Origin of the sequence: Micromonospora sp. LOL_024 (assembly GCF_048060415.1) — a bacterium.
Lineage (GTDB): Bacteria > Actinomycetota > Actinomycetes > Mycobacteriales > Micromonosporaceae > Micromonospora.
Map to the genome: position 1 here is coordinate 450,619 of NZ_JBHMIS010000001.1, position 335,191 is coordinate 785,809.

General features: G+C 71.2%; 304 protein-coding genes, 3 tRNA genes, 11 pseudogenes and 1 riboswitch (1 of these 319 cut by a window edge). Of the genes and pseudogenes, 179 read left to right on the plus strand and 139 right to left on the minus strand.

Annotated features, from left to right (window positions below; genetic code table 11):
• Positions 1-99, plus strand: partial view of an aldo/keto reductase gene (locus ACFHWY_RS02245; RefSeq protein WP_416578662.1) — the 3' portion only. It extends 852 nt beyond the left edge of the window; only the last 99 of its 951 coding nucleotides appear in the window; its start codon lies beyond the left edge, outside the window; it ends in the stop codon at positions 97-99.
• 159 nt (positions 100-258) lie between these two features.
• Here ACFHWY_RS02245 and ACFHWY_RS02250 read toward each other — a convergent pair whose 3' ends face one another.
• A complete protein-coding gene (locus ACFHWY_RS02250; protein ID WP_416578362.1) occupies positions 259-1,464 on the minus strand; it encodes an OmpL47-type beta-barrel domain-containing protein in 1,206 nt (401 codons plus the stop codon).
• A gap of 249 nt (positions 1,465-1,713) precedes the next feature.
• Positions 1,714-1,822, plus strand: a riboswitch (TPP riboswitch).
• On the opposite strand from ACFHWY_RS02250, the gene thiE reads away from it, so the two are divergent.
• The 7 genes and pseudogenes from thiE to thiC all read left to right on the plus strand — a co-directional run bounded on the left by thiE (position 1,817) and on the right by thiC (position 8,019).
• Complete coding sequence (thiE, locus tag ACFHWY_RS02255) at positions 1,817-2,443, plus strand: thiamine phosphate synthase (RefSeq protein WP_416578363.1); 627 nt, start codon at positions 1,817-1,819, stop codon at positions 2,441-2,443. (Overlaps the previous riboswitch by 6 nt.)
• The gene (gene thiO, locus ACFHWY_RS02260; RefSeq protein WP_416578364.1) at positions 2,437-3,663 is read left to right on the plus strand and encodes a glycine oxidase ThiO; all 1,227 of its coding nucleotides are present in this window, start codon (positions 2,437-2,439) and stop codon (positions 3,661-3,663) included. The genes thiE and thiO overlap by 7 nt, the downstream gene beginning before the upstream one ends.
• Positions 3,654-3,854: a sulfur carrier protein ThiS gene (thiS, locus tag ACFHWY_RS02265; protein ID WP_416578365.1), complete on the plus strand. Its 201-nt coding sequence runs from the start codon at positions 3,654-3,656 to the stop codon at positions 3,852-3,854. Before thiO ends, thiS begins: the two co-directional genes overlap by 10 nt.
• Positions 3,855-3,859: 5 nt before the next feature.
• On the plus strand, positions 3,860-4,645 hold the full coding sequence (locus ACFHWY_RS02270) for a thiazole synthase (protein ID WP_416578366.1): 786 nt from the start codon (positions 3,860-3,862) through the stop codon (positions 4,643-4,645).
• 65 nt (positions 4,646-4,710) lie between these two features.
• Positions 4,711-5,415 (plus strand): annotated as a pseudogene (locus tag ACFHWY_RS02275) (thiamine phosphate synthase); the annotation flags it as partial.
• Between the two features lie 209 nt (positions 5,416-5,624).
• Positions 5,625-6,413 carry a bifunctional hydroxymethylpyrimidine kinase/phosphomethylpyrimidine kinase gene (thiD, locus tag ACFHWY_RS02280; RefSeq protein ID WP_416578367.1) on the plus strand — a complete coding sequence of 263 codons (789 nt, stop codon included), beginning with the start codon at positions 5,625-5,627 and terminating at the stop codon, positions 6,411-6,413.
• A gap of 13 nt (positions 6,414-6,426) precedes the next feature.
• Positions 6,427-8,019, plus strand: coding sequence for a phosphomethylpyrimidine synthase ThiC (gene thiC / locus ACFHWY_RS02285; RefSeq protein WP_416578368.1), 1,593 nt, complete (start codon positions 6,427-6,429; stop codon positions 8,017-8,019).
• A gap of 83 nt (positions 8,020-8,102) precedes the next feature.
• Here the strand turns inward: thiC and ACFHWY_RS02290 are convergent, their stop codons facing one another.
• From ACFHWY_RS02290 to ACFHWY_RS02305, 4 genes are all read right to left on the minus strand, one after another.
• The gene (locus ACFHWY_RS02290) at positions 8,103-10,169 is read right to left on the minus strand and encodes a hypothetical protein (protein ID WP_416578369.1); all 2,067 of its coding nucleotides are present in this window, start codon (positions 10,167-10,169) and stop codon (positions 8,103-8,105) included.
• A 78-nt stretch (positions 10,170-10,247) separates the two neighbouring features.
• Positions 10,248-10,577 carry a cupin gene (locus ACFHWY_RS02295; RefSeq protein ID WP_416578370.1) on the minus strand — a complete coding sequence of 110 codons (330 nt, stop codon included), beginning with the start codon at positions 10,575-10,577 and terminating at the stop codon, positions 10,248-10,250.
• Entirely contained in the window at positions 10,574-11,524 is a 951-nt protein-coding gene (locus ACFHWY_RS02300; RefSeq protein WP_416578663.1) for an LLM class F420-dependent oxidoreductase, read from the minus strand. The genes ACFHWY_RS02295 and ACFHWY_RS02300 overlap by 4 nt, the downstream gene beginning before the upstream one ends.
• A 2-nt stretch (positions 11,525-11,526) precedes the next feature.
• The gene (locus tag ACFHWY_RS02305) at positions 11,527-12,312 is read right to left on the minus strand and encodes an ABC transporter ATP-binding protein (protein WP_416578371.1); all 786 of its coding nucleotides are present in this window, start codon (positions 12,310-12,312) and stop codon (positions 11,527-11,529) included.
• Between the two features lie 267 nt (positions 12,313-12,579).
• On the opposite strand from ACFHWY_RS02305, the gene ACFHWY_RS02310 reads away from it, so the two are divergent.
• Both ACFHWY_RS02310 and ACFHWY_RS02315 read left to right on the plus strand, forming a co-directional pair.
• The gene (locus ACFHWY_RS02310) at positions 12,580-13,605 is read left to right on the plus strand and encodes an ABC transporter substrate-binding protein (protein ID WP_416578372.1); all 1,026 of its coding nucleotides are present in this window, start codon (positions 12,580-12,582) and stop codon (positions 13,603-13,605) included.
• 92 nt (positions 13,606-13,697) lie between these two features.
• Entirely contained in the window at positions 13,698-14,558 is an 861-nt protein-coding gene (locus ACFHWY_RS02315) for an ABC transporter permease (RefSeq protein WP_416578373.1), read from the plus strand.
• Positions 14,559-14,560: 2 nt separating this feature from the next.
• On the opposite strand, the gene ACFHWY_RS02320 is transcribed toward ACFHWY_RS02315, so the two are convergent.
• Positions 14,561-15,742: an ABC transporter substrate-binding protein gene (locus ACFHWY_RS02320; protein WP_416578374.1), complete on the minus strand. Its 1,182-nt coding sequence runs from the start codon at positions 15,740-15,742 to the stop codon at positions 14,561-14,563.
• 445 nt (positions 15,743-16,187) lie between these two features.
• Here ACFHWY_RS02320 and ACFHWY_RS02325 point away from each other — a divergent pair, with 445 nt between their 5' ends.
• From ACFHWY_RS02325 to ACFHWY_RS02340, 4 genes are read left to right on the plus strand one after another with little or no spacing between them, the layout of a single operon-like run.
• Entirely contained in the window at positions 16,188-19,289 is a 3,102-nt protein-coding gene (locus tag ACFHWY_RS02325) for a nitrate- and nitrite sensing domain-containing protein (RefSeq protein ID WP_416578375.1), read from the plus strand.
• Entirely contained in the window at positions 19,286-19,693 is a 408-nt protein-coding gene (locus ACFHWY_RS02330) for a roadblock/LC7 domain-containing protein (RefSeq protein ID WP_416578376.1), read from the plus strand. Before ACFHWY_RS02325 ends, ACFHWY_RS02330 begins: the two co-directional genes overlap by 4 nt.
• 36 nt (positions 19,694-19,729) lie before the next feature.
• Positions 19,730-20,092, plus strand: coding sequence for a DUF742 domain-containing protein (locus ACFHWY_RS02335; RefSeq protein WP_416578377.1), 363 nt, complete (start codon positions 19,730-19,732; stop codon positions 20,090-20,092).
• A complete protein-coding gene (locus tag ACFHWY_RS02340) occupies positions 20,073-20,696 on the plus strand; it encodes a GTP-binding protein (protein ID WP_092378552.1) in 624 nt (207 codons plus the stop codon). Before ACFHWY_RS02335 ends, ACFHWY_RS02340 begins: the two co-directional genes overlap by 20 nt.
• Positions 20,697-20,755: 59 nt before the next feature.
• Here the strand turns inward: ACFHWY_RS02340 and ACFHWY_RS02345 are convergent, their stop codons facing one another.
• From ACFHWY_RS02345 to ACFHWY_RS02365, 5 genes are read right to left on the minus strand one after another with little or no spacing between them, the layout of a single operon-like run.
• Entirely contained in the window at positions 20,756-21,844 is a 1,089-nt protein-coding gene (locus ACFHWY_RS02345; protein WP_416578378.1) for a uroporphyrinogen-III synthase, read from the minus strand.
• A complete protein-coding gene (nirD, locus tag ACFHWY_RS02350; protein ID WP_416578379.1) occupies positions 21,844-22,191 on the minus strand; it encodes a nitrite reductase small subunit NirD in 348 nt (115 codons plus the stop codon). Before nirD ends, ACFHWY_RS02345 begins: the two co-directional genes overlap by 1 nt.
• Positions 22,188-24,710 (minus strand): nitrite reductase large subunit NirB, encoded by a 2,523-nt coding sequence (gene nirB, locus ACFHWY_RS02355; protein ID WP_416578380.1) that lies wholly within the window; start codon positions 24,708-24,710, stop codon positions 22,188-22,190. Before nirB ends, nirD begins: the two co-directional genes overlap by 4 nt.
• Positions 24,707-26,143 carry an FAD-dependent oxidoreductase gene (locus ACFHWY_RS02360; RefSeq protein WP_416578381.1) on the minus strand — a complete coding sequence of 479 codons (1,437 nt, stop codon included), beginning with the start codon at positions 26,141-26,143 and terminating at the stop codon, positions 24,707-24,709. The genes nirB and ACFHWY_RS02360 overlap by 4 nt, the downstream gene beginning before the upstream one ends.
• Positions 26,140-28,245: a molybdopterin oxidoreductase family protein gene (locus ACFHWY_RS02365; RefSeq protein WP_416578382.1), complete on the minus strand. Its 2,106-nt coding sequence runs from the start codon at positions 28,243-28,245 to the stop codon at positions 26,140-26,142. The genes ACFHWY_RS02360 and ACFHWY_RS02365 overlap by 4 nt, the downstream gene beginning before the upstream one ends.
• A gap of 288 nt (positions 28,246-28,533) precedes the next feature.
• Here ACFHWY_RS02365 and ACFHWY_RS02370 point away from each other — a divergent pair, with 288 nt between their 5' ends.
• The 5 genes from ACFHWY_RS02370 (at position 28,534) to ACFHWY_RS02390 (ending at position 33,277) form a co-directional block, all read left to right on the plus strand.
• Positions 28,534-29,901, plus strand: a complete 1,368-nt coding sequence (locus ACFHWY_RS02370; RefSeq protein ID WP_416578383.1) for a NarK family nitrate/nitrite MFS transporter — start codon at positions 28,534-28,536, stop codon at positions 29,899-29,901.
• Between the two features lie 210 nt (positions 29,902-30,111).
• On the plus strand, positions 30,112-30,555 hold the full coding sequence (gene rplM, locus ACFHWY_RS02375; RefSeq protein ID WP_416578384.1) for a 50S ribosomal protein L13: 444 nt from the start codon (positions 30,112-30,114) through the stop codon (positions 30,553-30,555).
• 20 nt (positions 30,556-30,575) lie between these two features.
• Positions 30,576-31,052 (plus strand): 30S ribosomal protein S9, encoded by a 477-nt coding sequence (rpsI, locus tag ACFHWY_RS02380; RefSeq protein ID WP_416578385.1) that lies wholly within the window; start codon positions 30,576-30,578, stop codon positions 31,050-31,052.
• A 132-nt stretch (positions 31,053-31,184) separates the two neighbouring features.
• A complete protein-coding gene (gene glmM / locus ACFHWY_RS02385; RefSeq protein WP_416578386.1) occupies positions 31,185-32,543 on the plus strand; it encodes a phosphoglucosamine mutase in 1,359 nt (452 codons plus the stop codon).
• 134 nt (positions 32,544-32,677) lie between these two features.
• Positions 32,678-33,277, plus strand: coding sequence for a PadR family transcriptional regulator (locus tag ACFHWY_RS02390; RefSeq protein ID WP_416578387.1), 600 nt, complete (start codon positions 32,678-32,680; stop codon positions 33,275-33,277).
• 16 nt (positions 33,278-33,293) lie between these two features.
• Here ACFHWY_RS02390 and ACFHWY_RS02395 read toward each other — a convergent pair whose 3' ends face one another.
• Positions 33,294-34,487: a pyridoxal phosphate-dependent aminotransferase gene (locus ACFHWY_RS02395; protein ID WP_416578388.1), complete on the minus strand. Its 1,194-nt coding sequence runs from the start codon at positions 34,485-34,487 to the stop codon at positions 33,294-33,296.
• A gap of 156 nt (positions 34,488-34,643) precedes the next feature.
• On the opposite strand from ACFHWY_RS02395, the gene glmS reads away from it, so the two are divergent.
• Positions 34,644-36,557: a glutamine--fructose-6-phosphate transaminase (isomerizing) gene (glmS, locus tag ACFHWY_RS02400; protein WP_416578389.1), complete on the plus strand. Its 1,914-nt coding sequence runs from the start codon at positions 34,644-34,646 to the stop codon at positions 36,555-36,557.
• 12 nt (positions 36,558-36,569) lie between these two features.
• Here glmS and ACFHWY_RS02405 read toward each other — a convergent pair whose 3' ends face one another.
• Positions 36,570-38,189: an alpha/beta hydrolase gene (locus ACFHWY_RS02405; RefSeq protein ID WP_416578390.1), complete on the minus strand. Its 1,620-nt coding sequence runs from the start codon at positions 38,187-38,189 to the stop codon at positions 36,570-36,572.
• Positions 38,186-38,482, minus strand: a complete 297-nt coding sequence (locus tag ACFHWY_RS02410; protein ID WP_416578391.1) for a hypothetical protein — start codon at positions 38,480-38,482, stop codon at positions 38,186-38,188. Before ACFHWY_RS02410 ends, ACFHWY_RS02405 begins: the two co-directional genes overlap by 4 nt.
• A gap of 207 nt (positions 38,483-38,689) precedes the next feature.
• Here ACFHWY_RS02410 and ACFHWY_RS02415 point away from each other — a divergent pair, with 207 nt between their 5' ends.
• The 5 genes from ACFHWY_RS02415 to ung all read left to right on the plus strand — a co-directional run bounded on the left by ACFHWY_RS02415 (position 38,690) and on the right by ung (position 43,659).
• A complete protein-coding gene (locus tag ACFHWY_RS02415; protein WP_416578392.1) occupies positions 38,690-40,159 on the plus strand; it encodes an NAD(P)H-hydrate dehydratase in 1,470 nt (489 codons plus the stop codon).
• A 42-nt stretch (positions 40,160-40,201) separates the two neighbouring features.
• Positions 40,202-41,320 carry an alanine racemase gene (gene alr, locus ACFHWY_RS02420; protein WP_416578393.1) on the plus strand — a complete coding sequence of 373 codons (1,119 nt, stop codon included), beginning with the start codon at positions 40,202-40,204 and terminating at the stop codon, positions 41,318-41,320.
• Entirely contained in the window at positions 41,317-42,420 is a 1,104-nt protein-coding gene (locus ACFHWY_RS02425; protein ID WP_416578394.1) for an alpha/beta fold hydrolase, read from the plus strand. Before alr ends, ACFHWY_RS02425 begins: the two co-directional genes overlap by 4 nt.
• A complete protein-coding gene (tsaE, locus tag ACFHWY_RS02430) occupies positions 42,417-42,896 on the plus strand; it encodes a tRNA (adenosine(37)-N6)-threonylcarbamoyltransferase complex ATPase subunit type 1 TsaE (protein ID WP_416578395.1) in 480 nt (159 codons plus the stop codon). Before ACFHWY_RS02425 ends, tsaE begins: the two co-directional genes overlap by 4 nt.
• A 61-nt stretch (positions 42,897-42,957) precedes the next feature.
• The gene (gene ung / locus ACFHWY_RS02435; protein ID WP_416578396.1) at positions 42,958-43,659 is read left to right on the plus strand and encodes a uracil-DNA glycosylase; all 702 of its coding nucleotides are present in this window, start codon (positions 42,958-42,960) and stop codon (positions 43,657-43,659) included.
• Positions 43,660-43,677: 18 nt separating this feature from the next.
• Here the strand turns inward: ung and ACFHWY_RS02440 are convergent, their stop codons facing one another.
• Together ACFHWY_RS02440 and ACFHWY_RS02445 are read right to left on the minus strand one after the other, a co-directional pair.
• Complete coding sequence (locus tag ACFHWY_RS02440) at positions 43,678-44,091, minus strand: hypothetical protein (RefSeq protein ID WP_416578397.1); 414 nt, start codon at positions 44,089-44,091, stop codon at positions 43,678-43,680.
• Positions 44,040-44,372, minus strand: a complete 333-nt coding sequence (locus tag ACFHWY_RS02445) for a helix-turn-helix domain-containing protein (RefSeq protein WP_416578398.1) — start codon at positions 44,370-44,372, stop codon at positions 44,040-44,042. Before ACFHWY_RS02445 ends, ACFHWY_RS02440 begins: the two co-directional genes overlap by 52 nt.
• 254 nt (positions 44,373-44,626) lie before the next feature.
• On the opposite strand from ACFHWY_RS02445, the gene tsaB reads away from it, so the two are divergent.
• Genes tsaB through ACFHWY_RS02465 form a run of 4 tightly spaced genes read left to right on the plus strand, consistent with a single transcriptional unit; the run spans position 44,627 to position 47,075 of the window.
• Entirely contained in the window at positions 44,627-45,304 is a 678-nt protein-coding gene (gene tsaB, locus ACFHWY_RS02450) for a tRNA (adenosine(37)-N6)-threonylcarbamoyltransferase complex dimerization subunit type 1 TsaB (protein ID WP_416578399.1), read from the plus strand.
• On the plus strand, positions 45,301-45,753 hold the full coding sequence (gene rimI, locus ACFHWY_RS02455) for a ribosomal protein S18-alanine N-acetyltransferase (protein WP_416578400.1): 453 nt from the start codon (positions 45,301-45,303) through the stop codon (positions 45,751-45,753). The genes tsaB and rimI overlap by 4 nt, the downstream gene beginning before the upstream one ends.
• A gap of 6 nt (positions 45,754-45,759) precedes the next feature.
• Positions 45,760-46,806 carry a tRNA (adenosine(37)-N6)-threonylcarbamoyltransferase complex transferase subunit TsaD gene (gene tsaD / locus ACFHWY_RS02460; RefSeq protein WP_416578401.1) on the plus strand — a complete coding sequence of 349 codons (1,047 nt, stop codon included), beginning with the start codon at positions 45,760-45,762 and terminating at the stop codon, positions 46,804-46,806.
• Between the two features lie 14 nt (positions 46,807-46,820).
• Positions 46,821-47,075 carry a hypothetical protein gene (locus ACFHWY_RS02465; RefSeq protein ID WP_416578664.1) on the plus strand — a complete coding sequence of 85 codons (255 nt, stop codon included), beginning with the start codon at positions 46,821-46,823 and terminating at the stop codon, positions 47,073-47,075.
• A gap of 39 nt (positions 47,076-47,114) precedes the next feature.
• Here ACFHWY_RS02465 and ACFHWY_RS02470 read toward each other — a convergent pair whose 3' ends face one another.
• The 8 genes from ACFHWY_RS02470 to ACFHWY_RS02505 form a co-directional block, all read right to left on the minus strand.
• Positions 47,115-48,767 carry a copper resistance CopC/CopD family protein gene (locus ACFHWY_RS02470; RefSeq protein ID WP_416578402.1) on the minus strand — a complete coding sequence of 551 codons (1,653 nt, stop codon included), beginning with the start codon at positions 48,765-48,767 and terminating at the stop codon, positions 47,115-47,117.
• Positions 48,768-48,788: 21 nt separating this feature from the next.
• Complete coding sequence (locus ACFHWY_RS02475) at positions 48,789-49,526, minus strand: DUF4142 domain-containing protein (protein WP_416578403.1); 738 nt, start codon at positions 49,524-49,526, stop codon at positions 48,789-48,791.
• 148 nt (positions 49,527-49,674) lie between these two features.
• Positions 49,675-50,856: an ROK family protein gene (locus ACFHWY_RS02480; RefSeq protein WP_416578404.1), complete on the minus strand. Its 1,182-nt coding sequence runs from the start codon at positions 50,854-50,856 to the stop codon at positions 49,675-49,677.
• A 27-nt stretch (positions 50,857-50,883) separates the two neighbouring features.
• Positions 50,884-52,143 (minus strand): sugar ABC transporter permease, encoded by a 1,260-nt coding sequence (locus tag ACFHWY_RS02485; RefSeq protein ID WP_416578405.1) that lies wholly within the window; start codon positions 52,141-52,143, stop codon positions 50,884-50,886.
• Positions 52,140-52,958 (minus strand): ATP-binding cassette domain-containing protein, encoded by an 819-nt coding sequence (locus ACFHWY_RS02490; RefSeq protein ID WP_416578406.1) that lies wholly within the window; start codon positions 52,956-52,958, stop codon positions 52,140-52,142. The genes ACFHWY_RS02485 and ACFHWY_RS02490 overlap by 4 nt, the downstream gene beginning before the upstream one ends.
• Before the next feature lie 104 nt (positions 52,959-53,062).
• Positions 53,063-54,157, minus strand: coding sequence for a sugar ABC transporter substrate-binding protein (locus ACFHWY_RS02495; protein WP_416578407.1), 1,095 nt, complete (start codon positions 54,155-54,157; stop codon positions 53,063-53,065).
• A gap of 202 nt (positions 54,158-54,359) precedes the next feature.
• On the minus strand, positions 54,360-54,836 hold the full coding sequence (gene ybaK / locus ACFHWY_RS02500) for a Cys-tRNA(Pro) deacylase (RefSeq protein ID WP_416578408.1): 477 nt from the start codon (positions 54,834-54,836) through the stop codon (positions 54,360-54,362).
• Positions 54,837-54,863: 27 nt separating this feature from the next.
• Entirely contained in the window at positions 54,864-56,108 is a 1,245-nt protein-coding gene (locus ACFHWY_RS02505) for a THUMP-like domain-containing protein (protein ID WP_416578409.1), read from the minus strand.
• Positions 56,109-56,448: 340 nt separating this feature from the next.
• Here ACFHWY_RS02505 and groES point away from each other — a divergent pair, with 340 nt between their 5' ends.
• From groES to ACFHWY_RS02520, 3 genes are all read left to right on the plus strand, one after another.
• Positions 56,449-56,763, plus strand: a complete 315-nt coding sequence (gene groES, locus ACFHWY_RS02510; RefSeq protein WP_089155197.1) for a co-chaperone GroES — start codon at positions 56,449-56,451, stop codon at positions 56,761-56,763.
• A 70-nt stretch (positions 56,764-56,833) separates the two neighbouring features.
• Positions 56,834-58,483 carry a chaperonin GroEL gene (groL, locus tag ACFHWY_RS02515; protein WP_416578410.1) on the plus strand — a complete coding sequence of 550 codons (1,650 nt, stop codon included), beginning with the start codon at positions 56,834-56,836 and terminating at the stop codon, positions 58,481-58,483.
• A 165-nt stretch (positions 58,484-58,648) separates the two neighbouring features.
• The gene (locus tag ACFHWY_RS02520; RefSeq protein WP_416578411.1) at positions 58,649-60,238 is read left to right on the plus strand and encodes a molybdopterin-dependent oxidoreductase; all 1,590 of its coding nucleotides are present in this window, start codon (positions 58,649-58,651) and stop codon (positions 60,236-60,238) included.
• Between the two features lie 146 nt (positions 60,239-60,384).
• Here the strand turns inward: ACFHWY_RS02520 and ACFHWY_RS02525 are convergent, their stop codons facing one another.
• Positions 60,385-60,768 carry a WhiB family transcriptional regulator gene (locus ACFHWY_RS02525; RefSeq protein ID WP_416578412.1) on the minus strand — a complete coding sequence of 128 codons (384 nt, stop codon included), beginning with the start codon at positions 60,766-60,768 and terminating at the stop codon, positions 60,385-60,387.
• Positions 60,769-61,021: 253 nt separating this feature from the next.
• Here ACFHWY_RS02525 and ACFHWY_RS02530 point away from each other — a divergent pair, with 253 nt between their 5' ends.
• Positions 61,022-61,825 (plus strand): LuxR C-terminal-related transcriptional regulator, encoded by an 804-nt coding sequence (locus ACFHWY_RS02530; protein WP_416578413.1) that lies wholly within the window; start codon positions 61,022-61,024, stop codon positions 61,823-61,825.
• A 39-nt stretch (positions 61,826-61,864) separates the two neighbouring features.
• On the opposite strand, the gene ACFHWY_RS02535 is transcribed toward ACFHWY_RS02530, so the two are convergent.
• Positions 61,865-62,278, minus strand: a complete 414-nt coding sequence (locus ACFHWY_RS02535) for a DUF5319 domain-containing protein (RefSeq protein ID WP_416578414.1) — start codon at positions 62,276-62,278, stop codon at positions 61,865-61,867.
• Positions 62,279-62,503: 225 nt separating this feature from the next.
• Between ACFHWY_RS02535 and guaB the strand changes: the two genes are divergently transcribed.
• From guaB to ACFHWY_RS02550, 3 genes are all read left to right on the plus strand, one after another.
• Entirely contained in the window at positions 62,504-64,066 is a 1,563-nt protein-coding gene (gene guaB, locus ACFHWY_RS02540; protein WP_416578415.1) for an IMP dehydrogenase, read from the plus strand.
• A gap of 37 nt (positions 64,067-64,103) precedes the next feature.
• Positions 64,104-65,222 (plus strand): GuaB3 family IMP dehydrogenase-related protein, encoded by a 1,119-nt coding sequence (locus tag ACFHWY_RS02545; protein ID WP_416578416.1) that lies wholly within the window; start codon positions 64,104-64,106, stop codon positions 65,220-65,222.
• Between the two features lie 119 nt (positions 65,223-65,341).
• On the plus strand, positions 65,342-66,760 hold the full coding sequence (locus ACFHWY_RS02550; RefSeq protein ID WP_416578665.1) for a M1 family metallopeptidase: 1,419 nt from the start codon (positions 65,342-65,344) through the stop codon (positions 66,758-66,760).
• A gap of 20 nt (positions 66,761-66,780) precedes the next feature.
• Here ACFHWY_RS02550 and ACFHWY_RS02555 read toward each other — a convergent pair whose 3' ends face one another.
• Positions 66,781-67,881: an LCP family protein gene (locus ACFHWY_RS02555; protein WP_416578417.1), complete on the minus strand. Its 1,101-nt coding sequence runs from the start codon at positions 67,879-67,881 to the stop codon at positions 66,781-66,783.
• A gap of 210 nt (positions 67,882-68,091) precedes the next feature.
• Here ACFHWY_RS02555 and ACFHWY_RS02560 point away from each other — a divergent pair, with 210 nt between their 5' ends.
• Both ACFHWY_RS02560 and guaA read left to right on the plus strand, forming a co-directional pair.
• The gene (locus tag ACFHWY_RS02560) at positions 68,092-69,759 is read left to right on the plus strand and encodes an FAD-dependent oxidoreductase (RefSeq protein WP_416578418.1); all 1,668 of its coding nucleotides are present in this window, start codon (positions 68,092-68,094) and stop codon (positions 69,757-69,759) included.
• A 145-nt stretch (positions 69,760-69,904) separates the two neighbouring features.
• Positions 69,905-71,461, plus strand: coding sequence for a glutamine-hydrolyzing GMP synthase (gene guaA, locus ACFHWY_RS02565; protein WP_416578419.1), 1,557 nt, complete (start codon positions 69,905-69,907; stop codon positions 71,459-71,461).
• Between the two features lie 31 nt (positions 71,462-71,492).
• On the opposite strand, the gene ACFHWY_RS02570 is transcribed toward guaA, so the two are convergent.
• A complete protein-coding gene (locus tag ACFHWY_RS02570) occupies positions 71,493-71,876 on the minus strand; it encodes a PspC domain-containing protein (protein WP_416578420.1) in 384 nt (127 codons plus the stop codon).
• 143 nt (positions 71,877-72,019) lie between these two features.
• Between ACFHWY_RS02570 and ACFHWY_RS02575 the strand changes: the two genes are divergently transcribed.
• From ACFHWY_RS02575 to ACFHWY_RS02585, 3 genes are all read left to right on the plus strand, one after another.
• Positions 72,020-72,967 carry an NUDIX domain-containing protein gene (locus ACFHWY_RS02575; protein ID WP_416578421.1) on the plus strand — a complete coding sequence of 316 codons (948 nt, stop codon included), beginning with the start codon at positions 72,020-72,022 and terminating at the stop codon, positions 72,965-72,967.
• 116 nt (positions 72,968-73,083) lie between these two features.
• Complete coding sequence (locus tag ACFHWY_RS02580; RefSeq protein ID WP_416578666.1) at positions 73,084-73,989, plus strand: NUDIX hydrolase; 906 nt, start codon at positions 73,084-73,086, stop codon at positions 73,987-73,989.
• 362 nt (positions 73,990-74,351) lie between these two features.
• On the plus strand, positions 74,352-75,266 hold the full coding sequence (locus ACFHWY_RS02585; RefSeq protein WP_416578667.1) for a CDP-alcohol phosphatidyltransferase family protein: 915 nt from the start codon (positions 74,352-74,354) through the stop codon (positions 75,264-75,266).
• A gap of 57 nt (positions 75,267-75,323) precedes the next feature.
• Here ACFHWY_RS02585 and ACFHWY_RS02590 read toward each other — a convergent pair whose 3' ends face one another.
• From ACFHWY_RS02590 to ACFHWY_RS02600, 3 genes and pseudogenes are all read right to left on the minus strand, one after another.
• Positions 75,324-76,571: a phosphatidylserine decarboxylase gene (locus ACFHWY_RS02590; RefSeq protein ID WP_416578422.1), complete on the minus strand. Its 1,248-nt coding sequence runs from the start codon at positions 76,569-76,571 to the stop codon at positions 75,324-75,326.
• Positions 76,572-76,897: 326 nt separating this feature from the next.
• A pseudogene (locus tag ACFHWY_RS02595) lies at positions 76,898-77,137 on the minus strand (hypothetical protein); the annotation flags it as partial.
• Positions 77,134-78,600 (minus strand): PspC domain-containing protein, encoded by a 1,467-nt coding sequence (locus ACFHWY_RS02600; RefSeq protein ID WP_416578423.1) that lies wholly within the window; start codon positions 78,598-78,600, stop codon positions 77,134-77,136. The gene ACFHWY_RS02600 and the pseudogene ACFHWY_RS02595, both read right to left, overlap by 4 nt.
• 171 nt (positions 78,601-78,771) lie before the next feature.
• On the opposite strand from ACFHWY_RS02600, the gene ACFHWY_RS02605 reads away from it, so the two are divergent.
• The 7 genes from ACFHWY_RS02605 (at position 78,772) to ACFHWY_RS02635 (ending at position 86,977) form a co-directional block, all read left to right on the plus strand.
• A complete protein-coding gene (locus ACFHWY_RS02605; RefSeq protein WP_416578668.1) occupies positions 78,772-80,037 on the plus strand; it encodes a PspC domain-containing protein in 1,266 nt (421 codons plus the stop codon).
• The gene (locus tag ACFHWY_RS02610) at positions 80,037-80,723 is read left to right on the plus strand and encodes a response regulator (protein WP_416578669.1); all 687 of its coding nucleotides are present in this window, start codon (positions 80,037-80,039) and stop codon (positions 80,721-80,723) included. Before ACFHWY_RS02605 ends, ACFHWY_RS02610 begins: the two co-directional genes overlap by 1 nt.
• 368 nt (positions 80,724-81,091) lie before the next feature.
• Positions 81,092-82,726, plus strand: a complete 1,635-nt coding sequence (locus ACFHWY_RS02615; protein WP_416578424.1) for a peptide ABC transporter substrate-binding protein — start codon at positions 81,092-81,094, stop codon at positions 82,724-82,726.
• Between the two features lie 100 nt (positions 82,727-82,826).
• Positions 82,827-83,837 carry an ABC transporter permease gene (locus ACFHWY_RS02620; RefSeq protein WP_416578425.1) on the plus strand — a complete coding sequence of 337 codons (1,011 nt, stop codon included), beginning with the start codon at positions 82,827-82,829 and terminating at the stop codon, positions 83,835-83,837.
• Between the two features lie 75 nt (positions 83,838-83,912).
• The gene (locus ACFHWY_RS02625; protein WP_416578426.1) at positions 83,913-84,851 is read left to right on the plus strand and encodes an ABC transporter permease; all 939 of its coding nucleotides are present in this window, start codon (positions 83,913-83,915) and stop codon (positions 84,849-84,851) included.
• A gap of 85 nt (positions 84,852-84,936) precedes the next feature.
• Positions 84,937-85,974, plus strand: a complete 1,038-nt coding sequence (locus ACFHWY_RS02630; RefSeq protein WP_416578427.1) for an ABC transporter ATP-binding protein — start codon at positions 84,937-84,939, stop codon at positions 85,972-85,974.
• Positions 85,967-86,977 carry an ABC transporter ATP-binding protein gene (locus ACFHWY_RS02635; RefSeq protein ID WP_416578428.1) on the plus strand — a complete coding sequence of 337 codons (1,011 nt, stop codon included), beginning with the start codon at positions 85,967-85,969 and terminating at the stop codon, positions 86,975-86,977. Before ACFHWY_RS02630 ends, ACFHWY_RS02635 begins: the two co-directional genes overlap by 8 nt.
• A gap of 148 nt (positions 86,978-87,125) precedes the next feature.
• Here the strand turns inward: ACFHWY_RS02635 and ACFHWY_RS02640 are convergent.
• Positions 87,126-87,464: pseudogene (locus ACFHWY_RS02640) on the minus strand (chorismate mutase); the annotation flags it as partial.
• 492 nt (positions 87,465-87,956) lie between these two features.
• Between ACFHWY_RS02640 and pcrA the strand changes: the two are divergent.
• Positions 87,957-90,353, plus strand: a complete 2,397-nt coding sequence (gene pcrA / locus ACFHWY_RS02645) for a DNA helicase PcrA (RefSeq protein WP_416578429.1) — start codon at positions 87,957-87,959, stop codon at positions 90,351-90,353.
• 47 nt (positions 90,354-90,400) lie between these two features.
• Here pcrA and ACFHWY_RS02650 read toward each other — a convergent pair whose 3' ends face one another.
• Together ACFHWY_RS02650 and ACFHWY_RS02655 are read right to left on the minus strand one after the other, a co-directional pair.
• Positions 90,401-91,183, minus strand: a complete 783-nt coding sequence (locus ACFHWY_RS02650; RefSeq protein ID WP_416578430.1) for a M23 family metallopeptidase — start codon at positions 91,181-91,183, stop codon at positions 90,401-90,403.
• Positions 91,184-91,457: 274 nt separating this feature from the next.
• Positions 91,458-92,171, minus strand: coding sequence for a M23 family metallopeptidase (locus ACFHWY_RS02655; protein WP_416578431.1), 714 nt, complete (start codon positions 92,169-92,171; stop codon positions 91,458-91,460).
• A 466-nt stretch (positions 92,172-92,637) separates the two neighbouring features.
• Here ACFHWY_RS02655 and ACFHWY_RS02660 point away from each other — a divergent pair, with 466 nt between their 5' ends.
• The 3 genes from ACFHWY_RS02660 (at position 92,638) to sucD (ending at position 95,643) form a co-directional block, all read left to right on the plus strand.
• The gene (locus tag ACFHWY_RS02660) at positions 92,638-93,042 is read left to right on the plus strand and encodes a cobalamin B12-binding domain-containing protein (RefSeq protein ID WP_416578432.1); all 405 of its coding nucleotides are present in this window, start codon (positions 92,638-92,640) and stop codon (positions 93,040-93,042) included.
• A 532-nt stretch (positions 93,043-93,574) separates the two neighbouring features.
• A complete protein-coding gene (gene sucC, locus ACFHWY_RS02665) occupies positions 93,575-94,753 on the plus strand; it encodes an ADP-forming succinate--CoA ligase subunit beta (RefSeq protein WP_416578433.1) in 1,179 nt (392 codons plus the stop codon).
• 2 nt (positions 94,754-94,755) lie between these two features.
• Complete coding sequence (gene sucD / locus ACFHWY_RS02670) at positions 94,756-95,643, plus strand: succinate--CoA ligase subunit alpha (RefSeq protein WP_416578434.1); 888 nt, start codon at positions 94,756-94,758, stop codon at positions 95,641-95,643.
• A gap of 46 nt (positions 95,644-95,689) precedes the next feature.
• Here the strand turns inward: sucD and ACFHWY_RS02675 are convergent, their stop codons facing one another.
• The gene (locus tag ACFHWY_RS02675) at positions 95,690-95,956 is read right to left on the minus strand and encodes a DUF4190 domain-containing protein (RefSeq protein ID WP_416578435.1); all 267 of its coding nucleotides are present in this window, start codon (positions 95,954-95,956) and stop codon (positions 95,690-95,692) included.
• A 163-nt stretch (positions 95,957-96,119) separates the two neighbouring features.
• Between ACFHWY_RS02675 and ACFHWY_RS02680 the strand changes: the two genes are divergently transcribed.
• A complete protein-coding gene (locus tag ACFHWY_RS02680; protein ID WP_416578436.1) occupies positions 96,120-97,415 on the plus strand; it encodes a DUF6350 family protein in 1,296 nt (431 codons plus the stop codon).
• Between the two features lie 77 nt (positions 97,416-97,492).
• Here the strand turns inward: ACFHWY_RS02680 and ACFHWY_RS02685 are convergent, their stop codons facing one another.
• Entirely contained in the window at positions 97,493-98,125 is a 633-nt protein-coding gene (locus ACFHWY_RS02685; protein WP_416578437.1) for a DUF4190 domain-containing protein, read from the minus strand.
• A 5-nt stretch (positions 98,126-98,130) separates the two neighbouring features.
• A complete protein-coding gene (locus ACFHWY_RS02690) occupies positions 98,131-98,430 on the minus strand; it encodes a CD225/dispanin family protein (protein WP_416578438.1) in 300 nt (99 codons plus the stop codon).
• 160 nt (positions 98,431-98,590) lie between these two features.
• Here ACFHWY_RS02690 and purN point away from each other — a divergent pair.
• Together purN and purH are read left to right on the plus strand one after the other, a co-directional pair.
• A pseudogene (gene purN, locus ACFHWY_RS02695) lies at positions 98,591-99,196 on the plus strand (phosphoribosylglycinamide formyltransferase); the annotation flags it as partial.
• 3 nt (positions 99,197-99,199) lie between these two features.
• On the plus strand, positions 99,200-100,771 hold the full coding sequence (gene purH / locus ACFHWY_RS02700) for a bifunctional phosphoribosylaminoimidazolecarboxamide formyltransferase/IMP cyclohydrolase (RefSeq protein ID WP_416578670.1): 1,572 nt from the start codon (positions 99,200-99,202) through the stop codon (positions 100,769-100,771).
• A gap of 32 nt (positions 100,772-100,803) precedes the next feature.
• Here the strand turns inward: purH and ACFHWY_RS02705 are convergent, their stop codons facing one another.
• From ACFHWY_RS02705 to ACFHWY_RS02725, 5 genes are all read right to left on the minus strand, one after another.
• Positions 100,804-101,832, minus strand: coding sequence for an ABC transporter ATP-binding protein (locus tag ACFHWY_RS02705; RefSeq protein ID WP_416578439.1), 1,029 nt, complete (start codon positions 101,830-101,832; stop codon positions 100,804-100,806).
• Positions 101,816-102,853 (minus strand): ABC transporter ATP-binding protein, encoded by a 1,038-nt coding sequence (locus ACFHWY_RS02710; RefSeq protein ID WP_416578440.1) that lies wholly within the window; start codon positions 102,851-102,853, stop codon positions 101,816-101,818. The genes ACFHWY_RS02705 and ACFHWY_RS02710 overlap by 17 nt, the downstream gene beginning before the upstream one ends.
• A gap of 7 nt (positions 102,854-102,860) precedes the next feature.
• Positions 102,861-103,817, minus strand: a complete 957-nt coding sequence (locus ACFHWY_RS02715; protein ID WP_416578441.1) for an ABC transporter permease — start codon at positions 103,815-103,817, stop codon at positions 102,861-102,863.
• 18 nt (positions 103,818-103,835) lie between these two features.
• The gene (locus ACFHWY_RS02720; RefSeq protein ID WP_416578442.1) at positions 103,836-104,774 is read right to left on the minus strand and encodes an ABC transporter permease; all 939 of its coding nucleotides are present in this window, start codon (positions 104,772-104,774) and stop codon (positions 103,836-103,838) included.
• An 81-nt stretch (positions 104,775-104,855) separates the two neighbouring features.
• Complete coding sequence (locus ACFHWY_RS02725; protein ID WP_416578443.1) at positions 104,856-106,460, minus strand: peptide ABC transporter substrate-binding protein; 1,605 nt, start codon at positions 106,458-106,460, stop codon at positions 104,856-104,858.
• Between the two features lie 434 nt (positions 106,461-106,894).
• On the opposite strand from ACFHWY_RS02725, the gene ACFHWY_RS02730 reads away from it, so the two are divergent.
• Both ACFHWY_RS02730 and ACFHWY_RS02735 read left to right on the plus strand, forming a co-directional pair.
• On the plus strand, positions 106,895-107,755 hold the full coding sequence (locus ACFHWY_RS02730) for a bifunctional methylenetetrahydrofolate dehydrogenase/methenyltetrahydrofolate cyclohydrolase (protein WP_416578444.1): 861 nt from the start codon (positions 106,895-106,897) through the stop codon (positions 107,753-107,755).
• 114 nt (positions 107,756-107,869) lie between these two features.
• On the plus strand, positions 107,870-108,820 hold the full coding sequence (locus tag ACFHWY_RS02735) for a malate dehydrogenase (protein ID WP_416578445.1): 951 nt from the start codon (positions 107,870-107,872) through the stop codon (positions 108,818-108,820).
• A 72-nt stretch (positions 108,821-108,892) separates the two neighbouring features.
• Here ACFHWY_RS02735 and ACFHWY_RS02740 read toward each other — a convergent pair whose 3' ends face one another.
• On the minus strand, positions 108,893-109,663 hold the full coding sequence (locus ACFHWY_RS02740) for a TetR/AcrR family transcriptional regulator (RefSeq protein ID WP_416578446.1): 771 nt from the start codon (positions 109,661-109,663) through the stop codon (positions 108,893-108,895).
• An 83-nt stretch (positions 109,664-109,746) separates the two neighbouring features.
• On the opposite strand from ACFHWY_RS02740, the pseudogene ACFHWY_RS02745 reads away from it, so the two are divergent.
• Together ACFHWY_RS02745 and ACFHWY_RS02750 are read left to right on the plus strand one after the other, a co-directional pair.
• Positions 109,747-110,145: pseudogene (locus ACFHWY_RS02745) on the plus strand (VOC family protein).
• Positions 110,146-110,203: 58 nt separating this feature from the next.
• On the plus strand, positions 110,204-111,418 hold the full coding sequence (locus ACFHWY_RS02750) for an NADP-dependent isocitrate dehydrogenase (RefSeq protein WP_416578447.1): 1,215 nt from the start codon (positions 110,204-110,206) through the stop codon (positions 111,416-111,418).
• 307 nt (positions 111,419-111,725) lie between these two features.
• Here the strand turns inward: ACFHWY_RS02750 and galT are convergent, their stop codons facing one another.
• From galT to ACFHWY_RS02770, 4 genes are all read right to left on the minus strand, one after another.
• Positions 111,726-112,817 carry a galactose-1-phosphate uridylyltransferase gene (galT, locus tag ACFHWY_RS02755; protein WP_416578448.1) on the minus strand — a complete coding sequence of 364 codons (1,092 nt, stop codon included), beginning with the start codon at positions 112,815-112,817 and terminating at the stop codon, positions 111,726-111,728.
• Positions 112,814-113,602, minus strand: a complete 789-nt coding sequence (locus ACFHWY_RS02760; protein ID WP_416578449.1) for a DeoR/GlpR family DNA-binding transcription regulator — start codon at positions 113,600-113,602, stop codon at positions 112,814-112,816. The genes galT and ACFHWY_RS02760 overlap by 4 nt, the downstream gene beginning before the upstream one ends.
• An 89-nt stretch (positions 113,603-113,691) precedes the next feature.
• Complete coding sequence (gene cysC, locus ACFHWY_RS02765; protein ID WP_416578450.1) at positions 113,692-115,221, minus strand: adenylyl-sulfate kinase; 1,530 nt, start codon at positions 115,219-115,221, stop codon at positions 113,692-113,694.
• Positions 115,222-115,415: 194 nt separating this feature from the next.
• Complete coding sequence (locus ACFHWY_RS02770; RefSeq protein WP_416578451.1) at positions 115,416-116,000, minus strand: DM13 domain-containing protein; 585 nt, start codon at positions 115,998-116,000, stop codon at positions 115,416-115,418.
• Positions 116,001-116,205: 205 nt separating this feature from the next.
• On the opposite strand from ACFHWY_RS02770, the gene ACFHWY_RS02775 reads away from it, so the two are divergent.
• From ACFHWY_RS02775 to ACFHWY_RS02790, 4 genes are read left to right on the plus strand one after another with little or no spacing between them, the layout of a single operon-like run.
• Entirely contained in the window at positions 116,206-117,120 is a 915-nt protein-coding gene (locus tag ACFHWY_RS02775; protein WP_416578452.1) for an ABC transporter ATP-binding protein, read from the plus strand.
• Positions 117,113-117,994: an ABC transporter permease gene (locus ACFHWY_RS02780; protein WP_416578453.1), complete on the plus strand. Its 882-nt coding sequence runs from the start codon at positions 117,113-117,115 to the stop codon at positions 117,992-117,994. Before ACFHWY_RS02775 ends, ACFHWY_RS02780 begins: the two co-directional genes overlap by 8 nt.
• Positions 117,991-118,941, plus strand: coding sequence for an ABC transporter ATP-binding protein (locus ACFHWY_RS02785; protein WP_416578454.1), 951 nt, complete (start codon positions 117,991-117,993; stop codon positions 118,939-118,941). Before ACFHWY_RS02780 ends, ACFHWY_RS02785 begins: the two co-directional genes overlap by 4 nt.
• A complete protein-coding gene (locus ACFHWY_RS02790; protein WP_416578455.1) occupies positions 118,941-119,651 on the plus strand; it encodes an ABC transporter permease subunit in 711 nt (236 codons plus the stop codon). Before ACFHWY_RS02785 ends, ACFHWY_RS02790 begins: the two co-directional genes overlap by 1 nt.
• 14 nt (positions 119,652-119,665) lie before the next feature.
• On the opposite strand, the gene valS is transcribed toward ACFHWY_RS02790, so the two are convergent.
• From valS to ACFHWY_RS02815, 5 genes are all read right to left on the minus strand, one after another.
• Positions 119,666-122,233 carry a valine--tRNA ligase gene (valS, locus tag ACFHWY_RS02795; protein ID WP_416578456.1) on the minus strand — a complete coding sequence of 856 codons (2,568 nt, stop codon included), beginning with the start codon at positions 122,231-122,233 and terminating at the stop codon, positions 119,666-119,668.
• A 55-nt stretch (positions 122,234-122,288) separates the two neighbouring features.
• Positions 122,289-124,136 carry an ABC transporter ATP-binding protein gene (locus ACFHWY_RS02800; protein ID WP_416578671.1) on the minus strand — a complete coding sequence of 616 codons (1,848 nt, stop codon included), beginning with the start codon at positions 124,134-124,136 and terminating at the stop codon, positions 122,289-122,291.
• A 53-nt stretch (positions 124,137-124,189) separates the two neighbouring features.
• Entirely contained in the window at positions 124,190-126,022 is a 1,833-nt protein-coding gene (locus ACFHWY_RS02805) for an ABC transporter ATP-binding protein (protein WP_416578457.1), read from the minus strand.
• A gap of 115 nt (positions 126,023-126,137) precedes the next feature.
• Positions 126,138-126,668, minus strand: coding sequence for a methylated-DNA--[protein]-cysteine S-methyltransferase (locus tag ACFHWY_RS02810; RefSeq protein ID WP_416578458.1), 531 nt, complete (start codon positions 126,666-126,668; stop codon positions 126,138-126,140).
• 20 nt (positions 126,669-126,688) lie between these two features.
• Positions 126,689-128,191: a DNA-3-methyladenine glycosylase 2 family protein gene (locus tag ACFHWY_RS02815; protein ID WP_416578459.1), complete on the minus strand. Its 1,503-nt coding sequence runs from the start codon at positions 128,189-128,191 to the stop codon at positions 126,689-126,691.
• 197 nt (positions 128,192-128,388) lie between these two features.
• On the opposite strand from ACFHWY_RS02815, the gene ACFHWY_RS02820 reads away from it, so the two are divergent.
• Complete coding sequence (locus tag ACFHWY_RS02820; RefSeq protein WP_416578460.1) at positions 128,389-128,874, plus strand: hypothetical protein; 486 nt, start codon at positions 128,389-128,391, stop codon at positions 128,872-128,874.
• 129 nt (positions 128,875-129,003) lie between these two features.
• A complete protein-coding gene (ychF, locus tag ACFHWY_RS02825) occupies positions 129,004-130,089 on the plus strand; it encodes a redox-regulated ATPase YchF (protein ID WP_416578461.1) in 1,086 nt (361 codons plus the stop codon).
• A gap of 20 nt (positions 130,090-130,109) precedes the next feature.
• Here ychF and ACFHWY_RS02830 read toward each other — a convergent pair whose 3' ends face one another.
• The 13 genes from ACFHWY_RS02830 to ACFHWY_RS02890 form a co-directional block, all read right to left on the minus strand.
• Positions 130,110-131,216 carry a tyrosine-type recombinase/integrase gene (locus tag ACFHWY_RS02830; protein WP_416578462.1) on the minus strand — a complete coding sequence of 369 codons (1,107 nt, stop codon included), beginning with the start codon at positions 131,214-131,216 and terminating at the stop codon, positions 130,110-130,112.
• A gap of 1 nt (position 131,217) precedes the next feature.
• On the minus strand, positions 131,218-131,409 hold the full coding sequence (locus tag ACFHWY_RS02835; RefSeq protein ID WP_416578463.1) for a helix-turn-helix transcriptional regulator: 192 nt from the start codon (positions 131,407-131,409) through the stop codon (positions 131,218-131,220).
• Positions 131,410-131,432: 23 nt separating this feature from the next.
• Positions 131,433-133,229 carry a replication initiator gene (locus ACFHWY_RS02840; RefSeq protein WP_416578464.1) on the minus strand — a complete coding sequence of 599 codons (1,797 nt, stop codon included), beginning with the start codon at positions 133,227-133,229 and terminating at the stop codon, positions 131,433-131,435.
• The gene (locus ACFHWY_RS02845) at positions 133,229-133,492 is read right to left on the minus strand and encodes a hypothetical protein (protein WP_416578465.1); all 264 of its coding nucleotides are present in this window, start codon (positions 133,490-133,492) and stop codon (positions 133,229-133,231) included. The genes ACFHWY_RS02840 and ACFHWY_RS02845 overlap by 1 nt, the downstream gene beginning before the upstream one ends.
• Complete coding sequence (locus ACFHWY_RS02850) at positions 133,489-134,229, minus strand: hypothetical protein (protein WP_416578466.1); 741 nt, start codon at positions 134,227-134,229, stop codon at positions 133,489-133,491. Before ACFHWY_RS02850 ends, ACFHWY_RS02845 begins: the two co-directional genes overlap by 4 nt.
• Before the next feature lie 70 nt (positions 134,230-134,299).
• A complete protein-coding gene (locus ACFHWY_RS02855; protein ID WP_416578467.1) occupies positions 134,300-134,677 on the minus strand; it encodes an RRQRL motif-containing zinc-binding protein in 378 nt (125 codons plus the stop codon).
• Positions 134,674-134,973 carry a hypothetical protein gene (locus tag ACFHWY_RS02860; RefSeq protein ID WP_416578468.1) on the minus strand — a complete coding sequence of 100 codons (300 nt, stop codon included), beginning with the start codon at positions 134,971-134,973 and terminating at the stop codon, positions 134,674-134,676. Before ACFHWY_RS02860 ends, ACFHWY_RS02855 begins: the two co-directional genes overlap by 4 nt.
• Positions 134,970-135,416, minus strand: coding sequence for a hypothetical protein (locus ACFHWY_RS02865; protein WP_416578469.1), 447 nt, complete (start codon positions 135,414-135,416; stop codon positions 134,970-134,972). Before ACFHWY_RS02865 ends, ACFHWY_RS02860 begins: the two co-directional genes overlap by 4 nt.
• Before the next feature lie 84 nt (positions 135,417-135,500).
• Entirely contained in the window at positions 135,501-135,710 is a 210-nt protein-coding gene (locus ACFHWY_RS02870; protein WP_416578470.1) for a hypothetical protein, read from the minus strand.
• Positions 135,707-136,576, minus strand: coding sequence for an FtsK/SpoIIIE domain-containing protein (locus ACFHWY_RS02875; RefSeq protein ID WP_416578471.1), 870 nt, complete (start codon positions 136,574-136,576; stop codon positions 135,707-135,709). The genes ACFHWY_RS02870 and ACFHWY_RS02875 overlap by 4 nt, the downstream gene beginning before the upstream one ends.
• 85 nt (positions 136,577-136,661) lie before the next feature.
• Positions 136,662-137,603, minus strand: a complete 942-nt coding sequence (locus tag ACFHWY_RS02880) for a hypothetical protein (RefSeq protein WP_416578472.1) — start codon at positions 137,601-137,603, stop codon at positions 136,662-136,664.
• 115 nt (positions 137,604-137,718) lie between these two features.
• Entirely contained in the window at positions 137,719-137,904 is a 186-nt protein-coding gene (locus ACFHWY_RS02885) for a hypothetical protein (protein WP_416578473.1), read from the minus strand.
• Positions 137,905-138,133: 229 nt separating this feature from the next.
• The gene (locus ACFHWY_RS02890) at positions 138,134-138,451 is read right to left on the minus strand and encodes a hypothetical protein (protein ID WP_416578474.1); all 318 of its coding nucleotides are present in this window, start codon (positions 138,449-138,451) and stop codon (positions 138,134-138,136) included.
• A gap of 176 nt (positions 138,452-138,627) precedes the next feature.
• Between ACFHWY_RS02890 and ACFHWY_RS02895 the strand changes: the two genes are divergently transcribed.
• Together ACFHWY_RS02895 and ACFHWY_RS02900 are read left to right on the plus strand one after the other, a co-directional pair.
• Complete coding sequence (locus tag ACFHWY_RS02895; RefSeq protein WP_416578475.1) at positions 138,628-139,386, plus strand: XRE family transcriptional regulator; 759 nt, start codon at positions 138,628-138,630, stop codon at positions 139,384-139,386.
• Between the two features lie 4 nt (positions 139,387-139,390).
• Complete coding sequence (locus ACFHWY_RS02900) at positions 139,391-139,861, plus strand: NUDIX hydrolase (protein ID WP_416578476.1); 471 nt, start codon at positions 139,391-139,393, stop codon at positions 139,859-139,861.
• Here ACFHWY_RS02900 and ACFHWY_RS02905 read toward each other — a convergent pair.
• On the minus strand, positions 139,849-140,415 hold the full coding sequence (locus ACFHWY_RS02905; protein WP_416578477.1) for an HD domain-containing protein: 567 nt from the start codon (positions 140,413-140,415) through the stop codon (positions 139,849-139,851). The two genes, ACFHWY_RS02900 and ACFHWY_RS02905, sit on opposite strands and share 13 nt — an antisense overlap.
• 646 nt (positions 140,416-141,061) lie before the next feature.
• Between ACFHWY_RS02905 and ACFHWY_RS02910 the strand changes: the two genes are divergently transcribed.
• A complete protein-coding gene (locus ACFHWY_RS02910) occupies positions 141,062-141,460 on the plus strand; it encodes a hypothetical protein (RefSeq protein WP_416578478.1) in 399 nt (132 codons plus the stop codon).
• Between the two features lie 277 nt (positions 141,461-141,737).
• Here the strand turns inward: ACFHWY_RS02910 and ACFHWY_RS02915 are convergent, their stop codons facing one another.
• The 6 genes and pseudogenes from ACFHWY_RS02915 to ACFHWY_RS02940 all read right to left on the minus strand — a co-directional run bounded on the left by ACFHWY_RS02915 (position 141,738) and on the right by ACFHWY_RS02940 (position 144,601).
• Positions 141,738-141,956: a hypothetical protein gene (locus ACFHWY_RS02915; RefSeq protein WP_416578479.1), complete on the minus strand. Its 219-nt coding sequence runs from the start codon at positions 141,954-141,956 to the stop codon at positions 141,738-141,740.
• Between the two features lie 208 nt (positions 141,957-142,164).
• Positions 142,165-142,893 (minus strand): SanA/YdcF family protein, encoded by a 729-nt coding sequence (locus ACFHWY_RS02920; RefSeq protein ID WP_416578480.1) that lies wholly within the window; start codon positions 142,891-142,893, stop codon positions 142,165-142,167.
• A 131-nt stretch (positions 142,894-143,024) separates the two neighbouring features.
• On the minus strand, positions 143,025-143,177 hold the full coding sequence (locus ACFHWY_RS02925) for a hypothetical protein (RefSeq protein ID WP_416578687.1): 153 nt from the start codon (positions 143,175-143,177) through the stop codon (positions 143,025-143,027).
• A gap of 124 nt (positions 143,178-143,301) precedes the next feature.
• Positions 143,302-143,523 (minus strand): annotated as a pseudogene (locus ACFHWY_RS02930) (class I SAM-dependent methyltransferase); the annotation flags it as partial.
• A gap of 302 nt (positions 143,524-143,825) precedes the next feature.
• Entirely contained in the window at positions 143,826-144,188 is a 363-nt protein-coding gene (locus tag ACFHWY_RS02935; RefSeq protein WP_363950820.1) for a PH domain-containing protein, read from the minus strand.
• 107 nt (positions 144,189-144,295) lie between these two features.
• Positions 144,296-144,601, minus strand: coding sequence for a 4a-hydroxytetrahydrobiopterin dehydratase (locus ACFHWY_RS02940; protein ID WP_416578481.1), 306 nt, complete (start codon positions 144,599-144,601; stop codon positions 144,296-144,298).
• A gap of 182 nt (positions 144,602-144,783) precedes the next feature.
• Between ACFHWY_RS02940 and ACFHWY_RS02945 the strand changes: the two genes are divergently transcribed.
• On the plus strand, positions 144,784-145,221 hold the full coding sequence (locus tag ACFHWY_RS02945; protein ID WP_416578482.1) for a (deoxy)nucleoside triphosphate pyrophosphohydrolase: 438 nt from the start codon (positions 144,784-144,786) through the stop codon (positions 145,219-145,221).
• Positions 145,222-145,345: 124 nt separating this feature from the next.
• Here the strand turns inward: ACFHWY_RS02945 and ACFHWY_RS02950 are convergent, their stop codons facing one another.
• The 6 genes from ACFHWY_RS02950 to ACFHWY_RS02975 form a co-directional block, all read right to left on the minus strand.
• Entirely contained in the window at positions 145,346-146,272 is a 927-nt protein-coding gene (locus ACFHWY_RS02950; RefSeq protein ID WP_416578483.1) for a hypothetical protein, read from the minus strand.
• A gap of 150 nt (positions 146,273-146,422) precedes the next feature.
• On the minus strand, positions 146,423-147,526 hold the full coding sequence (locus tag ACFHWY_RS02955; RefSeq protein WP_416578484.1) for a succinate dehydrogenase/fumarate reductase iron-sulfur subunit: 1,104 nt from the start codon (positions 147,524-147,526) through the stop codon (positions 146,423-146,425).
• A gap of 4 nt (positions 147,527-147,530) precedes the next feature.
• Positions 147,531-149,510, minus strand: coding sequence for a fumarate reductase/succinate dehydrogenase flavoprotein subunit (locus tag ACFHWY_RS02960; RefSeq protein WP_416578485.1), 1,980 nt, complete (start codon positions 149,508-149,510; stop codon positions 147,531-147,533).
• Positions 149,511-149,521: 11 nt separating this feature from the next.
• A complete protein-coding gene (locus tag ACFHWY_RS02965) occupies positions 149,522-150,328 on the minus strand; it encodes a hypothetical protein (RefSeq protein WP_416578486.1) in 807 nt (268 codons plus the stop codon).
• 268 nt (positions 150,329-150,596) lie between these two features.
• Positions 150,597-152,030, minus strand: coding sequence for a metallopeptidase TldD-related protein (locus ACFHWY_RS02970; RefSeq protein ID WP_416578487.1), 1,434 nt, complete (start codon positions 152,028-152,030; stop codon positions 150,597-150,599).
• A complete protein-coding gene (locus tag ACFHWY_RS02975; RefSeq protein ID WP_416578488.1) occupies positions 152,027-153,463 on the minus strand; it encodes a TldD/PmbA family protein in 1,437 nt (478 codons plus the stop codon). Before ACFHWY_RS02975 ends, ACFHWY_RS02970 begins: the two co-directional genes overlap by 4 nt.
• Before the next feature lie 207 nt (positions 153,464-153,670).
• Here ACFHWY_RS02975 and ACFHWY_RS02980 point away from each other — a divergent pair, with 207 nt between their 5' ends.
• The 5 genes from ACFHWY_RS02980 to ACFHWY_RS03000 all read left to right on the plus strand — a co-directional run bounded on the left by ACFHWY_RS02980 (position 153,671) and on the right by ACFHWY_RS03000 (position 159,505).
• Positions 153,671-154,705, plus strand: a complete 1,035-nt coding sequence (locus tag ACFHWY_RS02980; RefSeq protein ID WP_416578489.1) for an ABC transporter ATP-binding protein — start codon at positions 153,671-153,673, stop codon at positions 154,703-154,705.
• Positions 154,702-155,697, plus strand: a complete 996-nt coding sequence (locus tag ACFHWY_RS02985) for an ABC transporter ATP-binding protein (RefSeq protein WP_416578490.1) — start codon at positions 154,702-154,704, stop codon at positions 155,695-155,697. Before ACFHWY_RS02980 ends, ACFHWY_RS02985 begins: the two co-directional genes overlap by 4 nt.
• Positions 155,694-156,653, plus strand: a complete 960-nt coding sequence (locus tag ACFHWY_RS02990; protein ID WP_416578491.1) for an ABC transporter permease — start codon at positions 155,694-155,696, stop codon at positions 156,651-156,653. The genes ACFHWY_RS02985 and ACFHWY_RS02990 overlap by 4 nt, the downstream gene beginning before the upstream one ends.
• 8 nt (positions 156,654-156,661) lie before the next feature.
• A complete protein-coding gene (locus ACFHWY_RS02995) occupies positions 156,662-157,675 on the plus strand; it encodes an ABC transporter permease (RefSeq protein ID WP_416578492.1) in 1,014 nt (337 codons plus the stop codon).
• A gap of 93 nt (positions 157,676-157,768) precedes the next feature.
• Positions 157,769-159,505, plus strand: a complete 1,737-nt coding sequence (locus tag ACFHWY_RS03000; protein ID WP_416578493.1) for an ABC transporter substrate-binding protein — start codon at positions 157,769-157,771, stop codon at positions 159,503-159,505.
• Here ACFHWY_RS03000 and ACFHWY_RS03005 read toward each other — a convergent pair.
• Positions 159,495-161,663: a prolyl oligopeptidase family serine peptidase gene (locus ACFHWY_RS03005; RefSeq protein WP_416578494.1), complete on the minus strand. Its 2,169-nt coding sequence runs from the start codon at positions 161,661-161,663 to the stop codon at positions 159,495-159,497. The two genes, ACFHWY_RS03000 and ACFHWY_RS03005, sit on opposite strands and share 11 nt — an antisense overlap.
• A gap of 86 nt (positions 161,664-161,749) precedes the next feature.
• On the opposite strand from ACFHWY_RS03005, the gene mshB reads away from it, so the two are divergent.
• The 3 genes from mshB to ACFHWY_RS03020 all read left to right on the plus strand — a co-directional run bounded on the left by mshB (position 161,750) and on the right by ACFHWY_RS03020 (position 163,681).
• On the plus strand, positions 161,750-162,676 hold the full coding sequence (mshB, locus tag ACFHWY_RS03010; RefSeq protein ID WP_416578495.1) for an N-acetyl-1-D-myo-inositol-2-amino-2-deoxy-alpha-D-glucopyranoside deacetylase: 927 nt from the start codon (positions 161,750-161,752) through the stop codon (positions 162,674-162,676).
• 14 nt (positions 162,677-162,690) lie between these two features.
• Positions 162,691-163,134 carry a hypothetical protein gene (locus ACFHWY_RS03015; RefSeq protein WP_416578672.1) on the plus strand — a complete coding sequence of 148 codons (444 nt, stop codon included), beginning with the start codon at positions 162,691-162,693 and terminating at the stop codon, positions 163,132-163,134.
• Positions 163,135-163,216: 82 nt separating this feature from the next.
• A complete protein-coding gene (locus ACFHWY_RS03020) occupies positions 163,217-163,681 on the plus strand; it encodes a hypothetical protein (protein WP_416578496.1) in 465 nt (154 codons plus the stop codon).
• Between the two features lie 79 nt (positions 163,682-163,760).
• On the opposite strand, the gene ACFHWY_RS03025 is transcribed toward ACFHWY_RS03020, so the two are convergent.
• A complete protein-coding gene (locus ACFHWY_RS03025) occupies positions 163,761-164,786 on the minus strand; it encodes a GNAT family N-acetyltransferase (RefSeq protein WP_416578497.1) in 1,026 nt (341 codons plus the stop codon).
• 78 nt (positions 164,787-164,864) lie between these two features.
• On the opposite strand from ACFHWY_RS03025, the gene fdxA reads away from it, so the two are divergent.
• The 5 genes from fdxA to ACFHWY_RS03050 all read left to right on the plus strand — a co-directional run bounded on the left by fdxA (position 164,865) and on the right by ACFHWY_RS03050 (position 168,762).
• Positions 164,865-165,191, plus strand: coding sequence for a ferredoxin (gene fdxA / locus ACFHWY_RS03030; protein WP_110563518.1), 327 nt, complete (start codon positions 164,865-164,867; stop codon positions 165,189-165,191).
• Positions 165,188-166,297, plus strand: coding sequence for a succinyldiaminopimelate transaminase (dapC, locus tag ACFHWY_RS03035; RefSeq protein WP_416578673.1), 1,110 nt, complete (start codon positions 165,188-165,190; stop codon positions 166,295-166,297). Before fdxA ends, dapC begins: the two co-directional genes overlap by 4 nt.
• Before the next feature lie 79 nt (positions 166,298-166,376).
• The gene (locus ACFHWY_RS03040; protein ID WP_416578498.1) at positions 166,377-167,396 is read left to right on the plus strand and encodes a prephenate dehydrogenase; all 1,020 of its coding nucleotides are present in this window, start codon (positions 166,377-166,379) and stop codon (positions 167,394-167,396) included.
• A gap of 71 nt (positions 167,397-167,467) precedes the next feature.
• Positions 167,468-168,115 carry an SIMPL domain-containing protein gene (locus ACFHWY_RS03045; protein WP_416578499.1) on the plus strand — a complete coding sequence of 216 codons (648 nt, stop codon included), beginning with the start codon at positions 167,468-167,470 and terminating at the stop codon, positions 168,113-168,115.
• On the plus strand, positions 168,115-168,762 hold the full coding sequence (locus ACFHWY_RS03050; RefSeq protein ID WP_416578500.1) for a nucleoside/nucleotide kinase family protein: 648 nt from the start codon (positions 168,115-168,117) through the stop codon (positions 168,760-168,762). Before ACFHWY_RS03045 ends, ACFHWY_RS03050 begins: the two co-directional genes overlap by 1 nt.
• Here the strand turns inward: ACFHWY_RS03050 and ACFHWY_RS03055 are convergent.
• Positions 168,739-171,369, minus strand: coding sequence for a hypothetical protein (locus tag ACFHWY_RS03055; RefSeq protein WP_416578501.1), 2,631 nt, complete (start codon positions 171,367-171,369; stop codon positions 168,739-168,741). The genes ACFHWY_RS03050 and ACFHWY_RS03055 overlap by 24 nt on opposite strands.
• A gap of 103 nt (positions 171,370-171,472) precedes the next feature.
• Positions 171,473-171,658, minus strand: coding sequence for a DapH/DapD/GlmU-related protein (locus ACFHWY_RS03060; RefSeq protein ID WP_416578502.1), 186 nt, complete (start codon positions 171,656-171,658; stop codon positions 171,473-171,475).
• Between the two features lie 332 nt (positions 171,659-171,990).
• On the opposite strand from ACFHWY_RS03060, the gene ACFHWY_RS03065 reads away from it, so the two are divergent.
• Positions 171,991-175,287, plus strand: coding sequence for a S8 family serine peptidase (locus tag ACFHWY_RS03065; RefSeq protein ID WP_416578674.1), 3,297 nt, complete (start codon positions 171,991-171,993; stop codon positions 175,285-175,287).
• 105 nt (positions 175,288-175,392) lie between these two features.
• Here the strand turns inward: ACFHWY_RS03065 and dapD are convergent, their stop codons facing one another.
• Positions 175,393-176,352, minus strand: a complete 960-nt coding sequence (gene dapD / locus ACFHWY_RS03070; RefSeq protein WP_416578503.1) for a 2,3,4,5-tetrahydropyridine-2,6-dicarboxylate N-succinyltransferase — start codon at positions 176,350-176,352, stop codon at positions 175,393-175,395.
• A 128-nt stretch (positions 176,353-176,480) separates the two neighbouring features.
• Between dapD and dapE the strand changes: the two genes are divergently transcribed.
• Entirely contained in the window at positions 176,481-177,554 is a 1,074-nt protein-coding gene (dapE, locus tag ACFHWY_RS03075; protein WP_416578504.1) for a succinyl-diaminopimelate desuccinylase, read from the plus strand.
• A gap of 44 nt (positions 177,555-177,598) precedes the next feature.
• Here dapE and ACFHWY_RS03080 read toward each other — a convergent pair whose 3' ends face one another.
• Positions 177,599-177,751, minus strand: coding sequence for a hypothetical protein (locus ACFHWY_RS03080; RefSeq protein ID WP_416578505.1), 153 nt, complete (start codon positions 177,749-177,751; stop codon positions 177,599-177,601).
• Positions 177,752-177,888: 137 nt separating this feature from the next.
• Between ACFHWY_RS03080 and ACFHWY_RS03085 the strand changes: the two genes are divergently transcribed.
• The 9 genes from ACFHWY_RS03085 (at position 177,889) to nudC (ending at position 190,915) form a co-directional block, all read left to right on the plus strand.
• The gene (locus tag ACFHWY_RS03085; RefSeq protein ID WP_416578506.1) at positions 177,889-178,728 is read left to right on the plus strand and encodes a TIGR00730 family Rossman fold protein; all 840 of its coding nucleotides are present in this window, start codon (positions 177,889-177,891) and stop codon (positions 178,726-178,728) included.
• Positions 178,729-178,731: 3 nt separating this feature from the next.
• Entirely contained in the window at positions 178,732-179,277 is a 546-nt protein-coding gene (locus ACFHWY_RS03090) for a TIGR00730 family Rossman fold protein (protein WP_416578507.1), read from the plus strand.
• Positions 179,278-179,389: 112 nt separating this feature from the next.
• On the plus strand, positions 179,390-182,830 hold the full coding sequence (locus ACFHWY_RS03095) for a PD-(D/E)XK nuclease family protein (RefSeq protein ID WP_416578508.1): 3,441 nt from the start codon (positions 179,390-179,392) through the stop codon (positions 182,828-182,830).
• Positions 182,827-186,180: an ATP-dependent helicase gene (locus ACFHWY_RS03100; RefSeq protein WP_416578509.1), complete on the plus strand. Its 3,354-nt coding sequence runs from the start codon at positions 182,827-182,829 to the stop codon at positions 186,178-186,180. The genes ACFHWY_RS03095 and ACFHWY_RS03100 overlap by 4 nt, the downstream gene beginning before the upstream one ends.
• 228 nt (positions 186,181-186,408) lie before the next feature.
• Positions 186,409-186,612, plus strand: a complete 204-nt coding sequence (locus ACFHWY_RS03105) for a cold-shock protein (RefSeq protein ID WP_092378207.1) — start codon at positions 186,409-186,411, stop codon at positions 186,610-186,612.
• 268 nt (positions 186,613-186,880) lie between these two features.
• Positions 186,881-187,063: a hypothetical protein gene (locus ACFHWY_RS03110; protein ID WP_416578510.1), complete on the plus strand. Its 183-nt coding sequence runs from the start codon at positions 186,881-186,883 to the stop codon at positions 187,061-187,063.
• A 112-nt stretch (positions 187,064-187,175) separates the two neighbouring features.
• A complete protein-coding gene (locus ACFHWY_RS03115; RefSeq protein ID WP_416578511.1) occupies positions 187,176-188,486 on the plus strand; it encodes a M16 family metallopeptidase in 1,311 nt (436 codons plus the stop codon).
• Between the two features lie 115 nt (positions 188,487-188,601).
• Complete coding sequence (locus ACFHWY_RS03120) at positions 188,602-189,939, plus strand: M16 family metallopeptidase (RefSeq protein ID WP_416578512.1); 1,338 nt, start codon at positions 188,602-188,604, stop codon at positions 189,937-189,939.
• A 22-nt stretch (positions 189,940-189,961) separates the two neighbouring features.
• Positions 189,962-190,915: an NAD(+) diphosphatase gene (nudC, locus tag ACFHWY_RS03125; protein ID WP_416578513.1), complete on the plus strand. Its 954-nt coding sequence runs from the start codon at positions 189,962-189,964 to the stop codon at positions 190,913-190,915.
• 142 nt (positions 190,916-191,057) lie between these two features.
• Here nudC and ACFHWY_RS03130 read toward each other — a convergent pair whose 3' ends face one another.
• The 3 genes from ACFHWY_RS03130 to ACFHWY_RS03140 all read right to left on the minus strand — a co-directional run bounded on the left by ACFHWY_RS03130 (position 191,058) and on the right by ACFHWY_RS03140 (position 192,826).
• Positions 191,058-191,330: a hypothetical protein gene (locus ACFHWY_RS03130; RefSeq protein WP_416578675.1), complete on the minus strand. Its 273-nt coding sequence runs from the start codon at positions 191,328-191,330 to the stop codon at positions 191,058-191,060.
• A gap of 213 nt (positions 191,331-191,543) precedes the next feature.
• Positions 191,544-191,780, minus strand: a complete 237-nt coding sequence (locus tag ACFHWY_RS03135; protein WP_416578514.1) for a DUF397 domain-containing protein — start codon at positions 191,778-191,780, stop codon at positions 191,544-191,546.
• A 65-nt stretch (positions 191,781-191,845) separates the two neighbouring features.
• On the minus strand, positions 191,846-192,826 hold the full coding sequence (locus ACFHWY_RS03140) for a helix-turn-helix domain-containing protein (protein WP_416578515.1): 981 nt from the start codon (positions 192,824-192,826) through the stop codon (positions 191,846-191,848).
• Between the two features lie 221 nt (positions 192,827-193,047).
• On the opposite strand from ACFHWY_RS03140, the gene ACFHWY_RS03145 reads away from it, so the two are divergent.
• Positions 193,048-194,337 (plus strand): MFS transporter, encoded by a 1,290-nt coding sequence (locus tag ACFHWY_RS03145; protein ID WP_416578516.1) that lies wholly within the window; start codon positions 193,048-193,050, stop codon positions 194,335-194,337.
• A 29-nt stretch (positions 194,338-194,366) separates the two neighbouring features.
• Here the strand turns inward: ACFHWY_RS03145 and ACFHWY_RS03150 are convergent, their stop codons facing one another.
• Positions 194,367-194,609 (minus strand): mycoredoxin, encoded by a 243-nt coding sequence (locus tag ACFHWY_RS03150; RefSeq protein ID WP_416578676.1) that lies wholly within the window; start codon positions 194,607-194,609, stop codon positions 194,367-194,369.
• A 91-nt stretch (positions 194,610-194,700) separates the two neighbouring features.
• Here ACFHWY_RS03150 and ACFHWY_RS03155 point away from each other — a divergent pair, with 91 nt between their 5' ends.
• The 3 genes from ACFHWY_RS03155 (at position 194,701) to ACFHWY_RS03165 (ending at position 197,772) form a co-directional block, all read left to right on the plus strand.
• Complete coding sequence (locus tag ACFHWY_RS03155) at positions 194,701-196,851, plus strand: ATP-dependent DNA helicase UvrD2 (protein WP_416578517.1); 2,151 nt, start codon at positions 194,701-194,703, stop codon at positions 196,849-196,851.
• Positions 196,852-196,989: 138 nt separating this feature from the next.
• Positions 196,990-197,274, plus strand: coding sequence for a hypothetical protein (locus tag ACFHWY_RS03160; protein ID WP_416578518.1), 285 nt, complete (start codon positions 196,990-196,992; stop codon positions 197,272-197,274).
• A gap of 132 nt (positions 197,275-197,406) precedes the next feature.
• Complete coding sequence (locus ACFHWY_RS03165; RefSeq protein ID WP_416578519.1) at positions 197,407-197,772, plus strand: WhiB family transcriptional regulator; 366 nt, start codon at positions 197,407-197,409, stop codon at positions 197,770-197,772.
• Between the two features lie 343 nt (positions 197,773-198,115).
• Here the strand turns inward: ACFHWY_RS03165 and ACFHWY_RS03170 are convergent, their stop codons facing one another.
• The 3 genes from ACFHWY_RS03170 to ACFHWY_RS03180 all read right to left on the minus strand — a co-directional run bounded on the left by ACFHWY_RS03170 (position 198,116) and on the right by ACFHWY_RS03180 (position 200,907).
• Complete coding sequence (locus tag ACFHWY_RS03170) at positions 198,116-199,444, minus strand: ABC1 kinase family protein (protein WP_416578520.1); 1,329 nt, start codon at positions 199,442-199,444, stop codon at positions 198,116-198,118.
• A 46-nt stretch (positions 199,445-199,490) separates the two neighbouring features.
• Positions 199,491-200,546, minus strand: a complete 1,056-nt coding sequence (locus tag ACFHWY_RS03175; RefSeq protein ID WP_416578521.1) for a hypothetical protein — start codon at positions 200,544-200,546, stop codon at positions 199,491-199,493.
• 193 nt (positions 200,547-200,739) lie between these two features.
• Positions 200,740-200,907, minus strand: a complete 168-nt coding sequence (locus ACFHWY_RS03180; RefSeq protein ID WP_416578522.1) for a DUF5679 domain-containing protein — start codon at positions 200,905-200,907, stop codon at positions 200,740-200,742.
• Positions 200,908-201,434: 527 nt separating this feature from the next.
• Here ACFHWY_RS03180 and ACFHWY_RS03185 point away from each other — a divergent pair.
• Complete coding sequence (locus ACFHWY_RS03185) at positions 201,435-201,956, plus strand: M48 family metallopeptidase (RefSeq protein ID WP_416578523.1); 522 nt, start codon at positions 201,435-201,437, stop codon at positions 201,954-201,956.
• 31 nt (positions 201,957-201,987) lie between these two features.
• Positions 201,988-202,620 (plus strand): hypothetical protein, encoded by a 633-nt coding sequence (locus ACFHWY_RS03190; protein WP_416578524.1) that lies wholly within the window; start codon positions 201,988-201,990, stop codon positions 202,618-202,620.
• 75 nt (positions 202,621-202,695) lie between these two features.
• On the opposite strand, the gene ACFHWY_RS03195 is transcribed toward ACFHWY_RS03190, so the two are convergent.
• A complete protein-coding gene (locus ACFHWY_RS03195; RefSeq protein WP_416578525.1) occupies positions 202,696-203,994 on the minus strand; it encodes a zinc-dependent metalloprotease in 1,299 nt (432 codons plus the stop codon).
• A gap of 114 nt (positions 203,995-204,108) precedes the next feature.
• On the opposite strand from ACFHWY_RS03195, the gene ACFHWY_RS03200 reads away from it, so the two are divergent.
• The 6 genes from ACFHWY_RS03200 (at position 204,109) to ACFHWY_RS03225 (ending at position 210,073) form a co-directional block, all read left to right on the plus strand.
• A complete protein-coding gene (locus tag ACFHWY_RS03200; RefSeq protein ID WP_416578526.1) occupies positions 204,109-205,122 on the plus strand; it encodes a PDZ domain-containing protein in 1,014 nt (337 codons plus the stop codon).
• A gap of 183 nt (positions 205,123-205,305) precedes the next feature.
• The gene (locus ACFHWY_RS03205) at positions 205,306-208,308 is read left to right on the plus strand and encodes a UPF0182 family protein (RefSeq protein WP_416578527.1); all 3,003 of its coding nucleotides are present in this window, start codon (positions 205,306-205,308) and stop codon (positions 208,306-208,308) included.
• Between the two features lie 142 nt (positions 208,309-208,450).
• Positions 208,451-208,524: transfer RNA gene (locus ACFHWY_RS03210), tRNA-Met, on the plus strand.
• Positions 208,525-208,742: 218 nt separating this feature from the next.
• Positions 208,743-208,816 (plus strand) — tRNA-Met (locus ACFHWY_RS03215).
• Between the two features lie 108 nt (positions 208,817-208,924).
• On the plus strand, positions 208,925-209,179 hold the full coding sequence (locus ACFHWY_RS03220; protein WP_416578528.1) for a hypothetical protein: 255 nt from the start codon (positions 208,925-208,927) through the stop codon (positions 209,177-209,179).
• 63 nt (positions 209,180-209,242) lie between these two features.
• Positions 209,243-210,073: a phosphoribosylaminoimidazolesuccinocarboxamide synthase gene (locus tag ACFHWY_RS03225; protein ID WP_416578529.1), complete on the plus strand. Its 831-nt coding sequence runs from the start codon at positions 209,243-209,245 to the stop codon at positions 210,071-210,073.
• Positions 210,074-210,114: 41 nt separating this feature from the next.
• On the opposite strand, the gene ACFHWY_RS03230 is transcribed toward ACFHWY_RS03225, so the two are convergent.
• Positions 210,115-210,585, minus strand: coding sequence for an ATP-binding protein (locus ACFHWY_RS03230; protein WP_416578530.1), 471 nt, complete (start codon positions 210,583-210,585; stop codon positions 210,115-210,117).
• Between the two features lie 116 nt (positions 210,586-210,701).
• Between ACFHWY_RS03230 and macS the strand changes: the two genes are divergently transcribed.
• The gene (macS, locus tag ACFHWY_RS03235; RefSeq protein WP_416578531.1) at positions 210,702-211,826 is read left to right on the plus strand and encodes a MacS family sensor histidine kinase; all 1,125 of its coding nucleotides are present in this window, start codon (positions 210,702-210,704) and stop codon (positions 211,824-211,826) included.
• On the plus strand, positions 211,823-212,485 hold the full coding sequence (locus tag ACFHWY_RS03240) for a response regulator (protein ID WP_416578532.1): 663 nt from the start codon (positions 211,823-211,825) through the stop codon (positions 212,483-212,485). The genes macS and ACFHWY_RS03240 overlap by 4 nt, the downstream gene beginning before the upstream one ends.
• Before the next feature lie 19 nt (positions 212,486-212,504).
• Here ACFHWY_RS03240 and ACFHWY_RS03245 read toward each other — a convergent pair whose 3' ends face one another.
• The gene (locus tag ACFHWY_RS03245; protein ID WP_416578533.1) at positions 212,505-213,077 is read right to left on the minus strand and encodes a DUF5709 domain-containing protein; all 573 of its coding nucleotides are present in this window, start codon (positions 213,075-213,077) and stop codon (positions 212,505-212,507) included.
• Between the two features lie 98 nt (positions 213,078-213,175).
• On the minus strand, positions 213,176-214,171 hold the full coding sequence (locus ACFHWY_RS03250; RefSeq protein ID WP_416578534.1) for an SDR family oxidoreductase: 996 nt from the start codon (positions 214,169-214,171) through the stop codon (positions 213,176-213,178).
• 136 nt (positions 214,172-214,307) lie between these two features.
• Here ACFHWY_RS03250 and ACFHWY_RS03255 point away from each other — a divergent pair, with 136 nt between their 5' ends.
• On the plus strand, positions 214,308-215,510 hold the full coding sequence (locus ACFHWY_RS03255; protein ID WP_416578535.1) for a glycosyltransferase: 1,203 nt from the start codon (positions 214,308-214,310) through the stop codon (positions 215,508-215,510).
• Here ACFHWY_RS03255 and ACFHWY_RS03260 read toward each other — a convergent pair.
• The 4 genes from ACFHWY_RS03260 to aroA all read right to left on the minus strand — a co-directional run bounded on the left by ACFHWY_RS03260 (position 215,465) and on the right by aroA (position 219,743).
• On the minus strand, positions 215,465-216,430 hold the full coding sequence (locus ACFHWY_RS03260; RefSeq protein WP_416578677.1) for a hypothetical protein: 966 nt from the start codon (positions 216,428-216,430) through the stop codon (positions 215,465-215,467). The two genes, ACFHWY_RS03255 and ACFHWY_RS03260, sit on opposite strands and share 46 nt — an antisense overlap.
• Positions 216,431-216,489: 59 nt before the next feature.
• Positions 216,490-217,293: a histidinol-phosphatase gene (hisN, locus tag ACFHWY_RS03265; protein WP_416578536.1), complete on the minus strand. Its 804-nt coding sequence runs from the start codon at positions 217,291-217,293 to the stop codon at positions 216,490-216,492.
• A gap of 55 nt (positions 217,294-217,348) precedes the next feature.
• Positions 217,349-218,299: a ribosome small subunit-dependent GTPase A gene (gene rsgA, locus ACFHWY_RS03270; RefSeq protein WP_416578537.1), complete on the minus strand. Its 951-nt coding sequence runs from the start codon at positions 218,297-218,299 to the stop codon at positions 217,349-217,351.
• A 139-nt stretch (positions 218,300-218,438) separates the two neighbouring features.
• Positions 218,439-219,743: a 3-phosphoshikimate 1-carboxyvinyltransferase gene (aroA, locus tag ACFHWY_RS03275; RefSeq protein ID WP_416578538.1), complete on the minus strand. Its 1,305-nt coding sequence runs from the start codon at positions 219,741-219,743 to the stop codon at positions 218,439-218,441.
• A 101-nt stretch (positions 219,744-219,844) separates the two neighbouring features.
• Between aroA and ACFHWY_RS03280 the strand changes: the two genes are divergently transcribed.
• From ACFHWY_RS03280 to rsrA, 5 genes are all read left to right on the plus strand, one after another.
• Positions 219,845-220,555, plus strand: a complete 711-nt coding sequence (locus tag ACFHWY_RS03280) for an SOS response-associated peptidase (protein WP_416578539.1) — start codon at positions 219,845-219,847, stop codon at positions 220,553-220,555.
• A 196-nt stretch (positions 220,556-220,751) separates the two neighbouring features.
• Positions 220,752-221,144 carry a WhiB family transcriptional regulator gene (locus tag ACFHWY_RS03285; protein WP_416578540.1) on the plus strand — a complete coding sequence of 131 codons (393 nt, stop codon included), beginning with the start codon at positions 220,752-220,754 and terminating at the stop codon, positions 221,142-221,144.
• 103 nt (positions 221,145-221,247) lie between these two features.
• Positions 221,248-221,862 (plus strand): alpha/beta family hydrolase, encoded by a 615-nt coding sequence (locus ACFHWY_RS03290; RefSeq protein WP_416578541.1) that lies wholly within the window; start codon positions 221,248-221,250, stop codon positions 221,860-221,862.
• A gap of 317 nt (positions 221,863-222,179) precedes the next feature.
• Positions 222,180-222,995, plus strand: coding sequence for a sigma-70 family RNA polymerase sigma factor (locus tag ACFHWY_RS03295; protein WP_416578542.1), 816 nt, complete (start codon positions 222,180-222,182; stop codon positions 222,993-222,995).
• A 1-nt stretch (position 222,996) separates the two neighbouring features.
• The gene (gene rsrA, locus ACFHWY_RS03300) at positions 222,997-223,284 is read left to right on the plus strand and encodes a mycothiol system anti-sigma-R factor (RefSeq protein ID WP_416578543.1); all 288 of its coding nucleotides are present in this window, start codon (positions 222,997-222,999) and stop codon (positions 223,282-223,284) included.
• 58 nt (positions 223,285-223,342) lie between these two features.
• On the opposite strand, the gene ACFHWY_RS03305 is transcribed toward rsrA, so the two are convergent.
• A complete protein-coding gene (locus ACFHWY_RS03305; protein ID WP_416578544.1) occupies positions 223,343-223,483 on the minus strand; it encodes a 50S ribosomal protein bL37 in 141 nt (46 codons plus the stop codon).
• Positions 223,484-223,654: 171 nt separating this feature from the next.
• Between ACFHWY_RS03305 and ACFHWY_RS03310 the strand changes: the two genes are divergently transcribed.
• Both ACFHWY_RS03310 and ACFHWY_RS03315 read left to right on the plus strand, forming a co-directional pair.
• Entirely contained in the window at positions 223,655-223,870 is a 216-nt protein-coding gene (locus ACFHWY_RS03310; protein WP_092378133.1) for a biotin/lipoyl-binding carrier protein, read from the plus strand.
• Complete coding sequence (locus ACFHWY_RS03315; RefSeq protein ID WP_416578545.1) at positions 223,867-224,379, plus strand: GNAT family N-acetyltransferase; 513 nt, start codon at positions 223,867-223,869, stop codon at positions 224,377-224,379. Before ACFHWY_RS03310 ends, ACFHWY_RS03315 begins: the two co-directional genes overlap by 4 nt.
• Here the strand turns inward: ACFHWY_RS03315 and ACFHWY_RS03320 are convergent.
• Positions 224,376-224,960 (minus strand): TetR/AcrR family transcriptional regulator, encoded by a 585-nt coding sequence (locus ACFHWY_RS03320; protein ID WP_416578546.1) that lies wholly within the window; start codon positions 224,958-224,960, stop codon positions 224,376-224,378. The two genes, ACFHWY_RS03315 and ACFHWY_RS03320, sit on opposite strands and share 4 nt — an antisense overlap.
• A gap of 113 nt (positions 224,961-225,073) precedes the next feature.
• Between ACFHWY_RS03320 and ACFHWY_RS03325 the strand changes: the two genes are divergently transcribed.
• On the plus strand, positions 225,074-226,645 hold the full coding sequence (locus ACFHWY_RS03325; protein ID WP_416578547.1) for an MDR family MFS transporter: 1,572 nt from the start codon (positions 225,074-225,076) through the stop codon (positions 226,643-226,645).
• Between the two features lie 84 nt (positions 226,646-226,729).
• Here the strand turns inward: ACFHWY_RS03325 and ACFHWY_RS03330 are convergent, their stop codons facing one another.
• Entirely contained in the window at positions 226,730-228,394 is a 1,665-nt protein-coding gene (locus ACFHWY_RS03330; protein WP_416578548.1) for a tetratricopeptide repeat protein, read from the minus strand.
• Positions 228,395-228,587: 193 nt separating this feature from the next.
• Here ACFHWY_RS03330 and ACFHWY_RS03335 point away from each other — a divergent pair, with 193 nt between their 5' ends.
• Together ACFHWY_RS03335 and ACFHWY_RS03340 are read left to right on the plus strand one after the other, a co-directional pair.
• Entirely contained in the window at positions 228,588-229,619 is a 1,032-nt protein-coding gene (locus ACFHWY_RS03335) for an SIS domain-containing protein (protein WP_416578678.1), read from the plus strand.
• 24 nt (positions 229,620-229,643) lie between these two features.
• A complete protein-coding gene (locus tag ACFHWY_RS03340; protein ID WP_416578549.1) occupies positions 229,644-231,230 on the plus strand; it encodes a histidine kinase N-terminal domain-containing protein in 1,587 nt (528 codons plus the stop codon).
• A gap of 17 nt (positions 231,231-231,247) precedes the next feature.
• Here ACFHWY_RS03340 and ACFHWY_RS03345 read toward each other — a convergent pair whose 3' ends face one another.
• Positions 231,248-232,759 (minus strand): glycosyltransferase family 39 protein, encoded by a 1,512-nt coding sequence (locus ACFHWY_RS03345; RefSeq protein ID WP_416578679.1) that lies wholly within the window; start codon positions 232,757-232,759, stop codon positions 231,248-231,250.
• A 402-nt stretch (positions 232,760-233,161) separates the two neighbouring features.
• Here ACFHWY_RS03345 and ACFHWY_RS03350 point away from each other — a divergent pair, with 402 nt between their 5' ends.
• The 4 genes from ACFHWY_RS03350 to ACFHWY_RS03365 are packed head-to-tail and all read left to right on the plus strand — an operon-like array spanning position 233,162 to position 236,566.
• Positions 233,162-234,874, plus strand: coding sequence for a nitrite/sulfite reductase (locus ACFHWY_RS03350; protein WP_416578550.1), 1,713 nt, complete (start codon positions 233,162-233,164; stop codon positions 234,872-234,874).
• Complete coding sequence (locus ACFHWY_RS03355) at positions 234,871-235,032, plus strand: hypothetical protein (RefSeq protein ID WP_416578551.1); 162 nt, start codon at positions 234,871-234,873, stop codon at positions 235,030-235,032. The genes ACFHWY_RS03350 and ACFHWY_RS03355 overlap by 4 nt, the downstream gene beginning before the upstream one ends.
• On the plus strand, positions 235,029-235,790 hold the full coding sequence (locus ACFHWY_RS03360) for a phosphoadenylyl-sulfate reductase (RefSeq protein ID WP_416578552.1): 762 nt from the start codon (positions 235,029-235,031) through the stop codon (positions 235,788-235,790). Before ACFHWY_RS03355 ends, ACFHWY_RS03360 begins: the two co-directional genes overlap by 4 nt.
• Positions 235,772-236,566: a sirohydrochlorin chelatase gene (locus tag ACFHWY_RS03365; RefSeq protein ID WP_416578553.1), complete on the plus strand. Its 795-nt coding sequence runs from the start codon at positions 235,772-235,774 to the stop codon at positions 236,564-236,566. Before ACFHWY_RS03360 ends, ACFHWY_RS03365 begins: the two co-directional genes overlap by 19 nt.
• Before the next feature lie 122 nt (positions 236,567-236,688).
• Here the strand turns inward: ACFHWY_RS03365 and ACFHWY_RS03370 are convergent, their stop codons facing one another.
• Together ACFHWY_RS03370 and ACFHWY_RS03375 are read right to left on the minus strand one after the other, a co-directional pair.
• Positions 236,689-236,946, minus strand: a complete 258-nt coding sequence (locus ACFHWY_RS03370) for a WhiB family transcriptional regulator (protein WP_007072794.1) — start codon at positions 236,944-236,946, stop codon at positions 236,689-236,691.
• Between the two features lie 445 nt (positions 236,947-237,391).
• A complete protein-coding gene (locus ACFHWY_RS03375; protein ID WP_416578554.1) occupies positions 237,392-238,336 on the minus strand; it encodes a diacylglycerol/lipid kinase family protein in 945 nt (314 codons plus the stop codon).
• A gap of 42 nt (positions 238,337-238,378) precedes the next feature.
• Between ACFHWY_RS03375 and ACFHWY_RS03380 the strand changes: the two genes are divergently transcribed.
• A complete protein-coding gene (locus ACFHWY_RS03380; RefSeq protein WP_416578555.1) occupies positions 238,379-238,768 on the plus strand; it encodes a hypothetical protein in 390 nt (129 codons plus the stop codon).
• A gap of 20 nt (positions 238,769-238,788) precedes the next feature.
• On the opposite strand, the gene ACFHWY_RS03385 is transcribed toward ACFHWY_RS03380, so the two are convergent.
• Together ACFHWY_RS03385 and sodN are read right to left on the minus strand one after the other, a co-directional pair.
• Positions 238,789-239,196 carry an anti-sigma regulatory factor gene (locus ACFHWY_RS03385; RefSeq protein ID WP_416578556.1) on the minus strand — a complete coding sequence of 136 codons (408 nt, stop codon included), beginning with the start codon at positions 239,194-239,196 and terminating at the stop codon, positions 238,789-238,791.
• A gap of 179 nt (positions 239,197-239,375) precedes the next feature.
• A complete protein-coding gene (gene sodN / locus ACFHWY_RS03390; protein WP_416578557.1) occupies positions 239,376-239,780 on the minus strand; it encodes a superoxide dismutase, Ni in 405 nt (134 codons plus the stop codon).
• Between the two features lie 25 nt (positions 239,781-239,805).
• On the opposite strand from sodN, the gene ACFHWY_RS03395 reads away from it, so the two are divergent.
• From ACFHWY_RS03395 to ACFHWY_RS03405, 3 genes are all read left to right on the plus strand, one after another.
• Positions 239,806-240,198 carry a S24/S26 family peptidase gene (locus ACFHWY_RS03395; RefSeq protein ID WP_416578558.1) on the plus strand — a complete coding sequence of 131 codons (393 nt, stop codon included), beginning with the start codon at positions 239,806-239,808 and terminating at the stop codon, positions 240,196-240,198.
• A 139-nt stretch (positions 240,199-240,337) separates the two neighbouring features.
• Positions 240,338-241,516, plus strand: coding sequence for an NAD(P)-dependent malic enzyme (locus ACFHWY_RS03400; protein ID WP_416578559.1), 1,179 nt, complete (start codon positions 240,338-240,340; stop codon positions 241,514-241,516).
• Between the two features lie 76 nt (positions 241,517-241,592).
• The gene (locus tag ACFHWY_RS03405; RefSeq protein ID WP_416578560.1) at positions 241,593-242,555 is read left to right on the plus strand and encodes a zinc-binding dehydrogenase; all 963 of its coding nucleotides are present in this window, start codon (positions 241,593-241,595) and stop codon (positions 242,553-242,555) included.
• A 63-nt stretch (positions 242,556-242,618) separates the two neighbouring features.
• Here the strand turns inward: ACFHWY_RS03405 and ACFHWY_RS03410 are convergent, their stop codons facing one another.
• Positions 242,619-243,611: an alpha/beta hydrolase family protein gene (locus ACFHWY_RS03410; RefSeq protein ID WP_416578561.1), complete on the minus strand. Its 993-nt coding sequence runs from the start codon at positions 243,609-243,611 to the stop codon at positions 242,619-242,621.
• A gap of 101 nt (positions 243,612-243,712) precedes the next feature.
• Between ACFHWY_RS03410 and ACFHWY_RS03415 the strand changes: the two genes are divergently transcribed.
• The gene (locus tag ACFHWY_RS03415) at positions 243,713-243,877 is read left to right on the plus strand and encodes a hypothetical protein (protein ID WP_416578562.1); all 165 of its coding nucleotides are present in this window, start codon (positions 243,713-243,715) and stop codon (positions 243,875-243,877) included.
• A gap of 17 nt (positions 243,878-243,894) precedes the next feature.
• Here the strand turns inward: ACFHWY_RS03415 and ACFHWY_RS03420 are convergent, their stop codons facing one another.
• The 7 genes from ACFHWY_RS03420 to ACFHWY_RS03450 form a co-directional block, all read right to left on the minus strand.
• Positions 243,895-245,010 carry an acetate/propionate family kinase gene (locus tag ACFHWY_RS03420; protein WP_416578563.1) on the minus strand — a complete coding sequence of 372 codons (1,116 nt, stop codon included), beginning with the start codon at positions 245,008-245,010 and terminating at the stop codon, positions 243,895-243,897.
• Positions 245,007-247,079, minus strand: a complete 2,073-nt coding sequence (gene pta / locus ACFHWY_RS03425; RefSeq protein WP_416578564.1) for a phosphate acetyltransferase — start codon at positions 247,077-247,079, stop codon at positions 245,007-245,009. Before pta ends, ACFHWY_RS03420 begins: the two co-directional genes overlap by 4 nt.
• A gap of 36 nt (positions 247,080-247,115) precedes the next feature.
• Entirely contained in the window at positions 247,116-247,295 is a 180-nt protein-coding gene (locus tag ACFHWY_RS03430; RefSeq protein WP_416578565.1) for a DUF6104 family protein, read from the minus strand.
• A 141-nt stretch (positions 247,296-247,436) separates the two neighbouring features.
• Entirely contained in the window at positions 247,437-251,216 is a 3,780-nt protein-coding gene (locus ACFHWY_RS03435) for a multifunctional oxoglutarate decarboxylase/oxoglutarate dehydrogenase thiamine pyrophosphate-binding subunit/dihydrolipoyllysine-residue succinyltransferase subunit (protein ID WP_416578566.1), read from the minus strand.
• Between the two features lie 266 nt (positions 251,217-251,482).
• Entirely contained in the window at positions 251,483-252,298 is an 816-nt protein-coding gene (locus tag ACFHWY_RS03440) for an ABC transporter permease (RefSeq protein WP_416578567.1), read from the minus strand.
• Complete coding sequence (locus tag ACFHWY_RS03445; protein WP_416578568.1) at positions 252,295-253,230, minus strand: ABC transporter ATP-binding protein; 936 nt, start codon at positions 253,228-253,230, stop codon at positions 252,295-252,297. The genes ACFHWY_RS03440 and ACFHWY_RS03445 overlap by 4 nt, the downstream gene beginning before the upstream one ends.
• A gap of 149 nt (positions 253,231-253,379) precedes the next feature.
• A complete protein-coding gene (locus ACFHWY_RS03450) occupies positions 253,380-254,030 on the minus strand; it encodes a hypothetical protein (RefSeq protein ID WP_416578680.1) in 651 nt (216 codons plus the stop codon).
• Between the two features lie 92 nt (positions 254,031-254,122).
• On the opposite strand from ACFHWY_RS03450, the pseudogene ACFHWY_RS03455 reads away from it, so the two are divergent.
• The 6 genes and pseudogenes from ACFHWY_RS03455 to ACFHWY_RS03480 form a co-directional block, all read left to right on the plus strand.
• Positions 254,123-254,468, plus strand: a pseudogene (locus ACFHWY_RS03455) (GNAT family N-acetyltransferase); the annotation flags it as partial.
• Positions 254,465-254,719, plus strand: a complete 255-nt coding sequence (locus tag ACFHWY_RS03460) for a hypothetical protein (RefSeq protein WP_416578569.1) — start codon at positions 254,465-254,467, stop codon at positions 254,717-254,719. The pseudogene ACFHWY_RS03455 and the gene ACFHWY_RS03460, both read left to right, overlap by 4 nt.
• Before the next feature lie 80 nt (positions 254,720-254,799).
• The gene (locus ACFHWY_RS03465; protein ID WP_416578570.1) at positions 254,800-255,501 is read left to right on the plus strand and encodes a response regulator transcription factor; all 702 of its coding nucleotides are present in this window, start codon (positions 254,800-254,802) and stop codon (positions 255,499-255,501) included.
• Positions 255,498-257,057 (plus strand): ATP-binding protein, encoded by a 1,560-nt coding sequence (locus ACFHWY_RS03470; protein ID WP_416578571.1) that lies wholly within the window; start codon positions 255,498-255,500, stop codon positions 257,055-257,057. Before ACFHWY_RS03465 ends, ACFHWY_RS03470 begins: the two co-directional genes overlap by 4 nt.
• Positions 257,058-257,119: 62 nt before the next feature.
• A complete protein-coding gene (locus tag ACFHWY_RS03475; RefSeq protein ID WP_416578572.1) occupies positions 257,120-258,715 on the plus strand; it encodes a trypsin-like peptidase domain-containing protein in 1,596 nt (531 codons plus the stop codon).
• A 282-nt stretch (positions 258,716-258,997) separates the two neighbouring features.
• Positions 258,998-260,059: a glycosyltransferase family 4 protein gene (locus tag ACFHWY_RS03480; protein ID WP_416578681.1), complete on the plus strand. Its 1,062-nt coding sequence runs from the start codon at positions 258,998-259,000 to the stop codon at positions 260,057-260,059.
• A 20-nt stretch (positions 260,060-260,079) separates the two neighbouring features.
• Here ACFHWY_RS03480 and ACFHWY_RS03485 read toward each other — a convergent pair whose 3' ends face one another.
• Positions 260,080-261,654, minus strand: coding sequence for a protein kinase domain-containing protein (locus tag ACFHWY_RS03485; protein ID WP_416578573.1), 1,575 nt, complete (start codon positions 261,652-261,654; stop codon positions 260,080-260,082).
• Between the two features lie 184 nt (positions 261,655-261,838).
• Between ACFHWY_RS03485 and ACFHWY_RS03490 the strand changes: the two genes are divergently transcribed.
• The 6 genes from ACFHWY_RS03490 (at position 261,839) to ACFHWY_RS03515 (ending at position 269,102) form a co-directional block, all read left to right on the plus strand.
• Entirely contained in the window at positions 261,839-262,669 is an 831-nt protein-coding gene (locus ACFHWY_RS03490; RefSeq protein ID WP_416578574.1) for a patatin-like phospholipase family protein, read from the plus strand.
• Positions 262,669-263,685 carry a 1-acyl-sn-glycerol-3-phosphate acyltransferase gene (locus ACFHWY_RS03495; protein WP_416578575.1) on the plus strand — a complete coding sequence of 339 codons (1,017 nt, stop codon included), beginning with the start codon at positions 262,669-262,671 and terminating at the stop codon, positions 263,683-263,685. Before ACFHWY_RS03490 ends, ACFHWY_RS03495 begins: the two co-directional genes overlap by 1 nt.
• A gap of 9 nt (positions 263,686-263,694) precedes the next feature.
• On the plus strand, positions 263,695-264,015 hold the full coding sequence (gene cutA, locus ACFHWY_RS03500; protein WP_416578576.1) for a divalent-cation tolerance protein CutA: 321 nt from the start codon (positions 263,695-263,697) through the stop codon (positions 264,013-264,015).
• A 27-nt stretch (positions 264,016-264,042) separates the two neighbouring features.
• Positions 264,043-267,594, plus strand: a complete 3,552-nt coding sequence (locus tag ACFHWY_RS03505; protein WP_416578577.1) for an SCO7613 C-terminal domain-containing membrane protein — start codon at positions 264,043-264,045, stop codon at positions 267,592-267,594.
• A 69-nt stretch (positions 267,595-267,663) separates the two neighbouring features.
• A complete protein-coding gene (locus tag ACFHWY_RS03510; RefSeq protein WP_416578578.1) occupies positions 267,664-267,957 on the plus strand; it encodes a 4a-hydroxytetrahydrobiopterin dehydratase in 294 nt (97 codons plus the stop codon).
• Positions 267,954-269,102 (plus strand): FHA domain-containing protein, encoded by a 1,149-nt coding sequence (locus tag ACFHWY_RS03515; RefSeq protein WP_416578579.1) that lies wholly within the window; start codon positions 267,954-267,956, stop codon positions 269,100-269,102. Before ACFHWY_RS03510 ends, ACFHWY_RS03515 begins: the two co-directional genes overlap by 4 nt.
• Positions 269,103-269,166: 64 nt before the next feature.
• Here the strand turns inward: ACFHWY_RS03515 and rocD are convergent, their stop codons facing one another.
• The 5 genes from rocD to ACFHWY_RS03540 form a co-directional block, all read right to left on the minus strand.
• Positions 269,167-270,381: an ornithine--oxo-acid transaminase gene (gene rocD, locus ACFHWY_RS03520; RefSeq protein WP_416578580.1), complete on the minus strand. Its 1,215-nt coding sequence runs from the start codon at positions 270,379-270,381 to the stop codon at positions 269,167-269,169.
• Positions 270,378-271,193: a dimethylargininase gene (gene ddaH / locus ACFHWY_RS03525; protein ID WP_416578682.1), complete on the minus strand. Its 816-nt coding sequence runs from the start codon at positions 271,191-271,193 to the stop codon at positions 270,378-270,380. Before ddaH ends, rocD begins: the two co-directional genes overlap by 4 nt.
• Positions 271,194-271,577: 384 nt before the next feature.
• A complete protein-coding gene (locus tag ACFHWY_RS03530) occupies positions 271,578-272,333 on the minus strand; it encodes a thrombospondin (protein ID WP_416578581.1) in 756 nt (251 codons plus the stop codon).
• A gap of 214 nt (positions 272,334-272,547) precedes the next feature.
• Positions 272,548-272,847 (minus strand): hypothetical protein, encoded by a 300-nt coding sequence (locus ACFHWY_RS03535; protein WP_416578582.1) that lies wholly within the window; start codon positions 272,845-272,847, stop codon positions 272,548-272,550.
• Positions 272,844-273,062, minus strand: a complete 219-nt coding sequence (locus ACFHWY_RS03540; protein WP_416578583.1) for a hypothetical protein — start codon at positions 273,060-273,062, stop codon at positions 272,844-272,846. The genes ACFHWY_RS03535 and ACFHWY_RS03540 overlap by 4 nt, the downstream gene beginning before the upstream one ends.
• 312 nt (positions 273,063-273,374) lie before the next feature.
• Between ACFHWY_RS03540 and ACFHWY_RS03545 the strand changes: the two genes are divergently transcribed.
• Genes ACFHWY_RS03545 through ACFHWY_RS03555 form a run of 3 tightly spaced genes read left to right on the plus strand, consistent with a single transcriptional unit; the run spans position 273,375 to position 275,319 of the window.
• On the plus strand, positions 273,375-274,262 hold the full coding sequence (locus ACFHWY_RS03545; RefSeq protein ID WP_416578584.1) for a helix-turn-helix domain-containing protein: 888 nt from the start codon (positions 273,375-273,377) through the stop codon (positions 274,260-274,262).
• Positions 274,255-274,452 carry a DUF397 domain-containing protein gene (locus ACFHWY_RS03550; RefSeq protein WP_416578585.1) on the plus strand — a complete coding sequence of 66 codons (198 nt, stop codon included), beginning with the start codon at positions 274,255-274,257 and terminating at the stop codon, positions 274,450-274,452. The genes ACFHWY_RS03545 and ACFHWY_RS03550 overlap by 8 nt, the downstream gene beginning before the upstream one ends.
• Before the next feature lie 60 nt (positions 274,453-274,512).
• Positions 274,513-275,319, plus strand: a complete 807-nt coding sequence (locus ACFHWY_RS03555) for an Fpg/Nei family DNA glycosylase (RefSeq protein WP_416578586.1) — start codon at positions 274,513-274,515, stop codon at positions 275,317-275,319.
• Positions 275,320-275,384: 65 nt separating this feature from the next.
• Here the strand turns inward: ACFHWY_RS03555 and ACFHWY_RS03560 are convergent, their stop codons facing one another.
• From ACFHWY_RS03560 to ACFHWY_RS03575, 4 genes are all read right to left on the minus strand, one after another.
• Positions 275,385-276,257 carry an aminoglycoside phosphotransferase family protein gene (locus tag ACFHWY_RS03560; RefSeq protein WP_416578587.1) on the minus strand — a complete coding sequence of 291 codons (873 nt, stop codon included), beginning with the start codon at positions 276,255-276,257 and terminating at the stop codon, positions 275,385-275,387.
• 40 nt (positions 276,258-276,297) lie between these two features.
• On the minus strand, positions 276,298-277,722 hold the full coding sequence (locus ACFHWY_RS03565) for a WGR domain-containing protein (protein ID WP_416578588.1): 1,425 nt from the start codon (positions 277,720-277,722) through the stop codon (positions 276,298-276,300).
• A 75-nt stretch (positions 277,723-277,797) separates the two neighbouring features.
• Complete coding sequence (locus ACFHWY_RS03570; RefSeq protein ID WP_416578589.1) at positions 277,798-279,168, minus strand: FAD-dependent oxidoreductase; 1,371 nt, start codon at positions 279,166-279,168, stop codon at positions 277,798-277,800.
• Positions 279,165-279,479 (minus strand): hypothetical protein, encoded by a 315-nt coding sequence (locus tag ACFHWY_RS03575; RefSeq protein WP_416578590.1) that lies wholly within the window; start codon positions 279,477-279,479, stop codon positions 279,165-279,167. The genes ACFHWY_RS03570 and ACFHWY_RS03575 overlap by 4 nt, the downstream gene beginning before the upstream one ends.
• 519 nt (positions 279,480-279,998) lie before the next feature.
• Between ACFHWY_RS03575 and ACFHWY_RS03580 the strand changes: the two genes are divergently transcribed.
• Positions 279,999-281,432, plus strand: a complete 1,434-nt coding sequence (locus tag ACFHWY_RS03580; protein ID WP_416578591.1) for a carbohydrate-binding protein — start codon at positions 279,999-280,001, stop codon at positions 281,430-281,432.
• A gap of 149 nt (positions 281,433-281,581) precedes the next feature.
• Positions 281,582-283,048: a chitinase gene (locus tag ACFHWY_RS03585; RefSeq protein WP_416578592.1), complete on the plus strand. Its 1,467-nt coding sequence runs from the start codon at positions 281,582-281,584 to the stop codon at positions 283,046-283,048.
• An 87-nt stretch (positions 283,049-283,135) separates the two neighbouring features.
• Here the strand turns inward: ACFHWY_RS03585 and ACFHWY_RS03590 are convergent, their stop codons facing one another.
• The gene (locus ACFHWY_RS03590) at positions 283,136-283,789 is read right to left on the minus strand and encodes a DedA family protein (RefSeq protein WP_416578593.1); all 654 of its coding nucleotides are present in this window, start codon (positions 283,787-283,789) and stop codon (positions 283,136-283,138) included.
• 241 nt (positions 283,790-284,030) lie between these two features.
• Between ACFHWY_RS03590 and ACFHWY_RS03595 the strand changes: the two genes are divergently transcribed.
• On the plus strand, positions 284,031-285,683 hold the full coding sequence (locus tag ACFHWY_RS03595; RefSeq protein WP_416578594.1) for an alpha-amylase family protein: 1,653 nt from the start codon (positions 284,031-284,033) through the stop codon (positions 285,681-285,683).
• Positions 285,684-285,758: 75 nt separating this feature from the next.
• Complete coding sequence (gene fabG / locus ACFHWY_RS03600) at positions 285,759-286,514, plus strand: 3-oxoacyl-ACP reductase FabG (protein ID WP_416578683.1); 756 nt, start codon at positions 285,759-285,761, stop codon at positions 286,512-286,514.
• Here fabG and ACFHWY_RS03605 read toward each other — a convergent pair.
• Positions 286,487-286,971, minus strand: a pseudogene (locus ACFHWY_RS03605) (hypothetical protein). The gene fabG and the pseudogene ACFHWY_RS03605 overlap by 28 nt on opposite strands.
• Positions 286,964-287,350 carry a hypothetical protein gene (locus tag ACFHWY_RS03610; RefSeq protein WP_416578595.1) on the minus strand — a complete coding sequence of 129 codons (387 nt, stop codon included), beginning with the start codon at positions 287,348-287,350 and terminating at the stop codon, positions 286,964-286,966. Before ACFHWY_RS03610 ends, ACFHWY_RS03605 begins: the two are co-directional and overlap by 8 nt.
• Positions 287,351-287,627: 277 nt before the next feature.
• Here ACFHWY_RS03610 and ACFHWY_RS03615 point away from each other — a divergent pair, with 277 nt between their 5' ends.
• The 3 genes and pseudogenes from ACFHWY_RS03615 (at position 287,628) to ACFHWY_RS03625 (ending at position 290,086) form a co-directional block, all read left to right on the plus strand.
• Entirely contained in the window at positions 287,628-288,530 is a 903-nt protein-coding gene (locus tag ACFHWY_RS03615; RefSeq protein ID WP_416578596.1) for a Gfo/Idh/MocA family protein, read from the plus strand.
• A gap of 42 nt (positions 288,531-288,572) precedes the next feature.
• Positions 288,573-288,731: pseudogene (locus ACFHWY_RS03620) on the plus strand (ErmE/ErmH/ErmO/ErmR family 23S rRNA (adenine(2058)-N(6))-methyltransferase); the annotation flags it as partial.
• Positions 288,732-288,829: 98 nt separating this feature from the next.
• Entirely contained in the window at positions 288,830-290,086 is a 1,257-nt protein-coding gene (locus ACFHWY_RS03625; RefSeq protein WP_416578597.1) for an erythromycin esterase family protein, read from the plus strand.
• A 98-nt stretch (positions 290,087-290,184) separates the two neighbouring features.
• Here the strand turns inward: ACFHWY_RS03625 and ACFHWY_RS03630 are convergent.
• The 3 genes and pseudogenes from ACFHWY_RS03630 to ACFHWY_RS03640 all read right to left on the minus strand — a co-directional run.
• Positions 290,185-291,312 (minus strand): annotated as a pseudogene (locus ACFHWY_RS03630) (MMPL family transporter); the annotation flags it as partial.
• Between the two features lie 113 nt (positions 291,313-291,425).
• Positions 291,426-292,431 (minus strand): annotated as a pseudogene (locus ACFHWY_RS03635) (MMPL family transporter); the annotation flags it as partial.
• 37 nt (positions 292,432-292,468) lie between these two features.
• A complete protein-coding gene (locus ACFHWY_RS03640; protein ID WP_416578598.1) occupies positions 292,469-293,017 on the minus strand; it encodes a TetR/AcrR family transcriptional regulator in 549 nt (182 codons plus the stop codon).
• A 125-nt stretch (positions 293,018-293,142) separates the two neighbouring features.
• Between ACFHWY_RS03640 and ACFHWY_RS03645 the strand changes: the two genes are divergently transcribed.
• A complete protein-coding gene (locus ACFHWY_RS03645; RefSeq protein ID WP_416578599.1) occupies positions 293,143-294,105 on the plus strand; it encodes a DNA polymerase domain-containing protein in 963 nt (320 codons plus the stop codon).
• Positions 294,106-294,243: 138 nt separating this feature from the next.
• On the opposite strand, the gene ACFHWY_RS03650 is transcribed toward ACFHWY_RS03645, so the two are convergent.
• The 3 genes from ACFHWY_RS03650 to ACFHWY_RS03660 all read right to left on the minus strand — a co-directional run bounded on the left by ACFHWY_RS03650 (position 294,244) and on the right by ACFHWY_RS03660 (position 295,695).
• A tRNA-Arg gene (locus ACFHWY_RS03650) sits at positions 294,244-294,315 on the minus strand.
• 93 nt (positions 294,316-294,408) lie between these two features.
• The gene (locus ACFHWY_RS03655; RefSeq protein WP_416578684.1) at positions 294,409-295,101 is read right to left on the minus strand and encodes a winged helix-turn-helix domain-containing protein; all 693 of its coding nucleotides are present in this window, start codon (positions 295,099-295,101) and stop codon (positions 294,409-294,411) included.
• Between the two features lie 177 nt (positions 295,102-295,278).
• Positions 295,279-295,695, minus strand: a complete 417-nt coding sequence (locus tag ACFHWY_RS03660; RefSeq protein WP_416578600.1) for a hypothetical protein — start codon at positions 295,693-295,695, stop codon at positions 295,279-295,281.
• Positions 295,696-295,937: 242 nt separating this feature from the next.
• On the opposite strand from ACFHWY_RS03660, the gene ACFHWY_RS03665 reads away from it, so the two are divergent.
• Complete coding sequence (locus ACFHWY_RS03665; RefSeq protein ID WP_416578601.1) at positions 295,938-296,753, plus strand: AfsR/SARP family transcriptional regulator; 816 nt, start codon at positions 295,938-295,940, stop codon at positions 296,751-296,753.
• Between the two features lie 138 nt (positions 296,754-296,891).
• Here the strand turns inward: ACFHWY_RS03665 and ACFHWY_RS03670 are convergent, their stop codons facing one another.
• Both ACFHWY_RS03670 and ACFHWY_RS03675 read right to left on the minus strand, forming a co-directional pair.
• A complete protein-coding gene (locus ACFHWY_RS03670; RefSeq protein ID WP_416578602.1) occupies positions 296,892-297,548 on the minus strand; it encodes a DUF305 domain-containing protein in 657 nt (218 codons plus the stop codon).
• A 1-nt stretch (position 297,549) separates the two neighbouring features.
• A complete protein-coding gene (locus ACFHWY_RS03675; RefSeq protein WP_416578603.1) occupies positions 297,550-298,359 on the minus strand; it encodes a DUF3105 domain-containing protein in 810 nt (269 codons plus the stop codon).
• A gap of 100 nt (positions 298,360-298,459) precedes the next feature.
• On the opposite strand from ACFHWY_RS03675, the gene argS reads away from it, so the two are divergent.
• The 4 genes from argS to thrC are packed head-to-tail and all read left to right on the plus strand — an operon-like array spanning position 298,460 to position 303,898.
• Positions 298,460-300,124, plus strand: coding sequence for an arginine--tRNA ligase (gene argS, locus ACFHWY_RS03680; RefSeq protein ID WP_416578604.1), 1,665 nt, complete (start codon positions 298,460-298,462; stop codon positions 300,122-300,124).
• Positions 300,125-300,126: 2 nt separating this feature from the next.
• The gene (gene lysA / locus ACFHWY_RS03685) at positions 300,127-301,512 is read left to right on the plus strand and encodes a diaminopimelate decarboxylase (protein WP_416578605.1); all 1,386 of its coding nucleotides are present in this window, start codon (positions 300,127-300,129) and stop codon (positions 301,510-301,512) included.
• Positions 301,513-301,520: 8 nt separating this feature from the next.
• Positions 301,521-302,831: a homoserine dehydrogenase gene (locus ACFHWY_RS03690; RefSeq protein ID WP_416578685.1), complete on the plus strand. Its 1,311-nt coding sequence runs from the start codon at positions 301,521-301,523 to the stop codon at positions 302,829-302,831.
• Positions 302,832-302,848: 17 nt separating this feature from the next.
• A complete protein-coding gene (gene thrC / locus ACFHWY_RS03695) occupies positions 302,849-303,898 on the plus strand; it encodes a threonine synthase (RefSeq protein WP_416578606.1) in 1,050 nt (349 codons plus the stop codon).
• Between the two features lie 116 nt (positions 303,899-304,014).
• Here the strand turns inward: thrC and ACFHWY_RS03700 are convergent, their stop codons facing one another.
• Positions 304,015-304,581 carry a TetR/AcrR family transcriptional regulator gene (locus ACFHWY_RS03700; RefSeq protein WP_416578607.1) on the minus strand — a complete coding sequence of 189 codons (567 nt, stop codon included), beginning with the start codon at positions 304,579-304,581 and terminating at the stop codon, positions 304,015-304,017.
• A gap of 72 nt (positions 304,582-304,653) precedes the next feature.
• Between ACFHWY_RS03700 and ACFHWY_RS03705 the strand changes: the two genes are divergently transcribed.
• The 7 genes from ACFHWY_RS03705 (at position 304,654) to prfA (ending at position 316,147) form a co-directional block, all read left to right on the plus strand.
• Positions 304,654-306,567: an ABC transporter ATP-binding protein gene (locus ACFHWY_RS03705; protein WP_416578608.1), complete on the plus strand. Its 1,914-nt coding sequence runs from the start codon at positions 304,654-304,656 to the stop codon at positions 306,565-306,567.
• Between the two features lie 9 nt (positions 306,568-306,576).
• Positions 306,577-309,867: an efflux RND transporter permease subunit gene (locus ACFHWY_RS03710; protein WP_416578609.1), complete on the plus strand. Its 3,291-nt coding sequence runs from the start codon at positions 306,577-306,579 to the stop codon at positions 309,865-309,867.
• Between the two features lie 73 nt (positions 309,868-309,940).
• Positions 309,941-311,182: an MFS transporter gene (locus ACFHWY_RS03715; protein WP_416578610.1), complete on the plus strand. Its 1,242-nt coding sequence runs from the start codon at positions 309,941-309,943 to the stop codon at positions 311,180-311,182.
• Positions 311,183-311,191: 9 nt separating this feature from the next.
• Entirely contained in the window at positions 311,192-312,136 is a 945-nt protein-coding gene (gene thrB, locus ACFHWY_RS03720; protein ID WP_416578611.1) for a homoserine kinase, read from the plus strand.
• A 296-nt stretch (positions 312,137-312,432) separates the two neighbouring features.
• The gene (gene rho / locus ACFHWY_RS03725; protein ID WP_416578612.1) at positions 312,433-314,400 is read left to right on the plus strand and encodes a transcription termination factor Rho; all 1,968 of its coding nucleotides are present in this window, start codon (positions 312,433-312,435) and stop codon (positions 314,398-314,400) included.
• 340 nt (positions 314,401-314,740) lie between these two features.
• A complete protein-coding gene (rpmE, locus tag ACFHWY_RS03730) occupies positions 314,741-314,965 on the plus strand; it encodes a 50S ribosomal protein L31 (protein ID WP_416578613.1) in 225 nt (74 codons plus the stop codon).
• Positions 314,966-315,058: 93 nt separating this feature from the next.
• Positions 315,059-316,147 carry a peptide chain release factor 1 gene (gene prfA, locus ACFHWY_RS03735; RefSeq protein ID WP_416578614.1) on the plus strand — a complete coding sequence of 363 codons (1,089 nt, stop codon included), beginning with the start codon at positions 315,059-315,061 and terminating at the stop codon, positions 316,145-316,147.
• 6 nt (positions 316,148-316,153) lie between these two features.
• Here the strand turns inward: prfA and ACFHWY_RS03740 are convergent, their stop codons facing one another.
• Positions 316,154-317,704, minus strand: a complete 1,551-nt coding sequence (locus ACFHWY_RS03740; RefSeq protein ID WP_416578615.1) for a diguanylate cyclase domain-containing protein — start codon at positions 317,702-317,704, stop codon at positions 316,154-316,156.
• Between the two features lie 74 nt (positions 317,705-317,778).
• On the opposite strand from ACFHWY_RS03740, the gene prmC reads away from it, so the two are divergent.
• From prmC to ACFHWY_RS03760, 4 genes are all read left to right on the plus strand, one after another.
• Positions 317,779-318,741 (plus strand): peptide chain release factor N(5)-glutamine methyltransferase, encoded by a 963-nt coding sequence (gene prmC, locus ACFHWY_RS03745; protein WP_416578616.1) that lies wholly within the window; start codon positions 317,779-317,781, stop codon positions 318,739-318,741.
• Positions 318,720-319,385 carry an L-threonylcarbamoyladenylate synthase gene (locus ACFHWY_RS03750; RefSeq protein WP_416578617.1) on the plus strand — a complete coding sequence of 222 codons (666 nt, stop codon included), beginning with the start codon at positions 318,720-318,722 and terminating at the stop codon, positions 319,383-319,385. The genes prmC and ACFHWY_RS03750 overlap by 22 nt, the downstream gene beginning before the upstream one ends.
• Positions 319,386-319,997 carry a phosphotyrosine protein phosphatase gene (locus tag ACFHWY_RS03755; protein ID WP_416578618.1) on the plus strand — a complete coding sequence of 204 codons (612 nt, stop codon included), beginning with the start codon at positions 319,386-319,388 and terminating at the stop codon, positions 319,995-319,997.
• A 96-nt stretch (positions 319,998-320,093) separates the two neighbouring features.
• Positions 320,094-322,205, plus strand: coding sequence for a transglycosylase domain-containing protein (locus ACFHWY_RS03760; protein WP_416578619.1), 2,112 nt, complete (start codon positions 320,094-320,096; stop codon positions 322,203-322,205).
• On the opposite strand, the gene ACFHWY_RS03765 is transcribed toward ACFHWY_RS03760, so the two are convergent.
• Positions 322,187-323,665, minus strand: a complete 1,479-nt coding sequence (locus ACFHWY_RS03765) for an SDR family oxidoreductase (protein ID WP_416578620.1) — start codon at positions 323,663-323,665, stop codon at positions 322,187-322,189. The genes ACFHWY_RS03760 and ACFHWY_RS03765 overlap by 19 nt on opposite strands.
• Before the next feature lie 35 nt (positions 323,666-323,700).
• Here ACFHWY_RS03765 and glyA point away from each other — a divergent pair, with 35 nt between their 5' ends.
• From glyA to ACFHWY_RS03830, 13 genes are all read left to right on the plus strand, one after another.
• Complete coding sequence (gene glyA / locus ACFHWY_RS03770) at positions 323,701-324,987, plus strand: serine hydroxymethyltransferase (RefSeq protein ID WP_416578621.1); 1,287 nt, start codon at positions 323,701-323,703, stop codon at positions 324,985-324,987.
• The gene (locus ACFHWY_RS03775; RefSeq protein WP_416578622.1) at positions 324,984-325,448 is read left to right on the plus strand and encodes a hypothetical protein; all 465 of its coding nucleotides are present in this window, start codon (positions 324,984-324,986) and stop codon (positions 325,446-325,448) included. The genes glyA and ACFHWY_RS03775 overlap by 4 nt, the downstream gene beginning before the upstream one ends.
• A gap of 163 nt (positions 325,449-325,611) precedes the next feature.
• Positions 325,612-325,833 carry a hypothetical protein gene (locus tag ACFHWY_RS03780; protein WP_416578623.1) on the plus strand — a complete coding sequence of 74 codons (222 nt, stop codon included), beginning with the start codon at positions 325,612-325,614 and terminating at the stop codon, positions 325,831-325,833.
• 42 nt (positions 325,834-325,875) lie between these two features.
• Positions 325,876-326,655, plus strand: a complete 780-nt coding sequence (gene atpB, locus ACFHWY_RS03785; RefSeq protein WP_416578624.1) for a F0F1 ATP synthase subunit A — start codon at positions 325,876-325,878, stop codon at positions 326,653-326,655.
• Between the two features lie 95 nt (positions 326,656-326,750).
• A complete protein-coding gene (gene atpE, locus ACFHWY_RS03790; protein WP_221082929.1) occupies positions 326,751-326,972 on the plus strand; it encodes an ATP synthase F0 subunit C in 222 nt (73 codons plus the stop codon).
• 31 nt (positions 326,973-327,003) lie between these two features.
• The gene (locus tag ACFHWY_RS03795) at positions 327,004-327,534 is read left to right on the plus strand and encodes a F0F1 ATP synthase subunit B (RefSeq protein WP_416578625.1); all 531 of its coding nucleotides are present in this window, start codon (positions 327,004-327,006) and stop codon (positions 327,532-327,534) included.
• Entirely contained in the window at positions 327,531-328,355 is an 825-nt protein-coding gene (locus tag ACFHWY_RS03800) for a F0F1 ATP synthase subunit delta (protein ID WP_416578686.1), read from the plus strand. The genes ACFHWY_RS03795 and ACFHWY_RS03800 overlap by 4 nt, the downstream gene beginning before the upstream one ends.
• Before the next feature lie 92 nt (positions 328,356-328,447).
• Entirely contained in the window at positions 328,448-330,094 is a 1,647-nt protein-coding gene (atpA, locus tag ACFHWY_RS03805) for a F0F1 ATP synthase subunit alpha (RefSeq protein ID WP_416578626.1), read from the plus strand.
• Between the two features lie 9 nt (positions 330,095-330,103).
• Complete coding sequence (locus ACFHWY_RS03810; protein WP_416578627.1) at positions 330,104-331,042, plus strand: F0F1 ATP synthase subunit gamma; 939 nt, start codon at positions 330,104-330,106, stop codon at positions 331,040-331,042.
• Positions 331,042-332,496, plus strand: coding sequence for a F0F1 ATP synthase subunit beta (gene atpD / locus ACFHWY_RS03815; RefSeq protein WP_416578628.1), 1,455 nt, complete (start codon positions 331,042-331,044; stop codon positions 332,494-332,496). Before ACFHWY_RS03810 ends, atpD begins: the two co-directional genes overlap by 1 nt.
• Positions 332,497-332,699: 203 nt before the next feature.
• Positions 332,700-333,860 carry an LCP family protein gene (locus tag ACFHWY_RS03820; protein WP_416578629.1) on the plus strand — a complete coding sequence of 387 codons (1,161 nt, stop codon included), beginning with the start codon at positions 332,700-332,702 and terminating at the stop codon, positions 333,858-333,860.
• Between the two features lie 88 nt (positions 333,861-333,948).
• A complete protein-coding gene (locus ACFHWY_RS03825; protein ID WP_416578630.1) occupies positions 333,949-334,233 on the plus strand; it encodes a F0F1 ATP synthase subunit epsilon in 285 nt (94 codons plus the stop codon).
• 13 nt (positions 334,234-334,246) lie between these two features.
• Positions 334,247-334,702, plus strand: a complete 456-nt coding sequence (locus ACFHWY_RS03830; RefSeq protein ID WP_416578631.1) for a DUF2550 domain-containing protein — start codon at positions 334,247-334,249, stop codon at positions 334,700-334,702.
• Positions 334,703-335,191: the final 489 nt, after the last annotated feature.

A 335,191-nucleotide genomic window follows, 5' to 3' on the forward strand; every position in this document is an offset into this window, starting at 1 on the left:
GCCACCACGCCCGACCAGGTGCGCGCCAACGCTGAGGCCGGTGCCTGGCAGCCCACCGAGCCCGACCTCAAGGCCCTACGTCTCCTCCTCGCCCCCTAACCCTCCAACCCGCCCCACCCGGTGCGTTGATCATGAGGTTAGCGGCGTTCTTGATCTCCAGAACTGCCGCTGACCTCATGATCAACAGCGTGGGTGGGGTGGGTGGGCCCCGCCCGGGTGATGCCGGGCGGGGCCCTGGTGTTTGGTTGGGACGGTCACTCAGAGGCGACGCCCCGGGGCCAGCTGCGTGGGGTCGCCACCGAGGCGGCCGGCACCCTTGACGGACTCGACGCCGTTGGCCCGTACACCGGTCTTGCTGGCCGCGCCGCCGAGCCGGACGATCATGGCGTCGGCGTCGCGGATCAGCACGTCGCGAATCTCCGCCTCACCGACCAGCGAGGCGTCGCCGGCCAGGGTGCGGAACGCGGTGAGCTGGTTGACCGCCCGCCTGTCGTTGCCCTCCGCCTCCGCCGTGCGGGCGTTGGAGAGCCGCTTCGACAACTGGTTGTACGCCTTGTCGGTGCGCCGTCCCGTCGCCTTGAGCCGGTCCAGCAGGTTCTGCATGTCACGGATCGAGGTGGTGACGAAGAACCGGACCGTCGTGGTGGTCGCGTTGCCCGCCTTGTCGGTCGCGGTGACGGTCAGCTCGTGCATGCCCAGCGGCAACTCGTACATCGCCTGGAGCGTGCCGCTGGCGTACGGTCGGCCGTTGAGCTCGCCGACCACGCCGGCGATCCCCGAGGTGGGGTCGACCGCCTGCCAGGCCACCCGGACGTTCTGGCTGTCGCCGTAGAGCTGGCCGTCGGCGATGCCGGAGACCAGCAGCGTCGGCTTCGTGCCGTCGATCCGCACCACCGCCGACCTCAGCGTCTCGGCGTTGCCGGCGGTGTCGGTGGCCCGGTAGAGCAGCTCGTGGTCCCCGTCGCCGCTGATCTGCACCGGCTCGGTGTACGCCGTCCAGTCGCCGCCGTCCAGCGACCACGCCAGCAGCGCCACCCCGGATCCGGCGTCGGTCGAGGTGAGTACCATCGGAATGGTCCCGTCGTGCCAGCCCTCGTCGTTCGCCGGGGCGAACGACACGGTGCTGACCGGCGCGGTGGCGTCGATCCTGACCGTGACCGTCTTCGTCTCCTCCACGTTGCCGGCCTCGTCGACGGAGCGGAACCGCAGCTTGTGCCCACCATCGCCGGTCGCCGAGACCGGTGCGGTGTAGGCGGTCCACTCGGTGGCGTCGTCGAGTTGGTATTCGGTGCGGGCCACCCCGCTGCCGTCGTCGACGGCGGTCAGCGTGACCGTCGCCGGGCCGGTGAGCCAACCATCGACCGGAGTGCCGGACACCTCGGCCGTGGTGGCCGGCGCGATGTCGTCGACCGCTGGAAGGTGGCTGTCATCGGTAGGCGGGCACGGCGTGGTCGAGTTCGGCATTGTGTCGAGTCGCTGAACAAATTAATCCGTTGCAGAGGATGTATAGCAAGGCTTCGATTGGTAACGTTTCGGCAACGGTAGGTGGCATTCCTGTCAGGACCGGCGCAGAGCACCTACGCCTGTGCCGAAGAAACGGCCGCCTGTTAACGCCTCCGGTAGAGCAGGGGCCCTCTGTTGACACATCCGCCGTCGCGCCGCAGCCGGGCGCACGCCTTGGCAGCCTGGCGGATCTGTCGTACGGTGACACCCAAGTGACCCACGGGAGCCCGGTCGACCGGGCTGAGAGGGGGGCTGAGAGCCCCCGACCGTCGAACCTGATCCGGGTAATGCCGGCGCAGGGAGGAGTACCGCCATGCCGTCCCTGGGACGACTGCATCTGATCACCGACACCCGGCCCGGCCGGGATCCGCTCTCCGTACTGGCAGCCGTGCTGCCGTTGGCCCGTACCGAACTGGTGGTGCAGGTTCGGGTGGCGGACACCGCGACCGACCGCCAGGCGTACGACCTGGCTCGGCGAGTGGTCACGCTCACCGCGCAGTATGGGGCGACCTGCCTGGTCAACGACCGGCTGCATGTCGCGTTGGCGGTGGGGGCGGCCGGCGGCCACGTCGGCGCGGACGATCTGCCGGTGGCGGCAGCCCGGCAGGTGCTCGGTCCGACCGCCGTGCTGGGCGTCACCGCGCGAGAGCCGGGGACAGCCGTCGAGGCGGTGACCGCCGGCGCGAGCTATCTGGGTGTGGGCCCCTGCTACGCCACCACCACGAAGACCGGGCTGCCGCCGGAGATCGGCACGGCCGGCGTACAGGCGGTGGTGAAGGCGGTCGACGTGCCCGTCATCGCCATCGGGGGAGTGACCGCCGCTGCGGTGCCCGCGCTGCGGGCCGCCGGAGCGTACGGGGTGGCGGTGGTCGGTGCGCTTTCCGCTGCGGCGGACCCGGCCCGCGCCGCCGCCGAGTTGCTCCGGGGGCTCTCGTGTTAACAGGGGGCCCTTCTTCCAATGGAGGCGTCAACAGGGGGCGCTTTCTTACACCTGATGTCGTGGTGGTGGGGGCGGGGGTGGTGGGGCTGGCGATCGCGTGGCGGTGCGCGGCGCGCGGACTGCGGGTGTCGGTGCATGATCCGGCGCCCGGTTCGGGGGCCTCGCACGTCGCCGCCGGGATGCTGGCGCCGGTGGCCGAGGCGTACTTCGGCGAGCGGGAACTGACCGGACTGCTCACCGAATCCGCATCCCGGTGGCCCGGATTCGCGGCCGAGCTGGCCGAGGCGACCGGTGTGGACATCGGTTACCGGACCGAGGGCACGCTGGTGGTCGGGCTTACCGCGGACGATCTGACCGAGGCGCGCCGGCTGTGGGCGTACCAGCTGGGGTTGGGCCTGCCGGTGACGCCGTTGCGTCCCTCGCAGCTGCGTGAGCGTGAGCCGGCGCTGGCACCCCGGGTGCGGGGTGGCGCGCTCGCGGCCACCGACCATCAGGTCGACCCGCGCCGACTGGTGGCGGCGCTGCGTATCGCGGCCGAGCTGGCCGGCGCGGTGCTGGTCACCGAGCCGGTGCGCCGCCTGCGGGACGTGCCGGCCGGCGTGACCGTGGTCGCGGCCGGCTGCGGCGCCGCCGCCCTGACCGGGCTGCCGGTTCGCCCGGTCAAGGGCCAGGTGTTGCGGCTGCGCACGCCCGATGGGCGTCCGCCGGGCTTCCGGCATGTCGTGCGGGGGTACGCCGACGGCGAGCACGTCTACCTCGTCCCGCGGGACAGCGGTGAGGTGGTGGTGGGCGCGACTGTCGAGGAGCGCTCCGACCTGGTTGTCTGCGCGGGTGCGGTGCTGCGACTGCTGCGCGCGGCCGTCGACCTGGTGCCCGAACTCGCCGAGTACGACCTGGTGGAGACGCTGGCCGGGTTGCGCCCCGGTACGCCGGACAACGCCCCGATCCTGGGTCCGCTGCCGGGCCGACCGGATGTGCTGGTCGCCACCGGTCACCATCGGCACGGGATCGTGCTCACCCCGGTCACCGCGGACCTGATCGCCGGCCTGGTCACCGGTGACGGCGCCGACTCGCTGCTCGCCTCCTTCCGGCCGGACCGGTTCACCGCCGCGTCGGGTGCCGGTCCGCCCGCGTCCGGCGGCGTCGCATCCGTTCCGGCGGTCGGGTCGGGTGCTCGCACAACGTCCGAGCAGGCGATGGAGGATGACTCGTGGAACTGACGGTGAATGGTGTGGAGCGCAGCGTGCGCGACGGGGTCACGGTCGCAGAGCTGGTGCGGGACGTTTCCGGCCAGGAACGGGGCGTGGCGGTGGCCGTGAACGGCGAGGTGGTGCCGCGTACCGGCTGGCCGGCGAAGGCGCTGCGCGGCGGCGACCAGGTCGAGATGCTCAGCGCCGCCCAGGGCGGGTGAGCCCGATGGATGGCGAGCACACGGGCTTCGAGCTGGGCGGGGTTCGGTTCAATTCCCGGCTGATCCTCGGGACCGGCGGAGCCGCGAACCTGCACGTGCTGGAGCAGGCGATCCGCGCCTCCGGGGCCGAGATGGTCACCCTGGCGCTGCGGCGGGTGCAGGCGGTGCCGGGTCGCTCGGGCGGCCTGCTGGACCTGATCGACCGGTGTGACGTGCGGCTGCTGCCGAACACGGCTGGCTGCTACACGGCCGGCGAGGCGGTGAAGGTGGCCCGGCTGGCCCGGGACGCGTTCGGCACTGACTGGATCAAACTGGAGGTGATCGGCGACGAGCGCACACTGCTGCCCGACGGGGTGGAGTTGCTACGTGCCGCTGAGGAACTCGTCGACGACGGGTTCGTCGTGCTGCCGTACACCTCGGACGATCCGGTTCTGGCGCGGCGCCTCGCCGACGTGGGCTGCGCGGCGGTGATGCCGGCGGGCGCGCCCATCGGATCCGGCCTGGGGATCAACAATCCGCACCACATTCGGCTCATCCGGCAGGAGGTCGCGGTGCCGGTGATCCTGGACGCCGGCGTCGGCACCGCCTCCGACGCGGCGCTGGCCATGGAGCTGGGTTGCGACGCGGTGCTGCTGGCCAGCGCGGTCACTCGGGCGGCGGATCCGGTGGCGATGGCCACCGCGATGCGGTACGCGATCGAGGCCGGTCGACTCGCCCACGGTGCCGGCCGCATCCCCCGCCGCTTTCACGCCCTCGCGTCCACCACCCACGAAGGCCGTCCCGACCTGTGACCGCGCGGACTCAAGCTCTTGGTACGAGCCCGCCCCCGTACGGGCCGATCTGTGCCGAGACTCACGTGCTCCCGGGCGTCGTGCTGCTGACGGACCGGCGGGTGGCGCGCGGGCCGCTGGCGGCCGTGGTGGCGGCGGCCGTCGCCGGGGGAGTGCGCTGGGTGGTGCTGCGAGAGAAGGACCTGCCGCGCGCCGACCGGCTCGCCCTAGCTGCCGAGCTGCGGCCGATCCTGGCCGAGGCGGGCGGCACCCTCGTCGTTGCCGGCCCCGACCCGTTGCTCCCCGACCTGCTGCTCCCCGAGCAGGGACGCGACGTGAGCGGCGCCGGCCACGCAAGCGGCACCGCAGACGGTCCCGTCGAGGCGGCCACAGTAGTCACAGAGGTGCGGACGCCGACCGCGCTCCACCTGTCGGCGGCTGGCCCCTACCCGCCGCCGGCAGTGGACCTGGTCGGTCGGTCCTGTCACGACGAGGCGGAGCTGCGCCGGATCAGCAGCGAGGACTACGTCACCCTCTCGCCGGTCTACCCCACCAGGACGAAGCCCGGCTACGGCCCACCGTTGCTGCCCGAAGGGTTGGGGCAGTTGATCCGGCGGAGCCCGGTGCCGGCGCTGGCCCTGGGCGGCATCGAGACTTCGGCCCAGGTACGAGCCTGCGTCCAGGCCGGCGCCATCGGGGTGGCCGTCCTCGGAGCCCTCATGCGCGCCACCGACCCCCAGCGAGCGGCCACCACCCTCGTCGATGCCTTCGAACAGGCCGCCAGCTCCAGCACCCGAACCCCACCCCCACCAGCGCCCCCACCCCCACTCCCGAAGCACCGAACGGCCCGCCCCACGACGAGGCTGCGGCCGACCGTTCCCACGCAGGGATCAAGCCTGACCGCCCGGAGTGGGCACGGTCGGCCGCAGCCCTCCACAGTGACCAAAGCCCCGCAGCCCCGAACGAGCCCAGCGCAAGCCGAGAACCCCGAGGGAGAGACGTGACCCCCACCACCGTGCTCACCGTGGCCGGCTCCGACTCCGGCGGTGGCGCCGGCATCCAGGCCGACCTCAAGGTCTTCGCGGCGCTCGGCGCGTACGGCACGAGCGTCCTCACCGCGATCACCGCGCAGAACACCCGGGGCGTGGACGCTGTGCTACCGCTGCCGCCGCAGACCGTCACCGAACAGCTCGACAGTGTGTTGTCGGACTTCACAGTTCGGGCGGTCAAGACCGGAATGCTCGGTACCCCGGCCGTGGCGGGCGCGATCGCCGACGCGGCGGCGGCCGGCCGGCTGCCGCAACTGGTCGTCGACCCGGTGCTGGTGGCCACCAGCGGGCACCGGATCGGTGTGGTGGAGGCGGTGGAGCGGCTGCTGCCGTACGCCCGGGTGGCGACCCCGAACAGCGCGGAGGCGGCGGCCCTCACCGGGGCCGCGGTGACCGGTGTGGCGGAGATGACGGCGGCCGCCAGGGCCCTGACGGCCGGCGGGCCGGAGTGGGTGATCGTGACCGGCGGCGACGTGGACACCGGCGCGGAGGCGGTGGACGTGCTGCACGGCCCGGACGGGACGAGTGTGTTGCGCGGTCCCCGGGTGCCGACCCGCCACACCCACGGAACCGGATGCTCGTTCTCGGCGGCCATCGCCGTGCGGCTGGCGCTGGGCGACCCGGTGCCGGCGGCGGTCGCGACCGCCAAGGAGTACGTCACCCGTGCGCTGACCGGCGCGCGGGACTGGGAGTTGGGCGCGGGACGCGGCCCGATGGACCACTTCGGCTGGTCCGCCTGAGCAGGAGGTTGTCATGCAGGCACGTCACAAGGTGTACGTAGAGGGATCCCGGCCGGATGTCCGGGTGCCGTTCGCGGAGGTGGAGCTGACCGGGGACAACCCGCCGGTGCGGCTCTACGACACCGCCGGTCCGGGTTCGGACCCGGAGGTCGGGCTGGCCGCGCTGCGCGGACCGTGGATCGCCGAGCGGGGCGACGTGGCGCCGGTACGTGGTGCCGGTACCCCGTTGGGCGGGGTGGACGGGAAACGGCCGACGCAGCTCGCGTACGCGCGGGCGGGGATGATCACGCCGGAGATGGAGTTCGTGGCGATCCGGGAGGGCATGGCACCGGAGTTCGTCCGGGACGAGATCGCGGCGGGGCGGGCGGTGCTGCCGCTCAACATCAACCATCCGGAGTGCGAACCGGCGATCATCGGCAAGGCGTTCCTGGTCAAGGTCAACGCCAACATCGGTACCTCGGCCGTGACCTCTTCGGTGGCCGAGGAGGTGGAGAAGCTGACCTGGGCCACCCGGTGGGGCGCGGACACGGTGATGGACCTGTCCACCGGCAAGCGGATCCACGAGACCCGCGAGGCGATCGTGCGCAACTCGCCGGTGCCGATCGGCACGGTGCCGATCTATCAGGCGTTGGAGTCCGTCGGTGGCGATCCGGTGAAGCTGAGCTGGGAGGTGTTCCGGGACACCGTCGTCGAGCAGGCCGAGCAGGGCGTGGACTACATGACGGTGCACGCCGGCGTGTTGATGCCGTACGTGCCGTTGGCCGTCGACCGGGTGACCGGAATCGTATCGCGAGGCGGCTCGATCATGGCGGCCTGGTGCCTGGCGCACCACGAGGAGAACTTCCTGTACACCAACTTCCGTGAGCTGTGCGAGATCCTGGCTCGCTACGATGTGACGTTCTCGCTTGGCGACGGGCTGCGGCCCGGCTCGATCGCGGACGCCAACGACGAGGCGCAGTTCGCTGAGCTGCGCACCCTGGGCGAGTTGACCAGTGTGGCGTGGGAGTACGACGTCCAGGTCATGATCGAGGGCCCGGGGCACGTGCCGATGCACAAGATCAAGGAGAACGTCGACCTTCAGCAGGAGTGGTGCCACGAGGCGCCGTTCTACACGCTCGGCCCGCTGACCACAGACATCGCGCCCGCGTACGACCACATCACCTCGGCGATTGGGGCGGCGATGATCGGCATGTTCGGCACCGCGATGCTCTGCTATGTCACTCCGAAGGAGCACCTTGGGCTGCCGGACCGGGACGACGTGAAGGCCGGCGTGATCGCATACAAGATCGCGGCGCACGCGGCGGACCTGGCAAAGGGGCATCCGGGCGCGCAGGCGTGGGACGACGCGCTGTCCAAGGCGCGCTTCGAGTTCCGGTGGGAGGACCAGTTCAACCTCTCGCTGGATCCCGAGACCGCGCGGTCGTACCACGACGCGACCCTGCCCGCCGAGCCGGCGAAAACCGCACACTTCTGCTCGATGTGCGGACCGAAGTTCTGCTCCATGAAGATCAGCCAGGATCTCAAGGAGTACGCCGCCCGCGGCATGAAGGACAAGTCCGACGAGTTTCTCGCCGCGGGCGGGCGGGTCTACCTCCCGCTCGCCTGACCGGTCCGCCGGGCTCGGCTATCGGGTTCGGCGGGTGCAGCCGGTAGAGCAGGTGCCGCCCGGCCCGCGGGGGGTGGCCGGCGTCAGTCGCGGTGGTGTCGTCCGGAGGGGCGCAGGGAGCGGCGTCGCTCCTCCGACGGCTCGGGCGCGTCGTCGTCCAGCGGCCGGCTCAGCCCGGCCACCCAGTCGACGTACTCCTCGTCCTGGGCCGGCAGTGACTCGTCACGATCGGCCGCCGCACCGGTCTCCCCGGAACGCGACTTACCGCGGCGGAACAGTCCGCGCCGGCCTCGCTCTGCCTCGCTGTCCGGCTGGACGTCTTCGGCTCGGGCAGCGGGTGGCTTGGCGAAGGCCGCCGACACGTTCCGGGCGGTGGCCGCCGGGTCGGTGCCGGTGTCCGCTACGACGCTGCCGCTGCGGGCAGGGCTGGTGGCGGTACCGGCTGTGCTGGCGGTGTCGGTGTCGATGGGGTCGGTGGTGGTCACGGTTGGGTCGGTGGTGGCGTGCGGTGCGGGCGCGGTGGCCGGCTGCGGGACGCGCGGACCTGCGGGGGCGAAGGCGTTCCAGGCCGTTGCCCGGTTCAGGTCGGGCATCGGGAACCGCTGCCCGGGTCGCCGTGCCGCCTCGGCTGGGGTCACCTCGACCGACTCGACTGCGGCGGTATCCGGTGCGGCGGAGACGGGCGTCGAGGGGACGGACGCGGGCTCGGTGTGCACCCCGAGATCTGCTCCGGCAGGCGGCATCTCGGTGATCGGGGAATCGGTGGGCGTCCGGGTACGACGGGGCGCCGGGGCCTTTGCGGGTGGTGCCGCCAGGACCTCGTCCGTCGGCTCGACGGCGCGGACCTCGGACCGGATGTCGCTGCCGTCACCCACCGACGCTGAGTCGCCTGTCACCAGCGGCTGGTCGCCGTCCGGCCCGCCGTCGCCGTCGGCCAGCTCGTCTCCCGCCGATGCGAGGGCGGCACCTGCCTCCGTCGACTCCGGGCTGGCCGCAACCCCGACCGGGGACGCCGTCGGGTGGGCAGACGTCGCCGGCCCGGCTGATGCGTTGGAGCGCGCATCCGGCCAGTGCCAGTGCGGCGGGGATCCTTCGGCGGTGTCGGTGGACTGGTCCGCGCTGGTGCCCGTACCAGCGGCGGCCGGTCCCGCGCCGGCCGGGCGGTCGATGACCACCACCTGGCCGGTCGCGGTGGACTTCGGGTCAGTCGGCCCTTTGGTCGACGCTGGCAGGGCCGGGACCTCCGGAAGCGGCTGGAGGATGGCGGTTGGTTCGACGACCGTGTCGGCGGTGGTCGGCCTTCTGGGCGGCCAGGGCAGCAGCACGGCGGTGGCCGAGCCGAGCGCGCCGACGGCGACTGCGACCAGCGCGCCGTAGTAGGGCGTGAGCTGGTAGCGGTCGCTGGCGTTGCCGGGACCGGCGGCCAGGTAGGCGAACGCCACCAGCACTGGACCGGCTGCCCCGGTCGGCACGCTGACCAGCGGTGGCTGCCCGCGCCGCCGGGCCAGGGCCGCGGTCGCCGCGCCGAAAAGCAGGGCCACCGTCGGCAGGATCAGCAGCGCCAGTTGCTGCGCCGCGTCGGCGGAGAGCCATTCCGGCTCCAGCACACCGAGGCGAACTGGGGTCAGTGGCCCGCTCGCGCCCAGTGACGGTAGGACCGACAGCAGCGCCAGTAGCCAGACCACCGCGGCCACCACCGCCATGTTCCAGCCGAGTGGTGGCCGGACCAGCACGGCCAGCGCGGCGCCCCCGCCGATCACCGCGCCGAGGCCGGCACAGATCGCCACGGCCCAGACCGGGTCGACCGAGACGAGTTCGGCGCCACGGGCCGGTCGCATGCACAGCGGCGCCACGACCAGGGCGCCAAGGGCGGCGCTGCCCGCGACGGCCAGCTGCCTGGTGGTCCCGGTGAGCTGCCCGCCGGGGCGGACCAGCCGCTCGGCGAGGACGGCACCGACCACGGCGGCGTTCGTGGCGAACCAGCCGGCCCAGACGAGCTGGGCCGGCCACTCGTTGACGCTCACGCCGGTGAACGACCCGGTGAGCCGGACGACGCCGAAGCCGAAGGCGAGGCCGAGTTGCCCGGCGCCGGCCAGCAGGCTGACGCCGAACGCCGTGAACAGAAGTCGGCTCGATGTCCGATGGGCCATGACCGGCACGTTACGGTCCGTCGTCACCGAGCGCCACCGGCGCGCCGTGTGACGCCGGAGTACCTGCTGGCGGCGGGTCTACTTGAACTCGACCAGCCGGGCCAGGTATGTCGTGTCTCCGACGTTGGTGAGCATGTGTACGGCTCCCGGGTCGCGGTAGACCACCCCGCCGGTCGGCTCGTCGGCGTCGATCCTGGTGCCGTCGATGGTCTGTACGACGTTCTTCGCGCCCTGGACGGCCACCACGAGGTAGGGGTGGTCGTGCCGGTGCAGCGGCTGCCGCTCGCCCGGCTCCAGCCGGATGTGCCAGACCCGGACCCGATCGTTCTCGAAGACGACCTCCTGCCCCACCGGGCCGAGGGTGGGCTCGTGCCCGAGTGGGCGGCGCTCCAGCGGTGTCCCGGTCATGGGGTTCCGTCCAGTCGGGGGAGCACCTCGGCGGCGATCAGCTCCAGGTGGTCCAGGTCGTCGAGGTCGATCAGGCGCAGGTGTACCCGGGAGGTGCCGATCGCCGCGAACTCGCCGATCCGGTCGACCAACTGTTCCGGGGAGCCGACCACCGGGTCCTCGGGCGGCAGCGCGCTCTTCACCTGCAGCGGCGCGGCCCGCCGCCGCGCGTCGGCGTCGGTACGGCCGATGGCCACCACGATGCCGGCGGAGAGGGTCAGCGGCGGGCGCCCCGAGCCGCTGCGGGCGACCCGGTGACCCGCCTCGCGTACCCGGTCGTACGCCTCGGCGGTCTGTTTGATGCTGGTGAAGGGCACGTTGAACTCGTCGGCGTAGCGGGCTGCCAGCTCGGGCGTGCGCTTGAGGCCGCGTCCGCCGACGATCACCGGCGGTCCCGGGGTCTGTACCGGCTTGGGTAGGGCGGGACAGTCGGTGAGCCGGTAGTGGTCGCCGGTGTAGGTGAAGGTCCCGCCGGACGGGGCGCTCCACAGTCCTGTGATCACTTCCAGCTGCTCTGCGAGCCGGTCGAAGCGTTCGCTGGTGCCGGGGAAGGGGATGCCGTACGAGGCGTGCTCACGGGCGTACCAGCCGGCACCGATGCCCAACTCGACCCGGCCGCCACTCATCTGGTCGACCTGGGCCACCATCACCGCCAGCGGGCCGGGCGGCCGGAAGGTCGCCGACGTGACCAGGGTGCCCAACCGGATCCGGCTGGTCTCCCGGGCGAGCGCCGCCAGCGTCAGCCAGGCGTCGGTCGGGCCCGGCAGGGCCGGCTCGTCGCCCATGGCCTGGTAGTGGTCGGCACGGAGGAAAGCGTCGAACCCGCCGTCCTCGGCGAGCCGGGCGAATCGGAGCTGGTCGTCGTAGCTGGCGCCCCGGTGTGGCTCGGTGAAGACGGCCACCCGCATGCTCATCGTCCCTTCGTGCCGGCGGTCGCCGGCTGCTCGCGTTCCATGAGCAGTTCGTGCAGGTCCGCACTGACCTGGGCGACGTCCGCTAAGTGGGCGTTGCGACCGAGGGTGCGGGGCCGGGGAATGGCCACCTCGACGACCTTGCGGACCCGGCCGGGACGCGGGCTGAGCACCACCACCCGGTCGGCCAGCAGCACTGCCTCGTCGATGGAATGGGTGACGAAGACGACGGTCGCGCCGTTGCGCATGTGCACCCGCTGCAACTCCCCGGCCAACTCCTCGCGGGTGAGCGCGTCCAGCGCCGAGAACGGCTCGTCCATCAGCATCACCCGGGGGTCGCCGATCAGCGACCGGCACAGCGACACCCGCTGCTGCATACCGCCGGACAGCTCGTGCGGCAGTCGCTTCTCGAAGCCGGCGAGGCCGGCCACCTCGAGCAGGTCGCGCGCCCGGTCCCGGTAGTCGGCGCGCTTCCAGCCGAAGATCTCCACCGGTAGCAGGACATTGTCCAGCACCGTGCGCCACGGCAGCAGGGCTGGCCGTTGGAAGAGCATGGCGATGTCCCGGCGCGGCCCGGTGACCGGGGCGTCGGCGACGGTGATCCCGCCGGAGGAGACCGGGATCAGGCCGGAGATCAGGCGCAGCAGCGTGGACTTGCCGCACCCGGAGCGGCCGAGTACGGCGACGAACTCACCCTCCGCGACATCGAGGGTGATGCCGCGTAACGCCTCGACCCGGCCGGCGCGGCCTTCGAAGGTGCGCGAGACCTCGGACAGTCGGATCATCTCCGGCGGGCCTCCCCTGAGTGGGTAGTCAGGAATCTGCCAAAGGCTAGCCGCTCCCGTCCCTATCGCACCGTCCGGGGGTGGACATCACTTTGTTCCCGTTCCGCAACCCGGTACGCCTGGCGTCGCAAAGGTGGGCTTCTCGTACGCTGTGCCCGCGAAGAGTCCCCCTCGTACGCGGTGCCGGCTTGATTCCCAGTCCGACGCCGCCCCGACAACTCCCTTCCGGCGGCCCGACGCCCCGGTTGGAAAGGACAAGGTGCACTGATGAGAAGGCTGACCCGCACGGTCGCCGCGGCCACGATGGCCACCGCCCTCGCCATGGTCTCCGCGTGTAGCAGCGGCTCGGACGACGCCGACGACAACGGCGTGGGTGCGTCGTTGGAGCAGGTGACCTACCTCACGTCGTTCGGCAACTTCGGCCGTGACGCCTACGCCTGGGTGGCCAAGGAGAAAGGCTTCTTCAAGGACGCCGGCTTCGAGGTCGAAATCAAGCCCGGGCAGGGCACCGGCTCGGTCATCCAGACCGTAGTCGGTGGGCAGGCGCACTTCGGCCCCATCGACCTGACCGGTGGTCTGCTCCAGCTCGGCAACGGCGACGCCAAGGACTTCGTCGCGGTGGCCGCCATCCAGCAGCGCACGATGGCGGCCATCGCCACCGTCGAGGGCACGGGCATCAACACGCCGAAGGACCTGGAGGGCAAGAAGCTCGCCGACACCCCCGGTTCGGTGGTCCGCAACCTCTTCCCGACGTACGCCCGGCTGGCCGGCATCGACTACACGAAGGTGACCTGGGTCAACGGAGAGGCACAGACCCTGATGGGGACCCTGGCCTCCGGCTCGGTCGACGGCATCGGCCAGTTCGTCGTCGGCCAGCCGACCATCGAGACGGTGACCAAGAAGAAGGCCGTCATGCTGCCGTACAGCAACGTGATGCAGGACCTCTACGGCAACGTGCTGATCACCTCCAAGCAGTACGCCAGCGAGAAGCCGGAGCAGGTCAAGCGGTTCACCGAGGCTCTGCTCAAGGGCCTGGAGTACGCCCTGGCGAACCCGCAGGAAGCGGCCGAGATCCTGGCCAAGAACGCCGAGGCCGTGAACCCCGCGGCGGCCGCCGCCGAGATGGAGCTGATGGCCGGGTACGTCCGCTCCAGCAACTCCGGCACGGCGCTGGGCACGCTGGACAGCGGTCGGGTCGCCAAGAGCATCGCAATCCTGCGTGGTGCGGACGCCCTGAAGTCGGACCTCACCCCCGACCAGATCATCGATTTCAGCCTCGCGCCAGCGGCCTGAGACCGGCCAGCTCCACACGGGGTACGCCGCACCGGTTCGCCGGTGCGGCGTACCCCGCCCCTGTCAACGCAGACAACCGCAGGAGGAACCCGATGACCGACGTCCGCTTACGGCAGCCGGAGGCGACGCTCGCTCCCGAGCAGTCCCCGGCCGTACCAGGCGACCGGCGGTGGCGACCGGAGCGCCTGCGGGCCGGCGTGGTCACGGCGCTGCTGCCGGCCGTCGGGCTGCTGGTCGCGCTGGCCACCTGGTGGCTGGTGGCCCGGCTGGAGTTGATCCACCCGGCTGCCCTGCCGCCGCCTGGTGACGTGCTGGCCGCCTTCTTCGCGCGGCCGGTGCGGCTCCTGGAGCACACCGTCGCGACCACCGGCGAGATCCTGTTCGGCTTCGCGCTCTCCGTGGTGGCCGGGGTGCTGATCGGCCTGGCGCTGGCCGCCTCCCGGACGGTCGAGCGAATGTTCACCCCGCTGCTCGTCGCCGTCAACGCGGTGCCGAAGATCACCCTCGGTCCGCTGCTGGTGGTGGCGCTCGGCTGGGGTCAGAAGCCCATCCTGACCATGGTTTTCCTGCTCTGCTTCTTTCCGATCGTGCTGTCCACCGCGACTGGCCTGACGACCACGTCGGCCGAGCTGGCCGAACTGGTGCGGTCCTGGAACGCCTCCCGCTGGCAGGCGTTCCGCAAGATCCGGTTTCCGGCCGCGTTGCCGCAGATTTTCGTCGGCCTAAAGGTCGCCATGCCGCTTGCCGCGATCGGTGCCGTCATCGGCGAGTTCCAGGCCGGCGAAGGTGGTCTCGGCTACGTCATCCAGCAGTACGCCGGCATCGGCGACACCGCCACCGCGTGGGCGGCGATCATCCTGGTCGCCCTGGTCAGCATTCTGCTCTACGCCGCGCTGGTGTTAGCCGAGCGCCGCAGCCTGCCCTGGCTGCGCGAGACCACCTCCAGCCGCTGACGTCAGCTCTGCAACCGCCACCTGCCGTTGCGGGCGACGAGGGTCGTCAACGCCTGCGGCATCAGCCCGGAGTGGTTGTCCGGCGTCAACCGGATCGGCCCCGACAGACCGTCCATCTGGGACGTCTCCAGCACGTCGCGGAGGGCGTCCCGGTCGACCTCGCCGGCCGGCCCACCGGCGCGCATTTCGGCGTCGGCGATCAGCTGGACCGCGTCCGCGGCGAATGACGCCGAGCCGTGGTAGCCGCCGAACCGGGCGGTGTAGTCCTGGAACCACTGGCGGCGGGCGGCCTTCGCCGGGGTGGTCGCGATCACGTCGTCGATCACCATCGTCTGGGTGAAGACCAGGGTGGCCCGCTCCGTCGCCCGGGCTGCCGAACCGAGGAAGAGATCACCGGCAGCCGAGGCGTCGAGCAGAAGGGCGCCATCGAAGCCGGCCTGCTTGACCGCGCTGGTGGCGAGCATGGCCTGCTCCGGCGGGGTCCAGATGACCAGGGCGTCGGGCTCGGCCGCGGTCAACGTCGCGGCCTGCCGGTCCAACTCGGTGTCGGTACCCCGAACGGAGGCCCGGGCCAGTACCTCGATTCCGACCTTGGCGAACTCGCGGTCCAGCGCGGTGGCGCCCTCCTGGCCGTAGGCGTCGTCGCTGCGTAGGAGGCCGACCGTTTCGATGTTGCGGCGACGCAGTTCGACGGTGAGTGCGGCGGCGTTGTCGGGGGCGTTCGGTGCCAGCTTGAACATGTACCGGCGTTCCGCCACCGGGCTCGTCACGGCGCCGGCCGCGGCGAGCGCGACGGTGGGGATCCGCTCCTCGTCGACGGTGCGCACCGCGCCGACTGCGCATTCGTTGCAGCCGCCCATGATGATGGCGGTGACCTGCGGATTATTGCTGAAGTCGGCGATGTTCCGCAGTGACTCACTGGCATCGGAACGGTTGTCTTTCGGTAGAAGTTCGATCGTCCGTCCGTTCAGCGCGCCCGAGGCGTTCAACTGCTGGATCTTCAGCTCCAGTGCCTGCCGGTACGCCTTGCCGACCCCGGCTGCCGCGCCGGAGAGCTCCAGGTCGGCGGCGATCACGATCGGGCTCGTGTCCTGCTCCTGCCCTCCGAACTGGCAGCCGGCGAGTGTGGTGGCCAGCAAGGCCGACACGAGCGCCGTGGTGGTCATCGAGCGGTAGGGGGTCAACTGTGTCCTCCTGAAACGGCGCGGGCGGGGCCCGGTCACCGGCGGCGTATCCATCCCTTGTGGATATTGGGATGGCTCTGCCGTACCGTGTGCGCGAAGCCTGCAAAACCTTGCCAATGCCGGGCGCTGCGGTCAAGCGGACCGCTGGCTGCTTCTCGGGACGTGGATCTCACATGTTGGTGTAACCAGATGTTTTCAAATGCTAACTGTGGCGACATGCTCGACCACTCTGGAGTGACATCCCCTGTTCAAGGGTGCTGTGGAAATGTAGGTATTAGTTGACCGGATCACGGGATGCGTGCCCTCCGACCGTTTCCTTCCCGCCTGCGGCTTCCCAAACACGATCTCGTCTGATGCAATCGCGGCCGTGCCGCGCATGGCGCCGGCCGTCGCTCCAGGGGCGGGCCGATGGCTCGGGCGGAAAGAAGACGACGGAGGCGATGTCGTGAGCACCGGACTGACGACCCTGTCCGCCAGCGGTGATGCCGCGCACCAGCGGCGCGGTCGGCTACCCCGGCTGCGGGACGCCCGGATCCGGTCCAAGCTGGCGCTGATCCTGGTCGTTCCGGTGGCCGCCGTCATCGCGCTGGCCACAGTCCGACTGGTCTCCGTCGGTGAGGGCGCCTACGACGCGACCCAGGCGCGGGCACTCACCGCGCTCTCCATCGACATTTCGGCGTTGACGAACGACCTGCACGTCGAACGGATGACGGCGGCGGCCTACCTCGCCGCCTCCTCCCCGCAGGCCGACGCGTACAACCTGCGGGTCCGGCAGACCCAGAAGCGGGTCGACGAGTACCGCGCCGAGCGCGCCCGGGTCGGCGACACCCCCGCCGCGGTCCGGGACCGGCTCGCCGTCATCGACGCGCACCTGGACACCCTCGACGGCACCAGGCAGGAGGTGCTCGACCGCCAGCAGATGGAGGTGGCCGAGGCGACCCTTCGCTACGGTGTGGTCCTGACCGACCTGGTCGCCTACGGCGACGGACTGGCCCAACTGCCCGGCGACGAAGAACTTGGTGACAGCCGCCGGGCAGTCGCCGCCTTCGCGCGCGCCAAGGCGGCCGTCGCGGAGGAGGAGGCGGTCGCCTTCACCGCGCTGAGTTCCGGTCGGCTGGACAGCGAGCAGTTCTCCGCGTTCGTCGCGACACTCACCGGGCAGCAGGAGGCGTTGGTGGCCTTCTCGCTGGCCGCCGACCCGATCCAGCGCGCCCTGGTCGAGAGCACCGTCTCCGGCGACGCCGTGGTGCTCGCCGACCGGATCGCCACCGACCTCAGCCGGTCGGTGAACCGACGTGCGCCGTTCACCGCGCAGGAGGCCACGGCCTCGATCGGCGCGGTGAACGAGCTGATGCGCTGGGCTGAGATCGAGCTGCAGGACCGCCTGTTTAGCCAGGCCGAGCAGGCGCGCTCGGACGTCATCCGGCAGGCCGTCATCGAGACCACTCTGGTGCTGCTCACACTGATCATCGCGGTGACCCTGGCCGTGGTGCTGGCCCGCTCGCTGAACCACTCGCTGCGCCGGCTGCGCGAAGGCGCGCTCTCGGTGGCCAACCACGACCTGCCGGAGGCGGTGCGCCGGCTGCAGGGGATGGGCAACGTCAGCGACGGCGGTGTCGACGAGATCGTCCGGGAGGTACGGGACCCGATCCAGCTCAGCAACCGCGACGAGGTGGGGCAGGTCGCCCTGGCCTTCAACGTCGTACACCGGGAGGCGGTCCGGGTCGCGGCCGAACAGGCAGCCCTGCGGACCAGCGTCTCGGCGATGTTCCTGAACCTGGCTCGTCGTAGTCAGAACCTGGTCGACCGCATGATCGGTGAACTCGACGCGATCGAGCGGGGTGAGGAGGACCCGAAGCGCCTCGCCCAGTTGTTCGAACTCGACCACCTCGCCACCCGGATGCGCCGCAACGACGAGAACCTACTCGTGCTGGCCGGGGCGGACTCGACCGTGCCACGCCGCGAGGACGCCCTGCTGGTGGACGTCCTGCGGGCCGCTCAGTCCGAGGTGGAGCTCTACAACCGGATCGAGTTCGGCACCGTCGACACCGACGTGTCGGTGGCCGCCCACGCGGTCAACGACGTGGTGCGGCTGGTGGCGGAGCTGCTCGACAACGCCACCCGATTCTCACCGCCGAACACCACCGTCGTCGCCGACGGCCGGCGGATTCGGGACTACGTGCTCATCCAGGTCGAGGACCGGGGCCTCGGACTGACCGATGAGCAGATGGACTCGCTCAACCGGCGGCTCGCCGAGCCCTCCAGCGTTGATGTCTCGGCCTTCCGCCTGATGGGTCTCGCGGTGGTCAGCCGCCTCGGAGCCCGCTACGGGATCCGGGTCGAACTGCGCCGCAACGTGGAGGGCGGCACGGTCGCCCAGGTCACCCTGCCCTCCGCCACGGTGGTGCTGCCCAGCCTGCGCGGTCGCGATCAGGCGATCATCCGGCCCCGGCAGCAGCTCGCCGTCGAGCAGACCCCGGTGGCGCCGGCCGGCTTCAACGAGCCGACCGGCGGCACGGGACGCGGCAACACCGCGACGCTGGCCGACGGATGGCGTAACAGCACGCCGTCCTCCGGGCCCTGGCCGGCCACCGAGTCCGTGCCCGACAGCCCGCCGCCGGCCCGTACGCCACCACCGGCGTTCGCCGGCGGATTCAACGCGGGCACCCCGACCGTGGCCCAGACCACCCTCGACCCGCTGCTGACCCGGGGCGCCGGCGGCCATGCCGAACCGGCCGCGCCCGGGCTGCCGGTGGGCCCCGTCGCCGGTGCGGCCGTGCCCGCCCCGACGGGATTCGCCCCGGGCGCTGGTCAGGACTCCGCCAATGCGGGCTACGGCACGTCCGGCTACCAGGGCGGGCTGGGTGCCAGCCTCGCGGCGACCGCCCCGATGACAACGACCGCGCCGATCACCGCTGCGCCAGAGCCGACCGCCGACTCGCCGATCTTCCGGGAGATGGAGGCGGTCTGGTTCCGGTCGCACGGCAACGACGCGACCGCCATCTTCAGCCGGCCGCAGTTCGACGAGCCGGCACCGGCAGCCGGTCCACCGGCGCAAACCTCCGGGCCGACCAGGGGACGGAGCCCGTTGCCCACCCGCACGCCGGGCGCGGCGGCCACTGGGACGCCCGCGCCGCCGCCGTCGTACGATTCGCCGGTGACTGTGGCAGCCGGCCCGCCGCCCAGGACGCCGATGGCCCCGCCGCCCGCCGTGGCGCCGCCCGCCGCGCGCCCGCCCGCCGCGCCTGCGCCGAGCAGCGGAGCGGAGGACGATGCCTGGCGGACAGCGGCCGACGAGGGCTGGTCACGAGCCAGCCGGGCGGCCGAGCCCACCCCCGACGGGACGACTCGGTCGGGCCTGCCGAAGCGAGTACCCCAGGCGCAACTCGTGCCCGGTGGTATCGAGCCACGCAGCGGGCGTGAGCACAGCCGCCGGACCCCGGACGAGGTACGTGGTCTGCTGTCGGCCTACCACCGCGGCGTCCAGCGTGGCCGGACGGCCGGGGCGAGTCAGAACAGCACTTCGACCAAGGAGACGAGCCGATGAACAGGCCAGCGGCCATGCAGGACATGGGTTGGCTGCTCAGCAACTTCGCCGACAGCGTGGCGGGCATCGCCCACGTGGTGGCGGTGTCCGCGGACGGGCTGTTGCTGGCTTCCTCCCGCGACCTGCCAGGGGATCGGGCGGACCAACTCGCCGCGATCACCTCCGGCGTGGTGAGTCTGACCGAGGGTGCCGCGCGGATGTTCAGCGCCGGCGGAGTGTTGCAGACAGTCATCGAGATGGACAGCGGCTACCTGTTCCTGATGTCCATCAGCGACGGGTCGTCGATGGCGGTGCTCGCGGCGCGCAGCTGCGACGTCGGCCAGGTTGGCTACGAGATGGCGCTACTGGTGGAACGGGTCGGTGCGGCGCTGGTGCCGCTGCCCCGGGATGCGGTGCGGTCATAACAGGCACGTGCCCGCGGGCGGAGGAGGTGATTGCGGATGGAGCATCGGCGTGACCCACGTGGTGCGTTGGTCCGGCCGTATGCGGTCACCCGGGGCCGGACCGAGCCACTGCAGGACATTGCCCTGGAGGCGGTGCTGGTGGCCGGTCCGAGCCAGATCGCCGAGTCGCGCTTTGCCGGGCACGACAAGCATCGCATCGCCATGGTCTGCGACGGCCGGCCCGAGTCGTTGGCCGAGATCGCCGCGTACACCCGGTTGCCACTGGGTGTCGCCCGGGTGTTGGTCGCGGACATGGTGGCCGAGGGCTTGTTGACGCTACAGACGGCCGCTCCCGCCACAGGGTACGAGGAGCGGATGGAAATGCTGGGAAGGGTGCTGAGTGGACTTCGCGAGCTATGACCCCGCCGGGGCCCGCCAGAGCCGGGGAATCATCTCCGCGAAGATCGTCGTCGCGGGTGGCTTCGGTGTCGGCAAGACGACGCTGGTCGGTGCGATCTCCGAGATCACACCGCTGACCACCGAGGCGGTGATGACCGCGGCGGGCGTCGGTATCGATGACCCGTCCAACGTGCCGGGCAAGGAGACCACCACGGTCGCCATGGACTTCGGCCGGATCACCATGGCACAGGATCTGATCCTGTACCTCTTCGGGACGCCAGGACAGACCCGGTTCTGGTTCATGTGGGACGAAATCATCCGAGGCGCGGTGGGCGCCGCCGTACTGGTGGACACCCGCCGGATCGCCGACGCCTTCGCGCCGCTGGACTACTTCGAGAACCGCAACCTGCCGTACGTGGTGGCGCTCAACCGGTTCGACGGTGCGCCGCAGTACGAGCTGGACGAGGTACGCGAGGCATTGGCCATCTCACCGGACGTGCCGTTGGTGATGACCGACGCCCGGCAACGTGAGCCGGTCAAGCGGGTACTGGTGACCGTGGTCGAGCACGCGATGGCGCGGCTACAGGCTGAGCACGATCGTGGCTTCCCGACCCCGGTCGGCTGACTCCGCGCTGGCGTCCCGCCGGCCCGGCACAGGCCGGATCGGCGGGACGCGGCGCACCCTCAGTCGACGCGGAGGCGGTAGCCGCGCTTGACGACGGTCTGCACGACGCGAGGTGCCTTCAGGCCCGCCCGCAGGCGGGCCACCGCCATCTCCACGGCGTGTTCGTCGGCACCGCGCGGCAGCGTCCGTAGCAGGGCGGTCCGCGACAGCACCCGTCCCGGCGTCTGGGCCAGCGCCCGCAGCACCGCCATCGGGGCCGGGGCGAGCGGATGCAGCTCGCCGTCCAGCACCGCAGCGTGGCCGCGCAGGGTCAGCAGGTGCCCGGCGACCTTGATGGTGACCGTCCGCCGGGGCAACTCGTCGATGATGGTGCGGACCAGCGCACCGAGCCGGGCCCGGCTCGGTGCGCTCACCGGTACCCCGCGCCGCACCAGCGGCTCCGCCGTGACCGGGCCGACGCAACTGGCCAGCACGTCACCGCGCAGCGCCTCCAGCACCGCCTCCGTACGATCCCCGGCGGCGCGGAACAACGCTTCCGCCGCCGGAGCCGAGGTGAAGGTGACCGCGTCCACCAACCGGCTGGCCACCAGGTCGACCAGCCGGTGCAGTGGCGCCGGGTCGGTCGGCGGCGCCCAGCGGTAGACCGGGATCTCGATGACGGTGGCACCGGCGTCCTCGAGCGCGCGGGTGCACTCCGGCTGCCGTTCGCCGTGCAACTGCATGGCGATCACCTGGCCGGACACGCCTCGTCTCCGCAGGTGGTCGACGACCTCGTCGCAGCTCTCGGAGGCGGGCGACCACTGGTCGAACAGCCCGGCCGCGCGGATCGCCCCTCGGGCCTTCGGACCCCGGGCCACCACGTACGCGCTGCTGAGCACCCCGCGCAGCGGCTCGGCCAGCCCCCAGCCTTCGGCGGCCTCCAACCATCCGCGCATCCCGATGCCGGTGTTCGCCATCAGGATGTCCGGTGGACGTTCCAGGCACGCTCGGGTGGCCTCACGCAGTTCGGTGTCGTCCGCGAGCGGAACGATCCGCAGAGCCGGAGCGAGCACCACCCGGGCGCCACGCCGTTGGAGCAGCGCGGCGAGTTCGTCCCGCCGCCGGTCGGCGGTCACCCCGATGGTGAAGCCGGCCAGTTCTTCGCGCATCAGCTCTCCTGTCGCAGCCGCACCTCGACCATGCCGTCCCGGCAACGGACCTCGTGCCGGGGTACCGAGATTCCGGGCAGGTCGAGACAAACCCCCGTACGCAGGTCGTACACCTGCTTGTGGAGCGGCGAAGCGACCGTCGGCACACCGGCGCGGCTGCCCACGATCCCCCGGGACAGCACGTACGCCCTAGCTACCGGATCCTGGTTGTCGATCGCGTACAGCCCGTCCACGGTGCGGAAGAGGGCCACCTGCACCCCGTCGACGAGGGCGGCGACGCCCCGGTCCGGGTCCAGCCGGTGCAGCGGACAGACGGTGTGCCAGCGGAGGGTGGTCGCGGTGCTCATCGCCGTACCTCCGGCAGCCCGAGCGTGACCGGTTGACGGGAGTTGGACGAGGGCGGCCGGCCACCGACGGGCACGGGTTGTCCGCGTTCGGTGACGAAGGTGATCGACGGGTCGGGTATGTCCGGCGCGTTGACGAAGGAGGTGAACCGGCGCAGCCGCTCCGGGTCGTCGAGCACATCGCGCCACTCGTCCGAGTAGCCGGTGACGTGCCGGGCCATCGCGGCGTCCAGTTCCGCGCAGAGGTCGAGTGAGTCGTCCACGATCACCGACCGGAGGTGGTCGAGCCCGCCGTCCATCGCCTCGATCCAGACAGCGGTGCGTTGCAGTCGGTCGGCGGTGCGGACGTAGTACATCAGGAACCTGTCGATCAGCGTGATCAGGGCCTCGGTGGACAGGTCGGTGGCGAACAGGTCGGCGTGCCGTGGCCGGAAGCCACCGTTGCCGCCGACATAGAGGTTCCATCCGGTCTCGGTGGCGATGACACCGAAGTCCTTGCTGCGGGCCTCGGCGCACTCGCGGGCGCAGCCGGAGACGGCCGATTTGATTTTGTGTGGGGCGCGGAGCCCGCGGTAGCGCAGCTCCAGAGCCACGGCCAGCCCGACCGAGTCCTGCACCCCGTAGCGGCACCAGGTGGAACCGACGCACGACTTCACGGTGCGCAACGCCTTGCCGTACGCGTGCCCGGACTCGAACCCGGCATCCACCAGGCGACGCCAGATCTGTGGCAACTGCTCGACCCGGGCACCGAACAGGTCTATCCGCTGCCCGCCGGTGATCTTCGTGTAGAGGTCGAAGTCCCGGGCCACCTCGCCGATGACGATCAGCCTCTCCGGGGTGATCTCCCCGCCGGGGATCCGGGGCACCACCGAGTAGCTCCCGTCGCGTTGCAGGTTCGCCAGGAAGTGGTCATTGGTGTCCTGCAACGAGGCCTGTTCGCCGTCGAGGATGTGGCCGTTGCCAAGGGAGGCGAGGATCGAGGCGACCACCGGCTTGCAGATGTCGCAGCCCCGCCCTCGGCCGTGCTCGGCGATCAGCCGCGAGAACGTCCGGATGCCGCGGACCCGGACGATGTCGAACAGCTCCTGGCGGTTGACGTCGAAGTGCTCGCACAGGGCTGAGGACTGGGTGACACCGGCCGCGTCGAGCAACTGCTTGAGCATTGGTACGCAGGAACCGCAACTGGTACCGGCCCGGGTGCACGACTTCAGGGCGGGCACGTCGGCGCAGCCCTCGGCGATCGCCGTGTCGATGTCCGCCCGGGTCACCGCGTTGCAGGAACAGACCTGCGCGGTCGCCGGCAGGGCACCGGCCGAGACGCCCACCGCGTCCTCACCGGCGAGCAGGGCCAGCGGCGTGGCCGGCAGCGGCCCGCCCACACTGGCCCGCAGCGTCGGGTACGCGGTGGCGTCGCCGACCAGCACGCCGCCCAGCAGCGTTCGGGCGTCGTCGGAGAGGACCAGCTTCGCGTAGACCCGGGCGGCCGGATCGGTCCAGGTGACGTCCAGGCAACCGGGCGTGGCGCCGTGCGCGTCTCCGAAGGACGCCACGTCGATGCCGAGCAGCTTCAGTTTGGTGGCGGTGTCCGCGCCGGGGAAGGTGGCCGAGCCGCCGACCAACCGGTCGGCCACCACCTCGGCCATCGCGTAGCCGGGGGCGACCAGGCCGAAGCAGGTGCCGTCGACGGCGGCGCACTCACCGACCGCGTAGATCCGCTCGTCGGTGGACCGGCAGGCGGTGTCGACGAGCACACCACCGCGTGGACCGAGGTCCAGCCCGGCCGCGCGGGCCAGTTCGTCACGGGGGCGGATGCCGGCGGCCACCACCACCAGATCGGTGTCGAGCACCGTGCCGTCGGCGAGTTCCAGGGCGGCCACCGACCCGTCCGGGCCGGGCCGCAGCGCGGTGGTGGCGACCCCCAGGTGGCAGGCCACGCCCAGGTCTGCCACGTAGCGGCGGAGCATCGCGCCGCCGGCGGTGTCCACCTGCGCCGGCATCAGCCGCGGGGCGAACTCCACGACGCTGGTGCCCAGCCCGAGCAGACGCAGCGCGTTCGCCGCCTCCAGGCCGAGCAGTCCGCCCCCGATCACCGTGCCGGCCCGCCGGCCTTGGGCGTACTCGCTGATCGAGACCAGGTCGTCCAGGGTCCGGTAGACGAAGACACCGGGCAGGCCCACGCCGTCCACCGGTGGCACGAACGGGTACGACCCGGTGGCGAGCACCAGCATGTCGTACGGGTGTTCGCCGGTGCCGGTGGTCACCACCCGGCGGGTCCGGTCCACGCCGCTGGCCGGCTCGTCGAGGCGCAACTCGACTCCGTCGTGCGCGGTGTGCAGGTTCAGGTCTTCGGCGTCGGCGCCGTCGAAGTACGCCGAGAGCCGGACCCGGTCGTACGCCGGACGGGTCTCCTCGGCGAGCACCGTGACCCGCCACCGCGCCTGCGGGTCGCGGTCGCGCAGCGCGTCCACGAACCGCTGGCCGACCATGCCGTTGCCGATGACGACCACCCTGCCGCCGGTCATTGTCCCACCTCCACCGGATCTGTTCTGGACAACCAGTCGACAATGCCGGTCACCGCGTCACGGCAACTGCCGCAGCCGGTGCCGGCGCGGGTCTGTCCGACCACGGCGTCGAGTGTGCGAGCCCCACCCCGCCAGCAGTGGACCAACGCTCCCTTGCTCACGGTGTTGCACTGGCACACCGTGGTCGCGTCCGGCATCAGCGCCGGTGACGCGGCGGGCGCCGCGACGGCTCCGCCGACGGCCCGCCCGAGCAGCAGCGCCCGACGGTCGGCGGGCACCGGTTGACCGCGGTCGAACAGCTGGATCACCGCGCCGACAGAGGGGTTGTCGCCGAGCAGGATCGCCGCGGCCAGCCGCTCGTCGTGGATGCGCAACCGTGCGTAGGTGCCCCGCGCCGGATCGACGAAGGTCAACTCCTCGCCCGGGCCGCCGGTCGGATCGCCCATCGCGGCCAAGTCGATGCCGGCCGCCTTGAGCCGGGTCACCACCGGCCGCGGCTGGTACCGGGCCAGCGGGTCCTGCCCGGTCAGCACCTGGGCGACCACCCGGGCCTGCGCCCAGGCCGGCGCGACCAGCCCGGTCAGCGTGCCCTGGTGTTGGGCGCAGTCGCCGACCGCCGAGATCCGCCGGTCGCTGGTGAGCAGCCGGTCGTCGACCAGCACACCCCGCTCGACGGCCAGACCGGCCGCGGCGGCGAGAGTCGTGTCGGGGCGTACCCCGCAGGCGAGCAGCAGCAGGTCGGCGTCGAGCGACCGTCCGTCGGACAGTGCCAGACGGACACCGCAGGCGTCTGCCTCGACTGCGGTCGGCGTGACCGCCAGATGGGTGGTCACCCCGAGACCGGTGAGCGTGCCGGCGAGCATCGCGCCGGCGGCCGGGTCGAGCTGACGCTCCATCAGGTACGGAACCCGGTGCACCACGCCCACGTCGAGTCCCCGGGCGGCGAGCCCTCGGGCGGCCTCCAGGCCGAGCAGCCCGCCGCCCAGCACGAGGGCGCGCCGCGCGTGACCGGCCAGCGCGATGATGCGCCGACAGTCGTCCAGGGTGCGGAACGGGATCACCCGTTCCGGTAGCCGCAGCGGATCGAGGCCGGGCAGCGTCGGCACCGCCGCCCGGCTGCCCGTGGCGAGGACCAGGTGGTCGTAGGGGATCCGGTCGCCGTCGTCGGTGAGCACCTGCCTGGTCGGCCGGTCGATCCCGGTGACGGTGACTCCGGTGAGCAGGTCGACGCCGCGTCCGGCGACCTCCGCCAACTCGACGTCCGGTTCGCTGATCTTCCCCGCGAGCAGGCTGGACAGCATGATCCGGTTGTACGCGCGGTGCGGCTCGGCGCCGAGCACGGTGACCTTCAGATCTTCGCCCCGCGCGTGCAGCTCCGTCGCGAGGCGGGAACCCGCCATCCCGTTGCCGACCACCACGACCCGTTCGTTCATGGCCTCTCCACCCGCACGGCGCAGATCTTGAACTCAGGCATCCCGGAGATGGGGTCGACGGCGTCGTTGGTGACGGAGTTGGCGCGCGCCCGCCCGCCCCAGTGGAACGGGGCGAAGACGGTGTCGGACCGGATGGCCGGGCTGAGTCGGGCGGGCGCCTCGAACTCGCCCCGCCGGGAGACCACCCGTACCGACTCGCCGTCGGCCACGCCCAGCCGCTCGGCGAGGTCGGGATGCAGCTCCACGAAGGCGTCGGGGGCGGCCCGGCGCAGCGCGGCCACCCGGCGGGTCTGGGTGCCCGACTGGTACTGCGCGAGGACCCGGCCGGTGGTGAAGTACAACGGGTAGTCCGGACAGACCTCCTCGGCCGCCGGCCGGTGCTCGACCGGATGGAACCGGGCCAGCCCGTCGGGGGTGGCGAAGCGATCGGTGAAGAGCCGTGGCGAGTCGGGCCCGTCGTCTGCGGGACATGGCCAGAAGACGCCGTCGGCGGCGTCGATCCGGTCCCAGCTGATCCCGGCGTAGTCGGCGACGCCGCCGGCCGAGGCCCGGCGAAGCTCCTCGAATACGGTGCGCGGGTCGGCAGAGCCCCTGCCCCGCTCAAGGCGGGCGGTGAGGTCGGCGAGGATGGTGAGGTCGGTGCGTACGCCGGGTGGCGGGTGGCGTAGCGCCCGGCGGCGCAGCACCCGACCCTCCAGGTTGGTCATCGTGCCGTCCTCCTCGGCCCACTGCGCGCTGGGCAGCACCACGTCGGCCAGCGCGGCCGTCTCGGAGAGCAGGAAGTCGACGACGACGAGCAGGTCCAGATCGCGCAGCCGGCGCTCGATCCGGCCCGCCCGAGGCGCGGAGACCACCGGATTGGAGCCGAAGACCAGCAACGCCCGTGGCCCCTGTTCCGTCCCGAGTGAGTCCAGCAGCTGGTACGCCGGCACACCTGGTCCGGGCAGCTCGTCGGGGTGCACTCCCCACACCCGCGCGACGTGCGCGCGGGCCTCCAGGTCGTCGATCTTCCGGTACCCGGGCAACTGGTCGGCCTTCTGCCCGTGCTCCCGGCCACCCTGCCCGTTGCCCTGCCCGGTGAGGCAGCCGTAGCCGGAGCCGGGGCGGCCGGGCAGGCCGAGCGCGAGCGCCAGGTTGACGAAGCCGCTGACCGTGTCGACGCCCTTGGCGTGCTGTTCGGCGCCGCGCGCGGTGAGGATGATCGCCCGTTCGGCGGTGGCGAGGGCGCGAACCGTCTCTTCCAGATCGGCCGCGGGTACGCCGGAGAGCGCCTCGGCGCGGGCCGGCCACCAGCTCGCCACGGTGCGTCGCACGGCGGTGAAGCCGGCGGTGCGGGTGGCGACGTAGTCCTCGTCGAGGTGACCCTCGGTGAGGACGATGTGCAGCAGCGCGTTGGCCACCGCCAGGTCGGTGCCGGGCAGTGCCTGCAGGTGCAGGTCGGCCTGTCGGGCGGTCGCGGTCACCCGGGGATCGATCACGATCAGCCGACCGCCCCGCTCCCGTTGTTCGGTCAGCCAGCGCATCAGTGGTGGCATGGTTTCCGCCGGGTTCGCGCCGACCAGCAGCAGGGTGTCCGCGCGACCGAGGTCGGACAGCGGGAACGGCAGCCCACGATCCACACCGAAGGCCCGCATGCCGGCCGCGGCGGCCGACGACATGCAGAACCGTCCGTTGTAGTCGATGTGCCGGGTGCGCAGTGCCACCCGCGCGAACTTGCCCAGCGCGTACGCCTTCTCGTTGGTGAGCCCGCCGCCGCCGAACACGGCGACCGCGTCGCGGCCGTGGCGGTGCTGCACGTCGTTGAGGCCGTTGACGATCCGGTCCAGCGCGGCGTCCCAGCTCGCCGGGCGCAGCTCGCCGCTGGACGGGTCGCGCAGCAGTGGGGTGGTCAGCCGTTCCGGGTGGTCGAGCAGTTCGGCCGACGTCCAGCCCTTCTGGCACAGGCCGCCCCGGTTGGTGGGAAACTGCCGGGGGTGCACGGTGACCCCGTCGGTCTCCTCGCGCAGGACCATTCCGCACTGGAGTGCGCAGTACGGGCAGTGCGTCGCCACCTCGCGGGGCGCCTGCCCCGGTCGTGTCGTGGGTCGCACACCGTCTGTCATGTCGGCAAAGCGTGCCGTTGGGTGGTTTCCGCTCGACGTCTCGCTTGTTTCGGCCCTGTCAAGAGCCGCTCACACCGCACGGCGGCTGCGGGCCGGCTCGCAGGGGGCTTGCGATAAACGAGGATCTCGAAGTCCGGCACCATGCGGCGGATCGACCGGGCGCTGCGAATACTGCAACAGCTCCGAGGAATTCCTCACCACCGTCGGTGAGTCGTGGTGCGGTACCCGTTGCCCGGCCGACCCCAACGACGAACGCTGTGGAAACGGCCGCTCCCTAGCTTCTGCGCCATGACCACCACGAGCGCGAAGCCAACCGTAATCGGGGAAGACAGCCTGGACCGGCGGCCAGGTCGATGGATAGGGCACTGGGTGCCGGAGGACCCGGGCTTCTGGCGGCAGGTCGGCAGCGGGGTCGCCCGTCGCAACCTCATCTGGTCGATTTTCGCCGAGCACATCGGCTTCTCAGTGTGGCTGCTGTGGAGCATCGTCGTGGTCCGGCTCGGTGACGCCGGCTGGCAACTCACCACCAGCCAGGCGCTTTGGCTGACCGCCGTGCCCAGCGGCGTCGGCGCGCTGCTGCGGCTGCCGTACACCTTCGCCGTGCCGGTCTTCGGCGGCCGGAACTGGACGGTGATCTCGGCGTTGCTGCTGATCGTGCCCTGCGCCGGGCTGGCCTGGGCGGTCGAGAACCCGGAGATCGGCTTCCTGCCGTTGCTGCTGGTCGCCGCCACCGCCGGGCTCGGAGGCGGGAACTTCGCCTCCAGCATGGCGAACATCTCCTTCTTCTATCCGGAGCGGGAGAAGGGGTGGGCGCTGGGCCTCAACGCCGCCGGCGGCAACATCGGGGTGGCCGTGGTGCAGTTCCTGGTGCCCCAGGTGATCGTCCTGGGTGGCGGGCTCGTGCTGGCCCGGGCCGGTCTGATGTACATCCCGCTGGCGGTGATCGCCGCGGTGTGCGCGTACCTCTTCATGGACAACCTGGTCGAGGCCAGGGCCGACGTCGGGCCGGTCTGGTCGTCGCTGCGGCACCGTGACACCTGGGTGATGTCGCTGCTGTACATCGGCACCTTCGGGTCCTTCATCGGCTACTCGGCGGCCTTTCCCACCCTGCTCAACTCGGTATTCGGTCGGCCGGACGTCGCGCTGTCCTGGGCGTTCCTCGGTGCGGCGGTGGGCTCGATCTGCCGGCCGTTCGGTGGTCGCCTGTCCGACCTCGTCGGCGGTGCCCGGATCACGGTGGCGAGTTTCGTGCTGATGGCAGCCGGCGCCCTGGCCGCGCTCTGGTCGGTCGAGCGGCGCAGCATGGGCGTGTTCTTCGCCGCCTTCCTGGTCCTGTTCGTGGCCACCGGCATCGGCAACGGCTCGACCTACCGCATGATCAGCAGGATCTTCCAGATCAAGGGGGAGGAGCAGGGCGGCGCGCCGGAGGTGATGCTGGCGATGCGCCGCCAGGCCGCCGGCGCTCTGGGCATCATCTCCGCGGTGGGCGCCTTCGGTGGCTTCCTCGTGCCTATCTGCTACGCCTGGGCCCGGAGCACCTACGGGGGCATCCAGCCGGCGCTGCGCTTCTACGTGGGCTTCTTCCTGGTGCTGCTGGTGGTCACCTGGGTGGCCTACCTCCGCCCGGGCAGCCGGATGGCCCGCGCGAGGGTGTGAGTCCGGTCACGTCCGTTACCGCTCGATGCGCCGGCCGGGCACCCCGTTTTGACCGGCCGCCGGGGCTGCGGGTATCGTTGCCTGCTGTTGTACGACATCTGTGGGCGTGCCGCCTGAGGTACGCTTGGTCGTTCGTGCGCGCTGTTCGGCTGGGAGTTTCCGGTCATCTCGGCGCGCGACCCCAGACCGACGACGAGACAAGGTATACCTGTGCGTACGTACAGCCCGAAGCCGGGTGAGATCGAGCGTCAGTGGCACGTCATCGACGCCTCTGATGTCGTGCTGGGCCGCCTGGCCACCCACGCCGCCACGCTGCTGCGGGGCAAGCACAAGCCGACTTTCGCGCCGCACGTCGACACGGGCGACTTCGTCGTCGTCGTGAACGCGGGCAAGGTTGCGCTCACCGGCAACAAGCGTCAGCAGAAGATTGCCTACCGGCACTCCGGTTACCCGGGCGGCCTCAAGCAGGTCGGCTACGAGGAGCTGCTCTCCAAGCGCCCCGAGCGGGCCGTCGAGATGGCTGTGAAGGGAATGCTCCCGCACAACAAGCTCGGCCGTCAGCTCATCAAGAAGCTGAAGGTCTACGCCGGTGCCGAGCACCCGCACGGCGCGCAGCAGCCGATGCCGTTCGAGATCAAGCAGATCGCGCAGTGAGCGCGGGCGAAGGAAGCAGCATGACCGACATCATCGCCCCCGAGGTCGCCCCTGAGGTCGCCCCCGAGGCCGCCGAGGCGCTGGCGCCCGTCGCGCGCGCTCCTCGTGGTGACCGCCCGATCCAGACCGTGGGCCGGCGCAAGGAGGCCATCGTCCGGGTTCGCATCGTGCCGGGCACCGGCAAGATCACCTGTAACGGGCGGGACCTGGAGGCCTACTTCCCGAGCAAGGTGCACCAGCAGCTGATCAAGGACCCGCTGGTCACCGCCGAGAAGCCCGAGGCGTTCGACGTCATCGCCAACCTGCGTGGCGGCGGCACCACCGGCCAGGCCGGTGCGCTGCGGCTGGCCATCGCGCGGGCGCTGATCGTCAACGAGCCCGACGACCGCCCGGCTTTGAAGAAGGCCGGCTTCCTGACCCGGGACGCCCGGGTCAAGGAGAGCAAGAAGTACGGTCTCAAGAAGGCCCGCAAGGCTCCTCAGTACTCGAAGCGCTGATCTCCAGCCGCACCTTGTACTACTGACGGCCGGCCGGTCCGCCTCCCCGACAGGGAGGTGGACCGGCCGTTTCCGTCTCCGCGCAACAGGGCAAGTTTCCTGCATCGGCAGTTTCATCGGAGGTTGGTGGGTATGGGCCGCTTGTTCGGCACGGACGGCGTACGTGGGCGGGCGAACGCCGACCTCACCCCGGAGTTGGCACTCTCGGTGGCCGTCGCGGCCGCTCACACCCTCGCCGAGTCGGATCGCAGCCACGCGCCACTGGCGGTGGTCGGTCGGGACACCCGGGCCAGCGGAGAGATGCTGGAGGCGGCCGTGGTGGCCGGACTGACCAGCGCGGGCGCCACGGTCGTCCGGGTCGGCGTACTGCCCACTCCGGCCGTGGCCTTCCTCACCGCGGAAGCCAAGGCGGACCTGGGCGTGATGCTTTCGGCCTCGCACAACCCGATGCCGGACAACGGGATCAAGCTCTTCGCTGCGGGCGGGCACAAGCTGCCCGACGAGATCGAGATGCGGATCGAGGCGGCCGTCGAGGCCAATGCCGTCACCGCCTGGAAGCGGCCGATCGGCGCGGGAGTGGGTCGGGTGCACGACCTGCTCGACGGCTCAGACCACTACGTGCAGCACCTGGCCGGTGCCGTGCCGCACCGCCTCGACGGGATCAAGGTCGTGGTCGACTGCGCCAACGGCGCCGCCGCCGAGGTCGCACCGGCAGCGTACCGGGAGGCCGGCGCCGAGGTCATCGCGATCAACGCGGAGCCGGACGGGCTCAACATCAACGACGAGTGCGGCTCCAACCACATCGAGGCGCTGCGCCGGGCGGTCGTGGAGCACGGCGCGCACCTCGGCCTCGCGCATGACGGCGACGCCGACCGTTGCGTCGCCGTGACCGCCGACGGCGACGAAGTCGACGGCGATCAGTTGATGGCGATCCTGGCCCTGGCAATGCGCGAGGCCGGCACGCTGACCGGGGACACCCTGGTGGCCACCGTGATGAGCAACCTCGGCCTGCGCCTGGCCATGTCCGCCCAGGGCATCCGGCTGGTCGAGACCAAAGTCGGCGACCGGTACGTGCTGGAGGAGTTGCGGGCCGCCGGACTGGCCCTGGGCGGTGAGCAGAGCGGGCACATCGTCATGCCGGCGTACGCCACCACCGGCGACGGGGTGTTGACCGGGCTGCACCTGATGGCCCGGATCGCGGCCACCGACCGGTCCCTGGCGGACCTCGCGGCCGTGGTGACCAAGCTGCCGCAGGTGCTGATCAACGTGCCGGTGGGCGACCGGACCGTGGGTGCCGCCGCACCCGCCGTCCGCGCCGAGGTCGAGCGGGCCGAGGTCGAGCTTGGCGAGACCGGCCGGGTGCTGTTGCGCCCGTCGGGCACCGAGCCGCTGGTCCGGGTGATGGTTGAGGCCGCCACCGAGCAGGCGGCCCGCAAGGTCGCCGAGCGCATCGCCGACCAGGTCCGTACCGCCAGCCCTTCGGCCGCCTGACCTCCGCGCGCCTCCCCGGCGCCGGTGTCGCGCCTCCCCGTTCTGCTGACAGTCACCGTGCTCGATGTATTGTGGCAATGCAATGCCCGATCGGGCAGAATCGGTCAAGGCGGTTGCCCAGATCGGAGGAGACGGTGGCGATCCAGCACGCGGTCCTGGCCCTGCTCGCCCACGGCCCCAGCTACGGCTACCAGCTGAAGGCCTCCTTCGAGGATGCCGTCGGTCCACAGTGGGGCACGCTGAACATCGGGCATCTCTACCAGATCCTGGACCGGCTCTCCCGCGACGGCATGGTGCTCGCCGAGCGGCAGCCCCAGCCGGTCAAGCCAGACCGAGTGGTCTACGAGGTCACGCCCGGCGGCCGCGCCGAGCTGGACCGCTGGCTGAGCGAGCCGAGCCGGCGCAGTGCCGGCTTCCGGGACGACTTCTTCCTCAAGGTCACCGCCGCCGCGAGGTCGGGATCGGCACAGGTGGTCCGGACGGTGCTCGGCAACCAGCGCGGCCACCTCATGCGCGAGCTGCGTAACCTCGACGGGTTGCGGCGTCGGGCAGGCGACCCGATGGTCGGGCTGCTGCTCGCCGCGGCAGGCCGGCACGTCGAGGCCGACCTCGCCTTCATCGACCACGCCGAGGCGGTCCTGCTCGCCGACGACGCGAAGGTGCTGGCCGACCTGGCGACCGCCGGGCCGGCGACAGGTGCGGAACAGGCCGACACCACACGCGCCGCCGGCTGACCGCGGATGCCCCCGGTCACCGGCGCTGCTGCGCCCCGCGCAGCCGGGCGACCGCTTCGGTGAGCACCTCGGGACGCTTGCAGAAGGCGAACCGGATCAGCCGGCGTCCGGCCTCGGAATCGTCGTAGAAGACCTGGGTGGGTACGGCCACCACGCCACAGCGCTCGGGCAGCGTGCGGCAGAACTCGACGCCGTCGTGCCCGCCGACGGCGGTGATGTCGGCGGTCACGAAGTACGTCCCCTCCGGCGCGAGCACGTCGAAGCCGGCCTCGGTCAGCCCGCCGACCAACTGGTCCCGGCGGGCCTGCAGGCCCGCCCGGAAGCCGGTGAAGTAGGCGTCGGGCAGCGCGAGCGCCACCGCGACCGCGGGTTGCAGGGGCGCGGCGTTGACGAAGGTGAGGAACTGTTTGACCCGCAGTACCGCCGACACCAGCGCCGCCGGCCCGCTGGCCCATCCCACCTTCCAGCCGGTGCAGGAGAAGGTCTTGCCGGCCGAGGAGATCCGTAGGGTGCGTTCCCACATGCCTGGCAGGGTGGCCAGCGGCACGTGCCCGCTCGGAGCGTCGGTGAAGGCCAGATGCTCGTACACCTCGTCGGTCACCGCGTACGCGCCGTGTTCCTTGCACAGCCCGGCGATCAGCGACAGTTCGGCCGGGGTGAACACCTTGCCGGTCGGGTTGTGCGGGGAGTTGAGCAGCACCAGCCGGGTGCGGGGGCCGAAGGCGGCGTGCAGCGCGGCCGGGTCGAAGGCGTACCGCCCGTCCGGGTCGGGACGGAGGGTGACCGCTCGCCGCACCGCGCCGGCCAGCGCGATCGAGGCGGCGTACGAGTCGTAGTACGGCTCGAAGCAGACCACCTCGTCGCCGGGCTCGCAGAGGGCGAGAATTGCGGCGGCGACCGCCTCGGTGGCGCCCGCGGTGACCACGACCTCGCCGTCCGGGTCGTACTCCAACCCCCAGAACCGGTGTTGGTGTGCCGCCACTGCCGCGCGTAGCACGGGGACGCCGGCACCCGGCGGGTACTGGTTGTGGCCGGTACGCAGCGCCTCGGCCGCGCTGGCGAGCATCTCCGGTGGGCCGTCGGTGTCCGGGAATCCCTGTCCGAGGTTGACCGCGCCGGTACGCACGGCGAGGGCGGACATCTCGGCGAAGATCGTGGTCCCGAACGGGCGCATCCGGGTCACCAGCGGGTCGACATCGGTGCTTGTCACGTCCGACAGGGTACGGGTGCACCCGTTGATACCGCCTGGATCTGCCTGCGTGCTCCACGACCTTGCTTACCGTCATCTCCCTATCGCTCAAATTGCATGATTGTTCACCCGCCTTTCGAGCAGACATCGTGAGCGGAACTGGCTAGGCTTTCACCCATGTGTGGAATCGTGGGTTATGCCGGTGGCCGGCCGGCACTCGGCATCGTGCTCGACGGCTTGCGGCGGCTGGAGTACCGGGGCTACGACTCGGCCGGCGTAGCCGTCGCCTGCGATGGGGAACTGCTCACCGAGAAGAAGGCCGGCAAGCTGGCCAACCTGGAGAAAGTCCTCTCCGAGCGGGCCGCCGAGGACCCGAGCGGCTGCGGCGCCAGCCCGATCGGCATCGGCGACGGCACCACGGGCATCGGGCACACCCGGTGGGCCACCCACGGCGGGCCGACGGACCGCAACGCCCACCCGCACCTGTCGCCCGACGGTCGGGTCGCGGTGATCCACAACGGCATCATCGAGAACTTCGCGAAGCTCCGCACCGAACTGGAGGACGACGGCGTCCAGTTCCTCAGCGACACCGACACCGAGTGCGCCGCGCACCTGCTTGCCGGGGCCCTGGCGGACCTGCGCTCGGCCGGCCAGCCGGACGGTCCGCAGCTGCTCGCCGCCGCTATGCGGGTGGTCTGCCAGCGCCTGGAGGGCGCCTTCACGCTGCTCGCCGTGGACGCGGCGGTGCCCGGCGCGGTGGTCGGCGCACGCCGCAACTCACCGCTGGTGGTCGGCCGAGGCATCGGAGAGAACTACCTCGCCAGCGACGTCGCCGCCTTCATCGAGCACACCCGCGAGGCGGTCGAGCTGGGCCAGGACCAGATCGTCCTGATCACCGCCGACAGCATCGAGATAACCGACTTCGAGGGGCAGCCCGCCAGCGGCAAGGACTTCCACATCGACTGGGACTCCTCAGCCGCCGAGAAGGGTGGCTACGACTGGTTCATGCTCAAGGAGATCGAGGAGCAGCCGCAGGCGGTCGCCGACACGCTGCTCGGCCGCCTGACCGAGACCGGCGAGATCATGCTCGACGAGGTCCGGCTCAGCGACCAGGACCTGCGTGACGTCGACAAGATCTTCATTGTCGCCTGTGGTACCGCGTACCACTCGGGCCTGGTGGCCAAGTACGCCATCGAGCACTGGACCCGGATCCCCTGTGAGGTGGAGCTGGCCAGCGAGTTCCGCTATCGCGACCCGGTGCTCGACCGGTCCACCCTGATCGTGGTGATCTCGCAGTCCGGCGAGACGATGGACACCCTGATGGCGCTGCGGCACGCCAAGGAGCAGAAGGCACGGGTGCTGGCCATCTGCAACACCAACGGCTCCACAATTCCCCGAGAGTCCGACGCGGTGCTCTACACCCACGGCGGGCCGGAGATCGCCGTCGCCTCCACCAAGGCGTTCCTCACCCAGCTCGCCGCCTGCTACCTGATCGGCCTGCACCTGGCCCAGGTGCGCGGCGTCAAGTTCGCCGACGAGGTGGCGGCCGTGGTGGAGCAGCTGCACCAGGTGCCGGACAAACTGCGGGACCTGCTCGGGCGGATCGAGCCGGTCCGTGAGCTGGCCCGGGAGCTGCGATCCGAACCAACGGTGCTGTTCATCGGGCGGCACGTCGGCTACCCGGTGGCGCTGGAGGGTGCGCTGAAGCTCAAGGAGTTGGCGTACATGCACGCTGAGGGCTTCGCCGCGGGCGAGCTGAAGCACGGCCCGATCGCGCTGATCGACCACGGCACCCCGGTGATCTGCGTGGTGCCGTCGCCCGTCGGCCGCGGGCTGCTGCACGACAAGGTCGTCTCCAACATCCAGGAGGTACGCGCCCGAGGCGCACGGACCATCGTGATCGCCGAGGAGGGCGACGAGTCCGTCGTCCGCTACGCCGACCACCTGATCTACGTGCCGCGTACCCCGACGCTGCTCGCTCCGCTGGTCACCACCGTGCCGTTGCAGGTGTTCGCGGCCGAGATCGCCGCTGCCCGGGGGCACGACGTCGATCAGCCGCGAAACCTCGCCAAGTCTGTCACCGTGGAGTAGCCCTCGGTGACGTCACTGGCCGAGCACGATCCGGGCCATGCCGTCCAGGGCCGGGTTGGCCGGATCCCAGTAGCCGGTGTGGCCGTGCCGGCCGCTGGGGAAGCTCCGGCCGCCGAAGGACGGCTCGGCCGGGTCACGCCCGAACCAGCGTTCGTCGTCCGGGCCGTCCAGTAGCCCCGCGATCGTGCCCATCGGGTAGGCACCGAGCACCGCCTGCCGGGCCAGGTCGCCCGGCGGTCGGGTCAGCCGGATCACGTCGTCCGGAGCGGTGCTGGCCCAGACCTGCCCGGGCGGCATCCCCAGCTCGGTCGCGTGCGCCACACCCACCCCGGGTGAGCCGACGAAGACCAGTGCGTCCGCGGCCAGTCCATGATCGCGTGCGGCTGTGCCGACCACCAGTGACCCGTAGCTGTGCCCCAGCACGGTTTGTCGCGCCGACGGCCCGTCGTGGCTGGCCCGCAGCCCTTCCTGGAAGCGATGCAGCGCATCGCCGGCCGCGCGAGCCTGACCGTCCCCGGCCGCCTCGTGCAGGAAGTCCGGGGCGTCGTAGTCCAGCCAAAGAACGGCCGAGGTCTGCTCACCCGGCGCCAGCTCGGCGCAGCGGGCCAGCACCCGCGCCGCCCGGCCCAGCTCGCCGGTGGCGTCGTCGAGCCCGGAGCCCATGCCCGGCACGTAGGTCAGGACGTCGGTGGCCCGGTCGGGATTGCCCAGCGCCACCACCGCCCGTCCCTCGCCGCCGACGTCCAGTCCCAGCAGGTACGCCCGCGGCGGGTGGGGTGACTCCAGCCGGACGGCGAGCGCGTCCAGGCCGGCCAGGGCCGCCTCGACGCCACGCAGCCCGGCCATCTCCAAAGGCCCGCGTGGCACCCGCGTCAGCAGCTGGTCCCACCGGGAGAGCAGGGCCGACCGCCGGGTGTCGAGCAGCAGCCGGTTGGCCTGATCACGGTCGGCGGGCGGCACCCCGTCGAGCCGGCCGACCAGCTCGGACTCGTGCGTCACCAGCCAGCGGCGCTCGGCCGGCGTGAGCCCGGACCACCACAGGTGCACCAGAGCGGGGTCGGCGTCCACGGCGGGCCGGTCCGGTGGCGGCCGGGCCAGCCAGCCCGAATCGGCCCCCTCGGACAGCCGGGCGAGGCGCGCGGCGGCCTCACGGTCGGCCGCGGCGGCCAGGTCTAGGGCGTCCCGTAGGGCCGTGCCCACCTGGACCACGGTGGGACCGGCGCGGTGCGCCGGCACCCGAGCGGGGTCGGGGCGTACCCCGCCCCAGCGGTCGATCAGCACGCCTGCGGTGTCGGCGAGGGCCACCACGTCGGCCAGCCGGGCCCGCGCGGCCACCAGCCGAGCGGCGAACTCGGCGAGCACCTGGTCGGTCTCGATCGCCACCGGGGCCAGCGCGGCCAACTCCGCCCGTAGCCCGGACAGCCGCGCATCGGCGGACCCGGCGGCCGGACCCGACCAGCCGGAGCGCAGCGCCGCGGCGCCGTCGGCCAGTTCGCCGGCCCGCCGCCCGGCCAGCCCGGCCAGGCTCGCCCAGGCCGTCCCGGCGGCCCGCCAGGCCGCCGGATCTGCCGTCCACAACTGGGCGTACCCGACCTGTCCCGGCGTCACGCGGGTCGGCGTCGGCGCGGTCATTGGGGCAGGATTGAGAGCCGCGCGGCGGCCCGTTCGTCCACCGACTCGTACGCTGCGGCGGCGGCCCGCACCGCGTCGCCGGTCTCCGCCACCCGGGAACCGAGCCGCCCGGCCCAGGCGTGCACGGACGCCTCCAGCGTGGCCAGCGCCTGCGCCGCCAACCAGTGCGGCGCCGGTGCCGCCAGCCCCGGCGCACCGGCCAGCCCGTGGGCCAGCCGGTAGCCGGTGTCGCCCAGTGACCGCCCCGTCCGGTGCAGCAGCTCCGGTCGTACGGTCAACTCCTCGTCGGCCATCGGCCCCTCCCACCCCCGTTACCACGACTCCGACGACGCTAGGCGGCACCGGACGATCCGTCGTGCCCTGTGGACAACCGACGACGGGCGTGCCTCCTGGTCGTCCACAGGCGTAGCCAGGTTCGCGGCCGACGGGCTATCTTGCCGCCCGCCCGCCGGTAGGGTGGGCCGCGTGATCGCCGATCGACGCGCCGAACGGGGTGTGGCATGAGACCGGTCTGGCGGGTGGCGGACATCCGCGCGGCGGAGGCGGCACTGATGGCCACCGTGCCGCCCGGCACGCTGATGCACCGCGCCGCCGCCGGACTGGCCCGGCGCTGTGCGCTGCTGCTCGCCGGCCGGGGCGGCGTGTACGCCGCCCCGGTGCTGCTGCTCGTCGGCTCCGGCGACAACGGCGGTGACGCACTGTACGCCGGTGCCCGCCTGGCGCGGCGCGGCGCGGCCGTGTCAGCTCTGCTGTTGCGCCCGCAGCGCGTTCACGCCGAAGGGCTGGCCGCGCTGCGCAGTGCCGGTGGGCGGATCGTGGACCGCCCGCCGGCCCTGCTCGACCTGGTGCTCGACGGGATCGTCGGGATCGGCGGCCACGGTGGCCTGCGGGACAGCGCCGAGCAGCTGGCGGCGAGCCTGTCGACACATCGCGGGCGCGACGGTACCCGGGCGACGGTGGTGGCGGTGGACGTGCCCAGCGGCGTCGCGGTCGACACCGGCGCGGTGCCGGTGACCGGGTCCGGCCGAGCCAACGCGGTACGTGCCGACGTGACGGTGGCCTTCGGCGCGCTGAAGCCGGCCCTGGCGGTCGGACCCGCCGCGGCACTGGCCGGCCAGGTGGAACTGGTCGACATCGGATTGACTGCATGGTTACGGGCCAGCCCGGCGCTGCACGTGGTGGAGCGCTCGGACGTGGCCGACTGGTGGCCCACCCTCGCCGCCGTCGCCGAGAAGTACAGCCGGGGCGTGGTCGGGGTCGCCACCGGTTCCGCGACGTACCCCGGTGCGGCGGTGCTCTCCGTCGGTGGCGCGCTGGCCGGCCCGACCGGCCTGGTCCGGTACGCCGGGAGCGCCCGGGACGAGGTGCTGCGCGACCACCCTTCGGTGATCGCGACCGGCCGGGTAGCCGACGCCGGCCGGGTCCAGGCGTGGGTGTGCGGTTCGGGGCTCGGCACCGGCCAGCAGGCAGCGGCTGAGCTGCGGGCGGTGCTCGCCGCGCCGGTGCCGGTGGTGCTGGACGCCGACGCGCTGACCCTGCTGGTGGACGGCTCCCTCGCCGACCAGTTGCGTCGGCGGGACGCACCGATCGTGGTCACCCCGCACGATCGGGAGTTCGCCCGGCTCTGCGGCGAGGAACCCGGCGCCGACCGGGTCGCCGCGGCGCTGCGGCTGGCCGCCTGGATGAACGCGGTGGTCCTGCTCAAGGGGGACCGCACGGTGATCGGCACGCCGGACGGCCGGGCGTACGTCAACCCGACGGGCACGCCGGCACTGGCCACCGGGGGCACCGGCGACGTGCTGGCCGGCCTGCTCGGGTCGCTGCTCGCGGCGGGACTGCCCGCTGAGCGGGCCGCCTCGGTGGCGGCGTACCTGCACGGGCTTGCCGGCCGGGCTGCGGCCCGGAGCGGCCCGGTGACCGCGCCGGACGTGGTCGCCGCGCTGCGCCCGGTGCTGGCCGGCCTGACCTGAGTACCCGCCGCGGTGATCAGCGCGGAAAGTAGGCTGGTGGTCATGTGGCAGGCCGAAGTGCGGGTGAATCTTGACGCGATCCGGGAGAACGTCGACCGGCTGCGGACCGGCACGTCCGCCGAGTTGATGGCGGTGGTGAAGGGCGACGGCTACGGCCACGGCATGGTGCCGGCGGCCCGGGCCGCGCTCGACGCCGGAGCGGACTGGCTCGGCGTCTGCACCCTGGACGAGGCGCTGGCCCTGCGTGCGGCCGGCATCGACGTCCCCGTGCTGGCCTGGCTGCTCGCGCCGGGGTTGCCGCTGCACGCCGGCGTCACCGCCGGTGTCGACCTGGGCGCGGCGAGCCTCGTGCAGCTCGCTGAGATGATCGAGGCGAGTCGGATCGCCGGACGGCCGGCCCGGTTGCACCTGAAGATCGACACTGGGCTGGCCCGGGGTGGGGCTACCGTCGCCGACTGGCCCGCCCTAGTCGACGCCGCGGCTAAGGCGCAGGCCGACGGACTGGTGGAGGTGGTCGGGGTGTGGAGCCACTTCGTCCACGCGGACCTGCCCGGCCATCCGACCACCGATCGCCAGTTGGCCGTCTTCCACGAAGGGCTGGAACTGGTCGAGCGGTCCGGACTGCGCCCCCGCCACCGGCACCTGGCCAACTCGGCGGCCACGCTGACCCGACCCGACACCCACTTCGACCTGGTCCGCCCGGGACTGGCCGTCTACGGACTCTCTCCGGTCGCGGGCCAGACCTACGGGCTGCGCCCGGCGATGACTGCCAGAGCCCGGGTGATGTTGACTAAGCGTGTCCCGGCTGGCTCGGGCGTCTCGTACGGGCACACGTACACCACCGAGCGGGAGGCGAACCTGGCCGTGGTGCCACTCGGTTACGCCGACGGGGTGCCGCGGCACGCCTCGAACTCCGGCCCGGTGCAGCTCGGTGGAGTCCGGCGGACCATCTCCGGCCGGGTCTGTATGGATCAGTTCGTACTCGACTGCGGCGACGACCCGGTGGCCGCCGGCGACGTGGTCACCCTGTTTGGCGACGGCATCGACGGCGGGCCCACCGCCGACGACTGGGCTGAGGCGGTCGGCACCATCAACTACGAGATCGTCACCCGGTTCGGCAGCACCCGGGTACCCAGGGTCTACGACGGCTGCCCGACATGACGGCTTGGCGTGTTCCCCGGCCCCGGACCACCGTGGGGAAGGCGGCCGGTGTGGTCGGTGCGGCGCTCGGCGTGGCCGCCGCCGGGCTGGCCGCCGGCGTCGCCACGGAACGCGCCCTGGTCCGCCGGTTCAAGGCCGACCCGGCCGACCCGAACGCCGACGCGGTCTTCGGCGAGCAGCGGTCCGACGCGGTGTACCGGCTGGAGATGCCCGACGGCACCGACATCCACGTCGAGGTCGTCGAGCCGACCCGGCCGCTCGCCGACAATCCGACAGTGGTGCTGGTGCACGGCTTCTGCCTGGACATGGGCACCTTCCACTTCCAGCGCAAGATGCTGGCGCAGCGGGGCGAGCACCGGATCGTCGCGTACGACCAGCCCGGGCACGGCCGGTCGGGGCGGTTGGAGAGCGGCGAGTACGACCTGGTCGCGCTCGGACACACGCTCCGCCGGGTGATCGACGAGGTGGCACCGGACGGGCCGCTCGTGCTGGTCGGCCACTCGATGGGCGGCATGACCATCATGTCGCTGGCCGAGCTGTTCCCGGAGATGTTCGGCGACCGGGTGGTGGGCACGGTACTCATGGCCACCTCCGGTGGGCTGGTGTCGGAGACGAAGCTGGTCGCGCCCGCTCTGCTCGGCCGGGTCGGCGCACCGGTGCTCTACGTGGCCGGCAACGTGACCCGGTACGGCGGGCCGGTGATCGACCGGGCCCGCAGGTCGACCAAGAACGTGGCCTGGCTGCTCACCCGCAGGTACGGCTTCGGCACCCCCAACCCGAGCCCGGCACTGGTGTCCTACGTCGAGCAGATGAACTCGCGTACCTCCGCCGACACGGTGACCCGCTACCTGCGTACGCTGGCCACCCATTCCCGGTTCCCCGCGCTGGCCGCGTTGGAGGGCACGCCGGTTCTGGTGGTCGTCGGGGACAAGGACATGATCACACCGCTGATTCATTCGGAGCAGATCGTCCGGCGACTGCCGCACGCCGAGTTCGTCCAGATCCCCGACAGCGGGCACGTGGTGATGCTGGAGCACGCCGACGAGGTCAACATCGCGCTGAGCCGTTTCCTCGACACCTGCGAGCGGGACGAGCGGTGAGCCCGTTCGACCTGCCGACCGTCGCGGACACGCACGCGTTCGGCCGACGGTTGGCGCAGGTGCTGCGCGCCGGTGACCTGGTGTTGCTCACCGGCCCGCTCGGCGCCGGCAAGACGGCGTTGACCCAGGGGATCGGGGCCGGGCTCGGGGTGCTCGGTGGCATCACCTCGCCGACCTTCGTGATCGCCCGGGTACACCGGCCCGATCCGGTGGCCGGGCTCGGGGTGGCGCTGGTGCACGCCGACGCGTACCGGCTGGGGGCCGCCAACGACCCACGGGCCGAGATCGACGACCTCGATCTGGACGCCTCGGTGGAGGAGTCGGTGACCGTGGTCGAGTGGGGCGAAGGGCTGGTCGAGCAGTTGGTCGACGCCCACCTCTGGATCCGGCTCGACCGGCGCGACGACGACACCCGGGTCGCCGCGCTGGCACCGGTCGGCGGCGACTGGGCACAGCGCCTCGCGACCCTGAGCTGAGCGCTGTCGTACCCACTGCCTAAAGTGCCCGGAGAACGATCCGACCGGTGAAAGGCCGCCGATGCCCGACGACGCCCCCGCTCTCGACCTGCTGGCTCTGCTTCCCGACGAGTGGCGTGCGGTGCTCGCCCCGCATCTCGATCCGGCCGGCACGGCCGCGCTGGCCGGCTTCGTCGCCGGTGAGTACGCGACGCAGACGGTCTACCCGCCGGTGGAGGACCTGTTCTCGGCCTACCGGCTCTGCGCGCCAGCGGCCTGCCGGGTGCTGATCCTCGGGCAGGATCCCTACCACCGGGCCGGCCAGGCGCACGGGTTGAGCTTCAGCGTCCGCGCGGGAGTCGGCGTCCCGCCGTCGTTGCGCAACGTCTTCAAGGAGTTGGGCGAGGATCTCGGCGTGCCGAAGCCGCGCAGCGGCAACCTCGACGGCTGGGCGGCGCAGGGCGTGCTGTTGCTCAACTCAGTGCTGACCGTGCGGCAGGGCACCCCCGGTTCGCACGCCAACCGCGGTTGGGAACAGTTCACCGATGCGACCATTCGGGCCCTCGACGCGCTGGACCCGCGGGTGGTGTTCCTGCTCTGGGGTGGCTATGCACGCAAGAAGGCGGCGCTGGTCAGTAACCCGCAGCACGTGGTCCTGGAGGCGGGGCACCCCAGCCCGATGAACCCGCGCGGGTTTCTCGGCAGCCGCCCGTTCAGTGCGACCAACAAGGCACTGGCCGACGCCGGCCTGCCCACCATCGACTGGGAGCGTCCGGCCGCCTGAACGCCAGCAGAGCCGGGTTCAGGAAGCCCAACGGCGCCGGTAGCGGTCCAGCAACTCGGCCGCGCGTCGGTCGGTCAGCTCCACCTCGATCAGCGGCACCGCCCGGTAAATCCGCTCGCCGTGGCGGATCTCGATCGGCTCGGGAGGCTCGTCGGACATTGCCGCCCGATTCACGCCGTGCCGGGTCCGCCACCGGTGTTCGCCCGGCTCTTCCGGCTCCGGGTGCAGCCCACCCCACTCGCCCCACCGTGCACTCCAACGCTGGGCGTAAACGGAGTTCAGCCACCTGGTGAAGGCGGCGGAGTCGCGCCAGCGCACGGCGATCTCGACCGCCTCGCTGGGTACGGGCGCACCCTGGAGGATCGCCGCGGTGCAGCCGGTCAGCAGGTACGGCAGGTCGCCGAGCGAGGTGAGCAGGCGGTCCAGCCGCAACTCCTCGATTCGTTCCGACAGTGGACGGGCCGCCAGTGTTTCAGGTGTGCGGCGAGGTGTGCGTCGAGCGGCTCGACCGTCACCGCGAGTTGCCGATCCAGTGCCGCCAGGACCCGCTCGACCAGCGCGAGACTCGGCACCCGGTGCCCCTTCTCAAGGTTCGCCAGGGTGCCCTGGCTCACTCCCGCCAAGTCGGCAAGGGCGCGCTGGGTCAGTTGCTGGCCCTCCCGCTCCCGTCGGAGCGCGTTGGCGATCTGAGCGGCGAGCCGGCCCTCGGTCATCCGAGATGATCGCCCACCCGAGCTGGTCGCGCGACCCCCTCCAGGCGGGCGAGGATCGTGTCTCCGAGAGCGTGATGTCACACAGGCATATAGATGTCTGTGTGACATCACGTCCAGCAGAGATGTGCCTCGTCGTTCCGTTGCGGAGAGCCACGCGCAGCGGCGGTCGAGGCAGGGCGTCACCGGAGGCAGGGCGTCACCGGAGGCGGTGCGGTGCGGTGCGGTGCGGTGCGGTGCGGCTAGGCTGGCTCATTGTGCTCGTACTCGTGATGGACAGCTCGACGCCGGCGGTGACCGCGGCGTTGGTCGACGTCACCACGAGGGCGGTCGAGATCCGGGCGCACCGCCGCACGGTCGATGCCCGGGCGCACGGCGAACTGCTCGCCCCGCAGGTGGACGCGGTTCTGGCCGAGGCTGAGGCCCGCCCGGCCCACCTTGGCGCGATCGTGGCCGGGCTCGGTCCCGGCCCGTTCACGGGGCTGCGGGTGGGCCTGGTCACCGCCGCAACGATGGGCCAGGTACTCGGCATCCCGGCGTACGGTGTCTGCTCGCTGGACGCCATCGGTCATCCGGCGGCGGCCGGCGAGCCGGTGCTGGCCGCGAGCGACGCGCGACGCAGGGAGATCTACTGGGCGGTCTACGACGGTGCGGGTCGACGCCTGGTCGGGCCGGAGGTCGGCGCGCCGACGGTGGTGGTCGACCAGGCTCGGGTGCTGGGCGCCACGACTGCGGTCGGCGACGGCGCTCACCGCTACGCCGAGGCCCTGGGCCTGCCGCTGCGGGCCGAGCCGCGTTACCCGGAGGCAGGCGCGTTGGCTGCTCTCGCCGCCGAGCGGATCCGCGCCGGCGCACCCGGCGATCCATTGACCCCGCTCTACCTGCGCCGGCCGGACGCGGTGGCGGCCTCCGCGCGCAAGCCGGTCCTGCCGTGAGCCCGGTGCATCCGGCCCCGTTCCGCTGGTGGCACATCGACGAGGTGCTGCCGATCGAAGTGGATCTCTTCGGCGCCGAGCAGTGGTCTGCGGCGATGTTCTGGAACGAGTTGTCCCACGGGCACTACTACCTGGTGGCGACCGATGGTGACGGCACGGTGCTCGGCTACGCCGGCCTGGCGGTCGCCCCGCCCGACGAGGCGTGGGTGCAGAACATCGCGGTCCGGCGCGCCGCGCAGCGTCGCGGGGTCGGGCGGATGTTGCTGGAAGCGTTGCTCGCCGAGGCCAACCGACTCGGGGTGCGCGCGGTGCTGCTGGAGGTCGCCGCGGACAACGCGCCAGCGCAGCGGCTCTACGCGACGTACGGGTTCGAGCCGATCGGCGTGCGGCGGGGCTACTACCAACCGAGCAACACCGACGCGTTGGTGATGCAGCGCATCGAGGACTGAGTATCCATGGCTGACGAACCACTGATCCTCGGCATCGAGACCTCGTGCGACGAGACCGGCGTCGGCATCGTACGCGGACACACCCTGCTCGCCGACGCGCTGGCATCCAGTGTGGAGCAGCACGCCCGGTTCGGAGGAGTGGTGCCCGAGGTGGCCAGCCGGGCGCACCTGGAGGCCATCGTGCCGACCATGCGGCGGGCACTGGCCGAGGCCGGGCTGACCCTCGCCGACATCGACGCGATCGCGGTCACCGCGGGCCCCGGCCTGGCCGGTGCGCTGCTGGTCGGCGTGGCAGCGGCCAAGGGGTACGCGGTCGCCGCCGAGAAGCCCGTCTACGGCGTCAACCACCTGGCCGCGCACGTCGCCGTGGACACCCTGGAACACGGGCCGTTGCCGGAGCCGGTGGTCGCGATGCTGGTCTCCGGCGGGCACTCGTCCCTGCTCCTGGTCGACGACCTGGCCCGCGGGGTGACCCCGCTGGGCGCCACCATCGACGACGCGGCCGGCGAGGCGTTCGACAAGGTGGCCCGCCTGCTCGGCCTGCCGTTCCCGGGTGGCCCGTACATCGACCGGGAGGCCAGGGCCGGCGACCCGGCGGCGATCGCCTTCCCGCGCGGGCTGACCGCCGCCAAGGATCTCGCGGCGCACCGCTACGACTTCTCCTTCTCCGGGCTGAAGACCGCGGTGGCCCGCTGGGTGGAGGCACGGCAGCGGGCCGGCGAGCCGGTTCCGGTCGCCGACGTCGCCGCGTCCTTCCAGGAGGCGGTCTGCGACGTGCTGCTCGGTAAGGCGCTGGATGCCTGTCGCACCCACGGAATCGGGACCCTGGTGATCGGCGGGGGAGTGGCGGCCAACTCGCGGCTGCGGGCGATGGCCGAACAACGGGCCGCCCGACACGACATCCGGGTGCGCGTTCCCCGACCCGGACTCTGCACCGACAACGGCGCGATGGTGGCGGCGCTTGGCGCGCACCTGGTCGCCTCGGGTGTCGCGCCGAGCCGGCTCGACCTGCCTGCGGATTCGGCCATGCCGCTGACCACGATCAGCGTGTGAGGGAGGACGGCGACGTGATCGTACGGATGTGGGAGGCGCGAGCGGAGTCGTACGCGCTCGCCGACCTGATCACCTGGGTCTGCGACACCGGCCTGCCCGACTTCGAACACGACCCGCTGCACCTGTCCAGTGAGGTTTTCTCCTCCACCGACCACCGGGTGGTGGTGATCTCCAAGTGGCGAAGCAGCCCACGCTCACTGCCGGATCCGCCGGTGATGCTGCTGGCCCGCGCTCCACACTCCTGGGACTTCACCCAGGTCGACCGCTGAACCGGCGCACCGCTGGACCAACTGACCCGCTGGACCCGCTCAGCGGATGGTCACCGTCGTGGTGGCGGTGGAGCGGTCGATCTCGCTGGTCCGGGCGGTGATGCGCAGCGTCCACTCGCCGGCGGCCGGGAAGTGGACCTCGGCGCTGGCGTGGTGCGGCTCCAGCGCGTCGACCTCGACGGTGATCGGCTCGATGCCGGCCGCCGGCAGCGCGGCGGTGACGGTCCACTCCGCCACCGGCAGCTCCTTCGCCTGCGGGGTGTAGACGTAGGCGTGCAGGCTGTTCGCGGTGCCGGCGACTGCCGGGTAGACATCGAACTGGAGCGTGAACAGGTCGGTGCTGAGTGACTGGGCGACACCCTCCCGGGTCACCCCGTCGGCCGAGGTGCCGGATGTGCGGCCGGGCGGGGTCTGCACGAGCACCGCGGTCAGCGCCAGCACCACCGCTGTCGCGGCGAGTTCGACGCCGGCCGCCCGGGCGATCCGTCGGGGTCGACCGGCGGCGGCCTGCCGGCTGATCAGTCGCCGCTGACCGGCCGCCACGACCAGGACCCCGGCCAGCAGCGCCGCCTTGGCACAGAGCAGTTGGCCGTAGGTGCTGCCGAGCAGCGCCGACGGCCGGCCCAGTTCGATCGCGGCCTGGCCGAGCCCGGCGGCGACCAGCCAGGCCACCGCGAAGGTGGCCAATCTTGACCAGGCGGGCAGGAGCCGGCCGAGAACCCGTTCGTGGGTGCCCCTGAGCAGGAACATGGTGAGGGCGATCAGGCCGCCCAGCCAGACGGCCACCCCGGCGACGTGCAGGGTACCCAGCACGATGCTCACCGGCGGCAGCGGCGAGGCGATCGGGTGTCCGGCCAGCGGCCAGGTGGTCATGCCTGCCAGGCCCACCACGGCCAGGCCCACGGCCGGCGCACCGCCCCGTGCTCGGCCTGCGGTGCCACGTACGACCGCTGGGACCAGGGCCGCGGCCAGGCCGACCAGGGCCAGCCGGGCGAGCAGCACGGACCCGATGTCACTGTCCGCGACCGCCCGTAGGTCCGCCGGGGTCAGCTGCCCGGTCGGCGCGCCAACCACCTGGGCGGCCTGCCCGACCCAGGTGCCCACCGTGCCGACGGCGAGCAGACCGAGCCCGAGCAGCGTCACGGTCGTAGCGCTCCGCCGGGAGCGGCGGCGGGGCCACATGGTGGCGATGAGTAGCGGGGGGCCGACCGCCAGGACCAGGCCCAGATAGCCGACGTACTTGGCCGTCGGCACCAGTGCCCCGGCCGGGTTCTCGGACTCCGTCGGCGGCGTCGGCGGAGTCGCCGACGGTGCGCCGGCCGCGAAGGTGAAGCTGCCGGCGACCGGATGACTGTCGGCCGAGATGACGCGGTAGCTGACCAGATAGGTGCCGAGTGGACGGTCGGCGGGTCGCAGAGCGATCCGCATGGTCCGATTCCGGACCTCCGGCTCGCCGATGCTGATTCGCTTGCCGTCGGGCGCGAGGACCTGTACCCGGCCGGGTACCACCCCGATTGTCTCGCTGAAGGTCACCAGCACCTCGCGTGGCGCGTACCCGAGGACTTCGTCGCGCTGCGGGGTGGTGGCCACCACGACGGCGTGCGCCGCCACCGGGCCGGCCGGGCCCAGGGCGGCGCACAACGAAACCAGGGTCAGCCCGAGCAGGGCAGCGGCCCGGGTACGGGTGGCCATCGCGGTTCGTGTGTTGGCGGGTCAGCTACGCCGGAACATCCGGTACGTGAGGAAGCCACCGGTGCCGAGCGCGCCGAGGAAGATCGCCCAGATCAGGGTGTTGCTGACACCGATCTGCGGTCCGGTGTTGGCCGAAGCGGCGGCCAGCAGGCCGTCGTCACCGGGCGCGGGCAGCGCGGCGGGCGGCAACTCCGCCCAACGGACCAGCCCGGTGCTCTCCAGCATCGTCAGGTGGTTGCCGACGAATGTGTTCGCCGAGTTGGCCAGGTCGCGGATGACCGGGTTGCGGGTGCTTGACCGGACCGCGCCGATGACCGGGAAGATCTTGCCGTGGGCGACCCGCAGCCGGGTGACGAAGATCTGGTCGAAACGGGCGCCCTGGGCGTCCTTCATCTCCGTGAGCCAGCCCTGCTGCTCCGCGGTGGGCGCGTTCGGGATGATCGCGCCCAGTTCGTTGGCGGCATCCACGGTGATCCGGTCCAACTCCTCGTGCTGCCGGGCGAGCTCCGCGCCGATCTCGCGGACGACCCGCGACTGGCCCTTCTCGGCGGCCATCAGCCCGGCCGGCATCTCCCAGAGCCCGGCCAGCCGTACCCCGTCGAGCAGGGCCTGGTCGGCGGCGTTGAGTTGCTGCCCGGCGGGGGCGGCGAGCGCCACGCCCGGTAGCAGACCGATGCCTGCGGCGATCATGATGAGTAGCACCGCCAAGCGACGGGACCGATTGCCCTGCCGGCGACGAGCGGAATCCAGCGGTGCCATGTCTGCGGCGCCTCCTCGGACGAGAACCGATCGTATGAGCGACGGACATCCGAACCTGTCGGCCCGCCCGTCCGCACATTGGTACGGATGGTTCGCCTGATCAGTTCATGAGTTGGTGAAACCGTCTCGCGGACGGGGCCGGTCGAGCTCAGCTGACGTCGAGCGGGTCGGCGAGCAGCCGGTCGAAGGCGAGTTCGGCTGCACCGACCAGCGGGGCGTCCCCGCCGAGCTTGGGCGTGCGCAGCCGCACGTGCTCCAGGCAGGCGGGCAGTCCGTTGGAGTTGAGCCGGCTGCGCATCTGGGCGGCGGCGGCCAGGTAGAGGTCGCGCATGGTGCCGCCGAAGATGACCATCTCCGGGTTGAAGATGTTGACCAGGTTGGCGACGCCGAAGCCGAGCCACTCGCCAGCCTGGCGTACCGCGGTCTGGGCCCGGGCGTCACCGCGGTCGGCGGCGTCGAAGACGGCCAGCATCGCGTCCCGACCCCGGGCGTCGGAGCGGCCGGCGGCCCGGAGCAGTCCGTGCTCGCCGATCTCGGTCTCCCAACAGCCGCGGTTGCCGCACTCGCAGCGGGCCCCGTCGCGGACCACCACCATGTGCCCGACCTCGCCGCTGTAGCCGCCGTGCCCGGTCAGTCTCCGCCCACCGGCGATGATCCCGGCACCCACTCCGACGTCGCCGTAGAGGTAGATGACGTTGTCGCAACCGGCCGCCGCGCCACGGGCGTGCTCGGCGAAGGCGGCGACATCGGCCACATTGCCCACCGTCACCGGCACGTCGACGCCGAGTTCCGCGCCGAGTGCCGCGCCGATCGGCTCGTCCACCCAACCGGTGGTCGGCCCGAGGCGGACCAGACCGTCGTCGCGGCGCACCATGCCGCAGACCGCCACTCCGGCGCCGACGCAGACGGTGCCTGCCGGCAGCGCCTGCTGCATGTCCTTGACCGCCCCGGCCAACAGCGGTGCGGCCTCGGTGGCCGTGAGACCGCGTGGCCGGTCCAGCTCCCGGCGGTCGAGCACCGCACCGCCCAGACCGACCCGCGCGACCCGCAGCCGGTCCACCTCGATGCTGTACGCGTACGCGAACACCCGGTCCGACTCGGGCCGGACGACCAGCGATGGTCGCCCGGCCCGACCGGTTTCCTTCGGCGCGCCCTCACTCACCAGGCCGGCCGCGGCGAGGTCGGCGGTGAGCGCACCGATGGTGCTCCGGTTCAGCCCCAGCGTGGTGGTCAACTCCGCCCGCGTGGTGGCGCCGTGCAGGTGCACGTGGCGCAGCAGGGCGCCGAGATTCTGCCGACGGATCTCGTCCTGGCTCGGTCCTACTCGCATCGGATGTGACTTCTCCGGTGGAGCGGATCAGCGGCTGCCGCTGGCGGCGGCCCGTCGTCGGGACAGCGCGTCGACGCTGGCTGCCAGCAGCAGCACCACACCGGTGACCACATACTTGACGCCAGAGCTGTAGCCCATCAGTCCCATGCCGTTGTCGATCACCGCGACCACCGCGCCGCCGAGCACCGCGTCGAGGACGCGCCCCTTGCCGCCGAACAGGCTGGTGCCGCCGATCACGGCCGCGCCCACCGCGTAGAGCAAAACGTTGCTGCCCCCGGTGTTCGGGTCGACGGAGTTGGCCCGACTGGCGGCCACTATGCCGCCGATCGCGGCCATGGTGGAGCAGATCATGAAGACCGAGATGCGGATCCGGTCCACGTTGATGCCAGCGCGGCGGGCGGCCTCCTTGTTGCCGCCGACCGCGTAGATGTGCCGGCCGTAGCTGGTGCGCTGGAGCACAAAGGTCCAGACGATGAGCAGCACGGCGATGATCGGTACGACGATCGGCACGCCCTTGAGCGAGCTGAACAGGACGTTGCGGCTGCGTTCCAGATTGAGCACGTAGACCGCGAGGCCGAGGGTGACCGCCAGCCCGCCGATCCGGGCCAACACCACCGCGATCGGGTCGGTGACCAGGCTCCGCGCGGCGCGACTGCGGTGACGCCGCAGCTGAATGCCGGCGTACCCGACAATGGCCAGGGCGGCGAGCGCCCAGCCGAGCAGCGGTGGCAGGTTGCGGTTGGCGATCGCCACCAACACCGAATCGCGTACCGAGATGTTGCGTCCCTCTTCCATTAGCAGCAGCACCACGCCCTGGAAGGCCAGGAAGCCGGCCAGGGTGACCACGAAGGAGGGAATGCCGATCTTGGCGACCAGGAGGCCGAGCATCGTGCCGATCGCCATGCCGGTGAGCACGGCGGCGGCCACCGCGACGTACCAGGGGTATCCGAGCACGGTGACCACGTTGGCCAACACCGCCGCGCAGACGCCGCTGGCGAAGCCAGCCGAAAGGTCGATCTCACCCAACAGCAGGACGAAGACCAGACCCATCGCGATCAGGGTGACCGCCGCGCCCTGGGTGAACAGATTGGCGAGGTTGCCGGCGGTGAGGAACGATGGCCGCATGATCGAGAAGACCGTGCAGAGGACGAGTAGGCCGAGGACGGCGGGCAGGGCGCCGATGTCGCCGCCGCGTACCCGTCGCCAGTAGTCGAGGATGTGGCTGCCCACGGAGGGCGCCGAGGTGACGGCGGCGGGACCGTCCTGCTTGACGGCGGTGGTGCTCATGAGACGCCTCCCGTGGTGCTGCCGGCCGGCGCCGCGCCATTGCCGTTTATGGCCGGATCGCCGGTGAGCCCGTGCCCGCCGGAGCGACCGGCGGTGATCAGCTCGACCACCTGGGCGTGGGTGATGTCGGTGGTCTTCAGTTGGGCGACCATCTGGCCGAGGTAGAGCGCGGCGATCCGGTCGGAGACGGCGAAGACGTCGTTCATGTTGTGCGAGATCAGCACGACGGCCAAGCCGTTGTCGGCCAGCCGGCGGACCAGTTCGAGCACCTGGGCGGTCTGTGCGACGCCGAGCGCGGCGGTCGGCTCGTCCAGGATCACCAGCCGGCTGTTCCACAGCACCGCCTTGGCGATCGCCACTGTCTGGCGCTGGCCGCCGGAGAGGCTGGAGACCTGCTGACGCAGTGACTTGACGGTGCGCACGGAGAGCCCGGCCAGGGTCTCCGCGGCCATCTGCTCCATGGTGGGCTCGTCGAGGACGATCCCACTGCGCTTCTCCCGACCGAGGAACATGTTCTGCACGATGTCGAGGTTGTCGCAGAGCGCGAGGTCCTGGTAGACGACCTCGATGCCGAGCGATGCGGCGTCGCGTGGGCTGTGGATGCTGACCGGGCGGCCGTCGAAGACGAACTGTCCCGCGTCGGTGGGATAGATGCCGCTGATGCACTTGACCAGGGTCGACTTGCCGGCGCCGTTGTCACCGACGAGCGCGGTCACCTCGCCCGGGTAGGCGGCGAAGGCGACGTCGCGCAGGACCTGGACGGGACCGAAGCTCTTGTCGATCCCGCACAGCTCCAGCAGAGGGGTCGCGGACACGGGGTTCTCCTTATTCGCGGCGGGAGATCGGGGCCCGTCCGGTGGCGACGCGCCGCCCGGCACGGGGTTACCGTGCCGGGCGGCGCCGCCTAGGCGGGGTGCGGTCAGCTGATGCCCGCTTCGGTGCAGAGCGTGGCGAAGTCTGCGGTGCAGACCTCTTCCTTGGTCACGAAGCCGTCGGCGATGACGTCCTTGACGTTCTCCTTGTAGATCGCCGTCGGGGTGAGCAGGACGGACGGCACGTCACGGCCGCCCTCGGGGTCCTTCACCGTCTGGCCGGTGTCCTTGCGCTCGCCCTTGGCCAGCGCGATGGCCAGCTCGGCGGCGGCGTCGGCCTCCTGCTTGATCGCCTTGTAGACGGTCATGCACTGGTCGCCGGCGAGGATGTTCTGCAGGCCCTGCGGGGTGGCGTCCTGGCCGGTCACCGGGACCTTGCCGTTGAGCTTGTTCTTCTTCAGCACGGAGATGGCTGCGTTGCCGAGGCCGTCATTGGCGGCGAGGACACCGTCGATCTTGCCGCCCGCCTTCGTGAGCTGCTGCTCGAAGATCGTGGCGGCCTGCGCATTGTCCCAGTCCGGCACCGAGTCGTCGGCGACCTGGGTGTACTCGCCGGCGTCGAACTTCGGCTTGAGGATGGAGTCGTAGCCGTTCTTGAACAGGGTGGCGTTGTTGTCGGTCGGCGAGCCGTTCAGGTAGGCGATCGCCGGCTTCTGCACGCTCGCGTCGGTGAGGCACTTGACGAGGCCCTCGCCCTGGAGTTTGCCGACGGCCTCGTTGTCGAAGCTGACGTAGTACTCCGCCGAGCCGCCGAGGGTGAGGCGGTCGTAGTCGATGGTGGCGACGCCCTGTGACTTGGCCTTGTCGAGGACGGCCTTGCCGGTGCCGGAGTCCAGGTTCACGATCATCAGCGCGGTGACGCCACTCGTGATCATCTGGTCGGCGATGGTCTGGAACTGGGTTTTGTCGCCCTGTGCGTTCTGGATGTCGTAATCGACGCCGGCGGCCTGGAAGGCGGCCTGGAGGAACTTGCGGTCGGCGCCCTCCCAGCGGGCGGAGGACTTGCTGTCCGGCAGGATCACGCCGATCTTCGGGGTCTTGTCGGACCCGGCCTGGTCGCCGCCGGAGTTGTCGCCACAGGCCGTCAGGCTGCCGAGGGCCAGCATGCCCACGGTGCCGACGGCGAGGAAGCCCTTGCGCATGTGCAGGGTCCTTTCGAGGGTGGGGAAGGGTGTCGGTGTTGTTTTGTTGTGCCCGGCAACGTATTCCGCGTCAACTCACCAGCACAAGGGTGCGCCGGTCACGAGTTTGTTGTCGGCGGTAACAATTCAGCAACGCCCTCGACACAGTGCGGCCATCGGTCGTGCCACCGGGCCCGTCGGCCGTGCCTCCGGTCGAAGCCCGTCAGGTGGCGAGCGGAGCGGTGCGGGCGTCGGTGAGGGCGAGCAGATCCGTCGCAGCCAGCTCCACCTGGAGTCCCCGGCGGCCCGCCGAGACGTACACGGTGGGATGGTCCAGGGCGGAGACGTCGAGCACCGTGGGCAGGTGCCTGCGCTGCCCGAGCGGGCTGATGCCGCCGCGTACGTAGCCGGTGGCTCGCTCGGCCGCCGCACGTTCGGCCAGCGTGGCCCGCTTGCCACCCAGGACCGCCGCGAGGGCCTTGAGGTCCAGATCGCCGGTGACCGGCACCACCGCCACGGCCAGCGCGCCGTCGACCTCGGCCACCAGCGTCTTGAAGACCCGCTCCGGCGCGACTCCGAGCGCGGCGGCGACCAGGGCTCCGTAGTTCGGCGCGTGCACCGGGACGTCGTACGGGTGGGTGTGATGGGCGATCTTCCGCCTCGCCAGCAGCGCCGTCGCCGGCGTACTCCGTCCCGCCATGACCGTCAACCTATCCCCGGCCCGAGTTCACGTCGTCGGCCGGCAGACCAGCGCCGTCGGGGCGTCGGCGATCCGGGTGAGCACCACGCTCGCCGACTGGTCGCCGGCCAGCCGCAGGTCACGCCGGAGCCGTTCCGGTTCCAGCGCGGAGCCGCGCTTGAGGATCTCGACCCGGCCGACCCGGCGCTCCCGCAGCAGCGCCCGCAGCCGTTTAAGGGAGAACGGCAGCACGTCGGTCACCTCCAGGCAGCGGGCGTACGGGGTCGACGTCGCCCGGTCGGCGTAGAGATAGCCGATCATCGGGTCGGCCAGCGAGGCGTCCAGTTCAACGGCCAACTCGGCGACCAGGTGGGCGCGGACCACCGCCGGATCCGGGTCGTACAGGAAGCGGCGTACCGGCCCGACCGTCGCCTCTATCAGCCCCGATCCGGTCAGCTGGTGCACCGACTCGCCGCCGGCCCGGTGGTGACAGGGGGCCCCTGCACCACCTGAGGCGTTAGCAGGGGGCCCTTGCTTTAACACGGTCGCGCGGCGGGGCACCTCGGCCAGGGCGCCGCACCAGAGGGCCGCCTCGACAAGGTCGCCGTCGACGCTGACCCACTCGGCCTCGGCGTCGGCCGGGATCAGCGCGTGGTCGATACCCGGCGCCACCTTCACCACCGTGCGCGGCACCCGCTCGGCGAGACGGGTCACGAAATCCCACGGCGGCGAGCACGCGTACGGGTCGAAGATCCGGCGGCCGGACCCGGCCCGGCGCCGGGCCGGGTCACAGAAGACCGCCTCGACCCGGGCCGCGTCGAACGCGGTCGCGTCGCCACAATCGACGGTGAGGAGATCGGCCAGCCCGGCGGCCTGTGCGTTCGCCTCGGCCAGCGCGGCGGTGAGCGGGTCCGCCTCCACCGCGTACACCCGGATGCCGGTGCGGGCGGCGGCGAGCGCGTCGGCCCCCAATCCGCAGCCCAGGTCGGCCAGCGTGGTCACCCCGGCGGTACGCAGCCGCTGGGCGCGCCGGTCCGCGACGACCTGCCGGGTGGCCTGTTCCAGACCGGGCCGGGTGAAGAACATGTCGGTCGCCGCCGGCCCGAACTTGCCGACCGCCCGGCGGCGCAGCTCTGCCTGGGTCAGTGCCGTTGCCGCGAGTCCGCCGGGCACCCGGGCGCAGCGCAGCGCCGCCGCTGCGGCCAGCGGATCGCCGCCGGCCACCCGGGTCGCCGCGTCGAGCGCGGCCGACCCCTCGGGGGTGCGCAAGGCGGCGAAATGCTCCAGATCCACCCGCCCATTGTTCCGCCCCGCCCTGTCTGCCCTCCGTCCGGTCCGTCCGTGCCCCTGTCCGGCCCACCGTGCTCCCGGGAAACTCCGGCATCCGACGGAGAAGACGGGAGTGTGGCGACACGAGGGCGGCAGATTGGCACTCTCCTTGACGGAGTGCTAGCCGAGGAATAACCTGCGATTAGCACTCTCACCCTGAGGGTGCCAACCTTCGGGCCCTGGTGTCCGGAGGTTGAACGCCAGGCGGACCGGCACCCGCGACGACGGCCCCGCCCGGTGGCATGTGGCAATTGACGCTGGTCGGCATGCCGACCAGCAACGAAACCAAGTACCCCAGGAGGGTATGCCCGTGACTACCGCGACCAAGGTTGCGATCAAGCCGCTCGAGGACCGCATCGTGGTCCAGGCGAACGAGGCCGAGACCACCACCGCCTCGGGCATCGTGATCCCCGACACCGCCAAGGAGAAGCCGCAGGAGGGCACCGTCCTCGCTGTCGGCCCGGGCCGGATCGACGACAAGGGCAACCGCGTGCCGATCGACGTCTCCGTCGGCGACACCGTTCTCTACTCGAAGTACGGCGGCACCGAGGTCAAGTATGCGGGCGAGGAGTACCTGGTGCTCTCCGCCCGTGACGTCCTCGCGGTCATCGAGAAGTAAGCAACCGATCAGTGTCGTTGCCCCGGTCCGGCTCGCCGGGCCGGGGCAACGTCGCTTCGAAGGGACATAGATGGCGAAGATCCTGAGCTTCTCGGACGACGCCCGGCACCTGCTGGAGCACGGTGTCAACGCACTCGCGGACACGGTCAAGGTCACCCTCGGGCCGCGCGGGCGCAACGTCGTCCTGGACAAGAAGTTTGGTGTGCCGACGATCACCAACGATGGTGTGACCATCGCCAAGGAGATCGAGCTCACCAACCCGTACGAGAATCTCGGCGCGCAGCTGGTCAAGGAGGTGGCGACCAAGACCAACGACGTCGCCGGCGACGGGACCACCACCGCGACCGTGCTCGCCCAGGCCTTGGTTCGCGAGGGTCTGCGCAACGTCACCGCCGGCGCCAACCCGGCCGGCCTCAAGCGGGGCATCGACGCCTCGGCGGCCAAGGTCTCCGAGGCGCTGCTCGCCAAGGCGGTCGACGTCTCCGACAAGAAGTCGATCGCGCACGTGGCGACGATCTCCGCGCAGGACGCCACCATCGGCGAGCTGATCGCCGAGGCGATGGAGAAGGTCGGCCGCGACGGTGTGATCACCGTCGAGGAGGGCTCCGCCCTGCAGACCGAGTTGGACGTCACCGAGGGCCTCCAGTTCGACAAGGGCTTCATCTCGCCGAACTTCGTGACCGACGCGGAGGCGCAGGAGTCGGTCCTGGAGGACGCGTACGTCCTGATCACCACGCAGAAGATCTCGGCGATCGAGGAGTTGCTGCCGCTGCTGGAGAAGATCCTCCAGAACAACAAGCCGCTGCTGATCATCGCCGAGGACGTTGAAGGTCAGGCACTGTCCACCCTGGTGGTGAACGCGATCCGCAAGACCATCAAGGTCTGCGCGGTCAAGGCTCCCGGCTTTGGCGACCGCCGCAAGGCGATGCTCCAGGACATGGCTGTCCTCACCGGCGCTGAGCTGGTCGCCCCCGAACTGGGCTACAAGCTCGACCAGGTCGGCCTGGAGGTGCTGGGCAGCGCCCGGCGCATCGTGGTCGACAAGGAGACCACCACGGTTGTCGACGGTGGTGGCCAGACCAGCGAGGTCGCCGACCGGGTCGCCCAGATCCGCAAGGAGATCGAGGCCTCGGACTCCGAGTGGGACCGGGAGAAGCTGGCCGAGCGGCTGGCGAAGCTCTCCGGTGGCATCGCCGTGGTCAAGGTCGGCGCGGCCACCGAGGTCGAGATGAAGGAGCGTAAGCACCGCATCGAGGACGCGATCGCTGCGACCAAGGCCGCGGTCGAGGAGGGTACGGTGCCCGGCGGCGGCGCCGCCCTGGCGCAGATTCTGCCGGTGCTGGCTGACGACCTCGGCTTCACCGGCGACGAGAAGGTCGGCGTGTCGATCGTGCGCAAGGCGCTGGTCGAGCCGCTGCGCTGGATCGCGCAGAACGCCGGCCACGACGGCTACGTGGTGGTGCAGAAGGTCACCGACAAGGAGTGGGGCCACGGCCTCGACGCCGCCGTGGGTGAGTACGTCGACCTGGTGAAGGCCGGCATCATCGACCCGGTCAAGGTGACCCGCAACGCGGTCACCAACGCCGCGTCGATCGCCGGGCTGCTGCTCACCACCGAGAGCCTCGTGGTGGAGAAGCCGGCGGAGCCGGAGCCCACCTCGGGCGGCCACGGCCATTCGCACGGCCACGGCCACGGTCACCAGCACGGCCCGGGCTTCTGATCCCTGGCGCACGCCGGCCCGGGGCGCACCGTCGCTGACGGTGCGCCCCGGGCTTCTTGTCGGCCGGCGGGCCTCGGCGTGGGCCGGCTCAGCCTGCCGCAACCGTCAGATCACGTAATACCGGCCGCGCTACCGGGGAGCCGGCGGTTCGGCGACACTGGGCCGGTGAGCAGTACGACACCCCGCTACGCCGCCCTGGCCGGCGTCGCCGCAGCCGCGGCGGCCATCGGCACCGCCGAACTGGTGGCGGCCCTGACCGGCCCCCGATCCTCGCCTCTCGTCGCGGTCGGTGGCCTCGTCGTGGACACCGCCCCCGAGCCGGTCAAGCGGTTCGGTATCGCGGTCTTCGGCACGTACGACAAGGTCGCCCTGCTGGTCGGGACGGCGCTGCTGCTCGGCGGCTTCGCCGCCCTGCTGGGGATGCTGGCCGTTCGCCGCCTCACGGTCGGCCTGGCCGGTATCGCCGCCTTCGCCGTGCTCGGCACGGTGGCGGCCCTGACCCGGGCCGGCGCGAACGCCGCCGACGCCTTGCCCTCGCTGGTCGGGGCGGTGGTCGGCGGGGTGGCGCTCTGGGCGTTCGTCGCCGGGCCGCTGGAGTTCGACCCGTGGCCCTGGTCCGCGCCCACCGCCGATTCGACCGCGACCCCGACGAGCGGGCGGGACACGGGGCCGGGGCGCTCCGTCGACCCGGACTCGCGGCGGCGCTTCCTGGCCGGTGTCGGCACCGTGCTCGGGGTGGCAGCGGTTGGCGGTGTCGCCGGGCGATGGCTGGCCGGACGGCGTGGCGTGTCGGCCGCCCGGGACGCGATCGCGCTGCCCGCCCCGGTGTCCGCCGCGCCGCCGGTGCCGGGCGGGGCCGACCTGGCCGTGGCGGGCCTGGCCAGCTACGTGACCTCGAACCGGGGCTTCTACCGGATCGACACGGCGCTCGTGGTGCCCCAGGTCGATCCGGACACCTGGCGGCTGCGCATCCACGGTCGGGTCCGCAACCCGGTGACGCTGAGCTACGCCGACCTGCTGGCCCGGCCGATGGTCGAGCGCTACGTCACGCTGGCCTGCGTCTCCAACGAGGTCGGCGGCGACCTGATCGGCAACGCCAGGTGGCTCGGCGTGCCGCTGCGGGAACTGCTCGACGAGGCGGCGCCGCTCGACGGGGCGGACCAGGTGGTCGGGCGCTCGGTCGACGGCTGGACGTGTGGTGCGCCGACGGCCGTGCTGCGCGACGGGCGGGACGCCCTGTTGGCTGTCGGCATGAACGGCGAGCCGCTTCCGGTGCCGCACGGCTTTCCGGCCCGGATGGTCGTTCCCGGCCTGTACGGGTACGTGTCGGCGTGCAAGTGGATCACCGAGCTGGAGTTGACCAGCTTCGCCGACTTCGATGCGTACTGGGTGCCCCGGGGCTGGTCGGCCCAGGGGCCGGTGAAGACGCAGTCGAGGATCGACACGCCCCGCCCACGCAGCCGTCCGGCCGCCGGTCCGGTCGTGGTCGCTGGCGTCGCCTGGGCTCAGCACCGCGGCATCGACCGCGTCGAGGTACGCGTCGACGAAGGACCCTGGCAGGAGGCGGAGTTGGCACCGACGGTGTCTGCGGACACCTGGGTCCAGTGGTCGTGGCGTTGGCAGGCCACCCCCGGTGAGCACAGCCTCCAGGTTAGGGCCACGGACAGCACCGGCGAGACCCAGACGTCCCAGCAACAGGCCGTCGCCCCCGACGGCGCGACCGGTTGGCACACCGTCACGCTCACTGTCACCTGAGTGGGTCCGGGTGCCCGGCGTGCTTGCCTGTAAGCGGGCCTGCCTGCGGCGTTCGTCCGGCGTCGGTCTGGGGTGATCAGACCGGCTTCTAGGCAGCCACATCGGCCGCCGTGTCCTGGTGTCGGGACGCGGCGGCGGGGGGTGTGTCAGGCCACGTTGCGCTGGGCGGGCAGCGAGGACCGGTGGGCACTGCCGACGCGGGCCTCCAACCGGTTGACGTCGACCCGGCTCTGTCGGCGGTCGGCGAGATCCTCCCAGCCGACCGCGAGCAGCCGCTGTCGCTCGGACTCGCTGAAGCCACCCCACACGCCGTACGGCTCCCGTACCGACAAGGCGTGCGCGGCGCACTCGGCCCGGACGGGGCAGGCGCGGCAGACGGCTTTGGCAGCGGACTCGCGGCGCAGCCGGGATGTACCCCGTTCGCCGTCGGGGTGGAAGAACTGGGCGCTGTCCCGGCCACGGCAGGCACCGAGCCGCTGCCAGTCCCAGAGGTCGACGATGGGTCCGGGCAGTCTGCGTACGTTCGACATCAGCACCCCTCCTCTCGCGCGGCACCGCGAGACGCTTGTGGCCGGCTGTCCGGGCGGCGGGCCGCGCAGGCGCACCGTTCCCGGCGTGGCCCCTGTCCTACCCGGGAGGCTCTCGACTCACACGTCTTTGATCGAGAACATCTGACGACTTGCGGCATATGCCCTATCTGTCGGAAAAGTTGGGAGGATTGCCCGGAACCTCCTCCCGACGGCAGTCGCTCATGGTCTGCTCGTGTGCGGAAAGGAGATCCTTGTGCGTACCGTTCTTGTGTGCGTTCGAACGCCGCTTGCGGCGCAGCACCTGACCTCCGCCGCGGCGCGGCTGGGGTTGTCCGGTGCCGTCCGGACGGCAGTCTCCGATCCCGAGGTGATGCTGCGGCTGGCCGAGCGTCCCGCGGACGTGGTCCTCGTCGACACCGCGCTCACCCGACCTGACAGCGCCGGCTTCGTCCGCCGGGTGCTTGCCCGCGCGCCGCAGGCCGCCGTCCTGCTGCTCGGGGCGGCGGAGTCCGAGGCGGCCGCGGCGACCATCAATGCCGGGGCGCGTGGGCACATCCAGGGCATGGACCACGATCTCACCAGTGCGGTCGCCAAAGCACTGCTGCTGCTGTCCGCGCCCGGACGGGGTGCCAACCGGCACCGGATCGCGGACCCGGCGAGGGACGCCGCGACGGTCGGCAGCCCGGCGCGGCCGACACCTGGTGGCCGTGCCTCCGGCGACTCCGCGCCGGCCCGGCCTGCCGTGGACGGCGCGGGCGGTCCCGCGATGGTGCCGGCGCAGCGCGGCGACGATCCCGCCGAGCCGGGCGCCGAACCCGAGCCGGGCAAGCCGCTCTCGTCGCCCCGATCCGAGCGGTCCACGATCGGCCTCACCGAACGGGAGTTGCAGGTGCTGCTCGGCATGGCCGAAGGCAAGAGCAACGCCGAGATCGGCCGGGAGTTGTTCGTCTCCGAGGACACCGTGAAGACTCACGCGCGGCGGCTCTTCCGCAAGCTCGGTGCCCGCGACCGGGCACACGCGGTGGCGGCCGGTTTCCGGGCCGGGCTGGTCTCCTGAGTCGCCCGGGCCGCCTGCCGGAACTGACCGGCGTTCCGGTCAGCTGCCGGAATCGGCCGCGTCCTCGGTGCCCTCGCTGAGGGTGTCGTGCACGCCGTCCGCGTAGCCGCGGGCGTAGTCCCAGGTGACGTAGTGGTCGGGATCCGGGTCGAAGGCCGGTTCGTGTACTCGCGGACGCCCGGAGCTGAGCAGGTGCCGCAAATTCCCCCGGAGCAGGTCCCAGTCGAAGTAGTGCGGTTCCCGACAGTCCTCACACTCGATGACGAGCCCACGAACGCCGATCGGCGCGAGCAGCGCCTGGTAGATCTCCAGGTCGGCGAGGTCCTCCAGCACGTCTTGGCGCTCGACGTCGGTCAGCGGGTCGAGCTGGGCGTCGTCGTCGCCGGAGTCGTCCAAATCGGCCGTCGGATCGGTCGGGTCGCCGGTGAACGGGTCCAAGGGCTCGTCGTGCACCCCCTCACCGTAGACCCAAGCCACCGCCGATGCCCGTCCCCTCTCGGGCAAGCCGAGGCGATGCGGCGGTGCCGGGGGTCCGCCACCGTTCCGCGCGGGCCGCCGAAGCCGGCGTCACCCCGGCCAATGGGTACGATGAGGCTGACGCACTCTTGCCCGGCGTTGGCCGGTGCCCATTCGTGCCACCTCGCTGAAGCCCAGTTCGAGCAGCTCAGGAGAGCAATCGTGGAGAATTCGCCCCGCTTCGACCCTTCCGCCGGCTTCGAGGGTGGCGAGCTGGGTGGACATCTGCCCGAGTTGCCCGCCGGATCGGCCCGGGTGGTGCCGCTGGGGCTGACCTTCGACGACGTGCTGCTCCAGCCGGGCGAGTCGGACGTGGTGCCCAGCCGGGTGAACACCGTCACCCAGCTCACCCGCAACGTCTCGCTCTCCATCCCGCTGCTGTCCAGCGCGATGGACACGGTCACCGAGGCGCGGATGGCGATCGCGATGGCCCGTCAGGGTGGCATCGGCGTACTGCACCGCAACCTCTCCGTGGAGGACCAGGCGCTCCAGGTCGATCTGGTCAAGCGCTCCGAGTCCGGCATGATCACCAACCCGGTGACCGCCAGCCCGGACGACACGCTTCGCGAGGTCGACCAGCTCTGCGGTCGCTACCGCATCTCCGGCGTGCCCGTGGTGGACGCCCAGGGGCAGCTGGTGGGCATCATCACCAACCGCGACATGCGGTTCGTCTCCGATCCGGCGACGCCGGTCCACGAGATCATGACCCGGGCACCGCTGGTCACCGCTTCGGTGGGGGTCAGTAAGGACGAGGCTCTCGGCCTGCTGCGCCAGCACAAGGTGGAGAAGCTGCCCATCGTCGACGGCTCCGGCAAGCTGCGCGGGCTGATCACCGTCAAGGACTTCACCAAGAGCGAGCAGTACCCGGGCGCCACCAAGGACGACGCGGGACGGCTGCGGGTGGCGGCGGCCGTCGGTGTCGGTGAGGACTCCTACAAGCGGGCCCGAGCGCTGGTCGACGCCGGTGTCGACGTGATCATCGTGGACACCGCGCACGGTCACCAGCGCGCGGTGCTGGAGATGGTCGGCCGGCTGAAGAAGGACGTGGACGCCGACATCGTCGGCGGCAACGTGGCGACCTACGCCGGCGCCAGGGCGCTGGTCGACGCGGGCGCGGACGGGGTGAAGGTCGGTGTCGGCCCAGGAGCGATCTGCACCACCCGGATCGTGGCCGGTGTCGGCGTGCCCCAGATCACCGCGATCATGGAGGCCGTGCGGGCCGCCCGCCCGGTCGGCGTGCCGGTGATCGGTGACGGCGGCATCCAGTACTCGGGCGACATCGCCAAGGCCCTGGTCGCGGGCGCCGACACGGTGATGCTCGGCAGTCTGCTGGCCGGCTGCGAGGAGAGCCCCGGAGAGTTGATCTTTGTCAACGGCAAGCAGTTCAAGGCATACCGCGGCATGGGTTCACTCGGCGCGATGCAGTCCCGCGGGCAGGTCAAGTCGTACTCCAAGGACCGCTACTTCCAGCAGGACGTGACCAGCGACGAGAAGCTGGTCCCGGAGGGCGTCGAGGGTCAGGTGCCGTACCGCGGCCCGTTGGCCCGGGTGGCCCACCAACTGGTCGGCGGCCTCCGGCTGGCGATGGGGTACGCGGGCGCGGAGAACATTCCCGAGTTGCACCAGCGCGGTCAGCTCGTCCGGATCACCGCGGCCGGGTTGAAGGAGAGCCACCCGCACGACATCCAGATGACTGTCGAAGCGCCCAACTACCACACCCGCTGACCCCTCCCACCACCCCCGAACACAACTGGAGTGCCCCATGCGTGACGTGGTCGAGATCGGGCTGGGCAAGACCGCGCAGCGCGGCTACCACCTGGACGACATCGCGATCGTGCCGTCCCGCCGGACCAGGGACGTCGACGACGTCTCCACCGCGTGGCAGCTCGACGCGTACCAGTTCGGCATTCCGTGCGTCGGGCACCCCTCCGACGCGACGATGAGCCCGGCTTCGGCCGTCCAGCTCGGTCAGCTGGGCGGCCTCGGTGTGCTCAACGTCGAGGGATTGTGGACCCGGTACGAGAACCCGACGAAGGTGTTGGAGGAGCTAGCCGGCCTCGACGAGGATGCGCCTGCCACCCGGCGTCTCCAGGAGGTGTACACGGAGCCGATCCGGCCGGATCTGATTACCGAGCGCGTCCGGGAGTTGCGCGAGGGCGGCGGCACCGTGGCGGTGCGGGTCTCACCGCAGCACACCCTGGCGCTGGCCCCGGTGATCCTCGATGCGGGCGTAGACCTCCTGGTCATCCAGGGCACCATCGTCTCGGCCGAACACGTCTCGACCACCGACGAACCGCTCAATCTGAAGGAGTTCATCGCCGACCTCGACCTGCCGGTCATCGTCGGCGGGTGCACCGACTACAAGACGGCGCTGCACCTGATGCGGACCGGCGCGGCCGGCGTGATCGTCGGCATCGGCGGGGACGAGTGGTCCACCACGGAGTCGGTGCTCGGCATCCGGGTTCCGATGGCGACCGCGATCGCCGATGCCGCCGCCGCCCGGCGCGACTACCTCGACGAGACCGGCGGTCGGCACGTGCACCTGATCGCCGACGGCGACATCCGTACCTCCGGTGACATCGCCAAGGCGCTCGGCTGCGGTGCGGACGCGGTGATGCTCGGCGAGCCGCTGTCGCTCTGCGCGGAGGCGCCGGCCGGCGGCGCCTGGTGGCACTCGGCGGCCAGCCACCCGTCGCTGCCCCGGGGTGCGTTCGAGGCCGCCGGTGAGCCGCTGGGATCCATGGAGCGCCTGCTCTTCGGCCCGGCCGACGCTCCCGACGGCCAGCTGAACCTCTTCGGCGGCCTGCGCCGCGCCATGGCCAAGTGCGGCTACCGCGACCTGAAGGAATTCCAGAAGGTCGGCCTGGTCCTGGACCGCTGATCCCCAACCCTGTCAGCGTCGATCATGCAGTTGTGGCGCTCCGGTAGAGGCGGTCTGCCGCGTGCTACAACTTCATGATCGACGACTGGGACGACGGTAGGCTCGGGCTGGTGAGCAGGATGCCTGGCGGGCGGAGGGTCGCCGGTGCGGCTGCGTTGGTCGCTGCGGTGGTGGCGGCGGTGGCAGTCAGTTGCACCGGTGAGCGGGATATGCCCGAGTCGGGCGGGTTCCGGGCCGGCAGCGTCGATCTCGCGGACCCGTACGTGCCCGGCAGCGGAAACGGTGGGTACGACGTCGCGCACTACCGCCTCGGGGTGCGGTACGACCCGGCGGACGACCGGTTGACCGGGCGGGCCGAGGTCAGCGCGACCGCTACTCAGGGACTGTCCCGCTTCAACCTCGACCTGGCTGGCCTGGACGTCAGCGCGGTCAGTGTGGACGGTGCTCCGGCCGAGCACCGGCACGCCGACAACGAGCTGGTCGTCACCCCGGCCCGGGGTATCGTGGCAGGCAGTTCGTTCACCGTCGACGTGACGTACGCCGGCGTGCCTGAGCCGATCGCCGACAGTGTGCTGGGCAGCGGCGGATTCCAGCACACCGACGACGGCGCTGTCGCGCTCGGCCAGCCACACTCGGCGGCGACCTGGTTCCCGGTCAACGACCACCCCTCCGATAAGGCGGCCTACGACATCGAGGTGACCGTGCCCGACGGGCTCGCCGCGCTGAGCAACGGGGTGCCGGGCGAACGGACCAGCGCCGACGGCTGGACCACCTGGCGCTGGGCCGAGCGTTCGCCCATGGCGAGCTACCTCACCACCCTGGTGATCGGTGACTACCAGGTGGAAATTGGTGACCACGCCGGCAAGCCGCTGGTCACCGCCGTACCGGAAGGGTTGCCTGCGACCGGTCCCGAGGCGGCCTCCATGGCGCGGACCGGAGAGATCGCCGACTTCCTGGCCACTTGTTTCGGCCCGTATCCGTTCGAGTCCTACGGCGGTGTGGTGGTCGCCGACGCCCGCATCGGCTACGCGCTGGAGACGCAGGCCCGGCCGGTCTACGGTCCCGGCTTCTTCCGCGACGGCGAGCCGAACTACAGCGTGGTCGCCCACGAGATGGCCCACCAGTGGTTCGGCAACAGTGTGGCGTTGGCCCGGTGGGGCGACATCTGGCTCAACGAGGGGTTCGCCAGCTACGCCGAGTGGCTGTGGGAGGAGCACGACGGCGGGCGCAGCGCCCAGCGCAACTTCGAAATCCAGTACGCGGCGACGGACTGGTCCCGGCGCACCCTCGACCCCGGTCCGGGACAGATGTTCAGCACCGCCGTCTACAAGCGCGGGGCGCTGACCGTACACGCGTTGCGGCGTACCGTCGGCGACGACGCCTTCTTCGAGATCCTGCGGACGTGGACCGCCGAGCGGCGCGACGGCACCGCGACGACCGCCGATCTCGTCGCGCTGGCCGACCGGGTGTCCGGGCGTTCGCTGGGTGCCTTCTTCGACACCTGGCTCACCGGCACCGCCCCGCCCGCCCTGCCCTGACGACGCGAACGCCGTCAGCCTCAGGCGGGCACTATCAGTTCCGGGCGCTCGGCGAGGAAGGTGTCGACTTCGCCGGCGCGTAGCTCGGTGAGGAAACGGCGGCCGATCGTGGTCAACTCCTCGCCCCGGTAGGCGTTGCCCCGGCCGACCGACGCTCCGGGCAGGCCGATCAGGGTGAGCGCCTGCGGCGACAGCCCGCCGAGGGCGTACGCGAAGTCGACGATCCGTCGTCCGCCGACGTAGAGCAGCGTGTCGTCGAGTGCGCGGACCACCTGCTCGACCCGCTCGGGCTGCCGGGCCAGGTCCTCGTCGAGGATCTTCTCGATGAGTGCCCGGATCAGCTGCTGGTGGTGGCGCTGCCGGGCGTAGTCACCGCCGGGCAGGTAGCGCTGGCGGGCGTAGTCGAGCGCCTGCCAGCCGTTGAGGTGAGCCTCGCCGGGCTCGTAGACCATCTGCGGCCCGACGTAGCCGCCCACCCCTGGGCCCGGTTCCCGGTGCTTTCCGTCCGGCTGGCGGTGCCGGGAGACCACCCGCTGGTCGACGCGGATGTTCACGCCACCCAGTTTGTCCACAAGTGTGTCGAAGCCGCCGAAGGTGAGCACCGCGCCCGCGTCGATGGGCAGTTTGGTGTAGTCGCTGACGGTGCGGCGCAGCAACTCGTACCCCTGGGCGGGGTCCGGCTTCGACTCGCCGGCCACCCGGCTGCCGTAGCTCATCGCGTGGGTGAGTTTGGTCCGCCCGCCCGGGTAGCCGGCGGGTTCGGACGCCGGAATGTCCACCACCAGGTCCCGGGGCAGGGAGAAGAGGTACGCCCGGGACAGCCCCGCCGGCAAGTGCAGCATCAGTACGGCGTCGGCGTGCGGCTCCCAGTCGGGCACGCTGACCCGGGTGTCGACGCCGACCAGCAGAAGGTTGAGCGGGCCGGTGATGTCGGCTCCCGGTGGCGGGGTGCTGGGGTTGGGGCTGGGCTGCGGGCTCGGGTTGGTGGCCCTGGCGGTCGGCGTCGACCGGTCGTCGCTGACCAGCCGGGACACCGTAACCGCGCCGGCGGCCACCAGGGCGACCGTGACCAGGCCGGTCAGCACCAGCGTCAGCCGTCTCCGGTTCCTTCCGAGGACCATCCCCCGCCTCCTTGTGTCGACACTGAACCGACGCCGTGAGACGGCCTCGGGGTTGCCTGCCCGGCGGTGGAGTTTGCCCGCCGGCTGCGTGCGGTGTGAGCGCCGTAGGCGGGCGCGGACGGCAGGGCCGGCCGCGTCGCCCGGGTGACGAGCATGATCGCCCGGATGTCGCCCCTGGCGCGAGAGCTACTTGCGAGTAATGATGCGTTGATGCGGTACGACGTGGTCGTCATCGGGTCGGGCTTCGGCGGCAGCGTCGCCGCGCTGCGGCTTGCCGAGAAGGGCTACTCCGTCGGCGTGCTGGAGGCCGGCAGACGGTTCGCCGACGACGAGTTCCCGAAGACCTCCTGGCGGCTGCGGCGGTTCCTCTGGGCACCGAGGCTGGGCTGGTACGGACTGCAACGCATCACCCTGCTCCGGGCGGCCGACCGGCGGGTCGGCGGCGGGGTGATGGTGTTGTCGGGAGCGGGCGTCGGCGGCGGTTCGCTGGTCTACGCGAACACCCTCTACGAGCCGCTGGACGCCTTCTACTGTGACCCGCAGTGGCGGGACATCACCGACTGGCGGGCCGAGTTGGCGCCGCACTTCGACCAGGCGAAGCGGATGCTCGGGGTCACCACCTACCCGATCGTGACCGGGGCGGACCGGGCGATGCGACGGGTCGCCGAACGGATGGGGGTGGCGGACAGCTTCCACGCCGCGCCGGTCGGAGTGCACATCGGGCGGCCGGGGGAGCGGGTCGCCGACCCGTACTTCGGTGGCGCCGGCCCGTCGCGTAGCGGCTGCACCCACTGCGGCGCGTGCATGACCGGCTGCCGGGTGGGTGCGAAGAACACCCTGGTCAAGAACTACCTCTGGTTGGCCGAACAACTCGGTGCCCGGGTGCACCCGCTGACCACGGTGACCGCGGTCCGGCCGGTCGACGGTGGTTACCAGGTGCACACCGGGCGGACCGGGGCCTGGCTGCGCGGGCGCGGGCTGGTGATCCACGCTGACCAGGTGGTCTTCGCCGCCGGGGCGCTGGGCACCCAGCGGCTGCTGCATGAGATGCGTGACCGCGGCGTGCTGCCCCGGCTTTCGCCGCGGCTAGGCGAGCTGACCCGGACGAACTCGGAGGCGATCCTCGGTGCCTCCGTGCCGCGTCGGCGGGCCCGCGAGCGTGGTGTGGACTTCACCGAGGGGGTCGCGATCACCAGTTCGTTCCACCCCGACCCGCAGACCCACATCGAACCGGTCCGCTACGGGCGGGGCTCCAACGCAATGGGGCTGCTCCAGTCGGTGCTGGTCGACGGCGGGCCGTACCGCGTGCGCCGCTGGCTCGGGCAGCTCTTCCGGCAGCCCGGCCAGACTCTCCGGCTGCTGTCGGTCAGGGGCTGGTCACAGCGGACCGTGATCGCACTGGTGATGCAGTCGGCTGACAATTCGCTGAACACCCGGCTGCGGCGCGGGCCGTTCGGCGGGCGGCTGGTCTCCGGTCCCGGTCACGGGACCCCCAACCCGACCTGGATCCCAGCCGGCAACCAGGCGGTCCGGCTGCTCGCCGAGGAGATCGACGGTACGCCGGGCGGCGCGTTGACCGAGCCGTTCGACATGCCGGTGACCGCGCACATCCTGGGTGGGGCGGTGATCGGCGAGTCAGCGGCCGACGGGGTGATCGACCCGTACCACCGGGTCCACGGCCACCCCGGCCTGCACGTGGTGGATGGCGCCGCCATCTCGGCCAACCTGGGCGTGAACCCCTCCCTGACCATCACCGCACAGGCCGAACGCGCCATCTCCCTCTGGCCCAACAGGAACGACCCCGACCTCCGCCCACCTCCTGACACCCCCTACCGCCGCCTACCCCCCGTTCCACCGCGCCATCCCGCCCACCCCTGACCCACACCCGCGATCAGGCAGTTGTGGTTGGTACAGCAGGCGCACGAGGCAACATGACGGCGACCACAACTGCCTGATCGGCGGGTGGCTGGGGCGGGTGGTGGGCTGGGGGGAGGAGGGGTTGCGGTGGGTAGGATTGCGGGTTATGAGCCTGCCGCGTCCTGTCCTCGTGGTCGACTTCGGAGCCCAGTACGCCCAGCTGATCGCTCGCCGGGTACGTGAGGCGAAGGTCTATTCCGAGATCGTCCCGCACACCATGCCCGTGGCCGAGATGCTGGCCCGCGACCCTGCCGCGATCATCCTCTCCGGCGGTCCCGCGAGCGTCTACGAGCCGGGAGCCCCGCAGGTCGACGACGGGTTGTTCACCGCCGGGGTACCGGTCTTCGGCATCTGTTACGGGTTCCAGGCGATGGCCCGCTCGCTCGGCGGCACGGTGGCGCGCACCGGCGGTCGCGAGTACGGCGGCACTCCGTTGCGCCCGCGCCTGCTCGACCCGGGTCTGCTGCTCCGTGATTTGCCGGCCGACCTGCCGGTGTGGATGAGCCACGGCGACTGTGTGACCGAGGCGCCCGAGGGATTCACGGTGACCGCCGAGTCGGCCGGCGCGCCGGTCGCCGCCTTCGAGGACGTGGCCGGCCGACGGGCCGGCGTCCAGTTCCACCCGGAGGTGGGGCACACCGCGTACGGCCAGGAGATGCTGACCCGTTTCCTGCACGAGATCGCGGGTATCGAGCCGACCTGGACGGCCGAGAACATCATCGACGAGCAGGTGGCGCGGATACGCGCGCAGGTCGGCGACAAGGAGGTCATCTGCGGACTGAGTGGCGGGGTGGACTCGGCGGTCGCCGCCGCACTGGTGCACAAGGCCGTCGGTGACCGGCTGACCTGCGTATTCGTCGACCACGGTCTGCTGCGCGAGGGCGAGGCCGAGCAGGTGGAGAAGGACTACGTCGCGGCCACCGGCATCAGGCTGAAGGTGGTCGACACGGCCGCCCAGTTCCTCGCCGCGCTGGCGGGGGTGACCGATCCCGAGCGGAAGCGCAAGATCATCGGCCGGGAGTTCATCCGGGTCTTCGAGGCCGCGGCCCGGGAGATCGCCTCTCACGGCGACGTCGAGTTCCTGGTGCAGGGCACCCTCTACCCGGACGTGGTCGAGTCCGGTGGCGGCACCGGCACCGCCAACATCAAGAGTCACCACAACGTCGGCGGGCTGCCCGAGGATCTCAAGTTTGCCCTGGTCGAGCCGTTGCGGACGCTGTTCAAGGACGAGGTTCGGGCGCTCGGTCTCCAGCTCGGCCTGCCCGAGGCGATGGTCTGGCGGCACCCGTTCCCCGGCCCCGGCCTGGCCATCCGAATCATCGGCGCGGTCGACCAGGAGCGGCTCGACGTGCTGCGCCGGGCCGACTTCATCGCCCGCCAGGAGCTCAGCGCCGCCGGACTGGACCGGGACGTGTGGCAGTTCCCCGTGGTGCTGCTGGCCGATGTGCGCAGCGTCGGCGTGCAGGGCGACGGGCGCAGTTACGGTCATCCCGTGGTGCTGCGCCCGGTCTCCAGCGAGGATGCGATGACGGCCGACTGGTCCCGGTTGCCCTACGACGTCCTTGCCCGGATCTCCACCCGGATCACCAACGAGGTGGCCGAGGTGAACCGGGTGGTGCTGGACGTCACCAGCAAGCCCCCGGGCACCATCGAATGGGAGTGACATCGGCCCCCAGTCGGGTGTGACATCGGCCTCATGCCGGCGGCTGTGGGGCGGGCCGCGGTGCCGGCTCCGGCGGGGTGCCGTGCGGGCCCGGTTGCGACGTCGGGTCGGGGGTGTCGGGGAACGGCCAGGCGGGGTGCGGGGTGTTGCCTGTCGGCTGCGGCCCGGAGGGCCCGTACGGCGGGTGCGGCCAGGCGGGCGTGCCGGCCGGCTCCTCGGGCATCAGGAACCACATGATCGGGTACGCGAGGGCGGCGACGCCGCCTGTCAGCAGCGTGGCGACGGCGAAGGCGACGCGCACCAGGTTGGGGTCGATGGCGAAGTAGCGGCCGACTCCGCTGGCCACCCCGGCGACCATCCGGTCGGTGGTGGGGCGGCGCAGTTGCTTGTACGGGGCCTGGGATGTGGAAGTCATGCCTCCACCGTCCACGCCGCCGGACACATCGACCTCGGTGACCGCCCGGATCCTTACCCTGACTCTTCATCAGGGGCGAGTGATCAGTCAGGAATCCGACTCTTTTCCGCCCTGGTAACCGGTCACAGGGAGAATTTGGCCCCGTGACCACCATGCTGGAGCCGCTCCGCAGAATCGCGGCATACGCAGTCTGTACTGATTCCGTAGACAGGGTGTTGCTGGTCCGCGCATCGGAGCGCTCCGGCACCCCTGGTACGTGGTCCCTGCCCGGTGGCGCGGTTGACCACGGCGAGGATCCGCACCACACCGTCGTCCGTGAGACCGCCGCCGAGACCGGCCTGTCGGTGGCCGTCGGCAGCCTGCACGATGTGCTGGCCGACATGCGGGCACTGCCCGAGCGTGGCATCACCATCCACACCGACCGGCTGGTCTACCAGGTCTCGGTCCGGGGCGGCTCGCTGACCGACCGCGTCGACCGCCCGACCGACCTGGCCCGCTGGTTCACCCTGGAACAGGCGCGGCGGCTGCCGCTGCGTTCGTTCACCGCGCGCGCTCTCGCCTTGCCCGCCTCCTCGGCGGACATCGTGCCCGACGAGGCGCCGGAGTTCCCCTCCTTCTACGCGGTGCCAGGCCCGGACGGACTGCACCGGGCGCAGCGCTTCGCCGCGTACGCCGTGGTCACCGATCCGGAGGGACGGGTGCTGTTGACTCGGGTCTCGGACGGATATCCGGGTGCGGGCTGCTGGCACCTGCCCGGCGGGGGCACCGACTACGGCGAGCAGCCCAGTGCGGCGTTGATCCGGGAGTTGGTCGAGGAGACCGGGCAGACTGGGCGACTCGTCGGGTTGCTCGGGGTGGCCAGCCACCGGGACGCCGCCTCGCTCGGCCCGGAGGGCTATCCGATCGACTGGCACGGCGTCCGCGCCTTCTACCGGGTGGTGGTGGACCAGCCTGCCCCGCCCACCGTCGGCGACATCGGCGGCTCCACCTGCGAAGCCCGCTGGTTCGGCCGCGAGGAGCTCGGTGCCCTGCCCACGGACCGCCTGACCGAGGTGACCGCCGAAGCGGTGCAGGCCGCCCAGCTCACCTGAGCCCCCACCGCCGATCATGAGGTTATTGTCGGGACACGCCACGGCGTACGGCGATAGCTTCATGATCAGTGCGGCTCCGGACGGAGTGCGGCGGGTGGCGGCGGGACGGGGGCGTCGTGGAGCAGGTGCGGCGGGTCGGCGCGTACGGGTTGTCGCGAAACGCCGATCGACGAGTTCTGCTGGTGCGGGGTGCCGGGTTGGCGGACTTCCCGGGAATGTGGTCCCTGCCGGGTGGCGGGCTGGAGCACGCCGAGCATCCCGCGCGCACGGTGGTCCGTGAGGTCGCCGAGGGGACCGGGCTGACCGTCGCGGTGGCCGGACTGCGGGCGGTGGTCGCCGACGTGCTGCCGTACCCGGATCTCGACGTGGCCCTGCACACCGACCGAATGATCTTTGACGTGGTGCCGGCGGGCGGGCAGTTGGCTGCCGGGCGTGACGGCGTCACCGACCTGGCCCGCTGGATGACGCTGGACGAGGCGGTGGACCTGCCGCTGTTGGCGTTCACCGCCGAGGCGCTCGGGCTGCCGGTGGTCCCGCTGTTGCCCGGTGCGCTGCGCCGTCGGGCGCCGTTCGCCGGTTCCGGCGCCGGTCGGCGGCAGCGCTTCGGGGCGTACGGGGTGGTGACCGATCCGGCCGGACGGGTGCTGCTGTCCTTGATCGCCGACGGCTATCCGGGTGCTGGACGGTGGCACCTGCCGGGTGGCGGAACGGACCATGGTGAACAACCCGTGACCGCCCTGCTACGGGAACTGGTCGAGGAGTCGGGGCAACTGGGCAGGGTGACCGAGCTTGTCGGCGTGGACAATCTGCACAATCCGGCAGCTCTTGGCCCGGAGGGGTACCCACTGGACTGGCACGGCGTCCGCGTCGTCTACCGCGTAGTGGTCGATGTTCCGACCGAGCCGGCGGTGACCGAGTCGCCTGGCGGCTCCACCGCGTGCGCTAGCTGGTTCACCCCAGCTGAGCTGCGCGAACTCTCGTTGACAGAGATCGCCGCCGCAGCCTTCGATTGGCCGGCGTAACTCAAGGTGTGTCTCGGCCCGCGTCTTCCCGGCAGGCCGGCGCGTACTGCCTCCGGTACAGTCGAGGCAGGGGAGGCGGAGAAACCGACCACGAAGTCCGGGATCGGAACAACGCGGCGGTTCGCGCGGTTGATGGAGATATTAGCGCCGCCGGCAACTATCGCCAATCTCCACTCCCCTGTGCGATGGTGTACTCCGCAAAACGGCTGCCGGGCCAGGAAGGTCCGGCACGAGACAGCCGGACACCCGCCCTCGTGGCGGCCAGTTGATCCGGTGATGGAGGAAACGTGCCGAGAGCCCTCTGGCGCCGGCGTCGTACGACTGACAGCCCACGCCCCGCAGGGCGAAGCTGGACGGGCCCGCTGCGCCGCAGTGGCACTCTCGCCCGCCAGGTCCTGCTGGTTCGCGTCAGCCGCCGAGGTACGCACGGGGCGGCCGACGTGTTGCCCGAGCCCCGGTACCAGGATCGCCCGCGACGTCGGTACGGCCTGCAGCGGTTCCACCGCGTTCGGCTGGAGACGATCACTCCGGTCGGCCCGGCTGTCGTGCCGACCCCGGCCCCAGACGAGTCGACGGCGACACCCGTCCCGCTGCTCCCCGGCGAGCGGACAACAGCTCGGCGGCTGAAGTTCGCGCTGGTCAACGCCTGCACGCTGGCAAGCCTTGTGCTCGGCATCAACGCGATCTTCGTTGCCATGCAGGGCGACGTGCGGCTCGCCGCCCTCCTGCTCATCGCCTGCGTCGCCTTCGACGGCCTGGACGGCGCACTGGCCCGCAAGCTCGGGGTGGCCAGCCCGTTCGGCGCCCAGATGGACTCACTGGCCGACATGTGCTCCTTCGGCCTCGCCGCGCCCGTAGTGGTGTACGCCTCGCTGGTCGGCTCCGTGCCGACGGCCGCCGCCGCCGTGGCCGCCGCGCTGGTCGCGGCCTGTGCCGCAATCCGCCTGGCGCGGTTCAACGTCTCGCCCAGCGATGGCCGGTTCTTCTGCGGGGTGCCCACCACGATGGCCGCGGCCGTGCTCGCCCTGATGGTGGTGATCGGCATGCCGGTGCCAGGTGCGGTGCAGGTCGCCGGGGTGGCGCTGCTCGCGTTCACCATGGTCAGCAGCTTCCCGTACGCCAAGCTCGCCCGGCTGGTCAAGCTGCCACCGTGGGTCTGGTTCGCTCCGGTGATCGGCGCGTTGATCGACGTCCGGCTCACCTTCGGCCTGGTCGTGGTCGGGTACCTGATCAGCGGCCCGGTGCTCTGGCTGCGTCAGCGGCGCACCATCATCTGACCCTGAGCCGGAAAGGGGCACCGCGGTAGCGGTGCCCCTTTCGCGCGCCTGCGCCGGTCAGCGCCAGCGAGCGATGACGCTCGCCCCGCCGATCACCTTGTCGTTCGGTCCGACCAACGGCTCCGCGGCGTCCGCCGGCAGGTAGACGTCGGTGCGCGAGCCGAAGCGGATCAGGCCGAAGCGTTCGCCCCGCGCCAGCAACGTGCCGATCGGCGCACGCTGGACGATTCGCCGGGCGATCAAACCGGTCCGCTGGGCCACCACCACCGCGCCGCGCGTGGTGTCCAGCACCGTGTAGGCGGCCACATTGTGTTCCGCGTCCGGCTTCATCGCGTTGACGAAGCCGCCGTCGGCGACGAAGTAGTCAACCACCTTGCCGGCCACCGGAGAACGGTTGACGTGCACGTCCAGTACCGAGAGGAACACGGCGATCCGCAGGAACTCGCCGTCGCCGAAGCGCTCGTCGTGCAGGCGCTGCACCGACAGCACCCGGCCGTCGGCGGCGGCCACCACGGCAGACGGGTCCTCCGGCACGTCCCGCTCCGGGTCCCGGAAGAAGGCCGCCACCGGTGCGGCGGCCAGCGCCGGCAGCAGCCAGATCTTCGACTTCGGCCGGGTCAACCGGGCCAGCGCGGCCAGCCCGAGGGCGATGCCGGCCGCGGCCACGCCGTTGGAATCGATGTGCATGTCGCGGCTCAGCGGCACGCTCGACGGCCGGTACGCCGGGGCGAGCCGCTCGGCGCAAGCCGCGTCCGCCGGAGCGAAGCGGAGCCGGTAGACGCGTACCGGAGGGGAGTTGCGCAGCAACAGGTCCTCGCCGACGCCGTGCAGGGCGCCCTGCCGGTCCAACTCGGCGGCGGCGCCGGCGGTCCGAGCGACAGGGGTCGCGACGCTGAGCACCGCGCCGACGGCCAGATACTTGGTGAGTGCGTCGATGGCGAGGCGGGCCTCGTCCGCGGTGCCGGTGAGCGCCTCGGCGGCGATCACCACCGCGGCGGGCTCGGCCTCGGCCAGGGCGTCCACGACGCGGACCCGGTCGGCGACCCAGCGGCCCTGGGCACTGACATGCTCCCGCAGCGCCGTGGCGCTGACCCGCTCGGCGGGTACCACGGTGAGGGTGTCGCCGGGCAGCATCGCTTCGATGGCCGCGGCAAGCACTGCGGACTCCGGGGCCGCGCCGACCAGCAAGGCGACCTTGGGATCGTTGATCCGGGCAAGCTCAGAGACGAGGGTACGGGCGGCGCGCTCGCCGAGGCGGACCGGACCGGATCGGCCGGGGGTACGCACGGCGGGGAACTGGGTCATGTCGAACGGGCTCCTGACAAAGTTAGTGGCGACTGACGCGAGACCACCGCCAGCGGCGAGGTCGGCCCGGCCACGGACGACCCGCGAGCCGGTGACCGCGCAGGCTGCCCTGCGGCATGGGGCCGGCCCGGCACCGGCGGGAGCACACCGGCCAGCATAGGCGGCCAGCGGCCGACGCCGCACGGTCAGCCCGCAGGCCCCGGCCGGCCGGCCGGTGGGGCCTCCTCACCAGCGAGCAGATCGAGCGCACCGCCGTCGCCGGCCAGCGGGTCCGCCGCTTCCCGGGTGTCCGCCGCTTCCCGGGGCTCTGCCGGTGTCTGCGGGCCTGCCGGTCCCTGGAGGGCCTCTCCGGTCGGGTCGGCCGTCGCCGGCCGGTCACCCTGCCGGCTGGAGCGCAGGGCGCCGATCAGACCGAGCCCGCCGACCAGGATGAGCCCGCCGGCCAGGAACCAGCCAACCGGCGGTAGGACGAGACCGAGCACCTGGGCGAGCAGCCACCAGGCGGCGAGGGCGAGGAAGAGCAGCCCGAAGGCGAATGACACCAGATCGGTGCGATGTGCCCTCACCGGGTCACCTCCATGTGTCCGGCGTTCACGTGCAGGTTGAGGCGCAGTCTGCCGCCGCCGGAGCCGTCCGCGCCGAGATCGACGGCCTCCGTCAGCCGGTTCTCCAGGCCGCGCGCCCGCTGGCCGAAGATGTTCGCATCACCGGCGGTCACCTGGGCCGCGGCGGTGACGTCCACGTCGGGCGGTACCACGATGGTGGCCTCGCCGAAGTTGATGACGACAGTGATCTCGGTGTCCCGCTGGTCGAAATCGATCGCGCGCAGGTCGAGCACCGCGTCGGCGAAGCTCTGCTCGTAACGCACGGCAAGGCTGTCGTGGTCGGTCGGTGCCCAGGTGACCGCGCCGTCCACGCCGCGGACCCGGTCGTAACTTTCGGCGACCGTGGCGACGGCCAACGCGGCGGCGGTCACCAGGCCGAGTGCGATCAGCCAGCGGGCCCGGCCGAACCATGTGCCCACCAGCAGGCCGAGAGCGATCACGGCGAGCACGGCGGCGAAGTAGGCCGAGGCGCCGATCCCGAAGATGTCCAGGAGGTCGAGAACACCGACCAGACCCAGCGCGACGAAGATCAGGGAGAAGGTCACCGCGCCGAGGGCGGATCGTTCGCGGGGCTTCTTCGGCCGCTTGACCTTCGGTGGCGGAGGAGGTGGCGCAACCGCGCCCTGTCCGGCGTAAGGGCCGTGCGGGGCGAACGGCGGGCGGTAGGTCGCGGCGGCGGCCGGTGGACCCGGCGGAGCGGCTGGTGGCCACGCCGGCGCCGACGCCAGGTTGAGGGTGGGCTCGTCGGGCCCCGGCGGTTGGTAGGCGGGCGGGCCGGGGTAGCCGACGGGTGGAACCGAACCGGGCGGCGGTGAGACCGGCGCGTCGGTCCGGCCCGCGCCCGGCGTCGGCGGCGTCTGCTGTGCCACGCCGGCTCGTTGCTCACGCTGCTGGCGGTTCAGCAACAGCGCACCGCCGACCAGGATGGCCGCGCCCAGCAGCACCGCGCGGAACGGGTCGGTGACGATGAAGCCGAAGCCCACCGCGACCAGGATGCTGAGCACGATCACGGTGACCGGGGACATGCTGGAACGACCTCGTCCCAGCATGGATTCGACCGGGGAGGCGCTGTCGCCCTCGCCGGGAATGATCAGCCAGGCGGCGAGGTAGACCAGGATGCCGACGCCGCCGAAGAAGCCGAGCACCGCGAGCAGTACCCGCCAGAGCACCGGATCGGTGTTGGTGGCCCGACCGACCGCAGCGCAGACGCCCGCCAGGTAGCGGCCCTCGCGGGGCCGGACCAGCCCGTAGCGTGAGGTGAATCCGGTGCCGAAGGGCGCACCGCCCGGTCCCCCCGGACCGGGCGGCGGTGGCACGCTAGTCCCGTCCCACGCCGTTCTTCCAGCGGGCGGGGCGAACGCCGGTCTCGTCGGGTCCGGTTCCGTCGGCTCCGGCCGCTGCGGCCGGGCGGCATCGTCGGTCATGCCTCGATCCTGCTGCTCCGCAGGCCCGAACGACCTCCGGCGGTGACCCTGACCCCACCCTGAGATCCAGCCTGCCGGAATGTCGGGGGCGTCCCCGTGGTCGGACCACCGCGCCGCGTGTGACGATCGGATTGACGCCGGAACCCCGCTCCGCTGTCCGGCCCGACCATCCTGACCAGGGAGCCCGCGATCAGTACCGTCAGCCAGGCACCACGCCTCTACCGCGCCCCGGAACACCGGATGGCCGCCGGGGTGGCCGCCGGTATCGCCGAGCACCTCGACGTCCCGGTCGTCCGGGTCCGGGTCGCCTTCATGGTGCTGCTCGGACTGAGCGGGCTCGGCCTGCTGCTCTACGCGGCCTTCTGGGCCGTCGTCCCGCTGCGCCCCGGTGACACCGCGGTACCGCCCCGCCGGGACGTCGGCCAGTTGTTGCCGTTCGTGGCGATCGGGCTGGGCGTACTGCTGATCCAGGTGATGCTGTTCGACTCGGTGGGCGCGACCGGTACCGCGGGGTGGCTGGTCGCCATCATCGCCGTCGGCGCCGGGGTGATCTGGCACCAGTCCGCACCGGAGCGGCGGCGGCAGTGGGGCGAGTCGCTGCCGGTGCCCTGGCTCGGCGCGGTGATAGAGGAGAGCGACCGGAGAGCCTTCGTGCTCCGCTTCGTCGGCGGCGGGGTGCTGGTCGCGGTCGGCATCATCGGCGTCGCGGCGGTCTACTCTCCGGCGCAGAACCTCGACGCCGTCATCAACGGTGTGATCTTCGCGCTGGTCGGGCTGGCGGGCGTCGGGGTGGTGGCCGCGCCGATGCTCTGGCGGACGTGGAACCAGCTCCGCTCGGAGCGCGAGGGGCGGATCCGGGAACAGGAGCGGGCTGAACTGGCGGCCATGGTGCATGACCAGGTGCTGCACACGCTCGCGCTGATCCAGCGCAATGCCAGCGACGTCAAGACCGTGCAGCGGTTGGCCCGTGGGCAGGAGCGGTCGTTGCGCAACTGGCTGTACAAGCCCACCGCCTCGCCGGCCGAACGTTTCGCTGCCGCGCTGGAACAGGCTGCGGCCGAGGTCGAGGACACGTTCGCGATCACCGTCGAGGCTGTGGTCGTCGGCGACCGGGAGACCGACGAGCGGGTCGGTGCGCTGGTCGCGGCGGCCCGCGAGGCGTTGGTGAACGCGGCCCGGCACGCCGGGGTGCAGACCGTGTCGCTCTACGCCGAGGTCGAGCCCGAGCAGGTCAGTGTCTTCGTCCGGGACCGGGGTTTGGGCTTCGACCCGGATACGGTGGAGGACCATCGACACGGTGTCCGAGGTTCCATCGTCGGGCGGATGAGGCGGCACGGCGGTCGGGCGGAGATCCGCTCCCGGCCTGGAGAGGGGACCGAGGTCCGGTTGATCCTGCCGATCTCCCGGGACTCGGCCACGGCGGAGAGGGACAAATGATGGCCGAGCAGTCGGTGTCACCGGTCGAAGCGGCGGGCGTCGGGCCCGAGCGGCTGCGCGTGTTCCTGGTCGACGACCACGCCATGTTCCGTGCCGGCGTACGCGCCGAACTCGGCGCGCACGTCGAGGTGGTGGGCGAGGCGAGCACCGTCGCGGAGGCGGTCAGCCGGATCGCGGCGACCGAGCCGGATGTCGTCCTGCTCGACGTGCACATGCCCGACGGTGGTGGTCGGGCGGTGCTGGAGGCGATGCGCCGTAGCCATCCCCAGGTGCGGTTCCTGGCGCTCAGCGTCTCCGACGCCGCGGAGGATGTGATCGGGCTGATCCGGGGCGGTGCCCGGGGCTACGTGACCAAGACCATCTCGCCGGACGAGCTGACCGCGGCGATCCGGCGGGTGGCCGACGGCGACGCCGTGTTCAGTCCGCGGTTGGCCGGGTTCGTGCTGGACGCCTTCGCGGCCCGCCCGGACGCTCCGGTCGCCGATCCGGAACTGGACCAGCTGACCAACCGGGAGCGCGAGGTGCTGCGGCTGCTCGCCAGGGGGTACGCGTACAAGGAGATCGCGCGGGAGCTCTACATCTCGATCAAGACGGTCGAGACGCACGTATCCAACGTGTTGCGCAAGCTCCAGATGTCCAATCGCTACGAGCTGTCGCGCTGGGCGGCGGACCGCCGCCTGGTGTGAGCTGATCGCCGTGGCGGGTCTCCACCGAGATCCTGGGTGCGGTGGTCTGGATCGGCCGCCAGGCTGGAATCAGCCTCATCCTTTCGGGTAGTATCCTCCTCAAAGTGGCGGGTCTCACGTCGATGTCCGGTCACTTCACGGATTCGTCAGCTCGGTGCGGCTGGTGGCCAGCCAAGCGCGAAACTCCCTTGACGAGCAGGTCATGCCATGCCTCTGCGGCGTCGTGACACCGGCTTCGGGTCGGTGTCGGTGCCGTCCCGGCCGCGTATCGGGTTGATAACACGCCTTCCCGCCTGGGCGCATTGGGTGTCACAGTGGCAACCACCTCACACCCCCTCGTGAGCCGAGCGCCCTGAGGAGGCACTCCCATGCGCGGGAAATTTCTGAAGGTGGCGGTCGCGGCGACCGCCACCGCCATGTTGGCCACCGCCTGCGGCGGCGGTGGCGACGACAACGAGTCGAGCGGCCAGGCTGGCGGCACGCTTCGCGTCTATGCCTCGGAGCCGGCGTTCCTGACGCCGTCCGGTGGTGACGACGAGCCGTCGCTGTATGTCATCCGCCAGCTCTTCCGTGGTCTTGTCAAGTACAACGCGGAGAGCTCCGCGGTCGAGATGGACCTGGCCGAGTCGGTCGAGTCCGACGACCAGAAGCTCTGGACGATCAAGCTCAAGAGCGGCTACACCTTCGACAACGGTGAAGCGGTCAACGCCGACGCCTTCATCCGGTCGTGGAACTTCGCCGCTTACGGGCCGAACGCCCAGAACAACGGCTACTTCATGAAGCGGATCGTCGGCATCAAGGACGTGGCGCCGGCGGACCCGGACGGCGAAGGCCCGCAGAAGGCGCCGGAGCCGGCCACCAAGGAGATGTCGGGTCTCAAGAAGGTCGACGACCTGACCTTCACCGTCGAGCTGGACGCACCGTTCTCCGGCTTCCCGACCACGATCGGCTACCCGGGCTTCTTCCCGATGGCCCAGGCGTGCGTCGACGACATCGCCAAGTGCAACGAGACGCCGATCGGCAACGGCCCTTACAAGATCGACGGCAGCTGGCAGCACAACGTCGCGATCAACGTGGTCCGCAGTGACACCTGGAAGGGTGAGGCCGGCAAGCCGGACCGCATCGAGTACCGCATCTTCGCCGACGTCGACGCCGGCTACGCCGCCTTCCAGGCGAGCGAGCTGGACGTGATGTACACCCTGCCGCCGGCCCGCTACAAGGAGGCCAAGGCCACCTACGGCGACCGGATGTACGAGCAGCCGGGTGACAGCTTCACCTACGTCGGTATGCCGATCTACAACAAGGCGTTCGAGGACAAGCGGATCCGTCAGGCGCTGTCGCTGTCGATCGACCGGCAGTCGATCATCGACGCCGTCTTCGACGGTCGCTTCACCCCGGCCTCCGGCTACGTCGCGCCGACCTTCGAGGGTGCTCGCGAGGGTGTCTGCAAGTACTGCGCCAAGGACGTCGACAAGGCCAAGCAGTTGCTCGCCGAGGCTGGCGGCTGGCCGGCCGGCGAGAAGCTGATTCTGTGGGCCAACGCCGGTGCCGGTCACGACCAGTGGCTGCAGGCGGTCGGTGACCAGATCAAGGAAGCCCTGGGCATCGACTACGAGCTGAAGGTGAACCTGCAGTTCGCCGAGTACCTCGAGACCGCGGACCAGAAGAAGTTCACCGGTGGTTTCCGTCTCGGCTGGGGTCCGGACTACCCGTTCATGGAGACCTACCTCTACCCGCTCTACGGCACCGGTGCCGGCAGCAACAACTCGGGCTACACCAACACCGAGTTCGACGCCCACATGAAGGAGGGTGACTCGGCCGACTCGATCCAGGCCGCGATCCCGTCCTACCAGAAGGCGGAGGACCTCCTCGGCGAGGACCTGCCGGTCATCCCGATGTGGTGGAGCAAGGTGGCAGCCGTCTACGGTGAGAACGTTGACCAGTTCGTCTGGAACGCCGTCGCGGATGCCGACTACGGTGCGACCACGCTGAAGCAGAACTGAGCTTCCGCCTCCTGATCATGCCGTAACACGACGTGGCGGCAACGATCACCCCACCAGGGTGATCGTTGCCGCCACGTCAGCGCCGAGAGGAGACCCCGACATGGGGCGCTACGTCATCCGACGGTTGCTCCAGTTCATTCCCACCGTGCTGGGCACCATGTTCCTGCTCCATTACATGACCGCGCTGGCGATCCAGTTCAGCGGGAACCCGGTCCGGGCGTTGTTCGGAGACCGGACGCCGCCGCCCGCCCTGCTGCAGGCGATCACCGAGCGGCTCGGCTACGGGGACCCCTGCCTCGACCAGCGGGGCAATCCCTGCTTCGGGCTCTTCGCCGACCGGCTGCAAAACATCTTCTTCCACTTCGACTTCGGCATCAACCTGCGCCAGCGGGAGGTCACCGACCTGGTGGCCGACGCCATTCCGTTCACGCTCAAACTGCTGGTGATCGCGATCCTCTTCGAGGCGGTCGTGGGAATCGCCGCCGGTGTGCTCGCCGGCCTGCGTGGCGGCAGCTTCGCCGACTACCTGGTGAAGATCAGCACCGTCTTCGTCATCTCGGTGCCGATCTTCGTGCTCGGTGTGGTGGTGCGGGAGTTCGTCGGGGTCAAGTTCGGCAACGTGCTGCGCGACCAGGACTGGATCCCAGACGTGATCTCGTCAGGCATGTTCAGCCCCGTGTTCAAGCCCGACTACCCCTTGGCCAGTCTGATCATCCCAGGCATGGTGCTCGGCGCGACCTCGCTGGCGGTAACCGCCCGGCTCACCCGGACCAGCATCATGGAGAACATCCGGGCCGACTACGTCCGGACGGCCCGGGCCAAGGGCCTGGCCAACAAGCGCGTCATCGGTGTGCACACGCTGCGCAACTCGCTGATCCCCGTGATCACCTTCCTGGGCGTCGACATCGGCGCCGCCATGGCCGGCGCGGTGGTCACCGAGACCATCTTCAACGTGCCGGGTATCGGCCGGCTGGTGACGATGTCCGCGCGCACCGGTGAGTCCTCGGTGGTGGTCGGCGTGGTGACCATGCTGGTGCTGGTCGTGCTGGTCGCCAACCTGCTGGTCGACCTCCTGTACGCCGTGCTCGACCCGAGGATCCGCTATGAGTGAGCGGATCGTGTTGATGCGGACGCAGGGTCTTCCGACCGCCCCCGGTGGCCGGCTGGAGCGAAACGAGGTGTGGACATGAGCGACCTGACGAGCGCGGGTACCGCCGTGGGCGGGGCGCCGGTGGGCGGCGAGGGTCCGTCGTCCGGATCGGCGGCGGACGGCAAGGAGCGCAGCGCCAGCCTGTGGGCGGACGCCCGGCGGCAACTGCTGCGCGACCCGATCTTCGTGATCGCCTCCCTCTACGTCCTCGTGGTCGGCTCCATGGCGGCCTTCCCGATGCTGTGGACCAGCCAGGACCCGCGGAACTGCAATACCGACCGGTCCCGGATCTCCCCGAGCGGGGAACACCCCTTCGGGTTCGACATCCTTGGCTGCGACTACTACGCGCACGCCATCTACGGCGCGTGGCCCTCGATGGTGATCGCGGTGATGGCGACCAGCGGCATCGTGTTGTTCGGTGGGACGCTCGGCCTGCTCGCCGGCTACTACGGTGGATGGGTCGACACGATCATCTCGCGGGTGATGGACATCTTCTTCTCGCTGCCGTTCCTGCTCGGTGCGATCGTCTTCCTCACCGTGATCAAGCGGCAGAACATCTGGACCATCACCGCGGTGCTGTTCCTGCTGGCCTGGCCGAGCATCGCCCGGATCATCCGGGGCAGCGTCATCTCGTCGAAGGACCTGGACTACGTGCAGGCCGCCAAGGCGGTCGGTGCCCGCAACTCGCGGCTGATGTTCCGGCACATCCTGCCGAACGCGATCGCCCCGATGTTGGTCTACGCCACCATCGTGCTCGGGTCGTTCGTCGCCGCGGAGGCCACGCTGACCTTCCTCGGCGTGGGGCTCCAGCAGCCAGCGCAGTCCTGGGGCATCATGATCAGCACGCACCAGGTCTACTTCCTGGAGGACCCGTGGCTGCTGCTCTTCCCCTGCGGTCTGCTGGTCGGCACGGTGCTGTCCTTCATCCTGATGGGTGACGCCCTGCGTGACGCCCTCGACCCGAAGTTCCGGTGAGTCCCATGAGCGAGTGTCTGCGAGCGAATCATCAGCACACGGCGACGGTGCCTCACAAAGGCACGGAGCGAAGCGGAGTGCCGGCATGAGCACTGATGTGAACGTCGAGCTGGAGGCGCTGTCGGGTGTCGACCCGAACGCGCTGCCGCTGCAGGTCAAGGATCTGCACGTGGAGTTCCGCACCCGCAACGGCATCGCCCACGCCGTCAACGGGGTGAACTTCGATCTGCGGGCCGGCGAGACCCGGGCAATCCTCGGTGAGTCCGGCTGCGGCAAGAGCGTGACCGCTCAGGCGATCATGGGAATCCTGGACTCCCCGCCCGGCTTCGTCACCGGCGGGGAGATCCTCTACAGGGGCGTCGACCTGCTCAAACTGCCGGAGTCCGAGCGTCGCAAGGTGCGGGCGAACCGGATCGCGATGATCTTTCAGGACGCGCTCTCCGCGCTGAACCCGGTCTTCACCGTCGGGTTCCAGCTTGCCGAACTCTTCCGCAAGCATCGGGGCATGTCCCGCAAGGACGCCAAGGCTCGTGCCGTCGAGCTGCTCGACCTGGTGAGGATCCCGGCCGCGAGCCAGCGGGTGAACGACTACCCGCACCAGTTCTCGGGCGGAATGCGGCAGCGTGTCATGATCGCCATGGCGTTGGCGCTCGACCCCGAGGTGCTGATCGCGGACGAGCCCACCACCGCGTTGGACGTGACCGTGCAGGCCCAGATCATGGCGCTGCTGGCCGAACTGCAGCGGGAACGGAACATGGGCCTGGTGTTGATCACCCACGACATGGGTGTGGTGGCCGACGTGGCGGACCGGATCTCGGTCATGTACGCCGGCCGGGTCATCGAGGAAGCCGGCGTGAACGACATCTACGCCACGCCGGCTCACCCGTACACCAAGGGCCTGCTGGAGTCGATCCCGCGCCTGGACCTCAAGGGCCACGAGCTCACCGCCATCAAGGGCCTGCCCCCAGCGTTGACGAACATCCCGGCGGGCTGCTCCTTCAACCCCCGGTGCCGGTACGCGCAGGACGTCTGTCGGAAGGACCCGACACCGCCGCTGTACCAGGTGTCGTCGAACCGTACGGCCGCCTGTCACTTCTGGAAGGAGGTCAAGGGCGATGAGTGACGTGGTGCTGGAGACCCGAGACCTGGTCAAGCACTTCCCGCTGACCAAGGGCATCGTCTTCAAGAAGCAGTACGGTGCGGTCCAGGCCGTCGACGGGGTCAACCTGGAGCTGCGCCGGGGCGAGACGCTCGGCATCGTGGGCGAGTCCGGCTGCGGCAAGTCGACCCTGGCCCGGTTGCTCGTCGGGCTGGAGAAGCCGACCTCCGGTGACCTTTTCGTACAGGGCAAGAACATGTCCGAGGTCGGCGCGGAGGAGCGGCGGCGCGGCCGGCAGAACATCCAGCTGGTGATGCAGGATCCGTACACCTCGCTCAACCCGCGGATGACCGTCGGCGACATCATCGGCGAACCGTTCGAGGTGCACCCGGACGTGGTGCCGAAGAACGGCCGGCGGGCCAAGGTGCAGGAGCTGCTGGAACTGGTCGGCCTCAACCCGGAGCACATCAACCGGTATCCGCACCAGTTCTCAGGTGGGCAGCGGCAGCGTATCGGCATCGCCCGGGCGTTGGCGCTCAACCCGGAGATCATTCTTTGTGACGAGCCCGTCTCGGCGCTGGACGTCTCCATCCAGGCGCAGGTGATCAACCTGCTCGGCAAGCTCCAGAAAGAGCTGGGCCTGTCGTACGTCTTCATCGCCCACGACCTGTCGGTGGTGCGGCACATCGCCGACCGCGTGGCGGTCATGTATCTCGGCAAGATCATCGAGATCGGCAGCGAGGACGACATCTACGACAAGCCGACCCACCCGTACACCCAGGCGCTGCTGTCGGCGGTGCCGGTTCCGGACCCGAAGCTGCGGGGCCACCGGGACCAGATCGTGCTGACCGGTGACGTCCCGTCGCCGGCCAACCCGCCGTCGGGCTGCCGGTTCCGGACCCGCTGCTGGAAGGCACAGGACATCTGTGCCGAGCAGGCGCCGCTCCTGCAGATCCGCGACAATTCCGGCCACCCGAGCGCCTGCCACTTCGCCGAGGTACGCGACGTGGTGCACGCGAAGGAGTAGCCCCACAGACGCCGTCGGTGCCCGACCATCCGTACCGGGTGCGACGGTGAAGGTAGTGCCTCCTCAGTGACCGGGGCGTCGGCTGTTACAGCGGTCGGCGCCCCGGTCCTCGTTCGGCTGGCAGGATGAGCGAGTCGACCGCCACCGCTCAGAGTGGACCGCGTCCGGCCCGCAGCAGCAGCAGCGCGAGTTGGGTGCCGTCGGCGCCCAGGGCTGATCGGAACCGCTCCAGGATCGCCTGCTCGCGGGAGAGCACGAGCCGCGTACCGCCGGAGGCCCTCCGGGTCGTGCCGACCTCCTGGGACAGCGCGGCACGCTCCTGCCACAGCTCGACAAGCATCCGGTCGATCTCGTCGATCCGTACCCGGATGTCGGAGATCCGGGCGGCCGCGTCGGGTTCCTGGGCGCCAGTGACCGGGCTGCCCGGATCGGGGCGGGAACGACCGGTCGCGGCCGAGCCGCTGCGGCCTGGGCTGCCGGAGGCCGCTGCCTTGTCCGGGCGCGTGCTGTCCTGGCCCGTGCTGTCCGGGGCGGCGCCGTTCGAGGCCGGACCGTGCGGGACCGCGCTTGTCGAGGCCGTGCCGTCGGGTGCGGCGCCGTTCCGGCCAGCGCCGGAACCGGCCGGGTGTCCGCTCTGCTCCATCACGTCTGTCATCTTCGGGTACCTCCCAGGGTCTGGTGCCCAGTGCCCGGATCCCGGGACGACGAAAGCCCCGGGCTCCTCGGAGCCCGGGGCTTTCGCAGGTCTAGTCGATCAGGCGCGACCTACGGCTGCCGGACTCCCGGGGCCGTAGTAAAAGTAGAAGCGCTGATCGAACATGTCATCGAGTATGCCGCCCGCCCTGGGACGTGCGCAAGGAAAGCCATCAAAGCCGTTGAGATGGGCCCCCTGCTCTCCCGCAGGCGTCAACAGGGGCCCTTCCCTACACCTGAAGCCGGGGAGGGTGATGTCGGGCCGGCGGCATAGACTCGCCGTGCGATGCATCCTCTCTTCGACATCCCCGCCTCCCCGCCCGAGCCCGCCCCGGCGCGCGCGCCGCAACGGCCCGCTCCCGGCCGCCTTGATCCGTCGCAGCTGGTGGAGGACCTCAACGGCCCGCAGCGGGGCGCGGTCACCCATGCCGGCTCACCGTTGCTGATCGTGGCCGGCGCCGGGTCCGGCAAGACCCGGGTGCTGACCCACCGGATCGCGTACCTGCTCGCCGCGCGGGACGTGCACCCCGGTGAGATCATCGCGATCACCTTCACCAACAAGGCCGCCGGTGAGATGAAGGAGCGGGTGACCGCCCTGGTCGGTTCGCGTGCCCGGCTGATGTGGGTCTCCACGTTCCACTCCGCCTGCGTCCGGATCCTGCGCGCCGAGCACGAGCACGCCGGTTTGAAGTCCACCTTCTCGATCTATGACGCCGACGACTCCCGCAGGCTCATGCAGATGGTCGCCCGGGAGCTGGACCTGGATCCGAAGCGCTACCCGGCGCGCGGCCTGGCCGCTCAGGTCTCCAATCTCAAGAACGAGCTGGTCGACCCGGAAACCTTCGCCGGCCGCGCCAGCGGGCCCAACGAACGCGCCCTCTCCGAGGCCTACACGCTCTACCAGCGACGGCTGCGCGAGGCGCACGCGCTCGACTTCGACGATCTCATCATGACGACGGTGCACCTGCTCCAGTCGCACCCGCACGTCGCGGAAACCTACCGCCGCCGGTTCCGGCACGTCCTGGTCGACGAGTACCAGGACACGAACCACGCACAGTACGTCCTGATCAAGGAGCTGGTCGCCGGCACCGAGGGTCTCGATCCGGCGGAGCTGTGCGTGGTCGGTGACGCGGACCAGTCGATCTATGCGTTTCGTGGCGCGACAATCCGCAACATCCTGGAGTTCGAGCGCGACTTCGCGGATGCCCGAACCATTCTGCTGGAGCAGAACTACCGCTCCACCCAGACCATCCTGAACGCCGCGAACGCGGTGATCGACCGCAACACGTCCCGCAAGCCGAAGCGGCTGTGGAGCGACGCCGGCACGGGTGAGCCGATCGTCGCGTACGTCGCCGACACCGAGCACGCCGAGGCGGACTGGGTGGCCCGGGAGATCGACCGGTTGGTCGACGCCGGACAGACCCGTCCGGGCGATGTGGCGGTCTTCTACCGCACCAACGCGCAGTCCCGGGTCTTCGAGGAGGTGTTCATCCGGGTCGGCCTGCCGTACAAGGTCGTCGGCGGGGTGCGTTTCTACGAGCGCAAGGAGGTTCGGGACGCGTTGGCCTACCTGCGAGCGGTGGTCAACGACGACGACACGGTGAGCCTCCACCGGATCCTCAACACGCCGCGGCGGGGCATCGGCGATCGTGCCGAGGCGTGTGTGGAGGCGCTGGCCGGCCGGGATCGCATCTCCTTCGGTGCCGCGCTGCGCCGGGCCAAGGACGCGCCGGGCATCTCGACCCGCGCGGCCAACGGCATCGGTGACTTCGTCGCGCTACTCGACTCTGCCCGCGAGTTGGCCGACGGCGGCACCCCGGAAGATGTCCTGGAGGCGGTGTTGACCCGCTCGGGGTACCTGACCGAGCTGGAGGAGAGCCTCGACCCGCAGGACGCCGGTCGGGTCGACAACCTCCAGGAGTTGGTCAGCGTCGCCCGCGAGTACACGGAGCGGATCGAGGCGGCCGGCGCGGAGGGGGAGCGGGCCACCCTGGCCGGGTTCCTGGAGCAGGTCGCGCTGGTCGCCGACGCCGACCAGGTACCCACCGATGATCCCGAGCACCAGGGCGTGGTCACCCTGATGACCCTGCACACCGCCAAGGGCCTGGAGTTTCCGGTGGTGTTCCTGACCGGTCTGGAGGATGGCGTCTTCCCGCACCTGCGCTCCCTGGGCGACACCCGGGAGCTGGAGGAGGAGCGCCGGCTGGCGTACGTCGGCATCACCCGTGCCCGTCAACGGCTCTACCTCTCCCGGGCGGTGACCCGCTCGGCCTGGGGACAACCGTCCTACAACCCGCCGTCGCGGTTCGTGGAGGAGTTGCCGCCCGAGTTGGTCCGCTGGGAGCGGACCGAAGGGTCGTACACCTCGTGGGGCGGCGGGGGCGGCGGGGTGGGTGGCCGCGCGGAGCGGATGTCCGACGGCCGTGGAGCCTTCGCCGGTGGCACTCCCAGGGCCGTGCAGTTGGCGCGGAAGCTCGGCGTCGACGGCAGCCGGCTGGCCACCGCGAGCGAGCTGCCGCAGGGGCCGAAGGTCACCGCCGGGGACCGGATCAACCACCAGCGGTACGGCCTGGGCCGGGTGGTGGCGGTGGAGGGGCACGGCGCCGGCGCTCGGGCGCAGATCGACTTCGGCGACCAGACGCTGTGGCTGGTCCTGCGGCACGCCCCGATCGAGAAGATCTGAGGGGTCCGTCCCGGTGAACACCGGGACGGCCCCCGTCGGTCGGCCGCTCAGCAGGCCACGTCGACGCCCCGGGCGCGCAGGAACGGCACCGGATCGATCTGGTTCCACATCTGACCCTGATGCACCTCGAAGTGCAGGTGCGGCCCGGTGGAGTCACCTGTGGATCCTTCCAGGCCGATGGTCTGCCCGGTGCTGACCTTCTCACCCACACCCACCCTGGCGGTGCTCAGGTGGGCGTAGTGGGTGAGGTAGCCGTTCCCGTGGTCGATGAATACGGAGATGCCGTAGCCATCACCGACGTCACCGGCCTTCGTCACGGTGCCGCCGAACGCGGCGTGGACGGGAGTCCCGGCGGGCAGCGCGAAGTCGATGCCGGCGTGCAGGGTGCCCCAGCGCGGTCCGTAGCAGGAGGTGATGGTGGCGCCCGCCATCGGGATGACCCAGGACGCCTTCGGTGGCGCGCTCATGGCCGCCTTCGGGGCCGCCTCGGTGGCTCTGGTGGCCTTGGTGGCCTGCGGGCTGGGCTTCGCGGTCGGGCTGGCCGTCGGGGTCGGCGTCGGGCTCTCCGTGGTCGCGGGGCTGGCCGGCTCACGCCCGGAGCGGTCGGCGCGGGCGGCAGCCCCGGCCCGCGCCCGCGCCTGCGCGTCGACGGGTACCGGGCTCGGGGGCGGGCCGTCGCCACGGGTGCCGGCAACGGCGCTGCCGGCGCCGATCCCGATCAGCGCGACCGCACCGATGGCCAGGTAGCGGGCGCGCCAGCCGAAGCGGCGCCGATGCCGGGCCGGGGCGCGCGGGATGCTGCGGTTCGGGGTGAATCTGTCCTCCTGCACGACGGACCTCACTGGTTCGAGTGGCGCGTGACCTCGAAATCCTGGTGTCGGTCCGGTTCCGTACGGGTACCGGGGTCCTGGGCGGCCGGTGCCGGCGGCCGGCACGCTGTCCGGTTGTGTCCGCGTCTGTCACGAGGTGCCCGTGGCGGTGGGCCTGTGCACCTGTGGCGTCGGGCACACTTCCTGCTGTGAGCTGGGACACTTGTGTCCGGTGGTGCCCGGTAAAAACCGCCCGGATCCAGCGATTCGGGCGGTCAGCGGGCGTTACGTGGCGTCAGGACGCGGCTACGTCGCTGTAGATTGCCTCGACTTGCAGCTTGATGTCCACTCCGCGGTCCTGCAGCCACGGCACCGGGTCGAGCGGCGCCCCCTTGACGTGCACCTCCAGGTGCAGGTGGGAGCCGTAGGAGTGGCCGGTGTTGCCGACCAGGCCGAGCTGGTCGCCGGCCTTGACCTGCTGGCCCTCGCGCACACTCAACGCGGAGGAGTGGCCGTAGATCGCCTCGCTGCCGTCGGCGTGCGCGACGATGACCGCATAGCCGTAGCCGCCGAACCAGCCGGCCTTGGTGACCGTGCCCTCGTGGATCGCGACGTAGGGGGTGCCCTCCGGGGCGACCAGGTCGATGCCGGTGTGCAGCTTGCCCCAACGCATTCCGTACGGGGACTTGAAGTCGTAGCCCTGTAGGGGCAGGAGCCAGACGCCGGACTCGGTGGCGGTCTCCGGGTCGGTGCGGCTGTCCCGGGAGGCCCGCTCGGCCGCGTCGGCCCGCTCCGCCGCACCCTGGCTGCTGATCGACGCCTGCTTCAGCTCGTCGAGCACCGAGGGGTTGACGCTCTTCGCGTCCGGCATGGCGTTGGCGCCCAGGGCGACCACACCGGCACCGACGAAGGCGGTGGTGACGACCGCGGCGTAGCGGCTCCGTGGGGGGGTGGGTACGCGGCGACGACCGCGGTACCGATCGGGCTCAGACGACAGGCGCTGGCGCACGCACACCCTCCGTTGTCGGGGTTCCGATGCGGTCTTCCGTCGTCCGGATCTGGTGATCGTGCGCCGGTGGACCGCGTCGTCACCCGGCCTGGACCTGATGACAACCGTGGACACGGTAGCCAACCGTCAGTCCTGTCACAAGCCGGAGCGCCGAATTGCCTGCACCGTTCTGTCCTTTTCCGTCCGAGATTGTCCTGACTCAGGGTGCTGGATGGTCGTCCTCCTTATCGTCCGTTCGTTGCACACCGTGACCGAACGGCGGGGTCGTCCCGCTTGACGTGGACCGCGCGGGTCGTGCCTCTGTGTGAGGTCGCAGTGGCGGCGGGTTCCGCCACCGACGACCGTCGGGCCGTCCGGACATCGGCGTGATCATGGGCTGCTTGCCGGCCCCCGTTCCCCGGCCCCGGCCGGGCGGGTTACCGTTCGTTCAGGTAAGTGCCGCGGAGCCGGTGAAAGGGATGCCCAGATGAGCTCTCGTGTTCGGGTCGTCGTCGCCAAACCGGGACTGGACGGCCACGACCGTGGTGCCAAGGTGGTGGCGCGTGCACTCCGGGACGCCGGCATGGAGGTCATCTACACCGGGCTGCACCAGACTCCGGAGCAGATCGTGGAGACCGCGATCCAGGAGGACGCCGACGCCGTGGGCCTCTCGGTGCTCTCCGGAGCGCACATGACGCTGTTCCGCCGGGTCCTCGAACTGCTCGACGAACGGGACGCCCGGGACATCGTCGTCTTCGGTGGCGGCATCATTCCGGACGCCGACCTGCCCGAGCTGGAGCAGCTCGGGGTGGCGAAGATCTTCACCCCCGGTGCGACCACCCAGTCCATCGTGGAGTGGGTGCGGTGCAACGTCGCCCAGCCGGTGAGCTGAGCACAGGGGAGGGGCCGGACGCACCCCTCACACGTCCGGCCCCTCTATGCACGATGCCCCGCCGCCACCCCTCGACCGACAGGGCATCGGCCGTTTCGTCCTCGCGCTTTCCAGCGCTCCGACACCTCACTCAACGACGCCCTTCCGGCGGGGTTACGCGCGACCGTCGAGATCCGTCGCCGGCCCGGCGAGATCGCCCGAACGGGTGACGGCAGCCGTTCACCGCTTCCGTGGTACGGCACCGGTGACGCAACGTCGCCTGCGGATGTGTATTACCGCACACCGCGCACCCGCTCGGTTCCCGGCCGTGCCGACATCGCTAGGCTGCGCCCAGTGAATCCTTGCCGACCTTTCCTCGCGGTCGGAGGAGATCGCGAGGCCGGCAGCGGTACGCACCCGCCGCGCGGTCCGGTCGGCAGGGTTTCGGCAGCCTGCGTCAACTTCAACTGATGCCGGGCACAGCACTGCTTTCTTTTCATACGCTGGTGGCGGCGCGACGGTGCGCCGCAGAGACGGGACGGGACGCGCAATCGTGGACCTGTACGAGTACCAGGGGCGGGACCTGTTCGAGCGGCACGGACTTCCCGTGCTCGCCGGCGGCGTCGCTAAGACCCCGGAGGAGGCCCGCGCGATAGCCGAGCGTCTCGGCGGCCGGGTGGTCGTCAAGGCGCAGGTGAAGGTCGGCGGACGAGGCAAGGCGGGCGGCGTCAAGCTGGCCGAGGGAGCGGAGGAGACGGTGGCCCGCGCCACCGACATCCTCGGCCTGGACATCAAGGGCCACACGGTCCACAAGGTCATGATCACGGTGACCGCGGACGTGGCCGACGAGTACTACTTGTCGTACCTGCTCGACCGGGCGAACCGCACCTTCCTCTGTATCGCCAGCGTGGCCGGCGGCATGGACATCGAGCAGGTCGCCGCCGAGACTCCCGAGAAGGTCGTCAAGGCCCCGATCGACGCCGTCAAGGGAGTGGACGAGGCCACGGCGCGGGAGATCGTCGAGGCGGCCGGCTTCCCGGCCGAGGTCGCCGACCAGGTTGTCGAGGTAGCCGTGGGCCTGTGGCAGGCGTTCGTCGCCGAGGACGCCACGCTGGTCGAGGTTAACCCGCTGGCCAGGACCAAGGGCGGCAAGCTGCTGCTGCTGGACGCCAAGGTCACGCTGGACGAGAACGCCGGCTTCCGGCACCCCGACCACGAGGCCCTGGTCGACCAGGCGACCGTGGACCCGCTGGAACAGGCAGCCAAGGAGAAGGACCTCAACTACGTCAAGCTCGACGGTGAGGTCGGCATCATCGGCAACGGCGCGGGTTTGGTGATGTCCACGCTCGACGTGGTCGCCTACGCCGGTGAACGGCACGGCAACGTCAAGCCGGCCAACTTCCTCGACATCGGCGGCGGCGCGAGCGCCGCGGTGATGGCCAACGGCCTGGAGATCGTGCTCTCCGACCCGTCGGTCAGGAGCGTCTTCGTCAACGTGTTCGGCGGCATCACCGCCTGCGACGCGGTGGCCAACGGCATCGTGCAGGCGCTGGCCCTGCTTGACCAGCGGGGCGAGCGGGTCACCAAGCCGCTCGTCGTACGCCTCGACGGCAACAACGCCGAGGCCGGTCGGGCGATTCTCGACGGGGCGAACAACCCGCTGATCGAGCGGGTCGACACCATGGACGGCGCGGCCGAGCGGGCCGCCGAGCTGGCGGCTGCGGGGGTCTGACAATGGCTATCTGGCTGACCAAGGACTCGAAGGTCATCGTGCAGGGGATGACCGGTTCCGAGGGTTCCAAGCACACCAGGCGGATGCTCGCCGCCGGCACGAACGTGGTGGGTGGCGTCAACCCGCGCAAGGCGGGCACCACCGTCGACTTCGACGGGACCGAACTGCCGGTCTTCGCCGGCGTCGCGGACGCGATGAAGGACACCGGCGCGGACGCCACCGTCATCTTCGTGCCGCCGCAGTTCACCAAGGGCGCGGTCATCGAGGCGATCGACGCCGAGATCCCGTTGGCCGTGGTGATCACCGAGGGGGTACCGGTGCACGACACCGCCGCCTTCTGGGCGTACAACGTGGCGAGCGGCGAGCGGACCCGGGTCATCGGCCCGAACTGCCCCGGCATCGCCTCGCCGGGTGCCTCCAACGCCGGCATCATCCCGGCGGACATCACCGGCGCCGGCCGGATCGGCCTGGTCAGCAAGAGCGGCACGCTGACCTACCAGATGATGTACGAGCTGCGCGACATCGGCTTCTCGACCTGTGTCGGCATCGGTGGCGACCCGATCATCGGAACGACCCACATCGACGCGCTGGCGGCCTTCGAGGCCGACCCGGACACCGACGCCATCGTCATGATCGGCGAGATCGGTGGTGACGCGGAGGAGCGGGCGGCCGAGTTCATCAAGGCCAACGTCACCAAGCCGGTCGTCGGCTACATCGCCGGCTTCACCGCGCCCCCCGGCAAGACCATGGGGCACGCCGGTGCCATCATCTCTGGCTCGGCGGGAACCGCCGACGCGAAGAAGGCGGCGCTGGAGGCGGTCGGCGTCAAGGTCGGCAAGACGCCGACCGAGACCGCCAAGTTGATGCGCGAGATCATGTCCGCCGGTTGAGCGGAAGCGCCGACACCGCTGACGGGCCGACCGGTTGGTTGGCCCGTCAGCGGTTCCAGAACGGGTAGTTCCCGGTGGCCTGCAGGATCAGGCTGACGACGATGTTGAGGATGCCCAGGGCGATGGCCACGTAGCCCAACACCGGTGACTGTCGGTACCGCTTCGCGTCGCGCACCGACAGCCAGCCGAAGACGATGCCGAGGATGCCGCAGCAGAGCACGCCGGTCACGATGCCCAGCACCCCCCAGAGGGTGGTGCGATCCCGGCCGGCGGGCGGCGGCGGGGGCGGGGGCGGTGGATACGGAGCGTTCACGACATTCCTCCGGTCGCTTGCTGCCGCGACGTCGGTCTTCACGGCCACTGTGCCCGAGGCTAGATGAGCCGGTCCCCGCCGAGGGCGGATCGGGCGAACTCTCCGCCAGAGGTGGGGTGGTGTCGGGCGGCCGAGGCGGGCCCGGCATGCCAGAGTAGAGCCAATGTCCCATGTGACCCCTGACCAGCCCCGCCGGGCTACCGACGCCCGCGGCGGCGCCGGCGGCCGGCCGCCCGGCCGTGCCGGCCCCCCGCGCCGGGTTCCGCCGCCACGGGTGTCACCTCCGCGCCGCAGCCATCCGCCGCTCGCGGTCGCCGCGCTGGTCGCCGCCGCCGGGGCGGCACTCACCAGCTGGCTGCCCGTGACGTTGGTGCTCTGGTTGCTGCAACTCGGCGGGGATGCCACCAGCCTGCCGAGCGCCGTGCGGGCCGGAGCCGCCGGGTGGCTGCTCGGACACGGGGTGCCGCTGGCCACGGAGAGCGGACCGCTGGGCCTGGCGCCGCTCGCGGTCACCGCGCTGGCCGTGTGGCGACTCACCCGGGCGGGGGTGCACGCCAGCCGCGCCATCGGCTCCCGCGGTGGCCGGTCGCCGGCGCGCACCATCGCCGCCGCGGCGGCGGTCGGCGTCGCGTACGGGATGCTGGGAGTGCTCGCCGCGGTGCTGGTCGGCACCGGCGGTCCGGGCGTGTCGCCGGTGCGTGCCGGGCTGACCCTCGTGCTGATCGGCACGCTCTCGGCCGGGGTCGGGGCGGCCCGGACGACCGGGGTCGCGGAGGTCTTCACCCGGCAGGCGCCGGTGCCGGTACGAGAGGGCGTCCGCGCCGGTATGGTGGCCGGTCTGGTGCTGCTCGGCGCGGGGGCGGCGGTGGCGGGGCTGGCCGTCGCGACCGGCGGCGGTGACGCCGCCGACCTGCTCGGCGCCTATCGCACCGGGGTGGCCGGACAGGCAGGGATCACCCTGGTCAGCCTGGCCTACGCACCCAACGCGACCGTGTGGTCGGCCAGTTACCTGCTCGGCCCGGGCTTCGCCGTGGGCACCGACACAGCGGTACGCACCAGCGAGGTCTCCGTCGGCGCGCTGCCGGCCCTGCCGTTGTTCGCCGGCCTTCCCGGCGGACCGATCGACGGGCTCGACGCGGCGGCCGTCCTCTCGCTTCCCGTCCTGGTGGGAATGGCCGCCGGTTGGCTGCTGGCCCGCCGATTGCTGCGGCTGGCCGTCGCGGAGCGGGTACCGCTGCCCTGGGGGCGGCTTCTCCGCCCGGCGGCGCTCGCCGGTCCGGTGGCCGGTCTGGTGCTCGGTGCCGCCGCGGAGGCTTCCGGCGGACCGTTGGGCGCCGGCCGGCTGGCGGAGGTAGGACCCGTCGGCTGGCACGTCGCGCTCGCCGCGGTCCTGGTCACCGGTGGTGGTGCCGTGCTCGGTGCCGCCGCCACCCGGCTGCTCGACCGGCGATCCGGGTGAGACCGACCGCTGCTTCTGCGCCCCCTGCGCCGAGGGGCGCCCCGGGTGCACCGGAACGCCCCTCAACCTGAATTCGTTCAGGGCTGCATCGGCACGCTGAAGTCCACCCCCAGCAGCACGATCTGGAGAACCCCCAGCAACAGGCCGACCGCGCCACAGATCATGCCCGCGAGCGCCTGCCCCGAGTTGCCGGCCAGGCCCTGGTCGGCCTTCTGCTTGCCCAGCCAGCCGGTCACGAGTGCGGCCAACCCCAGCAGGATGCCGAGATAGCAGCAGCCCAGTGGGATCGACGCGATGCCGAGGATCATCGCCACCAGGCCGAGGGTGTTCTGCTGTCCCGGCCCGCCGGTGACGCCCGCGTGCGGGTACACCGGCGGGCCCCCGTACGGCTGCGGCGTGCCGTACGGGTCGGGGTAGGACTGGCCGTACGGCTGGCCCGCCCCGGGCTGCCCGTACCCAGGCGGCCCGTACCCAGGCGGCCCGTATGGGGGTTGGCCGTAGCCCGGCTGCCCGTATGCGGGTTGACCCGAGGTCGACGGATGGGCGTCCGGTGCTCCGGCGGGCGGTTGTTGCCCGTACGGGTCGGCCGGCGGCGGGGCGTATGGGTTCGTTCCCGGCGGGGCGTACGGATCGGCCGGCGGTGACGACGCCGGGTCCCCGTACGGCGGCTGCTGGCCGTACGGGTCCTGGCCTGGGTTACCGGGTTGCATCCGGCTCAGTAACCGCTGGCGCTGGTGCCGGTCATCGCGCCGAGCAGGCTGCCACCCACGCAGCAGACCAGGACGAGGGCGATCCAGGCGATGCCGACGATCAGGGCCCACTTGGACCACTTCTTCGACTCGGCCGCCGCAGCCTGTGCACCGGCGTAGTCACCCTGCTGGAGCAGCGGGTTGACCTTCGAGGCATTGATGATCGCTGGGATCGCCAGGGGCCAGAAGAGGAAGATCGCGACAATCGACATTGTCATGTTGTTGTCGACGGGCTGAGGCGGCTGGGACGGGTATCCGGGCTGCATGATGACGTGCTCCTCACGTATGTTTGCTGACGGGTGCGGGCCGGGCATGCGCCGGTCCCAAGCGACCGGCAGCGTACCTGGTCCATGCCATTCCGGCAGGCGTCGAGCGGCGTGCCGCCCAGCGGCTGGGCGCCGGTCAGCGGCCGGATAGGGTGTGCCGGTGACCGAGCCCGCCCGCATCGTCGTCCTCGTCTCCGGCTCCGGGAGCAACCTGCAGGCCCTGCTGGACGCGACCGCCGACCCGGCGTACGGCGCACGGGTGGTCGCGGTCGGCGCGGACCGAGACGGGATCGCCGGCCTGGACCGGGCCGCCGCCGCGGGTGTGCCGACCTTCGTGGAGCGGGTCAAGGACCACCCGGACCGGGAGCGGTGGGACGCCGCGCTCACCGCTCGGGTCGCCGAGCACCAGCCGGACCTGGTCATCTCCGCCGGGTTCCTGAAGTTGGTCGGCACACGGTTCCTCGCCGCCTTCGGTGACCGCTACCTCAACACGCACAACACCCTGTTGCCGGCCTTTCCCGGCATCCACGGCCCGCGTGACGCCCTCGACTACGGGGTGAAGGTGACCGGCGCGACTCTCTTCTTCGTCGACGCCGGCACCGACACCGGCCCGATCGTCGCGCAGGTGGCGGTACCTGTGCGCGATGTCGACGATGTCGACACGCTCACCGAGCGCATCAAGGAAGCCGAGCGGCGGCAACTCGTCGAACAGGTGGGTCGGCTGGTCCGCGAGGGCTGGACGATCACCGGGAGAAAGGTCACGGTTGGAGTGGGTTCCATGCAGGACGGACGTCGCCCGATCCGGCGGGCACTGGTCAGCGTTTACGACAAGACCGGCCTGGCCGAGCTGGCTCGCGCGCTGCACGCCGCCGGTGTGGAGATCGTCTCCACCGGCAGCACCGCGTCGACGATCGCCGGCGCCGGCGTGCCGGTGACCGCGGTCGAGCAGGTGACGGACTTCCCGGAGATCCTCGGTGGCCGGGTGAAGACCCTGCACCCGAAGATCCACGGAGGGCTCCTCGCCGACCTGCGCAAGGACGAGCACACCGCCCAACTGGACGAGCACGGCATCGCCGGGGTCGATCTGCTGGTGTCCAACCTGTACCCGTTCCAGGCCACCGTCGCCTCCGGCGCCAGCCAGGACGAGTGCGTTGAACAGATCGACATCGGTGGGCCGGCGATGGTGCGGGCCGCGGCCAAGAACCACGCCTCGGTGGCGGTGGTGACCGACCCGGCGGCGTACCCGGCGCTGCTGGCCGCGCTCGACGCCAGTGGCTTCACCCTGGCCCAGCGTCAGGCGCTGGCCGCCCGTGCCTTCGCCGACATCGCCGAGTACGACGTGGCGGTCGCCGAGTGGTTCGCCGCCAGCCTCGCCCCGCCGACCGGGGGCTGGTCCGACTTCGCCGGCCTGGCGCTGCGTCGCCAGGCGGTGCTGCGCTACGGCGAGAACCCGCACCAGGCCGCCGCCCTCTACGCCGACCCGGCCAGTCCCGCCGGGCTGGCTCAGGCGGAGCAGTTGCACGGTAAGGAGATGTCCTACAACAACTACGTCGACGCGGACGCCGCCTGGCGGGCCGCCAACGACTTCGCAGACCTGCCGGCAGTGGCCGTCATCAAGCACGCCAACCCGTGCGGGATCGCGGTCGGCGTGGATGTGGCGCAGGCGCACCGCAAGGCGCACGCCTGCGACCCGGTCTCCGCCTTCGGTGGGGTCATCGCGGTGAACCGGCCGGTCTCGGTCGAGCTGGCCGGGCAGATCGCCGAGATCTTCACCGAGGTGGTGGTGGCGCCCGGCTACGAGCCCGGCGCGGCGGAGACCCTCGCGGTCAAGAAGAACATCCGGCTGCTGCGTGCGCCGGAGTTCCGTCCCCGGCCGGCCGAGTGGCGGCAGGTCACCGGCGGCGTACTGGTGCAGTCGCGCGACGCGATCGACGCCGACGGCGACGATCCGGCCGGCTGGCGGCTGACCACCGGCGAGGCCGCCGACGAAGCCACCCTGGCCGACCTTGCCTTCGCCTGGCGGGCGGTGCGCGCGGTGAAGAGCAACGCGATCCTGCTGGCCCACGACGGTGCGACCGTCGGCGTCGGGATGGGGCAGGTGAACCGGGTCGACTCGGCCCGGCTGGCGGTCAGCCGTGCAGGCGCCGACCGGGCACGCGGGGCGGTCGCCGCCTCGGACGCGTTCTTCCCGTTCGCCGACGGCCCGCAGATCCTCATCGACGCGGGCATCCGGGCGATCGTGCAGCCCGGCGGATCGATCCGCGACGAGGAGGTGATCGCCGCCTGCAAGCAGGCCGGGGTCACCATGTACCTGACCGGCACCCGCCACTTCTTCCACTAGTGCGGTGTCGCCGGCAGGAGGAGAGCCCGCGCTCACCGTCCCTGGCGTAGTTCGGCGAAATGGCAGGCCGACGGGTGTGGGTCGGCGGCCCGCAGCACCGTATGCGGGTCCTGGGTGGCGCAGATGTCCTGGGCCTTCCAGCACCTGGTCCGGAAGTGGCAGCCGCTCGGCGGGTCCGCCGGGCTCGGCACGTCCCCGTGCAGCCGGATGACGCTTCGGTGCTCCCGGGCCTCCGGGTCCGGCACCGGCGCCGCCGAGAGCAGCGCCTGGGTGTACGGGTGGGTGGCCCGCTCGTAGATCTCGTCCTCGGTGCCGATCTCCACGATCCGGCCCAGGTACATGACCGCGACCCGGTCGGCGATGTGCCGGACCACCGACAGGTCGTGGGCGATGAAGATGTACGACAGGCCGAACTCTTCCTGAAGCTGCTCCAACAGGTTGATCACTTGGGCCTGGATGGAGACGTCCAGCGCGGAGACCGGCTCGTCGCAGACGATCACCTCGGGCCGCAGTGCCAGCGCCCGGGCGATGCCGATCCGCTGCCGCTGGCCGCCGGAGAACTGGTGCGGGTAGCGGTTGATGTGCTCCGGGTTGAGCCCGACGACGTCGAGCAGTTCCTGGACCCGGCGTTGGTGGCTGCCCTTCGGTGCCGCCTCCGGGTGGATCTCGAACGGCTCGCCGATGATGTCGCCGACGGTCATCCGCGGATTCAGCGAGGTGTACGGATCCTGCATCACCATTTGCATGTTGCGTCGGATCCGGCGCAGTTCGGCGCCGGACGCGGCGAACAGGTTCCGGCCGGCCAGGGTGGCCCGCCCGGCGGTCGGGCGCTCCAGCCGCATCAGCATCCGGGCGAGGGTGGACTTGCCGCAGCCCGACTCGCCGACGATGCCCAGTGTCTCGCCCCGGCGCAGCTCGAAGCTCACCCCGTCGACCGCCTTGACCGCGCCGACCTTCTTCTGCACCAGCACGCCCCGGGTGATCGGGAAGTGCTTGACCAAATGGTTGACGTCGAGGATCGTCTCGCCGCGCACCGTGGTGGGGTTAGCTGGCGCGGTCATCGCGTACCTCCTGCGCGAAGTGGCACGCGCTGGTCCGGCCGTCGGCCAGGACCAGGTCGTGCGGCACCACGTCCACGCAGACCTGCTGCGCGTACGGGCACCGGGGGTGGAAGGGACAGCCGCTCGGGACGCGCATCAGGTTGGGCGGCAGACCGCGGATGGTGGAGAGCTTTCCACCGCGCTGGTCCAGGCGAGGGATCGAGTTCAGCAGCCCCTTGGTGTACGGGTGGGCGGGCGCCCGGTACAGCGATCGGACGTCGGCGTGCTCGACGATGCGGCCCGCGTACATGACCGCGATGCGGTCCGCCACGTCGGCCACCACGCCGAGGTCGTGGGTGATCAGGATCATGGCCGTGTCCAGGTTTCGCCGCAGTTCGGCGAGGAGATCCATGATCTGGGCCTGCACGGTGACGTCGAGGGCGGTGGTCGGCTCGTCGGCGATGAGCACCTTCGGTTCCATCGCCAGGGCCATCGCGATCATCACCCGCTGGCGCATGCCGCCGGAGAACTGGTGCGGGTAGTCGCCGAGACGTTTCGCCGCGGCCGGGATCTGTACCAGGTCCATCAGCTCCACCGACCGGCGGCGGGCGTCGGCGCGGGACATCCCGAGGCGCTGGCGTAGCGTCTCGCCGATCTGCCAACCGACCGGGAAGACCGGGTTCAGCGCGGAGAGGGCGTCCTGGAAGATCATGGCGATCTCCTTGCCCCGCACCTGCCGGCGTTGCGCCTCCGGCTCGGTTAGCAGGTCCCGGCCGGAGTAGAGGATCGCACCGGAGCTGATGTGTGCCGGCGGGGTGTCCAGGATGCCCATGACGGCCTGGGCGGTGACGGACTTGCCGGAGCCGGACTCGCCCAACACGGCCAGCGTCTCGCCCGGGTCCAGGTGGTAGCTGACCCCGTTGATGACCCTGGCTACGCCCTCGCTCGTGCGGAACTCGACGTGCAGGTCGCGCACCTCCAGCAGGTGCCCGCCCGGTGGGGTGGGTGAGGCCGGCGTCGGCCGGACAGCGTTCTGGCTCATAGATGGCTCACCGGAGCTTCGGGTCGAAGGCGTCGCGGATCGCGTCGCCGAGCATGATGAAGGCCAGCACGGTCAGCGCCAGGAACGTCGACGGCACCACCAACGGGATCGCCGACTCGCGCATGTGTACCCGGCCGTTGTTGATCTCGATGCCCCACGAGATGGTCGGTTCCCGTAGACCGATTCCGAGGAACGACAGTGTCGCCTCGGCGGCGATGAACGAGCCGAGCGCGATGGTCAGCACCACGATCGCCGGGGCCAGCGCGTTCGGCAGGATGTGCCGCCACATGATGCGGCCGTCGCCGGCGCCCAGCATCCGGGCCGCGGCCACGTAGTCCTGCTCGCGGGCGGTGATCACCGAGGAGCGGACCACTCTCGCGGCCGTTGTCCAGCCGAGCACCGCGAGCACGAAGATGACGGCGCCGACGCGTACCGTGGCGCTGTCGCTGCCGACCCGCTTGAGCAGGACGATCGCGGCCAGCAGCAGTGGGATGCCGAGTACGACGTCGATGACCCGGGACAGCACCGCGTCCACCCAGCCGCCGAAGTAGCCGGCGAGCATCCCCACCAGTAACGCGATCGCGCCGGTGAGCAGCGCGGAGACGGCACCGACCAGCAGCGAGGCGCGAGCGCCGTAGACCGCTCGGGCGTACGTGTCGCAGCCCTGGAAGTCGTACCCGAAGATGGCCCCGCCGGACGGCGCGGCGTGCTGTCGGGACAGCAGGCAGTCGGCCGGGTCGTTGCTGGTGAACAGGCCCGGCGCGGCGGCCATCCCGGTCGCCAGCAGGACCAGGATCAGGCTGACCCAGAAGATCGGCTTGCGGCGCAGGTCGTGCCAGGCGTCGCCGGTCAGGCTGCGGGGCTTGCGGGGCCGACCCACCTCCTCCGGCGTGTCCGGCTCACCGGAGGGACCACGTCGGGCGGCCTGGTTCTCGCTGGCAGCCACTGTCTCGAAGTCGCTCACCGCGCCACCTTGCTGTGCTCACTCATAGCGGATCCTCGGGTCGAGTACGGCGTAGAGGATGTCGACCACCAGGTTGGCGACGAGGTAGACCACGACGAGCACGCTGACGACGCCCACCACCAGCGGGCCGTCCTCGGTGCGGATGCCGCGGAAGAGGTTGAAGCCGACCCCGGGGATGTTGAACACGCCCTCGGTGATGATCGCCCCGCTCATCAGGTTGCCGACCTCGACGCCGAGGAAGGTGATCACCGGGATGAGCGAGTTGCGCAGCACGTGCACGCTTACCACCCGTCGGCCCGGTAGGCCCTTCGACCTGGCGGTGCGTACGTAGTCGGCGCGCAGGTTCTCGGCCACCGAGGTGCGGGTCAGCCGCAGCGCGGTGGCCAGGGAGAGCGAGCCGAGCACGATGCCCGGCAGCAGCAGCGCCCCGAAGCCGGGGTCCGCGCCGGCGGTGGGCGGGAACAGTTGCCACTTGACGCCGAGGAAGTACTGCGCGAGGGGGGCGAGCACGATGGTCGGGACACCGAGTACCAGTAGGGTCAGCAGCAGGGTGGCGTTGTCGAAGATGCTGGCCCGCCGGATGCCGGCGAGCACCCCGGCGGTGACGCCGAAGATGACGGCGACCGCGATGGCGATCAGCGCCAGCTTGATCGTGACGGGCCAGGCGGCGGCGAGGATCTCGCCGATTGACCGCCCGGTGAGCGACTCACCCAGGTCGCCTCGGAGCAGGTTCGAGATGTAGTCGAAGTACCGGTAGAAGAAGCCGCCGACGCCGGTGGCGTCGAGGTGGTACTTCTCGGTGAGGTACGCCCGCTGTGCGGCGGTGACCGGGCGCTCACCGGCGAGGGCCTGGATCGGGTCGCCCTGGCCAGCGAACATCAGGGCGTAGACGATCAGTGTGGTCCCGAAGAAGGCCAGGACCATCTGGAGCAGACGCCGCACGATGAACCGGAACATACTTGGCAGTCTCTCTGAAATGGGGCGAACCGCGTGGCGGGTCGGGTCACCTCGCGATGACCCGCCCCGTCCGCGTCGGTACTACCTCACGGCCTCGATCTTGATGAGGTCGATCCGGTCGAAGAGATCCATCTCGACGTTCTGGACCTTGGTGGAGTGGCCGAAGTTGTTCTGGCCGAATCGCAGCGGTACCACCGGCAGATCCTTCGCCAGCAGGTCCTCGGCCTCCTGGTACTTCTTGATCGCCTCCTCCTCGCTGGGGGCGCTGGCGCCCTCGGCGAGCAGGCGGTCGAAGTCCGGATTGCTGTAGCCGTAGTAGTTCGACGAACCGTTGGTGCTGTACAGCGGGCCCAGGTAGTTCTCCATGGACGGGTAGTCCATGATCCAGCCCATCCGGAACAGGCCGACCGGCTGCTTGGCCTTGACCTTCGTCAGCAGGTCGGCGAACTTCGGCTCGGCGCTGCCGACGCAGTCCACGCCCAGGCTGGCCTTGAGCTGGTTGCAGGTGGCGTCGATCCAGTCCTTGTGGCCGCCGTCGCCGTTGTAGGACAGGGTGATCTTCGACGGGCCGCCGGCGGCCTGGTAGAGCGCCTTGGCCTTGGCCGGGTCGAACTCGCCCGGAGCGCCGACGGTGTTCTCCCGGTAGCCGGCGACGGCCGGCGAGACGAACGAGCGGGCCGGCTGCTGCGAGTCCTTGAAGATCGACGTGGTGATCTCGTCCCGGTCGATCGCCATCGAGATGGCCTTGCGCACGTCCGGGTTGCTGAACTCCTCCTGGAAGGTGGGGAAGGCCAGGAAGTGCAGCGATGACGCCGGGCTCTGTTGGAACCGGTCACCCAGGTCGGTCTCGGCCGTCGAGAGGTTCTCAGTCGGGATGGTCTTGATCACGTCGAGGTTGTCCGACAGCACGTCCGCGTACGCGGCGGTCAGCTGCTGGTAGATGCGGAACTCGACGCCAACCACCTTCGGCTGCTCGCCGGGGAAGGCGTCGTACCGCTCGACCTCGATCTTGGCGTCGTGCTGCCAGGTGCCCTTCATCTTGAACGGGCCCTGGCCGATCGGCGCCTGCTCGAAGCCCTCGGCCAGCTCGCCGGGAGCGTCGAACGCGGCCTTCGGCAGCGGGAAGAAGGCGGTGTAGCCGAGCATCGCCTTGAACTCGCTGTACGGCTGCGACAGCGTGACCGTGAAGCTCTGGTCGTCGACCTTGTCGAGCCCGCTGAGCGTCCTGGCCTTCGGGCTGTCACCCTGAAGGTCGTCGTACCCGGCGATCTTCTCGAAGAAGTAGCTGGAGTTCTGCCCGTTCGGGGCGTACGCGCCGAAGTTCCAGGCGTCGATGTAGTTGTCGGCGGTGACATCCTCGCCGTTGTGGAACGTGTAGCCGTCCTTGAGCGTGATCGTCCAGGTGGTGTTGTCCTTGGACGTGATCGACTCGGCCGCGACCTCGTACGGCTTGTGGGCCTCGTCGTAGTCGACCAGCGGGCTGAACAGGGCGGCGAGCACCTGGGAACCGCTGGTCTCGTTGGTGTTGGTCGGCACCAGGTGCTGCGGCTCGGCGATCTCGATCCGCACGGCCGCGTTGGGGTCGCTCTCGCCGGATCCGCCGTCGCCGCCCGAGCCGCAGGCCGCCAGGCCCAGGGTCACCGCGAGCGGGAGGGCGGTCCAGGCGGCAAGCCTACGAACACGCATCTAGCCTCCTCATCTCCACTACGCTGCGCAGTCAGGCCCGGCATTGGGTGACGCTGCGCAATGATCGGCAACGGTAGGTCACATGCCGCGACTCGGCAACGCGGTGGTTGCGAGTTGATAACGGAACGTGCGTGCCTGGCTTGTCGGGCTGCCGGTCCCGTGCTAAAGGCGGTCCGGTTGCCTGCCGGATGGACTGGGAAGATGTGGGACTGGTTGACCTATTCCAGCGCTGCTTGAGCGGTCGTCGGGCGGTTATCCATGATCGTCGGATAGCAGGCCTTCGTGCCTCGCCGTCCGGAACTAACGGGTCGGAATTGATGATCCGTTACTCATAGTGAAGAACAACACGTAGCGGAGAGTAGTTCGACGGCGCGAGGGCCCTCGACCCTCCGGGTCGGCCCGGCCGGCCGGGCCAGGCGTGAGACGATCTGGTCGTGACGGCGACACTTCTGGACGGCAAGGCGACCGCGGCCGAGATCAAGGACGAGCTGCGGGCACGGGTGAAGGCGCTGGCGGAACGGGGGACCGTGCCAGGGCTCGGCACGGTGCTCGTCGGGGCCGACCCCGGCTCCCAGGCGTACGTGAACGGCAAGCACCGCGACTGCGCCGAGGTCGGCATCGCCTCGATCCGCCGGGAACTGCCGGCGGACGCCACCCAGGAGCAGGTGGAGGCGATCCTGTCGGAACTGAACGCCGACCCCGCGTGTCACGGTTACATCGTCCAGCTGCCGCTGCCGGCGCACCTGGACACGCAGCGGGTGCTGGAGCTGATCGATCCGGAGAAGGACGCCGACGGTCTGCACCCGATCAACCTGGGTCGGCTGGTGCTCGGGTACGACGCACCGTTGCCGTGCACCCCACGGGGCGTCGTGGAGCTGCTCCGCCGGTACGACGTGCCACTGCGCGGCGCCAACGTCGCCGTCGTGGGCCGAGGCAACACGGTCGGCCGCCCACTGGGTCTGCTGCTCACCCGGCGAAGCGAGAACGCCACGGTGACCCTCTGTCACACCGGCACCCTTGATCTCGGCGCCCACACCCGGGCCGCCGACATCGTCATGGTCGCGGCAGGCGTGCCCGGCCTGCTCACCGCGGACATGATCGCCCCCGGTGCGGTCGTGGTCGACGTGGGTATCACCCGGGTGATCGGGCCGGATGGCAAGGGCCGGTACACCGGCGACGTGGAGCCGGAGGTCGTCGAGGTGGCCGGGAAGCTGGTGCCGATGCCCGGCGGAGTCGGCCCGATGACCCGCGCCATGCTGCTCACCAACGTCGTCGAGCGGGCTGAGCGCGGCTGAGCAGCGGTGAGGCGGGCCACTCCGGCTGGTCATAACATCCGCCCCTGGCCCGGTCGGTGCCAGGATGGTTGATACCGTCCAAAAAACCGACTGGTATCAGGGAGTGGGACGACCATGGGTAAGAAGGTCACTGTCGTCGGCGCCGGTTTCTACGGCTCCACCACCGCACAGCGCCTGGCCGAGTACGACATCTTCGACACCGTCGTGATCACCGACATCGTGGAGGGCAAGCCGGCCGGCCTCGCCCTCGACCTCAACCAGTCGCGGGCCGTGGAGGGTTTCGAGACCACGGTGGTCGGCATCACGACCGGCCCGAACGGCGAGGGGTACGAGGGCATCGAGGGCTCGGACGTCGTCGTCATCACCGCCGGCCTGCCGCGCAAGCCGGGCATGAGCCGGATGGACCTGCTGGAGACCAACGCCAAGATCGTCCGTCAGGTCTCGGAGAACGTCGCCAAGTACGCACCGAACGCCGTCGTGATCGTGGTCTCCAACCCGCTCGACGAGATGACCGCGCTGGCGCAGCTCGCCACCCAGTTCCCGCACAACCGGGTGCTCGGCCAGGCCGGCATGCTGGACACCGCCCGGTTCACCAACTTCGTGGCCGAGGCGCTGGGCGTACCGGTGAAGTCGGTACGCACGCTGACGCTCGGTTCGCACGGTGACACCATGGTGCCGGTGCCGTCGAAGAGCACTGTGGACGGCAAGCCGCTGCGTGACGCCATGCCGGCCGAACAGATCGAGGAGCTGGTCGTCAAGACCCGCAACGGTGGCGCCGAGGTCGTCGCGCTGCTCAAGACCGGGTCGGCGTACTACGCCCCGTCGGCCGCTGCCGCCCGGATGGCCAAGGCCGTCGCGGAGGACTCCGGCGAGGTCATGCCGGTCTGCGCCTGGGTCGACGGGGAGTACGGACTCTCCGGCGTCTACCTGGGTGTGGAGGCGTCGATCGGTGCCGAGGGCATCAAGCGGGTGGTCGAGACCGAACTGGACGCCGACGAGCTGACCAGCCTGCAGGCCGCCGCCGAGGCCGTCCGCGCCAAGCAGGCCGACGTCGCCGCCATGTGACCGTACCGACCTGAGTTGATCAAGAGGTTTGCGGATCGGGACGACAGTCGACCCGAGACGCAAACCTTCTGATCAACTTGGCGGGTCGGTAGCGATCAGGACGGCTAGGCCGTCGAGGAGCCGGGCCAGGCCGAACTCGTACGCCTGGTCGGGGTCGTAGGCGGCGTTCTGGGCCGCGCCCGCCGCCGCGCCCACCCGGACGGCGGTCGGGAAGCGTCGCTCGTCGAGGACTCGGGCCAGCAGCGGGGCGTTCGCCGTCCACCACTGTTCGTCGGTCCAGGCGCTCTCCTGGTGGGCGGACCGGGCCTCGGTCGCCGAGCGGGCGGCGGCCCGGACGAAGTCGAGGACGTAGGTCAACGCGGCATTGCGGGTCACGTCGTCCAGGCCGGTGCCATCGAAGGCGCGCAGCTCGTACTCGTACTTGGCCATCAGGCCCGGGCCCAGCGGTGGCCGACCGGTGGCGACCTCGGCGGCCCACGGGTGGGCGGCGTAGAGGTCCCGGTTGCTCCGGGCGAGCTCTGCCACCCGAGCGTGCCACGGTTGGTCGGCCCGATCCGGTCTGGGCATCCGCGCGTAGCTCGCATCCAGCATCAGGTCGAGCAGTTCGGCCTTGCTCGGCACGTACGTGTAGAGGGTCATCGGCGCTACGCCGACGGCCTGGGCGACCGCCCGCATGGTGACCGCGTCCAGCCCCTCGGCGTCCGCCAGGTCGATCGCGGTCGTCACGAGGTCGTCCAGCGAGCGGCCCTGGCGTGGGCCGCGGCGGGGGCCGTCGTCGAGCTGACGCCAGAGCAGTCGCAGGGTGCGGGCCGGATCGCCGGCTCCGGTGCGGTGGTTGGACACCCTGTGATCCTTGCAGGTCGAATCGCCGTACGTTATACGTTGTACGTTGTACGAGATTAAGCGTCCTGGCCCTGGGAGCACACGTGCAGATCAGCGCATCGGCCATCACGCTAAACGTCGACGACGTGTCGGCCTCTGCCGCGTTCGTCCGGCAGCACTTCGGGTTCCGAGAGGAGATGGCGGCCGACGGGTTCGTGTCGCTGGCCCGGGACGGGGTCGGCTTCTACCTGATCTTCCTGCGCACCGGTCTGGCCAGCCTGGCAGCCGGAGCGCCTGCGGGCCCAGCGGGCCGAGGGGGTGATCGTCGCCTTCGTGGTGGACGACATCGACGCCGAGTACGCCCGGCTCACGGCCGCCGGCGCACCGATCGCGACCCCGATCCAGACCGAGTCCTGGGGGGAGCGCTTCTTCAGGTCGCCGATCCCAACGGGGTGATCTTTCAGCTGGTTCAGTGGGTACACGGCCCGGAGGATGCCAGCTGATCCGATCCAGTACGCTCGTACTGCTTGAGCATGTGTCCCCTGAGAGGAGCGTCGGCCGATGGCGAAGATCAAGGTAAACAACCCGGTCGTGGAGCTCGACGGCGACGAGATGACCCGGATCATCTGGAAGCAGATCCGGGAGCAGTTGATCCTGCCCTACCTCGACGTCGACCTGCACTACTACGACCTGTCGATCCAGCACCGCGACGCCACCGACGACCAGGTGACCGTCGATGCCGCCAACGCCATCAAGCAGCACGGCGTGGGCGTCAAGTGCGCCACCATCACCCCGGACGAGGCCCGGGTGGAGGAGTTCGGCCTGAAGAAGATGTGGCGGTCGCCGAACGGCACCATCCGCAACATCCTCGGTGGCGTGGTCTTCCGCGAGCCGATCATCATGTCCAACGTGCCGCGGCTCGTGCCGGGCTGGACCAAGCCGATCATCATCGGCCGGCACGCCCACGGCGACCAGTACAAGGCCACCGACTTCGTGGTCCCCGGCCCCGGCACGGTGACCATGACCTACACGCCCGCGGACGGCTCGCAGCCGGTGGAGATGGAGGTCGCCAACTTCCCCGGCGGCGGCATCGCGATGGGCATGTACAACTACGACGAGTCGATCCGCGACTTCGCCCGGGCCTCGTTCCGCTACGGCCTGGACCGCAACTACCCGGTCTACATGTCCACCAAGAACACCATCCTGAAGGCGTACGACGGTCGGTTCAAGGACATCTTCGCCGAGGTGTTCGAGAACGAGTTCAAGGCGGAGTTCGACGCCGCCGGCCTCACCTACGAGCACCGGCTCATCGACGACATGGTGGCCGCCGCGCTCAAGTGGGAGGGCGGCTACGTGTGGGCGTGCAAGAACTACGACGGTGACGTGCAGTCCGACACCGTCGCGCAGGGCTTCGGCTCGCTCGGGCTGATGACCTCCGTGTTGCTCAGCCCCGATGGTCGTACCGTCGAGGCCGAGGCCGCCCACGGCACCGTCACCCGGCACTACCGGCAGTGGCAGAAGGGCGAGAAGACCTCGACCAACCCGATCGCCTCGATCTACGCCTGGACCCGGGGCCTGGCCCACCGTGGCAAGCTGGACGGCACCCCGGCGGTGACCGAGTTCGCCAACACGTTGGAGCAGGTCATCGTCGACACCGTCGAGGGCGGTCAGATGACCAAGGACCTGGCGCTGCTCATCTCGCGAGATGCCCCGTGGCTGAGCACCGACGAGTTCATGAACGCGCTCGACGAGAACCTGGCGCGCCGCCTGGCCTGAGCCCTCGCACGCACCCGCCGGCCCGACCGCCGGCGGGTGCGGTGTGTACCGTACGCGTCGCTGCCCGGCAGCGGGTCGGCGTGTCCCGCCGAGACACGCAAGATGGCGTAACCCCGCCCGGCGCGCCTCGTTGACCTGGTAGGACGAGATGCCAGTCCCGTCCTGGAAGGTTGACCGTCGCCGCCGCGCGGCGCGCGTGCCCAGCAGCCAGCCTTCCCGGCTGTCATGCACAGCCAGCCGTCCCTTCCCCGCGGGGGGCCCTGTCCCGGGCCCCCCGCGCCCTGCGTCCAGCCGATCGGGAGCGCGGTCACCCCGCCTGGTCACACACCGCCCGCAGGAGCGCGGCCGCCCGTTCCGGGGCGATGTCGTTGATGAACACCCCCATCGCCGACTCCGACCCGGCCAGGTACTTCAACTTGTCCGCCGCCCGCCGGACGCTGAACAGTTGAAGGTGCAGATGCGCCAGCTCGCGGTCGACGCGTACCGGTGCCTGGTGCCAGGCGGCGATGTACGGCATGGGCGTGTCGAACAGGCCGTCGAAGCGCCGCAGCAGATCCAGGTAGAGCGGACCGAAGGCGTCCCGTTCGGCTTCGGTCAGCGCCGGGATGTCGGGCACCGGCCGGTGCGGCGCAACGTGCACCTCGAACGGCCACCGGGCGGCGGCCGGCACGTACGCCGTCCAGTGCTCGTTGGCCGCCACCACCCGTTCACCGGCGGCGCGTTCGGCGGCGAGAACGTCGGCGTAGAGGTTGCCACCGCCGGTCCGCGCGGCGTGCCGGCGGGCCGCGTCCAGCAGCGACCGGGTCCGCGGGGTGAGGAACGGGTACGCGTAGATCTGCCCGTGCGGGTGGTGCAGCGTCACCCCGATCTCGATGCCCCGATTCTCGAAGCAGAAGACCTGCTCCACTCCGGCCAGCCCGCCGAGCACCGTGGTCCGGTCCGCCAGCGCGTCGAGCACGGTCCGCACCCGGAGCGGCGGCAGCCCGGCGAAGGAGGCGTGGTGGTCGTCGGTGAAGCACACCACCTCGCAGCGCCCCCGGCCGGGCCGGGCGGCAGTGAACGGGGTGATCTCGGCCGGTTCGTCGACCACCCGTCCGCTCAGCGCCGGGAACCGGTTCTCGAAGACCGCGACGGCGTACTCCGGCGCCGGGATCTCGCTGTGCCGCTCCGCCGTGGAGGGGCAGAGCGGACACTGGTCGGCCGGTGGTAGGAAGGTCCGCGTCTGCCGGTGCGCCGCGAGCGCCACCCACTCGTCGGTGAGCGGGTCGTGGCGCAGTTGGGAGGCGAGCGGGGGAGGCGGCAGCTCCCGCCGGTCCGGCTGGTCCCGTACGGCGTCGTTCCGCTCGTCGAAGTAGATCAGCTCGCGGCCGTCGGCCAGGGTCATCGCGGTACGCTTCATCGTGGCGTGCCCTGCCCGGTCATCGGCACCACGACCAACTCGCCGATCCGGTCGGTGAGCAGCCGGCGGGCCTGTGGCAACAGCCGGTCGTCGGTGACCAGCACGTGGGCGTCGGCCAACGGGGCGATCGCGGAGATGCCGACCGTGCCCCACTTGGTGTGGTCGGCGAGGACCACCAGGCGGTCCGCCGCCGCCACCAGTGCGCGGTTCGTCTCAGCCTCCATGAGGTTCGGTGTGGTGAAGCCGGTCCGTTCGGTGACTCCGTGCACGCCGAGGAAGAGCACGTCCAGGTGCAGGGCGCGAACGGCCGTCACGGCCAGCGGCCCGACCAGGGCGTCGGAGGGGGTGCGCACCCCGCCGGTCAGCACGACCGTCTGGTCGTCGCGGCCCCGGTCGTGCAGGATGTCGGCGACCGGCAGCGAGTTGGTCACTACGGTCAGGCCCGGCACGTCGACCAGCCGCCGGGCCAGTTCGGCGGTGGTGGTACCGGCGGAGAGCGCGATCGCCGCGCCGGGCCGGACGAGCCGTGCGGCCCGGACCGCGATGGCGGACTTCTCGGCCTGCTGGCGCACCGACTTGGCCTGGAATCCCGGCTCGTCGGTGGCGCCGGCGACGGTTGCCCCACCGTGCACCTTCGCGAGCAGGCCGCGTTCGTGCAGCAGGTCCAGGTCGCGCCGGATGGTCATGTCGGAGACGCCGTGCTCGGCGGCCAGCTCACCGACGCGTACGCCGCCGCGTGTGCGGACCCGGTCGAGGATCGCCGCCTGGCGTTGTTGCGCGAGCATCCGGCACCCTCCCGGCCAACATGAATGAACATCTCCGAACGAAGATAAACATTAGCCGACGGCGTGGCCAGGTGGGACGAGGACCGTGCTCAGATCGGCGGCAGTCGGGGCTCCACCCAGCCGGTCTCAGTCAGGTGGAGCAGCACCCGTTGAACCGCCTCGTCCACGCTCAGGTCGGTCGTGTCCAGCACCAGATCCGCGTCGGTCGGTTCCTCGTACGGGTCGTCGACGCCCGTCATCCCGGTAAGCAGGCCGGCCCGGGCCCGCGCGTACAGGCCCTTGCGGTCACGCCGCTCGCAGACCTCCAGCGGCGTGGCGACGTGCACCAGCACGAATCCCGCGCCCGCCGCCGCAGCCATCTCCCGGGCAGCCGCCCGAGCCTGGGCGTACGGCGCGATCGGGCAGCAGACGCTGATCCCGCGGTGTCGGGCGATCTCGGCGGCGACCCAGCCGATCCGGCGGACGTTGGTGTCCCGGTCGGCCTTGCTGAAGCCCAGGCCGGCGGTCAACTCGCGGCGCACCACGTCGCCGTCGAGCAGCGTTACCGTCCGCTCGCCCTCCTCGCGTAGCGCGTCGGCGAGGCCACGCGCGACGGTCGACTTCCCGGACCCGGAGAGCCCGGTCAGGAACACCACCAGACCTCGGTGCCGGCGGGCCGGGCGGGCACGGCTCAACTCCTTCGCCACCGCCGGCGGGGTGTGCCACTCGGGCAGCGGGAACCCCCGGTCCAGCAGGTCGTCGATCTCCTCCTGGGTCAGCGCCAGCCGCCGGTTACGCGGCGGGATGTCCTCGCGCCAGCGCCACTGGCCGTCCCGGTTGTCGTACGCCAACTCGCGGGGCACCAGCACCCGCAGCCCGGCTCCGGAGAGCATCTCGCCGGTCGAGAGCAGGTGGGTGACGCCATACGCGGCGGAGACCCGGGCCAGCAGCAGGGCGTCACTGATCTCGTCGCGCCGCCGGGAGAACGGCACCGCGAAGAGGGTCGCCGGTGGCATCCGGTCGCGGGCGGCGAAGACGCTGCGCACCAGCGACTCCGGCGGCAGCCCGCCGGTGCCGTCGTCGCCCACCGGGACCATGACCAGCAGATGCGCGCTCAGAGTGCGTACGGCGTGCGCGATCTGAGCCAACTGCGGCCGGTGCAGTGGGCGGTCGGCGACCACCCCGAGCACCCGGCCGGGCGGCAGCAGCGGCCGGATCTCCCTGGGCGTACGCCGCAGCCGCTGGAACGGGCCGTACCCGCCGTCGCCGAGCCGGTGGACGGTGCCACCGACCCCGGCCACCCCGTCGCGGACCGTCCAGGTGTCGGCCGCCTCCAGCACCGCAATCGGTGCGCCCTCGCCGTCGGTGAGGACGAGGGTCCGGCGGCCCGGGTCGGTGGTGTCGAGCTTCTGCACCAGCGCGGTGGGTACCTGGAGGGTGACGGCGACAGGCCAGGTGGCCCCGTCGACCAGCCGGCCGCGACGGCTGACGGAGACCAGGTCGGCCCTGGTCATGAACCCGGTCAGCGGGGCGTACGCACCGGTCAGCAGCAGCTCCAGGTCCGCTAGCTCACCGGGACGCGGTGTGTACGTCGGCGCCTCCCGCAGCACCTCGTCGGGCAGCACCCACCCGTTGCTCATCAAACCCCCAACTCCGGCGACCGGCACACAGTTTCGCAGCCGCCCGTCGATCGGTCGAGAGCGCCACTCCTCCCGACGTCCGGGCGGCCCGACACGCTGAGCCTCCGTCGCGGGCAGGTGGTCCCACGAGATGCGGTATCTCGTGGGGTCCGGAGACGAAGGGGCCGACCTGCCATCTGCCGCGAGGTCACGCCCTAGCCGGCTCGGGTCAGCGCCGCCGCGCCGAAGGAGACGGCGAACCGCTTGCACCAGATGGAGACGCTGGTCAGGTCGTCCAACTCGATGTCGGCGGGGATCTCGTAGCCCTGATCTCCGAGATTGCCCTTGAGCCGTCCCAGCTCGACCCAGCGGCCGTCGTCGAACAGGTGCCAACCAGCCCGGCCCTCGACGACCGGCTGGTCGGTGAGCCACACCCGCAGATCTGGGCCGTTGGAGGTGCTCAGCCCGACCAGCTCCAGCCGGTGCCGCCCGTCGCCGGTGCGGACGACGCGGGCGCCACCCGACGTGTCGTGTTCGTGGCTGACGAAGTCGCCGGAGCTGACCAGAGCCGCGGCATTGCCTTCGGGCGTCGGGGGGCCGGGCGTTGGGGGGCCGGGCGTCGGGGGGCCGGTGGTCGGGGAACCGGGCGTCGGCGCGGCGACCGTGGTCAGCTGCTCGGCCACCTCGGTGTCGGTGAGCAGCTTCCAGGGCTGGAACCAGTAGAGACCGAACGCCGCGCCGGCGGCCAGTACGACGACCGCGATCCACGTCAACGGGGTGCGGGGTAAGCGAGCAGACATGCCTTCAGTGTGTCTCGTGCCGTCGGGATCGTCTGCACCGAATCCCGTCCCGTGACCCAACCGCCGCCTGCCGGTCAGCCGCCGCCGGTCGTCGCGGTGTTCCGACCGTGGTGCACCTCCTAGGGGTGCGGTCGGCCGGGGATCAGGGTAAACCGGGGTGCCTTCCGGAGCGCGTCGCGTCGACCGGCGGTCCTAGGCTGTCGACGTGACACTGATCGCAACCGAGTCGTTGACGAAGGTCTACGGCGGCGGCGTCACCGCACTGTCCGAGCTGACAGTCGCGGTGGAACCAGGGATAGTCGGCCTGGTCGGCGCCAACGGCGCCGGCAAGTCGACCCTGATCAAGCTGCTGCTCGGCCTGCTGACGCCGACCCGCGGCCGGATACGAGTGCTGGGGCTCGACCCGACCGCCGACACGGCGGAGGTGCGGGCCCGGGTCGGCTACATGCCTGAGCACGACTGCCTGCCGCCCGACCTGTCCGCCGCCGAACTGGTCACCTATCTCGGGCGGATCAGCGGCCTGCCTCGAACGGTCGCCCGGGAACGGGCCTCCGAGGCGCTGCGCCACGTGGGGCTGCACGAGGAGCGCCACCGGCCGGTGGGCGGCTACTCCACCGGCATGAAGCAGCGGGTGAAACTCGCCCAGGCGCTGGTGCACGATCCCGACCTGCTGCTGCTCGACGAGCCCACCAACGGCCTCGACCCGGCCGGTCGGGACGCGATGCTCGCCCTGGTGCATCGGATCGGCACCGAGTTCGGCATCTCCGTGCTGGTCTGTTCGCACCTGCTCGGCGAGGTCGAGCGGATCTGCGACACCCTGGTCGCCATCGACGGCGGGCGGCTGCTGCGAGCCGACCACATCGCCGCCATGACCTCGGCCACCGACGTGCTCGCGGTCGAGGTGAGCGAGGGCACCGACGTGCTGGCCGCCCGGCTGGCCGCACTCGACCTGCCGGTGGTGCGGGAGGGACGCCTGCTGCTCGTTCCGCTCGCCGACCAGGGCACCTACGACCAGATCCTCGGCGCGGTTGCCGAGCTGGACCTGCCGCTGCACCGGCTGGACCAGCGTCGACACCGGGTGGCCGAGCTATTCGCCCGGAGGGAGAGCAGCCATGCCTGAGCCGACCGGCGTCATCCACGACATCGGCTACCAGCGTTACACCGGCTCCCGGCTCGGCCGCCGGCACGTCTTCGGCGCGCTGTACCTGCACGGCGTGCGGACCGCCTTCGGACTGGGCCGCAGCGCCAAGGCCAAGATCTTCCCCTGGTTGGTGGTCGGCATCGTACTGATGGTGGCCGCTGCGGTGACCGCGATCCGCAGCCGGATCGGCGAGACGATCATGACGTACGCTCAGTTCGCCGACTCGATGAGCTGGCTGGTCATCTTCTTCACCGCGGTGGCCGCGCCCGAACTGGTCTCCCGTGACCTGCGCAGCGGAGTGCTCCCGCTGTACTTCTCCCGACCGCTGTCGACCGCCGACTACCCGCTGGCCAAACTGCTCGCCCTGGTCACCGCGCTCTTCCTGCTGCTCGGTGCGCCGCAGCTGCTGATGTTCCTCGGCGCGGCGTTCACCGCCGACGGGATGGGCGGCGTCTGGGACGAGCTGCTGGACCTGCTGCCCGCCCTGCTCTACGCCGGGCTGTGGGCGGCGGTCTTCGCCTCGATCGGCCTGCTGATCGCCTCGCTGACCGGTAAGCGGGCCTTCGCTGCCGGCGGGATCGTCGCGGTCTTCCTGATGACCGCGCCGGTCGTCGCCACTCTGATGATCCTGCCCGCCCGGGCGGCGAACCAGCTGGCCGGCATCGCCTCGCCGTCCTCCCTGGTACAGGGCGTTGGCTACTGGACGATGCGTGACCTGTTGATCACCGAGCCCGACGGCTTCGCCCCTGACCTCGGCCCGTTCGGCCCGGTGTACGCGCTGGTCGCCGTCGCACTCGTGGCCGCCTGCGTCGCCCTGCTGCTGGTCCGCTACCGGAAGGTGGCCGCCCGATGACCACGACCGATTCCGCCGCCCGGCCGGCCACCGCCACCAGCACCCTCGACCTCGCCGGGGTCTCCCGCTGGTACGGCAATGTGGTCGCGGTCAACGACGTGAGCATGAGCCTGGGCCCCGGAGTGACCGGGCTGCTCGGCCCAAACGGCGCTGGTAAGACCACGCTGCTGCACATGATGGCCGGCTTCCTCGCCCCATCCCGGGGCGCGGTCAGCCTGGACGGCCGACCCACCTGGCGAAACCCGGACGTCTACCGGCAGCTCGGGCTGGTCAGCGAGCGGGAGGCGGTGCACACCTTCCTCACCGCTTACGAGTTCGTGCTGGCCAGCGCGAAGCTGCACAAGCTGCCGGACCCGGAGGCGGCGGCCCGCCGGGCAGTGACCCTGGTCGAGATGAAGGACGCACAGGACCGCCGGATCGGCACCTACTCCAAGGGCATGCGGCAGCGGACCCGGGTGGCGGCGGCCCTGGTGCACGACCCGCAGGTGTTGCTGCTCGACGAGCCGTTCAACGGCATGGATCCGCGTCAGCGGCTGCACATGATGGAACTGCTGCACTCGCTCGGCGACGCCGGCCGCACCATCCTGTTCAGCTCGCACATTTTGGAGGAGGTCGAGCAGGTCTCGGGCACCGTGCAGGTGATGGTCGCCGGTCGGCTCGCGGCCTCCGGCGACTTTCGGACCATCCGGCGGCTGATGACCAACCGGCCACATGTCTTCGCGATCCGCTCGACCGACGACCGGGCGTTGGCCGTCGCACTGATTGGCGAGTCCTCGGTCAGCGGGGTTGAGCTGGGCCGCGACGGCCTGACCGTACGAGCCGGCGACTACGGCGCCTTCACCCGGGTGCTGCCCAAGGTCGCCCTCGCTCGCGGCGTACGGGTCCACCAGCTGGTGCCCGAGGATGAATCCCTGGAGAGCGTCTTCTCCTACCTGGTGGAGGCCTGATGTCCACTGTTGCCTGGATCACCGCGCGCGGCCTCTTCGGGCGTCGCCGGTTCCTGCTGCTGCTGCCGCTGCCTGTGCTGCTGGTGCTGCTGGCCGTGCTGTCCCGAGGATTGGGGGTGGAGCCGACCGACTGGGGGCCACCGGTACTCGTCGGCCTCGGGCTGGCGGTGGTGCTGCCGGTGGTCGCCCTGATCGTCGGCACCGGCGTGCTCGGCGCCGAAATCGACGACGGCACGGTGGTGCACGTGCTCACCACGCCGCTGCCGCGCTGGCAGATCGTGCTGCCGAAGTTGGCGGTCGCGGCCGGGGTCACCGCCGTCACCGTCGCGATCCCGCTGTTCGTCGCGGGCCTGCTGGCCAATTCGGTACGCCTCGGCCTGGCGCTAGCCGTCGCCGCGGCGGTCGGGGCGCTCGCCTACTCGGCGCTGTTCGTGGCGGTCAGTCTGCTCACCCGACGGCCCGTACTGCTCGGTCTGGTCTACGTGCTGATCTGGGAGGGGCTGCTCGGCAACGTGGTCACCGGTACCCGGGTGCTGTCCATCCAGCACTACGTGATCGCCCTGGCCGACCAGCTTGCCCCCACCGGTCTGCTGAGTACGACGGTCTCCGTGTCGGTGGCGGTGGTGATGACCATGTTGATCAGCGTCGCCGCCACCTTCCTCGCCATCGACCGCCTGCGCTCCCTCTCCGTGGCCGGCGAAACCAGCTGAGGTGTAGGGAAGGGCTAGAACGCGCAGGCGATCACGAGGGTGGGGGTTCGGTCGGGAAGCTGGTCGAGCTTGCCGATGTGACCCGCCGCCCGCAGATCGTCGACGACCAGGGTGAGCTGGTCGAGCAGGGCGGCCGGGCCGAGCGCCTCGGCCAGCGGCACCGCTGCCTTCATCGACAGCTTCCGTTCGGATTTTGCCCGCCGGACCTGCCCCAACGCGTCGGAGGCCAGCCGCAGCAGCTCCGGGTCGCCCGCACCACCCTGGGCGGCTCGGTCGACCTCGTACGTAGTGGGCCACGGCGCCCGGTGCACCGAGCCGTACCGCCACCATGACCAGACCTGCTCGGTCGCGTACGGCAGGACCGGGGCGAAGAGCCGCAGCTGCACCGAGAGCGCGTTGGCCAGCGCCGCGCGGGCCGAGTCGCCCCCGGCGCCGGTGCCGTAGGCGCGTTCCTTGACCAGCTCGATGTAGTCGTCGCAGAACCGCCAGAAGAACGACTCGGTGGCCTGCAACGCTGCCGTGTGGTCGTACGCTTCGAATGCGGCGGTCGCCTGCGCGATGACGCAGGACAGTTCGGCGAGCATGGCCCGGTCCAGCGGTTCGGTCGCCGGAGCGCGCAGCGCGTCGGCGGCGCCGAGCCCGAGCGCGAACCTCGACGCGTTGAGCAGCTTGGTGGCGAGCCGCCGGCCAATCTTGATCTGGGCCGGGTCGAAGGCGAGGTCGGTGCCGGGCCTGCCGCTGGCCGCCCAGTAACGCACCGCGTCGGAGCCGTGCTGCTCCAGCAGCGCCATCGGGGTGACCACGTTGCCCTTGGACTTCGACATCTTCTTGCGGTCCGGGTCGAGGATCCAGCCGGACAGCTCGGCCGTCCGCCACGGCAGCGTGCCGTGTTCCAGGTGCGCCCGGACCACGGTGGCGAACAGCCAGGTCCGGATGATGTCGTGGCCCTGCGGGCGCAGGTCCATCGGGAAGACCCGCCGGAACAGGTCCGGGTCACGTTCCCAGCCGCCGACGATCTGCGGGGTCAGCGACGAGGTGGCCCAGGTGTCGAGCACGTCCGGGTCGCCGACGAAACCGCCCGGCTCGCCGCGCTGCGACTCGTCGTACCCGGACGGGGCGTCCTCAGACGGGTCGACCGGCAGCGAAGCCTCGTCCGGGGTGAGAGGGTTGGACCAGTCCGGCCCGCCATCGTCGTCGAGCCGGTACCACACCGGCACCGGCACGCCGAAGAAACGCTGCCGGCTGACCAGCCAGTCGCCGGTCAGGCCGCCCACCCAGTGTTCGTAGCGGTGCCGCATGTGTTCCGGCACCCAGCGCAGCTCCCGCCCCCGGGCCAGCAACTCCTCCCGCAGGTCGGTGTCGCGGCCACCGTTGCGCAGGTACCACTGCCGGGTGGAGACAATCTCCAGTGGCCGGTCGCCGCGCTCGTAGAACTTCACCGGGTGGGTGATCGGACGCGGTTCGCCGACCAACTCGCCCGCGTCGGCCAGCAACTCCACGACCCGCCGCCGGGCGGCGTTGACGCTCTGCCCGGCCAGCGGCGCGTACGGCTCGCTCGGCACCCCGGCCGGCGGCTCCGGCAGCAGCCGACCGTCCCGCCCGACCACCACCCGGGTGTCCAGGGCCAGTTCCCGCCACCAGGTCACGTCGGCCAGGTCACCGAAGGTGCAGACCATCGCGATGCCGGTGCCCTTGGCCGGGTCCGCCAGCGGGTGTGCGCGCACCGGCACCTCGACGTCGAAGACAGGCGTACGCACAGCCGTGCCGACCAGTTCGGCGTACCTCTCGTCGTCGGGATGGCAGACCAGCGCGACGCAGGCCGGCAACAGCTCCGGCCGGGTGGTGTCGATCAGCACCTCCCTCCCGCCGGGGGAGTGGAACCGTAGCCGGTGGTGCGCGCCGGGCCGCTCCCGGTCCTCCAGTTCGGCCTGGGCCACCGCGGTGGCGAATCCGACGTCCCACAGCGTCGGCGCCTCGGCCTGGTACGCCTCACCGCGGGCCAGGTTGCGCAGGAACGCCCGCTGGGAGGTGGCGCGGGCCACCGCGCCGATTGTGGTGTACATCAGCGACCAGTCCACGGAGAGCCCGAGTCGACGCCACAGCGCCTCGAAGACCCGCTCGTCGGAGTCGGTCAGCCGCTCGCACAGTTCGATGAAGTTGCGTCGGGAGATCGGCGTCGGATCCTTGCGGGCGGCGTCGTCCACCGGAGTCTGCGGCGCCTGCCAGTCCGGGTCGTACGGCAGGGACACCTCGCAGCGCACGCCGTAGACGTTCTGCACCCGACGCTCGGTGGGCAGGCCGTTGTCGTCCCAGCCGATCGGGTAGAAGACCGTGCGTCCGCGCATCCGCTGGAAACGGGCGACCATGTCGGTGTGCGTGTACGAGAAGACGTGCCCCATGTGCAGCTCGCCCGATACGGTCGGCGGCGGGGTGTCGATCGCGTACACGTCCGACCGTTCCCTGCTCCGGTCGAACGCGTACGTGCCCTCCTCCTGCCAGCGTCGCGACCAGGTTTCCTCGATGCCGTCCAGGGTCGGACGCTCGGGGACGCCGGTGCGGGCGGTCCTCGCCGTATCGGTCATCGGTCGATCGTAGGCATCGGCTCCGCTGCTGGGCACGCGGATATCGGAGGGCGGATCAGAGCAGCGAGTCGCGCCACTGGCGGTGCAGGGCCGCGTACCGGCCGCCGTCGGCGATCAACTCGGCCGGCGGGCCGTCCTCGACGATCCGGCCGTCGTCGAGGACGAGGACCCGGTCGGCGGTCTGCACGGTGGAGAGCCGGTGCGCGATCACCACCGCGGTTCGGTCCCGCAGGACGGTGCCGAGCGCGTGCTGCACCAGACGCTCGGTCGGCACGTCCAGCGACGAGGTGGCCTCGTCGAGGACCAACACCGCCGGGTCGGCCAGGAAGGCCCGGGCGAAGGCGACGAGTTGTCGCTGGCCGGCGGAGAGCCGCCCGCCGCGCCGGTGCACCTCGGTGGCGTACCCGTCGGGCAGCGCCGCGATGAAGTCGTGCGCGCCGATCGCCCGGGCTGTGGCCTCGACGGCGGCGTCGGCGGCGTCCGGGCGACCGAACCGGATGTTCTCCGCCACGGTGCCGCCGAATAGGTGGGTCTCCTGGGTCACCAGCACCACTGTCCGGCGTAGTTCGGTGTCGGCCAGCTGACGCAGGTCCACGCCGTCGAGGGTGACCGTGCCGGTGGCCGGGTCGTGAAAGCGGGCCAGCAGCTTGGCGACGGTGGACTTTCCGGCGCCGGTCGGCCCGATCAGCGCCACGGTCTGCCCGGCGGGGATGGTGAGGTCAAGCCCGGTCAGGATCGGCGCGTCGGGGCGGTAGCCGAACGACACCGCCTGAAAACGGAGGGCCCCGCGTACCGGGACGTCGGGCAGCGGTACCGGATGAACGGGTTCGGCGACGGCGGGCCGTTCGTCGAGCACCCCGGCGAGCTTCTCCAGCGCCGCGGTCGCCGACTGCAACGAGTTGTAGAACTGGCTCAGTTCCTGCATCGGCTCGAAGAACCGGCGCAGATAGAGCAGGAAGGCCGCGAGCACACCCACGGCCGTCTCGCCGCCCAGCACCCGGGCACCGCCATAGCAGAGCACCCCCGCCACGGTGACGTTGCCGATCAGTTTGATGCTCGGCGAGTACGTCGCGATCAGGCGGAACGCCTGCCGGCTGTACCGGCGGTAGTCGTCGTTGACGGCGTCGAAGATCCACTGGTTTCGCGGCTCCCGGCGATACGCCTGCACGGCCCGGATGCCCCGCATCGATTCGACGAAGTGAACGATGACCAGTGCCATCGCCTCCCGGGTGTGGCGGTACGCGGTGGCCGACGACCTGGCGAACCAGCGAGACAGCCAGAACAGCAGTGGGAAGGCGAGCAGGGTCACCGCGGCCAGCGGCAAATCGAGCCAGAGCAGGACGCTGGCCACCGAGACGATCGTCAGCGCGGCCATCACCAGCGACTCCACACCCCCGTCGACCAACTCGGCGATCGAGTCGATGTCGCTGGTCAACCGCGAGATCATCCGGCCCGAGGTGTACCGCTCGTGGAAGGCCACCGGCAGTCGCAGGAAGTGCCCGTACACCCGTTGGCGCAGGTCGAGCAGGACGGCCTGGCCGATCCGGGCGGAGAGGTTGAGGAAACCGCGCCGGGCCGCGTACTCGATCCCGGTCGCCGCGGCGAAGGACACGGCGACGGCGGCCAGCGGCCCGGCCCGACCTTCCCGCAGCCGCTCGATAGCCCGGTCGATGCCGAGCATGACCAGGTACGGCCCGGACATGGCCGCGGCGTTCTGGGTCAGCAGCAGCACGACCGCCGTACCCAGCCGGCCGCGGTGCGGACGCAGCACCCCGGCCAGCAGCGTCCGGCTGCGGCCTCGCAGCCGGGCCACCGCCGCCGGATCGGTGTCCTCGGCGTGGCTACGATCCGCGTGCGGGTCCGGTGCGATTCCGCGCCACCAGGCCGGTTCGCCTTCCGGCAGGGGCGAGCCGCGAGGCCGATCGGCCCTGCTCTGCGGCCGGGGTCCTCGGGAGTTCACGAGCGCACCAGCGGCGGCCCCCCGGGGGGCCTGCGGGGAGGTGGCGGCGCGGCTGGCTTGGCGGACAGCACCGCGCGGTACGCGGGCACGGTGGCCAGCAGTTCGCTGTGTGTGCCGACGGCCCCGATCCGGCCCTGCTCCAGCAACGCTACCCGGTCGGCGAGCGCGACGGTGGAGGGCCGGTGCACCACCAGCAGCGCGGTGGTGTCGCGCAGCACCCCCTTCAGCGCCGACTCCACCAGCGCCTCGGTGTGAACGTCCAGCGCGGAGAGCGGATCGTCGAGGACCAGCACGGCCGGCCGGACCAGCACCGCCCGAGCCAGCGCCAGCCGTTGCCGCTGCCCGCCGGAAAGCGACAGGCCCTGCTCGCCGAGCCGGGTACGCAGCCCCCACGGTAGTTCGTACGCGAAGTCGGCCTGGGCCAGTGCGAGGGCGGCCCGCACCTCGTCCTCTCCGGCGTCGGGCCGGCCGAGCGTGAGGTTCTCCCACACCGACATCGAGAAGAGCGTCGGCTCCTCGAAGGCCATTCCGACCAGCTGGCGCAGCGAGGCCAGCCGCAGGTCACGCAGGTCGTGCCCGTCCAGGGTGATCCGGCCCGCCCCGACGTCGTGCAGCCGGGGCACCAGCGAAAGCAGGGTGCTCTTGCCGCTGCCGGTGGCGCCGACCACCGCCAGGGTCTCGCCCGGCTCCACGGTCAGGTCGATGCCGCGCAGCACCGGGACGGCGCTGTCCGGGTAGCGGAAGCCGACCGCCTCGAAGCGGAGCCGGCCGCGCACCGTCGAGCGGGCCAGCACGACGGCACCGGCTGCGTCGACAATGGCCGGCGGGGTGTCGAGCACCTCCTGGATCCGGTCTGCGGCGGTGGCTGCCTCCTGCCCGTTGGCGATGATCCAACCGAGCGTCTGTACCGGCCAGATCAGCATCAGCTGGAGGCTGACGAAGGCGACCAGCTGACCGACGGTGAGCCGTCCGGCGGCGACCGCCGCGGCGCCGGCCACCAGCACGACGCTCAGGGTGACATTGGGCACCAGGTCGAGCAGCGCGGCGGTACGGGCCAGTAACCGCCCCTTGTCGACCCCGATGTCGTGCAACGCTTCGGTGCCGGCCGTGAACCGGTCGGTCAGTTGCGGTCCCCGCCCGTACGCCTTCATCGTGCGTAGGCCCTGCGCGGTCTCCTCGACCAGCGTCGCCACGTCGCCCTGCTGGTCCTGCATCCGTCTGGACGCGGTGTGATAGTGCCGGCCGAAGCGGCGGGCGATCACGAACAGCGGGACCGCGCTGACCCCCACCAGCAGGCCCAGCACCGAGTGCAGGTGGACCAGCAGCACCACGACGGCCAGGTACGTGGCCACGTTGAGGATGAGGAAGAACAGTCCGAAGGAGAGGAAGCGGCGCAGTACCGACAGGTCGCTGGTGACCCGGGAGAGCAACTGGCCGGACGGCCACCGGTCGTGGACGCTGGGCGGCAGCTTCTGCAGGTGGGCGTAGACGTCGGCCCGGATGGCCGCCTCCATCGCCACCGAGGACGACGACTGCACCCACCGGCGGATGAAGATGAGCGAGGCTTCGGCCACACCGAGCAGCAGGGCGAGCGCGGCCAGCTGGTACAGCCCGGTGAGGTCGCGGCGGGCGATCGGCCCGTCGACCACCTGCTGCGCGACCAGGGGTACGGCGATGCCGGCCCCGGTGGCGGCGAGCCCGGCCAGCATCAACCAGCTGAACTGGACAGCGTGTGGACGCAGGTACCGGCGCAGCCGCCAGATGTTGCGCAGCTGATACCGACGGACCTCGCCCCGGTCGGCCGGGCCGCCGTCGCTCCCCGCAGCCACGACCCGACGGTAGCGGCAAACGGGAGTCGGGCCGCTGTCGGCTTGTTGTCAGCCACCCGCCGCCCCGCCCCCTCCGGCAGTAACTGTGAGGCGGCGGTGTCGCGCGCAGTGACGATTACTTATAGTGGCGGACTGCTGTCCCAGCGCCTCGCTCGTGGTCGAGGAGCCAGCGCTTCACCGGCAGTCCCCAGCGGTAGCCGCCGAGCGCTCCGTCGGTGCGCAGTACCCGATGGCAGGGGACGAAGAGGGCGGCGGCGTTACGGGCGCAGGCCGCGGCGGCTGCCCGCACCGCCGCGGGGCGGCCGGCCAGAGCGGCGTACCCGGTGTAGGTGATCGGCTCACCCGGCTTCACCCCGCGCAACACCTGCCAGGCGTGGGACATGAACACCCCGCCGGTGTGCTGCTCGACCGGGACGTCGTCGATGGCGGCGAGATCGCCGCCGAGGTAGGCGGCCACAGCGGCGGTGATCGGGCCGAGGCCCGGCCGCTGACCAACTGTGCCCCGCAGACTGGGGTGCACCAGCGGGAGCAGGTTCGCCGGGTCGGCGGTGAAGCCGGCGGCCCGCACCGCGCCGTCCGGGCCGGCGAGGATGGCGAACGGCCCGACGGGAGTGTCGATGACCGTGCTGTCGATCGTGCTGCTCATGCTTCTCTTCCAATTCAAACTCATGCTGCTCTCCAGAGATGAATCACCGCATAGGAACGCCAGGGGCGCCAGCGGGTGGCGTACCCGTCAAGGGTCCTGGGATCGGCGGGCAGGCTCAGGGCGACGGCGCCCCGGCGCACCGCGAGGTCGCTCGCGAGAAACACGTCCGGGTCGCCGAGCGCGCGCATCGCCAGATGGCCCGCCGTCCAACCGCCGATACCAGGGACAGCGGTCAGTTGCCGCACCGTCTCGGCCCGGTCCCCGCCCGGCTCCAGATCGAGCCGCCCGTCGACAACGGCCCGCGCCACCGCCCGGATCGTCTCCCGCCGCCCCGCCGGCATCCGGAACCCGGCATCCGCCACCCCCAACACCTCCTCAGCGGTGACGAATCCCCGCAGTGCCCCGCCGCGCCTCCAACCGTGTCGGTCAGGAGGTTCGCGTCGCGCGGCGCCGTTCTCCGTGACCAAAGCCTCTTGATCAACGCGGGTGGGGACGGTGGCGAGGAGATGGGTGAGGGTGGTGCGGGCTGAGGCCAGCGACACCTGTTGGGTGGCGATGGCGCGGACGGCCATCTCGAAACCGTCCACCGCCCTGGGAACGCGCACCCCGGGCCCGGCGGCCACCGCCGGTGCCAGCGCCGGATCGGCGGCGAGCGTCTGGTCGACGGCCACCGGGTCCGCGTCGAGGTCGAACAGGCGTCGGCAGCGGGCCACCGCGGGGGCCAGGTCCCGAAGGTCGGTCAGGCGAAGCGTCACCGCCACGTGCCCTGCCGCCGGAGTCAGCGTCGCCTCGCCGGTTCCGTGCGGCAACCGCAGGCCCCGTCGGTACGACCCGTCGTGCACCTTGTCCACCCCGGGCAAGGTGCGCCGGGCCAGGAAGTCGAGCAGCGCGGCGGCGTGCAGCGGCGGCCGGTACGCCAACCGCAGCGTGACCGTTCCCGCGCCGCCAACCAGAATGCCCCGGCCGGCGGCGGAACGCAGTTGTGACGGCGGCGCGCCGTAGACCTCCCGGACGGTGTCGTTGAACTGCCGGACGCTGCCGAAGCCGGCGGCGAATGCGATCTCGGCCAGCCCCAACCCGGTGGTCTCGATCAGGATGCGGGCCGTCTGGGCGCGCTGGGCGCGGGCCAACGCCAACGGCCCGGCGCCGAGCTCCGCACGTAGCATCCGGTGCAAGTGCCGTTCGGTGTATCCGAGCCGGGCGGCCAGCCCGGGCACCCCACCACGGTCGATCACCCCGTCGGCGATCATCCGCATCGCTCGGCCAACCACGTCGGCGCGTACGTCCCACAGAGGTGAACCGGGCGAGGCGTCTGGGCGGCAACGACGGCAGGCCCGTAGGCCGGCCTGTTGGGCCGCCGCCGACGACGGGAAGAAGCGTACGTTCTGTCGCTTGGGCGTGATCGCCGGGCAGGACGGCCGGCAGTAAATTCCGGTTGACGTGACACCGGTGAAGAACCAGCCGTCGAACCGCTGGTCGCGGCTGTCGACAGCCCGGTAACACCGCTCGAAGTCCAGTTCCACACCACCGATGATGCTCCCGCCTCCGGCCACCCGGCTGGCGGAATTCGGACCTGGGTTTAGGGAGGGCACCCTGTTGACGCCCGCGGTAGAGGGAGGGCCCCGGTCGACACTCTGCCGCGGGCGGCGCGGACGGGGCCGGGCGAAAGTGTCGGTTGTGGTCGGTAGCGTGCGCCCATCAACTGAAGAAGGGATGCGGCATGGCGAGCGCGGGGGGTCAGGCGGCGGCGTCGAGGCAGGTGCACGCCCCACTGGATGAGGTCGTGGTCCAACGCTTCTACGACCGGATGCGCGCGGTCGCTCCAGCAGCGCTCGGCGCCATCGAGCGGGACCGCGCCGACGATCCGGGCCGTGCATTCGGCGACACCGCCTGTGGCCGGTTGGTGCGCTCGCTGGACCACGACGGCACACGGGCGCTGGGCATGTGGGTGCACCACTGGTGCATGCGCTTCTACGACGACGACACCCGGGTCGCGTTGCGGCTGCTCCGGGAGATCGCCGGCCGGGCGGCGCTGGGCTGGACGGCCGACGAGGTTCACTGGATGCTCCGTGAGTCGCAGCACGCCGGCCCGGCCGCCGACGGGCGGTTCGCGTTGCCACTGGCCGCCGCCGCGGAGCTTGCTCCCGGAGCACGGCGGATCGACATGCTGGTCCCCCGTCAACCGGAGCCGCGCCATGACCGTTGACAGCACCGTTAGGCGGCCACGCCGAGCAGCTGGGCGGGGCTCCACGGCACCCCGCTCCGGAGCGGCGGGCGAGGCGGCGTCGAGCCTGCCTGCCGGCGGTCGTCGCGCACCGGCGTAAGCTGGCCCGTCGTGAGTCTCACCATCGGCATCGTCGGCCTGCCCAACGTCGGCAAGAGCACCCTGTTCAACGCGCTGACCAAGAACGACGTCCTCGCCGCGAACTACCCGTTCGCGACCATCGAGCCCAACGTCGGCGTGGTCGGGCTGCCGGACGAGCGGCTGCACGTGCTCGCCGAGATCTTCAATTCGCAGAAGGTGATCCCCGCTCCGGTGTCGTTCGTCGACATCGCCGGACTGGTGCGTGGCGCGTCCAAGGGGCAGGGGCGGGGCAACGCGTTCCTGGCCAACATCCGCGACGCCTCCGCGATCTGCCAGGTGGTGCGCGCCTTCTCCGACCCGAACGTGGTGCACGTCGACGGCAAGATCTCGCCGGCTGACGACATCGAGACGATCAACACCGAGCTGATCCTGGCCGACCTGCAGACGCTCGACAAGGCGCTGCCCCGGTTGGAGAAGGAGGCCAAGCTCCGCAAGGACCGGGCCGCCGCGGTCGATGCCGCGCGCAAGGCCGTCGGCGTACTGGACGGAGGCACCACCCTCTACACGGGTGCGGCGGCGGCCGGAGTGGAGCTGGAGCACCTACGTGAGCTGCACCTGCTCACCACCAAGCCGTTCCTGTACGTGTTCAACGTCGACGAAGCCGAGCTGAACAACGCCGAGTTCCTCGCCGAACTGCGGGCGCTGGTCGCTCCGGCCGAGGCGGTCTTCATGGACGCCAAGATCGAGTCCGAGCTGGTGGACCTGCCCGACGAGGAGGCCCGCGAACTGCTCGAGTCGATCGGGCAGGCCGAGCCGGGCCTGGACCAACTGGTCCGGGTCGGCTTCCGGACGCTCGGCCTGCAGACGTACCTCACCGCCGGGCCCAAGGAGGCGCGGGCCTGGACCGTCCCGGTCGGTGCCACCGCGCCAGAGGCAGCCGGGGTGATTCACTCCGACTTCCAGCGCGGCTTCATCAAGGCCGAGGTCGTCTCCTACGCCGACCTGGTCGAGGCCAGTTCGATGGCGGCAGCGAAGGCTGCGGGCAAGGTCCGCATCGAAGGCAAGGAGTACGTCATGAAAGACGGCGACGTGGTGGAGTTCCGCTTCAACGTCTGAATTCGGCCCGATCGCCCAGGTCAGCGGGTTGGTCCTTCGTCGTGGGGCACATCGGGGGCACATCCCCACGCGTCGTCGACCGCCCGGCGGGTGCGCTCCTCCGAGTCCGGCATCAGGTGCCCGTACGTCGACAGGACCAGGTTGGCATTTTCGTGCCCCAGCCGCTCGGCGACCACGATGACCGACTCGCCCTGCATCAGCAGCACCGAGGCGTAGTGGTGCCGCAGATCGTGGCTCGTGGTGCTCTCCGGCAGCCCGGCCTTTCGGACCGCCGCACCGAAGATGAGTGAGCCGTAGTAGTCATGCCGGTACGGGCCGGCAAAGCGGGTGGTGAAGATGGTCCCGTCATCGGCGGGCGAGTGGTCGGCACCGTGCGCGCGGAGAGCGTCTGCGACAACCTGGGGCAGTGGCACCGTGCGGCGTGACCGGGGCGTCTTCGGCACCGAACGCACCTTGGACTGCGGGGCAAACTGCCATTCGATCCGGACCAGCCGTGCAGTGAAGTCGACATCCTGGACGCGCAGCGCGAGCAGCTCGCCGAGACGCAGCCCCAAGCCGGCCTGAGTGATGACCATGGCCCGGTTGCGTGCGGGCATCGCATCCGCCAGCGCGCGCACCTGATCGACGGTGAGCGGCACGATGCGCTCTCGGTGTGCTGACGGCAGGTTGACCCGCACCACGGGGGAGCGACCGACGAGCCGATCCAGGACCGCCGCCGCGTAGATCGAGCGCAGCAGACCGACGAGGTTGCGCAGGGTCGACGGGGCCAGCACCTTGGCCCGGTCGGAGGCCCACGCCTGTACCTCGGAGGGCACGACCGCCGCCAGGCGTCGAGAGCCCAGCGGAGTCGCGGCAATGTGGGTCTCGATCAGACTGGCGACCCGTCGAGCGGTGGTGGGACGGTGAGCACGGCCGGCCGCCCAACGACGGGCGTACTCGACGACCGTCGTTTTGTCGGACGGGTCGACATACTGACCGCGCAGGATGTCGGCTTCCACCTGGGCGAGGAAGCGGTCAGCATCAACCTTGCGGGTAAACGACCGTTTGCGCTGGCGGCGAGCGTCGTCGCGCCACCGGGCCAGGTAGCTGACCTTGCCTTCCCGGACCCGCTTCTCGACGCTGCCCACCTCAGGCCGCCTGCCCGGTGAGCCAGGACCGCACGTCGGTCGGGTCGTACCGCAGGTGACGGCCGACCTTGAACGCGCGCGGACCAGTGCGGCGATACCGCCATTGGTAGAGCGTGCCGACCGGTACCCGCAGAAACGCGGACACCTCCTCGATCGACCACAGCTCCTCGGTCGCTACGTCTCGCCTTGCCAAAGTCGTCTCCTCCTTCTCGTCTGCTAGGCGGCCAGGACCAGGCCGGCCGGGTTGGTGCTGAGTTCGTGGGCGAGTTCTTCGCGGCCGGTGGTGCGTCGCTCGCGGGCCATGGCGGCGGCGGTGGCGGCGAGCAGGGCGTCTCCAGTGGTGTGCCAGCCGACGCCGGCGAAGGTGAGGGTGCCGACGATCAGGGTGGTGTCGTCGTCGAGGTGGTCGACGGCGCGGAGCGTGCCGGGCTGCTCGTCGGCCTGGTGGTGATGCTCGTGCCGCCGAAAGTTGACGCGGGTGTCGCGCAGGAGTTGGAAGGTGACCGAGTAGCGGCGGCCTTTGGTGAGGAAGTGGCCGCCGAAGCCGAGCATGTGAGCCCATCGGCGTAGCCGGGCGTAGGGGTTGCCGGTGGCGGGTGTCGTCGGTTCGGTGTCAAGGGCGGCTTGACGGTGGGCGACGCAGACGGGGCAGGCGGCGTAGCGGGTGTGGGTGCCGCAGTCGGGGCACTCCCATGCCGGGACGAAGCCGGGCCGGGGCCGGTGGTCCCGGGGCCGCTCCGAGAGCGGGACCGGGGTGTGGGTGGGTCGGCCGATGCGCCAGCAGGCGTCGATGAGGCGGGCGGTGTGGTCGCCGTCGCCGTCGGCGTAGTCGGCGATGGTGTCGGCGGTTAGGCGGGTGGAGGTGTGCCCGGTGGCCTCGGTGCTTTTGGTGGCGTACTTGGCAAGGTAGCCGGCGACCATGCCATCGGTGACCTCTCCGGTGCCGTCGGTGGCGATCGGCTCCAGGTCGATTTGCTCGCCCCAGGCGATCGGCCACCCGTGCGGCTGGTCGAGGTGGGCCGGGGTGTGGAACGTGATCTGTTCGGCGGCGTGTCGGAGGGCGTCGACGAGGTCGTCGAGGCTGAACCCGGCGGGCGGGGGGACGACGGCGTCGGGGTCCTGGCCGTCGACGCCGTCGAGGCGGGCGATGGCGTGGAAGTGCACCGCCCCGCGTGCCTGGAGTTCAGCGACCTTGCCGGGCGACAGGCGGACCGGTGCAACGGTGCGGGTGTTCCCGGAGGCGGTGACGACCTCGACTCGGGGGATGCCGTGGCGGCGGGCGAGTTTGGCGAGCCAGCGTTCTGCGGCTTGCTTGGTGCGGTGCCAGAGTTCGCCGGAGAACAGATTCCACACGACTTGGTGGTCGTGGTCGTAGCAGTCCAGGCACAGCGGATGCCCGAGCGCCTTGTCGCCGGTTTCGTGGCGTGCCCAGCAGACAGCGGGACGCCCGTGGGCGCAGAGGCCAGCGTCGCGGCGGGCGTGGCACGGCTCTGCCCGGCAGTCGCATCGCTTGCGGTTGTGGCAGGTGTGCCGCTTCACCACCCGCGCGTGAACGGTGCCGAAGGACGGTGCGGTGAAAGTGGCGAACACCGCCGGATGCGAGGCGACCGTCTCGGGGATGCCTTTGCCGCCGACCAGGCCAGCGCGCAGGAGTTGGAACGCGTCGCGCTGGTAGGTCTGCGCGCAGGACGGGCAGACGGTGGCGCGGCGGTTGCCGCAGGCGGTGTAGATCGCCGCGTCGGGCATGGCGTCGGTATGCCGCTGGTCGACGATGCGGCCGGTGGACTGCTCGACCGTCAGGAGTTGGCCGGCGAGGCGGATCGGCCGGGTGCAGCCTGCGGCGGCACGTACGTGTTCCAGCCAGCCGAAGTAGTCCGGTCGGGTGGTGCGTTCGAAGGCGGAGCCGGCGGCGGTGTAGCCGTAGACCGGTGGGGTGGTGTCGGTGGTGTCGGCGTTCGAGCCCACACCCCGGGCCAGAGCGGTCCGGGGTGTGAGGTCCAGCGTCGACGCCATCAGGCCGCAACCCGGAGGGGGCGGGTGGTGATGGTGCGTTCGCGCACGATGATGCGGCAGGCGCCGCATTGGCGCTTGGCCGGCTCGTGCCGGTGACACGGGATGGTGGCGGTCACGTTGCCGCAGCGGATGGTGACCGGTGCCCGGCAGGGACCGCCGGGGATGACATCGACGAGGGTGCGGCGGATGTCGAACGGGTGCCCGTCCGGGTAGTTGGGGCAGGTGTGGGTGACGTGTTCGATGTCGACGAGGTAGATGGTCATCGGGCACCACCGGTCAGGGTGGCGAGGAGCTGTCCCGCTGTGGCGGGGGTGATGTCGAGTCGGTCGGCCAGCTCGACGGCGGTGATGGGCCGTCCGGTGGCCTGTTCGTGCTGCACGGCCGAGAAGCGGGCCATGGGCAGCAGGTGAGTGGGGATGTCGACCGGCTCGACAGTCGGCACGGTGACAGGCTCTGGCGCAGGGATCGGCTCGACCGTAGGGACCGGGGTCGGTTCGGGTGCGGTGATCGCGACTGGCGCGTCGGTGGTGACCTGCTCGGCGGCGGCCTGGACGTGGATGGGTTCGGCCGGCTCAACCGGCGGGTTGGTGGTGCCCTTGGTGGGGGCGAGGACGAGTTTGACCAGGGCCATGAAGGCTAAGGCGGGTACGGCGGACAGGAGCCAGCCGGAGATGCCGGGCTTGGCGACGGCCAACTGTGCGGCCAGGGACAGGCTGGCAGCGGCGACCAGGAGGAAGAGTGGGTAGCCGATGGGTGCACCTGCACGGCGGCGTCGGCGGATGGTCAGTAGGCAGGCGACGGGGACGAGTTCGGAGATGACGGCGTTGGCCCAGCCGAACCACTCCCCGGTGCCAGCCGGGGAGTTGGCAAGCGTCCAGTCCTTGACGTGGGTGAAGGAGGCGGCACCGGCGAAGCCGGCGACGACGAGGAGGATGAGGACCAGGACGGCACCTTCGATGCGGGTGCCGGTGGTGGTGCCGGTGGTGGGTTGAGGGTTCATCGGACACCGCCCATGTAGGCCATAGCGGCACCGATGAGCAGGATGACGGCGAAGGTGATCAGGACGCCCATCAGGAATCTCCTTCGTGGCAGTCGAGGCAGCAGCCGTAGCGGCGGGGGATGTAGTAGGGCTTGACCTGCTGGCAGTAGCGGCAGGTCCGACGAGCGGTCAGCGCCTTGCCGATGGCCTCCCGCTGGGCAGGGGTGGCGGTGCGCTTGGGCTTGGCCCAGTCGAGGCGGTAGAGGTAGGCGACCCGCTTGCCGCGTCGCCAGAGGATCTGAGCGACCGGGTCATGACCTCCGGGACGGAGTCCTGCGGCGCGGAGTTGCCGCAGGGTGGCCAGCCCGGTGGGGGCCATCCGGTAAGGGAAGGTGGGGAAGCCGTGGCGGGTGCCGAGCGGGTCGTAGAAGCGGACCCGTAGGCCGATGTGGTCAGCGAAGTCGGTCACGGCCGATCACCCCAGCGCTGCTGGGCGGCCTGTCGGGAGATACCGAGCCGGGAGCCGATCTCGGCCCAGGAATAGCCGAACTGGCGCAGCCCGATCACGGCATCGGTAATTGCTTCATCGATGACGGAGGACAGGGTGACGAGGTCGCGGAGTGCTTCCACATCTCCGGTAGCGACGCGGCGACCGTGGGCGCGGATGACGCGCCGAGCGAAGCCGGCGAACTCGTCGTTCTCGACGACATCCCGCCGCTTCTGCGCGGGAACCCGGGGCGTCAAGGACTTCTTGACGGTGCTCATCGGTTCTCACCTCCGGTGGTGTGGAGGCGGTCCCACTCGTCAGCGGCCGTTTCAAGGGCCGTGATGACCTGCTCGGCGGTGCGGCCGGGGTCGTCGTTCCAGGAGTAGGGGGAGGTGTGTTCGTCGATGAGGTAGCCGTCGTCGTCGACGGTGCAGATGGGCTCGTAGTCGTCGAGGTAGGTGGTGAAGACACCGACGGCGGTGCGGAAGGCGACCTGGGTGCCGCAGTCGAGGCTGTAGAAGTGGTCGACGCGGTGACCAGCGGCGGCCATGCCGATAGCCCCGACGGCGCAGGCCGGCGAGGTGAGGGTGTCGGTGGCAACGGCGGCGGGGTAGTAGGTGCCCTGGTGCCAGCCGTGCCGGCGCAGGTAGAGGGCAGCCATCCGCAGCAGGTCAGCGGGTGTGACCTGTAGGTCGGTGGGTGGGTTGTGGGTAGCCTTCATGGCAGCCACGTCCTTCCGGTAAGGGCTTGGTGGAGGTCGGCAGGACCGGTGTGCTTGCGAGGCCGATCCCGGTCCTGTCGACTGCTAGTGGTTGCGGAGCCGCAGGTAGCGGCGGTGTCGGGTGTCGTCGCCGCCCATCTGGTGTGGGGCGGAGACGTAGACGAGCCGTCCGGTGGCGCGGGCGGCGTGGATCATCACGGCCAGGTCTTCCGGGGTGCCGACGACCCAGATCTCCGTGTACTGGTTGGCCCGCTGGTTGCTGGCTTTGGCGTGGGCGCGTTCGCGGGTGGTCATGCCGCCATCCCCCAATCGGCCGGGGAGCCGGCAGGGGTGCCGATGGTGCTCGGTCGGCGGATCCACGCGGCGTAGTCCGCGATCCCGGCGATCTGCGCATCGGTCAGGTAAGCGACCTTGATCCGGCGCGGGACACCGCCCTCAGCGATGAGGTACGCGGCGCCCTGGTTGGTGGGGGCGATGTCGGTGGCGGAGTAGCCCTGCTCAGCCCAGCCGTGACCCAGCACGATGTTGGAGCTGTTGGGGGTGGTGCAGCGGAACGCGGCCCGGTAGCCGAACAGGTCCCGCAACGAGGTGGGAATGATGTCGAACGACGGCCGCTGCGTCGCGGCCACAACGGGAATGCCGGCGGCACGGCCCCGGGCGACCAGGTCCCGCAGCAGGGCGACGAACTCTTCCTGCTCCTGCTTGGCTCCGACGGTGGCGGAGTAGAAGGCGATCTCGTCGACCAGGACCGTAATCACGGAGAGGCGGTCGGCGGCGGTGACCTTGCGCCGGTTGTGGGCGCGCAGCCACGCGTAGCGGTTGTTCATCACCACCTGCAGACGTCGCAGGACGTCGAGAGCGGCGGGCATGTCGGGGCCGATGAACGCATCGGCGGAGTCCTCCCACTGCCCCAACTCGACGAGCTTTCCGTCCAACAGCACCAGGCGGCTGTCGACGGACAGGGCGGCGTGCGCGGCGATGGCGTTGAGCAGGCCGGACTTACCTCCGCCGGGTTCGCCACCGGCGAGGAGGTTGCGGTAGGCGAGGGTGATGTAGACGGGCTGGCCGAACTCGTCGATGCCGATGAAGATGGGGTCGAACATCGACAGGCCAGGCCCCACCGGAACCCCCGCAGACGGGGAGGCGGTAGCGGTAGTCATGGGGTGCCCTCCTTGGGCGTTGGTGGGCGCGAGAAGCCACACGAACGAGCCCGTAGGGCTCCTCGCGTCCCGGTTCGGGTGTGGGTTAGATCCAGTCGGTGACGTCGTCGGCATCCGCCGACGTCGAAGCCTCAGGCTTGCTGCCGTTGGCGGTGGTGGCGGCCGGCTTGGCCGGCTTCCGGTCGGCCTGTTTGGGCAGGGTGATGGTGGGTGCCTGCACGTCGGGCAGGTCCAGAGCAGTCGGCACCACCGGGGGTGCCTGCTCGACGGTCGGGGTGTCCGGGTCGATCACGTCGACCAGCGGTGAACCGACGTTCGCCGTGAGGACTTCGCGGCGTTTGATGTCGAACCGCACGTAGGCGGAGTTGCCGTCCGAGGCGCGTTCGATGAGCACGGTGGAGGCGTGGCAGGTCACGGCGATCCTGTCGAGCCGTGCTTCGAGGTCCTTGACCGACAGGCCAGGGCGCAGGTACACCCACACCCGTTCACCGACCGGGGTCGGGACGGCCCACAGGATCAGCGGCAGACTGCCGGACTGGTTGGCGATGATGAACTGCGCGAAACACACCCGCAGCCGATGCCGAACGATCAGGCACCATCCCCACGCCACCAGCCGGCGGCGGATCACCGGAACACCCGCCGGCACACCCACGACCAGGGCGACAACCAGCAGCGTCACCACGGCCGGCGTGTGAGAGGCGAGCTGCACCCAGCCGGTCAGGAGCAGACCGGCGAGGCCGATTTCCGGGGTCCACCACCACAGCAGCCGGATCACCGGCCAGATACGGACCAGCACCCACACGATCCCGCCCAACGGCACGCCGACGCCGACGGCGACGAACAGGGCAAGAATCGGATGCATGTAGGAAGCGGCGACCACGGCCGCGAGCAGACCGGCGATGACCGCCGTCATCACGAACGCCAGACGGGCGTTACGCGCGGAGGAACGGTGAACACGGGCCTCAATGACCGTCACCGTTCCCGTGCTTCTCCCGCCGAAGGGACGGCGAGGGCTAGACTTGGACATGACACGTCCTCCCAAGTGATTGGGGTGGATGGGTTGGAGAGCCCGGGGTCGGCAGGTGTAGGAGCCAGTACCGGCCCCGTGCTCGATTTCCAGATCAGTCGGCGTACGAGGTGGGTTACTTTTCGTCGGCCAGGGGCGAGAAGCCCAACACGGTGACCCGCTCGCGGCCCCAGCCGCGAATGAGGTCGGTCAACTTGTCGATGTCGTCATAGCCCCGGATCGGGCTGGCAGGCTGGTACTCGAAGTACTCGACCTGCACACCATCAGCGGTGGTGTGGAAAAACGTGACGTAGTAACGCATGACAACCACTCCTCAGAACTTGAGGCGAACGGGTTGGAAGGCAGACGGGGCCGGCAGGTGTAGGAGCCAGTACCGGCCCCGCGCCATAACTTCGATTCGACAACCACTGGTTGTCAGGGCCGGAAATGTAGGAGCCAGAAACACTCCCGGACCGAGATGGATCAGGTCAGCGGACCGTAGGCCGCTTCAGGAGACACCGCAGGCTTCACACAGCACGCGTGCGAGGAACCTACTTGGCCGACGCACCAGTCTTCGGCTTCAGCGAGATCGCACGGAACGCGACGCCGTTACGCCCGTTGGTCGCCCACGGGATGGCCTCCAACTGCTCGACCTCGATGAGCTGCCCCACCATCACACTCGGCTTCTCACCCGCCGTGGTGATGGTGATGACCTCACCGCCGTTCTCGTCGAGAACGAAGACCTGGGTGGACCACATGAGCCGGCCCGTTCCCTTCTCCGACCGCTGATTGCCGTTCTGGTCGTTCTTCGGCTCCGGGTCCCTCGACACCGTCACCTGCTTCGCCTTGGTGTCCACGTACAGCTTCACTTCAGACCTCCTGTGTCTTGGCCGTTGTTGAGCTTGTCCCCGGTGGACTCTTGCTCGTGGCCTCTGCGGATAAGGCTCCCGAAAAGCCGAGGACAGCCCATCCGATGGGCTAGACAACTCTGGGACGTCTTGGTTATCGTGAACGCGTCCCTAGTCGTCCCTTGAGGAGGGTCGAAATGGCGAACGACCGGCTACGCGATGCCATCCTGCGAAACGGCCTCACGCCCGTCGCTGTGGCCGAGAAGATCGGGGTTGACCCGAAGACGGTGGAACGGTGGATCACGCAGGACCGAACGCCGTACCCGCGCCATCGGCACGCCATCGCTGCGATGGTGCGGTCTGATGTGACGTACCTATGGCCGGAGGCGGTGACCCAAGAGAAGGCGTCGAAGATCGGCCAGAGCGAGATGTTGAAGCTTTACTCGCGGCGGTCGTCCGTGCCGTATGACCTATGGCATCGGCTAATCGAAGAAGCAGAGGAGCGGATTGACGTCTTGGCCTACGCCGGCCTCTTCCTCGTAGAGCAGGATCCGATGCTGATCGACACCCTGCGTCAAAAGGCTGTTGACGGTGTCGAAGTGACAATCCTCCTTGGTGACCCAGGCAGCGAAGCGATTCAGCGGAGAAGTGTGGAGGAGGGTGCGCCCGGCGTCATGGCAGCAAAGATCCGGCAGGTCGAGCAGTACTATAACCGGATCAAAGGAGTGCCCCGGGTGAAAGTGCGATACCACGACACGACCCTGTACAACTCGATCTATCGCTTCGATGAAGAGATGCTGGTGAACATGCACGTCCTCGGGTTTCCGGCACCACACGCGCCCGTGATGCACCTGCGCAAGCTCGTCGGCGGGGACCTGTTCCGCACCTACTCCGACAGCTTCGATCGCGTGCTGGCCGTCGCGAAGCTTGAACCGGGCGGCGACGTGGCAGCCTAGGACCATGGCGAGGACCGAGCACTACCACGACCCGAGCGCACCGAAGGCCAACAGCATCGTCGTGGCCGTATCCGTCTTCGTACGAGACGAGCAAGGCCGGGCGCTGCTCATCCAGCGCACCGACAACGGCCTGTGGTCCCTGCCCGGCGGCGGCCAGGAGATCGGCGAGTCGGTCGCGGAGACGGCGGTCCGAGAGACCCACGAGGAGACCGGCGTCCAAGTCAAGGTGACCGGAATCGTTGGCGTCTACTCCGACCCGCGCCATGTCGTCGCGTACTCCGACGGCGAGGTCCGACAGCAGTTCTCCCTCTGCTTCCGGGCCGTACCCGTCAGCGGCACACCGACCCTGAGCGACGAGTCAAGCGCTGTCCGGTGGGTGGCCCGCGACGAGCTGGCCGCGCTCGATATCCACCCGTCAACCATGCTCCGCGTCACCCACGGCTACGAGAACCGCGCCACGCCCTACATCGGCTGAGGAACGCTGCCGACGAGCCGGCCCTGAGTCCGCTGCACAGCGGCAACCATCCCCGGTTCCGCCCGGCCGATGAACCGGGTCACCAGGTGCTCCGGCCCGTATCGCGACCGAATCTCCGCCAGCCGTTCGAGAACCTCGAAGTCCTGCCCGTCAGGGCCGGTCGTGATATCCGAGAAGCAGAGGGCGTCGGTCACCGCGGTTTCCTCCCGAGCGAACTCGGCGGCCAGGACCTCACCGAGCCCACGCTCCTCGGCTTCCAACCACGCGCAGGAGTGGTGAGCCACCAGAGCGGCAATCCGCTCGTCGTGCTTCTGGCGCCGCAGCCAGCGGCCACCATCCAGGGAGTGAAAGCCGGTGTCGACCAGGTCGGGACTGTAGCCCACGTCATGCAGCCACGCCGACGCCACAAGAACCTCACGGTCCCTGATCGGCACCGCCGCGCTGATCCTGTCCGCCTTGGCAGCGACCGCCTGGACGTGACTCCACCGACGGGGCAACGGTGTCTCAAGCAGGTGCCGCGCAACTTCCCGAGCGGCATTGACGAGGGCAACCATGCCGCCCAGGGTACGGAGCACACTCGGTCCGCACCATCCCGTGTCCGCTGGCCGATGAGACAAGGCCGGCCGGCAGCCGGCGATGTGGTTCAAAGTTTCTGTACGTCTTCAAGGCGGCCCTGAACGGGCCGCACGCGCCGCCGCCTGGGCGCGCGTCCGACGCTCCGCTGTCGCTCCTCGCCGGCCACGCAACACGCCCGGCGGCTGGCGCGGAAAGCGGAAAGCCCGGGGGCCGCCGCAGACGGATCAGGTGCAGAAGTGGTGGAGGTACGTCGCCGGCAGCCGGCCCGCGCCGCGCCCGAGCGACGCGGCGCAGGGAAGGGCACGCCGGGTCCGCGCGGCGGGTGACGAGGGCGAAGCGATCGCGGTTACTGCGCCTCCGGCGGGGGCGCTCCGGTTCCAGGATGGCCGGAGGTCCGTCGGCGGCTTGCGGTCCGTGCGTGGTTGCGCGGGCCATCCCGTCTACCGACGACCCGGGCGAGCCGAGCAGACCACCGCCCGACCCGCCAGCGTCCGACCGTGCGTCAAGGTCCGCTTGACATGGCGGGCCGGGCGGCGGCCCGCTCCCCATGCGGGCGGGTCGACGGTAGACGGGATGGCGACAGAGCGCAGTGGCCTTCGTCGATTGACGCTACACTGCGCGCCCATGAGATTGCGTACGGTCGCCACACTGCCTCTCGCTGCCGTCGTTCTAGTCGTCGCGGGCTGCGCCGCATCGTACGAAGAGAGGATGACGTACCTAGACGAGGTGTCCCAGCAGGGAATTGACTACCGCACGAAGCTCCAAGAGCAGAACACCGAACCCTCCAAGGAAGCCTGCTCGATCGGCTTCGACCTTCTACAGGCGAAGCCTCCGTATGACCGGGACGGGGGTCACGTCACCGAGACTTGGCGCGAGCAGGTCAAGGAGTCGTACATCAAGAGCTGTATGACTGGCGAGCTTCGTCCGAAGCCAGACCCTTCGGGTGTGGATGCCGTTACTCCCGTGCCGATAACACCGCAGCAGCCCCCCGTATCGCCTTCCTCGCTCACAGCGACTGGGTGACTAACCGGGTGACGACCGAGGCGAGCGACGCCGGACGCCCACGGACGATGATGGACCGTTCGCTCAGGTAAACCCCGCGCCTCACCCAGGTCACCGGCGGCTGATCATTCCTTCACACCGAAGCAGTCAGCCCTGCTGCTGTCGACAGCAACGGGGCTGAACAGTGAGAGCCGGAGCCAGCCGGCGACAGATCACCGCCCGACGTCAGAGACGTGCGCGGACTAAGCCGGACGGAGCGCCCAGAACTTACAAGCGAGGGGTCGTCTGGCCCTACTCGCTAGAGCGATGGTTCATGGAAGTAGACGGTGGCCGACCACCAGTCGCCGTCGGCAGTCACCTCGCTGTGCAGGACGAGGTCTTGGACGTCGATGCCAGGCCGCTGTTCGATGCTGTCTGCGATGCGGCGTAGCAGCGCCGGGACGCTGTCTTGGCCGGGGCCCGCCGGGTTGGCTTGCGAGAAGTGCTTGATGGTCCACGACTCCGGTTCAGACGGCACGGTGGCAGTCTTCCAGAAGCTCGGAGGGTGGCGGTATTCGGCGGTGTGGGGCACACACGGGGCACAAGACACCGTCAAACGTCGTCAACCAGCGACCAACGCTGTCCGCCCGAGACGACGTGTGGGCAGGCGTCGGGCGTTGTTCCCGCTGGTCGCGGGACAGCGGCTCTGAGTTCCGCTTCAACGTCTGAGACTCGGCGGCCGGGTCTCAGCCTGCTCGTAGGGCGTCCTGGATGCCGGTCTCGCGGCGGCCGAGGTGCGCCGGGTCGCGGCCGGAGAGCACGTCCAACGCGGCCTTCAGTCCGGCGCCGTACTCGCGGGTGGAGCTGATCCGCCAAGTGCGGTGGCTCAGGTCCCGGGCCGTCTCGTCGCCGACCCCGTTGGCGTCGACGCCGAGGTGCCGGCAGACCGTGACGGCGCGGGGCAGGTGGAACGACTGGGTCACCACGGTGGCCCGGTTCACGCCGAAGATCCGCTTCGCGCGGGCGCACGAGTCGTACGTGTCGAAGCCGGCGTAGTCCAGCACCACCTTGTCGGCGGGTACGCCCCGGTCGACCAGCCAGCGCTGCATCGCCTCCGGCTCGTTGTACTCGTGGCGCATGTTGTCGCCGGAGACCAGGATCGCCGCGACCTTGCCGGTGGCGTACAGCTCGAGTGCGATCTCCAGTCGGGCGCTGAGGAACGGCGACGGGGTGCCGTCGGGCTGGACCCGGGTGCCCAGCACCAGGGCCACTGGGGCGTCGGGAACGGTCTGGGCGGTGTACGTCCGCCCCTCGGAACCGGACCGGATCCAACTCACGCTGGCCCAGCCACCGGCCACCAGCAGCGCGACGCCGATCACGCCGGCCAGCACCGCCCGGCGAAGCCACCGACCCCAACCCCAACCGTGATCGCGGACCCGTCCTAACCAGCCCACCACAACCGCCCGGCCCCACATACAGCCCACTATCCCAGCACCCGCCCACACCTCCCGCCACCGGACCCGTCGATCTAGGGCCGGCGGTCGCTAGTTGATCTCCAGCGGTGACGATATGCCCTAGATCGACGGGGACGTTGCGGGTGTTGCGGTCAGGCGAGGCGGTAGACCGAGATGTGGGCGGTGCTGTCCGGGCCGAAGGGCGTGCGATCCCAGTCGCTGTACCGCTCGGCCAGGCGGAACCCGGCCATCTCGTCGATCTGGTCGGGCCACATGTAGCTCATGGCGAACGGGTGCAGGTGCACGCCCGTACCGTTGAATGTGATGGTCTGCCGGAGGAACGTCTGCGCCTCGCGGTCGTAAACAGTCCGCCTGCCGCTCGGCCCGCACCAGGTTGAACAGGGTGTTGAAGACCAGGTACGTCATCCGGTAGGTCCCGGCAACCGGTATGTCCGCCATGTTGCCGATGACGACCGGGATCTCGCTGCCGCCGGGCTTGGCGCGTAGCTTCGTCACCATCTCCGGCGACGCCTCGACCCCTGTCACGGCGATGCCGCGGGCGGCAAGCGGCAGGGAAACCCGGCCGGTGCCGATGGCGAGCTCCAGCGCTGGACCGTCCCCGACGAGGTCGGCGAGAAACTCCACCGCCACCGCCGGATCGGGACTACCGGGTAGGTCGTAGGTGTCGGCTTACATCCGGCCGAAGTGTCCCGGGTCGTCGAAGACCGACATCAGCGGCCTCCGTCTGTGCTACCGGTGCCGGGCGGCGCACTCTTCGATGATGCCCATTTACGCACGAAGCCTCGATTTGACGGGGTTGACGCTGACTGCTCGTTGGACGGGCGTCGTGGCGCGCCTCATGTCGTTCGCTCCCTTCGTTCGGCTGGCCGTGATCAAGCTGCCTCGCTGGCTTGGGGAGGCGGATACTCAACTTCGCCCCAGGCCAGAGCTGCTCAGCTGATGTAGTGCAGGATCACGTTGTGCACGTGGTGGCTTTTCTGGTCGCCGCGGAACTCCACCTCGTAGGTGTGGGTGCCGACGTGGATGGCGATGGCGCCGGTGGAGAAGAACGAGCCGCCCCACGACTTGTTGCTGACCACGCTCACGCTGGTGATCTTCGAGTACGGGATGCTGGTGATCGCGTACCGCTTGCCGACGAACGAGCGGTCCTGGATGATCACTCTTCGGTCGGTCAGCCCGATGAACCCGGTGCCGGTGCCGACCGCGTCGTAGACGGCGATGATCTGTTCTCCGTCGAGCAGCCCGCTCTGGATCTGCTGGAACTGCTCCTTGCGGTCATAGGTCGCGTTGGTCATGCCCCAACGTTAGGTGGCGCCTGCCAGCGGCAAGATCCGCTCGGTTTCGGCGGGACGGTGGCGTCGGGGCGCTGGGGTAACCGCCACCCGGTGGATCGGATGCGCGGTCAGTCCGTGGTGACGGCGCGGTACGCGTCCTCGATGCGGGCGGCCAGCAGGACCTCGCCCTCGGAGAGCGGCTCATTGCCGTGGCCGACCCGTATCTGGGTGTGGTCAGCTCGTCGGCTGATCTCCGGGCGTAGCCGCAGCGCGTCGGCGACCACCTTGACCCGCTCGGTCAGTGCCGCGTGCTGAGTGTCGTCGATGACCAGCGTGCGCCGGATCTGTTCGCCTTCGCGCGTCCACCCGTTCAGTAGGGTGAGGGCGTCGCTGAGGTAGTCGTGCTTGGCGCGACCGCCGAACAGCGCACGCATCACCGTTCCTCCCAGGCTTCGTTGCCGGCTTGTGGCCAAATCGTCGCCGCCCCGTGTCTTGTCGGTGTCCCTAGTCTTACCTCGCACGGATGGTGTGTCCACGCCCACACTTCCGGGTATTCCTGGCCTGACGGCTGTCCAAGCTACCCAAACCGCCGATTGATCTGGCACCCTGGACGCCCGTGCGGACCGAACGGGCAAACGGCGGCGGAGATGCCGTCCAGCGGGATCCGAGAGTGATCGTCGGCGCGGCCATCATCAGGGACGGGCGTGTGCTGGCCTGTGCCCGATCAGCCCCGCCCGAGGTGGCGGGCAGGTGGGAGTTCCCCGGGGGCAAGGTGGAGCCCGGAGAGAGCGAAACGACGGCGCTGGCCCGGGAATGTGTCGAAGAGTTGGCCGTACGCGTGGAAATCGGCGAGCGGGTCGGCCGCAACGTCCGGATGGCGCACGGCCGATCGGTGCTCAAGGTGTACGCGGCCCGGCTGCTGCACGGCGACGAGCCGCGGGCGCTGGAGCACTCAGCGTTGCGCTGGCTCTCCGCCACGGAGCTGGACACCGTCACCTGGCTCCCCGCCGACGCCCCCATTGTCGCCGCCCTACCCCCCCTCCTCACCCAGTAACCACCACCACCCACCCACCCACCCACCCACCCACCCACCCACCCACTCACCCACTCCCCACTCACCCCGTTGATCATGAGGTTGACGGCAGTCAGGGAGACCAACTTTGCCGCTATCCTCATGATCAACGGGGTGAGTGGGCTAGGGCCTGGTGGACGACCCAGGGGATGTAGGCCGGGTCGAGGGTGTCCTGCCAGGTGAAGCGGAGGACCTTCCAGCCGGCGTTCACCAGTCGGTTCTGACGGCGGCGGTCGGCGAAAATCGCCTCCGGGGTGCCGTGCGGGCCTTGGCCGTCCGCCTCCGCGATGAGTCTGGAGGCGCGCCAGCCGAGGTCGCCGATGCCGAGCAGGTATCCGTCGTCGTCGCGTACCTTCAGTTGCAGCACGTCTGGCGGCACCCGGCCATCGACGCAGCGCAGCCTGCTTCGGGTCTCCAGCGGAGACTGGGCCCGCCCGTCCGCCTCCGCGAGGTAACCGCGAGCTGCGACTGCTCCCCGCCTGCGCCGGATCCGACGCGCGATCAAGGTCAGATCGTCTTCGCCCAGCAGACCTTGGTTCAACGTCGAGTCCAGCACCGAGACGGCCGGGTACCGCCCGACATGCAGAATGACGTCGCTGACCGTGGAGATGATGTCAGTGGCCGGCAATCCGCTCAGCCTGACCAGGGATTCCGTCCTGTGCTCAAGTTGGTGCAGCACGACGTGTGGTTGACTGACCCGCGCCCGCTTGGCGACTATCCCGGGCAGGCCGACGTGGATCTCGTCCGACCTTGACAGACCGGCTATTCCGTGAAGTTCGGCTGCGCTGCCGAGGACCGCGTAGGCCGCCGGCCCCAGCGACAGCAGCACGGCGCGGATCTGCTGGCGCCGGGATGGCTCCACTGCCGAGGCGGGCCGCGGAAGATAGACGGCTCGGGCGAGTGATTGCCACCGCCCGAAAGCGACGAGGTTGTCGACCTCGTGCCGGGTGAAGCCGTGCTGTAGCGCCTGGTCACGGCACACGAGCCCGTCCTGCCGCGCCGCAACCCGGCGAAGCCGCCCTTCGCGATCCATCCCCCGAACCTGGCCTACCGTCACCCCCCACCGCAGCCCCTGTGGATAACGGTCCCTCCACGGCGTCTTGATCATGAGGTAAGCGGCATCCTGGAGATCGGATAGTGCCGCTAACCTCATGATCAACGCAATAGGGGGTGGGGGTGGGGGTCAGTGCTTTTTTTCGTCCTGTTCGGGGTGGGCGAAGTTGAGGTGCTCGGCGGGGAGCGGGAAGGTGACGTCGTCGCCGAAGGGGGACGGGGCCGCCGCGCGGTCGAAGGTGAGCTCCGTCAGGGGCAACCTGCCGCTGTCGTCGACTGCCGGAGCGGTGGGGTGGGGAACCTCTCGGTGCCAGTTGACACCCTGCTGGGCCTGCACCTCGGCCTGAGCGTCGTGCGAGCCGCCAGCGTGCGAGTGCACGCCGCCCATCGCAGTGGCGGAGCGAACCGCGCCCGGGGAGTGTTCGCTGGTCACGCTGGTCTGAGGCACCTGACCCCTCCGGAAGATCTTGCTACCGAGCCACACGAGTGGATCATACCTGCGGTCGACGACCCGTTCCTTCATGGGGATGATCCCATTGTCGGTGATCTTGATGTGCTCGGGGCAGACCTCGGTGCAGCACTTGGTGATGTTGCAGAAGCCGAGGCCCTGGTCGGACTGCGCGTACTCCTTGCGGTCGGTCCTGGTGTCCAGCGGGTGCATGTCCAGCTCCGCCGCCCGGATGAAGTACCGGGGGCCGGAGAACGCCGGCTTGTTCTCGTCGTGGTCGCGGATCACGTGGCAGACGTTCTGGCACAGGAAGCACTCGATGCACTTGCGGAACTCCTGCGAGCGTTCCACGTCGACCTGCTGCATCCGGTAGTCACCGGGGGCCAGGTCGGCCGGAGGAGCGAACGCCGGCGTCTCCCGTGCCTTCTCGTAGTTGAACGACACGTCGGTGACCAGGTCCCGGATGACCGGGAAGGTGCGCAGCGGGGTCACCGTGACCGTCTCGTTCTCCTCGAACGTCGACATCCGGGTCATGCAGCCGAGCTTGGGCATCCCGTTGATCTCCATCGAACAGGAGCCGCACTTGCCGGCCTTGCAGTTCCACCTGCAGGCCAGGTCGGGAGCGTCGGTGGCCTGCAGCCGGTGGATCACGTCGAGGACGACCTCGCCCTCGTTGACCTCGACCAGATAGTCCTGGAGTTCGCCGCCGTCGGCGTCGCCCCGCCAGATCCGGAACTGGCGCTTCGCGCCCGGCGTGCCCGGCGCCCCAGACGTTTCGGTACCCATTTCCTCAGCGCTCCTTCTCGGCGGCGTCGGCGTCGTCAGTGGCGGTAGCGGCGTCGACGGTGGCGAGGGCGTCGAACTCGGCCAACTCCTCGTCCGTGAGGTACTTGGCCAGCTCCCCACGATCGAAGAGGCCGACCAGCTCGGCACGCATCTTCGGCAGCGGCTTGCGGGCAAGCCGCACGGTGTCGCCCTCAAGCGAGCACACCAGATTGAGCCGCCGCCACTGCGGATCCATCGTGGGGAAGTCCTCGCGGGTGTGGCCGCCGCGCGACTCCCGGCGTTCCAGCGCGGCCTTCGCGGTGCACTCGGAGACGACCAGCATGTTGCGCAGGTCGAGGGCGAGATGCCAGCCCGGGTTGTAGCGCCGGCCACCGGCCGCGCTGACCTTGGCCACCCGTTCGCGCAGCTCGGCCAGCCGGGCCAGTGACTCCTCCAGCTCGGCCTCCCGACGGATGATCCCCACCAGATCCCCCATCACCGCCTGGAGGTCCTGCTGAAGGGTGTACGGGTTCTCGCCGGTGTCGCGCTGCAGTGGCGCCAGGGCGGTCTCCACCGCCGTCTCCACCGCGGCCACCTCCACCTGGGGTCGGGCGGCGAGCTGGTCGACGTAGGTGGCCGCGTGGCCGCCCGCCCGCTTCCCGAAGACCAGCAGGTCGGACAGGGAGTTGCCGCCGAGCCGGTTGGAGCCGTGCATACCGCCGGAGACCTCCCCGGCGGCGAACAGGCCGCGTACCGAGCCGTGTGCGGCGCCGCTGTCCGGCTCGACCTCGATGCCGCCCATCACGTAGTGGCAGGTCGGCCCGACTTCCATCGGCTCCTTGGTGATGTCGACGTCGGCCAGTCCCTTGAACTGGTGGTGCATAGACGGCAGGCGACGACGGATCTCCTCGGCCGGCAGCCGGGAGGCGATGTCCAGGTAGACGCCGCCGGCCGGCGTACCGCGACCGGCCTTGACCTCGCTGTTGATCGCTCGCGCGACCTCGTCGCGGGGCAGCAGCTCCGGCGGGCGCCGGTTGTTGTCCGGGTCGGTGTACCAGCGGTCCGCCTCCTCCGGCGTCTCCGCGTACTGCTTGCGGAAGACGTCGGGGACGTAGTCGAACATGAACCGTTTGCCTTCGGAGTTCTTCAGGACGCCGCCGTCACCGCGGACCGACTCGGTGACCAGGATGCCCTTGACCGAGACCGGCCAGACCATGCCGGTGGGGTGGAACTGGAGGAACTCCATGTTGATCAGAGTCGCCCCGGCGCGCAGCGCCAGTGCGTGGCCGTCCCCGGTGTACTCCCAGGAGTTCGAGGTGACCTTGTAGGACCGCCCGACGCCACCGGTGGCTAGCACCACGGCGGGCGCCTCGAAGAGAACGAAGTCGCCGGACTCCCGGTAGTAGCCGAACGCCCCCGCGACCAGGTCGCCGTCGAGCAGCAGCTCCGTGATGGTGGTCTCGGAGAAGACCTTGATCCGCGCGTCGTACGAGCCGTACTCGCGCTTGTCCTCCTGCTGCAACGAGACGATCTTCTGCTGGAGGGTGCGGATCAGCTCCAGGCCGGTCCGGTCACCGACGTGCGCCAGCCGGGGATACTCGTGGCCGCCGAAGTTGCGCTGCGAGATCTTCCCGTCCTTGGTGCGGTCGAACAGCGCGCCGTACGTCTCCAGCTCCCAGATCCGCTGAGGCGACTCCTTCGCGTGCAGCTCGGCCATCCGGAAGTTGTTCAGGAACTTGCCGCCGCGCATGGTGTCGCGGAAGTGCACCTGCCAGCTGTCCCGGCTGTTCACATTGCCCATGGCCGCGGCGGCGCCACCCTCGGCCATCACCGTGTGCGCCTTGCCGAACAGCGACTTGGAGATGATGGCGGTCTTCTTGCCGGCCAGCCGTGCCTCGATAGCCGCGCGCAGGCCGGCGCCGCCGGCTCCGATCACGACGACGTCGTAGTGGTGTCGTTCGATGCGAGTGGTAGTGCTCGTGTTCTGGTGCGAATCGGTCGTCATGTTCAGGGCCCTCAGTTGATGAACCGCAGGTCGGAGAACCACCCGGCGGCGACGGACATGACGTAGAAGTCGGCCAGCGCCAGCGTGCCGAGCGTGATCCAGGCGAGCTGCATGTGCCGGACGTTCAGCCAGGAGACGTAGCCCCAGGCCCGGTATCGGACCGGGTGCTTGGAGAAGTTCTTCAGCCGCCCGCCGATGATGTGCCGGCAGGAGTGGCAGGAGATGGTGTACGCCCAGAGCATGACCACGTTTCCGAGCAGGACCAGGTTGCCCAGCCCGAAGCCGAAGCCGGCGGGGCTGTGGAAGGCCAGGATCGCGTCCCAGGTGTTGATCAGCGAGATGACCGCGGCGAAGTAGAAGAAGTACCGGTGCGAGTTCTGCACGATCAGCGGGAACCGGGTCTCACCGCCGTAGGAGGCGTGGCCGTCGGGTACCGCGCAGGCCGGCGGGGACAGCCAGAACGACCGGTAGTACGCCTTGCGGTAGTAGTAGCAGGTCAGCCGGAACAGCAGCAGGAACGGCAGGGTGAACGCGGCGTCCGGGATGATCCACCAACCGGGCAGGTACTGCCCGAAGTGGGATGCCTCCGGAATGCACCGGTCGGTCACGCACGGCGAGTAGAAGGGGGTCAGGTAGTGGTAGTCCTCCACCCAGTACCACTTGTGCATGAAGACCCGGACCGTCGCGTACGTGACCCAGGCACCGAGCCCGACGACGGTGATCAGTGGGGCAAACCACCAACGGTCCGTACGCAACGTCTTCGCCGCTATGGCGGCGCGTGCCCGCGCGCCTCGCGGTTTCGTTGCCGATGATGTCATTCGCGTTGTCTCCCTGACGGGGCCCTGTCACGGGCGGCGGAACACTTCCGGTCGGCAGGCGGACCGGCTAACCCGTGCCCACGTGCCACGTCATGCGCACACCAACGGCCGCACCGGGCGTGCCGGGCAGCTAAGTGACACACGTTACGCCGATCTAGGCGGGCCGTCCGCGCAAGGCAGTGTCCCGTGTGTCCCGCCCTTTGGAAAGCCTCTGTCCATGATCAATATGCGGGCGTTAGAAAAAGATCGTTAAGCGGCGGACGAGCGGTCAGCCGGACGCCCCGCCGGTGAAATTCCAGGAGGCCAGCCGCAGCGACGGCGTCTCCGACCAGACGCCGGGGGTGCGGTCCGGCAGGCGTTGCGCCCGCCGCCCCACCTCCAGCACCGCGCCCGGCGCGAGCGCCCGAGGGTACGACTCGGTGAAGCGCAGGTCCTGGACCGCGCGAACGACCCGGCCATCCTCGACGAGCCACAGCCCGTTGCGGGTCAGGCCGGTGATGACCAGACTCAACGGGTCGAGCACCCGGGTGTACCAATAATCACTGACCAGCAGGCCACGCCGCATCCGGGAGACCAGCGCGGCGGTGTCCGGATCGGCGATCGCGCCGGCCAGGTCGCCTTCGGCCGTGCCCGCGGTGCCGACCGTGCTCGCGGTGCCGGCCGTTCCGGCGGTGGCGAGGCGCAGGTTGCGGGGGATAGGGCCGAAGGTCGAACTGTCGGGCCCGGCGTGCCCGGTCGAGGCGGTGCCCGCCGCGGCGGCACTGCGCCGGTCGTGTGTCACCGCGTTGGTGGTGCCCGCGTCCACCAGGGTCAACGCCCGCGTCGGGGTGCCCTCCAGGTCGAACGGCAGGCCGGAGGCGGCGAGCGGATCGTCGACCAGCGTCACCGCGCGGTCGAACTGGGCCACCCCGGGCGCGGCGAACGACTGTCGCTCGGCGTACCGCTTGCCGTTGAAGCCGTACCAGGACAGGTTCTCCAGCAGGTCGGCGACGGCAGCCGGTTCCAGCACCACCGGATAGCGGCCGGGGGTCAGTTCCACCGGGTCGGCCGCGGCCCGTGCCTTGGCGGCGGCCCGGCGCCCGAGAGCGGTCCCGTCGAGATCGGCGAGCCGGTCGACCCAGTGCCGGGCGGTGCCGTCCGCGCCCCCGACCCGGGCGATCCCGTCCATCGCCGCCTCGGCCGCCCGGCTCCGCGCCGTGTGCCCGGCCGAGTTGGCGAACGCGGCGGCGCGGTACGCCGTGCGGCAGTAGCCGGCGGTCGTCAATCCACCGGCCGCGTCGACGAACGCCCGGACCAGGTGCGCCCGTTCGTCCGGACCGGCGTACGCCGTGGCCGGGTCCCAGTCGGTCGAGGCCGGCACCGACACCGGCGGCGTGAGCCCTGACCAGGCCGGGTCGGGCGGGGTGAACCGGGCCGCCGCCAAGACCCGTTCCACCAGCGCACGCAGCCCGTCGGCCAGCACCGCGTTGCCGCCGCCGGCGGCGGTCCGCCCAGCCACGTGGACCCGTAGCCGGACGTCCACGGCGGACCCGGCGACGTTCTGGTGGATCGCCGAGTTGGCGAAGCGGGTCAGCGCCAACTCCGTCCGGCTCACCGTCACCTCGGCCTGTGCGCCCGCTCCGGCCAGCCGCGCCACCAACTCCACCAGCTGCCCGGCGATCTCCAGCTCGGCATCGTCGGCCCAGGTCGGACCGGTACTCACGCGCGTACCCCCACCCGGACGTTGCGGAACCGGGCCGGCGCGGCCGGGTGGCCGGTGTGCCCGACCTGGCCGGGCTGGCCCTTGCCGCAGTTCGGGGTGCCCCACGGGACGACCTCGGCGGAGAGCATGTCCATCGAGCGCCAGAACAGCGGCCCGATGCCGGTGTACGTGGGGTTGCGCAGCATCCGCCCGCGCCGGCCGTTGCGAATCTCCCAGCCGATCTCGCAGCCGAACTGGAAGTTCAGCCGTTTGTCGTCGATGGACCAGGACCGGTTGATGTCCATCAGCACCCCCTCGTCGGTGGCGGCGATGATCTCCTCCAGGCTGTGCGGGCCGGGCTCCAGGCCCACGTTCGTCATCCGGACCATCGGCAGCCGCGCCCAGCCGTCGGCGCGGACGCTGCCGCCGTAGGCGAGGCCGGCGACGGCGGCCGAGTCCCGGCCGGCCAGCACGCCCACCCACCGCCCGGCGCGTACCGCGTCGCGCTTGACCGCTGGTGAGCCCTCGTCGTCGTAGCCGAAGCTGCCCAGCGCGCCGGGGATGGTCGGGTCCATGGTGATGTTCATCAGCTCGGAGCCGTACCGCAGCGAGCCGAGTTGGGCCAGATCGAGCCACGAGGTGCCGGCGAAGGCCGCCTCCCAGCCGAGGATGCGGTCCAGCTCGATGGCGTGCCCGACCGACTCGTGAATCTGCAACGCCAACTGCTCGCCACCGAGGATCAGATCGGTCTCGCCGGCCGGGCAGAGAGGCGCGGTCAGCAGCTCCCGCGACTCCTCGGCGATCCGCGCGGCATGGGCGGTCAGGTCGAGCGAGTCGACCAGTTCCCAGCCGGTGGTGCCGTACTGGCCGCGGTAGCTAGGCCAGGAGCGTCGCTGCGTCTCGCCGCCGCCGACCGAGGTGGCCGAGATGCCGCCGCCGCACTCGCGGATGCGCTGGTCGATGCGGTGCCCCTCACTGGAGACGAACCACTTCGCGGTGTCCCAGACCTGGTAGAGACCCTCGGCGAGGTCTGCCCCGTGGTCGGCCATTGTGCGGGTCGCGGCCACCAGCAGATCACCCTTGGTGGCGAGGGAGACGCCGAGCGGGTCCTCCTCGCACGGGGTGAACCAGCTCGCCGTGACCGGCGTGGCCGGGACCAGCTCGACGGGTCTCCCGGGGAGCAGGCCACTTGCCGTCGCGGTCCGCGCGGCGCGTCGACCGGCGTCGCGGGCGGCCCGACCGGTCAGCTCCGGTACGGCCTGGAAGCCCCAGCTAGACCCGACAAGCGCGCGGACGCCCAACCCGATCGTCTCGTCCTGGGTCAGCGCCTCGACCTCGCCGCTGCGGGCGGTCATCGACTCGTAGCGGCGGTGCATCACCCGGGCGTCGGCGTAGCGGGCCCCCGCGTCCAGCGCCGCCTGCACGGCCGCCTCGGCCGCGTCGAACTCGCTCATGGCCCGACCCTAGGCGAGCCGACCGACATCCGTCAGGCAAGCAGGCCCTCGGGACGGATGGTCGCCTTGACCGGCTCGGTGACGCTCTGCGCGACGTCGCGGGCTCGCGAACCAGCTTGGCGTCGCCGGATCCGCCCGGCGGTGGACGGGCGAGCAGGATTCGTGAATTGCGGTAGCTTCCCTTCGTCGGATCGGAGGGAGGCGATCGTGGACCCTTATCTGCGGGTGTCAGACCTGCGGGTCAGCTTCCCCACCACCGACGGCGTGGTCCGTGCGGTCGACGGGCTCTCCTTCTCGGTCGAGCGCGGGCGCACCCTCGGCGTGGTCGGCGAGTCCGGCTCGGGCAAGAGCGTGGCCTCGCTGGCGATCCTCGGCCTGCACGATCCCCGGCGGGCCACCGTCACCGGCGGGATCACACTCGGCGGGCGGCAGCTGATCGGCCGGCCGGAGGCGGAGGTACGCCGACTGCGAGGCCGGGACGTTGCCATGATCTTCCAGGATCCGCTCTCGGCGCTGCACCCCTACCACCCGGTGGGCCGGCAGGTCGCCGAGGCGTACCGGGTGCACCACCGGCGGGTGGGGCGGACCGAGACGCGCCGCCGCGTGACCGAGCTGCTGGACCGGGTCGGCATCCCGCAGCCGGCCCGGCGGTACGACCAGTATCCGCACGAGTTCTCCGGCGGCATGCGGCAACGGGTGATGATCGCGATGGCGCTCGTGAACGGCCCGGACCTGCTGATCGCCGACGAGCCGACGACCGCCCTGGACGTCACCGTGCAGGCGCAGATCCTGGACCTGCTGGCCGACCTGCAGGCCGAGTTCGGCACGGCGATCGTCCTGATCACCCACGACCTCGGCGTGGTCGGCCAGGTCGCCGACGAGGTGCTGGTGATGTACGCCGGTCGGGCTGTCGAGCAGGGCACGGTCGAACAGGTGCTGCGTCGGCCGCAGCATCCGTACACCTGGGGGTTGCTCGCCAGCGTGCCGTCGTTGCACGGCGACGCCGAGGCGGACCTGCGGCCGGTTCCGGGGAACCCGCCGAGCCTGATCGACGTGCCGGCCGGCTGCGCCTTCCACCCGCGATGCAGGTACGTCGAGCACACCGGCGGCCGGTGCCTTGCCGAACTGCCCGAGCTGGAAGCGGCCGGGACGGCCGGGCATCGGGTGGCCTGCCACCTGGGTACCGAGGACCGGGCCCGGCGCTACGCCGAGGATGTCGCCACCCTCGGGGTAGCCCGGTGACGGATGCGCCCGCCGCCGAGCCGCTGTTGCGGGCACGTGGGCTGACCAAGCACTTCCCGGCCCGCGTCGGTCGACGCCGGGGCGCCGTCGTGCGGGCCGTGGACGGGCTGGACCTCGATGTCCGGGCAGGCGAGACGCTCGGCCTGGTGGGTGAGTCCGGCTGCGGCAAGACCACCACCGGCCGGCTGCTGGTACGGCTGCTGGAGCCGACCGCCGGCAGCATCGAGTTCGCCGGCCAGGACATCACCCACGCCGGGCGCCGCGAGCTGCGCCCACTGCGGCCGGAGCTACAGATCATCTTTCAGGATCCGTACGCCTCGCTGAACCCTCGCCATCCGGTCGGCCGGATCATCGCGATGCCGTTGCAGGTGAACGGGATCACTCCGGCCGGCGGGCGGAGGGCGCGGGTACGGGAACTGATGGAGTTGGTCGGCCTCAACCCGGAGCACTACAACCGGTACCCGCACGAGTTCTCCGGCGGCCAGCGCCAGCGCGTCGGCATCGCCCGGGCCCTGGCACCCGGACCCCGGCTGGTGGTGGCCGACGAACCGGTCTCCGCGCTGGACGTCTCGATCCAGGCGCAGGTGGTGAACCTGCTGCGGGACCTGCAACGCGAGCTGGGGCTGGCCTTCGTCCTCATCGCCCACGATCTGGCCGTGGTGCGGCACTTCTGTCAGCGGGTGGCGGTGATGTACCTCGGCCGGGTCGTCGAGATCGGCCCGCGGGACGACATCTACCAGCGGCCCCGGCACCCGTACACCCGGGCACTGCTGTCGGCGGTGCCGGAGGTCGACCGACCCGGCCGGTCCGGTCGGATCCGGCTCACCGGTGAGGTGCCGAGCGCGCTCGACCCGCCGTCCGGCTGCCGCTTCCGCACCCGGTGCCCCAGGGCCCGCGGCCGGTGCTCCGCCGAGCAACCGGCCCTGATCCGGCGTGACGGCGCTGCCCAGGCCGTCGCGTGTCACTTTCCGGAGCCGGGAGCGGCGGGGTGACCGGGCACGCCGGGTGCCGGGCCCGTCGGCCCGTCGGCCGATCACCCGGGCAGCTCGCCTGGCGGCGGCTGTGTCGCGACCGCACCGCGCTGGTCAGCGGGGCGGTGTTGACCCTGTTCGTACTGGTGGCGTTCGGCGCGTCGCTGATCGAATTGGCCTACGGCATCGATCCCCGGGACCAGTTCCAGGGCAAGCTGGACGGCGCCGGGATGCCGTTCGGCTACGCCGGCGGCGTCTCGAAGGAGCACTTCTTCGGGCTGGAGCCGGGGCTCGGCCGGGACATCTTCATCCGCCTGGTCCACGGCCTACGGACGTCGCTGTTCATCGCCCTCGCGGCGGCGGTGCTAACGGCGGTGATCGGGATCGTGCTCGGCACCCTCGCCGGCTACCTGGGCGGCTGGCTGGACGCTGTGGTCAGCTGGATCACCGATCTGACCCTGGCCATGCCCTTCCTGGTCATCGCGCTCGCGCTTACCCCCACGTTGACGTTGCGCTTCTACGGTCCACGGGACGCGGTGCCGCCGATCTTCGGGATCGGAGTGCTGATCGCCATCTTCGCCGTCTTCGGCTGGACGAGCACCGCGCGGCTGGTCCGGGGTCAGGTGATCGCGTTGCGGGAGCGGGAATTCGTGGAGGCGGCCCGGGCCAGCGGGGCCGGTCTCGGCCACATGTTGTTCCGGCAGTTGCTGCCGAACACCTGGGCGCCGATCCTGGTGTCGTTCTCGCTCGCGGTGCCGCAGTTCATCACCGGCGAGGCGGCCCTGTCGTTCATCGGCGTCGGGCTGAGCGAGGAGACACCGAGCTTCGGCCGGATGATCTACCAGAGCCTGGACTACCTGCAGACCGACCCGGCTTTCGTCTTCTTCCCCGGCGTCACGATCCTCGCGCTGGTCTTCGCCTTCAATCTGTTCGGGGACGCGCTGCGCGACGCGCTCGACCCGAAGTCCGTACGGTAGGGGTTTCCATGGCGCGGTTCCTGCTCGGGCGGGCGCTCTCGGCTGTGCTCACCCTCTTCGCGGTGAGCGTGCTGACCTTCCTGATGTTCTTCGCCCTGCCCCGCGACCCGGTCAGCGGCATGTGCCCGAAGAACTGCGATCCAGAGCGGCTGGAGCGGGTACGCCAGGAGTTGGGCCTGCGCGATCCACTGGTGACCCAGTACGCGGGCTACCTGAAGGGGATCGTCGCCGGCCGGGACCTGGGCGGCGACCAGGGTGGCCGGTGCGACGCGCCGTGCCTGGGCTGGTCGTACGTGAACAACGAGGCGGTCACCGACACTCTCGCCCGGGTGCTGCCGGTGACGCTGAGCGTCGTCATCCCGGCGGCGGCCCTGTGGCTGCTGCTCGGCGTCGGGTTGGGCATGGTCTCGGCGCTGCGCCCGGGTACCTGGCTGGACCGGGCGGCGATCGGCTTCTCGCTCGCCGGGGCCTCGTTCCAGCTGTACTTCGTCGGCGCGGTGCTGCTGCTGGTTTTTGTCTACCGGCTGCGCTGGTTGCCGGTGCCGGGGTACACGCCGCTGACGGAGAATCCGTGGCGTTGGGCGACCGGGCTGGTGCTCGCCTGGGTCTCGCTGGCGTTCCTGTTCTCCGCGATCTACGCCCGGCTGGTCCGGGCCCAGATGCGGGAGACGTTGGGTGAGGACTTCGTCCGTACCGCGCGGGCCAAGGGCCTGTCCCGGTCGAGGGTGTACGGGCGGCACGCGCTGCGCGCGGCGATCACTCCGGTGGTGACGATGGCTGGGCTGGACGTCGGCGCGGCGCTCGGCGGCACGGTGATCACCGAGACGACCTTCGGTATCCAGGGGCTCGGCCGGACGGCGGTCGAGGCGGTACGCGCCGGCGACCTGCCGACCATCATGGCCACCGTGTTGGTCGCGGCGCTGTTCGTGGTGCTGGCGAACGTGCTGGTGGACCTGCTCTACGCGGTCGTCGATCCGCGCGTCCGGTTGGGCTTGGGCGGCACCGGAAGTCGGTGGCGGTAGGTGCCGGCGGCTGTTAGAAAGATCGAAGTTTTTCTTCGATCCGTCGGTGTGTCGGTGTCCGGCCGGCGGCATCCCAGGTGCAGGAGGCGGCGGATGAGACGGGTGGTGGCGGCGGGCGGTGTGATCGCACTGGTGGTGTCCCTGGGTGCCTGCTCGGAGAACACGGGCGAGGGCGCCACGGTGGACCCCGGCCGGCGGCAGACGGGCGTCGTCGCCACCGACCCGAAGGACTCGGCGGGGCCGGCGCCGGCGGTGCCGGGCGCGCGGGCCGGCGGCACGTTCACCATCATCCGGGAGACTCCGATCGCCCACCTGGACCCGCAGCGGACGTACTCGTTCGTGGGTCTGCTGGCCGCGCCGCTGTTCGCGCGCTTCCTCACCACCTGGAAGGACGACGGCGCGGGCAACCTGGTCCTGGTCGGTGATCTGGCCGAGACGCCGGGCGACAACGTCGACGGCGACTGCAAGCTGTGGGAATTCAAAATCAAGGACGGCGTGAGGTTCGAGGACGGCCGGTCGGTGACCTCGAAGGAGATCGCCTACGGGATCGCCCGATCCTTCGATCCGGACCTCGGTGGCGGGCCGACCTACCTCCAGGAGTGGCTGGTCGGCGACCCGCAGTTCGACACCGCGTGGGACTTCAAGGCCAAGCGCACCGGGCTGCCGCCCGGACTCAGCACGCCCGACGACCGGACGCTGCGCTTCGAGTTCGCCAAGCCCCGCTGCGACCTGCCGTTCGCGGCGTCGCTGCCATCGACGGCGCCGCTTCCGCCGGACAGGGACACCGGGATCGATCTCGGCAATGCGCCCTTCTCGTCCGGGCCGTACAAGGTCACCCGGTACCAGCCGGGCGTCGAGGTGGTGCTGGAGCGCAACGAGCACTGGGACGCCGCCACCGACCCGGTGCGCCACCAGTACCCGGACCGGTTCGTCTGGACCTTCGGCCCCACCGCCGACGCCGCCGCGAACCGGGTGATCGCCGACAACGGCGCAGACCAGAGCGCCCTGTCGTGGAACTACGTGCCCGCTTCCCTGGTGTCCCGGGTCGCCGGTGACCCGGCGTTGCGGTCCCGGACCATCCTGTCGCCGACGCCGAGCGCCAACCAGCTGGTGATCAACAACCAGAGGGTCACGGACCTGCGGGTGCGCCGGGCACTCAACTACGCGATCGACCGGGAGGGCCTGGTGAAGGTGCTCGGCGGGCAACACCTGGCCGCGCCGATGACCACGCTGATGCCGTCGGCCACCATCGGACACCGGGCGTACGACGCCTATCCGGCAGGCCCTAACGGAGACCTGGCGAAGGCGCGGGAGCTGCTCGGCGGGCAGCGCCCCGAACTGGTCCTCGGCGCGGCCGACAGCTCGGTGGAGCAGCAGGTGGCGACGCAACTCAAGGGCAACCTGGAACGCGCCGGATTCAAGATCATCGTTCGCGACATCCCGGACGACGCCAAGCTCGACGAGATCAAGAAGAGGGACAACCCCTGGGACCTGTACCTCGGCTCCTGGGCCGCCGACTGGCCGAGCGGTGCGTCGATCCTGCCGGTGCTCTACGACGGCCGCAGCATCCGGGCCGAGGGCAACAACAACGAGTCGTACTTCGACGATCCCACGATCAACGCCGAGTTCGACCGGATCCTCGCGCTGCCCCCGGCCGCACAGGGCCCGGAGTGGGCGAAGCTCGACGAGCGGATCATGAAGGACCACGCCCCGGTGGTGCCGCTCTACGTGGACGTCGCGTACCTGGTGCACGGCTCCAGGATCGGCGGGATTTTCGTTTCCAGCGTCTTCGGCTACCCGTCCCTCGTCAACGCCCACGTCAAGCCGTGACGGCCCTCGCGCACCCCTGGAGGTGGGTGCGGAGGAAGTCGAGTTCCATGCGGAGGAGACGTTCGGCGAGGCCGCCGGCCGCCATGTGGGTGGCGCCGGTCAGTGGCAGCACCGAGTGTGGCCGGCCGGTGGCCAGCAGCGCCGCCGACAGCCGGAGCGTGTGTGCCGCCACCACGTTGTCGTCGACCATGCCGTGCACCAGCAGCAACGGCCGGGCCTGCGCCGGATCGGTGACCGGATCGGTGGCCAGCTCCACCAACGAGTGGTGCGCGTACACGTCCTCACCGTCGGCGGGCAGCCCGAGATAGCGCTCGCTGTACGCGGTGTCGTAGAGGGCCCAGTCGCTGACCGGAGCGCCGGCGATCCCGCACCGGAACAGCTCCGGATGGCGTAGCACCGCCAGACCGGCCAGCCAGCCCCCGAACGACCAGCCCCGCACTCCGACCCGATCCAGGTCCAGGTCCGGGTGCTTGTCGGCGAGGGCGGTGAGCGCCTCCACCTGGTCGAGCAGGATCACATCGGCCAGCCGCCGGTGGATGGCCTTCTCGTAGGACGGGGCGATGCCCGGTGTCCCCCGGTTGTCGACAACCACCACCGCGAAGCCGGCGTCGGCCCACCACTGCCGTTCCAGCCAGGCCGACCGGGCGGCGAGCACCTCCTGGTGGCCCGGTCCACCGTAGATGTCCAGCAGCACCGGCAGCCGCCGCCCGCCGACGTGATTGTCCGGGTAGAGCACCGCCGAGGGCAGCCGCCGGTCGGTCACCCGTTCCAGCAGCGGCAGGGGCGCGTAGCGACAGGTGGCGGCCAGCGACCTGAGCGTGCCCACCTCCCGGTCGCCCTGCCGTACCGTCCACCGGATGCCCGCGTGGTCCAACGAGGCGCTGCCCACGACCAGCACGTCGCCGCCGACCGAGGCGCGGTGCCAGCCGGCGTCGGTGGTGAGGCGGCGGGCCTCGACCCCGCCGCCGATGCTGGTCCGTACCCGGAACAGGTGCTGCTCGCTCGGCTCGCCGTCACTCGCCTCCACCAGCAGGTCCGCCGGGCCGGTGGCGGCGGCAAGCCGGCCCACCACCCGGCGCACGTACAGCGAGGGCGGGGTGAGCAGCGTGCCGTCGGCGAAGAGGCAGCGGGCGTCGTACCCGTCGTGGGCCAGCTCGCCACCGACCAGCACCCGCCCGTCGGGCAGGTGCGCCGGCGTACCCGGGACGGGTTCGACCCAGCGCGGGTCGGCCAGCTCGGCGTGCACCTGGGTCTCCCCGGTCCGCGGGTCGATCGCGAGCACCAGCCCGTGTTGCTGCGCACGGCGCAGCACGGTGATCAGCGGAGCGCCCTCGCCCCAGTGCACCGCGGTCAGGTACGGGTAGGTCTCCCGGTCCCAGTGCACGTCGACCCAACCGCCGTCGAGGTCGAGCAGGTGCAGGCTGACCTCCGCGTTCGGGCCACCGGCGACCGGGTACGCGACGGCGGTCGGCGGACTCGCCGGCTGCGCCGGGTCGTGCAGGTGCCAGCGGGGCAGCCGGGACTCGTCGACCCGGGCGGCCAGCACCGACCGGCCGTCGGGCGCCCACCAGTACCCGCGGTGCCGCCCGAACTCCTCCGCCGCGATGTGCTCGGGCAGGCCCCAGAGCACCCCGCAGTCCTCGCCGGCGAGGATCGTGTCGCTGCCGTCGGTGTCGACCACCCGCAGCTCGCCCCGGCGTACACCCTCGGCCGTGTCCGTCACGTAGGCCAGCCGGTGGCCACCTGGATCGGGCCGGGGGTCGAGCACCGGACCGACGGCCGGCACCTCGATCACGTCGCCGTGCACCAGGTCGGCGCGGAAGAGCCGGCCGGCCAACGCGAACACCGCCACCCGCCCGGCCCCGTCGAGGGCGTACGAGCCGATGCCGGAGGCGCTCAGCCGCAGCCGCTCACGCCGGGCCCGTTCCCCCGGGCTCAGCGCCCCGGTGTCGGCCTGGGCGCCGAGTAGGGTACCCGGGTCGGCGACCAGCCGTTCCGCGCCGGTCGCCACGTCCAACAGCCAGAGTGCGTCGGCGGAGTCCTCCGGTCCCGCCGAACGTAGGAAGATCACCCGCGCGCCGTCGCCGGCCACGGAGACGGCGCGCGGCGCCCCGTGGCTGAACCTGCGGGTGCGGGCGGCCAGCTCCGGAAAGTCCACAGGCCAGATCGTAGGCCGGTGCCGAGCGCGATGTGACCGACCTGAGCGGACGCGTCAGCCCGGATCCGCCAGAACCGCCGGTTAGAGTGACCACCGTGACGACGTTGCCCGACCGCCGCCTGCTGCTGGTCCACGCGCACCCCGACGACGAGTCCATCGGCACCGGCTCGACCATGGCGCACTACGCGTCCGTCGGCGCCCACGTCACTCTGGTCACCTGCACCCTCGGCGAGGAGGGCGAGATCCACCTGCCGGAGCTGGCCGGTCTCGCCGCCGCCGGGGCCGACCAGCTCGGCGGGTACCGGATCGCCGAGTTGGCCACCGCCTGCGCGGAACTCGGCGTGACCGACCACCGGTTCCTCGGCGGCGCCGGCCGCTACCGCGACTCGGGCATGATGGGCCTGGCCACCAACGAGCACCCCCGGGCGTTCTGGGGAGCCGACCTCGACGAGGCTGCCGGGCACCTGCTGGAGATCATCCGGGAGGTGCGGCCACAGGTGATGATCACGTACGACGGCAACGGCTTCTACGGCCACCCCGATCACATCCAGGCGCACCGGGTGGCGATGCGGGCCGCCGAGCTGGCCGCCGCCGAGGGTCTCGCCCCGGCCAAGGTCTACTGGACGGCGATGCCGCGCAGTGTGCTGGAGGCGGGCATGACGCACTTCGCGGAGGCGTCGGACAATCCCTTCGCCGGCATCGTCGACGCGACCGAGCTGCCCTTCTGCACTTCGGACGAGGAGATCGCTGCGCGGATCGACGCCACCGAGCAGCACGCCGCGAAGGAGGCGGCGATGCGCGCCCACGCCACCCAGATCCCGGCCACCTCCTGGCTCTACTCGATCGCCGGCAACTTCGGTGCCGAGTTCATGGGAGTGGAGTACTTCATCCTCGCGGCGGGGAAGAAGGGCCCGGGCGACGGTCCGTACGGGTGGGAGTCGGACCTGTTCGCCGGGTTGGATGTCGACGGCGCACCATCGCGTGCGTCGGTTACGTCGGCCGGACACCGGTGACGCTGCCCGCCGCGATGTCGGTCGCCCCGCAGGAGCAGGAACAGCAGCCGTACCGGCCCGGCCCGCTGCGGCGGACCCTCGACATCGGGTTGCGGGTGGCCGGGGGGGTGCTCGTCCTCGCCGCCGGGGCGGTGTCCGCGGTGCTGGAGCTGCTGCTCGCCCCGCTGCGGATCGGCGGGTACCTGATCGGTGTGGTGGTGCTCGTGGCGGTGGCCGCGAACGTCGTGTTGAGTTGGTTCGCCGTCGAAATGGTGGGTCGCCGCTGGGCGGTGGCGTTGCCGGCGTTGCCCTGGGTGGCGATCATGATTGCCGCTGCCGACCGGACCGACGAGGGTGACGTGCTGCTCGTCGGCAACTGGGTAGGACTCACCCTCGTGGTGGCTGGCGCGATGACGTTCGCGGTGATGGCGTTCCGGTCCATCCTCGCCCCGACCGGCTCGGCTTCCGGCCGGTACTGACGGCGGTGCGCGACGAGTGGTAGATATTCCTGCCAAGGAGACCCGCCAGCGGGGCGGGTGGTGGTACGGCGGGAGGCGTGTGATGGGACAGCGTTGGCGCGCGGTCGGGGTGCTCGCGATCGCACTGTTCGCGGTCAACGTGGTGGCCCGGTTGGTCATCCGGTTCGGGTTCGACGGTGACGACACCGTCGCCGACCGGGTGTCGCTCGGGATGTTCGGGTTGCTCGGTCTGATCCTGGCCGGGGTCGCCTTCGTCTGGGGTGGGCGGCGTCCGCTGGCGCAGTGGGCCGGCGAGGTGTCCAGCGCGGTGGGAATCGCGCTCGGGTTGACCGTGCTGGTCGGGCCGTTGCTGGTCGGCGACAACCCGTTCGCCGGTGGTGGCGGCACGCTGTTCGCGCAGATCGGGCTCTACCTGGTGGCGAACGCAGTCGGGACGCTGCTGGGTTACCTACTGCTGACCACGCTGGGCCGCGACTACCGATCGCGGAGCCTCCAGCGGTACGCCGAGAACGCCGTGGCGAAGCCCCGCCGCGTCGTCCGCCGCTGAACCCGCGCCGGCACCCCGTCCGTCCCTGTCGATCTAGGGCCTTTCGTAGCTGTTGGAGATCAACTAATGGCGATTGTCCCTAGATCGGCGCGGGTTGGTGATTTGTCAGGGGGGCGACGCGGGTTAGGTAGGTGTGGTGGGTGGTGAAACCCAGATTCTGGTAGAGGGCGACTGCCGGCACGTTGCCCTGCTCCACTTGGAGGAACGCGTGGGTGGCCCCGGTCTCGGCGGCCCAGTCGGCCAGCGCGCCGACCAGCCGGGCGGCCAGCCCCTGCCGGCGCGCGGCGGGCAGCACCTCGATGAGGCACAGGCCGAGCCAGCGTCCCTGGCCGGTCACCGTGCCACGGCCGATCGCGACCAGCGTGCCGTCGGCGTACACGTGGGCGAAGCGGACCTGGTCCACGGCGGTGAGCACGTGCCGCGCGGCGGCCGGCAGGCCACCCTTGCGGCCGGCGGCCACCGCGAGCCAGTCCGCCGACGGCGCGACCGTCAGCCGGACCACCGGGCCGCCGGCACCGCCCGCGGCCGGCCCTCCAGTCGTGCCCGGCTGTCCGTTCGTGCGCGACCCCGGTCCGGTCAGAGAGGCGATCGGGGCGGTCTGCACCAGCACCGGAGGACGGCTGCTCCAACCTCGCCGGTCGAGTTCGGCGCCGACCGGTGCGGCCAGCGGCAGCGGCGTGTTGACCAGCGCCGGCTGGCCCCGCTCGGCATACCAGCGTTCGACCCGGTCCAGCGCGGCCGGCAGCGGCCGGTCCGGGTCACCCACCGGCAGGGCCGAATTGGCCCGGCCGGTCCAACCGTCGGCGGCGCGCAGCAGCCAGTCGCCGAGCCGCTCACGCGTGGGCGCCGGCCACGCCTCGTCTGCGGCGAGTTCCACCTCGACCACCGCGGCGGCGGTGGGCCGTCGGGCCGCGGGGACCCGTTTGGCCCGGTGCACGTCGGCCATCGGGACGCGCAGCCGCCCCTTGCGGGTGGCCAACGTGAGATGCGTCTCGGTCAGCTCGACCAGCTCTCCGAGGGCGTCGGCGTAGACCGGGCGACCGGCGCGTAAACCCACCCGGCGCCGCACCACGATCCGGTGTCCCACGTCCTGCTCTCGGAGCACGATCGACCTCCTCCCCGGCGAGATACTAGGCTCTTACCGTCGCGGGTGATCGCGGCGTGTCTGCGGAGGAGAAGACCGGTGACCTACATCATCGCCGAGCCGTGCGTGGATGTGCTCGACAAGGCATGTATCGAGGAGTGCCCGGTCGACTGCATTTACGAGGGCAACCGGATGCTCTACATCCACCCTGACGAGTGCGTCGACTGTGGTGCCTGTGAGCCCGTCTGCCCGGTGGAGGCGATTTTCTACGAGGACGACGTCCCGGAGCAGTGGAAGGACTACACCGGCGCCAACTACGAGTTCTTCGAGGAACTGGGTTCGCCCGGTGGCGCCTCGAAGGTCGGCAAGGTGGAGAAGGACGCCACCTTCGTCGCCGCGCAGCCGCCGCGCGGCGAGGGCCACTGAACCGGCCGGCGCCGGTCTCGTCGCGGCTGCCCGAGTTCACCTGGGACGCCCTGGACGGCGCGGCCGGGTTGGCTGCGGCGCATCCGGATGGCCTGATCAACCTCTCCATGGGTACGCCGGTCGACCCGGTGCCGGAGGTGATCCGGCAGGCCCTGGCGGCGGGGTCCGACGCGCCGGGCTATCCGCTGACCGCCGGTACCCGGGCGCTGCGGGACGCGATCACGGGCTGGGTCGCCCGGGCCTGCGGCGCGGACGCCGCCGGCCTCGGAGTGCTGCCGACGATCGGCTCCAAGGAACTGGTGGCCTGGCTGCCCACCCTGCTCGGGGTGGGTCCCGGAGACGTGGTGGTGGTGCCCTCGATCGCCTACCCGACCTATGAGGACGGCGCGCGGCTGGCCGGGGCCACCACGGTACGAGCCGACTCGCTGACCGCGGTCGGGCCGACGTCCCGGGTGCGGCTGGTCTGGGTCAACTCGCCGGGTAACCCGACCGGCCGGGTGTTGCCCGCGACTCACCTGCGCAAGGTGGTCGACTGGGCGCGGGAGCGCGGTGCGGTGGTGGCCAGCGACGAGTGTTACCTGCCGCTGGGCTGGGACGCCGAGCCGGTGTCGGTGCTCTCGCCGGAGGTCTGCGGCGGCTCCTACCAGTCGGTGCTGGCGGTGCACTCGCTGTCCAAGCGGTCCAATCTGGCTGGCTACCGGGCCGGCTTCGTGGCCGGCGATTCGGCGTTGGTGGCCGAGCTGCTCAAGGTCAGGAAGCACGCGGGAATGATCGTGCCCGCGCCGGTGCAGGCGGCGATGGTGGCCGCCCTCGGCGACGAGCGGCACGCGGCCGACCAGCGGGAGCGGTACCGCGCGCGGCGCGAGACGCTGCGGGCGGCCTTCGTGGGCGCCGGCTTCGCCGTGGCGCACTCCGAGGCGGGGCTCTACCTCTGGCTGACCCGGGGTGAGGACTGCTGGGACACCGTCGACTGGCTGGCCCGACGGGGGATCCTGGTCGCCGCGGGCGTCTTCTACGGGCCCGGCGCCCGGCAGTACGTCCGGGCGGCGTTGACCGAGTCCGACGAGCGGATCGGCGCCGTCGCGGCCCGCCTGGCCCGGTCCTGACCGCGCGGGCCGGGCGATATCCTCGGCTCGGTCGGGGTCGGTCGGCCCCGTACCCGATCAGGAGTGTCGAGGTGTGCGGATGGCGGACGGGCTCGGTACGCCGGTTCGGGTGGCGGTGGTCGGCACCGGCCTGATCGGCGGGTCGGTGCTGCTCCGACTGCACGCCCGCGGGCTGGACGTGACCGGCTGGGATCCGGACGAGCAGACCCGTCGGCAGGCCCGGCTGGCCGGTGTACCGACCGCGGAACGGCTCGTCGACGCCCTCGCCGACCGGGACGTCGTCTTCCTCGGCGGGCCGCTGCCCACCCTGCCGGCGACGCTGGTCGAGGTGGCCGGCGCGACCGGCGGGAACTGCCTGATCACCGATGTGGGCAGCACCAAGGCGGCGCTGGCGGCCTTCGCCGTCCAGCAGGGCCTGACCCGCCGGTTCGTGCCCGGTCATCCGATGGCCGGTACCGACCGCGCCGGTCTCGCCGCGGCGCTTCCCGAGCTGCTCGTGGGCGCGTCCTGGGTGCTCTGCCCCGCGCCGGGCGGGGTGGCCGCGTTCCGCCGGCTCGCCACCCTGATCACCGAGGTCTTCGCCGCCCGGGTGGTGCCGATGGCGGCGGACCGGCACGACGCCGTGGTGGCTCTCGCCTCGCATGTTCCGCATCTGCTCGCCGGGGCGCTGGCCGGCGCGGCGCAGCGTTCGCCCCTGCGCGACGCGGTCCTCACGCTGGCCGCCGGCAGTTTCCGGGACGGCACCCGGGTCGCTGGTACCCCGCCGCAGCGCACGGTCAACATGTTGGGCGGCAACCGCGAGGAGGTGCTGGTGGCGCTGGCCGAGGTCACCGGCTTCCTCGACGAACTGGCCGGGGCTCTACGCCGCGCAGACGGCGATCGGCTCGTCGGCCGGTACGCCGAGGCCGGTGTCGCCCGCGCCGCGTTGGTCGACCGCGCGTTCGACCAGCAGGTCAGGTCGTTTCCCGACGGTGAGGAGCACACCGAGGCGGAGTGGCTGTGCGGCCTCGGGGCGGCTGGGGGGCACCTGAGCGCGTGCCGGGTGACAGGTGGCGGGGTGTCGTACACCGCCCACCGCCCACCTATCGCCCGAGCGTGATCCGCCGTGGGGGTCGGTCACCCGCCGGGCATCGGCGGGCGCGCAGCCGGGCGCGCCAGTAGGGTGAGGGCATGGTGGACGCACCGGTGGTGACCGTACGGGGCGAGGCGTACCGTGAGGTCGCCCCGGAGCGCGCCCAGTTCACGGTGACCGCGCTGGCCCGCGACCGGGAGCGGGAGCCGACGCTGACCCGGTTGGCCGAGCGGGCCGCCGCGATCCGGGTGCTGTTCGACTCGTACGGGCCGACGATCGACCGCCGGGAGACCGGCGAGCTGCGGGTGCGGCCGGAGACGCGGCGCTCCGGCGAGCGGGTGGTCGCCTGGCAGGGGTCCGTGGTCACCACGGTGACGGTCACCGATTTCGTCGCGCTCGGTGAGTTGATGCTGCGGCTGGCCGACCAGGACCAGGTCGAGGTGGCCGGGCCGTGGTGGTCGTTGCGCCCCGACAGCCCGGTCCACCGGCAGGCCCGGCAGGCCGCGATCGGCGACGCGCTGCAGCGGGCCCGCGAGTACGCCGAGGCGCTGGGCGCCCAGGTGACCGACCTTGTCGAGTTGGCCGACGAGGGTGGCGCCGCACAGCCGATGATGGCGCGGATGGCGTTTGACGCCGGTGGGGCCGAGACCGCCGGGCCGCCGCAGTTGGAGTTGGATCCGCAGCCGCAGGGGGTGCACGCGGCCGTCCGAGCCCGGTTCGTCATCAGCCGACCGGTCCTGACCTGATGCCCGAGGCACAGGTGCTGCCCGTCGGTGCTCTGGTGGAGCGGGCCCGCGTGCTCGCCGAGGCCGGTCCGCGGCAGCTGCTCGGCATCACCGGTGCACCCGGGGCCGGCAAGTCGACGCTGGCCGCGCAGGTGGTCGAGGCGGTCGGTCCGGTCGCGCGGCTGGTGCCGATGGACGGCTTCCACCTCGCCCAGGTCGAGTTGCGTCGTCTCGGTCGGTCCGAACGCAAGGGCGCGATCGACACCTTCGACGCCAACGGTTACGTTTCGCTGCTGCGTCGGCTGCGCCGTAAGGAGCCGACGTCGGTCTGGGCGCCGGAGTTCCGCCGGGACCTGGAGGAGTCGATCGCCGGGGCGGTCGAGGTGCCGCCGGAGGTGCGGTTGGTGGTGACCGAGGGAAACTATCTGCTGATCCCGGACTGGCCCTGGGACGAGTTGCGGGCGCTGCTGCACGAGGCGTGGTTTCTGGACCTCGACGCCGACATGCGGCGGCACCGGCTGGTCGCCCGACACGTCGCCCACGGCCGGTCGGAGCAGCAGGCTCGGTCCTGGGCGCTGGGCAGCGACGAGGCCAACGCGTCGCTGGTGGCGGCGACGGCCGGCCGGGCCGACCTGGTGGTACGCCTAGCTGACCCCCTGCCGGGGTGACGGGACCGCCCGCCGCAGCAGCCACGCCACCCGGGACCGTTCCCGGTGGAACTCGGCTGCGTCGGGGTAGCCACTGTGGCTACGGATCGGCGGGTCGGCCACCTCGCCGTCTTTGGGGTGCAGCGCCTCAGGGTCGGTCACCGCTATGTCGCGTTCTCCTGCGGTGACCGGCCAGCCGAGCGGGTCGGTGTCCCGCCAGAAGTTCGTCCACCTGGTCACGCCCGCCGGCCGGGTCAACGCCTCGGCCAGTACCGGCAGCCGGTCCGGACCGAAGTAGGCGGGGAAGATCCGGCCGTAGAGGCGGGTCAGCTGGCACCCGTAGGAGAAGAACCAGATCCGGCGCCGCCAGCGGTCGGGGAGCTGGAGGATGACGGCGGTGCAGATCACCGTGCCCTGGCTGTGTCCGGAGAGAATGATTCCGTCCATCCGCCGGGGGTCGTGCTCGGTCAGCGCGAGCAGGCCGGCGGTCCGGGTGAGCAGTTCGGGGACGGCCCGCTCGGCGTAGCTCGGCGGGGCGAGTGGGTGCGCGGCGCGGGGCCAGAATGTGCCGACGTCCCAGACCACCCCGACCGAGCGCCGGACGGTGTCGTTGCGGTAGACCAGCAGGCCGACGGCGGCGACCGCCACCGGTAGCCAGCCGAGCAGCGAATCGCCCACGTCGGCGACGGCTTTGACCACGGCGGTGGTGCCGCCTGTGGCTATCGTCTGCGGGCGGGCGGAGGAGAGGGCGGCGACGCAGCCGAGGCCGGCGAGGACGGCCATCGTGCCGGCGTACCAGCCGGCCAGGCGGAGCGCGTGTTCACCGACCAGCCGGTGCAACGCCTGGTGGGTGCTGACGTCCCGGCCACGGCGCAGGTCGTGCGCGGACAGCCGACCGCCGCGTGCTCTCAGTTCGGCGTACTCCTCGCGACGCAGCCGGCCGTAGAGCACGACGGCACGGCCGGCGACCAGGGCGAGGAGGAGCAGCGCGACACTGAAGCTCAGCCCGGCCCAGATCACCGGGGTCGGCGGGACCACCGGGGATCGGTCGCCGGGCGTGGTGCCGCCGTTGAGTCGGTCGGCGACCCAGTAGATCAGCCCCGTGCTGTACGCGAGGCAGAGCAGCCAGCCGAAGCCGGCGATGACGGCTGGTGCCCGGCCGCGCCAGGCCAGGTCGGTGTGTGGTTCCAGGGGTTGTGTCACGGCGGTGGGTCGGGTCCTGGGCAGCAGTAGGCCGGTCGCGGCGAGGACCAGCAGCGGCAGGGTGAGCTGCCACACTTCCAGTGGTGCCGGCGGGGCGGCGGGCAGCCAACCGTGGCTCCAGGCGGCGCCGACGGCGATCAGCGCTGTGGCGGCGGCAGGGGCGGCGCCACCACGTCGCCCGGAGCGGGCGGTCGCTCCGACCGCCATGAGCAGCAGCAGTTGACCGGTGCCCAGCCAGGCGAGGATACGGTCGAAGCCGGGCAGGGACCGGTCCACCAGGCAACCTGGCAGAGCCGGGTCGTCGACGCAGCCCGCAGGTGGGCGTAGCTGGGCCAGCGGGGTGCCGGCGGCCCCGTCTGGCAGCATCAGCACCGCCACGGTGCCGGCCAGGCCGACTCCGGTGAGGACGATGACCGCGATGCTCCACGGGCCGAGCGGGGTTGCCCCGTCGCGCCGGGTCAGGAAGGGCCGGCCGATGGCGACGAGCGTGATCACCAGGACGGCGACCAGCGCCGCCCCGGCGGACCAGGCGACGACGGCCCGCGCCCCGTGCGGGGGGTCCAGTACCGCGACCGTACCCAGGGGGACGGCGGCCGCCACCGCTGTCGCCGTGCACAGGTGCAGCACGGCCGCGCGGCGAAGCTGTCCCTCGCCCCACCAGAACGTCGGGTCCTCTAGTGGGTTGGCGGGTGGGCCGGATTGTGGTTCGGGCAGGGTCGGTGCCTCCCCGACCGGTTGGCTGGTCGGCACGTCGGCGTCGACCGGCGCCGGCATGCCGCGACCCGGTGGATTCGTCGTCGGGTCGGCGGGCATCACCGACTCGTACTGGTACGTCCGCCAGGCGACGACGCCGAGCACCGCGATCAGGGCGAGCGGTACGGTCAGGCCGACCGCGAGTGCCCGTCCGCCCTGCTGCCACCAGGGTCCGGCGAGGAATTCCCACGGCCCGGGGACGCGGCGCAGGCAGCTCTCGTCGACGCACTGCCAGCCGATGAGGTCGACGCCGACACCGGTCATCGCGAGCACGGGTGTTGCGGTCAGGGTGAGGCAGAAGAGCCGGATGAGCCAGGCGGTTGTCCCGGACCGGCTGGCCAGCCGCTCGGTGGTGGGATCGGGTGGTATCCCTGGCCGGGCGTGCAGTGCCACGTTGGCGAGGGTGAAGGGCAGCAGCAGCGTCCACAGGGCCCGCTCCACGTCGCGGGCGGTCCGCGCGCCGGAGGTCAACTGCCCCCAGCTGTACGCCTCGACGACGATCGGGTCGAGGGGGGCGGTGGTGGCGGAGCGGTAGAAGCCGGTTACCGGACCGCCGGCGACCAGCCGTGGCTGGGGTGCCTCGCCGGTCGGCTCCGTCGTCAGGCCGAGAGCATCGGCGGGCGGCGTGTTCGACACTCCGTGTACGCGCAGTTCGAGGATTCGACCGCTCATGGCAAGCCTCCCGGTAACGCCCGTGCTACCCAGAGTGCCTGACATGTTGGGTCTGGCGCCACTCGCGGCGGAGGTGTTTGCGCAGGTAGGGACTTTCCTGCGGTTAGCCGACCCGGCGTACGAGGCGTGCCGGGTTGCCGACTGCGACGACGTTGGCGGGTAAATCCGGGGTTACCACGGCGCCTGCGCCGACAACGGTCTTCTCACCCACGGTGACTCCGGCGAGGATGATCGCGCCGCCACCCAGCCAGGCGTTGTCCCGATCGTGATGGCTCGTGCCGGCTTCCACTTGCTTCGGCGCGGCTCCGGCTCGCCTGGGTGGGTGGGGTTGAGAAGTTGCACGTTGGGGCCGACCTGCACCCGGCCTCCTCGCCGAGTTCGCCGAGTGGCTCCCGCAGCGCGGCCCGGCACCCCTCGTGGTCGTCGACTCCGCTGGTGTCGACCCGCTCCGTCAGCCGTCTCCGGTAGCGACGAGTACTCAATTTGGTCGAAGTTCAGACTCCTCAATGCATACTCAGTATGCAATGCTGATGAAAGTCGATGGATGTCACTCATCGACATAGACGCTCCACCAAGGAGGATCAGTTGCGACGAAAGAGCAGACTGACCGCCATCGGACTCGTGCTGGGTCTGGCGCTCGGCGTACCGGCGGCGGCGACAGCCGCACCAACCCGGCCGACGGCGGCGCCGTCGGCCCATCGCACGGCCGGGCAACCGGCGGCCGGCGACCATGCGAGCACCGTCACCCTGATCACCGGTGATCGGGTGACGGTGAACACGGCCGGCGCGGCGAGCGTCCGCCCGGCCGAGGGACGTGCCGGCATCCGCTTCCTGACCCAGCGGATGGATGACCACCTCTGGGTGGTGCCGCAGGACGCGCTGCCGCTGATCCGCGACCGCCGGGTCGACCGCCGGCTCTTCGACGTGGCCGGGCTGATCGCCGCCGGCTACGACGACGCGCACCGCGACGACCTGCCCCTGCTGATGACCTACGGGTCGGCGGCGCGCCGGGCCGGAGCACCGGACGGGGTGACCGTCACCCGTGACCTGGCGGCCATCGGCGGTGTCGCCGCGACGGCCGACAAGCAGCGGACCGGCCAGGTCTGGGCCGGCCTCGCCGGTAACGGTGGTGCCCGGCTCGACGCGGCGGGGGGTGTCGAGCGGGTCTGGCTCGACGGTCGGCGACAGTTGACGCTGGAGCACAGCGTGCCGCAGATCGGCGCTCCCGCCGCGCACCAGGCCGGCTACACCGGCCAGGGGATACGCGTGGCGGTGCTGGACACCGGTGTCGACGCCGCGCATCCCGACCTGGTCGGTCGAGTAGCCGAAGCGCAGAATTTCACCGAGGAGACCGACCCGGGCGACGTGGTCGGGCACGGCACCCACGTCGCCTCGATCATCGCCGGGAGCGGCGCCGCCTCGGCCGGAAGCTACCGGGGCGTGGCACCCGACGCGACCCTGGTCTCCGGCAAGGTCTGCGAGGAGTCCGGCTGCCCCGAGTCGGCCATCCTGGCCGGTATGCATTGGGCGGCCGGCGACGCGGGGGCCGACGTGGTCAACCTCAGCCTGAGCGGAACGGACACCCCCGAGGTCGACCCGCTGGAGGAGGCGGTGAACACCCTCACCGCGCAGACCGGGGCGCTCTTCGTGATCTCGGCCGGCAACGCCGGCCGGGCGGGCAGGATCGGCTCACCGGCCAGCGCGGACGCCGCGCTCGCGGTCGGCGCGGTCGACCGGGACGACGAACTCGCCTACTTCTCCAGCCAGGGTCCGCGGGTCGGTGACGACGGGCTCAAGCCGGAGATCACCGCGCCGGGAGTGGATATCGTCGCGGCTCGGGGGCAGGGCACGCTGCTAGGCGACCCGGTCGGAGAGCAGTACGTCTCACTCTCCGGCACGTCGATGTCCGCGCCGCACGTCGCCGGGGCGGCGGCGTTGCTCGCCGAACAGCGTGGTGACGCGACGGCGGAGCAGCTCAAGAGCATCCTGATGGCCTCGGCGCTGGCGCACCCCGAGCTGACCGGGTACCAACAGGGGGCAGGTCGGGTCGACGTGGCACGGGCGTTCACCCAGTCGTTGGTCAGCGAACCGGCGAGCATCTCGTTCGGCCGCGCGCTCTGGCCGCATGACGACGACAAGCCGATCACCAAAGAGCTGACCTGGCGGAACACTGGTGTGGACCCGCTCACCCTCGATCTCACCGTCATGGTCACCGGACCCGGCGGCGAACCGGCCCCGGCCGGGATGTTCGAGTTGAGCGCGCAGCGCGTCGTGGTGCCCGCCGGCGGCACGGCCTCGGCCTCGGTCACCGCCGACACCGGTGTCGACGGACCGGACGGTCACTACACCGGTCGGATCGTCGCCCGTTCCGGCGACACGGTGGTCAACTCTCCGCTCGCCGTCAACAAGGAGGTGGAGAGCTACACGCTCACCGTCCGCCACCGGGACCGCTCCGGTACCGCCCCGGTGGACTACGCGACCTTCCTGATCGGGCTCGCCGACCTCAACGAGATCCTCGTGTACGACCCCGACGGCACCGCCGAGATGCGCGTACCCAAGGGCCGGTACGGGCTGGCCAGCTACCTGCTCGAACCGAACGAGGAGGGCGCGACGTTGCTGGCCCAACCCGAACTGCTGGTCGAGAGGGACACAGCGGTCACGGTAGACGCGCGCGACGCGGGGCCGGTACGGATGACGGTGCCGGACCGGTCGGCGAAGCTGGCGATCCTCGCGGTCGACGTGACCTTCCTGGTCGAGGAGGGTGTTTCGGCCAGCATCGGCGTGGTTGCCGACAGATTCGGCGGCCTGTACACCGGGCAGCTCGGCCGGCCGGGAGCGGCGGAGAAGTTCGTCACCACGATCACCTGCCAGTTCGCCGATCGGGACGCTGCCAGCAGCCCGTACTTCTACGGCCTGGCCGAAAGAGTCCCGGGCCGGCTGCCCAACGGGCTGACGAAGCACTACCGGAGCAAGGACCTGGCCACCGTCACGCAGACGTTCCGGGACGGCTACCCGGACACCATCGCGGAGCGGCTGGTCTACGCCGTCTTCGAACCGGATCTCGGTGGCTGGGCGATGGTGCTGCCCGTCGTGGTGCCCGGGCAGCGGGTCGAGTACTACAACACCAGGGGCGTGCGGTGGAGCACCGACCTGGCGTTCGGTACGCCCACCACCGGTCAGTGGCCGGAGATAGGGGCCATGCTGTGGTCGAACCCGATTGGCTACCGTGCCGGCCAGAAGTACCAGGACACCTGGAGCGGCGCGCCGTACGGGCCGGCCTTCCCGAAGTCAGACTGGCCGGGTGACGGGCTGACCCGGCAGGGTGACGTGATCACGCTGGCGGCATCGATGCACGGCGACGCGGCGGGGCACGTGGGTGGCTCGATGACTGACAGCTCACGCACCGCCCTGTACCGCAACGGCAAGCTGGTCGAGGAGCTTCCGGAGCCCGGCTGGGGGCGGTTCGAGGTGCCCGCCGGGCGCGCCACGTACCGTCTGGAGACGTCGGCGACGCGCAGCCTCACCGACCTGAGCACCGAGGTCGCCACCACCTGGACCTTCAGGTCCCGGCATGCGCGGGGCGACGATCCGGTGGTGCTACCCGCCTCGGCGATCAGGTTCACGCCGCGGTTGGACGCGCGTAATACGGCTCCGGCAGGCCGGTCCTTCGTGATTCCGGTCGCGGTGCCGCGCCAGCCGGGTGCCCCGGCAGCGAAGATCGTGTCGTTGAAGGTCGAGGTCTCCTACGACGGCGGGAAGCGCTGGAAGACGGCGAAGGTGCGCAAGGCCGGTGACGGCTGGCAGGCGACCGTGCAGCACCCGCGGACCGACGGTCACGTCTCGCTGCGGGCCAGCGCCCGAGACACCGGTGGCAACACGGTGACTCAGCGGATCATCCAGGCGTACCGCCTGCGGTGAATCGCGGTGGTGGTCCCGGCCGTCCGCCGGGACCACCACCGGGCACCGGAGAGTTGAGAAGGGCCCTCCCTATGCGCCAGTCGCTAGGAAGGGCCCTTCTTCCGGTCAGTCGTTGGCGTGCAGGGCGGCGTTCAGCTCGATGCCCCGGCCGGTACGCGGCCGGGCCTCCAGCGCGCCGGTGACCGAGTTGCGCCAGAAGAGCAGCCCGTCCACGCCGGACAGCTCGCGGGCCTTGACCACCCGACCGCCCGGCAGGCTGATCTTCGAGGCGGCGGTGATGTAGCAACCGGCCTCGACCACGCAGTCGTCGCCGAGCGAGATGCCCACGCCGGCGTTCGCGCCGATCAGGCTGCGTTCCCCGACGCGCACCTTGTCGGTGCCGCCGCCGGAGAGGGTGCCCATGATGGAGGCGCCGCCACCGACGTCGGAGCCGTCGCCCACCACCACGCCCTGCACGATCCGCCCCTCGACCATCGAGGTGCCCAGCGTGCCGGCGTTGAAGTTGACGAAGCCCTCGTGCATGACCGTGGTGCCGGCGGCGAGGTGCGCGCCGAGGCGGACCCGGTCGGCGTCGGCGATCCGTACCCCCGACGGGACGACATAGTCGGTCATCCGAGGGAACTTGTCGACCCCGTGCACGCACAGGTGGCGGCCGGCAGCCCGTTCGATGACGCGCAGCTCGTCCACCCGCTCGGGCGGGCACGGGCCGGCCGAGGTCCAGGCGACGTTGGCGAGCTTGCCGAAGATGCCGTCGAGGTTGATCTCGTTGGGTCGCACCAGGCGGTGGGAGAGCAGGTGCAGCCGCAGGTACGCGTCGGCCGCGTCCTTGATCGGATCGTCCATCGAACCGATGACGGTGATCACCTGGACGGTACGCAGCCCCGGCAGCGCCCGGTCGCCGATCGCGGCTGGTGGGAGGTCCAGCACGTCGGCCTCGTCCTCCCCGGCGACCAGCGGCAGCTCGCCCAGGCCGAGCTTGCCGGTCGGGTACCAGGTTTCGAGCACCTGGTCGTCGGCGGTGACGGTGGCCAGGCCGATGCCCCACGCGGATTGTGTGGACGTCACTTACTCACCTCTCGATCCCATGCGCGCTTGCTGCTGCTCGCGACTGCGAGGCTCGCAAGCTCACTTCCTCGCGCTTCGCCGACGGCTCGCGTCCCGCGGTCGCCGGTTGTGACGGTACCGTGCGGACCATGGAGAACCCGCTTACCCCCGAGGTCCTCGCCGATCCAGTGGCGTTGACCCGCGCGCTGGTGGACATCGAGTCCGTGTCTCTCAACGAGAAGGTCATCGCCGACTGCGTCGAGGAGGTCCTGGGGGTGGTGCCGCACCTGAGCACTTACCGGCACGGCAACACGGTGATGGCGCGTACCGACCTGGGTCGCAGTTCCCGCGTGGTGTTGGCCGGGCACCTGGACACGGTGCCGCTGAACAACAATTTCCCGTCGACGCTGCGCGGCGACCTGATGTACGGCTGCGGCACCTCGGACATGAAGTCCGGGGTCGCCTTCGCACTGCACCTGGCGGCGACCAGGCCCGACCCGCGCTACGACGTCACGTATTTCTTCTACGAGGCAGAGGAGATCGAATCCAGGTACAACGGGTTGCACCTGGTGGCCGAGGCGCACCCCGAGTGGCTGGCGGCCGACTTCGCGCTGCTGCTCGAACCGACGTACGGCGTCGTGGAGGCCGGCTGCCAGGGCACCATGCGGGCGACGGTGGTGACGACCGGGGTCCGGGCCCACTCGGCCCGTTCCTGGCACGGGGTCAACGCGGTGCATGGTGCCGGCGAGGTGTTGCGTCGGCTGTCGGAGTACCGGGCACGGCGGGTGACCATCGACGGGTGCGAGTACCGCGAGGGGATGAACGCGGTGCGGATCAACGGTGGGGTGGCCGGCAACGTGGTGCCGGACCGGTGCGAGATCGAGGTCAACTACCGCTTCGCGCCGGACCGTACGCCGGCCGAGGCGGAGGCACATCTGCGCGAGGTTCTCGCGGGTTGGGAGCTGGTGGTGACCGACACCGCGCCGGGTGCCATGCCCGGGTTGGAGGCCGCGGCTGCCCGCGAGTTCGTGGCGGCGGTGGGTGCCGCGCCGATCGGCAAGCTGGGTTGGACCGATGTGGCCCGGTTCGCCGCGATGGGGATCCCCGCGCTGAACTTCGGTCCGGGTGACCCGAACCTGGCCCACCATCCGGACGAGCACGTCGAGATCGGCAAGATCCGTGACGGCGCGGCCACCCTGCACCGCTGGCTCGCTCCCGCCTGAGGACGCCGCTCGGGCTCGCCTGTCTCAGTGGCCGGCGAACTGGTTCAGGCGGTGCTCAGCTGGGGGTCGGCGCTGGGCTCGACGGGTGGCTCGGGTGGTTTCTCGAGCAGACGGGTGCGGCGGCGCTCGGCCACCACGTCGCGGATGCGTCGTTGCATCTGGCGCCGGATCCGGATCCGTTCGTTGTTGTTGATCACGCTGTCTCCTCCCCCGAAGCCGCGCGCTGGGCATACCCGGTATCTGAACAGTAAGACGTACGGGCAAGCGAGTTGGTTGCACAAGATCACGTTGTGTCTGCCAGGTTCTCCGGCCGGACTCCACTACGGTTGCTTCCATGACCCAGAGCAACCGCCGCGAACCAGGACAGGAGCGGCACCGCGGCGCCGTCACTTTCCGTCGCCATTCGATCACTTCCAGCACCGCCGATCAAGGTTTGCTGGACTCCCGGGCGCGCGCGGACTGGAAGACCAAGGACGCCTGGCGGGCGCTGCGCATCCTCTCCGAATTCGTCGAGGGCTTCGACACCCTCGCCGACCTGCCGCCGGCGGTCAGCGTCTTCGGCTCGGCCCGTAGCAAACCGGACAGCCCGGAGTGTCAGCTCGCGGAGGCGCTGGGCGCGGCGCTGGCCCGAGCCGGGTACGCGGTGATCACCGGCGGTGGGCCCGGCGTCATGGAGGCCGCCAACCGGGGAGCCAGCGAGGCGGGCGGCCAGTCCGTCGGCCTCGGCATCGAGCTCCCCTTCGAGCAGGGCATCAACGACTGGGTCGACCTGGCCATCGACTTCCGCTACTTCTTCGCCCGCAAGACCATGTTCGTCAAGTACGCGCAGGCGTTCGTCGTGCTGCCCGGCGGCTTCGGCACCATGGACGAACTCTTCGAGGCGCTCACCCTGGTGCAGACCGGCAAGGTCACCCGGTTCCCGGTGGTGCTGATGGGCGCGGAGTACTGGCGGGGCCTCGTCGACTGGCTGCGTGACACGATGGCGGCGGAAGGGAAGATCGGTCCGGTCGACCTGGAACTGATCTGCGTCACCGACGACGTGGCGGCGGCGGTGCGGCACATCGTGGAGGCCGAGGCGGCCATCAGCGCCGAGCAGGAGGCGGTACGCGAGGAAGCCGTCGCCCGGACGGCCGCGGACCAGCAGGCCGCGGCCGACGACTCCACGGAGCGCTGACCGGTGGCCGCCATCTGCGTCTTCTGCGCCTCCTCCCGAACTCTCGACCAGCGATGGCTCGACCTCGCCGCCGCCACCGGCGCGGAGGTCGCCCGGCGCGGGCACACCCTGGTCAGCGGTGGCGGTTGCGTCGGAATGATGGGCGCGCTGGTCAACGGCGCACGATCAGCGGGCGGGCGAACGGTCGGCGTCATCCCACAATCGCTGGTCGACCTGGAGGTCGCTGACCTGGCCTCCGACGAACTGCTCGTGACCGACTCGATGGCCAGCCGGAAGACAGTCATGATCGACAAGTCGGACGCCTTCCTCACCCTTCCCGGTGGGCTCGGCACCCTCGATGAGCTTTTCGAGGTCTGGACCACCGCCACGCTGGCCCTGCACCACAAGCCCATGGTGCTGGTGGACACTGACGGCTTCTACGGTCCGCTGCTGGACTGGTTGCGCAGTCTGACCGACCAGACCTTCCTCAAACCCGCCGGCTTCGACCTGCTCCGGCTGACCGACACCGTCCCGAGTGCCCTCGACGTCATCGATTTCCGCCTCGCCTGACCGCCATCCTGGTCGCGCCGCCGGGCACGAGCCGGAGCCGGCCACCAGGTGTACGTGCCCTCGCGGGTGTGGCGCGTCGGGTGGTGTCGCAGGGCCGTGATGGGATGTCGGGATGCAGGCGTACCGGTTGGTGCGTCGGCCCGTGGGGCCGACCCAGGGGAGTGGCTCGTCCGCCGGGCCGCCCCCGGATCCGGTGCAGCTCCAGACCGTCCCGGGCGAGGTCGGCCCGGAGGCTGGTGCCGGTCAGGTCGGCCCGGAGGCCGCTGCTGGTCTGGCCGATCCGTGGCAGGCGGAGGTCGTGGCGCACACCGACGGGCCGATGCTCGTCCTCGGTGGACCGGGCACCGGCAAGACCCACACGCTGGTGGAGGCGGTCGCCGCGCGAGTCGGCGAAGGGGTCGACCCGGAGCAGATCCTGGTGCTCACCTTCAGTCGGCGTGGTGCCGGTGACCTGCGGCACCGGATCGAGGCGCGGATCGCCGCGAACGGGCAGCGGGTGTTACGCGAGCCGCTGGTGCGGACCTTTCCGGCGTACGCCTTCGGGTTGCTGCGACGCGCCGCCGCAGAGCGGGGTGAGCCGTCGCCCCGGTTGCTCACCGGCCCGGAGCAGGATCTGATCATTCGTGAGCTGCTGGACGTGGTCGGCGAGGAACCCGGCGAGCAGTCCGGCGGCGACCCGGTCCGCTGGCCGGAGGACCTACGACCGGCGCTGCGTACCCGGGCGTTCGCCGCCCAGCTGCGTGACCTGATGATGCGTGCCGCCGAGCGTGGGTTGGGTCCGGTCGGGTTGGCCCGGCTCGGTGAGCGGCTCGGCCGTGCCGACTGGCCGGCCGCAGCCCGGTTCCTCCGGCAGTACGTCGCCGTGCTGGCCCTGCGTGACGTGGCCAACCGGGGCTCGGTCGCATATGACCCGGCGGAGCTGGTGCGGTCGGCCACCGGGCTGCTGCACGACGATCCGGAGCTACTTTACGCCGAGCGGCGCCGGCTGGCGCACGTCTACGTGGACGAGCTCGCCGACAGCGACCCCGCGCAGCTCGGCCTGCTGGACGTCGTGGCCGGCGGTGGCACCCCGCTGGTGGCCTTCGCCGATCCCGACTCCTCCACCTACGCCTTCCGGGGTGCCGACCCGGGTGGTGTGGCGAGCTTCCCGCACCGGTTTCGTACCGCCTCCGGCGCGCCCGCCGCGCAGGTGCTGCTGACCACCAGCTATCGCGCCGGTGAGCGGCTGCTGGGGGCCTCCGCGCGGTTGGCCCGGCGGTTACGCGGCCCGGCGGCGCACCGGCAGCTACGTGCGTTGCCGGACGCCCCACCAGGCGCCCTTGAGGTACGCACATTCTCCTCGGCCACCAGCGAGGCGGCCTGGCTGGCGCACGCGTTGCGTGAGGCGCACCTGCTCGGCGGGGTGCCCTGGGTGCGGATGGCGGTGTTGGTTCGCTCCACCGCCCGGCAGTTGCCCGGTCTGCGCCGGGCGCTGCACGCGGCCGGAGTGCCGACGGTGGTACACGGCGAGGACCTTCCACTGCACCTGCAACCGGCGGTCGCGCCGCTGCTGCTCCTGCTGCGCTGCGCGTTGGAGCCGGAGCGGCTCGACGAGGAGTCCGCCGTCACGCTGCTGCACTCGCCGTTCGGCGGCGCCGACCCGTTGGCCGAGCGGCGGCTCCGGCAGGGTCTGCGGGCACTCGCCCTGGCCGGTGGCGACCGCCGGCCCTCCGGGGAGCTGATCGTCGAGGCGCTGCGCGATCCGGCCGAGCTGGCCGGCGTCGAGCGGCGCTGGGCCGAGCCGGCACAGACGGTTGCCGGCCTGCTGGCCGTGGCCCGGGAGGCGGCCTCGCGGGTGGGCGCCACCGCCGAGGAGGTCCTCTGGGCCGTCTGGCGGGCCAGCGGGCTGGCTGAGCTGTGGTCGGCCGCGTTGACCCGTGGGCCGGCGGTGGCCGACGAGGGCGATCTCGCCCGTCGCCGCCGGGCTGAGGCGGCCGACCGTGATCTGGACGCCGTGATGGTGCTCTTCGACGCCGCGGCCCGCTTCACCGATCGGCTGCCCGGCGCTCGTACCGAGGTCTTCCTCGATCACGTGTTCGGTCAGGAACTGCCCGCCGACACCCTCGCACCGACCGCTGACCGCGGCGAGGCCGTTCGGCTGCTCACCGCGCACGCCGCCAAGGGTCTGGAGTGGGACCTGGTCGCGGTGGCCGGAGTGCAGGAGGGCGTCTGGCCGGATCTGCGGCTGCGCGGCAGTCTGCTCGGCTCGGAACGGCTGGTCGACGTGCTGGCCGGCCGGTCGGACGGCACCGGCGCGACGGCGAACCTGGTAGGCCAGACCTCCGCGCTGCTCGACGAGGAGCGGCGGCTGTTCCACGTCGCGGTGACCCGGGCCCGGCGGCGGCTGCTGGTCAGCGCGGTCGCCTCGGCGGCGGTCGGCGGCGACGACCACGAGGAACAGCCCAGCCGCCTCCTCTATGAACTCGGCCCCACCCACGGGTCCGGTCCGGACGGCGGGTCCGGTCCGGACGGCGGGTCCGGTCCGGACGGCGGGCCCGGAGCCGAAGCGGCCGGACCGCGCCGGCTGCCGTTGAGCCGGCCGCCCCGGGCGCTCACGCTGCCCGCGTTGGTGGCGGAGCTGCGTACCGCGGTCGCCGACCCGGCGGCACCGGTGGCCCGGCGGCGCGCGGCGGCGACGGAGCTGGCCCGGCTGGCCGCCGCCGGAGTCTCCGGTGCGCATCCCGACGACTGGTGGGGGTTGCGGCCCCTGTCGGACGACCGCCCGCTGGCGGGCGAGGGGGAGCCGGTCCGGGTCACCCCGTCGGCGATGGAGAGCGCATTGCGGTGCAGCCTGCGCTGGCTACTGGAACGGCACGGCGGCAGCGCACCGGCCAGCACCGCGCAGGGGGTCGGCAATCTGGTGCACGCGGCGGCGATGCTCGCCGAGGACGCCAGCGCCGACCGGAGTACGCTGCTCGACTACGTGGCCGCCCGGTTCGACGTGATCGAGCTGGCGGCTCGCTGGATGGTCGGGCCCGAGCGGGCCCGCGCCGAGGCGATGGTCGACAAGCTGCTGCGCTGGCTCGCCGCCAACCCGCGCCGGCTGCTCGCCATCGAGCACGAGTTCGCGGTACGCCTCGACGACCCGCACCGGCCGGTCGAGCTGGTCGGTCGGGTGGATCGGCTGGAGGTCGACGCGGCTGGCCGGCTGGTGGTGGTGGACCTGAAGACCGGCAAGTCGACCGCCGTCACCGAGCGCGAGGTGGCCGAGCATCCGCAGCTGGGCGCGTATCAGGCGGCGGTGGAGGCGGGGGCGTTCGGCGAGTTCGGCGACGAGCCCGGCGGGGCGGCCCTGGTGCAGCTCGGCACCGGCGCGAGGGACGCCCGGGAGCAGGCCCAGCCGGCGGCCTCCGATGGGCCCGAGGCCGGCTGGGCCACCGCGTTGGTCCGCCGCACCGCCGACACGATGGCCGCGGCGACCTTCGCCGCCGTCGCCAACTCCAAATGTCGGGTCTGCCCGGTGCGCACCAGTTGCCCGGTGTCGGGGCAGGGGCGACAGGTGGTCGAGCCGTGACCCAGCCCGCCCTGTTCAACCCCGCCGCGCCGGCGCCCCGGGCAGCCGACGCCGGCCCCCGGTACACGCCGGTGGAGCTGGCGAAGCTGCTGCGACTGCCGGCCCCGACGGGGGAGCAGGCGACGATCATCTCGGCTCCGGTGCAGCCGCTGCTGGTGGTCGCCGGTGCCGGTTCGGGCAAGACCGAGACGATGGCCGCCCGGGTGGTCTGGCTGGTCGCCAACTCGTACGTCCGGCCGGAGCAGGTGCTCGGGCTCACCTTCACCCGCAAGGCCTCCGGTGAGCTGGCGCACCGGGTGCGTACCCGGCTCGACCAGCTCGTCCGTCGGCTCGGCCGGCGTGGGCGTGATCCGTTCGACGATCCCCTCGCCGGTGAACCGACGGTGGCGACCTACCACTCGTACGCCGGACGCATCGTCACCGAGCACGGGCTCCGCGCCGGCTACGAGCCCTCCACCCGGCTGCTCACCGAGGCTTCCCGCTGGCAGTTGGTCGACCTGATCGTGCGCAACTACGACGGTGACATGTCCGCGGTGGACCGGATGCCGAGCACCGTCACCGACGCCGTGCTGGCGCTCGCCGGCGAACTGGACGAGCACCTTGTCGACCCGGACGAGCTGGCCGCCTGGACCGGCCGGTTCTTCGCCGACCTGCAGTCGCGGCCGGGACGCATCTACGCCGACGTGCGCAAGGCCCTCGCGCTCCAGCAGACCCGGTTGAAGCTGCTGCCGTTGGTGCGCGCGTACGCCCAGCGCAAGGACGACTTCGAGGCGATGGACTTCGCCGACCAACTCGCCCGCGCCGCACGGGTGGCCCGGGACCATCCGGCGGTGGGCGAGATCGAGCGCAGTCGCTACCGGGTGGTGCTGCTCGACGAGTACCAGGACACCAGCCACGCCCAGGTGGTGCTGCTCGGCGCGTTGTTCGGCGGGGGGCATCCGGTGACCGCGGTGGGCGACCCCTGCCAGTCGATCTACGGCTGGCGCGGGGCCAGCGCCGGTACCCTGGACCGCTTCCCGACCGAGTTCGCCCGCGCCGACGGCGAGCCGGCCCGGGTGCTCGGGTTGACCACGAGTTGGCGCAACCGCCCAGAGATCCTCGCCACGGCGAACGCGCTGGCGACCCCGTTGCGCGCCGCTGGAGCGCGGGTGCCCGAGCTGCACGCCGCGCTCAGCGTCGACGACCCGATCCCGCATCGCAGCCCGCGTGGCGCGGCGGCCGGCACGGTGCACTGCGCGCTGCTACCTACGTACGCCGACGAGGCCGACTGGATCGCCGACAGTCTGCTGGCCGCCTGGCGAGGCGCGGCCGGGATGTCGGGTGCGCTGCCCGAGCAGGTCCCGGTCACGCTGCGCCCCACCACGGCGGTGCTGGTCCGGCTGCGTAGCCAGATCCCGGCGATCGCCTCGGCGTTGCGTGAGCGTGGCCTGCCGGTCGAGGTGGTCGGGCTGGGTGGCCTGCTGGACACCCCTGAGGTACGCGACGTGGTGTGCACCCTGCGGGTGCTGGCCGATCCGACCGACGGTGCGGCGCTGCTGCGCCTGCTGACCGGTGCTCGATGGCGGATCGGGCCGCGTGATCTGGTCGCGCTGCACCGCCGGGCGAAGGCCATCGCGGGGGCTCGCCGCAAGCTGGCCGACGACGGCGCACCGGAGATCGCCACGGACCGTCTCGACGAGGCGACCCTGGTGGAGGCGTTGGCCGACCTGGGTCCCGCGCAGGCGTACTCGGCCGAGGGGTACGCCCGGCTGCGCGCGTACGCCCGGGAACTGGGCCTGCTCCGCTACCGGTTGGACCAGTCCCTGCCGGAACTGATTGCGGACGTGGAGCGGACCACCGGCCTGGACGTGGAGGTGGCGGTGCGGGCCGGCCGGGACGGTGCCGGCGACGCCGGTCTGGCCCGCGGCCACCTGGACGCGTTGGGTGACGTGGCCGCCCGGTTCAGCGGGGAGTCGCCGAGCGCCACGCTCGCCGGTTTCCTGGCCTATCTCACCGCTGCCGAGGACGAGGAGCGTGGTCTAGCTCCGGGCGAGGTGGAGGTGGTCGAGGGCGCGGTGCAGATTCTCACCGCACACGCCGCCAAGGGGCTGGAGTGGGACGTGGTGGCGGTGGCCGGGCTGAGTCGGGGGGTGTGGCCCGGGCTGGTCCGCAACTCCGACCACTGGCTCGGCGGGCTGGGCGTGCTGCCGTTTCCGCTGCGCGGTGACGTCGACGGGCTGCCGGAACTGGTCTTGGCCGAGGCCGAGGACCAGCGTGGCGTGGCCCGGGCGGTGGAGGGTTTCACCGACGCCTGGCGGGCCCACGACGAGCGGGAGGAGCGGCGGCTGGCGTACGTCGCGGTCACCCGCCCGCGTCGCCTGCTGCTCTGCTCCGGTCACTGGTGGGGTGAGGGCACCAAGCGCCCGCGCGGGCCGTCGGCGCTGCTGCGCGAGGTACACGACGTATGCCTGCACGCCGGATCCGGCCAGCTAGTCGACGAGTGGGCGCCGGAGCCGACGCCGGACGCGGTGAACCCGACGGCCGAGGTGGTGCTGCGGGCCGAGTGGCCGGCCGATCCGCTCGGCGTCCGTCGGCCGACGCTGACCGGGGCGGCGGCGCTGGTGCGTCGCTTCCTGACCGAGGGCGACACCGACCGGTCGGACGACGAGACCGCCGCGGATCCGGAGGTGGCCCGGTGGCGACGCGAGGCCGACCTGCTGCTCGCCGAGCGGGCGGAGCTCAGCCGGCACAGCGGTCCGGTCGACGTGGCGCTGCCCGCGCACCTGTCGGTGACGCAGGTGGTGGCGTTGCGCCGGGATCCGGCGGCGCTGGCCCGGGCGCTACGCCGCCCGTTACCCACCGAGCCCAACCCGTACGCCCGCCGGGGCACCGCGTTTCACGCCTGGCTGGAGCAGCGGTTCGGGGCGGACCGGCTGCTCGACACCGACGAGTTGCCGGGTGCGGCGGATGCCGACGCCGCGCCGGACGAGGAGTTGGTCGAACTTCAGCGGCGCTTCCTGGACAGCGAGTGGGCCGACCGTACGCCGGTCGAGGTGGAGGTGCCGTTCGCCACCGTGCTCGGCGGCGTGGTGGTACGCGGCCGGATGGACGCGGTGTTCCGTCGTCCCGGCGACCGCTTCGACGTGGTGGACTGGAAGACCGGTGCCCGCCCGGGCGGGACGTCGGCCGAGGTCGCCGCCGTGCAGTTGGCGGTCTACCGGCTGGCCTGGGCCGAGTTGGCCGGCGTGTCGGTGGAGCGGGTCGGCGCGGCCTTCCACTACGTGCGGGACGGGGTTACCGTCCGACCGGCGGACCTCCTTGACGCCGACGGACTGGTCGCGTTGATGACCTCGGTTCCTGAGTTGGCGTGAGGGTGGCGTCGTGCCGGACCCGTGGTAGAGTGCCCGCGTTGCAGTTTTGGTTACCAGCTCTGTTTGCGCCTGGCGGATTGTAGCCCCAGGCGCTCTTTGTTATGTCCGGATATCTCCGGGCGGGGCGACCAGAAGCGACAGGCGTTCCGGGCACTTACGTCCGGAACATACCTCTTCAACCCCGCAACAGGTGCGGGGTTGACGTTCCGTCAAGGAGACGAAACAAGCATGGCTATTGGCACCGTCAAGTGGTTCAACGCTGACAAGGGCTTCGGCTTCATCACCCCCGACGGCGGCGGCGCGGACGTCTTCGCCCACTTCTCGGCGATCCAGTCCTCCGGCTACCGCAGCCTCGACGAGAACCAGCGGGTGGAGTTCGAGGTCGTCCAGGGTCAGAAGGGCCCGCAGGCGGAGAACATCCGTCCGGTCTGACCCTCACAGGTCACCGGCTACCGGCCGGGTCATCACCGCGCGTGTCCGCGTGGCTGGTGGCCCGGCCGTTCGTTTTCCACGCCGCAGGGTGCTGTCGGTGCCCGGGTTGTGGGACCTCGCGGTCCTCTGGAGGCCAGCGGCGGCTTCCTGAGTCGGCAATCAGCCGTCCTGCCGTCGGGTGGGTGACTGTTACCGCCGGACGACTGGGCGACGCTGGGCCCGGGGAGACGGGCCGGGGGGCTCCGGTGTGAGGTGGGGAGGGGCAGCCATGGTGGGCTCGGCGGCACGTGAGCTGCTCCTGGTGATCGCGGTGGCGGTCGCCGGGGTACTGCTGGCCACCGCCGTCGCGTTCGCGCCCTGGCCCGTCACTCCTGGCCGCGCCGCCCCGTCGGGACTTGTCAACCTGTACGGGCCCGGCCCGGTCGACCGTCTCGGCAGCGTCTCCGGTTGAACGGCCCCTGTCACGTGACGCAGCGGCCAGCGGGTCACCAACCGATGGCGACCGGAGTCCTTCCTACCCGGGGGCCCGTCGGCGGGCGCGCCGAGACGTTAGGGTCGGAGCCGTGCCGACGCGCAGAGCGAGAATCCCAGCGACGAGGTATCCGGTCGAGCGGTACACCCTCGGCAACGGCCTGCGGGTCGTCCTCACTCCTGACCGCAGTGCCCCGGTCATCGGGGTGGCGGTCGTCTACGACGTCGGAATCCGTTCCGAACCCGAAGGGCGCACCGGCTTCGCACACCTCTTCGAGCACCTGATGTTCCAGGGCTCGGAGAACCTGGAGAAGCTCGCCCACTTCCGGTATGTCCAGGGTGCGGGCGGCACCTTCAACGGCTCCACCCACCTGGATTACACCGACTACTTCGAGACCCTGCCGAGCAATGCCCTGGAGCGGGCGCTGTTCCTGGAGGCCGACCGGATGCGCGGCCCCCGGCTGACCGAGGAGAACCTGGGCAACCAGGTCGACGTGGTCAAGGAGGAGATCCGGGTCAACGTGCTCAGCCGGCCGTACGGCGGGTTTCCCTGGCTGACCCTGCCGCCGGTCCTCTTCGACACGTTCCCCAACGCGCACGACGGCTACGGCTCCTTCGGTGACCTGGAGTCCGCGACCGTCACCGACGCCGCCGACTTTTTTCAGCACTACTACGCCAGTGGTAACGCGGTTCTCGCGGTCAGCGGCGATATCGACACCGCCGAGGCCGTCACCCTGATCGAGCGGCACTTCGGCGACGTGCCGGCCCGCCCGGCACCCGCCCGCCCGAGCTTCGCCGAACCGGATCTGCGTGCCGAACGGCGCACCTCCTACACCGATCAATTGGCTCCGTTGCCTGCGGTGGCGTCCGCGTGGCGGGTCCCTGACCCGGTCGTCGACTTCGCCGCCTACCTGCCGTACGTGGTGCTGGCCGAGGTGCTCACCGACGGCGACGCGTCCCGGCTGGTCGAGCGGTTGGTCCACCGGGACCGCGCGGTGACCAGCGTGGGCGGCTACCTCGGGTTCATGGGGGACCCGTTCGACGTCCGGGATCCCACGGCCCTGCTGATCCAGTCCCATCTGCCGCCCGGCGGCGACGTCGACAAGGTGTTGCGCACCGTCGACGAGGAGTTGGACCGGCTCGCGGCGGATGGGCTCACCGACGGCGAGTTGACCCGTACCCAGGCCCGAATGGCCACTCACCTGCTGCGCGACACCGACGCGGTGCTCGGTCGCGCGCTCAGGATGGCGGTGCTGGAGCAGCAGCGTGGCGAGCCCGGCCTGCTCGGTGAGCTGCCCCGACTCGTCGCTGAGGTCACCGACGATCAGGTACGCGCCGCCGCGGCGACCCTGCGGCCCGAGCGCCGCGCGTCGGTCGAGGTCATTGCGGGAGGGGCCCGGTGAGCGTGAGGAGTGAGCCGGGTTTGCGAGCCCCGCAGTCGCGAGCGAAAGGTGTGGGCTGAGCGTGAGGAGTGAGCCGGGTTTGCGAGCCCCGCAGTCGCGAGCGAAGCAGGGTCTGGTGACGGCGTCCGCGACACCGAGGCCGTTGCCGCCGCTCGGTCCGACCCGCCGGCTCAAGGTGCCGCGGCAGGCCGAGCGCATGCTCGACAACGGGCTCACCGTGATCGTGGTACGTCGGCCGGCGGTGCCACTGGTGGAGCTGCGGCTCTGGATGCCCTTCGGGCGGGCCAATCTGGCGCGCGGTCACCTGCTCGCGCAGACCCTGCTCTCCGGCACGGCGACGATGGGCAGCGTGCAGATCGCTGCCGAGTTGCAGCGGATCGGCGGTGGGCTTTCGGCCGGGCTCGACCCGGACCGGTTGATGATCTCCGGTACCGGCCTGGCTACCGGGCTGGACCGGATGCTGGAGATCCTCGGCGAGGTGCTCACCGCCGCCAGCTATCCGGCGAAGTGGGTGGCAGTCGAGCGGAATCGGCTGGTGGACGGCATCCAGGTGGCCCGGAGCCAGCCGGCACACCTGGCCCGTACGGCCCTGCTCAGGCGGGTCTACGGCCGGCACCCGTACGCCGTCCAGACGCCGGAGCCGGAGCAGGTCAGCGCGGTCCGGCCGGCGGCGCTGCGTGCGCTGCACGCACAGCGGGTGCATCCGGCGGGTGCGGTGCTCGTGCTGGTCGGCGACGTGCGTCCGGAGCGGGCGTTGGACGCGGCCGAGAAGGCCCTAGACGGCTGGAATGGCGCCGGTCACCCTGCCGATCTGCCGCCCGCTCCGCCGCTGGAGCCCGGACCACTGCTGCTGGTCGACCGGCCCGGGTCGGTGCAGTCGTCGATGCGGCTGGCGTTGCCGGCGGTGCCGCGTACGCACCCCGACCATGCCGCGCTGCAACTGGCCAACCTGATTTTCGGTGGCTATTTCTCCTCGCGCTGGGTGGAGAACATCCGTGAGGACAAGGGCTACACGTACGGGCCGCACTCGGTGGTCCAGCACTCGGTCGCCGGCTCGGTGCTGCTGGCCGCCGCCGAGGTGGCCACCGAGGTGACCGCGCCGGCCCTGCTGGAGACGACTTATGAGCTGGGCCGGCTGGCCACCGTGCCGCCCACGTCGGACGAGCTGGAGCAGGCCCGGCAGTATGCGCTCGGCACGCTCCAGCTCGGCATCTCCACCCAGGCGGGCCTGGCGTCGTTCGTCAGCGCGTACGCCGGCAGTGGGCTTCGGTTGGACTCTTTGCCCGAGTTCGCTGCTCGGCTGGCGAAGGCTGGTGTCGACGAGGTCGCCGAGGCTGCCGCCCGGTACCTCGCCCCGTCGCGGGCGGTCACCGTCGTGCTCGGCGACGCGGAGCGGATCTCGGCGTCGCTGGCCACGCTGGCCCCGATCGACACCGTTCCCGTGTCGTCATGAACGGGCGCAGCGGAGTGTGGTCGTGAGTGAACGGCGGGGTGAGTCCGGCCCGCCGCTGGCCCGCGCCACCCTGGACCGGACGGCGCACCGGCGTACCGACCTGCGGTGGCTGGCGCAGGCGTGGGCGGGGGCGCGGGTACTGGTCCTCGACATCGGGTCCGGCGGGCGGGCGTTGGTGCGTACCGACACCTCGGTGCCGGCGCTGGTCCTGGCGGAGGCCGACACCCTGCCACCGGCGCTCGCCACCGGCGCGATGTTCCTTGGCGTCGAACCGGACGGGGTGCCGGTCTTCTGTGTGCACACCGCACTGGCGGTCCTGCCGCACACGAGGTCGGCCCACCTGCGGCAGGTCGGGCATCTGCTCAGCGACCGCGACGCGGGCCTGTTCACCACGGCGCTGGCGCTGACCAACTGGCACCTGCGGCATCTCTATCACCCGGTCACCGGCGCTCCGACCAGGGCGGACGAGGGCGGCTGGTCCCGGGTGGATTCCACCGGCGAGCGGGTCTGGCCGCGTACCGACCCGGCGATGATCGTGCTGGTGCAGGACGGCGTCGACGGCGTGGACGGGCGGTGCCTGCTCGGCAACAACGTCACCTGGCCCAGCGTCGAGGGGCGGCGCCGGTTCTCCTGTCTGGCCGGCTACGTGGAGCCGGGTGAGTCCGCCGAGGCCGCCGTGCTGCGGGAGGTGCACGAGGAGGTCGGCGTTCCGGTCGCCGACATCGCGTACGCGGGCAGCCAGGCGTGGCCGTTTCCGGGCTCCCTGATGCTGGGTTTTCTCGCCACCGCCGACCCGGAGCATCCGGTGCGGGTAGATGCCACCGAGATCGCTGAGGCGCGTTGGTTCTCGCGGCAGGAGATCGGGGCGGCCCTGGGCGGCCGGCCGGTGGCCGTCGGCGCGGAGCGGCTGATGTTGCCGCCGCCGTCGTCGATCGCGCTGTTCCTGGTTCACCGCTGGCTTGACGGGCACTGCTGAACAGGGCGGCTCGCTCCTTTTGCGGCCCCGGCCCGTGACCGTCGTTGCCGCGGCGGTCACGGGCCGGGGACACGGGCCGTCGTGGTCGGCTGGGGAGGAACTCGGCGGGGGAGCCGGTCGACCACGACGGACGTGTGGTGGGTCAGGTTCCGGGCCCGCTGGGACGGGCCTGGTGGTGCCACGGACCGTTCAGCGGCAGTACCTTGACCCGCTGCTTGCCGGACCGTACGGCACCCACGGTGGCGATCGCCCGGGCCAGCAGCAGCGCGGCGTCGCGGTCCTCGGCACGGACGACCTGGCGGCGCGCCTCGGGCCTGGTGGTTTCATCCCGCAGCCGGCGACCTTCGGCCAGGGCGGCCGTGATCTCGGTTTCGGCGGCGGTTCGAATGTCGGTGCGAACGATCAGGAACCGCATGTGGGTCTCCGGATGTGCCGCGACGGTTGAACGGTGGAAGTTCCACGTCACTCCCGTCCATGGTACGCCCGGGTTGTGTCTCAGCAAGTGAAACGCACCCATTGGACCGCAGGCCCGGCCGATCATCCGACCCCTGCTCACCGTGCCCGTCGAGGCTGAATGACGACGGGGCCGCCGGAATGTTTGCCGGCGGCCCCGCGAGACGTCCGCGTGCTAGTTCAGGTCGAACTGCCCCTTCTTGGCACCGGAGATGAACCCGAGCCAACCGGCCCGGTTGAACAGCAGCACCGCGCCAGCGTGGTCTTTGCTGTCGCGCAGCGCCACCGCGGCGGGGCCGGGGGACAGCGGTGCGACCTCCACACAGTTGGAGGTCTGGCTGCGGGTGCTCTTGCGCCAGGGTGCGTCCGCGAGTTGGGCGAGGACGGATGGCGTGTTGTGGGACTCGTTCATCGTTGCGCTCCTGAGGTGAGCCAATGGAACGAGTGGCGCCGCACGTCCTGACGGCGATCGGCGCTTCAACGTCCCGTCAGGCGCCCGGAGGATCCGCGGCGTTGGGCCGGCGCCGTTGCCGGACCATTCGCCACGGTGGGCGGGTTCGCCGCCTCGGTCAGCCGTCCTGCCGACTCCATCAGCCAGGTAGCGGTGTCCGTCGCGGAGAGTGCCGCCGTGCATAGCCACTCGAACGCCACTTTATAGCGATTTAGGGTGATTGCCTCGGTCGACATGACGTCGGTGAAGCCACCTTCGATGGCGAGCGTCTCCGGATCGAGGGGGTCGGCGAACCGATAGACCGAGAACGCGGTCGGCGGCAGGTACCACTGACCGATCGGCGTGTCCCGGAGCAGCACGTGCAGCGTGACGTTCGGCAACATGGACAGCTCGCAGAGCTGCGCCAGTTGTTCGCGGAGCACCTCGGACGGCCCGGCCCGGTGGCCGAGCGCGGTCTCCTCCAACACGGCCGTGTAGCGGGGCGCGTCGGTCTCCCGGGTGAGCGCCGCCTGTCTCGCCTGTCGGGCCCTGATCTCGGTCTCGATGTCGTCGTCGGCCTCGGGCGCGCCCGCGGCCAGGTCGACGTGCCGGGCCGAGGCGATCCGCATCCGGGCGTACCCGGTGGTCTGCAACAGCCCCGGTACCAGCACCGGGTTGTACTCGGAGATCTCCGCGCAGCCGGCCTCCAACTCGGCGAAGCCACGCTGCTGCTGCGTCATCGCCGGATAGCCCTTCAGCCAACCGCGCATGTCGCCGGCCTCCTCGGTGATGCCGAGCAGTTCCAGCCGGAGCGCGTCGTCGGTGCGATACAGCTCAAGCAGATCCCGGACATCCTGGGGGTCCGGTCGGCTGCGACCGTTCTCCAGCCGGGACAGTTTGGACGCGGAGGCCCAGCCGACGTGCTCGATCACCTGGTCTCCGGTGAGCCCGGCGGCCTCGCGCAATCGGCGCAGTTCGCCGCCGAGCCGGCGGCGACGCAGGATCGGGCTGGGTACGGCAGGAGGCACAGTGTCCTCTTTTCCGTCGACCGCCGCAGACGCGACGGTAACTGTATGACATTCGCCCCCCACGGTCAGTATGGACGTCGCGACCGGCGTCGGAGGTACCGGCGGAGGGCGTGTCATCAGAAATACGCCAGACCTCAGCCCGGACAGGCCCGCGACGACCCACTTCGCCGGTTGCGGTCAGGCCGGTCTGCCGCCCCGGACGCGCCACCTGCGGAGGATCAATGCGCAACGTCCTGAGTCGCCCGGACTTCCGCCTGCTCTTCGGCGGACTGATGGCCAGCATGGTCGCCGAGTCGATCCTGCTGCTGGCACTCGCCATCTGGGTGAAGGACCTGACCGGTTCGGACGGCCTGGCCGGAGCCACGATCTTCGTCATCCTCGCACCGCGGATGCTCGCGCCGCTGGTCGGCTGGGTCGTCGACCGGTACCCCCGGCGACCCTTCTTCGTGGCCACCAACCTTGTGATGGCACTGCTTCTCACCCCGTTGTTCGCGGTCCGGGGCGCGGGCGACATGTGGATCATCTACGGAGTGGCCGCGCTGTACGGGCTGGCGAACCTGACCGTCGGCGCGGTACTCAGCCGACTGATCCGCGAGCTGGTGCCGTCCGAGCTGCTTGGTGAGGCCAACGGCGCGCTACAGACAGCCCGGCAGGGACTTCGGCTGATCGGCCCGTTGCTGGGCGCCGGGCTCTACGTGGCCCTCGGTGGCTGGATGCTGGCCGCCGTCGGGATGGCCGGTTTCCTGGTCGCCGCCGCCGTGGTCGGCGCACCCCGGACGGTCGGGTCGTCGACCGAGTCGGCCGACGGGTCGGCGACGGCGCGGCGTTGGCCGGCGGAGTTGGTTGCCGGGCTCCGCCACCTCGCCGACGAACCGGCCCTGCGGCGGGCGCTGGTCGGCTACGGACTCGGCTCGCTGGTGATGGGTTTCACCGAGTCACTGATCTTCGCGTACGTCGACCGGGGACTCGGCCGGGATCCGGCGTTCGTCGGCGTACTGCTCACCGTGCAGGGCATGGGTGGACTGGTCGGCGGCCTCCTCTCTGCCGCCGCGCTTCGCCGCGTCGGTGAGCTGGGCACGCTGGCCGGCGGCGTGGCGCTCTTCGGTCCCGCGGCGCTGATGCTTGCGTACCCGAATCTGTGGCTCGGCTTCGTCGCGGTGCTGATGGCGGGGCTGTCCCTGCCACTGACCCTGGTCGGCCTGCACACCCTGATCCAGCGGCGGACCCCGCCGGAGTTGCTCGGCCGGGTCGCCGCCGCGGCTGACGCGGTGGTCAGGTGCCCGCAGGCGTTCTCGGTCGGCGCGGGAGCCCTGCTGGTAGGCGTGCTCGACTACCGGCTGTCCTTCGCGTTGGTCGGCCTGGCCACCCTGCTCGCCGGCAACTACTTGTGGCGTAGCCGTCACCTGACCCCGCCGCCCACTGCCCACCTCCCCAGGCCCCGTCCGGTCCCCGCCGTCGAGACGGTCGACCATGAGGTTGTCGCCGCAACACGCCCGTCACGGGAGCGATAACCTCATGATCGCCTCGACTGGCCGGAGAGTCAGGCGGTGGTGGCGGCGAGGTGGTGCTTGACCTGGTTGATCGAGGGGTTGGCGAGTGAGCTGCCGTCGGCGAAGCGCAGCGTGGGGACGGTCTGGTTGCCGCCGTTGACCCCCATCACGAAGGTCGCGGCTTCCGGATCTTGCTCGATGTCGACCACCTGGTAGGCGATCCCCTCCCGATCGAGCTGCGACTTCAGCCGGTGGCAGTAGCCGCACCAGGGAGTGGAATACATCGTCAGCATGCTCAGATCCTCCAACATCACGCCCGGCTGCTCGCCGATCGACACACACTATCCGCTGCAACGTCCACAGAAGCTGCGACAATTCCCCGCTGTGGTGGCTAACTCCGTTCCCGATCGCGTGCTCGCCGGGCTCGATCCGGAGCAACGCTCGGCGGTGACCGCCCCCGCCGGCCCGGTCTGCGTGCTCGCCGGCGCGGGCACGGGCAAGACCCGGGCCGTCACGTCCCGGATCGCCTACCGGGCGTTGACCGGAGAGATATCGGCGCGGCACGTGCTCGCGGTCACCTTCACCGCCCGGGCAGCCGCCGAGCTGCGGCACCGCCTCGTCATTGCCGGCGTGGCCAATGTGCAGGCCCGTACCTTCCACGCGGCGGCCCTGCGCCAGGTCCGCTACTTCGCGCCCCGGCTGCTCCACGGGCGCGCCATGCCCGAGCTGCTGGACAGCAAGGTCCGGTTGGTCACGCTCGCCGCCGCCCGGGCCGGCCTGCGGGCCGACCGGACGGCCGCCCGAGACCTCGCCGGCGAGATCGAGTGGGCCAAGTCGTCCCTGGTCGAGCCGGGCGAGTACGTGGTGGCGGCAGCCAAGGCGCTGCGCGAGACCCCGCACGAGCCGGCGCGGGTCGCCGAGGTCTTCATGGCGTACGAGAAGCTGAAGCGCGCCGGTGGTGTGATCGACTTCGAGGACGTGTTGCGCGCCGCGGTCTGGGGCATCGAGGAGCACCCGGACGTCGCCGAGCAGGTCCGTAACCAGTACCGGCACTTCGTCGTCGACGAGTACCAGGACGTCAACCCGTTGCAGCAGCGGCTGCTGGACGTCTGGCTCGGCGGCCGGGACGACGTGACCGTCGTCGGCGACGCCAGCCAGACGATCTACTCGTTCACCGGGGCGACGTCGTCCTACCTGGTCGACTTCCCGCGCCGCAACCGGGGCGCGACCGTGGTCCGGCTGGTCCGTGACTACCGGTCCACCCCGCAGGTGGTCGGGCTCGCCAACGCGGTCATCTCCCAGGCGCGGGGCACCGCGTCGCGGCTGCGCCTGGAGTTGGTCGGCCAGCGGCCGGCCGGTCCCGAGCCGGATCGGCGCATCTTCACCGACGAGCCGGCCGAGGCCAACGCGGTCGCCGCCCGTTGCCGCGCGTTGATCGACGCCGGAACGCCGGCCCGCGAGATCGCCGTGCTGTTCCGTACCAACGCGCAGTCCGAGGCGTACGAGAAGGCGTTCGCCGAGGCCGGCGTGCCGTACCTGGTCCACGGTGCGGAGCGGTTCTTCGAGCGGCCCGAGGTGCGGCAGGCGATGGTGGCGTTACGCGCGGCCACCCGCTCGCTGGCCGGCGACACCCCGCTGCCGGCAGCCGTGGTCGAGGCGATCTCCGCGCTCGGGTGGGCGCCCGACGCACCCCCACTCGGTGGGGCCGCCCGGGAACGGTGGGAGGCGCTGGCCGCCCTGGTCCAACTCGCCGGGGAGTACGCGGCCACACCCGACCTGATGCCGCTGGGGGTGGCCGCGACGGTCGAGCGCCCGGTCACGTTGACCGACTTCACCGGCGAGCTGGCCCGGCGCGCGGCCCAGCAGCACGCGCCGACGGTGGACGGCGTGACCCTGGCCTCGCTGCACTCCGCCAAGGGTTTGGAGTGGGACGCCGTCTTCCTGGTGGGCCTCGCCGACGGCACCCTGCCCACGACGTACGCGCGCACCGCCGAACAGGTCGAGGAGGAGCGCCGGCTGCTCTACGTGGGCATCACCCGGGCCCGTCAGTGGCTCTGGCTGTCGTACGCCTCGGCGCGTTCGCCCGGCGGCCGGCCTCGACGGCCGTGCCGGTTCCTTCCCGAGCTGGCTCCCGCCGCCGCGGTGGAGCGGGCCACCACAGGGCGGCCTACCCGAGGTCCACAGCGACGTGCCACCCGGATCGTGTCCTGTCGGATCTGCGGCACGACCCTGCTCGCCGGGCCGGACCGCAAGCTCGGTCGCTGCGCCACCTGCCCGTCGGACATCGACGACGAACTGCACGGCCGCTTGCTGGAGTGGCGGTCCCGGGTGGCCGGCGCGCAGAAGGTACCCGCATACGTGGTCTTCACTGACGCGACGCTGGTCGCGCTGGCCGAACGGCGTCCGGGTCGGGCCGAGGATCTGGTCGCGATCGCCGGGATCGGGCCGCGCAAACTGGGTCTGTACGGGGAGGCGGTGCTGGCGCTGGTGGAGGGCACCGCAGTCGACGAAATCTGCCCACAGAAAAGTTTCTGAATCTGACCGTTAATTCGTTTGCCCTCGCCCCACCGGCCGTCATAGCCTCAGGGCACACCTCGGAAGGGGCCCTGTTCGGGCTGCTCACGGGGTTTGTGTCCGGGTCGATCGCGAGTGAACGTCAAGGAGGTGGCACCGATGGAGAGCTACATCTACCAGCGTCCGACGGCGCTGCCCGTTGCCGTCGCTCCACTGTCGGCTGCCCTGACCACCGTCACTCCGGTGACGGAAGGCCGGGCCACCGTCGCCGCCGCGCGACCGTGGGCTCCGCAGACGCACCGGGTCGAGGTTCAGGCCGAGCTGATCCTCGCACCGACGCCGAACGGGCTCCAGGAGAGCGTTGGCTTCACGGGCAAGGGCGCCGATGGCGCCACCAAGCGGATGGACGTCCGCGGTGTTCCACCTCGAGGTAGACCGGTCTGACACCAGACCACCGGCTCACCTCGAGGCCGCGGAACCCGTATATGGGATCCGCGGCCTCAGTTTTTTGCACCGTCGAAGTACGTCGGAACAGCGATCCACGAGGTCGCAGTGTGAGAGAGAGGTGACCGGGCGATGAGTCTGGCGTTGGCCCCACTCGACGTGAGCGTCGAGGTGGAGGCGAACCTGCCCTGCCGGAAGTTCGACCCCGACCTGTGGTTCTCCGACTCACCCACCCAGCTGGAACTGGCCAAGTCGCTCTGCGGGGACTGCCCGCTGCGCGTCGAGTGCCTGGCCGGTGCGGTTGAGCGGGCAGAGCCGTGGGGCGTCTGGGGTGGCGAGATCTTCGAGCGTGGCGCGGTCGTTCCGCGTAAGCGGCCCCGTGGCCGGCCACGCAAGGAGGACCTCGCCCGTGACGCGCAGCTGCGGGTCGAGGCCGAGTCGCGGCTGGCGGCCGAGGGTCTTGCCACGTCGCGTGACGCTGTCTGGCTGGCGGCCTGACATGTTCCCGATTCGGACCAACCCCGCCGGCGTCAAGCCGGCCGACAGAGAGCTGACCACCATGCTGAACCTTGCGAGCGGAGCCGAGATGTACCTACTCAACGAAGCGTTGTCGAGGGCTCGAATGCTCCGGCCTCAGGCCGGTCGCACCACCACGAGCACTGAGGCAACCCGATCCGCCCGTACCGTCGCCGTGTCCGGCCGTGCCCGGACCGCTCGCGAGTTGGGCGTCCTGTAGGACGACGTACCACAACGGCGGGCGGGGACCGACCGGCCCCCGCCCGCCGCGCAGGTAAGAAGGGGCTCCCTGTTGTCAGGAGCTACCGGCGAGCCCGGTGCCTGGTCAGTTGACCGGAGCGAACCCGGGCAGCCAGCGAGTCAGGATGCCGCGGTAGGGGGCCTTGGCCTCCAACTGACACAGCACGCCGATCGACCCGAGCGTCACCCGGTGGATGAGCAGGTACGACGGTGGCAGGTTGAGCTGCCGACTGAACTGGTAGGCCGGGGAGCGCGGACTGGCCAGTCGTGTGGCCTCGGCCCGCAGCCAGGCGCGGGTGAACCGGAACTCGTCGACGGCGATCGGTTCCAGCATCGGACGCAGGAAGTCCAGCAGGGCGTGTGCGTCGACCGGCTCGTCGGCACCGAGGAAATCCTCGGCCCGCAGGCCGGCCACCACCTCGTCGGCGTCGCCACGCAGGGCCATCCCGGCGATCCGGCCGATCGGCTCCGGGGTACCCTCCGGCATCCTGGCCACCGCCCCGAAGTCGATCACACCGAGCCGACCGTCAGGCAACATCCGGAAGTTGCCCGGATGAGGGTCGGCGTGCAGCAGCCCGACCCGGGCCGGCGCGGACAGGTGAAGAGTGGCCATCAGCCGTCCCGCCTCGTCGCGCTGGTTCTCGCTGCCGGCCCGGATGATGTCGGCCAGCGGGGTCCCCTCGATCCATTCGGTGATCAGTACCCGGGGTGAGGCGAAGAAGACGGCCGGCACGTAGATCTCCGGATCGTCGGCGTAGCCGACGGCGAAGGCCCGCTGCGACGCCGCCTCCAGCTCGTAGTCCAGCTCCTCGGTTATCCGTTCCCGCAGCTCCGCCAGGAGCGGTTTGATGTTCAGTCCGGGCTGGATGGCCCGGAACATGCCGCCCAGCCGGGAGAGCTGCTTGAGGTCGGCGAGCAGGGCGTCACCGGCTCCGGGATACTGGATCTTGACGGCGGTGTCCCGGCCGGTGCCGTCCGGCAGCCGCCACACCGCGTGGTGTACCTGGCCGATGCTGGCCGCTGCGGCCGGGGAGTCGTCGAAGCTCACGAACCGGTCCCGCCAGCCCGGTCCCAACTGCTCGGCCAGCACCTTGTGCACGGTGGCAGCGGGCAGCGGCGGCGCGGCCTCCTGGAGTTTCGTCAGGGCCTGCCGGTAGGGCGCGGCGACCTCCTCCGGAAGGGCGGCCTCGAAGACCGACAGCGCCTGACCGAACTTCATCGCCCCGCCCTTGAGCTGGCCGAGGACGCTGAACAACTGCTCGGCCGTGCGCTGCTGGATCTCCGCGGAGATCACGTCGGAGGCGAGCCCGGTGACGCGCTTTCCCATGCCGAGAACGGTCCGGCCGGCGAAACCGAGCGGCAGAGCGGCGAGCTTGGCGGTCCGGGCCACGGCCCAACGCGGGATGTCGGTCACCTGGTCATTGTTACCGACTCGGCCGGCTCCGTCTCCCGCCCACTGGCTACTCGCCGCATCGGCACCCGGGATGCGGAGGCCAGACTCGCCGGCGGAGGCTGCCCGGCGCCACCACCTCCACCGCCCCGCCGAACGTCTCCGGGGTGCCGCCGTCGAGCTGGGCCAGCGCCTCGGCGACGGCGTACCCGGTCGCCGTCAGCAGGAGGCTCGTGGCGCAGGCCGGCTCGGCCGGGCCGGTGGCGAGGTGGGCGGCGAGCACCGGCCAGTCCGGGTCCCGGTCGGTGCGGTGCAGGTCGAGACAGCGCAGGCACGGGCCGACCGGCGGGCGGACCAGTGGGCCGACGGTCGGTACCCCCTCCCGCAGCTCGACCAGCAGGTGTGGCTGCCGGCGTTGGGCGTGACCGGCGGCGAGCAGCGCGGCCGGCCGGTCGGAGCCGAGCTGGATCACCAGGTCGGGACGGGGCCGGCGCAGGGCGCCGGTCGCGGTGCCGGGAGCGGCCCGCTGGAGGGCAGCCCGGACGGCGGCTCCGAGCGGGCACCCGATGTCGGCGGCTGCTATGCCGGTGCCGGCGAGGTCGACCGGGCGGACCGTGCCGGGCAGGTCGGGATGGACGTGTCCGACGCCGGCCTGGGCAAGGGCGACGGCGATGGCGGCGCCGAGCGACCCGGTTCCGGTGACCGTCACCCGGGCGGACAGGCGGCGGCGGAGCACCTGGGCCGGGGTACCCGGTAGCCGGGCGGCGGCGAGCGCGAGCGCGCCGGCCTCTGCGGCGAGTCGGGTACGTCGTGGTTCGGCGAGGTCCCTGGGTAGGAGTGTGTGCGCCGGCACCACCAGGCCGGCAGCGGACAGGGCGTCGAGCAGGGCGCGGGCGTGCTCGGGGCGGACACCCGTGCCGGTCGTGCCGGAAAGCACCTGCCGTTCGCTGCGGGTGCCGTCGAGCAGGTCGAGTATTCGGGCGGCCCGGGGGTCGGCGACCTCCACCAGCACGGCCCGCTCCCGGCCGAGCCCGAGTTGGAGGGTGTGCCGGTCGCGCCAGACTCGGCTGAGCCCGGGTAGCAGCCGGGGGCGAGGGGACAGCGGGCGCTCGGTGGACTGCGTCATGAGAACGGATCGTTACCGAGTCCGTGCTTTCCGTCGATCGTTGTCCACAGGTGGCCAGCGCCAGGTCCAGTGTTGTCCACAGGATTTGGCGAGTTATCCACAACCTGCGGGTGGCAACGTCAGTCGTCCGACAGTGACCGGCGGTGTGCAAGGGGGTGGCCGTGGCCACCCCCTTGCGGGCGGTACGCGTACGTCAGACCTTCGCCTTGCCCAGGATGCGGTTCACTGTTGTGCCACACACTGGACACTTGCCCTTGGCCATGTTCATTCCGGTCTTCGAGACCTCGACACGGCCCTCGAAGTCCCGCTTCTCCTTGCACTTGACGCAGTAACCGTTGTAGTTCTGGGCCTGGTCGGCCACGATGTCCTCCTCGTCTCGTCCGCCGGTCGGCACCGCCCCGACGGGATCCCGGCGGCGGTCGCGTACGGCGCCCGGCGCTGGGCATCTTCCGTGGCCACCTTCGTGACCACTGGTTGGCGGACCCTACCCAGGTGCGGGCGGTTCCATGTCAGCTGCGCACTGCCACTGTGAGCAAGGCGACGTCGAGAGTGTGCACGGCGAATTGGGTCAGATCAGCCAGTTTGGCGGGGACACGCCGACTGGGGACGGCAATTGCGCAGGTCATCCCTCGCGAGCGGGATGAGACCCCCGTTGTGCGGCCCGAGGAATGATCACTTAACGTGGTGGTCGACCCGCGTGTGACACTCGCCGATCACCACGAAGGGTGATCGTGACAGCTGCGCCCTGTCCGGCAACTTTTTTTTCGGGACTCCTAGCGACCAATCCCCACTTTTTGGACACGCGTCAGGGGTTGACTCTTGCGGACCCCTGGTCACAACGCATTAGCTTGCCAACGTGACAGCAAACCGAGGCTGCGCGGTCCACTGATGGCTGGGGCGCGGAAGCCGGTCGTCGAGGTGCGGCGCAGCCAGCGCCGGCGACGCACGGTGTCCGCCTACCGTGACGGTGAGCGGGTCGTGGTCCTCATCCCGGACCAGTTCTCCCGGGCCGAGGAGAGCGAGTGGGTCGACCGGATGCTCGCCCGGCTCGCCGCTAGGGAGGGGCGCCTGACCCGCTCCGACACGGAGCTGCTGGCCCGGGCGAACCGGCTGATCAAACTCTACCTGGCCGAGTACGGCGACCGGGCTCTGCCGGCCAGCGTCCGGTGGGTGAGCAACCAGAACGGCCGATGGGGCTCCTGCACCCCGGCGGACCGTTCGATCCGCCTTTCGCACCGGATCCAGGAAATGCCGGACTGGGTGATCGACTATGTGTTGCTGCACGAGCTGGCCCACCTCATCGTGCCCAGCCACGACGGTCAGTTCTGGGCCCTGGTCGGCCGGTACCCGAAGACCGAACGCGCTCGGGGTTACCTGGAGGGGGTGGCTGCGGTCGCCGGCACCCCCTGACCGCCCGGCAGCGCGACGGTAGGGTCGGAGGATGGCCCGACGTGTGGTGGTGGCGTTGCTCGCGCCGGTCGCCTGGGCGCCGCCCGGCATCGACCCGGTCAACTGGCGCACGGCCCTCGCCGAGGACGTGGTGGACCTGCTCGCCACCCTCAACGAGGTGGACACCGCGGTGGCGGTCACCCGGGCCGACCGCTGGCTGGCCGACGCGGTGATCTGGCCCGGCACGACCGTCTACGAGGTGCCCGAGCCGACCCCGAACATGGTGCTCGCCGCGGTCGGCTCGTCGATCGACGCCCCGGGGGGCGGTTACGAGCAGGCCGCGGTGGTCGCGGGGGACGCCCCCGACCTGCCCGGGCTCACCGTCGGCAAACTGCTACGCCCGCTGACCAGCCGGCCGGTCGCCCTCGCCCCGGTCGAGGGCAGCCTTCCCGGGCTGCTCGGGGTGGCGGCACAACTCCCCGTACCGCCGTGGCTGCCGCCGCTGGAGATGGATACCTCGGTGCCCGCGGCCGTGCGTGCGGCGGCGCCCCGCCCGGGCGAGCTGGCGGTGACGCCAACCTGGCACCGGTTGCGCGGCCCGGCGGACCTGGCCCGGCTCGACCCGGCCCTCGGCGGGTGGGAGAACACCCGTGCCCTGCTCTCCGGCGCTGGTCGGCCTGGCTGACGCCGCGCGTGCCCGGCCTGCCTGCGCCCGGCTCGCTGGCCGCCTGGCAGTGGCGAGGCTGGCCGGCTCGAACGGTCAGGAGCGGTTCTCGCCGTCCTCGGGTCCGTCCGGGCGCTCCGCCTCGCCGGGCGCCTTCTCCTCCGGGCCGCCCGGGGCGGAGAAGTCGAAGTTCTCCAACTCGGTCATCAGATCCACGTCGGCCATGGCGAAGGCCACCGGGTCGGCGAAGTCGTCGTCGGAGGGCAGCAGGTCCGGGTGTCCCCACAGCGCGTCCCGGCCGGCGATGCCCCGATGCTCGGTGAGCGCCGCCCAGAGCGCGGCGGCCTCCCGTAGCCGGCGGGGGCGCAGCTCCAGCCCGACCAGGGCGGCGAAGGTCTGCTCGGCCGGTCCGCCGGCCGCCCGACGCCGGCGGAACGCCTCGCCCAGTGCCACCACGTTCGGCAACCGGCCGGCGGCCGCGCCGTCCACCACATGGCACACCCAGCCCTCGACCAGGGCGAGGGCGGTCTCCAACCGGGCCAGCGACGCCTTCTGCGCCGGGCTGTCCTCCGGCGTGAAGATGCCCTCCAGGGCGATCGCCTGCATCGACTCCGGGTCGGTGGGGTCGACCCGCCCCATCGCCTCCTCGATCGCCTCGCGGTTGACCCGGATGCCGGCGGCGTAGGTCTCCACGGCGTTGAGGACATGACCGCGCAGCCACGGCACGTGCTCGAAGAGCCGCTGGTGCGCGGCCTCGCGCAGGGCCACGTAGAGGCGCACCTCGTCCTCGGGTAGCTCCAGGCCCTCGCCGTACGCCTTGATGTTGGCCGGGACCAGTGCGGCCGTGCCGGCCGGGCCGAGCGGCAGGCCGATGTCGCCGGCGGAGAGCACCTCCGCGGCGAGCGACCCGAGCGCCTGCCCGAGCTGGCCGCCGAAGAGCGCCCCACCCAGGGTCGCCACCATCGACTGCATCGGGCCGAGCTGAGCTCGGGCCTCCGGCGGCACCAGATCTCCCATCGCGCCGACCATCCGGCTGGCAACCGGGTCGCACAGCTTGCGCCAGACGTCGAGCGTCTTGAAGATCCACTCGTTCCGGTTCCAGGCGATCGTGCTCCGGATGCCCGAGGGCAGGGCGGAGGCCGGCTCCAGCCAGAGATCCGCGATGCGCAGCGCCTCTGCCACCGCGTTGCGCTCGTACGGGGAGACGGCCGGGTCGCCCGACGCGGAGAGCTGGCTGGCCGCCACCTGGCGGGCCAGATCCCAGTTGACCGGCCCGCTTCCCGGCGCGGAGAGCAGGTGCTGCAACTGCGACATGAACTGCTGCATCTGCGCGGGGTCGTTGGGATCGGGCGGCTGCCCACCCGGAAGCGCGAAACCGAACGGAATATCAGGCACGACGTCTACGGTACGCGCGCCGCGCCCCCGGCTGCCGCCGCCGCGGTTGCGCTGAGGGCGAAGTCGTCGTCGTGCCGGCCGGGAGCCATCACCCGGCTCGGTACGCTCTGCCGCATGAGACGTCGTGGCATGACTGTCCTGCTCGGTGCTCTGCTCACCGCTCTGCTCAGCATCGGGGTGCTCGGCGCGCCCGTTCCGTACGTGGTGCTCGGTCCCGGCCCGACGGTCGACACCCTGGGACGGGAGGACGGCAAGGAGGTTATCCAGGTCAGCGGGCGGGAAACCTCCACCTCGACAGGTCAGCTGCGGCTGACCACGGTGGGTGTGCAGCCCGGCGTCAAACTGCGCTCGGCCATCCAGGGCTGGCTCTCCGACGAGCAGGCGGTGGTGCCGCGCGAGCTGGTCTACCCGCCGGGGGAGAGCCAGGAGCAGGTGGAACAGCGCAACGCCGAGGACTTCCAGGTCTCGCAGACCAGCGCCGAGACCGCCGCGCTGCGGGAACTCGGGTACGAGGTGCAGATCGTGGTCAAGACGGTCGCGGCCGACGGCCCGGCGGCCGGGTTGCTCCGCCCGGGCGACGTGGTCACCTCGGTGGACGGGGAACCGGTGCCGCTCGCCTCCCGGCTGACCGAGCTGATCAGGGCGAAGCCGGCGGGCACGGCGCTGCGGATCGGCTACACCCGCGACGGCGTCGCCCGTACCGAGACGGTCACCAGCAGCGAGCAGGACAGCCGGCCCCGGATCGGGGTCGGGATCGAGCAGCAGCAGCCGCACCCGTTCACCCTCTCGTTCGACCTGCGGGACATCGGCGGTCCCAGTGCGGGCCTGATGTTCGCCCTCGGCATCATCGACAAGTTGACCCCGGAGGACCTGACCGGCGGCCGGGTCTTCGCCGGCACCGGCACCATCGACGACTCCGGCGAGGTCGGCCCGATCGGCGGCATTCCGCAGAAGCTGGTCGGCGCGAAGCGGGCCGGCGCGACGGTGTTCCTGGTGCCGGCGGCCAACTGCGCCGAGGCGACGCGTAACCGGCAGCCCGACCTGCCGTTGGTGCGAGTGGGCTCGCTCGACGAGGCGCTCGACGCGCTGGAGACACTGCGCACCGGGGGAACGCCCGCGCTCTGCTGACCCGCGTGCCAGGCCTGAGCATCCAGCGTCGACGCAGGACGCTTGCACCCGGGTCGTACGGTCGGGTCGCGACCGGGCGCCGTAGGCGCGGCACGACCTTCCGCCGACGCCTTCAGCAAGACCCCGTACTCTGGGTGCCTGATCGGAGCCGATCATAACGAGCGTGCGGAGCCAACAGTGGTCATGCGTAGCAGCAGCCCTCTGCCGAGGATGAGCCGACGCGGACGCGTCACGATCGGTGTTCTGATCGGGGTGTTCGTCCTGTTCACCCTGCTCGGCTGGGGGGTGCAGGCCTGGACGGACTGGCTCTGGTTCTCCGAGGTCGACTTCACCGAGGTCTTCAGAGGGGTGCTGGTCACCCGGCTGTTGCTCTTCCTGGCGGCCGCCCTGGCCATGGCGGCGATCGTCGGCGGCAACCTCTGGCTCGCGCAACGGCTGCGTCCCCGGATGCGCCCGCACTCTCCGGAACAGGCCACCCTGGAGCGGTACCGGATGCTGCTCGGCCCCCGGCTCGGACTGTGGATCACGGTGGCCGCCGCCATCGTCGGTCTCTTCGCCGGGCTGTCGGCACAGAGCCGCTGGAACCAGTGGCTGCTCTTCCTGCACGGCGGCAACTTCGGCGTCGACGACCCGCAGTTCGGCGTCGACATCGGCTTCTACATCTTCCAGCTGCCGTTCTGGCGATTCCTGTTGGGGCTCGGCTTCACCGCGGTGGTCCTGGCGTTGATCGGATCGCTGGCCGTGCACTACCTCTTCGGCGGGGTGCGCCTCCAGGGCATCGGTGACCGGATGAGCAACGCCGCCCGCGCCCACCTGAGCACGCTGGCAGCGCTCTTCGTTCTGCTCAAGGCGGTCGCGTACGTGCTGGACCGGCGGTCGATGCTGCTGGAGTACAACGACGGTGTCGGCGTGTACGGCGCCGGGTACGCCGACATCAACGCGCTGCTGCCGGCCAAGGAGATCCTCGCCTACATCTCCGTGGTGGTGGCGATCGCGATCATCGTCTTCTCCAATGCCTGGATGCGGAACCTGGTCTGGCCGGGCATCTCCCTGGCGCTGCTCGGTGTCTCCGCCGTCGCGATCGGCGGCATCTACCCGTGGGCGGTGCAGACGTTCGAGGTCAAGCCCAGCGCCCGGGACAAGGAGGCGCCATACATCCAGCGCAGCATCGACGCGACCCGTGCGTCGTACGGGCTGGCGGACGCCCAGACCTCGGCGTACGCGGCCAGCAATCTGACCCCGCCGGAGAACCTGGCCACCGACACCTCGGTGGTGCCCAACGCGCGACTGCTCGACCCGCAACTGGTCAGTGAGACCTACACCCAGCTCCAGCAGGTTCGTGGCTTCTACGACTTCGGCCCCAAGCTCGACATCGACCGGTACGCGGTCGAAGGGGAGACCCAGGACTACGTGGTCGGGGTGCGCGAGATCAACTACGGCGAACTGACCGCCCAGCAGAGTAACTGGATCAACCGGCACACCGTCTACACCCACGGGTACGGTGTGGTGGCCGCTCCTGCCAATCAGGTGGTCTGCGGTGGTCAGCCGTTCTTCGTCTCCGGTTTCCTGGGCGAGCGGTCGCGGGAGACGTGCTCCTCGCCAAACGACCAGATTCCGGCGAGCCAGCCCCGGATCTACTTCGGTGAGCGGATGCAGGACGGCGACTACGCCATCGTCGGCAAGCCCAGCTCGGACGCCAACCCTGCCGAGTTCGACCGGCCCGCCGGCGAGAGTGGCGAGGAGGGACGCGAGTCGTACTACACCTACACCGGTTCCGGCGGTGTCGACGTCGGCTCGTTCGGCCGAAAGCTGCTCTACGCGATCAAAGAGCAGGAGGCGAACTTCCTGCTCTCCGAGGCGGTCAACGAGAACTCCAAGCTGCTCTACGTGCGTAACCCCCGGGACCGGGTGGAGAAGGTCGCGCCCTTCCTCACCCTGGACGGCGACCCCTACCCGGCCGTGGTGGACGGCCGGGTGCAGTGGATCGTGGACGGTTACACGACCGCCGCCACCTACCCGTACGCCGAGCGGGTCAACCTTCAGCAGGAGACGACCGACGAGCTGACCGGCCGCGGCACCATCCAGCTGGCCCGGGAAAACGTCAACTACATCCGCAACTCGGTCAAGGCGACCGTCGACGCGTACGACGGCACGGTCGCCCTCTACGAGTTCGACGAGAACGACCCGGTGCTCAAGGCATGGAACAAGGCGTTCGGCGGCGACCTGATCACGCCTCGGGCGGAGATCCCGCCGGCGCTGGCCGACCACTTCCGGTACCCGGCCGACCTGTTCAAGGTGCAGCGCAACCTGCTGACCCGGTTCCACGTCACCAACCCCGGTGACTTCTACTCCGGCCAGGACTTCTGGCAGGTGCCGAACGTGCCGGACGCCCCCGACAGCGGGCAGAAGCAGCCGCCCTACTACCTCTACACGCAGTTCCCCGGCCAGGAGGCGCCGCGCTTCCAGCTCACCAGCGCGGTCACCCCGAACGGCCGGCAGAACCTGGCCGCGCTGATCTCCGGGTCGTACCAGGACGGTCAGCCGAGGTTGCAGGTGCTGGAGCTGCCCGACCAGACCCGGGTCTCCGGTCCGGTGCAGGTGCACCAGCAGATGACCAACAACGCCAACATTCGCCAGCAGCTGAACCTGCTCTCCTCGAACCAGGCTCAGGTGCAGTACGGCAACCTGCTTTCGCTCCCGTTCGGCAACGGGATGCTCTACGTCGAACCGGTTTATGTGAAGAGCAACCAGCAGGACGCGTACCCGCTGCTGCAGAAGGTTCTGCTCTCCTACGGCGACGGCGGCTCCTTCGTGGTGTTGGCCGACAACCCGACGGACGGCATCAGGCAGCTCGTCGAGCAGGGCGAGCAGGCGGCGGCCGGCAACCCGCCGCCGGCCACGGGCGAGGAGCCGCCGCCTGAGGGCGAGGAACCGCCGGCCACTCCTGCGCCGCCGGCCACGCCTTCACCGTCGCCGAGCGGCCAGGCTCCGCCACTCACCGGAGACCTCGGCGTGGCGGCCGACCGGGTGCAGGCGGCGATCACCGAGGTGCGGGCCGCGCAGGCGTCCGGCGACTTCGAGCGGTACGGTCGTGCCCTCAAGGCGCTGGACGAGGCGCTGACCGCCTTCCAGCAGGCTCAGCAGGCGGTCGGGGCGCCGGCCGGCAGCCCGTCACCCACGGGTTGACGTCCGAACGACGGGGCCCGCGGCCCGGTGATCCTCTGGTCGCCGCCGCGGGCCCTTTCGTTGCCGGTCGCCAGGTGCGGTCGAGCACTCCGTGGGTCGTTTTGCGGCAGCCCGGGGTGGTGCGCTACGGTAGTTCCAGCGACGCGGGGTGGAGCAGCTCGGTAGCTCGCTGGGCTCATAACCCAGAGGTCGCAGGTTCAAATCCTGTCCCCGCTACTCTTTCCAGGACTCCGGATTCATCCGGAGTCCTGGTCTTTTTGTCCCCTCTTCCCCGGTGGGCACGTCCCTCCCCTGCGGGCAACACCGATTTGCCCGTGTCGATCCAGGGGTAGATGTCGTTTGTTGATTTTCCAGTGACGACGGAAGCCCCTAGCCGACGGAGTGGGGGGGTGGGGGTGGGGCGGTGAGTGGGTGGGGTAGGGTGGATCTAGCGACGCGGGGTGGAGCAGCTCGGTAGCTCGCTGGGCTCATAACCCAGAGGTCGCAGGTTCAAATCCTGTCCCCGCTACGGTCAGTGGAACGGCCCCGGATCATCCGGGGCCGTTCACTTTTCGGCCGACTCGCCGTTCACGGTGTCCACCCGTTCGCAGTTGCGCGTCTCGGCGAGGATGGCTGCATGTCTACCTTCGGCAAGTGGTACGGACGTCTCGGCACACTCCTGGGGACGGTCGTGCTGACGGTGTTCGTCCCGGTGGCCGCCTGGGCCTCGACCGGGACCGGCGAACTGGTCGTCGAGGCGGCCCGGCGGCGCGGACGCGGCTTCGGCTTCTTCGGTTTCCTGAGCCTGCTCTGCTGCCTGGCGGTGGTGGCCGTGGTCGTCGTGTTGTTGATCCGGATGACCCGCGGCCGTCGTGGCGGTCCGCGGCGCTGACCGGCCGCCCGCGCCCCAGGTCCGCCACCGGTGGCCCGTCCGGCCCATGGTCTACTTGTCTGCGTGGAACTTCTGCATTCGGGCAAGGTGAGGGACGTCTACGCTGATGGCGACGATCTGATCCTGGTCGCCTCGGATCGCATCTCCGTCTACGACGTGGTGCTGCCGACCCCCATACCGGACAAGGGCAAGTTGCTCACCGCCCTGTCGCTGTGGTGGTTCGAGCAACTCGCCGACCTGGTGCCGAACCACGTCATCTCGGCAACCGACGTGCCGGCGGAGTTCGCCGGCCGGGCGATCCGCTGTCACCGGCTGGAGATGGTGCCGGTCGAGTGCGTCGCCCGTGGTTTCCTCACCGGCGGTGGCATTAAGGAGTACGAGGCCTCCGGCGCGGTCTCCGGCATCGAACTGCCGCGCGGCCTGGTCGAGGCGGCCATCCTGGCCGAGCCGATCTTCACCCCGTCGTCGAAGGCGCCGGTCGGTGAGCACGATGAGCCGATGACCTTCGCCGAGGTGGTCGACAAGGTCGGTGTGGAGACCGCCGAACGGCTGCGGCAGCTGACCATTGACGTGTACTGCCGGGGTGCCGAACTCGCCGCCGACCGGGGAATCCTGGTCGCGGACACCAAGATCGAGCTTGGTTGGGCGCCGGATGGGACGCTGGTCCTCGCCGACGAGCTGCTCACCCCCGACTCGTCTCGGTTCTGGCCGGCAGAGTCCTATCAGCCGGGCCGCGCGCAGTTCTCCTACGACAAGCAGCACGTGCGGGACTGGGCGGCCGGCAGCGGCTGGGACAAGCAGGCCCCGCCGCCCGAGGTGCCGCCCGAGGTGGTGGAATCCACCCGGTTCCGCTACGTCGACGTCTACCAGAAGTTGACCGGCAACCGCTGGTAGTGCGCAACCGGGGGTACGGCCGCCGCCGAAAGGCAGGGCCGCTACTCGCTGCGGTGGCGGCCGACGTGCTGCTCGGCGGGCACAGCCGCGGTGGTGATGCGTACCGTGGTGCCGGCCGGACCGGTCTCGACATCCATCGTGTCGGTCAGCTCGCGGGCCAGCCAGAGGCCCCAACCGCCGGCCATCTCGGGTGCCGGCCGGCCGCGGTTGGCGAGGTCCTGCGGGGTGATGCCCGGGCCGTGGTCAGAGACCTCGCAGCGCACCAGTCCGGGGTCACGCCACAGCCGCAACCAGCCCCGACCGCCGCCGTGCCGCACCGCATTGGTGATCAGTTCGTTGACGGCGAGCACGAAATCGTCCAGTCGCTCGTCGCGCAGCCCCGTTGCGCGTGCGCACGAGGCAACCGAGTGTCGAAGCTCGGTCACCTGGGCCTGGTCGAAGGCGTCAGCGATCAGCAGGGCATGGTCGATGGGCACCACCGTACGCGGTGTGGGGGTTTCGCCGTTCGTCATGGCCCCGTCCCGACAGGAGATCACAGAGGTTACGCGGCATTTACCACCGTACGTCAGTGTTCGGGGAACCGCATCGGCGGCAGGAGGCCCGAAGCGGCTGTGGCATCGTGACGCACGTGCCCGAGCCAGGTGGTTTCGAGGTCCCGCTCTGGCGGGCCGTCGCGGTCTTCCGGCTGGCTTCCCTGACGTACGTCTGCGTGGTGCTGATCCGCGACGTGGACCAGTACGCCCACCCCATCGCCGCCGGTGCGCTGGTGCTGGTGATGGCGGCCTGGACCAGCGTGACCGCCGCCGGCTACGCGACCCCGGCCCGGCGTGGCTGGCCACTGCTCCTGGCCGATCTGGGCGTCGTCGTGGCGATCCTGCTGGTCACACCGTGGGTGATGGGCCGGACGGCGCTCGCAGCCGGGCTGCCCACCCTGCCGGTGGCCTGGCTGAGCGGACCGGTGCTGGCCTGGGCCGTCTCCGGAGGGCGGCGGCGCGGCACGGTCGCCGCGCTGGTGCTCGGCGCGACCGACCTCTTCACCCGGGGCGTGGTGACACCGAGTGCGTTCAACGGCGCGATCCTCATGCTGCTCGCCGGCCTGGTGGTCGGGCATGTGGCCCGGCTGACGGTGACCGCCGGGGAACGGCTGCAACAGGCGGTGGAGTTGGAGGCCGCCAACCGGGAACGGGAGCGGCTGGCCCGCGACATCCACGACTCCGTGCTTCAGGTGCTCGCCCTGGTGCAGCGGCGCGGCGCCCGACTGGACGGCGAGGCGGGCGAACTGGCTCGGCTCGCCGGTGAGCAGGAGGCCGCGCTGCGGGCGTTGGTATCCGGCGTCGGGCAGGTACCGGCCGGTGCCCCCGACACGCCGGTGGACCTGCGCGCGTTGCTCGGCCGGTACGCCTCGGGCGCCGTGTCGCTGTCGGTCCCGGCCACCCCGGTGTGGCTGTCACCGGCGGTGGCCCACGAACTGGCGGCGGCGGCCGGCGCGGCACTGGACAACGCGGCCCGGCACGGCGGTGGGCGAGCCTGGGTCCTGGTCGAGGACGAGGGCTCCGCGGTGACCGTGTCGATCCGGGACGAGGGGCCGGGTTTCCCGCCGGGCCGGCTGGACGAGGCCGTTGCCCAGGGCCGGTTGGGTGTGGCCCAGGCGATCCGGGGCCGGCTGGCCGACCTGGACGGAACCGCCCGGATCAGCTCCACCCCGGGTGCCGGAACCGAGGTCGAACTCACCGTGCCGAGGAGGCGGACATGAACGCTGTGCGGGTGATGGTCGTCGACGACCACCCGATGTGGCGGCAGGGAGTGGCCCGTGACCTCGCCGAGGCCGGCCACCAGGTGGTGGCCACCTGTGGCGAGGGCCGCCAGGCGATCCGGGTGGCCGCCGCCGCCCGTCCCGACGTGGTGGTGCTCGACCTGCAACTGCCGGACATCTCCGGGGTCCAGGTGATCCGTGGGCTACGCGCGGCCAGGCCCGAGGTTCGGGTGCTGATGCTCTCGGCCAGCGGCGAGCAGCAGGGCGTGCTGGACGCGGTGAAGGCCGGGGCGACCGGCTACCTGCTGAAATCCGCCGCCCTGGCGGAATTCCTGGAGGCGGTGCGGCGCACCGCGGTGGGGGAGCCGGTCTTCACGCCCGGGCTGGCCGGGCTGGTGCTCGGTGAGTACCGCAGACTGGCCGCCGTCGGGCAGGGCACGCCCGGAGGTGTGCCGGACTCGGCCCCCCGGCTCACCGACCGGGAGACCGAGGTGCTGCGGCTGGTGGCCAAGGGGATGTCGTACAAGCAGATCGCCGAGCGGCTCGGGTTGTCGCACCGCACGGTGCAGAACCACGTGCAGAACACGCTCGGCAAGCTTCAGCTGCACAACCGGGTCGAACTCGCCAGGTACGCCATCGAACGCGGCCTGGACGAGTGACCCGTCCGTCGCCGCCGGGTCAGACCGAGTGCGGCGGCTGGGTCTCGTGCACCGCCAACTCCTCGGCGCTGGCCCCACCGCCGGCTGCGCCCGCGTCGTACGCGATCGAATCGGTCTCCTGGTCGGTGTGCGCACCCTCGTCCGGTTCGACCAGCCGGCCCACCGTGGCATCGGCCACGCTGCCCAGTTGACCGTGGTCGTAGAGCGAGACCGGGGAGTTCGAGTCGGAGGTGGGACCTGGGTCGATGACGTCGGCGTCGAGCTGCGCCTGCGCCGCCTGTTCCCGGCTGTCCGCCTCGGCCGCGATGTCCGGGTCGACGGGGCCGGCCAGCGGGTCGTCGACCGGGATCTCGAACTGCTCCCGGTCGAGCTTGTAGTCCAGCGACTCGCCGTCGAGCTGCTCGACGGCGGTGGTGCCGAACTCGTCGACGGCCACCGGAGTTCGGTCGCCGGGCAGCTGAGCCGGCGCCGGGCCGTCCGCCTCCCGGCCGGTCAGCACGTCGTCGCCGGCCGTCGAGTCGTCGTCGGCGGTGTCGGGCAGGCCGTCGGCCTCCGGATCGGAGACGGGGGTCGGGTACTCGTCGTCGCGCATGACTGACCACTACCCGCTGCCCTCCCGCCGTAACCGGTCCCGCCCCCGCCGATCCCACCCGACGGTCCCACCCTCCGCACGGATCCCGACGGACCGGGTCAGCGGGTGGACCGGGCGCGGCGGGTCACCACGGCGACCGTTCCCACGGCGCTGCCGGCGGCGAGGCCGAAGGCGGCGGTCACCCGGACCAGCTGCCGACGCCGGCCGTGCCAGCCGCCGACCGGCGTGGCCGTGCCGTCGGGCTGGAAGACGTTCCCGGCGCTTGCGCCTTCGGGTGCCGGCCCGAACTGGGTGCGGCGCGCGTACCAGCCCAGGACTCGTTCGGCCAGTGCCGGCGCGAGTCGCCATTGCAGGCTGATCAGGCGGCCGGCCCCGCCGGCGTACGCCTCCCGCCGGGGCCGGCACAGCAGCCGGACGATCGTCTTCGCGACCACCTCCGGCGGGTAGAGCGGCGGAGGTGGCACAAGCTGTCGACCGCTGTGGTTGGCGGCGTGCCGGAAGAAGGGTGTGTCGATGGTGGCGGGAAGCACGGTGCAGATCGAGATGGCACTGCGGCCGGTGATCCGAAGCTCCTGCCGGACCGTGTCGGTCAGCCCGCGAACGCCGTGTTTGGCGGCGTTGTAGGCGGACTGGTACGGCATCGCCACCTCGGCCAGGACCGAGGCGTTGTTGACCAGGACGCCGCCACCGGCCGCGCCGAGGTGGGGCAGCGCGGCCCACATGCCGTGCGCGGTGCCGAGGAGGTTCACCTCCAGCACCCGGCGGAGCTCGGCCAGCGGGATCTCGTCGAACAGCCCGACCGTGCCGACCGCAGCGTTGTTCACCCAGGCGTCGATCCGGCCGAACTCGGCCACGGCGGCGGCCGCCAAGCGTCGCACCGCGGCCGCGTCGGTCACGTCGGTGGGTACGACCAGGGCGCGCCCGCCCAGGTAACGACAGTTGCGGGCCACCTCGCGCAGGGCCGTCTCGGTGCGGGCGGCCAGCACCACGGTGCTCCCGTGGCGGGCCAGGGCGTAGGCGGTCGCTGTGCCGATACCACCGGAGGCGCCAGTGATCACCACGGTCGAGTCCGCAAGGCTTCGGGCGAGAGGCATTCCTCATCGGTACCCCGCAGTGTCCGGGTCATGCCGCCGACCGCACCCCCGATCTGCGATGTTTCGGCTCGTCGGACCCGGGTTAATGGGACGCTCTGAACCGGAGACCATCGCCCCATCTGCATGGAGGTGACTCATGCGTGTCGGCCTCGTCTGTGCCCACGCCGCTGCGCCGCCGTCCGACGACGGCACCGTCGTCGGCACCTACGAGCACATCGCACGGGTCGCCGCCGAACTGGCGGTGCGGGGTCACGACGTCCGGGTCTACACCCGCCGGGACGATCCGCAGGCAGCTGAGAGCACCACCCTGGACGGCTACCGCGTGGAGCGGGCCCCGGTGGGGCCGGTGACGCCCATCCCCACCGCCGAGCTGGTGCCCTACGTGGCCGAGTTCGGCCAGTGGCTGGCCGAACGGTGGTCCGGTGACTGGACGCCGGAAGTGGTGCACGGCCACTACTGGGTCGGCGGGCTGGCCGCCGCGCACGCCGTCCGGGAGACAAACATTCCGGTGGTGCAGACATTCCACTCGCTCGGTATGGAACAGCTGCGCCACCTCGGCCCGCAGTACGACGGACCCGGCACCCGCATCCCGCTGGAGCGGGCGCTGACCCGCGCGGTGGACATCGCGGTCGCCCAGTGCAACGACGAGGTCGATGAGCTGACCCGGATGGGTCTGCAACGCGCCTCGGTCGCCATGGTTCCGACCGGCGTGGACACCGAACGGTTCCACCCCGACGGTGAGGCCGCTCCGCGCGACCAACGACCCCGGATCCTGTCGGTGGGTGGGCTCTCACCGGGACACGGCCAGGACGACCTGATCCGGGCGTTGCGCCTGGTCGGCGACGCGGAGCTGGTGATCGCCGGAGGACCGCCGGCCGACCGGCTGGCCAACCAGGTTGAGGCGCGTCGGCTACGTGAGCTGGCCGAACGTGTCGGGGTGGGCGATCAGGTGCAGCTGGTGGGTGCGGTGCCACACGAGCAGATGGCCACCTGGTACCGCTCGGCCGACGTGGTGGCGTGCACCCCGCACTACTCCTCGGCCGGCCGGGTGTCACTGGAGGCGATGGCCTGCGGCGTACCGGTGGTCGGCTACGCGATGGGCGGCATCGCCGACGCCGTCGTCGACGAGGTGACCGGCAAGCTGGTGCCGCCGGGTGACGTACGCACCCTCGGGATGACGCTGCGCCGGCTGCTCACCGACAACGCGGGCCGATTCGCCTATGGGCATGCCGCGGTGGACCGGGTCCGGTGCAGCTTCACCTGGGAGCGCACCGCCAGCGCCCTGGAGCGGCTCTACGAGCGGGTGGTCGGCCGACGCAAACCGGTCGAGGCGGCCTGAGGCCGTCCGACCGCGCTGGTTGCCGCGCGCGTGACCATCCACTCCGGTCGGTCGGTACGCGGCGTGAGCAGCGGCGGCCGGGCGCCGACCACAACGCGGGTCGTCTCCCGGGCGATGGCGTGCTGGTGCTGGGGTGCGGCGTACCGGGTGAGTCCGATGACGGCCGCGAGGGTGACCAGGAAGCCGATGCCGGCGAGCCATTCCCGGCCCGGCCAGATCTTGTCGTTGAGCAGCAGCAGACCGACGATGGCGGCGGGCACGGCGCCGGCCGCGTCCATGGCGGCGACCGCCGCCGTGGTGGAACCCCGCTGCATTGCCAGCCCGAGCAGCAGCTGACCTACCACGGAGTGGACGACGAGCAGGTACAGCAGTGGGTCGGCAAGGAACGCGTCCCAACTCGGTGCGGAGGCCAGCGGTCGGGCGGCCACCGCTGCGGCAGAGAAGGCCAGACCGGCCAGCGAACCGAGCGCCACCGAACCGGGCGCGCCGTGCAGCCGGACCGCGAAGAAGCCCAGGACCGCGATGACCGCCAGGGTCACCAGCAGGGCGACCATGCCCGCGGTGCCCAGGGCCTTCGACGGTGCCGGCCGGGCCGAGAGCACCAGTGCGCTGATGCCGGCGAAGAGCAGCACCAGGAGGGCCACCTCGGCCATCGGCAGCCGCCACTTCAACACGACCACGCCGAGGACGGCGGTGACCCCGAGCCCGGCTGCCACACTCGCCTGCACCAGGAACAGCGGCAGGTCCCGTCGGGCGAGGAAGGCCAGCACGAACCCGGCCACCTGACAGGCCAGGCCGACCAGATAGGTGCGGTGTCCGGCCAGGCGCAGCAGCAGTCCGGGATCGAAGGTGTGATGCACGGTGGTGCGGGCGGCGGCGATCGACTGCAACAGATTGGCGACGCCGTACGCGACGATCATCGCCGCGAGGAAACACCAACCCGAGGTAGCCACCTGGCGAGGATAGAGGCTACCGGGTGTCAGCGCGCGGCCGGTCGACCGAGACGATCGAGGATGTCGTGGTGCAGTGCGCCGTTGCTGGCCACGGCGCTGTTCTCGCCGCCGGCAGGGGCCGGACGCCCTGCCAGATCGGTGAACGTACCCCCCGCTTCGGTCACGATGGGTACCAGGGCGGCCACGTCCCAGAGCGACAGCTCAGGCTCGATCATCACGTCCAGTGCGCCCTCGGCCAGCAGCATGTAACCGTAGAAGTCGCCGTAGGCCCGGCTGCGCCAGGTGTCCCGCATCAGCTGGATCACCGGCTCCAGCCGGCCGGCCTCATCCCAACCGCCCAATGAGGAGTAACAGACACTGGCGTCGGCCAGCTTCGTCACCCCGGAGACCCGGATCGGTTCGCCCCGGGCGGCGTCCGGGCCCGCGTACGCCCCGGTGCCGAGCGCCGCCCACCAGCGGCGGCCCAGCGCCGGCGCGGCGACCAGCCCGGCGACCGGCCGACCGTCGTCCAGCAGTGCGATCAGGGTGGCCCAGATCGGTACTCCCCGGACGAAGTTCTTGGTGCCGTCGATCGGGTCGACCACCCACTGACGTGTCCCGGCGGCGGGCTTGGCGCCGTACTCCTCGCCGAGTAGCCCGTCGCCGGGGCGGTGCTCGGCGAGCAGGGCACGGATCTGACGTTCCACGGCGGTGTCCGCGTCCGACACCGGCGTCAGGTCGGGCTTCGACTCGACCCGCAGGTCGAGCGCGCGGAACCGGGCCGTCGAGATGGCCTCGGCGGCGTCGGCGAGCCGGTGGGCGAGGGCGAGGTCGTCGGCGTACCCGGTCATGCCGGACACGGTAGCGACGCCGGCGCCGGAGGGATCCCGGGGGCGGGTGGTCGGCTCACTCCGCCCGTCCGCGCGACTGGGCCTCGCCGCGCGGGTCGGTGTCGCCGGCCCGGGAAACCAACAACCGGCGGTACGAGGCCAGTCGACGTGGATCGGCCCGGCCGTCGGTGACCCAGGCCGTCAGGGCGCAGTCGATCTCGTCCGCGGTGTGTGGGCAGTTTGCCGGACAGTCAACGGTGGCCTCGACCAGATCCGGGAAGCCGTGCAGCAGGCTCTCGGCGCGGACGTGTGCCAGGCCGAAGCTGCGGACGCCGGGGGTGTCGACGATCCAGCCCGGGTCGCCGGCCGTGTGGGCCAGGGCGGGCAGCCGCAGCGCCACCGCGCTGGTCGAGGTGTGCCGGCCCCGCCCGATGGCGCTGACCGTGCCGACCGCCCGGTCTGCCGCTGGCACCAGACGGTTGACCAGCGTCGACTTGCCGACCCCGGAGTGCCCGACGAGCACCGAGAGTCGTCCGGCGAGCAGGCTGCGCAGCTCGTCCAGTGGCGAGTCCGGACGGATGAGCACGTGCCGCAGCTCCAGCTCGGTGTAGTAGTCCAGGACCGCTTCGGGACCGGCCAGGTCTGCCTTGGTCAGGCAGAGCAAGGGCTCGATGCCCGCGTCGTACGCGGCGACCAGGCAGCGGTCGACGAACCCGGTGCGCGGCGGCGGATCGGCCAGTGCACTGACGATAACCAGCTGGTCGGCGTTGGCGACCACCACCCGCTCCAGCCGCCCCTCGGCGGTGCTGGCGTCGTCCTCGGCGGTGCGCCGCAGCACCGACCCGCGCGGCTCGATCCGGACGATGCGGGCCAGTGCGCCGGCCGCTCCGGTGGTGTCGCCGACGAGACCGACCCGGTCACCGACCACGACCGACTTTCGCCCCAGTTCCCGGGCGCGCATCGCGTTGACGGTGGGCTCGTCGGGCTCCGCCCCGGCCGAGACGCAGGTGTATCGGCCGCGGTCCACGGCGACGACGAAGCCGTCCTTCGCGTCGGCGTGCTGCGGCCGGGTGCGGGTACGCGGACGGGAGGATCTACCGGGCCGGACCCGTACGTCGTCCTCGTCGTACTCGCGCCTGGTCGCCAGGGCCGCCCCTCTTCTTCGCTCAGCTCTTGCCGGTCACCACTGCTGACCATAGTGCCGGGAACTCCGGCATGGTCTTCGAGGTGCACGCCACGTCGTCCAACTCGATGCCGGGTACGGCGAGTCCGGCCACCGCCGCCGCGTGCGCCATCCGGTGGTCCTGGTAGGTGCGGAACATCCCGCCACGCAGTGGCCGAGGCCGGATCTCCAGCCCGTCGGGCGACTCGGTGACATCCGCGCCGAGTGCGGTGAACTCCCGCGCCAGCGCAGCCAGCCGGTCGGTCTCGTGCCCACGGATGTGGCCGATCCCGGTGAACACCGAGGGGGAGTCGGCGAGCATCGCCAACGCGGTGAGGGCGGGCGTCAGCTCGCTGACGTCCGACAGGTCGGCGCGCAGGCCCCGTACCGACCCGGTCCCCCGCACGGTGAGCCCTTCGGTGGTGAGCGCGACCTCAGCGCCCATCTGCTGGAGCAGGGTGCGGAGCAGTTCCACCGGCTGGGCGCTGCCCTGCGGCGGCCAGCCGCGCAGGGTCATCTCACCGCCGGTGACCAGAGCGGCGGCGAAGAACGGCACCGCACCGGAGAGGTCCGGCTCGACCTCCCAGCTGCGGCCGGTCAGCGGGCCCGGCTCCACTGCCCAGACATCGGGGGTGCTGTCGTCGACCGCCGCACCGGCGGCCCGCAGCATCTGCACGGTCATCCGCAGGTGTGGTGCCGAGGGCACCGGCGGACCCACGTGCCGGACCACCAGACCCCGGTCGAAGCGCGGCGCGGCGAGCAGCAGGCCGGAGACCAGCTGGCTGGAGGCCGAGGCGTCGATGACGACCTCGCCTCCGGTGACCCGACCGGCGCCCATCACCACCAGCGGCAGGCTGCCCGAGGCGGGAGTGTCGACGCGCACGCCGAGCGAGCGCAGCGCCTCGATCAGCGGGCCGAGCGGGCGGTTGCGGGCGTGCAGGTCACCGTCGAGGGTGACCTGCCCTTCGGCCAGTCCGGCCACCGGGGGCACGAAACGCATGATGGTTCCGGCGAGGCCCACGTCGACGTGCGCCGGCCCGACCAGTTGGTGCGGCCGGACCAGCCACCGGTCGTCGTCGGCGATGGAGACGTGGGCGCCAATCGCCCGCAGCGCGGCGGCCATCAGCTCGGTGTCCCGGGCACGAAGCGGCCGGGTCAGGGTCGACGGGCCGGCGCCCAGCGCGCTGAGCACCAGGGCCCGATTGGTGATCGACTTGGACCCGGGCAGGCGCAGCGACGCCGAAACCGGATCGCTGGCGGTCGGGGCGGTCCACGGCTGTCGCGGCCGGGTCGCGGTCAGATTCCGCACAGCTACATTGTGCCGTGTCGGGGCCGGTGACGGCGGCTGCCCAGCGGCGCTCCCGGCTGGCGGGACAGCCGGCTGGGCTGCGGCGCGCTAGCGTGTACGGCATGTGTGGGAGGTACGCCACGACCCGCGGCGCCGGTGACCTGAGCGGCCTGTTCGAGTCCGCGGACGAGACCGGGGGCGGTCTCGTCGCCGACCACAACGTGGCACCGACCGACCCTGTGCCGCTGGTCCGGGTCAGCTCGGCCGGGCACCGCGCGCTCTCGCTCGGCAGGTGGGGGTTGGTGCCGCCGTGGTCCCGGTCGCCCGCCGGCGCCGCCCGCATGATCAACGCTCGCGTCGAGACGGTCGCCACCAGCCGGGCGTACGCTCCCGCGTACGCCCGCCGCCGGTGCCTGGTCCCGGCCGACGGCTGGTACGAGTGGGTGCGACTGCCCGGCGGGGCGAAACAGCCGTACTACATGACGCCGCGCGACGGCTCGGTGCTCGCCTTCGCCGGCATCTGGTCGGTCTGGGGCGGTCCGGACAGGCCGCTCTTGACCTGCAGCGTGTTGACCACTGCCGCGCTCGGCGAACTGGCCGAGGTGCACGACCGGATGCCCCTGCTGATGCCGCCCGATCGGTGGGCGACCTGGCTGGACTCCGATGGTGGCGACGCGGAGCTGCTCGTCCCGCCGCCGCGGAGCTGGTTGGCCCGACTGGAGGTGCGGCCGGTGGGGCGGGCGGTGGGTAACGTCCGCAACGACGGCCCCGAACTGATCGCCAGGGTGTCTCCGGCGGGCGGCGCCGACCCGCTGGACCGCCCGCTGTTCTGATTTCGCTCCGCGCATTGTCGGGAGTGATTTGCTGCGATTGTGGGTGAAAAATGACTCGGCTGTAGCGCCAACTTCTCGGCAGAGACTTGTCCCGGCATGGGTAAGTGCGATAGAACACAGCGCCGGTGATGGGTGTCGTTGACGTCGGGTGAACGATACTTATCGATCTTGCTGGTCCCACGGGGGAGGTGGGTGGATGACACGGGCGCGTATGCCCCGTCCGCACGAGGTGGCCGCCGCGAGGCGTGACCCGCGACTGTTGCGGGCGTTGCGTGAGCGACGAGAGGACGAAGCCTGGCGTACCAGAGGCACCTGTCAGAGCGTCGACCCGGAGACGTTCTTTCCGGCGCCGAACGAGCCGGCAGACGCGGCGGTGACCCTCTGTCGCAGCTGTGACGTGCAGGGTGCCTGTCTGGCCTGGGCGTTGGAGGTCGGCGACTGCCACGGCGTGTGGGGTGGCACCACCCCACGGGAGCGGCGGGCGATGCTGGTGGCCTGGCGCAGCGAGGTGCAGCCCGACCCGGACGCAGCCAGTGCAGCCGGCCCGCCGGTGCGCGACCGGCTGCTCACCCTGGTTCCGTTGAGCTGAGGCGTCGCCGGTCCACCGGGCCTGCCCGGTGGACCGGCGACGCCCCGAACCTCGCGATGACGAACCGCAGGGAGGTGCCGGCTGCACACGGTTCAATGGGACGGTGCCGTACGACCACCTCATCGAGACGCCGCGCGGTCCGGCGCGGGCCGAACTCGACCCACCGGCCGGCCCGGCCCGGGCGCTGCTGGTGCTCGGCCACGGGGCGGGTGGTGACGTCGACGCCCCCGATCTGCTCGCGCTGCGCGACGCAGCGTTGGCCGCCGGAGTGGCCGTGGCCCGGGTGACCCAGCCCTACCGGGTCGCCGGTCGGCGGGCGCCGGCCCCTGCCGGGCACCTCGACGAGGTGTGGACCGCCGTGCTGGCCGTGCTCCGAGGGCATTGTCCGGGCGTACCCCTGGTGGTGGGTGGCCGCTCCAGCGGGGCGCGGGTGGCCTGCCGGACCGCTGCGGCCGTGGGCGCCGCCGGTGTGGTGGCCCTCGCCTTCCCGCTGCATCCGCCCGGCCGCCCGGAACGCAGCCGGGCCGGAGAACTGGGCACCGGCCTGCCGACCCTGGTGGTAAGCGGTGACCGGGACCCGTTCGGCGTGCCGGAGCCGGGCCCCGGCGTGCGGGTGGTGGTCCGGCCGGGCGAGCGGCACGACCTGCGTGGCGACCCGGGCGGTACGGCCGCGGCGGTCATCGGCTGGCTGCGCGAGCGGGGATGGGCCCGGGACTGAACTTCCCGCCCACCCTGCCGTACCTGCCCGCCGTGCCAGCGCCGTTTCCGCCGGACGCGTCGGTTCGTTGCACCCGATGGCGTCGCCATGCCCGATCGGGCGGTGACACCGGGCTCCCAGGCCCTTCCTGGTCCCAGCCTCGGTCGCACCGCCGCGGCCGGGACCAGGAACGCTGGGGCGGGACGGAATGTCCTGGCCCTCGGCGTGCGTTGAACACCTCGGACAACCACTGAGCTTTCTCCAGACCCGCGTGGGCCGGTTCCCGCACTGACCGCAGGGCGAGGTCGGAGAAGCTTCACTGCGCGAGGGGGTGGCCGGTGCCGACCGAGATCCGGAACCGGGAACGTGACGATCGGGACGCCCGGCAGCTCAAGCAGTTGCTGGCCGGTCCCGACTGGCCGGCGGCGGTACCACCGGCAAAGGTGGCGACGGGCCCACCCGTCGGAACCGAATCTCCCGACAGGTCCGTGCGCGTATCCTCGGCGAAGAAGCATCCGACCCGAGGGGATGTGCGGTTGACCACCGAGAAGACGGACGAGCGCAGGGCCCGGTTCGAGCGGGACGCGATGCCATTCGTCGATCAGCTGTACGCGGCCGGCCTACGGATGACGCGCAACCCGGCGGACGCCGAGGATCTGGTCCAGGAGACCTATCTCAAGGCGTACGCCGCCTTCCACCAGTTCGAGCAGGGCACGAACCTTAAGGCGTGGCTCTACCGGATCCTGACCAACACCTACATAAACTCCTACCGGAAGCGGCAACGGCAGCCGGTGCAGGCGCCGACCGAGGAAATCACTGACTGGCAGCTCGCCGAGGCGGAGTCGCACACCTCCAGCGGGCTGCGGTCGGCCGAGACCGAGGCGCTCGACCGGCTGGCCGACAGCGACGTCAAGAACGCCCTCCAGCAACTGCCGGAGGAGTTCCGGCTGGCGGTCTACCTGACCGATGTCGAGGGCTTCGCCTACAAGGAGGTAGCCGACATCATGGGTACGCCGATCGGCACCGTGATGTCGCGGTTGCACCGCGGGCGTCGTAACCTGCGCAAACTGCTTGAGGGCTACGCCTCGGAGCGCGGCTTCTCCGCCGCTCAACCGGCCCGGAGCTCGACCGCTACCGCCGGCGGGGAGGTGTGACGTGAGCTGTGGGAAGCCGCACGAGACCGACTGTCGTCAGGTGATCGCCGAGGTCTACCTCTATCTCGACCTGGAGTGCGCCCAGGAGCGCCGGTCGCTCATCCAGCACCATCTCGACGAGTGTGGCCCGTGCCTGCGGGAGTACGGCATCGAGCAGGAGGTCAAGGCGCTCGTGGCCCGGTGCTGCGGCAACGAGTCCGCGCCGGACGAGCTGCGTGAGCGGCTGCGGGTACGGATCAGCGAGCTGGTCGTGTTCGAGAGCAGCGAATCGCGGGAGTTGACCGACTGATTGCGACGGCCCGGGTCGGACTCGACCCGGGCCACCGGTGTGTCCGTCGGCCTTCGCCTCAGGAGTTGGGACGCTTGCCGTGGTTGGCGGCGTTCTTCTTGCGGGCCTTCTTCTTGCGGGACTTCTTCGCCATGCTGACCTCCTCGTGATGGCCGGATCGTCTGCGTAGGGCCCGGTGCGGGTGGGCGCGGTTCTTCACCCGGCGTCAGGGCCTGACCCGCTGATGTTAGTGCGGCCGGCTGCGCCGGACCGCTCGCGGGGCCGATGGACCGGGGTATCGGGACGTGCCGGGCCGCCGCTGCGCACCCACCGGCGGCCGGGGCGTGATTGGATACGTCGCAGGCAGTCGCGAGAGAAGGGGCCGGGAGAGATGGCCGAGGAGATCCGCGCCGAGATGGTGGCGAACGTCTGGAAGGTCGTCGCGTCGGCCGGGGACACCGTGTCCGAGGGGGACACGCTGGTGATCCTGGAGTCGATGAAGATGGAGATTCCGGTGATCGCCGAGTCCGAGGGCGTCGTGCAGCAGCTCGCGGTGAACGAGGGTGACGTGGTGCAGGACGGTGACCTGATCGCGGTGATCGGTTGACCAGCACGCTGGTCCGTCGGGCCGGGCCAGCCGACTTCGCCGCGGTGGCCCGACTCACCGTCGCGGCGTACGAGGCCGATGGCCAGCTCAAGGGTGAGACCGGATACGCCGAGGTGCTGGCCGACGTGGCCGGGCGGGCGGAGCACGGCGAGATCCTGGCCGCCGTCGACGCGGTGACCGGCCGGCTGCTGGGCTCGGTGACCTTCGTGCTGCCGGGCACCCGGTATGCCCAGTTGTGCGTCGCGGGCGAGGCCGAGTTCCGGATGCTGGCGGTCGACCCGGCGGCGCAGGGCCGGGGAACCGGTGCGGCGCTGGTCGAGGCGTGCGTGGCGCGGGCGGTCGCGCTGGGCTGCACGGCACTGATGATCTGTGTACGCGCCGGCCACGCCGAGGCCGCCCACCAGCTCTACCGGCGGCGCGGCTTCGTCCGGGTACCGGAGCAGGACTGGACTCCGCTTCCCGGCGTGAACCTGCTCGCGCTCCGCCTACCCATCGCCCCGACGCCCTAGGGCGCGGTGGGCGCAGGTGGGTCGGCGATCGCGGCGAGCAGTTCGTCGGCGACCTCCAGCGCCACCCGCTTGCGCTGCGTGTCGGTGATGTTCGGGGTGCGTACGGCGAACCAACTGCTGTGCACGGCGAACAGGGCGAGCACGGCACGTAGCTGGGCGGCGGGGGAGTCGTCGCCGTGGGAGAGCACGGCGGCCAGCCGGAACATCCGGCCGCGCAGTTCCCGGCCGGCGGATAGACTTTTCAGCGCGGTCTGGTTCTGCTCGAAGAAGCGCATCACCGATGGCTCCTCGCCGCTGAACATGGCGTCGGCGTACCGCTCGATGACGGCGCGGCGGGTGGCCTGCCCGGCCGGCTGGTTCTCGGCCCATGTGATCAGGGCGTCCATCCGGTCCAGCCGATCGGAGACCACGCTGGTGACGATCTCGTCCTTGCTCTTGAAGTGGTAGTAGAGCGCGGCCTTGGTGACACCGAGGCGCTCGGCGACCTCGCGCAGTGAGGTCGCCTCGTAGCCCTGCTCGGTGAAGAGCTCCAACGCGACCGCCTTTATCCGCTGTCGCGTGCCGCCTGTGCCCTGGCTCACTCGTACCACCTAGTCAACTTGACCGCCGTCGCCTGTCCAGCTTACCGTCCGGCTAGTAAGGTGCTGGCCGGGCGGCCGGTAAGTGCGCCGCATCTCGGGGGGAGAGCTTACCGATGGCCGAACAGACCCAGACCGTCGCGCGACCGAATATCCGGGTCGTGCTCTTCGGACTGATGATCGCCATGATGCTGGCGATGCTCGACAACATGATCGTCAGCACCGCCCTGCCGCGCATCGTCGGCGAGTTCGGCGGGCTCAACCACTTCACCTGGGTGGTCACCGCGTACGTGCTGGGCACCACCGTCTCCACCCCCATCTGGGGCAAGCTCGGCGACCTCTACGGCCGTAAGGCCGTCTTCCTCACCGCTGTGGTGATCTTCCTGGCCGGCTCCGCGCTCTGCGGCATGGCCGGGTCGGGGTTCCTCGGCGGTCCCGACGACGGCATGGTCCAGTTGATCGCCTTCCGGGCCGTCCAGGGTCTGGGCGCCGGTGGCCTGATGGTCGGCGTCATGGCGATCATCGGCGACCTCGTGCCGCCCCGCGAGCGCGGCCGCTACCAGGGCATGATCGCCGGAATCATGGCGATCGCGATGGTCGCCGGCCCGCTGGTCGGCGGCTTCATCACCGACCACCTTTCCTGGCGCTGGGCGTTCTACGTCAACCTGCCGCTGGGCGGCGTGGCGCTGGTGCTGCTGATCGTCACCATGCACCTGCCCAAGTACCGCACCGAGCACCGGATCGACTGGCTCGGTGCGGCACTGCTGTCCGTGGGCATCACGGGCATCGTGTTGATCACCACCTGGGGTGGCAACGAGTACGCCTGGGCCTCTCCGCAGATCCTCGGCCTCGCCGTACTGGCGCTCGCGGCGCTGGTGCTCTTCGGGTTCGTCGAGCGGCGGGTTCCCGAGCCGATCCTGCCGCTGCGGCTCTTCGTCAACCGGAACTTCGCCCTCATCTCGGTGATCGGCTTCCTGCTCGGTTTCGCGATGTTCGGCGCGATGAACTTCCTGCCGCTCTACCAGCAGACCGTCCAGGGGGCCTCGGCCACCGACTCCGGCCTGCTGCTGCTACCACTGATGTTCGGCATGCTGGTGGTGTCGCTGGTCGTCGGCCGGGCGATCACCCGGACCGGGCGGTACCGGATCTTCCCGATCGTCGGCGGTGTGGTGATGGCTGTCGGCCTCGCCCTGCTGAGCCTGCTGGACGTGGACACCAGCAAGGTCACCTCGTCGTTGTACATGCTCGTGCTCGGCGCCGGCATGGGCTTCCTCATGCAGACGTCCATGCTGATCGCGCAGAACAGCGTCGCCCAGAAGGACCTCGGCGCGGCCAGCGGGGCGGCCACCTTCTTCCGCTCCATCGGTGGATCGTTCGGCATTTCGCTGTTCGGCGCGATCTTCGCCAACCGACTTGCCGGCTCGACGGCCGGCGACGCCTTCAGCGGCGGCGGCGAGGCCGGTGCCGCGATGAACATCGAGCAGCTCAAGGAGTTGCCGGCACAGGCCCGGGAACTGGTGTTGGGCGGCCTCGCCGACGCGATCTCGCACGTATTCCTGTGGGCCGTGATCTTCGCCGTGGTGGTCCCGCTGCTCGCCTGGTTCATCCGGGAGATCCCACTGCGGACCAGCAACGCCCCCGAGGCCGCCAGCCCGCAGGAGCAGGCCGAGACCGCCCTCGCCCGCTGACCTGTGGGAAAAGGAGCCCTTCCTGACGTCTGGTGCATAGGAGGGGCCCGCCCTGGCATCGCCAGCCGTGTCGGGCTGTCGTGGTCAGGGTGGTGGTGGACCGGGTAGGCGGGGCCGGAGCAGGCGGCCCAGCAACCGGCGCAGCCGGTGGCGGCGCCGCCTGCCACGTAGGCCGGCCAGTTCCTGGGCCAGGGTGACGGTGTCCCGGTCCAGCTCGGGGGTGGCCAACGCCAGATGGGCCAGCGAAGTGGCGGCCGGCACCGGCCGTTCCCGAGCCGTCCCGGCCACCGCCGCGAGCCGCTCGGCGACCACCTGGGCCACGTCCGACCGGACGGACGGGTCGACCCAGGCGGCGGTCACCAGGGCGAACAGGGCCGCCTCGCCGGCCTCCCCGGCCGGGTCCAGGGCCAACTCCACCAGCACCCGTCGACGGGTCGAACCGGACCAGTGCTCGTCGGTGCGGTGGTGCAGCAGGCCGAGGCAGACCCAGACCTGCACACAACGCACCCACAGCGCCGGATCCTGGCCGGCGAGCACCTGGCCCAGCGCGCTCTGCGGGGTGTCAGGTGGGTGGACCAGCAGACCGAGCAGATCGGGCAGGTCGAGGGTGGCCAGGCCGACCGCGGCGTCGTATGCCGCCGGCGGGTGCGGCCAGGCCGGGTGAGCGAGTTCGCGCAGCCGGCGCGCCGCCTCCGCCGAGGGTGGGGGTGGCGTCGGGCGAACCGGCTCCGGCTCGGTGTCGTCGGGCGATCCGGCGGCGGGCGGGACCGGGGTGAGCTGGCCGAGCCATGGTCGACCTCGGCAGCACTCGGCCAGGTCGCTGTGTTCGTGGGAGTCGTCCGGATGGTCGCGGATGAAGTCGGCCAGGCCGACCAGGTGACGTACCTCACCGTCGCGTTGGAACCTGAGCCGGTGCGCGGTGTGCACGGCGCAGTCGAAGGACGGGTTGCGGGCCAGCGCGCGTTCGATCCAGGTCAGCGCCTCCGCCAGCCGGCCGTGGTCGGCCAGCGTGCCGGCGATGTCGGCGTACACCGCCAGGTCGTCCGGGTCGTGGTCGACGGCCCGGCGCAGCGCGGCGAGCGCCTCGCGGGTGCGGCCGGCGCTGCGTAGGGCGTATCCGAGCCAGACCTCGCCCATCTTCGACGGCGTCGCGCGGACGCTTCGGCTGGCCCAGCGGACCGCGAGCGGCACCTCGCCGACGCGCCGGGCCAGCGCGGACGCGGTGCCCAGCAGCAGGCCGTGCTCCGGATGGACGGTGACGGCGTTGCGGGCGAACGTGAGGTACGCCGCCAGCGCCGCCCGGTCCGAGGGCGGCACCGGATCGGGGGCGGCGGCGCAGACCTGCATCAACACCCGCGCCGCCGCGTCGGGTCCGAGTCGCTCGGCCAGCTCCGGCGAGGTCACCCAGGGCACCCCCGCCCAGTCCGCCCGGGGTACGTGCGCGGTGGCCGCGACCAGCAAATCGAGACCTTCGCCCGGCCGGCCCGCTGCGGCGAGCAGGTGCGCGCGGGCGACGACGGCGCCTACGAACGTGTGGTGCTGCAACGGGAACAGGCCGACTCCGCCGTCGCCGCTGGCTGCGGCCAGGTGGGCGAGGGCCTCGTGCACCTCGGGCAGGGTCGGGGCGCGGGCCAGCGCGGCCGCGACATGCTCAGCGGCGTGCGCCAGCTCGCCGGAGTCCAGGGCCCGCCGGGCCAGGGCCAGTTCCTCCGTCGCCGGCAACGCCCGGTCGTCCGTCCCCTCGGCCACGTCGTCCTTCCACTCGTCGGTACCGGTTGCGCGGTGAGGTCGGGTCAGCGTAGGTGACGGCACCCAGTTTTGGTGATCCACTGCGCATTTCTGCTTGTTTAATTGCTCAGGTCATATGAAAAGTGCAAGACTGATCATGGAACGCGCGCCAATCGCGCAGGGGAGGGGTTTCGTGACGCGCCCAGGTAGCGGCATGGCCGCCGACATCGACGAGCAACCGGCCGGATACGAGCGGTTGCTCTCCGCCGAGCATGCCGCATCGATCGCGCGGGTGGCCGCATCGATCGCCGAACGCCGCCCCCGGCACGTCGTCTTCACCGCGCGGGGCACCTCCGACCATGCCGCGCTCTACGCCGCCTACCTCACCGAGATCCGCCTCGGCCTGCCAGCCGGCCTCGCCTCGCCGAGCGCCGTCACTCTCTTCGGCGCCCGTCCGGACCTCTCCGACGCCCTGGTCGTCGGCGTCAGCCAGAGCGGTGGCTCGCCCGACCTGACCGAGGTGCTCCGGGCCGCCCGGGACTCGGGTGCGCTCACCCTGGCGGTCACCAACGCGCCGGACTCCCCGCTGGCCGCCACCGCCGACCTCGCCGTGGACATCGCCGCCGGGCACGAACGGGCCGTGGCCGCCACCAAGACGTACACCGCCGAACTGCTCGCCCTGCTGATGCTGGTGGAAGGGGTCCGGGCCGGCGACGGCGCGTTGCCCGCCGAGGTGCGCCAGGCCCTCGCCGGCCTGCCCGAGCTGGCCGCCCGAGCCCTGGCCGACCCCACCGCCGCTCAGCTCGCGCCGCGTTACCGGTTCGCCGCCCAACTGGTCACGACCGGCCGGGGGTACGCGTACCCGACCGCGCGGGAGGCGGCGCTCAAGCTGATGGAGACCTCGTACCTGCCGGCGCTGGCCTTCTCCGGCGCCGACCTGCTGCACGGCCCACTCGCCATGACCGACCCGGACGTGCCGGTGCTGGCGGTGGTCGGCTCGGGCCCGGGTGGCCGGGCGATGGGCGAGGTGCTGCCCCGGCTCGGCGAGCGCCGCGCCGACGTGGTCGTGGTCGGCTCCGCCGAGGTCGACGGCGCCACCCGAATCGCCGTACCCGAGGTCGACGAGCGGTACGCTCCGCTGCTGGACATCCTGCCGTTGCAGCGGCTGGCGCTGGCGCTGGCGCTGGCCCGGGGTGAGAACCCGGACGCGCCGCGAGGGTTGAAGAAGGTCACCGCGACGATGTGACACCGACGTGGCACCCTGGTCGGCGTGTCAACGCTGCGCGATCTCGCCGAGGAGCACACCCACCTGTCCCGGGCCGACGTCGACCACCTGCACCGGATCGCCGGTGACTGGCAGTTGCTGTCCGACCTCTCCTTCGCGGATCTGCTGCTCTGGGTGCCGGTCGACGACGAGGGCAGTTTTCTCTGCGTGGCCCAGGTCCGCCCGACCACCGCGCCCACCGCGTACCAGGACGACCAGGTGGGGCGAATTGTAGGCGGGCCGGAGGTGGCCCACCTGGAGGTCGCCTACCGGCAGGGGCGGATCTGGCGGGAGGGCGACCCGGTCTGGTACGGCGACGTGCCCGCCCGGCACGAGGCGATCCCGGTGCGGCTGCGTGCCACCGACGGTGAGTCCGGCGAGGTGATCGCCGTGGTGGGCCGGGACACCAACCTCTCCACCGCCCGTACCCCCAGCCAGCTGGAGCTGAACTACCTGACCACGGCCGACGACCTGGCGCAGATGACTGCCGACGGCACCTTCCCGCCGCCCCGGCACCCGGGCGAGACGACCTCGGCTCCGCGGGTCGGCGACGGACTCGTCCGGCTGGACGCCGGTGGGAAGGTCACCTACGCCAGCCCGAACGCGCAGTCGGCGTACCGCCGGTTGGGCCACGCCTCCCTCCTGGTGGGCGAGGATCTCGCGGTGCTGCACCGCCGGCTGGCCGGCGACCCCCTGGAGGGCACCGACGCCGCCAACGGCATCCTCGCCGCGTTGCGCGGCGAGGCGCCGCCTCGCCGGGAGATCGACGCGCGCGGTGCGACCATGCTCACCCGGGCCCTGCCGCTGATGCCCGCCGGAGTGCCGATCGGCGCGCTGGTGTTGGTCCGCGACATCACCGAGGTTCGGCGCCGCGACCGTGCCCTGATCACCAAGGACGCCACGATCCGGGAAATCCACCACCGGGTGAAGAACAATCTGCAGACCGTCGCGGCACTACTGCGGCTACAGGCTCGCCGGGTCGCGATGCCGGAGGCGCGGGTGGCCCTGGAGGAGTCCGTGCGCCGGGTGGCGTCGATCGCCCTGGTGCACGAGACGCTCTCCATGTCCAGTGACGAGGTGGTGGAGTTCGACGGCATCGTCGACCGGGTGGCCAGCGCGGCGACCGAGGTGGCGGCGACCGAGGTGACCGTCGGGATGCGACGCAGGGGCACCTTCGGCGTACTGCCGGCGGAGATCGCCACCTCACTGGTGATGGTCCTCAACGAGCTGCTGCTCAACGCCGTCGAACACGGCTTCCCGCCGGCTGCCGAAGACCTGGCGTCCGGCACCGCGCCCGCCGCCGCCCCGGTGCCTGCCGATGATCTCGGGTTGGCCGCGCCCGAGGTGGTGGTGTCGGCCCATCGGTTCCGCAAGATGCTGCACGTGACCGTCGCCGACAACGGGCGGGGGCTGCCGGCCGGTTTCGACGCCGCCGGCGACGGCAAGTTGGGGCTGCAGATCGTCCGGGCGCTGGTCACCGGCGAACTGCGCGGCAGCCTTGAGCTGCGTCCCGGTGCTGACGGCGGCACCGAGGCGTTTCTGGCCGTTCCGCTGGCCCGCACCGCCACCCCCGACGGCCGCTCCGCCGCCTGACCCTGTCCCCGCCCGGGTCAGCGGGTGAGCAGGGCCACGGTGAGGCCGGGATGCGGCCAGACCTGGGTGACGGTGAAATGCGCCCGCAGCGCCTCTCCCTTGGTTCCGGGCACAGCTGCCAGCGGGTCGGTACGCCGACCGGCCAGCACCAGCCAGACCCGGTCGGCCTCGGCCAGGCACTCCGCCTGCCGGTCGCACTCGGTGGCCCACAGGTCGCCGCGTTGCCGCTGCCCCTTCGCCAGCAGCGCGTCCTGGGGGAGCCGGCCGCCGAGGTGGTAGCCGAGACCAAGGTCGAGGAAGAGCCAGCTGTTCCGGGGCGAGTAGACGATCACGTCGCCGGGGCGCCGGCCGTCCGCGACGGTCCGGGCCGCGCCCCGGTAGTCAACCGCCGCGTTGCGCGGCCACTCGTGGGTGTGGCGCAGCGCCACCTGGTCGGGGAGGCCGAGCAGTCCGGTCAGGCCCACCACGACCAGCGCGGCCGGTAGCCGGGCCGTGGCCAGCGCGACGCCGGCCAGCAGGCAGCCGAAGGGCACCACGAAGACCAGATAGCGGGGTACCCACAGGGGCACGACCAGGCCGGCGAGGAAGAGCAGGAGTACCGGCAGCAGCACGGTGCCCGTCGGTAGCAACCCGCGGCGGCCGGCCCGGACGGCACCGAGCGCGGCGAGCCCGACCAGCGCGCCGCCGACCACCCCGCTCTGCGCCACCCCGCCGGCCAGCGCCGCCAGGTCTGCTGGCCGGGTGGTGTCCACCCAGTCGAGCTGTCGGGCCCGCTGGCCCCGGGCCAGCAGGGCCAGGGGGGCTACCGCCGCCGCCACCGGCAACAGAGCGGCCAACCAGAACCGGACCGACCGGTCGCGCGGCAGCCGCCCCTGCTCCTCGTCGCCGGCCGGTCTCGGGTCGCCGGCTGCCGGGCCGCCGGGCCGGGCGTCACCGGTGTCCCTCCGGCCGGCTGTGACGGCGCGCCGGACCGCGGGGGTGAGTACGACGGCCGCGTGGGCGGCGAGCAGGGTGAGGGCGACCAGATGGGTCAGTCCGAGGGCGGTGGTCGCGGCGGCGTAGCCGGTCCAGCGGCGCCAGCCGGGGCGGCGCAGCGCGTTGACCAGCAACAGGGTGCTCAGCACGGCGAGCGCGGTGGCCAGGGCGTAGGGCCGGGCCTCCTGGGCGTACCGGGAGGTGCCGGGGAGCACGGCGAACAGCAGCCCGGCGAGGGTACCGACCCGGGTGTCCCACAGTCGTGCCCCGAGCACGGCGGTCAGGCCGGCAGCCGCGGCCATCGCCAGCGCGGACGGCAGGCGCAGCGTGGCCACCGAGTCGCCGGCCACCGTCACCCAGGCGTGCATGAGCAGGTAGTACGGGCCGGCTGCGGCGTCGATGGTGCCGGCCAGCCGGAGCAGGCCCGCTGCGCCCCGGGTGGCGGCGCTCCAGGTCGCCAACTCGTCGCGCCACGGTTGAGCGGCGTCCAGGCCGGCCAGCGTCACCACCAGAGCCACGCCCGCCGGTACCAGCCACACCGGCAGCGAGCGCATCCGCGTCCCGTCCAGCCGGACGCCCGTTCCGGCGGTCGGGATCGACCTACCGGACAGATCCCCCATGCGGTGAGCCTGCCACACGGTCGCGCTCCGGGTGGCCGCAGCGACCGCCCGTGATGTGGGATCCCGCACGTGCTTATTGGCCGCTCCGTGCCGGGTGTGGCAACATGACGCTCATGACTGCCGCTGTGGTCCGCCGCTTCGTGGCTCGCCGCCACGTCGATTACGGCCGCGTACGCAGCGCCATCTGTCCGGCTCCCTGACGACGCCCGAGACCATTTCTGCCCGGGCACGCAGCGCGCCGGCCGGTCAAGACATCGCCGTCCACGGCCCTTCCGGAATCCGGTCGTCGCGTCCGCGTAGCCAACCGAGGCACAGCAGACAACGGAGGACGCCGCGATGGCAGTCAGTGAGATTCCGGCCCGCTCCGGGGATGCTCCGGGGCGCCCGGCGCGGACGCCCCGACGCCCTCGTGGCGAGGGTCAGTGGGCGCTCGGGCACCGGGAGCCACTCAACCCCAACGAGCGGATCAAGAAGGACGACGACCCGCTCAACGTGCGTGACCGGATCGAGAACATTTACGCCCACCGCGGCTTCGCCTCCATCGACCCGCAGGACCTGCGTGGCCGGTTCCGCTGGTGGGGCCTCTACACCCAGCGCAAGGCGGGTATCGACGGTGGGCGTACCGCCGTGCTGGAGCCGCACGAGCTGGAAGACGAGTACTTCATGCTGCGGGTGCGCGTCGACGGCGGCCAGCTCGATCTGGCGCAGCTGCGGACGATCGCCGAGATCTCCCGGGAGTTCGCCCGGGACACCGCCGACATCACCGACCGGCAGAACATCCAGTACCACTGGATCCGGGTCGAGGACATGCCGGAGATCTGGCGGCGGCTGGAGTCCGTCGGCCTGCAGACCACCGAGGCGTGCGGCGATTGCCCCCGCATCGTGCTGGGCAGCCCGGTGGCCGGGGTGGCCGAGGCCGAGCTGGTCGACCCCACCTCCGCGATCGACGAGATCGTCCGGCGGTACGTCGGCGACAAGCAGTACTCCAACCTGCCCCGCAAGTTCAAGTCGTCGATCTCGTGGCTGGTGGACACCCCGTACGAGGCGAACGACATCTCCTTCCTGGGCGTCGATCATCCCGACCACGGCCCGGGGTTCGACCTGTGGGTCGGCGGCGGCCTGTCCACCAACCCGATGCTGGCCCAGCGGCTCGGCGTCTGGGTGCCGCTGGCCGAGGTGCCGGACGTCTGGGCGGGGGTGGTCGGCATTTTCCGCGACTACGGCTACCGCCGGCTGCGGCACCGGGCCCGGCTGAAGTTCCTGCTCGCCGACTGGGGTGTGGTGAGGTTCCGCGAGGTGCTCGAGAAGGAGTACCTGGGCCGGACGATGCTCGACGGGCCCGCCCCGGAGCTGCCGGACAAGCCGATCGACCACATCGGCGTGCACGTCCAGCGGGACGGCCGCAACTACGTCGGTGCCGCTCCGGTGGTCGGGCGGGTGTCCGGCAGCCAGCTGGCCCAGCTCGCGGACGTGGTCGAGTCGCATGGCAGCGGTCGGGTGCGACTCACCCCGTACCAGAAGCTGCTGGTGCTCGACGTGCCGCCGGAGCGGACCCGGTCATTGGTCGACGGGCTTCGGGGGATCGGCCTTGATGCCTCTCCGTCGGCCTGGCGGCGCGGCACCATGGCCTGCACCGGCATCGAGTACTGCAAGCTCGCGATCGTCGAGACCAAGGCGCTCGGCGAGGATCTGGTGGCCCGGCTGGAGCGGCGACTGCGCGATTTCGACGCGGACATCTCCATCCATATCAACGGCTGCCCGAACGCCTGCGCCCGCACCCAGGTCGCCGACATCGGCCTCAAGGGCCAGCTGGTTACCGGCCCCGACGGCCGTCAGGTGGAGGGATTCCAGGTGCACCTCGGCGGTGGGCTGGGCATGGCGGAGGGCCGGACGTCCGGCTTCGGGCGCAAGCTGCGTGGCCTGAAGACGACCGCCGAGGAACTGCCCGGGTACGTCGAGCGGCTGGCCCTGCGCTACCTGGCCGGCCGAACCGAGGGTGAGACGTTCGCCAACTGGGTGATCAGGGTCGACGAGGAGGAACTGCGATGAGCGGCGAAACCCGAGCAGCCCCGCTGTACTGCCCGTACTGCGGGGAGGAGGACCTGCGCCCGAGCGAGACCGGGCACGGCGCCTGGGAGTGCCACGCCTGCACCCGGGTGTTCACGGTCCGCTTCACCGGCCTGCTCTCCCGGGCGGTGACCAGTTGAGCGCCCTGGTCTCCGCGGCCGGGTTGGGGCTGATCGGCACCGATGCCCAGGCTTCCGCGGATCCGGGCGGACGTGGTGACGAGCTGCGCCAGTTGGCCGAACGGGCCGGCCGGGAGCTTGAGGGCGCACCCGCGACGGAGATCGCCCGGTGGGCCTTTCAGACGTTCGGCGACCGGTTCTGCGTCACCAGCTCGATGGCCGACGCGGTGCTCGCCCACCTGGTCTCCCGGGTGGCGCCCGGGGTGGACGTGGTGTTCCTGGACACCGGCCTGCACTTTCCGGAGACGCTGGCGGTCCGCGACGAGGTGGCCCGCACGCTGCCGGTCAACGTCCGTTCCATCCGGCCCCGGCTCACCGTTGGCCAACAGGACGGCGTGTACGGGCCCCGGCTGTTCAACAAGTCGCCCGACGAGTGCTGCCGGCTGCGCAAGGTGGAGCCCTTGGAACGGGCGCTGACCGGTTACGACGCCTGGGCGGCCGGCCTGCGTCGTGACGAGTCGCCGACCCGCGCCAACACTCCGGTGGTGGCCTTCGATCCGCGCCGCGGCAAGGTGAAGGTCAACCCGATCGCGGCCTGGACGCAGGCGGACGTCGACGCGTACATATCCCGATGGAACGTGCCGGTCAACGAGCTGTTCCGGCGCGGTTACGGCTCGATCGGTTGCTGGCCGTGCACCCGGCGGACGGGCGCGGGCGAGGACGCGCGCGCCGGCCGCTGGGCCATGTTCGAGAAGACCGAGTGCGGCCTGCACGTCTGACCGGTGCCGGCCTCGTCCGACCCGGCGGGCGCGGGACCGCCTGCGATCCGCTGCTGCTGGTCGCCCACGGCAGCCGGGATCCGCGGGCGGCCGAGGCGACCAGGGCGCTGGCCCGTTCGGTCGCCGCGGCCCGCCCCGGAACGCCGGTGCTGGCAAGTTGGCTCGACCATACCGAGCCCGGCCCGACGGCGGCGTTGCGCGGGCTGGCCGTGGCGGGTCACTCCCGGGTGGTTCTGGTGCCGCTGTTGCTGACCGCCGCGTATCACCGTCGGGTGGACATCCCGGCGGCGGTGGCGGCGGCCCACCAGGCCGGTCCGCCGATCAGCGTGCGGGTCACCGACGTGCTCGGCCCGGTGGGCGCGGAGGCGGATCCGGCGCTGCTGGCCGGGTTGCGGCGGCGGCTGGCGGAGGCGGATCCCGGCCGGTTCGACGCTCTGGTGCTGGCCGCCGCCGGGAGCCGCGATGTCGGGGCGCGGGGGTCCGTCGGCCGGGTGGCCGAGGCGCTCGGCGTGGCCCTGGGGACCCGGACGCGCGTCTCGTACGCCTCAGCGGCACCACCGGCCGTCGACGTCGCGGTGGCGCGACTGCGGGCGGGTGGCGCGCGGCGGGTGGCGGTGGCGGCGTACTTTCTGGCACCCGGGCTGTTCCATGACGCGGTGGTGGTGGCGGCCGGCGAGGCGGGCGCGGTGGCGGTGGCGGCCCCGCTGACGGACGCACCCGAACTGGTAGACCTGGTGCTGCGCCGGGTGGATGCGCAGGCAGGTGCGGGCGGCTGAGTCCGCCGAGGCGGCGAACCGTGCGACCGGGGTGGGCTGTGCGGCCACTCGTCGGCGGGCAGCAGAACGCCCCGGGCGGGCTGCGCCGGCCGGGGCGTTCTCGCTTGGTGCGGGTGTGATGGTCAGGCGGAGTGAGCGCGCAGCACCCGGAGGCCGCCGCGACGCTTGACAGCGCGCCGCTCCTCCTCGCTCATTCCGCCCCAGACGCCAGCGTCCTGACCGGACTCGAGCGCCCACTGCAGGCACTGGTCGGTCACGGAGCAGCGCCGGCAGACGGCTTTGGCCTGCTCGACCTGCAGGAGAGCCGGACCGGACGTCCCGATCGGGAAGAACAGTTCCGGGTCCTCGTCGCGGCAGACAGCATGGTGACGCCAGTCCATGGCGGCAACACTCCTCATTCTGGATGGGTGGCAGATATTGCTTGTTGGTGCTTTTCCTATATGCATCCGCAATGCCGGCGGTGACGGTTCGCGTTCACCATTTGGGCAGTGCGTGAGCAGGCTGTTGGTGCCGGGGGCCCTGCTGGAACCGCTCAACCTGCCGAGCATATCCAGGCAATGTCCCGGTAACTCAAGTTCGCTTGTGAATACTTTCACGAACTTACGCGATGTCAAGGGTGACGCTCGGAAAAACTCCGGACGGTGAGCAAGCCCACAACCCTTTTGTCCGGGTTCCAGATCGCCCTGGCTACCCGGCCTGTCACAGTCGAGGATCAATATAGTACAGTCCGCCGCGCATTGCTGGCATTTCCGGCATCCGTCCAGGTGTCGCAGTCGTCGACCGTCGAGGTCACGCCGACCAACTCACGCCGGTGGTACCGGAGACCTAACAGATTACTCTGAGTGCGGCCGGAACGGAGGTGAATCTGACTTTTTCCCGCTCGCCAAGATAGTCGCCATCGAGTTGAAATGCCTGCGGACGGCTTGCGACCAGCGTGAACTCGCCCACGTCGTGTAGCCGAAGAACTTGTCGACCGCGCGGATCGGGCGTGGCGGAGAAGAATTGTGTGACTGTGCGTGTCGTGCTGGCAACGCCCAGCTGGCGTAGCGCCAGTATGTCCAACCCGAGATCGAACGACGCCTCCGGGTTGGGGTGGACCTCCCGGTCTCCGATGTAGGTCCACGGAGCGGTGTTCTGCACGATGACCGTGGCGAGTTCGCTCTCTGTCGTCTCGCCCGGCCGCTCCACCTGGATCGCCGGGTGCCGCCGCTCCGCCCCGACGAGCAGCTGCGCCGAGAAGGCCCGGAAGTAGAGCGTGGGAGAGGGCACCCGCCCGCGGCGACGCGCCTCCTCGACCCGGTGGATCACCGCCGCGTCGAGCCCGAAGCCAGCGCAGAAGGTGAAGTAGCGGTCGTCGGCCCGGCCGAGTCCGATCGTCCGGTGCCGGCCCAGCCGCAATCCCTCCAGGATCATGCTGGCGCCCTCCGGCCACTCGCGAGGTAGGCCGAGCGCCCGGGCGAAGACATTGGTCGAGCCACCCGGCACGGTGGCCAGGGCTGGCAGCCGCTCGGCGCTCGATGCCTCGCCGTCGACGGTGGTCGCCGTCATCAGCCCGTTGACCACCTCGTTGACCGTGCCGTCGCCGCCAAGGGTGACCACCGCGTCGACGCCCTCCTCAGCGGCCTCCCGGGCCAGCGTGGTGGCGTGACCACGCTGGCGGGTGTAGCGCACGGAAAGGTCGACCTCACTACGCAGCGCGCGGACCAGTACGTCCCGCGCACGCTCGCTGGTGGTGGTGGCCTTCGGATTGACCAGCAGGACGGCCCGCATGGGCGGCACTGTACCCGGGGACCTCACGGGTATCGTGACCGCGTGACGACCGACCCCGACCTGACGCCGGTCACCCTCCGTTGGGCAGTCCGGCTGTTGTGGGGTCAGGCGGTCGCCGTCGGGTTGGTCGCCGCCTGGCTGGTCTTCGCCAACCTCACCACCGAGGCCACCGATCTGACGTCGGCGCTGATGGTCACGGCCTTCGCGGTCGGCGTCGCGGTGGCGCTCTGGGCGCTGGGTAACGCGCTGTTGCGGCGCCGGGCAGGCGCGCGGGCCCCCGCCATCGTGCTCCAACTCATGCTGCTGCCGATCGGCTGGTTCATGATCCAGGGCGGGCTCGGCTGGCTCGGTGTCCCGCTGATCGCGCTCGGTATCGGCGTCACCTGGCTACTGGTGAGCCCGCCCACCACCCGGGCGCTGGGCTTCGAGTGAGGTGATCCGCGGGGGAGCCCTCACCAGCCGGAGGCACGCCGGGTGAGCAGGGAGATAGTGGCTCTGCCGTCGGCCGCGCCCGCCGCCGCCGACGTAGTCAGCGCGGTGAGCACCTTCCACGCGAACGACGACTCCGCCGGAAGCCCGGCGCCCGGCACCGTCGGCACGGTCACCTCGACGGTCAGCGCATCCTCGGTCACCGAGAAGCGACAGTCGAGGTCGGCGCCCGGCGTGGCGATGGCGAGCAGCATGGCGCAGGCCTCGTCCACCGCGATGCGCAGATCCTCGATCTCGTCGAGGGCGAACTGAAGTCGGGCCGCGAGGCCGGCCGTGGCGGTGCGGAGAACGCTGAGATATCCGCCTTCCGCAGGCACGGTGAGGTGCACGACATCATCGTCGTTCGTCAGTTGGCCGGTCAGTTGAGTCACCACTCATCCCCCCGATCGGGGACTCTACCCGCTCCGGTGGCCGGACGGTCAGCACGGCGGTCGGACCGGGCCGTACGGCCCGATCCGGACGTGGCCGGAGAGCCGGGGGCGCGTCGGCGGCCGGCGCGTCCCGGTGAGGACTCGTCGGCCGCCGACGCAGTTGCCGTACGCGGGCGACGTCACGCCTGCTTGGTCTCCCAGAAGATCTTTGAAATCTCGTCGATCTTCTGCAGCAGCTCGTCCGCCTTGGTCGGGTCGGTGGCGCCCTTGGCGCCGGCCGCGCCGGCCAGCTTGGTGGCCTCGTTGAACAGCTGGTGCAGGTTCGGGTACTTCTCGAAGTGCGGGGGCTTGAAGTAGTCGGTCCACAGCACCCAGAGGTGGTGCTTGACCAGATCGGCGCGCTGCTCCTTGATCAGGATCGCCCGGGTGCGGAACTCGGGGTCGGTGTTGGCCTGGTACTTCTCGCAGATCATTTTCACCGACTCGGCCTCGATCCGGGCTTGCGCCGGGTCGTAGACCCCACAGGGCAGGTCACAGTGGGCGCTCGCGGTCACGCGGGGCGCAAGGATGCGTGGAAGTCGCATCGGGATCCTCCATGGGAAGTTTGCGATGATCCATGACGACATTACTCCTGGAGAGTGGTCCCCGAGGCCGCTGGAGGTGAAACCCGTGCCCGTGCCCCGGCTGCGGTGGCCGCTGTCGGCCGTGCTGGTGACCGGCCCGTCCATGGCGCCGACGCTGCGCCACGGCGACGCGGTGCTGGTCCGTCGCGGTGGCCGGGCGACCCGGCCCGGCGACGTGGTGATCGCGGTCTTCCGTACCCGTCCCGACCTGCTGGTGGTCAAGCGCGCGGTTCGCCCGGCCGGCGGCGGATGGTGGCTGTATGGGGACAACACCCTGGTCACCGACGACTCCCGGGCCTACGGCGTCGCCGACGTGCTGGGCCGAGTGGTGGCCAGATACTGGCCCCGGCCCGGCCGGGTGGCGTCAGATCGGTTATGACCCTGCTCACATGCCGCCCCCGTGGGCGTGACTATGCTCGGAAGTGCCCGGGTGACCCCCCGCACCGCGCGCCGCCGCTCGCTCGCCTCACCGTGCGCCCGACCGGCTGGTCCAGCTGCTCGACCTTCCTGGAGTCACCATGTCTTCGTCCACCATGGACCCCGCTGATCCCGTCTTCCAACTGCACCGGGGCGGCAAGATGGCCATCGTCTCGACGGTCCCGTTGACCAGTCGGGACGACCTGTCCCTCGCGTACACCCCGGGTGTGGCCCGGGTCTGCGAGGCGATCGCCGCCGATCCGAACCTCGCCCACGACTACACCTGGGTCTCGCACGCCGTCGCGGTCGTCACCGACGGCTCGGCGGTACTCGGCCTCGGCAACATCGGGCCGAGAGCCGCGCTGCCGGTGATGGAGGGCAAGGCCGTGCTGTTCAAGCAGTTCGGCGGGATCGACGCGGTACCGGTCTGCCTGGACACACAGGACGTCGACGAAATCGTCGCGACGGTCAAGGCGCTCGCGCCGTCGTTCGGCGGCATCAACCTCGAGGACATCAGCGCGCCGCGCTGCTTCGAGGTGGAGCGCCGGCTCGACGAGGCGCTGGACATCCCGGTCTTCCACGACGACCAGCACGGCACTGCGATCGTCGTGCTGGCCGCGCTGCGGAACGCCGCGGCACTGCTCAACCGCAAGCTCGGTGACCTGCGGGTGGCCGTCAGCGGCGCCGGTGCCGCCGGAGTGGCGGTGACCAGGATGCTGGTGGCCGGCGGGGTGGACCCGCAGCGGGTGGTGGTCTGCGACTCCCGAGGCATCATCTCCCGGCAGCGCACCGGCCTCACCGGCACCAAGGCTGAACTCGCCGAGCTGACCAACGCCGACGGCCGGCAGGGCGACGTCACCGAGGCGCTGCGCGACGCCGACGTGCTGATCGGCGTCTCCGGCGGGCAGATCCCCGAGCAGGCGGTGGCCGGGATGGCGCCGGGCGGGATCGTGTTCGCTCTGGCCAACCCCACCCCGGAGGTGCCTCCGGAGGTGGCCGCGCGGCACGTCGCGGTAGTCGCCACCGGCCGCAGCGACTATCCGAACCAGATCAACAACGTGCTGGCCTTCCCGGGCGTCTTCCGGGGCGCGATGCAGGCTCGGGCCAGCCGGATCACCGACGCCATGAAGGTCGCGGCGGCCGACGCCATCGCCTCCGTGGCGGCCGACGCGCTGACCCCGGAGGCCATCGTGCCTTCGCCGCTCGACCCCCGGGTCGCGCCCGCCGTCGCCGAAGCGGTCGCCGAGGCCGCCCGCCACGACGGCGTCGCCCTTGCCTGACGTGTAAGGAAGGGCCCCCTCCTAACGTCTCCGGTAGCGGAAGGGGCCCTTCTTAACAGTGGCTCGGCTTGTTACGGTGCGGATCATGCGTGCCGCCTTCGCCTCCCGTTTCGACGCCGCCGACCCGCTCGCCGCGCTCACCGTCGGCGAGCAGCCCGAGCCGAGCCTGCCCGACGACGACTGGGTGACGGTGCGCGTCACGGCCAGCTCGCTCAATCACCACGACCTGTGGTCGTTGCGCGGCGTCGGGCTTCGCGCCGAGCAGCTGCCGATGATCCTCGGCTGCGATGCGGCCGGGGTCGACCCGGACGGCAACGAGGTGGTCGTCTACCCGGTGGTACCCACTCCCGATGACCCGCGCGGGATGTCCATTCTCTCCGAGCACCGTCCCGGCACCCTGGCCGAGCGGGTGGCCGTACCCCGGTCGAATCTGCTGCCGCTGCCGGCGGGACTGGCGGCGACCGACGCTGCCTGCCTGCCGACTGCCTGGCTCACCGCGTGGCGGATGCTCACCGCGAAGGGCCGCGTCGACGAGGCCGAGGCCGTCCTGGTCCAGGGCGCCGGGGGCGGCGTGGCCACCGCGGCGGTCGCACTCGCCGTCGCGATGGGCAGGCGGGTGTACGCGACCAGCCGCGATGCCGCCAAGCGGACCCGGATCGCCGGGCTGGGGGCGACCGCCGTGGAGCCCGGCGCACGGCTACCCGAGCGGGTCGACGTGGTGATCGAGACGGTCGGCGCGGCCACCTTCGACCACTCGCTGAAGTCGGCCGCCCCAGGGGCGCGGATCGTGGTCTCCGGTGCGACGGCCGGGCACGAACCGAAGGTCAACCTGCGTCGGGTCTTCGCCATGCAACTGGAGATCCTGGGCACCTCGATGGGTACCCCGGGCGAGCTGACTGAGCTGCTGGCCTTCTGCGCCGAGCGGGGGGTGCGCCCAGAGGTGGACAGCGTGGTGCCGTTCAGCCGGGTCGCTGACGCGTTCGCCCGCCTGCACTCCGGAGACGTCTTCGGCAAGGTCGTCGTCGACCACACGGCGTGAGCCGCGGTGTTGGGCGGGGACCCCTGCCCCGTCTGAGGCGTTGAGCAGGGGCCCTTCCTTCGGTTAGAGATGGTTGTCGAGGGTGGCGATACCGCCGCGGGCGCTGACGGTGGGGATGCGTTCCTTGGCTGCCGCATCGCCGTAGAGCGTCCAACGCAGGAACTCGATGGTGGTGTCGGCGACCACCCGCAGCGAGGTGCCCTCGTCGTCGCGTAGCAGGGCCCGACCGTGGTCGCCGTCGGGCAGGCTCAGCATCGCCTTGGGCCAGGGCACCTTGTCGTACACGGCCTTGCCGGCGGAGTACTGCACCACCTCGTCGGCCTCGCCGTGCACGAACAGTTGCGGGGCGGAGGCACCGGCGAAGGCGGTACCCACCCCGAGGGCGGTGCCGGCGAAGACGATCCCGGCGGCCAGCCGTTCGTCCCGGCCGGCGGTGAACAGCCCGATGGTGGTGACTGCGCCCGCCGAGTGGCCGGCGGCGGCGACCCGGTCGGCGGCCAGCCGGCCACGCAACGGATCGCCGTCGCGCCCGTCGAGGGCGAGCACCCGGGTCAGGGCGTACGACACGTCGGCTGGCTGGTTGAGCACGTCGAGCACGTTGTTGTCGTCGCCACGCCCGGAGGTGTTCGGGAACCTCGGCGCGGCCACCACGAAACCGGCCGACGCCCAGCGCGTCAGCAGGGCGGCGTAGTCGGTCGGCCGACCGCCCAGGCCGTGACTGAACATGACGACCGGGAACTCTCCGTCAGCGCCCTCCGCCGAGTCCACCGGCTCGCCACCGGTTCGACCCGACGCCGGATACCAGATGGTCACCGGCAGTGGCCGGTTGTCGTCGCGGTTCAGCTTCAGCTGCCGTACGCCGACCGCGAAGGCGCCTTCCGGTGCGCTGCCGGCGGCAATCGCCGGGGACGGACTCGCCGCCGGTGGTGTGGAGGCGGTGAGCTGCGGGGCGGGCGGATCGGCCCACCCGGCAGGCTCGCGGTCGGTGGAACAACCCACCAGCGTGCCGGCGAACAGCGTGGCGGCGATCAGGACTGAGGCGGCGCGACGGGACATGGCTCCGATTGTGCCTCGTCCACGAACCCGACCGGGCGGCTGCCGGCGCCCGGCGGGCCGTGGGGCGGCCTGGGTGGACCGGTTTCGCTAAGGTTCCCGACATGGCTGAGAACTACACGGACCCGAGCGGCAACACCGAGGCGTTCCGCGCCTTCGTGAACCCGGACGCTCCGGCGCAGGCGGCGTCGCGTACCAAAATGATCGTCGGGGCGGCCGTGGTCGCGGTGGTGCTGATCGCGCTCGCCACCTGGCTTGCCCTCGGCTGAGCCGCCCGCCCGGGCGGTCAGCCGCCGGACACCACCGCCCGGGCGGCCCGGGCAATCTCCCGTTCCTCGTCGGTGCTGACGACGCAGACCGCGACCTCCGCGCCGTCCGGTGAGATGAAGCGGTCGCCGCTGCCCGCGTTGCGCTCCGGGTCGACGGTGATGCCGAGCCGACCCAGTCCGGCCAGGGCCGCCGCGCGTACCGGCTCGGAGTGCTCACCGACACCGGCGGTGAAGGTGACCGCGTCCACCCGGCCGAGCAGGGCGTAGTACGCCCCCACGTAGCCGGTGAGCCGACGGCAGTATGTGTCGAAGGCGAGCACCGCCGACTCGTCCCCGGCCGCCCGCCGGGCGAGCACCTCACGCATGTCGTTGACGCCGGTCAACCCCAGCAGCCCACTGCGGTGATTGAGCAGGTCGTCGATCTCGTCGACGCCCAGCCCGCCCTCGCGGCGCAGGTGGAACACGACGGTCGGGTCGAGGTCACCGCTGCGGGTACCCATCACCAGGCCCTCCAGCGGGGACATCCCCATCGAGGTGGCGATGCTGCGCCCACCGGCGACCGCGCAGGCGCTCGCCCCGTTGCCCAGGTGCAGGGTGATCGTGTTGACCTCGGAGTACGGGCGACCCACCAGCTCCGCTGTGCGACGGGAGACGTACGCGTGCGAGGTGCCGTGGAACCCGTACCGCCGGATGCCGTACCGCTGCGCGACGTCCCGGTCGATGGCGTACGTGGCGGCGGAGTCCGGCAGCGTGTGGTGGAACGCCGTGTCGAAGACAGCCACCTGCGGCACCCCCGGCAGCGCCTCGCGGGCCATCGCGATGCCGGCCAGGTTCGCCGGATTGTGCAGCGGCGCCAGCGGCACCAGGTCGGTGATGGCGGCCAGCACCGCGTCGTCCACCAGGGTCGGTGCGGTGAACCGTCGCCCGCCGTGCACCACCCGGTGGCCCGCGGCGACAAGGCCAGTCAGGTCCAGCCCGGCCAGGATCTGCCGGACCGCACTGGCGTGGTCGGCCGGACCGCCGCCCGGTTCACCGACCCGTTCGACGACGCCCCTGTCGAGGACGTGATCGTCGTCGTACAGCCGGTACTTCACCGACGACGATCCGCAGTTGAGCACGAGCACGCTGCTCATGACGCCTCGGCGAGCGCGGCGGCCTGGATGGCGGTGATCGCCACGGTGTTCACGATGTCCGGCACAGTAGCCCCCCGAGAGAGATCGTTGACCGGCCGGCGCAGGCCCTGCATGACCGGCCCGACGGCGACCGCCCCGGCCGAGCGCTGCACCGCCTTGTACGTGTTGTTGCCCGTGTTCAGGTCCGGGAAGATGAAGACCGTGGCCCGGCCGGCGACCGCACTGCCGGGGAGCTTCATCGCCGCCACGGCCGGGTCGATGGCAGCGTCGTACTGGATCGGTCCCTCCACGGCCAGCTCCGGCCGCCGCTGACGGACCAGCGCGGTGGCCGCCGCGACCTTCTCCACGTCCTCTCCGGCGCCGGAGCTGCCGGTCGAATAGGACAGCATCGCCACCCGGGGTTCGATGCCGAACCGGGCCGCGGTGTCCGCCGAGGAGATCGCGATGTCGGCGAGCTGGGCGGCGTCCGGGTCGCGGTTGACGGCACAGTCGCCGTACACCAGCACCCGGTCGGCGAGCAGCATGAAGAAGACGCTGGAGGCGACGGAGACCTCCGGCAGGTTCTTGATGATCTCGAATGCGGGCCGGATGGTCGCCGCGGTGGTGTGGGTGGCGCCGGAGACCATGCCGTCGGCGTGGCCCGCCCACACCATCATCGTGCCGAAGTAGTTCGGCTGCGCCACGATGTCGTGCGCCAGCTCGACGGCGACCCCCCGGTGGGCGCGCAGCTTCGCGTACGCCTGGGCGAACTCCTCGCGCAGCGGGCTGGTCGCCGGGTCGGCCACGGCCGCTCCGGCGATGTCGACGCTCAGCTCCCGGGTACGCCGCGCCACGTCGTCGGGGTTGCCGAGCAGGGTCAGGTCGGCCACTCCCCGACGGAGCAGGATTTCCGTGGCGCGCAGGATCCGTTCCTCGGTGCCCTCTGGAAGGACCAGGTGGCGACGTCGGGCGCGGGCCCGGTCGATCAGGTCGTACTCGAACATCAGCGGGGTGACCCGCTGCGAGCGGCTGACCGCGAGCCGGCGGGCCAGGTCGTCGGTGTCCACGTTGGTCTCGAAGGCGCCGAGGGCAGCCTCCACCTTGCGGGCGTTGGCCGCGCTGGGCCGCCCCTCGATCCGGCTGGAGGCGGCGACCGTGTCGTAGCTGTCGCTGGCGACGCTGAGCACCGCGAGGCCGGTGTTCAGCCCCTCGAAGAGCCGCAGCGCCCGAGGATCCGGCTGCTCGTCGAGGGTGAGGACCAGCCCGGCCACCGAGACCTGGCCGGCGACATGCGCGGCGCTCGCCGCCACCAGCAGGTCGTCCCGGTCGCCGGGGGTGATCACCAGGCAGCCGTCGGTCAGGTGCTCCAGCAGCGTCGGCACGTGCGCCGCGCCGACCACGTAGTCGAGCACGTCGCGGCCGAGGGCCGCCTCGTCGCCGACGAGCAGCGTCGCGCCGAGCGCGGCGGCCACCTCGGCCACCGTCGGCGCCGACACGCTCGGCACCTCCGGGATCGCGTACGCCGGCACCGGCAGCTCGGGCATGGCCATCGGCTCGGGTACCCGGTTGGCGATCACCGCGAGCACCGTCGCGCCGAGGTCCACGAGATCGAAGTACGCCCCGCGGGCCGCCGCCGCGATCGCCTCCGGCGACTGGCCGTACCCGTCGATGACCGGCACCACCACGCTGCCGAACTCGGTCGCCAGCCGGGCGTTGAAGGCCAGCTCACGTGGGGTGGCGCCGTCGCCGGAGTAGGCGAAGTCGCTGCCGACCACCACGACGGCCGCGCACTGCTGTTCGATCGCGCGGTAGCGCTGGACCACCCGGGAGATCAGTTCTTCCCGCCGGCCGTTCGAGACCAGGGCGGTGGCCTCGGCGTAGGTGGCTCCACCGAGGTCGACCGGGTTGATGTCCACGCGGTAACGCTCGCTGAGCAGCGCGATGATGTGATCGGGGCCGGTCGACGGCACCAACGGGCGGAACACGCCGATCCGCTCGACCTGTCGGGAGAGCAGTTCGGCGAGGCCGAGTGCGATCGTCGACTTGCCGCCCCCGGATCCCACGCTGGTGAGGTAGACGCTGCGGGCCATGCCGTCAACCTACTCGGTCTGGTGGTCGACGTGGATCTACTCGTCGTCGGGGTCGTCGAGGCGGGCGAGCCAGGTGGCGAACCGTTCGATCGGGGTCTCGAACTCGGGGTTCAGGTCGACGAAGTCGCGCAGCCGCTCGCCGAGCCACTCCAGGGTGACCTCCTCGCCGCCCCGCCGCTCAACCAACTCCTCGATCCCACGATCCGTGAAGTACACAGAACTGTCCTCTCATCCACCGCAACCCGTCCCGTCCCGCTCCGCCGTCGCCCCGCCCCGCCCCGCGTCGATCTAGGGGTTATGGTCGTCGATAGAGATCGACAAGCGACGACGACCCCTAGATCGACGAGGTTGGGAGGGTCAGGGCCGGGGGAGTGCGGCCTCGATCAGGGCGGCCTGCTCGACCTCGTGCATCTTGGCCGAGCCGACGGCCGGGGCGGCGGCGGCAGGCCGGGAGATGCGGCGAAGCCGCACCCCGTCGAGGTGTTCCAGCAGGTTGAGCGCGACGAACGACCACGAGCCCTGGTTGGCCGGCTCCTCCTGCACCCAGGCGAAGTCCTCCGCGTTCGGGAACTGGGCGAGCGCGGCCCGGATCTCTTCTACCGGCAGCGGATAGAGCTGCTCCAGCCGGAGGACCACGGTGTCGGTGACGCCGCGCTCCTGCCGGGCCTGGAACAGGTCGTAGTAGACCTTGCCGGAGCAGAGCAGTACCCGCTTGACCTGCTCGTGGGCCGGGGCGGCCTGGTCGGCCAGCACGGTGGCGAAGGTGCCGGTGGTGAAGTCGGCCACGGAGGAGACGCAGAGCTTGTGCCGTAGCAGGGACTTCGGGGTGAACACCACCAGCGGCTTGCGCTTCGGCGAGAGGGCCTGGCGCCGCAGCAGGTGGAAGTAGTTGGCCGGCGTGGTCGGGATGGCCACCCGCATGTTGTCCTCGGCGCAGAGCTGGAGGAACCGCTCCGGGCGACCTGAGGTGTGGTCCGGACCCTGACCCTCGTGACCGTGCGGCAGCAGCAGGGTGACCGCGGAGCGCTGACCCCACTTCACCTCGCCGGAGGAGATGAACTCGTCGATCACCGACTGGGATCCGTTGACGAAGTCGCCGAACTGCGCCTCCCAGCAGACCAGCGCGTCGAGGTTCTCCACGGAGTAGCCGTACTCGAAGCCCATCGCGGCGTACTCGGACAGCAGCGAGTCGTGCACGAAGAAGCGGGAGCGCTCGCCGTCGCCGGTCAGCGACTTCAACGGCAGGTAGTCGTCACCGGTCCGGGCGTCGACCACGGAGGCGTGCCGCTGCACGAAGGTGCCACGGCGGGAGTCCTGCCCGGCGAGCCGGACGGTCACCCCGTCGTGCAGCAGCGCGCCGAGGGCGATGATCTCGCCGAAGCCCCAGTCGATGTTGCCCTCGACGGCCATCCGGGCCCGCCGGTCGAGTAGTTGCTGGATCCGCTTGTGCGGAGTGAAGCCGTCGGGCAGGTTGACGTGCGCCTCGCCGATGGCCCTGACGACCGCCGCCTCGGTGGCCGTCTGCACCTGCGGCTCCGGCTCGTCCTGCCGCGGTGGACGGCGCACCTGGCGCGGCGCGCTGGCCGCGTCGCGGGTGGCCTTGAAGACCCGCTCCAGCTGCGACTGGTAGTCGCGCAGCAGCTCCTCGGCGTCCTCCACGGTAATGTCGCCCCGCCCGATCAGCTCCTCGGTGTAGAGCTTGCGGACCGAACGCTTCGAGTCGATGATCCGGTACATCTGGGGGTTGGACATCGAGGGGTCGTCCCCCTCGTTGTGGCCCCGCCGCCGGTAGCAGACCAGGTCGATCACGACGTCCTTGTTGAATGCCTGCCGGTACTCGAAGGCCAGCCGGGCGACCCGGACCACGGCCTCCGGGTCGTCGCCGTTGACGTGGAAGATCGGTGCCTGGATCATCCGGGCCACGTCCGTGCTGTAGAGGCTGGAGCGGCTGTATTCCGGGGCGGTGGTGAAGCCCACCTGGTTGTTGACCACCACGTGCACCGTCCCGCCGGTGCGGTAGCCGCGCAGCTGGGAGAGGTTGAGCGTCTCGGCCACCACGCCCTGCCCGGCGAAGGCCGCGTCACCGTGCACCGCCAGCGGCAGCACGGTGTAGCCCTCCAGCTTGAGGTCGATGCGGTCCTGCTTCGCCCGCACGATGCCCTCCAGCACCGGGTCTACTGCCTCCAGGTGGGAAGGGTTCGCCACCACCGAGACCTTGACCGAGTGGTCGCCGCCCGGGGCGGTGAACTTACCGTTCTGGCCGAGGTGGTACTTCACGTCGCCCGAGCCCTGGGTGGAGCGTGGGTCCAGGTGCCCCTCGAACTCCGAAAAAATCTTCTCGTACGGCTTGCCGACGATGTTGGCCAGCACATTGAGCCGGCCCCGGTGGGCCATGCCGATGACGACCTCGTCCAGCCCGCCCTCGGCGGATGCCTCCAGCACCTCGCCGAGCAGCGGGATCAGCGATTCGCCGCCCTCCAGCGAGAACCGCTTCTGGCCGACGTACTTGGTCTGCAGGAAGGTTTCGAACGCCTCGGCGGCGTTGAGCCGGTTCAGCACGTGCTTCTGCTCGTCGGCCGGCGGCTTCTCGTACTTGCGCTCGACCCGCTCCTGGATCCACCGGCGCTCCGCCGGGTCCTGGATGTGCATGTACTCGATGCCGAGCCGCCGGCAGTACGAGTCGCGTAGCACACCGAGAATTTCCCGCAGCCGCATCCGCTGCCGGCCGGCGAAGCCGTTGACGGGGAAGGTGCGGTCCAGGTCCCAGAGGGTCAGCCCGTGCTGGAGGACGTCCAGATCCGGGTGCTTTCGGATCTTGAACTCCAGCGGGTCGGTGTCGGCCATCAGGTGACCGCGAACCCGGTACGAGTGGATCAGCTCGTGTACCCGTGCGGTCTTGTTGATCTGGCCTTCGCTGTCGACCGCGACATCGCGCATCCAGCGCACAGGCTCGTAGGGGATGCGTAGCGAGGTGAAGATCTGGTCGTAGAAGCCGTGCTCGCCGAGCATCAGCTCGTGCATCGCCTTGAGGAACTCGCCGGACTGGGCGCCCTGGATGATCCGGTGGTCGTAGGTGCTGGTCAGCGTGATGACCTTGCTGACTGCCAGCTCGGCCAGGGTGGCCTCGCTCATGCCCTGGTACGGCGCCGGATACTCCATGGCGCCGACCCCGATGATGGCGCTCTGCGCCTGCATCAGTCGTGGCATGGAGTGCACCGTGCCGATGCCGCCGGGGTTGGTCAGCGAGATGGTGGTGCCGGAGTAGTCCTCCATGGTCAGCTCGTTGCGGCGGGCACGTCGGACGACGTCCTCGTATGCCTGCCAGAACTGCCGGAAGTCCATTTTCTCGCAGCCCTTGATGGAGGGGACCACCAGGTTGCGGCTTCCGTCGGGCTTGGTCAGGTCGATGGCGATGCCCAGGTTGACGTGCTCCGGACGGACCATCGCCGGTTTGCCGTCGACCTCGGCGAAGGAGTTGTTCATCTCCGGGTGAGCGACCAGGGCCCGCACCAGGGCGTACCCCACCAGGTGGGTGAAGCTGACCTTGCCACCACGGCCCCGCGCGAGGTGGTTGTTGATCACAATGCGGTTGTCGACCAGGAGCTTGGCCGGCACGGCGCGGACGCTGGTCGCGGTCGGCACCGCCAGGGAGGCGTCCATGTTCTGCACGATCTTGGCGGCTACTCCACGCAACGGCGTGGTCTGCGGCCCGGTCGCGGTCGGGGCGGTCTGTGCCGGCCGGCTCTTCGCCGGTTCGGCCTTGGCCGCCGCCGGCCTGGCCTTCGCCGGGGCGGGAGTGGGTCGGCTCTCGGTCCTGGCCGGTGCTGCCTTAACGTCCGGTGCTGCCTTAACGTCCGGTTCGGCCTTGGTGGCCGGCGTGCTCTTGGCAGCCGGTTGGGTCCTGGCCGGTGCTGCCTCCTTCGGCTCGGCCGAGGCGGCGGCTGGCTGGCCGGCGCCGTCACCGTCTGCCGCGCGGACGCTGCCCGGGCCGGGCCGGTAGTCGGCGAAGAAGTCGTGCCAGGCCGGGTCGACGCTGGTGGGGTCGGCGAGGTAGCGCTGGTACATCTCCTCGACGATCCACTCGTTCGGGCCGAAGCCCGCCAGTGGGTTCTCCTGCGAAGTCTGCTGGGTCGACACGGCCGGTAATCGCCTCTTTCACGCGGGTCTGTGGATCACGCGGTGGGGGGCCGGTGGCGTCGGGACGGACGCGCACAGGTGGGTTCCCAGGCTACGCCGTACCGGGCCGCAGGGCATTTCCGCCTCCGTCGCGTGGTCCGATTCACAATAGATGCCGGAAGTTCGGTAAGCGCTGCGTATCCCGTTGCTCGCCGCGAGCAGCCGGCGGGCCCGGTTCGTCGGTTGTCCACCGGTGAACCGGGCCCGCCGGCCGCTCGCGGCCCGAGTCAGGAGATGTCGCGCCGCCGGGTGATCAGGATGCCGGCCAGTCCGCTGACCATGGCGTAGCCCACCAGCACGAGCGCGCCGACCCACCAGGCGGGCAGCATCTCGTTCTCGCCCGGCGTGATCATGATCTGTGACGCGGCTGCCGGCCAGACCACCTGCCACTTCATCACGGCCACGTTGTCCAGCAGGTTCGACAACAGCAGGAAGAGCAGGCCCACCACCTGGGTGCCGATCAGGTAGAGCACGGACGCGGTGATCACCGCACCCAGCTGGTTGGTGATCAGGGTGCCGATGCCGACCCCGAGGACCGTCCAGATGGCGTACGCCATCAGGTTGAGCAGCAGTGCCCGGTGAACCTCCCACTCGCCGAGCTGCGTGCCGTAGTCGTTCAGCGACAGGAACGCCGCACCGGCGGCCAGGTCGATCACCGTGGTCACCAGCCAGAAGGCGAAGCCGAGCAGGCTGGCCGCGATGAGCTTGCTGACGATCACCGAGGTGCGCCGCGGGGTGGCCAGGAACGTGGTGGTCGCGGTCTGGTGGAAGAACTCGTTGGTGACCATGAGGATGCCGATGAGCATCACGAACATCAGGCCGAGGTACTGGCCGGAGGTGTAGAGGTTCGCTGCCTGAGCCGGCGCGGACGCGGCGTCGCCGGTGTAGCCGAACTCCTCACCACCGCCGCTGAGGGTCTCGCTGGCCAGCCAGGCGTTGAGGGCGAAGGCCAGAGCGATCGACAGGAACGCCCCGATCGCCAGCCACCACCAGGTGCTGGTCGTACGGATCTTGAGTAGTTCGGCGCGGACGAGGTTGCTCATCGGATGCCCGCCTTTCCAGCCGTCAGTTCCAGGAACACGCGTTCCAGGTCGGGTCGTTCAGTGGTCAGCTCGTGCAGCTCCACCCCGGCGGTCAGCGCTGCCCGGCCCACCGTCGGGGCGTCCACCCCGGCGATCAGCAGAGCGCCCTGCCCGTCGGCCTCGACGGTGGCCGGCCCCTGGGCCAGCGCGGCGGTCAGCGCGTCGGCCTGCGGGGTGTGGACCCGCACCCGGACGCCCTGCGCCATCGAGCCGATCACCTGGTCGACTGTGCCCTGCCGGACCAGCTGCCCGGCCGCGATGATCACCACGTCGTCGGCCAGCAGCTGCATCTCCGAGAGCAGGTGACTGGAGACCAGCACGGTGCGACCCTCGGCGGCCAGGCCTTTGAGGAATCCGCGCATCCACCGGATGCCCTCCGGGTCCAGCCCGTTGGCCGGCTCGTCGAGGATCAGCACCCTCGGGTCGCCGAGCATCGCGGCGGCGATACCGAGCCGCTGCTTCATGCCCAGTGAGTAGCCCTTGAACTTGCGCTTCGCCGCCGGGGTGAGCCCGACCAGGGCCAACGCCTCGTCGGCCCGCCGCGCGGGCAGCCCGGCCGCCGCACAGATCACCCGCAGGTGGTTGATGCCGGTACGGCCCTTGTGCGCGCTGGACGCCTCCAGCACGGCGCCGACGTGTCGCAGCGGGTCGGCCAGGTTGGGGTACCGGCGGCTGCCGATGGTCGCCGTGCCGGCGGTCGGGGTGACCAGATTCAGCAGCATGCGCAGGGTGGTGGTCTTGCCCGCGCCGTTCGGGCCGAGGAAGCCGGTGACCCGGCCCGGTTCGACCGTGAACGACAGGTTGTTGACCGCGAGCACGTTCTTGTACTGCTTGGTCAGGCCGGAAACCACGATCTGCGCGTCATTGGTGGGGCTTGACTGCCCGTCGGACATCGTTCTCCTCCCGCGTCGGCGCCGGAATGCGCCGTTGCACAGCCTGGCGGTAGCTGTCAACCAAATCAATCGGGCTCGCCCCGGAGATCGTGATCCGCCTCAGGCAGGAGTCGTCTCATCCCCAGGTACGAGCCGATCGACGGCAGTGCCTACACCGCGATCCAGGTGGCCCGGGCGCGGCCGAGCAGAGCGCCGTCGGGTGCGTACAGGCTGGTCCCCACCTGCGCCTTGCGGCCCTCGACAGCGAACGCCGCACCGGTGACCACGCACTCGTCCCCCGGGCGGGGCAGCGCCTCGATCCGCGCCGTGATCCGGCCGAGCACGTACGTGCGGCCGGCACCGATCACCACCCAGCCGCCGGGGCAGTCCAGGGCGGCCCAGAGCGTGGCCACGCCGACCTGCCGGGGTATCCGTACCGGCGCGGCCGTCCGGCCGTCCGGCAGGCGTCCGGGAAAGATCCGCAGGCCGTCGGCGCGGTCCGGGCCGCAGACGTAGCAGCCGGGGAACGGATGGTTCACCAGTCCCGGGTACGCGGCCGAGGCGGCCCGGGCGGTCGACAGGTCGACCGGCGGCACCGGGCTGCCGCCGAACTCCTCCGCGGGGCGCAGTAGGGCGACCACCTCGCCGGCCGGGTCACGAACCTCCCCGTCGACCAGGGCGAGCGGGGTGTCCAGCGGTGGCGGTCGGCGCAGGGTGACCTCGACCGGCCCCTGCCCGCCGTGGGCGGCGGCGAAGACACCGGCGCTCCAGCCGCCGTTGCCGGATCCTAGTGGCCCGTTGAAGCGCGCCTCGATGATCACCGGGATTCCCTCCACCGTGCCACCCGGCCGCGTCGCCGGGACACCGGCAGCCTCGCACGGTCGCCGTGTGGGCATTCCGCTCGGGTCGGCACCCGTTGTGTACGCAGCTGGTCGAGGCGGGTCGTTCTTGCGTGCATCCCGCGCACCGGAACGGTGCGGTGATCAACCTGATGTGGGCCGGCATCACCTGGCGCCGCCGCCGCTGCGGGTCAGCCCGTTGCGGCCCTGGTTCGCCGAGCCGGGTGTGCCGCGAGAAACGGTTCCCGGAGCGGGTAACCTGGTCCCCCCGCTGCTGCGCGGATACCTGCGGCTCGGCGCCTGGGTCTGCGGGGAGCCGGCGTACGACCCCGACTTCGGGGTGGCCGATTTCTACGTGCTCTCTCCATGGGCCGGATGAACCCCCGCTACCTGCGGCACTTTCTTGGTGGGCAGCCATGACAACGTCGGCGCATCCGCTGTGGCGGCCGATGTCCGGCTGCGGGCCCGGCTGCCTGCCGCTGCCCGGCCGGTCGCCGGTGGTGTCGATGGGCCGTCGGCTGGGTCGGGCCACCGCGCTGCTCGCGACGGTGGGGCTCGGGACCGGGCTGGCGGTGCTGCTTCCGGTGCTGCCCGCCCGGGAGCGGCAGGTCGCGTTGCGCGGGTGGGCGCGGGCCACGGCACGCGCCTGCGGGGTACGGCTGGCCGCCTGACAGACGCGGCGCGGCCGCTCACAGGTTATTTTCAGGATCCGCCCAGCGCGGGCGCAGCGACCGCGCGGATGATGGGCGGCATGGCCGCAACCCAGACTGAGGCGCGACTGCTCGTCGTCGAGGACGATCCCAACATCCTCGAGTTGCTCTCCGCGAGCCTGCGCTTCGCGGGATTCGACGTGGCCACCGCCACCAGCGGCAGCGCCGCGCTCAACGCGGCCCGGGACCGCCGTCCCGACCTTGTGGTGCTCGACGTGATGCTGCCGGACCTCGACGGGTTCGAGGTGATCCGGATGATGCGCGAGGGCGGCACGCGTACCCCGGTGGTCTTCCTCACCGCCCGGGACGCCACCGACGACAAGATCCGCGGCCTGACCCTCGGTGGCGACGACTACGTCACCAAGCCGTTCAGCCTGGAGGAGTTGACCGCCCGGATCCGGGCGGTGCTGCGGCGCACCAGCACCGGCGAGCAGGCCCCCGCCCGGCTCACCTTCGCCGACCTGGAGCTGGACGAGGAGACCCACGAGGTGTACCGGGCCGGCCAGCGGGTCCAGCTCTCGCCGACCGAGTTCAAGCTGCTGCGGTACCTGATGCTCAACGCCAACCGGGTGCTGTCCAAGGCGCAGATCCTCGACCACGTCTGGAACTACGACTTCCGGGGCGACGACAACATCGTCGAGTCGTACATCTCCTATCTCCGGCGGAAGATCGACAACGTCGAGCCCCGGCTGATCCACACCCTGCGCGGCGTCGGATACGTCCTGCGCAAGCCGGCGGCGTGAACGCGTTACAGCAGGGCAAGCTCCGACTCCGCGCGGTACCGCTGCGGGTCAAGCTGGTCGCGGCCGTCCTCGCCCTGGTCGCCGCCGCGCTACTGGTGATCGCCTCGCTGACCACGGTCTTCCTCCGCAGCTACCTCGTCGACCAGATCGACGCACAGCTGCGGGGGTCGACCCAGACACTGGTGCCGCTGATGCCCAGCATGCGTGCCGGCAAGGTGGGGGCGACGCTGCCCAGCGACTACGTCGTGGTGCTGGCCAACCCGGAGTTCGGGGTGAGTCCGCCGTTCTTCGACGACATCACCCTGAAGTCGGAGCAACTGCCGCGGGTGCCCAACGACATCGAGGGTTTCACCGAGCGGATCGGTGAGCCACGAAACGTGATCTCCTGGGACGGCCACACCCGCTGGCGGATGTACTACGCCGAACTGCCCAACGGCGAGGTGCTGGCGATCGGTCAGCCGCTCACCGAGGTGGAGTTGGCGGTCAAGCGGCTGATCTACATCGATCTGCTGGTCGGCGGGGCGGTGCTGGTCCTGCTCGCCTCGATCGGCGCGGCGATCGTCCGGACCAGCCTGAAGCCGCTGGTCGAGATCGAACGTACCGCCGCCGCCATCGCCGGCGGTGACCTGAGCCGGCGGGTGCCCGATCCGGAGGACGGGGAGCCCTGCCCGACCTCGGAACTGGGCCGGCTCTCCCGCGCGTTGAACGCGATGCTCAGCCAGATCGAGATGGCCTTCACCGCCCGCGCGGCGTCGGAGTTCGCGGCCCGGTCCGCCGAGGCCGTCGCCCGGGAGGCCGCCGAGAGCGCCCGGGCCTCCGAGGCGCGGGCCCGCCGCTCCGAGGAACGGATGCGGCAGTTCGTCGCGGACGCCTCACACGAACTGCGTACGCCCCTGACCACCATCCGGGGCTTCGCCGAGCTGTACCGCCAGGGTGCGGCCCGGGAACCCGAGCAGACCTCCGACCTGCTGGGCCGGATCGAGGACGAGGCGGCCCGGATGGGGTTGCTGGTGGAGGATCTGCTGCTGCTCGCTCGGCTGGACCGCGAACGTCCGCTCTCGCTCGCCCCGGTGGAGCTGCCGGTGCTGGCCGCCGACGCGTTGCAGGCGTCTCGCGCCGTGGCGCCGGACCGGCGGATCGAGCTGGAGATCGAGCCCGGTTCCGGGCCGCTGGTGGTACGCGGCGACGACGCGCGGTTGCGTCAGGTGATCGGCAATCTGATGACCAATGCGCTGCGGCACACCCCGACCGAGGCGGCGGTGACCCTGCGGCTGCGTGCCGAGCCGGGCAACCTGGCGGTGATCGAGGTGAGCGACACCGGTCCGGGGCTCACCGGTGAGCAGGCGGAGCGGGTCTTCGAGCGCTTCTACCGGGCGGACGCCTCGCGGACCCGCAGAACCGGCGGTAACACCGGCACCGGCCTCGGTCTGGCGATCGTCGCCGCGCTGGTGACGGTGCACCAGGGCACGGTTGAGGTGACCGAGACACCGGGCGGCGGTGCCACGTTCCGGGTCCGCCTGCCGCTTGCGCCGGCCGCCGACAGTGAGTACGAGTGATTTTCAGCCAACGCTCAGGCCAGCCCAAGGCAGGTCCAAGAGGGATGGGAGAGGGTAGCGACATGACCGAGTACGAGTCCGACCCGCGCCGGCCGGCCCCCACCGACGCCGAGCCGTCGTATCCCGAGGTGTCCCGCGCCGAGTACGCGCGGTCCGACTCCCCGTCCGCTCCGGCGTCCGGTGCCGACGCCACCCCCTCCGCTGAGGCGCCGACCGTCGCGGTCGGCGCCGCCGAGCCGCCGGCGTCCGGTGCCGGCGGCCCGGACGAGCCGACCCGGCACGGCGTGCCCGTCGCAGGCTCCGTCCCGCCGCCGCAGCCGGACTCCGGGCAGCCCACCTGGGCGTCGGCCGGCGGGCACCGATATCCGCAGCAGTACCCGTACCAGTCCGGGCACGCCGGCCCGCGTTACCCGGGCGCGCCCTGGTACCCGGGCCAGCAGTCCAGCTGGAGCGGCGCGCCGCAGGCCGGCGCACCGTCTCCCGGCGCGCGGTCGACATCGCCCGGTGCCGGGCACCCGGGCCAGCCAGGATACCCGGGCCAGGCGGGGCACCCGGGACAGCCCGGCGGCTATCCGGGGCAGCCGGCGCCGTGGGGGCCGGCCCCGTCGAGCGGGTTCCGTCCCGGCCGGATCGCCAAACTGGCCGGTGCCGGCGTCGCGGTGTTCGCGTTGATGCTCGGCAGCGGTGTCGCCGGTGGTGCGCTCGCCCTCGCGCTGAGCGATGGAGGGGTCACCCGCACCTACAGCGCCGCGCCCGTCATCGACGGCGCTGACCTGCCACGCATCGCCGCGTCGGTGGAGAACAGCGTCCTGTCCGTCAGCACCGGCAGCGGCGAGGGGTCCGGCGTGGTCCTCAGCGCCGACGGCTACGTACTGACCAACAATCACGTGGTCGCCGGAGGCGGTAACACCGTTCGGGTGATCTTCGCCGACGGCACCAGCGCAGACGCCCAGATCGTCGGCACCGACCCGAAGACCGACCTCGCGGTGCTGAAGGCGGACGGTGTGAGTGACCTCCAGCCGGCCACCTTCGGCGACAGCGACGCTATGCAGGTCGGCGACCAGGTGCTCGCCCTGGGCAGCCCGTTGGGCCTTCAGGGCTCGGTCACCGCGGGAATTCTCAGCGCCCGGGACCGCACCATCCAGGCCGGCAGCGGGCAGCAGCTCCCCGGCCAGGCGGTCAGCTCGATTTCGGGACTCCTGCAGACCGACGCTCCGATCAACCCGGGAAACTCCGGCGGGGCGCTGGTCAACACCCGCGGCGAGGTGATCGGCATCAACACCGCCATCGCCACCGCCGGGCAGGGCGGCACCGGCAACATCGGGGTGGGCTTCGCCATCCCGAGCAACAAGGCCAAGGACGTCGCGGACAAGCTCCAGCGGGGCGAGAAGATCAGCCACCCGACGCTCGGGGTGAGCGTGAACGCCGCACCCGACGGCGGCGCGCTGGTCGGCGCGGTGAGCCCGGGTAGCGCCGCCGAGCGGGGCGGGCTGCAACAGGGCGACGTGATCACCCGCTTCGGCGACAAGGTGATCAATGACTCCAGTGACCTGGTCGCGGCCGTGCAGGCCGGCAAGGTCGGTGACCAGGTCGAGGTGACGTACCAGCGGAACGGTGCCGAAGCGACAGCAACCGTGACGCTCGCCGAAGCGTCGTAACGACGTAGAACCTGCTTTCCTCCCTCCAGGGCGGCGGGCGGTGCGGCCAAGGGGGTTGGCCGTGCCACCCGCCGCCCTCCTCCCTTTCCGGGTTCACCCGGTCCGGGTGAACCCGGAACACCCCGCCGGCCGGCGGCCTCCCATGCCGGTTTGCCGATGCCTGGGCCGGGAAGACGCTCTGACCCGCCCTGCCTTCGGCGGATCGGGTCCGACGCCACCGGAGAGCGACGGGGAGGGCACGTGGCCGACAACGTTCCGCGGGAAGGCCGGTTGCGGATCGCGATGGTGGTGCCGCCCTGGCTGTCGGTGCCGCCACCGGGTTACGGGGGGCTGGAGCAGGTCGTGGCCGGGTTGGTGGACGCCCTGGTCGCCCGGGGGCACGCGATCACGCTGATGGGCGCGGGTGAGGCGCACGGCACCTCCGGCGACTATCTCGCCACGCTCGACGAACTCCAGTACGACCGGCTCGGTGAGGCACTTCCCGAACTGGCTCACCTGGCCCGGGTGAACCACCTGGTCAGCACCGCCGACTTCGACATAGTGCACGACCACACGACAATCGGCCCGCTGGTCGCTGGGCGGCGGGAGGTGCCGACCGTGGCGACCGTGCACGGCAACCCGGTGGGCGAGTACGGCACAGTGCTCAGCGACACCGACCGGGGAGTCGGCCTGGTGGCGATCTCGCATGCCCAGCGCGGGCTGAACCCCCACCTGCCCTGGGTCGGCACCGTGCACAACGCGATGGACGTCGGTGACTTCCCACGTAAGAACACGTCCGGCCACGGGCCGGTGCTGTGGCTCGCCCGGTTCAGCCCGGACAAGGGGCCGGAGCTGGCCATCCGCGCCTGCCGGGCGGCCGGACTGCCGCTGGTGCTGGCCGGCAAGTGCAACGAGCCCGCCGAGCGGCGCTACTACCACGAGGTGATCCGGCCGCTGCTCGGTCCGGACATCCGGGTCGTGCTCGACGCCGACCGGAAGACCGTGCTGCTGCTGCTGGCCGAGGCGCGCTGCCTGGTGATGCCGATCCAGTGGGAGGAGCCGTTCGGCATCGTGATGCTGGAGGCGATGGCGTCCGGGACGCCCGTGGTGGCGTTGAACCGGGGCGCGGTGCCGGAACTGGTCCGTCCCGGGTTGACCGGGCTGATCTGCGAGCGGCCGGACGAGTTGCCGGCGGCGTTGCGGGACACGTCCGGCCTCGACCCGGCGGACTGCGTGGCGCACGTGGCCGAGACCTTCTCCACCGAACGAATGGCCGCCGGCTACGAGGCGGTGTACCGGCGGTTCCTGGTAGCCGCGGCACCGAGCACGGTGAGGCGGGAGCCGGCCCGGGTCACCCCTGGCTGACCGCGCACCTGCCGGGAAGATCAGACCTGCGCGGCGCCGAGCGCGGCGATCGCCGCGTCCAACTGCCGGGCGTACGCCGGGCTGAGCCCGTCCTCGCTGAGTCGGGTGGCGACCTTCTCCCGCAACCGGGCCACCCCTGGGCCTAGCTCGCCCTCGCCGCCGGCCACCGCCTGGGTGAGGTTGCGCAGCTCGTTGCGCAGGTCGAGACCGACATCGTCACGGATTCCGCCGTCGGTGAGCCCGGCACCGATCACCGCTTCCAATCGTTTCGCAGCCTCGATCAGGGTGTCCCCACTGCCGGGCAGGTGCGGTACGGCGGTCGCCGACGGCGGCTGGGACAGGCCGTTTGACGGCGCGACGGGCGGCTGTTCGTCCGGGGTGGCGTCCGGCAGGTGCGGACCGTCCGTCACCGTCGGGCCGGTGCTCGGCAGCGTGTGGGGCGAGGAGTTGTCGTCGGGCAGCAGCGCAGCCACCGTAAGGGCCGCCCCGATCAGCACCGCCACCGCCGCTGCGACGAGTACCGGGCGCGGCCCGCGCCGTCCGCCGCCGGTGTCTGCCGCGCTGCCCGGGTCGGTGTCCGCGCTGTCCGCGTCGTTCCCGTCGCCCGCGGTCCGGCCCGTGCTCGCGGTCGGGCCCGGCGCCGTAGCGGCGGTGGCCGAGGTCGGGGCCGACGCGGGGCCGGTGGCGGCCGTGGTTCCGGCGGAATGCACTGCGGGAAGGGCGACGGTCGGGGCGAGCATCGTGCCGGCCTGCGGATCGGCGGGCAGCATCTGGTTACGCAGCACAGTGGCGACCTGGCGGGCGGTGGGCCGGTCGGCCGGGTCGCGGGACAGGCAGCGAAGGCAGATCTCGGCCACCACCGGAGGCAGGCCCGGTACGTCGACAAGGGTGGGCGGTTCGCCGGTGGCCAGTGCGGCGCTGAGTTCGTCCCAGGTGTCCGCCGGGTACGGCACCCGGCCGGTCAGCGTCTCGTGCAGCAACACGCCCAGCGAGTAGACGTCGGTCGCCGGCTGGGCCGGCGAGCCGTCCAGCCGTTCGGGTGCGACGTACGCGGGGGTGCCGAAGGTCGCACCGTCCTCGTCGTCGTCGGGCGCGCCGATCCGGGTCGCGATGCCGAAGTCGAGTACCTTCGCGCCGACCTGCGTCATCATCACGTTGGAGGTGGTGACGTCCCGGTGCACGATGCCGAGCCGGTGGGCGGCGGCGAGCGCGTCGGCGACCTGGACGCCGACCTGTACCGCCTCGGGCCACGGCAGTGGTCCCTCGGTGAGCCGGAACTCCAACTCCTCACCGGTGAGCAGCTCCATCACCACGAACGACGTGATGGTGCCGTCCGGCGAGACCGCCTCGCCGTAGTCGTGCACCGAGGTGACGTTCGGGTGGACAAGCTGCGCGGCGGCCCTGGCCTCCTCGCGGACCATGTCGCGGAACCGGACGTCGGCGGCCAGCGACGGGGTGAGGACCTTCAGTGCCACCACCCGGTCGAGCACCTCGTCGTGAGCCCGCCAGATGACCGACATGCCGCCCGAGCCGATCTGGTCGATCAGCCGGTATCGGGTGGCCAGCAACCGGCCGGGCTGCAGTGCTGGCTTCACGGGTCGAACCTGCCTCTCAGGTCGGAAGCGGTATCAGGTTGCGCGAATGTTCCCGTCGTGTCAACGGGCCCTCCGCGTGACGGGAAACCATGCGTGCCACCTCGACTGGGCTGGCCTGTCCGATGTCGAGGAGGCGGGCAGCGCGGACGGGCCCGCTGGGCGCGGGCGTGCCAGGATGAACGGCATGGCGCACGGACCGGTGGCTTTCGTGCTCGGGGGCGGTGGTGTCCTGGGCGCGGTCGAGGTGGGCATGCTGCGGGCCCTGTTCCGGGCCGGGATCCGGCCCGACATCGTGCTCGGCACGTCGATCGGCGCGGTAAACGGCGCCCTGGTCGCCGCCGACCCGTCCGAGGCGGTGACCGACCGGCTGGTGCGCCTCTGGGCCTCGCCGGAGGCCAGCGAGGTGTACGGCGACTCGGTGGCCCGGCAGTTGCGACGCTTCGCCGCCCGTACCCACCTGCACTCGCCCCGGCCGCTGCGCAAGCTGCTGGAGAGCGAGCTGGGCGCGGAGACCACCTTCGCCGACCTGGTGGTTCCGTTCCGGTGCTGCGCGGCGAACATCGAGCGGGCCGCCGAGCACTGGTTCGTCAGCGGACTGGTGGTGCCGGCCGTCCTGGCGTCGGCCTCGGTGCCGGGGCTGCTGCCGCCGGCCCGGATCGGCGACCAGCACTACATCGACGGCGGCATCGTCAACTCGATCCCGATCGGGGAGGCGGTCGCTGCCGGCGCCAACCGCGTCTTCGTGCTCCAGGTGGGTCGGATCGAACGGGCGCTGGCCCCGCCCCGGCGACCCTGGGAGATCGCCCAGGTCGCGTTCGAGATCGCCCGCCGGCACCGGTTCGCCCGGGAGATGGCCGCCCTGCCCGAGGGGGTGGAGGTACACGTGCTGCCGACCGGCGGGCTGGAGCCGCGCGACGACACCCCGTGGGCGTACCGGGACTTGGCCGCGGTGGGGCGACGGATCAGTCGCGCCTACTCGGCGTCCCGGCACTATCTGGCGAACCTGGAGCGTTGATGCCGTTACCGCCCCGATGGCTCCGCCGGCTGCTGCTGGCGCCCGGCGTGGTGCTGCTGGCGATCCTGCTGGTGTCCACGGTGCCGGTGTGGGCCCTGCTGGCGTTGGCCGCGTCCCCGTTCGTCCCCGGGCACCTGCGACCGCTGCGGCTGCTCTGGATCGGCTGCTTCTACCTGATCTGGGACGCGGCGGCGCTGCTCTGCCTCTTCGGGCTCTGGGTCGGTTCCGGATTCGGCTGGCGGGTCAACTCGCCCGCCTTCCAGCGCGCCCACTACCTGCTGGCCGGCTGGTTCCTGCGGGTGCTCTTCTGGCAGGCGCGGTGGACGCTGCACCTGAGCATCGACGTGGTCGGCACCGACCCGGACACCGCCCTGCCCGGCCGGCCCGAGCTGGTGCTGTGCCGGCACGCCGGGCCGGGTGACTCGTTCATCCTGATCCACGCCTTGGTCAACTGGTTCCGGCGCGAGCCGCGGATCGTGCTCAAGGACACCCTTCAGTGGGACCCGGCGATCGACGTGCTGCTGAACCGGCTGCCGAGCCGGTTCATCGCGCCCGGCCCGGACGGCCGAGGCTCGATCGTCGAGCAGATCGGCCACCTCGCCACCGGCCTGGACGACAACGACGCCTTCGTGATCTTTCCCGAGGGGAGCAACTTCACGCCGACGCGCCGGTTGCGGGCCATCGCCCGGCTGCGCGACCGGGGTCACGAGCGGATGGCGTTGAAGGCGGAGACCATGCGGCACGTGCTCGCCCCGCAACCCGGTGGGGTGCTGGCGGCGCTGGACGCCGCGCCGGACGCCGGGGTCATCTTCGTCGCCCACACCGGTCTGGACCGGATGCTCACCGTCATCGATGTGTGGCGGGAGCTGCCGATGGACAAGCAACTCGTTATGCGGTTCTGGTCGGTGCCGCCCGAGGAGATCCCGGCCGACCCGCAGCAGCGGATCGACTGGCTCTACGACTGGTGGAGTCGGATAGACGAGTGGGTCGCGGCAAACCGCCACGGTGCGACGTAGAGTTCGCAGGTGGAGCGGATCTGCGTGGTGACGACGGTGGTCGACGCGCGATCGGTCGCCGATCTGCTGGCCGCCGCCGCGGTGGCCGGGCGGCTCGCGGCCTGCGCGCAGGTGGGCGGTCAGGTGGTGAGCACCTACTGGTGGCGCTCGGGAGTGGAGAGCAGCACCGAATGGTCGGTGCAGTTCAAGACCGCACCGGACCGGGTCGACGCGCTGGTGGAGCACCTGCGGGTCAGCCACCCGTACCAGGTGCCGGAGATTCTGGTCAGTCGGGTCGAGTGTGGCCACCCCGGGTACGCCACCTGGGTTCACGAGCACACGCGGCCCTGAGTACGCGCACTCTGGTACGGGCGGTGTGTGAGCGTCGAGGATGACCTGGTGGACAACGGCTACCCCTGCCCGGCCTGTGGCGCACCGGCGGATCTGAACTCCGGCTGCACCGGCTGCGGCAGGCCACCGCACCCGGCCGCGGCGGAAGTGATCCGGCTCGACGGGGAGATTCTCGCGCTCGGCGGCGAAGTCCAGCGGGCTCGCCAGGTGTACGAAGGACTTGCCGGCCGGCTGGCGGCGGCCCGGCAGCGGCGGCACGATCTGGCCGCCGCCGTTCGGCGAGAGTTCGCGGCGCCCACCACAGTTGCCGGCGGATCGGTTCCCGGCGCGCCCGGACCGGTCGGCGGTGGGCAACCCGTCCCAGCACCGGCCCGGCCGGGCGGGGCCGAAACCTCGACGCGCACCGTGCAGGGTCTGCTCTTCGTCATCGGTGGGTTGCTGCTCGGCACCGCCGCGACGGTCTTCACGGCGGTGGCCTGGTCATCGGTCGGGGTGGCCGGCCGGGCGCTGATCCTGCTCGCGTTCACCGTGCTGCTGCTCGCCGTGCCGCTGGTCGCCCGCTGGCGTGGGCTGCGCGGTACCGCCGAGACCTTCGCCGCCGTCGGGCTGCTGCTGGTGCTCCTCGACGGGTACGCCGCGTGGACGGTGGACCTGTTCGGGGTGACCGCCTGGTCGGGCAGCCGTTACGCCGCGCTCGTCGCGGCCGGCTGCGCGGCGGTGGCCGTCGGGTACGCCCGGCTCAGCCGGCTGTCCGTGCCGTGGTTCGCCGCGCTGCTGGCCGGGCAGCCGGTACTGCCGTTGCTCGCCGCGCCGGCCGGTCCGGGGCCGGCCGGATGGTCGGTCGTCTTCGTCGGGGTGGCGCTGCTCGACCTTGCGGTGGTGGTGGTGCTTCGGTGGCGCCGGGGGGACGTCGTGGGCGAGGGGGCCACGACGACTCCGGCGGTGCCGCTCGCCGGCCAGGCACTGGCCTGGATCGGTCTCACCGGCACGTTGGTGCTCGCCGCGGGCTGCGCGATGGTGCCGCTGCTGGTCGGGCGGGCGGGTGGTGTGCCGCTGCTGGCCGGCGGGCCGCTGCTGCTGGTGGCGCTGACCGTGCTCGGCGCGGCGCTGCTCACCGGCGGCGAGCCGGCGCGGGCGGTGGCGGCGGGCGCGCTGGTGCCGGCGCTGGCCGCCGCGATGATCCGTCCGGCGGTGCAGCCGCGCCCGCCGGTGTGGCTGCTGGTGGTCGGGCTGGTCGCGGTGGGGCTGGCCGGCGCGGTACGGCTGCTGCCGGCCGGCTGGCGGTCCGGTCCACGGGCCGGGGCGCTGCTCGTTGCCGGCGGCGCGGGGCTGCTGACGGCGCTGGCGGGGGTGGTGCTGGCCGGTGCCGCCGTGGGGCGGTCCCTGCCGCCGTGGCGGGGGGCCACGGCGGGGCCGGCGTTCGCGTGGGGGTGGCAGCTGCCGTTGACGGTGGCGCTGACCTTTGCCACGGCGGCCTGGCTGCTGCCCAGGTCGGCCCGGTCGGCGGTCACGGCGGCCGGCCTCGCCGCGACCGCGCTGGCGGTGCCGGTGGCCTGGGCCGCGCCGTGGCCGGCGGTGCTCGCCGTCGACCTGGCGGTGGGGGCCGTCCTGGTGGCCGCCGCGGTGGCCCGTCCGGCGGTACCCGGTTCGGCGGTGCTGACCCCGGCGTTGGCCGGTGCCACGCTGCTCGGGCACGGGCTGCTGGTCGGGCTGGCCGCCCCGGCGGGCGCGGGCGCGGCCTGCACGGTCATCCTGGCCGTCGGCTTCGGGGTGGCTGTCGCCGGCCGGCGTGGCGGTGTCGTGCAGCGTGCCGTGGCCGGGTGCGGGCTGACCGCCGCGGTGCTCGTGGTGCCGGCCGGCGCGGCGGTCGCCCTGATCGGTGCCGGAGCACCGCCGTGGTGGCAGGCCCGGGCCGCGCTGGCCGCCGTCGCGGTGCCGGCGGTCGCGCTGGCCGCGCTGCGTCGGGCCTGGCTCGAACTGACCGGGTACGGCTCGGCCGGGCTGGCCGTGGTGGCCCTGCTGACCGGCCTCTCGCCGCTGGCCGTGCCCGGCGACGAGCCGGTGACGGTCTACGCGGCGGTGGCGGCGCTGCTGCTCGCGCTGGCCGGCTTCGGGACCCGTCCGGCGGCGGCGTTGCCGGTGGTCGGGCTGGGCCTGACCGCCGTGGCGACCCTGGCGACCCTACCGGTGGTCGTGACGGCGCTGCTGACGCCGTACGGGCCGCCGCCCGCGTCGTGGTCCGGTGCCCCGGCCACCCAGCCGTTGCCGGATGCCCCGGTGGTGGGTTTGGCGCTGGCGGTGCTGGCCGTGGCGGCGGTGCTCGCCGCCTGGCCGGCCGCCCGCGCCGACGGCTCGGACACACGAGCCGGCGGTGGCGAGCGTTGGCGGGTGGCTGCGGTGGCGCTGCCGTTCCTGGCGGCCGGAGGACCGGTTCTGCTGGTCGCCGCCGCCGTGCCGTGGCCGGTGGTGCCGACCGTGGCGCTGCTCGCCGGCGCTGCCCTGCTTCTGACCGTCGCACTGCTGTCCACCCCGGGGTCGTTCGTTGCTGCCGGCCTGTCGGTCGGGCTGCTGCTGGCTGTCGCGGGCCTGCTCAACCTGCAGGCGACCCGGGCCGGCACCCTCGGCGGGCTGGGCCTGCTGGTGGTGGCGGCGAGCGTGGCCGCAGTGGCCGCCCGGCACTCGGCGGTACGCCTCACGAGCTGGCTTGTCGCGCTCGGGGCGGCGACCGGGTTCGCGCTCGCCGCCCCGCTGGCCGGCGGGCTGCCGCTGCGGATCGCGGCGTTCGCGGTGCTCGGCGTGGCGCTGCTCGCCCTCGCGTTCGCCGCGACGCTGCCCGCCGACCGGCGGGCAGCCCCGCCCTGCGCGCCGACGGCGGCGGCACCTCGGCCCGAGCCTGCCGCGCCGACGGCGGCGATGCTGGTGAACCGGGTGCTGGACGTCGCCGCGCAGGTGGTGGCGCTGCTCGCACTGCTGCTCACCGTCGGCGCACCCGGGCACGCCGCGACGGTCTGCGTGCTCTGGGGCGCGGCGGTCGGGGTGCGGCTGTTGCGACGGGGCGAGCCGGCCGTCCAGCGGTGGGTTTTCGCCGGCATCGCCGGTGGCAGTGAACTGCTGGCCGTCTGGCTGTTGCTGGTGGCCGGCGGGGTGAGCGTGCTGGAGGCGTACACGGTGCCGCTGGCGCTGGTGGGGCTCGGCGCGGGCGCGCTGGCGTTGCGTACCCGGCGGGGGTTGACGAGCTGGCTCGCGCTCGGCCCCGGCCTGGCCGCCGTGCTTCTGCCCAGCCTGGCCGCCGTGCTGTTCGGCCCCGATCCGCAACCGTGGCGGCGGCTGCTGCTCGGCGCCGCCGCGCTGGCCGCGACGCTGCTCGGCGCGGTCCGTCGCTGGCAGGCGCCGGTGCTGCTCGGCGGGGTCACGTTGACCCTGCTCGCCCTGCACGAGCTGGTGCGCAGCTGGGACCTGCTGCCCAGGTGGGTCTTCCTGGCCGCCGCCGGGTTGGCGCTGATCGGCCTGGCGGCCACCTACGAGCGCCGCCGCCGCGACCTGCGCCAGTTGCGTGCCACCGTCAGCCGGATGAGCTGACCTGGGTTTGACGCTGGAGGGCGCTTTGCGGGTGGTCGTGGTCGTGGGGGTCAGCGGTAGGGTCTGGCCATGGCAGTGGTGCTCACCGCCGAGGCGGTGCGAGACGAGCTGGGTGGGCTGGTGGGCTGGTCGGGCGACCCCGCAGGGATCATCCGCACCGTGGAGCTGGCGAGCTTTCCCGACGCCGTCACGGTGGTCGACCGGGTCGCCGTGGTGGCCGAGGAGCTGGACCATCACCCGGACATCGACATCCGGTGGCGCACGGTGACCTTCCGCTGCGTGACCCATTCGGCTGGCGGCGTCACCACGCGCGACGTGGACCTGGCGCGTCGGATCGACGAGATCGTGGAGGGCACCCGATGAGGTTCGAGATCAGCAAGGTGTTGGACGCCATCGAGGGTCGGGTCTGCACTGACCCGCAGTTGGCCCGCGCGGTGCTCGACCTGGCGGAGGTCATCCGCTACCAGGACCTCGACGGCGGCCGTCCGGCCAGCTCGCTGCGGCTCGGCATGGTCATCGACGCGCTGGCCCGCAGTTTGGAGGAGGACACTGTCCCGGTCTACGCGGTGGTGCACCGGGGCATGCTCTCCGACGCCGACCTCACCTCCAACGAGCGGATGGTGGTCCGTCGCTGGGCCGACGACGGTCTGGTCGAGGTGCTCGACAACCCCGGTGACCGGATGTTGGAGGTGGCCGACCTGCTCGGTCTGCCGGTGCTCAGCCGGGTCCGGTTCGACGGCTTGCGGGGGCGGTTCCCGTGGCTGGTGGAGCAGCCGGGCCGGGTCCTCGCGCCGGTGCCGGGTGCCGGCGGGCCGGTCTTCATCGCCCACGTCGGCGGCGGTCACACGCCGGTGGCCGGGCCGCCGTCGCCGGCCGGCGCCAAGTTGCTTGCCCGTGAGTGGCGCTGCCCGGAGTCGGGCTGCACTCTCTTCGGCGGTGCCGGCGGTGGCGGTGCCTTCGCTGACCTGGCACTGGTGGATCGCGCGCCGACCGGGCAGCCGCCGCCGTCGCTGCGTAACGGCGTGCCGAGCTGCCCTCGGCACGGTTCGCGGCTGCGGGACGCCGGTCCCCGGCCTCGCAGCGAGGTCCTCGCGGTCCGCGTCGGCGGCTTGATCCGCCGCCGCTTCGTGCTTACCGAGGAGCAGTCGGCAACGATCGGACGAGCCCCGGACGGCTCCGGTGCGATCATGCTCGGTCAGTGGCTCAACGACGAGGCCCGGCGTTGGATCAGCCGGAGTCACCTGCGGTTGGATCTGCGCGGCGGCGACGTCGTCGCCACCGACATCAGCACCAACGGCTCCGGTGTTCGACCGGCCGGCTCGATGGCGGAAGCGGACCGTGTCCCGCTGGCCCCGCAGCAGTCCCGGGTACTCGGCGCCGGTGACATGGTGGAGCTGTACCCGGGGGTCCAGGTCGGCCGCCCGAGCGAGTTTCCGGCCGGCGCGCCCTACAACCCCGACTCGGTCATGTCCGAGGCGCCGACGATGGCCATGCGGCTGCCCCGTTGACGTCTCCGGTACGAGCGTGGGCGCCGGAACCGTGGTCCGGCGCCCGCGACAGTGGTACGGCTGGTCAGTCGGTCAGCACAGCGGCCAGCTGGGCGACCGCGTGGTCGATCTCCTCGGCGGTGATCACCAGCGGTGGGGCGAGGCGGATGGTCGAGCCGTGCGTGTCCTTGGCCAGCACGCCCCGCTCCATCAGCCGCTCGCAGGCCACCCGGCCACTCATCAGTGCCGGTTCGATGTCCAGGCCGGCCCAGAGCCCTCGGCCGCGGACGGCCACCAGACCTTTGCCGATCAGCGCGTGTAGGCCGGCGTGCAGCCGTTCGCCCAGGTCGGCGGAGCGGCGCTGGAATTCGCCGGTGGCCAGCAGCCGGACCACCTCGGTGGCCACCGCGCAGGCCAGTGGATTGCCGCCGAAGGTGGAGCCGTGTTGACCGGGCTTGAGTACACCGAGGACGTCGGCGTCGGCGGCCACCGCGGAGACCGGCACGATGCCGCCGCCGAGCGCCTTGCCCAGCAGGTACATGTCCGGCACGACGCCTTCCTGCTCGCAGGCGAAGGTGGTACCGGTGCGGCCCAGACCGGACTGGATCTCGTCGGCGATGAACAGCACGTCGCTGTCGGTGCAGAGCTGGCGTACGCCGGGCAGGTAGCCTGCCGGTGGCACCACCACGCCCTGCTCACCCTGGATCGGCTCCAGCAGCACCGCGACGGTGTGTTCGTCGATCGCCTCGGCGAGCGCGGCCAGGTCGCCGTAGGGGACGATCCGGAAACCGGGGGTGTACGGCCCGAAGTCGGCCCGCGCGTCGGAGTCGGTGGAGAAGCTGACGATGGTGGTGGTTCGCCCGTGGAAGTTGCCCTCCGCGACCACGATGTTGGCCTGCCCGGCCGGTACCCCCTTGACCTGGTAGCCCCACTTGCGAGCCACCTTGACGCCGGTCTCGACGGCTTCGGCCCCGGTGTTCATCGGCAGCACCAGATCCTTGCCGCAGAGCGCCGCGAGTTCGCGGCAGAAGTCGGCGAACTGGTCGTGGACGAACGCCCGGCTGGTCAGGGTCAGCCTGTCGAGCTGGGCGTGGGCGGCGGCGATCAGGGTCGGGTGCCGGTGCCCGAAATTGAGCGCCGAGTAGCCGGCCAGGCAGTCGAGGTAGCGCCGGCCGTCCACGTCGGTCACCCAGGCGCCCTCCGCGGACGAGATCACCACCGGCAGCGGGTGGTAGTTGTGCGCGGTGTGGCGCTCCGCGTCCTGCATCGCGGCGGGAGTCCGCAGCATGTCCTCGATCACTGGCTTGCCTTTCCCTGACGGAGTCGCAACGTGCAGCACTTCGGGCCACCGCCGGCCCGGCGCAGTTCGGACAGGTCGACGCCGAGCGTCTCGTAGCCCCGGTCGCGCAGCTTGGCGGCCAGGCCGGTGGCCTGCTCGGGAAGCACCACGTGCCGGCCGTCGCTGACCGCGTTGAGACCGAGTACCTTGGCGTCGGCCATGGTGGCGTGCACCGCGTCCGGGAAGAGCCGGCGCAGTACGGCCTGACTGCCGGGCGAGAACGCCTCCGGCAGGTATGCCACGGTTCGCTCGTCGAGCACGTTCAGCGCGGTGTCCAGGTGGTAGAAGCGCGGGTTGACCAGCTGCATGGTGACCACCGGATAGCCGAAGACCTCCTGTAGCTGGGCGTGCGAGGCGTGCGCGGTGCGGAATCCGGTGCCGGCCAGCAGGTGATCGCCGGCCAGCAGGATGTCGCCCTCACCCTCGTTGACGTGCTTCGGGTCGTACATTTCGAAGCCGGCGGCCTCGAACCAGGCACGGTAGGCGGGGGACTCGTCGGCGCGCTGTGGGTCGCGGAACTGCACAGCCATCGCCCGGCCGTCGATGACGGTGCCACCGTTGGCGGCGAAGACCATGTCGGGCAGGCCCGGCAACGGGGTGATCTCCTCAACGGTGTGGCCCAGGTCCAGGTAGATTTGGCGTAGCCGTTCCCACTGGCGGACGGCGAGGTCGGTGTCGACTGGGGCGCTCGGGTCCATCCACGGGTTGATCGTGTATTCGACGGCGAAGTACGTCGGCCGGCACATCAGGAAGCGCTGGCGGGTGGCGTCCATCGTCATTGTCCTGCTCCCAGGGTCTCCGCGCGCCCGGCCTCCGTCGGCCCACGGGCTGGCGCCGTCGCTCAACCGTATGCGGTCCGGAAGAGCAGAACCCACCATCGGGCGTTGCGAAGGCCGTTGAATCATTGCGTTTGCGGCGACTTTAACGTCCGATCCTTGCGTCGACCGTTCGTGGCGGGCTGATACGGACGGTGCGGGGCGGCCGGGCGGCCGACGCTCTCTCGGCGCACAGTCAGGAGCCGGACAAACGTCAGGGGCGGCGAATCGCCGCCCCTGACGAGCCGTTTGCGCCCGGCTGGTGAACCACCAGCTGATCGGGCTGCGGCCGGTTCCGCACCGGCCGGCGCCGGTGAACCACCGGCGGCCGAACAGTGCCCGCTATATCCGATCGACAAACTGTGAGTCAAGCCACTCACGGAAGCGGACCACCATGTCGCCGTCGGTGGTCGGCCAGTCGTACTGCCCGGTCATCGCCAGCACGCCGATCACCACCGCGCCGAGGCCGAGGGCGATTCCCAGCAGGGCGTCGGACTTACCGGCGATGTGCCGCCGCCGGGTGGCCATCAGCCCGACAACGGCCAGCACCGCTCCGGCCGTGCCCAGCCCGATGCCGTACCCGGCCAGGGCGCCGGTGAGCACGAAGAGGACACCGGCGACACCGACGATCAGGCCGAGCGTGGCCAGCAGGCTGGCCCGGGGCCGAGGACCGACCGGCGCCGGCGGCGCATCGGGAACCGCGTCAGTGGCCGCGTCGCGCTCGGGTGTCGTGTCACTGGTCGTGTCGCGCTTGGCGGTCGTGTCACCGGTGGTGGTCGTGTCCCGGTCGTTGGTCGTGTCCCGGTCGGTGGTGTCGGCGGGGCCAGTGCGCTCGGCGGCGCGGCGGGCCGCCGTCGGGCTGCTGGTCGTCGTCGGGCTGGCCGTCGGGGTGTTGGTCGTCGGGGTGTTGGTCGTCGGGCTGGCCGTGGTGGGTCGGGCGGATGGTGTTCCGCGACGGTTCGCACCACCGTCGGCGCGCTTCTCGACCGGCTGCCCGGTCGCGCGGGGAGCCGTGGCGACCACCCCGTTCCGGTCGACGCTGGTGTCGTCGGCCGGCGACTCCGGTTGCTCCCGGCGCGACAGCGAAGGAAATTTCACAGCTTCACCTCCTGGTTGTGCGTGGGCGGCGGCATCAGCCCCGTATTCGCCAGCCACGCGGTAGCACCTTCGGAGGTACCCAACCCCCACCGAACTGACACCCACCGATTCCACCCCCGAATGCGCTCCGCGATCATGCAGGTGTGGTAATCGCCGGTGGTCACGCTGACGCCCCCGTCATCCTCGGCGCCGTTCCAGGATCGGCGGCGTGGGTTCAGCGGCTGGCCCGGACGGTGCTGACCTGCGGGGTCGGGCGGCGCGCGGGAGCCGGTCGGGGTGCCGGGGTCGGTCGGGGTGCGGGGCGTAACAGCGTGATGCCCGCGCGGCGCACGAAGATCGACCGACGGGCGACCGCCTGGCCCTTGGTGTCGAGTTGGTACCCGTCCAGCCAGCACCAGCCGTCGTAGGTGGTCCAGTTCAGTTCCCGGATCACCCGGAACAGGATCGGGGTGCGGAACTGCACGCTGGCCGCCTGGGCGACGCGCAGCAGGTCACCGGCGTTGAGGGCGCTCACCGCAGCCAGCCGAGGAACCGGCGGTGCAGTGTGCCTGCGGTTGACCAGCCCAGGTCGTGGCTGGCGGAGACGAGGCAGGCGCCCAGGTAGAGCGCCAGGGAGACCGGTGCCTGGTCGTACTCCGCACGCAGTTCGATGCGGCGGCGCGCGCACGGCCACGGTCGTCCGCATCCGGCGCAGCTCCAGGTGGGCACCACCGGCCCGTGGGCGGTCACCGTCCGCCGACCGGAGCAGGCGCCGCCGCGTCCAGGTTCTGCTGGGGTACGCGCATTGGGTGATCCTTTTTCGCAGGGTGTGCATCGGAAATCGCGTGTGGGTGGAATCCGGGCGGAGTCGATGGCCATTTCCACGTCAATTCATGACGGTTGCCGACATGGCCGGGACCTGCCCAGAATGTGCCCTACCGAACAGCTTGCGCAACGCTCCGCGCCGCCCTAATCTCGGCCCGTAATGGTGCGCGAGGAATGGCAACAAGGTGCGCGTGCCGGGAAACGTCGAGCGTTGCAGGAGGAGTGCGGTGATGTTGCATGACGGATGAAACAAGCGGGTCGACGGTGCCCCGGCGGCAGCTCGGGCGGCTGCTCACGCAGTTGCGCGAGGAGGCTTCGGTGACGCTCGACGCGGCTGCCGAGGCGCTGGACTGCTCGCGGCAGAAGGTCTGGCGCATCGAGAAGGGGCTGGTGCCGGTGCGGGTGGTCGACGCCCGGGTCATGTGTGATCGTTATCGGGTTCCGGAGGAGATGACGACAATCGTCACCGGCCTGGCGAAGGAAACTCGCGCCAAGGGCTGGTGGCACTCGTACGGTGATGTGGTGCCGTCCTGGTTCTCGCTCTATGTCGGCCTCGAATCGTCTGCCTCTCTGATGCGCCGATATGACTCCGAGCTGATCCCGGGCCTGCTCCAGACCCGGGAGTACGCCACCGAGTTGTTCCGTCGCAAGAACCCGACCATGACCGCCGAGGAGCGGGAGAAGCTGGTGGCGGTGCGCCTCCAGCGGCAGCACATCCTGGTCCGCCGGCTGCCCAGCGCGCCCACCCTCAAGGTGGTGCTGAGCGAGGCGGTGCTGCGCCGCACCATCCCCGACCGGCGGGCCATGGCCGAGCAGTTGCGGCACCTGCTCGACGTGGCCGCGCTGCCGAACGTCTCGCTGCGGGTGCTGCCGCTGGCCGCCGGCCCGCCGCTGGCCAGCGAGACCGGCACCTTCGTCCTGCTGGGTTTCCCGCAGGCGTTCGGTCGGGCGTCGACCGAGCCGAGCACCGTCTACCTGGAGAACATCACCGGCGCGCTCTACCTCGACAAGCCGGCCGAGGTCGCCGCCTTCGAGCATGTCTGGCACGACCTGGAGGCACTCGCCCTCGGTGAGGCACAATCAGGAAAATCGATCCAGGTGATCATCGAGGAGCATCATGACTGATCTTGCCGGTGCGTTCTGGCGCAAGAGCACCCGCAGCGGCGGCAGCGGTGGCGACTGCGTCGAGGTGGCCGACAACCTGCCCGACGTGGTGGCCGTACGCGACAGCAAGGACCCGCACGGTCCGGCGCTCGCCTTCACCCCCGCCCGCTGGTCCGCCTTCCTCGGCGAGCTGCGCCGCACCCGGCGCTGAGTGTCAGCAGGTGCCCTCCTTCCCGCTGGTCGTGCCGGGCGGTAGTTACGCTTGGTGGTTGTGCCAGAGGGACACACCATTCATCGGCTGGCCGCGCGGCACGCCGAGCTGTTCGGCGGGGACAAGGTGCTCGCCGCCAGCCCGCAGGGCCGCTTCGCCGAGGGCGCGGCCCGCATCGCCGGCACCGTGCTGGAAAGCACCGAGGCCTACGGCAAGCACCTGCTGCACCACCACGCCGGTGAGCTGACGCTGCACGTGCACCTCGGCCTCTACGGAAAGGTCACCGACGGTGAGGGCGAGCCACCGGAGCCGGTGGGGCAGATCCGGCTGCGGCTGAGTAGCGACCGGCACTGGCTCGACCTGCGCGGGCCGAACGCCTGCGAACTGCTCACGCCCCCCGAGGTGGCGGTGCTCCGGGCCCGCCTCGGCCCCGACCCGCTGCGCGCCGACGCCGACGGGCAGCGGGCGTACGCCCGGATCTCCCGCAGCTCGACGCCGCTGGCGGCACTGCTGCTGGACCAGTCGGTGGTGGCCGGCGCCGGCCTGATCTTCGTGACCGAGGCGCTGTTCCGTGCCGGCATGTCGCCGACCCTGCCGGGCCGGACGCTGACCCGCACCGGCTGGGAGACGATCTGGGCCGACCTGGTGGAGTTGATGACGCTCGCCGTGGCCACCGGCCAGATCGACACCGTGCGCCCCGCGCACCTGCCGCAGGCGATGGGTCGACCGGCCCGCGTCGACCGGCACGGCGGCGAGGTGTACGTCTACCGCCGCCCCGGCCAGCCCTGCCACGTCTGCGGCACCCCGATCAGCCGGGGCACCATCGCCGCCCGCAACCTCTACTGGTGCCCCCGCTGCCAGGCGTAGGGAGGGCCCCTGTCAACGCCTCAGGTACAGGAAGGGCCCCGGGTGGAGTGGGTGTTGGTCGCGGGTCAGTCGAGGAGCCAGCGGACCACGTCGACGTGGGCGTCGAAGACCTTGCCGCCGTCGATGCTCCAGGCCATCGTCTGGCCGATCGTCCAGCCGCGTACCCGCTCGCGGTCGAGCCCCAGCTCGGCGCTGAGCCGCTCCAGTCGGCGACGGACCGCCGCCTTCGAGTGGCCCAGTTCGACGCCGCGCACCATCGGCACCACCGAGAACTCCCGCTCGCCGACCATCGGCTTCGGGTCGATCACCAGCCACGGCTCGCGCTCCGCACGCAGCACGTTGGCGGCGTGCAGATCCTGGTTGACCAGCACCTGCTCGCCCTGGCTGCCGGCCAGCGCGGCGAGCTGGTCGAGCGCGGCGTCGACCAGCAGCCGCTCGTACGGCCGGCCGGCCCGCTCCCACTTGGTCGGGAGTCTGGCCGCCCAGCCGGCCGTCGCCTCGGCCAGTGACATGAACGGCTGACCGGCCGGCACCCAGAGCCGGGGGAGCAGCCCCACCAGCACGTCGAGAGCCTCGTCCAGCGGCAGCGCGTGCAGCGGCGTGCCGGGGTGACAGCGCTCGACCAGCAGCGCCCGCAGGTCAGGGTCGTGGGCGAGCAACCGGACGGCACCGTCGCCGTCCCAGCGGCGCAGCGCGGTCGCCTCGTGTTCGCTCTCCGCGTCGGGAAACTGCACCTTCAGCACCGCCGGGGTGCCGTCCGGTAGGTCGGCCGGCACCACCAGCGAGGCGAAGGCGTACCCGAACGGTGGCCCGACCCGCAGCGACCATCGCCGGGCACACGTCGCCAACCGATCCGGCAGCTCGGCCAACCACTCCGGGCCGCCCGGCGTGCCGCGTAGCCAGGTCAACTCGTCCGGGATCCGCAGCGCGTCGGTCATCGGCTCATGGTGGCCGAGCCACCCCGTCGCCTCAACCCGCTCAGCGCAGCCGGCGGATGTCGCCGTACGCCCGGTAGAAGCCGCCTCGGCCGGACTCGCGGATCTCCGTGACCAGGTAGCGCGCTCCCGGCTCGCGGATGCCCTTGGGGAACTGCACCGACCAGCCTCGGTGGTAGCCGGTGCTGAGCACGTGCACCCGCAGCCGGCCGCCCTGGTCGACGCACTCCACGACGACCCCGTCGCCGGTGTCGCCGACCACCTCGACCTGGCTGAACGCGGCAGGCTCGGGCAGCCGGGCCGGTGCTTTGACGTCCACCACCTCGGGCACACTTCCCTCCTGCGCCGCCCGGATCGCCGGTTCGCTGGCGTCGATGCAGGCCAGGTGGCCGCTGGTGGTCACCACGTAGAGGCGCTGCTCGTGGTACTGCATCGAGTAGGCCGAACCGCAGCCGGTGCCGAGCTTCCACAGTCGGGTGCCGTCGGGGGCGAAGCAGTAGATGGACGACTGGCTGTCGCCGGCGAAGACGTACCTGCCGTCGGGGGCGGTGGCGCAGGAGTAGACCGACGCGTCGGCGCGGTAGGCCCGGGAGGCGTTGCGGCCGTCCTTGTCGATCCGCACCACCTCGCGGGTCGTGGTGCCGGCGAACACGGCGTCGCGCTCCTGCCAGCCGAACAGCACCGAACCGGTGGGCGTGTGCCACAGCTCCCGCCCGGTGCGCCAGTCGTAGCCGCTGACTCCGGTCGAGTCGCCGTGGTAGACGGCGTCGGTGTCGCAGCGCACCATCCACGCCGACCGGCCGCGCCCGCCCCGGCGCCAGAGGAACTCGTCCTCGTGGTCGATGGCGGCGATCCCGCCGTGGGCGTCGGAGACTCCCAGCACACCGTCGTGGATGTCCAGCCAGTAGATGTCGATTTCGGGGGCGATCGCGTACGCCACGCGGGGGATCTTGCCGGAGAGGTCGTAGACGTTGCCGTCGTCGCAGCCGGCGTAGATCCAGGCGTCGTCGGCCACGATGCACTTCACCCCGTCGGGCAGACGGACCTGGTCCAGCACCCGGGCATCATGGTCGAGAGTGGTGATCACCCCTCGCTCGTTGCCCACCATGCAGGTGCGACCGTTGATGAAGATGCCGAACGCCGATGCGCCGGAGTCGTAGCGCCAGAGCACCGGGGCGGTGCGGGCGGCCGAGCGGGTGCTGACGATCTGCCGCCGGGATACCGTGCGCTTCTGCCGCACGCCGGGCACCGCCGGGGCGTACCCCTTGCGGACCTTCTCGCCGATCTTCTTCGCCGCGACGGCCCGCGCCCGCGCGTTGTCGGGGTAGCCGGTGGTCTTCACCTGGCCGTGGTCGCCGATCCGGCCGTAGCGCACGGTCAACGCGGCGTCGTCGACCACCACCTCGTAGAACTTGTGTGCTCCACCGTCCACTTCGGACAGTTCGAGGTAGGTCGTCTCCTGCGACATGGGGATCCTCCGAGGGGTTCGCGTCGTCCCTGACCGGGCGGCGCGCCCACCTTAACTGTCCCCACCGACAAGAACTCAGCGGGCGAGTGCGTCCACCGCCTTGCGGGCGGCGACCAGCACCGGGTCCCACACCGGGGAGTACGGTGGAGCGTAGCCGAGGTCCAGCGCGGTCATGTCGTCCACCGTCATCTGGTTCCACAGTGCCACGGCCAGCGTGTCGATCCGCTTCGCCGCCTCGGACCAGCCGACGATCTGCGCGCCCAGCAGCCGCCCGCTGGGGCGCTCGGCGATCAGCTTCACCGTCATCGGCCGGGCACCCGGGTAGTAGCCGGCGCGGCTGGTCGACTCGGCGATGACCGAGACGAACTCGAAGCCGGCGGCCCGGGCGTCGCGCTCCCGCAGCCCGGTGCGGCCCACCTCCAGGTCGCAGACCTTGGTCACGGCCGTGCCGATGACGCCCGCGAAGGTGGCGTACCCGCCGCCGATGTTGATCCCGGCGACCCGGCCCTGCTTGTTGGCATGGGTGCCGAGCGGAACGTGCACCGGCATCCCGCTGACCCGGTGCAGGGTCTCCACGCAGTCACCGGCGGCCCACACCCCGGGCGCACCGGTTACCCGCATCCGGCGGTCGACCCGGATTCCGCCGGTCGGGCCGAGCGGCAGGCCGGCCGCTTCGCCGAGCGCGGTGTTGGGGCGTACGCCGAGGCCGAGCACCACCAGGTCGGTCGGGATCGGGCCGTCGTCGGTGACCACCCCGGACACCCGGCCTTCGTGCTCGGTCAGCCCGGTCACCCGCACGCCGGTACGGATCGTCACACCCAGCCCGCACATCGCCTCGGTGACCAGCCGGGCCATGTCCGGATCGACGGTGGACATCGGCTGCTCGCCACGATCGACCAGGGTGACCGACAGCCCACGACGCACCAGCGCCTCGGCCATCTCGACGCCGATGTAGCCGCCGCCGACCACGACCGCGCGTCGGGGCCGCGGGTCGGCCTCCAGCCAGGCGCGCAACGCCGAGCCGTCGTCGAGGGTCTGCACCCCGAACACCCCGGCGACGTCGCCGCGAGCCCATTCCGGCTTCTTCGGGCTCGCGCCGGTGGCGTACATCAGGTTGTCGAACCGCTCGCGGACCTCGCCGCCGCCGTCCAGGTCCCGGGCGACCACCTCGCGGCGGTCCAGGTCGATGTCGACCACCTCGTGCCGGAGCCGCACGTCGATGGCGAACTCCTCCCGGTGTGTGGCCGGCGAACGGGCGACCAACTGCTCCCGGTCGGTCACCAGACCGCTGATCCAGTACGGGATACCGCACGCCGAGTACGAGGTGAAGTGCCCTCGCTCGAACGCGATGATCTCCAGGTCGTCCCGGCCCCGACGACGCCGGGCCTGCGCGGCGGCCGCCATGCCGGCGGCGTCCCCGCCGACGACGATCAACCGTTCCGTCACGGCACCACCCCTCCTGTCATGCCGGGCTCGTATCCCCGGGTCTGTCGTGCCACGTCCACCACCACATCCTCCAGTCGGCCGGTGCGTGCGTACACGGAACGCTGCCGCGCCGCACCGGTCCCGTGCCGGCGCAGCCCCTCCAGCAGAGCGGTCACCTCGGCGAGGTCGCCGTGCCGCTCCAGGGCCGGACCGAGCCGCCCGACGAACTGGTGCAGCAGGTCCCACGCCGGCCGCAGCTCGCCGTTGGTCAGGTCGACCGCCGATCCTTCGAGGCCGTCGTGGGCGGCTCGCCAGTGCGCGCCGACCAGCAATTGGTGATCGGTCGGCAGGGTCGGCCGGCGGCGATGTCGTCCATCGCGGTCGCCACCAACCCACGGACCAGCGCGGCGACGAGCACCGCGTCGTCCACCGTCGGACAGACGTCACCGATGCGCAGCTCGACCGTCGGATACCTGGCCGACAGCCGGCGTACCAGTAGAGCATCCCCTCGTCGAGCATCACGCCGCTGCCGATCAGCTGTCGGATCAGCCGTTGGTAGTGCTCGTGCGAGACCAGGTAGGGGGTCGGCGCCACCGACGGCCAGCGTTACCACTCGACCGAACGCCAGCTGGCGTAGCCGGTGTCCGCGTCCGTTCCTGCCGGGTCGGTTCGTCCGCTCCCGGTCGGCCGGCAATTACCCGCAGTGGTTGGCGCGGGAAACTCCCTGCCGGTCCGGCCGCCTGTGGCGAGGGGTGGGGTTCGCCGGACCGATCGATATTGACAACTGTGCTGGCGGGACGTACAACTTTTGAGAGAGCGCTCTCTCATCCGTCCCCAGAGAGGCCCGTCCAATGACACCTGCCCCGGCGGCACCCGCCGCCCCGCCTGCGCGACGACGCCGGCTGCCGCTGGCGTTGGCGCTGCTCACCGCCGCCACCACCGGCCTGGCCGGACTCGCCGCCACCGCCACCGCCGACGCCGCCGTGCCACCGCCCCCGCCAGGCTGGAGCCTGGTGTGGAGCGACGACTTCACCGGCGGCGCCGGAACCCTCCCGTCGTCCAGCAACTGGATCATCGACACCGGCACCAGCTATCCGGGCGGCCCGCCCAACTGGGGCACCGGCGAGATCCAGACCTACACCAACAGCACCGCCAACGTCAGCCACGACGGCGCCGGCAACCTGCGGATCACCCCGCTCCGCGACGGCGCCGGCAACTGGACCTCGGCGCGCATCGAGACGGTCCGCAGCAACTTCAAGGCCCCGGCCGGCGGGGTGCTGGCCATCGAGGGTCGCCTCCAGATGCCCAACATCACCGGGGCCGCCGCCTCCGGCTACTGGCCGGCGTTCTGGGCACTCGGCTCGCCCTACCGGGGCAACCACCACAACTGGCCGGGCATCGGCGAGTTCGACGTGATGGAGAACGTCAACGGGCTCAACTCGGTCTGGGGCGTGCTGCACTGCGGCGTCGCACCCGGTGGTCCGTGCGACGAGTTCAACGGCATCGGCGCCTCCCGGGCCTGCCCCGGCAGCACCTGCCAGTCGGCCTTCCACACCTACCGCTTCGAGTGGGACGCCTCGACCAGTCCGCAGCAACTGCGCTGGTACGTCGACGGGCAGCTCTACCACACGGTGAGCCAGAGCCGCGTCGGTGAGCCGTACTGGTCACAGATGACCAGCCACGCCGGCTACTTCCTGCTGCTGAACGTGGCGATGGGTGGGGCCTTCCCGAACGGGGTGGCCGGCAGCACGACCCCGACCGCGGCGACCGTGCCCGGCCGGCCGATGCTGGTCGACTACGTGGCCGTGTACAGCCGGGGTGGTGGCAGCACCCCGCCGCCGACGACGTCTCCGCCGACGACGCCGCCGCCCGGCACTGTGCGCGACGCCTACGCGACCATCCAGGCCGAGTCGTTCAACGCGCAGAACGGCGTCATCGTCGAGGCGTGCTCCGAGGGCGGGCAGAACATCGGGGCACTGCGCAACGGCGACTGGGTCCGCTTCGACAACGTGGAGTTCGGCTCCGGCGGGCCGCGTGACTTCGTGGCCCGGGTCGCCTCCGGCGCGGCCGGCGGGGTCAGCGGTCTGGTCGAGGTGCGGCTGGACAGCCCGACCGGCGCGACGATCGGCAGCTTCGCCATCGCCAACACCGGCGGCTGGCAGAGCTGGCGCTCGGTGCCCGGCAACGTCTCCGGCGTGACCGGGCGGCGCACCGTGTTCCTGACGTTCAGCAGCGGGCAGCCCAACGACTTCGTCAACGTCAACTGGTTCCACTTCCGCCGCTGAGGTGTAGGGAGGGCCCCCTGATGACGCCTCCGGTAGAGCAGGGGGCCCTTGTCAACAACCTTCCGACAGCTCTGGACAGAAATAGTAAACAGTCTTAATAATGGGCGCCAGGTCGATGCTCATGGATCCTGTCCAGCCGGGAGGCTTGCATGAAACGGTCCAGAACCCTGGTGCTCTCGGTGGTCGGTGCACTGGCCGCCGGGCTCGCAGCGGTGTGGGCGGCACCGGCGGCCAACGCCGCCACAGTCACCGCCACCTTCGTCAAGACGTCCGACTGGGGCTCGGGCTGGGAGGGGAAGTACACGATCACCAACGGTGGCGGCGCCACGGTCACCGGCTGGAAGCTCGCCTTCGACCTGCCCACCGGCACCACGGTGGGCACCTACTGGGACGCACTGCTGACCTCCGGTGGACAGCGGTACACCTTCACCAACCGGTCCTGGAACGGCACCGTCGCCCCCGGCGCCTCGGTCTCCTTCGGATTCCTGGGCAGTGGTCCCGGGGTACCGGCGAACTGCCTGCTCAACGGAGTGGCCTGCGCCGGTGGAGCGCCGCCACCGACCACGCCGCCACCGACCACGCCGCCACCCAGCACGCCGCCACCGACCACGCCGCCACCGACCACGCCGCCACCGACCACGCCGCCACCCAGCACGCCGCCACCGACCTCACCACCACCCACGACACCGCCGCCGACCAGCCCTCCGCCGGTCACCGGGTTGCCCAAGCACATCCTTACCGGCTACTGGCACAACTTCGACAACCCGGCCGTTGAACTGCGGCTGCGCGACGTGCCCATCGAATACGACCTGGTCGCGGTCGCCTTCGCCGACGCCACCAGCACCCCCGGCGCGGTCGGCTTCGCCATCGACCCCGGGCTGGCCGCCGCCCTGGGCGGCTACACCGACGCCGAGTTCTCAGCCGACGTGCGGACGTTGCAGAGCCGGGGCAAGAAGGTGATCATCTCGGTCGGTGGTGAGACCGGCCGGGTCGCGGTCAACGACTCCGCCTCCGCGGTGGCCTTCGCCGACAGCGTGCACGCCCTGATCCAGCGCTACGGCTTCGACGGGGTCGACATCGACCTGGAAAACGGCCTGAACCCGACACACATGGCGCAGGCGCTGCGGTCGCTGCGGTCCAAGGTGGGTAGCCGCCTGATCATCGCAATGGCGCCGCAGACCATCGACATGCAGAACCCGGCCGGCAGCTACTTCAAGCTGGCGCTGGACATCAAGGACATCCTGACCGTGGTGAACACCCAGTTCTACAACTCCGGGGCGATGCTCGGCTGCGACAACAACGCCGCGTACGCCCAGGGGACGGTCAACTTCATCGTCGCGCTGGCCTGCATCCAGTTGGAGGCGGGGCTGCGGCCCGACCAGGTCGGGCTCGGCCTGCCGGCGGGCGCCGGGGCGGCCGGCGGTGGCATCGTCGCGCCCAGCGTGGTCAACGCCGCGCTGGACTGCCTGACCCGGGGGACCAACTGCGGCAGCTTCCGCCCCCCGCGTACCTACCCCGGCCTCCGTGGCGCCATGACCTGGTCGATCAACTGGGACGTCACCAACGGCAACACCTTCGCCCGCACGGTAACCCCCCACCTCCGCACCCTCCCCTAGACCTTCGCGCCGGTCACGCGGTCGTGGCACCTCACAAGAGTCGCGTAGAGGGCAGTCTCCGGTGCCACGACTGCATGACCGCGGGGGTCAGGGGTGGGGTCGGGGGGTGGAGCGGCGGCGGTGTTTCTTGACCGCCCAGGAGACGATCATCAGGGCCAGGAGGGTGAGGATGGCGTAGTCGAACCAGGAGCTGTAGCGGCCGATCTGGTCCCACCGCGAGCCGAGCGCGTAGCCGAGGCCGATGAACAGCCCGTTCCAGATGCCGCTGCCCAGCGTGGTCAGCGCGACGAACTCGACCAGTGGCATCCGGTTGGCCCCCGCCGGCACCGAGACCAGGCTGCGGACCACCGGCGCCATCCGGCCGAAGAACACCGCCCGGCGGCCGTACCTCTCGAACCACCGGTCGGCCTTCTCCAGGTCGTCAAGCTCGACCAGCGGCAGCCGGTCGAGCCAGCGTCTGAGTCGGTTCTCGCCGACGGCCGCGCCGAGCCAGTAGAGCACCAGCGCACCCAGCACCGAGCCGACGGTGGCGGCCACCGTCACCAGGACCACGTTGAACCGGCCCTCACCGGCCAGATATCCGGCCATCGCCAGGACGATTTCGCTCGGGACCGGCGGGACGATGCTCTCCAGGGCGACCAGCAGCGCCACACCCACCTCGCCGCTCGCCTCGATCACCGCGGCCACCCACCCGGTCAGCCCACCAGGTTGGCCGGGTTCGACATCCTGGGCGAGCGCCATGGGAGTGCCTCCGCGGGTCGGCGTGAAAGCCCCTCCTACCCCCCGGTGCGGCCCCACACACCGCTGCGGCCCGCTCACCGCGGATCGGCACCGTCGGTCCAGCCCAGCTGGAAGCCCACCTCCACCGCCCCAGCCGGCTCCCGCCACCAGGTGCCGTTGGACCAATCGAGGCTCCAGATCACGGCACCGTACCGAGCCGCCCGGGTTTGCCGCTGCCCCGCACGGGAGAAGGTTCCGGGGCATGGCTGACAGGTGGTACTCCGAGGCGGTCGTCTACTGCCTAGACATCGACACGTACGCGGACTCCGACGGTGACGGGGTCGGTGACATCCGGGGCCTGATCGGCCGGCTGGACTACCTGGCCCGGCTCGGTGTGACCTGCCTCTGGCTGCATCCCATCCACCCGTCGCCCAACGACGACGACGGGTACGACGTGACCGACTTCTACAACGTCGACCCCCGTTTCGGCACCCTGGGCGACTTCGCCGAACTGCTGCACCAGGCGCGCAACCGGGGCATCCGGGTGATCATCGACCTGGTGGTGAACCACACCTCCGACGAGCACCCGTGGTTCGTCTCGGCCCGCTCGTCGCCGGACTCGCCGTACCGCGACTGGTACGTCTGGTCCGACCAGGAACCGGCCGACCGGCATCAGGGCATGGTCTTCCCCGGTGAACAGCACGAGACCTGGACCTACGACCGAACCGCGAGAGCCTGGTACTACCACCGCTTCTACAAGTTCCAGCCGGACCTGAACACCACCAACCCGCAGGTACGCGACGAGATCAAGAAGATCATGTCGTTCTGGATCCAACTCGGTGTGGCCGGGTTCCGGATGGACGCGGTGCCGTTCATCATCGAACGCACCGAGCCGGGCGACCCCAGCCCGGAACTGGACTTCGAGTTCCTCACCGAACTGCGCCAACACGTGCAGTGGCGGCGCGGCGACGCCGTGCTGCTGGCTGAGGCGAACGTCGAGCCCGACAATCTTCCCGCCTTCTTCGGCGACAGCGGCGGCTCGGCGAATCGGATACACATGCTCTTCGACTTCATGCTCAACGGCCGGCTGATGCTGGCCCTGGCCCGGCAGGACCCGGAGCCGGTGATCGAGGCGCTGCGCGACACCCCGGCGCTGCCAGAGGGTGGGCAGTGGGCCACCTTTCTGCGCAACCACGACGAGATCGACCTTTCCCGGCTCACCGCCGAACAACGCAACGAGGTGTACGGGCAGTTCGGTCCCGAGGAGCACATGCGTATCTACGACCGGGGCATCCGCCGCCGGTTGGCGCCGATGCTGAACAACGACCGGCGGCGCATCGAGCTGGCGTACTCCCTCCAGTTCTCGTTGCGTGGCACTCCGGTGCTGCGCTACGGCGAGGAGATCGGCATGGGGGAGGATCTGTCGCTGCCGGGGCGGGAGGCGATCCGTACCCCGATGCAGTGGTCGTACCAGCGCAATGCCGGCTTCTCCACCGCGGAGCCGGACAAGCTGGTCCGTCCGGTCCTCGACAAGGGCGAGTTCGGATACGAGAAGGTCAACGTCACGCTCCAGCGCCGGGACCGCACCTCGTTGCTGGCGTGGTTCGAGCGGATGATCCGCACGCTCCGGGAGGCCCCGGAGATCGGCTTCGGCTCCACCGCCCACATCGACACCCCGACGCCCCCAGGGGTGTTGGCGCACCGCGCCGACGGGCCGACCGGGACGATGGTCTTCCTGCACAACCTCGGCACCATCGACGCCGAGGTGGACCTCAGCCTGCTCCAGCCGGAGGCGGACCTGCCCATCGACGTGCTCGCCGACCGCAACTACGACGAGGTCGGCAAGCTGGACAAGCTGAAGCTCGCCGGCCACGGCTACCGCTGGATCCGGCTATGCCGCTCCTGGTCCTCGTGATCCTGGCCCTCCTGACCGCACCCCAGCGTGGGTTAGGCTCCTGCCGTCGAGCGAAGTTACCAGGAGGTAGGCATGTTGGAGGGGCAACGGGTCGCCGTCGTGACGGGCGCGGCGCGGGGAATCGGGGCGGCCACGGCCAGGCGGCTGGCCGCCGACGGCCTGGCCGTCGCGGTGGTCGACATCGAGCAGACGGCCACGAAGGAGACCGTCGACGCGATCGTGGCGGCCGGCGGCCGGGCGCTCGGCGTCGGCGCGGACGTGGCGGACCGGGCTCAGGCCGAGGCCGCAGTCGAGCGGGTCGCCGCCGAACTGGGTGCGCCGACCGTGCTGGTCAACAACGCCGGCGTGCTTCGCGACAACCTGCTGTTCAAGATGACCGACGCCGACTGGGACACGGTCATGGGCGTACACCTGCGCGGGGCATTCCTGTTCAGCCAGGCCGCGCAGAAGCACATGGTCGAGGCGAAGTGGGGGCGGATCGTCAACCTTTCCAGCACCTCGGCGCTGGGTAACCGGGGCCAGGCCAACTACTCGGCCGCCAAGGCGGGCCTGCAGGGCTTCACCAAGACGCTCGCCATCGAGCTGGGACCGTTCGGAGTGACCGTCAACGCGGTGGCGCCCGGGTTCATCGTCACCGACATGACGGCGGCCACCGCCGCCCGGATGAAGGTGGACTTCGAGGCGATGCAGAAGCACGCCGTGTCGGAGATCCCGGTCCGCCGGGTGGGCCGGCCCGAGGACGTGGCCCACACCATCTCGTACCTGGTCAGTGAGGGCGCGTCCTTCGTCTCCGGCCAGGTGGTCTACGTCGCCGGGGGCCCTACTGACTGATTGAGGAAGGGCCCCTTCTTGACGCCTCCTGTCTGGGAAGGGGCCCCGCTGCACGCCTGGTTCTCCAGAGCCAGGTCAGGCCGAGGACGGGCAGCACCAGCGGGACGTACCCGTAGCCGCTGCCAAAGCCGGACCAGACGGTCTCGTCGGGAAACAGATCCGGCCGGGCCAGGCTGAACGCCCCGACCCCGACCACGCCGGCCAGCTCCGCGGCACAGCAGACCAGGGCGATCCGGCGGCCCGCGCGCCCGGCCCACGCCAGGCCCGCCGCCGCCACGATGTAGACCACCGCGGCGAGCGCGGAGAGCAGGTACGCCAGCGGCGCCTCGTCGAACCGCGTGGCGATCTGGAGCCCGGCGCGGCTGGTGGCGGCGATCGCGAAGAGCAGGTACACAGCGATCAGCAGCCGCCCGGGGCCGGCGTTGGTCCTCGCCCGGGCGGCCCCCACCTCAGCCACCGAGCACCTCCCACGTCTGCTGGAGCCGGACCACGACCACCGGTGTCACCAGGCAGACCGCGCAGACGATCGCCGACCCCCAGCGGGTCGGCTCCATCCGGGCCAGCACCGCCGCGAGCGGCGGAAGGCAGACCAGCGTCACCAGGTACCCGAAGAACGCACCCGGCTCGCCCGGCTGCGCGCCACCGCCGAGCGCCACGGCGGCCACCACCGCCAGCGCGAGCAGCAGCAATTCCAGCGCGCCCAGACCGATCAGCTGTACCCGATCCGGCGGCCGGTGGCGCAGGGTCGTCGCCAGCGCCCAGCCGGCCACCAACAGCGACAGCACGATGGCGGCGACGGCCAGCCCGCCGTCTACCGGCGAACCGGTGGCGGTCACCGGGCCCGCCCAACGCTCGTTCCGATCACCGGGCCACTCTACTAACCCACGTAGTAAGAGCCCGCGCAGGCCGGGCGACGGAGGACGCCCGCGCCGAGGGGCGGGATCCACCACGGCGGCGACCGGCGCGGTCGACGGGAGGCCGCGCACCGGGCCGCCGGGGACGCGAGCTGCGCAGCAGGGCACCAGGGCGGCGGGCGGCATGCGTGACCGCCCGGAGGACTAGCGTGGACCTTGCCGTGGGTGGGCCGCGGCCAGGCGACGACGGAGGTATGTGATGCGGTTCGGGTTGTTCGGCACCGGCCACTGGGCGGCGGAGACGCACGCCGCGGCGCTCGAAGCGCACCCGAGGGCGGACCTGGCCGGCGTCTGGGGCCGCAACCGGGACAAGGCCGCCGCACTGGCCACCCGCTTCGGCGTACCGGCCTTCGACGATGTCGACGCCCTGATCGAGGCGTGCGACGCGGTCGCCGTGGCCCTGCCCCCGAACGTGCAGGCGGACATCGCGGTCCGGGCCGCCACCGCCGGCCGCCACCTGCTGCTGGACAAGCCACTGGCGCTGACGGTCGCGGACGCCGACCGTGTGGTCGAGGCCGCAGCCGGATCGGGCGTGGCCTCGGTAATCTTCTTCACCGGCCGCTACCAGCCGGACGTCGCCGGCTTCGTCGCCGCGACCGCGGCGGCCGGGGGCTGGCACACCGCGAACGTCATCCGCTTCGCCTCGATCTTCCAGCCCAGCAGCCCGTACGCGCAGTCGCCGTGGCGCCGGGAACACGGCGCGCTGTGGGACATCGGACCGCACGCCCTGGCGGTGCTACTGCCGGTGCTCGGCCGGGTCACCCGGGTGGCGGTCGCCGACGGGCCCGGCGGCCTGGTCCACCTGCTGCTCAGCCACGCCGACGGAGCCACCAGCACGGTGTCGCTGACCCTCGACGCGCCGCCGGAGTCGGTCGCCGCGGAGTTCGTGCTGTACGGCGAGAACGGCATCGAGCGACTCCCCGACGGCGGTGCAAGCGCGGCCACGGCCTTCGGAGTGGCTATCGACCAGCTGATGGCGGAGGTCGACGCCGGAACCCGGGACCACCGCTGCGACGTGCGCTTCGGCCGCGAGGTGGTGGCGGTGCTCGCCGCCGCCGAAACCGCACGCACCCAAGCCACCGTCGGCGAGCTACCCGCCTGAGAACCCCACCCTGGCCCTCATCCAGGGGTGGTATTGGCGGGCGGGGTCGGCGGCTCGCTCGCGGCCTCACTGGCCCGCGAGCATCGGCGGGCCCGGCTGACGGCGGCGCTGCGCGCCAGCCGGCTCGACCAGGACACCCCACTCGGGCATGTCTGGCCTGAGCAGTGGTTGGTGCTGCACCGCTTGCTGCACGCCCGCTGACGCCTCGGCGGCCGGCTCAACCCGCCACGCTCCACGACCGTCCCGGCACACCGGCGAGCCGGGGCGTTTGCCCAACCAGGACCCGGGTAGCCGCAGGCATGCAGGTACAGCGGCTCGGCGCGCCGGGCGACCTCGATCCGTTGCTGGAGCGTGTCCGGGACGCGCGGGTGGTCTTGATCGGGGAGGCGACGCACGGTACCTACGACTACTACCGGATCCGGGAGCAGCTCACCCGACGCCTGATCGCCGAATGCGGCTTCTCCTTCGTGGCCGTCGAGGGCGACTGGCCCGACTGCGACCGGGTGCACCGATCGGTGACCGGTGCCGCAGACGGGTTGGCCGAGCCGCAGATCGCCCTGGAACGCTTCGAGCGTTGGCCCACCTGGATGTGGGCCAACGCCGAGGTTGCCCGCTTCTGCCGGTGGCTGCGCTCCTGGAACATGGAGCGCGCACAGCCGGCCCGGGTCGGTTTCCACGGCCTCGACGTCTACAGCCTCTGGGAGTCGATGCAGGCGATCCTCGACTATCTCGGCGAGGAGGACCCGGCCTCGCTGGAGGCCGCTCAGGACGCGTACCGGTGCTTCGAACCGTACGGCAAGCGGGTCGAGGAGTACGGCATGGCGAGCCGTTTCGTCTCCGCCCGATGCGAGCAGGAGGTGATCCGGCTGCTCGCGCGTACCCGGGAAGTTGCCGCCACCGACGCACCGGGAGCCTTCTCGGCCTGGCAGAACGCGGAGGTCGTGGCCGGCGCGGAGCGCTACTACCGGGAGATGGTCGTTGGTGGCCCCGGATCGTGGAACGTCCGGGACATCCACATGACCGACACCCTGGACCGGCTGCTGGAGCGCTACGGGCCGGGCGCCCGGGGGGTGGTCTGGGCGCACAACACGCACGTGGGTGACGCACGGGCGACCGACATGGCTGCCGACGGGATGGTGAACATCGGCCAGTTGGCCCGGGAGCGCCACGGCGCCGACGAGGTGGCGCTCATCGGGTTCGCGAGCTGGCGCGGCACGGTGATCGCGGCGCCGCGCTGGGGATCGCCCGCCGAGGCGATGGTGGTGCCGCCGGCCCGCGAAGGCTCGGTGGAGCACCGGCTGCACGAGCTGATGCCGGAACGGGCGGTGCTGGTCTTCGGCGGGTCGGACCAGCCGGGTTGGGTCACCGACACCCTCGACCACCGGGCCGTCGGCGTGGTCTACGACCCGTCGTTCGAGTCGTGGGGCAACTATGTACCGACCCGGCTGGGGCAGCGGTACGACGCCCTGATCTGGTGCGACGAGACCACCGCGCTGCACCCGCTGCCCGCCCTGGCCACCCCGGGCGAGATGGAGACGTACCCGGCCGGAGTCTGAACCGTGCGAACGTCGCCGCCGTCGGTGCCTGAAGGCGGCCGTCAGTTGACCGGGGCCCCCTGCTGACGCCAGGCGTTGGCAGGGGGCCCTCCTCAGCCTCAGGTGCCGGCGGGAACCTTGTCGTCGAGCTGGGCGCGCAGCTTCTCGCCCTCGATGTCGACGTTGGGCAGCGCCCGATCGAGCCAGCGAGGCAGCCGCCAGGCCACCTTGCCGAGCAGCGACATCACCGCCGGGACGATGGTCATCCGGACGACGAAGGCGTCGATCGCCACGCCGATGGCGAGCGCGAAGCCGATCGACTTGATCACCGGATCGTCGAGGAAGACGAAGCCACCGAAGACCGACATCATGATCAGCGCGGCGGCGGTGACCACCCGCGCGCCGTGTCCCATCCCGTTGATGGTGGCCTGCTGGGCGGTGTCGCCGTGGACAAAGTCCTCCCGCATCCGGGAGACCAGGAAAACCTCGTAGTCCATGGCCAGACCGAACAGGATGCCGATCAGCAGGATCGGCAGGAAGCTGATCAGTGGGCCCGGCGTGTCCAACCCGACCAGGTCGGCGAGGTGACCCTGCTGGAACACCGCGACCGTGATGCCGAACGTGGCGGCGACGGTCAGCAGGAAACCCAGGGCCGCCTTGACCGGCACCAGCAGGGAACGGAACACCAGCATCAGCAGCAGAATCGACAGGCCCACCACCAGTGCCAGGTAGACCGGCAGCGCGTCGGAGAGCTTTTCGGAGATGTCGATTCCGATCGCGGTCGCCCCGGTGAGCAGCACGTCCGCACCGTCGACCGCGCCGACGGCGGTACGGATGTCGTGCACCATCGTCTCGGTCGCCGGGTCGGTCGGGCCGGTCTGCGGGATCACTCCGAGCAGAGCCGTCCGGCCGTCCGGGCTGAGCTGCGGCGGGGCCACGGCGAGCACGTTGTCGGTGCGCTGGACCAGGGCGGTCACCTGCGGGACCGCCGCGGCGGTTGCCCGGGCGTCGTCGCCGGCGACCACCACCGCGAGGCGGCCCGTGAAGCCTGGCCCGAAGCCCTCGGTGATCAGGTCGTTGGAGACCCGGGCGGGAGTCCCGGCCGGCGCGGCGCCGGCGTCGGGGAGGGCGAGACGCATGTCCGACGCGGGCAGCGCGAGCAGCCCCAGGCCGAGTACGCCGACCAGGATCACCGGTACCCGGAAGCGGGTGATCAGCCGGGCCCAGCGGAAACCGAACGTGAATCGATTCTCGCCGGTTCCGGTGGCGGCCTGCAATGCCGCCCGGCGTTCCGTCGTGTCGCGCCGCTCGGTGGCGCTGTCCTCGGCGTCGGCGTCGGCCGACGGCACCGAGGTGCGCAGCCGGCGGGATAGCACCCGGCGCCCGGCGAAGCCGAGCAGGGCCGGCTGGAGCGTGATCGCCACCAGTACCGCGATCGTCACCGTGCCGGCGGCGGCCAGACCCATCACGGTGAGGAACGGGATGTTCACTACCGCCAGGCCGGCCAGGGCGATGACCACGGTGGAGCCGGCGAAGACCACCGCCGAGCCGGCGGTGCCGACGGCGCGGCCCACCGCCTCGTCGGCCGGGAGGCCGTCGAGCAGGTGCTGCCGGTATCGCGAGCTGATGAAGAGCGAGTAGTCGATTCCGACGGCGAGGCCGAGCATCAGCGCGAGGATCGGCGCGCTGCTGGTCAGTTCGATGGCGCCGCTGAGCGCGAAGAGTCCGGCCATACCGACACCGACACCGATCAGCGCGTTGAGCATGGTCATTCCCGCCGCCACCAGAGAGCCGAAGGTGACCACCAGGACGACGAGGGCCACCGCGACGCCGATCGCCTCGGTGGAGCCGATCTCCGGTTCGGTGTTGAGCACCTCACCGCCGGCGGCCACCTGCCAACCCTGTGCCTGTGCCTCGGCGCCGACCTCCTCGTACGCCTCCCGCTGCTCCGTGGTCACCTGGTCGGCGCCGCCGCTGAACTGCACCTGGATCAGTGCGTACTGGCCGTCGGGGGACACCGCGCCGACCTGGAACGGGTCGACGGCGGCCACCACGCCGGGCACCGTGGTGGCCTCGGCCGTGATCGCCTGGACCACCTCCTGCCCTTCGGGTGTCCCGAGTTGACCGGCGGAGGGCGCCTTGACCGCGATGGTGCCGGTGGCGCCAGCAGCGGCCGGGAACTGCTCGTTGAGCAGGTCCAGCGCCTGCTGCGCCTCAGTGCCGGGCATGGTGAAGTTGTTGGCTGTCGGGCCACGCAGGGTCGCTGCGGCCAGGCCGAGTCCGACGAGTACGACGAGCCAGATCGCGGCGACAAGTCGCCGGCGGCGCATCGAGCCCCGGCCAAGCCGGTAGAGCAGGGTCGCCATGAGGTCCTTTCCCTCGGTCGTGGATTGGTGGGACGGGTCAGTGAGCGGGTTCCAGTGCCCGGCGAAGCAGTGCCAGCAGTGCGGCGCTCAGCGCCTCGTCAGGCACGTCGGCGAACTGGCCGCATTGCTCGGCGATCCCGGCGAGCAGTACCAGCGCGGTGATCCGGGCCGAGGGCCGCTCGGGGTGGCCGGCGAGGGCGTCGATGAGCCGTTCGGAGATCCGCTGGATGTGCGCGAAACCCGGTTGTTGCAGCAGCTCCGGACAATCGCCGCGGAGCAGGGCGATCTCTCTGCGGAACCGGACCGCGAGGTCGACGAAGCCCTCGGCGGCGACCCGCTGTGCCGATGCCGGGTCGGGCTGGGCGGCGATCTGCTCGTCGAGCGACCGCAGCACGCCGGTCGCGGGGGCCATCAGCTCGGTGAGGATGGCCTCCTTGTTGGCGAAGTGGTAGAGCACCGCCGCCTTGGAACAGCCCACCTCGCTGGCGATGTCCTGCAACGACGTCCCCCGGTAGCCGGTGGCGGCGAAGCGGCTCGCCGCGGCGGCCAGGATGTCGCCGTGCGTCTGCGGGGTGGAGCGGACCATGGCCCCCAGCATGCCTGACCGATCGGTCAGATCTGACCGATCGGTCAGATCAGTGGCCTTCGCCACAGCCGGGCCTGCCCCGTGTCCCCGTTGACCTGCGGGTGCCGGGCAGGGATGGTGATTGGGTGACCGGAGCTGACGAGACCCTGGACGGCGTCGCGCTGACCAACCTCGACCAGACGTTGTTCGACGGGTCGGAGGCGACCAAGCGTGACCTGGTCGACTACCTCGACGCGGTGGCCGATCGGCTCGTACCGCAGCTGCGCGGCCGGCCGCTGTCGGTGGTCCGGGCCCGCCCGGGCCAGCCGGCGTTCATGCAGAAGAACCTGCCGCGCCACACCCCGGAATGGGTTCGCCGCGTGCCGGTCTGGGCCGAGGCGTCACGCCGGGAAATCTCGTACGCGCTCTGCGACGACCGTAGGACGCTGCTCTGGTTCGCCAACCAGCGGGCGGTCGAGTACCACCCCACCCTCGCCACGGCCGACGACCTGAGTCGCCCCACCCACCTGGTGCTCGACCTGGACCCACCGCAGGGCGACGGGTTCGCCGCCGCGGTGGCCGCCGCGCTGCTGGTCCGGCAGGCTCTCGCGGACGCCGGGCTGGCGGGCGCGGTGAAGACCAGTGGCGCCAAGGGGGTGCACGTCTTCGTTCCGGTCGAGCCCGGCCCCGACGCCGAGGAGTTGGCCGCCGCGACCCGGGCCCTGGCGGCCCGGGCCGAGCGCCTGGACCCGGCGTTGGCGACCACCGCGTTCATTCGCAATGATCGGGGCGGCAGGGTCTTCGTCGACCCCACCCGCACCGGTGGCGCGACCGTCGCGTCGGTGTACAGCCCACGGCTGCGGCCCGGCGTGCCGGTCTCCTTCCCGGTGCCCTGGGCGGAACTGGAGTCGGTGACGCCGGCTGATTGGACCATCCGGACAGCCGCGGCGCTGCTGAGGCGCCGGGACCCGTGGGCGGAGCTAATGCCGGGGCCGCAGCGGATCCCCACCGAACTGGTCGAGGAGGGGCGGACCATCCCGGTGCCGCGGGTGCAGGCCATGCACGAGGGCCGCCGCCGGGCCCGCGCCGGGCGCGCCGCCGCCGACTGAGTACCCGCAGCAACCCCAGGGGCCGCGGCGGTATCGACGGTGCAAGATCCTATTGGTCGGGCCGCCTCGTGAACGATACGTGAAGGACCCCTGACCGGGGCCTGCCTGGTCAAGGGCCTTCGTGTCGATCGATCAGTGTGCCCCCGGCAGGATTCGAACCTGCGCCCCCGCCTCCGGAGGGCGGTGCTCTATCCCCTGAGCTACGGGGGCTCAGCGACTGGAGAAGACTAGCAAACCGGGTACCCGATCGCCGAATCGGTATCGGCGGGTCGGCTCCGGCCGCTGACGGCCAACCGGTGGTGCTCAGGCGGCCTGGGCGCGCCCGCAGCTGGGCAGCGGGTGCGGCACGATGCGCCGGGGAAGCCGGCGCGGCCATTCGTTCCGGGCCCACGAGCCGTCCACGATCAGGTGGACCGTGCGCTGCTCCGCGCCGCTGAGCCGGAGGACGAAGTCGCGGTACGGGGATGGGTCCATCGACGGTGTGTTGACCATGAACCGGACTCGTCCCCGCGAGGACACGGCCGAGATCACGTCGGCTGCCGGCATGGTGCCGCGTAGCCGGAACCGGCCGATCCAGTAGACCTCGGCCAGGTGTTCCTGGGCGGCCCGGGTGATGGTCGGGTACTCGCCGCGTACCCACCGTTCGACGGCGCCGACGCAGAGTCCGCAGGCCCGCTCCCGGGGCTCGCGTGGGCCCAGCCCCCAGGCCCGCAGGTACGTTCCGACCACTCCCGCGTCCAGTTTGAGCCCGAAGTGTCGTTCGATGAGGATGTGCAGACTCTGGCGGGTCCACAGCTCCTCGTCCAGGCCGAACTCGTCGGGGTGGACGCCCCGAAGGGTGTCGATGAGCTCCAGCTCCTGTTCGCGGCTGAGTGTTCCCGGCTCACCCTGCCGCTGTCCGCGACGGACGGCTGCCACCGCTCCGTCACCGCCGATGGTGTGGCGCCGGCACCAGCTGGTGACCGAACGCCGTGCGTCTCTGAGTGCAACCCCCACGTCCTGCGCAACGAGTCCGAATCCCAACTGGTCACGATATGTATGGAGAAAACTCTCTAAGATAAGTAATCTGGCAAAAACCGGCAAATCGGGCGGCGAGTCGGAGGTGGGTGCGCGCGGTCCGTGCGGCGGCCGGTACCAGTGGCCGGGCGCGCGGACCGCCGCACGAAGTCGAGATCAGGCGTAGACCGTGAAGTACGGGCTCATGGACGTGGTGTGCGCCCTCCCCGCGCTCGTGTAGATGGTGACGATGGTCCGGCCGGTCTTGTAGCTCGGCGGCTGGGTGGCGAGGTTGTGAGTCCAACAGCACCAGCGCCCCGACCGGGTCAGGCGCGCCTGGTTGACCTTCTGGTGCCGGACGCCGCTGACCTCGATCCACACCGAGTAGTAGAAGTAGCTGCTGTCGGGGGTCCGGTTGAAGTAGAAGTCGGCTCGGGCGTTGCTGCCGGTCGAGCCGTAGTCGTAGCACGCAGAAACTGTCTGGTTGGCCTGGTCGCAGCCGCCGATGGCGAGCGCTGGCGACGCGGCGACCACGGTTGTGCCGCCCACGACCAGTGCGATCACGGCGAGGTACCGACCCAACTTTTTGATCATGCTGCAATCCCTTCGACTAGTGCCACTGCCTGTACCAAGGACTCCCGGTCGATCGTCCCGGGACGAGTCTGTCGGGGCCGGTTGCACGGTCGCTATGCGGTCGCTATGCGGTCGCTATGCGTGATCCTCCAGGTTCCTGGGAAGCGGTCTGCCCGTCGGATGGGCAAGTGATCGACCTCGATGACGCGCTACCCTGGCCTCGGTCATGTGACAATGTGACCGCTTCGGCAACGGGGGCCGTGATGAAGTGGAAACTTCTGGGGCCGGTAGAGGTGCACAGGGTCGACCGACAGGTGCGCCACATCCGGCCCCGACAGCGGGCTGTGCTCGCCTATCTGCTACTCAACGCCAACCGGGTGGTCTCCACCGCCCAGCTCATCGATGCGGTATGGGCCCATGACCCTCCGCGAAGTGCCCGGCTGCAGGTGCAGGCGTGCGTCTCCGCACTCCGGCGGGCCATGGTGGCCAATCCGGCGGACGGACCGCTGGTCAGCGAGGCCGGCGGCTACCGGATGGTGGTGGCGAACGGTGAGCTGGACCATGAGGATTTCGTCCAACGGGTGAGCCACGCCCGATCGTCCCAACAGGCCGGGCGGTCCGAGGAGGCGGCCGACCAGCTCCGTTCGGCACTGGTGCTGTGGCGGGGAACGCCGCTCGGCGGCACCAACGGCGCCTTCGTCGCGGATGCCTCGGCAGCCCTGGAGCAACAGCGGCTGGCGGCACACGAGGACTTGGCGGACATCGAGTTGAGCCTCGGGCGGCACGCCTCTCTCGTCCCGGAGCTGTCCGCGTTGGTCAGCGCGAATCCGCTCCGGGAGCGCTTGGCGGCGCAGTTGGTCGTCGCCCTGGCCGGGGCCGGTCAACAGGCGCGGGCCCTACAGGTCTACCAGGATGTGAAGTCCCGGCTCGCCGATGAGTTGGGTCTGGAGCCCGGGTCGGGTCTGAGCGCCGCGCAACTGAGTGTGCTGCGCCAGGACATCCCCGGAAGGCGGCGAGACGGCAGCGCACCGTCGTCGCGGGGCCCGGTGCGGACCGACGGTTGGCGAACCTCTGTCTGAGCGTCGGACGGGGCCGGCGGTGGCATTCTGCCGGGCGGGCCGGTGGCCGCCGGCCCGCCGGCGAGGACGCGAGCGGCCCGCCGGCGGCTTCCGGCGGGCCGCTCGCGTTTCGCATCGGCCCGGAGTGCCTGCCGGCTCTCAGCCGTCGGACACCTGGAGCTTGCGCAGCTCGTTGATCTCCTTCTGCTGCGCCTGCTTCATCGCCTGGGCCATCCGGACCACCTCGGGACGGTCGGAGACCTCGAGCAGACCGTCGGCCATGTGGACACCGCCCAGGTGATGGTTGATCATCAGCCGGATGAAGAGGCGGTCGACCTCGCCGGCCGTCGACTCGTGCAGCTGAGTGATCTCGTCACGGGTCGCCATGCCCGGCATCAGCCCGTCCTGGCCGACCCGCACGCCGTCGGGCATCCACTCCATCGCCGGACGGGAACCGGTCGGCAACAGCTCCCACTCCTGCAACCAGCGCTGCATGTGCCCGATCTGGGCCTGCTGGGTCAGGGCCATGTCGTACCCCATCTGCCGGATCGCCGGATCCTGCCCCTTGTCGTAGGCGATCATGGCCATTTCCACCGCCTGGGCGTGATGGCGGGACATGTCCCGGGCGAAGCCGGCCTCGGCCGACTGCCCGTCCGGGGTGCGACCGGTGGTGAGCGTGGCGGCCGTCCAGCCCACGCCGAGCAGGATCAGTGCGGTCAGGGCCAGGGTCAGGTAGCGCAGAGTCCGGACCGATTGGCGAGGTTCCGCCGGTTCCATCCGCTGTACCACCGGTGCCTCCTGTACCGCACTGGACACGTCAGCCACCGGTCGGCGGGGCCAGCTCGCGCGGCTCGGTGCCGGTGCCGGTCGTGTAGTTGCCGGAGGAACAGGGCACGCCCGGCTCGATCGAGGCGTTCTGCGCCAGCGTGGTGGTGAACTGCTCGATCCGGGAGTCGTCGGCGCTGTCGACCTTGAGCTGGTAGCCCCACGCCTGGACCGAGACCTCCGCGTCCAGGCCCTCGTACGGGCTCATCAGCATGAAGTCGTTGTTGCGGATCAGGCCGGCCAGCCGCTCGACGTCGGCCGCGGGCAGATCGGGGCGGTAGGTGAGCCAGACCGCGCCGTGTTCCATGCTGTGCACGGCGTGCTCGGCGGCGATCGGCGCGTCGTAGACGTCGCCGAGGCAGCGCTGCCAGGCGTTGTTGTGGGCGCCACCGACCGGCGGGCTGTACTTGTACTCGATCGGGCCGGACTGGTGCGACTCGTAGCTGATGCCCTCCGGGTCGCTCTCGCGGTAGTTCACGATGCCGTCGATCTCCGCCGCCTTGTCCTCCCAGGACTGGCTGCCCTTGAAGGTGGCCCAGGCGCCGAATCCGATGATCGCCGTGGCGAGCAGGCCCACCGCGACGAACATCGCGATCGGCCCCCAGGGCCGGCCCTGGCTGACCTTGACCGGAGCGATCGGCTTACGCGGCCCCTTGCCGCCGCCTGCCCGCTGGGGCTTGCCGGACCCGGCCTTGGCGGCCGTCGGCTTGGCGTCGGCGGCGGGCCGACCCGCCGCCGGCTTCTTGCCGGTGCTGACCACGGTCGGGCGGCGCTGCGGGCCGCCCGGGGTGCTGATGCTCATCGGTCCTCGTCAGGTCGGTCGGTCAGGGGCTCTGGCGGCCCGGCCCCCGATGCCGGGTCGCCGCCGCGGGGACCGAGTCTACCCCCGATAACATGGGTCGGTGACTCCCGCAGAACTCGCCGAAGCCGTCCTCGCCGCCGCTCACGCCGTCTTCGCCGAACGAGGGCTGGACCGCTCCGCGCTGCCGGAGCACACGACGGTCGAGCGCCCCCGCAACCCCGATCACGGCGACTACGCCGTCACGCTGGCGCTTCAGCTGAGCAAGAAGGTGGGTATGCCGCCGCGCGAGCTGGCCGCCGGGCTGGCCGCCCAGCTCGGCAGCGCGCCGGGGATCAAGTCGGTGGAGATCGCCGGTCCGGGCTTCCTCAACATCCGGCTCGACGCCGCCGCCGCCGGCCAGCTCGCCCGCTCGATCGTCGAGGCCGGCGAGGCGTACGGCCGGAGCGATCGGCTCACCGGCCTCAAGATCAATCTGGAGTTCGTCTCGGCCAACCCGACCGGCCCGGTGCACATCGGCGGGGTGCGCTGGGCGGCCGTCGGCGACGCGTTGAGCCGCCTGCTCCGCGCCACCGGCGCGGACGTCGGCACCGAGTACTACTTCAACGACGCGGGTTCCCAGATAGACCGGTTCGCCCGCTCGTTGCTCGCCGCCGCCAAGGGGGAACCGGCACCGGAGGACGGCTACGGCGGGGCGTACCTCGCCGAGATCGCCGAGCAGGTGACCACCCGGCGGCCAGACGTGCTCACCCTGGACGACGCCGCCGCCCAGGAGATCTTCCGGGTCGAGGGCGTGGCGTTGATGTTCACCGAGATCAGGTCCTCGTTGAGTGATTTCGGGGTCGAGTTCGACACCTACTTCAACGAGAAGGACCTGCACGACCGGGGCGAGCTGGAGCACGCCCTGACCCGGCTGCGCGAGCAGGGCCACGTCCTGGACTCCGACGGGGCCACCTGGCTGCGTACCACCGACTTCGGCGACGACAAGGACCGGGTACTGCGCAAGTCCAACGGCGAGTGGACGTACTTCGCCGCGGACTGCGCGTACTACCTGGACAAGCGGGAGCGCGGCTTCGACCGGGTGGTGATCATGCTCGGCGCGGACCACCACGGCTACGTGGGTCGGATGAGGGCGATGGCGGCCTGCTTCGGTGACGAACCCGCACAGACCCTGGAGATCCTCATCGGTCAGCTGGTCAACCTGGTCCGCGACGGCGTGCCGGTGCGGATGAGCAAGCGGGCCGGCACCGTGGTCACCCTGGAGGACCTGGTCGACGCGATCGGCGTGGACGCCGCCCGGTACGCGTTGGCCCGCTACTCCAGCGACTCGCCGATCGACATCGACATCGAGCTGTGGACCCGGGCGACCCGCGACAACCCGGTCTACTACGTGCAGTACGTGGCGGCCCGGACGGCCAGCGTCGGGCGTAACGCCGCCGAGGTCGGCCTGACCCGGGGTGACACCGGGTCGTTCCGCCCCGAACTGCTCGACCACGACAAGGAGAACGAGTTGCTCAAGGCGCTCGCCGGGCTGCCAGCCGTGGTGGCCGCCGCCGCCGAACTGCGCGAGCCGCACCGGGTGGCCCGTTTCCTGGAGGATCTGGCCGGGGCGTACCACCGGTTCTACGACAACTGCCGGATCCTGCCCCGCGGCGACGAGGAGATCACCGACCGGCACCGGGCCCGGCTCTGGCTCAACGACGCCACCCGGGTGGTCATCGCCAACGGTCTGCGCCTGCTCGGCGTCTCGGCCCCGGAGAGGATGTAGCAGTGCGGGCTCACGAAGCGGGTGCGTTGCACGGCGACATCGGCAACCGGGGGCCGGCCTGGCTGCGTACCCCGGCTGACGTCAACGCCCTGGTGCCGCAGCTGTGGCCGCGCAACGTGACGCGCGGCGTCGACGGCTCGTTGGCCGTCGCGGGCCTGGGCGTACGCGACATCGCCGCCGAGTTCGGCACCCCGGTCTACGTCCTGGACTCCGACGACCTGCGGTCGCGCTGCCGGGACTTCCGGGCCGCCTTCCCCACCGAGGACGTCTACTACGCCGGCAAGGCATTCCTCTGCCGGGCTGTGGTCCGGACGATCGCCGAGGAGGGCCTTTTCCTCGACGTGTGCAGCGGCGGCGAGCTGGCCGTGGCGCTGTTCGGCGGGATGCCGCCGGAGCGGATCGGGTTCCACGGCAACAACAAGTCGACGGCCGAGCTGAGTCGGGCGCTGGACGCCGGGGTCGGTCGGATCATCGTCGACTCGTTCGGCGAGATCGACCGGCTCACCGAGCTGGCCCGCGAGCGCGGCGTACGGCCCAGGGTGTTGATCCGGGTCACCGTAGGCGTGGAGGCGCACACCCACGAGTTCATCGCCACCGCCCACGAGGACCAGAAGTTCGGCTTCTCGCTGGCCGGCGGGGCCGCCATCGCCGCCGCGCTGCGCATCCTCGACGCCGACGTGCTGGAGCTGCGTGGGCTGCACTCACACATCGGCTCACAGATCTTCGACACCAGCGGGTTCGAGGTCTCCGCCCGCCGGGTCCTCGCCCTGCAGGCCCAGATCCGCGACGCGCGCGGGGTGGAGCTGCCCGAGCTGGACCTCGGCGGTGGCTTCGGCATCGCGTACACCTCGCAGGACGACCCGGCGGCCCCGCACGACCTGGCCAAGCGGCTCCGCAAGATCGTCGACTTGGAGTGCGCGGCGGAGCGGCTGGTCGTACCGCGGCTCTCCATCGAGCCCGGCAGGGCGATCGTCGGCCCGGCCGTGTTCACCCTCTACCAGGTCGGCACGGTCAAGGACGTCGACGGAATCCGCACCTATGTCAGCGTCGACGGCGGGATGAGCGACAACATCCGTACCGCGCTCTACGACGCGTCGTACTCGGCGACACTGGCCTCCCGGGCGAGCATCGCCGAGCCGATGCTCGCCCGCGTGGTGGGAAAGCACTGTGAGTCCGGGGACATCGTGGTGAAGGATGAATTCCTGCCCGCCGACGTGCAGCCCGGAGATCTTGTCGCGGTACCCGGTACGGGTGCCTACTGCCGCAGCATGGCCAGCAACTACAACCACGTACCCCGCCCGCCGGTGGTCGAGGTGCGTGACGGCCGGGCCCGGCTGATCGTTCGACGGGAGACCGAAGAGGACCTGCTCGCTTTGGATGTGGGATGACGTCACCTGTGCGCCTCGCGCTGCTCGGCTGCGGCACCGTCGGTGCCGAGGTGGTCCGGCTGCTGCACGAGCAGTCGACCGACCTCGCCGCCCGGATCGGTGCCCCGCTGGAGATCGCCGGCATCGCCGTACGCCGGACCGGGCGTGACCGCGGCGGCCTGCCGATCGATCCGGCCCTGTTCACCACCGACGCGCTCGGGCTGATCAAGCGTGACGACGTCGACGTGGTGGTCGAGGTGGTCGGCGGGATCGAGCCGGCGCGCGGCTGGCTGGTAGAGGCGCTGCGGGCTGGCAAGAGCGTGGTCACCGCCAACAAGGCGCTACTCGCCGAGGACGGTGGGGCGCTGCACGACGCGGCGGTGGAGGGGAGCGGCGACCTCTACTACGAGGCGTCCGTGGCCGGTGCCATCCCGCTGCTGCGCCCGCTGCGTGAGTCGCTGCACGGCGACCGCATCACCCGGGTCACCGGCATCGTCAACGGCACCACCAACTTCATCCTCTCCGCCATGCACGCCACCGGCGCCGGCTTCGCCGAGGCGCTGGACGAGGCGACCGAACTGGGGTACGCGGAAGCCGACCCCACCGCCGACGTGGAGGGCTTCGACGCCGCCGCGAAGGCCGCCATCCTCGCCTCGCTCGCCTTCCACACCCGGGTCGGCGCCGCCGACGTGCACCGGGAGGGCATCACCGAGGTCACCGCCGCCGACGTGGCCAGCGCCAAGGCGATGGGTTGCACGATCAAACTGCTCTGTATCGCCGCTCGGGGCGCCGACGGGCGGGGCCAGGAGACGGTCGGCGTTCGGGTACATCCGGCGATGATCCCGCTGACCCACCCCCTGGCCAGCGTCGGCGACGCGTTCAACGCGGTCTTCGTCGAGGCGGAGGCGGCCGGGCAGTTGATGTTCTACGGGCGCGGTGCCGGCGGCGCCCCGACCGCCAGCGCGGTGCTCGGCGACGTGGTGGCGGTGGCCCGCAACCGGCTGGCCGGGGTCCGCGCGGCCAGCGAGTCCGCCTACGCCGACCTGCCGGTACGGCCGATGGGGGAGGCGCTCACCCGCTACCACATCAGCCTCGACGTGGCCGACCGTCCCGGTGTACTGGAATCGGTTGCCGGGGTGTTCGCCCGGCACGACGTGTCGATCGCCACCGTGCGGCAGGGGCCAGCCGGTGGTTCCGCCGGCGGGGCCGGCGAAGCGGTGCTCGTCATCGTGACCCATGTCGCGCCGGACGCGGCCCTGGCGGCGACCGTGCGGGAACTGCGTGGCCTGGACATCGTCCGGTCCGTGGCGAGCGTGCTGCGGGTCGAGGGCGGACTGTGAGAGGCGAGGAGAGCGACATGTGGCGGGGTCTGATCGAGGCGTACCGGGAAAGGCTGCCGGTCACCGACGCCACGCCCGTCATCACGCTGCACGAGGGGAACACGCCACTGCTGCCCGCTCCGGTGCTCTCTGCCCGGCTGGGCTGCGACGTGTACCTCAAGGTGGAGGGCGCCAACCCGACCGGCTCGTTCAAGGACCGGGGCATGACGATGGCCGTCTCGAAGGCGGTCGAGGCGGGCAACAAGGCCATCATCTGCGCCTCCACCGGCAACACCAGCGCCTCCGCCGCCGCGTACGCGGCCCGCGCCGGGGTGACCTGCGCGGTGCTGGTGCCGCAGGGCAAGATCGCGTTGGGCAAGCTGGCCCAGGCGCTGGTGCACGGTGCCCGACTGCTCCAGGTCAACGGAAACTTCGACGACTGTCTGGCGCTGGCGGCCAAGCTCGCCCAGGACTATCCGGTGGCGCTGGTCAACTCGGTCAACATCGACCGGTTGCACGGTCAGAAGACGGCGGCCTTCGAGATCGTCGAGGCGCTCGGTGACGCCCCCGACATCCACTGCCTGCCGGTGGGCAACGCCGGCAACATCTCCGCGTACTGGATGGGCTACAGCGAGGATCTCGCTGCGGGCAATGCCACCCGCTCCCCGAAGATGTACGGCTTCCAGGCGGCCGGTGCGGCGCCCATCGTGACCGGGCAGGTGGTGCCCGAGCCCTCCACGATCGCCACCGCCATCCGGATCGGCAATCCGGCGAGCTGGACGAAGGCCCTGGACGCGCGGGACGCCTCCGGCGGCATGATCGAGGCGGTCTCCGACCGGGAGATCCTGACGGCGTACCGGCTGCTGGCCCGGGAGGTCGGTGTCTTCGTGGAGTTGGGCAGCGCGGCAAGCGTCGCCGGCCTGCTCCAGCAGGCCGCCGCCGGCCGGGTGCCGGCCGGCGCCACGGTCGTCTGCACGGTCACCGGGCACGGCCTGAAGGACCCGGAGTGGGCCATCTCCACCGCACCCGTCCCGGTCACCATCGCCAACGACCCGCTGGCCGCGGCTCGCTCCCTCGACCTAGCCTGAGGCCGCCGGTCCATCCGGCGAAACGTAGCGTGGTCGACTCGGCGGTGCGTACCGGAAGGAGGCGCCGGCCACGGGTGATCTGGGTAGCCGGGGTCAGGCGCGGGCGGTCGGGCGGGTCAGCGGCGGAGGGCGACGGCACCGGCCACGGTGTGTGTGACCAGCCCGAGTACCTCCTGGCGCGACACGTCGTGCTCGGTCAGGTAGCTCCAGCCCGCGTAGAGCTGTGCCCAGAGCACCGACTGCACCCAGGCGGAGGGTAGCGCCGGGTCGATGCTGCCGTCGGCGTGGCCCCGGGCGACCAGGCTGTGGAAGTCGGCGTCGCAGACCTGCGTGGCCCAGGCCGGGTCGGCGACCAGTTGGGGATCAGCGAAGATCAGCGACAGCAGGTCGCCCAGGTCGAAGTATTCGGCGCAGAGCCGGTGCAGGGCCTCGGCGCCACTGCCGGAGCCCAGGCGCGCACGGGTGGTGGCCCGGTTCAGCCGGGCGACGCCTTCGGCGATCACCCCGGCCAGCAGGTCCGACCGCTCGGCGAAGTAGCGGTGCAGGGTGGTGCGGCCGACGTTGGCGGCGGTGGCGATCTCGCCCAGGCTGGCCGCCGGGTTGCGGCTGAGCACCTCGATCGCCGCCTGCAGGATGGCCTGCCGGGTCCGGGCCCGGCTGCCGCTCTCCTCGGTAGTCACCACCGCCAAAGGTTACCAATGTCCATATTCGGAATTCAGCTTGCCCGCAGTGGAACAGTGATGTTCCATTGCGGGGTGACTGAAACCGCCGTTCCTGCCCTGACCGACCCTCAGCCGGCCCGCGCCGACCCTGAACCGGCCGTCCAGCGGGCCCGCACCGGCCTGCTGCTGGCGTACCTCAGGCCGCACTGGCCGGCCATGCTGCTCGGGCTGCTGCTCGGCCTGGTGGCCAACGCGGCCGGGCTGGCCACCCCGCTGGTGACCAAATGGGTGCTGGACACTCTCGGCACCGGCGGTTCGCTGGCCCGCCCGGTGGCAGTGCTGCTGGCCCTCGTCGTCGTCGGCGCCGCCATCACGCTGTGGCAGTGGATGCTGATGGGGGGCGTCGCCGAGCGGGTCGTGCTCGACGCCAGGGCTGGGGTGATCCGGCGCTACTTCGCCGCCCGGATCGATCAGCTGACCCGCCGGTCGGGCGGTGAGCTGGTCACCCGGGCCACCTCCGACCCGGGGCTGCTGCACCAGGCCTCCGGTAGCCTTGTCGGGCTGATCAATGGCGCGGTCGCACTGGTCGGAACGCTGGTGCTGATGGGCACGCTGGACGTGGTGCTACTGGGCGTAACCCTGGTCGCGGTGGTCGCCGTCGCGGTGCTGATGGGGCTGCTGTTGCCGTCGATCGGTCGAGCCCAGGAGGCGGCGCAGGAGTCGGTGGGGCGTCTCGGTGGGGCGCTGGAGGGCTCGCTGCGCGCCATCCGGACGGTCAAGGCCAGCCGGGCCGAGCAGCGCCAGGCAGCCCTGATCACCACGCACGCCGAGGACTCGGCACGGCACGGTATTCACGCCGCCCGGCGCGCCGCAACGGTCTGGACCATCTCCTGGACCGGAATCCAGCTCGCCGTGATCGTCATTCTCGGGGTCGGCGCCGCCCGCGCCGGGCGGGGCCTGATCGAGGTCTCCACGCTCATCGCCTTCCTGCTCTACGCCTTCCAGTTGATGGGCCCGATCAGCGACCTGACCCAGAACATGACCGCCATGCAGGCCGGCATCGCGGCGGCCGGCCGGCTGCGGGAGATCGAGGCCATCGCGGTCGAGCCCGGCGGGCCGCCGGCCGGCACCGCGCCGGCTGGGCATGCCGGGCTGGCTGGGCATGCCGGGCTGGCTGGGTCGCCCCGGGCCGGTGCCGCCGTGCTGGCCTTCCAGGGTGTCACCGCGCGGTACGCGCCGGGCGTGCCGCCCGCGGTACGCGACATCGACCTGGAGATCCCCCGGTTCGGCCACACCGCGATCGTCGGTCCCTCCGGCGCGGGCAAGACCACCCTCTTCTCCCTGCTGCTGCGCTTCCTCGAACCGGAGCGGGGCCGGCTGCTGCTCGACGGCCGGCCCTACCCGGACCACAGCCCCGAGGAGATCCGGGGCCGGCTTGCCTATGTCGAGCAGGAGGCCCCGGTCGTACCGGGCACCGTCGGGGACAACCTGCGGTTCACCCACCCGGACGCCACCGACGCCGAACTGTGGGCCGCGCTGCGGGCGGTCGACCTGCACGACCGGGTCGGTGCGCTGGACCTCGGGCTGGACACGCCGCTGGCCGCCACCACCGTTTCCGGCGGTGAGCGGCAGCGCATCGCGCTGGCCCGGGCCGTGCTGCGTACCCCGGACGTGCTGTTGCTCGACGAGGCGACCTCGCAGGTCGACGGGCTGACCGAGGCGGCGATCGCCCGCTGTGTCCGGCAACGGGCCGCCTCGGGGGCGGTGGTGACCATCGCCCACCGGCTGTCCACCGTGCTCGACGCCGATCAGATCGTGGTGATGGACAGCGGCCGGATCCGGGCGGTCGGCGACCACGCGACCCTGCTGCACGGCGATGAGCTGTACCGGGACCTGGTGGCGTCGCTGCGCATCGGCGCCAGCGGGGCCGCGCCCGCCCCGGAGGTCGGCGGACGGACCGGGTCGGGCAGACTGCTCCTACCCCTCGACCGCCTCCCTCAGGAGTGAGTCACGCCGATGTCGCTGCTCGCCAGATTCAGCCTCGCCAACCGTGGGTTGGTAGCCCTCATCGCGGTGGTGACCACCGCGTTGGGTGTGTACGCCGTGCCGTCGCTGAAGCAGCAACTTTTACCGTCGTTGGAATTCCCGGCCGCGTTCATCGTGGCCCCGTACCCCGGTGCCGCTCCGGAGGTCGTCGAGAACCAGGTCACCGAGCCGATCGAGAACAGCCTGCGTGGCATCGGCGGCCTCGACACCGTGACCTCGACCTCCCGGGAGGGCCTGACCACCATCCAGGTGCAGTACGAGTTCGGCACCGACCTCGACGACGTGGTCAGCCAGACGCAGGCCGCGCTGAGCCGCACCCGGCTGCCCGACGGCGTCGACCCACAGGTGATCGCGGGTAGCACCGACGACCTGCCGGCGGTGGTGCTGGCCGCGGCCGGCGACGGCGACGAGCGGGCGCTCGCCGCGAAGCTGCGCGACATCGTGGTGCCGGAGCTGGAGGCGATCGAGGGCGTCCGCGGCGTCGAACTGACCGGGGTACGGGACGAGCTCCTGGTGATCACGCCCGACCCGGCCAAGTTGGCCAGCGCGAAGCTGTCGCCGACGGTGATCGGCGCCGCGCTCAAGGCCAACGGGGTGGCGGTGCCTGCCGGTGCCGTGCAGGACGGCGAGCGGGCACTGCCGGTGCAGGTGGGCGCGCCGCTGACCAGCGTGGCGGACCTGAGCGCCGTGATCGTCGCCCCGCCCGTCAAGAAGGCCGGGCCGGTACGGCTCGGCGACGTCGCCACGGTCTCCGAGCAGCTCGCCCCAGCCACCGCGATCACCCGTACCAACGGTCGGGAGAGCCTGGGTATCGCGGTCACTGCGGGGCCGGACGGCAACGCGGTGGACATTTCGCACGCGGTCGCCGACCGCCTGGCCGACCTGCGCGCCGCCACCGGGGCCGAGTTGACCGTCGTGCTCGACCAGGCGCCGTTCGTGGAGAAGTCGATCGAGACGCTGAGCACCGAGGGCCTGCTCGGCCTGACTATGGCCGTGCTGGTCATCCTGGTGTTCCTGTTGTCGGTACGCTCGACGGTGGTCACCGCGGTCTCCATCCCGCTGTCCGTGGTGGTCGCGCTGATCGCGCTCTGGATCGGTGACTACTCGCTGAACCTGCTCACGCTCGGCGCCCTGACGGTCGCGGTCGGCCGGGTGGTGGACGACTCGATCGTGGTGCTGGAGAACGTCAAACGACACCTGTCGTACGGCGGGCCGAAGCGGGAGGCGATCCTCACCGCCGTACGTGAGGTGGCCGGCGCGGTGACCGCCTCCACGCTGACCACGGTGGCGGTCTTCGCGCCGATCGCACTGGTCGGCGGCTTCGTCGGTCAGCTCTTCGCGCCCTTCGCGATCACGGTCACCGTGGCGTTGCTCGCCTCGCTGCTGGTGTCGCTGACGGTGATCCCGGTGCTGGCGTACTGGTTCCTCAAGCCGGTGACCGGCGCGGTCGACGGGGCTGCCGTGCGCCGGGCCGCCGAGGTGCGCGAGCTGCGTAGCCCGCTGCAGCGGGCCTACCTGCCGGTCATCCGGTTCGCCACCGGGCGGCGGGCGTACCGGTGGGCCACCCTGGCGACGGGCCTGCTGGTGCTGGTCGGCACCTTCGGCCTGGCCCGCCAGTTGGAGACCAACTTCCTGGACGACTCCGGCCAGGACACCCTCAACATCCGGCAGGAACTGCCGGTGGGCATCGGGCTGGCCGGCACCGACGCGGCGGCCCGGCGGGTCGAGGCGGTGCTGGCGGACACCCCGGGCGTGCGGTCGTACCAGGTCACCGCCGGCGGTGGGGACACGCCCTGGGCCGGCAACGCCGGCAACAATGTGGCCAGCTACGCGCTGCTGCTCGGCGAGGAGACCGACGCCAAGGAGATGCGTGGGGTCCTGCGGGACCGGTTCGCGGTGCTCGGCCCCGAGGCGGGCGAGATCACCTTCCCGGCCGGCCAGGGCGGGACGTCCGGCAACGAGTTGGCGGTGGTGGTGCGGGCGGCCGACTCGGAGGCGCTCGCCGGTGCCGCGGAGCGGGCCCGGGCCACGTTGGCCGGCATCCAGGGGGTCGAGGACGTCTCGACCACCCTCGCCGACCGGGTGCCGCGTGTCGACGTGACCGTCGACCGCGAGGCCGCCAGCCGGGTCGGGCTCACCGAGGCCGCGGTCGGCCAGCTGGTGACGCAGGCGTTCCGCGGTACGCCGCTCGGGCAGCTGACCATCGACGGCGACGCGCGGGACGTGGTGTTGCGCCTCTCGGCGCAGCCGCCGGTGACGGTGGAGGAACTGCGGGCGTTGCCGGTCGGCGCGCTCAAGCTGGACGACATCGCCGATGTCACCGAGGCCGAGGGGCCGCAGCAGGTACGGCGAATCGACGGCGAGCGCAGCGTGACGGTGACCGGCACGGTCGCGGGCTCCGACCTCGGCGCGATAAGTGCGGAGCTGCAACGCGAGCTCGACGGGATCAACCTGCCCGGCGTCACGCTGACTCTCGGTGGAGTCAGCGCTGAGCAGCGGGAGACCTTCGCCGATCTGGGTTTGGCGGTGCTGGCCGCGATCGCGATCGTCTTTTTGATCATGATGGCCACGTTCCGTAGCGTGGTCCAGGCGCTGATCCTGCTGGTCTCCATCCCGTTCGCGGCCACCGGCGCGGTCGCCCTGCTGCTGGCCACCGGCACCGCGCTGAGCGTGCCGGCGCTGATCGGCGTGCTCATGCTGGTCGGCATCGTGGTGACCAACGCGATCGTGCTGCTGGATCTGGTCAACCAGTACCGCGCCCGGGGGATGGGAGTGCGGGAGGCGGTGGTCGAGGGCGGACGTCACCGGCTGCGGCCGATCCTGATGACCGCGATCGCCACCATCTTCGCGCTGATGCCGATGGCCTTCGGGCTCACCGGCGAGGGCGGCTTCATCTCCCGCCCGCTGGCGCTCGTGGTGATCGGTGGACTGCTCTCCTCCACCCTGCTCACGCTGATCCTGGTGCCCACGCTGTACGCCATGGTGGAGGACACCAAGATGTCGTGGGGCGCCTGGCGTCGACGGCGCTTCGGCGCACGCGGCGACGACGAGCGTGCGGGGCAGCAGGACGCGCCCGAGCCGGGTCCCGCCGACCGGGCCCCGGTGGCGGCCGGGGTCGGTGCCGAGGACGACCCGGGGCGCAAACGGGAGAGCCGGCCGGTGCCGGCGGCACCCACCGGGGCGTTGATCGAGAACACCGACCAGTTCGAGGTGCTCCGGCTGCCGAAGGGCCGCAACTCACCCTTCCCGAAGGGGGACTAGCCGCCGCTCCGGCCGCTGAGGCGGTGTCCGCACACCGACTCGGCGGCCGGCGGCGGCCCGGTAGGGTCCGCTGGTGGCGTCCACCCTCTCGGTTCTCACCCGCAATCGGAACTTCCGTAACCTGTTCCTGGCCGAGCTGGTGGTCTTCGGCGCTGACTGGTTCGTCATGGTGCCGCTGCTCGTGCTGCTGCCCAAACTGACCGGCAGCGGCGTGTGGGGTGCGTTGGTGCTCGCCGTGGACACCGGCATCGTGGCGTTGCTGCTGCCGTATACCGGCACCATCGCGGACCGGTTCGACCGGCGCAAAATCATGATCGTCGCGAACGTCGCGGCACTGGTCGGTGTGCTGCTGTTGCTGGGCGTACGCAGCGCCGGCACGGCCTGGCTGGCGATGCTCGGCATCGGTGTGGTCGCGGTGGCCAAGGCCCTCTACTCGCCGGCGGCACAGGCCGCCCTGCCGAACGTGCTCGACCCGGAGGAGATGGCCGCGGGCATCGCGGTGGCCGGGTCGGCCTGGGGCACAATGACCATTGTCGGCGCGTCGCTCGGCGGCGTGCTCAGCGCCGTCGCCGGGCCGTACGTGTGTTTCTGGGTGGGCGCGGCGGCGCTGGTGGCCGCCGCGGGCCTGGCCACGCTCATCCGCCGGCCGTTGCAGGCGCCGCGTGAACAGGGTGCCGTGCCGCAGACCTGGGCGGCCATCCGCGAGGCGCTGGCCTACATCGGGCACCGCCCGCGGGTCCTGGCGCTGGTGACGGTCAAGTCGGCGGTGGGGCTCGGCAACGGCGTGCTGACCGTCTTCCCGCTGCTCGCCGGGGTGTACGGGGTGGGCGCGCTCGGCGCCGGCCTGCTGTTCGCCGTTCGCGGTGCCGGTGCCCTGGCCGGCCCGATCCTGATGCGCCGGCTGCTGACCCGGCGCGCCTGGCTGCTGCCCGGACTGGCGCTGTCCATGTCGGCGTACGGTCTGGCCTACCTCGGCACCTCGGTGGTGACCTGGTTCCCCCTGGTGCTCGTCCTGGTCTTCGTGGCGCACTTCGCCGGTGGCAGCAACTGGGTGATGTCCAACTTCGCGTTGCAGGGCGAGGTTCCGGACCGGTTGCGGGGTCGGGTCTTCGCCACCGACATGATGCTGGCGACCCTGGCTATCTCCGTCAGCCAACTGGTGGTGGCGGCAGTGGTGGACGTGGTGGACGAGCGGGTCGTGCTGGCCGGCTGCGGCCTGGTCACCCTGACCTACGCGGTCGGTTGGCGGGTCGCCACCCGACATCTGTCGCTGAACGCGCCGGCCGCGGCGCCGCGGCGCACCGCGCTGCCCTAGCATGGGTGGGTGCCGACCACATTCGTCGCTGGCCCGGCCCGGGTCCGGACCCCTGCCACCAGTGCGAACCTGGGGCCGGGCTTCGACACGCTGGGCCTGGCCCTCGCGCTGCACGACGACGTCTCCGCGGCGGTGACGGCCGACGGCGTGACCGTGTCGGTGACCGGACAGGGGGCTGGCGAACTGCCGGCCGACGAGGGGCATCTGGTGGTCCGCGCGATGCGGGCGACCTTCGACGTACTCGGCGGGCAGCCGTCGGGGCTGGCGGTGGAGTGCGTCAACCGCATCCCGCAGGCGCGTGGGCTCGGCTCCTCCTCGGCGGCGATCGTCGCCGGTGTGTTGCTGGCCCGGGCGCTGGTCACCGACGGGGAACACCGTCTCGACGAGGTCGCCGTGCTGCGGCTGGCCGCCCAGATCGAGGGCCATCCGGACAATGTGGCGCCCTGTCTGCTCGGCGGCTTCACCGTGGCCTGGACGGAGCCGTCCGGCGCGCGGGCGGTGTCGGTGCCGGTGGGCGACAGCGTACGCCCGACGGTGCTGGTTCCCGCCGAGCGTGGGCTTACCGCGTCGGCCCGTGCGGCGTTGCCGGCGACCGTGCCGCACGGCGACGCCGCGTTCAACGCCGGTCGGGCGGCGCTGCTGATGCACGCGTTGACCACCCAGCCGGCGCTGTTGTTGCCGGCCACCGTCGACCGGCTGCACCAGCACTATCGCGCGCCCTCGATGCCGGGGACGGCAGCCCTGGTCAGCGAGTTGCGTGCGGCCGGCGTGGCCGCTGTGGTCAGTGGGGCCGGGCCGACCGTGCTCGCCCTGTCCGAGCTGCCCGAGGGCTTTGATGCGGGAACAGCCTGGCGACTGCTACGGTTGGCGGTAGAGGTACGCGGCGCACAGGTCGGGCGGGGTAAACTCGGACACGCGGAGCGGGACCCTGTTGCCGCAGGTCGGAAGAGTTGATTACGCTCTAGACTCAGCACAGCCGCGAAGCATGCGATCTCCTGCGGGTCGGCGCACCCCCGAAGCTCTCGGCGGTAAGCCCGTCACCCCTGCCTAGGCCCACGCCGCACCGCAGTCTTCACTGGTCGCCGCAGACGGCGAAACCCGCTCGCCAGATCCTCTGGCGGGTCGGGCTACCGACCGGCTGCTGTGTTACAGACTCCCGCGAAGCGTCATGCGAGGCGGGTGCACCGAGGCCGCCCGGCCACCTGTTGTCGATTCCGGGCAGCCCCGGCCTTACCGAGGGAAGGAATCCATTGAGCGACACCACCGACGTGACGTCGGATGTTTCCAACGTCGCTGGCGATGCCACCACCGCTGCTCCTGCCCGTCGCCGGCGCAGCGGCACGGGTCTGTCGGCGATGCTGCTGCCGGAACTGCAGAGCCTTGCCGCGTCGCTCGGCATCTCGGGCACGGCTCGCATGCGCAAGGGCGAGCTGATCAGCGCGATCACCGAGCGACAGGGTGCCGCCGGGGCCCCTCGACCGCGGGCCGAGGTCGCGGCGGCCGCTGCACCGGCCCGCGAGGAGGTCCACGCGGAGGTACGGGACGCGGGTGAGCGGCCGGAAGGCGAGCGCCGTGGCGCCGAGCAACCGGCGGCGAGCGTCGAGAACGAGGGCCGTGGTCGTACCCGGCGCAGCCGAACCGCCGTGGCGGAATCCCGTACCGAGGAGCCGGCCGCCGGGGGCGACCGGTCCGAGGACCGGTCCGGTCGCGACCGCGGCGAGCGGCCTGCCGAGCGCGCCGATCGTGGCGAGCGTGCCGCCGACCGTGGTGAGCGGGCTGATCGTGCGGAGCGCGGTACCGAGCGCGGCGAGCGTGATCGCGGTGAGCGGGCTGACCGTGGTGAGCGCGGCAGCGACCGTGGCGAGCGTGACCGTGGTGAGCGCGGCAGCGACCGCAGTGACCGCAGTGACCGCAGTGACCGGGGTGATAGGGGACAGCGCGCCGAGCGGGACAACGACGGCGACGACGACGACAGTGGCGGCCGGCGCAGCCGGCGTAGCCGCTTCCGGGACCGTCGGCGGGGCCGCAGTGACCGTGGTGAGTCCGGCGGCGACAGCGGTGGTCGTGAGCCGCAGGTCGGCGACGACGACGTGCTCGTCCCGGTGGCCGGCATCGTCGATGTGCTCGACAACTACGCCTTCGTCCGGACCACCGGCTACCTGGCCGGCCCGAACGACGTGTACGTGTCGATGTCCCAGATCAAGAAGTACGGCCTGCGACGCGGTGACGCGATCACTGGTGCGGTGCGGGCGGCACGCGACGGTGAGCAGCGGCGCGACAAGTACAACCCGCTGGTTCGGCTGGACACCATCAACGGGATGGAGCCGGACGAGGCCAAGCGCCGGCCGGAGTTCTACAAGCTCACTCCGCTGTACCCGCAGGAGCGGCTGCGGCTGGAGAGCGAGCCGCACATCCTCACCACCCGGTTGATCGACCTGGTCATGCCGATCGGCAAGGGGCAGCGGGCGTTGATCGTCTCGCCGCCGAAGGCCGGTAAGACGATGGTGCTGCAGGCGATCGCGAACGCGATCACGCACAACAACCCGGAGTGCCACCTGATGGTGGTGCTGGTCGACGAGCGGCCCGAAGAGGTCACCGACATGCAGCGGTCGGTCAAGGGCGAGGTCGTCGCGGCCACGTTCGACCGCCCGCCGCAGGACCACACCACGGTCGCCGAGTTGGCGATCGAGCGGGCCAAGCGCCTTGTCGAGTTGGGCCACGACGTGGTCGTGCTGCTCGACTCGGTGACCCGGCTCGGTCGGTCGTACAATCTGGCGGCGCCGGCCAGCGGCCGGATCATGTCCGGTGGTATCGACTCCACCGCGCTCTACCCGCCGAAGCGGTTCCTCGGCGCGGCCCGCAACATCGAGAACGGCGGCTCGCTGACCATTCTCGCCACCGCCCTGGTGGAGACCGGGTCCATGGCGGACACGGTCATCTTCGAGGAGTTCAAGGGCACCGGCAATGCGGAGTTGAAGCTGGACCGGAAGATCGCCGACAAGCGGACCTTCCCGGCCATCGACATCCACCCTTCCGGCACGCGCAAGGAGGAGATCCTGCTCGCGCCGGAGGAGTTGGCCATCGTGCACAAGCTCCGCAAGGTGCTGCACTCGCTGGACTCGCAGGCGGCGCTCGACCTCCTGCTGGACCGGCTCAAGCAGTCCCGGACCAACATCGAGTTCCTGATGCAGATCGCCAAGTCAACGCCGGGGGAGTGACCTCCGCCGGAACAGTTCCGAGCAGTACGCCGAGGGGCGTGGCCGACACCGGCCGCGCCCCTCGGCGTACTGCGGTTCCGGTACCGGCCGCGTCCCGCGCCTGCGCAGGGGACGCGGCGGGCCGGGCACCGGGCGGGACGAATGCCTCGCCAGGCAGCGGGAATGCTCAGAGACGACCCGCTGTTGACCTGGTCGGACCAGCGGCGCGGCCCGCTTTCCGGGTCGGCCGACGCCCATGGCACACTGGTCAATCGGCCACCGGTTCCGGTTCACGCCCCAACAAGTGCGCGAGCGGCGCACCAGGGCGACCCGGCGACCACGACGAGAGGACCGAGGCGAGATGAAGTCCAACATTCACCCGGAGTACGTGACCACCGAGGTGACCTGCACCTGCGGCAGCACCTTCAACACCCGCAGCACCGCCAAGGGCGGCTCGATCCACGTCGAGACGTGCAGCGCGTGCCACCCGTTCTACACGGGCAAGCAGCGTGTCCTGGACACCGCTGGTCGGGTCGCGAAGTTCCAGCAGAAGTACGCCAAGGTTCAGGCCAAGAAAGCCAAGTAGCTCCTCGTCCGACGCCCGCGTCCGGTTCAGCGCCGGACGCGGGCGTCGGCCGTCTGTGTCCGGAATGCCCGCGTCCTAGGAGCGAAACCCAGCATGAGCAGCGAACGCCTGGCCGCACTCCTCGACGAGTACGCCGAGTTGGAGGAACGGCTGGCCGACCCGGCCATCCACGCCGACCAGGGCACGGCCCGGCGAGTCGGCCGCCGGTACGCCGAGTTGGCGTCGTTGAACAAGGCGGCGGGCGAGCTGCGGCGGGCGCGTGCGGATCTCGCCGCCGCGCGGGAGTTGGCCGCCGAGGACGGCTCCTTCGCGGCCGAGGCCGAGGCGATCGCGGCGACACTGCCGGGGCTGGAGGGACGGCTCGCCGAGCTGCTGATACCGCGCGATCCGCACGACGCCAAGGACGTCATCGTCGAGATCAAGGCCGGCGAGGGCGGGGAGGAGTCGGCGTTGTTCGCCGCGGACCTGCTGCGGATGTACACCCGGTACGCGGAGCGGCACGGCTGGCTCACCGAGGTGCTCGACGCCCAGGACTCCGACCTGGGCGGGGTGAAGGACGTCTCGTTGGCGATCAAGACCAGGGGCGTGCCCGAGGGGGGCAACGGCGTCTGGTCCCGGTTGAAATGGGAGGGCGGCGTGCACCGGGTGCAGCGGGTCCCGGTCACCGAGTCGCAGGGGCGGATCCACACCAGCGCCGCTGGCGTACTTGTGCTGCCGGAGGCCGAGGAGGTCGACGTCACCGTCGACCCCAACGAGCTGCGCATCGACGTCTTCCGCTCCTCCGGGCCGGGCGGCCAGTCGGTGAACACCACCGACTCGGCGGTGCGGATCACCCACCTGCCCACCGGAATCGTGGTCTCCTGCCAGAACGAGAAGTCGCAGCTACAGAACCGCGAGCAGGCGATGCGGATTTTGCGCGCCCGGCTGCTCGCCGCGGTACAGGAGCAGGCCGACGCGGCCGCCTCGGACGCCCGCAAGGCCCAGGTGCGCACCGTGGACCGGTCCGAGCGGATCCGCACGTACAACTTCCCGCAGAACCGGATCACCGACCATCGGATCGGGTACACGGCGTACAACCTCGACCTGGCGCTCGCCGGGGACCTGGACGGCGTGCTCGACGCCCTCGGCCAGGCAGACCGGTCGGCCCGCCTGGCCGGCGACGCGGAGTTGGCCCGCCGCTGACGCCGGTCAGGCGGACCGGGGCCGGGCCTTGGCCCGCAGCATCTCCCGGTCGGCGGCCTCGAAGGCGGCGCCGAGCGCGTCCCGCTGACCTGGCCCGGCGGCACTGACCTGGGACAGGCCGATGCTCACCCCGACCGGGGTGCCCGGCACCAGTGACTCCCAGTCCTCGGCGCGCACGGCGGCGTCGATGCGGTGGGCCACCTCGGTCGCCTCGGTCATCTCCGCGCCGGGCAGCACCACCACGAACTCGTCGCCGCCGTAGCGGGCCACGAAATCTCCCCGGCGCATCACCCTGTTGATCACTCCGGCGACGCGCTGGAGGACCAGGTCCCCCGAGTGGTGTCCGTGCCGGGTGTTGACCGCTTTGAATCCGTCCAGGTCGCAGACGCCGAGCACCACCCGTTCGCCCCGGGCGACGACCGCCGCGATGTAGCGTTCCAGCCGGCGCCGGTTCGGCAGCCCGGTCAGCGGATCCGTCAGCGCCTCGCCCTCGAAGCGCGCCGCCTCGCGCCGCATCTCCTCGTGGTCGATCCGGGCGGCGATGCCGTCGATGTAGACGTCGCGGAGCCGGTCGTGGCGCTGGGCGGCCAGCCGGAAGGCCAACCGGTCGGCCCGGTGCGCCCCCGCGTGGTCGCCCGCTCGCCCCAGGGCCAGGCTGCGCAGCCGGGCGGACTCGGCCGCGCCGAGCGTCTCGACGGCGACGTGTACGGTCTCCAGCCGGCTGACCGCCTCGATCGGACGTCCGTCGGCGATGGCCAGGCAGACCTGGCCGAGCTGGCGCATGTCGCGGGCGCGGGCGCTGTCCGCGCCGTGCCCGAGCAGCCGGTCCGGTGCGCTGTCCCCGGAGTCGGGGACACCGTCGCCGAGAGCGGCCCGGCGGGCCGCGGCGTACCCGTAGGCGGCCAGGCTGCTGGGGCGCAGCCGGGCAGCGCGTCCGGCGGTGACGAACCGGTCGAGGTCGCCGGCGACGTCACGCAGAACGCGCAGGCAACCGTCGCTGTCCCCGGTATGGTCCAGGGCAACCGCGTTGCGCAGCCGGATACCGGGGGCGGCGAACGTCTCCTCGGGGATCGCGGCGGCGGTGCCGAGTTGCCGGGCGCGCTCGATCGCGCCGAGTGCGTAACCGTGGAAGCTGAGGTAGGAGTAGGCCATCGCGAGGTCGTGCCAGCCCCAGGCGGTGTCCCGGTCCGGGTCTGCCACGGCCCCGAGCGCCCGGGCCGCCTTCACCAGGTGCGTCACGCAGCGGTCCAGCGCGCCCTGGTGGTGGGCGGCCAACGCGGCTAGCGCGTTGAGGTGCCCGTGCAGGTAGGGCTCGGCGAGGTCGCGGACCGCGCCGGAGGCCTCCTCGATGGCGCGGGTGTACTCGGCGGTGCGACCGAGATTGATCAGTGTGGAGAGCCGCTGTACGAGCGCGTCGGCCCGGGTGTGTGTATCCCGGGTGGTACGCAGCACCCGGTCGAGGATCGCGTACGCCTCGGCAGAGCGGCTGACCTCCTGCAATGCCCGCGCTTTCGTCAGGACGTCAACCTGGTCATCGACCCGGTCGAGCCAAGCCACCCGCGACCTCCTGTCGGCGTGTCGCCGACTGCACCCGCTTATGCACGTGCACCGCGACGATTCATGATTATTGCGTGACCACCGTGCCGCAACACCCGTCCGAAGGGACGAGACGTCACCGTCCCTCTCCCGCGCTGGCCCGAGCCGCCCGCGACCTCGCGTCGGCCGGCGTGGTCTCGGCCCGGGCGGAGGCGGAGTTGCTGGCCGCCCACGTGCTCCAACTGCCCCGGGGACGATTGGCTCTCGCGGACGGGTTCACCGACAGTCAGCTCGACGTCTACCACACGCTGGTGGCTCGGCGGTGCCGGCGGGAGCCCCTGCAACACCTCACCGGCCGCGCCGGCTTCCGGCATCTGGAGCTGGCCGTCGGGCCGGGCGTCTTCGTGCCACGTCCCGAGACCGAACTGCTCGCCGGCTGGGGCGTCGAGCGGGCCCGGCAGGCCGGTCGGGCCGGCAGCGCGCAGCCGCTGGTGGTGGATCTGTGCAGCGGGTCCGGGGCGATCGCGTTGTCGGTGGCTCACGAGGTGCCCGGGGCCCGGGTGGTCGCGGTGGAACGCTCACCCGCCGCGCTGTCCTGGCTGCGGCGCAACGCGGCGGCCCGGGTCGCGGCGGGAGACCGGCCGATCGAGGTGGTCGAGGCGGACGTCACCGACCCGGATCTGCTGGCCGAGCTGGTCGGTCGGGTCGACGTGCTGCTGTGCAACCCGCCGTACGTCCCGCAGACGGTGGCCGTGCCGCCGGAGGTGGCCGGGCACGACCCGGCGGAGGCGGTGTTCGGCGGCACCGACGGCCTCGCCGTCATCCGTCCGGTGGCCGACCGGGCGGCGGCCCTGCTGCGCCCCGGTGGCGGGCTGGGCATCGAGCACGACGACAGCCACGGTACGGCGGTACCCCGACTGCTCACCGCGCACGGCCGATACGTGTCGATCGCCGACCACCGCGACCTCGCTGGCCGGCCCCGTTTTGTCGCGGCGTCCCGCCGGGCGGACCGCCCGACAGCCGATCCGGCCCGGACGTGGCAGACTGGCTCCTCGTGATGCTCTACGACTGCCGGTCGCTTGCCGACCGGGACCGCGGCATCGCTGCGGCCATCGAGGCGGTCCGCAACGGTGAGCTGGTTGTCCTGCCCACCGACACGGTCTACGGGATCGGCGCGGACGCGTTCACCCCGTACGCGGTCAGGGCGCTGCTGGACGCCAAGGGTGCGGCGCACGTGCCACCGCCGGTGCTGATCGGCTCCAGGCACACCCTCGACGGGCTGACCTACACGCTGCCGGCAGCGGCCCGGGACCTGGTGGCGGCGTTCTGGCCGGGGGCGCTCACCATCCTGGTGAGGCACTCGGCGAGTCTGCGGTGGGAACTCGGCGACGACAGCGGCACGGTCGCGGTGCGCATGCCGTTGCACCCGGTGGCGCTGGAGGTGCTGCGCGAGACCGGGCCGATGGCGGTGGCTTCGGCCAACAAGGCCGGTAGGCCGGCCGCGCTCACCGCCGACCAGGCACGGGACCAGTTGGCGTACTCCGTGCGCGCCTACCTGGAGGCCGGGCCGGCGGTGGATCCGGTGCCGAGCACGATCGTGGACCTGACCGGTGACGAACCGGTGCTCGTCCGGGAGGGCGCGATCGATGTGGCCCGGCTGCGCGACGTGGTGCCACAGCTGCGCGAGAGCCAGGAGGCGTAGGTGCCGCCTTTCACCGTCCTGCACGTGTGCATGGGGAACATCTGCCGTTCGCCGATGGCCGAGCGGCTGCTCAGCCTCGCCGTGGGCGGGCGGCTTGCCCGGCGTGCCGTCGATCCGGCCCGGGCAGAGGCGTTGGTGCACAGCCACAGCGCGGGCACCGGCGGCTGGCACGCCGGCGAGGAGATGAACCCGCCGGCCGCCCGCCAGGTCGTCACCCGGGGCGGCACGGTGGACGGGTTCGCCGCCCGCAAGCTGCGCTCCGACCACATCGACGCCGCCGACCTGGTCCTGACCGCGACCGCCGACCAGCAGGAGTACGTGGTCGCGTTGCGTCCCGATGCGGCCTCCCGCACCTTCGTGCTGGGCGAGTTCGGCCGGCTGCTGGCCGTCCTGGATCCGGCGATGCTGCCGGCGGCCGAGGCCACCGCGGATGCCCTCCACGCGCGTGGGGTGGCGCTGGTCGAGGCGGCGCACGTGTCTCGCCAGGGGACGACTCCGCTTGCCACCGACGATCTCGACGACCCGTGGGGGCGCGGCGACCAGTGCTTCAGCCGGGTGGCCGACGAGATCGAGGAGACGGTGCATCCGCTCGCGGCTGTCCTGCTCCCCTGATCGGTGAATGTCATCCGGGTTTGAGGGAAAAGCGCGGCAGAAGGGGCAATTAGCCCCATTCTGGGGGAGTCCTGCCGGCTCCTGCGGGGAGAGCTGATGACCCGGGCGTTCCTGCCGAAGATCTTCACCGTCCTGCTGGCCGGCGTCCTGGCCGGCCTGGCGCTGGCGGCGGCGGCCCTGCCGGCCGCCTTGGTGTTCGGCATCGGCTTCTCGGCGCTCGCCGCGCCCTACGCAGAGTTGCCCAACACGCTGCGTACGGCGCCGACGGCCCAACGGTCCAACCTGTACGCCAACGACGGCACCACCCTGATCACCTCCTTCTACCAGGAGGACCGGGTGGACGTGCCGCTCCACGCGGTGGCTCCGGTGATGCGTCAGGCCATCGTCGCCGCCGAGGACGCCCGCTTCCACGAGCACAGCGGGGTGGACCTGCGGGGCATCGTACGGGCGTTCACCGTCAACCGGCGCGACGGCACCACCCGGCAGGGCGCCTCCACCCTCACCATGCAGTACGTCCGTAACGTGCTGAGCACCGACCCGCGGCTGACCGAGGCGCAACGGGTGGCGGCCACCGAGGTGAGCACCGCTCGCAAGATCCAGGAAATCCGGTACGCGCTGGCGTTGGAGCGTGAGCTGACCAAGGACCAGATCATGGTCCGCTACCTCAACATCGCGTACTTCGGTGCCGGCGCCTACGGCGTCGCGGCAGCCAGCAAGCGCTACTTCTCCACCTCACCGGCCAAGCTCACCCTGGCCCAGGCGGCACTGCTGGCCGGGCTGGTCCGGTCACCGGACAGCGACGACCCGATCAACGGGGACGCGGACAGCGCGACCGAGCGCCGTGGGTACGTGTTGGACCGGATGGTCGAGTCGGGCCACCTCACGCCCGACGTGGCGGCCCGGGCCCGGGCCGAGCCGTTGAACCTGCGCCCCAGCGGAACCCCGAACGACTGCACCGCCGTGCCCGAGGGGCACAACGACTGGGCCTTCTTCTGCGACTGGTTCACCCGCTGGTGGAACGACCAGAAGGCGTTCGGCGGCAGCGTCGACGAGCGGCAACGCGCCCTGCGCCGGGGCGGCTTCACGATCGTCTCCTCGCTCGACCCGGGCGTGCAGCGGGCCACCACCGAGCAGGTGCGCCGGATCTATCCGGTGGAGCATCCGCACGCCCTGCCGACCGCCGTCGTACAGCCCGGCACCGGGCGGGTGGTCGCGATGTCGGTCAACCGGGTCTACAGCGTGGCGGCCAACCCGAATGGACAGCAGAACCATCCCAACACCGTCAACCAGCTGGTCGCCGGTGGCGGCACCATCGTCGGCTACCAGGCCGGCTCGGCGTTCAAGCTCTTCACCATGCTGGCCGCCCTGGAGGCCGGGCTGCCGCTGCGTACCGTGTTCGACGCCCCACGGCGGATCGTCACCGACTTCCGGATCAGCGGCGAGGCGAGCTGCGGTGGGTACTGGTGCCCGGAGAACGCCAGCTCCTCGCTGAGTGGCGAGCACGACATGTGGTCCGCGTTCGGCAACTCGGTCAACACCTACTTCGCCTGGCTGACCGAGCAGGTCGGCGCGGACCGGGCGGTGGAGATGGCCGAGCGCCTGGGCATCGTCTTCCGGGCCGGGGACGACGAGCAGCTGGCCCGGCACGGGGCCCGCGAGTGGGGGCCGTTCACGCTCGGGGTTTCCGCGACCACCCCGCTCGACCTGGCCGGGGCGTACGCGACGCTGGCCGCCGAGGGCACCTGGTGCGCGCCGACGCCGGTCACCTCGATCACCGACGCCGACGGCCGCGACGTCGCCGCCGGAGCACCGGACTGTCGCCAGGTGCTCGACGTCGACGTGGCCCGGGCGGCGGCGGACGCTGCCCGCTGTCCGGTCGGCGACCAGTCCATGTACCACGGCTGTGCCGGCGGCACGGCCACCGGGCTGCGTGGCCAGCTGGGCCGGCCGGTGGCGGGCAAGACCGGCAGCTCCGAGCGGTACGCCACGGAGACCGTCGTGGCATTCACCCCGCAGTTGGCGGTCGCGGCGATGGCGACCAACCCCGACGAACCGCGCGACGCGGTCGGCCGGGCGGTGCAGACCGTCATGGTGGAAGGGGTGGGTGAGATCCTCTCCTTCGCCCTGCGGGACGAGCCGGTACGTGACTTCGTGCCGCCCAGCGAGACGACCGCCTGGCGGCTCACCGGTCAACGCGCCGGTAACTGATCCGGGACCCGCTTGGCTCCCAACGCGATGTTGCGGGCCATCCCGCCGAAGACCAGCGCGTGGAACGGCGCCACCGCGGCCCAGTAGGCGTGGCCGATCAGCCCTTTGGGCAGGAACACCGCCCGCTGCCGGTACGTGACCCCGCCGGTGTCGTCCTGCTGCACCCGCATCTCCAGCCAGGCACGGCCGGGTAGGCGCATCTCGGCGCGTAGCCGCAGCAGTTCTCCCGGCACGATTTCCTCCACCCGCCAGAAGTCCAGCGCCTCGCCCACCCGCAGTCGGTGCGGGTGCCGCCGGCCGCGGCGCAACCCCACCCCGCCGGCGAGCCGGTCCAGCCACCCCCGAACCGACCAGGCCAGCGGGAACGAGTACCAGCCGTGCTCGCCGCCAACCCCCTCGATCACCCGCCACAATGCCTCCGGCGAGGCCGCCACCGCCTGTTCCCGCACGTCCGTGTAGGCGGTGCCGCCGCTCCAGTCCGGGTCGCTGGGCAACGGCTCGGCGGGCGCGTCTCCGCCGGCCGCGCTCGACCAGCGGGTCTCCACCTGGGCATCGCGGACCGTGGTAAGGGCCAGCTCGACCGCCCGGTCGAAGCCGATCAAGCCGTCCGGCGGGTCCGGGAGGTAGGCCGCGATGTCGTGCTCCTGCGCGACCGCCTCGTGCACCAGGCTCTCCACCAACGGCCGGGCGAGCTTGTTGGGCACCGGGGTGACGAAACCGACCCAGTACGACGAGAGGGTCGGCGTCAGCGGCCGTACCGGCAGCAGCAGCCGGCGGGGGAGCCCGGCCACCCGTGCGTAGCGCTGCATCATCTCACCGAAGGTCAGCACGTCCGGGCCGGCGATGTCGAAGGCGCGGTTGACCTGCGGCGGCAGCCCGACGCAGTCCACCAGGTAGCGCAGCACATCGCGGACGGCGATCGGCTGGATGCGGTTGCTGACCCAGCGCGGCGTGACCATCACCGGCAACCGCTCGGTCAGGTAGCGCAGCATCTCGAAGGAGGCCGAGCCGGAGCCGAGGATCACCGCAGCCCGCAGCACCACCGTGGGCACGCCGCTGTGCAGCATGATCTTGCCCACCTCGCTGCGGGAGCGCAGGTGGGCCGAGGAGGCGTAGCCGGCGGCCGGCTGTGGCCCGCCCAGGTAGACGATCCGTCGTACGCCGGCTGCGCGGGCAGCCTCGACGAAGGCCGTGGCGGCCTGCCGGTCGACAATCTCGAAGCTGGCCTGGCCGAGCGAATGCACCAGGTAGTACGCCACGTCGACGTCGTCGAACACCCCGGCCAGGGTCTCCGGCCGGCCCAGGTCACCCTCGACCACCTCGACCTGTGCTGCCCACGGGACGTCCCGTAGCCGTCCGGCCCGCCGGGCCAGGCAGCGCACCGTGTGTCCCTCAGCCAGCAGGCGGGGGGCCAGCCGCCCGCCGATGTATCCCGTCGCACCGGTCACCAGGCATCTCATGGCTTCCAGTCTGCGGTCTCCTAGACTTTGGCGCTGTGAAGACCGTCAAGGGCACCTTCTGGGGGCCGGATTTCGAGCAACTCAGCACGACCGACCCGGAGATCGCGGAGGTGGTGCTCGGCGAGCTCGACCGGCTGCGTGGTGGCCTGCAACTGATCGCCAGCGAAAACCTCACCTCGCCGGCGGTGCTCGCCGCGCTGGGGTCGACGCTGACCAACAAGTACGCCGAGGGGTACCCCGGCCGGCGCTACTACGGCGGCTGCGCGCAGGTGGACCGGGCCGAGGAGATCGGCATCGCCCGGGCGAAGGACCTCTTCGGCGCCGCGCACGCCAACCTCCAGCCGCACTCCGGTGCCAGCGCCAACCTGGCCGCCTACGCGGCGCTGGTACAGCCCGGCGACACGGTGCTGGCGATGGAGTTGGCGCACGGCGGGCACCTGACCCACGGCAGCCGGGTCAACTTCTCCGGCAAGTGGTTCCACACCGTCGGCTACACCGTCCGGCAGGACACCGAGCTGATCGACTACGACGAGGTACGCGACCTCGCTCGCGCGCACCGGCCCAAGGTGATCATCTGTGGGGCGACGGCGTACCCGCGGCTGATCGACTTCGCGCTGTTCCGGGAGATCGCCGACTCCGTCGGCGCGTACCTGATGGTGGACGCGGCGCACTTCATCGGGCTGGTCGCCGGGCAGGCGATCCCGTCCCCGGTGCCGTACGCCGACGTGGTCTGCGCGACCACGCACAAGGTGCTGCGCGGTCCACGCGGCGGCATGATCCTGTGCCGGGAGCCGCTGGCCGAGCGGATCGACAAGGCGGTCTTCCCGTTCACCCAGGGCGGTCCGCTCATGCACGCCGTGGCGGCGAAGGCGGTTGCGCTGCACGAGGCGGCCCAGCCGGCGTACCGCACGTACGCCACGCAGGTGGTGGCCAACGCGCGGGCGCTGGCCGACGGGCTGGCGGCCGAGGGGATGCGCCCGGTCTCAGGCGGCACCGACACCCACCTGACCCTGATCGACCTGCGGGAGACCGGAGTGAGTGGAGCCGAGGCGGAGGCACGCTGCGACGCGGCGGCCATCACGCTCAACAAGAACGCGATCCCGTACGACCCGCGCAAGCCGATGGTCGCCTCGGGCATCCGGGTGGGCACCCCGGGCGTCACCACCCAGGCGATGGCGGAGCCGCAGATGCGCCAGATCGCCGAGCTGGTCGGCCGAGCCGTGCGGACCGACCCGGCGGCGTCGGGCGGGACCGGTGAGCTGGCCCGGATCGCCGCCGACGTGGCCGAGCTGGTCGGCGCCTTCCCGGCGTACCCCCGATGAGCGCGCCGGATGCCGGCGGGCCCGCAACGGACGTGCCCCGTGCCGGCGAGCCCGGTGCGATCCGGGCCCGGCTGCCGTATCTGCGCCTGTCGCTGCTCGCCTGCGCCGTGCTGGCCGTGGTCGCGGTGCCGGCCGCCGCGGTGCTGCGCGGCCCGACCGGCGCGGCCGGGGTGGCCGCCGGGATCGCCCTGGTGATCGTCAGCTACCTGATCTCCGGACTCTCGGTGGCCTGGGCCGACGCGGTCCACCCGAGACTGATCATGTCGGTGGGCCTGGTCACCTACGTCACGAAGATCGTCATTCTGGGCGTGGTGATGGCGGCCGTCGCGGCCACCGGCTGGCCGGGTCTGCCGGACATGGGCGTGGCCATCATCGCGGCCGTGGTGGTGTGGACGGGTGCCCACCTGACCTGGGCTCTCCGCTCCCCGCTGCCCACGGTGGACCGGTCGTCGGGTCACTGACCGTACGGCTGGCGTTATCCCGGCGTTTCATCGGCCTGTTCGGCCGGCCGAACAGGAGTAGGCTAGGCCCGGCTTGACGCGCCCGCACCCGCCCGCACGCTGTTCGCAGTGTGGGGGGTGCCGCACACTCGCGAAACACCCGACTGATAGTGTTCGCCTCGTCATGGCCGACAATCCACACCGCGAAAGCGCCGACGAACACTCGTCGGAAGGCGTGGCCGGAGCCGTTCTCGGCTACCTGCTCGCCGGCATCGTGGTGTGGGGATTCCTCGGCTGGTTGGCGGGGGAGTTCCTCGGTGCGCCGACCGGCGTGGGGATCGCCGTGGGCATGATGCTCGGCGCAGCCGGAGCGATCTACCTGATCATGAAGAGGCTCGGTGCCTGAGTTCCGGCACGCGTGGGTCTGTCGAGTGCGGAGGATGACACGGTGAGTGGACAGCTTGTCGCCGCTGAGGGCCTTCCCTGGCCCCCCAGCGTCGGAGACTTCTACCCGCCGGATCTCGCCGGTCCGTGGGTCACGAAGTTCACGCTTATGGTCTGGCTGGCCGTCGGGCTGTTGATCATCTTCTTCATGGCCACCTACCGGAACCCGAAGCTGGTGCCGAGCAAGGGCCAGTGGTACGCGGAGTCGATCTACGGCCTGGTCCGGGACAACATCGCCCGCGAGCAGATGGGCAAGGACGGCATCCGGTTCGCGCCCTACTTCACCGTGCTGTTCTGCTTCATCGTGGTGACCAACCTCTTCGGCATCGTCCCGGGGTTGCAGATCTCGCCGAACTCGCACATCGCCTTCCCGATCGTGCTCGCCGTGATCACCTACGTGATGTACCTCTACATCGGTGTCCGCAAGCAGGGACTGGGCCGCTACCTCAAGCAGAGCCTGATCATCCCGGGCGTGCCGTGGCCGATGCACTTTCTGCTGATCCCGATCGAGTTCCTGCAGAATTTCATCAACCGACCGGTCACGCTGGCGGTCCGACTCTTCGCCAACATGTTCGCCGGTCACCTGATCCTGCTGGTCTTCACCGTCGGTGGTTTCGTGATGCTCGCCTCGGACAACATCTTCATCCAGGTGACCTCGGTCTTCTCGTTCGCGATGGCGATTCTGATGGCCTTCTTCGAGGTGCTCGTCGCGCTGCTGCAGGCATATGTCTTCGTCACCCTGACCGCCAACTACATCGGCACGTCGCTCTCCGACGGGCACTGATCCACAGACTTAGGCGGGCCGCCCGGCCCGACCAAGCTTTCGGTACGACCGCGTACGCGTGAAGCCTCACGCGTCTACTAGGAGGAATACCCGCAATGAGCGCTATTGCCGCCATCGAGGGCAGCGTCAACACCATCGGCTACGGCCTCGCCGCCATCGGCCCCGGCATCGGTGTCGCCCTGGTCTTCGCGGCCTACATCCAGGCCAGCGCCCGCCAGCCGGAGTCCGCCGGCTACAACCGCACCTGGCTGGTCCTGGGCTTCGCGCTGGTCGAGGCGCTCGCCCTGTTCGGCCTGGTCCTCGCGTTCGCAGTCTGACACCTCGCCCGACGCGACCCGGAGGTCTGACATGAATCTCGCCGCCGAAGGCGTGGAGCACCACCCGCTCGTGCCGATCTGGCAGGAGCTCGTCGTCGGCACGATCGCCTTCGCCCTGCTCTGCTTCGTCCTGATGAAGTTCGTCATGCCGCGCATGGAGGCGATGTACCAGGCGCGGGTCGACGCGATCGAGGGCGGACTCAAGCGTGCCGAGGCAGCTCAGGCCGAGGCCAACCAACTGCTGGAGCAGTACCGGGCCCAGCTCGCCGAGGTGCGTACCGAGGCGGCCAAGATCCGGGACGACGCCCGCGCCGACGCCGAGTCGATCCGGACCGAGATCCTCGCCAAGGCCCGGGAGGAGTCCGACCGGATCATCGCCGCCGGCCGGGACTCGCTGGCCGTGGAGCGCCAGACCATCGTGCGTGAGCTGCGCGCGGAGGTCGGCGGCCTCGCGGTCGACCTGGCCAGCCGGATCGTGGGCGAGTCGCTCGCCGACGAGGCCCGCCGCAAGGGCACCGTCGAACGTTTCCTCACCGATCTCGAGAGCGCGGGGGCCCGCTGATGCGAGCTGCCAGCCGGGAGTCCTACTCCGTCGCGGTGACGCGGCTGGAGGAGTACCTCCGGGGGGCCGAGCCGTCGGCCGCCGCCACCACCGGCGGGGAGCTGCTCACCGTGGCGGACCTGCTGCGGCGTGAGGTCCGGCTGCGCCGGGCGCTCTCCGATCCGGCCCGTCCGGGCGAGGACCGGGCCGGCCTGTTGACCGGGGTGCTCTCCGGCAAGGTCGGTGCGGACCCGCTGGAGCTGCTCGACACCCTGGTCACCGGCCGATGGTCGGCACCGTCGGAGCTGCTCGACGCGGTCGAGCGCCTCGGTGTGCAGGCCCTGCTCGGCAGCGTGGACCGTGCCGGTGAACTCGGCGAGGTGGAGGACGAGCTGTTCCGTTTCGGCCAGGTGGTCGCCGCGGATCGGCAGCTCTCCAACACCCTGTCCGACCCGATCGCACCGGTGGCCCAGCGGGCCGAGCTGGTCGGGATGCTCCTGAACGGCAAGGCCCGGCCGGTGACCGTGCGACTGGTGGAGGCGGCCCTGGCCGGCTTCGGTGGCCGGTCGTTCTCTGCCGGGCTGACCCGACTGGTGGAGCTCGCGGCGGACCGTCGCGACCGGCAGGTCGCGTACGTCACCGTCGCGGCACCGCTGACCGAGGACGAGGAACGCCGGCTGGGCGACCGGCTCTCGACCATCTACGGCCGGGAGGTCGCCGTGAAGTTTACGGTTGACCCGACGGTCCTCGGTGGAGCGAGTGTCCGGGTGGGCTCGGACCTGTACGACGGGACGATCCTGCGCCGCCTCAACGAGACCCGTAACGCGCTCGCGAAGCGCTGACCAACACCCCGTGAAGCGCTCGGAATGACAGTCGACCCGAGGACCGGTCGGTACTAGGTATCCCGGGCCTCTGACATTTAAGGAAGCAGAGGATGGCCGAGCTGACCATCTCGACGGAGGACATCCGTGGCGCACTGGAGCGCTACGTCTCCTCCTATTCGCCCGACGTCTCCCGTGAGGAGGTCGGCACCGTCGCCGACACCGGCGACGGCATCGCCCACGTCGAGGGCCTGCCCTCGACCATGACCAACGAGCTGCTGGAGTTCGAGGACGGCACGCTCGGCGTGGCACTGAACCTCGACGTCCGGCAGATCGGTGTCGTTGTCCTCGGCGACTACTCCGGGCTTGAGGAGGGGCAGCGCGTCAAGCGCACCGGCCGGGTGCTCTCGGTGCCCGTCGGCGACGGCTTCCTCGGCCGCGTGGTCGATGCGCTCGGCGCGCCGATCGACGGCCTCGGCGACATCTCCGACGAGGGCTACCGCGAGCTGGAGCTCCAGGCCCCGAACGTGATGGCCCGGCAGTCCGTGTTCGAGCCGTTGCAGACCGGCATCAAGGCCATCGACGCGATGACCCCGATCGGTCGGGGCCAGCGGCAGCTGATCATCGGTGACCGCAAGACCGGCAAGACCACGGTCGCCCTGGACGCCATCCTCAACCAGCGCGAAAACTGGGCCTCCGGCGACCCGAAGAAGCAGGTTCGCTGCATCTACGTGGCCATCGGTCAGAAGGCCTCCACGATCGCCTCCATCAAGGGCCAGTTGGAGGAGGCGGGCGCGATGGAGTACACCACCATCGTGGCCTCCCCGGCGTCGGATCCGGCGGGCTTCAAGTACCTCGCCCCGTACACCGGCTCGTCCATCGGGCAGCACTGGATGTACAACGGCAAGCACGTTCTCATCGTCTTCGACGACCTGAGCAAGCAGGCCGAGGCGTACCGGGCCGTGTCGCTGCTGCTGCGTCGCCCGCCGGGCCGTGAGGCGTACCCGGGTGATGTCTTCTACCTGCACTCCCGTCTGCTGGAGCGGTGCGCGAAGCTCTCCGACGAGATGGGCGGCGGTTCGATGACCGGCCTGCCGATCATCGAGACGAAGGCCAACGACATCTCGGCGTTCATCCCGACCAACGTCATCTCCATCACCGACGGCCAGATCTTCCTGGAGACCGACCTGTTCAACCAGGGCGTCCGGCCGGCGATCAACGTCGGCACCTCGGTCTCCCGGGTCGGTGGCGCCGCGCAGGTGAAGCCGATGCGTAAGGTCGCCGGCTCGCTGCGGCTGAACCTGGCCCAGTTCCGCGAGCTGGAGGCGTTCGCCGCCTTCGCCTCCGACCTGGACAAGACCTCCCGCGCCCAGCTGGACCGCGGTGCCCGCCTGGTGGAGCTGCTCAAGCAGCCGAACGCCTCGCCGTACCCGGTGCAGGACGAGGTCGTCTCGGTCTGGGCCGGCACCGAGGGCAAGCTCGACGACGTCCCCGTCGGTGACGTGCGGCGCTTCGAGACGCAGTTCCTGGAGCAGTTGCGGCGCAAGCACAGCGCCACGCTGCAGGCGATCGCCGACAACAAGTGGGACGACGACGTCATCGCCACCCTCGACACGGCCGTCACGGAGTTCAAGCAGGGCTTCCTCGGCCGCGAGGACGGGCGCACGATCAACGAGGCGCCGGCGGCGCCGCTGGAGGGCGAGGCCGAGCACGAGACGGTCACCCGCTACAGCGGCGGGGCCCCGGCCCAGAAGCAGTAGGGTCGGGCCATGGCGGCGCAGGTACGTGTTCTTCGTCAACGGATTCGCTCGGCGAAGGGGATGAAGAAGATCACCAAGGCGATGGAGCTCGTGGCGACGAGCCGCATCGCCAAGGCCCAGGCCCGGGTGGGGGCGTCCCTGCCGTACGCCCGGGCGATCACCGGCGTGCTCACGGCGCTGGCGTCCAACGCGCGGATCGACCACCCGATGCTCACCCCGCGTGAGCGGGTGCGCCGGGCGGGCGTGCTGCTGGTAACCGCCGACCGGGGTCTGGCCGGCGGTTACAGCTCCAATGCCATCCGTACGGCGGAGTCGCTGGTCGCCCGTCTTGAGGCCGACGGCAAAGAGCCGGTGCTCTACGTCGTCGGACGCAAGGGCGTGTCGTTCTACCGTTTCCGTAACCGGCCGATCGAGGCCAGCTGGACGGGCTTCTCCGAGCAGCCGTCGTTCAACGACGCCCGCGAGGTGGGCGAAACGCTGATCAAGGCGTTCTCGGCCGGCGCGGACGACGTCGACGGCGAGCCGGGCCCGGACGGGGTGCGTGGGGTCGACGAGTTGCACATCGTCTTCACCGAGTTCAAGTCCCTGATGACGCAGAACCCGGTCACCCGGATCATCGGACCGTTGCAGGTCGAGGAGCGGCCCCGGTCGGAGGCGGCGCCCGGCGCGTTGCCGGACTACGACTTCGAGCCGAACCCCGAGGCGCTGCTCGACGCGCTGCTGCCGAAGTACATCAACACGCGGATCTACGCGGCGTTGCTGGAGTCGGCGGCCAGCGAGTCGGCGGCCCGGCGGCGGGCGATGAAGAGCGCCACCGACAACGCCGAAGAGATGATCGACAAGTACACGCGTGAGATGAACTCGGCTCGCCAGGCCGGGATCACCCAGGAGATCAGTGAGATCGTCGGCGGCGCGAACGCGCTGGCCGCGTCGGGAAGTGAAGTGTGATGACTGTATCCGCAGTTGCTGGTGGACCAGCTGAGACCAAGACGGCCACGGGTCGCGTGGTCCGGGTCATCGGCCCGGTCGTCGACGCCGAGTTCCCGCGCGACGCCATGCCGGACCTGTACAACGCCCTCCAGGTGAGCGTGACCCTCTCCGGCGGCGAGAAGACGCTCACCCTGGAGGTCGCCCAGCACCTGGGTGACAACGTGGTACGCGCCATCTCGATGCAGCCCACCGACGGCCTGGTCCGCGGTGCCGAGGTGCGGGACACCGCCTTCCCGATCCGGGTACCGGTGGGCGACGCGGTCAAGGGCCACGTGTTCAACGCGATCGGCGAGTGCCTCAACCTCACCGAGGGCGAGACCATCTCCGCTGACGACCAGTGGGGCATCCACCGCAAGGCCCCGGCCTTCGCGGACCTGGAGCCGAAGACCGAGATGCTGGAGACCGGCATCAAGGTCATCGACCTGCTCGCCCCGTACGTCAAGGGCGGTAAGATCGGCCTGTTCGGCGGTGCCGGCGTGGGCAAGACGGTGCTCATCCAGGAGATGATCACCCGGGTGGCCCGGAACTTCGGTGGCACCTCGGTCTTCGCCGGCGTGGGTGAGCGCACCCGTGAGGGCAACGACCTCATCCACGAGATGACCGAGTCCGGCGTCATCGACAAGACCGCGCTGGTCTTCGGGCAGATGGACGAGCCGCCGGGCACCCGGCTGCGGGTCGCGCTCTCCGCGTTGACCATGGCGGAGTACTTCCGCGACGTGAAGAAGCAGGAGGTGCTGCTCTTCATCGACAACATCTTCCGCTTCACCCAGGCCGGTTCCGAGGTCTCCACCCTGCTGGGCCGGATGCCCAGCGCGGTGGGCTACCAGCCGACGCTGGCCGACGAGATGGGTGAGCTGCAGGAGCGGATCACTTCCGTCCGGGGTCAGGCCATCACCTCCATGCAGGCGATCTACGTTCCGGCGGACGACTACACCGACCCCGCCCCGGCAACCACGTTCGCCCACCTGGACGCGACCACCAACCTGGAGCGGTCGATCTCCGACAAGGGCATCTACCCGGCGGTCGACCCGCTGGCGTCCTCGTCGCGGATCCTGGCCCCCGAGTTCGTCGGCCAGGAGCACTTTCAGGTGGCCAGCGAGGTGAAGCGGATCCTGCAGCGCTACAAGGACCTGCAGGACATCATCGCGATCCTCGGTATCGAGGAGCTCTCCGAGGAAGACAAGATCACGGTCCAGCGGGCCCGGCGGATCGAGCGCTTCCTGTCGCAGAACACCTACGCGGCGGAGCAGTTCACCGGCGTACCGGGCTCGACGGTCCCGATCAAGGAGACCATCGAGGCGTTCCGGAAGATCAGTGAGGGCGAGTACGACCACTTCCCCGAGCAGGCGTTCTTCATGTGCGGTGGGCTCGAGGACCTGGAGAAGAAGGCCGCAGAGCTGATGAAGAGCTGACCTTCGCCCCGAACAGAAGGCCGTCCCGGCAACTGCGGGGCGGCCTTTGTTCATCTTCACGTCGTAGCATCGCCGCTGTCCGTCCGTGCTCGGCGGTCCCGCCGCCTGCGAGATACCGTCTAGCCACGCTCGTTGCGCCGACGAGCGTCGAACGGTTAAACCTTTTGGCTACGCGCGCCCGTACTTACCAGGGGACGCGACGAATGGAGATCTCTGTGGGCAAGGCCGGCAGTGGCGGTGGACGCGGTAAACGTGGTCGACGCCCGTCCGTGTGGCGTGGCGTGCCGCGTTGGGCGCAGCTCTGCACCGTCTTCGGCGTCATCCTGATGGTGCTCAGCGGTACGAGCCTGGTGGGCGCGGAGGCGCTGATGGCCCGCTACGAGGGTGCGATCGGCAAGGCGGACCTCTTCGGCGACCAGACGGCCGGCAGCACGCCCAGGAGCGACATCAAGGGGCCGCTCAACATCCTGTTGGTCGGCATCGATCCCCGCGACGAGGACACGCCTCCGCTGTCCGACGCGATCATGGTCCTGCACGTGCCGGAGGAGATGGACCGGGCCTATCTGTTCTCCCTGCCGCGCGACCTGTACGTCGACATCCCGGCGTTCCCCAAGGCGGGCTTCGGCGGCGACACCACCAAGCTCAACGCCGCGATGTCCTACGGCAGCCGGGTGCCCCGCGGCAAGCCAGACGCGGCACGCGGCTTCGAGCTGCTCGCCGTCACCGTGCAGAACGTCACCGGGATCGAGCGCTTCGACGCCGGCGCGATCATCAACTTCTCCGGCTTCCGGAAGATCGTCGACGCCATGGGCGGCGTAACCATGAACATCGAGCGGGAGGTCCGCTCCGAGCACCGCGAACCGGACGGCAAGCACCGCGAGGGCAACCCGAACGGCGCGGGTTACATCGGGCCGCAGGCGGTCTACCCGAAGGGCAAGCAGCACCTGAGTGGCTGGCAGGCGCTGGACTACGTCCGCCAGCGGTACCCGGAGAACGGTGTCCCGGACGGCGACTACGGTCGGCAGCGGCACCAGCAGCAGTTCGTCAAGGCGATGGCCGGCCAGGCGCTCAGTGCCGACGTGGTGACCAACCCGGTCAAGCTGGACAAGGTGCTCCGGGCAGCCGGCGAGTCGTTGATTTTCAGTGGCCGAGGGCACAGCGTGGTCGACTTCGCCCTCGCGCTCAAGGACATCCGCCCGGGCAACATCCAGATGATCAAGTTGCCGGGCGGCGGCCTCTCCGAGAACGGCAAATACCTCGGCGAGCGCTTCGAGCCCGAGGTCGACGACTTCTTCGTCGCCTTGGAGCGGGAACTGCTGGATCCGTTCCTGCTCGAACACCCCAAGCTGTTGAGCAGCAGTTGACTGTGGCGCAAGTCCCGGTACCCGCATGTAGAACACGTCCGGGGTCGGACTAGACTTTCCCAATCCGCCGCCTCAGCAAGGAGACAGCGTGGCAGAGCAGCTTAACGTCCAGCTCGTGGCCGTCGAGGAGAAGGTCTGGTCCGGCAAGGCCGAGTTGGTGATGGCCCGCACGACCGAGGGTGAGCTGGGTGTGCTGCCGGGGCACGCGCCGCTGCTCGGTCAGCTCGCCGAGCCGGGCCGGGTACGCATCAAGCTCCCCGGGGGTGAGCAGCTCGCGTACGAGGTGGCGGGTGGATTCCTCTCGGTGAGCGAAAGTGGCGTCACCGTACTGGCCGAGAGCGCCACCCCGGTCTCCGCCGCGTCGGGCAGCTGAGTCGAACCCGCCGATGGAGATCGTCGAAGGGGTCGGAATCGGCTTCGCCGTGATCCTCGGCGCGATCCTGTTCCTCTTCATCCGGCGTGCTCTGGTCACCCGTAGCGGTGGCATCATCCGGTTGAGTGTCCGGACGACCACCATGCTCGACGGCCGCGGTTGGTCACCCGGTTTCGGCCGCTTCGCCGGTGACGAGCTTCGTTGGTACCGCATGGTCAGTTTCGCGGTACGCCCCAAACGGGTGCTCTCCCGCGACGGCCTGACCGTGGAACGACGGCGACTGCCGGAGGGGCAGGAACGAATGTCCATGCCGGCCGACTGGATCATCCTCCGCTGTACAAGTCGACACGCCCCGGTCGAGATCGCGATGGCACGATCCACCGTCACCGGGTTCCTTTCCTGGCTCGAGGCCGCTCCTCCGGGGGCGGTCTCGCCGCGTATGGCCTCGCAGGACTGGCCCGCCGCCTGACCCTGCCGGGGCGGATGTGGTCCGACGCGATCGACCCCGTTTCGCCGGTATGGCGGTATCCCGCGACGCCCGACCCGCCATATCGCCCATCCGGTGTCGATCAGCCCGTCGGTCGGCACTAATCACCGACGGATCTCCACCCGTGGGTGGTGTCGGCTCCGAGGTCCGATCCAGTCAGGTTGGCCGGGGGCGTCGGGGTGGAATGGCCGGCGGGCGCGCGTCGTTGTACATCCCTGAACGGCTGAGGACTACCGCCCGCCGAGGTGGGTGCTGGACCCCCGGGAATGGTGGCGGGTCGCCGGTCGTTACACATGGTCCTGGCGTCGAGCAGCGGCTGTCCCTGGCAGCCGCGCGTGCCGGAGTAGTTCTTTCCTCCTGAGTCTTTGGGCGCCTGTCGGTGCTTGCGTGTGCCCGCGTCCCCCTGTGTGCGGTGTGTGCGCCAACCCCCGAATGGAGCTTCGATCATGAACTTGATGCTGCGTAAGAGCG

What these genes read in the sequence shown, in the direction of transcription:
- ACFHWY_RS02250 (WP_416578362.1), bottom strand. Translation starts at nt 1,464, where the DNA reads ATGCCGAACTCGACCACGCCGTGCCCGCCTACCGATGACAGCCACCTT.
- thiE (WP_416578363.1), top strand. Translation starts at nt 1,817, where the DNA reads ATGCCGTCCCTGGGACGACTGCATCTGATCACCGACACCCGGCCCGGC.
- ACFHWY_RS02270 (WP_416578366.1), top strand. Translation starts at nt 3,860, where the DNA reads ATGGATGGCGAGCACACGGGCTTCGAGCTGGGCGGGGTTCGGTTCAAT.
- thiC (WP_416578368.1), top strand. Translation starts at nt 6,427, where the DNA reads ATGCAGGCACGTCACAAGGTGTACGTAGAGGGATCCCGGCCGGATGTC.
- ACFHWY_RS02290 (WP_416578369.1), bottom strand. Translation starts at nt 10,169, where the DNA reads ATGGCCCATCGGACATCGAGCCGACTTCTGTTCACGGCGTTCGGCGTC.
- ACFHWY_RS02295 (WP_416578370.1), bottom strand. Translation starts at nt 10,577, where the DNA reads ATGACCGGGACACCGCTGGAGCGCCGCCCACTCGGGCACGAGCCCACC.
- ACFHWY_RS02300 (WP_416578663.1), bottom strand. Translation starts at nt 11,524, where the DNA reads ATGCGGGTGGCCGTCTTCACCGAGCCACACCGGGGCGCCAGCTACGAC.
- ACFHWY_RS02305 (WP_416578371.1), bottom strand. Translation starts at nt 12,312, where the DNA reads ATGATCCGACTGTCCGAGGTCTCGCGCACCTTCGAAGGCCGCGCCGGC.
- ACFHWY_RS02310 (WP_416578372.1), top strand. Translation starts at nt 12,580, where the DNA reads ATGAGAAGGCTGACCCGCACGGTCGCCGCGGCCACGATGGCCACCGCC.
- ACFHWY_RS02315 (WP_416578373.1), top strand. Translation starts at nt 13,698, where the DNA reads ATGACCGACGTCCGCTTACGGCAGCCGGAGGCGACGCTCGCTCCCGAG.
- ACFHWY_RS02330 (WP_416578376.1), top strand. Translation starts at nt 19,286, where the DNA reads ATGAACAGGCCAGCGGCCATGCAGGACATGGGTTGGCTGCTCAGCAAC.
- ACFHWY_RS02335 (WP_416578377.1), top strand. Translation starts at nt 19,730, where the DNA reads ATGGAGCATCGGCGTGACCCACGTGGTGCGTTGGTCCGGCCGTATGCG.
- ACFHWY_RS02345 (WP_416578378.1), bottom strand. Translation starts at nt 21,844, where the DNA reads ATGCGCGAAGAACTGGCCGGCTTCACCATCGGGGTGACCGCCGACCGG.
- nirD (WP_416578379.1), bottom strand. Translation starts at nt 22,191, where the DNA reads ATGAGCACCGCGACCACCCTCCGCTGGCACACCGTCTGTCCGCTGCAC.
- nirB (WP_416578380.1), bottom strand. Translation starts at nt 24,710, where the DNA reads ATGACCGGCGGCAGGGTGGTCGTCATCGGCAACGGCATGGTCGGCCAG.
- ACFHWY_RS02360 (WP_416578381.1), bottom strand. Translation starts at nt 26,143, where the DNA reads ATGAACGAACGGGTCGTGGTGGTCGGCAACGGGATGGCGGGTTCCCGC.
- ACFHWY_RS02365 (WP_416578382.1), bottom strand. Translation starts at nt 28,245, where the DNA reads ATGACAGACGGTGTGCGACCCACGACACGACCGGGGCAGGCGCCCCGC.
- ACFHWY_RS02370 (WP_416578383.1), top strand. Translation starts at nt 28,534, where the DNA reads ATGACCACCACGAGCGCGAAGCCAACCGTAATCGGGGAAGACAGCCTG.
- rpsI (WP_416578385.1), top strand. Translation starts at nt 30,576, where the DNA reads ATGACCGACATCATCGCCCCCGAGGTCGCCCCTGAGGTCGCCCCCGAG.
- glmM (WP_416578386.1), top strand. Translation starts at nt 31,185, where the DNA reads ATGGGCCGCTTGTTCGGCACGGACGGCGTACGTGGGCGGGCGAACGCC.
- glmS (WP_416578389.1), top strand. Translation starts at nt 34,644, where the DNA reads ATGTGTGGAATCGTGGGTTATGCCGGTGGCCGGCCGGCACTCGGCATC.
- ACFHWY_RS02405 (WP_416578390.1), bottom strand. Translation starts at nt 38,189, where the DNA reads ATGACCGCGCCGACGCCGACCCGCGTGACGCCGGGACAGGTCGGGTAC.
- ACFHWY_RS02410 (WP_416578391.1), bottom strand. Translation starts at nt 38,482, where the DNA reads ATGGCCGACGAGGAGTTGACCGTACGACCGGAGCTGCTGCACCGGACG.
- ACFHWY_RS02415 (WP_416578392.1), top strand. Translation starts at nt 38,690, where the DNA reads ATGAGACCGGTCTGGCGGGTGGCGGACATCCGCGCGGCGGAGGCGGCA.
- alr (WP_416578393.1), top strand. Translation starts at nt 40,202, where the DNA reads ATGTGGCAGGCCGAAGTGCGGGTGAATCTTGACGCGATCCGGGAGAAC.
- ACFHWY_RS02425 (WP_416578394.1), top strand. Translation starts at nt 41,317, where the DNA reads ATGACGGCTTGGCGTGTTCCCCGGCCCCGGACCACCGTGGGGAAGGCG.
- ung (WP_416578396.1), top strand. Translation starts at nt 42,958, where the DNA reads ATGCCCGACGACGCCCCCGCTCTCGACCTGCTGGCTCTGCTTCCCGAC.
- ACFHWY_RS02445 (WP_416578398.1), bottom strand. Translation starts at nt 44,372, where the DNA reads ATGACCGAGGGCCGGCTCGCCGCTCAGATCGCCAACGCGCTCCGACGG.
- tsaD (WP_416578401.1), top strand. Translation starts at nt 45,760, where the DNA reads ATGGCTGACGAACCACTGATCCTCGGCATCGAGACCTCGTGCGACGAG.
- ACFHWY_RS02470 (WP_416578402.1), bottom strand. Translation starts at nt 48,767, where the DNA reads ATGGCCACCCGTACCCGGGCCGCTGCCCTGCTCGGGCTGACCCTGGTT.
- ACFHWY_RS02475 (WP_416578403.1), bottom strand. Translation starts at nt 49,526, where the DNA reads ATGGCACCGCTGGATTCCGCTCGTCGCCGGCAGGGCAATCGGTCCCGT.
- ACFHWY_RS02480 (WP_416578404.1), bottom strand. Translation starts at nt 50,856, where the DNA reads ATGCGAGTAGGACCGAGCCAGGACGAGATCCGTCGGCAGAATCTCGGC.
- ACFHWY_RS02485 (WP_416578405.1), bottom strand. Translation starts at nt 52,143, where the DNA reads ATGAGCACCACCGCCGTCAAGCAGGACGGTCCCGCCGCCGTCACCTCG.
- ACFHWY_RS02495 (WP_416578407.1), bottom strand. Translation starts at nt 54,157, where the DNA reads ATGCGCAAGGGCTTCCTCGCCGTCGGCACCGTGGGCATGCTGGCCCTC.
- ybaK (WP_416578408.1), bottom strand. Translation starts at nt 54,836, where the DNA reads ATGGCGGGACGGAGTACGCCGGCGACGGCGCTGCTGGCGAGGCGGAAG.
- groES (WP_089155197.1), top strand. Translation starts at nt 56,449, where the DNA reads ATGCCCGTGACTACCGCGACCAAGGTTGCGATCAAGCCGCTCGAGGAC.
- groL (WP_416578410.1), top strand. Translation starts at nt 56,834, where the DNA reads ATGGCGAAGATCCTGAGCTTCTCGGACGACGCCCGGCACCTGCTGGAG.
- ACFHWY_RS02525 (WP_416578412.1), bottom strand. Translation starts at nt 60,768, where the DNA reads ATGTCGAACGTACGCAGACTGCCCGGACCCATCGTCGACCTCTGGGAC.
- ACFHWY_RS02545 (WP_416578416.1), top strand. Translation starts at nt 64,104, where the DNA reads ATGCGTGACGTGGTCGAGATCGGGCTGGGCAAGACCGCGCAGCGCGGC.
- ACFHWY_RS02550 (WP_416578665.1), top strand. Translation starts at nt 65,342, where the DNA reads ATGCCTGGCGGGCGGAGGGTCGCCGGTGCGGCTGCGTTGGTCGCTGCG.
- ACFHWY_RS02555 (WP_416578417.1), bottom strand. Translation starts at nt 67,881, where the DNA reads ATGGTCCTCGGAAGGAACCGGAGACGGCTGACGCTGGTGCTGACCGGC.
- ACFHWY_RS02560 (WP_416578418.1), top strand. Translation starts at nt 68,092, where the DNA reads ATGCGGTACGACGTGGTCGTCATCGGGTCGGGCTTCGGCGGCAGCGTC.
- guaA (WP_416578419.1), top strand. Translation starts at nt 69,905, where the DNA reads ATGAGCCTGCCGCGTCCTGTCCTCGTGGTCGACTTCGGAGCCCAGTAC.
- ACFHWY_RS02570 (WP_416578420.1), bottom strand. Translation starts at nt 71,876, where the DNA reads ATGACTTCCACATCCCAGGCCCCGTACAAGCAACTGCGCCGCCCCACC.
- ACFHWY_RS02590 (WP_416578422.1), bottom strand. Translation starts at nt 76,571, where the DNA reads ATGACCCAGTTCCCCGCCGTGCGTACCCCCGGCCGATCCGGTCCGGTC.
- ACFHWY_RS02600 (WP_416578423.1), bottom strand. Translation starts at nt 78,600, where the DNA reads ATGACCGACGATGCCGCCCGGCCGCAGCGGCCGGAGCCGACGGAACCG.
- ACFHWY_RS02610 (WP_416578669.1), top strand. Translation starts at nt 80,037, where the DNA reads ATGGCCGAGCAGTCGGTGTCACCGGTCGAAGCGGCGGGCGTCGGGCCC.
- ACFHWY_RS02615 (WP_416578424.1), top strand. Translation starts at nt 81,092, where the DNA reads ATGCGCGGGAAATTTCTGAAGGTGGCGGTCGCGGCGACCGCCACCGCC.
- ACFHWY_RS02620 (WP_416578425.1), top strand. Translation starts at nt 82,827, where the DNA reads ATGGGGCGCTACGTCATCCGACGGTTGCTCCAGTTCATTCCCACCGTG.
- ACFHWY_RS02625 (WP_416578426.1), top strand. Translation starts at nt 83,913, where the DNA reads ATGAGCGACCTGACGAGCGCGGGTACCGCCGTGGGCGGGGCGCCGGTG.
- ACFHWY_RS02630 (WP_416578427.1), top strand. Translation starts at nt 84,937, where the DNA reads ATGAGCACTGATGTGAACGTCGAGCTGGAGGCGCTGTCGGGTGTCGAC.
- ACFHWY_RS02635 (WP_416578428.1), top strand. Translation starts at nt 85,967, where the DNA reads ATGAGTGACGTGGTGCTGGAGACCCGAGACCTGGTCAAGCACTTCCCG.
- pcrA (WP_416578429.1), top strand. Translation starts at nt 87,957, where the DNA reads ATGCATCCTCTCTTCGACATCCCCGCCTCCCCGCCCGAGCCCGCCCCG.
- ACFHWY_RS02660 (WP_416578432.1), top strand. Translation starts at nt 92,638, where the DNA reads ATGAGCTCTCGTGTTCGGGTCGTCGTCGCCAAACCGGGACTGGACGGC.
- sucD (WP_416578434.1), top strand. Translation starts at nt 94,756, where the DNA reads ATGGCTATCTGGCTGACCAAGGACTCGAAGGTCATCGTGCAGGGGATG.
- ACFHWY_RS02680 (WP_416578436.1), top strand. Translation starts at nt 96,120, where the DNA reads ATGTCCCATGTGACCCCTGACCAGCCCCGCCGGGCTACCGACGCCCGC.
- ACFHWY_RS02685 (WP_416578437.1), bottom strand. Translation starts at nt 98,125, where the DNA reads ATGCAACCCGGTAACCCAGGCCAGGACCCGTACGGCCAGCAGCCGCCG.
- ACFHWY_RS02690 (WP_416578438.1), bottom strand. Translation starts at nt 98,430, where the DNA reads ATGCAGCCCGGATACCCGTCCCAGCCGCCTCAGCCCGTCGACAACAAC.
- ACFHWY_RS02705 (WP_416578439.1), bottom strand. Translation starts at nt 101,832, where the DNA reads ATGACCGCGCCAGCTAACCCCACCACGGTGCGCGGCGAGACGATCCTC.
- ACFHWY_RS02710 (WP_416578440.1), bottom strand. Translation starts at nt 102,853, where the DNA reads ATGAGCCAGAACGCTGTCCGGCCGACGCCGGCCTCACCCACCCCACCG.
- ACFHWY_RS02720 (WP_416578442.1), bottom strand. Translation starts at nt 104,774, where the DNA reads ATGTTCCGGTTCATCGTGCGGCGTCTGCTCCAGATGGTCCTGGCCTTC.
- ACFHWY_RS02725 (WP_416578443.1), bottom strand. Translation starts at nt 106,460, where the DNA reads ATGCGTGTTCGTAGGCTTGCCGCCTGGACCGCCCTCCCGCTCGCGGTG.
- ACFHWY_RS02735 (WP_416578445.1), top strand. Translation starts at nt 107,870, where the DNA reads ATGGGTAAGAAGGTCACTGTCGTCGGCGCCGGTTTCTACGGCTCCACC.
- ACFHWY_RS02750 (WP_416578447.1), top strand. Translation starts at nt 110,204, where the DNA reads ATGGCGAAGATCAAGGTAAACAACCCGGTCGTGGAGCTCGACGGCGAC.
- galT (WP_416578448.1), bottom strand. Translation starts at nt 112,817, where the DNA reads ATGAAGCGTACCGCGATGACCCTGGCCGACGGCCGCGAGCTGATCTAC.
- ACFHWY_RS02760 (WP_416578449.1), bottom strand. Translation starts at nt 113,602, where the DNA reads ATGCTCGCGCAACAACGCCAGGCGGCGATCCTCGACCGGGTCCGCACA.
- cysC (WP_416578450.1), bottom strand. Translation starts at nt 115,221, where the DNA reads ATGAGCAACGGGTGGGTGCTGCCCGACGAGGTGCTGCGGGAGGCGCCG.
- ACFHWY_RS02770 (WP_416578451.1), bottom strand. Translation starts at nt 116,000, where the DNA reads ATGTCTGCTCGCTTACCCCGCACCCCGTTGACGTGGATCGCGGTCGTC.
- ACFHWY_RS02780 (WP_416578453.1), top strand. Translation starts at nt 117,113, where the DNA reads ATGCCTGAGCCGACCGGCGTCATCCACGACATCGGCTACCAGCGTTAC.
- ACFHWY_RS02785 (WP_416578454.1), top strand. Translation starts at nt 117,991, where the DNA reads ATGACCACGACCGATTCCGCCGCCCGGCCGGCCACCGCCACCAGCACC.
- ACFHWY_RS02790 (WP_416578455.1), top strand. Translation starts at nt 118,941, where the DNA reads ATGTCCACTGTTGCCTGGATCACCGCGCGCGGCCTCTTCGGGCGTCGC.
- valS (WP_416578456.1), bottom strand. Translation starts at nt 122,233, where the DNA reads ATGACCGATACGGCGAGGACCGCCCGCACCGGCGTCCCCGAGCGTCCG.
- ACFHWY_RS02810 (WP_416578458.1), bottom strand. Translation starts at nt 126,668, where the DNA reads ATGAGCAGCACGATCGACAGCACGGTCATCGACACTCCCGTCGGGCCG.
- ACFHWY_RS02820 (WP_416578460.1), top strand. Translation starts at nt 128,389, where the DNA reads ATGGCGAGCGCGGGGGGTCAGGCGGCGGCGTCGAGGCAGGTGCACGCC.
- ACFHWY_RS02840 (WP_416578464.1), bottom strand. Translation starts at nt 133,229, where the DNA reads ATGGCGTCGACGCTGGACCTCACACCCCGGACCGCTCTGGCCCGGGGT.
- ACFHWY_RS02845 (WP_416578465.1), bottom strand. Translation starts at nt 133,492, where the DNA reads ATGACCATCTACCTCGTCGACATCGAACACGTCACCCACACCTGCCCC.
- ACFHWY_RS02850 (WP_416578466.1), bottom strand. Translation starts at nt 134,229, where the DNA reads ATGAACCCTCAACCCACCACCGGCACCACCACCGGCACCCGCATCGAA.
- ACFHWY_RS02860 (WP_416578468.1), bottom strand. Translation starts at nt 134,973, where the DNA reads ATGAGCACCGTCAAGAAGTCCTTGACGCCCCGGGTTCCCGCGCAGAAG.
- ACFHWY_RS02865 (WP_416578469.1), bottom strand. Translation starts at nt 135,416, where the DNA reads ATGAAGGCTACCCACAACCCACCCACCGACCTACAGGTCACACCCGCT.
- ACFHWY_RS02870 (WP_416578470.1), bottom strand. Translation starts at nt 135,710, where the DNA reads ATGACCACCCGCGAACGCGCCCACGCCAAAGCCAGCAACCAGCGGGCC.
- ACFHWY_RS02875 (WP_416578471.1), bottom strand. Translation starts at nt 136,576, where the DNA reads ATGACTACCGCTACCGCCTCCCCGTCTGCGGGGGTTCCGGTGGGGCCT.
- ACFHWY_RS02880 (WP_416578472.1), bottom strand. Translation starts at nt 137,603, where the DNA reads ATGTCCAAGTCTAGCCCTCGCCGTCCCTTCGGCGGGAGAAGCACGGGA.
- ACFHWY_RS02885 (WP_416578473.1), bottom strand. Translation starts at nt 137,904, where the DNA reads ATGCGTTACTACGTCACGTTTTTCCACACCACCGCTGATGGTGTGCAG.
- ACFHWY_RS02895 (WP_416578475.1), top strand. Translation starts at nt 138,628, where the DNA reads ATGGCGAACGACCGGCTACGCGATGCCATCCTGCGAAACGGCCTCACG.
- ACFHWY_RS02900 (WP_416578476.1), top strand. Translation starts at nt 139,391, where the DNA reads ATGGCGAGGACCGAGCACTACCACGACCCGAGCGCACCGAAGGCCAAC.
- ACFHWY_RS02905 (WP_416578477.1), bottom strand. Translation starts at nt 140,415, where the DNA reads ATGGTTGCCCTCGTCAATGCCGCTCGGGAAGTTGCGCGGCACCTGCTT.
- ACFHWY_RS02910 (WP_416578478.1), top strand. Translation starts at nt 141,062, where the DNA reads ATGAGATTGCGTACGGTCGCCACACTGCCTCTCGCTGCCGTCGTTCTA.
- ACFHWY_RS02920 (WP_416578480.1), bottom strand. Translation starts at nt 142,893, where the DNA reads ATGTGGGGCCGGGCGGTTGTGGTGGGCTGGTTAGGACGGGTCCGCGAT.
- ACFHWY_RS02935 (WP_363950820.1), bottom strand. Translation starts at nt 144,188, where the DNA reads ATGACCAACGCGACCTATGACCGCAAGGAGCAGTTCCAGCAGATCCAG.
- ACFHWY_RS02940 (WP_416578481.1), bottom strand. Translation starts at nt 144,601, where the DNA reads ATGCGTGCGCTGTTCGGCGGTCGCGCCAAGCACGACTACCTCAGCGAC.
- ACFHWY_RS02950 (WP_416578483.1), bottom strand. Translation starts at nt 146,272, where the DNA reads ATGGATCGCGAAGGGCGGCTTCGCCGGGTTGCGGCGCGGCAGGACGGG.
- ACFHWY_RS02955 (WP_416578484.1), bottom strand. Translation starts at nt 147,526, where the DNA reads ATGGGTACCGAAACGTCTGGGGCGCCGGGCACGCCGGGCGCGAAGCGC.
- ACFHWY_RS02960 (WP_416578485.1), bottom strand. Translation starts at nt 149,510, where the DNA reads ATGACGACCGATTCGCACCAGAACACGAGCACTACCACTCGCATCGAA.
- ACFHWY_RS02965 (WP_416578486.1), bottom strand. Translation starts at nt 150,328, where the DNA reads ATGACATCATCGGCAACGAAACCGCGAGGCGCGCGGGCACGCGCCGCC.
- ACFHWY_RS02975 (WP_416578488.1), bottom strand. Translation starts at nt 153,463, where the DNA reads ATGAGCGAGTTCGACGCGGCCGAGGCGGCCGTGCAGGCGGCGCTGGAC.
- ACFHWY_RS02995 (WP_416578492.1), top strand. Translation starts at nt 156,662, where the DNA reads ATGGCGCGGTTCCTGCTCGGGCGGGCGCTCTCGGCTGTGCTCACCCTC.
- ACFHWY_RS03000 (WP_416578493.1), top strand. Translation starts at nt 157,769, where the DNA reads ATGAGACGGGTGGTGGCGGCGGGCGGTGTGATCGCACTGGTGGTGTCC.
- ACFHWY_RS03015 (WP_416578672.1), top strand. Translation starts at nt 162,691, where the DNA reads ATGTCGGTCGCCCCGCAGGAGCAGGAACAGCAGCCGTACCGGCCCGGC.
- ACFHWY_RS03020 (WP_416578496.1), top strand. Translation starts at nt 163,217, where the DNA reads ATGGGACAGCGTTGGCGCGCGGTCGGGGTGCTCGCGATCGCACTGTTC.
- ACFHWY_RS03040 (WP_416578498.1), top strand. Translation starts at nt 166,377, where the DNA reads ATGGCGGACGGGCTCGGTACGCCGGTTCGGGTGGCGGTGGTCGGCACC.
- ACFHWY_RS03045 (WP_416578499.1), top strand. Translation starts at nt 167,468, where the DNA reads ATGGTGGACGCACCGGTGGTGACCGTACGGGGCGAGGCGTACCGTGAG.
- ACFHWY_RS03050 (WP_416578500.1), top strand. Translation starts at nt 168,115, where the DNA reads ATGCCCGAGGCACAGGTGCTGCCCGTCGGTGCTCTGGTGGAGCGGGCC.
- ACFHWY_RS03055 (WP_416578501.1), bottom strand. Translation starts at nt 171,369, where the DNA reads ATGAGCGGTCGAATCCTCGAACTGCGCGTACACGGAGTGTCGAACACG.
- dapE (WP_416578504.1), top strand. Translation starts at nt 176,481, where the DNA reads ATGGAGAACCCGCTTACCCCCGAGGTCCTCGCCGATCCAGTGGCGTTG.
- ACFHWY_RS03085 (WP_416578506.1), top strand. Translation starts at nt 177,889, where the DNA reads ATGACCCAGAGCAACCGCCGCGAACCAGGACAGGAGCGGCACCGCGGC.
- ACFHWY_RS03095 (WP_416578508.1), top strand. Translation starts at nt 179,390, where the DNA reads ATGCAGGCGTACCGGTTGGTGCGTCGGCCCGTGGGGCCGACCCAGGGG.
- ACFHWY_RS03105 (WP_092378207.1), top strand. Translation starts at nt 186,409, where the DNA reads ATGGCTATTGGCACCGTCAAGTGGTTCAACGCTGACAAGGGCTTCGGC.
- ACFHWY_RS03110 (WP_416578510.1), top strand. Translation starts at nt 186,881, where the DNA reads ATGGTGGGCTCGGCGGCACGTGAGCTGCTCCTGGTGATCGCGGTGGCG.
- ACFHWY_RS03130 (WP_416578675.1), bottom strand. Translation starts at nt 191,330, where the DNA reads ATGCGGTTCCTGATCGTTCGCACCGACATTCGAACCGCCGCCGAAACC.
- ACFHWY_RS03135 (WP_416578514.1), bottom strand. Translation starts at nt 191,780, where the DNA reads ATGAACGAGTCCCACAACACGCCATCCGTCCTCGCCCAACTCGCGGAC.
- ACFHWY_RS03145 (WP_416578516.1), top strand. Translation starts at nt 193,048, where the DNA reads ATGCGCAACGTCCTGAGTCGCCCGGACTTCCGCCTGCTCTTCGGCGGA.
- ACFHWY_RS03150 (WP_416578676.1), bottom strand. Translation starts at nt 194,609, where the DNA reads ATGCTGACGATGTATTCCACTCCCTGGTGCGGCTACTGCCACCGGCTG.
- ACFHWY_RS03160 (WP_416578518.1), top strand. Translation starts at nt 196,990, where the DNA reads ATGGAGAGCTACATCTACCAGCGTCCGACGGCGCTGCCCGTTGCCGTC.
- ACFHWY_RS03165 (WP_416578519.1), top strand. Translation starts at nt 197,407, where the DNA reads ATGAGTCTGGCGTTGGCCCCACTCGACGTGAGCGTCGAGGTGGAGGCG.
- ACFHWY_RS03175 (WP_416578521.1), bottom strand. Translation starts at nt 200,546, where the DNA reads ATGACGCAGTCCACCGAGCGCCCGCTGTCCCCTCGCCCCCGGCTGCTA.
- ACFHWY_RS03185 (WP_416578523.1), top strand. Translation starts at nt 201,435, where the DNA reads ATGGCTGGGGCGCGGAAGCCGGTCGTCGAGGTGCGGCGCAGCCAGCGC.
- ACFHWY_RS03190 (WP_416578524.1), top strand. Translation starts at nt 201,988, where the DNA reads ATGGCCCGACGTGTGGTGGTGGCGTTGCTCGCGCCGGTCGCCTGGGCG.
- ACFHWY_RS03200 (WP_416578526.1), top strand. Translation starts at nt 204,109, where the DNA reads ATGAGACGTCGTGGCATGACTGTCCTGCTCGGTGCTCTGCTCACCGCT.
- ACFHWY_RS03205 (WP_416578527.1), top strand. Translation starts at nt 205,306, where the DNA reads ATGCGTAGCAGCAGCCCTCTGCCGAGGATGAGCCGACGCGGACGCGTC.
- ACFHWY_RS03220 (WP_416578528.1), top strand. Translation starts at nt 208,925, where the DNA reads ATGTCTACCTTCGGCAAGTGGTACGGACGTCTCGGCACACTCCTGGGG.
- ACFHWY_RS03230 (WP_416578530.1), bottom strand. Translation starts at nt 210,585, where the DNA reads ATGACGAACGGCGAAACCCCCACACCGCGTACGGTGGTGCCCATCGAC.
- ACFHWY_RS03240 (WP_416578532.1), top strand. Translation starts at nt 211,823, where the DNA reads ATGAACGCTGTGCGGGTGATGGTCGTCGACGACCACCCGATGTGGCGG.
- ACFHWY_RS03245 (WP_416578533.1), bottom strand. Translation starts at nt 213,077, where the DNA reads ATGCGCGACGACGAGTACCCGACCCCCGTCTCCGATCCGGAGGCCGAC.
- ACFHWY_RS03250 (WP_416578534.1), bottom strand. Translation starts at nt 214,171, where the DNA reads ATGCCTCTCGCCCGAAGCCTTGCGGACTCGACCGTGGTGATCACTGGC.
- ACFHWY_RS03255 (WP_416578535.1), top strand. Translation starts at nt 214,308, where the DNA reads ATGCGTGTCGGCCTCGTCTGTGCCCACGCCGCTGCGCCGCCGTCCGAC.
- ACFHWY_RS03260 (WP_416578677.1), bottom strand. Translation starts at nt 216,430, where the DNA reads ATGATCGTCGCGTACGGCGTCGCCAATCTGTTGCAGTCGATCGCCGCC.
- hisN (WP_416578536.1), bottom strand. Translation starts at nt 217,293, where the DNA reads ATGACCGGGTACGCCGACGACCTCGCCCTCGCCCACCGGCTCGCCGAC.
- ACFHWY_RS03280 (WP_416578539.1), top strand. Translation starts at nt 219,845, where the DNA reads ATGTGTGGGAGGTACGCCACGACCCGCGGCGCCGGTGACCTGAGCGGC.
- ACFHWY_RS03285 (WP_416578540.1), top strand. Translation starts at nt 220,752, where the DNA reads ATGACACGGGCGCGTATGCCCCGTCCGCACGAGGTGGCCGCCGCGAGG.
- ACFHWY_RS03310 (WP_092378133.1), top strand. Translation starts at nt 223,655, where the DNA reads ATGGCCGAGGAGATCCGCGCCGAGATGGTGGCGAACGTCTGGAAGGTC.
- ACFHWY_RS03325 (WP_416578547.1), top strand. Translation starts at nt 225,074, where the DNA reads ATGGCCGAACAGACCCAGACCGTCGCGCGACCGAATATCCGGGTCGTG.
- ACFHWY_RS03335 (WP_416578678.1), top strand. Translation starts at nt 228,588, where the DNA reads ATGGCCGCCGACATCGACGAGCAACCGGCCGGATACGAGCGGTTGCTC.
- ACFHWY_RS03345 (WP_416578679.1), bottom strand. Translation starts at nt 232,759, where the DNA reads ATGCGCTCGCTGCCGGTGTGGCTGGTACCGGCGGGCGTGGCTCTGGTG.
- ACFHWY_RS03350 (WP_416578550.1), top strand. Translation starts at nt 233,162, where the DNA reads ATGGCAGTCAGTGAGATTCCGGCCCGCTCCGGGGATGCTCCGGGGCGC.
- ACFHWY_RS03355 (WP_416578551.1), top strand. Translation starts at nt 234,871, where the DNA reads ATGAGCGGCGAAACCCGAGCAGCCCCGCTGTACTGCCCGTACTGCGGG.
- ACFHWY_RS03370 (WP_007072794.1), bottom strand. Translation starts at nt 236,946, where the DNA reads ATGGACTGGCGTCACCATGCTGTCTGCCGCGACGAGGACCCGGAACTG.
- ACFHWY_RS03375 (WP_416578554.1), bottom strand. Translation starts at nt 238,336, where the DNA reads ATGCGGGCCGTCCTGCTGGTCAATCCGAAGGCCACCACCACCAGCGAG.
- sodN (WP_416578557.1), bottom strand. Translation starts at nt 239,780, where the DNA reads ATGCGACTTCCACGCATCCTTGCGCCCCGCGTGACCGCGAGCGCCCAC.
- ACFHWY_RS03395 (WP_416578558.1), top strand. Translation starts at nt 239,806, where the DNA reads ATGATCCATGACGACATTACTCCTGGAGAGTGGTCCCCGAGGCCGCTG.
- ACFHWY_RS03400 (WP_416578559.1), top strand. Translation starts at nt 240,338, where the DNA reads ATGTCTTCGTCCACCATGGACCCCGCTGATCCCGTCTTCCAACTGCAC.
- ACFHWY_RS03410 (WP_416578561.1), bottom strand. Translation starts at nt 243,611, where the DNA reads ATGTCCCGTCGCGCCGCCTCAGTCCTGATCGCCGCCACGCTGTTCGCC.
- ACFHWY_RS03415 (WP_416578562.1), top strand. Translation starts at nt 243,713, where the DNA reads ATGGCTGAGAACTACACGGACCCGAGCGGCAACACCGAGGCGTTCCGC.
- ACFHWY_RS03420 (WP_416578563.1), bottom strand. Translation starts at nt 245,010, where the DNA reads ATGAGCAGCGTGCTCGTGCTCAACTGCGGATCGTCGTCGGTGAAGTAC.
- pta (WP_416578564.1), bottom strand. Translation starts at nt 247,079, where the DNA reads ATGGCCCGCAGCGTCTACCTCACCAGCGTGGGATCCGGGGGCGGCAAG.
- ACFHWY_RS03440 (WP_416578567.1), bottom strand. Translation starts at nt 252,298, where the DNA reads ATGAGCAACCTCGTCCGCGCCGAACTACTCAAGATCCGTACGACCAGC.
- ACFHWY_RS03445 (WP_416578568.1), bottom strand. Translation starts at nt 253,230, where the DNA reads ATGTCCGACGGGCAGTCAAGCCCCACCAATGACGCGCAGATCGTGGTT.
- ACFHWY_RS03460 (WP_416578569.1), top strand. Translation starts at nt 254,465, where the DNA reads ATGACAACGTCGGCGCATCCGCTGTGGCGGCCGATGTCCGGCTGCGGG.
- ACFHWY_RS03465 (WP_416578570.1), top strand. Translation starts at nt 254,800, where the DNA reads ATGGCCGCAACCCAGACTGAGGCGCGACTGCTCGTCGTCGAGGACGAT.
- ACFHWY_RS03475 (WP_416578572.1), top strand. Translation starts at nt 257,120, where the DNA reads ATGACCGAGTACGAGTCCGACCCGCGCCGGCCGGCCCCCACCGACGCC.
- ACFHWY_RS03480 (WP_416578681.1), top strand. Translation starts at nt 258,998, where the DNA reads ATGGTGGTGCCGCCCTGGCTGTCGGTGCCGCCACCGGGTTACGGGGGG.
- ACFHWY_RS03490 (WP_416578574.1), top strand. Translation starts at nt 261,839, where the DNA reads ATGGCGCACGGACCGGTGGCTTTCGTGCTCGGGGGCGGTGGTGTCCTG.
- ACFHWY_RS03495 (WP_416578575.1), top strand. Translation starts at nt 262,669, where the DNA reads ATGCCGTTACCGCCCCGATGGCTCCGCCGGCTGCTGCTGGCGCCCGGC.
- ACFHWY_RS03510 (WP_416578578.1), top strand. Translation starts at nt 267,664, where the DNA reads ATGGCAGTGGTGCTCACCGCCGAGGCGGTGCGAGACGAGCTGGGTGGG.
- ACFHWY_RS03515 (WP_416578579.1), top strand. Translation starts at nt 267,954, where the DNA reads ATGAGGTTCGAGATCAGCAAGGTGTTGGACGCCATCGAGGGTCGGGTC.
- ddaH (WP_416578682.1), bottom strand. Translation starts at nt 271,193, where the DNA reads ATGGACGCCACCCGCCAGCGCTTCCTGATGTGCCGGCCGACGTACTTC.
- ACFHWY_RS03545 (WP_416578584.1), top strand. Translation starts at nt 273,375, where the DNA reads ATGACGGATGAAACAAGCGGGTCGACGGTGCCCCGGCGGCAGCTCGGG.
- ACFHWY_RS03550 (WP_416578585.1), top strand. Translation starts at nt 274,255, where the DNA reads ATGACTGATCTTGCCGGTGCGTTCTGGCGCAAGAGCACCCGCAGCGGC.
- ACFHWY_RS03560 (WP_416578587.1), bottom strand. Translation starts at nt 276,257, where the DNA reads ATGACCGACGCGCTGCGGATCCCGGACGAGTTGACCTGGCTACGCGGC.
- ACFHWY_RS03565 (WP_416578588.1), bottom strand. Translation starts at nt 277,722, where the DNA reads ATGTCGCAGGAGACGACCTACCTCGAACTGTCCGAAGTGGACGGTGGA.
- ACFHWY_RS03580 (WP_416578591.1), top strand. Translation starts at nt 279,999, where the DNA reads ATGACACCTGCCCCGGCGGCACCCGCCGCCCCGCCTGCGCGACGACGC.
- ACFHWY_RS03585 (WP_416578592.1), top strand. Translation starts at nt 281,582, where the DNA reads ATGAAACGGTCCAGAACCCTGGTGCTCTCGGTGGTCGGTGCACTGGCC.
- ACFHWY_RS03590 (WP_416578593.1), bottom strand. Translation starts at nt 283,789, where the DNA reads ATGGCGCTCGCCCAGGATGTCGAACCCGGCCAACCTGGTGGGCTGACC.
- ACFHWY_RS03595 (WP_416578594.1), top strand. Translation starts at nt 284,031, where the DNA reads ATGGCTGACAGGTGGTACTCCGAGGCGGTCGTCTACTGCCTAGACATC.
- ACFHWY_RS03615 (WP_416578596.1), top strand. Translation starts at nt 287,628, where the DNA reads ATGCGGTTCGGGTTGTTCGGCACCGGCCACTGGGCGGCGGAGACGCAC.
- ACFHWY_RS03625 (WP_416578597.1), top strand. Translation starts at nt 288,830, where the DNA reads ATGCAGGTACAGCGGCTCGGCGCGCCGGGCGACCTCGATCCGTTGCTG.
- ACFHWY_RS03640 (WP_416578598.1), bottom strand. Translation starts at nt 293,017, where the DNA reads ATGGTCCGCTCCACCCCGCAGACGCACGGCGACATCCTGGCCGCCGCG.
- ACFHWY_RS03660 (WP_416578600.1), bottom strand. Translation starts at nt 295,695, where the DNA reads ATGATCAAAAAGTTGGGTCGGTACCTCGCCGTGATCGCACTGGTCGTG.
- ACFHWY_RS03665 (WP_416578601.1), top strand. Translation starts at nt 295,938, where the DNA reads ATGAAGTGGAAACTTCTGGGGCCGGTAGAGGTGCACAGGGTCGACCGA.
- ACFHWY_RS03675 (WP_416578603.1), bottom strand. Translation starts at nt 298,359, where the DNA reads ATGAGCATCAGCACCCCGGGCGGCCCGCAGCGCCGCCCGACCGTGGTC.
- thrC (WP_416578606.1), top strand. Translation starts at nt 302,849, where the DNA reads ATGTGGCGGGGTCTGATCGAGGCGTACCGGGAAAGGCTGCCGGTCACC.
- ACFHWY_RS03710 (WP_416578609.1), top strand. Translation starts at nt 306,577, where the DNA reads ATGTCGCTGCTCGCCAGATTCAGCCTCGCCAACCGTGGGTTGGTAGCC.
- rpmE (WP_416578613.1), top strand. Translation starts at nt 314,741, where the DNA reads ATGAAGTCCAACATTCACCCGGAGTACGTGACCACCGAGGTGACCTGC.
- prfA (WP_416578614.1), top strand. Translation starts at nt 315,059, where the DNA reads ATGAGCAGCGAACGCCTGGCCGCACTCCTCGACGAGTACGCCGAGTTG.
- ACFHWY_RS03760 (WP_416578619.1), top strand. Translation starts at nt 320,094, where the DNA reads ATGACCCGGGCGTTCCTGCCGAAGATCTTCACCGTCCTGCTGGCCGGC.
- ACFHWY_RS03765 (WP_416578620.1), bottom strand. Translation starts at nt 323,665, where the DNA reads ATGAGATGCCTGGTGACCGGTGCGACGGGATACATCGGCGGGCGGCTG.
- ACFHWY_RS03775 (WP_416578622.1), top strand. Translation starts at nt 324,984, where the DNA reads ATGAGCGCGCCGGATGCCGGCGGGCCCGCAACGGACGTGCCCCGTGCC.
- ACFHWY_RS03780 (WP_416578623.1), top strand. Translation starts at nt 325,612, where the DNA reads ATGGCCGACAATCCACACCGCGAAAGCGCCGACGAACACTCGTCGGAA.
- atpE (WP_221082929.1), top strand. Translation starts at nt 326,751, where the DNA reads ATGAGCGCTATTGCCGCCATCGAGGGCAGCGTCAACACCATCGGCTAC.
- ACFHWY_RS03795 (WP_416578625.1), top strand. Translation starts at nt 327,004, where the DNA reads ATGAATCTCGCCGCCGAAGGCGTGGAGCACCACCCGCTCGTGCCGATC.
- atpA (WP_416578626.1), top strand. Translation starts at nt 328,448, where the DNA reads ATGGCCGAGCTGACCATCTCGACGGAGGACATCCGTGGCGCACTGGAG.
- ACFHWY_RS03810 (WP_416578627.1), top strand. Translation starts at nt 330,104, where the DNA reads ATGGCGGCGCAGGTACGTGTTCTTCGTCAACGGATTCGCTCGGCGAAG.
- atpD (WP_416578628.1), top strand. Translation starts at nt 331,042, where the DNA reads ATGACTGTATCCGCAGTTGCTGGTGGACCAGCTGAGACCAAGACGGCC.
- ACFHWY_RS03820 (WP_416578629.1), top strand. Translation starts at nt 332,700, where the DNA reads ATGGAGATCTCTGTGGGCAAGGCCGGCAGTGGCGGTGGACGCGGTAAA.
- ACFHWY_RS03830 (WP_416578631.1), top strand. Translation starts at nt 334,247, where the DNA reads ATGGAGATCGTCGAAGGGGTCGGAATCGGCTTCGCCGTGATCCTCGGC.